Raw genomic sequence first — 461,373 nt, 5'->3', positions numbered from 1 at the left:
CGACGTTGAACAGATAGCTGTCCAGCGGCTCCATATCGCTCGGAATGCACAAATATGGCGTCCCGTTATAGGTAAAGGTAAACTCGTGGTCGGTCTTCTTGCCGTGCTTGGCGAACTCGGCCATGATCGTTTCGACGGGGAGCGTTTGCATCAGGCTCAAGGACGGGTTGGTGAACGCCTTGCCCTCCCGGTTCACCACGATCATTTGCGAGCTTGTATCCTGTACGCTGCTGAAGGTTTTCATAAAAAAGTTGTTCAGCTCCATCGTCACCTCCAGGATCCCGTTATGCTTATCGTTCGGATATTTGATCTCGCGCAGCAGCGTGACAAAATCGCCGACCTGATCGCTGGCCACCGTGCTGTTCTTGATCACGTCCTTATTCGTCGCGCTGATCTCCCACCAGACCAGTCCGTTGCGCCGAAGAACCGTCTGGTACCAGGGCTTGTTCTTGATTCGGGATTCTTTGAAAATAACCGGCCAAAACTCTCTCACGTTCGGGTTTTCCGAATACAGCCGGATGTTGGCAATGTTCGGATTGTTAAACAGATAGTACTGAAAGCTGGAGAACGTCTTCATTTTAAAATCGATCAAATCGGCCGTATCCAGCTCCTCCCGGCTCTGCAGATACTCGTTGATCTCGCTGTTGGAGATGGCCAGCTGGGCCGTCCGTTCCATCACCTGCATGTTGTTGGCCACGTTCGTTTTCTCGATCTCCAGAATATATTGGTTTTTCTTGGTCAAATCTTTGATCGTATTCAGGTATACCCCGTTGAATAAATACCAGGAAACCAGGGTGATCGGGATCAAAATAATACAGATAAACGATAGGATCAGCTTCAATTGAATCGGCATCCGGCCGATGGCGGTCGACAGCCTGGCCATTCGATTCCGGGCAAGTTTGATCATAGCAGCAAGCACCACCCAGCCCATTTATGGTAATAAGCCTGAAAATCCGCGAGCAAAAATCGCGGATTCCAGGCCTGTGTCAGAAGGCGCTTATTTGTTGAGCGCTTCCAGTTTTTTAACGTTCTCTTCGTATGCCTTTTGGCGATACGCGTCAATTTTGTCCTGTTTGTTCTTGTTGCGGTCTTCGATGTAGTTGTTCCACATCTCGTCGAACTCGGCATCCGATTTGGCCAGCAGCAGCTTCGGCAGCAGTTTACCCCAATTCCGTGCGTTTTTGCTGCCGGCAATCCCCTCTTCGGATGTGCTCGGCGGATCCAGGTTGTCGAATTCGGACATACTGATCGATTTGCCTTTCGTCCAGTCCGCCATCTGTTTCTGCGGATCGACGCCCGGCGGTGCCCACTGCAGGTTCATGTTCGTATCCATCAGCATCCAGTAGGTGTAGGACGCGCCGTATTTCTGGTCAAACGCGGTACGGTCCGTATTCAGGAGCTTCACGACTTCCGGCAGGAACTGGTCTTTGCCGTCGATGTTGTCGTAGGTCACGCCCTTTTCGCCGAGGAACAGGTCCTTGTTGCCTTCCTCGCTGATCAGGTAGGTCAGGAACTCGATCGCCCGCTTCTTGTCCTTCACGTCCTTGGAGATCAGGGTCAGCGTCCATCCGGAGATGCCAGGACCGGAGAGGGTCGGAGCGTCCTTCTTGGAGTTGGCCGGACCGTTGATCGCGATGTACGCAGAATTCGGGTCCTTCTGGTACAGCGACATGTTCTGCGCATCAAAGTCGGAGCGCTGGTACAGCATCGCGAAGTAGCGGCCCTGCGCGATTTTTTCTTCCATTTGCGGACGCTTGTCGATGAAGATGTCCTTCGAGAGCAGTCCCATTTCGTTGGCTTTGCGGAACGTCTTCAGCCATGAGATGTATTCGGGATCCAGGCGGCGGTCGTACAGCTTGCCGTCCTTCTGCTGCGGGATTGCCAGGAAGTTCTGGAGATACCCTTCGAGCGAATAGTTGCCGGTCTCGCTGAACTCATGCAGTCCGAGCGGAATGAGCGGCTGGCCGTTCACTTCCGGGAACTTCTCCTTCGCCAGCTTGAGCGCGTTCAGGAACCCTTCCGGCGTGCTCATATCCGGGCTGCCGATGGCTTCATACATGTCCTTGCGAACCTCGAACGTTTGGTTTGACGTGAAGTTCGAGCCGTACTTTTTGTAATCTTCAGGAGAGGACGATGCGTTCGGATAACCGTAGATGTTGCCGTCCGGCTGCGTGTACCATCCCAGTTTAGCAGGGTCGGCTACTTTGAAGAAGTAAGGATCGTATTGATCGGCGAGTTCGTTCAGCGGAAGCACGAGCTTGCCCTCGATCATCTTCTTGACGGCTTCCTCGCTCCATCCAAGCGTGATGAAATCCGGAAGCTTGCCGGAGGCGATCATGGTGTTCAGCTTCTCGTTCTCATTACCCGCCGGAACGATAAAATTGATGCTGACGCCCGTCTTCTTGGTGACATATTCGGCAGTCGCGTCGCCGCCCCATTTTTTATTGAACCACGAAAAGTTCATGTACCAGTCGAACGTGATTGGTGCGTTGTCCGACTTCCAGCCCGGCTCATCCGGATTCGGTTTGGCTTCCCCGCCGCCCGTGGACGACGTGTTCTTCGCATCCGTGCTTCCGCTTGTCGCGGCGGTGCTTCCGCCGTTTGTCTCGCTCTTGCCGCCGGAGCAGCCCGCAAGGGACAGCGCCATCGTGAACACGACGGTCAGAGCGATCATGGAAGTCATGAGTTTGCGCGATTTGCTCATGGATTCTAACCCCTTTTCTTTCGTTAATCTATTAACACTCCCGCCAGGCGGGACTGATAACTATGAATTAACCCGGATTCCCGGTTACTCCTTGATCGATCCGATCATGAAGCCTTTTACAAAATACTTTTGCAGGAACGGGTACACGAAGACGATCGGCGCGGTGGTAACGACCATGGTAGCCAGCTTCAGCGATTGGCTCGTCACCGACACCGCCATGCCGCTTGGCATGGATGCCAGCATCTGGTTGGAGCTTGACTGCGCAACGACGCGGTACAAATACGTCTGGATCGGCTGCAGGTTCGTATCATTAATGAAGATCATCCCGGTAAAGTAATCGTTCCATTGGTACACCCCGTGAAAGAGGGCGATTGTCGCCACCACTGGCATGGATACCGGAATGATGACTTTGTAGAAAATTTTAAAATCGTTCGCCCCGTCGATCTTCGCCGCTTCTTCCAGTCCCGGAGGAATCTCCCGGAAAAACGACAGGAAGATGATCAGGTCGAAGAAGCTGAATGCAGCAGGTATGATATATACCAGAAAATTGTCCAGCAGGTGCAAATCCCGGATCAGCAGGTAATACGGAATAAGGCCCCCGCCGAAGAACATCGTCACCGTGCCGATGAACATATACAGCTTGCGTCCGACAAGCTCCCTTCTGGAAAAGGCATAAGCCACCATCGCGGTAAAAAATACATGCACCGGGGTACCGATCAGCGTCTTGGCCACCGTGACCCCCATGGCGGTCATGATGCCCTCGCTGCGGATTACGGCCTGGAAGCTGTCCAGGCTGAACTGCCGCGGCCACCAGTAAATGCCGCCCCGCATCGCGTCCGCCCCGTCATTAAATGCGTTCACGATGACGTACCAGATCGGATACAGCGTGACGAAGCAGACGATCAGCATCAGCACGGAGTTGAATATTTCAAAGATCGCGCTCGAAGCGCTTTGGCGTTTGAATGAATACACGAAGAGTCACCGCCGTCCCATCAGAATAAGGAAGTATTGTTAAGCCGTTTCGTAATGCTGTTGGCTCCAAGCAGCAGCGCGAGAGCGATCACGTTTTTGATCAGTCCGACCGCAGCCGCGTAGGAGTACCGGCTCTCTGCCAGACCAACGTTGTATACGTAGACGTCTATGACGTTGCTTGACGTTTCGTTCAGCGAGTTGCGCAGCACGAGAATCTGGTCGAAGTTGGAGTTCAGGATGCCGCTGACGGCCAGAATGAACAAAATGGAAATCGTGCCTTTGATCGAAGGAAGCGTAATGTTCCACATTTTTTGCATCCGGCCCGCCCCATCGATCGTAGCCGCCTCGTACAGCTCCGGAGATACGCTCGAAATCGCCGCCAGGTAAATGATCGCCGACCAGCCGATCTCCTTCCAGATGTCGGAAGTGACGACGATGGACCAGAAGTATTTGGGCTCGGCCAGGTATGTAATAGGCTGATCAATCAGATGAAGCGCCATCAGCACCTTGTTGACGATGCCCACATCCGCCAGCCAAGTGGCGAGGATGCCGCCCAGAATGACCCAGGACAAAAAGTGAGGCAGGTAGGAAATCGTCTGAATCCACTTTTTGAACACGATCGAACGGATTTCGTTCAGCAGGAGTGCGAACAGGATGGGCAGCGGAAACCCGATCACCAGCTTCAGGAGGCTCATCCCGAGCGTATTTTTGATCACGTATCCGAGACTGTCGTCCTCCAGGAATTCCTTAAAATGATCCAATCCGACCCACGGAGCCGAAGAGATCGAGTGAATAATGTCGAACTCTTTAAAAGCAATGATGACCCCGTACATCGGGATATAATTGAAAACAATCATCCAGGCGACGCCCAGCAGAGCCATAATCTGCAGATAGCGCTGGCCCACAATTTTCCGCCACAGCTTCCTCTCTTTCGCCTTCTCGGCGGCAGGTTCCCACTCGGCTTCGATACCGGCCCTTGCATTCATGTTCTGGAAAGCACCCCGTTTCTGAAATCTCTTATGTAAGCCCTTTCAGGTACTAATTATAGGCGGCGGTTCCTATGAAAAATAGTCTTCAAATTTTAGTTAAGGTTTCTAAATTTCAGGTGGCATCCGGTGGAGAAGACAGAAAAAAGCCCCGAATCCGACAGAAGGTGCCGGAACCGAGGCTTCTAAACCTTAGTTTCTAATGTAGAGCGTTACAAGTTTTCATTGATTTATTTGACGACGTTGGACAACACGTCATCGATGATTTGCGTATTGGCGATCGTTCCCGAGTACAGCCAGCTGGAATGATCGTCAAACTCATACACATGGCCTTCCTTGACGGCCGGGATGTTGGCCCATACCGGATCCTTCAGCAGCTCATCCTTCGATACGCCGCGGCTGTTGACGATAAACAGATAATCGGCGTCCATTTGCGCGAATTTTTCCAGCGAAACCTGGTTCCAGCTCGCCGTGCCGGTTTTGGACAGTTCTTCTACCAATTTAGGCTTCGCGAGTCCCAAATCATCATACAGCACCGAGCCGCTGGACAAGTGGTCGCTTGACACGTAAATGTCTTTGCCCGTCACCCAAAGTGCCGCTGCCGTGTGCGTGCCGATGGCCTTCTGAAGCTGCTCCTTGGCGTCCGCCGCTTTCTTATCATAAGTTTGAACGGCTTCCTCTGCTTCCTTGCTCTTACCAAGCACTTCGCCAACCGCCTTCAATTCTTCGCGCCAATTGTTGCTCTTCTCTTTACCTACGACGTAGGTCGGTGCGATCTTGGAGTACTGCTCGTATTTGTCATCCGTCGCCATGTCCGCACTGCTCAGAATGATCAGATCCGGCGTAAAGCTCATGACGGCTTCATATGGCAGGTCATAAGAGATTTCCGGAATGCCGTTCAGCTGATCCTGCAGGTAATACTGCACGGAACCTTTGCCAGTCGACCACTGGGCAACCGGTTTGACGCCAAGCGTCAGCAGATGATCTTCCAAATAGGATGCGATGATCCGCTGCGGATTAGCAGGCACTTTCACTTCGTGGCCGAGCGCGTCCGTCAGCACGCGTTCCTGCTTGGTATCCGCAGTGCCATTCCCTCCTGCCGCTGCTCCCGATTCGGTTATATTTGAATTGCCGGCTTTATCGCCGCAGGCGCTGGCCAATACGGTAAAGCTCATCAGCAGCGCGAGCAGCAGTGATCCTTTAAGTTTGAGTTTCATGATCGTATGTCCCCTCCACTGGTTCATTCTATCTAGGCTAGAGTCTCATTATTTTTACGAAAACCTATATGTACATCCATGATCCATCCGGTTTTACGTGAAAGATATCTCTTTAAGTATCATAAGTGATAATGAATCTCATTATCAAGTGTTTTTTTCGTGACAGTGACCCGTCTTTGGGTATACTTGGTATTAAATAACCCACAGGAGCGAGAAATATGAGAAGAAGCGGTGTCATATCATTAGGCGTTGCCCTCGTCTGCTGGATTGCGTTTAGCCTCCTCATGACAACCCCAAACCTCACATTCAGAATTGGACAACGGATTCGGTTGGACCCTTTCGGTCTTCTGCTCATAGCCGCCACCTGTTTTTTCTTTGGGGCATAGCCGGACTTTACCCTGGAGGGAGTCGAAAGCAAATCATTCTCTCATTTGGTATCATACTGCTAAATATGATGCTGATCTTTTGCCTATTGTATATCGTCTTCATCGGAAGGCTTATCTCTGAGGTGTAGAATTCTGTATATCCTTCCGATGAAGCCCTTAAGCTATCCTTTAGTGCTTCTAAGTCAGCCCTTGCTCTCATTTATGGAGTCGAATCAAATTCATTAAACCAATCAGCACAGCTGTGCCTAAGGCAAGCAGGACCCACAGCGCGTCTCTGAACGCTGTAACGTACCCGTGGTGATCCGCCAGAGTATAAAACACACCGCCCAATATCGCTATCCCTAATGCCTGAGAGATTTGGGTCATCGTTGTCAGAATCCCCGAGGCAGCCCCTGAATCTTGCTGGCGGATCCTGAAAAGTATCGTCTGAAGCAGCGGGGGAGCAATGACTCCCTGGCCAGCTCCCACAAGGAGCATAAGCAGATACAGCAGCGTTTTGCTTACATGTTCTCCCGATTCATATAATAGACCGATCAGCGCAAGATCGCTGACGAGCATTAGGATCGCGCCCCAATATACGACTTTTTCGGAAAAAGCCTTGACCAGCTTTTGGGCAAGCATGGATGATGCGGCGAACCCGATTCCGAGCGGCAGAAAAGTTAAGCCTGATGCCAGCGGCGATAGTCCCAGCCCCTGCTGAAGAAACAGGACGAGAACAAAGTATAAGCCGGCGTTGCCGGAATAATAGGCTAATGTCACAAGCAGACCTCTTGTAAAAGCAGGGTATTGAAAAAGAGACAGCTGAATGAAAGGTACTCTTCCTTTCTTTTTCACATGGCGTTCATAGGCCAGACCGAGCGAGATGACAAGTGCCGCCAATGCCAAGGATGCATAGGTCCACCAGGGCCATCCCGACTCTCTTCCGCTGATCAGCGGGTATATCAGGAGCAGCAGCCCCGCTGTGATGGACGAAAGACCGATGATGTCCAATTTGACGACGGGCGAATCCGAGCGTGATTCTTTTAGTACGATCATGGATCCGACGATGGAGATGATTCCGAATGGAATATTAATAAAAAATACGTTCCGCCATCCCAGTCCTGCGATGTTCCATTCCAGCACAAAACCGCCTATAATTTGCCCGGCAACGGATGCCAGACCGATCACCCCGCCGTATATGCCCAGCGCAATCCCCCGCTCTCTTCCGGTGAAATGCACCTGAATGGTCGATAGAACCTGCGGAATCATCATAGCTGCCGACATGCCCTGGAGTACCCGCGCGGCAATCAGCAGCTCAGCACTTGGGGCCATGCCGCAAAGAGCGGACGCAATGGTGAAACCTGTCATTCCCCAGAGAAACATCCGTTTTCTCCCCCAATAATCGCCCAACCGCCCGCCGGTCACCAATAAAACAGCATAAGCGATCGTATAGGAAGTCACCACCCATTCAACTTGCCCGTCGGTTGACGAAAGGCCTTTTTTAATATCGGGTATCGAAACATTCACAACAAATACGTCAAGAATTGCCATAAAGGTCGCAAACAGGATGACGGTCAAGGACCACCAGCGGTATCCCGCTACAGAAGGTGAAGCTGAAGCTTGTCGGCCTGTTAAAGCTTGATTTTCCATATCCTTTTCTCTCCTTTAGTCCATGTATGCAGCTGCTGATCTGATTATATGTGCTAAAATGGAGAGAAGTAAGTACGCACATTTTTGTGGTACAGTATACTTCTTGTAACTTATGAGGAGGGATCGGGTTGAAGAAAAATCCGGAATATGGTGTACTCCGCGCCGAATATCTCCAGGGCTGCTCGGTTGAAGTCGCCTTGAATATCATTGGGGGCAAGTGGAAGGGAATGATCCTGTACACCCTTCTGGACGGCACCAAACGCTTTAACGAACTGCGTCAGATCATTCCAGGTATTACGCAGCGCATGCTCACACTTCAGCTTAGGGAGCTGGAGGACTGCGGAATCGTCCAAAGAGTGGTTTATCCTGAGGTCCCCCCAAGGGTGGAATATTCGCTGACCGAGTTCGGCCAGACGATCAAACCGGTCATTCTGCAGATCAGGGAATGGGGCAGTTCTTATAAAAAAGCGATGGGCGGCCACCTTAAACAATCCAACTCCAACTAAGCACCGATTAAGATACCCCCTTATGCTAAAACACTCCACCATTGCACAAAAAAAGGAGGGATTATTCCCCTCCTTCATCCGTTGATCAATACCGCAAACGCCTCATACGGCCGCAGCCGCATCGCTTCGGATGGAACGGTATCCGGATAGACGGATACCATTTTCTGTCCGCCTGTTATTCCGTCACCCCGGAATGCCGCCTCCTCCTTGTTCATATTCGCTACGATCAGCAGCCGATGCTGATCCATGCTTCGTTTGTAAGCAAATATATCGGCATCTCCCACGTCAACCAATTCAAAGCTTCCGCTCTCAATCAGCTCGTGAATGACGGGGTCTTGGGCAAACCGCCCCAACTCTTGGTAAAAGCCGTCTGCTTCTTCATCACCGCCGGTCACAGGGCAGATCCGACCCTGCATCAACTGAACGGTCAACGCCATGCATTTGGCGGGCTCCATATTCCACTGTTGTTCCATTGACATTCCGCTGTGCCGCCACTGCGGAATTCACCTCCATCATGATGTTTCCTGGACGCCCGCAGCCGCACGGGACTCGACCCGGCGCTTTTTCCATGTAATCGACAGCACCGCGGATCCCAATGCGAGCAGGACGAAAATAACGCCAACCCAGGCGTTGTAATACACCGACGATCCTTCGATCACCATGCCTCCAATCGCCGACCCCAGCGCAATACCGATATGGGATGCCGAGCTGTTCAAGCTCTGCTGGATGTCCGGCGATTCCGGTGCCGCTTTGATCAGGTAGCTCTGCATCGAAGGAGAGATCGACCAGCTGAGCATGCTCCAGACGATCATCACGATCAGGCAGACATACACCGAAACCGTAGATACCGGCATCAACAGCATGGCCACGGCAAACACGCTGACAATGGTTAGAATGCTTTTCTCAGGCCCAAACCGGTCGGTGACCCAGCCCCCTGCCCCGCCGCCAAGAACAGCCGCGATGCCAAAAATAAAATAAAACAGGCTGAGCATGGAAGGACTCAGGTGCAGCGTCTCCTGCAGAAACGGCGTCAGATAAGCATATAAGGTCAGGTGTCCGGTCAGCATCAAAATCGTAATCAGCTGGCCAAAAATAATTTTGCCGTTTTTCAAGGATGCCAGCTGCTTCCGCAGCGGCACGGTCTCGCTGGGAGGCGTTTTGGTAATAAAAATTTGCACCGCGATAAACGATATAACGGCCAGAATGGAAATCATAACAAACGGAGCACGCCATCCAAAAGCGTTGCCCAGCATCATGCCCACAGGTACGCCCAGTACGAGGGAGCCGCTGACTCCCATAAAGATAACGCCGATTGCCCGGGCTCTGTACGCCGGTTCCGCCATCTGGGAGGCCATCGTGATAGACAGCACGGTGATGAGCGCGGCGCTCGCCGCCGACAAAATTCTCGCGATCACCATCATCGTGAAATTCGGGCTGACGACCGAAAGCACATTGCCGGCAATGAAGACCAGCAGGGCGCATTGGTACAGCAGTTTACGTTCGACCCTCGAAGCTGCCGCCAGCAGCACAGGTCCCGATACGGCAAATACCACGGAATATAAAGTGATCAACTGCCCGGCTGTGCTCACCGAAATATGAAGGTCCGATGAAACGAGATCCAGCATCCCCCCGACGATCAGCTCCACCATTCCGGTCACGAAGCAGGCGATCGCTAGAATGTAAATTTTAAAATTCATGCAGCATGTAACTCCCCTCTGTAAAAATCTCTCTGTTCCATGTCTCTTATGGTTACTACTGCAATGGTAACCTAATTCAAAATGAGGATCAACCCCTATTTTTTGCATACAAAAAACGGATGGATCCGGGTCCACCCGTTTTTCACGTGACGCGCTTAATATTTCAACTGAAGCAATTCCGTCATAATCTCCTCGTCGTTCAGCAGAATATCATTGTATTTGCCCGTTATTTTCGCCAGGAGCAAATCGTGATGGAAATAGTCCGTAAACACGCGCACAAACGGCTGTGACTGGGTCTTGATCGCCTGCCACGAATCATTCTCAACGCCGGCGAATACGACCTCGCGGTCGTCTACAATCAGCAGCCTGAACCGCTCCAGCATGACATGCTGCTCGCTAGGCTTCATAGGGACGATCTGGGGCAGGCCATCAGGCGTATCGCCAATCACGACACCTTCCACTTTGACGCCATTTTGCTGCTTGTCCAGCAGGATAGGCAGATACTTGTGGAAATCGTCCTCCCACGCCGAAAACCGGATCGAGCGCTCTGCATTCTCCATCATCTGCTTTAACTGGGATCCGATCGATGAGTCTGCCTTCAAGCTCCAGACATGGTCGTCGATGACTGCTTTCTGAACCTTATGCTGCTCCAGCTCCTGAATGTCCGACTGAAACTCTGACGTTAATTTCTCGATCACGAGCGGAAGTGGCAATGCGGTATACAGCTTCTTTTTTTCCGAAACGGATTCCAGCACCATCCCCTTCTCCACCATCCGGGAGATCACTTCATATATCTTCGCCTTGGGCACGCCGGAATGCTTCACGATCATCGTGGCGTCCATCGGCTGCTCCGCCGACGCCAACGCCTCGTACACCTTGCTCTCATATTGTGAAAATCCGAATTTATGTAACATGACTTTTATCCCCGCTCCCCTTGCTGCTTGGTCGGTGCAATCTTCAGCTTTGTTCCGGAGGCGCAAGCAGGAAGCTTCTTACCGTTTCGTCAAACCGCTCCGGCTCCTCCACATGCGGCGCATGCCCGGAATGAAGGAATTCCACGTACCGCGCTCCCTTAATGGCATCCGCGATTTCTCTGCCCCACTCCGGCGGATTCAGACCGTCGTATTTCCCGCTGATGATCAGCGTCTCCGCCGTAATCCGGCCATAATCGGGACGGAAATCAAACCCTTCAAGTGCCCGGTTGGAAGCGGCGTTCTGCTCCTCCGTCAAGCTTGTTCCACCCTCTTGAACATGCTGCATCCACGCTCCGACCAATGAGAGATTGTGAAACATGTACCGGCTTAAATGCTGCACCTTTGCCGGGGTATCCATACCTTCCAGTTCCTCGGCATGCTCGCTGAATAAACGGGCCATCGACGAGGTCCTGCCGTTGGACTTGGGCGTGACAAGAACCAGCTTCTCCACCCGCTCCGGAGCGGCAATGGCGACTCCTTGTGCGATATAGCTTCCCATCGATCCACCCACCAGGTATACCTTGTCCAGCTTCAGGAAATCCATCACCGCAATGACATCCCGGACATGATCCGAGAGACGGTATTCTGCCGGCTTATCCGACAGGCCATGCCCTCTGGCATCAATGGCAATGACGCGAAAATCAGTGCTGAACGAGTGAATGGCGTGTTCCATCGAGTGAACGTCCAGGCCAAGCCCATGCAATACAATCAGCGGGAAGCCGGTTCCTTCATCGACATAATGGAGCTTGATCCCGTTAACGAAAGCTTCCATACTCTCCCCTCCCCAACCGGAATGAGCTTATTTTACCATTCTCAGCAGGGAAGGCAAAGCAGCTTTCTATGCATGCTCCCCTTCCTCCTCATGCACGGTTTGCGATTCAAACAGATGCGCCTCATGATAATTGACATCCAGCCTTAAATTGTTGGCCAGCGCCCGGCTGATCTCACCCGCTTCGAACAACCGTTGAATTTCGTTCCGCTCCGACTGGATGGCCTTGAGCTCAAGCTCCCGGCGGACCGCATCCATCTCTTCAGCCCGCTCCTCGTGTGCAGGCTCCTGTGTCAGATGCAGCTCCAGCCCGCGGTAATCGGCAATAATCATGGCGATGGTGTCCCGATTGCCCGCTGTCTCCAGCGCCTTAACCCGCTCTATCGCAGCACGGATCGCTTCCAGCTTCAGCGCCTTATAAGCATTCCACTTCGGGTGGTCTGGTGTCATGCGGGCTTTTTTGTGTTTGCTGCCTTGAAACAGCCGGGTGATGGCCGACCATCCGACGATCATCAGCTTCTTCACCTTGAAACGGGTGGACAGCAGCAGCTCGATCTGTGATATTGTGGCCTTGAACCGATCCGCAAGTTTTGGCGATATCCGCTCTTCCTGCAGCCATTGGTCCGCGGTTTCCTTCTCTGCCTCAAGCGCCTCCAGCCGGATTTCCACAGCCTCTTTCCATAATCGGTTCATTTCCGCACGATCTCTGAATCTGCACATCTGCAGCCTGCGGGAATACGCAGCGATCAGCTCGATAGCCTGCTGCCGGTTTTCATCGTTTTTCTCCTCTTTGACCGTTCGGAGACCCGCCTCAATGACACGGATGCGCGCTTGTCTCTCGGCATCCTCGGCGAGAGCGGGATCCACCTGGGGACCGCGGGTCAGGATGGGCAGTATAACGCTGGCACTAATCAGGGTCAGCAGAATGACGCCTGAACAGATAAAGAGGATCAAGTCCCGTTCTGGGAAAGGACTGTTGTCGGCCAGTGTCAACGGAATGGAGAAGGCCGCCGACAGCGTAAGGGCTCCCCGGACACCGGACAACGCTGTCAGCACGGCGGAACGGAATTGGCGGTTCGATGCCCATACCCACACAAAGCGAAGGACCATTAATACCAGCGTAATCAGCACGATATAGGCAATGGATTGGCCGTTATTGTATGCCTTGTCCTGCCATACCGTCCGGATGACGCCGGGAATTTCGAGTCCAAGCAGCAGAAACACGAGACCGTTCAAGGAGAATAGGATGACCGACCACGTGCTGTCGGAAACGATGCGCAGGCGCGCTGATCCCGTCCTCATCCGGTCCCGTTCGATCGCATGGGTTACACCGGCAGCTACGACGGCCAAAATACCGGATACGTGAAATTCTTCAGCAATCCAATAGATCAGAAACGGTGTCAAAATAATAATCAGCACATGTAATGTGACATCTTCCATCCCAAGCCTGCGCAGCAGCATGCGGAGCCAAATCGCCAGGAAGCCGAGCAGCGCTCCGACCACAATCCCGCCGACCGCGATCACGATAAAGCTGCCGATCGCCCGCGGCAGGGAGAAATGGCCGGTGACGGTTGCGGCAATGGCAAAATTAAAAGCAACGAGGCCCGAAGCGTCGTTCATCAACGCCTCACCTTCGAGCAGGCGCATGATGCGGCCCGGGAGCTTCACCCGGCCGGACAGCGAGCCGACAGCCACCGCATCGGTCGGCGACAGAATGGCCGCCAGCGCAAAAGCCGCCGACAGCGGGATGGCCGGAATGAGCCAGTGAATGAACGGCCCTGCAATCAGCACGGTGGCAAACACGAGGCCGAGCGCCAGCAGCAGAATGAACGACCGCAGCTGCCACAGCTCGTCGCGGGGTGTCATTTTTCCATCATTAAAGAGCAGCGGCGCGATGAAGAGCAGCAAGAACAGTTCGGGATTCAGCGGTACATGATGCATGCCGGGAATGTACGTGACCGCGACGCCCAGCGCAATCTGGATCAGAGGCACCGGGACCGCCGGGATAAAATGATTGATGACGTTCGATATGCCGATCAGAATAAGAAGAACGATGACCATCAGTAACAGTTCCATAGTGATTTCCTGCCTTCTTTCTGCCAAATGTCGATATGGCTAACATTCCCGGAAGAGGGATAATTCATGAGTTGAAGTCAGCCGATCCGGCAGGGATAAATCATGAAAGCAAAACCGGCTGTATGACACAGCCGGCTGTCTGTCTAATGCGTATGCAGTTACCGATAAGATGCCTGATTCAAATCAAGCTGTTACGGTGTGGGAAAAGGAATGCTCTGCGCGGTCCGGATCTGCTGCAGATCGACACGCAATTGCTCCTGCACGCTGAAAGGATGGTACAGCCCCTTGGCGATCGCGTATTTGGTAATCTTCTCATGCGTCTCGATCGCCTGTTCCAATTGCCGCTCCAGGATTCCTTTGATTTCCGGAGTGACGCATTCCGTTACGGCCATCGCCAAATTCCGGACGCCGCTCTTGGCGGTGACCAGAAAGTCCATGGCAATCACATCGTCGGTTAATTTGTTCATGCCGGTCATGTATTCCAGTACAGGATTCATTGCAGCGTCTCCTTTCCTTTGTTCAGAACGGCTGCAAGCTCGGCCAGCTGATCGGATGACATCGCGGCATCCTGCTGGAGAATGAGCTTGAGCTCAGGATCTGTGACCAGCGCCTGCATCGTTTTAGACTTTGTCATACAGACCGTCTTGAAGGCGGCAATTTCATGCGCCTCCAACAATTCATGCATAGCATACGTTGGATTTATCAAGAACTTCACTCCCTTGTGTTGTCAAGTACTTTACGGCTTTAAAATAACTTTGATGCAGTTGTCCGTCTTCGTATCGAACATTTCGTATCCGCGTTTGGCTTCGCTGAGCGGGATGACATGCGTAATGATGTCGGCTACGTCGACTTTGCCGGACGTCACCAATTCATACATATAAGGCATATAGTGAATGACCGGAGCTTGTCCGGAGCGGATGTTCACATTGCGCTCCATGATGTCCCCTAGCGGGAATCCGTTGTAGCGGCCGCCATACACGCCTGTAATTTGAATCGTTCCGCCCTTGCGAACGGCCTGGGAGGCGATGATCAAGGCGCTCATGGTGCCTCCTTGCAGCTTTAATCCGCTCGCCAGAAACTCGAGGTCGCTCATCTTCCCGTCCATTCCCACCGCGTCAATGACCACGTCAGCTCCGCCCTTGGTGATTTCCTTCAGGTATGCACCAACATTGTCGTGCTGCTCGAAATTGACGGTCTCAACATGATTGTTCTTTTTGGCATGCTGCAGCCGGTAATCCACATAATCGACGGCGATGACCCGCTTCGCCCCTTTGAGCCAGCAGAACTTTTGCGCCAGCAGTCCAACCGGCCCGCAGCCAAGAACGACTACAGTATCCCCCTGCTTGACGCCGGCATTGTCTACGCTCCAATAGGCGGTTGGCATCACATCGGCGATTAGAGCAAGGCTCTCATCCGGCCGCTCGCTGTTTTCCGGAATTTTGAAGTGCGTGAAATTGGCGAATGGAACCCGCAAATACTCGGCCTGCCCGCCCGGATGACCGCCGGTCGTTCCCGAGTAGCCGAAATACGCACCCATGTCCCCGTTGTCGTTCGAATTGTCGCATTGGCTCTCCAGATGATTTTTACAGTAAAAGCATTCACCGCAGGCAATCGTAAACGGGATAATGACCCGGTCGCCTTTCTTCAGCTTGGTGACTTCGGGCCCTACTTCCTCCACTATCCCCATCGGTTCATGACCGATGACGTAATCCTCCTGCAGATTAGGAATCATGCCGTGGATCAGATGCAGGTCGGAGCCGCAAATAGCGGTGCTGGTCAGCTTGACGATCATGTCATCCGGTTTTTGAATTTTCGGATCGGGGACGTCCTTGACGACGACGTTTTTAACCCCTTGGTACGTAACGGCTTTCATCATGCTCGGCTTTCCTCCATATGCTCATCGGGCGTCCGGTCGAACATCCCTTTGCGCGAAGTATCTGCGGGGAACAGATTCATCCCGGCAATCATGGCTGTGTTTTTGGCCGACAGCTGGTCCAGCTGGTACTGCTCGTGCAGCTCATATGGGTGAAACCATTTCTTACGGATCATCAGCTCGGTGATTTCCTGATGGAGGGCAATCCCCTGCTTCAGCTGCTTTTTCAGCAGTTCCCTCGCTTCTGTGGATACAGTTTCGGTCAGGGCAACCGCGGTATTACGAACCCCTTCCTTCGCCCGGATCAAAAAGTCCATAGCAAAAGTCATATCGGCCATCTCCGGCATGTTGAGCGAATTGATCGGATCTAAATAATCGTTGTTCATCAGAGTATCACCTTCAATTTAGGATGGGGGCAGGCTTGCTTTCCGGGACCGGAGCCTGAAACGGAGCTCGTTCATAAATCGCCTTCAGTTCGTTGATGGCCTGTGTGGACTGTTCAACGTCCTTTTGCATCAGCACCTTCAGTTCTTTGTCAAAAACCATCCCCTGCATCAGCTTCGATTTGGCGACGCAGAGCGTTTTAAAATTCAGCACTTCATGAAGATCGATCGATTCATGGGGTGCAAGCGGAAAATCCTTCATGTCTGACCTGTACCTCCTTTATTTAACGATGTCTGCAAGGATAGGTTATCCTCCTGTGTATAGCTTGATTCAGTTTCCGCGGCACTCCCGGGAACATAAAATTTGCCTGCCGGGCGCTCCTAACAAAAAAGAAGCCTCTGAGAGAGACTTCTACAGTTAATGGAATGTTATCGGCGTGTATTTATCCTATTTCACTTAATTATGAACATATTTCAAGGCGCACTTCAGATGATGATCCACGATACCCTGGGCAAGCTGCCGGTCGGGAAAGCCGCGGTGAAGCAGCTTTAAGCCGCCTCCGATTAAGGAGAGATGGTGGTGCAGGCGGTAGAAGGCCATCCGCTCGGGATCCAGATGGTCCTGACGGAAATACCGGTAATGCTCCCCGAACCGAAACTCGAGAAAGCTGTGCTCATGCTCAATGTCGAAATAGGTAACACCTTCAATATCGATCAGATACGGCTCCAGATTCGCATTCACCAAAATGTGGTCCGGTCCAAGCTCGCCATGAATCAGTCCGTAAGATGTCCTTGGACGAATTCGCGATGAACATTCCTGAAGGACGGACATAAGCCCCTCTTGAGCAGCCGCAATCTCAGGCAAATAAGAGGCGGCATACGTGATCTGCCTGAAGGCATTGTCCATCAGCTCCTGCTGGCAGGACTTCTGCGGAGGCTTGATTTGGCCGGGCCGCCCGTGAACATCTCTCGCGCAATCGTGCATATTGGCTATCATCTCCCCGATCCGCCGAAACAATCGCTGCTGCTCCGCTGTATCCGGGTGTGCAAAATAGTCTTCCGCTTTGCCGCCCCCAATACGTTCGACTAGCGCATAATCAAACGCATACTCCCGGCGCTCCAGATTAAGGTTATACAGCTCGGGTGTAGGAATGCCCAATTGGGTTAATACGCGGTTGTTCTCGCCAAACAAGTCGGCTCCATAGGAGCGCATATCATGATCCGAATGTTCGATTTCTTCCCGAAAGTAATTCATGGATAAATCCCAAACGTACAGCATACAGGAAAAACCGTTCAGGAAATCGAGCTGATAGACGACCTTCTGGGCCCCTCCGTTCAGCCGCGTAATCTGTGAGATTGCGTAATCCGATCCGAATACCTGCTTGGTATAATGCGTTAAATCCGCCTCGGAAAGATGACATGCATTTTCCATATTGTTTTCCCCGTTTCTATGATTGGATTGCCGGCATCACCAACTATATCCCAGGTCCCTGCTGAAAATATAGACTGTTTCTTTCGGTTCTGTTATGATGTTGAATAAGGTCTGGTTAAAAATGGTCGTAAGCAAAAGGAGCTGTCCCGGAAGGTCAATGACCCTTGGGAACAGCTCCTTTTTTATATGTTACACGGACTTATCGGACTACCGTACCGAACGTAATTTTCATGCTCGGCGCATGGGCGAACGCAACCGACGGCGTATTGACTTGGGATAACAGGTCCTCGGCGATATAGAGCCGTTCTGCTTCCTCCTGGGTTAGCCCCCGCTCAATCAGCGCTTGAATAAAGTCTTCCTCCTGACCCGGGCATTCAAACTGTAGGTTGCTGAACAAAGCCCTCATCTCCTCGGAATCCTGGGCTGGGTCGTAATAGTTCACCTTATCGCTGATTCTGCTCTCGATCCGGCGCAGCCCCAGCTGCGAAAAGTAAACCGGAAGCTTCATGCCGATGTTGGCGTCCTTCCCGGTCCGTAAAGCATCCTGTTCATGCAGCTTCTGCAGGGGGCCAAGCGGCATGACTTCCGTAGATAAAACATCATCAAAATAATAGCTCGACATGGAAGCACAGCCGTGGGGTTCGTAACAAATGACCGTTCCTCCGTCCTTCACACTTTCGGCCATCTTGGCCAGCAGCTGCAGGGGATCGGATCTATGCATAAGCACTGCGTGCGATACGGCGACATCAAAGGCGCTGCCCAGGTCAGCATCCATGAGCTCCGCCCGAATGAACTCGGCCTTCCAGGGCAGGTGAGCGTACAGCTCATTGGCCGACTCAATCTGTCTTGCTCCCGGATCGATCCCCGTATAGGTTGAGCCTTCCGGTAGGTGCGGAAGCATCATCAAACCCAGCTGCCCGTAACCGCAGCCGAAATCGACGATCCGAACCGGAGTTTCCCATTTCCAAACCGATTTGACCAAAAACGCGATGTAGTCGTCATTATAATAAAGACTCATTCTCCGGCGCAAATACCCCATCTTCTCATCCCAATCATAAGACTCCACTGTTTCACACTCCCCGATTGTTCTGGTCATCCATACTGATACACAGTCAACAATAGTGGATATCCCCGGAAAAGTATAGCTTTAAAGTGGAGCCTGCGGGATATTTTTATAAAGCTTTGTCCGAATGAGGCATCGTCAGGCGGTCGGTAGCTAAAGCGAGTGCTGTACATACGAAAAGCCCGGCATTCCAGGACTTATCCTGAAGCTGCCGGGCTTTGCACTTGTTTATGCTCTTTGAATCGTTCACGAAAGATTTAATGCGAGCACCGGCACCCCAATGCCCAGTACCCACAAGAGCGGAATCGAATTCACGATGACCGCCGCTCTCTTCCTCTTCTTGTAGAACACCCAGGCCATAATGGCACAGGCAATGGTGACGAGCGGATAAACGCCGATCACGGACACCAAGGCGATGGCCGCTCCACTGATTCCGCTGTCAAACCCCATGAACGAAATTCCCCAAATCAGCAGCCACGGAACAAAACATAACACATAGATGATCTGGCTGATGACAAAATACGTCCGCATGACACTCCCCCTGGTTTTCGTTCGTACCGGATCCTTCCGGTTTCCTCCACCCCGGAATAATCCGCCGGGTTATGAGGTTATTTATACCATAAAATCTGTTTTCTCCATAGGAGAAAAAAAATCATGATCATTTCCAAGGCGACACGGAAATTCGACATTGTTTTCAGGGCCTATCCGATATAATGGCAGTAGATAAGGGCTTGCTGAAATTTCACTATTTTCCCTAGGAGCATAAACATGATCGTAAAACAGACAAGACACGTCTTGATTCCTTCCTTAACTACATTTATCATGTTATCTTCCATTCTGTTGGGCAAAGCCGACAGCATCTTTCTGCTATTTCTCTCCGGAGCGATGCTGACGGGGATCATGATTTTTTTCGCCGAGTCCAGCAGCCGTTCCTTGCTTCTTCAATCCGTAAGCCTCGCCTTCTTCCATTGGAGTTCCCAGCTCAATTGGACGCAAATCATTTACTTTATATTAATTATTATGGAAACCCGAAATACGAGAAACTTGAAGTATACGCTGTCGCTCGCTTTTGCTTATTCCATGTTGTATACCGTCATCCGGCTAAGCTACCTCCCCTGGGACCGTTACAATTTATTGGTCTCGGTCTACGATCTGGTTAGTCTCGTATTAATCGTCCTTGGAATGCGTTATCTCGTCACAACCGAGATTGAAAGAAAGCGCCTTTTGAGGCGAAACCAGTTTCTCGCATCGCATGATCCGCTGACCGGTTTTTTGAACTACGACGGTTATGTCAGTGCCGTCAACGAACTGGTTGAAAAGAAAAAATCGCCGTTTGTGCTGATCCTGCTCGATTTTCAGGACTTTAAAAGCCTAAATAAGGAAAGCATCCGCGGCGGCAACGAAATTTTGACGAGAATATCGCTCATCATCCGGACTTACTTCCCGAGCGCCTTCGCCATTTCCCGTTATGCCGGGGACCGGTTCGCCATGGTGATCCCGGATACCGATGGGTCGCTTGGACAAGCCCAGGATATTCTTGAATCGGGCAAGCTCGGCTACGAGGTAACTTACAGCACGGCCCGGTTTCCCCGGGAAAGCACAACCTCGCATGATATTATCATGCTGGCCGAAGACCGGCTGTTTCAGAAAAAGAGGATGCTGTGGCTGAAGCGGGAGGAAGAAATGTTCCGAAGCGAAAAGCTGAAAATCGTCGGCGAGCTTGCTGCGGGCATGGCTCATGAAATCCGGAATCCGCTCACAACGCTGAAGGGCTTCATCCATCTGTCCAAATCGCAGTCGTACAATATCGGGCCATGGGTCGATATCATCACCAACGAGATCACGCGCATGAACGAGCTGACAGCGGAGTTTCTGCAGTTTTCCAAGCCCCATCTTGGCAACATCCGGCCCGAGCCCATCTCGCATTGCGTGGAAAGAGCGAGAAATTTAACCGAATCGCAAGTGACTTCCAGAGGGCACAGCATCAGCATGGAGAATGTCAGCGATTCCGTTATGGTTGAAATGGAGCGGGATAAAATCGTGCAAGTGCTGATTAATCTGGTGCGCAATGCCATCGAGGCAATGGAACAGCCGGGTCATATCCATATTCAGGTGCAGCAAACGGATTCGGTGGTAACCATTGACGTGTCCGATACGGGAAAAGGGATCCCCGAAGACCTGCTCCCGAAAATCTTCGATCCGTTCTATACGACCAAGGAAGAAGGAACCGGCCTCGGCCTATCCATCTGCCATAAAATCATCCAGGACCACAACGGTACGCTCACCGTCAAAAGCATGGAATCCGAAGGATCCGTCTTCACGATTACGCTGCCGGTATTGACCGAAGGAGCTTAATCGTCGACACCTGCCATCGAAACGATTCTAAAGGTCCGATCATTATGATGATTCGATGATACAATAGCCGCCGGGCACAGCTGCCCGGCGGCTTTATTCATTCGTGCTGGCATGAACCCGCTCCGCTAACCTTTGACCGAGCCGATCATGACGCCTTTTTCAAAGTACTTCTGAATAAACGGATACACGATAAGAATCGGCAGTGTGGATACGATGATCACCGCATATTTGACCTGATCCGCATACTGCTGCGCATACCCTCCGGCAGCTCCGCCGGAGCCTGCTCCGGATGAAAACACCTGGTTGGACAGCAGGATGTCCCGCAGCACGATTTGCAGAGGCTGGAGCGAATTGCTCTGGATATAGATGAGTCCGGTAAAAAAATCGTTCCAATGGGCGACTAAATAATACAGGGCGATGACAGACACAACCGCTGGTTCGTATCGGTCAGCAGATATTTGGCCAGCTCCATTTTTTGTTGCAAAATGTACTGTTTCAGCCTGAGACGGTTGTAAACAGATGGGACAGGTACTTCTTCCAGTCAGCTCGGCTACAGCGACCCGCATCACTTCATGAAATCCTTCAAAAAAATCGTGGGGTTGACCCCGACGGAATTCCGCAACGCATACTCGAAGCGGCTGCTATTTTATGAATGATTCTTCACTGATCGTTTTCCAACATTTAGCACTTTGGGGTACAATAGAATATATGAGGAGGAATGATGATGAAACGGATGCCTTTCACACGACCGACCGAGCATTACGATGAACGCATGCTCCCCATCGACAGACAAATCTGCCAGTTGCTGCAGCAGCGCAAAGAGATTTCGGAAGGAAATCCGGGCTACCCGCCTTTCGCGTACATTGACCAATGGGCGGCCGAAACGGGGCTTTATGAGGATTTTCTAAAAATGATCTTTGGTGCCATCCGATCCGACGAGTATTTCAAACCGATGGTCGAACCCGCCGGTTTTATCAAGCATGTTCCGGTATTAGTATCGCAGGAGCATGAGGGGTACTTTTTCACGCTGACTTCGGTTCGGCAATACGCCAATGCCAGCGTCGTGACGCTACATGTAGACGGTGATGTGACAATTCCGGAAAGCTCGACTGACATATCCAACTTCGCGTTAGATATGGGAGAGCCCTATGATTGCCGGATGGATCGGGGCGTAAGCTGCTCCGGTAACGCAACTTATAATTACGTGGTGTCTCCGCCACTGCCGGACAAGCTTTCAGGCTTTGAATTCGTGTTCAGGGAGGAAATCGGATCCCCCTTCGGCGGCGAGCCGACCGGAAAGGAAGTCCGATTCCGCATAGAGGAATAATCAGTCTGGTAAATGACAGGTTGTCAAATTAAGTGCGACAGCTCGTCCACGAATGCTTCGCCCAATCCGTCGCAGTATGAAAATCAGGCAGAGAGCCTATATAGACTCCTCTGCCTGATTTGATACATGGGCTTATTAGGAATTGCTTAAATGACAACCCATCCCTTCTGATTCAAGGTCAAACTTGAGCCATACCGCCATCTACGAACAATTCGATGCCGTTCACATAACTGCTTTCCTCCGACGCCAGAAACATCACCGCGCTGGCAATCTCCTCCGTCTTGCCCAAGCGGCTTAGCGGAACGACATTCTTCGCCGAATCAAGAACTTGATTTAGCGCTTCGCCAAAAAGATCATTATACGCTGGCGTGTGGACCGTGCCAGGGCTCACTACATTAAGTCGTATCCCTGTGCCTTTCAAATCCATTATCCAGCTCCTAGCCATCTGACGGAGAGCCGCCTTGGTACCTCCGTAGACACTAAACGCTGCTTCGCCGATCGTACCCGCCGTCGAGCCGGTTAAGATGATGTTTCCTGTCATATTTGGAAACAGCGGCAAAGCCTTTTGGATGGTGAACAAAGTACCCTTTACGTTCACGTTGAAGGTTGTGTCGTACTGCTCTTCCGTAATCTGACCCAAGGGCAGAAAGCTGCCAAGTCCAGCGTTTGCGAATAGAATATCCAGATGTCCTTTCTCCTGCTTTACCGTATCGTACAGTTTGTCTAGGTCCTTCAAATTAGAAATATCACCTTGAACGCCGGTAACCCGGTCACCGATCAATTTTACTGCCGCGTCCAGCTCGCTTTGCCTACGGCCGGTAATGAATACGTAGGCCCCTTCCGAAACGAATCGTTGTGCCGTTGTAAGTCCAATACCGCTTGTTCCTCCGGTAACAACGACTACCTTTCCTTCAAATTTCCCCATATCTATATGCCTCCCATCAACGTCATCACGCATTCGTGATATGACTTCCCCATTCGCCCTTCGGCTGCAACCAGCTGACGCTTCTATCCACAATGAAATCGCCCAGTGTTCGTTCGTAATCCTTGCGGTATGGTTTAATAAACTCTTCCGCAAGCCAGCTATCTCTCGTGCCTTGCCATGTTTCATAAATAATCAAGTCATCCGGCTGATCCAGATCGTCCGAAACAATGGCGCTAATGAATGCCTTCTCGGATGACATCTCCTCAATAAGGGAATACAGCTCCCTGCGGAATTCTTCTTTTTTCCCTGGTTTAACTTTGAATCGAATATTCAATTGGACCCGTTGATTGGACATGCTGACTCCTCCTATAAGCTTCATATTTTGCAGTAATTCCATTACGGCATTTATCATAACGCTAGATGAAAAATTCGACAGTAATTTAGATTACGAAGTTCTTACGGGTCGTGAATCAAGCCAGTTCTTTCATCGCTTTTTCGATATGAATCATGACCATTCTGCGGCTGGTCACGATAATACCTTCATTGGATAGTTCCTGTAAGGTAAGCGATACCGCTTCTCTTGTGGCACCGATCATATTGGCCAATTCTTGATGAGTCAGGGGAATATCGATTTTTCGGTATCCATTTTCTTCTATGCCGAACTTTTTAGACAATCGGTTGAGAAAGTAAAGCACTTTACCACGCAGATCTCTAAAAACCAATTTTTCCACCAATTCTTCCTGATCCCGTAGGCGTTTGCTTATTTCCGATAAAAATCGCAAAGACAATTCAGAATACTTGCGTAAAAGCGGTTCGAATTGTTCAGTCGGAATCGAAAAAACAATCGAGTCTTCCATCGTCTCCACATAAGTTCCTCTATTGCCCAATGAGAACGTTTCAACCTCGCCAAACATGCCGCCTTCGCTGAGGATGCAGACAGTATGTTGTTTGCCGGCCGAATTGGTTTTGTATAAGCGTAGTTTACCGGCGATTACGAAAAATAAGCCATTCCTTTCATCATCGGGCGTCTGAAGAATATAGTTTTTTGGAAGCTTATACGTATTTGATCTAGTTACCAATTGTTCGATTTCACGCATAACTTCTGCCGGAAGCGATTCAAATATCTTGATTTGTGGCAAAAATGAAGTTATGTTTTCCATCGCCTCATCATGTAACATTGTGACCCCTCCTTTCATTGCTGCAAGCGACTACCGCTCCACTCACCGCGATAATCGTTCCTCATGTAACACCGATAACGGAGTGTTACACTCATCATAAACCACCATAGTATCCCCTTCTGTAATGCAGATTACAAAAAAACAAACCACCTTCAAATGAAGGCGGTTTGTGGCTGCTCTAATCCATATCTTTTGACGTTATCGAATGGTCACCTTCAGTCTATGACTTCAAAGCGCTCAGTGCCGCATCCGTCACGTGGATAAATCTTTCGCCACGTGCGATCACATGAATACGCATTTCAGGAAAGTGGTCATATACATAGTCCACGAAATATCCCGGATGCTCAGCGTTCCCCGCAAAAATATCATAATGCATCGGGATCGTCATCCCGATCCCGACAGTCTTCGCCAGCTCGGCAGCTTCCCGGTAGTCCATATTGCCGATAATGCCGCGGCTGTTCCGGAATGCGTCGCGGCCATTAATCGGGAGAAGCCCGAGGTCGATCGACTCACCCTGAAGCCGTTCCGTCAATCCTTCATAAATGACCGTATCTCCGGAATGGTACACCGTAACGCCGTTCAGTTTGATCAGATACCCGACGTAACGATGATAGCCCTGCTCATCCGTTTCGAGCTCTTCATGTGCGGCCGCGATGGGGCGTATGATCACTTTATCGCCGTAATCCTGCTCCGTATCGGCGATCACGAAGCGCTCGGGGGCTACGCCCTGATTCAATATGTCCTCACGGCAGAATGCCGGTGCCATATAGACGGTCTGCGGGTTAGCCTTGGACATGGCCGCAATCGCCTCCAGGTCCATATGATCCGAATGCTCATGGGTGATCAGGCAGTAATCCGCATTCGTAATATGCTCCGGTCCGATCGGCGCCGGGTAGGTGCGATCCGGGTTATGGCTGACATACGGATCGATGTAAATGACCGTCTCCCCTCCCTTAATGATAAAACTGGCTTGTCCAAGCGGCCATACCGCGACCATGCCGTACGGCACGAAGGTTTCCTCGATTTCCTGAATCAGGAGCTGGCCTTGCTTCTGTGGCTGTGACTGGCTCATGCCTTCCTCTCCCTTCCGTTACTTTTCCGGTCATACTTATCATTACATGAAGATCCCAAGTAAGCAGCAGAACTCGCTCACCTTATCCAGGTATCTTTTAACCACCCGCTCACACGGGCTAAACGCTTCTGGATCTCTCTCTAAAAAATACCGCTTTCACCGCAAACCGGGGTAAAATCAGCTGTCTTCGCCATCTCGACGGCTGGGAAATCAGCCGGTACAGCCACTCAAGATTTAGACGCTGCCAGGCTGCCGGCGCCCGCTTCACTTTGCCGCCGATGATATCCAGACTGCCGCCGACACCGATGGCAATTTTCGCATGCAGCTTGTCCTTATGGCTATGTATCCACTTTTCTGCCCGGGGTGCGCCCAGAGCCACGATCAGAAAGTCCGGCGCGGCATCAGCAATCTCTTGTACGATTCGCGGCTCATCTTCCGGCGTAAAAAAACCGTGATGTCTGCCGCGTATGACGACGCCCGGATACTGCTGGCGAATGTTGATGACGGCCTGCCTGCTCGTTTCCTCATCCGCGCCCAGAAAGTAAAACGACCATCCCTTCCGGTCGCCCTCCTCAAGCAGCTTAAACAGCAGATCGCAGCCGGTTACCCGCTCCGGCAGGCTGCCGCCCCGCACCCGGGAGACCATGACGATGCCGATGCCATCCGCCGTGACCAAACCCGCCTCATCGACGATTTGGCGCAGCTGCGCATCCTTTTGGCAGGACATCACGATCTCCGGATTGCCGGTAACGACGTGAAACAGCCGCTGCTCCTTTTGGTCAATCACCTCTTGAAGAAGCACTACGCTCTGCTCCATCGTCAATTTCGGGAAAGGAATCCCCATAATGGGCACATGTTGATTCATCTTTCGACCACCTCTTCTGTATCGGCGTAAACGGAATATACAAGCACATCTTTGTTCCATTTGACGATTTGTTTTTCCAGCGTCATTCCGATCCGTTCGGCCACCCGAGCGGATGGTTGATTGCTGGCATCGGGAAGCGAAACGATTTTGCGAAGCTTCATCTGCTCAAATCCGTAGTGCTTGCAAGCCGATGCTGCCTCAGTGGCATAACCGTTCCCCCATACGCGTCTTGCGAACAGGTAGCCGATCTCCATTTCGCGAACCCCTTCCACAATCTGTGGAACGATGCCACACTGTCCCAGAAACTCACCGTTGATCCGGTTCTCCACGATCCATAAGCCGACACCGCATTCCTCATAATTTCGCAGCGTCCATTCAATCCATTCCAGTGTTTCTTGGTGGTCTTTGGTGGAGGGATAGTACTTCATGGCGACGGGGTCGGCAAAAATTTGCTGCAGCAACGGGACATCCTCCCGTCCCATTTGCCTCAGGATCAACCGGTCCGTACTCAGCACGACATCCTTCATCCAGGATCCCCCTTATCTTTTACAACGCGTTATATACAACGGTTATAACAACACATTCCGCTTATTCTATGCTGCGTGCAATAATGCGGGCCGGGGATGAATCCGCCCGGATCAGCAGAGGTAGCACTATCAATCATCATCGGATTCGTCAGCTCCCTGTCTCTTGCGTTTGCTAATTTCTAGGCTTTTAAGGTACCCGATGAAGGGCGGCCAGCGCCTCCTCCCGGTCCTTCTTAAAGAACACATCTTCCCCCTGATTGCATTCGTAGATGAAATCCCGCAGGCTTTTGCTGGAGTAAGCTTCAAAATCACCAACAATGGCAATTTTAAATTGATAGGTCCGATATTTTTGCAGGATTTCCCCTGCCAGCCCGGTTTTCAGCTCAAAAAACGCATCCGGCAAATTCGACTGATTCAGCAGCAGCTTATGGCACGGCCCCGATGGATCCCACCCAATGCCAGCCATCAGATCCAGAGCCGTCTGGACGTCGGCAATAACGGCATGAGGGTCGTCAAGAATGGCTACCTTCGAGCCGTCTTGTTCATGTATCGTATAGTTCATACTTTTTGCCCCCTTTCCGCTATATTACCTTGTCTGAGAAGTCTGTTCCAGTCTTTTCCTACGTCTGGTCCGGCTGAACCGCTGCTTGGCGGGCGACGCGGCACACGAGTCGCATCAGTTTGCGGTGGAGCTGCGGTAACAAAGTGAATACGACATCCATGGTGCGGCGCAGCGGCATCGGGCAAACCACAGGCTCGTTCTTGTGAACGCCCTTTATCGCAATCCGGGCGAACTGCTCGGGGCTCATCATTTTCTGTTTCTGCATCTGCTTCAGAACGAGTTCCTGATCCAAATATAGCGCTTCGCCCGTCCGATGGATCGGAGTATCCACGAATGCCGGGCATAGAGCGCTGACATGAACGCCAAATGCTTCCGCTTCATAGTGGAGGGATGTAGTCAGTCCGACCACAGCATGTTTGGTTGCAGCATACGCGGCGGAGGTTGGCGATGGCCCCAGTCCGGTCGCCGACGCGGTATTCGCAATACAGCCGAAGCCCTGCTGCTTCATAACCCGATAGGCTGCCTGAGTTCCATGGATGACGCCCCACAAGTTGACCTGAATGATCCGGTTCCAATGATCAAGTGTCATGTGGTACAGCTCCCCGTAAATGCTGATGCCCGCATTGTTGAACATATAGTCGAGCCGCCCGAACTCCTCATACACACTCTCGATCAGCCCTTCAACCTGATAGGCGTCCGTCACGTCCAGGTGGACATAACGCCCTCCCCCACCCGCAGCGGTAATTCTTCGGACCGTCTCCTCGCCGCCTGCTCGGTCCACATCGGCTGCCACAACGAAAATACGCTCCCCTGCCAACGCTTCGCAAATGGCCCGGCCAATTCCCGAAGCCCCTCCTGTGACAATAGCCACTTTACTCCATTCTGCCATATCCTTGACTCCTCCTCATCATTTTAACTTTAGAACAATTAGGACGATCGTTCTAATTTGCGTAAGCGTAAAACCTCATCGTTTGAGGATTCCGCTTAGAAACAGATCGACGCTTTTTCGGAAAAGACCATGCAGCTGTTCATGTTCCATCGTGTAAATATGCTGGCACAGCGCCCCCAGCAGCGTCCCGAATATAAATGTCGTTCCTTGAAGATCGTCGATCTCAAATTCTCCGGTATCGATCCCGTATTGGAGAATGTCCGAGTATGCCTGCATCGGCGTAACCGCCAGTCCGTACAGCTGCTGGACCGTCTCCGGACTGGTCGCCGGATTCGCCGCCAACTCCTGCCCTACCTTGAGCAGAGGGGTCTGATAATTGTTCATCACGAACGAAGACATCGCATACAATTTATCTCTGGCTGTCTTATAGTTCGGAGTTACACCGGCCCACTTCTCGCCCCAGGCCCGCATGCCGTCCAGCGCGAGATAAACGAACAGCTTTTCCTTATTCTCAAAATGGTAGTACACATGGCCCTTGCTGAACCCGGAGGCTTTGGATATATCCGAGATCGAGGTTCCGGCGAACCCCTTTTGCGAAAAGAGCTGCGCAGCCTTCTCCGCAATAATCCGCCGCGTTTCTTCACTGTCATAATGTCGTTTCAAAGCGATCTACCTTTCCTTATTTACAGAACGATCGTTCTAAAGTCATCATAAGCGATGAGGCCTGTCGCTGACAAGAAATATTTGGAATGTTCAAAAAGAAGACAAAAAGCACGGTCTAAGCCGTGCTTTTATCCTTAGAAACAAGAACCGCCTCACTCCGCCTCTGGCACGCCGTTCGGGTAGACGACAACTTTCAAGCACTCGCTTTTGTGATTTAAGGCCCGCTCCATCGCTTCCTGGGTATCCTGGAGCGAATAACGGTCCGTGACCAGCGTCATCACATCGGCAATGCCGGACTCAAGGAAGCGGATGCCTTTCGGATATGTATTGGCATACCGGAATATTCCGTAAATATCGACCTCGTTATCCGCGATAAAAGGAACATTTAGCGGAATTTCATCCTGTGCCGGCAGTCCGACAACGGCCAGCTTCCCGCCCCGGCGCAGCGAGCCCAGCGCCGTTTGCAGCGCTTTCGGATTACCGGCGGTTTCCCAAGCGACATCGACGCCCCTCCCGTCCGTCAACCGCTGAATTTCCTCCAGTGCGTCCTGTTCTGCGACGTTAATCACGTGATCCGCTCCGAGCTTCTTGGCGGCATCCAGACGCAGCAGCTCCAAATCCGTTACGATGATTTCGGCAGCACCATACGCTTTGGCCGCGACCACGGCCATCAATCCCACCGGTCCCATCCCCATGATCGCAATGGTGGATCCCGGCGTAAGCTTGCTTCTCGCCGCCGCATGGATGCCGACGGAAAACGGCTCGATCAGCGCCGCTTCCTCATAGCTCAGCGAGTCCGGGATCCGGAACACAAAATCCTGCCGGATTTTGATGTACTGGACAAAAGCCCCGTCTACCGGTGGAGTCGCCAGAAACTGTACGTCGGGACAGAGGTTATACCGCCCCTCCTTGCAGGCTTCACAGCGGCCGCAGGTCACCCCGGGCTCCACGGCTACGCGGTCTCCCACCTTGAATCCGGTTACATCTGTACCTACGGCGGCGACATCGCCCGAGCATTCATGGCCTAGGATGATTGGCTTCTCCACGACGTACTTGCCGATTCGCCCATGCGTATAATAATGGAGGTCGGATCCGCAGATGCCGACGGCCATCACTTTGATCAACACTTCGTCTGGTGCGATGTCCGGCACCGGCACCGTTTCAATCCGGATTTGGCGCGGGCTGTGCATCACAGCGGCTTGCATCGTTTGGGGAATGCTGGAGTTCATCATCTGTGTACTTCCTTCCCTTCCTGAAATCTATTATTTTCTTATCATTGTATTATAGAAACCCGCTAATATCTATGAAAACTACGGCTGATCAACAGAAAGAATCCGCACCCTCTTCGGGAGCGGATTCTTTCTGTGCAGCTGAATGCACCACCATGCAGAAGGAGCATAAGTCCCTTCACTCACGGCTATGTAATTGGATAACCGGACGGAAAACATGGCAGGCAGGGGCATCAACCCCTTAGGATTCAGCAGGACCTTTGGTCCGTTTGAAGAACAATGCCAGAATCAACGCCACGATGGAGAAGCCAAATCCGATGACAAACGCGTTATGCACACCGGCTACCATCGCTTGAGCCATTTGCCCAGGCGCTGTTGGATCCGAAGAGACCTTCAGGAAGCTGGCTTGGCCGTTGGACATGACGCTGATAAAGAAGGCCACGCCAATCGCACCCGCCACCTGCTGGAGCGTATTCAAGATCGCCGTACCGTGCGGATAATACCGGGCTGGAAGCTGGTTCATGCCGTTCGTCTGCGCCGGCATCATGATCATAGAGATGGAAATCATCATGCAGATATGCAGAATGAGCAGCGTGACTTTGCTCGTTTCAACCGATACCTGTGTAAAGAACCACATAATGATCACCAGAGCAGCCGTTCCCGGAATGATCAGCGCCCGTGGACCGAACTTATCAAACAGTTTACCGGTAATCGGCGAGATCAAGCCGTTGAGCAAGCTCCCTGGAAGCATCAGCAGACCGGAAGCGAATACCGTCATGCCGAGTGCGCCCTGAAACAGGAACGGCAGCAGCGACATGGAGGAGAACAGCGTCATCATCATAATGATCAGCATGATCGCCGTCAGGGTAAACGCCGGGAATCTGAAGGATCGGATATCCATTAAAGGATCTTTCAGCCGGAGCTGACGAATCACGAACAGCAGCAGGGCAACCGCGCCGACAATAATGGTCCAATACACTTTGGGATGCGACCAGCCCGCTCCACCTTCACCCAGACTGCTGAAGCCATAGACGATTCCGCCGAATCCGATCGTTGACAGAATGATTGACAGAACGTCCACTTTGGGTTTGGTAGGCTGCGAGACATTTTTCAAATACACAAACGCGATGATGATCGAAATGATGGCAAACGGCAGAACTAAGTAGAACAGCCATCTCCATTCAAACGAATCGAGAATCAATCCCGACAACGTCGGACCGATCGCTGGAGCGAACATAATAACGAGACCGATACTGCCCATGGCGGCTCCGCGTTTTTCCGGCGGATACAGTATCAGGATCGTATTCATCATAACCGGAAGCATCAAACCGCTACCTGCGGCCTGAAGCAAACGGCCGATCAGCAGGAATTCAAAGCCCGGGGCGAAGGCACAGACAAACGTTCCCACCGTGAAAATGATCATGGCTCCAAGGAACATTTGCCTCGTCGTAAACCACTGGACCAGCAGCGCTGATGCGGGAACCAGAACGCCGACGACCAGCATGTAGCCTGTGGCCAGCCATTGCAGCGTAGAGGCCGAGACTTTGAGCTCAACCATCAATTCCGGAAAAGCGATATTGAGCAGCGTCTCATTTAAGATGGAAAAGAACGCCCCCACAATTAATGAGACTAATATAGGCAGCTTCTTGATATGGCTGATATCAGCCGGTGCAGATGCAGCTGCGGCACCTGATGGATTCATATATTCTCCCTCCTGTTTCTTGCAATATGTCTATATTTGGCATCAGCGAGCCTATTTTACCACATAACTCCATGAAAATGTTTCTTATAAATTGCTTTTTTTAAATGATTTATTATTTTAGTCATTTAAGTATTATTCCACCGTTTAGAAGTTACTCATAAGCCAGTACAGAATCGCGGCTGATGATCGTGCCTTGATGCTTCCCTTCGCACAATTCTCTCATTGAACCCGGCTTGTCAAAGTTGAATACATGAATAGGCAGATGGTAGTCCCGGGCCAGAATAAAGGCCGATTGATCCATAATTTTCAGATCGTGCCGGATGACGTCGTCATAATGCAGCGACTTGAATTTTCTGGCGGAGGGATCCGTCTTCGGATCGGCGCTCAGCACACCGTCCACTCCCTGCTTGGCAACGAGGAGCGCGTCGCAGTTCACCTCGATCGCCCGCTGCACCGAGGGGTAGTCGGTCGTGACGTACGGCTGGCCGTTCCCGCCGGCGAAAATGACGATATACCCTTTCTCCAGATGGTGTATGGCGCGCAATCGAATATACGGCTCGGCCACCGAAGCGATGGGGAGCGAGGTCATGACCCGGACCTCCTTGTCCGTCTTCGCTTTGAGAACACCACGCAGCATCAGGCTGTTGACGACGGTGGCCAGCGTGCCGATATTATCGGCCTCCGCCCTTTCGATGCCCCAGGTTTCCGCCATGTTTCCCCGGAATATGTTGCCGCCGCCAATGACCAGGGAAACCTCCACTCCCATACTCACAACGGATAAAATTTCGTCCGCGATATGCTCAAGCCGGCCCGGATCAAAGCCGAACTGGCTCGTTCCTGCCACCGCTCCGCCGCTAAGCTTAATTAACACTCTTTGGTACGCCGCCATGGATCAAACACTCCTTTCGGTTCCGAAAAAATGACTATCGTGATACGCTCACCTAGATAAATAAGCTTCCTCAGTATTGGTTTCGAAACATCCAAATTCCTTCAGCCAACACCGATAATCAGAAGTCCAAAAAGAAAACACTAAAGCCGCTTATGCCTTAGTGTTCAACGCTTCCTTCATATGCCGTTTTCTCAATCATGGAATGTATGCACCGCTTGAACACCAGGGATCCTCCTTTGAAATCCGTTTTTTACCAAGCAGATTATATCCTGAAAGGTTCGTCTGAAGCAACTATGGCCGCAGAGAGGCGGTCTGGCGGAGTGGACAGACCTACCTTGTGACAAATGAATAGTGTCTAAGTTGTACGATAAGATGGGTTTGCAGGTCGGAGATAAGTGTGGACTATTTTGGTTTTCTATTGTGAATTTTTCATATGTTGAAATATGGATATCAGCGGTTGTTGATTCGCTCTTTTTCCAAAGGTTGGCGTCATCGTTGATGTAAGCGTTAACGTTATAAATAATAGAATGAACTTAAAAAATTAACGTTAAAGTGACGCATCGCGCTATTATAGAAGGAAGCTCAATGTAATAAAAGTAAACGTAAAAACTCCCGAAAAACCGGCCCAAGGCGGTTTTTCGGGAGCCTGATGTCAGTATGGCTCTGGATCCCTTTTGCTTATGGCAAACCCATTACAATTGAAGCGATATCTGCTTAACGCCCGCGTGTGGCGTTAGAAGTACTCCCTGCCCGGTCACGGAAGAATCGGCGCCTTCGATTTGAGCGATCTGGCTTATGCCGCGCAGAAGCAGCTTCCACGGCTTGGTTCCTTCCGCCTGGACATCGATGCGCTCCCCGTTCCGGGTTACCGCGACCTTTAATTCTTCCTTGCCGTTCGTCCCGTTCACAACGCTTGTCGTTTCCGTCCCATCCGCAAGTTCAAAGGCGTGAAGGGTCACGCCGTCCGCGTAGTCGTAATCCGGACGCTGGTCATTGTCTCCGACCGGAATGATGCTTCCGGCCCGCGCCAATAGTGGAACCGTAAAGTAGTCGACCTGCCGGCTGATCCACCGGCCTCCCTCAACACTCTCTCCGGTTACGAAATCGGTCCAGCGTCCATCTGGTACATAGTACCGTGCCAGTCCCTGGTCGTTCATGACGGGTGCGACGAGAAGCGAATCCCCGAGCATATACTGGCGGTCCAGCACATGGCAGTTCGGATCTTCGGGGAATTCCAGCACCATGGCCCGCATGACGGGCACCCCTGTTGCCGCAGTCTGCACGGCGGAACGGAACAGGTATGGCATCAGCGTGCATTTCAGCTTGGTAAAATAGCGCAATACGTCAACCGCTTCCTCGTCGAAGAGCCAAGGCACCCGGTACGACTGGTTCCCGTGCAGCCGGCTGTGCGTGGACAACATCCCGAAAGCGGTCCAGCGCTTATATAGGTCCGGTGTGGCCGTATTTTCAAAACCGCTGATATCGTGGCTCCAGAACCCGAAGCCGCTGAGCGACAAGGACAAGCCGCCGCGAAGCGATTCGGCCATCGATACGTATGAGGCGGAGCAGTCGCCGCCCCAATGCACCGGGAACTGCTGGCCGCCGGCCGTGGCGGAACGGGCAAACACCGCCGCTTCATTTTTACCGAGCGTCTCCTCCAGCACTTCAAATACCGTTTGGTTGTACAGGAACGTGTAATAGTTGTGCATTTTCACCGGATCGGAGCCGTCGTAATAAACGACGTTCGTCGGAATCCGCTCGCCGAAGTCGGTTTTGAAGCTGTCAACGCCCATGTCGAGCAGCTCCTTCAGCTTGCCCTGATACCAGCGGACCGCATCCGGATTAGTAAAGTCGACGAGCCCCATGCCGGACTGCCACCGGTCCCACTGCCAGACGCTGCCGTCCGGATTTTTCACCAGATAGCCGTTCTCCTTGCCTTCCTTGAACAGGTACGACTTCTGCCCGATGTACGGGTTGATCCAGACGCAGATATGAAGCCCTTTGTCTTTCAGCCGCCGCAGCATCCCCTGCGGGTCCGGGAACACGTCGGGATCCCATTTGAAATCGCACCACTGGAACTCCTTCATCCAGAAGCAGTCAAAATGGAACACATGCAGCGGAATGTCCCGCTCGAGCATGCCGTCTACAAAACTGTTGACTGTGTCCTCGTCATAGCTGGTCGTAAACGAAGTCGTCAGCCACAGGCCGAAAGACCAGGCAGGCGGCAGCGCCGGTTTCCCGGTCAAGGCCGTATAGTTTTGCAGAACCTCTTTCAAATTGGATCCGCCGATGATGTAATACTTCAGCTTTTCGCCGGGAACGCTGAACTGCACCTTCGAGACGTTTTCGGACCCGACTTCATAAGAAACGCGCTCCGGATGATCCACGAACACGCCGTATCCTTCGCTGGACACGTAGAACGGAATGTTCTTGTAGGCCTGCTCACTGCTGGTCCCCCCGTCTTCGTTCCATAGATCCACGACCTGCCCGTTTTTCACAAAAGGCGTAAAACGTTCCCCAAGCCCGTACACATATTCGCCGACCCCCAGGTCCAGCTGTTCCCTCATATATACATCCGCCGATTCGGAGGATTTAATGTAAGCCGGTCCTTTATAGCCGGTGCCGGTGAGGCGGCGTCCGTCATAAGCATACGCGACGTTCCACCCCTCGTCCGGACGAACGGTAGCGGTCAGCTTGCCGCTGGTGAGGGTAACGGCGCCGCCGCGCTTCTCGACCTGGACTTTCAAATCCGGCTGCTTATAGATTTGGAAGGCTGGGCCCTTGTCGTCCATGCCGTCATGATGGATGTATTCCACGCAGATGACGTTCTCCATCGGGGAAGAATAGCGGACCGTAAGCAGCGTCGTATTCAGCGTATCGCCTTTGTGGACGATTTTTTTGGTGGATACATACACCGTCATTTCGTCTTCGCGGGTCTCGATATCCCTTACCTCAACCGGATACAATACCTGCAGCCCCTGCCGCACATGCCAATAGCCGTCTGTAAATTTCATAGTGGGTCTCTCTCCTATCTATATCTTCTATTAAAATTCGTCAGTCTTTCATGGAACCGGCGGTAATGCCGCCTACGACGTAGCGCTGCAGGCCGATGAAAATGATAATGATCGGAAGTGCAGCCAGCGTGGCGACCGCCATCAGGTTGTTCCACTCCGTGCCGTACTGCCCGATAAAGCGGTACAGTCCAAGCGTCAGCGGACGTACGCTATCCTCGGTGGTCAAGGTCAGGCCAAAGATAAAGTCGCCCCAGCCAAAAAGGAAGCAGAACACCGCGACTGTCATCATGCCGGGCACAACGAGCGGCAGAATGATTCGTGTAAACGCCGTAAACTGGTTGCAGCCGTCAATCTTCGCCGCTTCCTCCAGCCCTTTGGGCAGTGCCATGAACGACGGCCGGAGGACGAGGACCGCAAACGGCAGCGCATGGATCATGTCCGCCAGGATGAGCCCGAAGTAGCTGTTCACGAGATGAACCTTCGAGAACATGATGAACAGCGGCATCGCCATCATAATACCGGGCAGCATCTGGATCGCGAGCAGCAGAATCATGATCAGCGATTTGCCTTTCAGATCCAGTCTCGCCAGTGCATACGCCGCGGGCGTGGCGAACAGCAGCGACATGATCATCGTGCCGATGGCGATAATAAAGCTGTTGCCGATATACCGGAGCATATCCGTGTTGTGAATGAAGTTGTCATAGTAAGCCGTAAAGGTTGCGTTCAGCACGCCAAAATGGGGCGGTGACGAGAACAGGTCCGTAATTGGAGTTATCGACGTTTTGACCATCCAATAGACGGGAAACAAAAACAACAGGGTGATGACGGCACCGATCACAGTCATGCCGGCGCCCTTCCATTGTGCTCGCTGGTTCATCATGCAGCCTCCTCCTTACTGGACATCCGGAGATAGATCACGGCCAGCACGGTAAGAATCGCGAACATGATCATGGATACCGATGCGCCCTGGCTGAACTGGAATTTGGTGAAGGACAGCTGGTAGGCGTAAATCGGCAGGACGTTCGACGAGTTCACCGGTCCGCCCGCCGTCATGATGAAGATCATGTCAAACACCTTGAACGTGTTGATGATCCCCAGCATGAGCAAAATCAGAATCGTCGGTCGCATGAGCGGCAGCGTAATGTGGCGAAACTGCAGCATTTTTCCCGCACCGTCCAGCTTGGCCGCCTCATACAGCTGCTCCGGCAGCCCTTGAAGTCCGGACAGCAGGATGATCATGTTGAACGGAATGCCTACCCAGATGTTGGCGACGATCGTGGAAAGCAGCGCCGTACTGTTTTCGCTGAGCCAGCTGTGCGGCTCGTGAATGAACCCGAGGCTTTGCAGGATGTAGTTAACGACCCCGTAGTCGCCGTTCAGCATCCATTGGAATACCGAAGCCGTGATGACGACCGGAAGCATCCAGGCGAGCAGCATAAGCGAACGCATCAGGCCCCGGCCCGGGAAACTCCGGTTGAAGAACAGGGCCAGCGCAAAGCCGATCGAAAACTGAAACACGAGGCTGAGAACGGTGAACAATACCGAGTTTCCCAGCGCGGTATAAAAGACCGGATCTTTGAATGTCTTGATATAGCTCGCCAGACCCGCAAAAGCATGATGCCCCTTAAAGTTGTATACCGTCACATTTTGAAAGCTGAGAATCAGGTTGTACACGATCGGGAAAATAATGAACACCAGCAGGAACAGGATGACGGGCAGAACGAACAGATACCGGGTCCATGCTGTACTTCTTAAGCGCTTGGACGTTCTCGGCGCTGCCGCAGAATAGGATTGGTCAGACATGTGGTTCCTCCTCCTTCTCAATATTTAGGGTGCAAGCGGCTTGATCTTGCCGGCGGCCGTTTGAACGGCCTGCTCGGGAGAAACCTGCCCGGTCAGCACCTGCTGAAGCATCGTCTGGATCGCTTCGGAAATTCCCGCATAATCCGGGCCGTAGGCACGTGCCTTGGCCACTTCCATCGCATCCGCAAACACCTTCATCTGCGGATCCTTCTGCCAGAACGGGTCCTGCAGCAAATCTTTGCGGCTCGGCAGACGGCCGTTGGTCTGAAGAAGCTTCTTCAGCCGGGCCGGCTCGTTGGCGAAACGAATGACGTCAAAGGCAGCATCCTTATGCTTGGAGGCTGCAGAGATCGCCCAGTTTTCTCCTCCGAGCACGGTCGCTCCCGTTTTGCCCTTCGGCAGCGGCACGACGCCCCAATTGACTTTGCCTTCCTTCTGCAGGAACGGGATCTGCCACGTTCCGTTCACCATCATCGCCACTTTGCCTGCGGCGAACTGCGTCGCGGTGTCGGATTGCTTCTGCGTGATCACTTCCCTGGACATGTAGTTGTTTTTGGCCATGTAGTCATACAGCTTTACCGCATCGAGCGTGCCCTGACTATCAAAATCGGGAACGTCCGAGCCGGCCTGCAGCAGGAAGGGCAAAAACTGAAACGTCCCTTCTTCCGTCTTCACCGCACTGACCGCGAAACCGTATACATTTTTCTTGGTGAGCAGCTTAGCGTCTTCCTTCAGCTCATCCCAGTTGGTGGGCGGCTTGATGCCCGCTTCATCAAACAACTCTTTGTTATAAAACAGAGCAAGGTTGTTGCTTCCGACCGGAACGCCGTAATTTTTGCCGTCGTACACCGTGGAGGACCATGGTCCGTCATAATATTGATCCGCCTGCCCCCACGCTTTGACCTCGGAGGTGATGTCGGCCAAAATGCCGGCAGCGGCGAACGTCTGATGGTCTGCGCTGTCGATCCATACGATATCCGGCCCCTGATTGCCGATCGAACCAAGCAAAAGCTTGTTTTTGATATCGGAAGAAGATACGTATGTGCGTTTGATTTTCACATTTGGATGGGCCTTTTCATATTCGCTGATGATGTTGTTGATCGCGGTTACGCTGCCGTCCGTCGTCATCGTATCCCACCAGGTCAGGGTGACTTTTCCCGATTCGGTACCGGAACCTGCCGAACAGGCGGTCAGCGTCAGGGCAAACAGCGAAAAGGCGAGAAAGAGCGCTTTCATTTTGCCGCGCATAAGCATGTCCTCCTTACGAAATGATCTAGTATTTGGGTTTTAATGATTATAAAAATCATAAAATGATGTACGTACATCATTTTGTTCGTGAGAAGCCCGGTATCCTATACCCTTAGATATAGTACCGTGCGTTCTCCCTCGTAACCAGCTCCAGCTTGGAGATGTTCTCCCGCAAATTCACCTTCTCGCCGCTGGCGGTATGGTTAAACAGCGTCTTGACCGCCAAATAGCCCTGGTTTACCGGGTCCTGGCAGATCGTCGCCGTGACCGTGCCGCGGTCCAGATCCTGATAAATATCCTCCGTCATGTCATGGCCGATCAGAGCCACGGTGCCGCCAAGACCCGCTTCTTCCAGGTGGCGCGCAATGACATGCAGCTTGGCGCTCGTGACATAAATGCCGTCGACCTGCCGGAAGTACTCGCCAAAGCGGTCCGGATGATCGTATTCCTCATGCTTCAGCTTCAGCGGCAGAGCCATTTCGATGTTCCCCTGCTCGGCAATGACTTCCCGGAAGCCGGTAATTTTCTGCTGCATCTGAAACGTAGTCGCCGACGGCAGGCTGCTGGCATCCGATGTAATCAGTCCGGCCCGTCCGCCGCTTCCGATCAGCTTGCACAGCATGTCCGCAGCGAGTCTTCCGGCGATCCGATAGTCGCAGCCAACATAAAACAGACGCTTGCTGAGCGGCGCGTCGTTATTAAATGTGCATACCGCCATTCCTTTATCGATCGCCTGGTCTATGGGATCCTCCATCTGCTGGGAGTCGTTGGGAGACAAGGCCAGCGCGTCGTAGGCACCGCTGTCCACGATCTCCTGCACGATCTGTCTCTGCTTCTCCGTGTCGTAGCTCTCCGATTTGAAAATTTCAATCCGCAGGCCGTAATCCCGCAGCTCCTCGTACGCAAGGCGAATGCCGCGCTCAATCTGTGTCCAGAAATAATCCGGATGCTCTGGAAACACAATCGCAAAGGAAATTTCAGTCCCCCGTGACAGGAATCTCGCCGATTTGTTCGGCGTGTATTCCAGTTCCTCCAGCTTCTCCATAACCTTCCGGTACGTCTCCGGCTTCACATTGCCGCGATTGTTGAGGACCCGGTCCAGCGTGGCGACCGAGATGCCCAATTGCTGGGCGATTCCTTTTAACGTCAGTCTTTTATGATCCTTCATAAATATACCTCTTGTCTTATTCTGCAGAATGAAAGACGTTTGATCTTTCAGGCAGATTTATTGTAACTCCGCGGCTTCCCGCGTGTCAACGCTTTCATGATGGTTTAGGACAAAAAATGATGTTCGATAATCATTTTATCTCTTCTGGTCTTTCTCTTCGCCTTCCTCTTTGCGCCAGCCGGGATCATGGTTATTTAACTTACAAGCTCCAGTTGTTCCATTGCAAAAAGGGATCTCCGCATGAAGCCCGGAAGTCCCCAGTTTGCTTACAAATTCAACTGATACAGTTAGTTAGCCGGGCTCTGCTATGGAGAACGACGTTAAGATCCGGTCGTAATCATCCAGCGGATGCCAAACTTATCTTCCAATTGGCCGAATAAAGAACCCCAAAAAGCCGGTTTGATCGGGTCGCGAACCGTTCCGCCTTCAGACAGTTTCTCAAATGCAGCATACGCTTCCGGCTCCTGTTCAAATTCCAGTACCAGGTTGATCGCTGTTCCTTGCTGCACCGGTTCGAATACCGCGTCAGACATTAGAATATTCACGCCGGCGGCAACCAGGCTCAAGTGCAACACCTTATCTTTGTATTCTTCCGTAGCGTGAGGCAATTCCCCATGGGTCTGTACCGATACAATTTCTCCTCCGAGCGCCTGAACATAAAACTCAGCCTGCGCTCTGGCATCCTCAGAAAATATGTAAGTCATGTGCTTTGCCATCGTCATTCATCCTTTCCTGAAATGGTTCATTTAGAAGCAGGATTGGTACCCTTGACATGTGACATGGCAGCGGACGATGAATATATGCTTGTCCTTTCCATGAAAACAAGCCGCAGCCGAAAAAGTTCGGGATGACGGAGTCCGAAAAGGCGCAACATTGTATGAATCGTTATGTACATGGATGACTTCCTGCCCCGCTGTCTCTACTATAACACCGCGATCAGGAACGGATTTCTTACCGATTGCTGAGTTGATTGTTGATATGAAGAAAATTGTTCATTAACAGCGGCAGCGATATCAGGATGGGCGGATCGTCCGGATGCGGAACCCGCATGTTTACCCGTTGAAACGGAACCGATTTATCGAGACCGACGACAATCGGGACCTTATGCTTGGCGCGAAGTGTCGTCTGCGGCACCAGAAAATCGGCCGCCCTCATTCCCCATGAGACAGAAGTCGCTAATAAATAGTAGGTTCCAGGCTTCACGCCGGTAAACCGGAATCGACGTGCCGCCGAAGAGATAAGCGTACCGTAAGGTGGCAGCCCTTCAGGGATCGGTTTGGCAAACAATCCAATGAGGATGACCCCTTCAAACGGTACCTCGAAGGATATAGACCCTTCCACGGTCCCCACAGGCGACGTCAAAATCGGCAGATCATACCAGCTTTCGAGCGCTTTAAGCGAGTGTAAATGGTTGTCCGCGATCTCCCTGGAATTCCGGAAAAGGGAAGGCGTAACCCCTACCTTCTCGGTAAATCGGGAAGTAAAAGTGCCCAGGCTCTGCTGTCCGATCTCCAGGCTGATGTCGCGAATGCTGAGATTCGTGTGCAGCAGCAGCTCTTTGGCCCGGTGCAGGCGGAGCGATGATACGTAATAGAGCGGCGGAAGCCCCATCCGCGCTTTGAATATCCGGGCAAAATGGTACGGGCTGTACCCTGCGTACTTCGCCAGCATGTTCAGCTCCAGCGGTTCATCCAGCCGGTTCTGAATATAAGTAATGACTCCATCCAGTTCAGGAAACTTGTTGGTCATACCTTACCTCCCTTAAGTCCCGGATGGATGAGGCGCAATGAGTCTGGGCCAACCCCTGCCAAACCAGGAACAACCGTTCCCGTTCATATTACCATATTTTGCCCTCCAAATAAAAGACAAATTTCAGTTTTTGGACAAGGAAGTTTCCTCTTCTAACGCAGGTTGATCCATTTCGGTGGCGAGGCCGATGTCCTTATTGTTCAGAATGTTATCCTCCAATACGGCAAACTTGTCGCCATACTCTTTAATAATGTGATTCTCCCCCCAAGAGCATAAGGAGTCCAGGATCGGTTTCAGGCTCCACCCGTATTCGCTCAGTTCGTACTCCACCTTCGGCGGAACCTGGTGATAGATGATACGGTTTACGATCCCGTCCTCCTCCAGCTCACGGAGCTGTTGGGTGAGCATTTTCTGCGTGATAGACGGCATCAGCCGCCGCAGATCGCTTGTCCGTTTCTTTCCATGCGTCAAGTGGCACAGGATCACGCACTTCCATTTGCCGCCGATCACTTCCAGCGTTGCTTCAACTGAAATGTTGTATTTCTTTTTTTCCATCCAAGACCCTCCTCGAAATCTATGGGCACTTTTTGGTGCCTATCGTACTAAAAAGTACGTACTGTTCAAATTTACTTCACGGGTACATAATAACATTCACCGGCCGGTAATGACTACCCTTTAGCTTGATCGTAGCATCAAATAGATAGAACAACATATAGGAGTGAGATGATACCATGTCTTTGGATAAAAAACGCGCAACCTTTGCCTTATTAGCTTTAGCCATCAGCGCGTTCGCGATTGGTACCACTGAATTTATCAGTGTGGGGCTGCTTCCCCTGATCGCCAATGACCTGCACATTTCGGTAACCCTTGCCGGGTTGACCGTTACGTTATATGCGCTCGGTGTCACCTTTGGAGCGCCGATTCTAACCTCTTTAACGTCAGGTGTGCCGCGCAAAATTCTGCTTATCGGCATCATGATCGTATTCATTGCCGGCAACAGCCTGGCAGCCGCGTCCACCGGGATTGGCCTGCTGCTTACGGCGCGCATCATTTCGGCCTTATCCCACGGCGTGTTTATGTCGATCGGGTCAACGATTGCGGCCGATCTAGTTGCGGAAAACCGCAGAGCCAGCGCCATTTCCATCATGTTCTCCGGTCTGACGGTGGCGACGGTCACCGGGGTGCCGCTGGGAACATTCATTGGTCAGCAGCTCGGCTGGAGAGCCGCGTTTGTGGCGATCGTAATCGTCGGCGTTATCGCGCTGATTGCCAACCTGATCCTTGTACCGGGCAACCTGCGCAAAGGCGTCCGGACGCCGGTCCGTGATCAAGTCAAAATCGTGGCCAACGGCCGTCTGCTGCTTGCTTTTCTGATTACTGCGCTTGGCTATGGAGGAACCTTTGTCGTATTTACCTACCTGTCGCCGCTGCTGCATGATGTTACCGGCTTTAAAGAATCAACCGTCGCCCTGATACTGCTTCTCTACGGTATCGCCATTGCCATTGGTAATGTGATCGGAGGCAAAGCGGCCAACCGCAAGCCTTTATCCGCCTTATTGTATATGTTCCTGATCCAGGCGGTCATTTTGCTTCTTCTCACATTCACGGCTCCGTTTAAGGTCGCCGGGCTGATTACGATTTTCGGCATGGGGCTCCTTGCTTTCATGAACGTGCCTGGACTTCAGGTATACGTCGTCATGCTTGCGGAACGGTTTGCGCCGAAGGCCGTCGACGTCGCTTCGTCTGTGAACATTGCCGCATTTAACGCCGGCATAGCGCTGGGTGCGTATTTGGGCGGAATCGTGACCGATCATCTCGGCTTGATTCATACCGCATGGATCGGCTCGATCATGGTTGCGGCAGCCGTTCTGCTCACCTGGTGGAGCCGTGCCCTCGAACGCAAGGATACGGCGTCATCCGATAGTGACAACAACATGCTCAGTGCGTAATCCTGATCCTTTTTTAGCTATCGTATCTAATGCGGATAAGTTCTATACAGTTCCGGTAATGATAAGCGAATGGGTTTCGAATTGCGGAGGCAACACAAATTTATATCATGACAAACAACATCTAGGAGGCAATTTATAATGAATAAACATGTACAAAGCAAAACCCGATTGAATAACGGCATCGAAATGCCTTGGCTGGGCCTGGGCGTCTTCAAAGTGGAAGAAGGCAGCGAGCTCGTCGAAGCGGTGAAAGCCGCCGTGAAGCATGGTTACCGGAGCATCGACACCGCTGCGGTTTATGCCAACGAAACGAGCGTCGGTCAGGGAATCCGCGAGGCACTGGCCGATAGCGGACTGAAGCGGGAAGACCTTTTTGTTACTTCAAAAGTGTGGAACGCAGACCTCGGTTACGATTCGACCATCGCCGCCTACGAGAAAAGCCTGAAGAAGCTGGGTCTCGACTATCTGGATCTGTACTTGATCCACTGGCCGGTTGCCGGCAAATATAAAGAGGCATGGAGAGCGATGGAGCAGCTGTACAAGGATGGCCGCGTCAAATCCATCGGCGTCAGCAACTTCCAAGTACACCACCTGGAGGATTTAATGAAGGATGCGGAAATCGTACCGGTCATCAACCAGGTGGAATTCCATCCGATGCTGACCCAGAAAGAGCTTCGCGACTTCACGAAGCAGCACAACATTCAGCTCGAGGCGTGGTCTCCGCTGATGCAGGGCGAGCTGCTGAACCATCCGCTGCTGAAAGAAATCGCTGAGAAGTACGGTAAGTCCATCGCCCAGGTGATCCTCCGTTGGGATCTGCAGCATGGCGTCGTGACCATCCCTAAATCGACCAAAGAGCACCGTATCGTTGAAAATGCATCGCTGTTCGACTTTGAACTGTCCCAGGAAGACATGGACCGGATCGACGGGCTGAACGAGAACCGCCGCGTGGGTCCTGATCCGGACAACTTCGATTTCTAATTCTGCTTCATCATTCGCAATACGAAACACCATCCCTCCGGATTCGGAAGGATGGTGTTTTTTTAATTTCATCGTTTTTGAACACAGTTAAAACCGTGCTCTGGAGCTACACGCGGTCTCTAAGAATGTATCCCTGCTCCGGCTGCACCTGTATAAAACCTTCCAAACCATTGACTTCCTCTGCGGCCGGCGTTTCCGAGCCCAGGAACAACACGTTCCGTTCTGCATCCCGTTCCCCTTCTGTCAGGGCGAATGCTCGAACTGAAGCAAACACCTGCTCCATTGTGGTATGAATGGCATTTAGCACGGGGTTCCGCTGCAGCCTGCCAGCTGCGTTCATGATCAGCATCCCGCCTGCCTTCAGCTTTTGCCGGGCCATCGCAAAAAATTCCTCGGTCGTCAGATGATGAGGCGTCCCTTCGCGTGTAAACGCGTCTAAGATCACATAATCGAAGGAGCCGTCGGCCTGCTGCTCCAGCAGGGCCCTTCCGTCTCCGATCTCGACATTGTTCCAGCCGTATTGAAAATAGCTTCGGCTCAGCTCCACGATATCCTCGTTGACCTCGGCCACGAGGCATTGGTCTTCGCGAAAATGGCCGGCAATCGTTCCAATTCCGTGTCCGATCATAAAAATTATGCCGTTTTCGGGCGTCCGCTTGCGAATCAGCCGGACAATTTCGCGCGGATACTCCAGTACGATGCGGTCCGGATCCCGGAGGTCGATGGCACCTTGAACCGCGTTGTCTCCAAATTGCAGCACACGGAAGCGGCCCGTTTGACCAAACAGCTCATGCGCTTCGTAGACGACGATTTCCTGACTTCCGTTCGATTTTCTCGCTAATTCATACAATTCCGTCTTCCCCTTTCCTACCGAAAAAAAGGCCATCGTCTTCTCAGACAATGGCCTTCTTCCGGCAAATCGCGTCTCGCTGATTAATCTTCAAGCTCCACGTTGTGGTACACATTCTGGACGTCCTCCAGGTTTTCAAGGGCATCGATCATTTTCTCGAATGCCGGCTGGGACTCGGCCGGAAGCTCCACATAGTTCTGCGCGATCATGGAAACCTCAGCAACCGAAAATTCGGTTACGCCAGCGTTCTGGAAGGCTTCCTGCACGGCATGAAACTGCTCCGGATCGGCATATACAATGACGGAATCGTCTTCCTGGATGATGTCGCGAACGTCGACATCCGCTTCCATCAGCAGCTCCAGAACTTCTTCTTCCGTCTTATCTTCAACGCCGATGACTGCGGTGGAATCGAACATGTAGGCGACCGATCCGCTGACGCCAAGGTTGCCTCCGTTCTTGCTGAATGCAGCCCGGACCTCAGAAGCGGTGCGGTTCACGTTATTCGTCAAGGCATCCACGATCACCATGGAACCGTTCGGCCCGAAGCCTTCGTACCGCAGCTCGTCATAGGTCTCATCAGAGTTGCCTCTCGCCTTCTCCAGCGCGCGGTCAATGATCGCCTTCGGCACATTGTACGTCTTGGCGCGTTCCAGAACGACCTTCAACGCCCGGTTGGATTCCGGATCCGGCTCGCCCTGCTTGGCGACGACATAAATTTCACGCCCGAAGCGGGCATATATACGACTAGTGTTTGCGTCTTTCGATGCTTTCTTCTCTTTAATGTTATTCCACTTACGACCCATACGATCCGCTCTCTTTCACTAATATCAGATTCTATCGTTCCTTGTAGAAGACGTGTTCTATTATATCGCAAAAACGGTCTATTGAACAAGCTTCTGCCTTACGAATCGCTCTTCTCCCGTGCCGGCAATATTCTTGGCGGCACCCCTTCAAAGGTCAGCTTCACAGGCCTAATCCGGCCTTCGGGGTCAAACTCCATCCGATCGATGCAGACTTCACGGTGATTCGCTGCGGTTTCGGTCAGCGGACGGCGGTGGTAAACGATGTACCACTCGTCTTCACCCGGAATCTGAATGACGCCGTGATGTCCCGCTCCTGTAGCCACCTCGGGATCCTGCTGCAGTATTTTGGCCTCCCGCACAAACGGTCCCAGCGGCGAATCCGAGACGGCGTAACCCACCGAATAATCCGGGCCACCCCAACCGCCTTCGGCCCACATAAAGTAATACTTGCCTTTGCGCTTGATCATGCAGGGACCTTCCACGAAGTTCTCCGGCGTAATCTCCTTGTATACCTCCCCGTCTGAAAAGGGGGCGATGCTGACCATGTCTTCGTTCAGCTTTACGACGTTGCAGTGCTTCCATCCCCCGTAATACAAATAAGCCTGACCGTCGTCATCGATAAACACATGAGGGTCGATCGGCTGGGCGCCATGGTAAAACTGGTCGATCAGCGGCTTCCCCAGGGCATCCCGGAAAGGTCCTTCGGGCCGGTCAGCCACGGCAACACCGATGCCGCCCAGCTCATTATTGCTCTGGATGTCGTTCGCCGCAAAATAATAATAGTAGCGTCCATTTCGCTCGATCGGGGAAGGGGCCCACATCGCCCGTCTTGCCCATGAAATGTCCTTCATCTCCAGAATCCGTTCAACCTTGGTCCAGCGAACCAGGTCATCGGAGTAGAACGCATCGAAAAATGTCTGGTCATCGTAAGCTGCCGAGTATGTAGGATATACCCAGTACCGGCCCTCAAAGATTCGGGGTTCGGGATCGGCATACCATCCGGAAAAAATCGGGTTGCCTGAACGGCGGTCGTTACCTTTAAGATCCACAATTGCTGCTCCTCTCCACAAGTGACTTGTCCTGTACATCATTTTACCAAACTATGGAACCGTTTTCCTAGGAAAAACGTCTAACGACGTACCTTCAAAGAAGACAGACCGCGTTTAAAAGAAGTTTTTTTGCGAAATCAGGAACCAGCGGCTTTCGAAACTTATACTTTCTGATCTCTTCAAAAAAAGGCACAGGCTCGGCAGCCTGCACCTTCTTTTCTATGGTATCTGTTGAATCGCTTACTGCTGCTGCACGGCACTTGGATCCATATACATGACTTCCCACAAATGGTTGTCGAGATCCTGGAAGCTCCAGCCGTACATAAATCCGTGATCCTGTTTGTCATTGGACGGCTTGCCGCCCGCTTCCAGCGCCTTGTTCACGATTTCGTCCACCTGCTCGCGGCTGTCGGCAGACACACACACGATGACCTCGTTCGTCTTGGAGGCGTCGGCGATTTCTTTATTGGTGAACGTTTGATAATACGGCTCAACCAGAAGCATGACATAGATATGATCACTGATGACCATGCAGGTTGCATTGTCATCCGTAAATTGAGGATTAAAGGCAAATCCGATTTTGGAGAAGAATTCGATCGAGTTTTTTAGGTTTTTAACCGGGAGATTCACGAAAATTTTGTCCAATTGCAGCGCCATTTAAAATTACCACCTTTTCTCGGAATATTCACGGTAACCTGAGCATGATCAGGCTCAACATTCGCTCCGCCAAGCGGAGATTCCTGAGTCTAGTCTGCCTTCACAGATCGTTATACCGTTTGTCTTAATTGCATTCTATCATGGAAATGACGCCTGCATTTCTTATAAATTGCTATCATCGCTGATTTGTCGCAAAAAAATGAAAAAATCCGCGATAAACGCGGATTTTGCTTTAATATCAGCCCCGGTCTCCCGGTTCATCGGGCTCCCGGCCCTGCCTGCCCATCAGGCACCGCAGGCAGCGCCGACGCTCTTCTGCGCTGGAACCGGACGTTGACGAGCACAATGCTGGCAAGAACCAGAATAAGGCCGGCTACAAGATTTATCGTCACTTTCTCGTTCAGAAAAATCACGCTCGAAAAGATCGAAACGATCGGAATCAGAAACGTAAACGAACCGATTTTGCTCGCTTCCCCTTCGCTGATCAGTTTGAAATAGACGAACCAACCTGCCGCGATGACGAAAACGGCGATAAACAGCGTATCCCAAATGAACGTCCCGTTCCACTGGATCTTCGACCAGTCTTCCATTCCCGAACCGGCCAGCAGCAGAATGACACCGCCGATCATAATTTGCATCGCCGTCAGCCAGGTCGAGTCGACCTTGGGTCCGATCTTCTTGACATAGGCCGTACCAAGCGCCCAGGAGAGGGCGGTGACCAGCGCCAAAATAATACCGACGGCGGAAACGTCCCCGGTAAACCCGCCCGCGCTCATGGTGGCGACGCCGGCAAAGCCGACGATCAGGCCAAGCATCTTCTGCTTCGTCATGGCCTCTCCCAGCCACAACCACGAGAACAGTCCAAGCAGCACGGGCTGGAGAAACACGATCGCCGAGAACAATCCGGCCGGCGTATACTGCAGCCCGATGGTTTGGACACCATAGTATATAACGATGCTGAGAAGCGCGGAGGTCAAATAGATCGGCCAGGTCTGACGCAGCCGCAATTGCTTCGCTTTAGGCAGAGCCACCAGCACGAGCAGCACGCCGCCGATCAGTGCCCGCAAGCCGGCGAACAAGATTGGCGGCGCATAGTCCAGAGCTATTTTGGATAACGGCCAGTTGATTCCCCATACCAATATTAAAAAGATTAATAGAAACAATGTATTCTTCTGCATTCGCACGGAAGGTCACTCCTTGAATCATGGTCAATAACCATGATACAATACGTTGAACTATAAATAAAATGCATATTCCTCATAGGAGGTATAACATATCCGTTATGAATGAGACGCAGATCAGATTATTCGTGGCCGTCGCGGAAACGGGAAGCTTTACGAAAGCTGGCCAGATGATGAATATGACCCAGCCGGCGGTCAGCCGCGCCATATCCAGCCTGGAGTCCGAGCTCGGCGTTACCCTCCTGAACCGTCATCCGCGAAACGGTGTCGTCCTGACCGATATCGGCAAACGGATCGTGGTCACCGGCAGGGAAATTTTGCTGCAGTATGAGAAAATTTCGCAGGAGGTCGCCGCCGAGAAAGGGCTGGAGACCGGCAGCATCCGTGTCGGAGCCTTTCCGGCCGCCGCTTCCTTTTATTATCCGAAAATCGTCCGGGCCATCAACGACAAGTATCCGAACATCAACATTCAGATGTATGAAGGCACCGTGGAGGAAGTCCGGCATTGGCTCGATGAGCTGGTCGTGGATGTCGGCTTCCTCATTCCGCCGCTGAACGATCTGGACACAAAACTGCTGCGGAACGAAGCACTTCACGTCGTTTTCCGTGACGATCACCCCTTCCGCAATTACAAGGAAATCCGGATTCAGGATCTCTCGGATGAGCCAATGCTGGTCTGCAAGGGCGGCTATGAGCTGCCGGTCATGGAGCTGTTCCGCGCCGGGGGAGCGAATCTGAACGTGAAGCATATTACGACCAACTATCCGACTGCCCTAAACATGATCAACGAAGGACTGGGCATCTGTATCATGTCGGAGCTGTCCCTGCAGAGCGTGCCTGAACATGTCATGAGCCGGGAGTTGACTCCCAGAGCGTACCGCAAGCTGCATCTTGCCGTTCCGTCCTTCAAGCAGGCATCCATTGCCGTCAGATTGTTTGTGGATACGGCATTCCGGCTGTTCCCTCCTGCAGCAGCGCATCCCGACGAGCAAACTTAGGCGGCGGGCTGCCGCACGGCATCCACGCCTTCAAACCGACTTTCGTCTAATCTGCTGGGGTGAGGCGTGATGCACCTTTTTGAACATTTTGGAAAAATGCGAAAAATTGTAGTATCCGAGAGACTTGGCGACATCAGAAATCGGCATGCTGGACTCCCTGATCATCACTTTGGCGGCCTCCATCCGCTCACGAAGGATGTAATCCGTAATGGACTCTCCCGTTTCCCGCTTGAACAGACGGGACAGGTATGCCGGGTTCAAATGCACACAACAGGCCAGCTGCTCCCTTGTGATCGGTTCATGGAGATGCTCGGCAATGTAGCCTTGGACGCGTTGAATGACCGAAGGATGGCTTTCTTTCTCGGACAACGCCGGAATAAGACGCTGAGCGGCGAGGCAGGTCTTCAGATCCCGCTCTACATCCTCAAGCTTTCCCAGCTCCAGCAGCTGTATCCAATTCCGGAGCTTGGCAGCTGGCACCTGGCCGCTCTCCGGTACGAACCCGGCCAGCCGGTACACCTCATTCGATTTGTTCAGATTGCCGTATTCCATCTCAAGCAGCCTTTGATAGGTTTCGCCAATTTCGAATAATGTCGACGGCTCCCCGATGTAACAGGATAAGGTGCAGTGAAAATAACGCCGGCAGGACTCCAGGTAGGCCATGCAGCGGTCATACAATGTATCTTCGCGTATCTCCCCATCCTCCGGACCGTACAAAATAACAACGTTGACCCCCTGCTTGGTTTGGATCACCTCACCGCGGCCTGGATCAAGCAGCATCTCCTCCGCTGCTTTGCGGATGTTGTATTCCATCATTTCTTCATCACGGGTGCTGTACTCCCGCATCCACGACTCCACGCTGACCAGAACAGGCATGAAGGTGGTCCCCGATAAAGAAAGCAGCTCATGCTCCTGCAAAATTTTAAGCACGTTATCCGATGTGCAATGGATGCGCCGGGTAAGGACGTCGTTCCAGAATTTCTCGGTGATCAGCCCTTTTCTCTTCTGCCAGGTTTCATTGTACCGTGCTCTCAGCTCCGTCATCTCCCGTTCCTGCCTGACAGACTCCAGCGCCCTGGCGATCGACGACTTCAGCACGTCGTACTCGATCGGCTTCAGCAGATAGTCAAATCCGTCGAGCTGAATCGCCCGCTGCATAAAATCAAAATGGGCGTGAGCCGTCAAAAATATCGTTTCGGTTTCCGGTGAAATGTCATTAACGCGCTCCAGCAGCTCAATTCCGGTTCCTTTCGGCATTTCAATATCACAGATCATCACGTCGATCGCCGCACGCTCGAACACTTTCAGCGCATCCCTGAGATTATAAGCCTCGTAAATCTCTGAAACCTGCAGCGCCTCCCAATCGACACCGCTTTTGATTCCCATAACGGCATACATTTCATCATCCACGATCAGCACTTTATACATTAGGTTCCCTCCAGTTCTGTTCAAGATTAGGAAGCGAACTCCTCCACCCTCCGGTGGGGAATCGTCAGCGTGACGACGGCGCCGCCCTCAGGAGCATTCCCAAAAGACAGTCCTGCTTCGCTGCCAAAAAAATGCTTCAAGCGGTACAGGACGTTCGTCATGCCCAGATGCTCGCCGCTCCGGCTCTCCATATATGCCCCTGTCTGCAGCAGCCGCAGCGTCTCTTCGTCAAACCCGGCGCCGTTGTCGGCAATAACGACCGTCAGCTCTCCCGTCCCTGCGTGATCGATACGGATATCGATATGAAACGGATGGTCCATAAAATCAAAGCCGTGTTTTATCGCATTTTCGACAAACGGTTGAATGAGCAGCGGCGGAACCGCTGCCTGGGCAAGCTCCTCCGGCAAATGGCAGGCATATGTCACCTGGTCCGGAAAGCGGACCTGCTGAATCCGGATATAGCTCTCCAAATGTTCCATCTCCTCCGCCATTGTCACCGCCACCTGGTTCGTACGGGTCGCAAAGCGGAAATATTGAACGAGATTCAGGCACATCAGCTGAATGACGCCGTAATTTTGAATTTGGGCCAAATTGTATACGATATTGATGGAGTTCAGCAGAAAATGGGGATTGATCTGAAGCTGCAGATGCTTCAGCTCCGCTTTGTGCGCCTTGATCTGCTCCTCGTACACGCTGATTTTCAGCTCTTGAATTTCGGAAGCCATATTGTTAAAGGTTTCATTGATGATCATAAATTCCTTCGATTTGGAAGGCTTCAGCCGGTAAGCCAGATTGCCGTTTTTAATGCTCCGCATACCACGGATCAAGCTGTTCATCGGCTTCAAGATGATATCGTTCAAGTAAATCAAGTAAATGATCAGGACGATGACCGCCAAGACGGAAATCATCAGTATCCCCCGTCTGAAGTGGTACAGATTCTGCAGCATCCGGGCTTCCGGAATAAAGGCGCCCAGGCTGAGTTCCGTACTCTGGATCGGGTGCTGGACCACGATATACCGTCTTCCTTCCGCCTTTACAGCCTGATAGGTATCGGTTGTATCTCCGACCGGCGGGATGTCCAGCTTGGGCGAATCGGGAGACGCCGAACTGGTGATCAATTCGCCCGCTCCGTTCAGAAAGCCGGCGTAGCCGTCCTCCCCGAGATGAACCAGATCGAGCGGGATCATCAAGTTTTTCAGCTGAACGAACGCCCCTAAATAGAAACCATCACCCGCATCCACAAGCCGGATCAGGGCGTATTTGCCCTTGCTGTATGGAATTGCCTTCCACTGCATGAACACAGGGCTGTCCGGACGGGCATTTTTCACCACTTGCTGAATAGCCATTTGAATCGACTGCAGTTCGTCATAAGACTTCGTCTTGATCGGCGTATTGAACAAATCATGGTTTTGCACCGAATAGATGAACTGAAGGTCCACGCTGTTATCGAACCGGTGATAGCGCGTAAGGCTGTTCAGGATCCGTGCCTTGGCCAGAACATATTCGTCTCCATCGTTCAGCAGCTGGGACAGCGCGGCAATGTTGGGATCCTCGACGGCGAAGTTGTACAAAAATTTGATCTCCTTGTTGAGCGCCGCCTCGATCTGGCTTGAATACAGGATGATCGAGTTTTTGTTCGAATCGGCCACTTGTTCCCGGACCGTGTTCATCGCGTAGTAATTGTTATAGAGCAAAAGCAGGAAGAGCGGAAGCGTAATGGCAATGAAGCCGATCACTAATTTGCTGCGCAGCGAACGTTTGATATTCATAGCTCTGTCGGTCCTTTTTGTCAAAATAAAGTGTTTCAGGAAGGGGAACAGGGAATCCCCATCCCCGGTTTAAAGCCATACCGGTTGGAGATTCCCTTGTTACTGCAGATGTTATGGATTCGCCTTCGCCCATTCGGCGAGCTGTTTGTCTACTTCCGCCTTGACTTTGTCAAAGCCGGCCGCCTTGCGTTTTTCCTTCCACTTGGCAATGATTTTCTCCGGATCCGCGGCACCGGAGCGGAGTGTGGCGTCAAACTCTTTTTCCACGTTGGCGATGGAGGCCAGCTCCGATTTGACCGGCTCCTGGTCAAAAGCAAATCCGAGGGCGATCGACCGTTCCGCCCGCTCGTTGAACTTCTCGAATTCCTTCCACTTGTTTGGATCCTCGTTCGCCCACAGATACGAATTGAACTGGTTGCCGAACATCCAGCCTCCCGGATTCGGGTAGGTTTGCGTGTCCGCATTGACGCCTTCCGGATAATCGATGACCTGGTCGGATTTTTTCACGTAATGCTTGCCCTCAATGCCCCAGTCCAGCATGTTGAGCAGTTTCGGATCGTTGTACAGCAGATCGAGGAACATCATGGCCCGCGCCGGATCCTTGGATGTCCGGGAAATGCCGAGCATCGCTCCCTGCGCATCCCCCGTCGTCGTGAACGGCTCCGCCGTCTCGACCTGTACCAGGTCCACGCCCGTCGTGACGCTCATCTCCTTGTCTTTGCCCGGTTTCAGGGATTGGGCCACGGCGAACGCCTTGCCGGCTTTAATCATATTCATTCCCTGGTCGGCGTCAGAGGTCAGAATGTCCTTGTCGAACCAGCCGTTCTGATACCACTGATGCATCCGTTTGAAGAAGTCGATGAACTTGGGATCCTCCAGCGTATCGATCGCTTTAGGTTCCTTGCTTCCCCGCGGAACGGCCAGATTCGCCACGATCCCGTCGTAATTGGCCGCACTCCAAGTATTCGTGAACTTGCTGGAGACGATCGGGGTCACGCCAGGCTCGTTGTCTTTAATCGTTTTGAACATCGCTTCCATATCTTCCAGCGACTTGACGCCATTGATATCGAATTTGTATTTGTCCACCAGCTTCTTGTCGAGCAGGAAACCGAAGCCCTGTCCGAATTCCTTCTTCGTCGGCAGCGCGTACAATTTGCCGCCGATCTTCGAGCCCTTAATGAAGTCATCTCCGAGAATTCCCGGAATGTCCTTGCCGTACTGCGCCATCAGCTCATCCAGTTCCACGAACTGGCCTTTGGCCACATCCTTGGCATACGAGAACCAGCTTGCCGTAAACAGCAGGTCGAACGGCTCGTTGGAAATCTTCATCAGGTTGGTCTTGTCATCCCATGACGCCCATTCAATCGGCCGCAGCTCGATCGTCGCGTTGATTTTTTCCGTCAGGTATTTGCTCATCTCGTCCTGGACCAGCTGCAGGTCCTTGGGTGCGGACGCGGGATACACCAGCGTAATTTTATAAGGCTTCAGACCGGTGCCGCTGTCCGAACCGGAGCCGCCGGCGGCCGTGCCCGAAGCTTCGCCGGAATCACCTGCACCTCCTTTGCCGCAGCCCGTCAGGGCAAGCATTCCGCACAGCATCATGATCAGCACCAAATGGTAGGCTTTTTTCATTGTCGACGCTTCTCCTCTCAACGATTAAATGATGTAGAGTCAGCCCTTGACGGCGCCGCTCGTGATCCCGCTGATGTAATATTTCTGGAAGAACGGGTAAGCGAACAGCAGCGGGGCAATCCCGACGATGGCCAGCGCCATCCGGACCGTTTCCCGGGGCATCTTGGCCAGCAGCTCGCCCACCTGGGCAGAGCTTCCCGATTTCATCAGCAGGTATTGGATATTGGTTAACGTTTTGGTCATCAAATACTGAATGTTGTACAGCTCAGGCTTATCAATAAACAGCATGCAGTTATACCAGTCATTCCAATAAGACAGCGTGTTGAACAGCCCGATGGTCGCCATGATCGGCAGCGACAGGGGCAGCACGATGCTGAAAAATATCCGGATTTCGCTGGCTCCGTCAATGGTCGCCGACTCCACGACCGACTCGGGAATGGTCGATGAGAAGAAGCTTCGCATCAAGAGCACGTTGAACGCGCTCAGCAGCAGATTGGGAATGATCATGGCGAAAATCGTATTTTTCAGGTCAAACATGTTGACGTACGTCATATACCAGGGCACCATCCCCCCGCCGAACAGCATCGTAAAGAAAATATAAAAGGATAACGTACGCCGCAGGGGCAAATCCGGGCGGGACAACGGATAGGCGAACAACGCGGTCATGAGCAAACTAACCACCGTTCCGATCAGTGTCGTCAGGATGGTGACGCCGTAAGCCTTGGCAATCTCCGAGAAATCGTTAAACAAAAACTGGTACGCGGCAAAGCTGATTTCCTTTGGGAACAAGGAATACCCCTTTTGCAGGATCGAATCCTCACTCGAGATCGACACTATAAAAATCAGTATAAAGGGGATCAATGATGCCAGTGTAAAAGCCCAGAAAAACAGGTGGATCAAGGAAGGGCCGATGATTTTTTTCACGCTTGCTGTCCTCATGACGTTCCTCTACCTTTCTTGGAAAAATCAATGTACGCTTGCACACATCCCTTGCGACGAAAAAAGCGGCTCCTTAAAACAAAGCGTCACGCTTGTTGATCCGCCGGACGGCTGCGTTAGCTGCCAGAATCAGGACAAAGCAGACGACCGATTGATAGAAGCCCGCCGCCGAGGACATCCCGATGTCGCCCGACTGCGTCATCGCCCGGTACACGAACGTATCGATCGTATTCGTGGTCGGGATCAGCGCGCCCGTGTTCATCGGCACTTGGTAGAACAAGCCGAAGTCGCTTCTGAGGATTCCACTGACCGCAAGCAGTGTCATCGTAGTAATGACAGGCGTGATCAGCGGGATCGTAATCCGCGTCATCTGCTTCCACTTGCTGGCGCCGTCGATGGTTGCCGCCTCGTAATACTCCTTGTCAATCCCGATAATTGCGGCAAAATAGATGACCGACAGGTACCCTACGTTTTTCCACGCATTAACGATCACGAGAATATACGGCCAATAGCGGGGCTCGCCGTACCAGGAGACGGCTTCAGCGCCGAACCATTTGGCGATAAGCCGATTGACCAGCCCGCTTTCAACATTCAGAAAGCTGTAAACCAGGTACGCCACAACGACCATGGAAATGATGTGCGGCAGCAGAAAGGTGCTTTGGTAGAACCGGGTGATGACCTTGTCCCTGATTTCGTTAATCAGCAGCGCTGCGAGGACGGCCAGCACCAGATTCAGGACGATAAACACGAAGTTGTATAGAAAGGTATTTCTCGTAATGACATAGGCGTCCTGGGAGTTGAACAAAAATTTAAAGTTGTCCAGTCCCGCCCATTCGCTTCCCCAAATGCCGTCGACATAATTGTAATTTTTGAAAGCCAGGATGACGCCGTACATAGGGATATAGTTGTTGATGAATAAATAAATGACTCCCGGCAGTGTCATCAGCAGCAGCCATTTGTATTTCTTCAGTTGTCTCGGGAACGTGGAAACCCGTCGGATCTTTGCCGGGCTCACCGCATTCCGGTCAAGCTGCACCGCCTCTTGCATGATCTCACTCCTTTTTGTCGTTTCGTGACCTGTAACCCCTTACAATTCCGATTCTATATGGTGCAACCAAAGTCCGGCTACCACGATGATGACTTCCTGCTAACGCTCTAATGACTTGTTTGCTTATTTCCCAATCGGTGGTTGACACCCCGTACGGGAATCTTTATGCTAGGGGCGTGATCGATCCTAATATAGCGAAATCATCTTTGGGGAGGTTGACCCATGAGCAATGCAAATGCCGTTTCGCGCGTGTTCATTCTGGGAATGGACGGCGCCGGCAGCTTTATTCAGCACACGGCTACACCGGTCATCGACGCTTTTCTGGCAAAAGGGGCCGTCACCTATGACGCCCAGGCGCAGTCGCCGACAATCAGCGCGGAATGCTGGGGCTCCGTGCTTCACGGCGTCGTGCCGGAGAAGCATGGACTAACGAACGAGGTCGCTGCGAGCGAGCCTTATCCTGTCGAATCGCCTTACCCTTCCGTATTTCGGCTTGCAAGGAAGGCATGGCCCGAGGCCAAGCTCGCCTCCTTCACCAGCTGGAGCCCGATCAATGACGGGATCGTTGAGGATGGCATCGGAATACATAAGGAATCTCTGCCGGATGCCGATCTGGTTCAGGCCATCCAGAACTATCTGGAACAGAATCCGGACGTCAAACTGCTGTTCATGCAGCTGGATGAACCCGATGCAGCCGGACATAAGCACGGCTATGGACCGGACTCGCCGGAATATTTGAATGCGATTACACAAAATGACGTCCTGTTCGGTCAGGTGCTCGGTACCCTTGAGGGGCTGGGACTTCTTGAAGACAGCCTGGTGATTTTATTGACCGACCATGGCGGCGGAGGCGACGACAAATTCAGCCACGGCAGCGATCATCCGATGGACAAAAATGTGTTCTGGGGATGCGTAGGACCGGGAATCGAGCCGGGAACAACCATCGGGGAAATCTCGATCGTGGACACCGCAGCTGTCGCCGCAGCCGCCCTCGGCCTGGACATTCCGGATGCCTGGGATGCCGTTGTCCCTGCCGGCTTGCTCCAGACCCGGTCCATGCCGGAAAACGCATAGCGGGAGGATAGGCAGATGAGGAAAACATTGCGGTTTCGCGAGGACGGCACATTCACCATTGTCCAATTTACGGACACGGAGTTTTGCGAGCCTGATGATGAAGAGCTTCAAATGAAGGATATGATGCGCAGGATTATAGAGGCGGAACAGCCCGATCTGGTCGTCTACACCGGTGACGTGATCGCCAGCAATAAAAGCCCGGATCCGGCCGCAGCGTTCCGGGATGCGGTGTCGGTTCCGGAGCAGATGGGCATCCCCTGGGCAGCCGTCTTTGGAAACCACGACTCCGAGGCTCCGGATATGACGCGGGAACAGCTTCATGCCCTGCAGTTGTCCCACCGATACTGTTATGCGATTCCCGATCCGCCCCACGTCAAGGGCACCGGCAACTATTGTCTGGAAATCCGGGATTCACACCGGGACAACACGGAGGCCGCCCTTTACTTTTTGGATTCGGGCAGCTACTCGCCGCTGGAGCATCTGCGCGTCGGATTTTACGACTGGATCCGCCGCAGCCAGATTGAATGGTATACACAGCAGTCCTACCGTCTTACGGCAGGCAACGGCGGAGTCCCGCTGCCATCGCTTGCCTTCTTCCATATCCCGCTGCCCGAATATAACGATATTTGGGATTTCTCGGTCTGCTATGGGAACAAGCTTGACCGCCACTGCTGCGCGCCCTGGATCAACACCGGTTTTTTTGCGAGCATGGTTGAGATGGGGGACATTCTCGGTACGTTTGTCGGCCATGATCACGGCAACGATTTTTGGGGAACGCTGCACGGTATCCGCCTGTGTTACGGACGGACCACCCGCAACGCTTATCTGGATCAGCCATTCATGCCCGGCGCCCGGGTCATCCGGCTCACGCAAGGGGAGCGAAGTTTTGACACCTGGCTGCATCTGCAGGACGGTTCCGTCCTTCGCGACCAGCCAGTTCATGCACCGACAGGCAGACCCGTCCAGGCGGGAATGCCGGCAGCAGCCGAATAACAGCCTAAAAAAGCCGTTCAAGCGATGCGGATTGCATCCGCTCTTGAACGGCTTTGTTTGGGTTCAACCCGTGATTTCTGCTTTCTTCTCGTAGTAGCTTGCCGGAATGATTTTAAAAACCTGAACATACAAAAGCGAGCTGAGGATCGTTGCCAGGAAGATAAAGCCGAACACGACCACCGGCGGAAACCACGACGACAGCATAATCGTGACCGGAGCGATAAACCGGCCGACCGAAAACTGCAGATTCGCCGCCCCCATGTATTGCCCTCTGGCGTGTTCAGGCGCATATTTGCTGATAAAGCTGTCGGTGACGGGACTCCGCGACAGCTCGCCGATCGTAAACACAAACGTAAACACCAGCAGCAGCCACACCTGCGTCGTCAAACCGATCAGGAACATGCCTCCGCCAAACAGCAAGGCCGACATGATCAGGATGTTCCGTTCGGACCAGCCCTCGAACAGCTTGGTGACGGGGAGAACGCACAGCACGAACAGCAGACCGTTCAGGCCCAGCATCAACCCGAATACCTGCGCGCTGCTCAGGTTGAACGTCCAGCCGCTGAAGGACAGCAGCGCCTGTCCCGGCACGTATTCTTTGACATACATCGCAAGATACATATCCAGCTGCATAAAAGCAATCGTCACCAGGATGCCCGCGGCAATATAGAGCGCAAACACCTTGTCCTTAAAAATGACGCCGTAACTTATCACCTGCTCCTTCAAGATAGCGGTCAGCTTGCTGCGGGTACGATTCATTCTTGCCGATGCCGGAAACGTCTCCCTGCTGAACAATAGAATGGTCAAAAAGTACAAAAGCGTTACCGACGTGCAGGTCCACAACAGCTCGTGCCGGTACTGGAAGAAGAATACCGAACCCAGCGCCGGGCCAAAGACCGCCCCGATATTTCTGCCCGTCACGAAGGTTGCGAATACCATCCGCCGGTCCTTTTCCGGAGTCACGTCGGCTACCATGGCCGAGCTTCCCGGCGAATAGATCGCCCCTCCCAGCCCGAGTCCGATATATGCGGCATAATCGAGCCAATGGGACGGGGATAGCGCAAAGACGGCAAACATGCAGGACTGCATGCAGGCCCCAAGCAGCATGGCAGGCCTCCGGCCGAAGCGGTCCGCCAAATACCCGCCGAACAAGCTCCCGAGCAGGCTGACCAAGGGGGGAACAGCCATCAGCATACTGGCCGCGGTCTTGCCGAATGCGTCGCTGAAAAACAGGGTGATGTAAGGAAAGTACATCCAAAACAGCAAATTGAAAAGTGTGTCGCCGATCAGCCGGATTTGCAGGTTCAAATCCCATTTAAGCCAGTTCACAACAGAGGTTCCTCCTGTTTTTTGATGGGGTCGTTTCGCTTCCTGAAGAATCATTGGCGGTGAAATAGCCGATCATGTGGAAAAAATGGAAGGAGTTTTAATATATCACAGGAATATAGAGCCGGGCAACGTTTTTTTGCAAGCGATAACAATCCCGTTCCGATATGAGCTTGTGACACGGCGAAAATACAAAAAAACTCCTGAAGGCATCTTTCCTTCAGGAGTGTATATCATCGCTATCGACAGCCAGAAATGCTGACGGCAGGCTACAGCTATTCAATCCGCGCACAGGCGATCCGGTTGCCGGAGTTCCCCGACGGGTCGGTCACGTAATCGTCCGCTTTCTCATGGATGATGATCGCGGTTCCGCCCGGCTTCAGGAGCGAATTGGCGGCTCCCTTGTTAAGCGTTACGGACTGGGTTTCCAAATCGGCGGTTACCGTTCCGTCCTGCTTCACCTGAATGTTCAGCAGGTCTCCGGCATGATAGCCCTTCGGATTATGGAAGCCGTGCTGCTTGCCGGCCGGGTTGAAATGGGCTCCAGCTGTTTTAAAGTCAGGCGGATCACACTTGCCGTTTTCGTGGAAATGAATGCCGTGCTCACCTGGCGGCAGATTCGCGGCTTCGATATGGATCTGAACGGCGGCTCCTTTTTGAGTCAGAAGCGCCGTCCCTACTTCTCCGCCTTTGGAATCCACAATTTTCACCTTCAGCTGCGGCTCTTCCGAATTGGCATAAGCAGCCGGTGTTGCAGCGGCGGATCCTAGCAGAAATCCGGCGCTGAGGCAGACGGACATCACCATTTTTTTCATACTTGCAATCGTCCTCCTGTATTCTGGTTTTAGGTCTCCCAAAATCAGGTTTGCCTATTTCCCGAAAAAGATAACACCTGTGCCGGACGGAAATCCGAAAAAATAAAAGCAGCCCGAAGATCCCAGAGCGGGAAATTCGGACTGCTGTATCCATGCGGGTTAAAGCAATAGACTTGGTTAGCGCGGTTACACGAGATCAGGAATATGAATCTCGACTTCCTTCTTCGTCTGCGCGGAGCGGATAATGCCGTCAATAATGGCCTGATTCCGCAAAATTTCCTCGCCCGGAATCGGAGCCGGCGTGCCTTCACGCAGCGCGCGGACAAAATCCTTGATTTTCTCCTCAAACACGTTGATTTCATGCTTGATGAGCGGAATATTGCTCTCGGTATGATGTCCCTGGATGTCATGGAACAGCGAGATGGAGCCGACATGCCCATCCCATACCCCGCTCCAAGGGCCGCTGCCTGCAGGGAGCACCTTCATGCCCGCATCGGTGCCGAGGAACATCGTCGCACCAAGCGTATCCATATGCATCGCCCAGGACGTCTTGAAGTTCAGGACCAGGTCTCCTTCGAAGCGGACCATGGCCACGCCGAAATCCTCAACGTCAAATTGTCCGGCTTCCGCGTGATATTTCGGATTGGTGCCAAAATAGTTCGAGGTATAGGCGGATACGGTCAGCGGCTTCGGATAACCAAGCGTATTGAGCGCCAGGTCCAGCGAATAGCAGCCGATATCGGCCATTGCGCCTGCGCCGGCGATATCTTGACGGATAAACGTTCCGCCCGGCATGCCGCGGCGGCGTCCGCCCCCGGTTTCCACGTAATACACTTTACCCAGTTGTCCGTTCTGGACCATGTTTTTAATGATGGCCATGTTCGGGTCGTAACGCGGCTGGAAACCGACATTCAGCATCTTTCCGGTTTTCTTGGATACCTGCACCATTTCGACCGCTTCGTCCAGCGTGACCGACATCGGCTTCTCCAGCATGACGTTTTTGCCGGCCGACAGGGCGTCCACCGTTGTACGGTAATGCGCCACGTTCGGCGTACAGATGCTTACGCCATCCAGATCCAGCTCGAGCAGCTTGCGGTGGTCGTCAAAGCCGGTCGCATCCGGCAGGTCCCAACGCTCAATGAATTGCTGCGCCTTGTCTGGCAGAATATCCGCCACCCCGACGATTTGAACATCCTCGATTCCTTTGTAAGCCCGGGCATGCGCTCCGGCGATGCCCCCGCTTCCGATAATGCCAATCCGAATTGTTTTTCCCACGAGATCGTAATCCTCCTATACTTTCGCGTTCTTTCTCCGGTATTCCGACGGCGTGTAGCCGTACCTCTTCCGAAAAACGGTATGCAGATAGCTTCCGCTGGAAAATCCGCCCTGAACGGCGATTTTCTCGATGGACCAGCGCGTCTCCACCAGCTGGCGGCACACTTCCTGCAGGCGGAAATCCTCCAAAATTTCGCTGAAGGACCGCCCGCCCCCCTGATCCTTAATGATCCGCTGCAGCTGCCTCGAGCTGATATGCAGCTTGTCGGCCACATCCTCCAGCACCACTTCGCCGGAAGAGTTGGCATGAATGTACTCCAGAGCCAGCTGGTACCGGTAAGCCTTCATGTCCCGGGACGGAAGCTCCGCCTCCCGTGGTTCCGGCTCGTAAGCGCGCACGGCACGGAGCAGAATTTGAATGATGCAGTTTTTGATCGTTGTATACAGTCCTAAATATTTTTGCTGTGAGGCGTTGAAGGCCTCCAGGAAAAACGGCATCGCCCGGTACGTATCCATCACGGGCTTTAGCGGCAGCGTCCGCAGCTTCTCGATGCAGTCATTCGCCTCGGCCGCCTCCCACGGATCGGCGTATGGACGCGGCGACTGCCCGGAATCCTGGACCTGCGACAGGTCCCGAATATCCACATGCAGACACAGCTCATCCATCGATTCCTCGGGATCCGCTTCCTGGTAATGGAGCACCTCCGGCCCCGTCAGGTAGAACATGCCCTCCTGAAGAGCATAGGGTTCATCCACCAGGATCACCGTTCCCTTGCCGCGCGGTATAAAATGAAACTCAAACTCGGCATGCTTGTGAAAGGATACGATTTTTCCCGGAGGAAAAGAAGTCAAATGAAAACGTATCACCCGAATCTCATAATTTCCCCAATAGATGCGTAAATCCAGACGCTCCAAAGCATCCTGGCGTCCCTGCATAGTTTCGTATGGAAAATTATTCATCATTGCAGCAACATCCTTATGTCTGATAAGTTCTGTGATGGTTAGCCTTGCAGTTCGTTCACTTTAACGGCGCGGCGCTCGGCGTTCGACAGATTGGCCGCTTCCATGAGCTTCGTCAATTCGATCGCCATCGCGATGTTTTCGTCGGCAGTTGTGCCTTGTTCGATATGGCTGATCCACTGCTCAAACGCGCTTTCGCGGTTGGCCGGAACCGGAATCTCGACCCAGGCATCCTTGTATTCCTCATTGCGGGTCGTACGAAGCAGCAGCTTGCTGTCCGGCGTTCCGAACAGGATCGTTCCTTCGGTGCCATGCACCTCCACGGTAAACGGCGAAAAGTTGTTCACGAATCCGGCTTCAACGACACCTACTGCGCCTGATTTCGTAGACAAGGTCGCAACCGCGTTGTCTTCCACTTCTTTTCCGGTTATGTATCCAAATTGTGCGCTCACGTCCACAGGCTCTTCTCTCAAGAAAAGTCGCGTCAAATACATTGGATGGCAGCCGAGATCGATCAGGGCGCCGCCGAGCGTCTCTTCCTTCTTATAAAAATGCGCAGGCAGCCAATTGGCCGTCGCCCCATTGTGGGACAGCCGCACACGTACATAAGTTACCTTGCCCAGGAGCTCCTGGTCCAGAAGTTCCCGGATCGCCAGCGTATAGCCGTCGTTCAGTCTAGGAAGGGATACGGTCAGCTTCACGTTATTTTTCTCCACAGCCGCAATAATGTCGTTGACCTCGCTAAGTGTTGCGGCAATAACCTTTTCCGTAAAGATATGCTTGCCGGCTTCTGCGGCTTTGATCATGACTTCGCGGTGCATGTTCGTTGGCGCATCCACGATGACCCCATCGATATCGTCACGGCTGAGCATTTCATCCAATGATGCGTAAAAAGTAACGCCCTGCTTATCGGCGGCTTCTTGCCCGCGCTCCGGATTTTCGTCCCACACAGCCACGATTTCCGCACCCGGATGAGCCTCAGCCTGTTTCGTATAGTCCCATGCATGCACATGCCAATAGCTTATTTTACCGATTCTGATCATATCCAGCGCTCCTCAGTATTTAATATTAAGACATCATGCCCTTAATCTAACACATGAAAAACCGTTAATACAGTATAATATTACGACAATTTTATATAAAATCGCGCCGCAAGAAAAACCTGGTCTTAAGACGGGTTTCCGCCCCAACCGGAGACGGTTTTGTTCCGGCCAAAATTTGCGTATCATGGGAATACAAGTTCTTCCGGACTGTTAAGAAATCGGGCAGACGGCTTAATACTTTCTTAAGCTTTCTGTTCATCCGTTCTTAATCTTTGCTAGTTAAAATGGAAAGCACAAGTACAATCACGATAAGGAGATTCTTATGGATGTGCTGGGATATATCGAGCGGCTGTTCGGACAGTACGGATATTGGGTCCTGCTTCTCGGACTTCCGCTAGATGCCATCGCTTTGCCGATCCCGCCAGGCAATACGACGCTTACCTACACCGGGTATTTGTCCTATAAAGGCGTACTGGACCTGCTTCCGGCTTTAGGTGCCGCCTACCTCGGCTCCATCGTCGGGCTGACGGTTACTTACGTGCTAGGGTACAAGCTGGGTCAGCCGCTGATTGAGCGCTACGGGAAATGGCTTTTTCTCAAACCGGAGCATGTGGAAAAGACCGCCAGAGTATATCACAAATACGGCAACAAGCTGCTGCTGTTCAGTTATTTCATTCCGGGAGTCAGGCAGTTTATCGGCTACTTTACAGGGATCATCCGCGTCCCTTACCGCACCTTCGCCTTGTACGCCTACACGGGATCCGCGCTCTGGGTTACCGTCTTTGTCGGGATCGGCTACATTTTCGGCAATCAATGGCAGCTGGTCTTGACCTGGACGGAGCATTTTTTGAAATACGTCGTGGCCGCCGTGTTCGCCATTCTGGCCGTATACATTTACCTGAAATGGCGCAAGCGTACCAAGGTTCATTCGAGGCAATGAGGCAATAGGGTTAAGCTTCGGACGCTGACGACCATTCGACGCAAAAAACACATTTTTGAGGAGGACCGTTGCATGATCATCACCCGTTATATGGAACAGGCGCACGGCTGGGACCGGCGCGTATTCCACTGGATTAACCGCACACAGAATCCGACCATGCTCCATGCTGCGCTGCGCATGCTGACCCACCTGGGCGGCGCGCTGTTTACGATTACCCTGACGCTGTCCGTGGCGCTGTTTGCTCCCGAGCCGTGGCGGACAACGAGTCTGCAGAGCTTTGCCGCGCTGGCCATCAGCTTTTTGATTACGACCCTGATTAAACGCAAGGTCCAGCGGATTCGCCCCTACCTCGCCCTCGAAGGCGTTCGGGTTGGGAAAAACCCGCTGAAGGACCCCTCGTTCCCATCCGGGCATTCAACGGCCATCTTTTCCATCATTACGCCGTTTCTGTTTATGGGCTCTTGGGTCGCCGTCCTGCTGCTTGTTATGGCACTCATCGTCTGTATTTCCCGGATTTATCTCGGACTGCATTACCCTTCGGACTGTCTGGTCGGCAGCTTCGTCGGCAGCATGACGGCGGTGCTCACTGTCGCCGTGATCAATCTATGAGTTTATATACAGCATAAAAAGTGCAGTCCGCTGGGGACTGCACTTTTTTGCGCCGCCGTTATGACCGCCCGCGGCGTACCGCGCCACTGTCGATTCGGCTGCTTATGCCATCAGGCGTGGAAGAATTGTCCTGAGCGGACTTCCTTCACATAACCGGCGCGGATGGTAAAGTCACCGAAATGCTCGCCGTCCCGGCGTTCCTTGGCATAATGGAAAATAATCTGCTTCAGGGAATCCAATATTTCGGCCTCGCCGATATTTTCCTTGTAAAGCTTGTTGAGCCGTTCTCCGGCAAATCCGCCGCCGAGGTACATGTTGTATTTGCCCGGCGCCTTGCCGATAAAGGCGATTTCCGCCAGGGCCGGTCTTGCGCAGCCGTTCGGGCAGCCTGTCATCCGGATGACGATTTCTTCTTCACGGAGCCCGGCTTCCTCCAGGATCGGCTCGATTTTGCCGAGCAGCGTGGGCAGGTAGCGTTCGGATTCAGCCATCGCCAGACCGCAGGTCGGCAGGGCCACGCATGCCATCGAATTACGGCGCAGCGCCGAATAATGGATGCCGTCGGTCAGACCGTACTGCTGCACCAATTCGGTGATCTTCTTCTTTTTCTGGCTGCTCACACTGGCGATGATCAGATTCTGGTTCGGTGTCAGCCGGAAATCCCCCGTATGAACCTTGGCGATTTCGCGCAAGCCGGTCATCAGCTCATACCCTTCTTCATCCTTAATCCGTCCGTTCTGGATAAAGAGGGTCAAATGCCACTTGCCGTTGCTGCCTTTGACCCAGCCGTACCGGTCGCCGTTGCTTTCGAAATGGAACGGTCTTGCCGGCTCCAGCTCCCACCCGAGACGCGCGGTCAGCTCCTGGATAAACCAGTCGATGCCGCGGTCGTCAATCGTGTACTTGAAGCGCGCGTGTTTCCGCACGGAACGGTCGCCGTAGTCGCGTTGGATCGTCACGGTTTTCTCTGCCAGATCAATCACCTGCTCCGGCGTGCAGAATCCGATCACCTGCCCTACCTGCGGGTACGTGGCCGGATCGCCGTGGGTCATCCCCATGCCGCCGCCGACCGAAACGTTGAATCCGGCCAGACGTCCGTCCTCTACAATGGCGATCAACCCGAGGTCCTGCGAAAATACGTCGACATCGTTGGAAGGCGGGATCGCCATGCCGATCTTGAACTTACGCGGCAGGTATACCGGACCGTAGATCGGCTCCTGTTCCACGTCATGATCGTGGCTGTCCACCACCTTTTCTTCGTCAAGCCAGATCTCATAATAGGCCCGGCTCCGCGGATCCAAATGGGCACTCAGCCTGCGGGCCCAGTCGTACACCTCCGAATGAATCTCCGACTCGTACGGATTCGGATTGCACATGACGTTCCGGTTCACGTCGCCGCAGGCGGCCAGTGTGCTGAGCAGCGATTCGTTCACCTCGCGGATCGTGTTCTTGAGGTTCCACTTCAGCACCCCGTGCAGCTGAAACGACTGGCGTGTCGTCAGGCGGATCGTCCCGTTCCCGTACTTCTGGGAAATCCGGTCCATCATCAGCCACTGCTGCGGGGTAACCACGCCGCCCGACGCGCGCACCCGGAGCATAAACTGGTAAGCCGGCTCAAGCTTCTGCTTCTGCCGTTCGTTGCGCAGGTCCCGGTCATCCTGCATGTAGCTGCCGTGATGCTTCATCAGCCGGTTATCGTCCTCGGGGATCGACCCGGTGATCGGATCCTTCAGCGTTTCAACCAGGTTTCCCCGCAAATAGTTGCTTCTGCGTTTGATATCCTCCACATCGCTGTGGGGCGCGCTGTTTGGTGACATCAAATTGTTATCAGACATGTTTGCTCTCTCCTTCTCGCTTGCCTATCGGATGCGCTTAATAGACATCCCGCTGGTAACGTTTCTCCTGCTGCATGCGAATCATATATTCGGCCGCTTCCTCAGGACTGAGACCGCCTTCCTGTTCAAGGATCGTAATCAGCGTGGAATGGACGTCATGGGCCATTCGTTTCTCGTCGCCGCACACATATACCACAGCGCCTTCCTGCAGCCACTGATACAGTTCCCGGCTCTTCTCCAGCATGCGGTGCTGGACGTAAACCTTCTGATCAGAATCCCGCGAGAATGCCACGTCCATGCGCGTCAGAACGCCGTCCTTGAGCCAGCGCTGCCATTCGATCTGGTACAGGAAGTCGGTCGCGAAGTGCTGGTCGCCGTAGAACAGCCAGCTCTTGCCTTCGGCTCCGGTCTCTTCCCGCTCGCTCAAAAATGCGCGGAACGGAGCGACGCCTGTGCCTGGGCCGATCATGATGATCGGGGTATCCGGATTTTGCGGAAGCTTAAAGTTCGGATTATGCTGGATATAGACCGGCAAAGCCGATCCGGGTTCGCTTCGTTCAGCCAACTGTACGGAGCAGACGCCGTACCGCTCTCTTCCGCGGTTCTCGTAGCGGACGGTCCGGACCGTTACATGCACCTCGTCCGGCGACGCCTTCAGGCTGCTGGCGATCGAATACAGACGGGCCGGAATTTTGCGCAAAATGGCTACGAATTCCCTGGCCGGGATACCCTTCAGGGAATAATCCTGTACCAGATCGAGCAAATCGCGTTCCTCGATGTAGGCTCTCAGCTCATCATGACCCGATGCGAGCAGTTCGTTCAAAGCAACGTTAGAAATGAGCGCGGCTGTCTTTTCCAGCAAAGGCTTGGTGAGCACCGTGATTTCATAATGGCGAAGAAGCGCCTCGCGCAGCGTAGTCTCATCGCCGTTTTTGTTAACCGGTACGGATTCTTCGCCGGACCAGCCCATCGCCTCGATCAATTCATCGACAAGCCGCGGATGGTTTTCCGGGTAGATGCCCAAACTGTCTCCGGGTTCATACTCCAGGTTCGATCCCTCCAGCGAAATTTCCAAGTGCCGGGTTTCGCGGTCGGAACCGCGGCCGTTCAGGTTGATATTCTCCAGAACCTCGGCCTGGAACGGATTCGTTCTGGAATATTCCGATTCCACGGATGCGAGCAGCGTATCGGCCGTGACAGGCACGGCCTGCGGTGCAGCTCCGGCTCTTGCTCCGGCAAGCTCGGCAAACGCACTGGCCACGCTGTTGATCCATTCCGCCGCCGGCTCGTCGAAGTCCACGTCGCAATCGACGCGCGGAACGAGCCGCTTGCCGCCCAGTTCTTCCAGCCGCTTGTCAAAATCTTTGCCTGTCTGACAGAAAAACTCATAGGAGGTGTCTCCCAGCGCCAGTACAGAGAACGGCATGCCTTCAAGCTGCGGCGCCCGCTTGCTGTGCAGAAACTCATAAAAGGATATAGCGTTGTCCGGCGGATCCCCTTCGCCATGCGTGCTGACCAGAATCAGCAGGTTTTCCACCTTTTTCAATCCGTTCGGTTTAAAATCGCTCATCGAAGAAAGCTTGACCTCAAAGCCCTGATCCTGCAGTCTCTTGGTCACCTTCTTGGCCAGCGCCCCGCAATTGCCGGTCTGCGACCCGTACAGGACGGTAACCTCTTTCGGCGCAGCCGGTGCCGTGCTCACCGGAGACGCAGCCGGCGCATTTGCGGCAGCCGCAATGGGAGCGGTTCCCAGCACAGCGCTACCCGTTACGGCGGCCGCTGCGATATATCCGCTCAACCAGATGCGCTGGGCATCGGTTAATGTCGGCAGCAGACGGTTGAGCAGCTCGACCTGCTCTTGGTTAAAAGGGCTGTTCGTTACTTGAAGTTCCAACAAATATCCACCTCGCGTAGCATGCATTAGTGATAATTCCTAGTAGATTACTCATATTTTCTCTCTTGAACCTATCACAGCAGGGGGGAACGGTCAATTAGAATGATCTTATAGGTTTTATCAGCTTTGCTGATAAAGTGGCTTTGTGCCGATTATTCCTATTGAAACCACCGTTCGATGACAAAAAAAAGGCCCGACCGTAAAACAAGCCGGGCCCTCCAAACGAAGGAATAAAATTCAATTTACGTATGACAAAGTTTCTCGCGGATCAGATCCGTTACCAGCCGATCCGGAGACCGTTCTCCCCGCCCAACCTTCATCCGGTTGCACAGCACCGCCACGGCAAGGCCGTTCGACGGATCGGCGTATCCGATCATGCCGCCCAATCCCGCATAACCGAAAGCCCCTCGGCTGCCGCCCATGGCATCGCCGTCTTGGCTAAGCGAGTAGCCCAGCCCCAACCGAACGGGAGCGAGCGCAACTTCGTCGATCCCTTCAAATTGCAGCTGTGCTGCCTCGGTTATGGTGGCCGGCTTGAGCAGGCGTCTGCCGTCCACGCCCTCGCCAATCAGTGAAGCATACATGCGCGCTAACGCCTGAGCATTTGCGACGGCATTGACGGCTGGTACGGCTGCCGAAAGGAAGCAAGCCGAGTTCCACTCCGGATTGGCAACCGGAACCAGGGCCGGAGGCAGCACCCGCTTGAACAGCATGTCATCGGGCATGGAAGCGATAGGTACGGCTTCGCCGCTAATTTCGGCGATCCGGGTTTCTGTTTCCGCCGGGGCCCCTAAGTACAGATCCCTCTCCATTCCTAATGACTTGCAGATCTCGTCCTGAATGATCTGGCCAATCGCCCGGCCATCCGCTCTGGCGGCCGTTTCCCCTAGAATCCATCCAAAGGTCAAGCCGTGATAACCTGCCTTGGTGCCAGGCTCCCAGATAGGTTGTAACTGCTCCATCTCGTGCACCATCGCCTGCCAGTTGGTAACCAGCTCCATATCCGCGTGCGCAGGCATCAAAGGAACTCCTGCCGTATGAGTCAGGACCTGGCGGAGCGTAATCTGTTCCTTCCCGTTCGCCCCGAACTCGGGCCAGTAATGAGAAATCCGCTCATCATACGCCAGCTTGCCCTGCTCGGCGAGAATATGAACCGCCGTGGAAATCACACCTTTGGAGCAGGACTGCATCACAAAGAGCGTATTCGGATGGACGGGGTTTTGTCCTAAGGCATCGGCGCTGCCCGAAAAGGCATTCACCACTAGTTCACCATGCCAGTAGGCTGCGGCTTGGAATCCTGCACCGATATCGTCTTTCGCAAGTTCATCCAGCAGCCGCTGGACCTGTGTTTGAAGATTGATGAGATGCTGACGTTTGTTTATCCATGGATTGGTCAATGCATTCAACTCCCTTATTATTTAAAATGAAAAAATAAGGTGCAAAGCCCATCCAATAAAACGTCCTGAGGGCGAACTGTTAAACTGATCGTCCGCCCATGCAAAGGTTCGCCCTATGAATAGGCTTTGCATGAGCCGCTTGGCATACTGGCAAATTGATTTGCCATCGAGATCGACCGCCTTTCTGCTTGGAATTGTAGCAGAGAACTTCGGCGGCCTCAACGCCAAAAATAAATATAGCCAAACTTTATAAAGACACGGATAGCATAAACAAGAGTCTAATCAAACAGCTATTGCGGGGTGCTTATGCGCCAACGGACGATCGGCGTTGAAGGTCCGAAAAAAAGCCCGCTTCATCAGCGGGCGATTCTTAGCTATTGTGTGCTTTTCGTGATATCTATTCTTTTCGCTGGAGGGATTCTACTATTTATATTTGTCGAAGATCCCTCTCAACGCTTCATTGCTTCAACGCTTCCGGTATTTCCGCGTGCGCTCGTCTTCGATAGTGCCGCCCCAATTCAAGCCAAAGCCAAAATCGTACGTGTTGCCATCAGAGTCCACATGGCATTCCATATCATGAGCCACGTCCTCCAGCTGCTCCTCAACCGTCTTCATATGGGCCGGCATCTGCATCGGCAGCAGACCCGAAGGCTCAGCACTGCCCGTCAAGATCTCCATGATCACCTGCGCCTGAACGCCAAAATCGGCTACAATCGCATCCACTTCGGACTCGAATTCGTTCACCACCGCTGGATTCGAGAGCAGCATCGACACGATAACCGGCTTGCCCTTCATCGCCTTCCGGGTGTCCAGCACCGCGTCCAGGTCGGACGTATTTTGAGGCGTGACGCTTTTCCCCTTATAAGAACGGTTCAGCACGTCTTCCGGACGCGGATCGCCCGCCAGGCTCACTTCCCGTGCATGCTCGGCCGTATAAGTCCGGTACTGCAGGCTGATCGGTACATAGCCGCTTCCCCCTTGCTCCGCATCCTCCTGGCTGTAGCCGAAGCCCGATTTCGGGGAGGTGATGAAGACCAGGCCAAAGTCCGCCTCATCCGGTTGATCCGTCACCGTAAAATATTTGGATACCAGCTCCAGACTGACCGGATACTCCAGCTTCTCCAGGGTTTGGTTGCCAAACCAGTCGGTTCCTGCCGGCGTATAGCGCTTCGGAATATATACCTTTTTCCCGGCCTTCAGCGGCAGCACCGCATTTTTATTTTTCAGCAGCACCACCGACTTCAGCTGGGCCTCATACCCCTCGCGCATAAATTCGGCGTTTCCGACAACTCGGGCGCTCGTATCCGGGTCAAGATACGGATTCTCGAACAATCCGAGCCGGAACATATTGACCAGAAGCCGTACGGCGGACTGCTCGAACCGCTGCCGCATCCAGTCTTCTCCGTGCTCGCGCACCCCGATTTCGTAGGCTTCCAGCACCGGTTCGATTTCGTTGTTGCCGCCGAACTGGTCCACCCCGGCCATCAGCAGCTTGTAATGCCGTTCACCGACGGTCAGTTCCTCCACGCCCCACGGCTTGCCGCTGAGGAAAGAGTTCTTGGCAGGGGACTCGTCGGCCGTAATCATCCAATCGGTGCACACAACGCCATCGTATCCGTACTGATCGCGAAGAAGATCTCCGATCAACCAGGCGTTATAGGAATTGCCTACATTTTCGCCGTTCACGGTATCCTGGTTCGCCGAAATGGTGTAATACGGCATGACTGCAGAGGCTTTGCCCGTCTTCCCGGCCAGCTTGAAGGCGCCTTCCGTAAACGGGATCAGTTGCTCGCTGAAATTATTCCCGGGATAGACCGCATACTTGCCGCAGCCGAAATGGGCGTCTCTGCCGCCTTCACCGGATCCGCCCCCCGGCCAATGCTTCACCATGGCGTTGACGCTGTCATAGCCCCAGCCTTCCTGAATTTCGTGTTCTCCCTCCGAAGTCTGGAAGCCGTCGACGTACGCCCGGGCCATATCGGCCGTCAGCGCCGAATCTTCCCCGAACGTTCCGTTGAAGCGGAACCAGCGCGGGTCGGTGGCGATATCGATCTGCGGGGACAACGCCGTCGACAAACCCAATGCGCGGTATTCCTTCGAGGCGATCTCCCCGAATTTCCGCGTCACCTCCGTATCAAAGGTCGCCGCCAGGCCCAAGGTTTCCGGCCACATGGAGATGGCGCCGCCGGAGCCTGCGTTAAACTCCGAACTGGAGTCGGAGCCGTGCCGCGGATCGGAGCTGTTGTTGGCCGGAATACCGAGGCCATGTCCTTCGGCAAATGCCTGCACCCGATTATTCCACTTGGCAGCGGACTCCGGGCTCTCCACAGTGGTGACCAGGATATGTCTCACGTGATCCTGGGCCAGAAAATGGAGCTGTTCATCGGTCAGCTCCCACGGCTTGACGCCGCTCTCTTCAAAGGATTTGCCTCCGTAGGTTGCGGAGAACCAGCCTCCGCTCGCCGCAGGCACCGCCTGATGGCGGCTGTACAGCATCAGACCGGCAATTTGCTCGGTCGTCATCTTGGACGCCAGATCTTTGGCCCGCTCTACAGGCGACAGCCGCCAATCCTCATAAGGATCCAGTTGGCCGTCCCTGCTCAGGTCCTTGAAATACAGGCCATCCTGTTCCAGGATCTTTACTCCCGAGGCAGCCGAATAGCCCAGCGTCGGTCCATCGGGATTGTTCACATAACGAATTTCTTCTATATTTAGTGCAGCTTTTGTATTCGACATGTTCTCTTTCCTCCACTCCATCATCGGAATTACGAATTCAGTTTCAGCTTCGTGTTCAGATCGTCGATGATTTTCGATAAATCCGCTTCCGACGTTCCCCCGCCCATCATACCGGACAGCGAGCGCAGAGCGTCATACTTCCGCCACTTCACCATGGCCTCGAACAGCTCGGCGATTCCGTCGTCTCCCATGCTCTCGGCAAACATAGCTCCCATCTGTTTCAGGCGCTCCAGGCTGCCCTCCATCGCTTCCTCCGCAAACGCAGCCGTTTCGGGAATGGCCATCAGCTCGTAGAACTTGGTGTTACGCCCCACTTTGCGGAACGGAATCCCGGTCGACTCCAGGCTCAGGGTAACGGCCAGGGGCGTATCCGCCGATGATGGACCTGCAACGATGTCGTAAGCGCCGGATTCGGCGAACCAGTCATGAATATCGGTATTGAAGTAGGCAAAAGCCCGTTGATCCAGCGCAAAATGGACCGTCTTCGCTTCACCCGGCTGCAGATGAACCTTGGCAAACCCCTTCAGCTCCTTGACCGGTCTGACGACATGGCTCTCCAGCGGTTTGACGTACAGCTGCACGATTTCCTTGCCGGCAACCGCACCGGTGTTGCGAATGGTAACAGACACGTTGACGGTGTCGGTATCCTTCATAGACGTTCGGTCAGCCCGGATATCTTCATAAGCAAAGGTTGTGTAACTAAGACCGTAACCGAACGGGAAAAGCGGCTCCTCTTTTTTCGCTTCATAATATCGGTAGCCTACGAACAAGCCTTCCCCGTACGTCACTTCGCTCTTGCCCCCCGGGAAATTCAGGAACGCCGGCGTCTGTTCCAGCCGAACGGGAAACGTCTCCGCCAGCTTGCCGCTTGGGTTCACCTTCCCGTACAGCACGTCGGCCGCTGCGCTTCCCGTCGCCTGCCCGCCCAGATAGCCTTCCAGCACCGCTGGGACTTGCGGAAGCCAAGGCATCGTCACCGGCGATCCGTTGGACAGCACGACAACCGTATTGGGCTGCGCCGCCGCGACCGCCTCGATCAGGCGGATGTGCGGGGAAGGCATATCCAGCCGTGTGCGGTCGACGCCTTCGGATTCGAACGAATCCGGCAGGCCGGCGAAGATGACGGCCACGTCTTTGCTTTGCGCCAGCTTCACGGCTTCTTCGATCAAGCTGTCGTCGGCCTCGCCGCCTTTGAGCAGATAGCCCGGGGCAAACGCACAGTCAGCGGACATTCCTGCAATCGCATCAAATGGAGCATCCAATCGTGTCGGAGTAATGTGCGAGCTGCCGCCGCCCTGGTATCGCGGATGCTTGGCGAATGCGCCGATGACGGCGACCGATTGCTCCGGCTTCAGCGGGAGCAGGCCTCCCTCATTCTTTAAGAGAACCATACAGTCCGCGGCCGCGCGCCGGGCCAGTTGGTGATGGGCTTCCGCATCGTAGGTGAAGCCTTCCTTTTTACCGTCGTATCCTTTGAAAATGACAGTGAGCAGACGGCGAACCGCATCATCCAGCACGGCTTCGTCCAGTTCTCCGGACTGGACGGCCTCCATGATCATCCGGTCATGCTCCGGACCGACATAAGGCATTTCCAGCTCCAGTCCGGCCTTTAGTCCTTTCACCCGTTCGTTAATGGCGCCCCAATCGGTCATGACCAGTCCGCCGTGGCCCCATCTTTGCTTCAGCACCTGGTTCAGAAGGTAATCGTTCTCCGAACAGTAATCGCCGTTCACCTGGTTATAGGCGCACATCACGGTCCAGGCATCACCTTCGATAACCGGACCCTCAAAGCTGCGCAGGTAAATTTCGTTCAATGTCCGCTCGTCGACCACGGCGTTAATCGAGTTGCGCAGCGTCTCCTGATTGTTGGCCGCAAAATGCTTCACCGACGTTCCGACGCCTTGGCTTTGGACGCCTTTCACATGGCTCGCGCCCATTTCCGAGGACAGGTACGGATCTTCCGAGAAATATTCGAAGTTTCTGCCGCATAGCGGTGACCGCTTAATATTGACCGCAGGCCCGAGGATAATCTGCACGTCCTCCTGCTGGCACTCCTCGCCGATCGCGGCGCCGACTTCCCGGATCAGCTCGCGGTCCCAGGAAGAAGCCAGACCCGCTCCGCTCGGGAAGCAGGTGGCAGGCACCGTCTTGCTCGACATGTCCCCCGGATTGGCCTGCTTGCGCAGGCCGTGCGGACCGTCCGTCATCACAATGGACGGAATGCCGAGGCGCTCAATCGGTTTCGTCTGCCACATATTCAGCCCCGAGCATAGGCTGGCTTTTTCTTCTAAAGTCATTTGAGAGATGATGTCTGTCAGATTTCGTTTCATGATACGCTTCTCCCCATTTCCAGATTGGTTGGATTACTTTCACCGGCGTGCTCCCCGACTTCAGGCAGCGGCTTGAGCGCGGCTACCCCTGCCACGACGCAGACCGCAAGCACGATATAGAAGAAGGACCAGCCGCCGATGTTTAGCAGCAGGGGTGCGATGGCCGGCACGATCGACTGCGGCAGCGCGTTGGCTACGTTCATAATGCCAAAGTCTTTGGCCGCGTCTTCCTTGTTCGGAAGAATTCGCGAAACCAGCGCCATATCGACCGCCGTGAAACAGCCGAACCCGAGTCCCATGACGGCGGATGCTACGATAAATGCCGTGTTATGCGCGATAAAGGCATAGATGAGAATGGCTGCGATAATAATGAGAGCCGAAATATACAGGAATGGCTTTTGCTTACGGAACTTATCGGATAAGACGCCGCCAAAAATACTCGTGACCGCCATCGCCACCATGGACACGATGTTAATGGTAGCCACGGCTGCGGTTGCAGCGCTTTCACTATAGCCCATGCGGTTTACCAGCATAACGGTCAGATACAAGCTGCTGCAGTACCCCATCATTAACAAAAACTTGGATACGACCGCCCAGCTGAACGCCGGAAATTTTCGCGGGTTTGGGTAGACTCTGCTCAACTTTTCGCCAAGCGTCATCTTTTCCTGTGCCATGTGTTCGATCTGCACTTTTCCGTCCTGGATGATAAACAAGCTGATGATGGGTCCCACGATCCCGATGGCCGCAAGCAGGCTCCATTTCGTCGTTGAGGAGGCGTCCGTCATGGCCGTCATCAGCACCATGCCCAGCGCCATAGCTACTGGTAACACGGTACCCAGCAGCCCGGAGATCGTTCCCTGCTTCTCTTCCTTCACCTGATCGGGAATCAGCGCTGTGTACGCGGCCATGCCGAAGTTGAAGAACAATTGGGCGATCGCCCAGCCGATGATGATCTGCCAGATCTGCGTGGACATTCCGACCCACAGTAGTGCGGCACAGCCAAACAGCGGGCCGAGCAGAATCCATGTGCGCCGGCGGCCGAAGGAGATGTTGGTCCGGTCGCTGATCGCTCCGCCGAGCGGGTTGCCGATCAGGGCAAAGAAGGCCCCAATCCCGGATACCAAGCCGTAGGAGGAGGTATAGCCGTTCGGATCGATTTCGACCATTTTAAAAGTTAATAGAAGCGTTGCAGGTGTCATTAGAGCCAGCATCATGCACGCATATCCGAACATGATACCGAAAGTGAGCCGTTTGAATGGCGTGATCGTTTGACCGATAATTTTTGCTTTAGCCATATGGGTTGACCTCCTCATTATCTGAAAACGTTTACAAACCAATTATAAAACAAACCGCCCAGCTCAGGAGAGGCGGCGGTTTGCAGTCTTTTATGGCCATTTTTAATTCATTTGTAAGCGTTTCACTTCGCGCCGCGAAAATTCAGGTTAAAAATTGACACAACCCCTGCGTCAAATGACCGGAATTAGCTCGACGAGCTCAACTGCGTGCGGTTCCAGCGTAAATGTACAGGTCATATGGCGGTTCTCCACATTAACTTGGGTGATATGGCGACCGGGCTCCGATCTCTGCCTGATATAATGCAGATCCTCCCCGGTCATGATAGCCGGTGCACCCATTTCCACCCACACGTCAAAGCTGCTCCCGCTCGACCGGTTCAAGGAACGGCGGACGATTTTATACCTGCCGCTGTCTATTCCATCCAGCTGGAATTCCAGCTTGACGGTTCTCTCGTTTTTGAACCCGCTGTACCGACTGGTCGGTGTCACGAAAGAAGTATCCCCCAGAGCATACAGGTCATCGAAGTGGCAGTAATTGTAGCACAGAATCTGATAGGCATTCGCGCTCTTAGTCACAATATAGCCTTCGCCGCGTTCAATAAGCTGACCCCCCAGCTTGGCCAGCAGCTCGTAGGCATACATAGCAGGCTTCGGAATCCCGTACTGGGCGATCAGACCCAGCCCGCCGTGGAACAACGCAGGGGATGCCGACGTTTCTTCGATATTGTCGCTGAGCACCCAGTAGCCGAAGCCCTGAATCCGGTCGAGATTATCGATCAAATTTTTCGCGATGTATGCCGCCTTGTACAGCGTATCGTTGGTCAGCTCCCTGTGAAACGCCGTGGAATTAAATTCCGTCAGGTATATCTCGCGGTCCGACAGGCCCTCCTTTTCAAGAAGCTGCTTCTCCCGGGTCAGCATGTCCCGTAAATAATCCGGGTTCGGCGAAATGCCCCGGAACTCCTCCAGCAGGATGCGGTATGGCTCCAGTTTGCGCAGCTCGCTTTGTTCTTCATCCGGCTCGAAGAATCCCTCCAGATTTTCATGCGGATAGAAATGGCACGGGATAAAATCGGGCAGGCAATCCCGCTCCCGGCAAAAGGCAAAAAACCGCTCGCTGAACAAGTTGGAGCGAAGCGTTATAATTCGCCCTGGCGCCCCGATCCGCAGATTCTGCGAAATGTTCTTCATCGTATGGAAAGTTCGGGAATATAACTCGAAGTACTCTTCATCCGTTCCCGGCCAATACACCTCGAGCTCCGGCTCGTTCCAAAATTCGAACATCCAGCTCTCAACCTCCGCCGGACCGTACCGGTTCATGCAGTGCCGGATAAAGCGGTCAATAAGCTCGCACCAGGTGTCGAGGGACTTTGGCGGGCTTGTATAGCTTCTGCGAAAATAGAGCCCTTTTCCCGGATCCGCCGCGAGCGCGGAGGGCATAAACCCAAGCTCCACAAACGGCTTCAGATGAATGGAAAGCAGAAAATCAAATAATTGGTCGACGAGCCGGAAATTGTAGGCTGGCTGCCCGTCCTCCCTCTCATGGTAAACCATCATGCCGTCATCAAAAATGCCGTGAAAACGCAAAAAGCGAAACGGACACCGCTCCTGAACGTAACGGAGCTGCCGCTGAACGTCGGCATGAAGCCCTTCCTTGGCTTTGCCGATCGTGATCAAGTTTTTCCACGTATGCGATATCGTCTGGGTCCTCACGGCCGCATCCACCTGGCGGGTGAGCGTTTCCAGCGAATGCACCTCCCTGTCGCCCGGCGATGCGCCCCGCTCCAGGTATTGATTGATAATCCCGAGTGCGCTGGATTGATTGAACTCCATATAATTCGAAGTCGATTTTTCCTTCTTCTTTCCCGGCTCCGGCCGGTACTGTTTCCGATACTCGTTCGGCGTCACATGGTATCTGTTCTTAAACGCGGAATAGAACGACTTGGCGTTCGGAAAACCGTGAAACATAGCCAAGTCGGCAATGGGGATTTCCTCTTGGCGCAGCAGATCCTCGACGGCATTTTTTAACCGAATGCTGGTCAGATAAGCCTGAAAATTCAGTCCGATATTTTCGCTCAAAAATTTCGATAAATAAGGCACGGACAGAAACTCCCGGTCTGCGATGGACTGAAGGGTGATGGGCTCGCGGTAATGGTTATCGATATACGTAATAATCCGCAGCATCCGGTCCATGTACCGCTCACTGATACCGCCTTCGGACAGCGGAACCTTGAACTGCTTGACCAGGATGGAAAGAACGCCAAGCATCGCGGCCTGCATCTCCAGTCCATACGTCTCTGTCTGCTTGTATTTGAGCTGGACCATCTCGGCAAGCAGCCGGCGCAGCCGGGAAACGGCATCGCGGGATTCCGGCCCGGATTTACTGGCCTGAAATGCAAAGGAAAAGCCCTCAAAACCTGCAATATGTTCTTTCAAATAAGCGGTTGGAATTTGGTAGGTGGCGATAATGTTCATGTCCAGGCCAATGACCTCATGGACATGATGCTGGTTAATCAGCAGCACATCGCCTTCCTTGAGCGTATGGCTGACCGTGTCGATCGAAACCTCAAGCGTTCCCCGCAGCACAAAAATGATCTCAACGCTGTTATGCCAGTGGCTGGGCACGTAATTCACACTGTGCAGGGATACGTCAAACGGAAGGCTGTCATCGATCTCGAGCAGCTCAAAAACTGAATTCGCCATACTTGGGCGGCCTCCTTAACGCATCATTAGACCTAATTATAGCAGATGAAGATAGTTCATAAGTAACGCTTGATTTCTGACTATGGCAGATGGGTTGTCAAAAGGCCTTGCTGACGGATGCCGATACGATAATTTTCTCATCCTCTGCTGTATAAATTTGTTAATCCCCCCGGTCAACAGCAACTTTTATCTCTATGTAACGTCTGGAATATGTATCCAGATATACAAGAAAGGGTTGAGATTTCGGATGAACCACAAATTTGCGTTGTTTGCCGTGTGTGCGATACTGTGCGGATCGCTCAGCGCCTGTGCCGATTCTTCGGATTCAGATCACGTTGCTACAGGGTCTGCGCCAAGCAGCTCCAGCACATCCGGGCAGCAGCCTACCGCCGATTCGGCCGGTCAATCCGGGACGGACGGTTCCCCGCAAGCGGCCGTCATTCCGAAAGGAGGCGGGAAGTTCTCCGCGGAAAAAGCGCTGTATGAAATCTATTCCCGGACAGACATTGGCGATGAGGAGAAAGTGGCTCAAATGATGCGGCAAATTGCGGGGATCAATTGGACGACGTATAACCAGATCAGCGGCCAAAAGTCGCTTGAGACCGTTGAGTATCTCTATAATCAACTGGATAAGATCGAAACCGGAGATTATCCTAACATCGTAAGAGCAGATAACGGTACGGACGGGGCTTCTGCCGAGAGTTATGCGGCCATTCTGGCCGAGCTGTACACGCGGGAACCATCCAAGTTCATCGAAGCGCTCGCAGGATTGAAAACTCCATCTCAAATCGAGTCCGTAGTATCCCATCTGGCTTATGGACTAAGTTATCAGGATACCGCCCAGATCAAGGCGAAATTGGAGCAGTTGAAACAAACCGGCAGCCTGTCCGAGGGCGAGCGAAAGGTGGCGGATCAATTGCTTGATCGGTTGGATCATCCCTACTAAAAAAGGCCGTATTCCCAAGTAGAAACCGGGAATATGGCCCGTGAAACTGATACGATGTACGATTATATACATGCTGAGCTTGGTTCTACAGCGAGCATCGTTCCCATCAAAACTCCTCATCGATCAAATCCGCATTCACTGCCATGGCGGCTTTGCTCCCCTGTCCTGCAGCAATGATCAGCTGCGAAGGCCCGAAACGGGCGGTATCGCCAGCAGCGTACACACCCTTCACGCTCGTTCTGCCCAGTTCATCCACAGCAATGCCGCCCGCTCCATCGGGCCTGCAGCCCAGCTGCGCCGCGAAGGGAGCCTTCTGTGACCAATGGGGCACGATGAAGCCTCCGGCTCGCGGAATGAAAGCACCGCTGTGAAATACAACTTCCGTTAACTGCCCTCCGTCTCCCCTGAACGAATGAATCGGCTCCTCCACAACAAGCACCCCCTTGACTTGGAGCCTTTCCTTTTCCCCGGGCGTCAGAACAGGCTTGCCGTTTGTCAGGACGATTAAATCCCGGCTCCAATGGTGAACCGTCTTGACGAAGTGATACAGTCCCGGCTGCTCCGACAGCACAAACAATGGCCGGTCCTGCAGCTCATAGCCGTCGCAATAAACGCAATTAAAGATGCTTTTTCCATACAGCGGCTCTAGGCCGGGAATGCGGGGCAGCGTTTCGTGCAGCCCGGTTGCCAGAATCAGCGTTCTGGCCCACACTTCCTCCCGCATCGAAGTGATAACGCGGAAAGCACCGCGGGCCGCATTCACCTCCAGAGCCGTTGCAAAGAACCGGCGAACGGTAGGATACCTCCCGATCTCCTCATATGCCAAGTTTCGGAATTGTTCGGGGCGGACACCGTCCCGCGTCAGATAGCCATGCGATACCCGTGTGACCCGGTTTCGCGGCTGGTCATTATCGATCAGCGCCGCCGTCCTACGGGAGCGCCCCAGCACCAATGCGGCATTCAGTCCGGCGGGTCCTCCGCCGATGATCGCGCAGTCCCATATCATCTTAAGCGAATCGCTCCTTCCCTTAAGGCCTCCTGCCGGATGTTGATCATCCTGCATCAGGTCGCGACATTGCCGCCAGCGTCCTTCGGCTTCCCGCCACGCTCGTCAAACACCCGGATCCAGCGGTACCTGTTCACTTTTACGATCGCAACAAAGCATTTCAGGATTTGATCGCATTTGAGGCACATAAACGTAATGACCGGCGACAGATCAAACACAAACGCACACAGCGCCGAAGCCGGCAGCACAATGAGCCACATGAAAATGAAGTCGTTGTACAGGACGAACTTAGTGTCTCCTCCGCTGCGGACAATGCCGGTCAAGGCTGGCATCTGGTATGCCGTACCGACGACCGTCACCGACAGAATAGTCATGAACTGCAGGGCCAGCGTTTTGGAGCTCTCCGATATTGCATACAAATCGAGGACGACGTCCTTCACGGCAAACAGCAGGACCGCGGTCAGTACGCCGATGATCAAGTACAGCAGCTGCAGCGTTTTGCTGTAGGAAATGACCTTTCCCGTATTCCCTTCCCCGATTGTCTTGCCGATGATGACCGCCGTCGCGCTGGCCGATGCGTAAGTAACGACCGTGACCAGCTGAAAAATCGTGTTCGCCACGCTGTTGGCGGCGATCGCCGCCTCGCCCATATGTCCGAGGATGGCGGTCTGGGCACCCATCGATACGGCCCACAGCAGGTTGGCCATCAGCACAGGTGATCCGATCCGCAGATACTGCTTAAACAGAGATCTGTCGATGCTGTAAAAATCTTTCAGCTTAAAGCGGATCCGCTGATCGAACTTCTTTACGAAGGTGAGGACGATTACGCATTCGATCACCCTTGCGGTCAGTGTGGCGATGGCCGAACCGCTCACCCCAAGGCGCGGGAATCCCAAGTGGCCATAAATCAGCAGGTAATTCAGGCACACATTAATGATCAAAGTGGACAGCGAAACGAGAAAGCCGATCCGCACGACCTCGACGCTGCGGAGCGCCGCCAGCAAAATGTTGGTCACCGCAAAAAATATGTACGAAAAACAGATGATCTTTAAATACTTCGCCCCTTCCGCGATCACGTTCTGCTCGTTCGTAAACAGCGACAGGCAGCCGTGCGGGAAGAAAAAAACGACCGCCCACATGATCACGCTTACAGCCAGGGCGATCCGCATCCCGATGCTGGAGGCCCGTTTGATGGCGTCTATATTTTTGGCGCCCCAATTTCGGGAGGACAGGATGACCAGCCCTTCGGCCGCCCCCATGACCAGCATATGCAAAATAAACTGGATCTGGTTGGCCAGCGCAACCCCGGACAGCGCGGATTCGCTGTATCCTCCAAGCAGCAGATTATCCGACAAATTGACGCCAAGCGTAATAATATTTTGCAGTCCGATCAGCACGGTTAACCGGATAAACATGCTGTAAAACGACCGTTCACGCACCCATATTCCCATGACTTCTCCTTCTTCGATATGTCGTGTAATAAGCTGATTATATTCTCAGCCAAAAGGAGCACACAAGGCAGGAAAACGGTGGAAATGTACGGGAAAACCATGCCCGGAATCCTTCCAGCCCGCCATTCCCCCGGATTGCTCACAATACCGCACGTCTACACCGTTCTGCACTTATGAGTATAGCGGGCTCCCATAGAGCCTGCCTTCCAACGGTTTTTCTTTCCGGATTATGCTTGTTACTTAACTTACCTTCCAAGAGTCTTCCGGCTCAATGCGGTTCCAGTCCACCCTATAGTAAGCTCAGGAACGATGTGTTCTTCGTAAGTGACCCATTTTTTCATAGATCAATGCCATTCTGCTAGAAACGTTACTACGATCTAGGGCAAACACCGCCTCTGTTCCGGCCGGCAGGTGACGGATGTTCTGACGCTTTTGAACTTTTTGATGCGGCAGGCTTGACAGTTTGAAAGAAGAACTGGAACATAGTGGTATAAAAGATCAAATTGTAGGGATCCTATTTGGGGATTCTGTTGAAGGAGGATATCATCATGGAGCTTCAGCTATCTGGACAAACCGCGCTAGTCACCGGTTCCACTTCCGGTATCGGCAAGGCGATCGCTGATTCTTTGGCTGCAGAAGGGGCCAAAGTTCTGATTAACGGCCGCCGTGAAGACAAGGTCCACGAAACGATCGAAGAGATCCGGGGGCGTCATGCCGGAGCCGAACTCGTTCCCGCAGTCGCCGATTTGGGTACGGAACAAGGCTGCCGCACCTTGATGGAACAGCATCCGGATGTCGATATCGTGGTGAACAATCTGGGCATTTTTGAGCCTGCCGAATTTTTCGATATCCCGGATGAGGAATGGTTCCGCTTCTTTGAGGTCAACATTATGAGCGGTGTCCGCTTGAGCCGGCATTATCTGAAACGCATGATGCAGCAGGACCGCGGAAGAATTATTTTCATTGCCAGCGAAGCCGCCGTCATGCCGTCGCAGGAGATGGCGCATTACAGCGCCACCAAGACGATGCAGCTGTCGATCTCCCGCAGCCTAGCCGAGCTGACCAAGGGAACGAACGTGACGGTTAATACCGTGATGCCCGGCTCCACCCTGACGGAGGGGGTTGAGACAATGCTCGATACCCTGTATCCGGGCGAGTCGTTAACGATCCGGGAGGCGGAGCAGCGCTTCATGCGGGAAAACCGGCCGACCTCGATCATTCAGCGGTTGATCCGGCCGGAGGAAATTGCTCACCTTGTCACGTTTATCAGCAGCCCCCTCTCCTCTGCGATCAACGGGGCCGCGCTGCGGATCGACGGCGGGTTAGTCCGGAGCGTATTTTAGTGTGAACCGCCAACCGCAAAAAAGTGCCGTTGTCCCTTCCAGAGGGAGACGGCACTTTTCATTATGATGCGGCTGCCCACGCCCAATCTTGATGGGAGCCGCAGTCATTTTATTCAGGGAGGACGATGCCAAAATACTGCCTGAACGCATCCCGCTTCTCTTCCGGTGTCCGGGGAGTGAGAATGCGCACCTCCTTGCCGGCAAAGATTCGGAATTCGTCGCCAGCGACCGTGTTTCGCCCTTCCGACGTGCGGATAAACACCATCGGCCCCTGTCTGAAAATCGATTCCGGAGCATGCTCGCACCAGAACGAGGCCATCACATAATCCCGCGGCAGCTGGGGCTCTTCGGCAAAAGAATAAATGAGCCGCCAATCCTCCCCTTTCCGCTCCATCAGCTGCCAGCCGAAGAACGAATCCCGGTCCAGGCGATAGCATTCGGTTCCCTGCGGCTGTTCCAGATGCTCCTTAATCAGTACAGGCCTGCCTGGGACATTTCCGCCTACTCCGACATCGCACAAATATCGGGCGCCTTCTGCTTCGACCTGAAGCACATGATGCCTTCGCTTCGGAGGCAGGTTATCCTCATCGCGCCAAAATCTGGCGAAATAGTGGGTCACGGGAAATCCCAGTTCGCCCAGCAGCCAGCCAAACAGCGCATTGAGCTCAAAGCAGTATCCGCCGCGCCGGCGCACGACGATTTTGTCGTATAGGTCCCGAATGTCAAGCGATAGGGGCACACCGTTTAAAATATCCAAATTTTCATAGGGAACGCTGTAAATATGGCAGTGCTGCAGTTCCGCCAGCGTGTCCGCCCCATTGTCCAGCTTGCCTTGGAATCCGATCCGGTCCAGATAAGCCTGAATTTCCGGCGTCTGTGATGGATGGTTAGTCACAACGAGCTACCTCCCTGCTCTTATAGTGCTGCGCATATCCATGCCGCTTCGAGCAAGCATCGGAATATCAGCCATACAGCTAATTTCTATAGCAGAGCTTGGTTCACCTTCTGCTGCTTACGATATTTACTCTGTTTTTCGCTGAAAAAATAACCGGGTCCACCAAAACACGGCATTTCCGACCAGCAAAATCGAAAACTCCCACCCGGTCTTACCCGTTGTGATCAGTTGTATTCAGGCATCGTTTAATACAAAAAAGCGCAGAACAGGAGCATTACGGGGTTGCCCCCACTCCATATTCTGCGCTGTATCGGTTTAGTACTCTATCATGCCCAGCAGGCACTCCTCTTATACCGCCGTGTATCCCCCGTCGACCAGCAAGCTGGCGCCGGTGATGAAGGAAGCATCCTCACTCGCCAGGAACAGCACGGCTTTGGCGACTTCCTCCGGCTTGCCGAGCCGTCCCATCGGATGAAGGGCTGTCAGATGTGCGGTAATCGCTTCGTCCCTGCCCTGAATGAGCGGCGTGTCGATATATCCCGGGCACACCGCATTGATCCGGATGCCCTTGGCGGCATAATCGGCTGCCATTGACTGGGTCAACAGCTTTACCCCGCCCTTGGCGGACGCATAGGCCGTGACACCCGCCTTGCCTACATGGCTGTGAATGGATCCGCAGTTCACGATCGCCCCGCCCGTGCCTTGGGCTAGCATCTGCTGGACCGCATATTTGTTGCTTAAAAATACACCCGTCAGGTTAATGTCGATCGTCCGCTGCCAGCTGTCCGACGATAACCGGTCCGCCGGTCCGTCCTTGGCGATACCCGCGTTGGCGAACAGGATGTCCAGCTTGCCGAACTTGGCGACCGTTTGCTCGACCATTCGCTGTACCTCGGTTTCTTGCGTCACGTCAGTTCTCACAAACAGCGTATCGTAACCCTGAGCGTTCAGCTCCTCTGAAAGGGTCTGGCCCCTGTCCGAAAAATCGGCGATAACGACCTTCGCCCCTTCGGAGGCAAACATCCGTACCGTCGCTTCCCCGATGCCGCTGGCGCCGCCGGTAACGATCGCTACTTTAGAATCAAATTTCATGATTGAACACGCTCCTATGAATTCACTTTAATGTACAGACTCTTAGATAGCCGTTGCCCCGCCGTCGATGACAAATTCGGATCCCGTGGAATACGACGACTCGTCCGATGCCAGGAATACCACCAGATTCGCTACTTCCTCCACCGTACCGAAACGGCCCATCGGCGCAACCTTTTTACCAAGTTCGGCTTCGGACATTTGGCTCACCTCCGACGCATAAGCGCCCATGGCGGTGTTGATGTAGGCCGGATGGATCGAGTTCACCCGAACGCCTGCGGCTGCGTATTCGATCGCGGCGTCCTTGGTCATCGTCCGGACCGCGCCTTTAGAAGCTCCGTAAGCGATATGGCCGGATGCGCCCGTCAGCCCCGCAATGGAGGATGCGTTAATGACGGAGCCACCCTTTTGTTTGGCCATGAAGGGCATCACGTGCTTCATCCCAAGGAAAACGCCGGTCACGTTGATCGCCATCATCCGGTTCCATTCCGACAGTTCGATGTCGGCCAGCGGCTTGATGAAATAAATGCCGGCATTGTTGAACAAAATATCGATGCGGCCAAACTGCTGAACCGCGGCATTCGCAATTTCTTTCCATTCGTCCTCATTGCTGACATCATGACGGAATGCTGCAGCTTCGCCGCCGGCCTGCGTGATTTCACCAGCCGTCTGCTTGGCGCTGTCGAGATTAATATCGGTAACGACGACTTTGGCGCCTTCTTCCGCAAAGCGGAGAGCCGTCGTTTTGCCAATCCCGGCGCCTGCGCCTGTAATCAGTGCAACTTTTCCTTCGAGTCTCATCATGAATCCCTTCCTTTCGTATCTCACATCATTATGTTAACATGTCTTGAGATTCAGCAAAATTTAAACCTATTGAATTTTATTTAAGAAAAACTTAAAGATCAAAGGACGATGCTTCATGAATACGGAAAAGCTTGAGTACTTGGTGGAGGTGGCGCGGGCCGGTTCGATTTCCAAAGCGGCCGAGCAGCTTCACGTGACGATTTCAGCGGTCAGCCAAGCCATCACCAGTCTGGAATCAGAGTGGGGGATCAGCATTTTTACCAGGTCCAAATCCGGAGTCACCCTGACTCCCGAAGGCAAAATCATTATCAAAAAAGCATATGAAACGCTGGAGAAATATGAAGATCTGCTGGCGGCTGCCCGCGGATTTTCGGGTACGGTCAAGGGCCGGCTGCGGGTCGCGACCATCCCAAGCCCTATGTCTCTTCTTGAGCGTGTCGTGATCGAATTTAAAAAGAAGTTTCCGGACGTGAAGCTGGAGATCGTGGAAAAAGGCTCGCAGGACATCATTGACGATGTGAACCAGGACAAAAGCGATCTCGGACTCATCATTTTGTTCAAAAACCGGTTGATCGAACGCACCGGCCTTGCCTTCGAACGGCTGCTCCCCGTGCACATGGTCGCCGGCATCAGCAGCGCGTCGCCGCTCGCCCTGAAGCACGCGGTCGGTCCTGAAGAATTAAGGCAGCAGACCGTCGTCCTCTATAACGACGATTATGTGAAGTGGTATATGGACAACTTTCAGTCACTTTATGGCCCGGTAGACGTGCTCTTCACCACCAATAACCGGGATCTGATCTTCAGGGCGTGCATGAATCATGGTGCCGTGACCATCGGGCTCAACTTTTCGTTCATGAACGAGCCGGCCTTCCGCAAGGACAATATCGCGATTCTTGATTTCGATCTGCCGGATCACGGCCCAGTCTACCTCGGCGTCATCCAGCGCAAGGAAAAGACCCATTCGCAGGTCTCCCGCCGTTTTATGGAGTGGTTAAAACATGACTTGGAAGAATTAGGGGCATCCATGCAGTCTTAAAAGGGGTTCAACTTGAAGCAAAAGAAAAAACATCACGACATCGCGATGTTTTTTTGCGGTTCATATGAGGGATTCATATCGTTCATTCCGATGAATCTCGCCTCTGGATATCCCGCAGATATTCATCCAGGCGGTCCAAACGGTCATCCCACATCGATCGGAAAGACTCAAGCCAGTGGTCCAGCTCTTGAAATGGTTCGGTACGCAGCTTAATGATTCGCCGGTTGGCGGCAGGCTGCACTTCAACGAGGCCGGCCTCGTGAAGAACCCGGACATGCTTGGATGTCTGGGGCTGATTGAGTTCAAGCCGATTCGCGATATCGCCAATGGCCAGGGGGCCACGGTCGCGAATGAGCTCGATAATATGCAGCCGGTTAGGCTCAGCAAGCGCAGTCAAAGTTGTCGTGTTCATCTTCATGCCTCCTGACCAAATACTACCACAAAGGAATATTTAGAGAAAACGAAAATAAAAACAGCCAAAGCAAGGAAATTCCTGCTGTGACTGTTTGGTCCCAAACAATCAATAACAATGGTAAGGGATTGTCTCGCCTTATTTCAAAGGCTTTTAGCGTGACCGATTCTCCGGCTTCATAGGTGCACCTCTGGGGAGGACGCTGCGAACCGGTCCACCCGTTCAAAAGGAAGGTGATCGGTAATCAGCTTTCCGTAATATGCGGTCCTTATGATCCCCTCTTCATCGATCAGAAACTCGGCCGGAATGCGGTGGAAATTGGCCCCCTCTTCAGGCGTAAGCGGAAAACCGGCCGCCGCCGCTTCATCTGCCAGTTCATGAACATTCGGCAACGCTAATGTAGCTTCCGTCTTGGATTCCGACGATTCGACTCCATACAGGCTATAGATGGCGGCATTCGGATCGGCAATGAGCGAAAAAGGCGCCTGCTGCGCGCCTACATACTTGTGCAGGTTCGCTTCCTGCGATTCAAAAAACGCGATGACTTGAAGCCCCTGGCGACGCCAGTCGGGGTACCTCTGGATCATTTGATGAACGCGTAAATTGCACATAGCGCATGCCGCATTACGGAAGAACGACAGCAGCACCTTGCGGCCGCGGAATTGGTCCAGCGAAACCGGATCGCCGTGCTGGTCGATCGATTGGAAGAGCGGGGCTTTATCCCCGGTCATCAGCAGGTTAGTCATACGATATTCCTCCTCATGGATCTTCTATGCATGAGATGCATGAACCCACTTTAGCAGGAAGCTCCGGATTCCTCTGTGACCAGGTCACCAAACTCCTCTTCCAGCAGCTTGCGCTGCAAAATACGGACTGTTCCCCGGCTGGTCTCGATCCACCCTTTCCGCTGAAACCGGGCAAGTGCCCTTGTCACGACTTCGCGAACCGAACCGACCTCTTCGGCCAGCTCCTGATGGGTGATCCGAACCGTCGGCGCTTCCCCGGCCGTCATTCGCAGCAGTGCTCCGGCAAGGCGGTTGTCAAGCGGGAGGGTCTGGCGCTGCTGCGTCCGTTCCACCATGCGGAGCATGCCGTCAAGCAGCCCGCCGAACACCGTGGCGCGAATAGACTCGTACTCCTGTACCCAACGCATAAAGCTGCTTTTCCGCACAAACAGTACTTCCGCTTCGGTCTCGGCAGTCAGCTCACCGGGATACTCGCGCCCGCTCAGACCGCTCAGCACCAAGAGTGAGCAAATTTCTCCCGCCGTCAGCAGGTTGATGACGGATTCGGAGCCATTTTCGCCGATCACCGTAATCCTCGCAGTTCCACTGAGAAGGAACATACCATATGCCGCCGCATCATCCCGATGGAATATTCGCGATTTGGCTTTAAAACGCCGGATGAACGGCCCGGACTCCCGCCACTCCTCAGGCGAAACCGCCGTCAGGCACGGAAATACCTGGACCGGCTTGTCACTCGATTGATGTGATATGCTCATGCGTTATGTTCCTCCCAAAATAGGTCAACCCGATAATGACTATAGTATAGAAGATATTCGGCAGCAGCAAAAGCATGACGCAGCCGCATTCACAGGGTTAGCTGGTTCAAGCGACGGCTGGCGGAAATAAAGATTAAAAAAAACAGCCAAGGCTGAAATGCAATGGCTGGTTGAATAGATAAAACATGTAGGTTGCGCTGTTGATCAATCACATCGGCCTGTTGGCCAATTTTTTTCCTTTAAGCATCGATCTGAAGATCAGCCTGAGCAGCGGCGGTACGGCGAAAAAGATAAACAGGGTCCGGAACAGCTGGTAGCAGGTGACGACCGACAGGTCCCCGTTCACTTCCTTGGCGATCAGCGCCATCTGATCCATGCCGCCTGGCGAAAGGCTGAGAAATGATGTTACTTCCGTAATCGCATGAAACTGGGTCAGCAGCACGCTGAGCCCGAGGGAGCATGCGATCAGCACGACACCGCTCAATATGGCGAGCAAAATGATTTTCACTTTGTGCTTCAAATTTTCCGGTTTGAGCAGTAATCCGATATACCCGCCCATCATCAGCTGCGACAAGCTCAGGACCACTGGCGGGAGCGAATGTCCCTCATATCCTGATAAATTGAGCAGGATGGTGCCGATCATCGGCCCGAGCAGAAAGGCTGTCGGAAATTTGATCCGCTTGCCAACCAAAGCAAATGCGACGCATACCACCGCGAAAAGCCATATATGCGGAAACAAGGCGGACCAATCGGTAGATAGCGCCGCTGATGCGGCTCCTGATGCATGCGATCCCGAGGGATGGAACAGCGGGCTGAAAATCAAAAGAGGCACACAGAAAATAATCATGATCAGCCGTGACACCTGAAGGAAGGTTACGACCGTCAAATCGATTCCCTCCACTTCCTCCGCCAGCGTGATCATTTGGCTCAGCCCCCCGGGAATGCTGCCCATCAGCACCGTAGGAAATGGGATTCCCGACAGAAAAGCGATCATAAAGGCGATCGCCGCAGCAACGACCAGCAGCAGCGCCGTAAACAGGACCATCGTCGGCAGCTGATGCCCGATCTGCTTCAGCGTGGACAAGGAGAAAGACAATCCCATCGTATAACCGATGATGATCATCCCCGTATTGCGCACCTGCCCCGGCCAAAAGAAAGAAACGCCTTTAAACAGCTTGGAGCCGATCATGACAAAAACCATGGAGCCCAGCAGCCATGGTATCGGCATATGGATCCATTGGAAGATGAATCCGCCGATGACGGCAAACACGCAGGTCACCAAAAACCGCAGCCATTTGTTATTCCTCAAACGGCTGTTGTTCAAGCTTGCGGTGTCTGTCATTACAGGCTCTCAGTCAGTTCAGCGATTCGCGCCCCGGCATCCCCTTGGTACAGACCGCCATGATAGCAGATGACGTTTTCGATCGGATAGGCTTTGAATTTGGTGATCGACTGCATCGCTTCGTCCATATTCGGCGTTACCGGCGGATTCGGTCCCTGCAGCTCGCCGTTGTTAACGACCATGGCGTCACCGGTAATCAATGTTTTGCTCGGCTCATGATACAAGCTGATATGCCCTGGAGTATGGCCCGGTGTATAAATGACGGTCAGTCCCCCGCCGAAAGGCAGCTTCTCTCCGTCGGCAAGAAGGCGGGTCACATTGGTCACCTTTCCGGAAAAGGTCGCCTCAAAGGCTTCAGCTAATTGGGACGGCAGCGACTCCAGGAGTCCCTTTTTACGGTCCCCGTTAAATTTGATCATTGGTTTGAGTCCGTCGATGTAGGGCTGGTCTTCCGCATGTGCGTATACCTCCACGCCCTCGCCCTTAAATTGAGGCAGGCTGCCCACGTGGTCGATATCCTGGTGGGTAACAATAATGGAATGAGGGGCGGCAGGGTCAATCCCAGCCTGAGACATGAGCTCTACGATTTTTTCGTAGCAGCCCGGCATCCCCGTGTCTACCAATACATAGGAATCCTTATCACGGATGACTACAGGATGAATCACCATCTCCCGATCGCCCATGGAAAGGGACAGTTCCAGCATTTCGATCTGATCCGAAATTTTCATACTTCACGCCAAAGCATCTCGCTTTGGCTCACCTCCTGTCAACTTCATTATCCGCATAAAACTCGCTAGTTCATTATATGACTCCTGAGTTTTTTGTGTCAATTCCTTTGTTGACCCTTAGCGGACATCATGTCAAAATGTGTAGGGGTGGTAAGGATGGAGCAAATCAAAAAGCAGCAGATCATCAATACGGCAATGCGTATTTTTAAAGAAAAAGGATATTTCGCCGCCTCCATGCAGGACATTGCGGAAGCATGCGGCATGGCCAAGGGCAGCATTTATAAAGTGTTTCCTTCGAAAGAGGACCTGTTTACCGGCGTTTTCACCTTCGTACACCGGACGATGTTCGAGCAAGCCCGGGAGCTGGATCGCTCGCTGCGGCTGGCGGGGGACCCGCCGAAGGAAATTTTGCGGCGCAAGATCGAGTTTCAGCTTCAATACATGCTGGAAAACCACTTTTTTACGAGCGAGTTCAAAGAGCTGCCAATCACCGCTAACGAAAACTTCCAGGTGGAATGGAAAAAAAAGCGCGCCGCGTTTCTGACGTGGCACCGCGACTGCTTCTACGAAGCATACGGCGATTCCATCTCCCCTTATCTTGGGGATATCGTGGCGATCTACCGCGGCATGTCGCGGGAATATTTATCCCATGCCGTCCAAACGGCCATCGCCTGCCCGATGGCGGAACTGGCCCGGTTTTGCGTAGACCGGATGGACGCGGTCATCCGCGACATGATCGATAAGGAGCCGGTCCCGATTCTCAAGGTGTCGAGCGCCTATTTTAACGACATCAATCCGGTAGACCTTCCGACCCGGAGGGCGAACCTGGGTGAGTTTCTGCAGTATTTTGCCCAAAAGGTCCAAGAGCTGCCACAGCCGGAGCGGATTCAGAAAGAGCTGCTGGAAGTGATCGACCTGCTTCGGCGGGAGCTGGAACAGGATAAACCGAACGCGACTTTGGTCCGGGTGTATACGAATTTTCTGGATTCCGTCGACGAGCTGAGACCTTACGTGAGGCAGCTGGGTCTCATGCTGAATCATGCGGCGGAACCGCAAAAAGACAGTCCGGATCAGGCATAAAGGCCTGACGGACTGTCTTTTTTGGTTGTATTGATGACAGGGTCATACTCCTGCAGGTTTGACTCCAATGCCTTCCGCTTCCAGGCGTGCCCGAAGCTCCCTGGCAAAGGTGATGGCATGCTCGCCGTCACCATGAAGGCAGACCGTGTCAGCCTGAATGGTCACCTCCGCTCCGTCCGCGGAAGTTACCGTGCCTTCCTTCACCATGCGGATCACCTGCCGAACCGCCTGATCGGTGTCCGTGATGAGCGCGTGGGGCAGCCTGCGGGGCGTCAGCGTGCCGTCGGACTGATACGTACGGTCGGCGAATACTTCGCTGGCCGTTGTGAGCCCGTACCTTGCCCCCGCAGCCAGCAGCTCGCTGCCTGCCAGGCCGTAGAGAATCAGGGACTCGTCCGTGCGGCAGACAGCTTCGGCGATTGCATCCGCCAGGGGAGCGGAGACCGCAGCCATGTTGTACAGGGCGCCGTGCGGTTTGACATGATGAAGGCGCCCGCCCTCCTGTTTGGCAATCGCCTGCAGCGCGCCGATTTGGTACGTCACCAAATCCATGGCCTCCTCCGGCGAAATATCCATGTTTCTTCTCCCGAAGCCGGCCAGATCCGGCAAACCGGGATGCGCGCCGATGGCGACCCCGCGGCTTAAAGCCAGCTTCACCGTCTTCCGCATGACCGAAGGATCGCCGGCGTGGTACCCGCAGGCGATGTTGGCGGACGTAATTTCCCCCATCAGCTCTTCGTCGGCCCCGATCCGGTATACGCCGAATCCTTCCCCCATATCGCAGTTCAAGTCAATCCAACCCATCAAGCCATCCGTCCTCCTTTAATTTAAGGGCAATCATCCGGGCAAGCCGCCTTAACCGTATGCCCTGATCCATCCATAATTGTTCCGCTTCCGTCTGACTGATCTCCCTAAAGCGGAGGGTTGAACCGGGCGGTGTCTGCGCAACCACCGGCAGGTCCGCACCGGCAACCTGGGCGATCTTCGGATAGCCGCCGAGCGTCTGGCGGTCAGCCATCAGAATGATCGGCTGCCCATCGGACGGTACCTGCACGGTCCCCATCGTCACGCCTTCCGATATGTATTCCTGCGGGCGGTGAAGCTGCAGCCGCGGACCTTCCAGCCGGTACCCCATCCGGTCCGATTGGGGCGTAACCCGGAAATCATGATCAAGCAGCGCGCGCCGGCTCATATCGTCGAAATCGCCGAATTGCGGTCCGCGGACGATCCGGACGTAAGGATGCTCGCTGTAAGCGGGCCTTTCCGAGGCCGGAACCGCCCACCTCACCGCATCAAAAGGCTGCGTTCCCTTTGTGGATGGATGCCGTAATCGGCCTTTGCCGGTCCCGACTGGAATGATGTCCCCTGCCTTCAGCACCCTTCCCTTCATGCCGCCGATCCCGGCACGGATATACGTGCTGCGGCTGCCAAGCACCTCAGGCACATCGATTCCTCCTGCAACAGCCAAATACGTCCGGCAGCCTGCCCTCGGCCCAGTGAATGTGAGTGTACTGCCCTTTCGGACAAAGACGGGTCTCCACATCGGAACCGGTACACCGTCCATCTGCGGCGAAAAATCCCCTCCGGTCAGGGCTACCCACATCTCCCGCTCCATGCGGACTGACATCCCCGACCAGGTCACCTCGATGAGGGCGTCGCCCTCATCGTTGCCCACCAGCCAATTGGCCGTCCGGTGCGCAAATCGGTCCATAGAGCCGGAGACGATGACCCCATACTTGCCGTAGCCTGATCTTCCCAAGTCCTGGATCGTCGCCATCAGACCGGGTTTTATGACCGTTATGCTCATGACTGCGCCCCCTTGATCCGCTCGTATTCCGCCGCGTCAATCTGACGGAACCGGATATATTCCCCTCCCCGCAGCAGCGCGGGCGGATCCTGATCCGGCCTGAACAGGGGAAGCGGCGTACGTCCGATGATCTGCCAGCCGCCCGGGGTTTCCACCGGGTATACTCCTGTCTGTGTACCCGCGATTCCGACCGACCCGGCCGGAATGGCAAGCCGCGGCGACGGTTTACGCGGCGCCGCGATCCGTTCGTCGAGCCCGCCCAAATAAGGGAACCCGGGAGCAAACCCCACCGCATAGACCAAATAGGTCTGAGCTGTATGGATGCGGACCACATCCTGAGTGGTCAGGTTGTTGATGGAGGCGACTTCTTCTAAATCCGGACCAAACCCGCCTCCATAGCATACCGGGATGTCGATCACCAACGGCTCCGCTTCGGGCGTTCCATGGATGTCCGCCATATAAGTTTCCAGAAGGGATTGTACATAATCCATCCGGCCGGTCTCGTGCAGCGGTAAATCAAGCTCGAACGGATCATAAAACACGGTCACGCTCGTAAACGCCGGAACACATTCGACAAACCCCGGAAAGGGATTTGCCTCAATGCGGCGGGTCAGCGCCTGAACCTCACGGTGCAAATCTTCGCTGACCGTGTCGCCAAGGTGCACCACAACCGCCGATTCTCCTAAGGGTACGACCCTGCACGCTTCGTTTCGGTTCAAGGAATCCCCTCCTTCTGTATGTATAAATCCTCGTCATTTATATGATAGCAGAGTCCGTGCGGTATGCATTCGATTTTTTCTACACGTTGGCACTTCTAACTGAAGACTGAAGACCGACCCTTCAATGCAAAAAAGGCGCCTCAGGATCCCTGAGGCGACCTTGTTGTATCTGAATGCAGGACTGCATCTTGCAATAACCGTCTTGACCGGACTACTCAGCTACAACTTCACCAAGCTTATCCAGCATAATCTTGGTCCCGTGCTCGCGCATCGAGGCTGTATCCAGTCCGTCGAGAAACGCACCATGCTCGGTATATATTAATCTTGTTCCTTGTCCCGACGCCTGGAACTGCACCGACACGACCGAGATGGACATGCGGCTGCCGCCTTGATCCAACGTATACGTATAGACGATCCGCTCGTTCTCTGCGATCTCCTGGTAGACGGCATCAAAGGTAAACACCGGCCCATCCGGAGGCCCGCCGGCATTGACTTCGCGCCCCCCTACCTTAAACTCAAAGCTGTCCGCTTTCGGAAACCAGGCTGACTTCAGTTCGGGATCGGACCAGGCGGAAAATACCTTCGCCGGCGCTGCTTGATACTTGCGTTCAATAACAAATGTTTCGTGAATGACAGATCGTTCGTTATTCATGGTCATGGCCTCCCTGGATTGTTCCTAATCATTGGATCCGGCTCGTTTTCCCCAAGCACCTCCCCGAGCCGGTCGAGGCTGCGCTCCATGCTTGTCCGTTTTTCCAAAAAGAACTTTTCCTTGCTCTTCTTCATCACTTCAAGCAGTGCGGTAAACTCGTTGACCGTCAACGTTTGGTCATGCTGCAGAAGAGCCGATACGTTTTCCAGCTCCTGCAGGAGCCGCTGCTGCAACCGGATGGTACTTCTCAGGCGGTCCATCTGGATCCGGACAATGTCGAGCGGGCTGAATTCGTTCCCCTCCACGATTTCCTTGACCTCATCGAGAGATAATCCCAGCTCTTTCAGAGACAATATTTGCTGCAATTTGGCCAAATCATGCCCGTTATAGATCCGGTGACCGGATTCGGTATGCCCGGACGGAGAAAACAAACCGATTTGATCGTAGTACCTTAACGTTCGGATCGTCAGTCCCGTCATGGCTGCCAGCTCCCCGACCTTCCACTGCGTGTTCATAATCATCCCCTTGCTTCGCGAAGACTTGTACCGGTAGCTCTAATATAAAACATTACGCAGCGTAAGGTTCAAGGGATTGCAAAAAAAAAAAAAAATCGAACGGCATCATGTCGTTCGATTTCAATATTCAGCAAACATGGAAAAGGATGAGTGGTATGACTAGGAATGCTAATATGGCTGGAAATATCATTTGCCGAAAGAGCCCGCAAAGTTCCGCAAATCCCCTTAGTATTGCTTATTTCCCGCAGTTTGTTGTTCCTTATCTGTCTTTCTAGTATTGTTCTTGTACCATTCATTCATTTCAATTTCACAGTCGTATAGCTAACGTCCTGCCGCTATTAGGTGCTATTGTCTTTCTAGTATTGTTACTTATGATCATTCGGCGGAGCTGGGTCAAGCTTTTGCTTCTTGATGATACTTTTGCTTTTATCCATGCGATTGCTGGGCCGGTTCTTCCTCTACCCTTTTGCTCATTTCTAAAGCTGGATCTTGCTGGTAAATTACTCGTGTATTGCTCGGTGAATTGCCCGCAAATTGCTGGTGTATTGCTGTTAACATTGCTGGTGAATTGATTGTCGCGCTATATGATACGAGATCTCGCTTTTGTCTGCTATGTCCTGCGGTCGCAGATTGCACAATACTATGCCCACCCTGCCTTGCAAAACTCGAGCTTCTCATACGGCTCCGGCTATATTATTCGCTTTCGTCCGTTTCTGTCTTTATTTCTAACACGTTCTAACCTTTTTCTTTCCTTGCCAGTCCATGACCATCCGCTTGCCGCAGTACAGCCCATGGGTTTATCCCAATGATAACAATTCTTCCGACTACTCGGGCTGCTCAAAATACTCCACCTTGACGGCATGAGCGATCAGCTTGCGGAAATAAGCCTCATCCGGCTGAGCACACTGGACCCCGGTCCCCTCGAGGTACTCGAGTGTCTGCGGGCATGCGTAGCGGTAATTGGAGTTTTTCGCGCCGTCCCCCTCCAGCTGCGCCATGGCCAGCTCCAGGCCCGCCTGGTCCTTGGCCTGCTTCGGATCGAGAAGCCACTGCTCGTATTCCTTCCAATCGGTCAAGTCGATCGTATAACCGTATGCCTGGAAGTATCGCACCATGTCTCGATAAGATACCGTGACCGGGTTGCAGATATGAAACATCCGTCCGACGGTCGCGTCTTGAAGCGCCAAGGCGGTAATGGCTTCCCCCGCGTAATTGATCGGCGTCATATCGACTTCCCAGCGAACATCCGGCGCTTTTTTAAGCAGCAGCATTGCCTTAAGCATGCGGTAAAACGCGTTGTTGTCGATGTTATTCTGGAATAACCCGTTATCCGACCGGCAGGACAGATTGCCTACACGATACACGGAAGCAGCAAGGCCTTCCCGGCCGGCTTGCACGACGAGTTTCTCGGCAGCCAGCTTGCTGTTGGTATAGACGTTCTCGACGTAAGCTTCGTCATAACCGGAGCCGTCCGTGATCGAAGCCCATTGGCCGTTCAGCGCCAAATCTTCCGGAATGCCGAGCGTCGAAATAAAATGGAACCGAACGCCCGGTTTGGACTTAGCCAATGCCAGCAGACGGTTCGTGCTGTCCACGTTGACCCTGGCAAAATAGTCCGCTTCCCCGAAATGCTTGACTTCCGCCCCGCAATGGAGGATGGAGTCCAGTCGATCTGCCAGCATGTCCCGAACTTCCCCGCTCAATCCTAAATGCTCCTGTTCCAGATCGCCCTGCACGGCGATGACCCGATTGTCCATCAAACGTTTGACTTCATTTCCGAAGTATCCGACCATCGTCTGTTCTAGCCGGGCGTAAGGCTCCTTCACGCCGGATGGCCGAACGAGACAATAAATCGAAGCTTTCGATTGGCGAAGCAGCTCGTACAGCAGGTGAGAGCCAAGGTAGCCGGTCGCGCCGGTCAGCAAAATGTTCTCCTGCGTGTATCCCCGCCCTTCGGCAGGATCCTGAGGGTAAAAGCTCAGCGGAAACTCCGCCAAATCCTGCAGCGGAACGTCCTCACCGAATGCCTCCTCGGCTGTGGACGCTTCATGGGCCAGCACTTCGATCCGGCCGGCCAATGCGGCAATCGTCGGGTAGACGAAGAAATCGTTGATCTTCAACTGCGGATAATTCGGCTTGAGCAGCACCAGGATCTCCAATATTTTCAAAGAGTAGCCGCCGATTTCAAAGAAATCGTCGTGGATGCCGATTCTCGTCTGGCCAAGCGCTTTCTCCCATGCAGCGGCCACTTCCTTTTGAATGGCCGTGACTGGGGCTTCATACGGCGAATCGTCCTCTTCCGGCACGATCTCGAAGGCCGCCAGCTTTTTGCGGTCGATTTTCCCTGTCGGTGACAGCGGCATTTGATCCACGAAGCACATATATTTGGGTACCATATAGCCGGGCACCTTTTGGCCTAAAAATTGGGCGAGGTCCTTGGAAGCAACCGGCTGCCCGTCATTTGACGTATAAAAGGCAGCGAGCACTTTGGTTCCGTCCGCTTCGGTTCTTGGAATGACAGCGATATCCTTGACGGACTCATGCTTTGCCAGATTGTCCTCGATCTCTCCGATCTCGATCCGGAAGCCCCTGATTTTTACCTGGGCATCCTTTCTCCCCCGATACTCCACCAGTCCGCTCGGAAGAAGACGGACCATATCGCCCGAACGGTAAAATTTCTTGCCCGACTCCGGCGTAATCGGATCGGTGATGAAGGCTTCCTTCGTTTTCTCAGGCTGGTTCAAATACCCCTTGCCCACGCCAACGGAGCTGATCAGGAGCTCGCCGGTAACTCCGATCGGGCACAGCTCGTCGTGCTCGCTGACAATGTACAATTCATAATTGCTCAGCGGCGTTCCGATACATACTGTCGTCAGATCGTCCGGAACCGGATAATCGACGATATGGGAGGTCGCCACCGCCGTAATCTCGGTAGGACCGTAAAGATTGACGATCGGAACCTTCAGCTTTTTCTGCAGCATGCGTACGGCCTCTCCCGACAACGCCTCACCACCGACGATGATGCTCTTGATGTTCCCGTATTTAGGCGCATCCTCTTCAGGCAAATGGGCGGCAAGCTGGTTGAAGAAAACGGTCGGCAGAATGGCGACGCGCGTCGCTTGCTGCTCCACCACCGCCGCCGTGAAGGCGTCGATGGAGAAACGCTCCTCATCGGTAAGCAGATGCAGCCGGCTGCCGCAGGCCAGCGATCCGAAAATGTCATAGACCGACGCGTCAAAGCTGAACGTGGAGTACTGAAGAATCACGTCCTCCTCGGTCAGATCCATCTCCCTGCACGTGGACTCCGCCAAGTTGACGACGCCTTGATGAGCGATCAGGGCTCCTTTCGGCTTGCCTGTGGAACCGGACGTATAAATGATATAGGCCAGATCATCCGGCTCAATGGCAACCGGGGATGCTTCTTCCGGATAGGAGTCCGCTTGTTCTCCCAATGGGAGAATTTCCGGCTTCCTGTCAAATCCGGCAAGCAGCGTTTCCAGACGGTCCACATATTCAGTATGTGTCAGGATCATCCCGGTTTGCGTGTCAGCAATAATATAGGCGTTCCTTTCATCCGGATGGGAAGGATCCAGCGGAATGTAAGCCCCGCCTGCCTTAATAACGCCAAGCATGCAAACAATCGTTTCGAGGCTCCGTTTCATGAAAATAGGCACAAACTGCCCTTTTTGCAGCCCTTTGGACAACAGCATGTTCGCAATCCGGTTGGACTGCCGGTCAAGCTGCTTGTAGGTTAACTGCTGCCCATCTTGAGTGACGGCGATCCGGTCCGGATACTTCGCTACAGTGGAAGCCATCATCCGGACGATCGTCGGCTGTTCCGGAAGGTCCATCTGCGTATCATTCAAAGCAGTATAAGCGGCCCGATCCTCCTCCAGCAGAAAAGGCAGGCGGCTGATTTCCAGATCCGCGTTCCGCAGCGCACCGCGAACGATTTGAGCGTAATGCCTGCTGAACTTGCGCACGGTCTGTTCCCGGAACAGCTGGCGCGCATAGGCGATGCTCATCGTCCAACGACCGGATTTCGCCTGAACGTTCCAGCCCAGCCAAGCAGGGCGGCTTTCATGAACCTCGCCGTACACCGCTTGATAGCCGAGGGGCTGCCCTATCATTTCTTCAAGCTCCTGCAGACTCAAATCCGCAGCGTCCAGCTCTACCAGCTTGGCTTCGATCCGCGCATAGACCTGCCGGAACGTATCCTGTCCGCTGATCGCTGCGCGAAGCGGCAGCAGTTCTCCTTGCCGGCTCACCACGCCAAGCAGCAAATCCTGATCGGCGCTCATCCTGTACAGGAACACCGCGTAACCAGCCAGCCACCAGGCACGAGGGTTGCCCAGCCGGCTCAGTTCAGCAGCCTCTTCCGGTCCCAAGTCCAGTGCTTCCGTGATCCGCAGCAAATCGGGCTGAATTTCCCGCACCGGCTCATCCGTGTAGAGATTGAGTCCGGGCAGAGGAAGCTCGAGTTCCTGGGACCAGTATGCCTTGCTGCGCTCGCTTATCGATGTTGTGTTCAAAATGTTCAGCTCCTTCATGATTACACCCGCAATTTATCGACTAAAGTTTCCAATTGGTCAGCGACCTGGTTCATCTGATTGGCGGAATCATAAATTCTGTCAAAGGAAGCCTGCTGCTCCTGGGCGCTCGTCTTGATCTCGCTGGATACGGCCGAGTTTTTCTCCGCCAGCTCTGCAAGCTGTTTGATGGAAGCCGTGATTTGCTCGGTTTCGGCAACCATCTGCTGCGTCGCTGCAGAAACCTCCTGAATTTGGCTCGTAACCGAATCGGTCGCGATCATCATGCCTTTAAACAGGGAGCCGGTTTCCTTAACGACCTCAATCCCTTTGGCGACGTTCTGCTCGCCTTCGCTGATGGCCTCGACGGCCAGTGCGGTCTCATCCTGAATGAAGCGGATCAGCTCGATAATTTGCGTGGCGGATCTTCTGGACTCTTCGGACAATTTTTTGACCTCATCGGCCACCACGGCAAATCCCCGGCCTTCCTCGCCGGCCCGCGCCGCTTCGATGCTTGCGTTCAGGGACAGCAGATTGGTCTGGGAAGCAATCTCCGTAATGACCTGGACAATTTGGCCGATTTCCTGGGAACGGACCTGCAGCTTCTCAATAATGTCCACGGAATTTTTAACCGAGTGGTTGATCGAATTCATCTGCTCGATAACCTGCTCAACGTTCTCGTTCCCTTTTTCCGACTGATCCTTCATCTGCATCGAAATGTCTGACAGCTCGGACGTATTGCCGGCAATCGTGTTGACGCCTGACGAAATTTCCTCCAGCGAAACGACGCTCTCCGTGATGGATGTGCTCTGCAGTGCAACCCGCTCGGACATTTGTTCAATATTTTTCGTAATGGCCAACGAGTTTTTGTTATTGTTCTCCACAGCCGAGAACAGGAACTTCGACTGCTCCGCCGACTGCTCCGATACTTTTTTAATCGTCCCTACCAGCTCGTTGATTTGGTTCACCATCGTGTTGAATTTGGCGTTAACCTGCCCAAGCTCATCGTCGCCAGCCTTCAGCTGTACGGTAAAATCGCCTTTACTGAGCTTATCCAGCGCCGTCATTAACGATTTGATCGGGGCAAACGTCCGTCTGTTCGTGTAATACTGCAGCGCCAGTACGATCACCAGCGTAATCAGCAGTGCGAACAGCGTGTTGCGCAGCAGATCATTCTGACCGGTAGAGACCAGGCTGGCATCCACGTCGATGCCCATGTAGGCGAAGATGTTGCCGCCTGCATCCTGGAACGGATACAGGACCGTGATCCATGTACCATAGTTATCTGTATATGCTTTGGTAAACACCAGTTTTTTCGTTTTCAGCATTTCGCGGACGGCATCGGCATGAATTTTAGGCTGCTCGTACAGGTCGCCCAGATGCAAATTATCTTTGGCGAACATTTCCAGCACAGCCGACGGCATCGAAATAATCGAGGTTTGATTGCCTCCTTCGAGCTCCGGCCCGAAAATATACCCTTGGGCAATATTCGGATGCGTACGGGACAGCTCGTCAAAGATACCCGTCAGCTTTTGCTGGACAGCGGCGTTGGGATCCTTAACATCCTTTGCCTGCTCGACATCTTGTACCGATACGCTCTTCACTAGGGCATCCATCGTTTTACCGGAATCCGACTGCAGCTGCTCGGTCAGGACGGTGCCCTGAATATAAAAGCTTGCGCCAATGACGACAGCCCCGGTGATGAAAATATAAAGACTGGTCAGCAGCATACTTCTGCTTACAATACTTAAATTTCTAAACCGCCACTTCTTGAAAAATTGCTGAAACTTGCTCATTCTCGTTTCTCTCCTTTGGTCTATCTCTATTATGTAATCTTGCTGGCAACGATCCATCTGGCCATACTAGAAACGATCTTGGTTTTGTACGAATCACACCTCCCCGTGGTGAAAACAGCATGTTCAGGGCAAAAAAATAGCAACCTATGGGAATGCAAACCACAGCTCACCAATTCATTGCAACTGGCTGACATATCCCGTTCGGAAGTAGTCCCTATAGCTTTGCGTCACTGCTTTTCAGCAGTTTTGCCTATGGATTTTACATGTACATTTTTATAGAAACTAATGAATAATTAGTAACTATAAATTGTTCGTTTTCCAAACCTAGTCTACCATAATTTTCATGGATATTTCCATTCTTTTCAGAAATTAACCTGCATACATCTTCATATCCAAGAGTTGATCCATTTCCGGCGTATAAATTTCGATCGGCCCCTTTGCTTTCGAACAGACCGCGAGCTTATATGGTCCTTCCATAGGGATCAGCATAAACTGATAATTGCGTGCTTGAATGTCGGGACCGCTGTACTCCATTTTTCCGTCGGGACGAACCGTGATCGTAAATGAGCCCAGCGGCTGACTTAATCCTCTGCCGATGCACTTGGTATAGCTTTCTTTGAGCGTCCATATGTCATAAAACCGGTTCAGCCGCTCTTCTTCGGTCAAGTGTTGAAGCGGTTCGAGTTCAGCGGGTGAAAAACATGATTCAGCCATTCCCGGGTTCACAGGGAGCACCTGCTCGACATCCACTCCAAGTTCAGACGGGCCGAGGGCGGCTACCACCCAATCTCCGGAATGGGAAAGATTAAAGTGAATGTCCGGTTCGTCTGCAAAGGCCGGCTTGCCAAATTCGCTGCGTATCCATGGCTTGGAAAAGGCGGCAGCAGGCTTTACTTGGTTCACCGCCCAGCGCACCATGACTTCGCCGAACAGGCTTCTTACTGCATCCCTCCTGTTTCTGATTCGTTGTACTTGTTTGGTTCGTTCGGGAGAGACCCGTTTCATAAAATGATCGAAATGCGCCGCGGAAACGTTCTTGATCCCAAGCATATACAGTCTGATCATCAAGCCCTCCTAAGCACGCAGCTCCATTCGTAATCACCAGGTCCGCTTACAGCAGCTTTTGCTACTAAAATGAAAGGTGCGAAATCTAGTGCATTTTCCCCAATTCATCGATTTGTTTAGGATGAACCTCCTACGAAAAACAAACATTCATTATTACTATTCGGCCAATTTTTCCTATTTTTTAATAGCTTCTAGCATTTGTACACAAATTGATCAACAAATTAGGTACAAATGTCTACACGCGACGCCTCTGGGGACAAGCCTCGCATCCCCTTCAGGCAAAAAAAGCCGGTCCTCGGAAACCAAGAATCCAGCCTTTACCCGTACATCACCGCTGATCCGGGGCAGCTGCGTGGGAATAGCTCTCCTGCGAACAAGCCTTTCAACGAAGAAAACCGCCCGGCAGCAGCCGGACGGTTGTACTTGATTGTAGCGTATTGATTTTGGCAGAGCTGAACTTATCCTTCGGCCGTAACAAGCTGGTCGTCGAAATATACCGTTTTGCCGGTACGGGCCGACTCGTAAATGGCCTCTAGAACTTCCGTTACGACCAGCGCCTGTTCCGGTTTGACCATCGGCTCGGTATCGTTCAGAATGCTCTCGATCCAGAGACGGCATTCTCTGCCGGCTTGGCTCTCGGAATTGCCTGCGAAGTAGGCAACCCCGCCTGTCTTCAGCTCCGGCTTCTTCGTATACAGCACGCCAAGGTCCTCACCGTTGATGCGCAGGCCGTCCTTCATGTCCGCGCCGCCTTCCGTACCGGACAGGGAAGCCTGAGCTTCGCCCACGTCAAGCGTGTTGAGCGCCCAGCTCGCTTCCAGAATGACGGTTGCGCCATTCTCCATCGTAATAAAGCCGAACGCAGAGTCTTCCACCTTAAATTCTTCCGCCTTCCATGGGCCAAAAGCGTTGGCAGGGCTTTCCTTGTCGCCAAGTTTGTAGTACACGTTACCTTTGACGCTCTTTACCTTGTAGTTGTCCAGAAGCCAGAGCGTCAGGTCCAGCGCGTGCGTACCGATATCGATCAGTGGTCCGCCTCCCTGCTCCTCCTCGTTCAGGAACACGCCCCATGTTGGCACGGCGCGTCTGCGGATCGCATGCGCTTTCGCAAAGTAAATGTCGCCCAGGTCGCCTCTTTCACAAATTTGCTTGAGGGTCAGGGAATCCGGACGATAGCGGTTGTCATAGCCGATCGTGAGCTTCTTGCCGGTCCGCTTGGCGGTTTCGACCATCGCTCTTGCCTCTTTGGCTGTCTTCGCCATCGGCTTCTCACACATCACGTGTTTGCCTGCTTCAAGGGCGTCGATCGTAATAAAGGAGTGCGATTTGTTCGGTGTGCACACATGCACGACGTCAATGCTCTCATCCTTCAGCAGTTCTTTGTAGTCGGTGTAAATTTTGATCGTATCTTCTTTGCCGATTTTGCGGGCGGACTCGATGGCACGCTCTTCGATGATATCGCAAAACGCCACCAGCTCTACGTTTTTCTGGTTAACCAGGTTCGGAATGTGCTTGCCGTTGGCGATGCCTCCACAACCAACGATTGCTACCTTCAATACTCTATCGGTATTTTGCGCCATGACTCATTCTCCTTTTCATATATAAAATGGAATTGTACTCGAATTACAAAATTTCCCGTAAATACTTCAGACTCTGGCCGATGCTGTCCAGCTGCGGAATTTCATATTCCTCCTGCTCGACCGTAAACCAGTTCACGCCGTACTGCTTGCCTGCAGCCGTAATGGCACGGAAATCCATGATGCCGGAACCGATTTCCGTATTCCGCTTGTCCTCCAGGCTCTTCATATCCTTAATGTGCAGAATGGCGCAGCGCTCTTTGTATTTGTTGATAAAGTCCACCGAGCGCAGTCCGGCGTGCTCCGCCCAATATGTATCCAGCTCGATGAACAGATGCTCAGGATCCGTATTGTTCACCAGCAGGTCCAGCCCGTATTCGCCATCGAATTTCTCAAATTCAATGCCGTGATTGTGGTAACCGAAGCGGATACCGCTCTGCTTGCAGCGTTCGCCGATGCGGTTGAACAGCTCTGCAGTACGCTTGTAGCTGTCAGCGCTGTTTCTCATTTCCTCCGGAAGACCGGGACAGATGATGTAAGCGCTATTAATTTCCTGCGAATACTCGATCGTCCGATCCAGGTGATCCGTCAGCTCGGATACGCCGATATGGCTGCCGGCCGCCTGCAGGCCATACTCGTCCAGCGCTTTCTTCAGATCCGAGGCGGAAGTATTGAAATAACCGGCGAATTCGACGCCATCGTAGCCGATCTCCGCAACCTTCCGGAGCGTCCCGAGAAAATCGGTTCCTGTCAGTTCCTTGATTGAATATAACTGCAATGCCACCTTTTCCATCCTTTGCACCCCTTCCGTTGATACAAAGTAACGATACCAAAATCCCTCGATAAGTTATACAATGAACCTATTCTAATATATTAAATATTTGTCATTGTATAACGGGAGCGTGCGAAAATGACCGAGCCTTATTTTGAGTCGAACCGCCCATCCATCGGGACGATCCACTATCCGTACGAATGCATGATCCATCAAAGCGCCGGCAGCCGCTGGATCGTTCACGCCCACTGGCACATGTATATCGAGATTCTTTATTTTCTCACGGGAAAAGCCAAGGTGTTCCTGGGAGGAGAATCCCATACCCTGAGCAAGGGCGATCTGATCGTGATCCACTCGCATGAAACCCACTCCATCTATGCGCTGGATGGGGAGCCGGTCTCTTATATCGTCATTAAATTCGATCCTGAAATTTTGTACTCGACATCCAGAACCGTATTCGAATCGAAGTACGTGCTGCCGTTTACGATGGCGGAATCGAACAATCAGCGGATGTTCGCCGAGTCCGAAATCAAGGACACGGTCGTCCCGGGCCTGGTTCGCGAAATTTATGACGAATTCACGACCCGGTCTTACGGCTTCGAGCTCGCGGTCCGGACGCTGATCTGCAGGCTCTTCCTGTGGTTTTTGCGCGAATCGAAAAACCTCGGCCTCCATTGGGATGTTGCCCACTCCCTAAAGGAGATGGACATCCAGATGCTGCAGAAAGTGTTCGAGTACATCGACGACAACTACCGCTTTGACATCAACGCCCAGGCCGCCGCGCGGATCTGCAACCTGAGCTACAGCTATTTTTCGCGCCGCTTCAAAGCGATCATGGGCAAGACGTTTACCAATTATTTGAACTATATTCGGATTACCGAGGCGGAGAAGCTGCTCCTGACCACCGAGATGACCATGACGGAAATCGCCCAGGAGACGGGATTTTCGAGCTCAAGCTACTTTATCCAGCAGTTCAAGCAGTACAAGAACATTTCGCCGAGCCAGTTCCGTAAAAAGGTCAGCAGTGAAAATGTTGAAATCCAAAACTCCCTCATCCGAAAAGATATGATATAATAGTCCGGCGCAGCACCCTGCGCTTAATTGAAGAAAATCCGCGCGTTACCGCGCGGGAGAGGTTCGCGAACTCCCTCTATAAAAAACTAAGACTGCCCTCTTTGGCCATAAAGACCGGGCTTGTTTTTTTACGGATCAGTTCAAGAATCCTCTCTCTTCTGCCGGAGTCAGGTGTTTTCCAGCCCTGCCTACCGGACCAAATCATGAAGGAGAGGTTTTTTTATGCTCAAAAACGAAAAAGCGGTCGTCGTGTTCAGCGGCGGCCAAGACAGTACGACCTGCCTGTTCTGGGCGCTCCGGCAGTTCAAGGAAGTCGAAACGGTTACGTTCGACTACGGTCAGCGCCACCGGCTTGAAATCGAATGCGCGCAGTCGATCGCCGCGGAGCTCGGCGTGAAGAACACCGTGCTGGACATGAGCCTGCTCAATCAGCTCGCCCCGAACGCACTGACGCGAAGCGACATTGAAATCACGCAGGAGGAAGGCGAGCTTCCCAGCACGTTCGTGGATGGCCGGAACCATCTGTTCCTGAGCTTCGCCGCCGTGCTGGGCAAGCAATCCGGCGCCAGACATCTGGTTACCGGCGTATGCGAAACGGACTTCAGCGGTTACCCCGACTGCCGGGATGCTTTCGTTAAGTCCCTGAACGTGACGCTGAACCTCGCCATGGACTACGACTTTGTCATCCATACGCCGCTGATGTGGCTCGACAAAGCGGAAACCTGGAAGCTTGCCGACGATCTGGGCGCCTTCCCGTTTGTACGCGAACGCACGCTGACCTGCTATAACGGCATCATCGGCGACGGGTGCGGCGAATGCCCTGCCTGCCGGCTGCGCAAGGCTGGTCTTGACAAGTACCTTCAATCCAAAGCGGAGGCGCTGCAGCCATGACCAAGACTCCCGGCGAATTCCGCATCGTGGACCGGCTGCAAAAGCTGGGGGAAGACATCCAGCCATCCGACCTGCGCTATCATCATAAGAGGGTGCTTGTCAGCAAAGAGTTTACCTTCGACGCCGCGCATCACCTGCATGCCTATGAGGGCAAATGCAAAAACTTGCACGGCCATACGTATAAAGCCGTTTTTGGGATCAGCGCCTTTCTGGACGAAGTCGGCATTACCGCCGATTTCGGTCTGATCAAGCAAATCTGGAAGGAGCGGATCGAACCTTCCTTGGACCACCGCTATTTGAACGAAACGCTGCCTCCGATGAATACGACTGCCGAGAATATAGTCGTTTGGCTGTTTGAGCGGATGGAAGAGGCGCTTAACTGCGGGGATTACCGAATCGAAGGCGGCCGGACCGAATTCGTCCGTCTGTACGAAACGCCGACGAGTTATGCCGAGGCGAGACGGGAGTGGATGTACGAATGAACATTCCCGTGCTTGAAATTTTCGGCCCGACGGTTCAGGGCGAAGGCATGGTCATCGGCCAGAAGACGATGTTCGTGCGCACGGCGGGCTGCGATTACCGCTGCTCCTGGTGCGACTCCGCATTTACATGGGACGGCAGTGCCAAGGCGGACATCCGCCAAATGAGCGCCGGCGACATCTGGGAGGAGCTTCAGCGGATCGGCGGCGAGCGCTTCTCCCACGTCACCCTGTCCGGCGGTAATCCGGCTCTGCTGCCCCAGCTTGGCTCTCTTGTGAGCCTGCTGGAAAGCCACGGGATCCGGTTAGCCGTCGAAACCCAGGGCTCCCGCTGGCAGGACTGGCTTGACGACATTCACGAAGTCACACTGTCGCCGAAGCCGCCGAGTTCCGGCATGGAGACTGACTGGGAGATGCTGGACAGCATCGTGACCCGGCTTGCGGCCAGACCTGCCGCTTACGCGTACAGCTTGAAAGTCGTCGTCTTTGACGATGCCGATCTGGCCTATGCGACCAAAGTCCATGCCCGGTATCCGCAGGCGCCGATGTATCTTCAGGTCGGCAATCCCGACCTGAAACGGATGGATATCGCGGGCCATGCCGCCGACCTGCTCGCCCGCTATGAGCGGCTCATCGACGCTGTGGTCGCTTCCCCCGAGCTGAACGCGGTCCGCGTGCTGCCCCAGCTTCACGCGCTGGTGTGGGGAAATAAGCGCGGCGTTTGACCAAATCTGCAGCGGCCTCAAGCTCGCAGATTCGGGCGGATGCCAGCTGGAAACATTTTTTTATTGAACAAATTAGAAACGATCCAGGAGGAATTACGATATGTCTGGAAGACAGCCGCACGAAATGAAGGATTTGACGCTTCTCGGCAACCAGGGGACCAAGTATGTGTTCCAATATGACCCTGAACTGCTCGAGAGCTTTGATAACAAGCATGCCTACCGCGATTATTTCGTTAAATTTAATTTTCCCGAGTTTACCAGCCTGTGCCCGATCACGGGACAACCCGATTTCGCCACGCTTCATATCAGCTACATTCCCGACCAGAAAATGGTCGAGAGCAAGTCGCTGAAGCTGTACCTGTTCAGCTTCCGGAATCATGGAGACTTCCATGAAGACTGCATGAACATTATTATGAACGATCTGATCAAGCTGATGGATCCGCGCTATATTGAGGTATGGGGGAAATTCACGCCGCGGGGCGGCATTTCCATCGATCCGTACTGCAATTACGGACGCCCGGGCACCAAGTATGAGCAGTGGGCGGAGCAGCGCATGATCAACCACGATCTGTATCCGGAGAAAATCGACAATCGTTAAGGCGATAAACCGACATACGCAGCAGCCGCGGGATTTCCTGCGGCTGCTTTGCGTACACCTGAGCGTTTTCTTTACGCCTCCTCCTTCGGCCAGGCAGCCTCCAGCTGGATCCCGTTGTTATCAAGAAAGATGAAATTGCGAATGAGGCCCTGATCATAAATGTCCGTCATGACAACCTCGAGCTCTTGCAGCCTTTTCCGCAGCTTCATCCCGTCGGTCTCCGAATGCAGGCTAAAGGCTACATGCTGCAGCGCTCCTGAAAGAAACCGGTTCAAGCTGGACGAATTTCGGTCGGCCGCGAGCTGCTTGATCTCTTCGGAGCTCTGGCTGATGACAGCCTCCTCGTATTCAAAGAAATGAATACCCCAAGACCGGGTATCCCCCGGCTTAATGAAGCAGTGACGTCCTCTTTTCCCGGCAGCAGAGAAAACAGGACCAGCCTCCATGCCAAGCGTGTGGACGTAAAATGCGATCGTTGCGTCAAGATCGGGCGTCACCAATGCCGTATGGTGAAATCCTTGCCAGCGGACATCAGGCGCCGACGATTGAGTTTGAATGTTACCCATCTGATCCATCTCCTTTAACACTTTAATTAGAATTCTAACTATATGAACAAAAAAGAGGACTCGCTTCCTCTCTTCTATTAGCGGTCCATGCGCTGTACCACTCTGATCAGCAGACTCCTAAGGGATTCATACTCCTCCGTGGTGAACTCCTGTCTGACCGCATGATCGATCCGCTGCGTCAAATGCCGGGTCCGGGCGGCAAGCTCCTTGCCGGGCTCCGTCAGGTAGATTTGCTTGGAGCGCGCGTCTTCCGGATGGTCGCGGCGGTAGACCAGCCCCCGCTTTACCAGCCCGTTGATCAGACTTGTTACGCTGGGACGCTCAATCATCAGGATCGGCTCCATTTCGGACGGTGTAATACCGGGATAATGGTCGATAATTCCGAGGGCACTCCACTGCGTGTGTGTGATGCCGTATGGCTTCAACAGCCCTTCGAGCTCCCTTCTCATCGCGATATAAGCCGTCTTGACCAGCCGTCCTAGCGGGCCTGTGTCCCATTCCCAAACGTTCCCATTTCCTTGCTCGCCACTGACCATGACCAAACCTCCATTTAGTTAGAATTCTAACTACAACTCTAAATCACGCGCATGGATTTGTCAATTTCCCAGTGTCACTTGGGCCATTGTTACATACGCTATGTTAACGACGGATTTGGGAAAGGAGCCCGCCATGCTCGTCTTCATTCTGCCTTCCCTCCACCTGCGCCACGCACAATCAACCGCCTGTTCCGTACAGCAGGAGCTCCCTGATTCGAATGTCGTCGTGCTGGAACATGGCAGCCTCGGTTCCCGGATGAACCAGGAGCTTGCCTCGTACCAGGAGCCCTACTTTCTGACGCTGCACGCGGGGGAGCGGCTGCTCCCGGGTATGGATACCTTCCTGCGCACAGAGCTTTGCTATCTTCCCGAAGCGTCGGCCGGCTGCTTCTTCAGCCCCACAACCCCAGATGAGGGCGGACGCGAACGATTCCAGCAGCCCAGAGGCCCGCTGATCTGGCGAACGGACGCTGTCATGGCACCGCCTTCACCAGGTTTCACGGAAACAGCGCTGCTGCCTTTCGAATCCTACATCCTGTTAGACAAACAATACCAGCTCAACGCCGCTTTTACCTGGACTTCTCCCCGCAATTGTCCGGTGGTTCCGGCTGTCTCCTCCCCGTTACCCTGGCAAAAAAAGCGTGAGGAGTGGGAGCTGCTGCGTCCGCTGCTCGCTGCACCGATCCAGGTTGAGCCGGGGACGGGCGCGTCACATAAAGTGCCGCTGGTAACCGTCCTGTTATGTACTTATAATGATGCCGATTATATTCCTTGGGCTGTCCGTTCGGTCATGGCGCAAACGCTGCCCGATTGGGAACTCTTAATCATCGATGACGGGTCGACCGATCATACGGAGCATATCTTGGATTCGCTGTATCCGGACCACCGCATCCGAACCTGCCGGCTGGAGCGCAATTCGGGCAAGGCCCATGCTCTGAATTCGGGATTGTCCATGGCAAAAGGCAGCTGGCTGCTAGAGCTCGATGCCGACGACTGGCTGTCCCCCGACTGCCTGGAACAGTTATACAGCAAAGCTAGCCTGCACAGGCAGGCAGGCGTTATATATGCCAATCACGTTCAATGGGAGGAACGGAAAAACAAGCAGCTGATCTATCAGGGCGTACGTACCGCGATTCATCCTTTCTCTACTGCACGTGTAATCAAAGCCGGCATTCCCATTGCCCCGCGGATGTTCAATACAGCCAAGCTTGGATCGTTGTCCGGCTGGAACACGGATTCACCGTTCGGCGGCCGTCTGTACGAAGATATCGAAATCCTCGCCAGAATGTCGGGGTCCGCCGAATTTTTGTATGTCGATAGGGCGCTGTACCACCGGCGTATCCGGCTGCACAGCATTACGCACCGCCATGCAGATCATTACTCGGAATGGCTGAGCTGGATGAACGCCGGAGACAATGGGACGGCACCGGAAATATGAATGATTACAGAGGCAGGATGCGGACCAGCGCCACGCTGTTCGTGGATATATTTACGCGCTGCGCCGTCGGGATGTAATTGGTACTGACTGTATCCACGGCCAGGATCCCCCCAGAAGAAGATGCCAGGGTGCCCTGGATAAACTGGTTGGTCTGCTGCACTTCGACATGTCTGCCAACAAAAACGGCAAGTGCTTCCTCAAAATTCATATGCTTTCCCTCCTGAAGTCACAAAGGTTATGAAACGGCCAACAAGCTGCGGAACGGTATCAATACGTTGCTTCCATCCGGTTCAAGAACCTGGACATAGTCTTCGCCTATCAGAATCAAGGTGCCGAAAATGGTTCCTACTGGCGTTTCCAGTGTGACTCGCGTATTGATCCGCGGTGTGAGCAAGGCCACGATGCCTGATGGCCCATTACCCGGCGCTGGTTCTGGTCCTGGGGCTGGTCCTGGTCCTGGTGCAGGTCCGGGCCCTGGTGCTGGTCCTGGCGCTGGTCCTGGTGTCGGGCCTGGTGCCGGTCCTGGACCGATGCCCAAGCGGCTGTTCAGCGTGGCGACCTGCTGTTCCAGTTTGCTCACCCGGGCTGAAAGCTCCGCCACAGTACCTGCCACGCTCGCAAATTGCTGCTTCAGTTTTAACAGCCGGTGCTTGATATCGTGGATCACTTTCAGAAGAGTACCCGTTTTTTTCTTATGATGATGCCGCTTCTTTTTGTGATGGACATGTGTTCCGTAATCCTTCGTGTGTTTATTCATGAATACCAATTTCACTTGACCTACCTCCTTTATAGTCATTGGTACAATATGTAGGTAGATAACGATAGGGACCAGGCCAAGTGGAAGTTGATCAAAATGCCCAGCGGTAAGCCTTTACCCGGGCAATTTCCCTAAAAATGATCCCCTAGTATGGTGTTATACCCAAACGTAAATCTGTCCCGGTACATATTTTGTACATAGACAAATGTTTAGGGAGGAGTATAGCGCTTGAATAAACCGAGGAATCGATCCAGAAAGACACCCCGTCCATTGTCTGCTTCCATGGTCCATCGATCAAAAAGCATTCATTCCGCAAAGCCAAACCGTGCCCTCGACCTCAAATTAACTGCACTTGCTTCACCGCGCAATTCTCTGCCGATGGAGCCTTTTCCAGGGCAGCGCCCTGGGGCGTATTCGCCCCCTCGCTTTCCAAACACCGCTCCTCCTGCAATGGAGCCCATGCAGGATCTTCGAACAGCAAAACCCAGCCCGGATTCGGCGGTACCCTATGACATTATCCGGTTTCCCGTTATCGACTGGGACTTCCGTTGGCAGCGTCCGCAGCAGTTGTCCCGGCAGTTCGCCGCACGAGGTCACCGCGTTTTTTATATAACGACGGACGTCGTCTGCATCTCAAAGGAGCATGCCGCCAGGGATGAAATCTGTCGGTATGTCAAATTTAAAAAGGTAGACCGGAACGTATGGCTGGTAACCCTCTGTGCCCATAGACGTCTAAACTTGTATCAGGACCAAATGGACGATCTGGATATCCACTACTTGAAATGGTCACTGGAGCATGTCCTTGCCAAATTTGCGGTCACCTCGTATGTATCCATCGTCGACCTTCCGTTTTGGACTCCGCTTGTCACGGCGATGAACCGGCACAACATCATGTATGACTGCATGGACGATCATGCCGGGTTTTCGACCAACCATGCCGACGTTATTCATCAGGAAGACCTGCTGATCCAAAAAGCAAATGTGGTAATCACTTCCTCACAAGTGCTTCATCAGCGCGTCCGTGAGCTGAATCCCTCATCGATTCTGGTGCGCAACGCTGCCGATGTCAGCCATTTCGCCGGCTGGGCGGGCAGCGCCCCCGCAGAACTCAGCAGCATTACCGGCCCGGTGATCGGTTATTACGGCGCGATCTCGGATTGGTTTGATATCGGTTTGATTGAAACGATAGCCCGGAACAGGCCGGAATGGACCTTTGCCTTAATCGGCCATACGTTCGGCTGCGACACCTCCGGGGTGGAACAGCTTCCGAACGTCCTGCTGCTCGGGGAGAAGCCCTATGAGGAGCTTCCCGGCTATCTTCACCGTTTTGACTGTGCGATCATTCCGTTCGTCCAGAACAACTTGACCCAGGCGACAAATCCCGTCAAGCTCTATGAATATTTGGCGGCGGGCAAGCCGGTCGTTTCCACCCCTTTGCCCGAGCTGACCGAAATCGCCGCGGACATGGTGGAGATCGCGGATTCCCCTGCAGCGTTCGAGGCGGCGGTGGAGCGGGCGCTCAGCATCGAGGCTGCTCAGCCGGAAGCCGCGAGAATCCGGCGTAAATTTGCCATGTGCAATACGTGGGGGCATCGATACGAAATGCTGCATCGGGCCATTGTGCAGCATATTTTTCCGAAGGTCAGCATCGTCATCGTGACCCATAACAACTGGTCGTTCACCCGGCAGTGTCTGAACAGCCTGCTTCGGAAAGACGCCTATCCGAACATGGAGATCATTGTAGTCGATAACGGCTCCACCGATCAGACCCGTGTTCAGCTTGCGGCGTTGGCGCAGAAACCGGTGCAGACGGTCTTTTCACCCATCAATCTGGGGTTTGCCGAGGGGAACTCATTGGGAGCAAGCTGTGCCACCGGCGAATATCTGATTCTCCTGAATAACGATACGATCGTCCCCGACTCGACCTGGGTTCCCAAGCTGATCCGGCCGATGCAGGAACACAGCGATGTCGCCATGACCGGACCGATGTCCAACCACGTAGGGAATGATCAGGCGCTTGACTTTTTTATCGGTGACCCCGTACAGGGAGCGGATCCCGGCTGGCTGCGGGAGTTTTATGAAAATTACCGCGGACACACCCGCGAAACCGGACTGCTCGGATTTTTCTGTGTGGCCATCCGGCGCAGCGCATTTGAAGAGATCGGGCCGCTGGACCGTCATTACGGCATCGGTATGTTTGAAGACGACGATTACTGTGAACGGGTCAAGCAAGCGGGTTACCGGATGGTGATCGTTGAAGACGCCTTTGTGTACCATCACGGCAGCGCAACGATCAAGAAGCTGAAAAGCCAGGAATATCAATCGCTGTGGGAACGAAACAAGCATTATTATGAAGCAAAGTGGACCAAGTCGTGGCAGCTGCCCAAGGGTCCGTTGAACCCTTTTAACTTGTCCGCAACCCCGGAAGAAGTCCGGGAACAGGCCGATGCTTTCCATCCTGGTGAAAAGCGGGTGCTGCTGCTTGGTGAATTGTCCTGGAGTGACGAACCTGCAAGATGGAAGCAGCTGGTAAAGGAGTTCGCCCAAAGGGACGACTGCACCGTGATTGTCTACACGCTGACATATCTTCAGCATCCTGTCGTCGGTATCCGCAAGGCCGGCCCCCGGTTGTACTTGACCAACCGGATCGATTTGTTCAGCCAGGTCAGCTTCGATTTAGCCGTTTATTGCGGGTCGCAGCAGGTGTTCGAAGAGATTCATGCCGATCGTTATGCAGTGGACAGAAAATGCTACCAGGCTAGTCAATTCGAGCCGCTGGCCGCCAAATTACCGGAAGTTCAGCTGTACGATGAGCCTGAAACGTCCCGGATCGTTCAGCAGTCACTTGTATGATAGGCCTTTACGTCGATGGTTGAATCATTCGTTTTGAGGCAAAGAGATGTCACGATAAAGCCCTCACCCGGATCCGGATTATTCCCGGTTCGGCAGTGAGGGCTTCAGTTCTTTTCATGCTTCAAAGGTTTGGAGTGCTCTTACCATTGCCATTCAGCTGCTCCAAATAGCGCCGAATGACGGCCGGATGCTCTCCTTGAAATGGGGCCGTGGCAATTTGGTACTCATTATGGCTGTAATTCCAATCCGGTTCCCCTACATTGTTCAGCAGATTGACATCTCCTCTGCGGTTGTCGTTATATTTGATCCGCTTGCCAATCGCATAGTGGTAATGGTATACGTTAACGTCGGCCCGTACGCGCGGAAGGCTCCAAATGCTGGCTCCGCCGGCCGCTTCCAAAGTGCAGTGATGCTTCTCGTCCCGGTAACGGATGCCTTTGCCGGCCCGCCACATCCGGGTGATGTCATTGGACCAGCGCTCATCCCCTGGACTGTTGACCCGAATCGTGTTCGGATCCCTCCAAAAGTTCACAAACGGAAATTGATAGACATCAACGGCGGTGTTTGCCATCAGCTCAGGCAGCAAATCCCGGAACCTGTCGTCCATCATTTCATCGATATCTAGGTTCATAATCCAATCTCCGGTAGCCTGACCGATCAAAAAGTTCCGTACTTCCGATTCGTTCCAGTCCTCGGTATAGGGAAGACCTGTCTGCGGCATCGTAAACAGCTTGATCGGATACTTTGTCTCCAGCCGGGCAATATGCTCCAGGCTTCCGTCCGTGCTTCCCCCATCCACGATAATGATTTCATCGGCAAAGGCTGCCACGCTCTCCAGATACAAAGGAACAAAGGTCTCTTCGTTCAGGATCGGGACAATGACCGATAATGTCATAGATTCTGCTCCTTCCTTTCCTGTTCATCCCATGCTGCCCTTGTTACGAGGGAACGCCTCACAGTCAGGGCTTACCCGCCTGCTTTTTCCCGAATCAGCTCGTTCATCGACTCCCTGTCTCCGCGAGCAGCTCTGTATCGTTGAAAAAGCCTGTAATTATGCTCATAATGGGGGTTGCCCTGCGGGCCAACGAAAGGATGCCAGAAATGGTACATCAGTCCGTCAAGACGGATATGCTCGCCCACCAGTGTATCCATCGTATAAGCAAAAGCCTCGTCCTCCCCGCCCCAGCCGATGAAACGCTCATCGTAACCGCCAATCTGTTCAAATGCGCCCCGGCCGACAATATTTAAGCCCCCGACGAAAAAGGCGGCATGTTCCTCCCTTGTATCCGGTTCGGTTTCCAGGGGCCAGATGGCTTCTCCCTCTATGACCAACTGGGAGATGCGCTGGCTCAGCCGGTTGATCCGGCTGAACGGAATGACCCACCGCCCCTGTTCAATCCAGCGGACCGAATCGGCCACCAGCTGCGGGTCGTAAACGATATCGCCGTCGGCAATGATGAAGATGCTGCCGCTTGCCCGGGACGCCGCCCGGTTAATCGCCCTGGATCTGCTGAAAGGTTCATCCGCGCCGATCTCCCCGATGCAAATGTCCGCCGTGGGCAAAATGTGCTTGTAAAACCGAAGGACAAAGGACAGCGCCTCATCCCTCGGCCCGCCGTCGGGCTGGTATGGAATCAAAACGGACAAATCGTCATGCATCCACATTTCACCTCCGCCTCTGATAGATTAACAGGCTGCCGGTCTATGCTTTTCGAAAAACACCGAGCTCCCGGTATTTCCCCGTGCCGAACGTATCCGCCAGCTTTTCATAATGCTTAAAACCGGTATTCTCCATCAGCATCTTCTTCTCCGTTTCCATGGCATCTCCGGATTCCCAGAAGAGCAAACTGCAGACGCTCCGGTCCAGCTGGGCAAGAAACCGCCTGCAAGCTTCCGGATCTTTCATGATGTGATAAAAAACGGTCAGCAATAGTCCGATATCGTATTGCTGCACGGCATCAGATTCTTCAAATCGCTCCGTGATGACGGAAAATGCCGTCCGCTCCATCGCGTTCAGCTTGTGAAGGAGGGAATGGTGGTCCGGATCCGGTTCCACCCCGGTGACGTCTGCCCCTTCCCTGACAAAATGCCTGGAATAGTATCCAATGTTGCAGCCGATGTCCAGGACGCTCCGCCCTTTCAGCTTCCCTGGCCCCAAAAACCGGGCAATGTAATCCAGCCTCGTTGGATACGTCTCGTCCCGCTCACTGTGCATACCATAAAACTGTGGATGCAGGATCGGCGTGTAAATCAGCCTTCGCTGCTGGTCCTTCATCGTTTGCTCGACGTCAGCCACTGCCGCGGAGTGAAGCCAGACCATATAATCCTGCAGCGGGATTCGGACCGGAATCCTCCGAAAGCCAAGGCAGTACAAAAAACAAGCCCTGTGATGTCCGTCCAATACGTTGAAATATCCGGCCGGATTCCATTTCGCTTTGACCGGATGATCGAAAAAAAAGTCCGATCCGCTGCGGAGCTCAGACTGCATATTTTCGTATTCCATCCGTCTTTGAATCAACAGCCCTTTGCGGGACATTGGAGGGGTTATTCCCCGAGTTGCATGAATCTGCTCATACCAATCCAGGTAAGCATCCGGCGCAGCCCCCGGCTCCCCGGCAAAGTAACGGTACAATTCCCGGTGCGGAACGAGCCGCATGATGGAGATGTCGGCATACTGAAGATGGTGTTCGTACCAACGGTCAGTAAACGATTTGATCAGATGGTCGGTACGGGCCGATCGAACATCCAATTCGGTGAACAGCAGCTCAACAGGGATTTCAGTAACTACGTAATCTCTGCCGGCACCATGACCTGTCATATGGCGCTTCCCCCCATTCGGTGTTGATTTTGACCAAAGCCTCTGACCCTTAACCGTGCGGCTGTGCGCCCTGGAACAAATAAGTGGCAAAGTCACGCTGAATATAATCCTTGAACATGCGCTTGGAAGCGGTCGGATACCGGTCCAGCTCCTCCTCCGTCCAAACGCTGCGATGGGTTTCGTATTCGTTGCCGTATTCGGCGCCCTGCGGCCAATCAGGCCCAATCGGAACGTTCAAGAGCAGGCTGCGGCATTGCTTCAGACAGGCTTCAAGCAGCCAGATCCCGCGCTCCTTCTCAAAATGCTCAAGGACATCGCCCAGAATGATCAGATCATAGGCTCCAAGCTGCCGTTTCATCATCAGTTCATAGGCATCCCCAATATATATATGGTTGTAAAAGTATGGATGATAGTCGTCCACATTTTTCGGAAAAACTTCGACCCCCTCAATCCTCGTCTGCCATTGCTCACGAAAGACGCGCCCCTGCCAGACATCGAGAAATTCCCTGCAGAGCATGCCCCACCGGCCGAACCCGATCCCGATGTCAAGAACGCTGGACGGGGCCGCCTGCCGGATGAGTTCCACGCAATAACACAGGTTCTGCCAGTTGGATGTGCCCATGTGAGTCGTCACCTCCTAAATTCCGAACAAGACGTCAAGCCAGCGTTTCACGCCCGCTTCGATGGTCCAGTGCGCTTCGATTTCCGCTCTGCACAGACGCCCGATTGCCCTTAAACGCGATTTTTCCTGCAGGCAGCCGTCAATGGCCTGGATAAATGCCCCGGGATCGTCACGGTCCAAAATTAAATGATGCCCGCTGGGATGGGCCGCTTCCTTTACGTATCCGACGTTGGTGGACAGCACCGGTTTGCCGCTGGCAAAAGCCTCAAGTGCCGTCGCTCCGCCCCCTTCATTCGCCGACGTGATCAGAAGCAGGTCAATATCCCGATAGAAGCGCGGCATCTCTTCGTGCGCATATGCTCCTGCCGTTTCAACGAAGCGCACTTCCGGCCGGCCGGCAAAATGACTTTTGATCGGCTCGTACAGAGCCGCATAACGTTTGGATGCCTTTCCCGGATCTCCCGCCCACCCGATGACGAGCGGCCGGCCCTCCTGCTCCAAGGGCTCCCCGTCCGCAGGATCGGGATGGAACAGCGCATGGTCGACAAAGTGTCCGATATGGCGGACGGAAGCAGCCGGTGCCATCGCTGCGAGGCACTCGGTCAGCTTCAAATTCATCGCCCCGATCGAGCCGATGCGGGGAATCACCAGGCGCAAAAAATCGGGATCGGGTTCCGGCTTGTCAGCCCATTCACGGAACGTGTCGTAATTTTTGCTGAAATAATAATAGGAGACCGCAGCGGATGAATCGATCCTGATATGCTTAAAGATGGCAAATGCCGCCAGGCCCAGGCACATGGCGGAGATGCGGGAATATTCCCGGCTCAGCGCCTCGCTGCCCCTGCTCCCGATGCTCTCCTCCAATTGTTTGGCGGACATGATATCCAGGTAGGGATGATGCTGTTGAATGATCTTGGCCGTCTTGCCCAGGATCCACCAGTCGACATCGTAAATAAGCAGATGCTTTTCGACCGTCCTCGCCTCCTGTCAGGCTTCTGGCCGGAATACAGCCCGCCAGCCGCCGCAACTGAATTACGTCCTATACGATCATATTCCAGCGCAGAGCCGCGAGTTACGGGAGGGGGCAAAATATGGGACCGACTCCGCAAAAAAAGGCAGAAACCGCATGGGTTTCTGCCTTTTGCTCATTATTGAAGCAGCTGTTTCATTCTCTGTATGGTCTCGTCATTGTAGGGCAGGTTCACCGTGGCACGAAGATCATAAGAATCCTCCACCTGGAACGTAATATGGCTGAATTCAAGCAGCCCCACGCGCGGATGGTAGATTTTTTTCCGGCCTTCCTTGACGTTCAGTACATCATGCTGGGGCCACCATGCCCTGAATTCCTCGCTTTCCTTGTTCAAATCTTCAATCATCCCGCTCCACCATGGATCCTCAACATTGAGTCCGTATCCCGCACGAAACTGGGCGAGCCGAAGCCGGGCGTTTTTCTCCCAGCCCTCGCCCAGAAGCTCCTTCGTATAGGGAGAAACGAACATTCTCCAAACCGAGTTCCGCTCCCTCACCGTCATCTGCTCATAATCGCCGAACACGAGCCGTGCCGCCCTGTTCCAGCCGACGATATCCCAGCGGGAATTGGCCACAAACGCCGGGTGTTCCCCCTGTTCGTCCAGGAACGTCTGCAGGAGCGGACTGATCGCCATTTCCGGCTGCTGATAGTGAAACGGCAGAAGTCTTGAAGCCAGCAGAAACAGATGCTTCGTTTCATTCTCATCCAGCTGCAGCGCCCTGGCGATGCTTTCGAGCACCTGAGTGGACACAGAGATGTCCCTTCCCTGTTCAAGCCACGTGTACCAATCGACACTCACGCCAGCAAGCAGCGCCACTTCCGCCCGCCGAAGGCCGGGCGTTCTTCGTCTCCCTCCGCCGGGGAGACCGGCCTGTTCCGGAGTCAGACGGGCCCGCCGGGTCTGCAAAAATTCGGCAAGCTGGCTCGTACGCTGATGCGTTGTCTCCATGTAAAGACCCTCCATTTCTATCCGAAGTGGGCAAGATGACCGATACCTAGGAGCGCCACTCCTAGGATAAACCGCTCTCTTCATCCCCGTTTCTTCTGAATATACACTATACAACACATCGATGGGTTTGAAAAAGATCATTGGAGGGGTTTATGGAATGAATCGAACATCCATCACGGCCGGGACCAAACCGGCCAACCAAAGAAACCGGTCTTCCTGGCTGCTTGCTGGGCTGTCCCTCGGCTACTTCATCGTGCTGCTGGACACGACGGTCGTCACGGTCGCACTTCCTGCCATCCGGGATACGCTGGGCGGCGGACTCAGCGGAATGAGCTGGGTAACGGGCGCGTATACGATGGTATTTGCCAGCATGCTGCTGGGCATGGGTTCGCTGGCCGATCGATTGGGGGCAGCCCGTGTTTTCTTGGGCGGGATTGTCTTGTTTATGCTGGCTTCGGTCCTCTGCGCCGTTTCGCCTGCCATCGGCTGGCTGATCGGCTTCCGGGCGCTGCTCGGCGTCGGCGGTGCGGCACTGCTGCCGTCTTCCCTGACGATCATTGCGGAGACCTTTACGGACGCCGCCAGCCGGACCAAGGCGCTCGGCATCTGGGCGGCGGTGTCGGGCTTGGCGCTTGCCGCCGGTCCGATCATCGGCGGCATTCTGGTTGACACCCTGGGGTGGCAGAGCATTTTTCTCCTGAATATCCCCGTAGGCATCCTCAGCTGGCTGTGGACGCGGGCGAACGCGGACTTTTCGGCCCGGAAACCCGCGCCGTCCGGCATGGATCCGGCCGGTCAGCTGGCCGGCCTGCTGGGTGTGGCGGCACTGACGAGCGCTTTTATGGAAAGCGAAGATCTCGGGTGGGGATCACCTGTCATTCTTGTTCTGTTTGCCGCCGCCGCTCTGCTGATCTGCCTGTTCGTCTGGATCGAAAAACGAAGCCATTCGCCGATGCTGCCCCTGTCCTTGTTCAAAAGCCGGGTGCTCGTGACCGGATTAACGGTCGGATTGCTTATTAATTTCGGCCTTTCCGGCGTGCTGTTTGTCATGACGCTGTATTTCCAGCAGCTTCATCGTTATTCAGCTATGGGGACGGGCCTTGCATTTCTTGCGCTGACGCTCCCCATGGCGGTGAATCCCATGCTGATGAGCAGGCTGATCAGCCGGTATGGAGCTGCACGCACCATTGGTACAGGATTTCTCCTGGCATGCACCGGAATGCTGATCCAGGCTCTCCTTCCTGCAGATCCAGGGTATATTCCCACCGGAATTTCGCTGCTGCTGATCGGTTGCGGCATCTCATTCATCCTGCCGCCGCTCGTCTCCGTCGTGATGAGTGCAGCGCCGCAGGGCAAGACGGGAACGGCTTCCGGCGCGCTGAATGCCTTCCGTCAGCTCGGCGCTACGCTGGGAGTGGCGCTGCCCGGCGTCCTCATGGCCGCAGCCCCCGATTTGTCCCATGGCGTCATGAGTTCCTTGCTGCTGACAGGCATTTTGTGCCTGGCTGGAAGCGTGCTCGTTTTCCGCTATATCGGGGGCACATCAACCAGTTCGTCTCGAAACCGCTAATCGTCAAAAAGCATGCCAGGAATTTTATTCCGTTGGCACGTTTTTTTGCTTGCGGGCCGACGAGGATTGACTTCCTCCATTTCGATATTACAAGCTTGAGGAGGAGGAGGAAGATCCTCTGCTGCAGACATTGGGGACTATCCTTCGTGAGGGTCAGGAGCAAGGCGTTTTCGGGGACTTTCACCTTTCCGTCATGTCCAACATGATTCAAGGCGCGATCGGGGAATATATGCTGAACCCGGCGGGTCATTGGTAGGGTCGACCTGGAGACCTGCAGCAGCGAACTTGTCCGTATCATTCATCGGGCCGTCCGGGCGTAAGCAGGCAGGCAGCTTATTCCTCCCATACGTCTTCCAGGGGAAGCCCTTTCTCCTCTCTGGCCGCATCGACGACCGATTGAATAAATGCCGTTTTGGCCCGGGTGTATGCATTCATCGATTCAGCGCTTTGGGCCGCCTGCATTTTAATGGCTCCGTACTCCTCTACGAGTTCCGGATGGCGGCGCAAATAATCGCGGAGCAGAATTTCATTGCGGGTATGGAATTGTTCATCATAAGGCATCAGATGAACATTGTGCGTCCAGATTCCCTCTGTCGATTTGGCAAATAAATGCCTTCCGCGCATTCCGGTCTTAACATAAGAATAGCTGGCCGGATCCAGCAGGTCTATGTAATAAGCAGCCGGACGAAACGGATTCACGCCGACGAACATATCAACTACTGGCTTGGCCTGCTGACCGGGAATGGCCGTGCTGCCGACATGCTCGAACACGACCGCATCCAAGCCCGCTAATCCGGACAGCCGTTCTTTCTCCAGGGCAAACACGTCCGCCCATTCCGGCATATAATCCACAATTTCGATTACGCTATCCATCACACACCTCTTTCGAATGTTTCGCCCCCCAACGGCCGGACCTACGCCGCGGCCGCTTCCGTGCTTTATTATCATACACACCCTAACCGGCAGTTCCAACCCTGTTTTTCCCAGGCAATATAGAATGAACTAAAGAAATGAATGATACTGCCCCCAATTGGCCGTTACATTAGGAAGTTCAATACAAAACTTTAGTTCAATCTACATAACTGCACAAAAAAAAAGCCGCGCATGCGCGCGGCTCGGGCTTATTTGCCCGTTGTTAGGCTCACCGTATTGGAGGCTCCGTCCCACACGACCGAGTAACCGGATATTTCCGACATGTTGCGAAGCGGAAGCATCAGCGAATTCCCCTGGAGCCGGGAGGCGGTGATGTTTACCGTTTTGCCGTTCACGACAGCCTTGCCGGAGAGCGCCTTATGGGTAATCTTGCGATTTCCCGTGTAGACCGTCACCGTTTGAGTACTGGCGTTCCATTCAACCGTCCCGCCCAGCAGTTCGAAGCAGGCGCGAAGCGGAATGTAGATGCGGGAATCGACCATGATCAAATCCTGCTTCAGCTGAGCTTCCCTTCCATTCACTACCAGCTTACCGTCAAACGACTGCACGCCCACTGCATAGCCGTGATTTTGGGCGATCGTTTCAAAACCTTGGCTGGAGGTTGTTATTATAGCCATCGTATGCAGGGGCACCTGCTCGAACAGCCAGTGGATCTCGTCATTGTACATGCGGATGCATCCCGCGCTGACGTACTTTCCGATCGAGTTTTTGTTGCTGTTGCCGTGGATGGCGTACGTCGTCCCCATCGTCCCATTGACATTGAGGCCGATCCAACGGTCACCGAGCGGATTGCGGGGATCGCCTCCCGGGATCTTTTCCTTGTAATAGGGACGGTTTTTAATCTTGTTGACGATTTCAAACGTTCCTTCCGGCGTCAGCTCTGGCGACTTGCCCGTCGCCACCCTGAACTCCTTAACCAACTTTCCGCTGCTAAAATATGCCAGTTTATTCGTCTTTTTATTGACGATAATGAGGTCTTGCGAGGCAATTTTTGCCTCGGCCCCGGCCGGAAACATCCAGCAAAAGGATAGAACTAGAACGAGTGCTGCCGCGGCATAACGGCGATAAAGACTGCGGACTGACAGTGGCGAACTCCCTCCCTTCAGATGATAAACCCATATTCAATATATGGCGCGGGGGCGATGTCCTACGACCGTCTTATTTCAAGCAAGCGGTTCCAAAATGTTTTGTAAGCGTTTATAATGTTCGTAGAACGGACACATTTTAGGGATTTAAAGGAGTGATGATGCTGCTGCAGTACCATATAGCCGCGATGGGAGGCCGAAAACGATGGCAAAATACCGAATCTTATTAACGTGTTTATTGCTTGTTGCTTTCATGGTTAGCGGATGTTCTAGCGGGTCTTCATCTAATAGCAAAGTGAAAACGCTTACTCTTTGGTACTGGAACCGGAGTCTGGACGATAATTTGATCAACGCGGTCCAGAAGCAGTTTCCGGGAATTCGCATCAACGCCCAAAAAATCGGGGGCGACTTCAAATCCAAGCTGAAAACGACGCTCGCTGCTGGCAGCGGCGGTCCGGATATCGTGGCCTTTAACGACTGGGTCACCGAGCTGTTCCCAAGCGCCGACCGCTTCTACAACCTGTATGATCTCGGAGCGAAGGACATCGAAGGGGACTACCTGGACTGGAAATGGCAGCTCGGGGTTACACCGAAGGGCGAAATGATCGCCATGCCGATCGACACGGGCCCAACCGCATTGTTTTACCGTGCGGATCTGTTCGAGCAAGCGGGTCTCCCGACTGATCCGGAAGAGGTTCATCAAATGATGGGCACCTGGGAGGACTATTTCGCCGCAGGCGAGAAGCTGCAGAAGGCGCTCGGCGGCAAAGTGAAGCTGCTCGACAACATCGGCCAAGTCTATACCCAGGTCAACGCGCAGTCGGATAAAATTTATTTTGATAAAAATGAAAATTTCATCGGTGAGGATCCTTCCTCCTCCATGAAGAAGGCATGGGACCTGGCGGTCAAAGCCTCTCAAATGGGGCTGCTCGCCAATGCCAGCACGTTCTCCTCCGAGTGGAACGCCGCGATGAACAACGGCAAGATCGCTTCCTTCGTGAGCGCGGTATGGGCGAAGCAAATCCTGATGGACGCGGCCCCGGATACGAAGGGCAAGTGGCGCGTCGCAAGAGCTCCGGGCGGAGACGGCAACAATGGCGGCTCCTTCCTCGCCATTATGAAAACGAGCAAATACCCGAAAGAATCCTTCGAGGTGATGAGCTGGCTCCTGAATCCCGAAAACCAGGTAACCAGCTTCAAGGAACTCAACCTGTTCCCTTCCGCCACCAAGGCGCTCGATTCGGACGTCATGAAGCAGAAAGAGGACTTTTTCGGCGGCCAGGCTACCGGTGAAATTTTTACGGAGTCTGCGCGCAACGTGAAGCCCGCCTATTTCGGCACGAAATACGCCAACCTGAACGGCATCGTGAGCCGCGAGCTGTCATCGGTCGCCCTTCAAGGCAAAAACCCGGATAAAGCATGGGAAGATGCACTATCCAGAGTGAAAAAGGAGCTGCTGCGTTAAACGGTCATACCATCCCGACAATGGAGGTAGAGTCTTATGGGTCAACCATTACAGAAGCGAACTCAATTCGATCCCGGCAGCTCCATGCAGGTGCCGGAGCGGAAGCGGGGATTGGGGTCTGAAATATGGAAGCACCGGAAAGAATACCTGGCCATCTCCCCTTTCTATATTTTGTTTGCCGTCTTCGGCTTGTTCCCGATCCTGTTCTCGATGTATCTTTCTTTCCAGAAGTGGGACGGCATCGGCGTGATGACCTTTAACGGTCTGAACAATTATCAGTTCATGGTCACCGATCCGGAATTTTGGAAGGCGGTCGGCAACACACTTTTGATCTGGATTTATTCGACCATTCCGATGCTGTTCTTCGCGCTCATCATTGCGTTTTTGCTGAATGCGTCGTTCGTGCGGTTCCGTACCTTCTTCCGGATCGGTTACTTTCTGCCGAACGTCACTTCACTCGTTGCGGTGGCGATTGTGTTCAGTACCGTGTTCTCCAACAACTACGGACTTTTGAATTATCTCCTGTCCCTGTTCGGGATTTCCCCCGTGGAATGGCTGAACAAAACCTGGGGCATCCAGCTGGCCGTTTCCATCATGGTCATCTGGCGCTGGGTCGGTTACAATGCGATCATTTATTTGGCGGGACTCCAGAGCATACCTACGGTCCTCTATGAGGCCGCCAAAATTGACGGAGCCACCGGCATCCAGTCCTTCTTTCGCATCACGATCCCGAATTTACGGCCGATCATTCTTTTTACCGTCATTACTTCAACCATCGGTGGCATGCAGATCTTCACCGAATCGCAGGTGCTCGTCGGCAACGACGGCGGCGTCAGCGGCGGAGGTCTGACGATCGTTCTCTACCTGTACCGCGAGGCATTCGTGAACAATTACTTCGGCTACGGCTCGGCCGTCGGCTGGGGCATGTTCATATTGATTGCCCTCATCTCGATCTTCAACTGGCGGGTAGTTCAGGGCGGCGGTGCCAAAGATGAATAAACGGGGTGATACGCATGGTTAAAAGGAAGTCTTCTATCCTGCTGTATTTCGGATTGATCGTCGGACTCATCGTTTCCATCTTTCCTTTTTACTGGCTGGCCGTTATGGCCACGCGTACGACTGCGGAAATCTACAGCTTCCCGCCCAAGTTCTGGTTCGGGACGCAGTTTATCAGCAATGTGACGCGGGTGTTTCAGAACATCGATTTCTTCGGCGCGTTTCTCAACACGCTGTTTGTGGCCGGCTGCAGTACTTTGCTGGTCCTGTTCTTTGATTCCCTTGCAGGCTTTACGTTTGCGAAATTCAAATTTCCCGGCAAAAAGTGGCTGTTCGTCCTGCTGCTCGCCACGATGATGGCGCCGTCGCAGCTCTCGCTCGTTCCTTCCTTCGTCATCATGGCGAAGTTCGGGTGGGTAGGCTCCTTCAAGGCGCTGATCATTCCTGGAATGGCCAACGCCTTCGGCATTTTCTGGATCCGCCAGTACGCGGAGGAATCCGTTCCATCCGAACTGCTGGATGCCGGCCGCATCGACGGCTGCGGCTTCTTCCGGCTCTATTGGAACGTCGCGATTCCAATCCTTCGCCCGGCGCTGTCATTTCTGGGAGCGTTCACCTTCATCGGTTCCTGGAACGATTACCTCTGGCCGCTGATCATTCTAAACGACGAGCGTAAATTTACGCTGCAGGTGGCGCTTTCCTCCCTGAACGGAATTTATGTGACCGATTATGCGATGGTCATCGCGGGAACGCTGCTCGCGGTCATTCCGCTCATCATTTTGTTCCTGTTCGTCAGCAAGCAGTTTATTTCCGACATCGCTGCCGGGGCGATCAAAAGCTGACAGGCCTGCCAGTACTTATGGAAAAGGAAGTCATATGCCGGTCCTGATAAACTGAGGAACGCTGTCAAAAGAACCCTTGGCAAATGGAAAAAGGAAAACCCGCCCATCCGGGCGGGTTTTCACGCTTTTTATAAGCAGGCATATCACGGGGCCATCATCGCTTGAACACGACGTCAACAGCGATTGGCCGGTGGTCTGAAGCTTCCGTCCTGATTACCCGTTGATTCGAATGCTGAACTTCAGGGGACGTTACGATGTAATCGATTGTTTCGGACGGCTGGTCGGCCGGAAACGTATAGGCATCTTCGATTCCTTGAAAGCTGTTGACGAATAAACCGCTGGCTAACAGAGCTTCAACCTCCGAACTGCCAGGTTCCGCATTAAAATCCCCCATGAGAAGCTTGGGTCCCTTAACCGTGGAAGCCAGGTTAACGATTTCCTGTACCTGCGCCTTCCGGCTTTCGGCATCGAGTCCCAGATGCGTATTATACACATCCACATGAACTCCCCGTAAATTGACCACCGCATGCAGAACGCCCCGCTGCTCATCGCCGAAGCTGCTGAGCAGCACATTGTCAAAGCGGAGGATCGGATACTTGCTCAGGATGGCGGTCCCATATTGGCGGTTGTTCGCCTGGCCATCCGCCGGTTCCAAATCCAGATTGGCACCATACGCGTAGTGATAGCCGAGCAAGCCTGCTAATTCCTTGGCTTGGTCCTGAAAGTCGCTCCGCTCTGCGAAAAACCGGTCCACTTCCTGAAGACCAACGATCTCCGCGCCGGAATCCCGGATCACATCCTCAATTCGTTTCAGGCTAAGCTGTTCATCCAAACCGACGCCATGATGTATGTTGTACGACATCACGGTAGTGCGAATTTCCTTGCCATTCCCGTGACCAGCCGCCATGGCGCTCGTTGAAAACAAGGATACGATCAGCAGACTGACGATCGATGTGATGAAGTGTTTTTTCATGATTAACTCTCCCTTCAAAGGTTAGATAACGACTTCTATTCATGAAGAAGCGATTCCGCATCGCGAAGCAGGTACTCCGCAGCGTCGGCAGATACATGTTTTCCCTTTTGAGCGTTGACTTCATGAATAAAACTGCTTACATGTTGATTCTGCAGCTTTTTCAGCAAGCTATTCGCAATCCCTCTGTTGTCAATCCAGCCGGCTTCTGCGAAACGCTGAACCAACTCCTCAAGAGCCGCGTTGCTTGTTTTCACATCAAAGTCAACGGACTTTGCGCTGGTATTCCCCGCCAAATCGCTGGCTTTCACGGTAAACGTATGCGCTCCCAGAGCCAGCTTATACATTGGCGTGTCGCTTAAATCCGTCAGAACTTTTCCGTCCAGCAAGACTTCCGTTTTCGCATTGTCAACGCCGGTCCATCGATCCGTTATTTCAAATCTCGGCTGGAATGTACCTGAGGTGAATTCAGATGTAGTCACAGGGCCGAGCCTGATTTCGGGGGCTGTCCAATCGACGGTTATTTGGCTGGCAACCTGAAAACTTCCGTCTTCCGTCGTGGCCGTTATGACGGCTTTGCCTTCCCCTATTGCCTTCACCCGCCCTTCCGCGTCTACCTCAACCACCTGATCATCATCGGTGCTCCATTTGACTTTTTTATTGGTCGCGTTGCTGGGACTAACGGCAGCCTGCAGTGCTGCACTGCGGTCGGAAGTCGCATTAAAAACGATCTCCGGTCGGTCGATCGAAATACCGGTGACGGGTACATGTTCAGGGGTATGCTCAACGATAAGCTCATTCAGCGCGATATTGCCCCATACCCGGTTCGCATCATTCACTTTCAGCCGCAGTTTATAAGCATGCACAGTCGGAAAGGTGACGGTTTGGCTTTCTTTGGTGCTGTCGTTAAGCTTCCATTCGACCGATGCACCAGGCAATGCGGTTAGCCAGCCGCTGCCGTCATAATACTCCACGTCAAACTTGGTAATCCCTTGACCTATGCCGAAAAAGGTAACCAACGTGACCTTGTTGACAGGTACCGGATCATGTCCGTAATCGAGCGTGATATATCCCGGAAAAGATACGTTAACGTCGCTTCCCCATGCCGAGTTCAAATTGTTGTCGATAATGTTTGTGATCGTGCCCGCACCCGTTGGGAAGGACGTGGTGACCATGTCTTTGGATAAATCCGGATTGTTATATAGTTCTAGTTCGTTCAGCGTGATCCTGCCGGACAGCGCATTTCCTCCATGCACCTTCAATCGGATCTTGGAAAACCGGGTGAGCGGAAACTCTACGGATTTGATCTCATTGGCGCCGTTATTCAAATCCCATGACAGGTGAATATTCGTCCGGACAGGCACCCATCCTGAACCGTTGTCGTATTCCAGATCGAAATCCGTGATCCCCGATTCCTGCCCGAATCTCGTATTGAGCTTCAATTGATTGGCAGAAATGGTTTGACCGCCAAAGTCAAGCGTGATATATCCCGGAAAAGAAGGCGAACCCTCGGTAGACCAAGCCGTATCGTAAAACTTATCGTTGATGTGTTCAATAGGCTGTGAAGATGATGATCGAAATGTCGTGCTTGCGGCTGCCTGCGGTGCCAAGTCATCGACAGGCGTGCTGACCGGCCGGATCTGAACGACATCGATTGGGTCAGGCATAGAACCGGCTGGAGGCACGCTGCCTTCGTATTCGTGTGCGCCGATATCCGGAGCCTCATTGTATAACGGATTGCCGAAGTAGTCCCTGCCTCCGTTTTCATTGATGCGAATGCCTGCACCGATCAAAGGAGAATCGGCCAGCAGCTTATAACCGTCGACGGTATTCATCCCATCCGCTCCGCTGCCGGGATTCGCAAATTTCGGATCGCCGGTTACCCCATGGGCATCGGCCTGAACCAGCGTGTTCCCCCCGTAATAAGCGTTGTAGTCGAACGTTTGCCCTCTCAAATCCCAGCCTTTATCCCCGAGACTGTAATAGACATTGTTGTAATTTTTAATGTTGCGCGGAGCGCCGGAAGCCTTGGTGAAATAATCGCTCATAACCGGGTTCCCTGATGATTTGCCGACATACACCGTATTATTGTAGTTATACACGTTGTCGATCGATCCGCTGTACCGGAAAATGCTTTTTCGGTCATTCTGGCTGATGTTATACCTTACGACCGTATTGATCGTGTCATACGTATCGTTTACAAACAGCATAAATCCGCCTGCATTATCATGGCTGTAGTTGTACTGGACGAGCGAACCGATGTTTCCTGCGTCCACGTCAAAGCCGTGACCGTCTTCAGCGCCGTTGACGCTGGCAAAAGATTCGTTGAATTGGACAAGATTGTTGTCCGAATACGCCCACCAAATGGAAGCATTCGTTGCCAGATATGTAGCCTGCCCCACCGTATTGCGCTCGACAACCGCTCCATCGGTTACGTTCCAGGCAATTCCTCCCGTTGCAGCTCTGAGGACGGTGTTGTTGGATATTTTCACACGAGTCGAAGGCGTCCAAGGCCCGTAAGGCTTCGGCACCCATGGCCATAAATCGCCCATTCCGTTACGCAGGATGCAGTTGGAACCGATGTAAATGCCATACGCATCCACGTCCGTCAGCATATTACCGTCAATCAGGACGTCGTCAAAAGCGCTGGGCGTCGTTGACCCGACCGAGTCGACAATAATTCCGCCGGATCGAGTCGTATAAGAACCGTCTACATCATGAATGTTTAAATTTTTAATATGAATATGGTGCAGCAGTCCCGCTTCTTCGTTTAAGATGTAGACGCCCCGCCGTTGTCCGCGCGGGTTTTCCCAGTCTCTGTCAAATGGCAGTGGGGAGCTGTTCGTCACTTCTAGGTTGCTGATCTCCCAATACTGCTGATTTTTCAACAAGACCGCTTCCAGTTCTGACGTCACGCCGGCGATTAACGGCTTGCTGCCTTCCCCATACTTATCAATGATGATGGGATTTCCCTGTTCGCCTGAGCCTTTGGGCCACAGCCTGCCATTCCAGCTTTCCCCGGCTTTAAACAAAATTTTGTCACCCGGGGAAAAGGTAGTTGCATTGACTTTGTCCAATGTCTTCCAGGCAGAACCTTCGCTTGTTCCGTTATTCCCGTCGTCCCCTCCTGTACTGTCTACGTAATAAGTCGTTCCGGATGCCATCGCGGCCTGCGGCAAAGCGGTGAAGAAAGAACAAACCATGGAGACAATCAAAGTCATGCAGAACACTTTACCTCCCCATTTCCTCAAAAAGCATCATCCTTTCGTTTTATCATGTATGTAAAGCCCATTAGGCGTTACATCGTTACATTTGAAACGAATCGTATGGTCCCTGGTTCACGACGACCTTTGCTTCGGAGATGCGTTCGCGGACATAGCCCGCGTATTTATAGTCGATGTAGTCTTTGACTACTTGGTCTTTGACAGCGTCAAATGACTGATCCTTCGTTTCCACGCTTTTTCGAGACTCGTAAAACAGCTTCAGCTGCTGTTCATCGGGCTTCCAATCGTGTTCCATCAGATGGTTTTTGACGGATACGATTGCGTTTGTCATGACGTATTCAAAATAAGCATCCTCACTGTAGGAGACGGGTCCGAAAACAACCTGATGATCGCGGATCGCTTTTTGCCTTCTCTTGTTTTCACGCTCGAGGGACTGTTCAAAACTGTCCTCATCGATATCCCGCAGCACTCCCTGCTCCTGCGCAATGATTTGCTGAATTTTGATGTTCACACTTGTTTCCAGCGCTCTTTTTTTGATCATCTCTACCGGAAATTCTCCTCCGTAAGCCGTGGTCCAAAACGCAGGCGACGGCTCTACGCCATATTTCTCATAAAAATAGCTGATGACTCCAGCTTTATTTGCAGTGATGGCTCTGCGGAATTCGTTGATATGAACGGGTACACCGTTAACCGTCGCGATCACCTCAGCGTGATGCTTCGTCTTTGAAAACCCGGACCCTGCAGTGAATATAACGATCACAGAACCTAAGACCAACAATCCGGCAATCACCAGCCATTTAGGACTGCCAAAATGATGAATGATTTTAACCATATGCATCCCTCGCCAGCCTATTTTTTGATCATGCTGTAATCAATATCGCCTTTAATCTTTGACGTGTTATATCATTATAAAGCCCGAAAGAAAGCGCATCCATTTCTCGATCTTTACAAACCTTTCACTTTCTTTACCTCATGAATCCGGTCGTGGATACCTCATCAGGGGATCTCTTAAACTTTGGATTCAACACTAAGGCCGGCTCAACGCAAAAAAACTCTAAGCCTGATCAATGATCAAACTTAGAGTTACAAGGAGCTGGTAGATCCATAAAGCGGCTATCCTAAATCCGCCCGCTCACCAAAATCAATTTCCGGCAGCTCCGTACCGTACAATTCGAAAACGACGATTTCGTTGGCACCCTCCCGCAAAAGCGGTCCCGGCACATACAGCGTTTTTTGCGGCCCGATGTTCCAATACCGACCTAGGTTGAAGCCATTGATAAACACGACGCCCTTCGTCCAGCCGTTCAAGCTCAGAAAGGTGTCTGCCCGTTCGTGAACCTGCAGCTCCCCACGGTAAAAGGCAGGGCCTTGCTGCGGCTGCAGCGCGTGAAATTCGAGACCGGACAAGTCGGTTAACGGCAGCGGGTATGTCGTCCAGTCCGATAAAAACTGCCTTCCGTGCCGCACGCCCTCGGTGATCCCCTTCCTGTCTTTCATATACGGGCCATAATTGATCCGGCCCATATTCTCCACGAGCAGCGTAAGCTGGACGCCGCCCGGCGGAACCGCGAACTCGATTTTCGTATCGGGCTCGCTGCGGTCCAATGTCCCGGCAAGTTCCCCGTTCAGATAGACCAGAGCGCGGTCGCGCAGGTCCTGAACGAACAGCTCCTCCTTAGGCCTCGGGCCGGGGATCAACGTGCTGTACTGAATAAAACCGTAGTTCTGGCCGAGCTTCTCCATCGGTTCGGGATAGGGAGAGCGCACCGCCGCCGAAATCCGGTCCAGATTGCCGGCCAAGGGAGCAAGCTCCGTCATTGCCACTTTACCGTATGCTTTCTTGGCGATGGGGTCCGGCAGCCCGTCCGCTGCAAGCGGCTTATACTTTGCGATGATGTCACGAACGGCAAAATATTTGTCCGTCGGCTCACCGTTTTCGTTTAACAGCGCATCATAATCGTAGCTGGTGACCGTTGGCTCATAGCTGTCTTCCGTATGGCCGTTGGCTCCGCTCCAGAAGCCGAAGTTTGTTCCCCCATGAAACATATAAAAGTTAACGGAGGCTCCCAGGCTGAGCATTTCATCCAGAACAAAAGCGGCGTCTTCCGCGGGACGGGTATGATGCTCCTCACGCCAGTGGTCAAACCAGCCGTCCCAGAATTCCATGCACATGACCGGCGCATCCGGCTGATACTCCCGCAGCTTCTCGAAGGATTCCCGGGCACGGGAGCCGAAATTGACCGTTGCCAGGACGTCTTCCACCATCCCGCCCTGGAGCATGGCGTCTTCCGGACCATCCGAAGTAAACAGAAGCACGTCCATCCCCCGGCTGATCATCGCATTTTTCAAATAGTTCAGGTACGGCTTGTCGTTGCCGTAGCTCCCGTATTCGTTTTCGATTTGCAGCGCGATCACCGGGCCTCCCTGGGTACAGAGCAGAGGCTTCAGCTTAGGAAGGAGCACATCATAATAATCATCGACATGGTCGAGGAACGGCTGATGGTAACAGCGCAGGCGCATATCCGAATCCGCCAGCAGCCAGGAAGGCAGCCCCCCGAATTCCCATTCCGCGCAGATATACGGTGATGGCCGAACGATAACATAAAGTCCGAGGCTGCCAGCCAGTTCGATAAACTTCACCAAATCAGCGATGCCCTCAAACTGGAATTCCCCTTTCTGCGGTTCATGCAAATTCCACGGCACATACGTTTCCACGGTGTTCAAACCGCAGGCTTTCAGTTTGATGAGCCGGTCCTCCCAATACTCCGGTACGACACGGAAGTAGTGAATCGCTCCCGACAAAATTTGAATCGGCTCATCATTCATATAAAAAGCAGATCCCGAATATCGAAACGTAGACATAAGTTCCTCCTGTGGATTAGGTTGAAGGTATCGTATTAAACTGATGGCTCGCGGACGGCGTAACGCTGTTCGAACTCCTTCAAACGGATGATCTCGCCCGCAATTCTGGACTCTTCAGCGGCGAACGCCATCAGATGGCTCTGGACGGAATGGTCTGCAGATGTAAGGCCTTGAGCCTTGGCGTCCGCCCGTACCAGCTTGAGGAAATCGCTCATCAGCTTCATATCGCCGCCGCCATGGCCCACATGGCCGCCCATGTCCCCGAACGTAATCCGTTCGACTTTGCCGCTGCCGAAGTGAATGATTTCGATTTCGTTTTTCTCCATCGCTCCGCGGATTTCCCCGGTCGTGCCCATCAGCTTGATCGTGCGGCTGACGTCTCTTGTAAATGCGCTCATCGTAAACGCAGCCGTGATACCGCCCTCAAACTCGAGATTCACGACCTGATGGTCGACGACGTCATTATCGCAGTGATATACGCATCTGCCGTATGGCCCTTCCTGCAGCGCTTTGTAACGGGCTTCGTAGCTCATGTCGTCACTGATGGCCGAAGTCGGCCAGTTCGTATTATCGGTTAAATATTGATCGGGCGCATAATAGAGGCATTCATCCGCGACCGGACAGCCGTCCAGGCAGCGGAGCGGAGCTCCTTCAGGCGCTTCGGATGCCGTAAAATGGCTGAGCGTGCCGAAGGAAGATACTTTGACGCAGTCCGCACCGGCAAGCCACAGCAGAATATCCAGGTCATGGCAGGACTTGGCCAGAATCATCGGACTGGAGTCCTCCTTGCGGCGCCAATTCCCTCGGACAAAGCTGTGCGCTTGATGCCAGTACCCCACATTCTCATTATGCTGGATCGACATCAGCCGCCCGATCGCACCTTCTGCCAGCAAGCTTTTCAGCGTCTGGAAAAACGGCGTATACCGGAGGACATGACAGATGGAAAACACAAGTCCGGCTTGCGAAGCCATCTCCCCCATCCGGATGCATTCCCCGGGATCGGGTGACATCGGTTTTTCCAGCAGCACGTGATAGCCTGCCTGCAGCGCCTGCATGGTCGGCTCGAAATGCTGTTGATCCTGGGTACAGATCAGCACGGCGTCGGCCATCTTCGGAGCTTGGAACAGATCGTCCCAATGCTCAAAGCACATCGAATCCTCCAGCCCGTGCCTCGCCTGAAAGCTTTCCCTCCGTTCCTTGACCGGCTCCGCCACGGCAACTACCTCAAGCTCATGCGGATGCGACAGCGCATATTCCAGGTAATTGATGCCGCGCAGGCCCGCTCCGATCAAGGCGACTTTTACTTTTTTCACGTCTTCTTTCCCCTTTCGTTATTCCTTGACGCTTCCGACGGTCATCCCTTTGACGAAGTATTTTTGCAGGAACGGATATACGACCATGATCGGCAGCGCCCCCATAAAAATCTGCGCCGTCTGCAGCGTTTTCTCGCTCAAATTTTCCATCGCTTTGATTTGTTCAATGGAGACGGACGTCATTTGGGAATTGATCGACATAATGAGCGTGGACAAATAGGTTTGCAGCGGATATTTCTCCGGTGAATTCAAGTATAAGATGCCGTCGAACCAGGAATTCCAGTGGCCAACGATCGTAAACAGGCCGATGGTCGCGATCGAAGGTAAAGAGACCGGCAAATAGATCCGCCATAAAATTCTCCAGTGTCCCGCACCGTCGATCGTGGCCGCCTCGTCCAGCTCCCGCGGAATGGTGCGGAAGAAATTCAGCATCAGCACCATGTTCCATACGTTCAGCGCGCCCGGCAAAATCAGCGCCCAGATGGAATCGATCAAACCTGTATTTTTCACGATGATATACGTGGGAATAAGACCTCCGCCGAAAAACATCGTAATCGCAAAGAACCAGACATAGACCGTCCGATACTTAAACTGGTCGACCGACTTGGATAGCGGATAAGCCGAAATAAAGCACAGGAACATGTTGACCGCCGTGCCGAGCGCTACCCGCTCAATCGAAACCCCAAACGAACGGAAAAACTCTACCTTTTGCCCCAGGTACCGGTATGCGTCAAAGTTGAAGCCGACCGGCCACAGTTTGACCTCGCCGGCCATTGCCGCCGTATTCGAACTGAGGGACACGGACAGAAGGTGGATAAACGGAATAATGCCAAGAAGCGTAATCGCCGTCAGCAGCGCCGAATTGAAAATGACGAACATTTTTCTGCTCAAAGTTGGTTTGTGCATCTCTCTGCCTCCAGCTTAAAAAATGCGATAATTGTTGTATTTGTAAGCCGCGTAATAGGTTAGCGACACCAAAACCAAAGATATCGCGGATTTAAACAGTCCGACGGCGGCGGCAGGTCCGAATTGCTGACTGAACATACCAAGCCGGTATACGAACGTATCGATGATATCCGCTCCCTCATACACGGTCGGGTTATACATGATCAGGATTTGCTCAAATCCGGCATTCAAAATCCCGCCAAGGCTGAGCACTCCGAGTAATATCAATATCGGTGCCATGCCCGGCAGCGTAATGTGAATCATCTGCTTCCATCTTCCCGCACCGTCAACCTCGGCCGCTTCGTACAGCGTGGCATTGATTCCTGTGATGGCGGCGAGCATAACGATCATGTTATAGCCCATCCCTTTCCAGACGTCGGACCCGATCACGATGCCGCGGAACCACTCGTTATCCAGCATGAACATGATCGGCTTCAGCCCCATTCCCGTCAACAGTCCGTTTACGGGTCCACTCAGGGAAAACAGCTCGATAATGACACCGCCTAGAACGGTCCATGATAGAAAAAAGGGCAGAAATACGGCCGATTGGATAAAGCGGGAAAACCACCGCTTGGTGACTTCATTCAGCAGCAATGCCAGAATGAGCGGAACTAACAGGAACAACACCATTTTAATAACCGCGATCACGATCGTATTCCACAGCACCTGCTTGAAATCAGGCATGGCAAATACATATTTGAAATTGTCAAAACCAACGAACTTCGAATGAAAAAAGCCGGACAGCGGCTCAAACTGCTGGAAAGCCATGACGAGACCGGCCATGGGGCCGTAGGCATAAATCAGCGTCACGATAACGCCGGGCAGCAGCATGAGATGAAGGATATATTCCTTTTTCAGCGTTCTCACAGATGGACCTCCCCGTTCAATCGTAAACAGGAGGAATCGCCAGGACTAAAGCAGGCTCCTCCTCCCGTTTCACTTTATTTCAGGATTGCTAGCGGCAATCGCGAATCGAATTATTTCGCAGCCTGCTGACTGTACCAGTCGTTAACCTCTTTGGTAATTTGATCGCCGCCAAGGGATTTCCAGCTCTGAACGAACTTGTCGAAATCGTCCAGGGATCCGCCCAAAATGATCTTCGTAAACGCTTCCTGCATCAGCTTATCGAGCTGGGCGCCTTTTTCGACCTGCGTTTCCGTCGGCAATCCGAAGAACTCGTTGTTCACGAAAGCTCCGCTTTCCTTGATCTTCCGTGTCATCCCCCAACCGCCGTCTTTCGCCGCGCGGCTGAAGTATTGGCCCCAGTTTACGCCTTTGGAAGCATTAGCCGTGTTGCCTGCAAGGTAATCCTGAGCTGCTTTGAACACATCGGCCACATTTTTGTAGTTCTCGTCATCCAGCGTAATTTCGGTCTGCTTCGCATCGAGTGCCTTGTTGACTTCCGTGTAGATCGTATCGATCTGGGCCGGGTTATAGATCCGCGGATTAAACCAGTTATAGACATATCCGTTTTCCGCTTTGTTTTGTTCCATGTATTTCTTTTTGCCTTTTTCGATGTAGAAGTTGATCATTTTGATGGCAGCTTCCGGATTTTTCATTTTCTTGTTGACGGCATACACTTTTCCGCTCCGGATTTTAGGTACCAGCGATTTGCCCGGACCGTCCAGACCCGGAATTTGAATGGCGATCCACTCTGCCTTCGGGTCCTTGTCCACGTTCAGGTTCAGCGGATAGTTCGGATACCACCATTCCCCGTACACGATGCCGACTTTGCCTGCCGTAATGTCTTCGACAGCCTTGTTTTCGTCCTTCAAAGCGAACTCTTTGTCCAAAATGCCGTCTTTGTACCAGGATTGCAGCTTGCCAAGCGCATTCTTCACTTCCGGTTGAATCAAGCCGGGAATCAGCTTGCCGCTGCTGTCCTTGATCCAGGCGGATTGATTGTCGCCAATCGACGGATACGCCCCGAAGCCGTTAAAGAAGCCTCGCAGATCATAAGCCCAGAAGAACAGATTTTTTTGCAGCGATACGCCGTACGTATCGTTTTGTCCGTTTTGGTCCGGGTCGTTCTCAACAAATGCCTTCGCGACCTTATCCAGGTCATCCATCGTCGCAGGCGGCTGCAGTTTCAGGTTGTCGAGCCAGTCTTTACGAAGCCATAGCAGCTGCGTCGACAGGAACGGGTCCTCGAATGCAGGGATACCGAGCAGCTTACCGTCTTCGGAAAACGTCTTCATCGCAAAGCCGCCGTCGGACTCCATGTATTTCTTCAATTCCGGCGAAGCGTAATCGTTGTAAGCTGCGGTCAAATCAGCAAGCATGCCCTGCTTCTTCAGCTTTTCGAAGTTTTTCTGGTCCAGCTCCATAATGTCCGGCAGGTCGGCCGAAGCCATCGCGAGCGAGAATTTTTGCTCGAATTGGCTGGATGGAACGGTCCACTTGTACTTGACCTCGATGTTTAACATGTCTTTCAGATCTTTGAGGTAAGCATTTTGGTCAGGCGTAATGCCTTTCGGTGTCCGCGGGTCCTCTGGCGGGTTATAACCGAGCACCTCCGTTACGGTTACCGTTTCAGGGTATTTGCCAAGCGGCTCGGGCGGTGCGTCTGTGCTCTTGGTTTCTTCCTTGGATGCCGGTTCTGAGGCGGAGTTTGCCGACGAATCGTTCCCCTGGCTCGAGCATGCCGTGAATAACGAAAGAGAAATCGTGGCGAGCAAAAGCAATTTCCATGGCTTGTGTAATTTCATATTGATGGCCTTCCCCCTTTGTATGCTGTCATCTTGTTATCGCTTCACGTCATCATTATAGATTCCGAAGGAAAGCGCTATCAATTTTGAGTTTTTTACTTTGCTTTCACTTTTTTTACTTATTTGGAGTTCCGGTATTCCTGGGGAGAAACCCCCATCTTTTTCTTGAAAAAGGTCGTGAAATAGGAATGCGAATCGAAGCCGACCCGGGCGGCGATTTCGATTAACTTCAGATTGGTGTGCTGCATCAGATGCAGCGCGCATTCCAGTTTTTTCGACTGGATGTAATCCTGCAAATTTTGTCCGGTCATCTGTTTGTAGTAGCGCGACAAGTAAGACGGATTGAAATGGACATGCTCCGCAATCGCGGTCAGGGACACATCACCGGACAGATGGTGCTGGATGAAGCTCTGAATCTGGTTGATCACCCAGGATTTCATGTCTTCCTGCTTCATTTGCCCGGATTCCGGCGAAAATTCTTGATGGGCCTGCTCAATATCAATCACGATCATCTTGTGGCCGAACGAGACCCGGGACTCCAGTGCACCGAGCAGCGCGCTGTATTGGTCGCGGATCGTCTCCCAGCCCTTGCTCAAATCGCCGGAAACGCCGAATGACACGGATGCGCCCAGCAGGCCTTCGCATTCATTTTGCACCAGTTCCAGGATCCCCTTCATATACGCCATGAATCCTTTCCAAGCCGGTGCCTCCGGATCAGGGTGAAGGAAACGGCCGAGCAGTTCCGCCTGCGGCTGAAGCAGCCACACAACGATATGTTCATCCGATATGGAGGACTCACAGGTGATCGAGTCAGGCAGGTTATTATGAAACGCTCTTTGCACGGATTCCAGCGCTTCCTGCGGTTTCAAATCCTCCGGGTTGTCGATCCTGCCGATGACTACAAATGCCGGTTCTTCCGCGTTCAGCCGGAAATCCAGCTCCTCGTACCGGGGATCGGCCAGAAGCGAAGCTGCAGGTTCCCCCTTCAGCATCCTTCTGATGCGTTCATTTTTCAAGACGGGAGCCGCGATTTGAAAATGCATGCTGGCCTTTTCTTCCCGGATTCTGCGGCTGTTCTCCTCGTCAAGCTTATGGCAGGCTTCCCCAACGGCCCGAAAAATCGGGTCGATACCCTCTGTTTTTAATATGTAATTGTCCGCACTCTTCCGCAGCGCAGCCTGCACGTAATCGAATTCGCTGTAACCGGTCAGAAAAATGATTCTGCAGTGCGGCCAATAATAAGCAATTTCGTCGACCAGCTGCAGTCCGGTTTTTTGGGGCATCCGGATATCGCTGACCAAAATGTCGAGCTTCATCTTCTTGGCGATGCTCAGCGCCTGAGCGGCTGAATAGGCTTTACATACATCGAGTTCGAATTCGGTATTTTCCTGAAAAAGCTGAATCAGCCCGTTTACGATAACCGGCTCGTCATCCACGATCAACAATCGGTACATAATGCTGCCTCCTTTTATGTCTCTGGTATAATGGTCAGGTTGATTTTTAAGCCGCCATGCATGCTTCTTGACGCCGTTAAGCCGCTCTCCGGCCCGTACTTGAGCTTGAGGCGATTATTGACGTTGATCAAACCCGTGTTCTCGATCGATTTTGAATCCCTGGCGAGCTTGGTGTTCAACTGTTCGATCATGGCATCGGTAGCCAAATTCCCGTTATCTTCGACCGTCACGCACAGTTTCCCTTCCCGGTATTCCGTCCGGATGTAGACCTTTCCCTCCATCATGCCGTCTTCAAAGGCGTGCTCAAACACATTTTCCACGATCGGCTGAATGATCAGCCGCGGCACCGTGATGGTAGCGGGGACTTCCGTCTGCTCCTCGTATTCGAAATGTACCCGATTGGAAAAACGGATGCACTGAATATCGCAATAATCAAGCGCGTGACGGTACTCTTTATCGAAGGGCACCTCGTCCGCACCGCTTCTCGTAATGTACTGGTAATAGCTGCCGAGACGCTGGGAGAGCTCAGCAGCGCTGTCCGAATCGCCTACTTTGCACATCATGTAAATATTAAAAAAGCTGTTGTACAGAAAATGCGGATTGATCTGGGACTGAAGCTGCTTCAGCTGGGAGCGCTGCAGCGCTATTTTTTGCTCATAGTTATCCTCGATCGAATTTTTGAGCTTGCGTGCCATATTGTTAAAGCTGTTGAAGACGTAATGGAACTCATCCTTCGTTTTGGATTCGATCATAATGTTCAGATTGTCAGTCTCGATCATATGAAACGCCTTGACCAGCTTGGATAAGGGCCTGTGGATCATTAGATTGACGGAAAAAGAGTACAGGATCATCACGATGATCGCGATGATGAACAGGGTGTAGAACCATGTAATAAATTGGCTCAACGGGCGCGTGATCTCATTTTGATTCACATACATGATAAGCGATAAATGCAGCGAACTGACGTCATTGGGTGTAATAAAATAGTTCACGCCGTGCATCTTCCGCATCCCAGGCATACTCGAATTATGCAGGCTTTCATCATCAAAAAGCCCCAAAACCGCAGCGGACTCCCCCTGCTCCTGCGCTGTCGTCAGAACGGTTCCCGCCTCTTTATCCCCGAGCAGCACTTCGGACTGCGGATACAAATTGGCGATTTCCCTCAAAGCCTCCAGCAGCTTGGGTCTGGAAATCTCGATATAAGACCAGACCGCGCCGTTATTTTCCGTTTCGATGAAAAAAATCCGGCTTCCGCTCCTATAGAACGATGGTTTGGGCGTAACGGCCATGAGCGACGAGATCAGCTTCAGTTCCTCATTGGGCGTATTGGTCACACCCGAGTCCGTGGAAATCGTTTTGCCGATGGCTTCGACGTACACGCCCGCATTCACGACATATTCGCTGGAAACGGTCAGTGTCGCAAGCCGGTCCCGGACCTGATCGATCAGCTCCACCTCTTCATAATTTTCCAGCATGCTTCCCCGGAAGCTGAGCTTCTGCAGATCTTTGTCATTTAACAGCTGAAGCTGCAGGTTTCGGATAAAGTACATTTCTTTATCGAGCTGTTTGCTGTAGAAGGACGCACCTGCCAAAGATGAGTTCAAAATCGCATCCTTGGTGATGGACATCCCCTTATAGTTAAGCCAGATATTCATCGAAATGAGTGGAAGCAAAAATAAAATAAAAACGATGACGATTTTCTGATACACGTACCACCGTGATGCTTTTCCCGCAGATTGCAGCTTCATGCTCTACCCCCGTTAGTCCAATGTCGCCGATAAGCATGCCATCAGCATACTCAAAAAACTTACTTTTTTCGATAAAATTCTCGCTTTTTCCTCTGAACAATAATTCAGCAAAAACAGTCCACATCCTTCTTCGGTTCCCCTTCGGGATGATAAATGTCCTCCGTCCGGCCAAACCTGTGGACCTTTACCCCGTTTTGTCCTGTTTTATGATATAATGGATTGCTTGCAACTTAGGTTGATATGCAGGAATGGCTTCATCTCACATTTTAAATACGCTTGGAGGATAGATCGCCATGTCACCCGCTAGTCCAAATATTCATCGTCAGAATCACAGAAAAACGATTTGGCTCGTGGTTCTGTTTATTCTTATCGCCGCCATCGGCTTGTCTTATGTCAAATGGTGGCCGTACTATCAAAAAGCATTTAAAGCCGCAGCCGAGCACAGCATCGGATCGTCCATTCTTGGAGCGGGCGGATCGGCGCCTTCCTGGCACTCGGCGGTTTCCTATGCGGAGACGTACTTCAAGTCGGTTTGGAAAGCGGCCGTTCTCGGCATTCTGCTTGGTTCGCTGGTCCAGGTGCTGCTGCCTGTCCAGTGGCTGTATAAGCTGCTTGGCAAAACGACGTTTAAGAGCACCCTGATCGGCGGGGTCGCCTCCCTGCCCGGCATGATGTGCACCTGCTGTGCCGCCCCGATTGCGAGCGGCCTGCGCAAGCGCAACGTGTCCGTCGGGGCGGCGCTCGCTTTCTGGCTCGGCAACCCGCTGCTGAATCCGGCAACGCTTATCTTCATGGCTTTCGTGCTGTCCTGGAAATTCACATTGCTGCGCATTGTTCTGGGACTGGCCCTGACGTTCGGCGTGAGCTACTTCGCGAACCGCTTTGCCGGTTCCTCCGAAGTGCCGGAACCGCTGGAGGAAGCAACGGTCGTCAAGGAAACGGACCGCGGACCTTTCCTGTTCCGCTGGGCCAAGAGCCTCGGCTTGATGATTCTGAGCGTTGTTCCGGCATACCTGATTGCCGTCCTGCTGCTGGGTGCTTTCCAGTCCACCCTGTTCCCGGTATGGGTAGGCGGCGGGATCGCTGCTATTATCCTGTTCGCCATCGTCGGCACGCTGTTTGTCATTCCGACGGCTGCCGAAATTCCGATCATCCAGTCCTTTCTGTCCCTGGGCGTCGGTTCGGGCCCAGCCGCCGCGCTCCTCGTGACGCTCCCGGCAGTCAGCCTGCCGTCCATGCTGATCGTGGCCAAGTCGTTCCCGCGGAAAGTGCTGCTGTTCGTGTTCGGCGGGGTCATCGTGACCGGACTAATCAGCGGCCTGCTGGGCGCTTGGCTGCTGTAATTGCGGTGATACGCATATAAAATCAAAGCAATCCATCCACAGGAATTTCGTGGATGGATTGCTTTTTTTCTTTGGGCTGGATAAATGAATGGGAGGCAAAGAAAAATGTAGGCGATTTTTAGTTGACTACTCAACTTAATTGCGTTATCATTTTCGTAGATCAAGTTTACAAGTCAACTAAATAAAAATCAAAACGCACACTCGTTGCCCAACAGCAGCGGTGTGAGCAGAAGGGTGAGATACGTATGGTTAGCGGAGCATTTCCTTATGAAAAAAAGCGTCAACGGGTTTATGATTTAGAGATGGCTTATGTAGAGGTCGGCAGTGGTGATCCGATCGTTTTCCTGCATGGTAACCCTTCCTCCTCTTATCTATGGCGCAACATTATTCCTTACGCACAAAACGCCGGGCGCTGCATTGCCCCCGATTTAGTCGGGATGGGAGATTCCGATAAACTGCCGGTTAGCGGTCCGAACGCCTACACCTTCGCTCAGCACCGGGAATACCTCGACGAGCTTCTTAACAAACTTGGGATTTATGAGAAGATCACCTTCGTCGTACACGACTGGGGCTCTGCTTTGGGATTTGATTGGGCGCGGCGGCATCCTGGCGCTGTGAACGGTATCGTGTATATGGAAGCGATTATCAAACCCAGCAGCTGGAGCGAAATGCCGGAACAAGGACGTAAAATATTTCAAGCGCTGCGGTCTGAAGAAGGTGAACAGATGATACTGGAACAAAACTCATTCCTGAATGTCAATCTCCCCGTTAATGTCATCCGTCAGTTAACGAAGGAAGAGCAGGAGGAGTATCACCGCCCCTTTGTCGAACCAGGGGAAGGTCGTCGTCCGATGCTCTCCTGGGCCAGGCAGCTTCCTTTTGACGACGGGTCAACGACGGAGGTGAATGAAATTGTCGCGGCTTATGGCCACTGGCTGGCACACAGCCCCGTCCCCAAATTATTCATCCATGCCGAACCGGGAAGGACTTCGCCATCCCAATTGGATTTTTGCCGCAGTTGGCCCGAGCAGACCGAAGTGACGGTGCCAGGGCTTCATTACCCGATGGAAGATGCCCCTGATATGGTTGGGGAGGCCCTTGCCTCTTGGTTGAAAAGGCTGAAATAGAGCTTGGACCAAATCTGCTTGTGGAGAGGAGAACTTGATCAGATGACCATTTCTCGAAGGGAAGTCCTATCGGATGAATTGCTGTCATGGACAGGTGTAACGGTTAGCCCCCACCGATTCGGCGGAATTGAGTTTCTTTATGGGGGAAAAGAAATAGGTCATATACATGGGGACCATCTGGTTGATCTGCTCTTGCCCAAATCGAAACGGGATGACGTGGTAGCCACCGGTCTTGCCAACCCGCATCATATGTTCCCTCATTCGGGTTGGGTATCTATTCATTTGAAGTCTGAAAAGGACATGACCAACGCAGCTGAACTTTTGCGCTTCAAGTATGAATATTTGGTGAACAAGATAGATGGCATCCGTTCGGAAAAAGAAACAAGCGGCTAAAATCGAGCCGCTTGTTTTTTTGATGTTCTGGGTTGTTTGTGGCAACCATGGTCCGAACGGAAAACGATGACCGCGGGTCACTTATAAATGCGAACCTCCGGTCGCATCGAGCATTTGCCCCGTCACCCAGCGGCCGTCCGGTGAAGCCAGGAAAGCGACGGCATCCGCGACGTCCGCGGCCTCTCCGATTCGTCCAAGAGCGGACATTTCCGCCGCTCCCTGACGGGCTTCCGGCGTGTTCAGCCAAGAGGCGTTCACATCGGTGTCGATAATGCCGGGGAGCACGGCGTTGACGGTAATGCTGCGCGGACCCAGCAGCTTCGCAAGGTGCAGCGTAAAGGTGTTCACCGCCCCCTTGGTCATGTTGTAGGACATGATATGCGGAAATGCGATTCGGGTCACACCTGAAGAAATATTGATAATCCGTCCTCCGTCCCGCAGCCGATCCATCGACTGCTGCACGAGAAAGAACGGCGCTTTCACATTCACGGCAAACACCTCGTCAAAGTCTGCCTCCGTTGTTTCTTCCATCGTTTTCGATGTTCCGATACCGGCATTGTTCACCAGAATGTCATAATGGCGGCTGCCTGTCCGCCGGGTCAGTTCGGCATCCAGTGATTCAAGCAGACGATGGACACCTTGGATGTCCTGAAGATCGGCACCGATGGCAAACGCCCGGCCTCCCTGTTCCTCAATCATCTGTACGACCTCGTCCGCTGCATCCCTGCGGCTGCCGTAGTGGACCGCAACAAGCGCACCTTCAGAGGCAAGACGCAGTGCAATGCCCCTTCCTATTCCCCGGCTGCCTCCGGTCACGAGAGCTGTTTTTCCTTCTAATCTTTTCATCCCTGCTCACTCCTTCTTCTCTTCTGTGGTTTGTAAACCCACTGTACACCCTCCCCTTAAGGGGAGAGTCAACACCTGGAGTGAGCCTTTGTCTAAAAATAAAGAATCAAGTGCTAAAGAGTACCGCGCAGCGGGAGGAAGACTTCGGACCTGCGGAATTTTCCGTACATGTCTCGTTCGGCGGCAATATAGACTTCACGGACCGGCTCACCGGGTAACGGTTCATATCCCTGCGAAGCGGCCCATTCCATGACATGCGCTGCTGCAGGACAGTGGGCGGCATAGGGGTTGCAGTCATGAATCAGAGATGCGGCGGTTTCATAGCCGGGCAGCTCTACAATGCGGACGCGACCGCGCTCTGGCGTCGGTTCCTCAAGAGGAAATGCCACTTCGATGTCAATGACTTCCCTTTCGCCGTTCCCGCCCGCGTCATGCCAGAGAAGAATCAACGGTCCGTCCGCTGTTCCGCAGCCGTTAGCCATGACATAGTCCCTGACCTCATTAACCAGCAGGCAGAGGTCCTGCCGCGGGATCGTATCCCTGACCGAGGCGGCCCATTGCGGCTGCAGCTCGCGGAGCGTTACGGCTTCGGATCCATCCACCGCAGCCGCCCCGACTTGTTCCAGCCGCTGCATTCTCCGGTCGATTTCTTCCAGCTGACGCTGTGCTTCCTCGATGGCGGTCTCCAGATCAGCCCGCTTCATAGCGAGCGTATCCGCAGCCGTACCGGGCGTTCCCTCCTCCTGAAGCAGCGGAGCGATCTGCTCCAGTGTCAGCCCAAGCTCTTTAAAAGCTCGAATGCGTTCCACCGTCAGCAAATGATCGGCGGAATAATACCGATAGCCGGAGCTCTCGTCCACAGCGGACGGTTTCAGAATCCCCAGCTCATCGTAATAACGCAGCGTTTTGATCGATATCCCGCTCATTTTGGCAAAAGCGCTGATTTTAAACATGCTCTTCTGTTCCCTTCCCTGGTAATATCCTAGCTTCATTGTATGGAGGTACTGCAGCTGCGTCAATTGGGGACTGGCAAACACCTAACCATGCTGCACTCCCAAAAAATAAGGCTGCAGTCCAGGGCATCCATGATGCCTCCAGATTGCAGCCGTGGTGATCTTAGCTCAATTTTTTACTTAGTGAACCGGAGAGTATTCCTTCCCTTCGCCGCCTGCGGGAGCAACCTCCGCCGTATGATCCAGCTTCTTACTGCCCATAAACAGTGCCGCAAGCAGGGCCAGAATCGCAGGCACGCAGGCCCATGCGAACGTCTGGACGATTGAAGAAGCGAGCATCTCGGAAATGTTATGCAGCACTTCAGGCGGAATGAGCGAGCGTGTCTCCGGAGCCAGCAGCGCATGCGGGTCCTTGATATCGATCCCCGCCGGCATTGCCGCTGCTCCTCCCGCGTTTGCTGCGCCAGCCCCCGCAGAGCCGAACCCTTTCGTCATTTCATGTGTAAACGAATGGCTCTGAATCAATCCGAAGGTCGTGATCCCGATGGTCATGCCGAGCGAGCGCAGGAAGTTCAGCGTCGAGCTCGCCGTTCCCCTTTGGCGGTAGTCCAAACCATGAATGGCTGCGTTTCCGAGCACCGAAAACGACGCGCCGATTCCAAGCCCGATCAGAATCATATAGATCGTCACGATCAGCCGGGTCGAGTTCACCGATAAGGTGGCGACCAACGCCGTGCCGACCAGGAATAACAGCAGCGTCGGAATCAAAATGTTCCGGTACGGCATTTTGTTCATCAGACTGCCGCCCAGCGTCGCCGTGACGACCGAGCCGACCATCATCGGCAGCAGCACCAGCCCCGAATTGGTGGCCGAACCGCCCAGCACACCCTGGATAAAAATCGGGATATACACCGAAGCCGCAATAAATGCCGCGCCGCTGAACAGGCCGACCAGGACGCTGGTAGCGTACAGCCGGTTTTTAAACAATCCGAACGAAATAACCGGCTCTTTCGCTTTGGTCTCGGCATACAGGAAGGCGATCAGCAGCACCGCAAATCCTCCGAACAAGGAGAAGATCTCCCAGGAATCCCAGGCGATTTCCTTGCCGCCCAGCTCCAGGGCGAACATGAGGCAGATCACCGCTCCCAGCAGCGTAAAGGCGCCGAACCAGTCGATCGGCTGCTTGGAATGCTCATGCGACTCCTTGTAGAAAAACGCCACCATGATGAAGGCGATGACGCCCAGCGGCAGGTTGATGTAGAAAATCCACTCCCAGGCGATATGATCCGTTATGTACGCCCCGAGAAGCGGTCCGAAAATGCTGGACATGCCGAACACGGCGCCGAACAAACCGCCGAGACTGCCGCGCTTCTCCAGCGGGACCGCATCGAACATGATCGTAAACGCGATCGGGACCAGCGCTCCGCCGCCAATACCCTGAACCGCCCGGTATAAGGCCAGTTCCGTGATCGTGGTCGCCGTGCCGCACAGCGCAGACCCCAGCATGAACAGAATAATCCCGAAGACAAAAAACTTTTTGCGGCCGTACATATCCGACAGCTTTCCGAAGATCGGCATCCCGGCCATTTCCGCCACCATGTAGGCCGAGGTGACCCATACAAACTTATCCATGCCGCCGAGCTCACCCACGATATTTCCCATGGCCGTGGCAACGATGGTGTTATCCATCGAGGCCATCAGGATGCCCAGCAGCAGGCCGGCGATGACGACCGGAAGACTGCTTTTTTGTGCAGGTTTCACGTTCTCAAACACTCCTTTAAATTTCTGATTTCTCTGTAACCGATTCTGAGTGTAAACAAAAAAGTATGACAACTGTATGTCATACTTCTGAGTATTTCTGAATCATTTTTTTTAATTTGGCGTGGACAGCCTCCCGAAGCTCAGGGGGCTCCTTCACCTCGGCCCCGTCGCCGAAGCTGAGCAGCATCGGGATAAGCCACTGCGTTCGCTCCATATGCTCCAGGGTAATGCTAAGCAGGAACGAGCCGTCGTCGAGATACGTTTTCTCCGCTCCATAGAAATAGTCCATCGCTCTCGCCAGGCAGTCGGCGGAAAAATGAATTACCGCATGCACCGGGTTTCCTTGGTTGTGCAGATGCTTAAACGTCACTTCCTCGGGAGCCGCATGCTTGTGCTTCGTAAAATGCTCGCCCATCGCCTGCAGGTCGGCCATCCGGGACAGCCGGAATTTCCGGTAATCCTGGCGGTCCCGGCAGTAGGCGAACAGGTACCAGACGTCGTACTCGTAAATCAGCCGCACCGGTTCTACGACGCGCTCGGTCTTCTCGTTTCTGGCGTTGATATATTTGAAGCGCACGACACAGCATTCCGTGATCGCCGCCCGCAGCAGCCGCAGAGAGTCATTATACAGCTGCCGGCTCGCTAGATTCATCGACAACACCGGCGAATCCTTTTCGTGCTGGATGGTCTTCAACTTTTGAATCGTTTCGGCCGCCTTTTCGTCCTCGAACACGGTCGACATGCTGGAGAGCAGCGTCACGAGCGACCCGACGTCATACGAACCGAGCAGGCTTTTTTCCATTTTATAATCCTTGATGATACCGAAACCGCCCTTGACCCCTTGGTAAGACACCACTGGAATGCCAGCCGCGCAGATGACATCGATATCCCGGTATATGGTCCGCTGCGAAACGTTGTACTTCTCGGCCAGCGCCGACGCGGTAATAATTTCGTGATTCAGCAGCATGTAAATCATCGATATGATGCGTTCGAGCTTCAATGCGTTTTCCTCCTGCACCTGTTCGCCGCCGTTCTTCAAACGGTTAGCAGTTCTCTACGCCTCATTATAATTTACGGTACTTCTTCAGCGCAAAACTATTTAGCAGGATGAGCGAGATTTTGGCATGGGCCGCCTTCATTACGCCTCCACGGTCTGTGTCTCGACGGTACCTCTTGCTGTTTGCCGGTTTTGCCGAACCTTCAGAGCCGAGCCAAGCAGAACAACCAGACTAACCGCGGCAATGCCGGTTAACACGGCAGTCGAATGATTCCAATCCAGGCCCCGGCCGAAGAAGAACATTTCACGCAGCCCTTCCACCATAAACCGCATCGGCAGCCAAGGGAACACGTAGTCGCGGTAGAACGATCCCATCATCTCGGCTGGAAGGCTCAGCAGAGGAGCCCCGAAGAAGAGCAGCAGGACAAACAGCACCATCGACTTGAGCCCTGCCCAGGACAGTACGGCGGAGATCATCAGGAAAAAGGCAAAGTAGCATAGTGACAAAAATATCGCAGTAGCCGTTCCGTCCGGAATATGGAGTCCCCAGCTCCCGGCAAACCAGGTCAGGCCGAACCCGGCAATAAGTGCCAGAACAGCTCCCGCGACGGTCTGGACTACTCGGGCAGCGAGCAGAGATCGGCGGTAGGCGAAGTTCAGTTTGCTGATGACGAGATAGAATATAACCCCGCCCAAGATGCTGCCCATCCAGATCGGCTGGAATAACGACACCGGCGCGTTGCCGTTCGCCGTATGGGTGCCTGTCTCATGGACATTTTTTACGTCCTTCGCAATAGGCGCCGCCAGCACGGATGCCTGCTGCACCGTAACCTTGCCGCTCTGCTTACCGGCTGCAGCCAGCAGGTCAGCGCGGATCTTCGCATTCATCGTGTCGACGATTTGGTTGAGCACCTGACCGGCCATGGTGGAAGCCGAAGCGCTCATGCCTTGGTTCACGTAAATGCGCAGCTGAGGCTGCACCGGTTTATCCGTGAGCAGCGTCGCTTGATTCTGGCTGAAATCGGCCGGAACCACCAGCGCGGCATAATATTTCTGTTCATCCAAACCGGACATCGCTTCCTTTTCCGTGTTTACATGAACCCATTCAATCGCCGGTCCATCTGCTGAAGCCGTGGATGAAGTCTGCTGTTTAATCATACCGGTCAGCGTTTCTCCCATATTTGTCGCGGTTCCGTTCGGCAGCGTCACGCCTTGATCCTCGCTGACCAATGCGATCGGCAGGCGGACCGGGGTCGGATTTATGGTCGGAATCATCGCCAAACTAAACACAAATATAACGGCGGCTACGATCAGCGGCAGCACCCACACCAGCTTTTGCTTCATCAAAGTCATTTCACTCATCACTCCTATGCCTTTATAGTTTGTTCAAGATAATGAACATCGCGTTGATTATCTCGGGCAAACTCATTATAATAAGAGCGCATACACGGTTCAATAAACAATAATCCGGAATGTGCGCATTACTCGACACATTCTTTTAAAGTGTCTACCTCGGATTCAAGGAGTGATCACATGGACGGAAACACAGACCGGCGGATCGTGCGGACGCGGCTGGTCATCCGCGATGCGCTAACGGAGCTGATTGAGGAGAAGGGCTTTGAAGCCGTATCTGTAAAGGATATTACGACTCGGGCGAATATTAACCGGGGAACGTTTTATTTGCATTACCGTGACAAATTCGACCTGCTCGAGCAGAGCGAAGCCGAAGTGATTGAGGGGATCATCGCGATCATTACGAAGGCGACGTCAGAGGATCTGGAAACGTACCGGGAAACCGGCATCTCGGTCTCCCTGATCGTTACCGTGTTCGAATATATCGAGGAGCATGCGGCTTTTCTCAAAGCCATATTAGGGCCAAAGGGAGACGTATCTTTCCAATCGCAGCTGAAAGCGATGTTCCGGAAAAATCTGCTGGAGAAAAATTTATCGCCGCTGATCCGCAAAGAGAACCTGCAGGTCCCTGCCGAATACTTCCTGTCATATGTGTCTTCTGCCCATCTCGGCATTATCCAGCAGTGGCTGATGAGCGGAAGACAGGAAACGCCGGCAGAGATGGCACGTATTCTGTCTCTGCTTACGTTCCGGGGTCCTTTCTATGCCGCAGGCATAGCCGTATCGGATCCTAAGGCTTGATGCCAACCACGGTAAGCATGTACATCGTTATAGATTCCGCCTCGGAATGAACCCATTGGCGGTACTCCCGCTCCGCCCTTTCATTTTCCCCGCGTGTTATGAATCCATCGCGTTCCATCTGCGGCCCCCGGCTGGAAGCGGTATCCGCCCACAGGCCAGACCGCTGCGCATAATCGGGATCATCCCGCCGCACCTCTTCATGGCAGGGCGTGGCCTTGACCTGTGCAAGTCCTGCCTGCTGCAATAAGTCCGGGAGATCGTCCGCAATCCGGTTGTTCAGGCCGGCATCCTCACGCCAGTTCAGATACGCGGAATAGAACGCGAGCATGCTGGCAGGCGGCTGCGGCGACCAGGCGATTTTTTCGTGGTTATAGTCGGCAATGACGATCTTCCCGCCAGGCTTTATCGCCTTTACCATAGCCTTGAGCGCCGTTAACGGATCGGGGAGCCAGACCATGAGCCGTGAGCAGGTGACGATATCAAACCCAGAACAACCCTCCATAGCTTCCTCAAGCGAATAGATATCGCCTTCCGTAAACGATAGCCCGGCAACCTTTCCATGCGTCTGCCTTGCTTGCTTAATCAAAAGGGGGTTTTGATCCACCCCGACTACGCTGCCTTCCGGACCTACGGCTTCCGCGATGCCGCGGGTAATGGCTCCCGTGCCGCATCCAACATCAAGGACCGACATGCCCTTCGTTAACATTCCTTGCAGGATGGGATGCGATAATGCCAGCGTTCTGGCCTGAAGAACATCCGTCAGTTTGCCGGATAATTCGGTACGCCGGGTCATCGGCTCATTATTCATTTGCTGCCGCCTCCTTTTAACCGGATGATTGGGTTCTGATTAAGCTTACACAAAGGATTTTTATAGTTCTAATATATAAATCGTATAGATATAATAGATTTTAACTATAAAAACCGTCATCCACGGCAGCCGATCAGGAAAGCTGTTGGCTTCCCTTCCCCATTATTCATGCGCCGCAACAGAAAAAAGAGCCTCGTTGTCATCAACGTGGGCTCCTTCCCAACCATACCCTAAACTTTATAAGTGCTGACTGTTTCATTCCAGCCGGGATCCGGACTTCCTTAGAACGCAATGGCTGCCGCTGGCTGAACCTTCGCAAAATCACGGAACATCCCGTTGTATTCCTCGATAATCTCCCGGGCGGTCCTGCCGCCTTGGTCATACGTCGTGTGGGCGTCTTCAACGACCACCACCTCGTAGCCCAGCTGTCCAGCGCGCTTGCTGGTAGCTTCAACGCACAAGTCGGTTTGAATTCCGGACACGATCAGCCTCTGCACGCCAAGCGAATTCAGCTTCTCCTGCAGGTCCGTCTCGTGAAACCCGTCGGGCGTAAATTTCTGTACGACGATCTCCCCTTCGGCAGGTGCGATCCGGGACTGGATCTGCCATGCAAAGCTGTTCGGCTCCAGCTGCTCGCCCGGTTCTTCGTTATGCTGAATGTACACGACAGGTACACCGCTTGAGCGCGCGTCCGTGACAAGACCCCGGATCTTGTCCAACAAAGCTTCGCCGTCGAAAACGGGATATTCCGGTACGAACATGCCTTCCTGCACGTCAATGACCAATAATGCGGTACCGCTGCTCATTTTTGCTTTCCCCTTCCAGAATGGAATTCATTGGCTCTGTGTTCATTCCGCATGCTGTCTTGAAATCATCATACCGGAACATATGTTCCTGGTCAATGCGAAATTATGCTATTCCGTGAACCACTCCGGGTAATGCTCCCGCAAATACCGCAGCTTAATCTCGGTCTGGCCTGCCCCGCCGCCTTCATGTCCGTTGAACGGATAGATGACGATGTCCTTGTCGCTTTGAATCCGGTTATAAGTCGCGAAATACATCTGGGGCGGACAGGTTTCGTCCTTGAGTCCAACGCTGGCCAGTACCCGGCACGCGATACGGTCGGCCATATTCATCGTGTCAAAATAGCTCAGGTTGTCCATTACAAGATCCGTCTGCTCCGGGTGGCGGTTTAAGTACTCGGCTACCGCTGCGAAAGCCCCGTGGTTACCTTCGATCCGGCAGACGAGATTGCTGTTGCTCGGCACGTCAACCATCGCCAGCACAGGACGGTCGTCCAAGGCAGATACCGCCGTCCCGAGCGCACCGCCTTGGCTGCCGCCCTCGATCACGATTTTTGAAGCGTCGATATCCGCTTGAGCGCAGGCAAAATCGATCGCCTTCAGCGCATCCATGTATGCATACCGGTAATAATATTCCCATTTGTTATGTACGCCTTTGCTGGCCACGTTCGCCACATATCCGTGCGAGTATGAAGCGCTGTTGCCGGTCCGCCCGCCTTGGTCACGGCAGTCTACCGACAATACGGCGATCCCCATCATCACCCAGTGCATCAGCTCGGAAGGCTTGCCCCTGCTGCCGGTAAAACCATGGTAATGAATCAGGCAGGGATATTTCTCTTTGTTCTCAAAAGCGGGAACGATCAGCCAGCCGTAAATTCTCGTCTCATCCATTCCGCAATACGAAACGTCGTATACCTTCACGTGCCGCGCCGGATATTCGATCAGCGTACGCTCCGGGTCCAGCGGGACCTCCTTGGCCTGCCTGATGGTCGTCTCCCAAAACTCGTCGAAATCGTCTTTCTTGGTGAGAGGGGGAAGGTAACTGTACAGTTCCTTCGACACCTCGTCTGTGTAGCCCATCGGTTCCATCCTCCTTCATAACAAGCAGTATACCGGATATGCCCCGTTTTTGCACCGGTATTTGCCTCGGTCCTCTGATAAGAATATTGGCAACTCCGGGCGATCCCAAAGGTCAGAATCAGCTTCTGCTCCACATACCCTGGGGACGTTGTTTAGGCACGTCAAATTCCCCGCAACACGAAAAAACCGTGAATTCTACCGTCCTACGCGGATAGAAACACGGTTTGCCCGCACGCTCTCCAGCTTACTTGTCATGCCTCTGGCTCGCCCATCAGCCAGCGCTTTGACTCATTCGCTTCCGTAAACTCCTTAATGTCGTAGGAGGCATAGTAACGCTCCTTAATAAAAGGATCCTGCATGACCCAGTCCTCAACCTCTTCGGCGCTGCGTCCGCTGAAGACCATCACCGCACCGTCCCCGTCTGTAAAAGGTCCGCATAACCGCAGACAGCCTAACCGGCTCATCGCCTCAAGATGCTGAACATGCTGCTCTAATAAATCCTCGCGGAGACTCCCGGTTTGTTTATTCCCTAATAACACCAGAAAGCTTCTCATTAGGTCCCCTCCATCCGAATGTACGTTCTCATCCTATTATAACGGATGGTGACGAGGGATCCATAGTTTGTAGAAAGCGGCAGTTATGCTTGACGATTCATCAAGCCCCGGCCGATCAAATTGGCGGAGACGGGCTTGAGCCCGAGTTCCCTGGACCAGACGGACAGCTGCCCGACATGGTGAATCTCGTGAGCGATCATATGCCGGATCACTTCGCCCCATTTGTCCTCAACGGGGTGGCCGTCCGGATGGACATCGCGGAATACGTTGTATTCCCAAGCATCATTCCAGGAATAAACAAACTCCTCTACTTCCGGCTTGAACGATTCCTGCAATTTCAGCACCTTGTCCAGACTGCGGTATCCGTCAAAGCTCTCCTGAAAATCAGGTTTTCCCTGCAGGCAGCGAACCCAGCTCCATTCCACATCGACGATATGAAACAGGGTGTGCAGAATACCGCCCACTCCGCCTGTGCGGGTGCGAAGCAGCTCCTCCTCCGGCACACTCTCACACCAGCGGAACCAATCTTCACGAACCTGCCAATTATATTGGAATAACGTTTTAATGAGCAATCTCCTCTTTCATATCGGAATCTTTCTTTGTCATACATGCCTAAACGGCTATTTCATTTACTCATATAGCGGGCGGGAGCACAATGGAAAATTAAAATATACCCGTTTTATACCGCTGCCTTTCAAGTAGAACAAAAGCTTATATTTTTGAAGAGGTGTGGAACCACGGGTCACTGCTGCCCGGGCTTGTCATGTACCTCGATGACGATGCTTCCACTTGCTTTCCCGTCGATGTAGGCGTCCAGCTTCCATAATCCTTTGGCCGGCAGATTCAGATAGCCAACAGACTCAACGTACTCCCGCGGCTCCTTCACAGGAGCGTCATTCTGGATTTGCGTCTTCCCTTCAAAAGCCGTCACCTGCTCCCCCGTCTCCCGGCTTGTTCCGATGACTTTCACTTCTTTATCCAGCAGCCGCCCGGTTTCTTCCGGCGTGTCACCCCAAAAGTGGAGGAGCTGCTTGTTGCTCGAATTCGCTTGTACTAAGCCGTCTACGATGGCAAATTTGTTTTTGCTTCCCTTGAGCCCGTACGGCACCGGATTCCCATCAGGTCCGGATTTGGAAATCGTAAACGAGGGGCTCTGCTGCCAATCTTCGTATCCCCCTGCTGTTTCTTTCTTAACTTCGCTGCAGCCGGACAACAGGAAGACTAACAGGAACGTTGCCCATATCAATCGCAAAACGCACTCCTCCTTGTTTTTGAGTCAGGGGCTGGATAAAGGGATTTTCTCGTAACCCTTCTGCCCGCCGCTCCATTTTAACCGGATATTTTTTTCTCCAGCGACCGGACATGGTCTTTCAGTTCCCGAATCTCCCGGTATAAGTCCTTGTAAGCGGAATAAACGAAGGATCCGATCACCATCAGCAGTAAGCCTGAGGTGGGAAAGAGGAATTTCAGGCAGTACCATACAATATAATACGCTTCGGGCGTATCCGATCTCGTCGTTCTGGGGATCCAAAGTGCCAGTCCCGAGAGAAGGAGGATCAGCCCCGCGGTCATGGAACAGATATAGAGGATCCGGTATTTACTAGTTTCCATTCCACTGCTCCTTTCACAGCTCCATCCCTTAACTATATACCATATTTTTCAAATCAAGTCCCGAGATCGGAGACGCTGATTGAATAATTTGTTTCAAATTTTCATTCTTGACCTTTTAGTCCGGAATGAATACAATGTGTTCAGGAGGTGATTCTGACATCACGGAAATGGTCTGAGCCCAGGATTATCCGTACTTCACCCATATCAGCGAAAATAGCGCATCTAAATATGCGTTTCTTTTTCGGTCATTCCAGACTATTTGGTCTATTATTTTTTTGCCATTTCCAGACTATCCAGTCTAATTAAAAGCAATACTTCTACGAACTTCACTCCAACGAGAAAGAAGGATGAATCATGAAAACACGTTATTCATTCAAGAGCTTGGCTATTTTTGTTCTGGCGATCGCCCAGCTGATGCTGGCGCTCGATTACACGATCATTTATGTGACGCTGCCGTCCATCGGCCAGGATCTTCATTTTACCGCGTCTTCCCTGCAGTGGGTGGTCAGCGCTTATTCGCTCATCTTCGGCGGATTTCTGTTGATCGGTGGGCGAATGTCCGACGTACTCGGCAGAAGGAGAATGTTTATGATTGCGATGGCACTGTTTGGGCTGGGATCACTGGCCGGCGGATTTGCACCGAACGGCATGACCCTGATTCTTGCCAGGGGGCTGCAAGGACTTGGAGGCGCGCTTCTCTCCCCCGCTACCCTGTCACTCATTATGTCCAACTTTGAAGAAGGTCCCGAGCGTAACCGGGCTTTGGGAATCTGGTCCACAATGGGAGGCGTGGGCATGTCGCTCGGTCTGCTTTTAGGAGGCTTTTTGACTAGCTATTCTGGTTGGGCCGCAACGTTCTATGTGAACGTACCGGTTGCCGTCATCGTCTTAATCTTGACACCTTTCGTCCTGGCTGAGAGCAGAATATCGTCTTCACAGCAACGGCATTTTGATTTGTCTGGAGCAATATCGGTTACGGCCGGTATGATTCTGGTCGTCTATTATCTAATCCAAGGTCCGGAGGAAGGCTGGACGGCTGCATCAACGCTCATTCCTGGCATTGCCGGTGTAATACTGCTTGTGCTGTTCGCAATCATTGAACGGCGCACCGCCAATCCGCTTATGCCATTCAAGCTGCTCAAAAACCGCAGTTTCAGCGGAGCTGTAATGACGGCAGTTATCTTTTCCGCATCATTCGGTTCGCTGTATTATTTTCTGACCATCTACTTGCAGCAGGTGCTTCATTATACGGCGATCCAATCCGGTCTCAGCTTCCTGCCGCTGACGATCAGCGCATTTCTCGGGGCAAAGCTCGTAAACCGACTCTTGAGCGTCACCGGAATGGCCGGGACGATTGGAATCGGAATGGCGCTGGGTGCCGCCGGATTCCTGCTGTTGATGCCAATATCGGCGAACGGTTCCTTCTGGGGCATCATGCCGGGAATCATTCTGGCGGGCCTCGGACAGGCCATCGTCTTCACCACGATGTTTATCGCCGCAGGAACGGGAATGGAGCCCGCGTATCAAGGCGTGGCTTCGGCTCTTGTCTCCACCGGGCAGCAGATTGGAGGATCCATCGGCCTTGCTGTCATTCTGGCGGTAATAACCGCCGGCCTCGGACCGGGCCACGGTATGGATGCCGGGAGCCCCGCCGACTTGAACCATGCGCTGCACTGGGCATTCGGCATGAACATGGTGCTTGCCCTGGCCGGCATTGTGGTATCCGTTGTATGGTTTAACAAAAGGAGAGCGTCCTCTCCCGCCGCGTCAATTCAGATGAATGAACGTTAATCTTTCCATATCCCATCGGTGGTCGATGAAAAAGGAGCAGGCATCTCGCCTGCTCCTTCTTACCGTTTGCTCCGGCCGGAAGGGATTAACAGCACCGGCCGGGACGCAGACTTTGCCTTCTTCAAGCGCCGCGTCTTGCTTGGGAATCGGCTCCCTGAAGCAACCGCCGCGGGTATGACCGCCGCGGGTGCGACCTGCAGCAGTCCGGCGCCTGCCGCCTGCCGGCCTCCCGGAATCTGAAGCGCGCTGGCTTCAAAACGGCGCTTAATTTCGGCCGGCCTCATCCTTGGGAACAGCGCCCTCAGCAACGCGGCTCCCCCCGTCACATGAGGAGCCGCCATCGAAGTTCCCGACATCTTGCCGTACGTGCCTCCGGGCAATGTTGATAAAATATCGACGCCCGGCGCCGCGACGGAAATGCCGTTCCCCCGGCTCGAAAAATCGGCAACCCGGTTCGCTCGATCCGTCGCGGCAACGGCGATGGTCTCGGGATAGCGGGCCGGGGCATCGATCAGCGGGCTGAACATCGTCCCCTCGTTTCCCGCGGACGCCGAAATGACGGCCCCCTGCTTGGCTGCCCGCTTAATGGCGTCCTGCAGCGCCTTGTTATTGCCTGATCCGGTCAGCCCGAAGCTCATGTTCATCACTTTGATTCCCCGTTTGAGGCACCAGTCGATCCCTTCCACAATGTCGGAAACAAAGCCGTTTCCGTTTTGGTCCAGCACCTTGACGGCGAACAGCTTGACTTTGGGCGCATTGCCGAAAATTTTTTGCCGTCCGGTGGCTGCCGCGATTCCGGCCACATGCGTGCCGTGGCCGTTATCATCCTGAAACGATCCGCCGGTAATCGTATTCACACCGCCCGCGATACACAGATCCGGATGCTTGGCGATGCCCGTGTCGATGATGGCCACCTTGACTCCTCGGCCCATCGTCTGGTTCCACAGCTCGGGCGACTTCACCCTGCTGACATTCCAGGGAATTTTGGCCGTGTCCACCAAAACGCTTTTCTTGGTGGCCTTGTTAGAACCGCCGCGTTTGGCGGCAGCAGCAGGCTTGATCGCGTGAGCCTTCACTTTCGCGTCCCGCTGGACATAGGCGATACGGGGATGCTGCTTTATTTTTTCCATATCCGTGGAGCGGTGAAAATGGCAGCAGATCAGCCGGTGGCTGTCCACGGCCTTCACCGGTTTGATTCCATTTGCGTTGAGTATATCAAGGCACTGCCGGTAATCCTGCTGCGTTTTGAACACGACGATCTGACGACTTGTTGTTTTGCTCGGGCGGCTGACGGCCGTTTTCTTCAATAACTTCTCCAGCTGCTTCACTGTATGCACCTCATTTGGAGGATGTATTCCTGATAGAATATGTGACATCGCCCGTATTGGTGTGCCTTTGCCGTGCTGCCTCAGCGTTAGCCCAGGAATAACCCAAACCGCAGGGAGAGTCATTAAACCAAATGGTACAGATACGCTGATATCTCCGTTCCGGTTCGCGGGGTGCACTCTGTGCCATGTTGGTATATGTCGGCGGGCTAAGCGATGTATTATCCACCTTGTCAGCCCATCTCTCCAGCAATCGTTAAGCATAAAAAAAGCCCCCGTCCTTCCTACGCAGCATTGACGTAAGATAGACTGAGGGGCAGCACCGTTCTCAGATGCTTTGTTCTATCATTTTAATATAAAAATCTATCTCTTTGCTGATCTGTTTATTCGTTACCTCTTTGCGATCTTACTGCTGATCCTTCGTCACCAGTTTCAGCGGCGCCGGGATCGACTTGTCGACCGTTTTGCCCTGCAGCACGTCCTTCGCCGCCTGCACGGCCATCTGGCCGATCAGCTCAGGCTGCTGCGCCACAGTGGCGGTCAGCTTGCCGGCTTTGATCGAGTTCAGCGCGTCCTCGTTGCCGTCGAACCCGATGACCGGGATATTTTTGCCGGAGCTTTGGATCGCTTCGATCGCGCCGAGCGCCATCTCGTCGTTGTGGGCGAAGACGGCTTGCACGTCCGGGTTGCCCTGCAACAGGTTTTCCATGACGTTCAGACCTTTGGTCCGGTCAAAATCGGCCGCCTGCTTGGCAATGACGTTCAGTTCGGTGTCGGCCACTTCGTGGAAGCCTTTGCCGCGTTCACGGGTTGCGGATGCCCCCGGCACGCCTTCCAGCTCGATGACTTTGGCGCCTTTACCGAGCATCTTCACGATGTATTCGGCCGCCATTTTGCCGCCCTTGACGTTATCCGATGCAACCAGCGCTTTGACGTCCCCTTTGTCTGATGAACGGTCAAGCGTAATGACCGGAATCCCCAAATCGTTGGCGTTCTGCACGACCGTGGAAATCGCGGCGGAATCCGTCGGGTTGATCAGGAGCACGTTGACCCCTTTTTGGATCAGGTCGTCCACGTCATTGCTCTGCTTGGCCGAGTCATTCTGGGCGTCGACGACGATCGTTTCCATACCCTGCTTCTTGGCTTCGGCCACCACGCCGTCCTTCAGCGAGACGAAGAACGGATTGTTGAGCGTGGAGACGGACAAGCCGATTTTCATTTCCTTAATATCGCCGCCCGTTTTGGGCTTGGCCCATTCCGGCGGTTCCAGCGAACAGCCTGTGGTCAGAATCAACAAGAGTGCAGCTGCGATTAGCGTTAATTTTTTCATGATGATCTACTCCTTCTTATGCGGATTTCTTCCGGTCGATCAGGACGGCGATCAGAATGACGATCCCTTTGACGACCATTTGGTAAAAGGAAGAAACGCCGAGCAAATTCAGACCGTTGTTCAGTGTACCGATGATAAGCGCGCCGATCAGGGTGCCGACGATGCGTCCGCGTCCGCCGGACAAGCTCGTGCCGCCAAGGACGACCGCCGCGATGGCATCAAGCTCGTAGGATGTGCCCGCCGTCGGCTGCGCCGAATTCAGGCGGGAGGTCAGGATGGCGCCGGCCAGAGCCGACAGCAGTCCTGCCAGGGAATAGATCATGATTTTTACGCGCGGTACCTTGATACCGGATACGATCGATGCTTTTTCGTTGCCGCCGATGGCATAGGTTTTACGGCCAAATGGCGTTTTATTAAGAATGACCCACAGAATGACAAAGGTAATGATCATGGTGATCGCCGGTACCGGGATACCGAGCTCGTATCCGCGCCCGAACAGCTGGAACAGCCGGCTGTCGCCAAGTCCTGTAATCGGGTTACCGTCCGTGTACACCATCGTCAAGCCTCTGAATACCGTCATGGTCGCCAGTGTAGCAATAAACGGCGCCATTTTACCTTTTGTAATGAGCAGGCCGTTCACCATACCCATCACGCCGCCGAGAAGACAGCCGATAATGATCGCCAGGATCGGATCAACCCCCGACACCAGCATATTGGCGACAAACGCACTGGACAATGCAAGAATCGAACCGACGGACAAATCGATGCCGCCTGTCAAGATGACGAAGGTCATACCAAACGCGATAAGCGCGTTGATCGACACCTGGCGAAGCAGGTTCAGAATGTTAAGCGGTTCCAAAAAGCTCGGATTCAGCACCGACACGATGATGATCAGGATGATCAGCCCCAGCAGCGGGCCCAGCTTTTGCGTCTCTTGCGATAGTTGGAAGCCTTTTGGCTTTTTAGCGTCTTGAATGGTTGTCATGTTACTGTCCCCCTGTTGCTAACGTCATTATTTTTTCCTGCGTGGCTTCTTCACTGCTCAGTTCCCCGCTGATTTCGCCTTCATGGACGACCAGGATCCGGTCGCTCATGCCCAGCACCTCGGGCAGCTCGGAGGAAACCATAATAATTGCAACGCCGCGTTCGGTTAATTCGTTCATCAGTTGGTAAATTTCCCGCTTCGCCCCAACGTCGACCCCGCGTGTCGGCTCGTCCAGGATGAGCACTTTCGGACCGATGCCAACCCATTTGGCGATAACGACCTTTTGCTGATTACCGCCGGACAGGTCGCCTGCCGCAGTTTCCGCAGACTGCGTTTTGATCTGCAGCCGTTTGACCAGCAGGTCAACGAAGTCTTTTTCCCGTTTCCCGTTAATAAAGCCTTTGGACGTAAAGCCGGACAAGCTTGGCAGCACCATATTTTCCCGGATCGAAAAATCGAGCAGCAGCCCTTCATCCTTCCGGTCCTCGGTAATAAAACCGATGCCGCGTTTGACCGCATCGTCAGGCTTGCGGATATGGGCTTTTTTGCCCTTAATCCAGATTTCGCCGCTGTCCAAGTGATCGAGCCCGAACAGGGCGCGCATGATCTCGGTCCGCCCCGAACCCATCAGGCCGGAGAAGCCGACGATCTCGCCGGAACGCACTTGAAAGCTGACGTTCTCGAACAATCCCTTGCGGGTGGCGTTCTTCACTTCGAGCACGACATCGCCGGGCGACGGGTTCCGCTGCGGGTAGCGCTCGGTCAGCTCGCGGCCGACCATTTTTTTTACGACTTCGTCAAAGTTGGTATGCGGTATGTCCTTCGTATCCACCGTTTTACCGTCGCGCATGACGGTGATCCGGTCGCAGATTTCAAATATTTCTTCCATCCGGTGCGAAATATAGACGATGGAAACGCCTTCCTTTTTCAAGGCGGCAATGACGTCGAACAGCTTGCGGATCTCCCGCTCGGTCAGCGCGGCCGTCGGCTCGTCCATGACGATGACTTTGGCGTCGGTCATGAGCGCCTTGGCGATCTCGATCATCTGCTGCTGGCCTACCGAGCACTCCCCGGCTTCACGCTGGAAGGGGATGTCTACCGACAGCTTGTCGAATTGGGCCTTTGCCAGCGTTTTCATTTGTTTGGTGCTGAGCAGTCCCCACTTCGTGGTCATCTCCTTGCCGATAAACAGGTTTTCAAGGACGGTCATGTCAGGCCAAATGTTCAATTCCTGGTGGATAAAAGCGATGCCCGCTCTTTCCGCTTCCTTCGGGTTGGGAAAATACGTCTCCTTGCCGTCGATCCGGATGACGCCCTCATCCCGCTGATGCAGACCAATGAGAATGTTCATCAGGGTGGACTTGCCGGCGCCGTTCTCCCCCATCAAGGCGTGAACTTCGCCTTCCCGAAGCTCAAAATCCACACCGCTCAGCACGTGGTTGGTGCCAAAGGATTTATAAATGCCTTGCATTTGTATGTGCATAAGGGTTCCTCCTCTTTATCCAAAATGGACGCCGGATTGCAGAATGCAGTTGGCGAACGGCTTAGCTTCTCCGGTCCGGATGACCGCCTTGGCTGTGCGGGTCAAAGCTTTAAACTGTTCGTGAGGCACGTCCTCAATCGGGCAATCCGCAAATGTATGGTCAATGTAAGCTTGCGCTTCTGGGTTATCCGTTTTCATTTCCGCGGCGACGATGACCTTTTCGATTTCCATGTCCTCCGCGATGGAACTCACGACCTCCTCAAAGCTCGGATTCCCAAGCTTCAGGGCGAGGTCGATTTTGGTGACCCCTTCGGGGATGGGAAGGCCCACATCGGCCACGACGATCGTGTCGGTATGGCCGAGGTCGGCGAGGACTTTGGCAATGTGACTGTTCAGCATCCCATGTTTTTTCATTACAGGCTCTCCTCCACTTCTTGACGTGTCGGCATGCCGCCCTGCGCGCCGAACTTCATGACCGACAGCGAAGCGGCACGGTTGGCGAACCGGATGCTGTCCGCAATCGGCTTGCCTTCGGCCAGCGCCACGGCAAAGGCCGCGTTAAAGGTGTCACCGGCGCCGGTCGTATCGACGGCTTCGACTTTGTAAGAAGGAATCACAACCTCTTCCTGTCCGTCAAAATAACGTACACCGCTGCTGCCTTCGGTAATGAACAGCTTGTTCGGATACCGGCACAGCGCTTCGGATACCCGGCCTTCGCCGAACATGATCGCAGCTTCGTGCTGATTCGGCGTGATGTACGCTGCGTTCTCGATCACTTCGTCCTTGACCGGACGCGCCGGCGCCGGATTCAGCAGCAGCGGGACGCCGTGCTCGGCACAGATCCGGCTTACGTGCTCCACCGTTTCTTCGGGAATTTCCTGCTGGATCAGCACCATATCGGCCGCGGTGATCGCTTGTACAGCCTGGTCGATATAGGCCGGCGTGACCTCATCATTAGCTGCTTTAACAACAACGATACTGTTGTCCCCTTCGGCAAGCACGATGTGAGCCGTTCCGCTTTCCATATCTGTAACCGGTTCCACATAGTCTACAGAAACTTGATTAGCTCGGAAATTGTTCAAAATGGCTTCGCCAAAGTGGTCGTCTCCCACCCGGCCGATCATGCTGACGCTCGCCCCGAGTCGGGCGGCTGCCACCGCCTGGTTGGCTCCTTTGCCTCCAGGCACGGTTTTAAAGCTCTCGCCGAGAACGGTCTCCCCCGCTCCCGGACGTTTGGACGATGTCACTACCAGGTCCATCGAGCTGCTTCCGATTACGCAAATGTTAGCCATCTTAATCCACCTTTCTGGTCGTATCCCGCTCTACAAAAGATACGGGCAGTTGTATATTTCGATTGTCCACGTTTCCCTGCTCGATCAGGCGGATCAGCAGCAGCGCCGCTTCCTTGCCCATATCGTAGGCCGGCTGCCGGATCGTTGACAGCGACGGGGAGAGCAGGCTGCTGAGCGGGATATCGTCAAAACCGATCACCTGCACATCCTCCGGCACGCGCTTGCCGAGGCGCTGAGCCTCATGCAAAACGGCGGTCGCCACGATATCGTTGCTGGCGATGACCCCGTCAGTGTCGAGATGTTTGGCGAACAGCTCTTTGGCCCAGCTTTCCGCTTCCGCAAAGGAAAAGGACGAAGTCTGAATGATGTTGTAGTCGATCCCCGCTTCCTCAAGTACCTCCACGGCGCCTTGGAACCGGTCCTGGGCGGGACGGATATGTACGGGTCCGCGCAGGACCGTGATCCGCTTGCTGCCGCGGGCGATCATTTCCTGTGCGGCCAGCCGTCCGCCCTTGCGTCCGTCCGAGTACACTGACGGGCTGTCGCTGGACGTCCGGTCCAGAAACACGACCGGGATGTTCAGCTTGGCGTATATATCCGAATCCGGACGGTTGGTTGATGAGATGACGCCGACCACGTTATTTTGAATGAAGGTTTGAATGTACTCCTGTTCCTTCTGCTCGTTCTCGTCACTATTGCCGAAAATGATGCGGAATTCGTTAGCCTGCATGCCGTCCTCCACGCCCCGCGCCAGTTGCGGGAAGTAAGGGTTCGTAATGTCAGGAAGCAAAAGTCCGATCAGCCTCGACTTGCGTTTGTATAATGATCTTGCAACCTCGTTTGGCGCATAATTCAACGCTCGAACCGCGTCTTCCACTTTCTTGCGGGTATCGGCGTGTACGTATCCTGTTTCATTAATGCACCGGGATACGGTCGCAACCGAAACCCCTGCATGGCGTGCTACATCTTTAATCGTTACCATCTGAAATTATCACCTCGAAATGTGGAACCGGTTACACACATAAAGTAACACATCACTTTGCGTTTGACAATAGCGCTTTCAAAAATTTTTGATTGGATAATTTTTGCAGATGGCATAAAATGCAGGCGCGGTGCGGAAAAATAAGTACAGTCTACTTGGTGTCCTCAGTGCAGTATAGGACGTAAAAGTAACAGCTATTTTGTGACCGCTACTTCCGCCCGGTCATCAATAGATGCAAAAAACAGCAAAGAGCAATTATTTGCAGTCAAAAAATCTGCTTTGGCGAACAACGGAAAAAGTGCAGTTCATTTCCGATTCACTGGCTTGCGGCCGTTTCACCGGAAATGAACTGCACTTACGCATGCACTTCTGCAACTAGTTAGCTTGTAATGCTCTGTTTTGCCAAACAAGAGTAAATTTCAGATACTTCGAGGCACTATGCCCCTTGCCACTTAAACTTTCTTCATTCGTGCTTCATGCCTGCTTCATGCCTGCTTCATGCCTGCTGTATTCCTGCTTCGTTCCTGCCTTATTCCTGCTTCGTTCCTGCCTTATTCCTGCTTCATTCCGGACCGCTCCACCCATACGATCTCCGCCTGCGGATCGGCTTTGCGAACCACCGCCTTGAAGCGCGGCACATCCAGCAGATGCACACTGTATATCAATCGAGTCTGAGCGGAAACCCGCGCGTAGTCGCTGTCACGATCAATCTCATGATCACGGTCATGGCCGATCCCGGCATCATTCCACGCGAGTCCTTCAAGCCGCAGCCGGCTTTTCATTTCGGCTTCCACCTGCCGGGGATTCGCCGTCGTCACGCCGGCCAATCGGCGAAACCCGAATATGACGATCCCGGCGGTTTCATATGCCGCCAGGCAGGCGAACGAGGAGTACAGCGTCCGCTCCCACCCCAAAGCCGCGCCGGCGGTGACCAGCACCAGGGCGTGGCAGAGCAATAGCAGCCGTTCCACGGAGATGGCTGGGCGGATGCCCGCCTGAATCCCGGCTGATCGGATGCGGTCGTATTTTTCAAGGCCAAGCGCGTCCAGCAGGCCGCCTGATTTGACGGCCAGCCCGCCGCCGAAGCCAAGGCACAGGCCGCCTGCCAGCGCGGCAATGACCGGCTCACCGCTGACGGCTGGCAGCGGCGCCAGCAGGAACGCCGACCCGGCAAATGCAAGCAGCCCCGGGAGCACCTGGAGCAATATTTTTTTTCGGCCCAGAAGTGAATAAAAGAACAGCAGAGGCAAATTAAACAGCACCAGCAGCATCCCGAAATGATTATCGGTGTGAAACGACACCAGGCCGGAAATCCCGGTGACGCCGCCGGCGATCAGCTCGTGCGGATGCAGAAACAGCTCAACGCCGACCGAGGCGGCGATGCCGCCGATCACCGATTTGAGAATGGCATGCTTGCTGTTTCTGCCGGAAGCCCCAAATGCTTTTCTCATGACCATACGGCCTGCTTGATCGGATCATGCATAACCTTCCCTCCCTAAACTGAAATGGAAGTCCATTGGATGGGATCGCATTTACCCAAACATTCGTTAGTCTTATCCAGCCACTTCACCATTGCGAACAATGGAACTAGCCTTGCAGCATTCTATCGGCTTTTTACAGCGCCTCTTCCTTCTGAATCCCCGGTTTTCGGTCCTTAAATTTGATCCAGCGGTTCAAGAAGGTAAAAATCGATTTCGACTGCTTGGTCAGCAGCGGACCCAGGATGGCCAGGATCAGCACGTAGATCGCCGAGAACGGCTGGAGGATTTCCATCAGGCCGCCGTCTTTGCCCAGGTTTGCCATAATGATCGAAAATTCGCCCCGCGAGACGATCGTCAGCCCGATGTTGGCCGATGCTTTGGGAGACAGCGAAGCCGTTCGCCCGGCCAGCATGCCGGCACTAAAGTTCCCGATCAGCGTCACAATGACCGCTGCCAGCGCAAGCCATATGGCACTTCCGCCCAAGGACATCGGATCAATGGACAGGCCGAAGCTGAAGAAAAAGATCGCCCCGAAAAAATCCCGGAACGGCATGATCAAATGCTCGATCCGTTTGGCGTGTTCCGTTTCGGCCAGCACCAGCCCGACCAGCAGCGCCCCGATCGCCTCGGCCACGTGGATCGTTTCGGAAAAGCCGGCGACCAGAAACAGTGCGCCGAAAATGACCAGGGCAAACAGCTCGTTGGAACGGATCCGCAGCCATTTGTTCAGATAAGGCACCGCTTTGCGCCCGAGAATAATGACGGCGAGCATAAACCCGAGTGACACAAGTGCCGACAGCAGCACGCCGCCGATCGAGCTGGAGTCGCTGAGCACAAACCCGGACAGTATCGAGATATACACAGCGAGGAAGACGTCCTCGAACATGATGATGCCTAGAATCATTTCGGTTTCTGCATTGGCCGTCCGTTTCAGGTCCACCAGCACCTTCGCTACGATCGCGCTGGACGAAATCGTCGTAATTCCCGCGATAATCAGCGTCTCGGCGAGCGGAAACCCGCTGAAAAATCCGAGCATCAGCCCAAGCGTAAAATTAATGCCGATATATATTGAACCGCCTACGGCGATCGACCGACCCGACTTGATCAGCCGGCCGACGGAGAATTCGAGCCCGAGGTAGAACAGCAGGAACAAAACGCCGATCCGGCCCATAAAATCGATAAACGGCGCGCTGTCGATAAACCGGAAATCGAAATGCCACAGCTCCATCGCATGCGGACCTACCGCCATGCCGATCAGGATATAGAAAGGGATCACCGAAAACCGCAGCTTTGCCGAGATCAGTCCCCCCAGTGCAATGAGGACTAGCGCTAAACCAATTTCAAAGACCAAATGCTCCATCCTTTCACCCGCTTCCGTTCATCAGAATTTGTTTGAACCGCTTTTGCTGCTCCCGCTCTCCGATGGCGACAACCGTCGCCTCCGCGTTCAGCACGGCTTCCGGGCCGGGATTCACTTGTTTGCCGTTACGTTTATCCAGCAGCGCGATCACCGAGACTCCGGCGTTTTGCCGGATGTTCAGCTCACCGATCGTTTTTCCCGTGCATCCATAATGCGGCTCGATCCGGTACCACTCGATCGTCAGCTCGTCAAACGCCATTTCCACCCGTTCGAGCTGCTTCGGTTTGTACGTCATACCGCCGACAAGAGCGGCCAGCTGCCGCGCCTCCGGATCTTCCAGGGTCACCATCGAGATGCTTTGGTCCAAATCCTCGTACGAAAAATGGTACAGCTCACGCCGGCCGTCATCATGAATGACCACGACCATCCGGTCGCCGCTGGCGGTATCCATTACATATTTCATCCCGATTCCGGGCAATACAGACTCACGAATATCCATGAGAATAGCCTCCTGTAATTACATGTTTATATTTGAGAAACATTTCACATATTATTGGGTTGCTGCAAGTGGCAGAATGCCGCGTTTTTTCGAAAAGGCTCAAGGCAACCGCAACAAAACAAACTCAGACTAAATGCTGCGCCGTATCAAAGGTATACCATTTGCCATCAAAGCCATTGCAATCCGCAGCCAATCCAGCACTGCATCAAAGCCCAAAAAGCCTGGCTGATCCACTATAAAAAACAACGAAATATGCCTAACCGATTTACTTTCAAACTAAATCCAGCCATGGCAGAAAAAACAAACGATCAACGATAAATCGTGACAAAAATATCAATAACGAAATTCTTCACACGTCAGCCAACACAACGGCATTGCCACACGCAGCAAACAGCAGCTGTCACAGAGCCAAGCCATCCTGCGGTCTTTCATCCATTTTTGGGTACACGAAACGAACCGTCCCGCTATCGGCTTTTTTACAGTCCAGGTTCGAGAATGCCCCGGCGCATGCCAATAAGGAACCGTCTATTCAGGAAGGAGATTAAGCCACATAACTCGAGGTAAATTTTATCGGAAGCAGCAGTAAATATTTTTTACGGAGAAAAACACACGGAACAAAGGGTAGCCGCGGTTTCGGAATACGCAGCACAAGCAGCAGCGGCAGCACAAAACAGAGAGGAAGCGCTGACGCCAGCATGATCAGTCTCTGCATGAGGGTTGGCGTTTTCCGTACGAGCGGTTTGCTTGGAGGATCGATCCGGCTGTACACCGTCTCGGTTTCCGTCGAACTTGCAGGGGAGGTAAACACTTCTTCTTCCAGGGAAACGGGAAAGGTTGCCATCTGAATGACACCCAGAACGACAATGAACATCATCCGAAGTCTATTCATCCATGCTGCCATCCTATCCCCCCTCTTGTGAAAAATTCATATATGATTATTCTAACACAAATTAGAGGATGTCTTCAAACTGATGGACAAGCTGAGACAAGCTGTGAACACTCTGATAAAAATTTTTGATCGATTTTGAAGGGCTGACGCAAGCGGCTGCCTCGATACCAGAACTCCAGAGGTGATGACCGAGACAGCAATAGCAGTAGGACCAAAAAACCGGCGGAACCAAGGGGTTCCACCGGTTTTCTTCACAATCTCACCAGAAAACTTGCTGATAAGCTTATTCCGCCCAATTCACCGCGATCTCAATCCCTTCCGGTACGCCGGGGTATCGGATCAAGACCGTTTTTGAACCGGGATCATAGGCACAGGCTGCCGGCTGTCCCCCTGCCGTCACGGCCGACGGTTCTGCCGGAACGCGAATACGCGTGCTGACCGTCATTTCGGAAGGGGACTCGGAGACGAATGTCAGCTTGCCTTCGAGGTACTGCTCCTCGCGAATCCGGGATGCGCTGACAAGAATGACCGGCTGGTCCTGCAACTGTGCCGCCGGATGGTCCAGATCATACAGAAGGCGGTCATCACCGGGCTGAAGTTCCACGCGGCTCAGCACCTGCAGCTCCGGATCAAAGAGATCGACGAACGCCCCTTCGAGCTGTGCCGCCGGCTCCGCGGCATCGCGCTCGTCGAGCGCATGCGCGATCACATACGGACCGCGCCGGATGTGAAGGAGGCCGCTCTCAAGGTACGCGTCCTGCTCCCCGCGGAACTGAAGCGCCTGACGCACGCTGCTCCGCACCTGCTCGGCGCCTTCCTCCGAGCGGGACAATTCCGCAGGATGCTGCCGGTAGTACAGCACGGCCCCATCGCCGACGCGGTGCTCTCCTTCGCCCGGGTTACGCCCCAGCCCCATCGACTCGAACAGATGCTCTTCCGGCCGGTCATAGGCGCGGCCGGTGTCGCGGTTCCACCATTCCTGCACGTTGTGGAAAGGATCGCTCCCGTCGCCGTAATAGATCAATACGCCTCCCTCGCGGACCCATTGCCCGAGAACCTGGTGGATACCGGGATGCTCCGGCTTCATCAGCTCGTAGCTCAGCAGCAGCACGCGGTAATCCGCCAAATATCCCGGAAAGGTCAGGATATTGTCCAGCTGGACCGGCCGCAGCGGAATGCCTGCTTTGACAAGTGGCAGCGCCATCCCGTAAAAGGCGGACCAATCCAGCAGCTCCTGCTGCGCTTCACTCAGCTCTTCCGTACCGGAGGTGCCGTCGTACTTAAACTCCTGTTTGCGTCCGTCTTCGTCCGGATCGACGTCACCCCGCTGATACATCGCGGAGTTCGCCAGCAGAACGCCAACGCCGGTCGTCGCCTCGCCTTCCTGCACATCCCCGTCATACCGGTGGATGTCCCGCAGCACGTTCATGACGGTAAGCAGGGACGTTTTATAGCCTGCCGGTATAACTTCCTTGCCGCTGCCGCCCTCTTTCGGATACCCCAGTTCGAACACCCGCCAAGGCCAAGGGCATACCTCGTATTGGGACACGCCCGGATGCAGCAGCGAGGCCACGACCGTCGAGCGGTAATTGTACGCGTAATCCTTCCACGTATAGCGCGGATTGTCCTCGATCGGGTCGTGAAGGAACCACATTTCGCGGCCGGTGCCGCGGGTCAGCTCCTGCATGACGCCATACTCCAGGAACGCCGTTTCAAAGGTGCGCTCCTTCCGGACACCCTTATAGACGTTTGCGGTCCGGGCGGTTCCCGTCCAGATCTGGGCGATGAAGCCGTCGCAGGCCGGCATGTTCACGAGCAGCGCTTCCGGGCTGATGATCCGCCACTGCGTGTAGTTGATCAGGCTGTGCGTCGGGACATAGAAGCGGACTGTACGGCCATAGTGAACAAGCGCATACTCTTTCATCTGGCTGCAGATCCGGTCCAGCGCCCGGTAATACACATACGCTTTCAGCTTGGAAGCGCGGTATTGGGCGTCGGGCGACGAGTGCGGAGGAATCCAATCCTCACCGTAGTAGTTCCGCCACTCCCGCTTGAAGGCTTCGGAATAACCCGAAGCCGCCCAGAATTCCGGCTCCTCCATATGGATGGCCTCGACGCCGCTGTCGATCGCCCGCTTGATGTGAGTCGCCAAATACTCGGCGAACGAGACGGTCGGCACCATGTACGGGACGTCCTTGCCGTGGCTTACCTGATCCCCCGCCCGGTTGACCTGGGCTTCGTCCCAGTGATTGCGCCCGTCGAAGCGGCCGTACAAATAATCCTGGTACTCCCCCCATGATACGCCGGTCATCAGATGAATCGTGTATCCTGCCTGCTTCCAGCCTTGAATGCGCTCCGGTAAATCATCCGATATGCCGTAGACCATAACGAAATCCGTGCGGAGATCATACTTCGGCCCGTAAGGACGGGATTCCTGAAATCCTGTCCACTCCGGTCCTTTGCTTCCCAATCGGCTGCTCAAGGGTGAACCCTCCTTTAGTTAGGCATCGACAATTTGACGACTTCTTTCCCTTTCAGTTCTTCGTTGACATACTTCATGGCGTCATCGTAACCGGTGTTCTTGATTTGCTCGCGAAGGTCGTTGATCACCTTCAGGGCCGCATCGTCCGACTTGGCGAAGATCGCCTGCTTCCATACGTCGCCGATTTGGTCCATGGACGGCTTCAGCGTTTCCCATTGCGGCGATTTGGTGATCACATCCCCCGGATTGAAGGCGGAAATGACGCTGATACCGTTCGGACGTAAAATTTTACGCGCGTTGTCCATCGCTTTCAGGCGTTCCTGGTCTGCCCAAATGTCTCCGCCGCCGACCGAATTAATACGGTCCATGCCGGTCATATTTTCCAGACCGATGCTGATGCCTTCGTTCTTCTTCGCCTTGCCCGTCGTGTCCGCCGTAAACTTGTCGAACCATTCCTGCTTGGCGGCCGGTTTGCCGTCAACCATATCCCAATGCGTCCCCTGAATACCGTAATGCACCAGCATGAAGCCTTCGTCGGAAGCGAGGAAATCGAGCAGCTTCAGCGCGGCGTCGACGTTTTTGGCTTTTTTCGTGATGACGGTAACGTTATTTCCTTGAATGTTCAGGTCGACCGGACGGTTCGGTTCTGCCCCGGCCCGCTCGAGAGGTCCGACAGGGACGTAATCGCTGCCCGGATGCGCTTTCACATATTCCTTGGAAGCGTCCAGAATGGCTGGGTAGTGCGCCGACAGCACCGCGATGCGCCCCTGCTTGATTTTCTCGTTCGCGATCGGGTCGGTCTGCGTAAAAGCATCCGGATCCAGCAGTCCTTCGGATATCAGCTTGCGGTAATACAGCGTGTAATCCTCGTAAGCCTTCGTGAAGAACACATGCTCCAGCGTGCCGTCGCCTTTATCCTGGTAATCGGCCCCGTAGAACATTGTATTCCCGATACCTACTGCCCATCCGTCATGGAAGCCGCCGAGCGGAATGACCGGTGCGCCGTTTTCGCTCAGATTGGCGTCCTTGATCTTTTTCAGGAAATTGTAGAAATCGTCCTTGGTCTTCACGGACTGCGGATCGACTCCGATCTTATCGGCGATGTCCTTCCGCACGTAAAATCCGTACAGCCAGTCGTTGACGTCCTTGTCGGTGGCCGGCTGGTTCTGGTACAGCATGTACTTCTTGCCGTCAATCCCGCCGATCGCTTTTTCGTACAGCGCCGGCGGCACGTTGTCCTTGGCGATTGCCTTGGCCAGGTTCGGATACTGGTCGATTTTATCCGTCAAATCCACAAGCTGGCCTTCTTTAGCTGCCTTGATGATACCGTCCAGCTCGCCGCCCCAGGCAGGTCCGGTATAAATGTCCGGCAGGTCCTGCGTCGCAAAAATCGTGTTGACTTTCTCGGCCTCGCTGCCTTTCGTGTAGTCGATTTTCACCTTGATGCCGGTTTTCTCCTCGATCGCTTTGAGTACAGGGTTCGTTTCCGAATCGGAGCCTGAGGAACCGTTCCAGTTATTCAGCACCGTGAGCGTAACCGTCTTGGAGTCCGCGCCTTTGTCTCCCCCGTCCGCACTGTCGCCGCTGCCGCTGCTGCTGCAGCCGTACAGCATGCCGGATATCAGGGTAAACGCCATCAGAGAAGCTGCCAATTTAAACCGCTTTTTTCTCATATGAACCCTCCCAATTTGAATGAATGTATATGATATAGTCCCGCATGCAGGACGTCTATCCTTACCCTTTGACGGATCCGATCATCGTTCCCTTGACAAAATAGCGCTGCAGGAACGGATAGATACACAGGATCGGAAACACGGTAATGACGAGCAGTGCCATCCGGAGCGATTCCGGCGTAGCCCCCGCCGCGCTGACATTGACGGTTTGTCCACCCTGCTGCGCAGCCCGCTGCATCGAGGACGACAGCGCCTCCGCTTCGGTCAGCATTTGCTGAAGCAGGGTCTGCACCGGGATGAGGCTTTTGTTGGACACGTAATAGGTGCCGGTGAACCAGTCGTTCCAGTGCATCACGCCGACGAACAGCGAAATGGTCGCCAGTACCGGACCGGACAGCGGCAGTATGATGCGCATGAAGATTTGGAAATCGCCCAAGCCGTCAATCCGGGCGGCTTCTTCGAGCTCTTCCGGGATGCCTTGTATAAACGTCCGGATGATGACGATATGCATAAAGTTGAACAGGAACGGAATGACATACACCCAGAAGTTGTTGATCAGGTGAAGCTTCTGCAGCGTAATGAAATAAGGGATAAAGCCTGCGCTGAAAATCGTGGGCAGAAAAATGTAAAAGGTGAAAAACGTGCGCCCGGGCAGCGTTTTTTTGGCCAACGCATAGGCCATCAGCGTACTGAGCAGCACGCTAAGCACCGTGCCGAGCAGCGTCCGTAAAATCGTGATTTTGTAAGCCTGCCAAATCTGCGGATTATCGAACACCTGGGCGTAATTGTCCAGCGTGAATTTCCGCGGAAAGAAATACAGAGCCCCCATCATGGAATCTTTACCGTCATTAAGCGAGTACACAAGCACGTAAATGAACGGATAAATCATGGAAAAGGCGAACAGCGTAAGCAGGAAATAATTCAATACGGTAAACCAGGAAAACGATCGTTTCTCCACGTAGGTCTCCTCCTTAGAACAGTGATACGTCGCTGACCTTCCGCGCAATCCTGTTGACAGTGACGATCAGGACCAGCGCAATCAGGCTCTGGAACAAGCCGACAGCTGCCGCATAGCTTAGCCGGCCCTGCTGGATGCCCTGAGTGATGACATGGACGTCGAGCACGCTGCCAATGGCTGCGGTGGAAGGACCGTTCAGAAGCAGAAGCTGTTCGAAGCCCGCGCTCATCAGGCTTCCCGTTGCCAGAATGAACAGAATGACCGCAACGTTTCGGATGCCCGGCAGGGTAACGTGCCAAATCAGGCGGAAACGGCCGGCGCCGTCGATTTTCGCTGCCTCATACAGCTGCTGGTCAATGCCCGCAATGGCCGCCATGTAGATGATCGAGTTCCAGCCGATGTTCTTCCAAACATCCGAGCCGATAATGACTTCATAGAACCACGAAGTGTTGTACAGAAATTGGATCGGCTCTACGCCCATCGACGACAGCAGGTCGTTGACCGGCCCGCCATAGGTAGCGAAGAGGCGCTGCATCAAAGTGACGACAACGATCCAGGAAATGAAATAAGGCAAATAGGATAAAGTTTGAACGGTCTTCTTGAATTTCAGATTTCGGATTTCATTGAGGAGGATCGCAAGGATGATGGGCATCGGAAATCCGATGATCAGTTTCATCAGGCTGATGATGATGGTGTTGCGGATAATGTCTGTCGACTGGTAATAATCGAAAAACTGCTTGAAGTATTTCAATCCCGCCCATGGGCTGCCTGTAAAACCGCCCACGAACGTATAGTCGCGGAAGGCGACCTGAATCCCGTAAAGCGGAACGTAGGAGAACAGAAAAAACCAGATGATCCCCGGAAGCATGAACAAGTAAAACAACTTATGCTTCCAGATCCGCTTCCACAGTGTTGACGAACTCATAAGCTCCACCTCTGTTTTCGGATAGTTTGAACGTTCCAGGTTTCGGCAAAGCGCTTATTTCTCAGTCTTCCTCCCCTCAACTAAATGTAAGCGATTACACAATGTATTCAGCTGTTCTTTTCTCTACTTGACCTCCCTCGAAACGATGTCGATTCATGGAAGCTCTTGGATTAACCATAATATAATATAAATATTTAACATATTCAATATGTTAATAAAAATAAAAAAGACCTTTTCGTAGTGAAAAGGTCTTTTTTCTATACGGCATCGCTTATTCTGATGGAAAATTAACGCGGTTTTACGGGGCCGGTCGTCTGTCCGACGACCAGCTCTGGAATGAGCAGCGTCTTCGTGTAGCCGCCGCTCCGGTCCGCCCCCTTCCCAATAATGTCTACCAGCGTTTCCGCCGCGCGTAAGCCCATTTCATATTCAAACTGCTTGATATGCGTAAAAACGCTGAGTTCTTCCACGACGGAGGTCGGGTCGTCGAAGCTGACGATCGAGAGGTCGCCTGGGATGGACAGCCCGTTTCTCTTCGCCATCTGCTGGATCTGCACGCCAAGCTTGCCGTTCAGCGTGATATAGGCGGTCGCCAGACCGCTGCGGATATACCGGTACAGCGGGTGCTTCTCCGGCTCATCTGAAGCATGAATCCGAAAGCCGGTAATGATATGGGCCGGGTTAATCAGCGCGCCCTTGTCCTTCAAGGCGTCCATATAGCCTTCGATGCGCTCCTGGACGGTGACGGTCTGCAGCGGAGAATCGGAGCAAATGGCGATTTCACGGTGGCCCAGCTCCCACAAATGCTCTACGGCAAGCCGCGTCCCCAGCCGCCCGTCAGCCGCGATGTAATTGGTTTCAACACCGGGCAGAAACCGGTCGATCAAGACGAAAGGAAAGCCGGAGAACTTCAGGTTCAAAATTTCGTCGTTGTAATGCTCCTCGTCCACCGGGAACACCAAAATTCCTTCCGCACCGATCTGTTTCAAGGTTTTGATCGCTTCCTTTTCGTGCTCCAAATCCCCCTCGGACAGCAGAATCATGGTCCGGTATCCTTTGCTGCTGAGGCCTCTGCGGACACCGTCGATCAGCCGGACGGCAAAATAATCGTAAATCGAAGGCATCACGAGCCCGATGAGCCCCGTTTTCGGCTTCACCTCTTCCGGAGCCCGGCCAAAGACCGGACGCGGTACCTCAGCCTCTTCCGCGGCCGCCGGCTCGCTGACAAAGCTGCCTTTTCCGGGAACCCGGCTGATGACGTTTTCGTTCGCGAGGCCGGTCAGCGCTTTCACAACCGTAATTTTGCTTACATCAAAGCGTTCCATGAGTTCCTTCTCCGTCGGGATGCGATCACCGGACTTCAGGCCTTCCGACTCGATCAGTTCCCGGATGTACTGCTGTATTTTTTGATACAGCGGGGTCCGTGCGGTAACATTCAACAGGATCACCATACTTTAATTTGAGATTTTGTTATATATATTATCGGCTGGAACATGGGTTCGCAACATTCATCCTGACTAAAAAAATGGTCTATTCGTCTGATTCCTTAATTTGATATATTATATATGTTATATTGAATAACGGATTTTGTATAGCGGGGTGTTGTAAAAATGTCGCAATAACGCAAAAAAAGACGGCCGCAATGCGGCAGCCTTTTTTTGAGTCCATGCCTTTTCGAAATCGGAGTGAGCTTACACATTCAGCTCCAGCTTGGCATGATATTGACGGTACTGCGGGTCCTCGCCCGCGACCATCATGCCCATGCCCCAATCGATATGAGTCTCCCGGCTAGGCGGATCGGCAGGATCGCGGTATTGGAACAGGACGTTTCTGCGCGGCCGGCTGCTCTTGTTGCGGTCGGACCCGTGAATCGTCAGGTAGTTGAAGAACAGCACATCGCCTGCGCTTGCCGGGCATGGTGTGCCCATGCTCACCGGGTAATCGCGGTGATCGAGGTAGTACCTGCCTACATGGGGAAGCGGTCCCTGCTTATGGGATCCGGGAACGACGCACAGGCAGCCGTTTTCCATATCCGCATCGTCGAGATGAACGCTGGCGGCAAGCATCGTATGGCGATCATGAGGGAAATACGGATAGTCCTGGTGCATCGGAAAAGCGGCGCCCTGCTCCGCCGGCTTGACCAGCATTTTGGTATGATGGAGCTGGACGTTGGGACCGATCAGCTGCGTCAGAACGCCCGTCATACGCGGATGCGCCACGGCTCGGGTGAAGCATGCGTCGTGAAACTGCAGATCGTGAAAGCCTTTGAGCACCAGCTTCTTCAATTCGTCCTGGGGAATGTAATCCCCCTGCCAAGTATGGTTGGCGTCCTGCTTGGCTGCAGCCGCCTTGGCAATCGTACGCTCCACCGCATACTGCATCTCCTTGACTTCCTCTGTGGTGAACACGCCGCGGACGAGCAAATAACCGTTTTCGTTATAAAATTCGACGTCTTCTCTGCTAATCATCTTCCCGTTCCCTCCCGTAACATTTGAATGACAAATCATGAATACGCCTTCATTATAGGGATAACTGATACCTGACGTCTTTGCCGGATTGGAACCTGTTTTTGTCGGATTCGGACACGAATGGATGAGGAGGACTTGAAATGGATCATCTCGTCTGGGGAGCCGCCCTGTCTAAACTGCATTCAACCGTCGGAGAACTGACCGAAGAAGATTTATGCATTCGCATACATTATTGGGGAGCCCTTGCGGAGCACCGGAGCAACTTAGAGCATAAGCATTCTTTTTTTGAAATGTGTTATGTCGCGGGCGGTGAAGGAACGTATGTGGATGAAGGGCGGATCCATCCGTTAGCAAAAGGAACGCTGTTCATTTCCAATCCCTACCGCATACACCGTATTGAAAGCACAGGGATGCAGCTCATATGGCTCGCCTTCGATGTGAATGCCGGGCGCACCTCAGCGCCCTGGAACGGTCAATTTGCGCGGCTGGCGCAGTCGGACTGCTATATTCTTCACGGCGCTGAAAACAGCCCGGCCGTCCTGCTCTGGAAAGCGATTATGCAAGCGGCCGCCGAACTGGATACCGCCCGGTTTCCGCTGGACCGGCTGGTACTTGCGCTTGTGGCTGCGCTGCCGCAAACCTTTACGCCGGACCGCCAGCAGCACAAGCCGACGCTGCCTCCGCCCCGCTCCGCTTCTCTGAGGCAGGCGCTCCAATTCATCCGTGATAACCTGGAGTCGCCGCTAAAGCTGGAAGATGTGGCGCGGTATTTTCATCTATCGGGAAGACATCTGGCCCGTTTGTTCCAGAAGGAGCTCAAAATGACCTTCACGGCATACGTCCGCCAGGAAAGGATCCGGCTTGCGGCGTACCTTCTGCGCGAGACGGACCACTCCGTCAAGGAAATCGCCGACCTAACGGGTTTTGGCTCCGTTCACTATTTTACCAGGATGTTCTCGGCTGCCGCCGGCATTCCCCCGGCCGCCTACCGGATCGCGCCACAGCAAAAAGGCATGCCCTTCGAAGAGGAGCATGCCTGATTTCAAAATGTGTTCTTAGGCGTAACATTTGTACCATTTCAATGCGGGCTTCAAGCTCTCCCGGTAATGGGCGGAGCCTCATTGGGACCAAAGGATACATTGATCCGGTGATCCAGCACGACGGCGTCTTCCGTTTCAAACCGAATGTCCGTCGTAATATGAAACGGCGTCTCAATGAAGCGGATGCTCAGCTCCAGCGTATCCGGGGACTTCCATGTAAAGCTTGACACCGTTGCGGTCTCACGGGGCATGATCAGATCAGACGTGCCTTCCAGCCATATCCCGCGACCCAAAGGTAATGCAAAGTGCTTCCCGCCGGTCTCATACAGGTCAACCACCGCCTGATCAGCCTCGAAACGGACCGAAATCCGGCTCCAGTTCATGTCGTTGTCGTCCAGCACATAGTTTTTGCCGTTGACGGCGGATTCCAATTCCGGTTGAATGCTGTACGCGAGCGGAGCAAGCTGCAGGCTGCGGATCCGTTCCTGCAATCGGTCCTGCGTTTCTTCGTCCAGCGGGAGCTTCTCTCCGGCCATCGCTGGCAGCAGTCGCTCCCAGACGGCGTTCATCACTTCCTGCATCTGGTTCGTTCCGCTGGTGACGGCAAGCACCGCCTCCTGCTCCGGCATGACGATGCAGAACTGGCCGAAGGCTCCGTCTCCGCGGTAGGCGCCGTGCCGGCATCTCCAGAATTGGTAGCCGTATCCCTGCGCCCAGTCGCTTTCCCCGCCGTCTCCGTTGGAGATCTGTTTCGAGGTCGCCTCCTCTACCCACGCTTCCGGAATCAGCTGGCTGCCGTTCCATGCTCCTTGCTGCAAAAACAGCTGGCCGAACTTGGCGATGTCTTCCGTCGTGATGCTCAGTCCGAATCCTCCAGTGTTAATTCCCCGCGGACAGGACTCCCAGGTGGGGTTGTGAATGCCCAGCGGCTCAAACAGCCGCTTCTGCAAAAATTGAAGCAGCGTCTGCCCGGTCACGGATTGCAGAATGGCCGACAGCATATAGGTTGCACCCGTGTTGTACACAAAATGGGTGCCGGGCGTATGCTCCACCGGAGCCGCGAGAAAGGCCTTGGCCCAATTCCCGTCCGTGCAGCGGTCAATGGCCCCCATCGTATCCTGGTCATTCCCCGTGCCCATCATCAGCAGATGCCGGATGTTCATGGCAGCCAAATTCGGGCTGACTTCCTCCGGCAGGTCGTCCGGGAAGTACGTAACGACTTTTTCTTCCAAAGACAGCAGACCCTCGTGCACCGCGAGACCGATGGCTGTGGAAGTAAAGCTCTTGCTCAGCGAAAACAGCATGTGCGGCAGCTCCGGGGCATAAGGCCCCCACCAGCCCTCCGCAGCCACCTGTCCGCGGCGAAGCAGCATAAAGCTGTGCAGCTCAATGCCCTTGGCCTGTACCTCGTCCAGAAAATCAAGGATGGCCGCCCCGGGAATGCCCAGCGCTTCCGGTCTGCTTCTTGGTAATTGCAGGCTTGTATTTTCCATGGTTTCACACCCCTTTCGTTACAAACGTACCGCAGCCACATAGCAATTTCAAGCATTTTGTTTCCGCTTACAATCGGATTCCTTTATCGCCTTGCGTTGACCCTGTCCTGCTGTGCTATTATAATCCCTGATACCAAATCAAGATGGGAGGCTGACATGTCATGAAGTACCGCAAATTGGGCGGCACAGGCTTGGAAGTATCTAATCTTTGCCTGGGCACGATGGCTTTTGGAAGATGGATCGATGAGGAAGCGTCGGTGCAGATCCTGGATCACGCGATCGACCAGGGAATCAACTTTATCGACACCGCCAACTATTACGGCAAAGGGCAGGATGCCGACGTTCCGCACGGAACAGGCGAAAGCGAGGACATTATCGGCCGTGCCCTGAAGGGCAGACGGGATCAGGTCGTTCTGGCGACGAAAGTGGGCATCCGGTCGGGGTTCGGGAAAAATGACAGCGGCCTGTCGCGGACCCATATTTTGCGCGAAGTCGATAAGTCGCTGCAGCGCCTTCAGACGGATTATATCGACCTGTACCAGGTACATATTTTCGACCCGCACACGCCGCTGGAAGAAACGCTTCGGGCTCTGGACGACCTTGTTCGCCAGGGAAAAGTAAGGTATATCGGCTGCTCCAACTATGCCGCCTGGCAGATTGCCAAAGCGCATGCGATCAGCGAGCGGATGAACCTCGAAAAGTTCATTTCCGTGCAGCCGCAGTACAACCTGCTCTCCCGGGAAATCGAACAGGAGCTTCTGCCGTTCTGCGCCTCGGAGGACGTCGGCGTCATGGTATACAGTCCGATGGCCCGCGGGATGCTCTCCGGAAAGTACAAAGCGCCAGGGGATGCCCCGCCGGAGAGCCGCGCCGCCAGCGGGGAGAAGCCGCTGCAGCAGTATTTTACCGAGCGGAATTACGAGCTTGTCAAAAAATACGCGGTGCTTGCCGGTCAATACGAAGTCAGCCTTTCCCAATACGCGCTGTCGTGGGTGCTTAATCAGCCCGCGGTCACAGCCGCCATCATCGGTGCCAGCAAAGTGCATCACGTGACGGATGCCGCGCAGATCAGCGACTGGTCCTGGACGCCGGAAATGCTGCGGGAAGCAAGTGATGTCCGCAGTTTTACGGATGAATCACAGCCTCATTAATAAACAGTCCCGGCCGATATCTTGGCCGGGACTGTTTTTTATCATCTTCACTCGCGCGCCAGTCAACGGATGGCGATTATAACTAGGCACGTTCGGGCTCCCATTCGGCATTCAGCAAAAATGTTGCCCGTATTTCGGTTTGATGGTCCAGATCCGGCGCTGCCGGAAGATCCCTATCCCCGCTATACTTCCGGCGTTGGCGTCGGCGCCGCGTATTTCCCGTTGGAATACGTCTGGTCGATGATGCCGCGGATCTCTTTCACGCTTTTGCCCTCTTTAACCAGCGAAGCTGCCGTAAGCGCCGTCTCGACGCACACGCCGCAGCGGGTGCCGTGATCGTCCCATACCACGCTTCCGTCCGGGTTGACTTCTTTAATAAAGCAGTTCAAATTGCTTTTGTGGCCTGCACTTTCCCCGCATCCGCAGTAACATGGAATTTGGCTTAGCACTTCCTTTACCCCGGCTGCCGCCATATAGGCCGTTCTGACGGTATCGTTCGCCGGCTGCAGAAACGAAGGAAGCTGCTCCTTCCCGCCGGTCGTCTCCTGCAGATCGCCGTTTGCGGCCATCTGCTGGTGTGCGCCGTGATCGTGCTGCATCATCTGCTCCGCCGAATCCGGGCCGCCCTTATCCGAGCAGCCGGATACCAGCAGCCCGCCCAGGACGATTCCGAGCACAGACAGCCTTGCCTTACTGCCCATCATCATGTATCTCTCCTTTGATTGTTGTCCATTTTACATAGTATACCATGACGCTTGCCGGATATATAAATTCGGATGACTTCGCAGCCGGTTACGGTTCCTGATCATGTCTGACCCGAGTGCCGGCGGGGCATGGACATTTTCTTAACAGTAATTATTCCGTTTAAGATGCCGTTTTGATATAATACAGGTATCTAGCCTTTATTTCGGATTTTCACAGAAAGGTGATTGCCATGGAACAGTCCATCCATCCGTCCCAGGAATGCGACGCAACCTGCACGGGCTCAGACAATGAATTGGGCAAAATCAAAGAAGCGCTGATCGATGATCAAGCTGCCTCGCAGGTCGCCGATTGGTTTAAAGCCTTTAGTGATCCCACGCGGGTCAAGCTGATCGACGCGCTGCTGCAAAGAGAATTGTGCGTGCATGACCTGACCACCCTGCTCGGCATGGGCCAATCCGCGGTGTCCCACCAGCTGAGGTATTTGCGCAATTTGCGGATCGTCAAACGCCGCAAGGAAGGCAAAACGGCCTATTACTCGCTTGACGATACGCACATCGAACAGATTTTCCTGCAGACACTGCAGCATACCCAGCATGGATAAATATTTCTAACCCAAGACCCTCTGCCTTTGGCGGAAGGGTCTTTTCTTTTTTTGCTTTCGCGGCCAACCTAACCATCCGACGTCCCTCTTCTTTTTTATCCAGAGAAGAAACCAAGGGTTGCCGGCTCCAATAAAGGTCAATGCTGATAACAAGTAATCCTTTGATCAGGAGGCAGCTCCATATGAACAGAACGAACAGAAGCCTGCTATCCGCTTTTCTCTTTCTCTCGGTATCCTTATATGCCGGATGGAGCTTTGTATGGCCTGCAGGAGTGGCTGATGCAGAACGTGCCGATATGTTCTTCAGCCATGATTCTATTCAACAACCTAAGGTTGTTAACGGCAGCGACGGCCAAACCGGGCGGGACCCTTCCCTGGATCCGTCCCTTTTATCGGCAATGCTGCTGGCAAAGGATCCCGTACAAGCCGCGGTGCAGTTTTCCAGAACCCTATGGCTGGACGGAAGCATGAATAACAGCCCGGATGTCGTCATTCTGGCCGATCCCCAGGATAAACCAGGCGCACTTGCGGCAAGCCGTCTTCTGCTTTTTTCAAAGAATGGAACGATGCTGTTTACAGGCAAATATGTAACACCGGAGGCCACCCTAATCGAGCTTGTCCGGCTTCGTCCTTCCGGTCTTGCTTCGCAAAGCGGAGTGCAGGTGATTGCAGCGGGCGACATACATCAGCGGGTTATCGATCAGCTCCGCAGGCTGGGCCTTCGCACCGAGCGAATTCAGGCTGCGGCGCCCGAAGCTCTGGCGGGAGCAGTGGATGCTTATACGGCACAGCTGTCCGGCAAACATAACCGAGCCGTGATCATGCTCCCCTTGGATCAAAAGCCGTTCTCCTCCTCTATGCTCCACCTTTTGAAGGAAAAAGAGGGCTCCCTCCTTTTCGTCAAGCGGTTTTTCATTCCAAGGGAAACCTTTCAGGCGTTAGAACAGCGAGACGGCGGTTCAAATATCTACATTCCAGGTTCGCTGGAAGCGGTCTCCAAACAGGTGGAGCGTAGGCTGCAGCGTTATGGAGAGGTGACAAGAATATCGGGGGACTAGCAGGAGCTTCCCAAACGGCAGCGGGCGGCACCGCATACAGCGGACCGCCCGTTATTTCGTACACTACAGTTTTGGGATCGTTTCATTATTTCAGCTTCAGCACCCGCATTGCATTTAAGACGGCCAGCAGGGTAACGCCGACATCGGAGAAGACGGCTTCCCACATCGTTGCGATGCCAAAGGCTCCAAGCAGAAGGAAGATCCCTTTGACTGCCAGCGCAAAAACGATGTTCTGCCATACGATTTGGCGCGTACGCCCTGCAATGCCAAGCGCGGTGACGATCTTGGACGGCTCATCGGTCATAATGACGATATCCGCCGCCTCGATGGCAGCATCCGATCCCAGGCCGCCCATCGCGATCCCCACGTCGGCTCTCGCCAGCACCGGCGTATCGTTCATGCCGTCCCCGACAAAAGCGATTTTTTCCTTGGGCTGCTTCAGCCGGTTCAGCCGTTCCATATGCTCTACCTTATCCTGTGGAAGAAGCTCGGCATGCACCTCGCTCACGCCAAGCAGCTTCCCGACCTTCTCCGCCACCGGGCGCGCATCGCCTGTCAGCATAACCGTCTGTTTGCCCCGCTGTTGAAGCGCGCCGACCGCCTGAGCCGCATCTTCCTTCACCTCGTCCGAGATGAGCAGATAACCGGCGTATTCTCCGTTCACGGCCACATACACGACGGTCCCCTGCGCATCCGGCTGCTGAGCCGCAATGCCTTCCTCCTTGAGCAGCTTTGCGTTGCCGGCCAATACTTCCACACCGTCCAATTTCACGTGAACGCCGTGTCCCGCAGCTTCATTGTAGTCCTGTATGCGTGACGCATCTAATTCTTTCCCGTAGGCTTCCCTGATCGATTCGGCAATGGGATGGCTCGAATGAAGTTCGGCGAAGGCTGCATATTCCAGCAGCTGTTCAGGGCTGATTCCGACGTGGGCCGGACGGGTTTCGGTCACCCGGAACGTCCCCTTGGTCAGCGTGCCGGTCTTGTCGAACACAACGTATTTCACATCATTCAAGGCTTCCAGGTAATTGCTCCCCTTGATCAGGATGCCCGCTTTGGAAGCGGCGCCGATGCCTCCGAAAAATCCGAGCGGAATCGATACGACCAGCGCGCAGGGACACGAAATGACGAGAAAGATCAGCGCCCGGTAGATCCAGTCGGAGAATGTCGCGCCGCTCACCACGAGCGGGGGTACGAGCGCAAGAAGCAGGGCGACGATGACGACGACCGGTGTATACAAACGGGCGAACTTCGTGATGAAGTTCTCGGTAGGGGCCTTGTTGCTGCTGGCGTTTTGGACGAGGTCCAAAATTTTGGCCGCGGTGGACTCCCCGTAAATCTTGGTCACCTCGATCGTAAGGACGCCATTTTTGTTGATGAAGCCGCTCAGCACCTCATCGCCCGCTTCCAGCTCACGCGGTACGGACTCGCCGGTAAGCGCCGAAGTGTCCGCCATCGACCGGCCCTCGGTCACTTTGCCGTCGAGCGGGATCTTCTCTCCCGGTTTGACGATAATCAAATCGCCGACCTGGACTTCCTCGGGCGTCACCTGCTTCGTTCCGTCCCCTGTCTTCAGGTTCGCATAATCCGGCCGGAGATCCATCATGGCGCTGATGGATTTACGCGAGCGGTTAACCGCGATGCCCTGGAACATTTCACCGATCTGGTAGAAGAGCATGACGGCAACCCCTTCGGGATACTGTCCTACGCAGAACGCCCCAATCGTCGCAACCGACATCAGGAAGTACTCGTCAAACACCTGGCCCCTAAGGATGTTGCGGAGCGCCTGCAGGACGATGTCTCCTCCGGTAATGAGATAGGCCACCAGAAACATGGCAAGCTCGGCCCACCCCGTGACCGGCAGCAGCATCGCGGCCGCCGTGATCACCGCCCCTGCAGCCAGGCGGATCGACATGACCCGGATGCCGGAACTGCCGTGATCATGCGAATGACCGTGATCATGGCCGTGGGCATGATCATGTGAATGACCGCCCGCTCCGTGGTCATGACCTTCGTGGGAATGACCGTGATCATGCGCGTGCCCATCATGATGATGGCCGCGGGACCTTTGCGGATGATTTCCTGCCGCTTTCGGGACCAGCTCACGCACGCTGACATGCGGCTCTAATTTTTTGACTTTCTTCGTAATCTCCGATATCAATTGGCCTTGATCTTCTGAGGATTCAAAAGTCAGCGTTTGCTTGACGAAATTGACGGAGCAGGAAGAAACCCCGTCCATCTTCCGGACCCCATCCTCGATCTTCATGGCACAGTTTGCACAATCCAAGCCCTCGAGCAGCAGCTCGCGCTTCACCTTAGAGACGGCTTCAGTCATCAAAATGCCTCCGATCCAATCACGAATATAATATGAGCATATATTCATATATAAACTTGTTAAGCACATTATATTCAGGGATGGAGAAGAATGTCAATCAGCTTTTCCGGGCTTTTCCACCAATGATGGAAAAAACGAAAAAAAAGGCAGAGGCTGTTCCCCTGCCTTTTCTTGCAGCTCAACCGGTCTCATCCGAGACGCACGACATCATCAGCTCCCGGTATTTCCCCGGCGTCACGCCCTCGATCTTTTTAAAAGCCCGGATAAAGACAACGTCGCTCGTATATCCGACCAATTGCGCGATTTGGGCATTTGTGAATTCCTTGTCTGCCATATGGCGTTTGGCAAGCTCAATCCGTTTCTTGGCGATATGGTCGCTGAGATTGATCCCGCTCTGTTTTTTGTAAAAGGTCGAGACGTACTGCGGCGTCATGTCGAAGTGATCCGCCACCATGCCAAGCCCCATGTTTGAATCGGTGAAATGCTCATCCACAAACTGATCCATGTCCTGCAGAAGCTGGGCGCTGTGGCCGCTCTTGTCCGCAACCATGCTCTCCGCCAAAATTTCATACAGCCGCTTCATCCGTTTGTGCATTCCTTCGGCCGTTTCATAGGAGAAGATGTCCTTCACCAGATCGATATCGGGTCCGAGAATGTCATTCTGGTCCACGCCTGTGGCGTTCATAATTTTTAAATATGTACTGGTGATGTTAAAGAACAGGCATTTCCCGTATTCCGGCGTAATGCTGCCCGATTCGAAATTCATCGCGTAAATCGTGTCCAGCAGCTGCAGGGCATGGTCGGCGTCACCGCTCCTTACGAAATTAATCAGCTGTACCTCAATATCGACCGGGTAGTAATAATGGGAGTGCACATCTGTAATGTCCTGAAAATAAATGATCGTCCCGCCGCCCTTAACAATCCGGAATTCTAGGGCAGACGCCGCTTCCGCATAGCTCTCGCTGATGCTCTTCGCACCGCTGTGAGGCAGGCCCACCGCTACGGTAACATCGATCTTGAAGCGTTCCTCGATCATGCCTTTGAGCCCTGTGGCCAGCTCACGGGTCACCCTCTCGCCGCCCTCGGCCTGTTCCGCGGCAAAGTTGCACACGATCGCTACCCGGTCCCGGTCCAGCTCAACGGCAAACGCCTTGTGCGGATATTCGATCAGATCCGTGCCGATATTGGATACGATAAAACGGGCAAGCGCCCACTGCTCCTCGCTCGGCTCCGCGTTGAACCTTGCGATGCTGTCCAATTGGACGACCATGACCGAGAAATCGTCACTGACGAACGTAATATCCATAAACCGCAGCGACTGGCCGCCTTCCCGGGACGCGTCGACATCCATCTGCCCCCGGAGCAGGCGCAGCAGGAAGTTGGAGCGGATGACGGGCGTCTGCTGGGCGAGCAGGCTGCGTAAATTTTTTTCGGTATGCAGGGAGCCTTCGATAGACTGCAGGATCAGCTCGTATTCGTTGACCTGCGGCCTTCCGCTCCATTCATTGCCCCTGAGAATGGCATTGACCGTTTTACGCAGCGGACTGTAATTTCGGTAAGCGAAGATGAAGGCTGCGGTCAATCCCACGGCCAGACAAAGGGCGAACAGGATCAGCGCCCACTGCTTGATCAGAATGATCTGCTGCATGAAGACGCTTTTGGGCGTAACGAGCACGTATTTCCATCCTTCCTTTTCGGATGAGGTATACGATACCATTTTCTGATCGCCATTAATCGTTTGATTGAACAACCCGCCGGTCCCCGTGATCCGGGACAACAATTCGCCCGGCAGCGGCTGGCGGTCCGTCGCCATGATCGTGCGTCCGTCCGAATTCACGATGTAGATCGAGCTGTCGCTCGCGGATTCAATTTGGGCAAACATTTCCTTAATCTGACTCTCGTCGATCAGAATGACGAAGGTTCCCGTAATATCGCGCCGGTCCCGCCCCGGAAGCGACTGGGCGAAGGTGATGACGTTCAGCGGCGTTTTCTCGATGCTCTGCATCGGATCATACTCGGCGGTCCGCAGCAGCGTGGCCGATGGAAGATAATCCATCGTATGGAAGCTTGTGAGCATGCTTTCCCGCCAGCGGTCGTAACTCATGCCCTGATAGCTGTAATACATATCGTAAAATTTGTGCGAATCGGTGAGAAGCCCGGGCCTCAGCACCAGATCGCTGTTGCGGAAATAGACATAGTAATCCAGGATAAAGTTCGTCAGGCTCCCCTGTCTTGACATGGTGTTCCGCATAAATTCGATGAACTGGTACCGGTCGGGACCGCCTGCATCCTGGTCCAGTTTGAGCAGATACTCCAGCTTCGGATCGAAAATGATCTGCTGGGCCAGCTTTTGCACTTCGCTTAATTTGCTGTCCAGGGACAGCTTGAGCTGCTCCAGCATCGCTTGATTGGAACGGTTGGCACCGCTTTCCAAACTTGCTTCGACTTTGGTGTACAAGAAGGCTCCCATCGAGACCGGGATGAGCAGCAAAACCAGATTGGAAATCAGCATCGTCATCCACACGCTTCGCAGATGACCGATTCCAAGCGGACGAAGCAGCCGTTTCACCAAGCATTCCCCCTACCTTGTTCATGTATCGACCGACATGCGCATCAATGAAACTTGTATGTTCATTATAATGCAAGGGACAGGGCTCCGGGCAGTTTTTTATTCCTTGATGGCGCCGATCAGCACCCCTTTGACGAAATACTTCTGCAGGAATGGATACAGGCAGATAATCGGCAGGGTCGAGACGATGATGGTGGCGTATTTGATCGTTTCGCCGATCGCATACTTGTCGTCCGCAGCCACGCCAGTGGACATGGAATCGGTGGAATTGGCGATGAGGATTTCGCGCAAAACGAGCTGCAGCGGGTACATCGTCCGGTCACGCAAATACACCAGCGCCGAAAAATACGAGTTCCAATGCCCAACCGCATACCAAAGAATCATGACTGCGATGACCGGCATCGACAGCGGAATGACGATTCGGAACAAAATGGTCATCTCGCCGGCTCCGTCGATTTTGGCCGATTCTTCGAGCGACACGGGTACGCCCTGGAACGCCGTCCGCATAATGATCAGGTTAAACGTGGAGATCGCTCCCGGGATCAGCAGCGCCCATGGCGTATTCATCATGCCGAGCTTGCCGACAAGGATGTACGTCGGGATCAGTCCGCCGCTGAACACCATCGTCAGAACGATCGCAAACATCATCAGGTTTTTAAAATACAGGTTCCGGCGCGACAGCACATAAGCCCCCAGAGCCGTCATAAACAGGTTAATGGCCGTTCCTGCGCCTACGTAAAACAGCGTATTCCGGTACCCGCTTGTGATCATCGGGTTCTTGAAGACGGCTTTGTAAGCCTCGAAATTAAATCCGAGCGGGCGCAGGAGGATGCCCCGGTGCTGGATAAAGCTCGCCGCATCGCTCAATGAAGCGAATAATACATACAGGAACGGGTACAGTGTAACGAAGCAGAGCAGCAGCATTAGCAGCGAATTGATCACGCCGAATACCTTTTCGCCGTTCGTTTGTGCAATCATCGGACGATCCCTCCTACCACAGTTTGTTTTCGGACACGCGCTTGCTGATGGCATTTGCCGACACGATCAGAATCAGGCTGATGACGGAATTGAACAGGCCGACCGCCGCGGTAAAGCTGTAGCTCGCCTCCAAAATCCCTTTTCGGTATACATAAGTGGAAATGACATCGGCCGTTTCGTAAGTCAGCGGATTGTACAGCAGAAGCACCTTCTCGCTGCCTACCGACAGCATGTGCCCCATATTCAGAATGAGCATGATGACAATCGTGGGCATGATGCCCGGTATGGTGATATGGAACGTTTGTCTCCAGCGGCTTGCGCCGTCGATTTTGGCCGCCTCATACAGCGTTGGGTCGATATTGGCGATTGATGCCAAATAGATGATGGAGCCCCAGCCGATGCCCTGCCAGATGCCGGACGATACGAAAATAAAACGGAACCAGCCGGCCTCCTTCAGAAAATCGATCGGATCGACGCCGATGAACCCCAGCAGCTGATTGATCAATCCGTCACGGCTTAGGAAGTCAAACATCATCCCCGCGACGACGACAATCGAAATGAAATGCGGTAAATAGGAGATCGTCTGCACGAATCGCTTGAACGCCATTTTGCGGATCTCGTTCAGCAGCAGCGCCAGCAGGATCGCCGCCGGAAAACCAAACAGCAGATCATAGACATTGATGAGGACCGTATTGCGGATGAGCCTCCAGAAATAAATGCCGTTAAAAAAGCTGTCAAAATGCTTGAAGCCGACCCATGGGCTTCCCCAGATCCCTTGTGCCGGCGAGTAGTCCTTAAAGGCGATCAGGAGACCGTACATCGGTCCGTAATGAAAGATCAAGTAATACGCAATGACGGGGAGCGCCATGACATAAATGATCCAGTTGCGGCGGAGATCCTTCCGGATGGTTTGCCCCGTGGTTAGATCGGTCCGGCTGCGCAGCGGGCGCTTCTTCATCAGTTTCTTATCGGTTACCTGCCACATGTAACCCCCTGCCTTTCCTGCGGATTGTGGTGTTGGAACAAGGGGCGAGCCGGGAAGCGGACATCCCCTGCCCGGCATCTTCGCCGCCTTATGCTTTTTGATTAACGCTTATTGAACCGGTCAAGGGCGGACTGCTGGATTTTGATCGCGTCGTTAATGCCCATCGCCTCGATTTTCTTCACGTACTTATCGAAGTTGTCGATCGGCTCCGCGCCCATGATGAATTTGAGGAACATCTCGTCCTTATACGTGTTGATGTCCGTCATGATCGAAGCGAATTGGGAGCTCTCGTCCTTGGTCGGCGTCACGAGCGGCATTTTGCGTTCCCCGGTCGGCTGGGACCATACGGTCAAGGCATCCTTCTGGTTCGGGAGGGCCAAATACTGCATCTGGAATTCATCGCTCAGCACGAACGGAGCGCTCCACGTCGAACGGTTGTGCTTTGCAAAGGATTGCTGGAGACTGACGCCGCTAGGCGGGTTCAGCACCTCTGGCAGGAAGACCGGCTTACCGTCCTTCATTGTATACGCTTCTCCCTCTTTGCCGTAGTTGAACAGGAGATCGCCCTGTTCTCCGTAGGCATAGTCCAGCCACTTGACCGTTTCGGTCGGGTTCGTATTGCTGGTCGAGATGGCGGCGCCGATGCCGTTCGTGGCGAAATCCTTTTGCCCCCAAATCGGCTTATCGCCTTTGTTCAGTACCGGATACGGAGCGGCCACCAGGTTGAATTTCGGATCCTTATCCTTCATCAGGTTGGCGTATTTGCCGATGCCGCCGCCGTTATACGTTGGAGCGGCGCCCAGCTGGTTGCCGGTCATTTTGGCATCGAACAGCTTGTCGTTCGGAGCGGCGAAATCCTTGTCAAGCAGCCCTTCCTTATACCATTGGTTCATTGTGGCTAGAAATTCCTTATACTCCGGCTGGATCGGTCCGTATTTGACGCTGTTGTCGATCTGGTAGAAGCCGTAGTTGATGCCCCATGCGCCAAGGAAAGGCGCATCCGTGCCGATATCGTCCTTCGTAAAATACAGCGGAATTTCATCGGCTTTCCCGTTGCCGTTCGGATCCTTCTCCTTAAACGCTTTGAGCACTTCATGCCATTCGTCGATCGTCGTCGGCATCTGAAGGCCAAGCTTATCGAGCCAATCCTTGCGGATCGACGGGCCGTAGAAGACACGGACCTTATCGCCGCCGCGGAAGAACGGGAACATATAAAGGCTTCCGTCGTCGGTGGTCACCTGCTTTTTCCAGTCGGGATGCTCATCCAGCAGTTTTTTCAAATTCGGTGCATATTGGTCGATCAAATCGTTCAGCTTAATAATTTTGTTGTCCTGGATCGCCTTCTCCGGTCCCCCCGGATACCCAATCCATGAAGTTTCGATTACGTCCGGCAATTTCTCGGAGACCATCATGAGGTTGAACTGCTCCTGAGCCTGGGTGGAGTCGGTCGGCGGATGCTGGAAGTCCACTTTCACGCCAGTAATCCGTTCCAGTTCCTTATACATGCCCATTTCCGCGTACGTTTTCATTTGGGCGGCTGCAGCGGGGTGCATGCTGACCCAATAGGTCAGGTGGGTTAATTTTTCCGGTTCGGCTGTTTTTCCGCTAGTGGACGCCTCCCCTTTCGCCTGATCGTTCCCCGAGGTGCCGCCGCAGGCCGCAAGCGACAGAACCAGGGCGGCTGCAAGCACCGCAGTGCCCCATTTTTTAGCTGCTTTTTTTCTCATGTAAGCGCCTCCTTTTTGAAATCAATCCAGTTGACCGGACTCTGATTTAATGTGAAGCTGCCGGTACCCAAAGTATAGGGAACCTGCCTGTTCCTGCGATACTGCCGCTTTGAAAGGAGCGCAGTATTTTCGTAAGATGACGGACTGATCTTTTTAATGCTGCCTTAACTTTTCTTCATCCGGGCGGCTAATCCTGGACCCGCACAAGCCTTATTGCACGCAGCTTTACCGCGTCAGCATGCCAGATTTCCGTGAATTTGGGAGACGGGTCCTTCAGTTTGGAAGAACGGAGCGTCAGCCTATGGATTCCGGGCTCCAGCCACGTCACTTGTCCCAATCGGGACCGTATCGGGATGTAGGGATGCTGGCATGATGGAGAATCCGGATCCTCCCCGTCTTCCGCCGGATCGGTAACCAGGCAGCTGCCATCCGTCTCCAAGACGACCGGTTCCGGATACAGCCCGGGCCAATCCTGATCGTGCCGCTTGAAGCTGATCAGCATCAGTTCATAGGTGCCCGGCTGAACGAGCTTGAAGGTCCACTCCGCCTGCCGCAGCGCCGGAATCCCCGCTGCCTCGTCTTCCTCCCTGACAAGGGTTACGCTCGCTTGGGGGACATCCAGCTGCAGCCGGCCGCCGTCAAGCTGCGTTAACGTCCGGTCGAAATCTGGCTCTCCGGCCATTTCCAGGGCAATAACCGTCACATGCTCGTCAGCCGGTTCGGTTGGAAGCTCCACCTTGAGCACATGCAGATCGAGCCCCTCGTCAACCGATTGCCTGAACGCCAGTTCTTTTTTCTGCGGATCATCGGCCAGGCAGTATATACGCGATACCTCGCCGCGGATGCCGTGCATCACCAAGCCGCCCGCAGGCCATTTGTCGTTATGAACGTGCACATACACTCGTCCCGGGCGGGTTGTCACCGCTCCAAATTCCAGCTCGGCCGGAAACGGGCTGCCTTCGGTGCCGTAAATGGCTTCGCTGTTCCGCCGCGTCCATTCTCCGACCTCCCGCAGTCGCTCCGCGGACAGCTCCGGAATCGTTCCTTCCGGCGTTGGACCGACATTCAAGAGCAGGTTGCCTCCCTTGCCAATGACGTTTACCAGCTTCTTGATCACCGCCTCCGCCGTCTTCCAAACCTGGTCCCGGTCCGTGTAGCCCCATGACTGGTTCAGGGTCATCGGCGTTTCCCACGGCCGCTGATCTTCACCGCTCATCCCGATCTCGTTATCGCCCTTGGAGACATAATCGCCCATGCCGATGAAGTGCGACACCCTGGAATTAATGAGGCAGTCCGACTGCATACCTTTCACAAAGGCCACGATATCACGGCTGTCCGCTTCGGATAACCCGCCCGCCGTATCAAACCAGAGCAGGCCGACCGGCCCGTAGGAAGTGAGCAGCTCCTTCAGCTGCGGCTTCGCCTTGCCTTCCCAGTATTCGGGAAAGTGCTTCTCCGCCAGATTGTAATCCCACGTGTTGTTATGTTCTTTGTGCAGCGAATGGGGATGGTGCCAGTCAATCACATGCGAATAGTAAAAGCAGAGTACGATTCCCGCCTCGCGGCAAGCCTCGGCAAGTTCCTTCATCGGATCGCGCCCAAATGGCGTCGCGTCCACGATGTTGAAGGGATCGGCTTTGGAGTGGAACATCGCAAACCCGTCATGATGCTTGGCCGTGATAACGATATATTTCATCCCTGCGTCTTTGGCCAGCTGTACCCAGGTTGCCGCGTCAAACTGCTGCGGATTAAAATCCCCGGCCAGCTTCTCGTACTCGCGGACGGGGATCTTGTCGGCATACATGACCCATTCGCCCTTGGCCAGCGCTGCATACAGTCCCCAGTGGATGAACATGCCAAACCTCGCATCCGTCCACCATGCCGTGGCCGGATCGCTTCGCTTGTGCACTTCTTGCTCTCCCATACGTGTTGCCCCCTTCTACCAATACGGCTTCCAGTCCCGGGTTACGCGAACCAGTGCCTCGTACATGTAATAGTCGCCCCAGATGCAGCACTCGTCGACGCCGTTTCCGCCCGGCTTGCTGTAAACCGCATGCAGCAGAATGCCGTTCGACTCCGGCACGTGCCAGGTCATATAATGATCGATCAGGGATTTCAACATCCGCAGCGCGGCATTTTCGTACAGCCGTTTCAGCGGGTCGGTCAGCGGCAGATGCGCCGCGGTCTCGATCAGGCCGCAGACCGCAATCGCCGCAGCGGAGCTGTCCCGCTCTTCATCCCCTTCTGTAAATACGAGATCCCAGTAGCATACCTCGTCCTGCGGAAGCCGGTTCAGGAAGTAATTCGCGAGCCTGGACGTCAACTGCAGGTACCTGTCATCGCCGGTGTAGCGGTAGGAGAGCGGGAAGCCGTAAATCCCCCACGCCTGTCCGCGCGACCAGCATGAATCGTCCGCCTGCCCCTGCGCGGTGGAGCCGTACTTCGGCTGTCCCGATGCGATATCCATATAAAAGGTGTGATAACTGGACGCATCCTCCCGAATGAGGTGCTCCGCCGATTTCCGGGCGTGCGACTCGGCCGCAGCCTTATATTTGGGGTTACCGGTGACGTCCGATGCCCAGTACAGCAGCGGCAGATTCATGAGGCAGTCAATGATGATCCTCCCCTGCTGCCTGGGATCCTGGAGATTTCCCCAAGCCTGGATGATCCCCGCCTTGTCCCAGTAACGCTCCATCAGAAGATCCGCTGCCTGAACGGCGAGCGTCTTGGCCTCTTCGCTGCCGGTCAGCTTGTAGGCTGCCACGCAGGACAGCGTATAGAGAAATCCTAAATCATGCGTGTCCGTATAGCGACGTTCCTCCACTCTCCTGCGGTAGCTATCCAGCTGGCCCTCCGCGGCGGCGCGGTACTTGGCATCGCCGGTCGTTTCGTAAGCGAGCCACAGCATCCCGGTCCAGAATGCCGGCGTCCACTCCGTGTTTCCGGTCTGCCGGTATACCAGATTCGTGCTGGCCTCCGACGGAAACGTGTCCTGAAATGTCTGGAGATTCCGGTCCACCTGGCGCCGAATAAATTCCATAGCCTCCAGGCACCTTTCCCGCGTAAGCCCGGAGTCCTCCTTATACCTCCCTGAATTCTTGATGTCCTCGTCCTTCACCTGCTTCATCGCTGCCACCCTCCATGATTGTTGATATTGGCGTTCGTCATGAACTGAATTGTAACCAGGCCATGCACGCTTCACAATCGCCGTTATTCGTGGTAGCACTGCCGTTTTTTCTGGTTGCAGCAGGATATGAAAATTCGTCGGTCTCCGAAAAAAACGTCAGGAAGGTCTTCAAGCCGGGATCGAAACCGATGTCTACAAGGTCTATAAACCTGCAGCGGCATCGAGCCGAGCACGAAAAAAACGACCCGGCTGCGGCGGCTCGTGAAAGCTCCGCAAATACACGGATCGTTTGAAGTTCAGGGTCAGGGGATCTCGATATGAAAAGTTTCCCGCAGTCCGCGGGACCCTTCGTCGGTAATGTGCAGCGCCCGCGTTCCTTCCATGCGCCGCAGCCATCGCAGCTCGAGCAGCCGCTCAAGCATCGCACTGCCCAACGAGCCGGCCAAATGCGGCGTGCGCTCGCTCCAATCGAGGCATTTGCTGCAGAAGCTGCGCCGCTTTTTCCGGACCGCTTCCACATCGATGCCCATATGTTCGAAGAAGGCGCTCCCTTCCCCGGTAACAGCAAAGGCGTCCGCTTCCTCGCGGATGACGCCGGCTTCGATCATCGCGTCCCTCAGGCGGATGCCAAGGTCTCCTGCGACATGATCGTAACACGTTCTCGCCCGCCGCAGGTGGCGGTTTTCCTCGGATTGCCTGAGCGACTTGATTTCAACCGGCGGCGCAAGCAATAGCAGCGTCTCCACCACGGCAGCCACATCATGGCTCTTCAAGCCGTAATACCGGTGCCTTCCCTGCTTGTGCATGGCGATCATCCCCGCTTCTTCCAGCTTGGCCAAATGGTAACTCGCCGTCTGCGGGGTGATTCCCGCCATATAGGCCAGCTCGCTCGCCGGATGAAACCGTCCGTCCATCATGGCGGTCAGCATCGCCGCACGCGATGGATCGCTGATCATGGCCGCGGGATGAGCCGCAACCGGTCCTGCCTTCATCCTGCCCCCTCCTTTGCATTCCACATTTCGATGAACATTGTAATATGAACCGGTTACAATGTTCAAGTACATATCAACAAGGAGGCGTTTTTCCATATGACTGCAACAGATCCGCAAACCCGTGCCATCACCCCGAAAATTTTATATTACGGCATGCCTGTCATCCTGATCACCACGCGTAACGAAGACCACACAACCAATATCAGCCCGATCTCTTCTTCCTTTGCGCTGGGGGACAACATCGTCCTGGGCATTTCAACGAGCAGTAAAGCTTATGATAATTTGAACCTTCACCCGGAATGCGTCATCAATCTTCCTTCCGCCCCGCTGTGGGAGAACGTGGAGCGAATCGCCCCTTATACCGGGAGAACCGTTGTCCCTGAGTTCAAGGAAGCCATGGGGTTTACGCACGAAAAGGATAAGTTCGCCGCAGGCGGCTTCACCCCCGCCGATTCCGAAGCCGTGCAGCCATCGCGCATATCCGAATGCCCGATCCAGATTGAAGCACAGGTTCTGCGGATGACGGTGCCGGAATACGATCCGTTCTTCGCGATCGTGGAAACCCGTGCCGTCCGGGTCCATGCCCATGGTGACATCCTTATTGGAGATCATCATATCGACCCGCGGCGCTGGAATCCGCTCATTTACAATTTCCGTCACTACTTCGGTCTGGGAGATCAGCTGGGAGCAACCTTCCGGTCGGAAACGTAAGCCCTATTTGCCACCAAGTTTATTCAACCGGGTTTCTCTAAACAAAAAAAGGCCCTCAAAGACGCACTGTCTTTGAGGGCCTGCCGGCCGAAATTCTAACGTATGCTTGCGTTTATTGCTTATTTCCTGTCAGCGGCAGCAATCGGAGCAGCATACCGCCGTCCCCGTCTGGCCCTGGCGGTTCTTCCGTCCCGGCTCATCCTTGATGATATACAGCTGACGGAAGCCGACCCGTTTCAAGAATCGGGCCGCCTGTTTGCTCTGCCGACTGCTGCCGCCCAGAATCACAACCGGCTCGGAGGTGGAGAGCTCCTTTTTCCAAAGATACGGCAGCCGGCCGAGCGAAATATTGACCGTGCCGTTCTCATGCTCCCGCAAATAATCCACCGGATCTCTCACGTCCAGCATTTTGATGTCTTCCTGATCCCTGGCGATGACCTTCAAATCGTCGGGATGGATGGGCGTAAGTCCATGGACAGGCAGGATATTCCGAAGCAGCCATACTCCAATGACGATAACGGCTGCCAGCAACAACCAAATCATCCGCTTTCCTCCCTGGTTATATTGTAGCGAGGGATCATGTCCTTAGCCGCTTCACAGCAGCATAGTGCTGCCATACAGCAAAAAGGCGATAATCGGACAAGCATCCATTAACATTTTCTATAAGTCATTAACAAATTTGATTATAACCCCGGGAAGGAAATTGTCAATGCGGATGTGACCTGAACCCAGACTATTTATGGTCCGTATATTTCAAATTCCCAAATGGAATAACCGTACTGCGTTGCTCTTTCCACGCCATACATCCTGACGTATCGGGAGTTCGTCTCCTCGAAAGTGATAGTTTCAAGACCTCCCTTTCCTTCGGTCGTAGTGTAAACGTCTCTCCAATTTGCTTCGGAGGACGGATCGTCGGTCACTTGAATTTTATAGCTCTTCCCATAGGCCGCTTCCCAATACAGTCTCACTTCATTGATCGGTTTACGCTCCCCCAAATCCACGTAGATCCAACCCGGATCGACCCCGCGCTTGGTTCCAAATCTTGTGGACATGTCACCGTCGGTTGCATAGGGGGCGGTGTCTACCGTTCCATCGTTCGATGATCCGACAGCCGGCCGTCCCAGGGCTAGATTCGTTCGGGGAAGCGGTTCCTCATGCTGTACCGGCAAAATCGTCACATCGCTATAATAATCTTTGCTCAGAAAGTTCATCTCTTGAAGTGTGGCAGCGGGCGTGCTGCTTCCCGGCATATACACGTTCTCGAACAGCAAGCCGGTAATCATGGCTCCATCCTGCCCGTTGATTTTGGCGAAGCTTTCTCCCGCGTCGCGTACCGTAATATCCTTCACTGTGACGCCGCTAACCGGCCCAACGCCAAGGTTTCCTCCGTTAACAGTAAACATCGTCATCCATGCGCTGTTGTCCTCATTTTTGCCGCTGATATCCTCGACGTCCATCCGTTCGAACTTGACGTTCTGGACTGTTCCGGTACCGTATTTATGGTGAATGGCAAAGCCCACGGCCGCCTTGTAGACGACACCGTCCCGGAAAGTAATGTTCCGCTGGTCCTGAAGAACGCCCTGGCCGATCTTGAATCCGTAGCATTTCGTCCAAGCAACGGCATCCTCGATTAAGACATTCTCAACAGGCTCGGGTTGGCCCGGCCATGGCACCTTGCCCGAGGCAATATCCGTATCTTCCGCCCAAGCTTTTGTGGAGTAAGGGTCATCCAACGAGATGCCGATGGAATGGCGCACCACGACGTTTTGCGACTCCGTCACGTCAATGCCGTCGTTTTCTCCCATATTCAGGCTGTTCAACATTTTTAAATTGGTAAACCTCAGATCGTTGGAACGAACCGGTACCACCGCCCAGGCGGACGACTCCCGAATGAGTATCCCGTCCATCGAAAAATGGGACGTTGCGATCGGAACGACCAGGTTGTTGATCATTCCGGTGCCGTTTGTGCTCTTATCGTCATGGAGAGCCTGCCCGTTACCGTCGATCGTACCGCGGCCGTAAATCCGGATGTTGGTGGAATGGAAGGCTGTTGAAATCCACCAGGTTGCTGGCCGGCCCATCGAATCCTTAAACCAGTGCTCGGCATAATCTGCGGTCTTGCCCGTACCGACGAACGTAGCGCCAGGTTCCATGTACAGTGCCGTATTGCTCTTAAGCGTAAGATTGCCGATATAGTACGTTCCGGCGGGCACGTAAACAATACCCTGAACCCCGCCTCCCTTATCGGTCCCATAGGCGCCTGCATCGTCAATCGCCTGCTGAATGGCGGCCGTTCTCTCCGCAACGCCTGTATTTTGTCCGTTTGTATCAACATCGTAAGGGGCTTCCGTAATATTGAAGATCCCTTGGCCTTCCTTAGCCGGCACATCGGTTTCCGCCGGATCGGCTGCGATCACCAGCCGGGTAGCCCGGCTGTTCATCATAACAATCAGGTACTCATCGGAGGGTGCTGTGAAGGTCAGCGTTGTTCCGACAATTTTATCCGCCGTAATGCCGAGTTTCTTCGGACTGATCGAGTATTCATATACTTTGTCCGTGTTCAGAATGGTAAGCTCGTACGTAACCGGACCTTTGGACAAGGAGAAATGGGCATAATCATAATCACCGAATCCCTTGACCACGGGAATCTCCACCCCGTTGGCTTTGAGCGTATAGTTGGCCGATGCGGCATAACGCTCAGATGGAGCATATTTATAGATCGTGGCTGGCACTGACTCGGCAGCGACCCTCTCCACGAATGCTTCCGCCTGAACATTCGTCCCACTCATCCATAGCGAAACAACCAGCGTGATCACCGACAAAGCGTAAGACCATTTTTTCATCTTAGCCACCGAAATCGCCTCCTTCAGTTGTCCGTAAACCCTTTCCGTGTGATGGAATTTGCACGGCTTAAGTGCTTTTGTATGCCTGTTTATAAAGCCCCCGGCATTTCAAGCACAATCTGCGGAACTTCTGAAAGCCCAAACCTGACAAAAGCATATCGCTGCACATATATCGGGGTATCGGGAGAGAGATCCTTGTCCGTCCATCCGGGTTTGTTCTTAAAGCTGTCCGGGCCCACCTTATATACCTCGCCTTTGACATGGTGATGAGGACCAAGCACATTCCGGCAGCTCCCCGTAAGTTCCAATTCGATTCGATTCGCCCCCGGCTGTAAGTACGGCGTAATATCGCCCTCATACGGCTCCCACACGAAAGCACGGATCTCCCTTCCGTTAATTCTCAGGCGGCTGACAATGGCATCCGGCGGTTCACGGAACTGCCAAAGTGCCCGATTCCAACCGTTTTGCGGCACGACGACGGTCTGCTCCAGTGTGACCGAACCTGCAAAAAATGGAAATCCCTGCCCGGCTAGGTCATTGGCATGAATCTCAGCGGGCTGCTCGGCCAGGAAAAAAGGTCCCTCGTTAAAAACGGCACGGCGTTCCCCGAACGACCACGGCGATGCAGACTGAACCGAAAAGTCTCCCAGCACATAGATGCTTTCCAGCTCCGTTTCCAGCGTGAGCTTGTTGCCTTCGGATTCGAATTGTTCAGCGCGTTCCAATGCCCGGCTTACCTCGGCAGAATGGAGAAAAGTTGTCGTCAAACCGATTCGGTTGACGCCCTTTTGGATCAGCCCCCGGATATCCACTTTTTTAAAGGAAGTGTCTATCCACCAGCCTGCGGCTACGGATTCAAGCGGTTGACCGTTGATCATTATCTGAAACCGCTCGGGATTTTCCATGATAACAAACATGGGTTGGTTTGCCGCTGGGCTCACCTGGCTTAAAAATTTGTATTCCAGCTCAACCTTGACGGGACGGCCAAGCTGAAGTAAATGATCTTGAACGCGAAACATCGGAACAGGTTCAGACCACTTGCCGTTTTCGACCCGGAAACGGCATGTGTCAAGCGTCAGGCAGTTCATGCTCGCTGCGGTGATCCTCCACGGCTCATTAAGCCGGATAACCGCTTTATTCCCCGGTTCATCCGTCATTTTCAGGGGCACCCGAATATGCTGCTTCTTCGCCGGATTCAGCTTGATCAGCAGCGATCCTGCAGCGTGCAGCGGTAAGGTCACCTGCAGGCCGCCATCGATCGCCTCCCAGTTAACAACAGGTCGAACCTCCCCGTTTTCCAAGTCGATCAAAGATAGTTCACCGGAACGATAAATGCGGACTTTCACTTCCCCATAACTTATCTCATCCGAATTGACCAAATAGAACAATGTGGAACCGTCGATCTCCAGTTCCTGAACGTTAATTCCTTCGGATACCAAAGGTACATTCGATGAATCCGTCAGACTGATGCTCTGAGGTACTATGCAGAACAAATGCTGCACCAACGCTTCCCGGTTCCAGTCAGGCTTCCTCGCCTTGGCGATCCACCCGCAGGCTTCCGGTCCTGGTTCCCCGCCGATGAGCCGCGGAAAAGGCTCGAAGGCCAGCACGGCACCGCCTTTCTGAACAAATTGCTGAAGAAGCTCTGACACCCTCGGTCCTACGGTGACGGATGGCGGGACGATAACGACGCTGTATGCGGCATCGCCAACCCAAAAACGCCCTTCCTGAACGAAGCCGTGACGCTCAATAATAAACTCGCTTCCGTAGTCGTGCCCGATCAGCGATTGGCACAGCCAGCGCGACAACTGCGCAAAAGCCTCGTGGTACGGCTCGATAGCGGAAGTATCCGTGCCCGACTGGAGAACCCAAGCCGACCGGGCCGGATGCAGCAGAAGTACCTCCGCCTGCCGACTGCCCTCCCCCAGCAGCATGGACAGCCTGGCGAAATAATCATTGAACAGCCGGTAATCTGGCCACCAGGGCTGCTGATAGAAAATTGAAGGAGGGTAATCCCGTTTGCGCAAGCCTTGCAGAGAATAGCTCTGCAAATGCGGACACATGAGATTGATGCCATGCACGAACTGCCACTCCCCGATCCGCCGAAGCTCCTGCAGGCTGACGTTCCAGCCTGAGCAACCGAAGCTCTCCATGATCGCTTGACCTTTGCCTAGCTGCCTAGCGACCGAGCTCACCTGCTTCGGTACGATCGGATCGTCGCCCACGAACCGTCCCAGCCAGTCACAGCCCGGAATTTGCAGGTATTCGTAGAAGACCAGCGGGTCGCCGACCGCGGTCACCTGATCCATCAGCGTCTGCTCATCCACAACATGACCCGTTGCGGACCATCCCCTTCTCCCGCACCATTCGCTGATTTGCTTGGCATAAGCCTCTGTAAATAATTCCGTGACGCAGCGCCAATAGTCGTATCGGACCTTACGGCAGCCTTCCGTTTCTATAAATAAGGCAGGCAGGTGGGCAAAAAGGGGGTAGCCGCACTTTTGCTCAAAAACAGCGGCCAGCTCGAACGACCACGGCAGCTGCCGGCGAGCGAACTGCGGTTCATCGGTAAATACGCCTCGAATTACCGACCCGTACGCTTCTCCGAACCGTTCCCAATAGGCATCATAAATTTCTCTTATAAAAGCGCCGACCGCCTGCTTGCTCAGCGTATCTATATAACAGGGATTGACTTCGTAATACACACGAATGTCAGCTTTGTCGAGCTCTTCCGTGCCCAGAAGGCGGAATCCTTGATTCGTCCGCATATATAACGCAATCGTGCCTTCGGTCCTGCCATCTAACGGAGCGTATTCAACAGCCAATCTCTTTTGCTGGTACTCCAATCCCAGTGCGGGAATTCTACCGTCTCCAAATCCGCTTGGCCAGCCGTTCTCATCATACAACCAAGGCTCCAAGCCGAGCTCCTGGCACTTCTCGATGCAAAGCCGAACGGCCTCCATCCATTCGTCCCCCATGTAGGGCGTCTGAAGGCCGCCCCGGGCATGCATGAAAAAACCCCCGATGCCGGCGTGATGCATCTCCTCGATCTGCCGAATGAGTTCGTCCGGGTCCAACCGTTCATTCCAGGACCATAGCGGCACCGGACGGTATCGGGATGGCGGATCCTCCAGCTGCTCCCATACTGTCATAATCCATCCCCCCATTAGCTTTCCAGGCATAATTTCAACAGATCATCGATGTGGGCCGAAGCCAGGCACTCCACCGTATCTGCCGCGCCGTAATATATTTTCACTTCGCCGTCATCCTCCTGCACCATGCCTCCCGGAAAAATCACGTTGTTGCGGAAACCGCCCTCGGTCTCATATTGCAGCTCAGGGACAAGCAGCGGTTCACGGTACATACCGACGATTTTCCTTGGATTCTCTAAATCGAGCAGCATGAGTCCTGCCGTGTAGCGCTTCTTCCACGCGTCCTCCCATCCGTTTTTGCCTCGCCTAGAATCGATGTCTACCGCATGGAACGTCGTAAGCCACCCTTTCGCCGTTTTGATCGGCGGGGCAGCCGGCCCAATTTTGTCGTTGGCAAACGGGACCTGCTCAACCGCCAGCAGCAGATCGGAATTCCCCCAGTATTTGAGGTCGGGCGATTCGGAAATCCACATGTCGAACCGGTCGACCCCGCCCCGGCTGTACACGGTGAACGGCCGCTCCAGTCGGACATAGTTGCCCCCGATTGTCTCCGGGAACAGCACCATGTTTCGCAAATCCGGCGTGGACAGGCTCAGGATTTCAAAACTGATGAAATCGTCCGTGACGGCGACCCCGCCCCGGATGCCGTGATGGGTATCGACAGCAAAGCACATGTAACAGCGACCGTCGATCACCGTCAGCCGCGGATCGTAGGCTCTGACAATTTCCTCGTCATAAAGCTTAAAACACGGCTTCGGCTGCACGTCCCAGTGAATGCCGTCGCTGCTGAACGCGACGCCGAGATCCGTCGTATGATGCGGCTCAAGCGTCTGCTCCTCTGGCGATCCGTAATCATTACGGAATATCATGACGTACCTTCCATTGAACTTGGTGACACCTGCATTAAAGACCAGCGCCGTTGGGTAGGGCACGCGCGATGCATCCAGAATAGGATTCAGCGGGTGCCGCCCGATGACGGAACTGGATGAGAGCTCTCCTATAATCGGCATACGTAAACTCATATTGAATACAACCTCCCAGATTCAATTGCCGCGGTTACCCCTTTAGGGAGCCCGCAGTCATCTTCATAAACGACTTGTTGGCAAACAGATACACGACGAGGATCGGCAGGATCGACAAACAGGCCCCCGCCATCATATAGTGCGTTTGCGATGCCGCAGAGACACCGTATTTCAGGTTCGCCAGTCCCACGGTCAGCGTTTGAAGCTCCGGCTTGCTCAGCGTAAACACAAACGGAAGGAGGTACTCATTCCAAGCTCCACGGAAAGCGAACAGCGCACAAACCCCCAGTCCTGGGGTAAGCAGGGGCAGGACGATCGTCCAGAACGTCCGACCCCGCGAACAGCCGTCGATCCGAGCCGCCTCGTCCAACTCCTTGGGGATGCCGCTCATAAAGCTCTGCAGGATAAAAAAGGCGGACGCGTGCGCGCTGATCAGGATCAAGACAACACCCCATAGCGTATTGTGCAGGTGAAGCTTGATCATAAGCTCAAACTGTGGACGCAGCACCACCGCGCCGATGGCGACGAACATCGTAAACGCCTGCATGCCCACATACGCTTTTTTACCTGGGAAGTCCATCCGGTTAACGACGTAGGCAGCCATTGAGGAAACGAACAAAATGCCGATGGTCGAAGTGACGGCAACGAAGAGACTGTTCACCGTGTAAGTTGAAAAGTTGGCCTGCTTCCAGGCCTCTGAATAGTTGCTAAACTGCCAAATCGTCGGCATGATCGTAGCGCCTGCGGTCAGCTCGGCGTTGGTTTTGAACGAACCCAATATCGTGATGAGCACCGGGAACAGCGTCAGAAACGCGACCAGAAGCAAAAACACCCACATCACGGCTCTCGATGCGATTTTCATGAACGCGTCCCTCCTATTCGTATTGGCTCATCCGCTTGGAGCCGTAGAAATAAAGAATCGTTATCAGACCGACGATGACGGCCGTGACGAAAGCGACCGCACTGCCATACCCCATCTCCTGAATCTGCGTCGCAGCACCCGATCCGGCTGTAGGGAAGAACAGCTTGTAAACGTAGAGAAACATGACGTTGGTTTTTCCCACGGGGCCCCCGTCGGTCATGACCATAATGCTCTCGTAGCCTTTGAGCGCATTGATGATGGCCAGCATAATAATCATCTGCATGACCGGTCCAAGCATCGGAATGGTAATATAGCGAAACTGCTGGAGCTTATTCGCTCCATCCAGGGCGGAGCTCTCATATACATCCTCGGGAATGTTCTGCAGACCGGCCAGAAACAGGAGCATATAGTTGCCGACGGCGCCCCAAACCGCCACCAGGATGACGGTCAGCATCGAGTAATCAACGCCCAGCCAGTCCACAGCGCTGCCAATCAGTTTATATTTCATCAGAAATTGGTTCAGGATGCCGTTGTACGAATTGAAGATCGTGAAGAATACGACCGCCATGACGGCTGTGCTGATAATCGTCGGCATAAATATAATGGCGCGAAGCACGTTCCTGCCCCGGATTTTCTGATTTAACAGGACGGCCAGAATGAGGGCAAGCGGAATCGAAAGCACCAGCTTGCCGCCGGCATACACAAACGTATTCACGACGGAATTCCAGAACTCATGATCCTTAAACACGCGCGTAAAATTATCGAGGCCGATGAATTTCTCGGCTCCGTAACCTTTGTAGTCGTAGAACATATATCGCATGGCCCAGGCGATCGGATAGATGCCAAGAACAGCCGTTAGAATAAAGCTCGGCAGGATATAGCTGTAAGAAAAGGCGAGGTTCTTCGCTTTATTCATCTTCTCTCACTCCTTGTGATCTCTTTCGCCCGGATAGGAAAGGGATGGGGCTTCCCCCATCCCGCCGGACGATTGTTTATTTGGTGTATTGTCCGGCCAACTTTGCAGGGTCGAAATCAGGCATTGGTTCGGCCTTGACTTCACCGCTGGCTTTGGCGGCATCGAGTGCCGAATTATACCGTTGATTCAGATCCGCGATGATCGCGTCCAGGTCCCCTCCGCTGACGATGTACTTAAAGAAGGCGTCGTCTGACTTGGTACCTTGAACCGCTACAGTGGGAGCGACCGGCCATACGCCGTCGTATTGGTTCGGCAGGAAACCTTCAATGCCCTTAACGCTCGGCGTAGCTGCAACCTCGCTTACGGACGGCACCATGGCGATGCCAAAGCCCTTCTCCTGATACTGCTTGAGCGTTGAATCGTTGTACATGTACTGCATGAATTTCCAAGCCACTTCCTTTTCCTGGGTCTTGGAACTGATGGCAAGCCACTGGCCGCCAAGGAAGCCGGAAGCACCTTTGAAGTCGCCGTCGATAGATGGAGCAGGTGCAGCTGCCCAGTCGATCTTCGCCGGAAACTGCGATTGGTAGACGCCGGCTTCCGCCGAGAACGAGAGATACATGCCGATTTTCCCTTCCGCAAACTGTGCCCGCAGCGGATCGATGTCCAGGGACTCGACGCCGGGCAGCATGCTGCCGTCATCCTTGATTTGCTTGAACGCCTCGATGATCGGCTTAAAGGGACCGAAGTCATAGCGCGCCGTCTTGAAGTCGTAACCAAAACCGCCATATCCACTGACTTCGGCGATAACCCGCGCGGAGCGTCCCAGCGCACTCGCCGGGCTCTTGAAGTTCTGTGCGAAACCATAAGCTCCGCTGCCCTTGCCAACTTCAGTGATCTTCTTGGCGTCCGCGACGAGCTCATCCAGCGTGGTCGGTGGACTGGTGATACCTGCCTTTTCAAAGAGCTCCTTGTTATAGATCAGACGCATCGTCGTCCCGTAGTTCGGCAGGCTGTAGCGTTTGCCGTCAAAGCTGTTCAGGTTATCCATGAGCGGAAACTTTTCTTTAAGCTCATCCGTCATGAACTCGTCAATCGGTGATAAAAAGCCTTTCTTGTAGAACGTCTGAATCGTGTTTTCCTTGACGCGGATCACGTCAGGCGCTTCCGAAGTCTGAAATGACATGTCCAGCGCCTGGTCGAAGTCATCGCCCTTGATGACCAGTTCCACTTCAATGTGATCCGGATTCGTTTTGTTAAATTCGTCAACCAGTTCCTTGATGTACTCGGAGTCGTGGCGGTCACCGGTCCAATAAGTAATTTTCGTCTTCGAACCGGGGGATCCGGATTCCGGATTGGCCGAATCCTTGCTTCCGCATGCCGTTATTCCTCCGATGATGGCCACGCACAACGCTGCGGCCCACAATTTTTTCTTCATCGTTTGACCTCCCTAATCTTCTGTCCAGACTGTTCTTCCCCATTATAAATTCATGTAAGTTCCTGCATAATGCGGGAAACCACACATTCAGGGCAGGTTTTTCCACACCTCATCAGCAGAGCAGCCCTGCTTTCGTCCATGACAAGAAAGCAGGGCTGCTCTTCAGTTAAATAGGTAAAATGAATGGTGCTCTAGGCCATATCCACTGGCGGCTCCATCTTCCCCGTGCTGTACAATTTAAACTCGGACGGGGTCATATTCGTATGCTTCTTGAAAATTTCGCTGAAATACCGCCGGTGCTCGTAACCCAGCGACTGCGCGATTTCCTGCACCTGATATCCGGCGATCAGCATTTCCTTGGCTTTTTCCATCCGCTGGTGAATCAGGAACTGCTGATAGGAGATGCCGATCACTTTTTTAAACAGGTTGGAAAAATATCCGGGGCTGATATTAAACTGTTTCGAGCAGTGTTCCAGTGAGAGATTCAGGTGGAGGTTGGCGCAGATATAATCCTTGGCCCGATAAACCAGCTTCGTTGGCTCGTCCGAGCGTTCCCGTTCGATCCAAGAGCACGCCTCCAGACAGATATCCTTCACCGAATCTTTCATGGTCTGGAAAGAGGACTGATCCGCGTCCGAGATCGAATGCCACATATCTTCCAGCCGGCTTACCCGCTCCTGCGTGAACAGTTCCAGCATCGTCCGGCACATTTTCGATACGAGCTCAAAGCATAAATTTTTCACATAACGGGGTTCCGGCAGCGGATCACACTGTAGCAATCCATTGAAAATCTGCTCCAGGATCAAGCGGCATTTATCCGCGTTGCCCGACTGCAGTGCGAAAAGAAACTCCTGTTCCGTCGCAGCGGAATAGTTCGGCAGAAGCTGCCTCTGCTCAGGTTGGGACAAGCGATTGTAGCTGGTGATGCCGTTTCCTTCGGTATAAAAGTGGTAGGCCAGGGCACTGACTGCTTGATTGTAGGCCAACGGCAGCTCTTCAATAGTTGCCACGCCCTGCCCAAGCCCGATGGATACCGTGGAGCGGGTGAATTGGAAAATATTATGACGGCAGGCTTCCGAAACCTGTTCGGCAAGCAAATGGTCCGAACCGTTTATGAGACAGACAAAGCGGTTTACCGCCTCGCTGAATACCACGCCATTTGTGAAAGAAAGTATCGTCTCCTCGAGAATATTCCGGAGGCTGAACCTAATCAGCTCTACCTCGCGTACCGGCTGGGAACGGTACTTATCCATGAAATGGTCCAGTTCCACGATGAACAACTGAAAATGTGCCGGCTCCAAACGGATGCCCAGCCGGTCCCATTGACGCGAGGCTGCCTCCGTGCTTACAGGATGTTTAATCAGGAGCGACAAGTACTCCTGCTGCAGAACAGGAAGGCTTTTCCGTATATCCTGCTCCAGCTCCAGCCTTTTTGACTGCTCCAGCCGCTCAGTGTCCGAAGCCTCCTTGGCTCTCAGCACGACGCTGACGATCTCATCAATGGAAAACGGCTTTTTGACGAAGTCGAATGCTCCGAGGTGAATCGCCTGGCGGGTATAAGAAAAATCTGTATAGGCGCTTAAAATAACGATTTTCGTGGCAGGGGCGATTTTCAAAATCGCCCGGGTCATGGCCAGCCCATCCATTTTCGGCATCCGGATATCGGTCAGAACGATGTCGGGCTTCGTCTCCTTTACCATTCTTATGCCTTCTTCTCCGTCAAGTGCCGTTCCCGCCACTACGATTTGATAATCCGTCCACCTCGGCTTTTGTGAAATCATGTCAACGACGCTCTTGATATCGTCAATAATACACAGCTTGGTCATGGTTTGCTTCCTCATTCAATCCACCTTCCCCTGATGTCATCGGTATCCACAAGTCGGTTCTAGAGCCCGTGCCGGGTATACTGGATAAGACCATCCTTGCTTCTTCACCGTAAAAAAGGCGCAGCCGGTGTTTAATGTTTTTCAGCGCATAACCCTTCTTCGATGAAGGGGCCAGCAGCAGCGCCTGCTCCACCTTATCTACGTCCATCCCTTTGCCGTTATCTTCGATCGTCAGGTGAAGCCGGTCCCCATCCCTGCCTGCAGTGATCCGAATTTCTCCACCGGAGGTGAAGTCCTCGAAGCCGTGCTGGATGCTGTTCTCAACGATAGGCTGAAGCAGAATTTTGGGGAGAGGGCACCGCAGAAGCTCTTCATCGGTGACGCTGGCTTCGTAACGAAACAGGCCTTCATAACATTTCTGTTGAATGGCGCAGTACTGCTGAACATGGGACAATTCCTCCTCAAGTGAATTCCAGTCCTTGCCCCCGCTTAAGCCGATCTGAAACATTTGGGATAAAGCCATGATCATGTCATTGACGTCGTCATTCTCGCCCAGGACCGACTTGCAATAAATCGTATTTAGCGTGTTATATAGAAAATGCGGCTCCATCTGGGCCGTCAGCGCCCGCATCTCTGCTTTGAGCTTCCCTGCCTCGCTCTCTCTTACGTCATCGATCAGCCGGTTGATCTCGTCGAGCATCCGGTTGAATTGATAGCCGACTTGGGCGACCTCGTCATTAGAGCGGCTGGAGAACCGGACGTTCAGGCGATTGTCCTCCACTTCCCTCATCAGCCTTTGCAGCTTGAACAGCGGGAGCAGAAGCAGCGAGGTCAGCTTGCCCGACAGGAGCCAAGACAGCAGGAGGAAGACCACCATAATCAGTATGGTTGTTCGCTTGACGCCGTTCATTTGAGCCAGCAGCTTGTCCTTTTGCTGAATCCCGAACAGACGCCAGTCAGGAACCATGGAGGACTTCGTGTAATTGACCAGGTAAACGGTCCGGCCGAATTTGTGGAAAAAGAATCCTTGACTGCTCTCGGAAATGCTGCGCAGAAACGGCTCATCCTGATTCAGCGGATGCTGAAGGGACCAGGCCGTTTGAATGACCTCCTCCCCACCGGAGTCCACGATAAAGTAATCGTCATCGTCATTTGCGGTATGCTTGTTCACCGTGTTGATGAGGCCGTTCTCATTGACGTTAACCACAACAAAAACATTCGTGCTTGTAATATTGCCCTGCGTACCTTTTGTCATAAAGGAGACGACCCTGCTGTTCCCCGTAAAGAATTTGTCAGTATGGCCTTTCACCCACAGGCCGCCGTCATTGTCTTTGATATCGTAATAAAAATTGGATTCGTAGAAGGACTGGGTCTGGGAGCGCCGCTGCGATACGGGGTAAAAATCGCCGATCGGCGTGGCGATCAGGATGCTTTCGATCAGCGGCTCGTTAAACGTGACTTGAGACAGCACATACTGCAGCTCCGACAGATGCACGTAATAATTCGCGATCGTATTGCTCTGGACATCCAGCATCATCTGTTTAAAAGCATCGCTGAGCATTAGCGACCGCACCGAAGTCGAGATGCTGTAGAGCTTATCGTCCAGTATCTGGGCCGTTTTATTTACCGTCTCCTGACTGGACGCAAAAGCGTTCCTCTGCAGCTCTCTTCCTGCAATCCCGTAGGCTGCGATACCGACTGTTCCGACTGCAAGCGTTATCATCACAATAAAGGCCAAACGGACCCTCTGTTTGAAGGAGACCCTATACATCCTCTGTTTGATCCGGTCCGTCCACTGGATAGTCATAGCTTGATCTCCCCTGCTTTCCATGAGTTCCAACCCTTAAATCTATGGATTCACATATATTAATCTCAATTGGCCTTGACGACAAGCGCCTGCTATTTTCCCTTTCTATAATATAAAGGCGCATGTCCCGTAACCGATTTGAACACCCGGCCAAAATGCGTAACGCTCCCGAAACCCACCTTCCTGGCAATAAGATTTACCTTCAAAGTCGTCTGCTCGAGCAGATGTTTGGCTTCCTTGATTCGGACGCTGTTCACATACTCTACAAAGGTAAAACCTGTAGCAACCTTAAAAAACCTGCTCAAATAATAGGGGCTGGTGTAAAACCTTTCTGCTAACCCATGAAGCGTCAGGTCCTGCATATAATGCTGGTTGATATAATGGACGACTTCCGAGATCCGTTCATGCATGGGGCTAGGCGCTTCCGGACTCTCCGGAAGAGCTTGGCCCGCATGCCTGCAGCAAAGGATGAGCAGCTGCAGCACCAAGGCCTGTGCGTACATGTCGAAGCCCGGTCGCTGGTCCTGCACCTCCTGGATAATGCCCCGTGAAATCGCCTCAACGGAGGACCGGCTATAGGGCGAGCATTTGACAATGACGCATTCCTGATCGAACAGCGGCTGCAATATGTCCTTATAGGCGCCGTTCAGTGCCATAAAGCATTCATGAATGTTGACGACGAGGCGTTCATGCCTGGGCATCGCCGCATTGGTCGTCCGATGCAGAATGTTGGGAGGAACGATGACGACATCCCCTTCGCTGACCACCATTGTCCGGTCCTTAATGAAAAATTCGCGGCTGCCTGACATCAAATAATAAACTTCGTATGTACTGTGAAAATGGCTGGACGGCATATGATGGCTTAACGCCTTCCGGTAGGACACCGAGAAGGTCCCCTCTGCGTTTTCATAGTTAACCTCACTCAATTTATATCCAACCTCCCCACCGGTTTGCCTATATTATACGCTCCTTCCGAATTGGCGCAAGATATAAGAAGAATTTGCGTATTCGAGCAAAAACCGTACATTTTCCTGTGCTAATCTAGGCATAAGCACAAAGAGGAGGAATGAGACCGTGAACACGTCAGAACTTCAATCCAAGCAGCAGCTGCAGGAGAAAAGAACGCCCATTCAATGGGCCGAACAAGCCTGCGAAGCATTAATGGCCAAATTCGAACCCGAACAGCTTCCGCCGGACCGTTTCCATTATCACCAGGGGGTCTTTCTGTCGGGCATGGAGAAATGCTGGAGGCAAACCGGTAAAGATCAATATTTTGACTACATTAAACGTTGGGTGGACAGTCAGATTCTCGCCGACGGCAGCATCAAAAAGTACAACCCCGATGAGCTCGATGACATCCAGCCTGGTGTGCTTCTTTTCAACCTGTTTGAACAAACGGGAGACGAACGTTACAAACAAGCGCTGCACACGCTTGCACCATTGCTGAAGTCATGGAGAACCAACCCGTCGGGCGGATTCTGGCACAAGGGGCACTGCCCGAATCAAATGTGGCTGGACGGCCTATACATGGCCGGACCGATCGCCGTTCAGTTCGGCAGGACGTTCGGCGACAGCGAATACTTTGACATGATGGCTTATCAGGCAATTCTGATGTCGAAGCATACCAAGGACCCGGGCACCGGACTCATGTACCACGGATGGGATGAAACCAAAGAAGCGTCCTGGGCCGATCCGGAAACGGGGCTCGCTCCGGAGTTCTGGGGGCGCGCCATTGGCTGGTATCCCGTCGCCCTGCTGGAAATGTTCGAATACCTGCCAGAGGATCATCAAGACAAAGCTGCGCTAACCGTCATCCTGCAGGATCTGCTCGCGGCTTTGCCGAAATACCAGGATCCCGCGTCAGGCTTATGGTACCAGGTTGTCGACAAGGGCGACCGCCCGGACAACTGGCTGGAAAGTTCCTGTACCGCCCTGTACGTACACGCCATTGCCAAAGCGGTGCGGTTCGGTTATTTGGACGAAAGTTATCTAGCGTACGCCTGGAAAGGATACCAGGGCGTCATCGACACGCTGAAATTTGACGAGAACGGACGTGTGATCATCGGCCAAATATGCATCGGCACAGGCATTGGGGACTACGCCCACTACATTGCCCGTCCTACGAGTGAGAACGACCTCCACGGCGCCGGCGCTTTTATTCTGATGTGCACGGAAATGAACTTGGCGAAGAAAGCAGGCTGAGGGCTGAACCGGAGCAAGCCGATCCCGCGCCCAAATCGTTTGAGTCCGTTTCCTAGGTACGGTCCTCGGCTCAGCTATGATTTTCCGGACTTCGAGTTTATGAAAAAAAACCGTCTCCACACCGGATGTACCGGAACGGAGACGGTTTTCTTCATTTTACACCATCACACGCTTGAGCTTGTGAACGTAACGCGAGCGTACGATCAGGAAGTATACCATCTGGACGATAACAAAAGCGATCGAAGCGAGCAGAACGGACGAATTCACTTCCCCGACCCCGAAGTCCTTACGGACGGCATTCAGCACGACGAGCGTCTGTATAACCGACACCATGATCGGAACGAAGTACAGCGCGGCGATCTGCAGCGTTGCGGCGCGGCTCATTTCCTGGATTTTCAGGCCGATTTTGGACATCGACTGGTACATCCGCTGATCCTGTGTCAGCTCATGGTGCAGCTTGAAATACAGGAAGCTAGCGGAGGAAATGGACAGAACCGCCGTAATGAAAATTCCGGCAAAGCTCATCATCGCGAAGGACTGCCTCAACGAGTAGTAATCCCCGCCCCGGGCGCTGATGATGTTTTCGGATTGGCCGCTCAATTCCCTGTCGATCCCCTCCTGCTTCAGCTTCATGCCAATGCTGATTTCCGGATCTCCTTCCGCAGGAACGGTACCTGTCGACCATTCGGGAATCATATACACGACGCTGCCCTGGATCCGGTTAGATTTCGGCTCAGAGGACAGAAGCTTCTTGTGCACCTGATATTCATCATCCGAAATAACCAGCATATCCGATACGGTAGGCGACACGTTCACGTCAGGCTTAATCGTATCGGTGATGTCCAGCTCGGCTTTCGTATCCCGAAGCGTAATCTTCCTGAGGTCGTACCAATCCGGACGCTCCCTTGATACCTCCGTGGCAGGGATGACATGCACCGCCTGATGGTAATCCAGCTTGCCAACCTTCGGTGCACCGGCGGCTTCCGCAAGTTGATTGTAAATGGACCGCGGCATAACCGAGACTGAAGAGGTTCTATCCTCCACCACGCTAAAATATTGCTCCGTACGAATCGTCTGATAGGTAATGCCTTGACGGCTCAGCGATTGGTCGATCAGCGCCAAATCACCCTTCAAGCTTGTGTCGTCATACACCGAAAGCCGGATGGCATACGGATTCGCCCTGTAATTATCTTTATTCGTCTCGTTGATGGACATCACGAACGCGACGCTCATGCAGGAAATAGCTGTGACGACCGTCACCATGAACAGCACTCTCGCATTGTCTTTCATTTTATAGGCCATTTCCGAAATCCAGATCAGGTTCGTCCCCTTCCACACCCACCTACGGCTGCGCTTCAAGAGACGCATGACGAGCACGGTAATTTGCGTGAAAAAGAAATACGTCCCCGCAATCCCGGTCACGGCGGCGAGAACGAGATTCACCCGGAGTGACATATAGCCTGCGGCCAGAAGGGCGATCCCGAATAAGGAAATCAGGATGGACGCCTTCGGTTCGGTTTTCGGCCGATTCGACCCCTGCAGCAGATGCAGGACGTGATTGCGGCGGATCAGGATCAGCGTAAACGCCGAAATCGCGATGAACAGCAGGGCGAACGCGGCCACCGTCAGCAGCACCGGTTTGACCGGAAGGTACAGCCCCAGCTTCTCCATGCCCACTACCTTTGCGCTCAGCAGCAGAAACAGCTTGGATAGAATGAGGCCGCTGCCGATCCCGGTCACGATGGACGATGCGCCGATGATCATATTTTCGATGAAGACCAGGCGGCTGATCTGGCCCTGCTCCGCCCCCAGAATCGTCAGGATGCCGAATTCCTTGTTTCTTGCCTTCAGAAAAGCCCCGATCGAGTAGAGCACAAACAGAAATGAAAAAATGTAAATGATGTACTCCATAATCAGCATGACCAGCATCGTCGTGTGTCCAAGCTCGGTCTTGTTGATGTCCGGATGGAAAATAAACAAAGCATACGTAAAAAACACCATCACCATAAAGCTGCTGCTGAGGTAGTAAGCGAAATAAGCCCTGGCGTTGCGCTTGACGTTGTTAAACGCGAATTGAGGAAAGCTCATGTGCGTTACCTCCCAGGAAAGACAGCATCTCGATGATCTTTTGGAAAAAGGCCTGCCGGCTCTCTCCCCGGTGAATTTCTCCCGACAGCTCGCCGTCCTTGATGAAAACCACCCGGTGGCAGTAGCTTGCGGCCTGGGGGTCATGCGTTACCAGCATCATCGTCACGCGGTCGGCGACGTTCAGCTTCTCCATCGTCTCCATCACGTTGCGGGAGGATGCGGAATCCAGCGCCCCGGTTGGCTCATCGGCGAGCAGCAGAGACGGCGAAGGGATGATCGCCCGCGCGATGGCCGCACGCTGCCGCTGTCCGCCGGAAATCTCATAGGTGCGTTTGTTTAAAATATCGGTAATGCCCAGCTTGTCTGCAATCCGCGTTAGCCGCGCTTCAATATCCGGCAGCTTCACCCGGTCCAGCGTCAGCGGAAGCACGATATTTTCGGCTACGGTAAGGGTATCCAGCAGGTTGAAGTCCTGAAAAACAAAGCCGAGCTGGCGCCGGCGGAATCCCGCCAGTTCCTTCTTTTTCAGCTTGTGGGGATTCTGCCCGTTGATCAGCACCTCCCCGGAGCTTGGCGCATCGATCGTGGAGACCATGTTCAGCAGCGTCGTTTTGCCGCTTCCCGAGGACCCCATAATGCCGACAAATTCGCCTTGCTTGATCGTCAGCTGAATATTCGTTAAGGCGCGGGTGGTTACTTTGCCCGGATAGACTTTGCTCAAGCCGGTTACTTTCAATATATCCGTCACAGGAATGCTCCTTTCTTGTCTGTCTTCTGTGATACCTCTACTGTAAAGCATAACCCGCAGCCGAAACTATGGATTCGTCTTACGCCAATCTTAAACCTTCGTAAGGATATGTTCGGGGTCCCTCACCGCAAAAAAAGGACGCCATGACATTTCATCAAAGCGCCCTCTCTCCCTCTGCGATTGTTAGACAGATGGCCGCAACGGCCGCGCATCAAAAACGAACCTTACCGTCGTCCCCTGTTCGGGAGCTGAATTGATTTCTACGCGGTGACCGAGCCGGCTGCACACCTCGCGGACCAGGTACAGACCCATTCCCGTCGATTCGTGGTAGTTCCGGCCCGTACTTCCCGTGTAATAAGGCTCAAATACCCGCCCTAAATCCTCGGGCCGGATGCCCACGCCTTGATCCGTGATTTCCAGCACCGTTTCGGCTTCACGGCGGCTGGCTGCAAACACTACTCGCTCACCGCGGCCGGACGAATACGTGACAGCATTCGTGATCACTTGACCCAGCATGAAATGAAGCCACTTGGCGTCCGAGTAGACGGCCAGCTCCTCATCGATCCGGATGTCCGGTACAAGACGATTGCGGATGAACCAGCGTCGGTTGTCGGCCACAGCCTCCTGGACGGCAGATCGGAGCGGAATGGCATCGACCCGAAAGTCATGCTCAAACCGGTCCAGTCGGGATGTATACAGTGCCATCTCCAATCCCTTGCGCAGCTTGTCCAGCTCCTCCTGAATGCTGCCCTCCACCTCGTCGTCCAAATCCATATCCTCCAGCGTCAGCTGGATGACCGAGAGCGGCGTCTTCATTTGGTGCACCCACCGGTTGATAAAAGCGGTGTGAAGCGCAAGCCGCTGCCTCGTATCATAGAGCTCATTCTGATACAGCTGAAATTGATTCTCCAGCAGCTCATGCAGCGCATCGGCCAGCGGGGTCTCCCCGATTTCGTTCTGGGACTGGTCCAGCGTCCCGGCCGGCTCCGACAACCGCTGGTATAAGCGGCGGTGGCTCAAATACCTGTAGGTTAAATAAACGAATAATAGAACCGTTATCAGGACGGCGCTGTACAGGGAGATGGAGACGGAATGCGTATCCGATCCCAGCCAAAACAGCGTTCCGACCAGGATGATCTGCACAAGGTATACGATCAGAAGCGGGATGTGCTCTTTCAAAAACAGCCTCACGGCGTCTCCTCTCCCATGGTACGGAGCACATACCCGGCTCCGCGTACCGTTTCGATCCGCTCCTCCATGTCCAGCTCCTTCAGCTTCTTGCGCAGCCGGGTCATATAGACGTTCAGCGTGTTGTCATCGACAAAGTGATGATCTTCCCACAGCAGATCCAGCAGGCGGTTGCGGCTGACGACTCGGCCGGCCCGGTTCATCAGCGCTTCAATCAGCATCGATTCCTTCTGTGTCAGCTCTACACTGGCGCCGGCTGATGACAGAATAAACCGTTCCGGATACAGCGTCAGTCCGCCCGGCTCCTCTACTTTGCGCTCCTCCTGCCTGCCGGAATAAGAGCCGTAGGCACGGCGAAGGCTGCTGCGGATTTTGGCCATCACCACTTCATAAGCAAAAGGCTTCGTTATATAATCGTCCGCCCCGTTCTCCAGCGCCATCACCTGATCCATTTCACTGTCGCGCGCCGAAATGAACAGCACCGGGCATGTGGACACATGCCGGATCTGCCGGCACCAATAAAAGCCGTCAAACTTCGGAAGATTGACGTCCAGCAGAACGAGATGCGGCTGGAAAGATTCAAACCGTTCCACCACCCGGTCGAAATCCTCCAGCACCGCCGCCTCATACCCGTATTTCTCCACATGCGCCTTCAGCATGGAGGAGATTTTGGCGTCATCTTCGATAATGAATATACGAAACAAAACAATACCTCATTTCCTTTCCGCCGACGGCGGAAGATTCAGGGCGGGCTCGGATGCCGGCGCAGGCAGTTCCCCTGCCTGCGCGTCTTCACCGATGCGCAGCTGCTGCATAGCAAACTCGCGGTACATGGCATGCGATTCGAACAGCTCCTGGTGCGTCCCGCTTCCTGTAATGCGGCCCTTCTCGATGAACAGAATCTGATCCGCATCGACGACGGTCGACAGCCGGTGGGCGATAACCAGCGTCGTCCGGCCCTTCATCAAGTTGTCGAGCGCCTTTTGGACGAACACCTCCGACTTGCTGTCGAGACTCGAAGTCGCCTCGTCCATCATCAAAATTTGCGGGTTCCGCAGCAGCGCCCGGGCGATCGAAATACGCTGGCGCTGGCCGCCGGACAGCTTCACTCCGCGTTCGCCGACTTCCGTGTCATATCCTTCCGGCAGCTCATGAATAAAAATATCGGCATACGCCATATGCGCCGCCCGTTCCACTTCCTCGTCCGTCACTTTCCGGTCCAGCCCGTAACAAATATTGTCGCGGATCGTGCCGGAAATGATCGGGCTCTCCTGCGGTACATATCCGATCCGGCTGCGCCAAGAATGCAGCGAGAAGGATTCGATATCTTCCCCGCCGATACGGATGGTGCCTCCGGTCGGCTTGTAGAAGCGCTCGATCAGGGAGAACAGCGTCGTTTTCCCGCCCCCGCTCGGTCCGACCACGGCCGTCACCTTGCCGGGTTCCAGCGTGAAGTTAAGTCCGTGCAGCACGCCCTCCCCATCACCGCTGTAGGCAAAGCTCAAGTTTTCCGCTTCGATCGCTTGAGCCGCATCGGTCAGCGTGCGGCCCTGCAGCACGTCCTCCTGCTCGTCCTCCAAAATGGAGACGATGCGTTCGGTTGCCCCCACGGATTTTTGCAACTGCGTAAAAAAAGCCGTAATCTGGTTCACCGGCATGACAATCTGGAACAGGTACAGAATAAATGCCACGAGCTCCCCGGCGGTCAGCGCCCCGCTGGATACGCGCATACCGCCGTATCCGATAATGACAACCAGCAGACCCATCATGACCAGCGAAATGACTGGGCCGATGAACGCCTGCACTTTGCCCTCGCGGATGCCGAGCGACAGCAGGCTCTCAATGGAACTCCGCCCGACCCGCTCTTCGCGGTCTTCGGCGTTCGAGGCTTTGACCAGCCGGATCTCGGACAGCACCTGGTTCAGCACTGCTGTGAACGAGGCGGTTTCATCCTGCATTTTCCGTGAAATGTTCAGCATTGTCCGGCCGAGCGGCACCAGCACCGCCGAAGCCACCGGGATGGCGGCGAGCATGATCAGCGTCATCTGCCAGTCCATCAGCAGCAGGATGATGATCGAACCGATCATAGAGATGATGCCGTTAAAAAAACCGGTCACATGCTCGGATACGAGCGATTTCAGCACCGCGGTATCATTGGTCATCCGGCTCACGGTATCCCCGGTCCGGTTATTGTCATAGTAGGGGATGGTGAGCGTCAGCAGCTTCTTCCACAGCCTGTCGCGGAGCTTGGCCACCACCTCCTGCCCCAGCCGGTTCAGCAGGTAGATCGAGACGCCGCCGGCAATCGCCTGCAGGACGAACGTCACGACCAGCAGTACGATCTGCTCCGGACGGATCGACTCCACAGAGAAGCTGTCCACCAGATTTTTCGTAAAATACGGGACGATCAGGCTGACCAGCGTGGAAATGACGCTCAGCACCGAAGCCACGGCGAGCAGCCATTTCGACGGCCTCGTCTGCATGACGAGGCGGATGAACGCCTTCCAGTCTCCTTTGGGGGCGGCTGCTTCTTTCGAAGCCCCGCCGATTGCAGATTGATGATCCGTCATCGTAACACCGCTTCCTTTACATGATAGGGTCCAGATCCATTTTCTATAGTTATACCGTCCGGATCGTTCTTGTCAAATTCAGGCGCGTCCACCCGTGTATACGTTACTCTCCCCTTGCGGGTTTCGCTCCTCCCACCCGCGCTTCATCGGCAAGCCAGCTTCGGGCGCAATCGATCATTTTCCGCGTCGCCGGAGAGACGTTCCTCGTAGCGTTCAGGGCGATCCCCAGCGACCGGCAGCTTCCGTCCTCGAGCTCCAGCGCTACCACCTCGTTCCGCCTGCCACGCAGGATCATTTCCGGTAAAATGCTGATGCCCAGTCCGTTCTCCACCATGGCCACGATCGCATAATCGTCGGCTGCCCGGAACTTGACCGGCGGTTTGACCCTGCCTTTGCGCAGTACCCGCCGAACATCGTAATCGCTGCCTTCCTTCGGCATAATGAAGGGCTCGTTGGCAATGTCGACGTACCGTATGCAGGGCTCTTTTTCCAGGTGATGGCCCGGGGGAAGGATGCACAGCATCCGGTCCAGCTTTAACGGGATGACCTCAAACGAATCGAGGGTGGGCATCGACACAAACCCGAAGTCAATTTCGCCGTTGAGCAGCCATTCCTCGATCTCATGGTAGTCCCCTTCATACAAGTTCACTTCGATCCGGGGATGGCTGGCCAGGAAATCGCGGATAATCCCCGGGAGCCACTGCACCGAAATGCTGGTAAAGGTTCCGATCCGGATCGTGCCGGTTTCCAGCCCGTTAATGGCCGCCACTTCCTGCTTCAGCCGCTCCTGCACCTGCAGCATCTCTCGTACGAATGCAAGCACGCGTTCCCCGTTATCGGTCAGACGGACGCCGGAACGGTTTCGCGTAAGGATCGAGAAGCCAAACTCCGTTTCCAGACTGTGAACGGCATGGCTGACGCCGGACTGGGTCAAACCCAGCGCCTCGGAAGCTCTTGTCAGGCTGCCAAGCTCTACCACTTTATGAAACACTTCATACTTAAACAGGCTCACCTTCGCCACCCTTTATTCATTAATTTCATTCATACTTCGCATACAAAACATTCAATTTTCTTATTTAAAAATACCACGTATACTGGATCAGGCGAAAGCTGTTGTTCAAGTTTGATCGTGTAAAGGCAGGGTCCCCCATTCCATGAAACCTTTTAAAGCAAATGTCGTGATTATGATCGTCACCCTTTTTTGGGGCTCTTCCTATCTGTTTATGAAAATGGGGCTGGATTCGGTTCAGCCCTTCAATCTGATCGCCCTCCGGTTCGGGCTGGCGTTCATCGCCGCTGGCGGCCTCTTCGCAGGCCGGCTTCGCCGCAATACAGACGCCTCTGTATTGAAACATGCCGCGCTTTTAGGCTTCATCCTGTTCGGCGTGTTTGCCTCCATTATGCTTGGGCTTCAAGGAACGTCCACATCCAATGCGGGCTTTTTGATGAGCCTGACGGTCATCTTCGTGCCGGTTCTCTCGGCCGTATTCGGCAAAAGCATGCCAAGCAAGCGGCTCGTCCTGGGCGTCCTGCTGGCGATGACCGGAATCGGTCTGCTCACGCTGCGGCCCCAGTCCGGCATCGGCTTCGGAGACCTGTGGTGCATCCTCGGGGCCTTGCTGTTCGCCGTCCACATGATGCTGACGGGCCGTGCAGCCAAAACATCGCCGGATCCGCTCTGCATCGGCATTTGGCAGCTCGGCTTTGCCGGCGCGTTCGGGCTCGCCTTCACGGTGCTGTGGGAGACCCCGCGCCTGCCCGGCAGCATCTCCGGCTGGGTGGCGGTGCTGGCGCTCAGCCTCGTGTGCAGCGCGCTTGGCTTTATCCTGCAGACCATGGCCCAGCAGTATACGACCGCAACCCAAGCAGGCCTCATCTTTGCCTTGGAGCCGGTCGTGGCCGCCGTCATCGGCCTGCTGTTCATGAACGAAACGCTGTCCGCCCAAGGATATGCAGGCGCCGGTCTCGTTCTGCTCGGCGTAGCCCTGTCCGAGCTTAACGTCAGCAGACTGCTGGGCCGGAAGAAGCAGCCGCCGCGCGAGGCTGCCGGATGATATGTTCGTACATACTTTAGCAAAGGTGATTTTTCTTGTATTATAAAAAAGGCGCCCCTCTCATCAGAGGCGGCGCCTTTTATTCATTTACATTTGAACCCGGTCCCAAACCACACTGGCAGCTTATACCTCAGTTTTACGTACGCATCAGCGCAAGTGTAGGCGTTCCGCTCGAAACGTCAACGAAGAGCACGTAGTTGTTACCGTCCGTGCCCTTGAGCACAAGGCCGGGCTGACTGGCCATGACTCCCGCATAGAGATGGACCTGCTGCAGGGTGGGACTACCCATCGGCACGGTCGGTTGGGCTTGCGCGACCACTCGGAATGCCGCGCTTACCGTACTGCCGGCACCGATATTAACGGATACCGTCTGGCTGCCGTTGACCTGCTGAGACCCGGCAATGGTTTGGTTGCCGTTGATCTGGGAGGACCCGGTTATCGTCTGGTTCCCCACCACGTTGAAATTTTGCATGATCGTCTCATTGCCGTTGACTTGAAGGTCCTGGCCTATGGTAGCGTTCCCTGTCACCTGGATGCTATCAAATGTTGGCATATCTCTCATTCCTTTCCTTGAAGATAGAATAGTATATGCCAAGCTTGTCATCCAGCCCCGTGCTATTGTCTTAACAATTCTTCGACCCGTGATAGCGGATCATCCATCATCTCTTACTAGCATCCCGTGATTGACTCTATTTCAAACCGTATTTGCCCAACAAACTGCGGGCATCCTTGTTGATCCGGTCCACATCCGGCCCTTTTGCCGGTTCGTCGGTAATTCCATAAGCAGCCTTCAGATTAAGAACGGCGTATACCCGGTCATTGAGCACCTCTTCGGAGATCGTCCCGTTTTTTACCGCGTCCGTCAGTGCCTGGATGGCCTCCTTCTCCTTGGCGTAATCATGCCCGATCAGAATGATGTTTCCGCCCGCAAGGATAGCCCCGACCGATGCCTTGCCGATGCTGTAATTTTTATCGATCGCCCCCATCGTCATGTCGTCCGAAATGACGACGCCTTTGAACCCAAGCTCATTGCGGAGCAGGTCCGTAATGACAGCTTTGGAGAAGGATGCCGGGTGGTCCGGATCCAGCTTTGGCATCAGCAGATGCGCGATCATGACGACATCCGCCTGGTCTTTCACCGCCGCCTGGAACGGCACGAGTTCGAGCTTCCGCAATCTCGCCAGGTCATGGTTCACGACAGGCAGACCGATGTGGGAGTCCACGGATGTATCGCCATGCCCCGGGAAATGCTTCACGACTGGCACCACATGCTCCTCACGGATTCCCTCCATCGTAGCTTTGCCGAGCCGGGCAACCCGTTCGGCGTCATTTCCGAAGGAACGGTCCCCGATCACGGGATTGTCCGGATTGCTGTTGACGTCCAGTACCGGCGCAAAATCCATGTTCAGCCCAAATCCGGCCAGCTCCCGGCCGAGGATCTGCCCGATGCCATGGGATAACTCCGTGCTGTTCTTCCTTCCGATGGCGAGGTTTGTCGGCATGTCGACGAATTCATCCGGCATCCGGGACACCCGTCCCCCTTCCTCGTCCACGCTCATCCACAGCGGCACGGGATTGTCCCGGTTGTCTTTTTTGAGGCCGTTGAACAGGCTCAGCGCCTGCTTTGTGCTGTCGATATTATTTTTGTAGAAAATAAATCCGCCGACATAATACTTCTGCACGAGCTCGCGGGTCTCTGCACTTGTGGCGGTCCCGTCCATACCCACGAGTACGAGCTGGCCGATCTTCTCTTCGGTCGTCAGCTGGTTCAGCTGCTTAAGGACCGGATCGTCCGCTGTTGTATTTGTGCCACCCGGATGCGATCCGTCTGGACCCGTATCCTGGCCGCTGCCTCCGTCTCCATTTGACGTGCCCTCTGGAGGATTGGCCGTATCTCCGCCTTGATTCGCAGAAGAATTCGGCTCACCGTTCCCTCCGGCGGTACCCTCTTGCCCCGTTGCGTCATGTTGTCCATTTGCACCCGTTTGTCCAGATGCGTTATTTCCTCCGTGATTTAAGGAACAGCCGGTTGCGAGCATGATTGACATCACGCATGCCAAGCTGATTCGAAGCAGTCTATGCAAAGCCTTCACACCCTTCTTATTCTCGGTATGCTCTTCCTGTTTGTTCATCTTTGACCTCGGGCACAGAAATATACATGCTTAGGATTCACCTTATATGCCTGCTGTAATAATGCCCCACCAAATTTTTACGGCGGTGGCTGCGATCAGGACGGCAAGGGCGATTCTTAATGATTTGACGTTGAGGCGGCGGCTGACCATCGTCCCCACCGGTGCGCCAAGGATGCTCCCGAGCACGGTAAACAAGGTGGGCCACAGCGGGATATGCCCGCCGGCTATTTTCCCGGATACGCCGCCGATGGCCGAGATAAACACAATTGCCAGCGAGGAAGCCACCGTCACCCGCACCGGAATCCGCAGCAGGGTCAGCATGATCGGAATCAGAATAAAGGAACCTCCGGCACCGACAATCCCGGAGACAACGCCCACCATCAAGGCGGACACCGCGGAGATCCAAGGGTTATACTGCACCGATGCCAGCTGCACTTCCTCCTGGGTGCCACGGCCGGGGATCATCATCAAGACGGCTGCAATCACGGCCAGCACCCCGTAAATAATATTGATGCTTGCGCTGGGCAGATAAGCCGAGCCCAGGCTGCCTGCCAAGCTTCCGATCAGAATACTCGCCCCCATATTCATGATCAGCCCTTTGTGCATCAGCGGCTTTTCTTTTTTGCTCTGTCTGAGAAAAGCCAGCATGCCTGCCAGGGAAGAGAAAAATACCTGGATCATGCTGATCGAGGAAACCTGCCGCGGGCTGAACGTCTCCACGCCAAAGAGTCCCGGCACATAGAGCAGCAGCGGGTAATTGATAATGGCTCCGCCGATGCCCAGCAGACCTGAAAAAAAGGAACCTGCCAGTCCGATGAAAAACATAACGATATGTCCTGCTAAATCCATCTACTACACACCTCTGGATGACTGAATAGTTCGCAGCAAAAAACTCAAAATTAACACTATACGAATGGAACATTAGCGTTTATAATAAACCCAAGTAAATCAATGGGAATAGGATGGTGAATAAGCTTGTTTGCGAAATTAAAGAGCTTGTTTGTAGACCGCTGCCCTTCATGCTCTGAGCCTTTGCTTTCGAGCAAAGATCACCTCCGCGTCATCAAGAGCTGTCCGAATGACCATTATACGGAAGAGATATACACCCATCTCCATGTGAGAATCGTTTATCATAAATGAGGATTGCCTACATTTCGGGCTCTAATAATGACGGCTGGATATCTCCCCTTGTGGGGCGACCCGGCCGTTTTTTTATTTTGCGGCGGCTTGTCCGCAGCGCGTTTATCATAACACACTTGACCTTGCCGAAGAAACCGATTGGAGAGACAACCCCCCGCCCCGCTGGTATAATAGAACAATATTCCATTCAAGATATTATCATTGAATTAAGGCGGTGTTTTTATTGAGCGTACTAGTGAATAAAGCTTGGGTGCTTGCCCGGATGTACGAGCCCGACGTGACGATCGTCGACTGCCGGTTCATGTTGGGACAGCCCGATGCCGGAAGGATTTCCTATGAGGAGAACCATATCCCGGGAGCGGTTTTCCTTGATCTGGAGAAGGATTTGTCTTCCTCCGTCAGTGAGCATGGCGGGCGGCATCCCCTGCCTGATACCGGCCAGCTTGCCGCAAAGCTGGGGAAAGTCGGCATCAACCGGGAAACCCGTGTCATCGCTTATGACGATCAAGGCGGACTGTACGCTTCACGTCTGTGGTGGCTGATGAGCTACATGGGTCATGAGACGGTGTTCGTCATGAACGAAGGCTTCAGTGCATGGAAGGATGCAGGTTACCCCGTCAGCAAGGACCAGCCGGTTCGGGTCCCTACCACCTTCACGGCTGATGTGCATCCTGAAATGCTCGTCAACCTGGAAGACGTCCGCCAGGCGATGAAGGATCCATCGATCGTCATCCTGGATTCGCGTGAATCCTCCCGTTACCTGGGTCTGAACGAGACGATCGACCATACCGCCGGCCATATTCCCGGCGCCAAGAACAAGTTCTGGAAGGGCGTCCTACAGGACAACGGGGAATGGAAATCCCTCGATGAGCTCAAAGAGTACTATAAGGACGTGCCGAAGGACCATGAAATTATCGTCTACTGCGGTTCAGGCGTGTCGGCCTGCCCGAATGTCCTTGCCTTGACCGAGCTTGGATACCCGGATGTCCGGCTGTACGCCGGCAGCTGGAGTGATTGGATTTCGTACAGCGAAAATCCGATTGCTACAGGGGAAGAGTAATCTCCGGGAGACCGCATCTAGCGCTGAATTATGGGCTGTGACAAGTTGCTGGCGAGCGACCTGTTGCAGCCCTCTTTGTAGTTCTCCGGCAGCAGGCGTGATCCATAGGCCGGGATAAAATATTTAAAAAGACTTTTTGCTACCCCGTATCTTATTATGGATTTTTATCGTTATTAGATTGAAAATCAGGTTAAAGGAGAGTGCTCATCTATGGAAAAAATCATCGCTTATGTATCCGCTATTTTTATTCCGGTGACCGACATTACACGTTCAGAGGAATGGTACGTTCGAATGTTCGATCTGGAGACGATTGAAAAGACAGATGATCGGGTCGGGCTCGCCTTCCCTAACGGCCAAACCTTGGTTTTATTATGGAAAGTGGAGAACCCGCAGCCTGTCCAATTTGATACCGGTAAAGATATGATGCCTTACTTCAATTTCACATCGTACGATATTAACCATTCGTATAGCCAGCTTAAGGCGAAAGGAGCGGAATTAAGCGAAATCCACGAAGAGGATGGGTACAGGTTTTTCAAAGCATTCGATCTGGACGGAAATCCCGTGGATATTGTGGAAGAAACGGGGCAAACGCCGTATTTTACTCACAAGAATAACATAAGGAAGCAGAAATAGTGACGCAGGGAGGTCACTTAACAGACGCAGGATACGAGACATTTGCGAAGATGACGCTTCCCCTGCAAAACGATCTGAAACGATATTGTCTGGCCAAGGCCGGTTCGGCGTGGGAAGCGGACGATTTGCTCCAAGAGTCGCTTATTAAAGCTTATCGTTGGCATACTCGGTTCCCGAATAGAGAAATAACGAAGCCATTTTTGTTTCGAATTGCTGCCAACGCTTGGGTGGATATATGCCGCAGCCGCAAATGGGAGCCGCAGGTCGGACCACTCGAAGAGCACTTAATCGGTTCCTATGATGAATGGAGTAAGTGGGATGTCCGTGAGGCGCTCGAACTGCTGTCCGATCGGCTCGAACCCAAACAGGTCGTTCTGATTTTGCTGATCGACGTATTTCACTTTACCGCGAAAGAAACGGGAAGGCTGTTCGGACAATCCGAGGGTTCGGTGAAGGCGGCTCTAAGGCGGGCGAGGACGAGGCTGAAAAAGACCGTTGAAAGCCATCCCGAATATTGGGATGATTCCGTGCTCGTAGCCCCGCGTGGCGGACTCAGTATCGAGGTGTTCGAAGCGCTGGTCGAAGGTTTTCGCCGTGCAGACCCCTATGCGATATTCCGCTCGTACCAGACTTTGATTGAAGATGGCGCGGTGGTGGACCGGATCGAGCTGCGCGGCAATACGCTCTATTTTACGATCATCGATCCCGACGGCAACGAATTGACGATCACTGAGAAATTGAAATGGCAAGATGATAAGTATCATTCGAAATCCTAGAGGTGATTGCGTTGATCGAAATGCTGCAGCAACAATACGATTGGATCCGATCCGTTAGACAAAACATGTTTGCGTTCTTGGAAGAGCTGCCTCCCCAAATCTTGCATCAACCCGTTCCCGAATTTGGGCGAGGAACGATCATTCGAACCCATCTTCACGTCGTTGACTGCTATCGGTGGTGGTTGGGATCTTTCGCGTTTATGAAGAGAAACGAGCATAGGGATATTTCCATAGAAGAAATTGAATGCGCCGATGTGAAGTACGTCCGTGAACGATTTACGGAAGCGGATGAACTCGTGCAGCGGTTCATAAGTGAATATCGCGATCGCTGGAATGAACCGATCAAGCAGGACGAGAGCTGGCGGGGTTATCCGAAGGCTCCTACTCCTTTGCTGCTGTTAACTCATACGGAGACTCACGAATTTCATCACAAAGGCCAAATCGTATCCATGGCAAGACAACTGGGCTGCCCGCCTCCAGCCGATGACCGCTTAGGCGGACTTTTCACCTGAATCGGAAAGCCTTTTACGAAGCTGCGACCGTTTTTCGGTATTTGCCGGGGAACGGTCGTTTAGTTTCTTCGTTTTGTTTTGTTCGCGATCCAGATCATCAACCATTTCAGGCGGTTGAAACTGTTTTGTATACACCTTTCCTTGCTGAAATTTGGTAAAATGACAGGAAGAGGTGAAATGCAATGAAAAGCAGAAGATTTATGCAGCCCCTGACTTCCCCGATTCACTTCCATACCGCGATGATTGAGCAAACGCCTGTTGCCGTTTTTTTGGGTCAGGAGATGATCGGCAGCGGGAAGATCGTTCAAATCACCGATTACATCGTGAAAATCGGTAACGAATTTTATGTACGCGATGCCTGCACGTTTAAATATGCAGTCTAATCCATGCGAAGAACATTAAGGGCTAACAACTAATAAAACGTTCTCACGTAACGTTGTCCAAGCATTGCCAATAAATCGTGAGCAATCATAGAATAGCTTGTTGAAAGGATGTATTGATTTGATCAAACTTAAAAATCTTTCCGTATCTCTTGTCCTGAGCGCTGCACTGTCAGCTGCGGCGATCTGGCCTATCTCTCCTTCGGTACAAGCAGCGCCGGCCAAAGAATGGCTGCAAATTTCGGAAACAACCACCTATTACGGTGAAGTCAGCGGTGGCAAGCCTAACGGCAGGGGAACGATGAAATGGGGCGACAGCAAACAATATTCCGGGGAGTTCGTGAACGGCCAGCGCGAAGGCAAAGGGAAGTACATCAACGAGTACGCCGCCGGCGGCGAAAGCCACAAAGTCGTATATAACGGGGAGTGGAAGCTGGACCGGATGAACGGCACCGGCACGCTGACCCACAAAGTCATCCAGGAAGATGGTGCGGTCCGCTCGAATGAAATCCAAACGGGTGCTTTCGGCGGCGGCGTGCAGACGAGCGGATATGATGTCATTCATGCCCTGGCCGATCCCGACTTCTACTTCGCGTACAAATCGCCGCAGGAACAGCTCGTCATCATGGGAAGCGCTGACCATCTCAAAGCGTCGTTGAAAAGCGGCAGCCTGTTCAGCGCGGAATACCGCAGCGGCACGATCCACAAGACCTACTCGATCTTCCCTGCGGATACGGCGGCAGAACAGCGTATAAACGAGGCTAGCCTCAAATATTTGCAAAGTATTCAGCCAAAGCTGAACCCTCATCTGGAGCAATTCGAGCGGTTGGCCGGGCAGGTTCCCCTGAAATAAGGATGATCAAATAAACGTCATTACGGTTCAATTTGCATGACCAGGCATGGATCGATAAGGAGAGGTATATGAAATATATTAAAGATTGTCCCGAACCCGGTATGGGCACCTGGTATTTCGAGATTGACCAGCAGGGTGTTGCTTACCGCCAGCTCGTCATCGAGGATGACGGCAAGTGCATCGCTTCGAACCGGAAAGACGGAGACTATCATTTTATGTTGGCCGAGCAGCCGATCGATACATCTGAAGCTGGCTTGATCTTGATCACCCAGGAAGAATTCGAGGAGGTTTGGTCCGCTTCCCTTAAGTCCACGGGCGAGCTGTGGCAGCGCCAGAAGTCGCTGCACCCCGTTGGACAAAGGGTCGAGGGCGCCATCGAAGCCTTTTTCCCGCAGGGAACGCTCATTACGCTTGCGAACACAGAAGCAGTAGGATTAGCTGACACCGGGGAGCTGGAGTTGTCCGGAAAGCCGGAATGGATGTACCCGCTGCACGTCGTTCAAGCCGTTGTGAAGGGATATGACGAAGTTAACCAGTGGATTGAGCTTGGTCAGGCTTCCGTTCTGGAACGGCAGACCGAACCAAATCCAAAATAACCGCTAATTTTAAGAGGAGAGCCCGCAGCTCTCCTTTTTATAAGGTATAAACACTGTAAAAACAGCTATAAATAAGGACCGAAGAAGTACTCCAGTTTCTCCCGCGAATACCCGTCTTCCCCGCGCCAGCAGGCAACGGCATTGAAATCGGTGCCCCGTCCCCGTTCTTTGCGGTAAAAATCTTTGGTTTCCAGAATGCCCGCGTAACCCCAGATCTCCATGACCTGATCCCGTTCATGCGAATTGGAGGGGAACACGTCCTTCCACCTTTTCTCGAGCTGCCGGGCGGCATCCTTGTCACCACACGCCTCAATCCCGTGGATCATCCCCTTCAGCATATCCACGTCTTCTTCCCGCACCGGGAACGGATCCTCCTCACGGCTCAGGCATAACAGATCCAGCCAGCAGTAAACAAGCCAATTGTGGCGGACGCCTCCCCATTTGATCCGTTCGAAATTAAGCACGTTCAGGTCCTCGCCGGCATATTCCTCTTGGGACATCAGCATGCCGTCATCGCAGAAAAAACACTCACTGTACCGGGGGATATCGGCGGCACGCATACGGAATGTATGAGAGGGTAAATGGCGGGTCAGCGTCCAGCTTGATAAAGCGCTGCGCAGATGAACTTTCCGGGTGGAAAGGCTGTGCAAAAACGCAGCAGCCACCCGCTCTTTCGTCACGTTATGCTCATGCAGATGAATGATCCGCCGGATCAGCTCATCATGCGACACGGTGAGCGGATCGGACATCAGCCCCTTGCTTTTGGCGTACTCAAAATCTTCAGCCGATAACATAAAACTTCCACGTCTCCAGCCTCCCGATTGCCAGTACGTATTCGTTAATATTTTTTTGGCTTTCGCATCCATGCGGGCGGATCCCCCTCCTGTTCAGTAACAAATTCAGCCCGAGCTCCTCGCAGCCTGCCAGGCCTCCGTTACAGGCACTGGTGCCTTGCTGCTCGATGGCGCAAAATAATATACATGTCCGGTTTGCCCGAAGCACCGGCGAAATCTCTTCAAGCCTGGGTCCCACCCCACGAATCAAATCAGCTTCGCGCCTACTTTCTCTTTCAGCCTTTCGGCAAGCCAGCGCCATTTCCGGCCTTCTTCCGATGCTGACGCATCGGCTTCATCCATGCCAAGCCAGTAATCGGCATCCAGCAGCTCATACATATCCAGCATTGTGATCTCGGCGCACTCCGGATTTTCCAGGGCAGCGATCATCGGATCGGGCCCATCGTCCCAGTTGTAGCCATCCACCACGGCATGAAGCAGAACCGGCGAGGACAACCCGCGGATCCGGCAGGTGACCTCATCACGCGACTCCTCATACAAAATACCGTCGATGATCCTCTGCTCCTCATCGTTCAACGTGAGGCGGACCGCCCCGTCGGTATCAGCGAGCAAATCGGCCATGGCCTTGTCCATTCTTGCCGCCTGCCAGGCCGTCCCCAGGATGCCGTGCGGGGAATTCAGCTGAGCGCCATTCGCAATCAGCAGCTTGACCGTCTCCGGCTGCTTGAACTTCACCGCTTTTTTGAGCGCCGTATCGCCCAGCTTGTCTTCCGCTTCCAGATCGACGTTTTTCTCGAGCAGCAGCTTCATGCCGTCTACAGGCATCCGGTTGGTGATAAAAAGCATCAACGGCGTTCTTCCGCGGGCGTCCCGCTCGTTCGGGTCCAGCTGATCCACCGCCGCCCGGACCATTTCCAGCTCCTTGCTCTTGCTGGCCTCCGTCCATTCCAAATGATCGTCCCTCCTTTCTCAGGTATAAACTGGACTCACGGATACCATGCCAGCAACCGCTCCAGCTTTTCTTTCATCGGAGAAGTCTCTTTTCTCGCGGACTGCGCCAGCTTGGCGCGTGTTCCGAAAATCCGGTACAGCACCGTTTCCCGCTCATAATCCTCTTTGGACTCCAGCTCACTCAGCAGAGCGTCCGCCAGATCCGGTGTATCGATAACGAAGGATTTCACCGGCTTGGCTGAATCGCTTCCTCCAAGCAGAATCTCCACAAGCACCGGCATCCGATCGGGGGTCAGCCCGTGGGCTTCGATAAAAGCTTCGGCGTACCCGTCTTGAGCGGATTGGTGCTCCGTATCAACCGTTTCCATATACCTGCGCAGCAGCGGAAAAAATTCCGTGCTCATGATGCCTAATCCCAGAACGGCATAGGTTCCCGGCATGACCGACTTCTCCCCGGGTTCCACATCCTTATACCAAGCAAATTCCTCCATGGCTGCCTCGGCGTACTCAGCAATCAGTGGATGCAGCCCGCGATACTGAAGCGCGCCGGCAAAAAAACGGTGCAGCTGCGATTTAGCCAGCTTATTCAGCGGCAGATAGTGCTTGTCCTTTGATGGGCTCCTCAGGTTTAGTTTGTACTCTTTGGGAAACCCCTCTGAGAGCAGGCCCGTTATATACGTCAACGCTTCCCGGTATGCGGCCTCTTCCTCCGCATGCAGGCGGATGTCGATCGTTTCCGTAACGTCATTGGCCGCTGCCTGGATCGCCGTGCCTTCAAACCGGTGCAGGAAGCGCCCGCTGCCGTTCTTTATGTAGCCAGCCGCCTTCTCCGAGCCCAGTTGGACGGCTAATTCCAGATAGCGCGCCCGGAGCTCGGGCTCCCGGCGGCCGACCTTCAGCGCGGCATAGACGAAAAAGTCGAGCTCGTCCGCATTCACAACCACCCCGTCCGCTGCATCTTTGCGCTTCCAGTCTTGGCCGAAACTCCCGGTGCGCTCAAAATAACGGACCAAAAAATGCTCCTCCGCCCATTCCCGAAAGGCTGAAGTATATTGAGAAACCCACCCGAGCAGCCGGTCCGGGTTCGAACGGTGCTTTTCCTCCAGCCGCCCAATCAGCGGCTCTAATTGTGCCTCTCGCTGATCAAACAGATCGGGATTGAGCAGATGACGGGCAAAGAAGAACTCATCCAACTCCTTGGGACGTACCGGCAGATCCCGCAAAACTTTGGACTGGATAAAGGCATCGAGCTCCCGCCTCTGACCCGCGAGCTTGTCCTCATCGATCAAAACCTCGGTGAAGGTCCTTAATCCCTCTTCCCTCTCCATTTCGAGCACGATCTCGAAGCGGTAATCGAAAAACCTGGGGCCGTAAGTCCCGGCCCTCATCTCTTCCGCAAGCCGTGTCCGCAATGCGGGGAGCCACTCGCCGGTGATGAGGTCGTCGGTGATATCGCATATGTAAGGCCCGGCATTCAGCCGGTACGAGGAGTCGGTCCAATCAAAGGGCCGGTCCAGGTCGATGCTGATTACGCCGTATCCGTCGCCGGCTTTGCGGGTACTCCAGGCCACGCCAAGATAATCCTTGATGCCCGCCTGGAGCCTGCTGACTTCCTTGATCTCACGGATACGCTTGCTTTCTTTCTCATAAATCCCGCTGATCAGAGACCACACCTCATCCAAAAACTGCTGTACGCTCGCGTTCAACCGTTTCCCCTCCCGAATTTCTTAAGCCATGCCATAAGAAAACGTCTATCGACGTACTTTCAAAGAAGACAGACCGCGTCTAAAGGTAATTTTTCTTGCAATATTAGGAAACAATCGCTCTGGAGTTTATACTTTCTAATATTATAAACAAGCCCCGCGCGGGCGGGGTCCTGCTTAACCGATGACTTTGACTACATTGCCATCGCTGTCCTTGATCTGCGTCTTCACGATCTGGATTGCGGCCCCCTTCACAGAAGGCAGCGGTACGACGCTTTCCTTCGGTGCCAGCGAACGGCTCAGCTCAGATGCGGCTTGATCGTCCAGGGCAATTCGCACCTCGCCTCCTTCAGCTTTCAGCTCCGGCTTCTGCCCGGGCTCAAAGACGACGCGGGTGTCCGGTCCGACAAGCGTGAGCGAGCGGCCTTTTAAAATCCGGCCAAGCAGCAGCTTGGCAATAATTCCGGCCTGCTTGGCTCCCATTTTCACGACGGAAGGCTGCTTACTGAACCAACCGCTCTTCCCCGGTTCCCAGGCCAGCTGATCCACGAACAAAAATCCGGTGCTGGATCCTTCCGCTTCCGCGCCCTGCCGGATTTTCTCCGCGACGGGTGGAATGCGCAGCAGGGAGCCTCGGGTTAAATCCGTTATGTAATAGGGAATATGCTCCTCGGCAGCCCCGAGAACGCCGAGCGTATTCCAGGTTTGCATCGCTTCGAGCTCATCTCCCGTAATGCCGGTCATCTCCAGAAACTCAACCTGGCCATTCGGCGTCTGGATCGCTGGCAGCTCCGGATCTTCAGCAAAAGCCAAGGCTGTCAGCTGCGTGTCAGCTCCGAGGCAGATCGGCCCGTTAGCATCCAGGTAATCGCCCGAACGGAACACGTTTCCGCTGCCAAACACATACCTGCCCATATTTTGCAGCAGGTTCAAAGCCCACGCCGGCGGCTCCTCCTCATCGGCATCCCGCTGCAGCCGGAATGTCAGCTCAAAGCCGAATCCGCTGACCTCTTGGTCCTCCGACTCTTTTTCATACAATTCCGAGAAGCCGTACGTGACAAAATGCCAATGCGGGATCGGCGATTCCGCTTTGTAGGCGCTGATTCCGTCGAGTGGATCCTGGCCGCCGAGCGCATACGAAATGAGCGTTCCGTAATGCTTTGGCTCTTGACTGCCGTATAATCTTTCAAGCTCCTGGTCGATGGCGTCCCAACCCGGTGCGCCGATTTCTTCGTTCATCATCCTGTCCCCTTCCCATGTGTGCCGAAGCTTATTTCCTTATGTTATTTATTCGAATACTGCGTCATTGAAACGCTGGATTCCCTTACGATGAGACGCGGCTCAAACTCCACCCGCTCATAATCCGGCGGATTGTGCGACTGGATCCGTTTCAGCAGCAGCTCTGCCGCCAGCCGGCCGACTTCGCTGCCCATGATGGACACCGAGCTGATTTGCGGAGTGGTTACGGTCGCCCACAAGTTGTTGTCGATGCCGACCACCGCCACATCCTGCGGTACCCGGATACCAAGCTCCTTGAAGCGGTTGACGATCCCGATCGCCACCATGTCGTTGACGGCGTAAATCGCGTCCGGCATATGTTTCAGGCTGTAAAAATAATCGGCCGCCTGGCGTCCAGTCTCAAACGAAAAATCTTCCCCGAAATAAACCAGCGAAGCATCGACATGCCTAAGCGACTGTTCGTATGCCAGGTACCGTTCTTCAATTTTGTCCTTGGGCGCGCCTGCGTAAGCAATCCGTGCCCGTCCGATCTGGAGCAGATGCTCCATGACCAGCCTTCCTTCCTGGCGGGCGAGCCCCACGATATCCGCCTTTAGATCCGGGCTGAGCTTCTTGCCGTAATTGATGACGGATACCGGGATGCTGGCCTGGTTGATCAGGCTTTCCAGCTGCTTGGGATAAGCCAGCGGCATCAGTACGAGGCCGTCCACATGAAGCTTCTTGATCTCCCGCAGCGTCTCCAGCTCCAGACGTGCGTTGCCAAGCGTATTAATCTGCACCACCCGGTATCCATGCTGCTTGGCGGCTTGCTCTACCGACCAGGCGATATCCGGAATGATCGCGTTGCGGATGTCCGGCACGGCAAGCGCGATCTGGTGGGTTTGGCGGATTTTGAGGCTTTGGGCCGACGTGTTGGGGACAAAGCCCATTTCATCGATCACCTGCATGATCCTCGCCTTCGTCTTTTCGCTGATTCCCCCGCTGTTGTTGAGCGCCCTGGACACGGTGGCGATGCCGACGCCCGCCTGCTTGGCGACGTCCTCAATGGTCACCTTTTTCTTGTTGGACATGCGAATTAATCCCTCTCACTTCGGAATCGTTTCCTATCCGGAAGACATTTTTTTCTTTTTCAGTATATATTATAGCATACCCCGCCATACCGATGCCTCAGCTTAGCCGCCAGACGCTGCAATCAACGCATGACCTCGGCTTATTTCTATTCATAGACATGTAAATCTTCCATTCGCACCATGGTTAAAAACACCCGCTATAGCCCTAAAAAATGATTTGACACGCAGAATAGAATGTGACATCATATGGATCGGAAACGTTTCCTATTTTTCGATATATCGCTCACCAAATTATTTACTGCCTGATAGGGAGATGACGGATTCATGCAAGCATTGAGATGGCATGGCGTGAAAGACTTGCGCGTGGAAACGATTGAGGAGCCTTCGGCCCTCCAAGGTAAGGTCAAAATCAAGGTGGAATGGTGCGGCATCTGCGGAAGCGACCTGCATGAATACGCCGCCGGGCCGATATTCATTCCGGAGGGTGCGCCTCATCCATTAACCGGTGAGAAAGCCCCGGTCGTAATGGGACATGAATTTTCCGGCCAGGTCGTGGAAGTCGGCGAAGGCGTGACCCGCTTCAAAGCCGGCGACCGGGTCGTCGTGGAGCCTGTGTTCGCCTGCGGACATTGTACCGCCTGCAAACAGGGAAAATATAACCTTTGCGAAAAAATGGGCTTCCTGGGACTCGCCGGCGGCGGGGGCGGTTTCTCCGAATACGTGGCGGCCGATGAGCATATGGTTCATCATATTCCGGACAGTGTCTCCTACGAGCAGGGCGCTTTGGTCGAGCCGTCGGCAGTTGCGCTGTACGCCGTCCGTTCCAGCCGCTTCAAGGTGGGCGACCGCGCGGTCGTATTCGGGGCGGGGCCGATCGGCCTGCTTGTCATCGAAGCGCTGAAAGCGTCGGGTGCTGCGGAAATCTACGCCGTGGAACTATCGCCTGAGCGGCGGAACAAGGCGCAGGAGCTGGGGGCTATCGCGCTCAACCCTGCAGACGTGGACGTCGTCCAAGAAATCCATCGCCTTACCGAAGGCGGAGCGGATGTTGCCTATGAAGTTACAGGTGTCCCGGCTGTCCTGAACCAAGCGATTCAATCGACGAAAATCAGCGGTCAAATTATGATTGTCAGCATTTTCGAACGGGAAGCCCCGATCCATCCGAACCAGATCGTCATGCAGGAACGCAATATCGCCGGCATCATCGGTTACCGGGACGTGTTCCCGGCTGTAATCAGCCTGATGCAGCAGGGCTATTTCGCGGCCGATAAGCTCGTTACGAAGCGCATTGCTTTAAGCGAGATCGTCGAACAGGGCTTTGAGACGCTGCTGAAAGAGAAAAGCCAAGTCAAAATTTTGGTATCGCCACAACCGTCCAAATAACCGACTGTGAATATTATCGCACCTTAGGTGCTTTTCATAACGAATAAGAAAAACGTCTATCGACGTACCTTCAAAGAAGACAGACCGCGTCTAAAGGAAGTTTTTCTTGCGAGATCAGGAAGCGGAGCCTCCGAAACTTATACTTTCTGATCTCTTCAAAAAAGATCCCTTCGCCGAACATACGGCAGGGGATCTTTGTTATGTTAGCCTTATTGCCGGAGCGCAGCCTGCGTCTCTTGGCTCTTCTCCCGCCGCTGATGCAGCATCATCAGAAGAACGGCGCCGGCGAACGCAGCCGCCACAAGCCAGACGGGAATCCGCGGATCGAGCTTGTACGCCCAGCCGCCGATAATGCCTGCCGGAGACGTAAGCAGCAGGATCAGCACAGACAGCATGGAGAACACTTTTGCCCGTTTGTCGTCATCGATCGCGTTCTGCACGGCTGCCTCCAAATAGGGCGAGCTGATCATCAGCCCTACGGCGGCCAAAATCGTGCTGAGCCCGATCCAGACCAGGTTCGACGTCGGCCACAGCACCAGCATGACGTTTGAAGCGACCGACAGAATGAAACCGGCCATCATCGAGCGGTTCGCCGCGTGCTCCGGAATTTTCGGCATCAGGAGCCACAGCGTCAGCAGCATAATGACGGAGGACACCGCCGGGAACAGGGAAATCAGCCCGCTTCCCACATGAAGGTAATCCGCCATGTACAGCGACAGATACGTCGTTTTCATCGTGGCCTGGAAGTTGAACAAAATATATACGCTAAAGATCAGCATGAGCGACTTGCTCGTTATAATGTCGCGAATCGCCCCGCCATAATCGATCAGGCTTTCCTTCAGCCCGAGATCGCGGGTCTCCCGCATCTTTCTCTGGCCGATTTCGGTTTCGCGCGTCGTTAGATGTCGCCCCACGAACTGAAACGTCATCATCAGGAACGCAAGCACGTACATGATGCGCGTGCCGGACACAAGGCCGTAATGATCCACCAGCAGTCCACCGAGCGGAGCGAACAGGCCCCCGATCACGCTAATAATCTGCAGCAGCGTAAAGACGTAAGTCCGGTCGGCGGGCTTCGTATCCTCGACGATCAAGCAGTAAAACGCGGTATGCGGCACGCGCTGAAACCCGTTGACAAGCGCCGCCGTGAGGAAGAACCACACATTGTGCGAAACCGCCCACAGGATGGTGGCCAGACTCCAGCTGAACAGATCAAAATACAAGATGGCCGATTTGCGGCCCATCCGGTCGGTCAAATAACCGCTGATAAACGATGAAAACACCTGAACGATCAGGCCGATCGTAGTGATCCAGCCGATGCTGGTCTCGGCGATGCCAAGCTCGTACATATACAACGTCGCGTAGGTGCTCACCATACTGTACGGAATGAGAAAAAAAGGCTCAAAGGCGAGACAACCCCTGCTGTTTCCTTTTAAGCGCGGGAATAAAGGTCGTGACATACCATCCTCCGGGTCCTGATGAAATGTAAAAGAGTGTGATCGATGCGATTAAGGCAGCTTGCGCCGAGGTTTCTTCGTCTGCCGGGGCTGCCAGGCGACCAAGGCACCCGCCTCTCCACAGATTTGATTCACCTGTTCAAGTTTCGCGGGGGCGACTTCCCACATCCATCGTTCTTCGCCCACCCGGTAAAGTATACCATGATCATGGCAGCTCTGTATCCAGTTTTCCAGATTCGTACCCGCGATTCCGATGCTGAGATGCTCGCCGTTCAGTACATTGGCAGGGTACACCATTCTCAGCTTGCTGCCGGTATAGCGGGCTTGTCCGCCGTATAAGCCGGGGGTCTCTTTATTGAAGGCAAATGCTTTTTCATAAGGGAACGCGGTTTTTCCGTTGTCCCCGGCGGCGTAGCTCATCGCATCCGTCATTTTTCTCGTCTCGTATAAGATTGCATAAGGAAAGGAGAATTGTTCTGTCATATGGCGCAGCCATTCTTTAAGAACGGAATATGTGTCTTCCGAAGGGCTGTCACAAAAGACGGCGATATGCGGGAAACTGCCGTATCCGCTCGTCTGATAAGTAAAAGCAGCATCCCATGGCAAAGTTCCGCACTGCTGGCTGTACATCCAGAAGGCTGCAGCCTCTCCAGTGCCGATTTTCTCCCGTAATTGCTCCGGGGAGGTTTCCACCAGATCGTGATCGCCTTCATGATCTCCGTGCTCTAAAAGCTCATAGTAACTCGTCCCTGTTACAGCCGTGTCGATCTTCTCAAAAAAGGCCTTCCCGGCGGCAAAAGCCTGCATCACCCCAATCCGTTCCGTATGATACAGCGCAACACCTGCACATCCAGGCATACCGTTCCCTCCAAGATAAATGTTCGCATTTTTTACTCATTGTAAATCTTCTATTATGTATTCAAATATGTATTCAAAGCTAAAGCTTAAAAAAATATAATTTCAAGACCCGTCAATTTCCTCCGATGTGGGTACTGCTGCTTGAGAATTACATGACCAACTCCACCTTCCATATCTATTTCATCTTTCTATGAACAACAAATATAGCTCCTAAACTGCAATCCGCTAAAGTAATCTAGATCTTGCTTAGACTCTGTACATAAAGCTCCTCAGATTACATCGTCTGCCCCCTGTTTCAGCAGCTTCACAGTTGGAGTCCGTTCGTCTCGACCGGTCTGCTGAGCCAGTGCTCATCCGTTTGGACATGATTGTTCCGCACGAATTTGGCCAGGCTTTGCCTGAACTGCTCGTAAGGGAAAGACGATGCCAGCCTCACCACATACCCTTCCTGTTCCCCGCCGCAGCAGGACTTTTTCGTGTAGCACCGTTTGGCTGCTTCTTCGTCCCAAATGCCCCTGTACAGCAGCGGCACCGTAGGTATTCCAAGCCGATCCGCCCAAACTACCGTCTCATCCCAGGATAGGCACAGGTTCTGCTCATTCCACACCGAGAACAGCATAAAGTATCCAGGCAGCGCATCGTAAGCGAGCGAATGCTTGGCGTACACATTTTCCCCGCACAGACGATACCCTTCCGGAATCAAGTACCTGATGCCGCCGTGAAGCGTCTTGACGTAATGCCGGGAAGGATGATCCTTGCTGTCCAGCGATCTCGCGTGAATGAAATCCGGGTACATCGTGGTGTTCTCGCCGTCCATTTTCTCGGTGATCACCACTTCTTTTCCTACGAAATGGTCCGTGCTGCGCAAAATTTTGTCATCATCGGTGTATCCTCGTGACCAGGGAAGATGCATCGTTTTCGGATATTTGATTTTCATGAAACCACCTCTTTATTTGCCGTTCGTGTCCGCTTCCGCGAAAAAATACAACCGGGCCAGCAGATCCCCGCCAAGCAAATGATAAATGTTTGACGCTCCTGCGTCTCCCCCGTGAAGAATTTCCATATGAAAGCTGACCATATGCACAACCTTCAACACAAATGCCTCATCATATCCGAGCTCCTTCAGTACATGACAGGCAATGGCCGCAGAGACATGCTCGTGGCCGAAATAGGAGTAATAGCCGCGGGTTTCCTTCCATACCTTACAGAACGGTTTGCCCGCATCGTGAAACAGCGCCGCATACTGCATCGCCAGCAGGTCATCCCCTTCGTACTGCGCATTGATATAGGCAAGCACGGCGTAGGTGTGCTCGGACAGGGTTTTGGAGTGATAGGGATTCTCCTGGTCGTACCCAAGCATGACGGAAAAATGCGGGCAGGCGCTTAAATAGGCAAAAAGCTCATCGTGACCCGGACGTTCTGCGAGCAGTTTTTCCAATTGGATTCTGTTCAGCTTCACATCCTCTGAGCTGTGCACGATATGCAGCGCTTGGAACCCTTCGGCCATGACCGGAAACTCGAAGTTTTTGGAAAATTTCGTCAGCACTGCGTCGTCGATCCGGCGTTTGCGCGTCCCTGCCCGCTGCCTGGCCGTCGCATACGGCGTATCGCACACATGGCCTTCGACGGGCACATCCTTGAATTTCTTCAGAAACTTTACACGGCGGTCGCGGCTCACGTTGGTTGCGTCAAATACGACACTGCGGCCCTCCCCAAGCAGACGGTCTATTTCGGCAAAAGCCTCGTCAAACACCAGATACGTGTTCTTTTGCCTGGACTCGCTGCCGAACAGCCGCTCCCGGATGGAGTCGGTCGAAACCGCCACGGCCCGCTCACGCTTGCACAAATTTTTGGCATAGAAGCTTTTGCCGCTGCCTGGAATGCCGACCAGCATATGAATGGTACTCATCGTTATCACCTCCTTTCCATAAATGGTTCATTTCCTTCACCATCCTCTTGATTGTCACCATACATTCATCGCTGGACACCCATTGATCCCGTATGAAGCGTTCTTGTTGACTTTTACCCGATGATGGACCGTGGATCATGAATGCAACAAAAAAAGCCCTTCCCCGAAAACCAGCCGGGTTCCTGATGAAGGAGGCGCTCCCTTCAATTATATGGGATCCTGCCTTCAAAGCACACGGGACCTTAGTCGCATCCGAAAAACAGGTCTTTCTGCCTGTCACTGGGTATTCGATCTCGCGCAGATGCCTGCTGAGATTTGATCGCTCAGGGCCAACAAGAGGCCGAAACGTATATCTTGCATAAAAAAACATGACACTTCCATTTATTTGATATATAGTAGGAACATAAGTTCTTATTCCAAGGTTCATCCATTATTATATTCGAGGGGGACAACCATCCATGGGAAATCATATGGCGGGTTTGCAAGTACAGATCAGGCCCTGGTCGGAAGACCATTTGCATTTGGAGCTGCTCTATCGTTTGAATGTTCCAGAGATGCTGGAACATTTGGGCGGACCGGAAAGTGACGAGCAGGTTGAGAAGCGCCATAAGCGATATGTTGAGGTTCAGTCCCTCGGGAACGGCTGCATGTATAGCATATGGCTGGCAGATCATCCGGTGCCAATAGGCAATGCGGGATTTTGGGAGAGTGGTTGGCAGGGATCTACCATTTATGAAATCGGCTGGGGCGTTCTGCCTTCCTTTCAACAGCGGGGCATTGCATCGGCCGCGACAGCAGCCGTGATCGAGCAGGCGAAACAGCAGAAGAAGCACCGATTTATGCACGCTTTTCCGTCCGTGGATAACCCGGGTTCCAATGCGATTTGCCGGAAGCTCGGCTTCGTTTTCATGGGTGAATGTGATTTTGAATACCCGAAAGGCAGCTTTATGCACTGCAATGACTGGCGCTTGGATCTGGAATCGGGCGTCTGATACGGACCGCATGAAAGAGGCCATCGCCCTTCCTTTGAAGGATGGAGGCCGCCTTCTCGCTAATGTCCGTGGTTTTAGTTCTGCGCTGCTTCGATGCCTGTCAGCAGTTGGGCCAGTTCATTCTGGAGCGGCTGGGATATACGTGTCATCGGCAGCCGAAGGTGATCGGAAGCAATCACACCCTGATTAGCCAGCACCCATTTTATCGGAGCGGGATTCGGTTCCTGGAACAGTTTGCGGATAAGCGGGACGACACGGTCAAAAGATCGTTTGCCTTCCATGACCCTCCCCTTTTGCACCAGGTCATGGACCTCAATAAAGATATCTGTGTACAAGTTGGCCGAAGCCAGAATCCCCCCGCTCGCCCCTTGGCTGAGCTTGGCATGGTAGTACAGGTCGTCACCGCATAACACCGCCCCCGCATCTTGACGCGTCAACTCGGTAACCAGATCCAGGCCGTCGGAGCTGTCTTTCATACCGATCACACCTTCCATCTCCATAATGGTTTTGGCCGTATGCATCGTTAAGCGGACCCCGGTACGGGCGGGAATCTCATAAGCAATAACCGGTACCCCGACTTCGGTCACCCGGCGAAAATGCTCAATGATCCCTTCCTGCGACGGTTTACTGTAATAGGGAACCACAACGAGGACGGCATCCGCCCCCAAGGCGGCGGCCTGCTCCGTCCGCTGCACGGTCGTCAACGTGTCGTTGGTTCCCGTTCCGATGATCACCGGGATGCTTCGCTGCTTTTCTTTCAAAATCTGCTGCGTGGCCCGGGTGAGCTGTACGACTTCGTCCCAGCGTACCGTCGGGGCCTCTCCAGTCGTCCCGTTTATGATCAAGCCGTTGATATGATGCTCAGCCAGCTTTTCCACGTAACGGGTGTATGATGCCAAATCAAGCTCTCCGCTTGGCAAAAATGGCGTGACCACAGGAACCAAAACGCCATGCAGTTCATCTCTTCCGATCATTTTTGATGACCTCCTCTATAGGTTGTGCCTCTAATTTAGCATAGGAATTATTATCAGTGTTATCTATAATAGTTGATGAGCATCATCGATAATATTGATATCATGGAGATGAATAGCATGGACCTGACGTACTTTCATACCTTTCGCGAGGTCGCGCACCGCAAAAGCTTTACCCGGGCGGCCGAAGAGCTGGGATATGCGCAGTCGAGTGTAACGACGCAAATACAGAAGCTGGAGAAAGCATACGATACGCAGCTGTTCGAACGTTTCGGCAAGGGGGTTCGGCTGACCTCCTCCGGGGAAGAGCTGCTTAAACTTACGGTACAAATGCTTGATTTGTTCGATGAATCGAAGGAGAAGCTTCGGACCGAGGGAGGCGGCACGATCTCCGTGGGAACGATGGATTCCCTCGCGGCTTACTTTCTCCCCCCGCTGATCCAGCAGCTGCGCAAGCAGTACGAAGGATTGTCCATCCGATTATGGACGGACCGGGAGGACCTTCTCGTCCAGAGGGTCAAAGAGGGAGATTTGGACATCGGCCTAATTCTCGATAACGAACCGGAGGATCCGGCGCTTCACTGGCAGACGGTCCGGGAGGAACCGCTCGTTCTCATCGCAGGGCCGGGACATCCCCTGGCAAATCGTGAGATGATCCGTCTTCAGGATCTGTACGATGCCGAGTGGATTCTGCCGGAAGAAACCTGTAATTACCGGGTCATGCTGGAGAAGCTTCTGAAGCAGCACGGAATCCCATGCCGGCTTGGCTTGGAGCTGGGAAACCCCGAAGCGATCAAGCGCTGCGTCATGGCGGGATCAGGAATCTCCCTCTTGCCCCGCATGGCAGCAGACGATGAAATCCGCAGAGGGCTGCTCGCCCCACTTCCCTTCAACCATCCTGATCTGCGGCTCAGCCTGCAGCTGATGACCCATCCGAAGAAGTGGATCTCCCGGGCACTCGGTGATTTTATCGAGTTGGTCAGGAAGTCGCCGTGAGCCCATTTTAGCTGTTCACTGTTCACTATTCCCCAGAATCAGCTGTAAACCCGTTCACATGCGAGTAGATCTCTGTGTTCCCGGCACCCAATAATCCATGACCACCTGAGCGCCGTAAATTCCTTTAGCACTCGGAGATACAACAAAAAAACGCACTCAGGCAGCGTCCAATCGCTTCCTCCGTGCGTTTTTCAACATATCCAATCGATTTATGCCCGAATCGTCTTTAAAGCCGCGGACCAGGCAACCACTTGATCCAGCATGCCGTTGACATTTTTATGATGCAGCTCGGCCGGCTTGAAAGTTCTAAAGCTTTCGAAATCGGTAAAGAGCGACAGCGTAGGGTGAATGCGGACGTCCGCCACGTTCAGCTCCCCAAGAATGCCGCGCAGGTGCTCGGCCGCCCGGGCGCCTCCAGTGGACCCGTAGCTCACGATGCCTGCCGCTTTATTCCCCCACTCATCTCGAACCAGGTCGATCGCATTTTTCAGTACACCGGAAATGCTATGATTATACTCCGCGGTGACGAACACGAATCCGTCCATGCGGCCGATGGCCGCGGCCCAGTTTTGGATGGCGTCCTCTCCGCCAGGATGTCCGAGGAACGGCAGCGGATAATCCGCCAAATCGATCAGGTGGTACTCCGCATCTCCACGCCCATCGGCCAGCTCCTTGAGCCATGCTCCGACCTGCGGGCTGACCCGCCCTTCCCTAGTGCTGCCAAGGATGATTCCAATATTCAAGTGTGATTGTTCCATTTCTAGATCTCTCCCCATATTCATAAATTTCCGCAGGTCCTGTAACCTGCCTGTAAACCCGGATCGGTACCTTTATCTTATAGCGGCTTGAAGACGAAAGATAATATCAATTCCGGCATGGCTATATATATTTCGGTCTATGGGTGGTTGATGCCAAAAAAAACAAACGCCTGAGCAGAGCACTGGCGGCTCTGCCTAAGCGTTTATCGGGCAGTGTAATCGGATCTATTTGCGGATCTCATAAAATTGGCATTCTTTGCGCGAATGGTACGTAACATCACTCACACCGGACTGGGTAATTACCGTGGAGTCGGTGAACCGGATGATCCGCGTATCTGAATCGATCAAATGGTCATCTTTAAACACGCGTATGGGAAGCTTCCTGCGCTCGGCCTCCTGCAGATCTGCTTCCGTCAGAAGCTCTCGAATCGTTGCCATGAATGACGGGTTCTCCTTTGGATATGAATTAGATACGATCACGGGTGCTCGCTCTTCCTTATATTGTAGCCGTTCATGGCATAAATGGAAATGGTTGAAGCGGGTAGGAACGATGAAAGCAGGAACCTGCAGGCTCAGACAACGTAACCGGACCAGCTCTTCACGCTTACGCACAGGTTTTTTCCGGAACCGCTGCGGAATCAGCTGGAGCCGGGGTCTTTTTCAAATATGGAACCAGCGACAGCAGGCCAAGCACGGCAAGAACCGCACCAACCCACAACGGTGATGCCAGGCCGTAGCCATGATCGATCGTGAGCCCGCCAATGGTGGAACCGACGACAATGCCGAAATTGACGACCGAGACGTGGAACGTATTGACGAGCGAGCCACCGTTCGAAGCTCTGGCCACACGGGTCACCATGGGAGGATTCATGGAGACCCCGACCAGGCCGATCACGATGACGGCGATAACCGCAACGACCTGGTGTTCGGCAAATAGGCCGAACATGATCAGCGCGCCCGTAAGCACGACTAGGCCGATGGTCATAATCGGCATCATGTACCGGTCGGCCAGTCTGCCGGTGATAGTGTTGCCGATGACCGTTGCCACCCCGTAAACCCCGAGCAGGAGCGGCACCATGGATGCGCTGAAACCCGCTACATCGGTAAGTATCGGTGAAAAGTAACTGAATGCCGCAAACGTCGCCCCAATGATCAGCATGCTGGTCGCGAAGGCTGCCCACAAATGCCGGTTCTTGAATTCCGCGAGTTCCCCGCGGAGGCTGATCGTTTGAGATTCCTCTTTAGGCGATTTCGGAATCAGCAGGAGCCCCATCGTTCCCGAGACCAGCACAAGGACAACGACAGCCCAGAAGCTCGCCCGCCAGCCGAGATACTGGTCGAACAGCATGGCGGCGGGCAGCCCGACGGCGGTTGCGACCATCAATCCGCCAAGGACGATCGAGGCGGCACGGCCGCTTGCTTCCGGACGAACCAAGGTGAGTGCAATCGCGATGGACACGCCGAAGCAGGCCGACGAGGCAACCCCGGTAATAATCCGGGCAGCCATCATAAGTTCATAGTTCGGCGCGAGCGCTCCCAGCGTCTGCCCAATCAGAAACACGGTGGACAATGCCAGAAAGGCTTTTTTGCGCGGCACTTTTAACAATCCGACTGTCAACAGAGGCCCGCCGATAATCATCCCCGCAGCATAAGCGGATATCAGATATCCGATGGCGGCGACAGATACGCCAAACTCCTCTGATAGCGACGGCATGATCCCCGCCACCATAAATTCAGAAGTCGTCATGGAAAAAATCATCAGTCCCAGTACATAAATCGCAAGCGGCAATGTAAACAGCTCCTTTATTTATTATTTTGTAACACTCAGTACAAAATTAGACGCAGGGATCTCTCTAGGCATGTCACCTAGGAATCCCCCTCTATATTTTCTTTATATTTTTCTCTGCATCTCCTCTACAACTCTTAGGAATCTACTCGAAAGCTCCTCGGAATCTCATCTTTATCCTCACTGTATTTCCTCTGTGTGTTCTCTGTATCTCCAACTTGCTCCCGTCTTTACTTGTGCCTCACCTCCATTTTTCAATGGTTATAACTTTGCGGCTCATTTTACGTCCCACTTTTGTAACAACTAGTACAAAATTATTCAAAAAGCACAGCCGCGTCCATCGCGTGAACATCGTACAGCGCAAAGCGGCAGCTCGAATACGAACACAACAGCAAACAATGATTTAGATAGACTAGATGATAGATTAAATATATCTCTGACTCCCAGGGATTCTGCTAAAATATGGCCGCAAGCGTGCCGTCAATAATCTGCCGGGCCAACGCACGGTTCATGGTCCCCGGATAAATCACACGCAGGCCATAACAACAGCTGAGGAACAGAGCCGTCAGCTCCGATGTATCCCGTTCACGAGAAATTTCGCCGACGGACTGCCCTTCGCGAATCGTTTCCTCGAGAGCCTGCTCCAGCAGCGCCACATGCTGTTTGAAGATCCGCTCAACAGTCGGGTCAGACTTTCCCCGCTCTACCGACGCGTTAATAAGCAAACATCCACGGTCCTTGGCTGTCGAGCCCTCCCGGATTTCCCATTCCAGCAGCTCCCGCAGCCGCTCCTTCACCGGAGCGTCTTTGCGCAGAATGTCCAATTGGGTCTCGATCCCCACCTGATGGTATCGGATCAGCGCCTGTTCGTACAGCTCATGCTTGCTCCCGAAGGCATTGTACAAGCTTCCTCTGCCGAGACCGGTTTCCTTGCATAAATCGTCTGTTGAGCAGGACCCGTATCCCTGTGACCAAAACACCTCCACAGCGGCATCGATGACGGCTGTGTCTTTGAACTCACGGGGTCTACCGCTTTTACTCATGTTTAGGCATCCCTTTCGTAGGTTTGATTGGATTGATTCTTAGCTTACTTAATTTTGTACTCATCTGTCAAATATTATTTTTCTAATAAAATCCATTTCGTCACAAAAACGACACCAAACATGCGTTGCAAGCAAAGCCGTTTTCCTATAGCATAAATTTCCGAACGAAGTTCGGCCACCACGGTGCTGCCGCGGTTCGAACATTATCTCCAAATGGAGCGGAGTATTTTGCCATGTCAAAAAGCAAGACCTATTATGCCCTGATGCTGCTGGTCATCACTGCCTTTATTTTATACGTCGCCTATGTACAGATCATTCAGGATCCACAAGCTTCGGCTTTCCTCGGTTTCAAAACCGACCTGAACCATCCCCTGAACCCTAAGCTGTGGCTGATCGTCATGAGGATTCATGCCATATCGGCCTGCTTGGCCATGATCTGCGGAGCCGTCAACTTCGCAGCACGGATCCGGGTCAGACACGTAAAATTCCACCGGTTCAACGGATATTTATATGTCATCTGTGTCATGCTGGTTGGCCTCACCTCAGGTTATATGGCACCGGTCGCCACGGGAGGAAGGTCGGTCAGCATTGCGTTTAACCTGTTAACGATGCTGTGGCCGGCATTCACGGTGATCGCTGTAATTCAGATCCGGAAAAAGCAAATGGCCAGCCACCGGAAATGGATGGTTCGCAGCTATGCTTTCTGTTTTACAAACCTGGTTGTCCACGTCCTCACGTGGACGATCCGCACGCTTGCCGGAAGTCCTTACCCGGTCAGCTACCGGATCAGCGTGTTTATTACGATTCCTTTGCTGCTTCTCATCGCAGAGCTTGTAATTCGCACTGCGTGGCCTGGGTCAGCCGGTTCCCGGCGTTCTGCCGGCAGCAATAAACCGTAAGCGAAAAAAACCGCCAGATGGCGGTTTTTCTCTTCATATTCATGCAAATTTCCGTGCAAACAACAGTAATTTCAGCTTGAAGCTATTCGTTTTCGATCGAATTCAGCGCTGCAAACGCGAGCGGTCCAAAGCCTTCAGAAGCTTCCCTCTGCGGCTGTGTGACATGAAAAACAAATCCGCTGCCGTCAAGCTTCTTCACGATATATTCATGGGTTCCCGAGGAATCGAATGCCGTCAAAAAAATAAGCGCGTCCTTCATCGGACCGGTAAGGTCTGCCGCCCCAAGCTTCTTGATTTCGCCATGCGGCTTGAGCTCTTCCTTACCCTGCGACTCCAGCTGGTCCAAATTGAAACCTGCAGGCAGCTTCTCAATACGGACCGAGTACTCGTGGTCAACATTCATATACAGCAGATGCTTGCCCGCATCAAATGAAAACTGTTCGGGAATATACAGCGAGTACCCTTCAGCCTGAACAAGCTTGGCGGGCCGCACTTCGTCGTTGCCTTCCAAGGTGACTTCCAGCTTGCCCTCGGCAGGGCGCTTACTGACACTGCCGCTGCTTGCGGATGATTTAGAGTCTCCTGAATCAGATTGGCCGCCGGCCGAAGCACTGGAAGATGAATCGTTGCCGGATGTGCCGTCTTCGCCGCTTTCGCCTTCTCCTTGCACGCTGTCCGATTTTTTAATTTCGGTCAGTACGAGCTGCTTTAACGTATCCTCGCCTTCAATAGCCTTTTCTTCGTATTTGAATTGCACTTGGTCCTGCTCCTGTAAATCGGCTATCACTTGATCCAGCCCGTCACCCAGCTGAAAAGCAGTAGGCTTGCCGTCAACCACAATTTCCACCATATGCGGATCAGCCTGGCCGGTATACGTTCCGGTTCCTTCCCTCACGGACGGTACCTGTTCAGCATTCCCGGGCTGGGTTGACGGATTGTTCTGCTCATCCACGTGGTCTGGCGTACCCGGCGCCGTTTCCTGTTTGTCACTGCATGCGGTTACCGCAACAGCTATAGCCAGCGCCAGCAGAATCGAACTGATTTTAATCGTATTCTTCATGCTGCACCTCCATTACCATCTTAGACGGACGGAGGCAGCTTCAGGTTTCAATAAATTCGATAGTCTTGATAAAAATATCAAATGGGATGGGTCATACGAGACAATCCAAACCGCTTCATAAGCGCATCATTCGTTTTCTTTCGTTTACTTACTTCTTCCTCCAGTCCTGGAAAACCGGATCATGGACCAGATAATCAGCACGATAAGTACGGCAATGCATACGCCGATACTAAGCCGGTTCTGCGCATCGAATAAAAACATGGCCGCGATTACCGCCAAGCAGGCCACGACGGCAGAAGTAACATACGGGTAAACCTTAAAGGATGGCTCCACCGGATACGACTTCCGCAGCTTGATTTGTGCCAGGGAGATGCAGATCCAGACCAGCAAGACGCAAAATCCTGGAACAGCCATTAACACGCGGAACAACTGATCCTGCGCAAACATGCCCAGCATGGATCCCAATATCAAGATCACGGCACACAATAACAGCGTATTTACCGGGATACCCCTCCGGTTCGTGCGGGCAAGAGCCGGCGATGCTTCGCCGGCTGCAGCCATGGAGTGGAGCATGCGTGAAGCTCCGTAAATTCCCGAGTTGGCTGCGGACAGCACTGCTGTAACCAGAATAAAATTCATGAGATCCGCCGCCCCGGACAAGCCGGTCGCGGTCAGTACCTGGACAAACGGACTCGACTCGGGGCCGAGCTGGTTCCAGGGAATCAGCCCGCATATCACGAGGATCGGCAGCGTGAAAAATAATATGATCCGCAAAATAAAATTGCGTACCACTTTGGGCAGCACCTTTTCGCTGTTTTCCGTTTCCGTCAATGTCAAACCGATCAGTTCCGAGCCCCCGTAGGAAAACATGACCACAAGCAAAGCGGAAAAGATGGACGTCCATCCGTTGGGCAGAAATCCTCCGGCCGCCGAGTAGTTATGCAGATACGGCGTGTTGCTGCTTGGAATGATCCCGAAGATCAAGCATGTCCCTAAAACGATAAAAACGATAATCATGGCGATTTTGATCCCCGCCAGCCAAAATTCGAACTCGCCGAAGCTTCCCACGCTCATCAGATTAATCAGAATAATGAAGGCCGCGCTGGCTAGACTAAGCAACCATAACGGTACCCCGGGAAACCAATACTGCAAAAAGCTGCCGGCCGCTATAATCTCAATGACGCACACGGAAAGCCACAGGAAGCAGTACATCCACCCCATAATAAAGGACACTCTCTCGCCAAAGGCCTCACGAACGAAGTCCTTCATGTTTTTACCCGGGTAAACCGTAGCCATTTCCGCCATGGCTCCCATGACGACGAGCAGCAGCAGCCCGGCGAAGACGTAAGAGATAATGACGCCCGGTCCGGCGAGACCGATCGTTTCGGCACTGCCTTTGAAGATGCCGGTGCCGATGACTCCACCCATGGCCATCAAGCTGATATGCCTTGGTTTTAATTTTTTCTGCAATGAAACCCCATCTGGTTGTGACATCAAATATCCTCCTGCTAAATCTTGTTGTATTAGAACAAAAACCATAAGTTCAAGTATAACATTTTGCTTAAGCATCCTGATAGAAATTTAGCCGAATTTTCTGTATTTGCTTCACGATTCTTTATGATTTTTAAACAAAATTTAACCAGAAACCGATCATACTTATGCTATGATGTACATTCAGCCGATGGCAAGGCCGAAAGAAAACATAAAGAAATTAAGGCGGTGCAGTTTAGTCGTGTTTCATTCGTATGTATTTCCAATCTCTTATGCATTTCTGTCTTTTCCCTTTGCGGCACTATTTTTTACCATTCCCTTCATGGTCGTCCAGTACCGCAGACACGGTTATATCCATAAAATCAGGGCGTTTGTGCTGTACCTGTTCCTGTTGTACCTGCTCAACGCACTGTTTCTGGTCATCCTTCCGCTGCCATCTTCACGGCACAATCCCGCCATGGCCGGAGGGGCGCTTCAGCTGGTGCCGCTGAATTTCATTCACGACATCCTGAAAGAAACGTCCGTCGTGTCTTCGCAGCCCTCGACGTACCTGCGGCTGCTTACGGAACGCGCCTTCCTTCAAGTGGTGTTCAACGTGTTTCTTACCGTTCCGTTCGGTATGATCCTCCGTTATTATTTCCGGACGGGATGGAAACTTTCCATTCTGCTGTCGTTTTTGCTGTCGCTGCTGTTTGAGACGACCCAGCTCACCGGAATATTCGGGATCTACGATCACCCGTACCGGGTATTCGACGTCGATGACCTGATCACTAACACGCTCGGCGGTTTGCTTGGATTCTTGGCAGCCGAATGGTTATCCGGCCTTCTTCCCCGCATTGAGCATTTGGATGCCAACATCGACCGGGCCGCCAAAAGGGTGACCTATACGCGGCGGGGAATCGCCTTTATGGCGGATGGGATCGTCTGGGCGATGCTGCTTGGCATTCTGCATATTCTGCATATATCGGCTTCCTTCTGGGTTGCGACAGGACTGTATTTCATGCTGGTACCTTGGCTGACGGGCGGACTGACTCCCGGCAAATGGCTTGTCCGCATCCGTCTGGCCGATGGAGGGGAGCGAATCTCCCTTAAATCGCTTGTGGTTCGATATGGAATCCTCTACTGGCTGTTTTTTGGAGTCAACCGGGTTCTGGCCGGCTCCCTTGACACCGTTCCGCCGATCCTTCGCATGATCCTGGGACTCATCGTGTTTGCCTTGAATACCGTCTTCTTTATCCATGTCGTCATCTGCGTATTCAAGAAGGAGCCGCAGCTGTTCTATGAAAAATGGAGCAAAACCCGGCATGTTATCCTTTGGCAGCCGGCCGCAGCAACCGAACCGGAGAAAAAGGAGTAGTTCCCCTTGGCAAAACATACTTCACTAGGACATATCACGCTTGTCCTTCAAGACTTGGGGAGCTTGGTTTCCGCTGTCCGGATGACGGAATCGATCTGCTTCTCCCATTGGTAAATTTGATTGAGGGAAGCGCTGATTTTACCAAGCTCCTTATACATCACGGTCAGCTCAGCCGTGGCTGTGATCGCGTTCCCGAGCTTGACTGCCGCTTTATACCGTTTGTCCGACGCGCTCCGGGTGCTGTTCGCTGCCATAATCTTCTTATTCTCGGCAGTCACCTGCTTCTTTAACGTTTGGACTTGCGCCAACGTATCCTTCACCGCCTTGGCTTTGGCCGAGGCTTCCTTCTTGGCGGCAGCGAGCGCATCCTTACGGCTCTTGATTTCCGCACGGGCAGCACTGGCCGAGGTCTTGATCTGGTTGCGCTTCAGATCGTACTGAAGCGCGGCCTTCTGGTCCTTGCGTTTTCTCGCATCCGCCGCCTTCTTCCCAAGGTCTGTATATTCATTGAGCAGCGGCTGATATTTCTTCTGAGCCTGGTCGGCTTCGGATTTCAGCTTATCGATCTTGGCCTTGTCGATCCCCTGCACCTTCGCATTGACAGTCTTTAACCGGTCATCATTCTGTTTCCGGAGCACTTGAATCTGCTGTTTCTTCAGCTTGTTGGCCTCATCCAGCGCCTTATAGCTGTCATGAAGCACGCCTATACTCTGTAAAGCGGCGTCCCAGGCACTGTCCGATGCGGCGTCCGCCTTGGCCGGACCCAGCAAGAACAACGCGACCGAACAGCATAAAACCGTCAACAAGCTGTTTTTCCATAAAACTTTTACATACGACATCTCCATCTCTCCCCCAAATCATCAAAATTCATAATAAATGGACAAAAAAAGCACCCCGCAAGTAAGGCATGACGCCTTTCCTGCAGGGTGCTTCTCCCGCTTCCATTCACTATGTTGAACCCACTATATCGCTATTTCTCACAGTTGTCAATAAATTCCTGGAACATTTGTTCCTCTTTTTCTTGGCCGAATCCGGTTGTCGTGATTACTGACCGACCATTCCGCCGTCTACCGTGTACAGGGAACCTGTAACGAATGAAGCTTCATCGGAGAGGAGGAAGTTCATTACCGCCGCTACTTCCTGCGGCTCGCCGTAACGGCCCATCGGTGTGGCTGCTTCATTGGCGGCTTTGTACGCTTCCGCATTGCCGGAGTTCGCCTCAATCTGCCGCATCATCCGGGTGTTGATCGTTCCCGGCAGAACCGCATTAACCCGGATGCCCAGCGAAGCCAGCTCGTTGGCAGCAACGCGCGTCAAGCCGATCACGGCATGCTTGGACATAATGTATGGGGCCACTCCTGGCGCGCCCATCAGGCCTGCAAGCGAAGACGTATTCAATATTGCGCCGGAATTCTGCTTTTTCATAACTGGAATAACGTAATGCAGCCCCAGGAACACCCCACGGACGTTGACGTTATATACCAGATCAAGCGCTTCCACGGATTGCTCTTCGATCAGCCCGGTAGGGCCCTCAATCCCTGCATTGTTCGCAAAGTAATCGATGGTGCCGAATTTTTCAACCGCACGGTTCACATAGTTCTGCACATCCTGCTCTTTGGATACGTCGGCAGCGATCGCCAGTGAATTGGTATCGTTCAGGCCAAGCTCCTCGACGACGCTCTTGACCGCATCTTCCTTCAAATCGACCAGGACGAGGTTCAGCTTGCGCTCGGCCAAACGCCGTGCCAGCTCTTTCCCGATTCCGCCGGCGGCGCCGGTAATGACTGCAGTTTTCGTTTGTGTTTGACTCATGACTGAATCGCTTCCTTTTCAACAAAGTTTATAAAATGATTTATAGGCTTTATAGCTCATGTCTGTTACATGTATAGGTTACACCTTTATTAATTGTTTACACAATAATCATATTTCGAAATAATGTCATCTATCCAACAGATTGCCGCCGTATGTCACCGAACCATGACAATTTTGAACATTTACTTTCTCTTTGTTGATGATTTTCTGCGTTTTGGCGGCATCCCAACTTACGTTATAATAGGAGAAACGACAAGCTGGAGGCAGATGCATTTGACAGATGAACACGTTCTTGACCGCAGAGCCAGAAGAACCCGGCAGGCGCTCAAAACCGCTCTCGTTTCCTTAATTCTCGATAAAGGCTTCGATTCGGTGACTATTATGGATATCGCGGCCCGTGCAGACTATAACCGGGGCACCTTTTACAAGCATTTCGTCAGCAAGGAAGACCTGCTCAAGGAAATCCACGACGAGTTTCTGCAGGGCATCGCCGAACTGCTCGTCAAGCCGTATGAGGGCCTGGAGCGAATTGAAGCCTCGATGACCTACCCCTCGGGGCTGCGCTTGTTTGAACATATCGAACAGCATAAAGATGTGTTCCTGGCCTTATCGCGAGTCGAACGCGGAAAGCTGGCGATGGACATGTACGACAGGCTCAGGGAGTCGATGCGGAAGGACATGCATATCGAAATGGAACCGACCGAGCCGCCGATCGACTACGAAATCATGCTGAGCTACCGGATGTCGGCCACGGTGGGGGTCATTATGCACTGGGCAGAGGTTGATTTTAAATACACGGCGTCTTATATGGCCCAGCAGCTGATGGTGCTGGTTGAGACAAAAATGGATTACATCGTGTTTAAAAGAAACGGCGGCACATAAGCATCATTCTCAAAACTCCCCATTGTGCCCATAAGCACAATAAGGTATCATTCTACATAGATGGACTGTGTGCGACTGGCGGAAACATGGGATGAACCATGAGGGAGCACATGGATATAAACAGCCGTACGCCTGGGCAGAGGTAAGGGGAATTTCCCCTTGCCTCTTTATGTTTTTCTGGACCTTACCATGATTTAAAGGAGATGCAGACAATGACAGAACAAACGCTGATTTTGGACGGAGCGCGCGTGGCGCAGGACATTAAGGACGGCTTGGTTAGCAGGGTGAAACGGCTGTCCGAGCAAGGGATTACCCCCTGCCTGGCGACCATTTTGGTAGGCGACGACCCGGCATCGGCCACATACGTGCGCATGAAAGGCAATGCCTGCAGACGGCTCGGGATGGAATCGTTAAAAATCACACTGGATGCGGGGACGACGACCGAGGAGCTTATCCGGGAAATTCAGAAGCTTAACGCCGACCCGAACGTTCACGGAATTCTGCTGCAGCATCCGGTTCCCCATCAGATTGATGAAAGAGCCGCATTCGACGCGATCGCCATTGAAAAAGACGTCGACGGTGTCACCACACTGGGATTTGCGCAGAATGCTTTCGGCTTTGCCGCATATCCTTCCTGTACCCCGGCGGCCATCATCGCCATCCTGGATTACTACCGGATTCCTGTAGAAGGCAAGCACGCTGTTGTTGTCGGCCGCAGCCCGATTCTCGGCAAGCCCGTCTCGCTGATGCTGCTGAACCGCAATGCCACGGTCACGATCTGCCATTCGAGAACGAAAGGCCTTGGTGATATCGTGTCCCAGGCAGAGATCGTTGTTGCCGCAGTAGGCAAACCGAAATTCATTCAGGGAGACTGGATTCAGGACGGGGCCGTCATTCTGGACGCAGGCTACAATGAAGGCAATGTCGGGGACGTTGATTATGAGGCATGTCTGGAAAAAGCGAGCGCCATTACACCCGTCCCTGCGGGCGTCGGACCGGTAACCATCGCCATGCTGCTGAAGCACACGGTGGATGCGGCGGAAAAACAGCTGGGATAAACCAGCCATCGGTATGGCCCGGTTTTCCAAGGGACACTTAAAGAGCCGCGTATCGGCAGCACAAATACGCCGGTAACGGCTTCAAAAAATGGCAAGAGGGCATTCCGCCGAACATCATTCGGTGAAATGCCCTTTTTTCTACCCAAGATGTAATGTTCTTGAGTCGGTTGATATCCGGTTCACATAAATCCGTCGGTCACAAATAGCGGCCTATTCGTACCGAAGCGCCTCGATCGGATCCAGCTTCGCCGCCTGTCTTGCCGGGAATACGCCGAATACGATGCCGATGCAGGCCGAGAACCCGACGGCAAGCAGCACGGAGTTCATAGACACCGCGGTGGTCACGTCCATCAGCTTGCCGACGAACTTGGAGCCGCCGAAGCCAAGGATGACGCCGATCACACCGCCCAGGATAGCCAAGGTGACCGATTCAAACAGAAACTGCGATAGAATCGTCCCTTCCTTGGCCCCGATCGCCTTCCGGATACCGATCTCCCGCGTCCGTTCGGTAACGGACACCAGCATGATGTTCATGATGCCGATTCCGCCGACGAGCAGGGATATCGCCGCCACGCCGCCTAGAAAGAGGGTCAGCGTTTTGGTGACACTTTCGGCGGAGGACATGACATCCTCCTGGCTTTGAACCCTGAAATCATCGTCGGCCCCGCCAAGTTTATGGCTTTGGCGCATCGTATACTGGATCAGCGCCATGGTGCTGTTGATCACGTCGGTAGATTTGGCTTCGACTAAAATTTGCCGGACACTGCTCCGGGAGCTCCCGGTCTGAAACCGGGACTGAATCGTCGTGATCGGCGCGATGACGGTGTCGTCCTGGTCAACCGTACCCGAAGAACCCTTAGCTTTGAGCACACCGATGACCCGAAACGGGATGTTGTTGATTTTGATCATGCTGCCGACCGCATCGAAGCCCGCTTCACCAAACAGCGTTTCCGCCGTCGTTGCGCCAAGGACCACGACCTTTGCCCGGTCATTGACTTCATCCTCGGTAAAGAAACGTCCGATGTCCGTCTCCCACGATTTGATGTCGGCATAACCCGGCGTCGAGCCGATGATCGTGGCGGAGGCCGTGTTCGATCCGTTCAGCAGCTGCGCGCTCACCTGCGAGACCGGCGCGACGTACTTCACGGTATCGATTTTGGAGATCGGGTCAGCGTCCGAAATGTTCAGTGTGCCCGTGCTTCCGCCTTGGCTGCCTCCTGCCGCTGTGCCTGTTGACGACCCCGAGCCTGCGGTAACCGTGATCAGATTGGAACCCAGGCTTTGGATTTGGCTCGTCACCTGCTTGCTCGTTCCCTGACCGATGGAAATCATGGCAATGACGGTCGCCACGCCGATGATGATTCCAAGCATCGTCAGGAAGGAGCGCAGCATGTTGGACCGTAAGCTTCGGATTGAAATGCGCAGCAGTTCCCCCACATTCATACCCGCTCACGCTCCGTATTCAGCCGGTCCGTCTCGATCAGGCCATCGCGAAACCAAATGACCCGTTTCGTATGGGCGGCGATGTCCGGTTCGTGGGTGACGATGACGATTGTATGCCCCTTTTCGTTCAGTCTCCGGAATATGCCCATGATTTCCTCGGATGATGCCGTATCCAGGTTGCCCGTCGGCTCGTCCGCCAAAATAATGGCGGGGTCGTTGCTCAAGGCGCGGGCAATAGCCACCCGCTGCTGCTGTCCCCCGGAGAGCTCATTCGGCTTGTGATGCATCCGGGTTTTCAGGCCGACCAGCTCAAGGCAGTACTCGGCCTTCTCCCGCCGCTCCTTTTTGTTTTTGCCCGCATACAGCATCGGAAGCTCGACGTTTTCAATGGCGGAGGTTCGCTTGAGCAGGTTAAAGTTTTGAAAGACAAAACCGATCTTGCGGTTGCGCACCTCCGACAGCTGCTTGGCCGATGCCGAGCCGATGTCGATGCCGTCCAGCATGTACTTGCCGGAAGTCGGTTTATCCAAACAGCCGATCACGTTCATCATGGTCGATTTTCCTGAACCAGACGGTCCCATAATGGAGACAAACTCGCGCTCATCGATTTGAAGGGTAACGCCCTTCAGCGCCTGGACCTCGTTCTCGCCCGATGCATAAATTTTCTTCACTTGATCAAAGGTGATCACTGTCCTCCACCTCCCATGCCGCCGCTGCGTGCTCCGCCTCCGCCAGTTCCTCCGGTTCCACCCGTACCGCCGCCGCGGTTGAACTGCCGCATCTCGCCGCCTCCGTTCATGCCTCCGAAGCCGCCCATACCGCCCATGCCGCCAAAGCCGCCCATAGTTCCCTGGCTCGTTCCGGTGCTTGTCTTTGTCGTCGTCATCGTAATGGTTACTTTGTCGCCCTCGGACAATCCGGTCAGCACTTCGGAATTAGCCCCGTCATCAAGGCCGGTTGTAATTTCCACCTGCTCCTCTTTGCCGCCTTTGTCGACCATGACGATTTTCCGTCCGCCAAACGACTTGATCGCCGCATCAGGAACTTTCAATACATCCTTCTTACCGTCGGTAATAATGGCAATCGTCGCGCTGATACCCGGAATCAGCTTGTCTGCGTTATCTTGACCCGCTGTGATTTCAATGCCGACCGGGAACGTTACGACGCCGCTGGTCTGCGCTTCCCCGAGCACCGCCTTGGACACGACTTTGCCTTTCAGCGTTACGCCCGTGAGCGCGTCAAATGTTATATTTACGTCCTGGCCGACCTTCACATCGGTGATATCGGTATCGTCGATGGAGGCCGAAATCCGGAAGCTTCCGCCGGTTGAGTACATGGAGATGGCCGAAGCAGCGTCGCCGGCAACCGTCTCCCCAACCTTGGCGTTCACGGCGGAAATGATGCCGTCATACGGCGCATAAATTTTGGCCCCGGCTGCGTTGGCCTTGGCGTCGTTTAAGGCAGCAAGTGCCATGGCCACGTCGGCTTTGGCACTGGCCACGTCGCTTTCAGCCGGCCCTTCCTGCAGCTTGGCCAGCTGCGAAACCGCCTGATCATAGGCGCGGGACGCGCTATCCACCTGTGATTCGGCATTGGTAACCGCTTCGTTCAGCTGATCCAGATTGCTCTGCTGCGATACCGCTTGTTTATAAGCATTCTGGGCATTATCCGCCGCGACTTGAGCGAATAAAATCTGGGACGGGTCCGTCCCCTTCTTCGCTTCGTCCAGCTTGGCCTGCGTGCTGATGACGGCAGCCTTGGCCTTGTCCACCTGTGCCTGCAGGTACGATGCATTGGCCGCCTTTTTTGCGTTCGTAAGCGCCGTCTTGGCATTCTCCAGGTCGGACTGCGCCTTGGACACCTGGGCTTTTTGTTCGCTTAAGGTAGCCGAGTCCGTTCCAGCCTGGATGCTGTCCAGCTTCGCCACGGCACTGTCATACTTCGCCTGGGCTGACAGCAGCTCGTTTTGCAGCGCCGTTGCATCCATCGCTGCAAGCAGCTGCCCCTTTTTCACTGCTTCCCCGACGCTTACGTTGACCTTGGTCACTTTGGAGTTTCCGCTGAAGCTCAGGTTCACCGATTCGGGTGCTTCCACATTGCCGGAGGACGTTACGGTTTTGGACAAGTCGCCCCTCTCGACGGCATATGTAATGGTCGCCGTTTCCGTTTTCGTCGCGCTGGCGTTTTTTTGATAAAAATAGGTCCCCCCCGCGCCGATCACAATGACGCATCCGCAAATGATCAGCACGTTTTTTACCGCTTTGTTCATGTCCATTCTCCCTTCCTTCATATGACAAACACGATATCAGCCGAATCTTAAAAAAACCTAAACTCCGGCAGGCATGCAAAAAAGTTTTTCGAAAAAGACGGGAAGCCCCAATAAGCTTGCATCATGGAAATGGATAGAGATACACTGGTAGACAGACATTCTTTTCTCGGCAGGAATGCCATTTCACATACGATGGAGGAACTTGAATCATGGATCATTTTGAACAAATGCTGGAGAAATACGCCGAACTGGTCATCAAGGTCGGGGTGAACATCCAGCCCGGCCAGGTGCTGCTTGTGCAATCCCCGCTGGAAACCGTAGATTTCACACGGCAGATCGTGTCCAAAGCTTATGAGGCTGGCGCCAAATATGTTCAGGTCGATTGGGACGACGAGAAGGTGACCCGCATCCGGTATGAACAAGCGCCTGACGATTCGTTCGCTTATTATCCGAAGTGGCAGGCCGACATGATGGAGCAGCTCGCCGAAGGCGGCGGCGCGGTACTGCACATCAAGGTGCCCGACCCTGAGCTGTTCCGCGGCATCGATTCCGCCAAAGTATCGACGGCCGTGAAAGCGGCGGCGGTGGCCCGCGAGAAATATCAGGCCTACGTACGCAGCAACAAGGTCAGCTGGTCGCTGATCAAGGCGCCGACCCGCGCCTGGGCGAACAAGGTTTACGCCGATTTGCCGGAGGAAGAACGCGTCCCGGCTATGTGGGAAGCCGTATTCCGCATGAACCGCGTCGACAGCGGGGATCCCGTCGCGGCTTGGCGGGATCATATCGCCGAGCTGAAAAAACGGCAGCAGTACATGAACGACAAGCGGTATAAGAGCCTGCACTACCGTGCTCCAGGAACCGACCTGCGGGTCGAGATGCCGGAAGGGCATCTGTGGCTCGGCGGCGGGGATTTGAAGGAGGACGGCGTGTATTTTGTGGCGAACATGCCGACGGAGGAAATCTACACGATGCCCCTGCGGACCGGAGTCAACGGAACGGTATCCAGCACGCTTCCGCTCAACCTGAACGGCCGGCTGGTGGACGGCATCAAGTTAACCTTCAAAGACGGAAAAGTGACGGAATACGATGCCGTATCGGGCCGCGAGCACCTGACATCGCTGCTGGAAACGGATGAAGGCGCGTCCTACCTCGGCGAGATGGCGCTGGTGCCTCATGACTCCCCGATTTCGCTCATGAACCGTGTCTTCTACAATACGGGCGTGGACGAAAATGCTTCCTGCCATTTCGCGCTTGGAAGCTGCTATCCGGTCAATATCGAGGGCGGAACCAAGCTGAGCAAAGAGGAGCTGCTCGCCAAAGGCGGCAACGTCAGCCTGACGCATGTCGATTTCATGATCGGTTCGGACCAATTGGACATTGACGGTGAACTGCCGGACGGCACCGTCGAGCCGGTGTTCCGCGCAGGCAAGTGGGTTTAAAATACAAAAGCGGTCAGTCCCTATAGAGGACTGGCCGCTTTCTTTTTTAGATATAAACGCAGTTTTTCTGCTCCATGCGAGTGGAAGACCCGTTCCTTTATTCCGTCGCCGCAACCTTTCGCCGTGCGGACAGCTGATTCAAGCCGAGCAGCGCCAGCATCGCAACCAGTACCCCGACGGCCCCGATCCATGTAACCGCCGACAGCGAGACGCCCGAGACGACTACGCCGCCGATGCCGGCGCCGGCCGCCATGGACAGCTGCATCATCGATTGGTTGAGCCCCAGCATGACACCGGAGGATTCCGGCTTGATCGTCACCAGATTGTACTGCTGTGCCGGTCCTGTCGACCATGCGGCGAATGACCACAAGATCAGGATGGCGAACACGGCGAACGCCGAGTGGCCGGCCAGACTGAGCAGAATAAGAGCGATCACATGAAGAGTCATCCCGCTCAATAGGGTGAAGGTCACTCCTTTCTTATCCGCACTGAAGCCTCCCACTTTTGAGCCGACCAGGCTGGCGATACCAAAAGCTAACAAGGCCGTGCTCAGCAGGCTCTCCTGCAATCCGGATATTTGAAGCAAATAAGGGGACAAATACGTGTAAGCCACCGAGTAGCCGCCCAGCCAAAAGAAACTGATAGACAGGCCCAGCGCAACTCTTGGATTTTTCAGAAGGGAAAACTGCTGCCGAAGTGGCACATGCGCGTCTCCCTGAATCCGCGGGATGGTCACTGAAATGATGAGCATTGCGACAATGCCGAGCAGAGCAATCCCGATAAATACCGCTTTCCAGCCAAAAGCAGCCGCGACCATTCTTCCGAGCGGCACACCGATGATGAGCGAAGCTGTAAAGCCCATGATGACGGTGGCCAAAGAGCCAGCCTGTTTACCTTCAGGCGCAATTTTGGCGGCGATGCTAAGCGCCGTGACGACGACCATCCCTGCACCAAGAGCCATCAGTATACGTGACGCCAGCAGCAGTTCATATCCGGGCAGCACGAACGACAAGATGTTGGCGACAACGAAAATGCCAAGGGCCGTGATCATCAGCCTGCGACGGTCCCACCTTGCCGTCAGGGCCATGAGAACAGGCGTAGCGATCGCGTATGTCAGCGAGAACACGGTAATCAGCTGACCCGCGGCAACGACTGTAATGCCCATCGAATCCGCAATTTTATCCAAAATACCGGAAACGATGTATTCCGAGGTACCTACCAAAAAGCTGATAATGGCCAAAATGTAAATCTTCCAGGTGCTGGTCATAAATGCAATCAAACTCCTTTGAATAATATTTTCGTATTTCTACAATCATAGAAATAAAGGACAAAAAAAATTAGTTCAACAGAAATGGCGCATATTTCTGCGCAACCTCACGGTTCAGGCAGTAGAAAATGAAGGTGCCTTCCTTACGCGAATCCAGCAGACCGCTCTCTGCCAGCTGCTTCAGATGATGGGACAGCGTGGAGTCCGCTACAGTTTCCAGCTTGGTCCCAAGCGTGGAACAGCAGGCTTCACCTTCCCGGGAAAGGATCATCGCCACTTTCAAACGAGTCGGTTCGCCCAGTGCCTTGTATATTTTTACGGCTTGCTTGGACTCCACATCTTCGTTCATATTCCCCTCCTCCTTCCTGATTTCGTATTTCTAAATTTATAGAAATAAATTAGCATACGGTTTACCGGATTGTCAACACCCTATCTTTGTGGGTGGTATTAAAAAGTGGGATCATGCCCCTCACTCACCGCTGCAATGTCTGATCATGTTGATTGCCGCAGTGAGCCAAGGGATGACGGATTACAAGGACAAGATCCACCGTTTACAGCTTCGTTTCGTCCATCAGCAGCTTCACCGGACAATGATCGCTCCCCAGGATCAGATGATCGATCTGAGCGTCAATCAGGGACGGGGCAAGCCGTTCCGATACGAGAAAATAGTCGATCCGCCAGCCCACGTTCCGCTCACGGATTTTGGGCATGTAGGACCACCAGGTATACGCGCCTTCCTGCTCCGGGTAAAAATGTCTGAACGTATCGATCAGCCCCGTATTCAGCAGTTCAGTCATTTTGCCGCGTTCCTGAGGAGTAAAACCCGAGTTTTCACGGTTCGACTTCGGATTCTTCAGGTCGATTTCCTGATGGGCGACGTTTAGATCCCCGCAAATGATGACAGGCTTTCGCGCATCCAGCTGCTGAATGTAGCTTCTGAACCGGTCCTCCCATTCCAGCCGGAGATCCAGTCTCGACAGATCGCGGCGCGCGTTGGGCGTATACACGTTGACCAAGTAAAAGCCTTCGTACTCGAGCGTAAGGATTCTCCCTTCCGGCTCCCCGTCCTCTTCCAGCCCGGAGTACACGGACAACGGCTTCTGCTTGGTAAAGACGGCGGTACCGGAATAGCCTTTCTTCTCGGCGTAGTTCCAGTATTGATAATACTCGTCCATGCCGTCCAGGCAGATCTGCCCTTCCTGGAGCTTCGTCTCCTGCACGCAGAAGATGTCCGCGTCCACTTGCTTTACATATTCTATAAAACCTTTATTGACACAGGCCCTAAGCCCGTTCACGTTCCAAGATACCAATTTAATCATCATTTCCCCCGCTGTTGTTGAAGTCTGTAACTCTAGTCTACCATACTACGTCCGCCCCTTCCGTGACAAATCGGTGATTTAGAAAATGATAGATTCATGATACAATGTCCTAACGCAATTCAACTTATTTCCAAAATGACGTGAGGGGATCTATTGTACCCATGAGAACTTCCGCTCCTGTTAAAGCGTTTAATTTTCTGTTTTTCGCCCTGCTGGCCATTTTCATTCCGTTTCTCCCCGTATATTTTGATGAGCAGGGACTATCGCCTTCCCAGATCGGCTTCATCGTCGGTACAGGAGGATTTATCACGATTGTGGCCCAGCCGCTGTGGGGGATGATCAGCGACCGGACCAAAACGATCCGGAAAGTGCTGCTGCTCCTTCTTGTTTGCGCTATCATGACCGGCTTTGTCCTGTACCATACCGGAACGTACAGCCTGATCATCCTGTTTGCCATGCTCACCTACTTTTTTCTAATGCCGGTCGATCCGCTGACGGAGAGCTTGAACTTCCGCGTCGCCGAATCGGCGGGGATCAGCTACGGCTCGCTCCGCACCTATGGGGCGCTTGGCTATGCAGTGATGTCATTGTTCGCAGGCTATATCATGACATCGTTCGGCGCGCACAGCCTGGCGTATTTGTTTGCGGCCATTGGCCTGGTCAGCTTTGTCATTACGCTGTTCATGCCGGACGCTCCGGTGTCGGGCAAACCGGTCACCCTTTCCAGCCTGAAGCATTTTCTCAGCAGCAGAGAAACTTTGCTCTTTCTCATCCTGGTCTTTATCAGCTCGATCCCCGCGCGGATGAACGATACTTATTTAGGAGTTTACATCAAGGAGCTGGGCGGGAAGGCCAGCCTGGTGGGACAAGCCTGGTTTCTGGCAGCCGGAAGCGAGATCGTCGTGTTCGCCTTGAGCTTCTGGTGGCTTCGCAAAGGCAGCGAGCTGATGCTGATCGCCTTTTCAGGATTCTTTTACTTTATACGCTTTTTCGCATCGGCCTGGATTGAGGACCCGCATCTCCTCGCCTATTTGCAGTTACTGCAGCTGCTCACCTTTCCGGTGTTTTATTCCGCCGCCATTCAGTACCTGTACCGCATCGTTCCGGTCGAATGGCGGGCAACCGGGCAGACGGTGCTGGCGCTGCTGTTCTTCGGGGTTTCCGGCATTATCGCTTCCTTTGCAGGCGGCGCGCTGTATGAGGCATTCGGCGGGAGGACACTGTTTCTGACGATTTCCGGCATGTCGCTGGCGGGAACGCTGTTCGGGATTGTACTGTACCGGATTTACGGGCGCAGAAACCGTGCAGCAACTGCAGAGACGGCCGGAGAGAACGCCCCAGAATAATCATGAAGACTACAAAAAACCGCCATTAGTGGCGGTTTTTTCTTGGTTCCCGATATTAATTGGTGCTGGAAGAAGCCTTGCCCGGCTTCACAGCCTGCACTTCATACATTTTGACAGTTGTGCTGATCATATAGGCTGGCGGCTCCTGGCCCTTCTTGTCGCGATGACCTTGAAGATGCGCGTCGCTTTTCTCCCAATTTTTCCAATCTTCCTGGGACTCCCAGCGGATCATGACGACGACTTCGTCCTGCTCTCTTCCTCTGGTATTGACCATGACCGTTCTGTCGATCAATCCGTTCATCTCGTCCATCGGGCCGTCCTTGGTGAATCTGGCCGCAACCTGTTCGCTGTACCCTTTTTGCACAGCCATGGTTCTCAATTGAATAAACATAGGTGGTTCCTCCCGTCAATCGATATGATTGCTGTATTCCTGCGGAATCATCGCCTCATGTCGGCTCCGTGATTTCCGGACTGTACCCATCTTACTTGATAATGATTCTCATTGTCAAATGGGTAGACATCCCGAAATTCTCTCCGCTTCTACCATTCACCGCTTAAACCCTTGTATTTCGGTTTTTAGATATAATATCATTAAAGGAGTTTCCTCATGGCTGCCCGTATGGGATACATAAACCTGAATCCAAACAAACGATACTTTACTTTAACAAAGAGAGGATAATCATTCACATGATCATCAAACCAAGAACCCGGGGCTTTATCTGCACGACGGCACATCCTGTAGGTTGCGCTGCTCAGGTCCAGGCCCAAATCGATTACGTCAAATCCAAGCCGGCCGTCCAAGGGCCGAAAAACGTGCTCGTGATCGGCGCGTCGACCGGCTATGGCTTGGCGGCACGCATCACAGCTGCATTCGGAGCCGGAGCGAATACCGTAGGCGTATACCGCCCAAGCAGCGGTTCCGAGAAACGGACAGCCTCCGCCGGATGGTACAATTCCGCCGCGTTTGAACAAGCAGCTGAAGCGGCCGGGCTAAAATCTTTCAGCGTGACAGGGGACGCCTTCTCGACTGAAACGAAGGAGAAAACGGTGGAATTGATCCGTTCCGAACTCGGTCAGGTCGACCTGGTGGTGTACAGTGTGGCATCCGCCCGGAGAACCGATCCGGTCACCGGCGAAGTGTACAATTCCACCCTTAAACCGCTGGGCAAGCCCTATACGAATAAAACCGTCAACTTCCACACCGGCGAAATCAGCGAAGTGACCATTGAACCCGCTACGGAAGAAGAAGTCCGCGGTACGGTTGCTGTCATGGGCGGGGACGACTGGCAGCTGTGGATCGATGCGCTGGAGCAGGGCGGCGTGCTGGCCGACGGAGCCGCCACCATTTCCTTCTCCTACATCGGATCGGACATCACCCAGGCCGTGTACCGGGAAGGCTCCATCGGCAAAGCCAAGGATCACCTGGAAGCCACTGCGCTGAAGCTGAACGACCAGCTGGCGGCCAAAAACGGACGCGCTTATGTCGTTGTCAGCAAAGGGCTGGTGACCCAATCCAGTTCGGCGATCCCGGTCGTACCGCTGTATATCTCCGCCTTGTACAAGGTCATGAAAGAAAAAGGCATCCACGAAGGATGCATCGAGCAGACCTACCGCCTGTTTACCGACCGTCTGTATACCGGCGGCGAAACGCCTGTGGATGAAGTAGGCAGAATCCGCATCGACGACTGGGAGCTCCGCGAAGATGTGCAGGCTGAAGTCGCCGACATCTGGAACAGCATCACATCGGACAACATCTATGATCTGACCGATCTTCATGGGTACCGCCGCGAATTCTTCCAGCTGTTCGGCTTTGAGACGGATGGCGTCGATTATGAAGCCGACGTAAATCCTGACGTGAAGGTTCCGCATTCCGTTTAACCGATTTATATGCTTATATTATAGAGAAGCCCGGGTATGCTTGTTCGCCTACCCGGGCTTTTTGGCTTGTTCACCAATTCTTCGATGTGACGAATCATAAACACTCATCCTCCGGGTATGTTAATGAAGACGATCCTTTGTCATCGGTTGGTCGGCATTGTCAATGACTTCTCTGAACATGTTCCTCTCCTCCGGAGACTCGGGCCTGCCAGCGCTACAACCACCGACTGCCAGACTATGAACATGATACGCCTCCTCTTTTTTATGCCAAGCTGTGCGAAGTGTAAAAGCTCCTTCTATGTAAGCCTTGCCACCAATACAAGGGTCAAACGTATGTATGTAAAAGTAAGTCATTCACCGTCCCCCAGGTCCGTATCGTCCGTTTTCAGTGGACAAATGAATGATCTTTACACCCCTCGTTGACAATAAACTAGCAAATTTCAAGACAACCAGCGTATAATGGTAGCGAGTCCGACAAATCACAGCGTTTACATGCGGCTCTTTGACTTATCCAGTACAGATACCCGGAGGATTGATTTTCATGAGATTGGAAAAAGATTTTCTAGGCACCAAAGAAGTTCCCAACCATGCATACTACGGCATTCAAACCCTACGCGCAAAGGAGAACTTTCCGATTACCGGACAGCGTCTGCATCCTGAACTGATCCGGTCGATGGCCATGGTCAAAAAGGCTGCAGCATTGGCTAATATGGAAATTAAACGGCTGCTTCCAGCCAAAGGTGAGGCCATTGTACAAGCCGCAGATGAGATCATTGGCGGTGAGTGGCTCGACCAATTTATCGTGGATCCGATCCAAGGCGGCGCCGGTACATCGATAAATATGAATACGAACGAAGTAATTGCGAACCGAGCATTGGAATTGATGGGCAAGGAAAAAGGCAGCTACGCCGACATCAGCCCGAACAACCATGTCAACATGGCCCAATCGACCAACGATTCGTTTCCGACCGCCGTCCATCTGGCGACACTGACCATGATTGACAAGCTCGTGGCCACCATGACCGATCTGCATCAGGCCTTCGTCGATAAAGCCAACGAGTTTGACGCGGTGATCAAGATGGGCCGAACCCATCTGCAGGACGCCGTTCCGATCCGTCTCGGGCAGGAATTCCAGGCATACGCCCGCGTGCTGGGCCGTGACATTGAGCGGGTCAAAGCCACCAAGAACAACCTGCTGCATATCAACATGGGCGCCACAGCGGTCGGCACAGGCCTCAATGCCGATTTGACCTACATCAAGCGCGTGGCTGAAATTCTGGCAGAGCTCAGCGGTTTTCCGGTGCAGGCAGCGGATCATCTTGTCGATGCCACACAGAATACCGACGCCTACACCGAGGTGTCCGCCGCCTTAAAAATTTGCATGATGAACATGTCCAAAGTCGCCAACGATATCCGGCTGATGGCTTCCGGCCCACGGGCAGGACTTGGGGAACTTTCTCTCCCTTCACGCCAGCCGGGTTCCTCCATTATGCCGGGGAAGGTCAATCCGGTCATGTGCGAGGTTATCAACCAAATCGCGTTCCAGGTGATCGGTAACGACCATACGATCTGCCTGGCATCCGAAGCCGGCCAGCTGGAGCTGAACGTCATGGAGCCGGTTCTCGTCTACAACCTGCTGCAATCGCTGGAAATTATGAATCAGGGCTTCCGGGTGTTCCGCGAGCACTGCGTCGAGGGCATTCAGGCTAATGTGGAGCGGTGCAGGGAATATGTCGAGAACAGCGTCGGCATCATTACAGCACTGAATCCGCACCTCGGCTACGAAGTCGTCTCCCGCATTGCGCGCGAAGCGATCACGACCGGCAAGTCGGTTCGGGAGCTGTGCCTGCTGTACAACGTGCTGACGGAAGAAGAGCTGAACATCATCCTCGATCCTTACCAAATGACCAATCCGGGCATTGCAGGCGAAGCGCTGCTGCGGAAGGAATAAAATAATCGGAACAGGCCGTGCCGGTATTGGCACGGTCTTTTTTTATATAAAAGCAGTGTTCACCCTTCTACTCCAACACGGACTTTTGAAAATATGGAAGTCCATAAAATGAACTAAAGAATCTCATAGGCCTTTGCTGGGCCGATATAGCAAGAAGTTCCATGCAAATCTTTTGTTTGATCTATGTAAATACATAAAATCCACCGTTCTTTACCATACTATCCATAATCTTTACCAAAGCCTAACCGGAATAGAGTGATAAGCGCGATGGGTTCTGTCAATCGAATGAGTTTCTCCCAAATCTGTATGATCCTCATGTTAATGAATGGACTGACCAGTCATGTCATCGTGAATCCCATGATTCTGGACTCGTCCGGCAGAGATGCCTGGGTTTCCGTCATCATGGCGGCGGTCTTTTACGTGCCCTGGTCGCTGCTGCTCGTCTTGTTCATGAAGAGATCCGGAAACCGGAAGCTGCAGCCGTGGCTTGCCGATCGGACCAAACCATGGATCTCCTGGGTCCTCATGGCCCCGATATGCTTGTATTTGTATTTAATAGGTGGCCTTACGCTTCTTCATACCTCCACCTGGACGATCACCAATTACCTGCCGGCCACGCCGAAGCTGGTGCTCGTTACCGTACTGGCGCTTGTTTGCCTGTACATGGCAAAAACCGGGCTGCGCTCCATGGCCATTGGAGCTGGTGTCCTGCTGCCTCTTGTCGTCTTCCTGGGGATTTTCGTCTCGGTTGCCAATACGGCGCACAAAAATTACAAATTGCTGTTCCCCTTGATGGAGCACGGCTGGGCGCCACCTGTTCATGGCATGCTGTATGCCGGAGGTGCGTTCATCGAACTCATCGTCATCGTCACGATGCAGCACCGGATCCGGTCGAATGTGAAACCCTGGCATATGGTCGTGTTTGCGCTGTTGATGGTTTGGATTACGCTGGGACCCGTTATAGGAGCCATCACCGAATTCGGGCCGTATGAAGCGGCCAAGCAGGCCACGTCCCCTTATGAGCAGTGGCGGCTTGTCAAAATCGGCGATTATGTGGAACATGTGGACTTTTTGTCGGTGTATCAATGGCTTGCCGGGTCAACCGTACGGGTCAGCCTATCCTTGTTTTTGCTTGCGGATATTATGCCTTTCTCCAGTCAAACGATGCGGAACCGATTTATTCTCGCCCTTACGTTCAGTTACATCGTGCTGTGCATGTTTCCGTACAGCCAGCAGGACTTTTATAACATGATGTACCGGAATTATTTTCCGGCATCGCTGATCTTGGGAATCGCGTATTCCCTGCTGTGCGTTGGCATGTCCTTCATTCCGGAGAAAAGGAGGGAACGTACGACATGACGGATACTGAAAATAAACATAACATGCCCCAAGGGAGCAATGAACCAGCAGAGGACCAGAAATCAGAAGGTCATCCGCATGGTGATAAACGTGACCAGGATCACGAAAAAAGCGGGGATCAAGGTAAACGGCGCGACCATTCATCGGAAGATCCGTCTTCAGAAGAATCGGGCCAGGAAAATGGCGCACCGCTGGACGACACCGAAGATGACAACGAGGACAACAGCGGGTCCGAGCATGACAAGGATAAAAGAAACGATGAAGATGCAGAGCACGGCAAAGGAAAAAGTAGAAAAGAAAATACCGATAACGAAACTTCAGAAGACGGCCAGACGGATGATAACAAGTCCCAAAAAGACCAAAAGGATGACAACCCCTCGGAGGATCCGACGCTTTGGAATTTCAGTAAGCTAAACGATTTGTTTGCGAAAAGTGCAGATATTAAAGTCCAAATGCATCGGCTCAGCAAATCCAATCCTTATTCGGAAATCGTATTGGTCTTTGCTGATGGTCTGTGCGAGTCGTCGCAGATCGGCAAAGTCATTCTGCCGGAGCTCTACGACATGTATGAGAAAGACGGCCTTCCATCCAAAAAAGGCGAACTGCTTGCAGGCAAACTTCCGCTGAGCGCGCTAAAGCACAACGCGCCCAGCAGCGAGGTGGAAGAAGCGGTCTTTCAGGGGAGTGTCGTCCTGTTCCTCCCGCATACCAACGAGCTGTATACGATGGACATCAGCAGCATGCCCAAGCGGACCCCGGAAGAGTCGACCACTGAAATTTCTGTCAAAGGTCCGAAAGACGGTTTCACCGAAGATATCAGCACAAACGTCGCGCTGATCCGCAAGCGGCTCCGCAGCACAACACTCTGCAATGAGACGTTTATTATGGGCAGACGAACACGGACGCGCGTATCGCTTCTTTACATTGATGACATCATCTCACCGAAGCTTCTGGAGGAAGTCAAAAAGCGAATGTCCAAAATCGACATGGACGGACTGTATACGGCGAGCCAGCTGGAGGAACTGCTGTCCGACTCGAAGTACTCCCTGCTGCCGTTAATCGATTTTACGGGCCGGCCGGATTACGCGGTCAGCTCGTTGATCAACGGGAGATTTGTCATCATCGTAGACGGCAATCCGATGGCGCTTACGGGTCCTGGCTCGCTGTCCCTGCTCATGAAGTCGCCGGAAGACATCCACTTTAACTACATTTATGTCTCCTTCGTGCGGCTGATTCGCGTGCTCAGTCTCGTCTTGTCCGTGGCTCTTCCGGGATTCTGGGTGGCCATGACCGCATTTCACCAGGACCAGCTCCCATACCGGATGTTGGCGACCATTTCAGTGACCCGTCTGGGCCTGCCCTTTTCCGCTCAGATGGAGCTGTTTCTGCTGCTCCTGCTGTTTGAGATCTTCCGCGAGGCCGGCATCCGGCTGCCCACCACGATCGGCCAGACCTTGACCGTCATTGGCGGTCTCATCATCGGCGACGCCGCCATCCGTGCCGGGCTGGTCTCTCCGTCATCGGTTGTCGTAGGTGCCATTACGACCGTCACCGGCGCGACCCTGGTCAACCAAAGCTTAACGTCGGTCATCAGTGTTATCCGGTTCACCTTGTTCCTGATCGCCTCGTTTCTGGGCATGTACGGTCTCATTCTCGGCTTGATTTTGCTGCTGATCTACGTATCCCGTCTCCGGACGTTCGGAGAGTCCTATCTTGCGCCGGTTTCGCCTTTCCGGTTCAAGGATTTTATCAACTCGGTCATCCGTCTGCCGTGGGATAAAGTCAAAAGCCGCACCTCCTTCCTGAATCCGCAGGATCCGGATCATCAAGGGGAATCTCCGACATGAAAAGAACGGTGCTATCCATCGTGTGCTGTGCGCTGCTGCTTCTCCTGCCGGGATGCTGGAACTCCAAGGATATTCAGAATATGGCCTATGTGACGGCGATCGGACTTGATTATGTGGATGGAAAATATAAAAGCTACATTCAGGTGCTGAACTTCTCGAATGTTGCTCAATCCCAAAATGCCCAGGTCGGTAAAGTCGTGCCGATCTGGATCGGTACGGGAGAAGGGAAGACCGTGACCGAATCGCTGACGTCCATCTACTCGACGGCCCAGCGCCGTGTATTTTGGGGCCATATGAAAGCGGTCGTTTGTTCCGAGCGGCTGCTCAAGCATGGCATGGACCAAGTGTTTGACATGCTGAACCGGTTCCGGGAGATCCGCTATAACGTGCTGCTGTACGGGACGAGAGATCCGATTCAAGACATTTTGACGGAGAAGTCCATTCTGAATTTTTCTCCGCTGGAAAGCGTATTGGAATCACCGCAGCAGATTTATACACAGCGTTCGTTCATCCTGCCCATTTACGAGTTCAAAATTTTGGCCCAGCTGAGAGAACCAAGCGGAACAGCAATTCTTCCTTCGTTGACGATCGACTATAAGGACTGGTATGAGGATAAAAAGGATCACCCGATGCACCGGGTATCCGGCGCATATTTCTTTGACAACCGGGAGCTCCGCGGATGGCTTTCGGAGGATGACCTGAGGGGAACCCGCTGGATTCAGCGGCAGCTTGAACGGTCACCCGTCAACATCCCTATCGGTCAGACTCCCGTAGCCACCCTGATTCTGATGAAGCCGCATTTTGTCGTCGAACCCAAATTGGAGAACGATAAAATACACTTCAATATCCGGATCGGTCTAAAATCCTACGTAGATCTGCTCATCAAGGATACACCCGAGTCGACGCTGGAGAAAATGGCCGCTGAACTGGTCAAGAAGGAAGTCATCGAGAGCTATAAAAAAGGCGTTGCCCTGAAATCCGACGTGCTGATGCTGGAGGACAAGCTTTACCGGAAATACCCTGGCAAATGGAGGGAGCTCAGCAAGCAGTCCGATTTTATTTTGACTGAGGATATGCTGAAAAACGTGGACGTCACCATTACGATGGTGAACTCCGGAAAGTACAAGCAAAGGGTTCACTGATCCACCGGTGCATGGTATGATGAAGCAAAGAATGCGTTCCTGTCATGCACAGCCAAGGATCAAGGAAGGTGATTGTATATGTGGATTTACATCGTCGTGATCGGCATCGCCCTGCTGGCTGCTGTCGGGACGTTCTGGGTCGGTTTTTCCGCAGAAAACAAGAAGCGTAACCCGGAATACGAGCATCGCACGAAGAAGAATCTGTCCAAGCTGACTTCCATGTACGTGGTGACCGTGGTCCTGGCCATCATCATCTGCGTTGCGGTGTATTTGAAATAGCTTGCGCTCCACATACAAAAAGAGAAGCACCACAAGGATGCTTCTCTTTTTGTATTTCTGAAGGCCGTCTAGGGAGTTCGATTACTGTGCCGTCAAAATCTCCGGACCGTTCGCGGTAATCGCGAGGGTGTGCTCGTACTGGGCCGAAAGTCCGCCGTCCAGCGTTCTGGCGGTCCAGCCGTCGCTGTCCATCTTGCTCCGGTATGTTCCGGTATTCAGCATCGGCTCGATCGTAATCACCATGCCTTCCTTCAGCCGTGGACCCACATTCGCCGGTCCGTAGTGGGGAACCTGCGGCGCTTCGTGCATTTCCTCCCCGATGCCGTGGCCGATGAAATCGCGTACGACCGAGAAGCCTTCACCTTCGGCATAAACCTGGATCGCATGCGAGATGTCGCCGATCCGGTTGCCGATGACCGCCTTCTCGATTCCTTTGTACAGGGATTCATGCGTCACGTCCAGCAGGCGCTGCGCCTGCTCGGAAATGTTTCCGACCGGATAGGACCATGCAGAGTCGGCCAGCCAGCCTTTCAGGTTGACCACCATATCCACGGTAATGATATCCCCGTCCTTCAGCACCGTTTTGCCCGGAAAGCCGTGGCAGATCACGTCGTTTACCGAAGTGCAGGTCGCATAAGGAAAACCGTTGTATCCTTTCTGCTCGGGTGTAGCCCCATGCTTGCGGATGAATTGTTCTGCGAAACGGTCAATCTCTATAGTGGTGATGCCGGGAGCGATCATCTTGCGGATCTCACGGTGGCAGGCAGCCAAAATTTCGCCCGCTTCTTTCATGTACTTGATCTGGTCTTTCGTCTTCAGAATTATCATCTTTTTATCTACCCTCATTCCTGTCTGTATCTTCTTATTATACCCAATATCGTCAATGTCCGAAATCTACCCGTATCATCTTATGCGTGATAAGGCGAAAAGGAGCTCCGGTCCTTCGATTGGAAGAACCGAAACTCCTGTGAATAGATGGTTATCGCGAGTGCAATTAAGCCGTTTGCGGCTCTGCAGAAACTTCCTTCGCCTTGCGGCCCTTGATCAGGAAGTAGACAAGGGTCAAAGCAAGGAAAATTACGGCGTCGATACCCAGGATGCCTGCCTGCTTCCACACCAGATCGAAATCTCCGCTGGCGATAATCGCCTTGTATCCGAGTACGCTGTGGGACATCGGAAGCCAAGGATTCAGCGGCTTCAGCCAATCCGGAATCAGCTCCAGCGGGAACGTTCCGGCGCTGGTTGCCAGCTGCAGAATCAGCAGGATGATGATCAGGAAGCGTCCCGGCATATCCAGCCAGGTGACGAATGCCTGCACGATAAACATAAACGTCAAGCTCGTAATAAAGGAGAAGAGGAAGAAGAGCGGTACGCTTCGAACCTCCAGCCCCAGTCCGTACAGAATGATCGCTGCCGCGACCACGGACTGGAACAAGCTCATGCCCGCGAAGGAAAGCGAGCGGCTGACAAACCGGCTGAAGCCGGAAGCGCCAGGAACCGTCGTTCCTTTGAGCGAAATGACCAGCGTCGAAATGAGCGCTCCGACGAACAATCCGAGCGACATGAAGTATGGCGTCAGGCCTGTGCCGTAGTTCGGCACCTTGCGGTCATCGATTTCCTTCGTATCCACCGGGGAAGCGAACATTTCCACAAGCGCATCGGTCTTCTTGAGCTCGGAGGTTTTATCCGCCGCGTCTGTCAGCTTCGTCTGCAGCTCCTTCGAACCGTCCTCCAGCTTGCTGATGCCGCTCTTCAGGTCACCTGCGCCGTTGTTCAGCTGCTGCGAACCGTCGGCAAGTGTTCCGAGCCCGCTGGCCAGCTTGTTCACGCCGCCCTGCAGCTGGCTGGATCCTGCCAGGAGCTGCTGGGCGCCGCCCACCAGGCTCTGGCTGCCGCCGGCCGCTTCGGACAGCTTCTGGCCGAACGTTTGCAGGCCGGCCGTAAGCTGCTGCTGGCCGGCATTCAGCTTGGATGCGCCGGCCACGAGCTGCTGCTGGCCTTGTACGAGCTGTCCGCTGCCTGCGGTGAGCTGCTGCGTGCCCGAATGCAGCTGGGCAGCGCCGCTGGCCAGCTTCTTCTGGCCGTCATGCAGCGAATTCGCCCCGCTGACCAGCTGCTGCTGACCCTGCGCGAGCTGGGCGCTGCCGTCGGCTACCGCCTGGCTGGCTGCGATCAGCTTCTGCAGCTCAGGGTTTGCCGCGAGCTCAGGGCTCGCTTTGGCCAGCTGCTGCAAGCCGTCGGCCACGCCTTTGGCGCCGTCGGCGACCTTCTGAGCGCTGCCTGCGGAAGATTCAAGGCCGCTCGCCAGATCGGAGCTTCCCTTCTCCGACGCCTTCAGGCCGGATTCCAGTCCGGCTGCGCCCTCATCGGCGCTCTTCAGACCGGCATTCAGGTCTTGGGCTCCCTTGAGCGAGGACTGCAGCCCTTGATACAGCTGCTCGCCGCCCTTCTGGGTCGACACGGCCCCAGCGGTAAGCTGACCCTGCGCGCTGCTCAGCTGGCTGAGCCCGCCGGCAAGCTGCTTGGCGCCGCCTTCCAGGTCGCCAACACCTTTGGTCAGGTCACTTGCCCCTTTGGCCAGCGGCCCCATGCCGTCCTTCGCTTCAAGTGTGCCTGCGGCCAGCTTGCCGAGGTTCTCCTTCAGCTTGACGGCTCCTTCATCCAGATCGTTGGTACCGTTGTGCAGCTTGCCTGCGCCTTCACCGGCTTCAGCCAAACCGTCCGAAACATCCGTAAAATTGTCCAGCAGGCTGTCGGTATACGATTCCGTTACCTTCGCGGATACTTTAGACTTGATATCTTTAACGGCCGTATTGCCGATCTGGGAGGCCACAAAGTTGTAGTCTCCGTTCGGCTCGTATTCGATGCTGGCCGGCTGCGGATTTTCATCCATCAGCGTCGTCGCTTTGCTGGAAAAATCCTCGGGGATCGTAATTTTCATATAATAGCGGTTATCCTTGATTCCCTGCTCAGCTTCTTTTTCACTGACGAATTCCCAGTCAAAGTCCTTTCCTTTCTTCAGTTCGTCCACCAAATCATCTCCGATGTGGAGCTGCTTGCCTTTGAATTCGGCGCCTTTATCCTTGTTGACCACCGCTACCGGCAGTTGGTCCAGATGACCGTAGGGGTCCCAAAAGGCCGCCAAATATACGCCGCTGTACAAAATCGGAATAAACATGACGGCAATGACCGGAATGAGCACTTTCGGATTTTTTACGGCCGCCGCCAAATCTTTAAAAAACACGGCTATTGATTTCATGTTCCCGGGCTTCCCCCTTTACGTTATTTAGTATGACTCAGACACTCCCGAGTATCATTGACTGATTTCTTCAATTGGTCAGTTTTGCGCATACGGAAAACCTCCGGACAAAAGAACCCCACAACGTGGGGCCATTGCTCCGAGACGTACACGGGTACTTCGCCGTGGCGCCTGATAAAGGCCGCAGCGGTCCCTGCTCTTATAAAGGGATATAATGCATGCCCGGTTATTTCACAGACAGCCCTTCTTCCAGAAACAGCCGGAAGTGCTGTCTGATTTCCGCCTTCGTTAACGTTTCTTGATGCTGTTTGTTCCATTCGGACGTCAAGGCGACATACATTTTCAGCATGAGAAAAGCGACGACGGACGGATCGCATTCACGGATTTCGTGCTGCTCCACCGCGAACCGGACTTCCTTCTCCATGTAGCCGAGGATGACACCCTCCACCCGGCTCATCGCCTCCTGGGACTGTGGCGTCCCGAAGTCTCTGACCTCCTGTGAGAGCTTGATCAGCAGCTCATGTTCCCCCCGGAATTCCAGAAGGGAATCCAGAACCCGGAACAGGTTGTCGAAAAAAGGCTTCCGGTGATCCACTTCCCGCTCAATGATCGTTTTCATTTCGGAGATGACGCCGTGCAGAATTTCGTCAAACAGCTGTTCCTTCGTATCAAAAAACGTATAAATCGTTCCTTTTCCCACATTAGCGATCTTCGCTACCTGCTCCATCGTCGTCGCCTTGTACCCGAACAAGGAAAAGGACTGGGCAGCCGCGCCCAGCACCTGTTTCTTCCGGTCGACCGATCCTATGATGTTCTCCTCCCATCTAAACGCGTATCAGCAAAAACTGACCAATTTTCAATTTCAGTCATAAGGTCAGTTTTTACTTTACCACATTTATTGGAATATGCAAAGATACTTATTGAAATTTTTCACGATTGTATGAAAATTTCATATTTTGCCCGTTCCGTTTCCATAGAAAGCTGCTGGTCCTGCACATTCGCGTGCTTCAATCCATCAACGTAAATTTGGTATGTGCTTTGCGGAAGCGGGATATCTCCCTGCTCGTTCACCACAGCTCCGCTGCCGTGCAGGATCAGCGAATCCCCTTCGGTATATTCGTCAATCGTCGGTGTGCTCGGTTTGTATTCCACATCCTCCAGTGTGATTCGTGTCTGGTCGATGTCCTCAAGCTCCTGTTTGCGGATCATAACGGTCTGTTGTTTATGCGCATTCAGCCAGTCGGTTACGGATTTGAGAGAATCGTTCATTAAAAAACCCTTCTTTCTGCGTAGTAGTCATTGCCTTCATCTCCGGATGCAGTTGATGCCGATGAAGCGGCCGCGACCCGTCTATAAAGAGTCTAACCATTCCGCCGAAAGGCAAAACATCCCTGGAAATCACGATCTCCCCGCCAAACAGGATCAAAGAGCAGGGACTTATTGTGATAGGGACATTTCCGAGAATAGAAAAAGAGATGCCTCCCACCATAAACAGCGGGAAACATCTCTAAAATGTCCGTTTCTTCTACTCCTCCTGGTCCGGCCCGGCATCCTCCTCAGGTGCCGTCGTTCCGAGCCAGCTGCGGATCATCGACAACAGCTGCGCGCTGTTCACCGGCTTGGTAATGTAGTCGGATGCTCCGGCTTCCAGGCATTCCTCCCGGTCGCCTTTCATCGCCTTGGCGGTCAGAGCAATGATCGGGAGATCTTTGAACTGCGGCTTGCTGCGGATCGCCCGCGTCGTTTCGTAGCCGTCCATAACCGGCATCATAATGTCCATCAGCACGATCTCGATATCCGGCGTCTGCTCCAGAATTTGAATGGCCTCGTGTCCGTTTTCAGCAGGAACGACCATCATCTGATGACGCTCCAGGATCGTAGTCAAGGCAAAAATGTTGCGGATATCGTCGTCCACTACCAGAACCTTTTTATACTGAATCATCTCGTCGGATTGGTACAGCTTGCGCACAAGCTCTCCTGCCTGTTCTGGCAGGTCATCCGGCTTGCGGTGCAGGAACAGGCTCGTCTCGTCGATCATCTGGGCCGGCGTCTTGACCTCTTTGATGACCGCGGATTTGGTCAACTCTTCCAGTTCTTCCTCCTGGTCATGGTTCCATTTGACGCTCCGGTTCAAGACCAATGGCATGTGCTTGTTTTTTGGATTTTTCTGCATTTCCCGGACGAACTGCAGAACGTTCATATCCTCCAAATCGTTATCCGCGAGTACGCAGTCAAAATGCTCATTCTTCAAGGTCTCGAGCGCTTCCCGGGCGGTCTGCGCCATGACGATCCGCACGTCCTCGCTGCCCAGAAGAGCCGCCCATTCCTGGCAGCGCTCATCTTCCGTTGCGGCCAGCAGCAGGCTGCGGCTATGTTCAGCGGCAAACCGGCTCAGCTGATCCAGCGCCTTCTCGAGGTCTTCGTTGGTGACCGGCTTGCAGACATACTCATAAACTCCCTTGCGGAGCAGTTCAACTTCATCCTCTTCGACGGTGATGACGCAGACCGGAATATGCCGGGTTGCCAAGTCGTTCTTCAAGTGCTCAATGACCATCCAGCCGTCCATATCGCCGAGGCGCAGATCGAGCGTAATCGCCTCAGGCTGGTATTTTCTCGCCAGCTCGAGTGCGCCGGATCCTTTTGTCGTGATGACCGCCTTGATGTTCTTCCGGTGCAGCAGCTCCAGCAGGATTTCGTTAAACTTCACATCGTCTTCAATGATGAGAAAGACGCGATCTCCCGGCTCGATCCGCTCCCGGTCGTCGTTCACGTCATCCGCCTTGCGGCTGAAGGTCAGCTTCTGCTCCGGCGGCGTGACGTCGATGATTTCCGGCACGTATTTCGGCGTTTCCTCCTGCGGCCCCATTTCCGTGTCGACCGGCAGGTAGAGGTTGAAAATGCTGCCTTTGCCGACGACGCTGTATAGCGTCAGTTCCCCGCCAAGCAATTGGGCGATCTCGCGGGAAATGGCCAATCCGAGCCCCGTTCCCCCGTACACCCGGTTCGTGCTGCCGTCCGCCTGCTGGAACGCTTCGAAAATGATCTGCTGCTTGTCCTCCGGAATACCGATTCCGGTGTCGCTGACCGAGAAGCACAGCACGTTCGGCGCTTGGTTCAGCGATTCGTTATCCCTGCTCCAGCCTTCGCTGGCCCGCCGCAGGGCCAAAGTAACCTGGCCCTTCTCTGTGAACTTAAAGGCGTTCGACAGGAGGTTTTTGAGCACCTGCTGCAGCCGCTTCTGATCGGTAACCACCGTATCCGGCACGTTCGGATCCATCTTGATGCTGAACTCAAGGAGGCTGTTATCCACCATCGGGCGGAACGACCGGTCGAGGCTGTCCGTCAGCGCTTTGAGGGACACTTCGCTGAAGTCCGGCGTTACGGTGCCCGATTCAATTTTGGACAGATCCAAAATTTCATTGATCAGGTTCAGCAGTTCCAGCCCTGAATCCTGGATCGTTTTGGCGAATTTGACCTGATGTTCGCTCAAGTTCTGATCCGGGTTATCCGCAAGCTGTTCGGCAAGAAGGAGGAGGGAATTGAGCGGCGTTCTTAATTCATGCGACATATTGGCCAAAAACTCCGATTTGTAGCGTGAGGTCAGCGCAAGCTGCTCCGCCTTCTCCTCGAGGAACTGCTTCGCAACCTCGACCTCCTGGTTTTTGCTCTCGACCTCGGCCTTTTGTAGGACGAGCAGCTTCGCCTTGTCCTCCAGCTCCTCATTCGTATGCTGAAGCTCCATCTGCTGCTTCTGCAGCTCCTCCGTCAGCGATTGCGACTGCATGAGCAGCTCCTCCGTCCGGCGGTTGGCCTGCATCGTGTTCACAACGATGCCGATCGATTCGGTCAGCTGATCCAGGAAAGCCAGATCGATCTCGGTAAACGCCCGGAAGGACGCCAGCTCCAGCACGCCAAGCACATGCTCCTCGAATATAATCGGCAGCAGCACGATATTGAGCGGCACGGCTTCGCCGAGTCCCGAAGATATCATGACATAATCATGCGGCACGTTCGTCAGCAGGATACGCTGCTTCTCCACGAGGCACTGGCCGACCAGCCCTTCGCCGGCACGGAAGCGGTTCGACAGATGCTTCCGGTTCTGGTAGGCGTAGCTGGCAAACAGCGTCAGCACCGGTTCGTCGTTCTCCGGCTCGTTGATATAGAAGACGCCGTGCTGAATCGACACGAGCGGCGCCAGCTCCGACAGGATCATGCGGCTGATGGCATACAGGTCGCGCTGTCCCTGCAGCAATCTCGAAAACTTGGCGAGATTGGTCTTCAGCCAGTCCTGCTCGGTATTGATGCGGGTCGTCTCTTTCAAGTTCCGGATCATCTCGTTCACATTGTCCTTCAGCGCGGCAACTTCGCCGGCCGCTGCGACATCGATCGTCCGGGACAGATCCCCTTTGGCAACCGCCGTGGCCACATTGGTGATTGCACGGACCTGCGTGGTCAATGTGCTCGCCATATAGTTGACATTGTCGGTCAAATCCCGCCAGGTGCCTGCGGCTCCCGGAACGCTGGCCTGACCGCCCAGCTTTCCTTCTGCGCCGACCTCACGGGCGACGGTAATAACCTGATCGGCGAACGTATCCAGCGTCTCGGTCATATTGTTGATCGTATCGGCCAATTCGGCAATTTCGCCCTTCGCATCCACGTTCAGCTTCTGCTTCAGGTTCCCGTTCGCCACGGCGGTCACGACCTTGGCGATGCCGCGGACCTGATCCGTCAGATTGTTCGCCATAATGTTAACGTTGTCGGTCAAATCCTTCCAGATGCCGCCGACCCCGCTCACCTGTGCCTGTCCGCCCAGCTTGCCGTCCGTTCCGACTTCGCGGGCGACGCGCGTGACCTCGGAGGCAAACGAGTTCAGCTGATCCACCATCGTATTGACTGTATTTTTCAGCTCCAGCAGCTCGCCGCTGACGTCGACCGTAATTTTCTTGGACAGATCTCCGTTGGCGACCGCTGTCGTCACACCGGCAATGTTCCGCATCTGGATCGTCAGGTTGCGCGTCATGTTGTTCACCGTATCGGTCAGGTCCTTCCAGGTACCCGACACATCCTTGACGTTCGCCTGGGCGCCGAGCTTGCCTTCTGTTCCGACCTCGCTGGCCACCCGCGTGACTTCCGACGCAAAATTGCTGAGCTGGTCCACCATCGTGTTCATTGTGTTTTTCAGCTCGAGCAATTCGCCCTTGACGTCGACCGTAATCTTCTTGGACAAATCGCCCTTCGCTACCGCCGTCGTCACTTCGGCGATGTTCCGCACCTGATTCGTCAGGTTGCGGGCCATATTGTTGACGCCTTCGGTCAAATCCTTCCACGTGCCGCCGACGCCCCGGACCTCAGCCTGTCCGCCGAGTTTCCCTTCCGTGCCGACCTCGCGGGCCACGCGGGTAACCTCGGACGCAAACGTGCTGAGCTGATCCACCATCGTGTTGATCGTGTTTTTCAGCTCAAGGATTTCGCCCTGCACGTCCGCGGTGATCTTCTTCGACAGGTCCCCGTTCGCCACCGCCGTCGTCACGACGGCGATATTGCGCACCTGGTTCGTCAGGTTCGAGGCCATGTAGTTGACGTTCTCGGTCAAATCGCGCCACGTGCCGGCTACGCCTTTCACCTGCGCCTGACCGCCAAGCATGCCGAGCGTTCCGACCTCGCGGGCCACGCGGGTCACTTCGGACGCAAACGTGCTGAGCTGATCCACCATCGTGTTGATCGTATTTTTCAGCTCGAGAATTTCACCCTTGGCGTTAACCGTAATGTGTTTGGACAGGTCGCCCTTCGCCACCGCTGTCGTCACTTCGGCGATGTTACGGACCTGATTGGTCAGATTGCTGGCCATGGAGTTGACGCTTTCGGTCAAGTCACGCCATGTTCCCGCTACGCCGCTGACCTCCGCCTGTCCGCCCAATATGCCTTCGGTGCCGACTTCGCGGGCGATCTTCGTCACTTCGGAAGCGAACATGGACAGCTGGTCCACCATCGTGTTGATCGTATTTTTAAGTTCCAGGATTTCACCCTGAACGTTGGCGGTAATTTTTTTCGATAAATCCCCGTTGGCAACAGCCGTCGTAACGACCGCGATATTGCGGACCTGATCCGTCAAATTCGTGGCCATGTCGTTGACGCTCTCCGTCAAATCTCTCCACGTGCCGGACACGCCCTTGACGTTCGCCTGCCCGCCGAGCTTTCCTTCCGTGCCGACCTCGCGGGCCATTCGGGTGACCTCGGACGCAAAGGTCGACAGCTGATCCACCATCGTATTAATCGTATTTTTCAATTCCAAAATTTCACCGCTGGCATTGACCGTGATCTGCTTGGTGAGATCGCCCTTGGCCACTGCCGTCGTCACTTCGGCGATGCTGCGGACCTGGCTCGTCAGATTAGCCGCCATGCCGTTCACGCTGTCGGTCAGATCTTTCCATGTCCCTGAGACGCCTTCAACATCGGCTTGACCGCCCAAAATGCCTTCGGTCCCTACCTCTTTGGCTACGCGGGTCACTTCGGAAGCAAACTTGCTCAGCTGGTTGACCATCTTGTTGATGTTGTTGGCGGATTTCTTGAACTCGCCGGTCAGCGGCCGCCCTTCAAACTCCAGATCCACCTTTTGCCTCAAATCGCCCTGGGCAACCGCGTTGATCACGCGCACCATCTCGCTGGTCGGCTGGATCAGGTCACTGACAAGACCGTTTAACGATTCTACGGCCGCCTCCCAAGACCCGCCGGTATTTTTATGGGAAAACCTGCGCGACAGCTTGCCCTCTTTACCGACAACCCTGGCAACGGTATCGATTTCGGACACAAGGCTCTCCTGCATTTCCATGATCTCATTAAAGGTGTCTGCGATTTTTCCGGCGATGCCCGTCTGATCGTATGGCATGCGGTATGTAAAATCTCCCTTTTTAAAAGCCATCAGCGCATCGAGCAGTTCCTTGGACTGAACCTGGCTCTCTTGCGAATCCGGTTTCAAATGCTGATCCGACATGGTCAAATCCCTCTCTCGACATAATTTTACACCGTTCATTGCTGGTAAACATGATTTCTCTATTATTCTACTATGCCGATTAAAATCTGTCATTTTTCTGCCAGTTAAAAGTTAAAAATTACACTTTAGCGAAAGCACATTAGCGAACACACAAAAAGCCGCCCAAATCGCTGGACGGCCGTGAAGGTATCAAGTTACTTTTGCTTAGGACACTTGTTCTCCGCAACTAACTCGAGAGAGAAATCTACATCCACCCCAATAAAATTGAAATCGGAAGACTAGGATTGTGGAACGCTATACTCTTCGAGAGCACGGACCAGCTTTGTTCTGACCGATTCTCTTAGCTCTTCCGGTTGGAGCACGACCGCTTCAGCACCAAAAGAAAAAAAATAATCAGCAAAGAATGGTACTTCGGACGGGAAGATACCCATTTCCAGTATGCCTGTGTCGTCCTCGGAACGATGTACTTCTCCCCAAGGGAAAATCCAGCTCTTTTCTCGGAATAACTCAATCCCTTTTGCCGTTAGTTTCACTTGAACATCTACGCTTTCCCGTGTGCTGTAGAAATGAGGCCCCCAGTTCGTTAAATCCACCTCTGAAACATCCACTGCAGGCGTTGACGCTTCGGCATCCGCCAAGACGGCTGACCCTATCCGATCTACCCGGAATAATCGGAAAGCTTGTCGCAAATAGCAGTAAGCTGGGCAAAACCAATATCCCTCATGGGCATATATGCCGATGGGTTGAATCGTTCTTTCATGGGTACCATTCTTTCGAATTCCATAATTGATTGTTACGGGCAACCTTCTAATGGACGCTTGGAGCAATAACTCAAGGCAGCCAGCTTGTTCCGGGCGTGTATGCGTAAAGAAGTCAATTCGGTTTCGCATCTCGTCGATCTGACTTTTCACATCTTCCGGTAAGTACCTGTAAAATTTTCGAAGTGCGGATTTTGCAGATGCCTCGAAAGGCAGCGAGCTGAAGTGTCGAAGGGCATGGGAAGCAAAAAATATGGAGAATGCCTCATTTTCCGTAAATGAGATCGGTGGGAGGCTTCGCTCAGTCAGAACATGGTATCCGCCTCCCGCTCCAACTTGAGAGTATAAAGGCACTCCCATTCCACTCAGCTCCTGCAAATCGCGCAGCATGGTTCGGGTAGACACACCAAATTCTTCGGCAAGCTCTTTGACGGTGAATTTCCGCTTTCGATTTACCGCCATCATCAATTCAATCAGGCGCCTTGACTTCCCCATCATATTTACCCCCAAAAGATTATAGTGACAAGTTCTGTCACATTCATATTATACACTATGAATACGCCGGATCGTTGGGAGAGATTGACGGTAGAAAGCGATATAATAAAGCGAAGGAGAATATTCATATGTCTAGAGAACAACGTAACAAATTGGATGAAATGCTGCGGCGTCCTAACCCCGCCAAGCCGCAAACCGTCGAGGAGATGCGCGCGAACTTCGCTGCCATGATGGCAACGATGTTAGTACCTGCGGGCGTGCGGACCACACCGACAACCATTGGTAATCGACCCGGTGTAATCGTTGACCCTGCACAGGATACCCGCCCAGGAATCATTCTTTATTTCCATGGCGGCTCGTATATTATGGGCTCCCCCTACACGGCTATGTCCCTTACCGCAAACCTGGTCGACAAGACCGGTATCCGGTCCGTCTCACTCGATTATCGCCTCGCCCCGGAGCATCCGTTCCCTGCGGCTCTTGAGGATGCTCTCGCAGCCTATCGTGAGCTTCTGGACAATGGAGCCCAGGCGTCGTCTATTGCGTTTGCCGGCGACTCTGCCGGCGGCGGTATTGCTGTCTCGACTTGCCTGATGGCACGGGACGCAGGCCTGCCGATGCCAGCAGCGGTCGTGACGTTCTCGCCGGGGCTCGATAAGACGCATTCCGGAGCAAGTATGGATAACAAAATGGGGCTCGATCCGTTCTTCACCCGTGAGGGCTTTGCATTGACGGACGAGATGTACCTCGCAGGACAGGATCCGAATCATGAACTCGTAAGCCCCGCCAGGTTCGCCGATCTTACCGGATTCCCACCGATCCTGCTGCAGGTCGGAACCAATGAGCTGCTTCTTGACGATTCCACGCAGTTAGCCGATCGTGCACGCGCAGCAGGCGTTGATGTCATCCTTGACGTTACCGCCGACGTCCCGCATGTGTTCCAGGCGTTCACGGGTATGCTTGATGAAGCCGATCAAGCGCTGGACCGTGCTGCATTGTTCATCACACAGCATCTCAAATGTTGAATACAATAGTTTAAAGATTCGCTAATTAAAATGCTCCCCTATATGATAAGGAGAGCATTTTTTTCGTTATTGCATTTCTTTGGTTGGCCCCATCACAGGCGGTACTGGTAAGCCTGCTTAATTAATGCCTGGCATCGATTGGATCCGGCTGTTTTGGAATGCCGCTATTTTCCATCCCCCATCTTGTCTGATCACCACATTCGTATTTATTGAGCCTCTATCGTTAGGGTCCTGCGCTGGATTAGGCAATTTGACCTCGCCGATCCCGTGAACAATCGCTACGTCCGGCGTTAAAAAACGCGGCCGCACTTCATCCGTAAGCGTGGAATCCAATGTTGTGCCTTTGAGCGGGCCCTGGAACAGCATGTGGTGAACCTTCGCAATCTCCTTTTTCCCTTTCAAGTGCTGGCCCATAAATGTCACGTAATCTGCGTCATCCGTAAAGCAATCGCCGTAAGCCGCTCCATCCCCCTTGTTCCATGCCTCGCTCAACGACATAAACAGTTCCTTCATCAATTGAATATCTTTCGCTTGGTTTTCCATTCATCATCTTTCCCTTCGATTGGTTTATTCCGGCATATTTCCCGATCTCACTCCCGCTTCAAAGGAGGGCATGACATGGTCATACATCAGATGCAGGGTCATCCCGACAGCCGCGTGGTCTAAAATATGGCAGTGATCCATCCACATGCCCGGGTTGTCGGCTATAAAGGCCACTTCATACATTTCGTCCGGATTAACGTTCAATGTATCGGTCACCCACGGCGTTTGAACTCTTTTGCCGTTTTTCTTCAAAACCGTCATCTGATGTCCGTGGAGGTGCATCGGATGCTCCGAGAGGCTTTTGTTGATAAACGTCGTTTTGATTTTCTCTCCTTCTTTGACAACCAAAGTAGGCGTATGGGGATACACTTCTCCGTTAATGGTCCAAAGATAATTCATCTTCCCGTTATAGAATCCAAGCCGGTTTCCCAATACCATCCTAAATTCCCGATCGAACCTGGTCACGGATGTCAGTTCTGAATCTGCCGGTTTCCCGTATTGAGACGGGTCAAACAAGCTCGATTCCGCTTTAAAGCTTATTGGGTCCGGCGGTAAATTCCCATAAAAAACGACACTCGGTCCCTCCATATCCGTGGAATCGCCTAATTTGAGCAGTACGGGATGATTCGGCATCGTAAATGTGACATCGTATCTCCCGCCCGCCGCAAGCCTGAATGCGGTTTGATCCGATAACCGATCCGGCTGCCGGATGGGAGTGCCATCAATGCTCGTGATCTTATATTCACTCCCCTGGAGGAAGTACTTTTGGGATTGATTGTTGGCGTTAATGAGCCTTAATAATACGATCTTTCCGGGCTTCACCTGCATTTTTTGCACACGGTCCTGGTCCTTGAAAGCCGTCTTCTCTCCCTGATCGGTGTTCCAATTATGATTAATGAGCGTCACCTCTTCATCGTAGCTGGCCGTCTCCTCTGATGGTTCGACGATAAAGGATCCGAACAGGCCGTTGCGTACTTGCTCTGCAGCCTGCTGGTGAGAATGGAACCAATACGTTCCTGCTTGCTCGGCTCGAAACTTATAGGTGAACGATTCCCCCGGGTTGACGACATTTTGGGTCATGCCCGGTACGCCGTCCATGGCGTTCGGCACGTTGTATCCATGCCAATGAATCGTCACACCTTTGTCGATATCCCGGTTCATCAGCTTCACTTCCACCATCTCTCCTTGCCTTGCGCGCAGCTCGGGGGCGACCTCGCCGTTATACGTCCAAGCTTCGATCTTGGCACCGGACGCAAACGTAACTTCCTGTTTCTGCGCAACGAGCTCATAATGGATATCCGCAGGAGCGGAGATATCCCCCGTCAGTTTCGCTACTTCCACCATATTGACATGGTTAGCATGATTCTGATGACCCGTCATCATCGTCGGCGTGCCGCCTCCTTCGTCCAGCCAGTGGTGATTCATCATATCCGATGCTTCCGGAAGCTTCGAGGCGTGAAAGTCCGACCAAGCCTGAAAGGCCACCACCCCGATCGCTACAATGGCCGTCGTTAATCCCGCTAAGGCGAATTTCAACAGCCTTTTCCATAAAGGAGCCACGGTAAATGTACCTTTCATGATCGCCTGATATCTTCTGATGACGATATAGGATGGCACAACCAGAACGAAGAGATATAGCGTGATCATCAGCACCGTCTCCAGCAGGCCGGGAAGGGTCGGCTGCGAGAAAATCGTATGAAAGGCAGCAATGCCGGATGCAAAGGCGGCCGCATAGATCGGGATCAGCAACCTCGGATCGGTTGTTGTGATCATCGAATCTGAAGACGATACGTCCGCAGTGGAAACCCGCAGTCTCCTTAATAGGGGAAGTGTATACAGGACCAAGGGAACGTAGCCAATCAACATGATGGGCAAAATCGTCTTGAGGATGCCTTCAACGAACCACCAGCCGTTTCTAACCCATTGGCTGATTATCAGAATGAACCATAACAAGGCTAATGCAAGGCCAATATAACTGATCCAAAGCAATAACGTTCTCCAGACCTTCCGTTGAAAAATACCTTTTACGTAAGGAAGCCCCGCGGCCGCCGTGCCGACGATCAACCATAGCGCCGTCACCGCGTAGGTTAACAACATACTTGTAATCGTTTCGAACATTACATTTTTTCCTTTCACCGGTAAATAACCTGACGTCTGACCACACAACATTGGGTTGGGAGGCAGCCTTCTTATGGATCTGCACTCTGCCCATGTTATTTACCGCCTGTAACGCGGATTTCTTCTCCATTGACAAAGCTGTTCGCCGTTGATCCCAAATAAATGATCAAATTCGCAACGTCATCCGGGGTGCCCAGCCTTCGCGTCGGAAACGATTCGGCATAATCTTCAAGCAGCGGCTGCGGGAATGCGTGCGGGACCCATTCCGACAGCGTGAGCTCAGGAATGACAACATTGGAGTAAATTCCATCCGAAGCCAGCTCCGCCGCCAAGGTACGGCTGAATCCGTGCAAAGCCGCTTTGGCCGTCAGATTTGCGGTTTCGTTCGGTTTCCCGGCGTATACCAGACTCGAAGAGACATGAATCAATCGTCCCCATCCCTCCTGCTTCATAAGCGGAACGGCCGCTTTCGTTGTCATATACGTTCCCTTGACGGTCTGATCGATAACGGAAAACCACGCTTCATTCGCGCTCGCCTCTACCGCGGCTTCCTCTCCCCAAAAGACGGCGTTATTCACGAGCACATCCAGCCGCCCCCTCTCCTTCTTCACTTGGTTGAAGGCCCGGTAAATGCTCTGCTCGTCATTTAAGGACATTTGGACGGCCTGACCAGAACCTCCTGACGCCTGAATATCGCTGATGGTTCGGTCCGCCTCGCTTCGGTTGCTTAAATAGGTGATGTAGACATGAGCTCCTTCCGCAGCGAACTTCTTTGCAGCCGCTCTGCCAATTCCGCGCGAACCTCCCGTTATCACAGCCACTTTCCCCTGTAAACCATAATCCATCCTCAACATCCTCCATCATTCAAACGACTTTTTTCCAACCCAATCCCGATCTGCTTGTATTTTAACGAAACGGTCCCGCGATTCCATTCGGCTCATCACGATAGGCTCTCTCCCCTTTCGAGACAAATCCTGGCTCGCTTCCTTTAGATCGTGGAGGGCTGCCAACATTAATCTCAATCGATTAATTATCTTATTTTGTTATTTATCTTAAACAATTAAGATAAATTTATATTATCCTCGAGGTTCCCTTGTGTCAAGAGGTAATTCATCCGAATTTTCCTTATCCGAACAGATAACAAGCGTCCCGTCAGATGATCTTTAACAGGATCCAGCAAAACTTCTTGCTCCTATGAGAAATAAAAATAGACCGCTTGCAGCGGTCCAGGTCGGCCAAAATTCTTTAACGATTACGCATCAGCCCGAATGGCGAGATCGAACCAAAGTCAACCCGGCAAGGACGATACTGACCAGCCCTACTACAATGGCAATGATGGCTCCGGCCCGCCCGCTGCCGGTTCCGAAATCTCCGGTAAAAATGGTCAAATGCAGCAGGGCGTAGACTATGACAATCAGCCCCACCCCCCCGGACACGATGGCCCCGCGCCTCCCACTGCCCTTACCGAATCGACCTGCGGAGCGAGCCAAAGAAAGCCCGCCGATGATCGCGCCGATCAAGCCTAACATCGCATCTAACGAAGCCCAGATTCGCCCAGGGGTAGCTTCTCCGTATCCGACATTACCATTGGCCGCTGCAGCGGAAGCAACTGATGGAACAAGTAGAAAAACACAAAATATAGCGAACATCACCATCTTTATTTTCATTGGCCAAAGCTCCTTTTTGTTTTTGATTCGTTCTTCGCCACTGCCTTGTACACGACACGCGTTCTAACTGCGAGCGGTGAAAAATCGGCTGCTTCCACCATACGATCCAGGGCTTCAGGTTCACTGCGGTTTACGGGTAGATTACTCATCTTTGAATCCTCGCCTTCGTTAATTTAAGATTTTTGTTCTAATGCGTCTATCGCTCTCATTGCACAGTCAGTGTAAACAATAAATGTCGAGAACTTATGCAGATCCGCCTCCTTTTGTATGGATTTATTCATGATCGTGTGAAAACACAGTATAATTTGGGGTAAGTGATGGAACTCACCCACTCGAAGCAGACTAAACTGGAAAGATGGGATTCGAATGGAACCGAAGTTGTTGCTTGTGGAGGACGAACCGGGCATGCTTGAGGAGATGCAGACGTATTTGCATCGTGAGGGGTTTCGAGTATTGACCGCCCGTACCGGGAAAGAAGCGCTCATGATCGCCCGGTCTGAACGGCCAGATCTCGTTGTGCTTGATTGGATGCTTCCGGAGAAAAGCGGCATCGACGTGTGCCTTGAAATCAGACAAACCTCGAATTGCGGCATTATTATGGTCACAGCCCGTTCGGATGAAACGGATAAAATCGTCGGTCTGGAAATCGGTGCGGACGATTATTTGACGAAACCATTCAGCTTGCGCGAGCTGTCTTCGCGTATCCGGGCATTGCTTCGCCGCTTGCGTGGACCTGAAGACAAGCCAATACTGCTTGAAAGAGACAACCTGACCATTTCCGAGACCAAATGTCAGGTGTTCAAGGATGGCCAGGAGATTCAACTGACACCGACCGAATTCAAAATTTTGCTCACATTGGCTGCGCGTCCCGGAATGGTTTTCAGCCGCCTGCAATTGTTAAAAGCCGCCCTCGCGGATGAATATATGGGATACGAGCGAACGATGGATTCCCACATCCGGAATCTTCGCCGCAAGCTGGGAGACGATTCGGCCAATCCCCGTTATATTCAAACGGTCTACGGTTTCGGTTACCGATTCGGTGAACAACCATGACGCTCACGGTTCGCCAAAAAATATTTGTCTGCATGGGACTGCTCGTTTTTATTATCGGAGGTGTTCATGCCGTTACCAAGCAGGCTTATATGGAGTCTTTGTTCGATCAATATCGCAAGGAAGAAATCAGTACAGCTTATTTGAACGCACCGCCCGGGGAACAAATTGAGCACTTGAAGACTTACGTTTCAGGAAAAATGCGGAAGTTCGAGCTTGGGAATTGGTTCTTTTTCATCGCAACCGGGCTGTTCGCCAGTTTATGGATTTCAGGGGTGCTCACGATCCCGCTTCGAAAGCTTGTTGCCGCGATCGAACGCGTTGCGCAGGGAGATCTGCACGTGAACGTTCCTGTAAAATCAAAGGACGAATACGGCAAAGTCATCCGGACATTCAATGACATGACGCTTCGTCTCCGGGAAGCCGAGGACGCCCGCAGGCGGTTGGTAGCGGATGTCGCTCATGAGCTGCGGACCCCGCTGTCGATCATGCAGCTCAAGCTAGAAAATGCTCAGCAGGCCGGTCAATCTGTCCCCCCGGAAATGCTGCTTAGACTCCATGACGAAGTGATCCGCTTAGGCCTGCTTGTGGAAGATCTTCATGTCTTGTCGCTGGCTGAGGCGGGTCGATTGACGCTGGATTGCAAACCGCTCGATCTCTCAGCAAGACTTGAACAAATCGTGGACGATATGAACGTGGAGGCTGAGGAGAACGGGCTGGAATTGCGCTTCTCTTCAAACACAAGGCCGGTAACGGTGATGGCAGACGCGAGACGAATGACGCAGGTGTTCATCAATTTGTTGACGAATGCAGTTCGTTACACATCGGAAGGCGGAAAGGTTTCGGTTGTCATTGAAGATCAAGTTTGGGATCAGAATGCACTTTATGTATGTGTCTCGGTGACAGACTCCGGTATCGGTATTCCAGCCGATGAATTGGCTCACCTGTTCGATCGTTTTTATCGTGTGGAAAAGGCCCGTTCGCGGCACACAGGCGGAACGGGCCTCGGATTATCGATTGCTCATCATTTAGTCCGGGCCCACGGCGGGTTCATCCGCGTTGTGAGTGAACCCGGTCAAGGTACGACATTTAGTGTTTTTTTGCCTGTGCATACTTGAAAAAATATATCGCTCTTGTCCTATATCAAAATAGTGTCCACATTCGTGTTGTAATAAAAAGTTTGCCTTCAATCAGCAAGGGCTGCCCGTGGAAACGGACAGCCCTTGCATTTTTTTAACCGATTTACACCGTTTTCTGCTGTTTTGCCGAAGCTGCCTTTTGTTCCTTGCCGACGGTGACTCTGGCATTTCCCATGCTGGCCACGACGACCGCGGCGATGGCGATCGGAATCAGCGCAAACAGAAATACGCGGGAAATGGAATGGGACATGGCGTCCACGATGTTGTTGAGCACTTCAGCCGGAATTTTGGCGCGGTTGGCCGATTGGAAAATTTCCTGCGGACTGCCGACATTGGCCATGGCCGAATTGGCCCCGCCGCCCATGCCCTTGAAATTTTCAGCAAGCCGGTTCGTGAACAAATTGTTCTGAATGGTGCCGAAAATCGTGATCCCCATCGTCATGCCGAGCGACCGCAAAAACTGGTTGGTCGAGTTTGCGGTACCGCGGAAGCGAGGCTCCAGGTTATGCTGGGATGCCGTCGGCAGCAGCGAGAACGAGAAGCCCATGCCAAAGCCGACGATGATCATGAAGATCGTCAGATAAATCCGGGCGGTATCGGGGGTCAGCGTGCTGAGCAGATACATGCCGCCCAAATAGAAAATGACCGACATGATCATAAGGTTCCGGTAGCTTGTCTTGGTGGAGAAAATCCCGCCAATGGCGCTCCCGGCCACCGATCCCAGCATCATCGGCGTCAGGATCAACCCGGCGTTCGTAGCCGAACCGCCATACACTGCCTGCACGAAGATCGGGATATATACCGTCATAATGATAAAGGTTCCGCCGTACAAAAACGCGAGCAGCTGCGATGTCGCAAACAGCCGGCGTTTAAACAGGAAGAACGGCAATATCGGCTCCTTCGCTTTCAGCTCCACGAAGAAGAAGATGATGAAGAATACCGCAAAGCTGGCAAACAGAGCAATAATCGGTGCGGAATCCCACGCGTACTCCTTGCCGCCCAGCTCCAGTGCGAACATCAGGCTGATGACGGAAATAACGAGCGTCGATGCGCCCCACCAGTCGATTTTTTGCTTGTTATGGGATGGGGACTCTTTGTAACTGCGCAAAATGAAAATCAGGGACACGATGCCGATCGGCACGTTGATGTAGAAAACCCACTCCCAGCCGGCGTATTCGGTGATATACGCACCGAGCAGCGGTCCCACCACGCTGGCCGATCCGAATACGGCTCCGAGCAGCCCGGTCATTTTGCCCCGGTTCTCCGGCGGAAAAATATCGAAAATAATCGTAAACGCGATCGGCAGGAGCGCGCCTCCCCCGATTCCCTGAATCGCCCGGTACAAGCTCAGCTGTTCAATCGTCTGGGCCAGCCCGCACAGCGCAGACCCCAGTAAAAACACAGTTAAGCCGAAAATGAAAAAACGCTTCCTCCCGTACATGTCCGACAGCTTGCCGAAGATCGGCATGCCGGCCATCGTCGTCACCATATAGGCCGAGGTGACCCAGACGAATTTGTCCAGCCCCCCAAGATCGGATACGATCGTACCCATGGCGGTGGCGACAATGGTATTGTCAATGGCAGACATAAAAATGGCCAGCAGCAGCCCTGCTACGACCATTTTAATGTTGCTTTTCGTCGCTTCCATTGGTTATCTCCTTTACAATGTATTGTCCCTTCCGATAAAATGAAACCAAGTCATTATCTCGGAATTCAAGTATCTCGATCATCAAGATATTCAGATTCTAAGAGGAGGTCTTGCTTTTGTCAAGTCAAAATGCTGAGGGCAACGCATCACCTGAAGAACGGTTGGCTTCGCAAATGAGAAAACTGGGAACCAGGACCGTCCTGTACCAACAGCATGTCGCCAGTTCCCTCGGTTTATCCAACACCGATTTGAAATCCGTAGATATATTGTGGGAAACCGGTCCGATTACGGCCGGAGAGCTCTCCAAAATGACCGGTCTCTCCACCGGCACCGTCACCGCCCTGATCGACCGTCTGGAGAAAGCGGGTTACGTGCGGAGAGAGCAGGACCCGTCCGACAGACGCCGGGTCATCATCGTCCCCGACTATTTTGCCAGGGACGAAGTTCGCGAGACCTTCAAGCCGCTGCACGATTCCGTGGTCCGGCTCGGCTCGTCCTATACGGCGGAGCAGATCGAGCTGCTCATTGACTTTGCAGCCAAGGTCAGCGGCATCATGGAGGAGCAGATTCGTACGCTTGGCGGCGGCGGACGCTCCAAATCGGCTGCAGAATAGCATGGCACGCAAAAAAGCACCCCGCGCATAATACGTGAGGTGCTTCTCTTGGATTAAGTATAAAAATTCCGTACTGCTTATTTGAATACTTTAACGCGGTCTTCAAGCGGCTTGAATTCTTTCTCGCCCGGTTGAACTGTCGGTTTGCCGAAAGGCATTTGGGCGATCAGTTTCCAGCTCGCAGGAATGTTCCACTCTGCGGCAACCTTCTGGTCGATCAGCGGGTTGTAGTGCTGCAGGCTGGCGCCAAGGCCTTCGGCTTCAAGCGCGGTCCAGATGACCAATTGGTGCATCGCCGAAGTATGGTGGGACCATACTGGGAAGTTGTCTGCATAAGAAGGGAAGCTTGCTTGCAGTCCTTCAATGACTTCATAATCTTCGAAGAACAGGATTGTGCCGTATCCGGCGCGGAAAGCAGCCATTTTCTCAGCAGTCGGTGCAAAGCTGTCAGCCGGAACAACGGCTTTCAGCACGTTCTCCGTTACATTCCACAGCTTGTCATGCTGCTCGCCAAGCAGAACGACAACGCGTGTGCTTTGCGAATTGAAAGAAGACGGCGTGTATTTCACCGCGTCGTTGACGATCTCCTGAATTTTCTCGTCGGAGATCACCTGCTCCTTGCTGATTCCATATATGGAACGTCTGTTCTTGAGTGCATCAATAAACTGTTTAGACATTTTTATATCTTCCTCCTTTTTGTTACTTACTTACTTTTTTAGTATACATACACCCTCGTCCAATTACAATACCTTAATTTAAAGATTTTTAACTGGATTGTCACCTTGGTCATGAACGTGACACAAATAACCCGCCAATCGCGGGTGAAGGCGGGTTACGGTCACATAATGTTCACATATTCGGATTTGAAACAGACTACTCGACGACGACGACCTCAGGTTCAGGAACGAAGCCGAACGCCTTGTCGACACCTTCCATGATCACATTCATCAAATATTTAATGTGCTCGGCGGTCGCATGGTCCGTGTTGATGATCATGTTCCCATGGAAAGGGGAAATCATGGCGCCGCCGTATGCCTTCCCTTTCAATTCAAGCCGGTCGACCAAAGCACCGACAGGAACGCCGTAATCGTAATTGTTTTTAAAGACGGATCCGCAGGAAGGATACTCGAAATGGCGCTTGCCGTTCCGGTATTCCTCAATCTGGGTCATCGGGGCGGGCAGATGGATTCCCCGGCTTTGGAGCGCCTTCGCCTCTTCAGCCATATACGAATAGAACGAAGACAGGGACGACATCCCCTCTTTGTCCTTCCAGCGGCTCAGCAGGCGGTTTGCCTGCTGCGGATCCAATTGCTCCGGTACGGCCAGCATATCCGCACCCAAAATGAGCCACGGATTCATCTGGAATATGGACTGCTTATAGCCATATTTGCACTGGCTGACATCAATCGATTGAACGGACAGGGATGGATCCTCCAAGTCTACATAATACACCGTTTTGATAATGTCGCTGATCTGCCGGTGGTTGTACTTGGCGTTCATGTAAATGCCGGCCCCCAGGCCACCCGGCAGCAAGTAGGTAAACTCGTAACCCGGGATGTTATACATCAGGCCTGCGATTGACAGCATGGACATCGGTGTCCCCGAGGAAATAAACCATTTGTCCGGGGTAATGTCCCAATAGACCAGCCTTTTCAAAGAAATGTACAGCGTATCCTTGCGCGGATTGTCGGGAAACAAAAGATTAGAGCCCATCCCGCAGAAAAAATAGTCCAGCCCGTGGGTTCTGCATCCCTGCAGCAGCGTGATCAGCTCTTCGGCCGTTTCGGGCATCGCGAAGAAATTCGCTTCTCCGCCGATCTGATAGGACGAGTGGTTCGCAAGCGGTTCATTCCGCAAGCACAGATTTTCAAATGTCATCCGGTTATTAATCATCATGGCAAATTCTCACTTTCAACTTTCTTGTCTTTGCACGGTCCCTGGATCGGGAATCCGCGCCTCATAAGAAGCCTAACTAAATATACAGACCTATCTATTCTAATATATCGTCGGTCTTCGCGCCATGTGTCATTTTAAATATAGGAAGTATTGCGGGGAACCTCCCGGTTAATAATGGATCTAGATCCACGCCTTACTTGGAGGTAACTGTATGAAAGTACTTAAAGCCCGCTTGTCGCAAGGCTTCATGATGATCCTGCTGTCCATCGGGATGATGAACCATGTGTTTATCATTCCGTTCCTGCTGCAGAGCTCAGGCAGAGACGCGTGGATCTCGGTCACCTTGTCCATTCTGCCGCTGATGGCCGTGACTGCTATGACGTATTACGTAGCCAAACGATTGGGAAACCGCTCCATCCACGAATGGCTGAGTCAAGAATACGGCCTAGCAGCGGCCGTTCTTCTGCGCATCATCATGAGCGTTTTTTTATACATGATTTGCTTCTATACGTTGTTTGATACGACCACTTGGGCCAAAATCACCTTTTTGACCGAAACGCCGGTATCTGTAACAACCATAGTTATGCTGCTTTTATGCCTATATGCCGCCATCATGGGATTTAAACCCATTGCCATCTCCGCAGGGATTCTCCTGCCGTTCGTCGTCCTACTCGGATTTTTTATCATGACGGTCAATTTTCAAACCAAGGATTACAGCCAGCTGCTGCCGATTCTGTCGAAAGGCTGGGGACCTGTATTTTCCGGACTGGCCAATTCATGTGCAGGTTCCTTTGAAATAATCATGTACCTGTTTCTCCAGCCAAAATTGGCGAAGGCCGCGAAAGCCTGGCAGTTATACGTTCTTGCCTTGGCCCTGACCGGGCTGACCATGGGGCCGCTGATCGGCGCCATCACGATCTTTGATCCGTATGAGGCGTCCAGGCAAATGTATCCGGCGTATGAGGAATGGCGCGTGGCCACCATTGGAAGATATGTCGCTCAGACCGACTTTTTCTCCATCTATCAATGGCTGTCGGGAGCCTTCATCCGGATTTCACTAGCCCTGTATTTTATCGTTGATGTTTGGAACATTAAAGAAAAGCTGCCGCGAATTGGCGCATACGTTACCGTCGCTGGCTTGATTCTCCTTATAAGCCTGACCGGACTGAACGATACGAATTTCCTGAAAATTTTAAAACGTTTCTATTTCCCGTTTTCTGCCGCCTTCCTGGGGGCTTTAATCCTCATCTTGTTTGCTTTGGCTCTCATTTCATCCGGAAAGAAAGGAAAAGAACACCATGACAACTAGTACAGAGCAGCCTCAAGTCAGCCTGGCAGATATCGATATCCCGTTCCTCCAAAAGTATTATGAGCCATGCGGCGATGTGGTCCTTCATCCCTTTTATGTAGGGGAAGGAGACCTGAAGCAGTCCATCCTTCTGATTTATTGTGAAGGCATGACGGACGAGGTCCAAATCAACCAGTTCGTGCTCCCTAGGCTTGAACAGATGTACATGGAAACAGGATTCTTCAGCAAAGACAGCATCCGGGACTATCAATCGCTGCCGCTGAAGGAAATGAAGACCCAGAATGTACTGTACGAACTCGATACCCAGGTGTTTCAGGGAATGATGATCCTGTACTTCCAGCATATGAATGCCTTCTACCAATTGAATGTCAGCAGCACCCCTTCCCGGTCTCCGGAGGAGTCATCCACGGAATCTTCCATTAAGGGGCCCCAGGATGGATTTACCGAAAATTTAAGCGTGAACCTCGCACTTGTCCGCAAGCGGCTTCGGACCCAGTCGTTATGCGTGGAAAAATTCGTCCTTTCCGAGCGGGGTCACACACAAATCGCATTGATGTACATCCGGGATATCATTAACCCGGATATCGTTGATGAAATCAGGATGAAGATTCAAAATTTCAACGGGGACGCGATTATCGGCACCACACAAATCGAAGACCTCGTTCAGGGGCGGCTTAAAAGCGTGTTTCCGCTCACCGATTATGTTGGCAGGCCGGATTATGTCGCATCCAGCCTTTTGGCAGGCCGGTTCGTCATTATGTTCGACGGTTCTCCCATGGGAATTATCGCACCCATCACGCTCTTCAGCCTGATCAAATCGCCGGAAGACTCCAATATGCCCTTTCACATCGTCTCGGTGCAAAGGTTTTTGCGGATATCGGGCCTCTTTATTGCTATGTTCCTGCCTGGATTCTACGTGGCGCTGACCACCTTCAACCTCGAGCAGATTCCGACTCCGCTGCTGGCAACTATTATGAATTCCAGAATCGGGCTTCCGTTCTCGATTCCGCTGGAATGCTTTTTGATGCTGTTCCTGTTCCAGGTGTTCCATGAAGCGGGCACCCGCCTGCCCAAATCGGTCGGCCAGACCGTAACGGTGGTCGGGGGTCTCATTGTCGGCGATGCGGCCATTAGAGCAGGAGTTACGTCTCCGACGATGGTTGTGGCGGTGGCCGTGACGATCATCGCCACCTTTACACTGGTCAATCAAATTCTTTCGGGGACGACGGCTATCATTAGGCTGTATGTTCTCCTGCTTTCTTCTTGCTTGGGCATGTTCGGATTTTTTATCGCGATGTTTTCCGTCCTGCTACACTTGGCCACGCTGGAAAACTTCGGGGTTCCTTATCTGGCTCCCGCTTCCCCCTATATCGCAAGGGATTTCTGGGAAGGTCTGTTCCGTAAGCCGGTCAAGCTGTTCAAGTACCGTCCGCGGGTGCTGCGGACGCAGGACGATACGCGCAAGGGAGATTAACGAATGAAAGCCATCATCGTTGTTCTGTTCTGTTCCCTGCTGCTGACCGGCTGCTGGGACTTGAAGGCAGTACAAGATATGAATATCGTGACGGCGCTCGGCATCGATTACAAAAAGGACCATTATGTCGTATACGTCAAGCTGACCGATTTCTCCGCTGTCGGGACAAAGGAAGGCAGCGGGGATTCCAAACCTGCATCGACCTGGGTGGGGGTCGGCGAAGGCCCCACTGTGTTATTGGCTATCAACGATATTTACAGATCCGCCCAGCACCATACGCTGTGGACGCATGTTAAAGCGATCGTCATGACGAAATCCGCGCTGGGAAAGCTGGAGGATATTTTCGACAGCCTTCTGCGTTCCAGAGAGCTGCGGTATACATCCTGGGTGTACGGAACCGATAAACCGATCGAGTCGATATTCATGGCAGATACGACGCTGAACCAGTCTCCTCTAATGCTGGAAATGTTTGAGCCTAAGGAGACCTATAAGCAGCGATCCGCGATCATGCCGATTCAGCTGCAAAAATTAGTCAACAGCATCCGGGAGCCTGCAACCAGCGTGCTGCTTCCCGTTCTGTCCGTAACGGACCGGAAATGGATGGCCAACCAAAAGGATAAAACCCCCTCCATGATGGAGCTCACAGGCGTGTATGTCATCAACAAAGGAGCGAATGAGGGATGGGTCGCCGAGGAGGACATGATGGGCGCCAGATTGATCCGGTACAGCCATATGTTAAGATATCCGTTCAGCATTCCCGAAAGATACGGCCTGAACAACACGTTGAATTTGACTGGGCCGCATACGAAAATCTCGTTGGACCCAGATACGTCTGAACGCTTAAACATAAATATCAACCTTACGGTCAATGCCACTGTATTAGAAACGCGTACCGAGGCTGGGATGTCAGAATATCAGATGGAGCAGCAGGCCCAGTCGATCCTGAAAAAGGACATCATGAAGGAGTTTAACGATGCGAAAGATAAAAATATCGACTTGTTCGGGATCGAGGAGTGGTTATACCGCCATCATCATGATAGCTGGAAACGATACGTCTCCCGGGGGCCGATCCTTCCCAAAATAAATATTAAGGATGTGAACGTAAAAGTCATCATTAAGCATTCCAACACCTATATCACCGGATGAAATACATGGTACACCGATCCCCCTGCGCATCAAGAGGCGTAGGGGGATCGGTGTTTTTATCGGATTACGTTCTGCCTCTCGGCTTCCCCCCACTTTACACACGGCTCCGATCAGGATAAGGTTATATATTGAAGCTGCATATACGGCCTGTAAATTATACGATAAGAAGGTACGCACATGAATTTACCAACAACCAATCACTCTCGGGTGCTGATCATGACCGCCGTCGAGGCTGAGCGGGAGGCGGTTCTTCGCGGACTCGGCAGCCCGGATTTTATCGACGTCGAGCTGGCCGGCGTCGGACCGGCCTCCGCCGCCGCCCGTACGGCTCGCGTTCTGGCCGGTAACGAATACGGCCTGGTCATCAGCGCCGGCATCGGCGGCGGATTTACGGATCGGGCCGGCATCGGCTCGATCGTCATTGCCGATCAGCTGATCGCGGCTGATCTTGGCGCGGAGACGCCGGACGGCTTTCTCAGCGTGGACGAGCTTGGGTTCGGCTCTTCCCGCCTCGAGCCGGATCTTCCGCTCGTCCGCTGCCTCCAGGAAGCCATGGCTACCGCCGGACTGGCGGTTCGAAGCGGTGCCGTCCTGACGGTCACGACCGGGACCGGCTCGGCGCAAACCGCCGCCGCGTTAAGGCAGCGGTACGAGGACGCTGCCGCGGAAGCGATGGAAGGCTTCGGTGTGGCTGAAGCCGCCCGGCTGTTCGGGCTCCCCTGCCTGGAAATCCGTACGATATCGAATGCCATCGGTCCCCGGGACCGTTCCGCCTGGCGGATGAAAGAAGCTTTCGAAGCACTTGAAGCAGCAAGCTCAATCTTAGTGGAGGTATTGAAACGATGAAAATTGCATTTTCCCCTTGTCCCAACGACACTTTTGTCTTCCATGCTGCGGCGCACGGCCTCATTCCCGCCGCACCGGAGCTGGAAGTCACCTATGCGGATATTGATATTACGAATAACCTGGCATCGAACCCGGGCAGCGACCTGGACGTGCTTAAAATTTCTTATGCCGCCCTGCCATGGGTTCTGGACGAATACGCCCTCATTCCATGCGGCGGCGCTTTGGGCCGCGGCTGCGGACCGCTTGTACTGACCAAAGGCGGCCAAGCCGACCCTTCGGAACTTAGCGGACGCCGGGTTGCCGTTCCGAGCGAAAAATCGACGGCCTACCTGCTCTTCCGCCTGTGGGCCGCCCAGAACGTACCCGGTGGGATTGGCGAAATCGTGGTCATGCCGTTCGACCAAATCATGCCTGCCGTCCGCGACGGCTTGATTGACGCCGGGCTGGTCATTCACGAAGCCAGATTCACGTATCCGTCCTACGGCTTGTCCTTGATGACGGATCTTGGCAGCTGGTGGGAAAGCGATACCGGCCTGCCGATTCCGCTCGGCGCGATCATTGCCAAGCGGTCCCTCGACCTGGACGCGATCGAAGACTGGATCCGTCAGTCCGTCGAATACGCCTGGGCCCATCCCGAAGCTTCCCGGGAATACGTGCTGAGCCATGCCCAGGAGCTGGATCCTGACGTTGCCCAGCAGCATATTGATCTGTATGTCAACGACTTTACGCGCAACCTCGGGGACGACGGATACGCCGCGATCACTTCGCTGCTGACCCGGGCGGCCGGCGAAGGCCTGGTTCCTCCAATTGATCCGGAGGCGCTGCGCAAATAAGCGGATTTGGATCGAGTCTATATAGAAACGATCCAAATGTTAATTAAACCCCCGCCTTTGGTGAAGGCGGGGGTTGTTTGCTCTAACAGCCCAGTTTTTGTTATTCATTTGCCGTTTTGTCCCGACTCCGTTTTTAACGAAGGACTAAAGTTTGCGGATGATTACGATGAAACAGATCACACTTGGGTACGCAGCTCGCTGACCGACATGCGCCGTTGGCCGGCAGATTTCAATGGAGCGTTCTCTATCCGCGGCATTGCCTCTCCTGCTTCCGCCATGCGGCTCAGGAGTCGCCCCCGCAGTTCATCACTGATCTCACGATAGGAAGCCAGCCCAGCTAAATTTGTTAATTCATACGGGTCTGCCTGCAAATCATACAAAAAGTCTTCCGTGTAGCAATCTGCGGCGCCTCGATCCCCTTGCGGTTCCACCGCCCGAACGCTGTATTTCCAGCGTTGGGTGCGGATAGCACGGCCCGTATGCGATTCGCTGATTTGCACAAACACTTCCTGCGGCCACTCCTTTTTTTCTCCCTTAAGCAGGGGAAGGATGGAACGTCCCTGCATATGTTCCGGAACCGGAATGCCTGCGGCATCAAGCAGCGTGGGGGGCAGATCGATTAAACTTACCAGCTCGCGAATCTGTCCCCCGGAATCAAAGCAATGCCCCGCCAGTGCGGTAGGTACCCGGATGGAGCTCTCGTGGCATGATCGCTTGTATTCGCCATTTCGCGTCTTAAAGTGGCAGCCGTGATCCGAAGTGAACAGAACGATCGTATTTTCGAGAAGATCCAGGCTCTTCAGCGCATCCATCAACCGGCCGAGCGCCTCGTCGAGGCGCTTGACCATGCCGTAATAACCGCCCAGATGCTGGGCCGATGTGCCCCCGAGCGCCGCTAAATCAGGCGGCGTCCAGCGACCGGTGTATCTTTCCTCATATCCGTCCGGAGCCGGGTAATTGTCCGCATGGTTTTGATGGTGAGGCTCCAGAAACGATAGAAACAGGAAGAACGGTTGCTCCTGATGTCTGTCGATGTAACGGATGGCTGCATCCGTCTGGGCATCAACCCTGTAACCAGGAAGCTTTACTTGCCGGTCATCCGTATCATACAGGACCGTGTCGTATGCATCCGAAGCGTACTCCAGAATGTTGGCTCCGAGCCAGTATTCATATCCTCCCCGTTCTTTCTGCGGAACCGGTTCCTGCGAGGCCAAATGCCATTTCCCAATATATCCGGTTTGGTAACCTGCCTCCCGGAAATAATGGGCTAACGTTTTTTTCTGCTCCGGCAAAGGAATTCCGTTTGTGAAGCAGCCGGTGGAGGTTGCATATTCACCGGTCTGCAGGCAGGACCTCGCAGGTCCGCAGACCGGCTGGCACGTAAACGAATGATAGATATGAGTCCCTCTGGAAGCCATCCGGTCAAAATTCGGTGTCAGCCTTAGCGGGTTTCCATGGGCTCCCGTCGTATCAAAGCGCTGCTGATCCGTAAAAAATACGATCACGTTCGGCTGTACAGCCGTCATTCATGAATCCCTCCATTCCTTATGACGCAGATTTTCAGTTTTCGGACATTTTTTATTCCGATTGCAATTGCTTGTACAGCTCATTGGCCTGCTTTTCGATTTCACGCCCGCCTTGATCGTAGTATTTTTGAATAAACTCATCGTATTTTTCGACGGGCCAGATGCCTGTAATGATTTTAATTAAATATTCCTGGTACAGCTTTTGTTCCAGATCCGGGTAATCGATCTCGGCCTGAACGGTATTCCACATGGCATTTTTAATCAGTTTCTGGTTTACAATCTCAATAGCGTGTCTGACCGGCTCCGCAGCCCAGCGGCGGTCGATGATAAATACCATCCGAATCGGATTGGAATACCCCCTTTTGTACAGCTCGGAATAAGGCGTAATCTGCTTGATGGAGTTGGTCGCCTGATCGTAGGTAAAGTCCTTCCCTTCCATGCCGTACAATAGCAGGTTAAATCCGCCGCCCGCCTCGTCGTTCGCAATCCAATCGAGGAACTGAAACAGCTTCGCAGGGTCTTGGGCTTTGGCGGATAGAGCGCGCAATGGCGCAGAGCTTAAGCCGTTTACCTCAGGGTAACCTTGATTGCCAGACGGCCCTTTCGGGGCTGACAGCATTTCGATTTTCGCATTCGGGTTGGCTTTGAATATCGATTCTGCGACCGAGCTGCCGCTTTTATCCACGTAATATCCATCACCAAACCATAATCCGATTTCCGAGTTGGTGATCTTCTCGTCCATCTGCTTGCTCTCCATGATCGGAAAATCCTTATCGATAAGTCCTTCTTTGTACCACTGCTGCAGAACAGCTAACGCCTCCTTCATTTCGGGCAGGACCAGTCCCTTCTTGATCTGGCCGTCAACTTCAGTCCAGTATGCCGGAAGAATGCCGAATGCACCGAATATGGCGCCGAAATCAGTCGTTTTGGAAGCACCTAATCCGGCGGTATCCTTCTTGCCGTCTTTGTCGGGATCCTGCGTAACGAACGCCTTCAGCACATCATGAAGCTCATCCAGCGTGGTCGGCTGCTGCAGGCCGAGAGCGTCGAGCCAATCCTGGCGGACATCAAGGCCACCTACCGTTGGAAAATTAAAAGGTTCGGGCCGGGTACCGTTCGGAATGGCGTAAATCTTCCCGTCAAATGTGACCTGCTTCCAATATTGCTCCGGAATTGCCTTCATCAGATGAGGGGCCTTTTTTAAATACTCGTCGATCGGCTGAACCAAGCCTTGTTCGACAAACCGCGAAAGCGTTTTGGAATCAATATCGAAGTAATCGGGTAGCTCGCCTGATGTGGCCAGCAGATTCAGCTTGGTATTGTAGTCATCGCCGCTGGCCAAGGAAAGCTTATAATCAAAACCTGTGATGCCGGCTTTTTCAAGACCCTTAAGAATCTCCTGTCTGCCTTCTCCTCCATCGGCCGGGTACTCGGGAGTGGAAGAATTCCGCAAAAATTGATAGGTCACGTTCTTCCCTTCGCCGGCTTTCTCGTTAGGGGAATCCGGCGGCGCGGCCTTTTCCCCTTTGCTGCAAGCAGTTATGACGGAAGTCATCGTGATCACGCACATCAAAATGGACAGCCAATTTTTTTTGCTCATAGCATCATAGCCCCCTTTAATTGATCGTATCCGCCGGTTATTAAGCTTTTACAGAACCGAGAAGAGCACCTTTGATGAAATAACGCTGTAAAAACGGATATACGGCTAAGATTGGAACCAATGAGACGAAAATGGTAGCGGCAATGACCGATTCGCTGGAGGTTTCTGTCAATTGGCCTAGCTGCTGCGCTTCATTTTGCCCCATGATGATTTGCCGAAGCAGTACGGGCAGTGTAGTTAGTTCCTTATCGCTCATGTAAATAAACGATTGGAAAAAGTTGTTCCACAGCCCTACAGCCATCCAAAGGGCGAGCGTCGCCAACACAGGCTTGCATAGCGGCAGAATGATCGTAAAAAAGATGCGGTACGGATTCGCCCCATCGATCATCGCCGATTCCTCCAATTCCTCGGGCAATGAACGCATAAAACTGATCATGATGATCACGTTAAAGGCCGATATCAAATTGAGCGCTATGACGACCCAAATCGTATTGACCAGGTGCAATTCGCGCATGACCAAATAGGTCGGAATCAAGCCGCCGCTGAATATCATCGTGAACAGAACGAACGACATAAACGCATTTTTCCAAGGGAGCGTCCGCTTTGTGAGTGGATATGCAGTAGTAGACGTGAACAGGAGGCTCAGGAAAACACCGACAACGGTAATAAAGATCGAGTTGCCATATGCGTTCCAGATATAATCGGTATGGAGAATCGTTTTATAAGCGCTGAACGTAAACTCGCGCGGCCACAAAAAAAGCCCTCCGCGAATCGCCTCCTCCTTGGAACTCAGCGACAGAGCGATCTCTCTCCAGAGCGGATACAGCATGATGGCGGCCAACAGGGTAAGGAAGAGCATATTGGCCGCATCGAATAGGCGGGACAACAAGGATTTGTTCTTCATGGTCGATTCACCTCACCAAATCCCGTGGCCGGTCAGCCGTTTGGAAATCTGGTTTGTAATCAGCAGCATGACCAGTCCAATCACGGATTGGAACATTCCGGCTGCCGTAGCAAACGAGAACCGCCCCATCGAGATGCCGACACGGTATACATACGTTTCCAGTACGTCTGCCACGCTGTAAACCAGCGGATTATACAGAACGAAAATTTGGTCGAAGCCGACATTCAGGATATGGCCGGTGCGCAAAATAAGTAAAACCACGATCGTACCCGCGATCGACGGAAGCGTGATGTGCCATATCAGCTGAAAACGGCTTGCCCCGTCCATTCGTCCGGCATCGTACAAATCAGGGCTGATTCCCGTGATTGCGGCTAAATAGATAATCGTCCCCCATCCAACTTCTTTCCACACGTCCGATGCTACGAGTAAACTGCGGAAGCTTCCAGGATCCATGAGCGGGGATGTGGAAATGCCTAAAAATTCAAGCAATCCGCTGTCCGTGGAAAACAAAGAAAATAAAATCCCCCCCAAAATCACCCAGGATACAAAGTGCGGAAAATACACGATCGTTTGTATAATCCGCTTAAAGCCGGAGTGGAACACTTCGTTCAACAACAGAGCCAACATAATGGGTGCAGGAAAATTGAAAACCAATTTGTACAAGCTGATGATCAGCGTGTTCCTTAACGCCACCCAGAAGTCAGGGGAGTCAAACAGAATACGAAACCACTTCAAACCTGCCCAATCGCTGCCAAAGATACCTTCCGACAATTTGAAATCTTTGAATGCGATCGTGATGCCGAACATGGGCCAGTAGTTGAATAAAAGCAAGTAGATGATACCTGGTGCCAATAAGATCAAATAATGCTTATGCTTCCGGACACGCTTGATCCAATTTGGCAAAGCAGACGGTTTGCGCGCGGCCTTTGCGGCCGGATTGACGGATAAGCCCAATTAAAGTTCCTCCTTTCAACAGATACTTGGTTGCGCTTACATCATAACCGTCGCAGGGACTGGAGGAACATCATCATTATTTGATATTGATGGCCGAAAACCCGCCTCTATTAAGTTTTGTTCAAAAAATGCACATCACGCTCAAGAATGATCCATTGATCTTTTACGGTATTCCCCTGGCGTGGTGCCTTCGAACTTCTTGAATGAGCGGATATAGGTATGAACATCGTTGTAACCGATTTGTTCAATAATTTGCTGCAATGTTTTCCGGTGATCTTTGAGCAGCGTTTTGCTGATTTTCAAACGGTATTCCGTCAAATACTCCTGCGGCCGTTTGCCGACCTCGGCTTTGAACAGGCGGCTCAAATAGGATGCACTGATCCCAAGCGAGGAAGCGACGTCGGAAATGGAAATGTTTTCGGCATAATGATTTTCAATAAATGATATCGCCTGATGGACGATCGCACCATAATCATCATCCCTCCTGCGCAAGGTTTCCAAGTACAAGATGACGTGATCGGTTTGACTCACCAGTAATTGGCGGAGCTCGTCCCTGTTCTGGCAATGCTGCAGCTGAAGCAGGTCAATTTCGTTCATTAATGGTCCGATATCAAATCCTTCCTGAACGAGGGAGCTGATGACATGACTCATTAACACAAGGATCGTTTGCAGCAGTTTGGGATAGGGATAGACGCTGTTTTCTAAATATCGGTCGAACATTTCAGTGATATAACTTTCAGCCGCATCGCGATCCGTGGACAATATCGCATTCATAATCAGCTTTTGATATACAGCCGGATACTGGTAGTGAACATTCTCGTCCATCGGTTTGGAAAAATAGATATCCGTTTCCATAAAGGCTTTATAAGCGATCATCCGTTTCACCTGCTCGAAGCCCTCATGAAGCTGGTCCAGGGGATAAACGGAACTGATACAGAAGGAAACGGTCGCGTCAATGCGGTCCCGGGCGAGTTGTTGTATGCTGCGGCAAACATCCTCAAGCCTTGCCATCTGAAACTCGTCCATTTCCTCATATTCCACATTGACGATAAACCCGATTTTTTGACGGTCCAATATCGTACCGGCAGACGGAATGCCCAATCCAAACGTATCTTCGGCCAGGCTGTACAAATACAAAAGCTGGTTCGCGATTTTTCCTTGGTGATCCAGCGATTCGTCGATCATAACAAGCACGACAAAGTTAGGATACACAAATTGGATTCCCGCTTCGCGAAACCTTATGGTGATATCAGAGGATTCCACGCGATGATCATGGAGCAATTCATGCACCAATTGATAGCGTACGATCGGTTCATTTTTACGGATGACCGCCAACAGATCATGGATTGCGTAGTTCACAAACGTGTAGGGATCCCGGCTCTCACCCGTAAATACAAAACCTTTGAGCCTATCGGCCAAACGTTTCCAGGGCGTGTATAGCATGGATGCAAAGTAATAGGATACCCCAACCCCTGCTGCCGTGACGACGAGAAGGATCAATGCCGCCTGTTTAAAGGCTGCGGCTACCTGCTTGTCATATGCCGCGAAAGGAGACAGCTGAATGATAACAAAGCCGCTGGCCGGCAGTTTATATGCCGATACCAAATAATCCTCATCACCTATCGTTCTCCGATCAGACTTCACTGTTCCGGCCTGCAGTGAATCCGCTATTTTTTCCGCATCCAGTCCCTGGATGGGCCCGGATATCATGCGCCCTTCCGGATCGAGCAGAATCATCGGCCCTGCCTGCTCTTTTTGGAGATTCATCCACGTATTATAAAAGACGTCTTTCTGGACGTTAAGCACCAGGACTCCCAGCGGAGTCGACTGGACCGGTGGAACCGAACGCGCAAATGTCAAAATGCCTCGGCCGTCCTCATTTGGTAAGGAACGCAGTCCTATCCATGAAGACGATTTGCTTGTACTGACAGTATTCAAACCCTGAAGGAAAGCTTTGTCGTAAAAATCAGCCTCATCATAGATGCCTTCATTTGTCGTCAATACCTTCCTGTTTTGCAAAATGTCGAGGTACAGCGAGTGGAACAGCGGATTAATCACGGTCCAACTCCGCAATTGCTCTTTCGTTTGAGCATAATCATAAGCGGTTTGATCGAAAGGATGCTTCAGCAGATCCAGCACGCTGGGCGAGAGGGAAATTTGTAATACCATTTGATTCATTTGATCCAGAAGAATATCCAAGTTTCGCGAGGAGCGATCCAAATAAGTATGGGAAGCGTTCTCCAACTGTCCGCGCGCGTCATGTTGTATGCGGTATACCTGAAATGAGAGCAGCAGGAGCGTCGGGATGAGGATCGTAATAAGAAACAGGAGCAGGTGTTTATGAAAAACGAATTTCACTTCTTTACGTTTACGGAACATGCGAATCAATCCCCCATGACCTGAACATACATAGGTTAATAGCCAATCAAAATGGCATGATATATACAAGAAACCGTCCCTCTTGTGTCATCATAACCCTGCTTAACCAAAGGACGGCTTCTTGATTTGATTATTTAGTTTATAACATACAGAGAAACCGCCCAGATCAGCCCACGACTTTTCTGGACGGCTCCTGTCCGCAAACTCCCCGTTTATCTGAAGTCCTTCGGAATTCTGCGCGCCACCCCGGTCAGGATCGCAGCCTGGACCACTGCTTTGCGGATTTCGATCACAACCTGCTCGTTAAAAATACTCGGGATGATGTACAGCTCGTTCAGCTCCCCGCCCGAGACGACCGAAGCGATCGCCCGCGCCGCCGCCAGTTTCATCGGTTCGTTGATGCAGCGGGCCCGGCAGTCAAGCGCTCCGCGGAACAGGCCCGGAAAGACGAGCACGTTGTTGATCTGGTTCGGATAATCGCTGCGCCCGGTCGCGTAGACCCGGGAATGCGGAATCGCCTCTTCCGGCGACACCTCCGGCTCTGGATTCGCCATCGCAAAGACGATCGGATCCGGCCCCATGCTGCGGATATCCTCCCCGTTCAGCAGATTGCCGCGCGATACGCCGATGAATACGTCGGCCCCTTTGATCACCTCTTTAAGCGACCCTTCGTTCGCCTCGACCTGCGGCTGGTCTGCCAGCCACTGCCACATCGGATGGCTGTATGTACCTCCCCGGACGATTGCGCCTTCCCGGTCAACCGGAACCAGCTTCGTTACGCCGGCGCTGAGGAGCATTTTGCAAATGGACACGCCCGCCGCACCGATGCCGTTCACGACGACCCGGATATTCTCCATCCGTTTGTTGACCACCTTCAAGGCGTTCAAGAGACCGGCGATGACGACCACGGCCGTACCATGCTGGTCATCATGGAATATCGGCATATCCAGCTCCTGGGCCAGCCGCGTCTCGATTTCGAAGCAGCGCGGAGAGCTGATGTCCTCCAGGTTGATACCGCCGAAAATCGGGCTGATCGCCTTGATCGTCCGGATAATTTCCTCCGTGTCCGTCGTATCCAGGCAGATCGGAAACGCATCGACACCGGCAAGCTGCTTGAACAGCATCGCCTTGCCTTCCATCACGGGAGCCGCCGCATGCGGACCGATATCCCCAAGTCCGAGAACAGCTGTACCGTCGGTGATGACCGCTACCGTATTGCGTTTAATCGTGAGCGAATAAGCCTTATCCTGGTCTTCGTGGATCGCAGTGCACACCTTGGCCACACCCGGCGTATACACACGCGACAAGTCGTCCCGGTTTTTGATCGGCAGCGTCGGCTGAACCTTGATTTTGCCGCCCAAGTGAACGAGAAAGGTCCGGTCGGACACGTTGATCAGCTTGATGCCGTCATGCCGCTTCAGCGATTCAACGACGCGGTCCTCCTGCGTGTCGGCCACCTCAACCGTAATATCCCGCACAGAAGAATCCTTCCCGGGGCGGATGACGTCGATGGAGGTGATGTCCCCTCCCGATTTACTGATCGCGGCTGCGACATCTCCAAAAGTTACCTTCCCGTGATCCAGCTCAACCCTAAGAATAATACTCGTATTCGCCATGATGCATCCTCCTGATTCAAGGTTTAAAAATAGTCACCCGTGCTGTTAAAGCCATTTGTCATTTGTCCGAAGTCTGACGACCCGGCTTTGTAACCGATTGCAATTCTATCATAAGCTGATCCCATATTCAGGCCAAAAGCTCGTCCGGTTTTGACTTTTCGGATCGAAACCGCCCGCAACATATCTTAACAATAACCGCGAAACTGCACAAGCATCAGACGTATCCATAAGGAACGGGAGTAACTCAGCGCTCCCACCGCAGCTTCGGCCCGCGTATAGTTTATATACGCTTGAGCCGTTACACGCTGCGTTTCATATGTACCTGGCTGACCGATATGCCAAAACCGGCTTCCTTCAGCACGCCCGTCAGCATCGTTTCGGACCCGGGAATGTTGACGGTACGCAGGGTCAGTCCAAGGCTGGACGGCCCAAACACTTCGCTTAGGAGGCCCTTCATCAGCGCCAAAGCGTCTTCGCTTTGCCCGCCCAGAACCTTGCATTGAAAGAGCGACGTGGAGGTATGCGTCCCCTGATCATCGAAGCCCCTTTTATACAGTGCGTAACCGGCAGGCTGACCTTCCGGATCGAACGCGATCAGCGATTCGCCGTTCACGATGCTCTCCCATTGCGTCTGCCAAGGCTGGTTACTGACCGGCACTTGCAGCCTTTGGATATCCTGCGGAATGCCCCTGCGGAATTCGTACTCTCCGGAACCGCCGCCGGTCAGCGCTTCATCTTTCAGGCTTTTGCATTCATAGAAGAAGAGATCGTCAATGACCTCATATCCCATCCGCTCGTACAGCGATATGGCCGGCTTGTTATCGCTCAGCGCTTCGAGCAGGGCGACATCCGCACCCTCCGCTTCGTACAGCTCAAGGCTGGCTTTGATCAGCAGCTTGCCGATGCCTTTGCCCCGGTACGCCGGGATGATCCCCGTTCCCCCGTTCCATGCTGTCTTCACACCGCCGGTATTCCGCAGACCGTTCATGACAAAACCGACGGGAATACCGTCCACACAGCCGACGATCGACTGGGCGAGCGACAATCCTTGATCTGCACTTCTCTTGAGGAGCATGTCCATGCTCATCGTGATGGGGACCGAATACCCCTTAAACCCTTCGTTCCAAAGATCCGTAAGCTCGGCAGGCGAAAATTCACTCATCCTTCTCATGATTACATTCATTTTCATTCATTCCCCACTTTCTGCAGATCTAACTACATAGAATGAACTAAAGAATGAATGTTATAGGCCATATAAGCAACAGGAAGTTCAATACACAGCTTTAGTTCAATCTATATACATAATGAATAAAATGTGAAATGAACGCAATCATTTTGTAACTTTCCCTTCGGTGCCCTATGATAAAGTATGACATGGTAAACTTATGTTTCACCGATCAACAATGTCTGGAGGCAGCTAAAGAATGCGCACATACATCTCAGGAAGTTCATACATAGCCGTTAACAACAGCGCCGCTCACCTGCCTGAAAAGCCGGGTAAGCCGCTATGATTCACCTCTCGCCGAATGAAAAAAGATATATGCCGGGACTGGACGGACTCCGGACCCTGGCTGTTTTCGCTGTCATTTTATACCATCTGAACGTCGGCTGGGCGCCGGGGGGACTGCTTGGCGTAAGCATATTTTTCGTCCTGTCCGGATATTTGATCACCGATCTTCTTACCGCCGAGTGGCGAAGGAGCGGAACACTGGACCTGAAGCAGTTTTGGATCAGACGGTGCCGGAGGCTGCTTCCCGCCATGATCGTCATGCTCGCCGCCGTGACCGCCTGGGTGACATTGGCGCGGCCGTCGACAATGCCGGTTTTAAAGGGCGACGCGATCTCGTCACTCTTTTATGTCAACAATTGGTATCTGATCTACCACCAGGTATCGTACTTTGAAAAATTCGGGCCCGTCTCGCCGCTCGGGCATCTGTGGTCGTTATCGGTTGAGGAGCAGTTTTACGTGCTGTGGCCGCTGCTTATGCTGATCGGTCTGAAGCTCGCCCCGCGGCGGGGAAAAATGTTTCTGTTCATGCTCTCGGCCGCGGCGGTATCCGCCCTGGCGATGCTGGTCATCTACGATCCGGGGACGGATCCCAGCAGGGTTTATTACGGGACGGATACGCGGGCGTTTTCGCTCCTGATCGGTGCCGCGCTCAGCATTATTTGGCCCAGCCGCAAGCTGTCTCCCCGGATCGACCGGTTCTCCAGGCGCTTGCTGGACGGCATCGGCATAATCAGCTTAGCAGCGATTCTGGTCATGATCTGGACCACTAACGAATACGACGCATTCCTGTACCCCGGCGGCTTGGTCCTTCTGTCGCTGGCCGCGGCAGCAGCCGTGGCCGTGCTCGCCCACCCGGCAAGCCGGGTCGGCCGTCTGATTGGCTGCAAGCCGCTGCGATGGCTCGGCGTTCGCTCCTACGGCATATACATATGGCATTATCCAGTAATCATTTTAACCACAACAAACGGAGCCGGAGACGTGAGCGTCCCGAAAGCCGTATTTCAGGTGGCTGCCAGCATTGCGCTGGCTGCGCTGTCGTATACATTGATCGAAGAACCGATCCGCAAAGGGTTATTGGGAAAAGGGTGGAAGAAGCTGCGCTCCGGCAAACTGGGCGTAGATCAGATTCCGCTGAAGGGCTGGATTACCGGGGCTACCTTACTGCTGCTGGTCATTATCTCCTGCACGGGCATCGCCCGGACACCTGCGGTGGCTTCCACCGTCCAGGCGCTCGGCCCGGCCGCTTCCGGAGCTGACGGCTCCAGCCCGGTGTCACAGGAGGTTTCCGCTGCCGGGGACGGCACTGGAAATGCGGATGCCCCTGCTTCCGGCCAGCAAACCGCAAAAGGCGGCGATCATCACGACGCCGGCCCGGCGGAAACCTCTGCCGGCAGTCCCGCCGACGTGCAAACGCCTCCTGCAGCCCAGGGCCAGCAGCCTGCGGATGATGCAGCTTCGGGCACTACAGGCCAGGCCGAAGATCCGCCTTCCGCCGGCGGCAAAGCAACATCGTCCGCGAATCCCGTAGGCGTGGCCGGCACGACTCCCGCCAAATCCGGCGAGCCGGGAGGGAGTTCGGGCAAGGCGTCCGGGCAAGGGGCCGGCGCAGCGGGAACGAACGCCCCTCCTCCGGTCAAGCGGAATCTGGCGGTGAGCGCCATCGGCGATTCCATCCTGCTGGACGCCGCCCCATATTTGCAGCAGTACCTTCCCGGCATCGTCGTCGATGCCGAGATCGGCCGGCAAATGTCCGAAGCGCCGGACATCGTGGAGCGGCTCCGGTCGGAAGGCAAGCTCGGCGACTACGTGGTGATCGAGCTCGGAACCAACGGCGCCTTCAGCTCCAAGCAGCTTTCCCGGCTTCTCGACTCGCTGAAGGACGTCCGGCAGGTCGTGCTCGTGAACACCCGGGTGCCGAGAAACTGGGAAAGCACAGTAAATACGGCGCTCCGAAAGGCAGCCGATGCCCATGACAATGCGACGCTGCTCGATTGGTACGAAGCGAGCAGCGGACAGTCCTTCTTTACACCCGATGGGGTCCATCTCAAGGCGGATGGAGCCAAACTGCTGGCATCGCTGATCACGAATGCCGTCGGAACCAAGAAATGACCAGTCTCACGAAACGTTTGTGTTTAAAGCTTTTGAGATATACACGTATTGGAACTCATACATGACTGTTACCTTTTAGTGGTTCGTCAGGCACTGCCGCACAGCCGGGCACGGAAATGATCCGTGTCCGGTTTTTTTGATTCATTTTCAATGGAGCCTTCTCCCTCACGTCTCCCCGCCTAACTGTACATATTGAATAAACAGTTCGCAATTTGATATGATAATGAAGGATTACCATCAATGAATGTAGAGAAGGAGAGATCACCATGGCTACGATTCGTTTAGGCAAAAGCGATCTGCATATTAATCCGATTGGGCTCGGAGCCAACGCTGTCGGCGGGCATAATCTGTATCCGAATCTGAATGAAGAGACAGGCAGGGACGTGGTCCGGACTGCCCTCGACCTCGGGGTGAATTTCCTGGATACCGCGTTCATCTACGGTCCCGGCCGCTCCGAAGAGCTGATCGGCGAGGTGCTGAAGGAGAAAGGCAGAGCGAAAGCCGTCCTCGCGACCAAAGGCGCGCACAAGTTTGTGGATGGCAAAGTTGTGATGGACAATTCGCCCGCCTTTTTGCAGCAGTCGGTCGAAGACAGTCTGAGACGCCTGCAGACGGATTACATTGACCTGTTCTACATCCATTTCCCCGATGAGCAGACGCCGAAGGCTGAAGCCGTCGGAGCGCTGCAGAGGCTGAAGGAACAGGGCAAAATCCGGGCCATCGGCGTATCGAATTTCAGCATCGACCAGCTGAAAGAGGCAAACGTGAACGGCTATGTGGATGTGCTCCAATCGGAATACAACCTTTTTGCCCGGGACGCGGAAAAGGAGCTGCTTCCATACTGCGAAGCCAATGGCATCTCGTTTGTTCCTTATTTCCCACTGGCTTCCGGCCTGCTAGGCGGCAAATATACGAAGGACACCACGTTCCGCGATTTGCGCGCGAACAATCCGCGCTTTCAAGGCGAAGCTTTCGCCCGGAACCTGGACAAGGTGGATCGACTGCGGCCGATCGCTTCGCAAAAGAACGTCGAAGTGGCTCATGTGGTGCTGGCCTGGTACCTGAAGCAGCCGGCCATTGACGCCCTGATTCCGGGAGCGAAAAAACCGGAGCAGGTAAAGGAAAACCTGAAGACGCTGGACGTTCAATTAACGGATGCTGAAGTCGAAGAGATCAGCAGTATCTTTAAATAATCCGCGGGGACCATCGGCGGATGAGCCGGTACTGCGGGAAAGACGCGGCTTATCTGGCTTCGGATGTATATGTTTTTTGATCTCTTCAACAAAAGGAGCTGCTTTCAGGGCGATCCGCCCTAAAAGCAGCTCCTTTGCTGTCATCCACCAATTACACAACGAGCCCGTACTCCCTCCGACGTTCAGCCAATGACCCCTCGATGATCCGGTCCAGCAGGGCGGAGAAGGACAGCCCAGCGGCCAGCGCGCTCTTGGGCAGCAGACTGGTCCGGGTCATACCAGGCAGCGTGTTGACCTCCATCACGTAAGGAATGCCCTGGTGGAGCATGACATCCACCCTCGCGTACACGCTGCATTTGAGCACGCGGCAGCTGAGTTCGGCGGCCCGGCGGACCTGTTCGGCGGTATCCGGATCCAGGCTCGCGACGACTTCTTCGCACTCCCCTTCTTCGTATTTGGACGTGTAATCGAAAAACTCTCCGTTCGGCTTGATCGCCAGAACCGGAAGGTACTCACCGTTCAGCAGGCTGCACGTGATTTCCTCACCCTCGATGTACTGCTCGAGGATCACTTCATCGTCCCAGTGGAAAGCGCGCTCCACCGCTTCCCGCAAGCTCTGCTCATCCCGCGCCAGCGTCACGCCGACGCTGGAACCGCCGCTGTTCGGCTTGACGACAAGCGGATAGAGCGGTTCCGATGCGAGCACGTTCTCCAGCTCATCCGGACTCGTCAGCAACATCCAGTCGGGTGTCTCTACACCCTCGTAACGGAGCAGCTTCTTTGCCGTATTTTTGTCCATGCACAGACTGCTCGCCAAAACGCCGCTGCCGGTGTATGGAACACCGAGCGTCTCGAGCGTACCCTGAATCGTTCCGTCTTCCCCGTATTTGCCATGCAGGGCGATCACGGCCATGTCGATACCGGCCAGCTGCTGCGGCAAATCCCGTTTCCTCGTAATTTCGATCGGCCGGACTTCGTATTTGGCGGGATCCAAATGCGAGATGATCTCCCGTCCCGTCATCAGCGACACCTCCCGTTCCGAGGAATCTCCGCCCATAATTACGCCTACTCTTAACATCCGTTCTCCTCCATTCGTCTTTGGACCGCCTTTCCGATCACCTGAATGCCGTGGACAAGTTCTTCATCGCTCACCCGTGAAAAACCGATCCGCAGCGTTCCCTCACCCTGACCGTCCGTATAGAACACATCTCCTGCGGTAAACACCACGCCTTGTTCGTAACAATCCCGCAGAACATCCCTTGAGCGGATGCCGTCCTGCAGCTCAAGGAACAGATGGAGCCCGCCGGTTCCGGTTAACCTTTTGTGCGGTATATACTTGCGGCAGCACTCTACCGCCAGCTCGTGCTTATGCTTGTATTCAGATTTCGCCCGCTTCAAATACTTCTCAAAATTGCCGTTATGAAAATATTGATACAGCACCGCCTGATCCAGCGTAGAGGTGTGAATGTTTCTAGCCCGCTTGACGCTGACCAGCGCATCGATCAGCTCCCTGTCCGCCGCGATCCAGCCGATGCGGATGCCCGGGAACAATATTTTGGAAAAGCTCCCGAGGTAAATGACGCTGTTTCCATCCCCGCCGAAGGCCGCCAGCGGGGCCATGTGCGAACCCGAATAGCGCAGCTCCTCATTAAAGCCGTCCTCGATCAATGGAATATGGTGCTTTGCCAGCAGGCGCAGCACTTCGACCCGCTTTTCGGCCGACATCACGATCCCGGTCGGGTTGTGATACGACGGGGTGAGGAACGCCAGACCGAAGGAGTTCTCGGTCAGCGCCCGCTCCATCTCGCCGATATCGATCCCGTCCTGCTCCATGCCGATCCCGGTAATGTCATATCCTTGAAGCCGGGAAATTTTGATGGCTGTGTGATGAGTCGGGTTTTCACACAAAATATGCTTTTCATTCACGTTCAGCGAGGACAGAATGATATCATAAGCTTCCGTGAACCCGTTCGTGATCAGAATATCTTTACCGTCCATGTCGACGCCTTTCGTTTCCATATAACCCGTCAAATACTCGATCAACGGTTTGTATCCTTTGGCGTAGCCGTAGTTGAGCAAAATTTCCCCTTCGATCGCCATCCGGTCCAGAAAAGCGCGCTTCACGTTGGCCAGGTCGAAGAGCTTCTCGTCGGGGGCGATGCTCGCGAAGTTAATCATCCCCTTCTCCCCGCGCAGGTCGCGCTTCATCAGATCCAGATCCGTGGCCGCTTGTGCCACCGGGCTCAAATGCTGCTGCCAATCCACATGCCAGGAAGGTACCGAAGCGATGCCCACTTTGGAGACGAAGGTTCCTTTGGAGCGGACGGTATAAATGTACCCTTCCTCCTCGAGCTCGGTGTACACCGCCACCAGTGTGTTGCGGCTGATATTCAGCATCGTGCTGAGCTCCCGCGTCGACGGCAGCTTCTGGTCCACCCTTCCCTTGCCCTTGGTGATCCACTGCTTCAAGTATTCTTTGACCTGCACCGTCAGCGGCCGGCCTTCTGTAATTTTAAAATCCGTAAACATAACGTTATTCCCCCCGTACCTATCTTCACACAAACCGCTGCCTGATAAAAGATCCACCGGACGGCGTTTTCCGGCCCGGCGTGGTTTAGTTTGTCCGCAGGCCAAGATACCGGCTCTCGCCGAACCGCTTCGGCTGTCCTCCTTCTCAGGATGCCCGAAAGCCGGAGGCCGACTCACCCGCCTTCATTCATTTGTGATCTGGGCACTTTCCTGAGTTTGTCCAAGCAAACAGAAAGACCGCCGGGCAGCCTGCCCAAGCGGTCTGTTCATACATTCAGCGATTTGGCGCTCGCCTCTCACCAAGGCTTTAACGCCGCTATTCCGTAACGGTTTCGATCTTCGGCTCGGTCGCGAGGGCCACATTCCCGGATACCGCCCGGGAAATCATGCAGGAGCCTTCCGCTTTATGCGCCAGCCTGTCCGCCGTCTCCACATCTTTGGCCGTTGCTTCACGGGCCAGCACGATATGCGGCTTGTGCGTAATGCTGACGTACGTAAAAATGTTGTCCGTCACGTCCACGATGCCTTCGGACTCCAGCGAAAGCTCATGAACCGGAAGGTGCGAACGCTCCATCATGGCCGCCAGTGTGATTAAGTAGCAGGTAGCGGCGGCGCCGAGCAGCATTTCGTCGGGGTTCGTCCCGACGCCCGGGCCTCCCATCTCTTTCGGGATGGAAATTTGCGTACGGAGATTGCCTGCTTCGATCTGTCCATCGCTGTTGCGTCCGCCGTTCCAGTCGGCCTTTAACACAAATGAATGTTTCACAGTCCAGTCGCCTCCTGTAATTCAGAGCGGACAGGCTGCGGTTCGTCAGAAGCGATGCCGTTCGCTTTATAGTTAAAGCGCTGGCGGTAGCCGCATTTTCTGCACAGCTCCTCCACGACCTCGCGCCGGGAAAAACCGTCGACGATCCGGTTTGCCCGCTCGCTTTCGATAATTTCGGAAAATGGGGTCTTGTGGATGTTGCCGAGATTAATGACGCCTTCCCCGTCAAGGCAGCAGGGGATCACTGTTCCATCCACCAAGACGCCCGCCTGATTGCGGAGTCCATGGCAGAAGCCCCGGCTGAGGTCTTCCTCCTCCGTCAGGTCCGGCCATTTAAATTCATGGTCCATATTGATGTAGATCCGGTCCGCAATTTTGATGCCTTTGCCGGGAACGATTTTTTCCTCGATCTTGTAATCCAGGTTAAACTCCTTCTCAATATACTCCAGCATTTCCCGATTGCGGCTCCGCTCCAAGTTCGTAGCGTTGTCCGGGTCGAGATTCCACAGCCGCAGCGATACGATCATGCCCGATTGGGACACCGCCTCTTTGACAAAGGAGAGCACTTTGGAGATATAGCCGTTCTTGTCCTGGGAACCGACATGCCCGTCAAAGCTGTGCAGGGAGAAATTCATCTGCCGCAGCGCCGGCTTGTTCAGCAGCTTCCGACCTGCCTTATGCAGCAGCGTGCCGTTGGACGTGATGTTCACTTTAAACCCTTTCTCATGGGCGATATCCAGCAGCTGGTCAATATGCGGATGAAGCAGCGGTTCGCCTTTGACGTGAAAATAAATATATTCCGTGTGGGGTTTGATCTCATCCAGAGTATGCGTAAATTGCTCAATCGTAATATAATTGGTCGCCCGGTGCGTCGGCGGACAAAACGTACAGGCCAGATTGCATTTGCTCGTCAGTTCGACGTAAAACTTTTTGAATTTTTTCATGATGGAAGCTCCAGTCTGATCCTTAAAAGTTACCTTCTCAACCTATTATATTAGAACATCCTTCCGAAGCAAACGTAAAGCGTATTTTTGACAAAGGACAGCCTTAATCGCTTGGATCTGACAATCGGGGTTATTTCCGGGCCCTGCCTGCTCATATGCTGATATATGCCGCGGGCTTTTTCGATCATCAATAAACGGCAAGGAGGGATGAACGGGGTGATTACGATTGGAAGCGGCGGGGAAACGGTGAACCCGTCTGGATGGCCGGATTTGTGGAGGGAAATTTACGACAGGAAGATGAGGAGCACGACCGCATATCATTACGAATCGCCGGCCCACTTGGTCTTTGAGCTTAGGCTCCGTGAAGCGATCGTTAGAGCGGCAGCCGACTTAAACCGGAGCGGGGTGCAGTTTGAAACCTTCAAAAATTCCCACTGCAACGAAGCGTACTGGTACTTGAACCGGCGCGGCGGCTTCGAGCTCAAGCCCCATGTTACGCCCGCCCAAGGAATCCAGGACATCTTCGTGAACGGCTGGGCGTATGGCTTCGAATGTGCGACGGGGATCGTGATCGTGATGTACAAGGGTGTGCTCGATTGTATTCGGGAAGACGACTTCAACCGTCTGTTCGCGAATCTGCTCCTGTACGACTGGCATTACGACAGCGACCTGGGATTGATTGAAAAAACGGGTTCCCGGGATTCCTATCCGGGCGACGTCCGGTATTTTAAAAATCCGGATGTCAACCCCCATCGGATCGAGTGGCAGGGTGAAAATACGATCCAAATGGACGACGACCTGTACTACGGTCACGGAGTCGGTATTGTCACTTCAGGCGAAATCATCAGTACGCTCAACCGGTACCGGATTCCAGGCAGCAGCCGTTCCGCCTATTTGACCGACCAGATCATCCATCCGGATTTTCTGTATTTGTCGGGATTCGCCGCCGGCGGGCCACCGGCCCCCACCAACTGGCAGCAGCAGCCCTACAGGGAGAACGGCATCACCGCTTCCCGGATCGGCAGCCGGGTCTATCTTCGCTATTAAGTCTGCAGCGCAACGGCACTTGGACTATACTGGTGCGGAATTAAGTCTAGACATGTACATGATGATTTAGGGTTTGATAGGTGACCGCCTTCCATTGGAGGCGGTTTTTCATTTTCACAATCATTCGCTTTTTAGTATAGACTAATCATTTTTCAGCGCATATAATAACAAAAGTATCTCCAAATAACGAACATTAAGGCGGTAAATATGAGTAAATATAAGCTATTTTTTCGAGGAACGGCATTTTCCAGTAAATCATCCAAAGAAATTGAAATCCTAAAAGACCATCTCTTTTGTATCCATGAAGACGGGAAAATCGAAAAAATCGTGGCTCCTGAGGATGCCGATTATCAGGTTCTGCTGGACGCTTATCAAGGCAAAGACAACTTTTATTCGTTAGCCGAAGGCCAGTACATTCTGCCCGGATTCATCGATCTGCATGTTCACGCGCCGCAATGGGCCCAATCCGGAACGGCACTGGACATCCCGCTCTATGATTGGCTCAACACCTATACTTTCCCGCTGGAATCCAAGTTCTCGGATCTCGATTTTGCCCAGGAGGTCTACGACGATCTGGTCCGCACCCTGCTCGCCAACGGCACGACGACAGCCCTTTATTTTGCCACCATACATAAAGATTCCAGTTTATTGTTAGCCCGGATTTGCGCCGAAAGGGGCCAACGCGGACTCGTCGGAAAAGTCGTCATGGATGACCCGGAGCAAAATCCGGAAAATTACCGCGACGCGGACACCAAGGCGGCACTTGCAGACACGGAAGAGTTTATACTCGCCGTCAAAGCATTGTCCAAAACAGTAAAACAAGGGGTATTTCCCGTCGTGACGCCAAGGTTCATTCCAAGCTGCACGGATGAGGCGCTGCAAGGCTTGGGAGAGCTGGCCGAAAAATACGACGCGTACGTGCAATCGCACTGCAGCGAAAGCGACTGGGCTCATGGTTATGTTCGGGACCGGTTCCGGAAAAACGATGCCTATGCGTTGCATGATTTTGGGCTGCTGCGCGACAAGTCCGTCATGGCCCACTGCAATTTCCTGAGCGACGATGACGCGGATTTATTTGCCGAAACCGGAACGGCTGTCGCCCACTGCCCGATATCTAACGCCTATTTTGCCAACAGCGTTATCCCCGTCGCCCATCTCCACGAAAAAGGGGTAGAAATCGGCCTGGGGACCGACATTTCGGGAGGCTTTTCTCCAAGCCTGTTCGATAATATCAGACAAGCCGTCATGTCCTCCAGAATGCTGGAGGATGGCGTGAACCCCGCCCTTCCTGCCGAAGACCGCGGTGTGCCGGGATCACGCATTACGGTCAACGAGGCGTTTTACCTCGCTACAGCAGGGGGAGGCGAAAGCTTAAGCTTGCCGGTCGGCCGCATCCAGGAAAACTATGCCTGGGATGTGCAGATCATCGATACGAAGCTGCCATCCGCCAAACTGCCGATCTTTGATCCAAATGAAGATTTGAACGACGTGTTCCAAAAAATGCTGTACCTGACCCGGCCCGAAAACATCCGCGAAGTTTGGGTACAGGGCGAAAAAGTCCATTCGCGTTAAAAGTAGACGCCCAGTGCAATGATTGGCATTCTTTTTATACTTTAAACCATTCGCTATTCCTAGAAAAAATCTAAAAAATTCGAGGTGTACTCCTGAGTGAACACACAAACCGCGGCACAATCAGCTATGCATTCCGAGATTCAAGAACAAGCTCCACAATTAACTGTTTCACCCGACGCTAAAATTCCGGTCTACAAATCGATCATTCTGGGCTTACAGCACGTCGTCGCCATGGACGTCTATGTCGTGCCATTTCTGATCGCGATGCTGATCGGCTTATCGTCCGGCCAGTCCAGCGCTTTGATTCAAGCGACCTTTATTGCGGCCGGTCTGGCTACGATCGTACAAACGTATTTTTGCATGAAGCTGCCTGTCGCCCAAGGCCCTTCCTACGTTCCGCTTGGCGCCATCGTCAGCATTTATGCCGCCAGCGGCGGCGGGCAGTTAGGCTGGAACTCCGTTTTAGGGGCGGGCTTGATCGGCGCGGTTTTGGTCATTGTTTTGGGCTTTACCGGCATTTTCAATAAAATCGTAAAAATGTTTATTCCGCCGATCGTTGGCGGCACGATCATTTTCATCGTCGGTCTTTCTTTACTGCCTGTGGCCATCCGGGATAATATCTACGGTGCGACAGATGCGACCATCAACCAAAACGTGCTGCTGGCCCTCATATCGGGCGCTGTACTCATCATTTTTGTCATCCTGGGTTCCTTGTTCCGCGGTAAAGGCTCCATCTTCCGTATCATTTCGGTCATGGTCGCGTTGGTCGTCGGATGTATTTCGGCGAATTTTATGGGTGTGCTTCATTTCTCTGCGGTGAACGATGCCAAATGGTTCAGTATGCCGCAGCTCCCCTTTGCCGATTTCGGCTTTTCGTTCAACATTTCGGCGATCATTACCATGGTCATTATTTATTTCGTCCTGTTGGCCGAAACGACAGGCACATGGTTTGCCGTCAGCAACGTCATCGATAAACCGTTAACCGATAAAAACTTAAACCGGGGTGTCATCGGGGAAGGCATCAGCTGTCTTATCGCTTCTTTGCTCGGTTCGACGCCGGTTACGGGTTATTCCACCAATGCAGGCATCATTTCCATCACGGGCATCGCGAGCCGCCGCGTCTTCCTGGCCGTAGGTGTATGGTTTGTCATCTTCGGCTGCTCGGGTAAACTGGCCGCGTTGATCTCATCCATCCCCACCGCTGTCATCGGCGGCGTCTTCACCATCGTCTGCGGCATCATCGCCATTAACGGCGTGCAGGTGATGAAAAACGTCAGCATCGCCGAAAAAGAAATGTACATCATCGCAATCCCGATGATCCTGACTTTGGCATTAGTCATGATTCCGCAGGATTTCCTGCACTCGCTGCCTACGTTCGTGCAATATTTACTGGGGTCGCCGATTTTGGCTGCATCGATTGCGGCGATCGTATTAAATAAGGTGCTGCCCGGCAGAAAATAAAGGAATTAGATGCGGGTTGCAATAAATAATGCAAGGAATCCGGGACAGGGCTGACCCGGAAGGACGCAAATAGCGTGCCTTCCAGTCAGCCCTGTTCCTTTACCGGAAGCTGCTGAATAGGCTGCGCCCTGACCTGCGAATGTAAAACCGGCCGGACTCGTCAAAGACAAGCCGAATATAGAAAATGTTGACAGCGGACGATGGTGAAGCTATTATTTATTTATCAATAAATAAGGGAGTAACGAAGATGGTCATCCGGCAGGATCGCAAAGAACAAATTTTAGCCAAAGCAGTCGACGTATTTGCCGAACTCGGGTATTACAAAGCAACAACGGCGCGGGTAGCCAAGGAAGCTGGCGTTACGCAGCCGTATGTGTTTCATTTTTTCAGCAACAAGGAAGAGTTGTTTATCGCCGTCATCGATCAGGCTATCGGGCGGATCGCCGATGCCTTTTCACGGGTAGAAGCGCCCGCCGATCAGCTTATGGAAACGATGGGGCAAGTATTTGATGACGTAATGAGCAGCTACCGGGCAGAGACGCTGCTCGTCATGCAGGCGCATACGATCCCGGAACCGGCGATTCGTGAGCATGTGCGCGGGCTTTTTTCCAATATATTCAGTTCGGTGCTGGAGAAATTTACCGCCGCCGGTTTGCCGGAGCCTGAAGCCGCGGCAAGCCAGTTTATGGGCATGGGGTACCTGATTACGGTGGCTGAAGTGCTGGATTTACCGCAAATGCTTTGCTTTAAGGATTGTTAGAGTGGTACTTATTTGAGCATGGGGACTAAGCGCTAGACGCTTCTAGATGGTTCAAATTCCAGCCGGTCTGGAGCAAAACAGAGAATACAAAAAGGCAGTTACAGACTGCCTTTTTTGTAGCCTATATATTTATTTATCAATAAATAAAAAAACAGGAGGTTTGAGGATTGATGGAAAACTATATTCGTTTGGCTTTGCGGGGCGCCGGACGCCTTTTTGCGGAGGAGAAGCTGCTTGCTTGGCTCGGTGTTGCGGGGTTTGTCCTTGCCGCGGGCATCGCTGCATATATCGGCATGTTCGGCCCGGTTGTACCGCCGGAGGGCAATGTCGCCAGTGCCTTTTCGTTCAATGCGGCGATCGGCGTATTTATGCTGTCGATTGCCATTCTGCTGCCGCTGTCCGGCTTTAAGGCAAAGGCACGGACGGCCATCCGCCGGGTGTTTGTTCCGATCGTCGTCTATGCATACGCCGTGGAGACGATCCAGCATTTTCGGGGCGTGAACCCGCGTTTCTCACAATCCGGTTCAATCATCGATACGATCGCCGGAACTGCGTTTGGCCTTGCGTCCTTCATCCTTATTATCGTGACGACCGTTGTTGCCGTTGCCTTTTTCCGCCGCAAGCTCTTAGCCGCAAGGCCGCTTCTGATCCTAGGCATCCGCTATTCATTTGTGTCGGTGACGCTTAGCTTTGCGGCCGGCTTGTGGATGATCGCCCTGAACGGGCGCTTTACAGGAGCAGGCGGCAATATCATCGTCCTGCACGGCCTTGGTTTTCATGCGCTGCAGGTTCTGCCGCTGCTCGGCTGGTTGTTGGAGCGCTCACGGGCCGAAGCCCGGCGCGCACAGCTGCTTCTGCATACAGGCAGCGCCGCTTGGATCGCATCCGTTGCCGCGGTCGCTATTCAGACCGCCGCGGGCCGCACCATTTTCGAGTGGTCAGCGCTGCCCGTCGTGGCGGCCGCCGGATTGCTTCTTTGCCTGGCATCCATTGCAGCCGCGGCGGGCACCGAGTTGTTAAAGCCGCGCTTCGCCCCTGCCGTTCCGTCCTTCACTGATCTGGAGCGGTAAACAAACAGTTTTAATGGACCGTGCCTTGGTGTTTCACCGCTTCCATGGCATGGTATACCGTATGACTGAGGGAGGCGAGGTCTCCTTCCGCCTGAAAATGAAGGTACAGCACCTCCGGCTCCTGCTGCATCCAATGGTTATGCACAGCCGAGATGTTGATCTGGCCTTTGCGGAGTGCATCAATGACCGGATTGACTTCGTCCTCCAGCAGCGCGAATTCACCGGTCACCACTCCCTTTGCCCCTTGGGGGTCCGTGTGCTCGAAAGTGGCACCCAGGGCAAGATCCATCAGCTCCGGCGAAAGGTGACGGCCCATAAGCGACACCTTCAGGTCGCTGCGTTTGATATGCACGTCGCAGACGTTTCCTTCCTGCTGGGCGTTTGATTTAAAAAGACTCTTCTCGATTTTGCAAACATCGGCTGGCTTTGCTGATGCAGCTCCTGCCGGAGCTCCAAAGATTAGAGCCATGATGCACATCATCCATACCAAACGCATCGGTAATAACCTCCTGACAGCTCACTTTTTTGGTTTATTATGGCTTCATGGAATCACTTTCATGTAGTGAATCGACAAAAATATTCATATATAGACCTTTTGCTCATATCGATGTTATAATATGGTAAAATTTGCTCAATTGAAGGAGGTCTATTTTCCTATGTCTTGGCTGAAGAATCTTCCTCTGTCCCAGCGGGTCCTGGCCGGATGTTACTTGGTGGCCGCATTGTTCGCACTCCCAGCCCTGATTATTTTCATTCTGATCGGGGAAATCCTGATCGGCGCGGCGTTCGTCATCATCTTTGCCGCACTGACTTACCCTTTAGCCCGCTACATCGAGAAAACGCTTACATCTTCGTTTGACAGCATCGCTAACGCCACCGCCAGCATTGCCAAAGGCGATTTTACAAACCGTGTCGATGAATCGGGTTCCATGGGCGACGTCAGCCGATCGTTTAACAGCATGGTGGACAAGCTGAAGAAAATTTTGAACGACGCGTCAAGCATCACCCGCCAGGTGATGGATTCGAGCCGCGGTATCGCAGATAAAAATCAGGAGCTTAAAACCGTCATGGCGACAGTCGCCACTTCGGCCAACGAGCTGGCCGTCGGCGCAAACGAAATTTCCTCGGACGTCGCCGGCATGACAGAATCCATCCAGGCGATCGAGCTCAAAGTCGGCAACTATGCGGCCTCTACCAAGGAAATGAAGCAGCAGTCCGAAATTACCTTCAGCCTCGTAGAGAAAGGACGCCAGTCTGTGGAGAAGCAGGCGGAAGGGATGCGACAGAACGTCGAAGCAACGGAGAATGTGGCCAAGACCATTGACACGCTGTCCAAAAATGCCCAAGGCATTACGAAGATCACCAAGACGATTTCCGAACTTGCCGAACAGACCAACCTCTTGTCCTTAAACGCTTCGATCGAGGCGGCGCGGGCAGGCGAGCATGGGCTTGGCTTTGCCGTTGTTGCCCAGGAAGTCCGCAAGCTTGCGGAGGAATCAACTGCGTCTACACAGGAAGTATTCAGCCTCGTTAAAAGCATTGAGCAGAGCATTCACCAGGCGATTGACAACATCAAGATCAACGAGGATGTGGTGCAGCAGCAAAATGAACGGATCCGCGAGGCCGAGCAGATTTTTGCCCACATCGTCGAAAGCGTACAATACATAACCGAGCAAATCACTTCGTTCTCAAATGAAAGTGACCTGATGCTGGACAGTGCCCGTAAAATATCGGCGGCCATCCAGAATATTTCGGCTATCACCGAGCAGTCCTCCGCCGGTACGGAGCAGGTGTCCGCCGCCATGAACGAGCAGATGAAGTCGATCGAGGCGGTCGTCGATGAGACCGAAGCAATGAGACAGGCCGTGTTCCAGCTGCAGAAGACGATCCAGATTTTCAAATTCTAATCGGTATATATGAATAAAGCAGGCATACAGTGGGGTTCATCCCGCGGTATGCCTGCTTTTATGATTAAGCAACAGATTAGTCCTACGCCTCACAAATGTTTCATACTTGAGCACGAGCTTCGCTTTTGCAGCCTTTCGTCATGCCTGTTCCAGCCATACATCCTTAAAGTCGATCCACCCGAGGGGATTCAGGCTGACACCGCGTACCGAGGGATGCAAAAAGGTGCTCAGCCTCCGGTGGTGCAGAAAAATGACCGTCGCCTCATCGCGGAGATGTTCCTCAATCTCCTTCAAGAACATCCGCCGCTGGTCCGTAGATTCAGCAGCCACGGCCGCATCGATCCGGCCGGTAATCCATTCCTTCCGTTCACGGTCAAAATAAGCCTGCATGACGCAGTCCCGGTGTTGATAAGCTTCAATTTCGCATACCTCGTCTTCGGGAAATACCAGGCCGGAGATGACGAAATCCGATTCCGGCCACTGGTCATAATCCAGGGTCTCGATGTGGATTCCCCAGGCAGCCAGCCGGTTTACGACCCACATGCCGTCTTCCCCATATTTTTGGTGGCATGCAAAGCGGAGGACCTCTCCGTTATAACCCGATTCTTCCAGCGCCCTCCGGACGCGATCGGGACGCGTCGGTTCCACCGCGTGGGAACGGCTCGCGTCAGGACGGAACCCAAAAGCCGGCAGCGCCCGTTCGCCGCCCAGCTCCGCCACCATATCACCGGGATGCAGGATCATCCGCACGGCCCGCCGGAACGCCTCCGACTGCTGCACACCTTCACGTGACACGTTCCAGGTAAGCAGCGTACAGCCCTGGCACAGTTTCTCGATCTCCTGCCAGGTATCCTCCGGCGTACTCCGGTCCATACGCATCGTATCCAGGCTGTGGTGAACCTTGGCGATTCCGTCCATTTCCGTGCTGCATTCTTCCGGCATGATCACGATGTCGACGCCGTCCAGATACGGCCTCCCCTGAAAATAGGCGTCAAACGCCGCCATCTCGATCCGGCCGCTGGTCCAAGTGACCAGACGGAACGGTCCCGTTCCAAGCGGATGGCTCCAATAGCTGTCCTCTTCCATGCCTGCGAAGCCGAAGGGCAGAATCGAAGCCGCCGCCGAGCACATGAACCGGTCAAACATCCAGTTAGGCCGGTTCAGCTTGACCCGCAGAACCCGGGGTCCGATCGTCTCAACACGCTCCACGCCTCGCATCAGCCATCCGTTGGCCGTCCCGTCCTTAAGGCGTTCGAGCGTAAACTGCACATCGCGTGAGGTCAGCTCCTGCCCGTTATGGAAGCGAACCCCCTTGCGCAAATAAAACGTCCATTCCGTGGCGTTGTCGTTTGATGACCAGGTATGAGCGATCATCGGCGCAATCGTGCCGGTCTGTTCATCAAACCTCAGCAGCCGGTCAAAAATTTGCCGGATCAAATGCGAATCGAACGCGTACAGCAAATCGGCGGGATCCAGCGTATGCGGAGATTTCAGCACGGGAAAGATCAGCGTATCATCGGGGCCGCCTTCTTCCCCTTTTTTGTAGCCGAAGTGGTTATCCAGCCATTCGAGAAATTTCGGCTTGGCGTACGTTCCGTTTCCAAATCCCCCGATCAGGTCGAAGGCGCGTTTGTAATCGCCGTTCTCCACGAGATGCTGGGAATACTCGATCAAATAGGCTTCCTTGTCGGCTTTGAACACGATCCTCGACCGGTTCCCCCGGCCCAGCCCGGGCAGCCACTCGATCAAATGCTCGCTTTCAAGTTTTCTTAAAATCAGCTTGGCGTTACGGCTGGTGCAATACAGCGCATCGGCCAGCTCATCCAGCGTCACTTCGATAGGTATTCCCAGCTCCGTGCCGCCGCCAAAGCGCTCATGAAGCAGCAAATACCTTTCATCCAACAGCATACTCAGCCCTCCTTGCCTGACGTCCCAAATAAAAGAGGAAATCCTTTTGCGCAAGTATACACTTTTTATCCCCTTTTGAATAGATCATAATGGCATTAGACAGAGAAAAGACAGATTCATCCAATACCGGAACGTTTATTCGAGGAGGAGAACACATGCTGGAACATCATTATGTGCAAGAAAAGTTGATGGAATACCGCCAAGCTGAGCATCACCGCAAGCATGCCGGCGTATCAGAAACTACGGAATCGGCTGATCGTTATAAGTCCTTCAAATCCCAAAAAAACACGCGTTGGATGCTCGCCATTACTTCTAGCCTGTTAAGACGAAAAAAAGGGAAGCATCCTTTCGCATAAACATCGGTTAAGGGATCTCTTTCACCGTTTCGTTGTGAGATCCAGCCGCCGACAAAACAAAAGACAGGATGAACGCATCCTGTCTTTGCCGGTGCCTTTATAGACGCTTTCCGTTCATTGCCCCGTTTCAGGGTTATGCATGTCCGTCCGAACCGTAAACGTAATGCAGGCCCCGCCCTCCGGCCGGTTGGAAGCCTGAATGCCTCCCCCATGCTTATCGCAAATGACGCGGGCTGTATACAGGCCAAGCCCGGTTTGTCCCTTGTCGCCTTTGTAAAATTTTCGGAACAGATTCGGTATGTCCGCTTCGTTGAAACCAGGCCCCGTATCACAGATTTCGTACCGGATGTCCTTCTCGCGAATGGTGAGGGATACGCTGAGGCTCCCCTTCTCCGGAACATACCGGAGGCTGTTCGTAATGACGTTATCCAGAACCTGCCCGACGCGCTGGACGTCCATATAGACGGGATACGGCTCCGGCCGCTCATCGGTCACCGTATATTCCAGCCGGATCTGCTTGCCCGCGCACAGATAGCGGATCTCCCGTTCTTTGGCGCCTGCAAACTCCGCGACATCCGTTTCCTTCACATACAGCGGAAAATACTCCATATCCTTCTCGGAAGCCACCTGAATATCCTGAATCAGCCGGTTGACCCGTTGAATGTTGCCCTCCACGACGCGCAGACGATCTTCGAGCTTGTCACGCGGAATCACTCCCGCGGTATCCGTCAACATTTCTACATTGCCCTGAATAATCGTCATCGGTGTCCGGAGGTCGTGGGCGATGGCCTCCATCATATCCCGGCGCTCCTGCTCGAGCTTCCATTCCCGGAGCAGGGAGTCTTTTAGAGCAGCCCGCATCTTTTCAAAAGAATCGGTGAGCAGCCCCAGCTCATTGGCCGCCTTGTAAGTGATCGTAAAATCAAGATCCTGCCTGCGGATCCGCTCGGATGCATCGATAAGTTCATGAACGGGACGGCTGATCCGCCTTCCGAACCGGGCTGCAAATATATACGTAAAGAGCGCAATGTAAATAAAAGGCGCCGCAAGAAAACAAATATTCAGGGCAAACTTGAGAATATCCGCTGACCCTGGGCCACCGTTGGAAGTCACCTCAAGCTTGTACTCCAGCGCGATGGCGCCGCGCAGCTCTCCAGAGGAAGACGTCACCGGGACGATCTTCGTAATGACGCCGCCGAACCCGATGCTGGGCTGCCGCGAAAAAGAGGTATTTAAGCGTTGGACCAAATCCCCTTTTTGTTTAAAAACCGGTCCGGTCAGTGTTCCGTATAACGCCTTGCCCCCGGCGTCCATCACTTGATACTTGATCCCTTCTCCGGGAATCTTCTCCTCCAGTTTCGGCCGGCTGGCCGGATCCAGCACCGCTTCTCCCAAAGTGCGCGAGTACGCGGCAATCGCCGGAATCTTCTGTTCGTAGTGATTGGCCGGATTGAACCAGCTGCTGCTCGTGAGCCACCAGAAGCCAACAATATAGGTTACCGCCGTCAGCACCAGACTGAGCAGCATGATCAGGATGAACGTAGAGATCAGCTGCTTTTTAATGGAAAGCCGCTCTATAAAGCCGATTTTTCCCATTTATAGCCGACCCCCCAAACCGTCGTGATGTATGGGGTATCCGGATCCGTACCGGTCAGCTTCGCCCGGATTTTCTTCACATGCTCCGTTACCGTGCTGGCATCGCCCATCGCCTCAAGCCCCCACACTTTGTCATAGATCTGCTCCTTGGAAAAAACCTGGCCGGGATGCAGCGCAAGCAGCTCGATAATGTCGAATTCCTTCGCAGTCAGCGGAATCTCGGTCTGCTTGTAGGCGACGCTCCGCCCTTTCAGATCGATGTGCAGCAGCCCGTACCGCAAGGTGGACCGTTCCGCCTGCTGGCCGGCAGCCCGCCGTCTCCCCCGGAGATGGGCCGCGACGCGGGCTTTCAGTTCCCGGATGCTGAACGGCTTCGTAATATAGTCATCGCCGCCGATGGACAGCCCCTGGATCCGGTCTGCTTCGGCCTGCCTCGCGCTTACGAACAATATCGGGCAGCCAACTTCCTCGCGGATCATTTGGCACAGCTCAAAGCCGTTGACGTGCGGCATCATGACGTCCAGAATAATCAAATCCGGCCGGTCGTGGATCCGTTCCAGCGCCTCACGCCCGTCTGCGGCGGTCATCACCTCGTAACCCTCCATCGTCAGCGCCTGCTCCAGCAGGGCGGCAATTTCGGCTTCGTCATCCACGATCAGTATTTTGTCGCTCATTGCATGTACCTCTTTCTTCTCTCTCTATTTGGTCCAGCCTCTCCGCTGCCATAATCCCATTGTAACGGCAAAACCGAATCCAAGACACACCAGAAGCGGCAAATAAAAAGGATGATGGTATAATCCCGCTGTCAATTTAAAGATCGTACTCATTCCCATCAGAAGGAACCCGAATGAATCAGAGACATACAAAGACCCGGCTGCGACCGCAATCCACCCCAAATAACTGAGCACAACGCCCGGCAGCAGCGTGCAGATCAGGCTGGTCAGACTCAGCTGCGCCAGCAGGATCAGATAAAAAAGGCCGTAAGACTTCAAGCAGTAGAAGAACGCCCCAATCGGGCCGTATTGCTGTTCCGGATTCAAAAACACGACGGTATCCGCGCCGGGCAGAAAAGCATAGCCGAAGGCTTCGCCGACGGCAAACGTTACAGCCGTGAACAGCAGCAGCATTCCCGCCAGGTTCATCCATTTAGCCAGGAACAGCTTGGCGAAGGATACCGGGCGAATCAGCACCATCCGCAGCTGTCCTGATGTGTACTCCCCGTTCATGCTGTCGATGATCAGCATCGGTCCGATAATGAGCACGAGGAAGAACGACACCTCTTTCAACAAAAACAAAGCGAAATTTTCCGACACAAGCGGAACGGTCGATACGTTATCGAACGCCCCCAACTTCTGCATGCTTAAAAAAAGACAATCCAATCCTATAATCAAGGCAAAAATCAGCAGACTGACGAGCGTCTTTTTCCGTCTCCACATCCGTTCCCAGTCGCTTAACATCATCGCAAGCATCATTTATCCCCCTTACATCCACCGGTCCGATTTTGAAAATACAAGCAGCGACCCCACGCCGAAAACCACGGCATATCCTAAGCCCACAAGCAGCGCCGTCAGGGCTGCGTCTTCCGAACTCACCGCCTGGGCCTGACCCAGTATAACCGCGATTCCGCTGTACTGGATTTCGGTCAACGACAAATACTTGAGCATCGCCGGCAGTCCCAGACCGCCAACCCGGTTGGCCAGCTCATAAATCAGCGGAAATCCGAGAGAGCACAGCAGAAATCCGAGCCCCAAACCGACGGCGCCCGTCGTCGTTCGCGAAATGACGGCCGCCGCCATGAAGACGCTCCCGATTGCCAGTACGCTCAGAAACGCAAGTCCGTAATACAACAAGGTGTAGCCGATCATCCCTTTTAAGGGGACGGTATGGTCATGGTAAAACAGCTGAATGTGTTCATGAGGCTCGAAGAACAGCAGGCCGGCGGCCACCGACAACAGCAGGTATACGGTAAAATACAGCGCCATCACCGCCATATGGGCCAGCCATTTGGCGCGCAGCAGCTGCCCTGCCGTGAACGAACGGAGCATGACCATCCGGATCTGCCCGCTGCGGTATTCCTCCGTGACGGAAAGCGTGAGCAGGATCAGAGACATCACATTGAACACAACGATCAGCTGCTCGATCAAGGCCATCACCGGAAAATTCCCCGCCCAGGTATACTCCGCACTCGCGGGTGAAATTCCCCGATTGTGGCCGGCATAATATTTGGCGGTAGCCGCGACGACAGCAGGCATGGCGATCAGGAACAGCCAGGTGATTTTGCGCTTCCACATCCGTTCCCACTCGCTTAGAAACAAGGCGCTGTTCATGAGGTCATCATCTCCACAAAGTGATCTTCAATCCCCTTCGCCCCGGCCACCTCCTGCCACTCGCGGCTTGTGCCTTCCCAGACCAGCTTGCCTTCCTTGATGATGACAAAGCGGCTGCAAATCCGCTGCAGCTCGTCCAGCAGGTGGCTCGAAACCAGAAACGTAATCCCGCGCTCCTGGTTCAGCCGCTGGATCAGCTGGCGCAGCTCGCGGATGCCCATCGGGTCAAGTCCGTTCGCCGGTTCGTCCAGAATGATCAGCCGCGGATCCCCAAGCAAAGCCTGGGCGATGCCGAGCCGTTGCTTCATGCCGAGGGAGTAGGTTTTTACTTTGTCCGAGCCCCGTTCGCTCAGCCCAACAATCGACAGAACCTCCTCCACACGTGCTTTCCGCTCTGTCCCCGACACATTCGGATGCAGCCTTGCCAGGTTCAGCAGGTTGTCCCTGCCTGACATATAAGGAAAAAAGATCGGCGATTCCACAATCGCCCCGACCCGAGACAGCGCCTTGACTCGCTCGCGCCCCACATCGGTTCCGTCAATTCGGATGCTCCCGCCCCCCGGCTTGATCAGTCCTGTCATCATCCGGATCAGCGTCGTTTTCCCGGCACCGTTCGGACCGACAAAACCGCATACATCCCCCGCCTGTATGGAAAAGGACACGTGGTCCACCAAGGTACGCGCCCCCGCTTTTTTCGATACGTTTAATACTTCCAGTACATTAGTCTCGTTCATTTCGTTCATATGATCTCCTCCTGCCATGAAGTATAGGAGGCAATTCTAAAGAATTTATAACGTCGGCAAAAAAAACTTGAAAGCAGGAGTGCTTCCTCACGGCAAGAGTCAGAAGCTGTACAGGTATACGAAAAAAAGGAGGGTGGCAGGATCATTCCTGCACACCGCTCCTTTTTGGACGCGTGATTCGATGATTCGCTTATATCGTGGCATGTGCTTCTGAACCCGCTTGATATCTCCCTAGGGTTTCAGCACGACCTTGATGCAGCTCTCATCCTTGTTATCGAAAATTTCGTAAGCCCGCGGGGCATCGCTGATATGCAGCCGATGCGTAATGATGTCGGTCGGGTCGATTTTCCCGGTTTGGATCTGCCGGAACAGCTCGGGCATGTAATGAATGACGGGGGCCTGTCCCATTTTCACCTGCACGTTGCGCTCAAACAGATGGCCGAACGGGAACATGTTGTATTTCAGGCCATACACCCCGATCACCTGAATCGTTCCGAACTTGCGGACGACATTGGCGGCCGTATTAAAGGCACCAAGCGATCCTCCCTGCAGCATCAGGGCCGTTTCCACCTTCTCCATGGCCGTCCGTTTGGCATCCAGCCCCACGCAGTCGATGACGACGTCCGCGCCGCCCTTTGTCGCCTCCAGCAGCGTTTGGTCGATGTCATGAGTCTTCTCGAAGTTGTACGTCTCCACGTTGTTTGTCCGTTTGGCATGCTCCAGCCGATAGTCCACATGGTCGACCGCGATGACGCGCTTGGCCCCTTTTTGCCAGGCGAATTTCTGCGCCAGCAGACCGACCGGGCCGCAGCCAAGAATAATGACCGTATCGCCGTTCTTCACGCCGGAATTGTCTACGCCCCAATAGGCGGTCGGAAGAATATCGGAGAGGAACAGAATTTTCTCGTCCTCCACCTCGGCATCCTCCGGCACCTTGAAAGGCACGAAATTGCCGAAGGGCACCCGGAGCAGCTCCGCCTGACCGCCCATGTAACCGCCGTACGTCTCCGAGTAGCCGAAATAACCGCCCGTATCCTTGGCGTCATTGGCGTTGTCGCATTGGCTTTCCATCTGGTTTTGGCAGAAAAAGCACTCGCCGCACGCAACATTAAACGGAATGATGACCCTATCGCCTTTTTTGACACGGGTAACGTCCGGTCCGGTCTCTTCGACGATCCCCATTGGCTCATGACCGATGACATAATCGTCGTACATCCCCGGAATCAGCCCGTGGTAAATGTGAAGATCCGAACCGCAGATCGCGGTGCTTGTCACCCGGACGAGTATGTCATCCCGCTTGACAAGCTTCGCGTCGCCGACCTCTTTCACTTCCACCTTCTTTTTGCCCTGATAGGTTACAGCTTTCATGCCAGCATCGTCCCTCCTTGGAGTTGACCGTAGTGTCTCCCCGAACCTGCGTTTTCACGCATGGGCAGCGGGTGAAGTCCCTTATCCTTTACACGCAATCCGGCAAATTCAAACGCGGGATGGGCATGTGATGCTCCTTAGAGCCTCGGAAGGCGTAACTTGGCGATTTACGAAAAAAAGCCGCCCGAATGAACCCTTTTTCGGACGGCCAAGCTCTCTACGTAAGTACCTATGTTACTGGATTTCGATCCAAGGCAGCGGATTACGAAATTCCGCCCAGTTCATTTCCATCTCTCCGCTGGTCAGCAGGCACTCATCGAGGCGGCGGGTAATGCCTTCCCGGTCCATGCCGATCCCGATCAGCACAATCTCGTTCATCCGGTCACCCCAGGTTTCGTCCCATCTGCGCCGGAGATCGGACTCCTGTGCCAGCCATTCGTGCTGCTCCGCCTCCGTAAGCGAAGCGACCCAATAGCCTGCCGGGCCAAATTGGATCGACGGCCCAGCCTGGCTGATGCTCGCCGCCATGTCGCCGCGGACGGCCAGCCAGACCAATCCCTTGGCGCGGACGATCTCCTCCGGCCAGTCCGACAGCAGCGCGGCAAGCCGCTCCGGATGAAACGGAACCCGCCGGCGGTACACGAAGGAGCCGATGCCATATTCCTCCGTTTCGGGCGTATGATGTTCGCGCTGCAGCTCCTGAATCCAGCCGGAAGACTGGCTCGCCGCATCAAAATCGAACAGGCCCGTGTTCATGATTTCACCCGGTGCGACCTCCCCGTTCACGGTCCGGATGATTTTGGCTGAGGGCTGCAGCTTCCGGATCAATCCCTCCAGCTGGTTTAACGCCTCTTCTTCCACCAGGTCGCATTTGTTGAGGAGCAGCACGTCGCAGGTTTCGATCTGATCGATGAGCAGATCGGCCACATCACGGTCATCCTCCTCCCCGGCGCCTTCCTTCCGGTCGAGCAGCGTCTCCCCTGAGGCGAAATCATGCCAGAAGCGGTACGCATCGACCACGGTAACCATGCAGTCCAGCCGGGCGTATTTCGTCAGGTCAATCCCGGAGGCCTCGTCCTGGTAATGAAACGTTTGCGCAACGGGGATCGGCTCGGAGATGCCTGTCGATTCGATCAGAATGTAGTCAAATCTCCGCTCCTCCGCCAGCTTGCGGACTTCCTGCAGCAGGTCGTCCCGCAGCGTGCAGCAGATGCAGCCGTTGGACATTTCGACCAGCTTCTCGTCCGTGCGCGACAAGGAAGTCTCCGATTGAACGAGCCGCGCGTCTACGTTAATTTCGCTCATATCGTTCACGATGACGGCGACCTTAACGCCTTCGCGGTTGTTCAGCACATGGTTTAAAACCGTCGTTTTGCCAGATCCGAGATAACCGCTCAAGACGGTGACCGGAATGACGGATGATTGGTTCATAAGAGCAAGTCCTCCTGTCATGGGATTATTCATTCAGCGCCTTCACCAGCGCCGTTAAGTTTGCCTGCATAATCTGGAGATAGTCGAGGTTATTGGCTTCGTCTTCGGCGGTCAGCCCCTCGATCGGATTCAGCACGGCCGACTTCGCCCCGACCTCTTTGGCGATCGTATCCGCTACACTGGAGGATACCAGCGTCTCGAAGAAAATCGTCTTCACCTGATGAGCCTTGGCGAACTTCACGACCTCCGCCATCGCCTGCGCCGACGGTTCCTGTTCGGGAGAGAGACCGGCAATCGGTACCTGCGTCAGTCCATACGTGTGGGCCAGGTATCCGAAAGCTGCATGCTGCGTAACAAAATCTTTGCGCTTTGTGCCCGACAGCTCTTTCGTGTACTGCTCGTCCAGCTGCTGCAGCTTGGCTATGTAGGCAGCGGCATTTTTTTCAAACTGTGCCTTGTGCTCCGGCGCCTTCGCGGACAGCGCTGCTTCGATTGTGCGGACTTCTCCGATGGCAAGCTTCGGCGACAGCCAAACATGGGGATCGAAAGCGCCGTGATCGTGCTCGTGTTCATGCTCATGGGCATGCTCCTCTTCGTGTCCGGTTTCCGCTTCAGCCGCATGCGCGTCTCCATCTGCAGCGTCATGGTCATGGTCATGATCGTGGTCTTCTTCTTCCGTTCCCGGGATCAGCTCCAAGCCCTTGCTCGCTTCTACCGCCGTCATCCCCTTGCTGTCCGAGCCGGAGACCACCTGATCCACCCAGCTTTCCAACCCGGCTCCGTTATAGACCAATATGTCCGCCTGCTCGATCGCGGCCATATCCTTCGGCGTCGGTTCCCAGTCGTGGGGCTCGGTGCCTGCAGGAACGAGCAGATGCACATCCGCCAAATCGCCGGCAACCTGGCGGGTAAATTCATACATCGGGTAGAAGCTCGTTTCGATTTTGAGTTTGTCCTTGCCGGCCACGGTCGCCGCAGCCGGCTCAGCGCTATCATTCTTCGCTGCCGATCCGCATCCGGCCAGGACCAGGATCATCGAACTTACGATAAGTGCAGATAGAAAGGGTGTTCTTTTATTCATGATACGTTTGTCTCCTCTTCTTGATATGATGTGCTCATTACCTGCCGGGAAACGGACGGAACGGCCCTGACCGCTTCTCCCAAGTGGCGCTGTCTGCGGCGCTGGCCGACCTTCTGAACGGCAATGCCCGCAAGAAGAATCAGCAGCAGCGTCAGCGCAATCGTGCCGCCTGGCGGAGTATCCGTGTAATAGGAAGCCGTCAGGCCGCCGAACACGCCGGTCAGACCGGCACAAACTGCCAGGATGCACGCCTGCAGAAAGCCGCCGGCAAAGCGCAGCGCAAATGCGGAAGGCAGCACGATCAGTGCCGAAACCAGCAGGACGCCGACAATCGGCATCGCCGCAGCCACGATCAGTCCCGACATGACCGCGAATGCGAACGTCAGCAGCTTGACCTGTACGCCGCCCACGGCAGCCGTCTCCTCATCGAATGTCAGCGTATAGAGGTGGCGCCGAAGGATGGCGAAGAAGATCAGTCCACCCGCTGTCACCGCGGCGATGATCATCAGCTGCAGCGGATTCACGGCCACGATGGAGCCGAACAGGTAGCTGCTGAAGCTTTTGCTCAGGTTGCTCTTCATGCTCATCAGCACCATCGCCAGCGCCAGCCCGGACGTCATAATGATCGCGACCGGAACCTCACTGTAAGCGCGGTAGGACCTCCTCAGCTGTTCAATCGCAATCCCGCCGATCACCGCGAACAGAAATCCCGCCAGTACAGGGCTCATATGCAGGACGCTCCCAAGCGCCACGCCCGCCATAGATACATGCGACAGGGTGTCCGCCATCAGCGACTGCCGCCGCAGGACGAGAAACACGCCGAGGATCGGGGCGATTAATGCAATAAGACCTCCTGCCCAAAAGGCGCGCTGCATGAATTCGAAGTGAAGCATTGGCAGTCCTCCTCCTTTCCTTCCAGCCGGATAACCCGGTCTAAATAGGGACGGGCTTCATCCAGTCCATGCGTCACCATGAGCACGGTGCGTCTGGGATCCGCAGATACATAGTCCCTCATCCATTGGTAAAATTGCAGCCTGCTGCCTGCATCCATGCCAGTTACCGGCTCGTCCAGGACGACCAGATCGGGCTGCTGGGCCATGACGCGGGCGATGCATGCCTTCTGCTTCTGGCCGCCGGATAACCCGCCGATTTTTCTGGTGCGGTATTCCCACATTCCCGCCCGCCGGAGGCTCCATTCCACGAGCGCATGCTGCTCGGCGCCGAAGCGGCGGAACAATCCAAGCTTCGGGTAGCAGCCAGAACGGACCAGCTCGATCACCTTGCTCGGAAATCCGCTGTTGAACGAGGCTGCCTGCTGCGGCAAATACCCGATGGCCTTCCGGTTAAAATCCGGGGCGTAGCTGACCTCGCCGCTCCACGGCTTCACCAAGCCGAGCAGCAGTCTCAGCAGCGTCGACTTGGCTGCACCATTCGGCCCGCTGACCGCGATAAACTCGCCGGATTCAATCCGAAGCGAGACGTTATGTATGACGGGGACCCCATCATAACCGTATACAACGTTGTTCATTGCTGCGATATTCATCCCGTTTTCTCCCTCCTCATCGTCAAGGGATGAATCATTCCCTCTCGGATTTATTCGTAAATATTACGATTAATTTCAGACAAAAAATTTTTTTCCTTTCTGCAGCTTATGGAGTTTCAAAGCGACTGCCGTTCCTGTGACTTGCTTATCATCTTACTTATCATCCATTCAGTCCGATCTATTCGGGGAATAGGATGGCAAATATTCAAATCGGTACATTATATGGATTATTAATCGTAATTATTACGCTTTAACGATTAAACCATAAAACACCCAAGCTGGCAAGTAAATCGTAATAATTACTATTAATTTTTTTATATAAAGGGTTTCATCGCAAAAAAAAGCCGTTCCAACCATAGGTTGGAGCAGCTTCGTTGTTGGTCAAATCATGGCGCCGGATGGGCCGGCTCAACGGGAATATCGTTTTTCGGCCGGGTTTTGAACTTTCCGGCATTCAGAAATACGATCAGGCCGGCAATCGCCAGCAGTCCCCCCGCCAGCTGAAACAGCGTGATCGCTTCACCAAGGATCAGGAACGCGAGCAGGCTCGCGCCAACCGGTTCTCCCAGGATGCTCATCGAAATCGTCGATGCGGGCACGTACTGCAGCAGCCAGTTAAACAGCAGATGGCCAAATACCGTCGGGACGACGGCCAGCAGCAGGAATATTCCCCAGTCCCGTCCCGGGTATGCCGTAAAAGACACCCCGGCTGCCGCGTTATATATGGCAAACACGACCGCGGCTGATAGAAACACGACAAAGCTGTACACAAAGGATGGCACGCGGGCGACCATTTTTTGCCCGATCAGCATGTGCACGGACACCGCGAGCGTGCCGAGGACGGACAGCAGATCGCCAAGCAGATTGTCACGGGAAACGCCGATATCGCCGAGTCCGATCAGAACGGCTCCGGCAATGGCGACCACCATGCCCGAAATGGCTGCAGCCGACGTTTTTTCCTTATAAAAGAAGAACGCCCCGATGACGATGAAAACCGGTTCCAGCGCTAATATAATCGTTGAGCTGGAGACGCTTGTCAGCTTGAGCGATCCCATCCAGAGCAGGAAGTGAAGCGCGAGGAAAAAGCCGGACGTCCCGAGGAGCAGCCAATTTTTTATGGATAGTGCCCGTAATTCCTTCCAATGGGGCTTGAGGAAGGGAAGCATCAAAATCGCGGTAAACAACAGACGATACATGCCCTGCACCGACGCAGGCGCGGACGACCATTTTACGAAGATGGAAGAGAACGATATCGCCGTAATGCCGATCAGCAATGGAATGAATGTAGGTAGGGGGGCGGATGTTTTTCTCATGGATGTTCCTTTCAACTGACATAGGGTGCGTTACAACATGTTATTGTAGCACGCCTTCTCCGCCCCGTCATGCCGAAAGTTTAGTACGGACGTCTGGATACGACCCACCATCCGCATAGCATGGCCGCCGATACACAGAATAACAAAATATGGGCATTGTAATAGAGCGAATTATTATACGGATTTAGAGCGCCAAGGAATAGCGGCGAGCCAAGCCTCTCCGTCATCTGACGGTATGTATCCATCCACTGCATGATTTTGCGGAATTGGAAATAAACGGACAGGAGCAGGGCTAACAGGGAAAAAAGCGGTAACCAGAACCGGTAAGCCTTCTTTACGATATGGTCGCTGAGATCGTCAAAATATTTAACGGCCATAATAAAGGTCGCGATCATCAGCATCAGCGCGGCCGTCCAGGCCGGAAACAAAAACAGCAGTCCGGGATTGCCGTTGCCGGATATCGTCCTCCCGTTGTAACGAAAGGTCGTCAGGTCGACGAGATACACGAGGAGTACGCACAACAGCACAAGCACGGCATACCATTTCACCGATTTTACGGACAAGAGTGCGGTTCACTTCCTTTCTACAAACGTTGTATTTTGATAAAAAAAGCCGTATTCCAGGAGTATGGCCCCCGTTGTACGGCTGATCGTTCTAAGCTGCGATTAATGTTCGTACCGTTTCACGTAGGTCCCGTGATCCGGGATGGCCAGGCTGTCGAATTGTTCCGCCAGCCTCTTCAATCCCGCCGCAAGCATCTCGCCGATTACGGGCTCTCCGTGCCCGGTCACGGCTGCTTCCGGGTGCAGAGCCTCCAGCCGTTTGACCGACTGCCAGGCCGCAAACCAATCCGGCGTAAAATACCGCGGCGGTCCGCTAATTTCCACTTTCTGCGTCAGCACTTTGTAGAGCTCATCCTGCCGGACGGTCGTAAAGGCGTCCCCAGCAATCAAAGTCCGGTCCCTTTCCCGGAACAGGGATACATGCCCGGGCGAATGTCCCGGCGTAGGAATCCACCTGTATTCCGGCATGCCCGGTACGCTTCCGTTATCCGGCAGCGGCTTGACCCATGTGCCCACGTTGACCGGCTCATTCGGAAACGCAAAGGACAGCTTCGCGAGCACTCCGCCTTCCACGGTCGGGTCGGGCTTCGGATAGCTTTCCTGTCCCGTCAGGTATGGCATCTCCAGCTTATGGGCATATACCGGGACTTCCCAGTGCTTCACCAAATCGATCAGTGCGCCCACGTGGTCAAAATGGGCATGGGTCAATATAATCGCTTCCGGACGGCGGCCGGACCCGAAGCGCTCTTCCACCGTCCGGATGATGTCATCCGCCGAACCCGGCATCCCTGCATCGATCAATACGAACGATCCAGCCTGCGGGGCACCGGCCAGCAAAATATTGACGATTTGCACCGTGTAGCTGTATACGTCCGGGCGAACCTCCACGCCCTCACCGCTGGCCGCCGAGGTGGCGGGAATATAATGATAGTCTGCTCCGTAAGACAGCTCTTGATCGGTACCTTTCTCCATTGTCAACCTCTTTTCCTTCATGTGGTATGTAAAACGGTTGTTTTCCTATGGATATTTTCTCAATTCACCTGCCGGATTATGTCTGAAAATCATCGTCCAGGCCACACCGATTCCCGTCACAGCCATAATGAGCAGTCCGACCGTCAAGAAAAGACGGGGAATTCCGTACGCCGCGGCGCAAAAAGTGCCGTAGAGGATACCAAGCGGCCCGGCAAATTTGACGAGCAGCAGCCGCATCGATAAGACCTGCCCAAGGACCTGCTCGGGGACCAGCCTGTAGAAAGCATTACTGCTGAAGACATTCCAGAACGGCATCGCGATCCCCGCGGCCAGCTCGATCACCAAGGCAGCAGGCAGGCTGCGCACAAGCGACAGCCCGACGTAAGTCGCCCCGCCGGTCAGGAGAGCGGTGAGCATGGTGCCAAGCATCGGAGAGGTTCCCCTTATTCTGCCGGCTGCCCAGCTGCCCAGCACATACCCGCAGGGAAATGCGGCCGTAAACCAGCCATATTCCGTTGCGCCCCCGCCAAGCACCTCCGAGACGTACGGGATATACATCGCCTGCGTAGCCGCTACGCCAAAGCTTGTAACGGAGACGAACAAAGCGAGCGCAACCAGCAGGCGGTTGCCCGAAAATACCCTCCATCCGGCCCGGATCTGACCGAACCAAGCCGCTCCCGCGCCTGATCGGCCTTGTCCAGCAGAAACAGCGTAGGCAGGTGGCCCCTCCCGAATGCAGCAGATGCACAGGAAAGAGCCGGCAAACAGCAAGGACAGGATCAGAAGGAGGGTTCCCGGTTCAAGGACCTGCAAGCCAAGACCCGCCAGCGGGAAGGCTAAGGTCCGCATCAGCTGCACGCTTCCCGACATCCATGCATTTTTGCGGGTCAGTTCTTCCGGCCTGACCAGCTTCGGAAGCAGGGCACCGGAAGCAAGGTCGTACATGACAAACGAGCTGATCCAAGACGCCGTATACAATATATATGACTGTCTTTCCCCGGCTATCCACATCAGACCCGCGGCAAGATATACCGCAGCCCGGACAGCTTCCGACAGCTTCATGACCGTCGTTCTTTTCCACCGGTCGATCAGGGGACCGGCAAGCAGCTGAACGCCCCATTGGGAAGCGAAGCTGATCAGCCACAGCCCTCCCATCGCCACTGTGGAGCCTGTCACCTCATACAGCAGCCAGGAGAGGATAAACGTACCGCAGGTGCCGGCGAACACGGACAGCAGCTGGTCCGCATACAGCCATGCGAAATTTGGCGGCCATCGCCTCAGCTGTGCGGAATCACCCTCCGCATGTTCCGGGCTCTGCCTATTGATCATGGCTGCCGGTCAGGAATTCGTTCAGCTCCCGTTCATGATGGTGAAGTGACTGCGAATTCCAGGCATAGCTGCCGCCCTTCACCCGGATGAGCCCGGCTGCGCGCAGAACGGCCAGATGATGATGCACCGTCGTTTTCCCCAGCCCCAGGGCGTCGGTCAGCTCCTTCAGCGTCCGGTCCTTCCCGGCGATCAGCTTCAAGGCGCGGAGCCTTTTTTCATCTCCCAGCGCCTTGTAGATCTGCACCAGCCTGGACGGCGGCTCGTAAAGATCCCGGAGCCCCGGCAGGCTGGTCTCGCTGACAGGATAATAGAATACCTTCGTTTGCGGCAGCGAAGCCTCGACGGTAAACGGCCTATAAATGATTTGAGGAATGAGCAGCACCTGCTGAACCCCCGGCTCGGGGGCATACTCCACACCGGTTGCCCTCAGGACAGCCTCCTCAGGTGAAAGCGTCCGAAGCCAGGCCTCCTTCTCCTCCGCATCCCGCTTCAGCACGGCCGCCGTTATCTCCCGCTCGCGTTCCATAAACTCCGCGTCCCACAGCTGCAGCAGAGCAATCAGATGCTCCCTAAGCGTATCGGCATCCGTCGTCATCACATCATGAATCAATTGTGGAAAAAAACGGTGTCCGCGGCAGGCATCCATCATCTCTTCCGCACCAGCAGCGTCTCCTTCCGCCGCCCGTCTGCGGGCTGGCTCCAAAGCTGTCTCCAGGTACGGGAGCACAAGATAGCGGAACTCCTCCCTGCTTAGAGCATGAGCCTCCATTGCAAAGCTATCAATCGTTTCGCCGTTCAAGGAATGCAGCAGCTGGAGCAGCATTTTCCAGGTGTTATGCTCCTGGCAGAACTGAAGCTCGGCTTCGAGCCGGCTGCTGGCTCTTTGGCGCAGATGGGCATAATATTCGCCGGGCTTGTCCAGCGACCCGTGAAGCTTCGGATAGGTCAGCACGGCTGCTCCCAGCGCGCACTCATACCAGATGGAGGACAACACTTTGGCCTCATAGCTCGTTCTTTTAAAGGAAAGATCCAGCAAATTCATCCCCATTCTCCTTCCAAAATTCCATGGTATCGATACCGGTGAATTCCAAAATCTGGACCAATATGTTTTTATTCTAATCGATCAGCTTCATATATTCAATAATTATAGAATATATAATTCTAATTTAATTGAATATGATATGTAAAAATAGAGCCTGATCTATCCCAAGATCAGACTCCGCTTATTTTACTGGTCATGAATTAGTAGGAAGCATACCTTGCCGCATTGGACATCGCCGTCCATACGTCAGGCGTCTCCGCCCCCATATACCAGAAAGCGTAACCGGCTACTCCCCGGTCGGCTGCCATAACATATTTTTTCGTGATGGACCGGCTGTCCTCAATCCATATTTTATGGGTATATCCCTGTTTTTGATATTTGAAAACGTACTGCCCCAGGTTGTCGTCCCAGGTGCGGTTATAGGCCACAGAACGTGTTCGGACGCCCTGCTGTGCCAGGTTCAATTCTTCTGAAGTGGCTCCTCCTTCTTTCAGCGTCCAGTCCCGGGTATAGAATGGAAGGGCCAGGATCGTCTTGGACGATGGTACGGAGCGAAGAAGCTTATCCAGCGCGCTTTCCACCCACGGGTAAGAAGAAACGGACCCGGCGATCGGGTCGCCACCCCAGTGCTCATCGTAACCCATCAGAATGATATAATCCGCCGCCTGTCCCAGCGCCTTGTAATCAAAGGCTTCCGTCCAGTCGGTTCCGAGGTCCGGCGACACGTCGATCGATACGACGCCGCCCACGGTACGCAGGCTTTGGTCCAGCTCCGTCACGAACGCCGTCAGTGCTTCGCGGTCCTGAGGGCTGACATTTTCAAAATCGACGTTGATGCCGTTCAGACCGTACGATTTAACATAAGCGGTCAGCTGTTTGATCACGCTGCTTTTTTTCGCAGGATCGGTCAATATATCGTCCGTCAGCTCGGGATCCGAGTGATTGCCGAGGAGCGCCCACACTTTTTTATGATTCTGCTTCGCCCAGTTCAACAGGCTGGCGTCTACGTGGTTGGACAAGGAGCCGGTCCCCTCCTCCAGAAAAAACCAACGGGGTACGATCGTGTTGACGTTGGATGCCTTCACCTTGGCGATAAACTGGGAGATGGTCAAACCGTTCTGCCATCCGACCTGCAGAGAGGACGCCGGCGTGGAATGGATCGCCTGATCCCATGACGAAATTTGCAGCACGCGGTCAAGCACGGCCGCCGTTTCTTCGCGGGTCATATTAGCTTTGGGGCGGAATTTTCCGTCCGCTCCTTCCATCAGGCCTAGTGAAGCCGCGGCTTTGACATAAGGGCGCGCCCATGCGGAAATGCTCGCGGCATCCTGATACAGCAGCTGCCCTGCGCTGACCGCAGCCGGTTCCTTTTTCAGCGCGCGAACGATCAGGACTGCGGCTTCCTCCCGGGTAATATTCGCCTTCGGCTCAAAGGTGCTGTCGCTTTTCCCCTGAACAATGCCAAGGTTCAGTCCGGCCTGCACCCAGCCGTAATACCAGGATGTGCGCGGAACATCACGAAAAGCCGGGATGTCCCCGTCCACTTCCTTCAATTTAAGCAATCGGTCCGTCATGGCGGTAAACTCGGCACGCGTCACCGTTTTGCGCGGTTCAAACGCTCCCCCTCCCGTTCCTTCAACAACGCCCTCGTGAACGAGGTCGACGATTTCATCCCGGGCGAAGCTCCCCGAAATGTCATGAAAAGGCAGACTCGAGCTGCCGGATGCGGCATATACCGGTCCAGTACTTGCGGCCAGCATGAATGCTGCAAATAAGGTTACTAACTTTTGCGGTTTAATCAAGGGAGGGTGCCTCACTTTTCATAGAATAGATTTTCTTTCATAGAATGCTTACTCTTATCCTATCAAAAAGATGCGGACGATTTGATCGCTAAATATTGGTAGATATGGTATAAAAACCGTCATAGTAAAGTGGAATGAAAACGGGAAGATACGACAGCATTTGCCATGGACAGCCCTGGAAATTAGACTTATATTACTGTAAGCAGGCATCCAGATTGCCGATATGAAGCGGTCGGAAATATAGTTTGGAATGCCATCGACCGATATTATATTTAAGGAGGGATTGTAATGCTGCTGGATCAGCATGAGGCTATTTATTTAAGAGAGCTGGTGGAAGAGGATGCAGAGGCGCTTTTTACGCTGCGCCGAAATAACCGCGACTTTCTTCAGCCCTTCGAACCGATTCGTCCCGAGTCGTTCTGGACGCTGGAAGGACAGGTCAAGGACGTGTGGAACGGCATCACGGGCGCTGAGCTGGATCAGGCTTGTGTACTGGGCATCTTTTTAAAGGAATCGGATCGGCTGATCGGCCGGGTTGCCTTGACGGCATTTGCGCGGGGCGTATTTCAAAACGCCAACATCGGCTACTTTATGGCCCAGGATCAGAACGGAAAAGGTTATATGACCGCGGCCGTCCGCATGAGCGTGGATCATGCGTTTCGAAGCCTCGGGCTGCACCGGGTGCAGGCCGGCGTCATGCCGCGGAACCTGCGTTCGCTGCGCGTGCTGGAAAAAGCAGGCTTCCGCCGGGAAGGCCTTGCGGAGCGGTATTTGCAAATCAACGGCGTGTGGGAGGATCATGTTCTGCTTGCCGTGACGGCGGAAGAATGGCCGGGCCTCGAGCAGGCGGCGGAATAGCGAAGAGCTTAGAAGGAAGGCTTGCGATTTGCCGGACGATCTTGAGTCCTTCGCGTTTCTTTTGTGCGGCATTTGGGCGGAGACCCTTCCCGTGCTACAATGTTACCAGTTACATAGAATGAATAACTACTATACTTTCTGATCTCTTAAAAAACGCAAACACACCAACGGCTGAAAGGTAAACAATATGGAATACTTGTATGAAACAAAAGCGGGCAGCTACGAGGACTACGCCAGCGGCAGGGTACTCTATAATGCCCCCGGCGTGACCTCCTTCCCGGTGCGGCTCGGAAGTGAAATTGTCCAGCGGTGCTTCGGCATCCTGGAGGATCGGGGAATTTCCGGCCCTTATACCCTATACGATCCCTGCTGCGGCGGAGCCTACCTGCTGACCATAACCGGTCTTCTTCACGGAACTCAGGTCCGGCGGATGTATGCCTCGGATGTCGATCCGAATGCCCTGTCCGTCGCGGGCAAAAATTTGGCGCTCCTGACGAAGCAGGGGCTCACCGAACGGGAGCTCCAACTGCGGGAGCTGTACGGAAACTACGGCAAACCTTCGCATAAGGAAGCGCTGGAGAGCTTGGCCCGCCTTGAGTCTGCAGTCTCGGGCCTGACTTTGGACGCAAGCGTCGTTTTTCAGGACAACATTACGGAGCCGCATCACCTGGATCACGTCGATCAGCCGATCCATCTCGTGCTGACCGACCTTCCCTACGGGGATCTCGTCAGCTGGGAAAGCGGCGACGCCGACCCGGTGTCCGCTTTATTTGAGCATATCTATCCGCTGCTCAGCAGCGAAGGTGCGGTCGTCGCGATGATCGCGGACAAAAGCCAAAAGCTTGGGCACGCCCGTTATAAGCGGCTTCAGCATTTCAAGGTCGGCAAGCGGCAGGTGGCGATCTTTGAACCGATCCGGGAAACGAAGGCTTGATGTGCCTGAAATGACCGCTGCCAGTATATAAATGCAGCAAAGGACAGCCCGCCGGCTGTCCTTTTTCTGTTCATTCTTCGCGGGCTGGCTTCAGCCCAAATGTTTGACCATATGATAATACACATGGCCGTTAATCATAATGTTTTTATCGGTCTGATATCCGAGCTTCAGGTACAGCGAATGGGCCTTCGTGTTATCCGTGACAACCGCCATGGCGATTTTAGCGTATCCGTATGCACTTGCCCGTTCCTCGGCTGCCCGAATCAGGGACGTGCCGATCCCCCGTCCGCCATACTCCGGCGAGACCGAAAGCGTGTCGATGTAATATTCGTCGAGGTCCGCTTCCTTATCCAGCTGCAAATCCGGGTTCTGCTTCATGGTACGCAGCCTCGCAAGGATGGGCCGGTCCAGCTCCGCCGCCTGATCGCCTCCATATGCCACCACAAGGCCTACCGGACGTTCATCCAGTTCTTTCACCAGCGTCTGATTGTAGCTAAGACGGCCTTCCTCGGCGGCAAAATAGGCTTCAAGCGCGGCCAGCACGGACTCCTCGCTGTCCTCTCCGGTTAATTGATGCGCAACATCGTGCAGCGCATCGTACAGCAGCCGGGCGGCATGATGCGCGTCTTCTCGTTTTGCGGGTCTGATTGTCATAGCTTCCTCCATCATAGCAATACATAGGGTTAATCTGCCCAGGAAATTCCATTCCTGTGTGCAGGCACAATCCCTTCTATTATAGAGTTTCCCACGACGCGGAACAAATTTCAGCAGCCAGCCGCGCAGCCTCCTGCCACGCTACCTCAGTCCGTCCACCGGCCCTGCGGTCTGTCCACTCGACGACGCCTTCCCCGGCCCGTTTGCCTACGACAATGCGAAGCGGCAGGCCGATCAAGTCGGCATCCTTGAACTTCACGCCCGGCCGCTCCTCCCGGTCATCGACGAGGCATTCCACGCCCTGCCGCGCAAGCTCCTTGGCAATCTGGTCCACGACCGCCGCCTGTTCCGGATCCTGGGCGGAGACGGGAATCAGATGCACAGAATACGGGGCAATGCCGAGCGGCCAGCACATCCCTTGTTCCGCGGGCGATTGCTCGGCCACTGCCGAAAGGAGGCGGGAAACGCCGATGCCGTAGCAGCCCATGATCATCGTCTGCTCCCGGCCGGCTTCGTCCGTATATCCGGCATCGAGGACGCTGCTGTATTTGGTGCCCAGCTTGAAGACGTGACCTACTTCGATGCCTTTGGCAAAATGCAGCGTCTCCCCGCAGTTCGGACAGCGGTCCCCCTCCTGCACGCTGCGGTAATCGCCGATGTGCGCCGGCTGAAAATCCCGGAACGGCACCACGTTCCGCACGTGCGCATGTTCCTCCCCTGCTCCGGCTGCCGCGCCGCCGTGCAGCACGGCATCGCGGTCCAAATATACAGGGATATCAAGGCCGACAGGCCCAGCATAACCGTGAGGCGCTCCCGTCACCTTCAGCACCTCCTGCGGGTCGGCGAGTTCAAGCGTCACGCACCCAATCGCTGCGGCAAGCTTATTCTCGTTGACTTCATGATCTCCCCGTACGACGGCAGCGACTGGCTTATCGTCAGCCATATAAATCATCGTCTTCAAAATATGTGATGAAGGCACCCCAAGGAAGGCGCTCACTTCTTCGATCGTCCTTGTGTTCGGCGTGGCGACTTTTTCGATGGCGGGAGCTTGGCTTTCCGCTTCATCCGCCGCACGTTCTCCGGCAGCCGCAGCGGCCTTCTCCAGATTGGCCGCATACCCGCAGGCCATGCAGCTGACGATCGTATCCTCGCCGATTTCCGCGGGCGCCATGAACTCGTGCGTTTCCCCTTCACCGCCGATGGCTCCCGCCTCCGCTTCCACCATGCTGAACTTCAGGCCGCAGCGGGTGAAGATGCGGCGGTAAGCATCCCGGACCGCCTGATAGGTCCGGTCCAGCTCCTCCCAGCTGCGGTCAAACGAATACGCATCCTTCATCAGGAACTCGCGCCCCCGGAGCAATCCGAAGCGCGGACGCCGCTCATCCCGGAACTTCGTCTGGATTTGGTACAGGCGAAGCGGGAGCTTGCGGTACGTATTCACCTCGCTCGCGGCAAGCGCCGTGATGACCTCCTCATGCGTCGGTCCGAGCACAAACTCGCGCTCATGCCTGTCCTGCAGGCGGATCAGCTCCGCCCCGTAGGCCCCGTACCGTCCGGAGCGCTCCCACAGCTCGGCCGGCTGCATCGCCGGCAGGTGCAGCTCCTGGAACCCGGCCTGGTCCATTTCTTCGCGGACGATTGTCTGAATCCGGCGCAGCACGCGCCAGCCAAGCGGCAGGTAACTGTAAATTCCCGCAGCCAGCTGCCGGATAAAGCCCGCCCGGAGCAGCAGCTGGTGGCTTCGCGCTTCCGCTTCGGCAGGCGCTTCGCGCAGCGTTGGGATCAGCAGGGACGTTTGCTTAATAATATAACGGCTCATCGCCGATCAGCCTCCTCGTATCTTTTAATGCAGCACATATTCGCGACAAACACAAACTCAATCTCAAACAACAAAAAACACATCCGTCCTGAAGGGACGAATGTGTTCGTGGTACCACCCTGTATTCAACCACCGCAAGCACGGCAGTCCTTAATTGGCAACATAACGGGATCACCCGGCCATGAATACTCGAACCTGCAGATTCTTTCATCACGGCAGCTACAAGACGGGAAGCTCATGTCCGTGCGCGGAAACCTTTCAGCCAGGGGGTTTCTTCTCTGGAAAACGCCGGTCCTCATGAACTGTTACTCTTGATCATCGCTTTGAAAATTTGACAAACCATGGTTTGTTTTTTCCATACTTTACAGGATGATCAAGACCGATGTCAAGAGCCGGATATCACTTCATTTTCTGCAAGAGCTGCACCCGGTAGGCTTCGCTTTCGAGCGACTGAATCTCTTTGTACTCGGCGTCGGTCAGCACTTTCGGCTCGCCCACCGCCTTGGCGGCGAGGTATACCTTCGCGCTTTCTTCCACCACTTCGGTCCGGTAGTACGCTTCGCGCAGATTTTTCCCGGTCGTCACGAGTCCATGATTTTCGAGCAAAATCGAGTTGTTATCCCCGACTTTCTCCGCGACCGCATTGGCCAGCAGATCGGTCGTCGGCAGCACGTAGGGCACAAAGGCGATGTCGCCAACAAGCGCGGCCTGGTCCGGGAACAGCATCGGCAGCTCCTTCGAGACCAGCGTCAACGCGATGCAGTGGGCCGGATGGGTATGCACGATCGCCTGGATATCCGGATTGACCCGGTAGGCAAACAGATGCATCAGTACCTCTGATGACGGCCGCACCTCTTGATCCAGCACGTTGCCGGAGTCGATCTCCACCCGGATCCACTGCTCCGGCTCAATGTCTTCGAGTGCAAACCCGCTCGGAGACAGCAGCATAATGTTACCCGCTTTCGCGCTAATGTTCCCGCCCGGTCCCACTACCAGCCCTTTGGCTACGGTTTTCCGGGCATACTTGGTCAACTCTTCCCTGACTTGCTGTTCAAGTTGCACAGTCATTTCTCTCCACTCTCCTTTATAGAGGTTGTTCAAAAAGTCCGCTTTTGATAAGAAAACCAATCGAGGCCAATCAAGGATGAATGACCGCGATTAAAATGTAGGTTTTCTTGCGATATAGAATTTCATCAGCTCTGCTGATAACGAATAAATTCTATATCTAACACGAAGTAAATCGGGAAGCTGATTCGGCATCGAATCTTGAATTCAGCCGGGCCTTCCGGTGCTCACGTACCCACACGTACGCTCTGCTCCTCAGTCCCTAGCTTCATCCAATCTTCTCGGTGCTGAAAACCGACCTTTTTGAACACACACTTATACCGTCTCTTGACGTTTAAAAAGCTTCACGTACTGCTGGTAGCGTTCCTCCCACATCGCCGCATCCTCCGGCAGGTAGGTTTCCGGCGGAAAGGATTCAAGAACGACCTGCCGGATCTCGGCAAGGTCCTTCACTTCGCCGTGCGCCAGCGCCTGCATCATCAGATTGCCGATGGCCGTGGCTTCCACCGGCCCGGCAATCACCGGACGGCCGGTAACGTTGGCCGTCAGCTGGCACAGCAGCCGGTTCTGGATGCCGCCGCCGACGATATGAATATGCTCCATCCGCTCTCCGGCGAGCTTCTCGATTTCGTCCAGCGTCTGGCGGTATTGAAGCGCCAGACTTTCGACAATGCAGCGGACGATGGCCGCGCGGGATTCCGGCACCTTCTGCCCGCTGTCCCGGCAGTATTCGCGGATCCGCTGCGGCATGCCGCCCGGCGGCAGGAAGACGGCGTCGGCAGCGTCGATATAGCTGCCGTTCTCCGGTGCCGACAGCGCCAGCTCGGTCAGCTCGTCGTACGTGAGCGGCGTGCCTTCCAGCGCCCACGTGCGACGGCACTCCTGCAGCAGCCACAGCCCCATGATGTTCTTGAGCAGCCGGATTTTGCCGCCCGCTCCCCCTTCATTGCTGAAGAGGCTGTCCCGGCTGTAATCGCTGAGCGCCGGCTGATCGAGCTCGATGCCCATCAGCGACCAGGTTCCGGAGCTGATGAAGGCATACGGGGCAGCCCCCGCCGGAACGGACGCCACCGCGGCCGCCGTGTCGTGGCCCGCCGCGGCGATCACCGCCATGTCCGGCACCTGCAGCTCCTCGCGGATGTCCTGCCGCAGCTGTCCCAGCATCGTTCCCGGCATCACGATCTCCGAGAACAGCGATTCCGGAATGGACAGCGTGTTCAGAATGCCGCTATGCCATGTACGGCTGCGCGGATCGAGCAGTCCGCTCGTGCTGGCAATCGTATATTCATTGGCCATGACGCCAGACAAATAGTAATGGAACAGATCCGGCATCATCAGCATTTTTAACCCGTCCGCCCCATAGCCGGAGCGGACCTTCTCCTCGGCATACAGCTGATAAATCGTGTTGATCGAGGAGGAGCGGATGCCGGTCATCCGGAACAATTCTTTTTCCGGAATCGCCGAGAACACTTCCGGCATGACCTGCTCTGTCCGCAGGTCCCGATAATGATAAGGGTTGCCGGCCAGTCTCCCCTTGGCATCCACCAAGCCGTAATCAACACCCCAGGTGTCCACCGCCACCGATACCGGGGCACCGCCCGCCATCCGCCGGGAAGCGTGAATGCCCTGCTTCAGCTCATGGAACAGCCGCAGAAAATCCCAGTGGAAATGGTCCCCGAGACGAACCGGTTCGTTACTGAAACGATGCACCTCGTTAACGGTCAGCGTTCGGCCATTGAATGCACCCGTCACGGCGCGTCCGCTGCTTGCCCCGAAATCCACCGCCAGCATGTGTAAGGATTGCGAACCCATTAGCCTCACCTCGCCCGTAGAAAATGCTTACTTGTACAGCGGTCCGAAGTTTTGGCAGGCCCGGAAGTCCGCTCCCTCCGGATCGCTTGTTCCGAACAGCCCCCAGGCTCTCGGACGGAATACCTGCTCTTCCGAAACGTTGTGCATGCTCACCGGAATGCGCAGGATCGAAGCCAGTGTGATCAGGTCCGCGCCGATATGTCCGTAGCTGATCGCACCGTGGTTGGCTCCCCAGTGATCCATCACGGAATACACGTCTTTGAACGCTCCCTCGCCCGTCAGGTTCGGGGCAAACCAGGTGGTCGGCCACGTCGGGTCGGTCCGCTGATCCAGCTTGTCATGCACTTCCTCAGGAAGGTCGACCGTATATCCTTCGGCAATTTGCAGGACAGGACCAAGCCCTTTGACCAGGTTCAGCCTGGACATCGTTACCGGCATGCCGCCGCGCGTCAGGAAGTCGGACGAGAAGCCGCCCCCGCGGAAATATTCCACTGCCGCCGGGCGCCAGGACGTGGCCTTGAGGCAGTTGTCCGCGTCCTCCTGCGTAATTTCCCAGAACGGCTTCAAGGCAGGCTTGCCGTCCTTCATCTGCTCCCCGGTACCATCCAGCGCCGCCGGTCCGGAGTTAATCAAATGCAAGAGGCCGTTCGCCGCGGCTCCGCCGAGCTCATGACCGGTCACCCGTTTCACCGCGTCGGGACTCCAGTATGTACGGACGTCGGCAAAGATTTGGGCGGTATTCGTCAGCAGGTATCCGAAGAGCATCGATACGCCGTTCAGGCTGTCATTTTCGGTAGCCACCAAATAAGGCGCCCGGATGCCGTTCCAGTCGAACGAGGAATTCAGAATCGCTTCATGGAAGTCACCGTTCGGGAAGTGGTCTGTCCACTGCCGCTGTCCCTGGAAGCCGGACACGATCGCGTGATGGCCCATGGCCTCTTCTTCAAAGCCGAGCTCAGCCAGACGCGGATTGCCCACCATCAGGTCGCGTACGATCTGCGTCATTTTGACAACCGTCTCCCAGTCCTTATCCTTCTTCTCGCGCGAAGTCCGGATCGCTTCAGGATTGTTGTCCGGCCCCTCATTGCAGTTCTCCTTCACCCAAGCCATGGCCAGCTTGAACTCTTCCGGATCGTAAATCTCCTCTTCGATCCGCCGCGTAATTTCCGACATGTCCACGTACTCGTTGCGCATGCCCAAATATTCCTGGAAGAAGTCCGGATCGATCATCGAGCCGGCGATGCCCATCGACACCGAGCCGATGGCCAGGTAGGATTTGCCCTTCATCGTTGCAGCAGCCAGACCGGCTCTGGCAAAACGCAGCAGCTTCTCCTGCACGTCGGCAGGAATCGAAGGATCGTTCAGATCCTGCACGTCACGCCCGTAAATGCCGAACGCCGGAAGTCCCTTCTGCGCATGGGCAGACAATACGGCGGCCAAATAGACCGCTCCCGGTCTTTCCGTACCGTTGAATCCCCATACCGCCTTCGGAATCGAAGGATCCATGTCCATCGTTTCCGTACCGTAGCACCAGCATGGCGTCACGGTGATGGATACGCCTACGCCGGCTTTGGCGAATTTGTCGGCGCAAGCCGCCGCTTCCGCCACGCCTCCGATGCAGGTGTCCGCAATGACGCATTCTACCGGAGAGCCGTCAGGGTAGCGAAGCTGTTCGCCCAGAAAAGCAGCGACCGACTTCGCCAGATTCATCGTCATATCCTCCAGGGACTCCCGAACCCCCTTCCGTCTGCCGTCGATCGTCGGCCGGATGCCGATCTTGGGGAAGCCGTGCTTCCATCTTTCATTCTGGTTGGACATCGTTTGTTTCCTCCTCAGCTTTTCTTATGATTTCTCATTGCTTACGATTGGGTTACCGGTAACCCTAAAATAAAAAAATATACAGCCTTCCAATCCGTCGTTCCTATGAAAAACGTCAATCGGCATGCATTTTGGGAATACAGAACAAGCCTGAAGGAAAGCGACATGGATCGATCGGAGCACCGTCACAAAACCGAAACACGTGCTGATCTCTTCAAAAAAAGAAGGCTGCTTTCCTGAAATTTCAACGCTGCTGCTCTATATGACATACCGGTCCCGCTGCCTCGTCCGCTCTTTAGATCGTCCTAAGCTCCAGGTACAAAACGCCTTGCATGATTGCTTGAATTGGATCTGCTGCATTGATGCTGGGTCAAATGCTCAAAAAAATGTATAATGAGTTATCGGTAACTTTAAAATAACAATGAAAGCGATTACTGTCAATCCGTATTTTCTTTTATCTGGGCGGTTCTGATAGAATATACAGCAAAGAGGGGTTTACATTGGTAACAATTTACGATATAGCGCAAATGGCCAACGTCTCGGCCATGACGGTCTCCAAGGTCATCAACAACACCGGGCGGATCAGTGAGGAGACACGCCGCAAAGTCAAAAAAGTGATGGAAGAACTTAATTACATACCGAATTCAAATGCCCGGAGCCTTGTCCTGCAGCAGACCCAAATTCTGTCCCTGCTCATCACGGACATCACCAACCCGTTCTATACGAGCCTGGCCCGCGGTGCCGAAGACGGTGCCAAACAGTACGGCTACCGCCTTCTGTTCGGCAACAGTGACGAGGATTACGCGAAGGAAAAGGATTATGTCGACATGATCCTGTCCACGCGGGTCGATGGCGTGCTGTTTGCTCCTGCAGGGGACCTGTCGCTGAAAAATCTCGAGAAGCTGCGGGCTCACAACATCCCGTTCGTCATTATGGACCGGGCGGTGCCCGGAATCGAGTCGGATATGATCTGCGGAGACAGCAAGGAAGGCGCCCGGAAGCTTGTCGATTACCTGATCGGGCTGGGCCATCGCCGCATCGCGCTTGTCAACGGCTCACTCGACGTCTCTACGGCCCGGCTCCGTTATGAGGGATACGCGGAGGCGTTGGCCCTTCAGGGCATCCCGTTGGATGAGACGCTCATCATCCACCAGAACTACCGCGATTACCATGCGGATGATCATCTGGAGCAGCTGCTCGAGCAGCCTTCCCCTCCGACCGCGATTTTTGCGGCCAACAACGTATTGGCGGTCGGTGTAATCCGGGATCTGCGTGAGCGCGGCATCCGGGTGCCGGAGGACATCTCCGTCGTTTGCTTTGACGACCTCGATCTCTCGTCGGCGCTGGACCCGTTTCTGACGGTGGCGGCACAGCCGGCTTACCAGTTTGGCGCCATGGGCATACAGCTGCTGGTGGAGCGGATTCGGGGCAGCTCGGTTCCGGAGTCCCGCAAGGTAATTTTGCCGTCGGAGCTGGTGATCCGCTCGTCTGCCAAACCTATCTAAGTCACAGCAAGAGGTGAGTTTCATTTTACAAAAAAGCATGACCCGGGGGCATTGGTCCAAACGGCTGCTCACGCCCCCCAAAATTCTGGTATTCGGGTTTCTGATCATGATCGCTGCCGGGACCCTGCTTCTGACGCTGCCGGCAGCCTCGGCTACCGGCATCTCGATCGGGCCCCTGAACGCGCTGTTCACGGCAACTTCAGCCGCCTGCGTGACCGGCCTTACGGTCGTCGACACGGGAACGGCTTTTTCCGTGTTCGGACAAACCGTCATTCTGCTACTGGTCCAAGTCGGCGGCATCGGCTTCATGACGATGGCAACGCTGATCGCGCTCGTGCTGAATAAGCGGATTTCGCTGAGAGAGCGGCTGGTTTTGCAGGAAGCGCTGAACCACGGCACCATCGACGGCGTAGTCCGGCTGGTCAAGAAGGTTATTCTGTATTCCCTGCTGATCGAAGTGGCGGGGGCACTGCTGCTTGCGGTCCATTATGTCTTCTCCCTTTCTCTGCCGCCGGGCAAGGCCGTCTATTTCGGTGTCTATCACAGCATCTCGCTGTTTAACAACGCCGGATTCGATTTGATGGGAAGCGTGCAGGGACCGTTCAGCGGTATGGCCTCCTTCGTGAGCGACCCGTATATGAATATCGTCCTGATGGCACTTATTTTTCTGGGCGGGATCGGCTTTATCGTCCTGTCAGACCTGCTGGAATACCCGAAGGTCCGCAAAATCTCACTGCACAGCAAGGTTGTGCTCAGCGCGACGGCGGTGCTTGTCTTCGTCGGCGGCCTCATCATTTTCCTGATGGAGGTCAACAATCCGCGAACGTTGGGTCCGCTTAATACAGGTGGCAAGATTTGGGCTTCGCTGTTCCAATCGGTGACGACCCGCTCCGGCGGTGTCAATACGGTCGATATCGGCGGCCTTCACCAGTCAACGCAGTTCTTCATGATCCTGTTGATGTTCATCGGCGCAGCTCCCGGCTCGACCGGAGGCGGCATCAAAATTACGACGTTTGTGCTGCTCCTCGGTGCCGTGCATGCTATGATCCGCGGTCGGGAGGATGTCGTCCTGTTCCGCAAACGGATCGCCAAGGATGTGGTGTACAAAGCCATCACGCTGACGCTCCTTTCCATTCTGCTGATCATCCTGTTTGCCATGCTGCTGTCGGTGACGGAAGACCATGATTTTATGTCAATCCTGTTTGAATCGGCTTCGGCCTTCGGCACGACAGGCATCTCCATGGGACTGACCACCGAGCTCAGCCCCTTCGGCAAGGTATGGGTGATCTGCCTGATGTACCTGGGCCGATTGGGTCCGCTTACCCTTGCGTACGCGCTGACCCGGGACAACAAGAAGGAGCCGTACAATCATCCGGAAGGGAAAATCATTATCGGTTAAACCCGTTGCGGGTCTCAACCTTATGCGGGGATTGCAATTTTTGGAGATGAGGCTGTCAATATGAGTATTGAGCAACAAATGTATGATGAAGTTATTGAACTTATCAGAAAAAGGTATCCGACAGGCTGGGGCGGTGCTGCAGCCGTCCGTCTTATAGACGGAACGATCCTCACCAGCGTGGCTCCCGAAGTCATCAACGACTCCACTCATCTGTGTATGGAGACGGGCGCTATATTAGAAGCCCACAAGCTGAACAAGAAAGTAACGCATTCCATCTGCTTGGCACGGGATGACGAGATGTCGCCGTACAAGGTGCTCTCTCCTTGCGGGGTGTGCCAGGAACGTTTATTTTATTGGGGTCCAGACGTGAAATGCGCCGTCACGGTCCCGGGCGGCGAGCTCGTCTTCAAAACGTTGGCGGAAATTCAGCCGTATCACTGGAGCACTGCTTATGACGATCTGAAAGAAAAATGGACGACGTCCTGATGCACTGCCGAATGCCAAAAGAGGCTCCCCTTCATGGGGAGCCTCTTTGTCATACCGCCGACTTCATTACATCAGCTTCTGAATTTCATCCTTCAGCACCTCGGACTGCGGTCCGAACACCACCTGGACGGCGCCTTTGCCAAGCCGCATGACGCCGGAAGCGCCGAGCTGCTTCAGTCCTTGATCGTTGACGACCGACTCGTCTTTGACGACAAGACGCAGACGGGTAATGCATGCATCGATACTCTCGATGTTGTCCGTGCCCCCGATATTTGCGAGCACTCTGGCTGCCTTGCTGTCCGATGCCGCAACGCCCGCATCTGCTGCGCCGCCTTCTATTGCTTCGTCCGCCACCTGAACATCATCCTCCCGACCCGGCGTTTTCAGGTTGAGCTTCACGATCATCACCCGGAACAGGACGTAGTACACGACCGCGAAGACCAGACCTACCGGAATGAGCAGCAGCGGCTTGGTGGACAGCGGATAGTTCAGCGCATAGTCGATAAATCCGGCCGAGAATCCGAAGCCGAGCTTCACGCCCAGCGCATACATCACGTAACCGGCCACCCCCGCCAGCACTGCATGTATACCATATAGTACAGGAGCGACGAACATGAATGCAAATTCAAGCGGTTCCGTGATCCCTGTCAGGAATGAAGCGACTGCGGCACCGATAAAGATTGAGGCCACCGCCTTGCGCTTCTCCTTCTTGGCGGTATGGATAATAGCTAGTGCCGCTGCCGGCAGGCCAAACATCATAATCGGGAAGAAGCCGGTCATGAACATGCCCGCGGATTTGTCTCCCGCAAAGAACCGGTACAGGTCGCCGTGAACGACCTTACCTGCCGCGTCGGTATAATCCCCGATCTGGAACCAGACGATCGAGTTGATAATATGGTGCAGGCCGAACGGAACGAGCAGGCGGTTTGCGATCAAATATACCGCGCTGCCGATTCCTCCGAGGCTGACGATCCAGCGGCCGAACGTATCCAGCACGTCCTGGATTGGCCCCCAGATGAGGCCGAGAACGATGCCGACGAATACCATCGTGACGGACGTAATAATCGGCACAAAGCGTTTGCCGCCGAAAAATCCGAGCCAGTCCGGCAGCTTGATTTTATGAAAACGGTTGTATAAAAAGGCGGAAATCAGACCGACGATGATGCCTCCGAGAACCCCTGTGTTAAGCTCCGCGCCTTTATCCATAACAGTCGTAAACGCAAGCGGTACCTTAACCAGCACCTTTAAGAGAATAATGTGGCCGATGACGGCAGAGAGCGCAGCGACAGCGTCACCCGTCAATCCGATAGCCACCCCGACGGCAAAGATGAGCGGCAGGTTATCGAAGATCGTCGATCCGCCGGCATCCAGAAACGGTGCAATGTAGTGGTTCAGGAACCATCCCACCTGGTTGCCCAGGTGGAAGTCCTTAATATAGTCGATGTTGCCAAAACGCATCAGAATCGCCGCCGCCGGCAGCGTCGCCACCGGAAGCATCAGCGACTTCCCGATTTTTTGCAGAAATGCTAGCATGTTCTGTCATCCCTTTCTCGTTCGAAAGTAGCTTTAGGATTTAAGCGTAACGCTCAGGATTTCGGACTGTCCGGCGGTTACCGCCCCCAGCTTCGTTTCCATCTGCTCCACTTTGTCTTCGCTGTTCGTGATAATGACTGGCGTTACGGTCGGCAGACCTGCCGCGCGAATCGCCTCCATGTCGAATTCGATCAGCGTTTGCCCCGCCTTCACCTTGTCTCCCGTGTTGACATGGCTTGTAAATCCGCTGCCTTTCAGCCCTACTGTGTTAATGCCGATATGAAACAGGAACTGCAGGCCGTTCTCATGCTCTACAATGACCGCATGCTTGGACTTGATCACGTGAGCCACGACACCGTCAAACGGAGCGATCAGCTTGCCGTCGGCAGGCTCAATGGCGAGCCCTTTGCCCATATGTCCGCCTGCAAAAGCTTCATCCGGGACCTGATCAAGCGGTACTGCCGTACCCGTAAGCGGGGACGTAATCTCTAACGTTTGCTGTTTTTTGGATTTCCATTTTGAAAACATGAATATTCCTCCTTGACGAAATCTGCGTGAATCTCCGATCGGTTGTCATCATCCGGGCTATGAAAAAAGGATCTTTTCCATTATGTCCAGGAACGGATGAACTATGTGGAACCTGGTATATGCTTGCGGTTGGAAGCTGCCTGAGAACATAACCTTTGAAACGGAAGCGATTTCAAAACGTTGGGAGCTCCCTTCAATGCCACACACTCCTCCCCAAAAGACCAACAAAAAAAGCCAAGAATAGACTCCACGCAGGAATCGATTCTTGGCTCATGCCCAATGTTAAGGTAACACGCCAATTTCAAGTATTCACTTATGTGCCTATATTAAAACAAGATACAGCGATACGTCAATAGCCAATCTATTCAATTTTGTATCCTGGTCGATAAGCCCTTATTCTGGATTGTTACTCAGGCTGTGGATACGGCTGCGATTGCGCCTGCATCTGTGACTGAGGCTGCAACTGCGGCTGTGATTGCGGTTGTGATTGCGGTTGTGATTGCGGTTGTGACTGTGACTGCGGCGGTGTCTGCGCTTCCGAACCTTGCTTATTCCGACTGCGAAAATTCCCAACGATCAGCAGCGCTGCCGGTATAACGAATCCCGGGAACACCGCCATCATCGGGTAAACAATTCCGGACCATTCCAGCTCCGCCGTATTCCGAAGAACCCAAAGGGACAACGGCAGCAGCAAAAAGAAAAAGGGAATCACCAAGCTCTTGTAATTTATTACGTCAAAGCACTGCACGGTTGTAATCACAGTACCATAGAAGCAAATCAGAAGCTTCATGAACGATGTAATCAGCCAGATAATGCCCACAATGACCTCTGCCCGTTCCAACACCCGCTCAATCCGGATCTCGCGTGCCACGTCATAGACAGCATAAGGAGATCGGGCCGTCATGTCCACGCCAAGCACCATGATCGTGATTACGCTGAGCAGTGCGCCGGAGATCAGAGTCCCCACGCTGGTGACATAAAAATATTTTTTTATTTTTTGCTGGTTTTGTACAAACGGGATCAGCAGGAGGCAGATGGAAATTTCCAGCGAAGGGAAACCTAGCAGCGGATAACCCGCCTTAATCGCCGGCATTACCCCTTCGGGAAACATCGGAAACAGCTCGCCCGGATGCATTTTAGGAATCAAGAGCAGCGCTGTAATGACAAAAACGCCCATCGCCCATGGATACAAAATTTCCCCCGTCCTTCCAATGACTTCAATCCCTAAATAGCAGCCGTAAAGCACCGGGATCAAGATAACCACCATATTAACAACCAGCGGCGTTTGAGGGAGTACGACCGAACCGATAAAATTGCCGATATTCCGTGCCACATAGGCAGTCAAAATCAAAAAATAAAACATATATACGACTGCTATGGCCGAACCGAACCATTTACCAGTCAGTACGCGGCCGTACTCGATAATCGTCTGTTTCGGATACCGAAAACCGAGTTTCATATAGAGCGTAATGAGACCGAGCTGAATGATTCCAACAATGATGACGCTGAACCAGGCGTCTTGTCCAGCAATGGACACAAGCGTATGCGGCTGAACGAGCGCGGCCGTGCCGATAATATACAAATACATCAGCAAAGCAAACTGCAGAGCCGAAATTTTGCCCTTATCCATGGATCACCTTGCCCTCCGACACCCATTGCATGACCGGCTTGGCGATAGGTCCGAAAACATGGCCCATCACGATCACAAAAGACGGCAGCGGGATGTCCATGATCAGCATGATATACAAAAACCCACCGAACAGCATGATCGTCGTTGAAATCCATAGTTCCTTTTTTGACGCCTTCCGCCTGAGCGCAATAAAATTCAGGATCACAGCCACAAAGATGGCTGCAGTAATGATATAATCGGGACCCATAAGAAACACCTCACTTCATATTTTGCAGATAGGATTGATTGCGGACTCCCGTCGAATAGATCTCCATATCGGCACTTACGACCGTCCGGATTTCGGGGAACAGCGTGTCCCATTCTTTCTTATTGGCTTTCCAGTATGACGGGCTGGCCTTATATACCAGGTTCCCATATCCCAGAGCATCACTGTCCAGTTCATGCTGAAGGGTCGAAATGGTGCCGTTCACCATCTTGATAACCTGCTGTTCGGCTTCTTTTTCCAGCCAGCTGATCGTTTCCTTTTTATCCACCTTGACTTTGTGGCTGTTCACATCAAACACATTCGCCTTCTGCTTGATATGGATGACGACTTCAGGCTTGCCCCGGCTGAACCGGGCTTTCACCGAGGCCTTGCTGTGAAGGATCGCGACATGTACCTTTCCATCCTCAACGGGAATCGGTACGACAAGCCGCTGCACTTTATTTTTGATGATGGCAAGCCCCTTGGATTCGCTTTGGTTCAAATAACCCACCAGCTTTCCGTTTTTGAACACAGCCATATTTCCGATTCGCAAATAGCCGTCAGGTGAAATCTTCTCTACATTTTCCTTCGTTCCCGCCTTTTCAGGATCACCGACAAACTCAACGCTGCCGGTGACGGCCATTGCCATGGGATTGTCCAATGTGAGAATAAAATCCTTCATACTGACGGGATAGGCTGCGCTGGCCCGCTTATTGTAGCTTTCTAGCGTTTTGTACAATTGCTTCACCGGCAATTTCTCCATGTTCGTCAAAGTTTCCAATACTTGGGCCGCTGTCCCGTGTTTCGCGACAAGCATAGAAAAATCGATCCGGATTTCCGGGTCCCGGTCAATCAAATCGAATAAATCGTCAACCCCTTTTTTCGCCAAATCCTCACCGATAATCATCATTTGGTTGTGGGCGAAGTAAAACCGGCGCGGCGCGACATTATCCATATTCTGCAATGCATCCAGAAACGTCTTTCCCCTTCCGATATATTTCGTCACCGGAATGCCGCTGGTTCCACCGCCTCCGCCCGGACTGCTCTCCGAAGCCTGGCTGGGCACCACCACCTGTAGAGTCACGAGTATGTTATCCGGATTGTCGGGATCTTCGTCCAGTCCAATTCCCAAAACGATGGAGAGCTGGTCCAGAAACTTGATATCCCAGCAGCCTGACAGGGACAGCAAGAGCACCAGACATATAGTGATATGGCAGATCCGTTGAAACATATCAGCGCTCTCTCCCTTCATGGCCAAATCTCGAATACATTAATCCGGTTACACTTCGCTCGGATCCTGTGTTTGATGCGGCTCATTCTCGTCCCTGTCCGCCTGTTGATTGCCCATCGCGCCTTCCCGGAACCGGACCGGGTTATTCCTGCTGATCAGCTTAGGTCTCTTCTTCATATAATCCTGAGGCATGCGCAGCATTGAATCTTTCATATCCGGATAGATCATCGGCGCATACGGAGCCAAATAAGGAACATTAAGAGACTTAAGACTGCATAGATGCAGAACAAGGATCAGCAGCATACAGGCAATCCCGTAGATACCAAACATCGATGCCGCAATCAGCATGACAAAACGGAGCATCCGTGCGGCAATCCCGATGTTATAGGCCGGGGACACGAAACTCGCAATGGCCGTCAGCGATACGACGATAACGACGACCGGGGAGACGATCCCGGCTTCGACTGCGGCCTGCCCCAGTACCAGGCCCCCCACGATCGAAATGGTGTTCCCGACGGACCGGGGCATCCGCACGCCGGCTTCCCGCAAAATTTCAAAAACCGTTTCCATGATAAAGGCCTCGACAAAGGCGGGAAAAGGAACCCCCTCCCGCTGCACTGCCAGCTTCAGCAGCCAGGAAGTCGGAATCATCTCTTGGTGAAATCCGATGATGGCCACATAAAAGGAAGGAAGCAGCAGGCCGATGAGAAACGAGAAGTATCGCAGAAACCGAATTAAACTCCCCACATCAAACCGGTTGTAATAGTCTTCCGCCGCCTGAAAGAACATATTAAAGGTGGAAGGAAGCAGCAGAACAAACGGGGTTCCGTCAACTAGGATCGCTATCCGGCCTTCCAGCAGGCTTGCGGCGATCACGTCAGGACGTTCGCTGTGATAGATGGTTGGAAAAATCGTCTTATTCGTATTTTCGAGAAGCTCCTCAATATACCCCGACTCCAGGACGCCGTCGATATCAATGACAGAGAGACGCTTCCGGACCTCGTCCACATTTTTTTCGTCCACGATACCGTGAATATACATGATGCCTACGTCGGTTTGCGTCACTCTCCCCAGCTGCATTTCTTCCAGCCACAGATTGGGACTTTTGATTTTCCTTCTGAGCAGCGCCGTGTTCGTTCGAAGCGATTCCGTAAAGCCTTCGCGCGGGCCTCGGATGACCGTCTGCGACTCCGGCTCGGTGACGCTCCGCCGTTCTCCGCCTTTGGTGCTGGCGATAACCGCACTGCCAATCCGATCGATAAAAAGCAGCGTATCTCCGGACAGCAGATGCAGGTACAGCTTGCTCCAATCAGAGATCTGGTAAATCTCACCGGCGGCCAGCGCCTTTTCCTTGAACTGCTGCAAAAATTTCCTGTCTTCTTCTGACGTTATGCCTCTATACCCACCATGAGAATCTTCTTCGAGCTCGTCTTCGGCCTCGTATCGGGCTTCGCCTTCTTTTCGTCCTTCCTCCGCATCCCGCTCCAATTCCCATGCTTCTACAAGCTCTGCTTCCGATGCGAACTGCTTGATTTCGTTCAAGACAGTTTCAATCGCAAACTCCGAAACCGATGTCGGGTCTACCAGACCGTCAACATATACAAAAGCAACTTTCCTGCCGAAGTTCCGGGCAAGGATTTCACGGATGACTATATCACCGCTTCCTCCCATGTCCCTTTTCAAACGATCCAGATTGCTTTTTAAATCAGAGGACAGCCTGTCCGGGTGCAGCTCTGCCGGATCCGTCCCCGCGGATTCCTGATACGGTGCGCCGTTCTTCCCAGCCCGGTTTGAAGGCTGCTGTTGTGTTGAAGCATTACGGGATTTCTTTTTGCCGACCATCCGGGTCTCCACCTTGTCTATTTATGATGCTTATACTTTCCAAGTCAGGGTAATTTCATCCAAGTCGGTCTCCATGCAAGCACAAAAAAACGCAGGGTACACCCTGCGCTGCTTAAATACGGCAACTACTCTTTTTTCAATTTCTGGAATAACCCCTGCCGCCGGCTTACTAATCCTTTCTCCAAGGCATAACGCGTCAGCTGGACCCGGTTCTCCAAATGAAGCTTCTGCAATATGTTTTTCAGGTGGTTTTTAACCGTTTGGTCAGAAATTTTGAGCTCGGCGGCAATTTCCTTGTTAGTAAGCCCCGAAGCCACCCAATTTAAAATTTCGCGCTCCCGCGCGGTCAACGTCTCATGATGCTCCGGACTCTTGGGGGCAAGCGGAAATTCCCTTAAAATTTGCGTGGCAAGTTCCCGGCTGAGCGGCGCTTCGTCGCTCATGATCCCCCGTAAATACTCAAGCCATGTCGACGGGGATAAATTTTTGAGCAGATAGCCCTGCGCTCCCTGCTTTAACGCCTCGAACAAATGCGTCACATCGTCCGATACCGTGATCATAACGATTTTGACGTAAGGATACTGCAGCTTGATCTGCCTTGTCGCCTCCAACCCGCCAATGCCCTGCATTTGGATGTCCATCAGGATCAGGTCGGGCATCAATAACTCGGTCATACTTACGGCTTCCTCGCCGCTATGGGCCATGCCGATCACTTCAAACGCCGGGTCAGCCGAGAGGATATCGGTCACCGCTTCGCGCGCATGAGCGGAGTCATCGGCAACCAGCACTCTGAACGTATTCAATGGTTATGGGCCTCCTTTCTGATCTCCACCCGGCTGCCCCGCTGCATCGGCAGGATCAGCATTTTCCAGCCAAGCTCCTCGGCGCGCTCCTTCATGATCCGAAGGCCGTACCGGTCCTTCAAATGAAATGGATCCGTATGAATTCCCCTCCCGTTGTCATCGACGAAAACCGTCCAGCCCCGGCCGTCCAGCGTGCCTTTGATCGTCACCTTGGTGGCATGGGCATGCTTGTGAATGTTCAGCAGCGCTTCCCGGATGCAGGCCAGAAGCTCTACTTTTTCCTTGGCGCTCAAGGCCGCATCTGGAATGGACCATTCGATCCAGGGCTGGATCAGCGTTTCCTTGGCTGTATGTTCGATCCTTGAACGCATCGAAGCCTGATACTCCCGCTCCTCCGGCGATTCCGGATAGCGAAGATTGGCGATCGCCTGCCTCACGTACCGGTTCACCTCATGAACCGATTTGCGCAGCTCCTGGAAGTCCGCCGATTCCCGGGCTCCCCGGCCGCGCGACTCCGCCCGGTCCATCTTGACCGACAGCAGAAACAGGGACTGCGCGATGCCGTCATGCAGTTCCCTGGCAAGCAGATCCCGTTCTTCCAGGGCTGCTTTTTCCGCCCGCTCCCGGTTCAGCTCCTCCTGCACCTGTTCCAGCCTCCGGAACAGCATGCTGAGCAGGGTCATGCTGATAAAGAACAGAAACACCGGCGTAAGAAAATTACCCACCTTCATCGATATATAAGGCATTAGAAACGCATGCCTCGCATATTCCCATATCCCTACGGCCAGTGTAGGAATAATCAATATCATCCACTTGATTTGTTTATAGGACATGCCTTGATCCGCACCTTCCCCGGGCACTCCCGGCATATTCAGACTTGTCTCTATTGTATCACGGCCTGCCCGGCGTATGTTAGAACGGTTCGTGTCACATACTACGAAGCGAACTTGTCTTTGTTTGGACGTCTGGATGGAAGCATCGACAACGAACAACCGGGAGGACCTTATGCGCACAAGGCTTTATGCAACGCTATCCATGCTGCTTTTGACGATTTCGGTGACGGCTGCTCCGGCAGCGGGGGCTTCTCCCGTAAACCAAGGCAGAGAGTACTATGAACAAAGGGGAGACGTCATCTGGGAGATTCCGAACCGGGAAAAGATTATAGCACTGACCTTCGATGACGGGCCGGATCCTGAGGATACGCCGCAGATTCTCGACCTGCTGAAGCAGTATCACGCAAAGGCAACGTTTTTTGTCGTCGGCAAACAGGTTCAGGAGCACCCGGAGCTGGCCAAGCGGCAGGTGGCCGAAGGCCATGAGCTTGCCAACCACACCTTCGACCATATGTATTTTAACCGCCGAAGCTCACCGGAGGTCATCGTGCGGGAGCTGCGGGAAACCCAGGAAGCCATATACCAGGTTACCGGTAAAAAAACCTACCTGTTTCGCCCTCCCGGAGGATATTATAACGACCGTATGATCCAAATTTGCAAGAAGGAGGGTTATCTCGTCGTCATGTGGTCCTGGCATCAGGACACCTGGGACTGGAACCGGCCGGGCGTCGCCAAGATCGTGAACAAGGTGCTGAACAACGCGCGCAACGGCGACATCGTCCTGATGCACGACCACGTGGAGGGCAAGTCCCAAACGGTCGACGCGTTAAAACAAATCCTGCCTGAACTGCAGAAGCGCGGATATCGCTTTGTTACCGTATCGGAGCTGGTAGAGTACAACATTCCTTGAGGGGCGTTTAAACGCGCCCCTTTTTTGGCGCTTCCTCCCCAGGCCATTCACGTTGGAATTGCGCAAGAAACTGCTCCATAAATGCGTGGCGGGCAGCAGCCTCCCGCTGGGCCGCCGGCGTATTCATCAGATCTTTCAGCTTCAGCAGCTTCTCGTAAAAATGGTTCACCGTCGTCCCCTGCCGGCTGCGGTACTCCTCCTGGGTCATACTGTTCCGCGGCGGCTCGGCGGGGTCATACATGAGTCTTCCCCTTGATCCGCCAAAGGCAAACGTGCGGGCAATACCGATCGCTCCGATGGCGTCCAGACGATCTGCGTCCTGCACGACCCGCCCCTCCAAAGTCGACATGGGCCTGCCGCCTCCGCCGCCATAAGACATGGTCCCGATAATCTCCAGCACATGATCCACGAGCGCTGCATCCGCCCCATGTTCCGTGAGCCAAGAGGAAATAGCTGCCATGCCCTCCTCTTTCGAAGCTACGATTTTCTCGTCGGCCAGGTCATGAAAAAGGGCCGCCAGCTCGCAGACGACCGGGTCGGCACCTTCCTGCTCCGCCAGCCTCTTCGACCACTCCGCCACCCGGTAAATATGCCACCAATCGTGGCCGGACGGCTCAGACTTTAAACGATCCTTCACGTATTCCCTTGCTTCCATAATCATTTGGTCGGTTTCCATATGCTTTCCTCCAAACAGCTTTATTTTTCTGAACAATCGCGGTTGAATCCGAACATATATTCGCCTATAATACAATGCATAGCTCTTTTAATAAATGAGGTGAAATGATGATCAACCGAACCTGTGAACCGTCGGCGAGTTTCAATTCTACCATGAAAGAGGCTGCTTGGACACAGACCAGCCGCTTGCTGGAGGAATCCCTCCGCCGTCACCTGAAAGTAACCCTGCACCTTGCCGGTGCCGGACCCGAACAAGAAATCCGGGGCTTCGTCACCGTGATTAACACCTATCTGGAAGAGATCAAGTTTAGAGCTGAAGACGAATGGCTGTGGATCAAATTCAGCGAGATCATTTCCGCGCATACATAAGCCGGCTTGAAGGAACGTAAGGAACCCTTAGCGAAAAGGTTACAAGGGAAACCGTTTATATCATATTGGAATGCAATGGTTTCCCGTACACATATTACTGAGCAAACGGAGGAGTTAGCTATGACCGATGATTTGAAATATCCTATCGGACTTTGCGTAACGAAAAAAGAACTGAGTGGAGATGAGCGTACAGCATTAATCGGCGAAATCCGCAGCCTGCCTTCGAAACTGCGGCAAGCCGTCAGCGGATGGTCCAAAGAACAGCTGGACACGCCTTATCGGCCAGGCGGCTGGACCGTCCGTCAAGTCGTGCACCATGTCGGAGACAGCCACATGAACAGCCTGATTCGGCTTAAACTTGCTTTAACCGAGGATAATCCGGTGATAAAACCTTATGAGGAGCAATTATGGGCTGAACTTGCGGATTCCGCGCTGCCTGATCCGGAGATATCCCTGAATCTGCTGGAGGCGCTGCATGAACGGTTTGTGCTTGTTCTGGAAAGCTTGAACAGCGACCAGTGGCTCAGAACATACAACCATCCGGCGAACGGAGAAACCAATTTGAACGAGCATCTATGCACGTATGCTTGGCATGGCAACCACCATCTTGCGCACATCACGACCCTCAAAGAACGGATGGGCTGGTAAGGCGGGATTCAGGTTCTTCGGTATGACGCCCTTCCTCAAATGAAATACTAACCAAAATGGTATGATTGAGGCAGGTGTTCTCATGAGTAAAATCTTGTCCATCTACGGCAGAGATGTGAAAAACATTGTCACGAACTGGGCCGCGCTCGTCATCATCGCCGGTCTTGTTATGCTTCCTTCCCTGTACGCCTGGTTCAACATCAAGGCATCCTGGGATCCCTACGGCAATACCGGTGATATTGCGATTGCCGTCGCGAACAACGACAAAGGGACGACGATGAAGGGACAGTCGCTGAATCTCGGCAAGGAGGTCGTCGCCTCGCTGAAGGACAATCATAAGCTGGGCTGGAGGTTCGTCTCCGAGGCGGACGCCATGAGAGGCGTCCGGCACGGGGATTACTATGCGAGCATCATCATCCCGGACAATTTTTCGGCCTCGATTGCCACGGTGCTGTCGGACAACCCGACCCACGCCGAAATTTTGTATTATGTGAACGAAAAGATCAATGCGGTATCCCCGAAGATTACATCTTCCGGAGCCAGCGGCATCATCCAGGAAGTCAGCAAAAATTTCGTCAAAACCGCCAACGGCACGATTTTTAAAATTTTCAACGAGCTTGGTATCGAGCTGCAAAATCAGCTGCCGACCATTGAGAAGGTCCGCTCGCTGGTGTTTGAGCTGGAGAAAAATTTCCCGGAAATCAACCAAGCCGTAAACACGGCGGCGCAGGACATCCATACGACCAACGAGCTGGTATCCAAAGCTCAAGGGGCGCTGCCCATAGTGACCGACCTGGCCAAGAACGGGCAGCAGTTGGCGGCTGGTCTGGACGATTTTATGGGCAAGGCTTCCACGGCTGCCAAGGATATCGCGCCGAACGTAAAGCAGGATCTGCTGCTTCTGCAGCAGACTTCCATGGCTACGGAGCAGCTGACCGCGCTCCTGAAGGATCCCGACGTCGATCCGAAGACTGCGCTTGATGCGCTGGACCGGATATCCTCCAGGTTAACTACCGGTCTGGAAGTGCAGGAAGCGCTGATCAGCTGGTTCGACCGGCTGAACCAGACCGCAGGCGGCCGACTGGATTTCGTCAGCTCCAAGCTGAAGCAGGTCCGGGACAAAATGCAGTCTCAGCTGACGCTTGTCAATCAAATCCGCAGCGGGGTAAAGAAAGGCGAGAAACCGGCCATGGATCTGGTGAATAAGCTGAACACAATCTCCGGCGACGTATCCGATCTATTAGGGGACATCCTCGGGCGGTATGACAGCGAAATTCAGCCGGCGATCGCAAGCGGGCTGCAGAAGGCGGTCAAGTCCGCCGCCGAAGCGAAGAAGGTGATGGATTCTGCGGTTCAGAGCCTGCCCGACGTCAAGAAGGTGCTGTCCGACGCTTCCAAGGGATTGGCGATCGGCACGCAGGGCATTTCCGTCATCCAGAAGGAGCTTCCGGGCGTGGAAGCCAAAGTCAAGGAACTGGCGGACCGGATGCGCAAATTCGAATCGGAGGGCAACCTGCAGGAAGTCATCGACCTGCTGAAAAACAACTTCCAGCAGGAAGGACAGTTCTTCGCCGAGCCTGTCGTACTGAAGGAGAATCAGCTGTTTCCGATACCGAATTACGGATCCGCCATGTCGCCCTTCTTCTCAACGCTGGCCCTCTGGGTCGGAGCGACGCTGCTCGTATCCCTGGTGACGACGGAAGTGCATTCGCCTGCAGCCGGAACGGATTATAACAGCATCCAGATTTATTTCGGGCGGTTTCTGACCTTCCTGACGCTGGCGCTGCTGCAATCGGTCCTCGTCACGGCAGGCGATATCTTCCTCTTGGGAACCTATGTGGTGGACAAAGGCTGGTTCATCTTATTCGGATTGGTCAACAGCGCTGTCTTTATGCTGATCGTCTACACCCTCGTTTCCGTGTTCGGCAATGTCGGCAAGGCGCTTGCCATCGTTCTGCTGGTGCTGCAGCTTGCTGGATCAGGCGGAACCTTTCCTATTCAGACGACACCGCCGTTCTTCCGGGCGATCCATCCGTTCCTTCCGTTCACCTACGGCATCAGCATGATGCGCGAAGCGGTGGGGGGCATGATCTGGAGCGTCGTTCGCAGCGATCTGCTCATCATGTGCGTGTATGTCGTGATCACGCTCGTGATTGGTCTTGCGCTGAAAGGGATCATCAACCAGCTTGCCGCTGGCCTCGTCAAGAAAGCGAAGGAAAGCAAACTGATTCATTGATCACGGTATAAAGGTATAAACCAAACAAGCCTCCCCAGCAGTCAAGCTGCTGACGGGAGGCTTTATGATTCATGCCTATTTCATTATTGATCCAATGTATAAGGTGCAAGGCCGGTAGGCATCGGTGCAGGAGGCGTGCAGGTGCTTTGCATCTCGTAATGCTTTTTCTCATCCGAAGCATCATGGAACGCCCACATCGCTTCCAGCACATGGTACGCCAGCTCACCGGAAGCCCGGTGAGGACGACCGCTCTGCAGCGCGTACGCCATGTCGGCTGCGGCGATACCGCGGGTATTCTCCGCGTAGCCGAACAGCAGGGGCTGTTCCTTCCACTCGGCTTCGCCGGCAATCCGGTACTGCACCTTGCCGCCGAAGTTGTTCGGATCAGGTACACGCAGCGTTCCTTTCGTACCGTAAATTTCGATGTTCGGCAGATTGCTGCCGCCGAATACGTCAAAGCTGGTGATGATCGTTCCAATCGCACCTTCGGCGAACTGGATCAGCCCAGCGACGTGGGTAGGGATTTCCACCGGTATTTTTTGACCGTATTTTTTGGAACTGGTGATCGTTCTTTCTTCCAGCGCCTTGCCGGTCATACCCGTGATGGTCTTGATCGGACCGAGCAGCTGCACGAGTGCGGTCAGGTAGTACGGCCCCATGTCGAACATCGGTCCTCCGCCGGCCTGATAATAAAATTCGGGATCCGGATGCCAGGTCTCGTGACCTCCGCCGAGCATAAATGCCGTGGCAGCGACCGGTCGGCCGATCAGCCCATCCTGGATCACTTTGAGGCAGGTCTGAATTCCGGCGCCGTAGAACGTTTCGGGCGCGCAGCCCACGCGCAGGCCTTTTTCCTTGGCGAGCTGGAGCACCTTCTGCCCATCTTCACGGGTGACGGCCAGCGGCTTTTCGACGTATACATGCTTGCCAGCCTCTAGAGCCTGCAGGCAGACCGACGCGTGCGCAGCAGGGATCGTCAGGTTGATCACGATTTGAATTTCGGGATCCGCGAGCAGCTCTTCGGGGGAATACACTCTGGGTATGCCGAATTCGGCTGCTTTTTCTGCGGCACGCTCCTTATCGATGTCAGCGCAAGCTACCAAATCCAGCACATCAAATTTTTTGCAGTTTTCCATATAAATGCTGCTGATTTTCCCGCAGCCGATAATGCCTACTTTGATCTGCTCCAAGAGTAACCCTCCCCTTAATATTGGCTGTCTGCCATGCCGTTATATGCTGTCTCCGGCTTCCAGTCGGAGCCGGCTTCTTTGCCTTCGGCGGCCCATACGAAGCCGCGTCTCATCATTTCCTTCACCTGCGGCATGTCGACGATATCCGCATGGTGTCCGAGCGAATTGTAGAAGACGCGTCCACCGCCCCAGTACTTCGTCCAGACTACCGGCATGTCAACCGGTTTGTTGGCCGAATGCGGGCCATGAACGACCGGGAAACGGGTTGTGGCGTGAACTTCCACCGCCGGATCCACATGCAGGTAATACTGCTCGCTCGCGACCTCGAAGTCCGCGATCCCCTGCAGCAGGGAGCCTTCCTCTTCGTCTGTCACGTTAACCATGTATCGAACCCCGTCATTCCCCGGATGGGCGACCCACTGTCCGCCAGTCATGAACTGCCAATCGACCTGCGTCCGGAAGGAGTCGCACATGCCGCCGTGGCAGCCGGCAAGGCCCACACCGCTCTGCACGGCTTCCGACACGTTGCTCACCAGCTCATTCCGGATTTCTCCCATCGTCCAGCAAGGGACGATCAGATCAAGACCGAGGAGCTTCTCCTTGTCGGCAAACGCTTCCAGCGTATCCGATACTTCTACTTCAAACTGCTCGGCTTCCAGCACGTTTTTGAAAATCTCTGCCACCTGCTTGGGCTCATGGCCATCCCATCCGCCCCATACGATCAGTGCTTTTTTCATGCGGCTCGCTCCTTGTCTATGCTTGATATGCTCGCTACTCGTTACTCAATACCTTCGCCTGATTGGCTTACATTTCCGAAATTTCCACCCAGCGCCGCTCCTCGACGGAACGCTCCACCGCCTCAAGCACCGCCTGACATTTCACACCGTCGTGGAAGTTCGGGGAAGGCTGTCTGTCCTCGTGAATCGCTTCCATCAGCTCCAGCATTTCATGTGTAAACGTGTGCTCGAAGCCGATGGTGTGTCCGGCAGGCCACCAAGCATGCGAATACGCGTGAGCGGCGTCGGTCGCAAGCACCCGGCGGAAGCCCTGCACATCCTCCTGGTCGTCGGTAAAGTACACTTCCAGCTCGTTCATCCGCTCAAAATCAAACTTGACACTGCCTTTGCTGCCGTTGATCTCGAACGAGTTCGTGCTGCGGTGTCCTGCCGCAAACCGGGTCGCCTCAAAGCTACCGAGCGCGCCTCCTGTGAACCGGGCCATAAACAGGGTTGCATCATCGACGGTCACTTTGCCCATCGGTCCGCCCAGACTGCCTTTGGCGCTGAGTCCGGTCATATTTTCTGCGAGCGGTCTCTCCTTGATAAACGTTTCGCTCATGCCGATGACTTCCTGGATATCGCCGACGAGGTAGTGGGCCAAATCGATCAGATGGGCCCCAAGATCGCCGTGAGAGCCCGAACCCGCGATATCTTTCTGCAGCCGCCATACTAACGGGAAGGCAGGGTCCAGAATCCAGTCCTGCAGAAACCAGGCGCGGAAATGATAGATTTGTCCCAGCCGGCCGCTTTCGATCAGATTTTTGGCCAGCCGGACCGCAGGCGAGAACCGGTAGTTAAAGCCGACCATGTGCTTCACTCCCGCCTCCTCTGCAGCCTTCAGCATTTCACGGGAGTCGGCAAGCGTCAGGGCCAGCGGCTTCTCGCAGAAAATATGCTTCCCTGCCTTGGCGGCAGCCAGCGCGATGTCCTTATGCGCATCACTCGGCGCGTTGATGTCGATCAGGTCGATGTCATCCCGCGCCACCAGGTTTCGCCAATCCGTCTCCGTTTCGGCCCAGCCGTACTGCCCGGCCGCCTGCTGAACCGCATCGGCATCACGGCCGCAAATCGCCGCCATCTGCGGCTGAATCGGCGCCTCCGGGAAAAACATGGGCAGCGCCCGGTACGCATTGCTGTGGGCCTTCCCCATAAATTTGTAGCCTACCATGCCAATTCGCAGCGCTTTCATTTCCATCCGAATTCCTCCATCTCTTTGGTATATTGGACTTTCTGGCTCATTAGAGCCGCAGATTCTGGGACGATGCCCGGATGACCAGCTCCGTCGGAAGCATGATCCGAAAGGGTTCACCCGAAGCCGATGCTCCCTGCTCCAGCCGCTTCAGCACTTCAGCGACCGCAATTTCCCCCATTTCATAAAAAGGAACCTTTACGCTGCTCAGTTCAGGCGTCGTTACCTGTGAAGCATCCGAATTGTCGTAGCCGAACATGGCCGGAAAACGCTCTTCAGACAGCCCAAGATCCCGGAGACCCTGCATCAAGCCGATGGCCATCCGGTCGTTTGCGGCAAAGACGGCATCCACCTGATCGATGACCTTCATTAATTCGGAAGCAGCGGTGATGCCGCTGCTGCGGCTGAAGTTTCCGCGGAAGATCCGTTCCTCCTCCAGCACCAAACCCGCCTCGGCCAGCGCTTTCTCGCAGCCTTGAAGGCGATCCCGGCTGTTGGAGTAGGTCAGCGGCCCATTCATGAACGCGATCCGGCGATATCCCTGTTCGATCAGATGGCGGACCGCCATATAGCTGCCCTGTACATGGTCTGCATCGACCTCACTGAAGGGCTCGCCTTCAAAGTGCTGATTGATCAGGCAGAAAGGCAGTCCTTCCTCTGCGAGACGGCGAAGGGCCAGCAGTTCTTCCGGATCATCCTTCGCCCCCAGGATGATGCATGTATCGATTTTATGCGCATGAAACCAGCGGACATAATCCATGGACTCGCCGGGCGTCTGAAACAGCAGCAGGATATCATGACCCAGCTCCCTCGCTTTGCTGCCGATTCCGCTTAAAATTTCCGAGAAGAAAAAGCTCGAAAACATATGCACCTTCGGCACATATGGAAGAACGACACCAATGTTGCCGCTGCGGCTGGTCGCAAAATTACGGGCCAGTGCACTGGGAACGTAATTCAGCTTCTTGGCAGCTTCCATGACGCGTTGTCTCGTTTCTTCTTTCATGGGGCCGACTCCGTTGAGCACCCGCGACACCGTCGCTTCCGATACCCCGGCTAGTTCGGCCACCTCTTTGCGGGATGCGATGGCAACTCCCCCTTTTCCGAATGATGTACGCGCGTACATTTTCTCACCTAACCATCCTATTGTCAAGGCAAGTTTTTCAAAAAAACGCTCCGATTTCGGCGGTTTAACCAAATAAAAAGCGACCGAACCGGAGACTTCCCGCTGGGTCGCTTTTTATTGAATCGATTACTATATTAAATTTCCGATCTCGTCAGCCAAACTTTAATTCTGGCAATCACTTCATTGATGTTCAGCGGTTTGCTCAAATAGTCGGACGCGCCGGCCGCCAAGCACTTATCCCGATCCTCTTTCATCGCCTTGGCGGTCAACGCAAGGATCGGCAGATCGGTCATCTCCAGCGTCTGGCGGATATTCCGCATCGTCTGGTAACCGTCCATTTCCGGCATCATAATGTCCATCAGAATCATATCGATATCCGGTTCGGCCTGAAGCAAGTCCAGGCACTCGTATCCGTTCTGTGCGGTGAGCACCTGCATATTATATCTCTCCAAGGCATTGGCCAGCGCATATACGTTTCGAATGTCGTCATCAACAACGAGGATTTTCTTCCCATCGAACAAGGCCGAGTCTTCCAGGAACATATCCTCTGCGGCCGGCAGATCGGCGGCAGGCTCTTCCGCATAAATCCGACTTCCCACAGGACGCGCAGCCTGCGCCGAAGCCGTACTTGACGGACCGGAGATGGCTGCTGCTGCCGCTGCCTCGGCTTGCATCACAAGCATCGGCGACTCATCGACATACTCGGTCTGGTAAGGGAGGTAAAGGGTGAACGTGCTTCCTTTGCCGGGTTCGCTCTCCACGACCAGCTCTCCTCCCAGCAGTTTGGCGAATTGAAGCGAGATGGACAGTCCGAGTCCTGTGCCGCCATATTTCCGCGCCGTTGCTCCATCCGCCTGTTTAAAGGCCTCGAAGATCACCTGCTGCTGCTCGTCGGTAATTCCGATTCCGGTATCGCGAACCGCGAAGGCCAATGTCTCATAAGGCATGTAAAACTGCGGGGTCGAAACCGAGTCGAGCTTGTATATGCTTAAAGACACTTCCCCGCGTTCGGTAAATTTGAACGCATTGGACAACAGGTTCCGCAATATTTGATGGAGTCTTAACTCGTCGCTGAAAAAGACCTCGCCTACGTTCGGCGCGATTTCGACTTTGAAGTCCAGCGACTTGGCCTCGGCCGTTTTGGCAAAGTAGCGGTACATGATCTCCGGCAGCTCACCCGCGTTGATCGAGCTGATATCCAGCTGGATCTGTCCCGATTCTACCTTGGATAAATCCAAAATATCGTTGATCAGCCGCAACAGATCCGTACCGGAGGAATGGATGACGTTGGCGTAATTGACCTCTTCCTCCAGCAGCGTTCCGTTCTTGTTCTCCGACAAAATCTGGGACAGAATAAGCATGCTGTTCAGCGGAGTGCGCAACTCGTGCGACATGTTGGCCAAAAACTCGGATTTATAATTGGAACTGAGCTTCGCCTGTTCCGCGTATTTTTCCATCTCGGCCGCCGCTTCCTCCGCCTGAGCTTTCTGATACTCCAGTTTATCATTCAAGCTTTGGAGCTCGTCGGTTTGCATCTGCAGCTCTTCGGACTGAACCTGCAGTTCTTCCGTCTGCACCTGCATCTCCTCAGACTGGGCCTGGAGCTCTTCATTCATCGTCTGGGCTTCCATATACAAGCGCTGGATTTGCGCTCGGTTGATCACGCTGTGCATCGTGACGCCAACCGTATCCAAGAGCTGCCGCAGCATGTCCAATTGATGCTTGCTGAACGTCACCAGCGCGGCAATTTCGATCACAGCCAGCGTCCTGCCCTCGAACACGATCGGAGCAACAGCAAGATAGGTCGGAACGGCGCTCCCCAATCCCGAGGAGATGTGTATGTAGTTGTTCGGTATCCGGTCCAGCGTGATCATGCTCTGATCGGCGGCACACTGGCCGACAAGTCCCTGACCCCAGGCGATGACCGATTTGCCTGCCTTACCCTCGTGTTCTCCTGCATAGGAAGCGAGCCGCACCAGCTCCTCCTCCTTGGCTTCGTACAATACGATATAAGGCACCTGGAAAATGGAAGCGAGCCGATTGACAAACACGCGGCTAAGACTGGCCAGGCCCGCTTCGTTCTGAAGCAGTGTAGCGGTGGCGGCAATCTGCTCCTTCATTTCATTCTGCTGCTGCACTTCCCGAAGCAGGTCGTTCGTTGCACTGCCGAGTTCTGCGATTTCATCGCGCGTGCGGGTATGGATGCGCTTGTTCAAATTGCCGCCTGAGGCGATGTCACGAATTGTGCCCGTAACTTCCTTGATCGTCGTAACGATATTTCTGGAGATCAGCACGGCTGCTGAGATGGATACGGCCGCGAGCACAATCCAAAGAAGATAGATGATCGTGATCAGTCTACGGTTATTGTCCTCAAGCGTCTGCACCCGCTCGCTCGTCAGCCCTTTCTCCGTGTCCAAAAACGCCGTTAATTTTTCCCGCATGGCGTCCATTTCCGGCTTGCCCGGGTCACGTTGGAAAAATGTCCGAACTTCAGCATCCTGACCGCTGCGCTTCATCTCAATGGACGGCTTGCCTGCGATCTCAATCCATCGGTCGATATTGGCCTTGATGTCCTCCAGATTTTTCTGCTGCTCAGGGTTGTCCGCCAGCAAACGATACAGCTGGTTGTACTCGCTCTCCCATTTCGAGCTGGCCGCCGTGTACGGCTCCAGATAGCTCGTGTCTCCCGTGATCATATATCCGCGCTGGCCTGTCTCCATGTCCAGCAAGGACTTTTCAATGTTGTGGGCCAGGTCATGGACCTCGATGTCATGCTGGCTGATAAAATCGGTTTCCCGCTGCAGCGAAGCAACCCGGCTCGAAATCACTCCCAGGAACACCACAACGCACACGAGCACAAAAATATATCCAAGAATAATCTTGGACCGAATGCTGAGCCTCATCTTTCCTAACAAAATCGAAACCTCCATCCAACGGGTGTTCTCTTTCTTCTAATAACTATAGAGTGACCAGTTCATTCAATATAGTATTTTAGAACTTGTTGGAACGAATATCAATAACTAGAGTTATCATCAAGGCAGGATGAACCGTTGACGGGCCGCATCGCTGAAGCCCGCTGCAGGTGGTTTTCAGTGGATCCGCCAAAGCAGTCCTTTGTATATTTGTATGGAAAACATATGGATAACAACTGTGTCCATTATCGTCTAATCGATGATTCTCCTGCTCGGATTCAATAGATTCTCCACGTTGCTTCAGCAAAAAAGAGGCCTCCGCGGCTTTAACCGCGAAGGCCCTCCTCCCTTCATTCTTCAAAGATATTATCCCAGGACAACCCTGTCGTCGGACAGCTTATGTCCGCTGATTTGCTCGAATTCAGCCAGCAGCTCTTCGACGGTCAGCGTCTTTTTTCGCTGTTCGTTGATGTCCAGAATGATTCTGCCTTTGTCCATCATGATCAAACGGTTGCCGAGCCGGATCGCCTGCTCCATATTGTGCGTGACCATCAGGGTCGTCAGGTTCAGCTCCCGAACAATCCGGTCGGTGAGCCGCGTGATCAGCTCCGCCCTTGCAGGGTCCAGCGCCGCGGTATGCTCATCCAGCAGCAAAATTTGCGGCTTGGTGAATGTGGCCATCAACAAGCTGAGCGCCTGACGCTCTCCTCCGGACAGCAAACCGACCTTCGCCCGCAGCCGCCCTTCCAGGCCGATGCCGAGCTTGGACAGCTCTTCCTTGAACATCGCCCGCCGGCCGGACTTGATGCTCAGCCCCAGTCCTCTCTGCTTGCCTCTCGTATAAGCCATTGCCAGGTTTTCCTCGATCGTCATGTGGGGAGCGGTGCCCGCCATCGGATCCTGGAATACGCGGCCGATCCAGCGGCTCCGGCGGAATTCCGGAAGCTGGCTGATCACCGCTCCCTCGATCCGCACATCCCCTGCGTCTGGCTTCATGACGCCGGAAATGATGTTCATGAGCGTGGACTTGCCCGCCCCGTTACTTCCGATCACCGTGACGAAGTCGCCGGGATTCAGCTTCAACGAAATGTCGTGCAGCGCAATTTTTTCATCCGGCGTGCCCGGATTAAACAGCTTCGATACTCTGCTCAGCTCCAGCATCAGAAATCACCTCCAACCGTCCGGCCTGTTCTGCTGCCCAGCTGGCTGGACAGCTCTTCGGTTCGGCGCTTGGCCAGCTGCTTCTGACGAAGAGCGCGCCTTGCGGTTGGAAGCACCAAAGCGATGATCACGATGATGGCTGTGATGAGCTTCAGGTCGGACGTATCGAGCCATTCCACCCGGAGCGCGAGCGCCACGACGATCCGGTACACGATCGCCCCGAGCACGACGGAAATGGTCGTATGGATCACATTCGTCGCTCCGAATATCGCCTCACCGATAATGACGGAAGCCAGCCCGATGACGATCATGCCGATCCCCATGGAAATATCCGCGAATCCTGACTGCTGGGCAACCAGTGCGCCGGAGAGGGCGACCAGTCCATTGGCCAGGCTGACGCCGAGAACCGTCGTCGTATCCGTGTTGGCGCCGAAACTGCGGATCATCCGTGCGTTATCTCCCGTTGCGCGTAATGCAAGCCCCAAATCGGTCCGCAGGAACAGATTCAGCAGAAGCAAAATCAGGATCACCGCGATCGGCATCGTAATGAAAGCGTTCACTGATGAAAAAACGGTGCTTTCCCCAAGCAGGGACGTGTTCGGTTTTCCCATAATCCGCATGTTGATCGAATATAGCGCAATCATCATGATAATACCGGATAACAGTGCATTGATTTTCCCCTTGGTATGGAGAAGTCCCGTACAAATTCCCGCGAGAAGCCCGCCGCCGAACGCCGCCAGGCTTGCCAGCCAAGGATTGTAGCCGTGGGTAATCATCACGGCGGCGATTCCGCCGCCGGTGGTGAAGCTGCCATCCACCGTCAGATCCGGAAAATCAAGAATGCGATAAGTGATATATACGCCGAGCGCCATCAGCGAGTACAGCAGCCCGAGCTCAAGTGCTCCCAGTAGTGAATCCAGCATGGTGTCAGCCTCCCTTATGACGAAGGGAGTGGACGAAGATTCCGGCCACTCCCCATCGCTCGATTACTGAATAATATCGTTTTCTTTGTCCGTTACTTTGTCTTTCATGGCGTCGGTTACTGTGATTCCTTGCGCTTCAGCCGCCTTCAGGTTCAGAATCAGGTCCAGCTTCTCCTGCATCGTCACTTTCATATCGCCCGGCTTCTTGCCGTTCTTCAAAATATCGACCGCCATCTGGCCTACCTGGTAGCCATGGTCATAGTATTTAAAACCGACCGTAGCAAAGGCTCCCTTCTCGACCGTATCCCGGTCGCTGGAGAAGAACGGAATGTGCTTCTCGTTCGCCAGCTGGATAATGGAATCCACGCCGTCAACGACGGTGTTATCCAGCGTAATGAACAGCGCATCCACCCGTCCCACCAAGGACTCGGCAGCCTGCTTCACTTCCGATGTGTTCGTTACTGCCGCGCGCACCAGCTTGATATTGTGCTTTTTGAGCGTTTCCTCGGCATTCTTGGCCATCACGATCGCGTTAGGCTCGCCTTCGTTAATGACGATCCCGACGTTCTTCACGTTCGGGAAGCTCTCAGCGATGAAGTCCATCAGCCGTTGAACCGCTTCCGGATTCGTGTCCGAGCCTCCGGTTACGTTGCCCCCTGGCTGATCCAGATTCGAGACGATCTTGGCATCCAGCGGGTCGGTAACTGCCGCGAACAGCACCGGCGTATCTTTGACCTGCTGTACCAGGGCTTGCGCCGAACCGGTAGAAATGCCAAGAACGAGATCATTTTTACCGGAGGCGATCTTTTGGGCAATGGAAAGGTTGTTAGCCGGATCTCCCTGCGCGTTGTTGAAATCGATCTTCAGGTTATCGCCTTCCGTAATCCCCGCATCCTTCAATGCGGCGATGAAGCCCTCGCGCGTGGCATCCAGGGAAGGATGCTCGACGATTTGCGAAATGGCTACGGTGTAGGTCTTTTTGTCTGTGCTACCTGCATCGGTCCCGGTCCCGCTACCTGACCCGGCTTCACTGGACTTGGTGCCCGAGTTTCCGCAGCCGGCCGCCATGGTTACGAGGAGTGCGGACATCACGACGGATAATAGCAAATTTCTCTTTTTCATGTTCATAACCCCTTCCGATTCTCTTCTTTAGCACTTTCATATACGAAAGCATTAAAGTAAATAAGTGCGAAAAATACCGTATCGGGCGGACACACGGGTGCATGAACTGCCTGCCCGGATATTTTTCATAGAATTAAATAACCACTGGATTATTCATTATCATAAGGGGCACTGCCAATATACGTCAATCAATAAGTTGCAAAAAAGTACAGGTTTTTCCGGACTTTTGCAGCCTTACGCTTCCAGCTCCCGGACAAGATCATGCAGCTTCATCTCCGACATGCTGGGAATCATCATATCATAGCCTTCAAAAGGGAAGGTCTGGGTCATCGAATTAGGCACGATCACCGTATGTACGCCTGCTCCTTTGGCTGCAATAAAGCCGTTAAGCGAATCCTCAAAAGACACCGCCTGATCCGGGGTTACTTCCAGCTTCTGCAATGCCAGCAGGTACAGCTCGGGATCCGGTTTGACCTTGGACACGAGGTCCGCCGTACAAATAACGTCGAAGTAAGATTCCAGTTCGAATTTGTTGAAATATGGCTCAATCCAGTTGTAATAAGAGCTTGATGCCAGCGCGATCTTCAGCCCGAGCCGCTTGGCCTCCATCAAATAGTCCTCAACCCCCGGTCTGACTTCAACATCCTTGAGCAGCTCCCGGTAGATGACATTGACCTGTTCCTTGACGAGGGCCGGGTCCACTTCCCTGCCCAGGCACTCGGACAAATAGGTATACGGATTAAATACATCGAAATTGGTGCCGACGCACTTCGCGTACGTCTCCAGCGGCAGCTCTGTGCCATGCTCCCGGTAAATCTCACAGAAAGCGTGATAGGCCGGCGTTTCGGTATCGACGATGAGACCGTCAAAATCAAAAATCAATGCTTGAATCAAGCCGTTCACCCCTTCTTTATCTTAGTCGATGGGCTGTAAAGCCGCATTAATAGATTCGCCTTGCGGCAGGGCTATTCCTCCCTGATACCACCATGTAGTCAAACAGGCCGCGATTCAGGAACCGCAGCCTGTGCACAAATATAAAGCTGTCATTCGGAGCTTACATTCTGCTGATCTCCACTTGGCCAAGCAGCCGGCGGAAGGTGTCCGGATCGACGCTGCCGGCCATGGCCGATAAGGCGTTCGCCGTCCCCGCGGCAGCGGCCATAGCGATGCCCTCCTCGGCGGGGAGCTGCTTCAGCAGCGACACGGCCATGCCCGCCACAAAAGAATCACCGCAGCCTACCGTATTGACCACCTGAATCGGAGGGGTCACGGCACGATAACGTCCCTGCGAAGTGACCGTCAGCGATCCGGCACCCCCGAGCGATACGCAGACGCGCTCCATCCGGTACTCGCGGAGCAAGTCTTCCATCGCCCGGAGCAGCTCCTGCTCATCCCGGATGCCCGTGCCAAGCAGAGCAGCAACCTCTTCTTCGTTGGGCTTGATCATATCCGGATTTGCCTGCAGTCCGAATCGGAGCGCGTCACCGCTGGCGTCAAGAATCACATATGCCCCTTCCTTCTTGGCCGCGCCGACAAGACGGATGTAATAATCGGCCGGGGCCCCGGCCGGCAGGCTGCCGCTGATGCAGACGACTTTCGATGTGCTTGCCAGTGTGGACATCGTCTGCTCCATCGCGTCAAGTGCCCGGTTATCCACCACCGGACCGGGCTCCAGAAGCTCTGTCGACGACCCGGTCTCTTCATCGATGATGTTGAGGCATAGTCTCGACTCCCCTTCCACGGCGACAAATTGATGCGCAATGCTCATATCATCCAGCTGCTTCTTGATGATTTCCCCGTTCATGCCGCCGACGATGCCCGAAGCGGTAACCTCTGCCCCGAGCTGTGCGGCGACTTTCGCCACATTAATGCCTTTCCCCCCGGGGGCTGCCAGATATTGTCTGACCCGGGATACCTTCCCGTGCGGAAATGCCGGCAAGTAGTATGTTTTGTCAATGGCTGCGTTCATCGTTACGGTCGTTATCATAAGATCCCATCCCATCTATGGCTTGATTTCGCAAGGCAGCTCCGATGCCTGTATCTCCGCCGTGTGGTGCCATCTGCCTTCATGTTGCAATGTTTGGAAAGCTTTGTTCCAGCTTGGGGTTGACGAATGCAGGCTTCCGGACGAACCTGAAACCACGAGCACGATTCCTCTATATAGCACGACCCTGCCGATTTCATTGCGGATAAACCATGGCTGCATTCCTCATAGACCTGCAAAACATGGGAATTCTATGTATGCCGGCACCTCACGCTGCAGGTGAACGGTCAGATTTATACTCAGGAGGCAATAGAGCTATGAAGTGGATGTCCGCCGTATTCGTCAAATCCGTCGCCTTGTCCCTCGCGCTGTCTCTCTCGCTGCTCGTTGCCGAGCCGGACCCTTCCGTTGATCCTCCCTACGCCAAGTGGGGCCTGATCGCCGTGAAGGAAGCCCAGAAAAAATACAACTCGGAAATTACGGATTACCTGCATATCGGACGCATCAATCTGTCGCCGACGGAAGCGGAAGAAACGTTCAAGCTGCTCCTTAGCCGGCAGGGCATGCCGGCAGCTGTGCTCGCTACCGTCCGGTTTAACACGGTGACCGAAAGACTGATATCCATTAAGTTCAGAGATACACAGCCTTAAAACCGATCCTTAACAGGCAGGCTCGTTCAGATCGTCAGCTGCTCCAAATGCTTGACGCAGTTGAATAGCCCGCATTCCCAGCTCTCTTCGATCTTTCGGATGACGGTGATGGATGTGTTATGCAGATGCTCGGACGTGTCCGTGTGCGGAATCAGAACAGGAAGTAGCGTGCCGATCAGCGCCCCATGACTTACCACGAGGACGCGATCTTCAGGATGGCTGGCGCAAATGTCCATGACCGCTTCCATTCCTCTGGCAATCATCGAGTCGTCGGTCTCGATCCCGAGATCCAGCGAAGCCCAATCATAACCCCATCGAAGCACCCGGTCTTCCTCGACCGTCCCTTCGATCTGACCGCAGTGGATTTCCCGCAGCCGCGGATCGACCTGGACGGTGAGCCCCAGCGCGGCCGCAATCGTTTCGGCGGTTTCCCGCGCCCGCGACAAATCGCTGGCATAGACGGCGTCCCACCGCTCTTTCTTCAGCCGTGCAGCCAAGGCTCTTGCCTGGGCCCGCCCGGTTTCGTTCAAAGGGATATCCGTCTGGCCTTGCGCCCTGCGCTCGATGTTCCAATCCGTGATGCCGTGCCTTACAAATCCGATCGTCGTCATTTGCCAACATCCTCCTTGTCGTAAAACTTCATATGGCCCTTCGTCTCCCGATAATAGGCGAGCCGATCCGCAAGTGTGCCGGTATGGAGCTCAAACCGATGCCCGTCCGGGTCCAGGAAATATACCGAGAGCTTGTCCCGCTCATCCCGCTGCCTGCCCTCAAGTACGCGAACGCCGTAACTCTGCAGTCGGGACAGCCAGGCTTCGAAATCCTGATCTTTCACCGTAAAGGCGATATGAGTATACGTCGATGGTGTATCCCCCCGCTCCGCATCCTCCTGATTCAGCGCAATCCAGAGTCCGGCTAGATCAAAGTAAGCCAGCTTCCGGCCCTGCACGAGCAGCTGGGCGCCCAGAACGTCCCTGTAAAAAGCGATGGACCGATCCAGATCCGAAACGGAAAAACAAAAATGATTCACACCCTGTATGTTCATGATTCCTCCTGCATTCAGCCTTTTCGTACCCACACAGCTGGCCGTTAACAAGGCTAATCCCACACCTGATCCAGCTTATCGGCATAAAAGGCAATCGCCTTCCGGTACGCTTGGATCCCGTTGTCCGCGCTGGTTTCCGCAAGCTGCCCGAGGAGCTCCTCCATTGCAGCGGCATGCTCCCCTAAATTGTAAAGAGCCATGGCGTAAAAAACAGAAAACTCCCTGCGTTCGGGAAACTTCTCCATCGCCTGCTTCAACAGCGACTTTGCGTCCTCATATCGTCCCAGCGTACGGTATGTACTGCCGAGCCCCAGCATCGCCCCCGCCAGCTCTTCGTCCTGCAGTCCGAGCGAAATCGCCTTTTCATAATAAGGCACGGCTTCCTTCTCCAAGCCCAGTACGTCGTGGGTCCATGCGGTCTGATACAAGATCTCCGGCTGCTCAGGCTGTTCCGCCAGCAGGGAAAGCCAAATTTCCCTAGACTGCTCGGCATTCCCTGACTGCCGGAGCGTTACGGCGTTCCTGAAGGTGCGGCGCCCGGCAAAATCCTCTCTTCCGGCCCTGAAAACGACCAAGTGGCCGTCCCGCAGGTGGTTCTCCCGAAAACCGAGCCTTCTCAGAACCTTTTGCGATCGAGGATGATCCTGCTCCACATGGGCTTCGATCTCATCCAGCTTCATCACTTCAAAGCCGGCCTTCATCAATTCTTCGAGCGCCTCAGGCATATAACCGCTGCCCCAATATTCCGGAGACAGATCATAGCCCATTTCCGCCCTTTCTCTCTCGCCGTCCTGGACCCAACAATGGAATCCGCAGGTGCCCATAAACGTATCGTTCTCACGGTCAAATATGGCATACCTGCAGCCGGAACTGCGGGTGAGCGCAATAATTTCGTCCGCTTCCTTCAGGCTCACCAAAGGCTCAATATCCATGAACCGGGTGACTTCCGGGTTGGAGAACAGCCGAAAGACGTCTTCCCGGTCCTCCGGCTCAAGCGGCCTCAACCTCAGCCTCTCCGTATGCAGGATAGGGTACTGTACATCACGCATCGCTGGGCCCCCTTCATGTTGAAATTTTTGCAAAAAACGCCGGATTACCATATTGCATATAGCACCAAAAATATATATTGACATAATAACGGTTTTGTGTTATAATAAAATATTCATTTTGACAACTTAGTTCCCTGTCCGTAATATAGACTCTGTCTTGAAATCCATGAGTTGGAATTAGGGAGGAATCGAAGGATGAGTACGAACCAAGCTGCCACAAGCGTGTTAATGCTGGACGTATCCGCCGTCATGATGGGCAGCGTTAACACCGTTCACCCTGCGGTCATTACGGATGGAAACGATACGCTCCTGATTGACACCGGCTACCCCGGTCAGTATCCCCTCTTGCGGGAAGCGATGAAGTCCCATGGCCTATCGATCGATTCGATTACCCATGTCATCATTACGCATCAGGATCTGGATCATATCGGCAGCCTGCCGGCCATACGCCAGCACGCCCCTCGTCCGGTCGAAGTCATGTCCAGTCAAGAAGAAAGGCCCTATATTCAGGGTGAAAAGCGTTTGATCAAGGTAACCCCGGAGGCGATCGAACGGGCCAAAGCGTCTCTGCCTCCGGAAGTACCTGCTGAGTGGCGTAATGCCTTTATTTCTACGCTGGAGAATCCACCCCGGTCACCTGTCGACACAATCATCCATGAAGGGGAAGAGCTCCCCATCTGTGGCGGCATCGTCGTGATTGGCACACCGGGGCACACTCCCGGGCATATCAGTTTATACCATCGGCCGACCCGGACGCTGATCGCGGCCGACGCCCTCCGTGTCGTTGACGGAGAGCTGCATGGGCCGGATGCCGACACGACCGTCGATATACCGCTTGCGACGCAGTCCATCGCCCAACTGGCCGCCTACGACATATCATCCGTTATTTGCTACCACGGCGGAAAAGTTGAAGGACCCGTTGTACATCGGCTACTGGAGCTAAGCGGAACGCAGCGTTCCCTTTAGAAAGAAGGATCAGCGGCCCGTTCGAAGCCGGCGACCTGAGTGCTGTAATAGTCGTAAGCTCTATGCATTTTTGCCATATATTCCGGATCCCCGCTGGAACAGGCAAAACGGATATCTCCTCCGCGCTGCGTTCCGGACGTTCCCGTTTTCTTAAGAATATAGTCCAGCCTCCGCACCGTCCCGGCGCTCCCGTCAATGATCTCAATATGCGGCGGCAGAATCTGCCTCAAGATCCGGGTATAGAAGGGATAATGCGTGCATCCGAGCACCAGGGTTCCGTATTCCTCCAGCCGGTAATCGGCAAATTTATCCAGAAAATACCGTGTCATCCGGTCCGGGTCGAACTCCAGCGCTTCGCAGTATCCGACCAGCTCGGGGAGCGGCAGGGAGTCTACGATGCTGTGGTCATCCACCCTGGAAACGAGCTGGGTGTATTTAGACTGGTGCAGGGTCAGCGGGGTTGCCGCCACCAGCACCCTTTTCCCGGTCAGCCGGTTCATTTCAACTGCGGGCTTAACCGCAGGCTCCATCCCGATGATCGGAATGTCGTATTCCCGGCGAAGCTCCTCCGCCGCGGCGCTCGTTGCCGTATTGCAGGCAATGACAAGCGCTTTGATCTCGTCCTGCAGAATCATGTCCACGGACTGGCGGACATAATCCAGAACCTGATCCTTTGTCTTGGTTCCGTATGGAACGTGAAGCGTGTCTGCAAAAAATAAAAAGTCTTCGTTGGGCAGCTGCTTTACGGCTTCAGACAGCACGGTCAGTCCGCCGAGGCCTGAATCAAAAAGCGCAATTCGCATGTTGTTCACCTGATTTTTCTTAATAATTGCTCCGGGCGCATATCCATGGCTGCCCGGCGATGTTCCATCCGGGGCCGTCAGCCCCGGAGTTATTATATCATGTTGTCCGGGCATCATCGGGAAATCTGTAAACCATGCCGATAAAGAGCACGTTCCGCCCCCCCACCATCGAGGAGAACTCGCAGGTCTCCCTGAATCCTGCCCTGCTGTATACCTTTGCAGCACGCTGATTGAATTTGGCCACCGCTAGGCGGATTCCCTTCCCGGGAAACTTATCGGAAACATAAGCCATGCCTGCTTTTACAAAATCCAGGCCTGCACCCTGCCCCGTCAGCTCGGGATTCATTCCCAATCCGTAATCAACGCAGGTATCATCTTCGTATAGACCGGCCCCATAACCTCCGGCAACACGGGCTGAATTGCCCGTGCAGTAAAAACCGACCAAATTTCCGGCGGAGTCCGACGCTGCTGCATAATCCCCGTTCATCAGCTCCAATATATCTTCTTCATCTGCTGCCATACTATAGAAGTCGTACGGAGCCGGATAGTGCCATGTCGATATCCGGGCGGCAGCTTCCCGGGTCATCGGTTGAATCTGTATTTCCATGCCTAATGGTTACCTTCCTTCAAGTTTTACTGCTCACCAAGTCCACGGCCGATAAAATTGGCCGAAACCCTTGGCACATGAAGCTCTTTGGCCCAAACGGACAATTGGCCCATATGATGAATTTCATGGGCGATGACGTGCTTTGCGACCTCTCCGTAACGCAAGGGTTCGGCATGCCAGGCGGCCTTGACGATTTCCCCGTCCCGCTCAGGACTCCGGCTCAGAATCAGCGGACGAAGCTCTGTCACGTAGCTGTCGGACAAGGCTCTGACTTTACTCAGGGTCGCGAAATCCTCGAATTTTGGTTCTGCAGCCTCCTTGCCTTCGGCAGCCAGCATCCAACTGTACTCGACGTCAGCGATGTGGAACAAGGTTTTCAGGATGGAGCCAACTCCGCCCGTTCGCTCCTTCAGTAATTCTTCATGACTCAACTGTGCGCAGACATCAAACCATTCATCGCGTACCTGCCAATTATATAGAAAAAGGGATTTCATCATTTCCTCCTGGCGCAGTGTTCCTGCGCTCATTGTTCATGTTATGAACCCGACGCTTGCCCCGACCGGGCGGGCTCCCGGGAAAATTGTTCGGCAGTTTCAATTTCCTTGAATTATTTTTTTCTGCGGTACGGTCTTCAAGGGCTCGGCAATCATCCAGACATGGCCGAACGGATCCTTGATCTTCCCAACCAAGTCCCCGTGAGGCTGTGCGGCAACCTCCCTAAGCATGGCCGCTCCAGCCGCAAGGGCGTTGTTCACTGTTTCCAATGCATCCTCAACGGTGATATACAAAATCACCGGCGTTCCACCGAGCGTTTCCGCTGCGGTATTATGCTCCGGAAATTCGTCCGCGACCATGAACCGCGCATCACCGACCCGGATTTCAGCATGCGATGTTTTCCCGTCTTCCGTAACCATCCGGTTCGCTTCCGTCGCGCCAAACACCGATTGGTAAAAAGAAATGGCAGCGGCAGCATCATGAACGGCCAACATCGGAATGATACTCAAAGCCAGCCCCCCTATTAAAGATCATATCCGTTCTATTAATATAATCGCTTTTCGTAGCTTTCCGCCAGCGACCGTGCGACCTGCTCCTCCGTAACCTTTAATCCGCGCACATGATCCGCGATGATGGCGGCAGGATTTGGCAGGTTCTCCCGCTTCGGCCATTGTTCCGGATCCCACAGCTTGGAGCGCTTGAAGGCTTTGGCGCAGTGAATATAGCACTCCTCGACCTCCACGCCGATGCCTATTTGCGGGATTTTCCCCTGGGCGGACAGTTTCTCCATCAGCTCAGGATCCGCAGTAATGCAGGCCTTTCCGTTAATCCGGAGCGTCTCCTCCAGCCCTGGAATGATAAAGATCAGCCCGGCACTCGGATTCTGCAAAATATTTAGCAGCGAATCATACCTCCGGTTACCTGGTCTTTCCGGAATGACCAGCCGCGTATCATCCAATATGTATACAAAGCCCGGTGCATCGCCGCGGGGTGATACGTCGCAGCTGCCCTCCGCGTCATTCGTGGACAGGAACAGCAGCGGAGACTTGGAAATAAATTCGCGGCAGTGGGAATCCAAACGCGTGATAACCTTGTTCCTGACCAGTTCGCTGGGAGGACTGCTCAGTAATCGAAGCTCCTCCTCCGATTGAATGATTGCCTTAAAAGGAATTGCCGTCATCGCTCATCCCCCTGTTTCTCATTCATTTTGTATATAATGTAATCCAGCTTCTCCTCAACTCTCCTCAAGGCGGCATCGGAATTTCTGACATGCCTGCTGCCGTTGGATACGTATTTGAACAGGCCGAAGAAAAACAAAAGGATCAAGCCGATCACGACAAGCGAAAATACAAGGCTGAACACGTTAACCGACACTTCCAACGCACCTCCATGAACCTATTATAATCGTTTTGGACAGGGAAGACAGCCGGACGGGCGCTAATCACCTCGGCTTTTCGGATCAAGCTTGTGATTTTGCCCCTTGCCCATGATATCATATCAAGTAGTACACCATTTACATAAAGGGAGATGAAGGATGTTGAAACAGGAACTCACGGAACGGTTAATCTCTTACGCCAGGGTGGAGACCCAATCGAATGAAGAAAGCAGCACCACGCCTTCGACTCCGGGACAGCTCACCCTTGCGCGCATGCTGGTGGAAGAGCTGAATTCCATCGGCATGAAGGACGTCACGATGGATGAGAACGGCTATGTCATGGCCACGCTTCCTTCCAATACGGACAAGGATGGCGTGCCGACGATCGGCTTCCTCGCCCATGTGGATACCGCAACGGATTTTACCGGCAAAGGCGTTAATCCGCAAATCGTCGACAACTATGACGGAGGCGATATCGTTCTGAACGCGGGACTAGGCGTCGTCCTTTCCCCAAAGCTGTTTCCTGAGCTGCCTCAGTACAAAGGGCACACGCTGATCACGACGGACGGAACGACCCTGCTTGGCGCAGATAACAAAGCCGGCATAGCCGAAATCATGACGGCGATGGCTTACCTGATCGGCCATCCGGAAATCAAGCACGGGACGGTCAGAGTCGCGTTTACCCCCGACGAGGAAATCGGCCGCGGCCCCGAGAAATTCGATGTTGCGGCTTTCAACGCCGATTTTGCCTACACCGTGGACGGCGGACCTCTTGGCGAGCTGGAATACGAGAGCTTTAATGCAGCCAAGGCAAGCATCACGATCCAAGGCACCAACGTTCATCCGGGCACGGCGAAGAACAAGATGGTAAACTCGATCAAAATCGCCATGGAGCTGAATTCCATGCTTCCACCGGAGCAGGCGCCCGAGCATACGGAAGGCTATGAAGGATTCTATCATCTGCTTTCGCAGAACGGAGATACCGAACGCACAAAAATGGAGTACATCATCCGCGATTTTGACCGGACGGAATTTGCCGCAAAGAAAGAGCATCTGACCCAGGTCGTGAAGCAGCTTCAGGCAAAATACGGCGAGGAGCGCGTCATCCTGGAAATGCGCGATCAGTACTACAACATGAGGGAAAAAATCGAGCCGGTAAAAGAGATCGTCGACGTAGCCTACGAAGCGATGGAAAGCCTGGGCATCAAGCCGATTGTCAAGCCGATCCGCGGCGGAACGGACGGTTCCCAGCTCTCCTATATGGGGCTGCCGACGCCGAATATTTTTACGGGTGGTGAAAACTTCCACGGCAAGTTCGAATACATTTCCGTCGACAATATGCTGAAGTCGGTACAGGTCATCATCGAAATTCTGAAGCGCTTTGAAGCAAGAGGCGTATGAGCATCATTCCAGAGGGAAACAATCAGCGCAATATCGAACGTTTCTCCGGATACGGGGATACCTACGACCGCTACCGGCCCGCAGCGCCTCCCCTGGTGACGTCCCTCCTGACTGGGTACCTTCAGCGCAAGCCGGAACTGGTGCTCGATCTGGGCTGCGGCACCGGGCTGTCCACGCTGGTCTGGAAAAAGCACGCGGACCAGGTTATCGGCATCGAGCCGAATGACGACATGCGCAGCGTCGCGGAGTCCAAGCTGGAGCAGATGACGGATGCAGCCCACATCCGCTTTATGGCAGGCTACTCCAACCAGCTTGCCGTCGGCAGCGAAACCGCCGACATTATTACGTGCTCGCAGTCTTTTCACTGGATGGAGCCGGCAAGCACGCTGCTGGAGGCTGCCCGGGTGCTGAAGCCCGGCGGCATCTTCGCCGTCTACGATTGCGACTGGCCGCCGACGCTGTATTGGCAGGTGGAGCAAGCCTACGAAGAAGTGATCAACCGGGCCGACGGCATCATCCGCGAACAGCTCAGCCAAGAGAAGCAGGCTGTCAAAAGGGATAAGGAAAAGCATCTCGCGGCCATTAAGGACAGCGGCCATTTCAGGTTCGCCAAGGAAATTGTGTTCCATCATGCGGAGGATTGCGATGCTGACAGGTATTTCGGCATCGCAATGAGCCAGGGCGGAGTTCAAACGGTCCTCCGGCTAAACCCGAAGGAGTTGGATGAAGACATTAAGCGTTTCAAACAAGTCGTCGATGACTTCTTCCAGGAAAGGACGCTGCAGGTTTTGTTCAGCTACCGGATGAGACTCGGCGTAAGATAAACCTGAAAATGACAAAAAAATCAGGCCAAGCAGCCGGTTTTACTTTCCTCCTCAGTGAAGGAGAAGCAAATCGAATTGCTGACGCCTGATTTTTTTTGCACGCTTCTTCAGCCCTGATCCCCTTAAAAGTAATTCTTCACCGCTAAATATCCCCCACTTGATTCACTTTGGCAATTGACAAGTAGACACTGACCAAGCCAATCAGGCCCAGCACTGCGTATAACATGTTCGTATTCAACGGAATATGAAGCAGTCCTGCGAAATTCGGGAACTGCATGAGAAAAACGGAGCAAATCACGGTCGGAATGACCGCCCTCTTCCAGATCCCGAACAAAAACAGCGGAACAAAGCTGATAACCGAGACAACCGCGGAATGAACGATCGACTTGACCGTAAACGAAATGATGTCCGCGAGGGTTGGCAGTCCGTGAATGACGTCGATGAACAAATCGAACACATAGGTGGTAATTCCGGATAGAACAAAAGATATAAGCGTACACAGGAAAACCGCCAGGAAGATAAACCAAACTTTTGCCATAACCAGTTTTTTGCGGCTAATGGGATATCCGAATGAAAGGGACATCGTTTTATTCTTATATTCCTCGATAAATACGTGATTAATCATGGAGGCGCCGAACAGAACAAACCCCATTTGGATCGCCGACATCAGCTCCATCGCGCTTGAATAACTCTCCTCAAAATCCGTGAACGCTAAATCAGCCATGACCACTTTTAAAAAGAAAACGGGAAGAAACATAAGGATCACCCAATAGATCATCACTTCACCGATAACCTTTTTCTGCTCTAATTTTCTCCACTCGAGCTCAATCAGTTTAGTCAAACTTATCGCCCCCCTGGATTTGGTGGTAAAAATAGTCTTCCAGCGTACTCGTATGCTTCTGAATTTCCTCAATTTCAATATCGTTCGATATCAATGTTTTCGAAATATCACTTGTGGATCGGGCCGTGTCGTATACACGAATCCTTGTATCCTTCACAATTTTGATGTTGGAAATTTGGAGCTTATGTTCAAGCAAATAGACCGTTTTCTGCACATTCGAAGTGACCAGTTCGATATAATCGGTCCGCAACTTCTGAATGTCGGCCAGTGCGACTTCATTCACCAGTTTCCCGTGCTGAATCATCCCGATTCGGTCAGCCATCTGCTCGATTTCACCCAGGATGTGACTAGACAGGAGAAACGTTATGCCATATTCCTTGTTTAACATCCGGATTAATTCCCGCATATCTTTAATCCCGATGGGATCCAGCCCATTGGTGGGTTCATCCAGGACAATCAGCTCAGGCTTCGTAATCATGGCACGGACGATTCCCAGACGCTGTTTCATGCCAAGCGAGAAGTCCTTCACTTTCTTGTCATCAATCCCATGCAAATTGACCATATCCAGCGCTTGGGTGATGGCCTTTCCGTCATAAAAGCCCAGATATTCACAGTGAATCCGCAAGTTCTCCATGGCTGTTAGATGTTCGAAAAATATCGGATATTCAATGATGCTCCCGACTCGCTTTAACCCGTCTTTTGCAGATTCCGTAAACTTCTTGCCAAATAGCATGATTTCTCCCGATGTGGGGATGATGATTCCCGTGAGCATTTTCATGATCGTCGTTTTACCGGCACCGTTCGGTCCAAGCAAGCCGTAAGTTTCTCCTTTTTTTACCGTGAGATTAACATTCGAAGTAATCGTTTTTCCTTTTACCGTTTTGGTAAGCTCATAGGTTCGAATGACGTCGCTCATTTGAGTGATGATCCTCCCGTCTATATTCATCCTTTGAATTACTTCTATCGTAAAGCAAGGAATGGATCATTTTTCTTACTCAATCCTTACAAGTTTCTTAAGTTCGTAAAAAGAGGCGTTCAGACAGAACACCTCTTACGGGAGATCTAATATGGCACCTGTTTAAAAATGCATGTAAACGTCGTTTTCTCAAACGGTGTGCTCGTAAGCCGAATCGATCCTTTCATCGCCTCCGTTAAACGTTTCGAAATGCTAAGGCCTAGTCCGCTACCCTGAAATTGCGGGTTTCGGGCGTCATCTAATGTGTAAAGTCTTTCAAACACGCGGTCCTGGTGGACTTCCGTAATGCCTTTTCCGCGATCCCAGACGTCGACAGCAACCGATTCGCCTTCTTCCCGAAGCGTTAAACCAAACACGCCTCCGTCGCTTCCATACCGGATTGAATTTGATATTAAATTGTTTAATATTCGTTGCAGCGCATGCTCATTACCGAGTATGTAAAGGGGACGCTCCGGAATTTCAAGCTCCACCCGAAGACCTCGGGATGTCAGGAGCTCATAAAATTCAAGCACGCTTTGGCGGCAAATCTCATTGAGGGAAATTTTGCTGAGCGGGATTTCGTAGTCTTCCGACTCGATTTTAACGAGATCAAAAAACTGGTTAAGCAATGCGACCAGACTGTTCACCTTATTGTTTAGCCGCAGAATCACCTGCTTCCTTTCTTCTTCGGTAATCGATTCTTCCTGGTTCAGCTTTTCGGCATATCCCAGAATGACCGTCAGGGGCGTTTTCAAATCGTGGGACATGTTGGATATCATTTTCTTCAGACTATCTTTGGTTCTGGCATAATCCGCAATCACTCTTTGGTTGTAATCCAGCAGACGGTTGATTTGGATCAGCAACTGCTGCACGGCTTGCTGGTCGGTTTGGAAAAGCACCTTCTCGGCGGTTTGATGTTCGATGATCTCCATGATTTTATTCGATATTTCCTGTACATTCCGATTCCATGTTCTGCGGGAAACAAACTGCCAAATATTCATGAGGAGCAAAACAGCAATGGCCGAGCTTAGAAAAATAACCATGGCTACCCTCCCAATTTATATCCGATGCCCCAAACGGTACGAATAAACTGAGGATTGGAAGGATCTTCTTCGATTTTTTCTCGAAGCCTGCGGATATGAACGTTAATCACGTTTTCATTCCCATAATAATCGTCTTGCCAGACGAATTGATAGATTTGCTCCTTGGTGAACACCCTGCTCTGATAAGTTAAGAATAATTTCAGAATATGAAACTCCTTGGAGGTGAGCGTAACACTCTGACCTCGGACCTGCACAGAAAACGTGCTTAAATCAAGAGTGAGGTCCTTATAATGAATCCGATCCTCCGTCGGCTGATGATCCGTCCGGATATATTGTGTTGCCCTGCGTATGGCAGCTTGCACTCTGGCGGTTAGCTCAATCATGGAGAACGGCTTGCTTAGATAATCATCTGCGCCAAAACCAAGTCCTAGAGCCTTGTCAAGGTCGCTGCCTTTTGCGGAAATAATAACGACGGGAACGACGCTTCTTTCCCTGATCTGCTTGAGCACATCCATGCCATTTACTTTAGGAAGCATTAAATCCAGCAAAACCAGATCAAACTCCTCCTTATCAATAAATGATTCCGCTTCTTCCCCATCCAGCGCGACAAACACTTCATAGTTTTCCTGTTTTAAATGACTCTCAATCAGCTGGCTGATTTCCTTATCGTCTTCGATTAGCAGAATGCGCTTTGGCACGCAGATCCCCCCGAGCTCCTCGTATTTTGACCGGTGAAATTTCCAACACCTACACTCTCCACTTCCGGATGAGCTGATTGGTCACTTCCGACAACAGCAGGCCAAGGGCGATCGCCCCCGAAATCATAAAGGCTTCGGCTCCCAGCTGGACGGCCTGGTCATACTGGTTCTCAACTGCGTTGCGCATCGCGTCATAAGCCGTTCCGCCGGGGACCAGCGGAATGATGCCCGATACGCTGAACACGATGATCGGCGTGCGGTACCTTTTGGCGAACAAATGGCTGATCATCGTGACGCAGTAACTGGCGACCACGGTGGCTGTAATCCGCAGCACGTGCATATCCTGAAGCCATATATACAGCAGCCAGCCGACCATCCCGGCAAATCCGCACTGCAGCAGCGCCTTTTTCGGGGTGTTGAAGAGCATGCCAAACGCAGCCGATGCGACGAAGCTCGTGACGAGTTGTTCAATGTACATACGGCATCCTCCTCATTGAAATGACAGCATAAATGCGATGCCCGCCCCGATCGCAAAAGAGGTGATGAACGCCTCGGCCCCCTTCGACAAGCCGGAAACCAGGTGGCCTGCCATCAAATCGCGGATCGCATTTGTAATCAGCAGCCCCGGTACGAGCGGCATGACCGAGCTGATGACGATAATGTCCAGGTCCTGCCCGAAGCCGAATTTGACGAACAGGATCGAGCAGAGGCCGATGGCCAGCGCTCCCGAAAACTCGGCGAAGAACTTGACCGGAATCATCCGCTGCAGCATCAGCGTGCAGTAATATCCGAGACCTCCGGCCACAGCTGCGGGCAGGAAATCGGGCCAGATGCCGCGGAACATGATCAGGAAACAGCCGCTGGCCAGCGCCGCCATCAGCAACCGCAGCCACAGCGGGTAAATATCGCCTGTCCGCTGGATGTTTTCCAGCTCCCGGCGCGCTTCAGCGATGGTCAGCTCCCCTTTGCTGATGCGGCGGGATACGCTGTTCACGCGGTCGATTTTATGCAAATTCGTCGTCCGGTCCGAAATTCGGTTCAGCCTCGTGATCGGCTGCGGATCCTCCATAGAAAAAATGAGTCCCGTAGGGGTCATGTAGCTATGCGTTTTATCCACGCCAAAAGAAGCGGCAATCCGTACCATGGTATCTTCCACCCGGTACGTCTCCGCTCCGCTCTGCAGCATGATTTGCCCGGCCAGCAGGCATACCTTCATGATTTCGTGCTCCCTCTGCACCAAGTCTTCCAAAGCTCTTCCTCCCGTATGCGCATAACCCTATGTTAGTTACAGTATAATCGGTTTGCCGGACAAAAACACGGACAAGCGTCACTTCCTCATAATAGAGCGGAATCCTCCGGAGTAAGAAGTACCTTCGGTTATTGTGGCTTGACTCCGATATACAGCAGATGAGAGGAAGCACCTAGGATATATGGGTCTTCTGCAGCCTCCATGATACGGTTCAGAAACCGCTGATATTCCTCTGGACCGCGGCCCCGCCAGTATGCCCACTGTTCCTCGTTCATAGACTGCACCACGCTGCCGGATGCGATCAACTTCACGCTGTCGAAGCCGTGCTGCTCCATGAAGGGACGGATCTCATCAATCGGAAAATAATAAGCTCCCGTAAACCGGCCATCATCGCTGTGGTTGAATACACCCGTTCTCATAAACTCATCAATGCCGTCCATTGTATCATTCGACTTCCAGGACTGCGGATGCAGCAGCGAATTTATTAAATGCCTCGTCCGGGACATAAAGGCGACAAATACATGTCCGCCGGGTTTGACCACCCGGAAGAGCTCCCGGGCCGCCTGCTTCCGGTCTTCCTCCTGCTGAAGATGGTACAGCGGCCCAAGCATCAAAACGGCGTCAAACCGCCCGTCTTCAAATCTTCCAAGATCTCTTGCATCGGCCACGTGTATCCCCTGGAACCGTTCCTCCAGCTTGCATTCCTTCACTTTGCCGGCCGCGAGGCCGACGAGACGCGGAGACAAATCGGTCAAGGTCACGTCATAGCCTTCCTGCGCCAGCGCAACCGCATATTTGCCCGGCCCCGCCCCGTTGTCGAGGACATGTGTTCCCGGCTTCAAATACCGCTTAATGAAATGGAAGTTGACCATAAATTCGACCGGCTCCCGTTCCAGTCTCCCCCATTCATCAAACTGATTATAGTAATCGATTATGCTGCCCATCTTTCCGCTTCCTTTCCATAGACGGATTCCCGTCCTTCATATTTCAGAGCTTATCCCAAGCCAAACCGGTTTCCAGAACGGCCTGGCCGGCGATATCCAGCGTTTTTTCAGAGACAGGACTTCCACCCATTTTTATATAAAATTGACGGGCCGGATTATCCTTGAGCACCCACACGTACATGGAACCGAAGCCGTTCTCCCGGAAGGCTTGGATCAGCGTGTTCACCAGCAATTTTCCATGTCCCCTTCCCTGATGTTCTTGAAGTAAATATAAGGCGTAGATTTCCGCATCATACCCGGCCTCTTCCTCGCGGTATTTTCCCCCTTGTATAAACCCGGACACCCGTCCGGCTTCATCCTCGGAAACGAATGTCCACAAGTCCTTATCCTCCCGGCTTAGAAGCTGCTTCCACCGCTCCATCCGGCTCTCCACCGTCAGCTGATCCAGATAGGCGTCTGCAATCATGCCTCTGTAGGTCGTTTTCCAGCTTTCCACGTGGACCTTGGCCAGCACCGGGTAATCATCATAAGCAGCCTGTCTGATGCTCATACGGAAAATCTCCTTTCGCATAGTACATATTCCAATGCATCCATTCGCACTAGCGTTGATCAGCCTCGAAAAAACTTGATCACCGTCTGAGTTGCCATTATAATAAAAAAAACAAGAACAAATGTTCTTGTTCGGAATTCTCCGATCATCGCTATGTAACTACTTACCTGTAATAATGGAGGAGATAAAACCATGAATCCCTGCTGCCAAAGCGCGCTGCATCATATAAATGTGGCAATCCGTTCCGTTCTCGAGATCATGGACGGTCTGGATGAATGCGATCTGCCGAAGCGGCCCACCCCCGGCAAATTTTCCGTAGGTGAGCTGCTGGAGCATCTCGCCATGCTGCCGCTCGCCGATTTGATCATTTCGGACGGTGCCTCACAGGAAGAGATGGCTGCATTTTACAGCAGGACATCGTATTCGACGAGCGAGCGCATCCGCCAAGCCTTTCAAGATAACTATGAATCCCTTGTACAAAAATACGGCTCGCTGACGGAAGCCCAGCTTCAGGAAGAGGTTTCCTCCTACTGGGGGGCATCATATACTCGGTTCGGCTGGCTGCTGGAAATTTTGGCGCATTTATACCATCACCGGGGTCAGCTTCATTCCATGCTCGTGCATGATTTGGGACATGACCCGCGCGTTTCTTTATTTGAGTAATACATCACTTTTCATTCGGCTGCCGCGTTGGAACATGGGGCTCCTCCCGTTACGTTCTAGGAGTATCCCTTCAGGATGTGCCCGGTAAGGTTACTTTCTCAAAATGTTCAACGACCGGGAAAGGGTCGTAATAGTGATGAAGCAGCCCTTTCCACCGAGCATAAAATTCGGACTGCCTGAATCCATCCGTATGGTCCTCAAGGGTTTCCCAGTTCACGAGGAGGAGGTATTTGTTTGGAACCTCCATACAGCGCTGAAGCTCGTGTCCGATGTATCCTTTCATGGAAGATATAATACCCGAAGCATCCCGGAAGGCTTGCTCAAATGCTTCGCCCTGCCCCGGCTTCACCTGCAGCATCGCGGCTTCCAAAATCATATCATTTCCTCCTGACTCTTTGCCAACTTTATCACGCGTCCTTAGCCGCGCCTATACTTCGAGGTCAAGCACAAGCTCCCCATTTATGAATTGACCGGTCTCTTTAAAACCCAGCCCTTTGTACAGCCGGTTTGCGGCTGTATTGTCGGGAACATGCGAGATTCTGATAACAGTACAGGCCGGATGCTCTTTTTGCTTGCGAAGGACGGCGGATAATCCCGCTTTGCCGTAGCCTCTGCCTTGATAATTACGGTCGATCATGAACCTGACGATCCAGAAGCAGCCGTCTTCCGGATACGGCTCCTCATCGAACAGCGCAAATCCTACCATAACATCATCTGCATAAATCGCGTAGGGATAGCAGGTTTTCTCCTCGGCCGCCTTTTGCAATGAATTTAGATTTGAAGCCACAAATCTCAACTGGTCATCCCTGGGACGAAGCTCGATGCACTGCTGGCGGATATCGTCGGTAACGGGTTTTAAACATACAGGATCCATACAGCCACCTCCTGTCTTCAGCTTCTTGACGGATTCCGCAATCGTGATCTGTTTTTCCTGATCCCACACATCATGGATTTCAAAGGTTCCCTCCTCGAAGAAGAGCGGAAATCTCTTGCGGAACCATGGCTGCATTGGCAGCTCCATCGCATCTTCGATCGTTACCCAACGGAGCTCGCCTTCCGGCGGAGCGGCGAGGAGTTCTCCCTCGTATCTTCTCTTCCTCATTTATTCCGGAATATAACATCTTGCGTGATTTCCGGGGCCATGTCGTAGGCTGCACCCAATCCCTTTTCCTCAATAGCTTGTCTCGATACCCGCTTTAGCGTAATCGACCCGGTAAACTCCGATCGGAACAAGGGCAGGCTGACCGCCACGCAGCCTTCGTCCACCCATCGGGCCTGCAAATGCTTGAGCCCGGCGATCTCCGTCTCGATCCCTTCACGGTACCATGGATGCTCCTCATCTTCGGACACTCCTGGCTCATTGAGACATACGTACAGCGACAGGCTGTCGCACAGCTTAAGCAGGTTAAAATGGCGCTCCACCCGGCTGGCGTCCAATCCGCTGAGCTGACTTTGAATCCGTTCCTGCCGAAGGAGCTCTTCCTTGTAAAACCGGGCGGCTTCCGGGTCTTCGGCATAACGGATCTGCTGGAACGACGCATAATGCTTGCTGCAGAGCAGACCTGCATACGGATCCATCGCTTCCGTCTCATCCAGGCCGGCTCGGTACGAAGACAGCTTGGGCTCAAGCGGATAGTTGATAAAGGAAAACGGGCTGCTGCTTTCCGAATCCCATAGCGGATTCTGGTCCAAATATCTCCAGCCGCGATCATGCTGGGTAATGGCCAGCACCGCAGCTTCACGATCCGATCCTGTCGGCATCCACTCCGCCAATAAATGCTCTGCAATCTGTCCCGATAACTTGGCATGATCATGCTGGCGAATCAGAACGAAGCCTTCCGGTTGTTCTCTGACAATCATCACATTCACCCTCCATCGGTTGATGTTTTACCTAATATTAACTTTTTCCAACCCATTTTCCCAGCAAAAATTCACGTGTGGATCGACAACCTTCCCCGGCCTTGCACCACCAGCAGAAAAAAACCTCCAACCGGAACATTCCGGCTGGAGGCTCAATATCACATGGGGAAGGGGAAGAGCTGGTGCTGATGTTGGTATTGCCAATTAGAAATCAGAGGTAGCGATTTGAATCGTACCGAACACCGGACCGGCAGCTGAAGCCAGCAGTGCGGCGACAAGCAGACGTTCCACTGAGAGCGTCAAGCTGTTTGCCGCCGGGATCGTATAAGTGACAACAGGGGCGTTGACGCGGGTGATGACAAGGTCAACCGGAAAAGCCGACGTGTTGTTCACCGTGACCGCAGCATTGATTCCGCCGGCAAGATTCTCATAGAACGACTTGCCGACACCAGCGGCTAGCGAGTAGAACTGCTCTGGTAACAAAATAGCCATGTGACATGACCTCCTTTACCATTTGATAGATTATCCTATGCCTGAAATCTATCAATGCAACGTTACTTGCCGCTAGATTGAAACACATTTTAATAGACGCCCCAGCCCTGCAGTGACGATTCTGACCGCTTTCTGCAGCTCTATTCTTTATATCAAATCCAGACGGAGCCGGACCATATCCTGCACTTGGATTCCGTCTTCATAGAATACTTCCTCATAGTGTCGGATAAAAAAGCCCGGGTCCACGCCCACGATCCGGAAACCGCAGCGTTGATAGAGTTTCAATTGAGGAAAGCTGGAGTTGGCTGTGCCGATTTCCACCGCATGCGCTCCCTGCCTCCTGGCTTCTTCGACGGCGTTTTCGATCAGCATTTTGCCGATCCCTTTGCCCTGCAGATCTTCCCGTACCGCAATATTGACGATCTCAACCGTTTTCGGATGCGTATCGATCAGTACATACTCTCCCGCTAATTCGCCGTTGAGGTAAGCTCCATACCCCCTGCCCCTTGCGACGTAATCCTCAACCATCTCTTTGGATGGATCAGCAAGCAACAGCAGGTCATAGGGGATATCCTCGCCGATTCCCCACGGTTGAATGGTTATTTCCATCTTGCAAATCACCTCTTTCGTTCTCATGAGCCAAGCTTCTGATTTGGCATATGCCATATGTAAAGTTTTCCTTTCCACCCTGGGGGCCGCTTGCTACAATAGAGAAGCTAATGCATCAGGACGGAGGATTAATCAAACCATGCGGTTACTGCATCAGGTCTCGTCAGAATGGAATCGCCTCAACCGGAATATCCGGCTCTTTTTTCTTGCCAATTTGCTGTATCAGATCGGGACAGGCATGTTCTCGGTGCTCTACAATCTTTACGTGCAAACGCTGGGTTACCCCGATACGATGAACGGCACCTTGGTGAGCGTTCAGTCGTTTGCGACGGCGCTTATTTTCATACCGATCGGACTGCTGGGGGACCGTACCAGCCATAAGCTGCTCTTAATGACCGGCGCATTGTTTACAGGTCTGAGCTTCATGGGCAGGTCGCTGGCCAGCGGTGAATCCGCCCTGATCGTCCTGTCCGCTGCCGCCGGCCTGTTTGCGGCCTTCTTCCAGGTGATCGCCGTCCCGTTTCTGGCCGGGAATTCGGACAAGAAGCAGCGGCTGAAGCTGTTCAGCTACCACTTCTCCCTCGTGCTGGCCGCCCAGGTCATCGGCAGCAGCGGCGGCGGTTACCTGGCCGATGTGCTCCAGTCCGCCGGCTGGAGCAAAATTCACAGCCTGCAGGCTGTGCTGTTCACAGGGGGAGCGGCGAGCGTGCTTGCCTTTGTGCCCTTGATGCTGGTCCGGCAGAAGCCGGCTGTTCAAAAAGACGTTTCGGCCGCTCCCCCGGGGCCTGCCCTGTCCCATCCGCTTCCATCTTCAGCGCGGGAGGACTGGAGCGCCATCGCCAAATTTACGCTGGCCCAGCTGATTGTCGGCCTTGGCTCGGGACTGGTCGTGCCTTATCTCAATCTGTACTTTACAAACCGCTTTGCCGTATCCCTTACGGCCGTCGGCATCCTGATTTCACTCGGCCAGATCATGACGATCGTGTCGATGCTGATCGGCCCGTCGCTGGCAAGCCGCGTCGGACCGGTCAAGGCCGTGGTGCTGTTTCAGATGATGTCCCTGCCTTTTTTGCTGCTGACCGGTTTCACCAACCTGTTCGCAGTCGCTTGCTTCAGCTTCCTCTTCAGGCAGGCACTGATGAATGCGGCCAATCCCATCCAGTCCTCGATCACGGTTGACCGGGTATCCGATGCCCGCAGAGGGATCGCCAACTCGATGACGCAGACCGCATTCATGCTCGGCTGGGCTACAATGGGACCTGTCCAATCCCATTTGCTTACCGCATATGGGACGTACTGGGGCTATGCGCTGACTTTCAGCATGACCGGCATCCTATACATCAGTGCATCGGCCATCTATTACTTTATGTTTAACGAGCGCAAGCAGAAAACCGCTTCTCCGCAGGCGGCTAACCAGAACGCTCCGGCCTGAATGCCAATCCAACGATGCCTGCAGGAGCCTTCCAGCTACCATCACCGTCCCCTCAAAACCGCAAGAATGGGCCGGTACATAGCGGAAGGAGCTCCTGCAGGTTGTTTATCGTCAGCGTCCCTTCCGGCAGGAGCGGACCCGATTCAGCAGGCGCTGTGAGCAGCAGTACGGGACGCAGACCTGCCGCAGCGGCGCCCTGCGCGTCCTTTTCGGGATGGTCACCCACAAACCAGCAGTTCTCCGGACGGGCCTGCAGCCTGCTCAGCGCCATTTCGTAAATTCGCCGGTCCGGCTTCTTGACCCCCGCCTCTTCCGAAACGATAACCGCATCGAAATAGCCTCTGAGCTGCACCTGGTCAAGCTTGGCATACTGGGTTCTGGCCGAGCCGTTCGTGACGCACCCGATCCGGACTCCCCTGCTTTTCAGCTCCTGCAGCACCAATTCCGCTCCGTCCATCGCTACGGTGCAGGAGGGAAACTCAGCGAACCAATAAGCGAGCAGGTCTTCGGCGGTCGTCGCCTCCTCCCTCATTGGCAGTGTCCGCCTCATTTCCTCATACAGCTCCCTTTTTTCCCGATAGCCATTCCGGTCTGCGGCACGCAGCTGTTCCACCAGCCTCAGGCGATGCTCAGGATTGTGCGCGGCGGCAAACCTGTCGATAAATTTTCGCGAAAACTGCTCAAACGCCTGTTTACGGTTCACCAGCGTATTATCCAAGTCGAACAGCACGGCTTCCATACCCTTATCTCCCCCTAGTTAAAAAATCGGAAATGATCCAACTGGGTTTTGATTTGGTCGAATTTCTTCCGCACCGCACCCCTGTGATCGGGCAGCAGGGGAATATGGGCCATGTCCGCAATCCGCTCCGCTACCTGGCTTACCGACAGGTCAACGGTATCGATATGCTCCCGGAATATGTCTTGGGAAAGACCTTCAATACAGCGTTCGGCCTGCTGAGCACCCCATGAGTTTGATCGTTCCCCCCGGCTTTTCAAGCGCTGCAGGATGACTTCGCGCGGAGCGCATAACGCAAAATGCTTCACGGTCATGCCGTCCGTGCGCAGCCGGCCAACGATTTCTTCAAAATATACCGGATCGACCACGGTCATTGGAGCGATGATGACTCCGTCGTATTCACAAGCGATGTGCTTCAGCATGGCATAGTTGAATTCCCGCCATAACGGATATTCCTGAAAATCGGGCTTCTTGATGCTGGGCGGAATATTTTTGCGGATAAAATACCCTGCATTCTCTGGATCGTACACGAAAGAATGCGGTATCCGGCGGTGAAGCTCGAAGGCGGTCTGCGTTTTTCCTGCACCAAACGCGCCATTTATCCATAGGATCATCCATCATCCCTCAACTTTGACGATATTTTGGAGATTGGCTTCTCGCATCCGTTCCATTATACACCAAAAAAACCGGCGGAGCGCCCCGCCGGTTTTTCCCCAACCCTATGCCACAGCATCCCTGGATCATCCTGAAGAGCTGTGGTTCACTGCACTATGCTTCACTTCCGCTGTTCATCCTGTAAATTCCTGCACCCACTCGTTATTGTAAAAGGCGATCCCGATATGGGTGTAGCTTTTGTTCAGGATGTTGGCTTTGTGTCCCGGGCTATTCATCCAGTCCTGCATCACCTGCTGAGGGGAGGTCTGCCCGTTGGCGATATTCTCTCCAGCCGAGTTGTACGTAATCCCGTATTCCTTCATCATGTCGAAAGGAGATCCGTGAGTCGGGGAATTATGGTCAAAATACTTGTTGTCATACATGTCTTTGGCTTTGGCCATTGCCATGTTGGACAGTTTGGAATCCATGCTGAGTGCACCCAAACCTGCTTTGGAGCGTTCCTGATTCACCAGATCGAGCACTTGTTGAGCATATGCTGAGGCATCGCCACTCGCAGAGGTCTGCTGATTGTTTGTACCCGAAGGAGCCTGGTTCCCGGTTCCTGCGGAAGGAGCCTGGTTTTTGGGGGTACCCGCAGGGGCCTGATTGGCCGGCGTTCCCGTTGGTGTTCCCGCTGGCGTACCGGTTGGCGTTCCCGTTGGCGTTCCGCCTGGGGTGGTTGGAGCTCCGGTCCGCGTCCCGGATGGCGTTCCCGCAGGCTGCTGCGGTGAAGTTCCGGGTACCGCCCCTGGCTGCTGAATCAAATTAAGCAAATCCGAGGTCAGGTCGTTTTGATTGACTTGTTTGACCGTCAAATGGGATTTACCCGCTCTGTAAGTAGACGTTGATGAGGCTGAAGTGACGATTTTTCGGGTCGGAGCCGCTTGATGGATATGGCTTGCGCGGTTCGTCTGCTTGGTAGTCACCTGCTGGCGCGCCGTTGAAGCGCCGTGATCCGCGCAGCCTGTAATCAATATCAGAACGGCGATCATAACGATTTTTTTCATATGACGAGTGCTGCCTCCCTAATACGGTTGAATGTAAGATACCGACTTAATTTTTCCGCATCAAAGAGGATTTATACCGGCAAAGTATGCTTATCCGGCGTATGGGTATAGTAACTAAAATATAATAATTATTCCAACGGAGAAGAACCTGACATGAATTCATCTAACCAGAAACCGACAAACATCGATCCGAATCTGCCGCTAAGCCGTCATCTGGTAGACAATGAGCACACGCTAAAAATGATGTTCGAACGCTGCTCGGATGTCATATTCCGGGACGTTACCCTGCAAGGAGACACCAAGCTGCTGTTTATTTACGTAGACGGCATGATTGACAAGGATATTATCCAGTCGGTCATCCTGAAGCCTTTAATGTACGAAGGCATCCCCCAGGGGATCGGCCCCATTGACAGCATTGCGCAAATGTGTGATCAGCAGCTGTTCGCGGTACTGGAAACGAAGAAGGTCAACACGTTCCACGATGCGGCAGATGATATTTTAAAAGGTAACTTGGCCATTCTGGCGGATGGGGAAGCTTCTGTCCTTCTAACAAATGTCTCACAATTTGAAGCAAGATCGATCGAGGAACCGTCTACGGAAGCATCCCTGCGCGGAACGCGGGAAAGCTTCACCGAAACGCTGCGGACGAACACGACGATGCTGCGCAGAATCATCGTCACGCCGAACCTGAAGATGGAATCCTTTCACATCGGTAAACTGACCCAAACCGAGGTTGTACTTGCCTATATTGAAGGAATTGTGTCTGCTTCGATGCTGGATGAAATTCGCTCAAGGGTTCAGCTGATCGATCTTCAAGGCGTGCTGGAATCAGGCTACATCGAAGAATCCATTGAGGACACCAACTTCTCCCCTTTTCCGCAAATGCTGAGCAGCGAGCGGCCGGATGTCGTATCCTCCGGACTGCTGGAAGGACGGGTGGGGATCCTGGTGAGCGGGTCGCCAATCGCTCTGATCGTGCCGATGACGTTCTGGGACGGCCTGCAAGCCCCTGACGATTATTACGAACGGTTTATGTATGTCACTATGAATCGGTGGATCCGATATTTGTTTGCCCTGTTCGCCATCCTGTTTCCGTCGGTTTATATTGCACTGACCACCTTTCATCCGGAAATGGTCCCTCCCAAGCTGATGCTAAGCATTACGGGACTCAGGGAACAGGCTCCATTTCCAACCGTCATCGAAGTATTTATTATGGAATTTATGTTTGAAGGGCTGCGGGAGGCCGGGATTCGGTTACCCCAGCAAATCGGCCCGCTCGTCAGCATCGTCGGTGCCCTGGTTATTGGACAGGCTGCGGTACAGGCCGGGATCATCTCGGCGCCGATCGTCATCGTCGTATCCGCTGCCGGCATATCGTCGTTTGTAATCCCCCGTTACCGGTTCGGCTACCCGATGAGGATGCTGCGCTTCCCGCTGCTCGTACTATCCGGAATTTTCGGGCTTTTCGGTACGGCGATCGGCATGATCGCCATCTTGTCCCATCTGATTCACCTCAGTCCGTTAGGGACGCCGTATCTTCAGCCCGTTGCCCCAACCAGGAAGAGCAGGGTGAAAAATGTATTTTTACGTTGGCCGAGACAACGTGCAGATAAATCTTGAACTTGATGGATAAGGCGGAAGGTACAATGAAAAAAAATTTGCTTTTTTTCTGCTTACTGTTTCTGTCAGCTTCGTTGACCGGCTGCTGGAACCTGAAAGAGCCCAATCAACGTGCTTTTATTATCGGCGTCGGAATGGACATGACTGAGGACAAGGAGTTGGAGATCAGTTCCGAAATCGCCGTACCCGCGGGTTTGGGCAGCAGCCAGGTGACGGGTGCGGGTAAGAAAAACACATTTACGGTCGTGAGTGCGAAGGGAAAGGATTTTATGGATGCCGGGCAGCATATGCAGGCTGAGCTGTCGCGCTCCTTGTTTTATGCTCACCGTCAAACAATCCTGATCGGTCAGCATATGGCCGAAGAGGGGGTGGATAAGTATCTCGACATGGTCGTCCGCAACCCAAAATCGGAAATCCGTTCCGTCGTACTCGTTGTTAAAGATGGAACCGCGAAGGAAGTGATCAAAGCCGAGCCTACATTTGATCCATTCATCAGTACGACACTGGGCAGTCAGCAAAATGCCCTTGGCATGAAGCCCTACTACTTCCGGATGTTATTATGCGATGCCTACAGCGAAGGAACCCAGCCGATTGTGCCTGCCATCACAGCGGATCCTGCCAGAGGTTACGTATACACTGGTTCGGCCATCCTGAATAAAGATCATGGTCTGAAGCTCGTCGGTTTCCTCGATCCGGAGGAGTCGATGTACGATAACTGGATGATGGGTAAGCAAAAAAACCTCACGTTCACCACTCTCATCGGAAAGGAGAACAAGACGATCAGCTTAGCAGTTCAATCCCTAAAGCACCGCACACACATAAAAATGGTTAAAAACAAGCCGCAGATTTACATATCGCTGCACGGCACCGGCAGCATAGTTGAAAACAATTCGCCACTCGATCCTTCCAAGGACGATGATTTCAAAACAATTCAGACCAGGCTGAGCCAGGAAGCGGAGGAGAAGGTTCGCAAACTGGTGGATAAAGCGCAGCACCAATATAAGATCGATATATTTGGAATCGGGGAACAAGTGCACAGGCAGCATCCAGAGGTATGGAAAACCCTCAAGCCTCATTGGCACGAAACGTTCCCCGAACTGCCGATCACTGTATCGGTTCATCTCCGGTACAGGGATCCGGGGCAAACCAATTCTTCGCTGTAGATCATCAATAATCAGGGGAATCACATCGGAAAGGGGGAGAAGCGATGAAGCTGACCGGATCGCAAATTTTTTGGACCTTAAGCACAGTGGAAGTCGTCATGGCCGTCTGGCTGAGAGTGTCGCCTGCTATCGAAACAGCCAAGCAGGACGCGTGGATGTCCATGATTATTGCGGGAGCGATCGGGCTTGCCACCACGTATCTGGTCATGCATGTCAGCCTGCTCCATCCCGGAGAAACCTTAACGCAGTTCAGCCGTAAGCTGCTTGGCGGCTGGATCGGAAGAATCGTGATCCTTCCCTATTTCGTGGCTTGGCTCCTGTTATCCGGGGATGTGCTCCGATCCTTCACGGATTTTATCCATCTGACGATTCTGGACCGGACTCCCATCTGGATTCTCATGGTCATGATTATGGCTTTGGCCGTTTATCTGACCGGCATCAGCGGGATTACCGGCATCGGCCGGTTTTGCGAACTGGCCGGACCCGTGACGTTCATTGCGCTGGTACTCACCTTTTTGCTGAACATCACGAACACGAAGCTTCTTCATATTCTGCCGGTCGCCGGCGATACAAGCTGGCAAGAGGTGTTCAAAGCATCGCTGTCGCCCGCTTCTTTTTTGGGGGAATCGTTTATGCTGCTGGTCCTTCTCGCGTTTATATCCAGCAACAAAAAAATAATCATCAAAGCACTGTCGAGCATCGCGTTCACCGCCATCATGGTCACGTTGGCCACGGTGATGGTGCTGCTCGTGTTCGGCCCCTACGTTGGAATGGAGCTGAGGTTCTCTTACTTTATGCTGGTACGCAGCATCAACATCCTGAACTTTATTCAAAATGTCGATGTGCTCGTGATTTTCATTTGGATTTTTGGCGTCTTCGCCAAGATCTCCCTTTACTTGTTTATCACGAGCTATGAGATGGCCCAGTGGCTTCAAGTGAAAAATTGGAAAAAACTCATATGGTTTTGTGCACCAGCCATCTTCATCATCGCGCTGCTGATTCCGAATGAAGAGACCATTATCATGATTCAGAAGCTGTGGGAGCGGATAATCATTCCGGTCTGCGCGATCGCCATTCCGCTCTTTCTGTGGATGATAACAGTCATGAAGCGTAAAATCGCGAAACAATGAAATCTGCTCGCTCCATCTAGGACTTGGCTGCCGTCACGATCGGCTGGTAAAACCCGGACTCCTCGGGCATGACCCACTCCACACGCTGGAATCCAGCCTGCTGCAAAAAGCTGTTCAGCTCGCTTCGCTGAACTGCCCGGTACACGGCTGCATAGCTCTCCGTCTTCCAAGACTCTAATTGATCCTGCAGTATAAACTGCCGGGTCGTATATGTCGATCCGTCTTTCGACCAATCCCACACCTGGAACACGATTCTCTTGCCTTGATCCAAAATTCTGGGCTGGGTCGCACGGGGCCGCTCGCGGATCAGGCTGTCATAGTCGCGGATCGTAATAATGACCATGCCGCCTGGCACGCATTTATTGTAAAATTGCCGGCAGGCGTTCAGCAGGTCTTCGTCCGTAAGCAAATGCGGCACCGCATTGTCGGCGGAGAAGACGACGTCAAAGGTACCGGCGACATCCTGATCGAGCGTCCTGAAGTCCGCTGTTCCGAATTGGATCGACACTCCCATAGTCTCCGCTTCCCTTTTCGCTCGCGCCACGGAGTCCGGACTAAGGTCGGTTGCCGTCACATCGAATCCGTGCCGTGCTAACCCTAAGCTTTGGGTTCCGATGCCGCATGAGGCGTCCAGCAGCCGAATCTTGCTGCTTCCTGGACGATTCAACCGGGAGCGGATCCACCGGTCCCAAAATTGTCCCTGACTGGACACCGTATGTTTCCAATCTTCGTAAATCAAATGGTATGATTCAGACATACCGTCATAGAAATGCTGCGTAGACGGCCCCATTCATGATCCCTCCTTATTGTCCCGTGATTCATCCTAATCCAGCGTTGTTAAATCATAATGGATAAACTGTTCGTCCCGAACGTATCCGCTTTGTTCGTAGAGCTGCTGGGCACGTACATTTGTTACCGCCGTGGACAAGGACAGCCCCTTCGCCCTGGCCAGCTTGGCGTACCGCTTGGCCGCTTCAAGCAGCAGACGGGCGATTCCCTGCTTGCGGTATTGCTCCCGTATGTACAAATCGTTCAAAATATAGGACCGTTTCATAGAGATGGAGGAAAACACCGGATACAGCTGGGTAAACCCAGCGATCCGGCCCTGCTTCACGTCCTCGGCGATCAGGATGACCGATTCCCGGTGTTCTATTCGTTCGAACAAGAAGGCGGCCGCCCCTTCAACGTCCGTCTCCTGACCATAAAATATCCGGTATAAGTCAAAAATGGCGGCAAGCTCGTGCAGATCCTCGAGTCCCGCCTCCCGGATCGTAATGCTTCTTTGGAACATCATCTGCTTCCTCCTCATCGTGTATTACTTGTACGTGGTATGGCCATTCCATTCGTAATCTTAAGCAAGCGTCCGGTCCCCCCGCGAATTAGGCTGGGAGTAGACCATAAATTCGACCGGCTCCGCAGACCGGTTCATGACCTGGTGCACCGCTCCCGGCTGTATCCTCATTCCCTGATGGGCAGATAACGTATGCACCGAACCTTCGACTTCAATATCGAGTGTGCCAAACAACACGAAGAAAAACTGCCCCGCTCTGGCGTGATAATGCCTTTGCTCACTTGTCCCCGGCGGCATCCTCTCGTGAATGATGCTTACCGTCTCTTCATCAACCAGCCGCCATCCGTCACAATCGTTCCCCCATACATAATGCTCCGCGTTGTCTTTGCTGATCATACCGTGTTGACTCCGCATTTGTTTGCTCATGATATACCAGCCATCCGTTCGTTCAGGATATTCATGCTCCTCAGCGATTTCATAGCCCAGCTTCCGGTAGAACCGGAGGTTTTCTGGAAGCGACAACCTGACTCCCAGCCGAATCTCGGAATAACGAAGCTGAGCAGCGAGTTTCTCGAAATGCTTCATGATGGCCTTGCCCAATCCCCGGCCGCGGGCTTCAGGAATGACGGATATCCTCCCGACGTACAAAAAGGATTCACGGAAGAAATACTGCGCCGATCCTACAGCCTTGTTACCGGACCAAACCAGGAGGGCTCCGCCCCCATGTTCGCTGATTTTGCTCAGGATCGTTTCGGTATTTTCCGACAGAGCGCCTGAGGGCGGATGGAGCCGGCCCCGATATTCATCAAAAGCCAGCATCATCGTCTGGTGAACGAGCTCTATTTCATCCGTGCTCGCGGTTCTGATTTCATAATTCACCTGGTTTGCTCCTTCCTGAGTGTCCTGTTCCTCGCTTCCATCATATATTTGCCCATGGTAAGGAAGCAATCAGTAAAATGAAGCTTGCCCCGAAATCCGACCGCCGGGAGTTCAACCTGCCCATACGTCCTTCACATAGTTTCCTGCCGATTCGAGCCCGGCAAGCCACCCGGCTGCTTCTTCAGGGCTCGCTCCGTGTTTGTCCCGATAGGAGCCCATCAGCGTCTCTTCTACTTGGGGTGCCATCCGGGAGCCGTCGCCGCAAATGTACAGCTTAGCCCCGGCCTCGAGCAGCTTCAGCAGCAGCTCGCCGTCCTGCTTCATCAGATGCTGGACATAGCATTTATCCGTGCCCTCCACTCTGGAGAAAGCCGTATGAAGCGTCACCACGCCGTCCTTTTCCGCCTGCTCAAACTCCTCACGGTATAAGTAATCATGCTCCGGATGTCTGCAGCCAAAGTACAGATGAGCTTCGCCCAGTACCTTTCCTTCCGTTTGCAGGGCCCGTCTCGCCTGGATAAAGCCTCTGAATGGAGCCACGCCTGTGCCCGGCCCTACCATGATCATCGGTGTGGCGGGATCCTCCGGCAGCACAAAGCCGGATTCAGGAGATCGGACGAACATCAGCACTTCGGCCCCAGGATCCTGTTCTGCCAGGTAGTTGGAGGCGATACCTCGGTACTCTCCCTTACCGCTCCATGCCTCACCCCGAACGACACCGACTGTAATGCTGGCAGTGCCTAGGCTGACTTTGGGCGAGCTGGAGATGGAGTAATATCTCGGCTTAAGCGCCGGCAGCAGCTCCAGAAAACGCGCAAACGGCAGCTCGCAGGCTTCATACTGCTCAAGCAGGTCAAGCATCGTAACCCGCTTCACCCGAATGTTGGTTTGGAACGCGCCTTCCTCAAGCATGGCCTCCAGTTCCTTAGCATGCGGCGGACATACCGTGTACGATGCCAGCTCCCGAATTTGGGCACGGGTGGCCGGCTCCTGCAGCTCGACGCTGCGTGCCAGCAGTTCGTCCAGCCGGATCGGCACTCCTGTCTTCAGGTGAGCGCTGTGTTTTCCGTCTGCCGTCAGAATCAGGTGCGCCGAGCCGTCCAGCTGGAATCGGCGGAGCACCCGCCGCACCAATGGCTCAGGATTGACCGGGAGCACGCCCAGATGATCCCCTTCGCGATAAGCCGTACCCTCCGGCAGCGCAATTTCAATGTGCTGCGTGACCCTTCCGCTGTCTGCTTGCTGAAGATTGCAGCTGCGCACGATCCGCCCAGATACGGCATGGTAGGTCTCCGCAAGCGGCACGGCAGCCACCCCCTGGACAAAGCGCAGCGACAGCGTGCTCCGCTTAGTGTCGCGGACGTCCGAGACCGGGAGTCCCAGCGCTGGCATCAAATCCGGCCATAAGCGCTCCGTCCAGTCGTCCACTTCCCGTTCAAAATCGCCGCTGGCATCACTCTCCCCGCGCGGAAGGAGCCGCTTTCCCCCTTTGGCGGCCAGCTGCTCATCAATCAGGCGCGGGATCCGCTGGTACGTGCTGGCCCAATTGTGATCCCCGCAGCCAAATACGGCGTAGCGGACGTCCCGGATGGCGGAAGGATCGGCGGTTTCCAGCCATTCCATAAACGACTTGGCGTTGGAAGGGGGCTGGCCGTTATAAGACGCCGTTACGATAATTACCGCCCCCTCCTTCGGAAGCGCGCCGGCATAGTCGTCCAGGGGACCGACCTGGCTGTCGAATCCCTGGTACCTCGCGCGGTCAGCCACCTCCCTGGCGATGCCTTCCGCGGTGCCCAGATTAGAGCCGTACAGGACAAGCAGCGGCGTATGATGTTCATTTGCAGCCAGGGATGCCGGCTTGGTGGATTCGCTGACAGCGGCTTCCACGGTCTCGGCGCTCCCGTAACCCACTGGAATCAATGCGCCTTTGCGGCTGCGGACACGGATCCGGAATCCATCCGGTTTTAGCGTAAGCGTCTCTTTAACCTTGAGTTCGTAGTGGCCGGCGTCCGCCAGGTCAAAATACTTCAGCACCAACCCCAGCACCAGCGTGGCTTCCTGCAGGGCGAACTGCTGGCCGATGCACGCCCGCTGGCCGTTGCCGAACGGCTTATACGCATCATGCGGAACCTTGCTAGGATCCTCGAACCGCTCGGGTTTGAATACCTCCACGTCATCGCCCCAGACGCGCACGTCCCGGTGAAGTCCCGGAATGAGCACCGTCACGCTGTTCCCCTGCTGGATCGGATAGGTTCCCCCAATCATCGTGTCTTCTTTAGCGTACAGCGAGAAAGCCGGTGCAGTCGGCCATAACCGCAGGGACTCGCTAAGAACCATCCGGACATATTTCAGATCCCTTACCTGTTGATACGTCGGTACGGGATCTTTCAAAACCCGGTCCACTTCTTCCACAGCCTTGCGCAGCTTATCGGGGTTTTTCATCAAAAAATAGATCGCAAAGGAGAGCAAACCGCTGGTCGTTTCATGCCCCGCGATCAAGAACGTGATCATCTGATAGCGGATATTTTCATGATCCAGCCGCTCCCCCGTATTTGCATCAACACCGTCCAGCATATGTGCAAGCAGGTCATCCTCATCCCCGCCATGCGCCTTACGCTCCCGGATCAGTTCATCGACGAGTGAAAACATCGTCTGAATATCTTCTTGAAACTGCCGCTTCTTCCGGATCATAAACATATCCTGGATGCCCAGCCGGTGAAGCTGGTTCATCCCTTCGTCTAGCGCACGTACCATCGCATCGATAAAAGGGTGATTGTTTTCACGGTAAAAGCTGTTAAAACGGTAACTAAACCCGCACAGCCCGATCGTGTCGAGCGTCAGCCGGGTCATATCGGCAGGAACGTCCACCGTCTCGTCCGGGTTCAGCCTTCCCCATTTTTGAATCAACTGCATGGCGATATCCAGCATTTTCGTATGATAACCCTGCATGGCCCGCTGGCTGAAGCTGGACAGCAGAATGTTATGGGCTTTTTTCCAATTGGGTTCCTGGGTTGCGCTCGTAAAGAGGCCGTCACCGGCAAATGCGCGCACGTTCTGCAGCGGAGCCCAGATCCTTTTGTCAAAACGCTTTTCGTCGCAGGCGTCCTTCACATATTCATGGCCGGACACGTACAGCTCCCTGCGACCCCCGGGATATTGGAACTGAAAGATCGGCCCGAGCTCCGCGGCGACCTTCACCAACGATTGCACCGGTGCGGCGGAATCCAGCAAAGGCAGATTGCCTAAAGGTCCGTAGGTTTTAGGTTGAGGCACCTGAATGGTTCGCGTCATGGTTATTCCCTCCATCATCCTTGTTTTTCTCTTTAATCCAGCCCTATCGGCGGACCGGTAACCGCTCTGAAAAATACCAACTGACCAAAATAGTAATTCGGTCATTTTATAAGAAAAAAGGAGGATTTGACGGCTGCTGGCTGCTTACGCCTGACAACGCTGTCCTATCCTACCTTTTACCCTATCATGATATGATTGTCCCGCACATCAGCCAGAGGTCCGGAATTCACCGGCAAGGCGGCGTGCTTCCTGTTACTTTTCAGCCAGGACATCGTTCAGTCATATACGACTTCCGTCCCGGCAATAAAGTCATGAATCGACCGTTTATCTTCACGCAGCCCCACCATAAAAGCACTGACGATCGCGCAGATGCCTAAGCTTAGACCATACACGAGGCCGGCGACGACGTTCCGCAGCAGCATGGTCCCGATTCCGGGGGGCTGGTGATCGCTCACCTTGCGGATCCGGATATTGCATATCCTTTTGCCCACCGTATAACCGTTCCAGAATACAGGCACGAGCAGTGAATACAAACCGCTGATCGTATCGGAAATCCAATCCTCGTTTCCCCATTTTCCCGTAATCATCCACACCACAATCATGATCGGCAAGCCAACGAGCAGCCCATCCACCAGCGATGCCCCAAGCCTGATCCAAAAACCCGCATTCCGATTCATTCCGCCTCCTCCTTCTCGTACCCCAAGTTTTATTCATAGTACTTCGGCGCTTTGGCGGTACATTCTTTACTTATGCGACGGCATGACCATTGTTTCTTCCATGCGCCCTTCCAGCAATATGCTGCTTATATTTAAAGAACGTCACGGAGAAGAAAAAGTTACTGGATTGCGGCAGCTTGCAGCCGTAGTGAAACACTATAACCCGAATTCATGCTTAATCTGGCGCGCCACTTCTTCTGCGCTCAAATCCGTATTGTTGATTCTCAAATAGTTCTCCCGCTTGATCTCGCCATCATATGAATTTAGCCGGTATTTTTCCATCGATGTCTTCAGCTCATTTTCGGACCACTCCGTGTTCCGTTTCGTTGGCTTATGCTGCAGCCGGTTTGGGCTAAGATTGCGGGAGAGCCGCTCGTCTAGATCAGCCTCCAGCTCAACGAAATACACTTCCGCGCCCCTGGATTCGAATATCCCGCAGACCTCCTCCACATAATCCCAATCCGCCTTCATGTCCAGCGCCCATACAAACGTGAAAATAAGGCCGGCAAGGTCGCTCTTGGCAACCTCTTCAAAGATCTCCCTCCGGAACAGTCCAACCAGCCGTTTCCCGGCTTCCGAACCGTAGCTGAAAAACGGCGAAACCAGCTCAATCGTCATATGGTTATGAAAAAGCTTCAGCTTCGTTATTTTTTCGAGTTCCTGTCCTACGGTCATTTTGCCTACGGCCTGCGGGCCAAAAATAAGGATGAATTTCATACGGTCCCTCTCCTTTACATTTCGCGTGGTTGGATGAATTCAACAGGGACGGCTCATTTTCCTTGACTATCGGAGCATAGATGCAAAAAATACACTTCCCGTTTTGAGCGCAAACATAAAAAGCCCTCCGAATCATGATTTCTGTCCATGATATTCGGAAGGGCTCTCGCAGTATGTCTGTATGTAATGGATTAATCGACGAAAAAGTCAGGATCCGGCCTGATCTTGCTTTTGAGCTGTCTAAGGTTGTACTCCATTTTCAATACGATATCCTCTATCACCTTCGGATCGATGGCAAAACGGTCCGGTTCCGGCCGTGAGCCTGCCTTCAAGTCGCGCAGCGTGATTTGCTGCTCCTGCCATTTATCCATCAGATCGGAAATGATCGCATAAAACCGCTCGTAATCGCTTATGACTTCATCCAGGTAGGCATCCACCTCTTCCGGATCGTAACCCCGAAGCTTGTTGCTGAACACCTTTTCATGGATGGAAAGTGCATCCAGATGAATGCCCAGCTGCTTGAACAGCTTCTTCTGTTTATCCAATCGGCGCTGCATATGTTCATCCATTTGACGAATACCTCCAAATCTCTAGCCCCGCAAAGGGAGGATGTCCTGTATTACTCCCACACCCTATATTTTTTATATCACATCCTTGCCTGGGATGAAAACCGTTCCCCGCTTTTTTGGAGAATGTTCCAAAGAAAAATGGCCATCCTAAAGGATGGCACAAATTGACACAAGCGTGAAATATGTTATTATATGAATAGATGCTCATATGTTAATATTAATTAAAACCATGGATGCAATTTCGCTTTGTATTCAAAAGGAGGAGCCGCTTATGGCACACGGTCATCATCACCATCATTCCCACTCAACCACTCACGAACATTCACACTCACACTCACACTCACACTCGCATTCGCATGCGCACGGACCGGCAGATTATAAACGTGCCTTTCTGATCGGTATCGTGCTCAACACGGCCTTCGTCATTTTGGAGGCAGCTTACGGCCTGATCAGCCATTCCCTTTCGCTCGTAGCCGATGCCGGACACAATTTAAGCGACGTCCTCGCTCTCGTGCTGGCCTGGGTCGCCAGCCTCCTCGTCCGAAAGAAAGCGACGGAGCTGCGCACGTACGGTTACCGCCGTTCCTCCATCCTCGCCGCCCTCTTCAATGCCCTGTTCCTGCTCGCGGCGATCGCGCTCATCGCTTGGGGCGCGATCAGCCGCCTTATCCACCCGCAGCCGGTCGACGGCGTGGACGTCATCTGGGTGGCGGCTGTCGGCATCCTCATCAACGCGTTGACGGCGCTGCTGTTCGTTTCCGGACGCCGGGGCGATCTGAACGTCCGGGGGGCGTTCCTGCATATGGCTGCGGACGCCGGTGTATCGCTCGGCGTAGTCATCGCAGGGATCGTCATTTCCGCAACGGGCTGGCTGTGGGTCGACCCGGTCGTCAGTCTGCTGATTGTGCTTGTTATCGGCATCAGCACCTGGGGGCTGCTGAAGGATTCGCTTAATATGGCTCTCGACAGCGTGCCTCCGGGCACAGACATTGCGGCCATCCGAAATTACTTGACTTCCCTGCCCTGGGTCAAAAGCATGCATGATCTGCACATTTGGGGCATGAGCACCACGGAAACGGCGCTCACGGCGCATCTCGTGGTGACGGAGCCCTGCAACGGCGATGAATTTCTGCAGCAGGCAGCCGCCGAGCTGCGCGAGCAATTCGGTATCGGCCATACCACCTTACAGCTCGAGATCGGTGATCTGCCCTGCGCTCTGGACGGAACGGATACCGTCTAGACTGTTAAGCTGGAGCGGACGGACACGGCATGATTGCTCCCCGCGCCTTTAGGGTAAGGAAAGAGTACAGATACCTTATTCTACTGTCAGAAGGGAGTCTTATCCATGAGTCATTTAACCCATGATCAGCAGCAGGAGCTCAAATCAGCACTGCTGGAACGCAAAAAGGAGCTGAGACACCACTTTCACGCGAATGGTGAGGACAATGCCCTGCTGGGCGACTCGCTCGCCGATTCCACAGGCGAGCTGTCCTCTTACGATAATCACCCCGCCGATGTGGGCACGGAGGTGTTCGAACGCGGCCGGGACCTGGCCGTCAACGACACGCTGCAGGATGAACTGGAACAGGTCGACAGCGCTCTTGGGCGCTTGGACCGCGGGGAGTATGGCCAATGCGTCGAATGCGGCCGGGACATTCCGTTCGAGCGTCTGCAGGCGATCCCGTACACCGCTTATTGCGTGGAGCATACACCGAATCGGGACGTCAGCAGCGACCGGCCGGTCGAGGAAGAGGTGATCACTCCGCCGCCATCCGGCGCAGGCGAGAACCGGCAGCGCTATGACGGCCGTTTTGATGATGCGGACGCATGGGAGTCCGTCGAAGAGTACGGCACGTCTAACACGCCGGCCATGGCAGCCAAGCGTGACGTCACCGATTATGATGAAGGCATGTAAAGCCGGTACACACGAACCGAAGCCCCGGGGATCTCCACCAGAGAACCCGGGGCTTTTATTGTCCTGTGTCTTGTGTCTCGCCTACCGAAATGCTTGCAGATGAACGCTTACTGCAGGAAAACCTTCTGTTTCGTCTCGGCCGACTTCAGGCACGCTTCTACAACCTTCATGTTCCGTACCGCATCTTCCGGAGGATAAGGGAGCGGCGTTCCGTCCAATACCGCTGCGGCAAAGGCGTCGGCCTCCAGCATGAAATGGCTCAGCACACCGAAGCGTTCCTCCCGCCGCTGATCCCCAACATGGACGATAATCTGGGCCGGCTCCTCGCTCTGCTCCCAGCCAAATGCAACCGGCAGCTCAATCCGTCCTTGCGACCCGACGATCTCCAGCGTGCACCGGGGCGCGGCCCACATGCCGCAGTCAAAGGTCAGCCCGACGTCGTTCGGGAACTCCACCAGACCGGTTGCCATGACGTCCACATGATCGTGTTCCGCCGAAAACAGCGCCTGGACCGACACGGCCAGCGGCTCCTCGCCAAGGATCATGCGAGCCGCCGAAATCGGGTAGCCGCCAACATCATAGATGGCCCCGCCGCCCATCGTTTTTTTGTACCGCACGTTCTCCTTATTTTCGATGTGGTTGTACGTGAAGCACCCGTGAATGGCCCGGATCTGGCCGATTTCTCCTTCCTCGATGATTTCCCGGACCCTGCGATGCTTCGGATGATACCGGTACATAAACGCTTCAGAGAAAATCACCCCCGCTTCCCTGCACGCTTCGACCATTTCGGAAGCTTCTTCGGGGCTGAGTGCAGACGGCTTCTCGCACAGCACGTGCTTGCCGGCTTTTGCCGCCTTGATCGTCCACTCTTTATGCAAATGGTTGGGAAGTGGAATATAAACCGCATCAATATCGGGATCCTTCAGCAGTTCTTCATAGGTTCCATACGCCTTCGGTATATTAAACTGTTCCGCCGTATCTTTGGCTTTGGCGTAATCCCGGCTGGCCACCGCCGCAATCTCGGCGCGTCTGGCGTTCTGGACGCCGGGAATAAAAGCGCTTCTCGCGATACTGGCCGTGCTTAAAACCCCAAAACGCAGCTTTTCCTGCATCCCCTACGCCTCCTTCCCTTCCGGGTCTTATTGGTAATTGTCGTTAACCGCCTTGTGCAGAATGCCAAGACAGCGGTCCAGATCGGTTTTGACCTGTTTTTTATACAGCTTGGCCTTCTCGGCTCCATCGTCTGTAAAGTGGTACAATACAATTTCCTGAAAATCCACCCGCGGATCGCTGCCCTTCAGCTGCTTGGTCCGGTAGAAAATGCCCTCCTGCACCAGTTCATGCAGGGCACGGTAAATTTCGCTCTGCGGGGGAGAATAGCCGTAGCTCTTAAACTCCTGTCTCAGCTCCTCCAGCATCTGATAACCATATCCGCGGTGCTGCTCCACCATCGTAATCAGGTAAGCTTTAATAAATGCCCGCTGGGCAATCATAAAGGCCATGCCAGCTTCCTCGCTTTCTTCCCTATTTCCTTCATTAACCAATTTACCTCCATTATAAACGACTATTTTCCAAATCGCATAGCATGAAGGTTTCACTTTGGGAGAATCTGCGGCAAATTAAATACAACGGGCTTACTGAGAATACCGTGGAACGGGATTGAACCGTTTTCCGGGTCCGTTTTGGATCAAAGTAGATCGGTCTGGAACGGTCTAAGTCGGTTTGGTGCCTTCCTTTTTACTTGGACTTGAATGAGTTAAGTACGCTGGGCATGGCAGAATGGCTCCAAAGGTGCAAGATTCAGTGCGCGTTGGGCTTATTCTATTGTGAATTTTTCATATGTTGAAATTATGTAATTATGAGGTTGGCAAATAAGTAAGCCTTGGATCCGCCGGGGCAGAACTCAAGGCTTTTTGAGAATTCAGCTTTTTTAATGATACAAGGTGTTTAAGCGATTGGGTCGCAAGGTGCGATTTATCGTTGGCGATGCCGGGCTGTTGGGATGTTTGTCCACTCGCGTTGGTGGATCGCTGGATCTGCTTACTGGAATCAGGCTGCTTTTGGCGGGCTTGTTTTTTTTCTCAAGGAAGAGACCCCAGCCGTCCACTTGCCGAATGGCAGGTAAGATAAGACTACGATGAGGAGATAAGACAGCAGCACGCAAATGATGAAAGACATCAGCATCCGAACTGCCACGTTCCATCCCGCAAACCACCAGGCATCAAAGGAATACGTATAGCGCAGCATGAGGGCATGAGCCAGATAAGTGCCGTACGAATATTTACCGAGTAGGGACATCGCCCGCTGCGCCCGCGGACCTGCCTGACGAGTCCATTGGAGCGCGTATCTGTAAATGACGAAAACCGAGCTTACCAGAAACACCGCAATCAACGGACGCAGCAGCGAAACCGCATTAAAATTGATGTTCAGCCCGTCCGCCGTTTGGAAGCTGGCCACCAGCTTATACGTAAAATATCCGAACAAGATCCAAAAGACAGCCGTATAAATAACTCCGCCTTTCTCTACCGCCCATCTCCACCGTTCGGGGTACATCCCCGCTGCCGCCCCAAGAATAAAATAAAACATGAAGTAGACGAAGTTACGATCGGCGTAGGCCGTAAAAAACGGCGTCAGAAACGGAATATCCGCTTTTGTCAGCAGAGCGCTGATATCCGGCCGGAAGTACAGCAGCACCAGATAAGCCAAACCGCTGAGCACCAGCAGGGCCGTCCACAATCGATGCGGAGCAGCCTGCATGATCCGGCGGATCAGCATCCGAAAGACAGGGAACAGCAAATAAAACTGCATGATCATGACCACGTACCATAAATGATAACTATTCTTACCGGTGAACAGCATCATTGCCCATTTACCCCATTGTTCGGGAGACCCGAAGTTCCACTGCTGACTGATGCCAAAATAAACAGCCGACCACAGGATGTAGGGAACGAGTACATCGCTGAACCTTTTTCGGATAAAAACGCCGTACCGCAGCGGTCCGTCATAATTGTAGAACAGCACCATCCCGGTGATGAAAATGAAAACGGGCACCGCAAACTTAGCCGCCATCAGCAGCAGCGTCATGATAACCCCGTCCTCCATGGCCACCCCGCCGACGATAGAGTAGTGGGCGATCGCATGCTGCATGGCCACAGCCAAGAAGGCCAGCCCCCGCAGCAGTTCTATTTCCTGTATTCTCGCTTTCTTTGACATACTTTCCTCCTGGTGCTTAAAAAGATCACTTTCCTGACCACAGCTCATTTTCTTTACTTTACCCTTTTCCATCCTAAACGAAAAAAAGAACGCCTGCCAGAAAGAATTGGCAAAGCGTTCTTTGGAACTTACAGCCTGGCTGATAATACGTACCGAGGCCGCATCGTTAATAGCGTTTAGGAAGCAGCGCGTAATCCACGCGTTCCGGAACTTCAATCAGCAGCATCCGAAGCCGGCCTTCCAGGGCCTGAACCGTGATTTCTTCGTCATGATCTGTGCTCAGCAGCATAAAGTCGCGCGGATCAAACGTTTCGTCATGTACGCCCGGAAGCTCACCGCTCCAGCGGCCGCCGCCCCGAAGCGCGAGCGCAGCCAGCGCACGCCCCTTATGAAGGAGCTGGCTGTAGGTGCCGCCGGCTTCCAGCTGAACGTCCCACATTCCGGCATCCACGCTGAGCTTAAGCGGAGCGTCTCCCCCTACGATCTGCTTCACGGTGCCGCCGGCGGTTTCCGTTACCGGAAACTGTTCGTGCTCCCATTGCTCGTAAGACGGTTCCCGCTTGTTCGATACTTTCAGATCCGGCTCAAACCAAATTTGAAAGCTCTCCATATCCGGACCGATCAGACGCTCTTCATGGCTAACTCCGGACCCCGCCCGGATGAGCTGGGCTCCGCCGGAACCAACCGTGCTGCGGGTACCGAGGGAATCCCCGTGTTCAGCCTTCCCTTGGATGACGTACGTCATAATTTCAAATCCAAAATGGGGATGAAGAGGAATATGTCCTTCCTCCGGAGTGTGGGCCCATGCCCAATAAAACAGCGGGCCGATCCGGTTTATGACCGATCCCTCCCCAGAGAAACCGATCGGCTTCTGCTCTGTGATCTTTCCTCCGTCAAATGCTCCGCGTCCCTGCATCGAGGGCAAATAGCGCCGTACATGCATGCTCATCCCATCCTTTCCTACCTTGTGTTAAATTTACATCCATCACGATTCATCTAAATGATTGACTTGCATATCCGTTACTAACGAAACATCCAATTCAATGGAGTACACACCCGACCACCACACTTATATATTTTACGATAGCTGTCCTTACTGGAACAGGCTGTATGCACCCGGACCGGTCAATGCCACGCCGACGACCGCGGCGATCAGGATCAGATTATACTCAAATCCGTTCGAGGTCGCCCAAAATCCGTTTTTGCCATGGACGGTGACGATGGCGCCGATCATCGTTACAGCAATCATGATCGCCGCGAGCGGAGTCCAGATCCCCGCAGCAAACAGCAATCCACCTGCAAATTCAAAGATTCCCGTAATCAGCGCCAGTAAGAAAGCCGGCTTCAAGTTCATCGATGCGAGCCACCCGGCTGTCCCTTTTAAGCCGCCTCCGCCAAACCAGCCGAACAGCTTCTGCGCGCCATGCCCGGCAAACGTAAGTCCAATCACCAAACGAATAATCAACAATCCCCATGCAACCATTTTTAACAGCCTCCATTTTTTAAATTTAATTTTCTTAATATTGAGATAATAGTTTAAAAAAAAGCATCGTCCTTTCCAAACAACCCTCCGCTGTATCTTCTAACAAACTTCCTTCATTCATCCCGCTAATATCGGCATAACCGCTGCATTAGATCAGCCTCATTTCTGTTTGGTAAATATCTTAAATTTAAGATAATTCATAATTCGTTTTTTGTCAACACCTGATTTACAAGTTTCTTTGCGCCTTAGAGTCTATACTAAGTGAACCTATCCGATGCATAGCATCTTAAGATCCAGACAACAATATTCCAAAAAGACAGGGGGTGTAATGATGGACAGCAGCCGTAAGATGGCCGGAAGTGCCACTCCGAACGCCTCCTTGCAAAAACTGATCAGGCATGAGACGCTGGGCATCATCAAGTCCGAGACCTTGGCGCAGCTCGTTTCCGACTCCGCTCTCATCGATCTGCTGAAAATCAGCGCCCAAATGCGCAAATCGGTGCTCGAACAGCTTCACGACGTTTTTTACGGGCAATCCCAAGCGATTTCATCCTCATTCCAAGCAGGTGACGACCATGAATCCCCTTCTGGAGAGCCTGACCGGCCTAAAGGCGCTCAATGACCAATATATTGCAGCCGACCTGATGCAGGATACACAAGTCCGGATTTCTCTACTTGCCCAGTGCCTGTTGGAAAATCCGCCGCTTATTCAGGACAGTATAGCCAACGAGCTGCAAACGGCTATTGAATTTTTGCAGCGGCTTACGGAGTACTGCGTCCGTAAAGCCTGGATTCTGCCGGACGCTTCGGCACAGTGGGAGCAGGACCTGAAGTGGGCTTATAAGGCCGTTAAAATGGTCTGAACGTAAAAAAACGGCCCCCTGAAGGAGCCGTCTTTTTTATGCCATTACGGGCGAAGGTGATCGTTATCGGTCAAGGAAGCGGTATCGTCGGTCACGAGTCCGAGATCCCTATTATAGCGCTCGGCATTCAGCGAACGGTTTCGGTTGAATACATCGTAGATGTCACGGTCGCGGCCTCTGGCATCGACGATAACCAAAATTTTACCCTTATCCACATAAGTTTCGTACTCTTTGGCCTCGTCCTCCGGAATACCAAGGCCGATCAAGCCGCCGACGAGTCCGCCGGCACCGGCACCTACCGCAGCACCGGCCAGCGTCGCGGCAATCGGGCCTGCCGCAAGAATCGGCCCGATTCCCGGGATGGCCAGTGCGCCAATCCCCGCCAGCAGCCCGGCCACGCCGCCAAGCATACCACCCGTGGCTGCACCGGCGGCCACACCTTCCGGCGCCTTCGTACCGGTATCTTCCGTAATCGTCTGCAAATCTTCCCGGTCCCTCGTTACGACGGAAATATCCTCAGGCGGGAAACCGAAATCCTGCAGCTCGGTGATCGCCCGGGACGCTTCCTGCTCACTCTCAAAAACGCCAACAATTTTTTTGCCATGATCCATCATGTTCACCCTCCATTCATTGTTGTTATGCCTTCTATTACCCCTGCTCAGAGGTTTGCAAACAACAATGAACCGATTGTGAGACCATAACATTATTGGGGCCTGGTTCTCCTTGTCGGTATGGCCTCGAGCGGGTCATCCGGCCAGTAATGCTTGGGATAGCGGCCCTTGAGATCCTTTTTGACGTCAAAATACCCCTGCTTCCAAAAGCTGGCCAGGTCCGAAGTCACCTGCACCGGCCGCTGAGCCGGGGACAGCAGGTGCAGGGTTAGCGGCGTCTTCCCTTTGCCGATGCGCGGCGTTTCATGCCATCCGAACATTTCCTGAAGCTTCACGGCAAGCACCGGCTTGGCCGGGTCGCTGTAGTCCACCGGGATTCGCGAACCGCTCGGTACGGCGATGTGCGTCGGCGCCTCCTCATCCAGCTGCTTCCGCTGCTCCCACGTCAGGCTCTGTTCAAGGACGGCGGACATATGCAGCCGCTGCAGATCGCTCTTTTTCTTCATCCCGTGCAGGTATGGCTGAAGCCACTCCCGCAGGGTCCCGGAGAGGGTCTCTCCGGAAAAATCCGGCCAGTCGGCATGCATCAGATGCATGAATTGCAGACGCTGCCGAAGCTGTGTTGACGACTTGTTCCACGGCAGGATATCCAGACCCTCGACGGCAATGCCGTCCAGGAGCGCTTCGGTTACGGCCTCTGACGGCGGCGCGGGGTCCGGCGATTCACGGAGGATGACTGCTCCCAATCTCGTCACCTGCCTTGCTTTGACCCCCTGGATTTGCCGGTCCCAGGCGATCGCTCCTTCCCGGATGATGCCGTCCTGATGAAGAGCGAACAGCTCCTCCTCCGGAAGAGGTGCGGCCAGAAGCACCCGGCCCTCCGCCCCTTTGACGTCATCCACGCTGGCTGCCACAATATACGGCGCACGGCTCAGCAGTTGAACCTGCCCGATCTCTACACCCCTTCCCGAAGTCAGCAGAAACCTGCCGTTACCCCGGTTCTGTCCGATCCGGTCGGGATAGGCCAAGGAGAGCAGCGGACCCGCGTATTCTTCGTTGATCGCCGCCTCGGCATCCAGATCCATTGAAGCGCGGATACCGCGGATTTCCTGCTCAATACGGCGGATTCGCCCTTCGTCCGCAAGGCCGGACAGCGTACCCCGGCCGCCGCGCATCCACGCAGCTACGGCTTCGGCCCGCTTTCGGATATCGACGTCCCGGTCCATACTTTGTCCCTGGAACAGGTCCCGTTCCTGCAAAAGGGCTGCCAATATGGCCGCCAGCAACCCATGTCCCTGCGCGGCACCCAGCAGCACCATCCGCGACAGACGGGGATGCATCCCGGCTGAGGACATCTTTTTCCCCAGTCCGGTGATCCCGCCTCCGCTATCAAGGGCTCCCAGGCGCTTCAACAGCTCTACCGCCTGCCCATACGCCGCTGCGGGCGGCGGATCAAGCCACTGCAGGCTGAGCGGGTCTTTCACCCCCCAGGCTGCAAGCTCAAGCGCCAACGGGGCGAGATCGGTCTGCAGAATCTCCGGCGTACTCCGCTCTGGGAGAAAGTCCTGCTCTTCCCGGCTCCACAGCCGGTAGGCGGTCCCCCGCATCGTCCGCCCGGCGCGGCCTCTCCGCTGATCCGCCGATGCCTTGGACACCTTGACCGTTGTGAGTCCGGACATGCCGGTCCGCGGAGAAAACATCTGCGTCCGCATCAGCCCGGCGTCGACCACGATCGTGACCCCTTGGATCGTCAAACTCGTTTCCGCGATCGAGGTGCTGAGGATGATCTTCCGGCGCCCCTGCCTGTCCGGAGCTACGGCTTCATCCTGCTCCTGCTGCGGGAGCTGGCCGTGCAGCGGACGGATCACACAGCCCGCGGGCAGCCCCCTCTGCTCGAGTTCCCTGCGAACCTGGCCGATCTCCCTTGCGCCGGGAAGGAACACGAGCATGTCCCCGTCATGGACGGACAAGGCCCTCGAAACGACCGCAGCCACGGCCTGATGAAGCGGGGTTCCCGCCGCCGGCGGAGCATAGACCGTCTCGACGGGATACTGCCGGCCCGCGCAGTGAACGACCGGCGCTCCGCCCAGCAGCGCGGCTACCGGCTCCGCTTCCAGCGTGGCCGACATGATCAGCAGGCGCAGGTCCTCCCGCAGGACCGCCTGGGATTCCAGCGCAAGCGCCAGCCCCAGGTCGCCATGAATGTTGCGCTCATGGAACTCGTCAAAGATGATCATGCCGACACCGCCAAGCTCCGGATCGCGCTGCAGCATGCGCGTCAATATTCCTTCCGTCACGACTTCGATCCGTGTGGACGCGCTGGTCTTGCTGTCCATCCGGACCCGGTAGCCGACGGTTTGGCCGACCCTCTCGCCCAGCTGCGAGGCCATATAAGCGGCAGCCGACCGGGCCGCAAGCCTGCGCGGCTCCAGCATGACGATTTTTTGGCCGTCCAGCCAGCTTTCATGGAGGAAGGCGAGCGGGGTTTGGGTCGTTTTGCCTGCTCCCGGCTCGGCAATCAGCAGCGCCGACGTGCGGCGGTTCAGTATTTCTTTCAGCTCCGCCATGACCTGAAGTACCGGCAGCTCCAATTCTGTCATAATTCCACCCGTTTTCTCTTTATGTAAGGTAAGGATCGGGCCCAGACGATCACCCGACTACGCTGTATCCCTCTATTATAAAGCCTGCATGCGCTGGATATCTATTCAGGTTTGCTATAAAATGTATCCATTCGGATTGACCGACCTGACTGATGATTGGGGAAAGGAGACAGCATCATGAACCCAACCAACCCGAAGCTGCGCGGACGGTTTGCCCCGACCCCCTCCGGGGAAATGCATATCGGCAATGCCTGGACAGCCCTGCTGGCCTGGCTGCAAATCCGCTCCGGGCACGGAAGCTTCATCCTCCGCATGGAGGACATCGACAAGCCCCGGTCCAAGCCGCATTTGGCCCGGCAGATCCTGGACGATCTGCGCTGGCTTGGCATCGACTGGGACGAGGGCCCCGACGTAGGCGGTCCCTATGCTCCCTATACGCAAAGCGAACGGCTTCAGCATTACGAGGATGCCTTAGGCAAGCTGCTGAAGCAGGGCGCCTTGTACACCTGCTTCTGCAGTCGGGCCGATCTCCTGTCCGCGGCCAGCGCACCGCACGGACTCGCCGCAGAAGGGCCTGCCTATCCCGGCACCTGCCGGAATCTCAGCCCGGAAGAGAGGGCGGCCAAGGCCAAGATGAAGCAGCCGTCCATCCGGTACCGGGTCGGGGAGGTGCCGGTGGCGTTCATCGACGGCGTCAGCGGACGGCACAGCTTTGATCCGGCAGCCACCGGCGACTTTATCGTTAAGCGGGCGGACGGCATGTTTTCCTACCAGCTGGCTGTCGTCGTGGACGACGCCATGATGCAGGTCACGCACGTTCTGCGGGGCGCCGACCTGCTGGATTCAACGCCGCGGCAGATCCAGCTCTACCAGGCGCTGGGCTGGGAGATTCCTGCCTTTGCCCACGTTCCCCTGTTTATGGGAACGGATGGCAAACGCCTGGCGAAGCGGCACGGGAACACGAGCCTGGCGGCGCTTCGGGAGCAGGGGGTATCCCCGGCCAAGCTCACCGGCTGGCTGGCCTGGATCGGCGGACTCGTGCCCACCCCGGGCCCGGCCGCTCCCCAGGAGCTGATCGGCCGGTTTGATTTGAGCCTCATTCCAGCCGAGCCGATCGTCATTACGGAAGACCTCCTTGCCCGGTTGTACGAAAGTTAAAGGGGTGCCTGTCCTGTTATGCAATGCTCCCCGCGGCCGCAGCGCCCGCTTGCTTTCGCTATCGTACAGATCGCACGATACGGGCGCAACAAAAACGGCAGCTCAAGGGCATTCACCGCTTGAGCTGCCGTTTTATATATCCGGAAAGCTGTTAAACCAACAGCGATTCCGCACCGTCGATAATGATCTGCGCCCCCGTAATATGCTTGGACTCGTCTGAAGCCAGGAAGGCCACCAGATCCGCCACGTCTTCCGGCTGACCCGGCCCGTCGGCGAGCGGCTGGCTTCCTTCCGGAAACTTGACCGGGATGACGATTTCCTTCAGCTCTTCCGTTTTCTCCGTGCTTTGATCGATGTTGGTCGAGATCGCACCGGGGCAAATAACGTTGACGCGGATTTTGAACTTGGCCAGCTCCAGCGCCGCCATTTTGGCGAATGCGACCTGCCCGGCTTTGGACGTGCTGTAAGCCGACATGCCGAAGTTGGAGAAGGTGCGGTTACCGTTAATCGAGCTGGTGATAATGACGCTTCCGCCATTTTTTTTCAGATGCGGAATCGCGTATTTCACCGTCAAAAACGTACCGTTCAGATTGACGCTCAGCGTCTGCTGCCAGTCTTCCAGCTGCATTTCCTCAATCGGGGCCAGCACGCCGTTGATCCCAGCGTTCGCGAACACCACATCCACGGAGCCGAACAGCTCGGCGGTTTCCAGCACCGCCTTCTCCACGCGTGCCGCATCCGAAGTATCCACGTCAAAAGCGCGGGCCGCTCCTTCGCGGATCGCGTTGATTTCCGCTTCCGTCTTGGAAGTCCGTTCATTAATCAGATCAAATAAGGCCACGTTAGCGCCTTCCTGCGCCAGTTTGATCGCCGCCGCTTTCCCGATGCCGGAGCCTGCGCCGGTAACAATCGCCGTCTTCCCTTCGAATCGTTGTCTGTTGTATTGCTGCTGACTCATCGCTATCTCTCCTTTTTCATCCTCATCAAATATAGTTATCTGTCTCAAGATTACCCATAAAGGAGGTCAGCTTAATCATCGCGCAGCAAACAAATTTTATACCCGCAAAGGGTCAACCGGCAGCAAGCCGTTCATTACGACCACTGCAATTCAAGAAAAGCGGCATCATCCTGAAGCCCTTCGGTGTGGGGCGCATCGAGCAAAATCTGGATCAGCTCGTCCGGCAGCACCTGGTGGATCGGGTCCAGATCGGCGAGCCCGTCGGTATACAGCTGCAGGCGCATCGGCATGCCGTAATCCAGACGGGTTTGGTACACATGCGGTTTGCCGCCGACCGGTCCGGTTAGCGTGGACCACCGCTCATTGGTCCGAAAGGTGTCATCAAAGTGCTCGCTGACTTCCAGACCGTCCTTCCAAAAGCGCAGCCGCGAGTCTCCCTGCCACGCCATCCACAGTCTCCCCTGCTTCTTTCTGCTTATAGGCAGTTCAATCCGCCCGCAAATATACATGGATTGGCTGCCCATACGCTGCTTGTCCTCCAGCACCTCCCGCAGTAAGGAGGGGACCCCGCCCGGTGGAGCTAACCGCCGAAGCTGCGCCGAAGCCGATTCGGTGATGGACGTCATGAAATCCGTAAATCCGGCCGAAGACCAGTCCCGCGTATGGTCCAGCCAATCCAGCAGCGTGTTGCCGAGAAAACGGGCGGCAAAATCACCTTGATAGCTCATACTGACGCCGTCACACAGCACAAAGTTGCACACGTCACCGTACGTCTGCACACCGACGAAATCCTGTCCGTTCTCTCCCTGCAGCAGCGTCTCCATCGCCCGTCCGTAAGCGTACCTGCACAGTACCCGTCCCGAATGGGAAGCGAGCGGCTGCTCCTGGGCCTGGGAGCTGATAAACGTAAACATGTCACCGGTTGCTGCCGAGTTTATTTTCACAGGCGGATCCCTCCTAAGCTCTTACCGGCGTGGCCGCCGACATTTGAAAACCGATGGATACCAGCTCCGCACAACTTCCCGGAAGCATCATCAGCGCCCCCGGGGCAAGCAGATAATCGGCTTCGACCAGCATGTCCCGATAGCTCTCCGGAAGCGGAGATGACATGTTTCTCAGCTTCACCGCATGCTCATCGTGAAGGAGGGTATCCGGCAGGATGCCTCTCCAGCGGCGCGGCTGGGCAATCGGCTGATCGAGCATGTGATCGGAAATGAAGATGTTCTCCACAAGCACGTTCCCGTCAGGCACGCTCATGCTCATGATGCGCCTTGCGATCGGCTCGGGATCCTCTCCGGTCGTCACCCCGTCCGTCATGTGGCAGACGAGGGGAGCCGGGCAGTCCTGCATGCGCGGCAGCTCGGCCTGCAATATTTTCTCTGCCTGCTGAAAAGCTTTGGCCGAATCCGAAAACCGCTTCGGGGTCAAGTCCGGCAGGGAGCCGACCGCTGCAATTTCGTCGATCCCTTTGATCCCGTTCAGCAGATCGTACACGTCGTCACTGTAAGCCAGGATGGCAATCCGGTACCGGGGCGTCAGCCGGTTCCCTTTCGTGGAACGGTACACCATTTGGCGGATTGCAAGCGACAGTGCTTCGTACACCACGTCGATGCGCCGTTTGCCGTCCATGAGCATATTCATGGATGCGCTGATGTCGATCAGATAGATGATCAGCGCCGGAGTCCGCTGGGAAGCCTGGATCGTATAGTTCATCAGTAAACAACTCCCCTTTGTTTAATTCCTTGGTCATTTTCTATGTCTAAACGTCAGGCAGCGAGTAAGAGCCATTGGACAGGAATTTGTAGATAGCCGACGCCCGGGTTCCCACCTTCCCGACGGACTTGAAATACGCCGCATCCTGTTCATACAGGCGGGCGAAATCCTTGGCGTAGGAGCGCGCCCGTTCAATGTTGCCGCCCCGCTGGGCGTTAAAGGCCTGATTGTAGTAAGCGATCAGCTGGACGACCTGGCTGGAGCGCTTCTGCTTCAGCTGCTGCGCCTTCGCCTCGGCTGCTTTATGGGCCGCTTCCGCTTCCGCCCTCGCCTTCGCTTCCTTCTGCTGCTGATAAGCAAGATAGGCTTCGTACTGAGCCTGCTTCTGGTACATTTCCTGCAGCTTTTTCCGCTCGGCAGCCTTTTTCTTTGCTTTTTCCTTCTGCTGCTGCAAATAGGCGTCATATTTCGCTTGGACCGCGTACTGATCCTGCAGTTTCCTGCGCTCTTCGGCTTTGCGCGCCTCCTCAAGCTTTTTCTGCTCGGCCTCGGCCTGCAGGCGCTGTGCTTCTGCCTGTTTCCGGGCTTCTTCCTGTTTTCGGGCTTCTTCCTCTTTCCGCGCGGCTTCCTGCTTCTGCAGCTCGGCCTGCCGGTCCGCTTCCGCCTGCTTTTGATCCGTTTGCGCTGTATCCGGGACCGCAGGAGCTTTCTCTCCGCCTGGCTTCGTGCCGGCTCCCGCCTCCATGTGCTTCCCTAGCGAATGGTCGGCAACGATTTGGTTAACGGCAAACGCCGTCCCGGCGAGAAGCAGGATAACAACCACCGCCGAAGTCAGCCATTTACGCGACTGGTAAAAAGGGACCTTGGCTTGTTTACGATCAGGGCCTGGCGGATTCAGCTCGGATTCCAGTCCGCGTATCGCAGCTTCCAGCTCGATCTCCATTGGTGAGCCATCGCTGACAAAATGATGTGCGGACTTGTACACCTCCAGAGCACCGCTTAGATTTCCACTCGATTCGAGCTCTCTGGCCTGGTGAAACAGCCTGTTGACGACATCCTGATCACCGGACGCGGCTTCTTCCCCCTTCGTCAGGGCAGCCGCCCGCTCAGCGGCCGCTGCCACGAATCTTCTGGCAGTGGGCGCCGCCGGCGGCCGCAAAGCTGGGGAGGAAGCGGAAACCAACGGCTCCGGAGACTGCGCCGGTTGAACCGCATCCTGTTTCTCCGTAACGCTTTCATCCGCATTTTCGCTGTTCTCCGTCATCGTCGACAGCAGCACCAGCCACTCGCCGAACGTCGGGCAGCTGCTCAAATCCTGGCTTTCCCAGGCCCGTGCAAACAGCTCCGCCGTCTTCGCTCCCCAGTTCCGTTCCAGGGAATTTTTCAGAATAAAGTACCGCTCGCACGGATTTTGCAGTTCAGGCTGATCAAAATAACTTTCCCCCCAGGCCTTCTCCACGACTTGGGGATCGCACCAACCCAGCATTTCCGCAATGATGACCGCACCGGCGAACCGGTCGGCATAACCGCTCCACAACCCGCTTTGCACCGTCCGGTGCGCGGCATACCCAGGTGAACCCGCCAGCAGCACATCAGGCCTGTCCAGCTTCGGGCTGTACATCTGCTCAATGTCAACCAGCTCGACCACGCTTCGCGGTTCCGGCAATTCCACTTCAGAAAAAAACGGAAGCATGACATTGGGTGCCGACAAATCGCAGTGCGCCAAGCCGCGCTGCTCCATCCCCGATCCGATGGCCGCCAGCCCTTTGGCCAGCGCGAGGCTCTCCCCGCGAAGCAGCCGGCGCTGGTCGGTCATAATATCGAACCAGGTATGCCCGTATATCCAGGGCATGAGCACCGCATACAGCAGGTCCGGATGCTCGGCAATCAGGCTTTCGTTTCTTTCGGGAGTGAGCACGTCTCGTCTGCAGACCTGCAAGCCCGGACTTTCGCTGTACATTTCCATCATTTCGGACTGGTACACCATCGCAGGAATACGATACTTCGGAAAAAACACTTTTAATGCTTTGGCTTCATGAAGCTGCCCGCTGGCAGGAATCAGCTGATAGACGATTCCCTGCCTTCCTGCCTGCGCATAAGCTAACCCGGGAGCGGCAGGATGCTGGCCAACGCGGTACAGCACTCCGTTAATAACCATCTCATCTCCCGCATTCGGTTGAAAAGACATGGACACCCCCCTTTCACTTAAACTTTGTGGACTGCAAGAAAACCGGGAGTAAATACACCCGGTTGATGATTCCTACGATCTCATTCTACTGTAAACGAACCGTAACTTGAATGGCTAAAATTATCTCGTTTCATCGATAGAGCGGAATTTCTGGGCAATGGCCCCAAGCTCATGGCTGATGCTGTTCAGAATCTGGACGAATGACTGCATCTGTCTGCCGGCTTCTTGAAACTCCTGGAAAAACCGCTGCTTCGTCAGGCCTTCCCATTGCCCCTCCATCCCTTGGATCGCTTGGGACAAGCTCGCTACGAGCTGCTGGCTCTGCTCTCCGCTCTGCTTAAATTGATTGGCGACTGCCTCCACCTGTTCCGGTGAAATCAAAATACGTCCTGACATGATGGTCCCTCCCCTTTTATCGGTTTCCTATGCTTTCCTCGGGTATCTTAAACTCTGGCTGCACATCGCAAATGCCATTTGGCTTAGCTTGTCGCGGATACCTCCGAGAGTATTTTTTGAAACTTTTCCTCTTCGCTGTTAAATAAGCCTTTGAATTCAATACTGTCGATATCTTCATGATTAAACAAAAATGTATAATTCGGATCAATATATCCTTCCGGGTATACGACCCCCAAATAATCATACATCTGATTGTTTTCCTGATGAATCTGCTTACGTCCATAAATCATCAGCTTCTTCTGTGCTCCTCTGAGAAGAACCACAGATCCGAGCGGAAGTAAAGCTTGTGAAGGAGTCCCATTATCCATCGCTTGTCCGTCCTCTCATTTAAGTATGTATTCTTCATGGGTAAGCAGCCGGTCATCACGATCCGGTGATAGAATCAGATGCAGATAGAAATCACTGGGTACTTCACGTCTACTGCTGGATCCGGTTTCAGGCAAAACGCATGCCCAGCGATTTCAGCTTGTCCTTCACTTGGTCCGCCAGTTTGCTCGCCCCATGGGTAACCGCCTTGACGGAATCGGACACCAAGTCCATCCCGCCTGAGGCATGCGTTCTCAGTGTTTTACCGGCGACTTCGATGTCGGTTACAGCCGAAATGACAAGAGTCGAGGCCAGACCGACAAATGCCCCCACAGCAGTTCCGGCTGCCGGAACGACCGATCCGACCGCAGCCCCGATGGCCGTACTTCCAGCTATCGCACCCAGACCTATACCGTTATTGATCATGAGATGGCCGGGGGCCCTGTCCTCTTCCCCGCTCTCCTGCTGCAGCTCACGCTTTGTTCCGGTTCCCGGAGGGCTTTCATTTCCCGAATGGCCGCCCGGTCCTTGTCCCAGGGTTCGAATTTTGCCCGCTGCCTTGGGGTCGATGAACCTCCAGGCTGTAGGATTGTTAGCGGCCCGCTCCAGCAAAAACTTGGCACTGCCGGCATGCTCATTTTTGTTTAAACCCAAGCGCGCGTCTTTAGCAGCAGGAAGTACAACTCCAGCCATCAAAGTCGCTAACCCAGCCGCCGCTCCGGCGGCAGCCGTCCCGTGGCTGTTCCAACCCGAGTAACTGCCCCCCGCTTCGGCATGGACGGCCTGAACAGCGGATAACGGATTGGAGACCGTCCCGTCTGTCAGCCCATATCCAGGCAGAATCGGTTCTCTCCCGGAGACGGCCGCCGACTGGAACATGAGTGCGGGGCTTGAGTACATCAAGGTATCGTTCAGAATGGAATGATGCTGCTCGTCTGCGGTTTGAAATTCGGATGCCTTGGATTCGATCCATTTGCCGATATCCTTCAGCATGGCATAGATCTGTTCTCCCTGCCGGTGTGCGGACTGCCATTCGTCCATTACGGATTGCGGGAAAGCCGCTTCTCCCCTAAAGTTCCCAAGTGCCTGATTCAAGGCGAGCGTCATTTCCCGAATTTGTTCACTGCCTCTATCTAACTGACGGCTTAAAGACCGGAGTGACTCCGGTTCAACAGAAATACGCACGGACTCTCACCTTCCATTTAATTCTGCAGGCTGCTTCAGCCACTGAAGCAGCATTTCCTCAAATTGCTCCCTGCTCGCCGGAATGGCCGTCAGCCAGTCCTGATCCCCTTTGATGCTCATACGTACGAGCCAGTTCATCGTGTCATTTACCATAAACGCTGCATTTTGCGACTCCCAGCCGCTGCCGGTCCAAGTCGACAATTGCAGCTCACCTTCACCCGTGCGGTATTTCATGCATTTGGCAAGCGCGATCGAACCTTCCACATCGTTTGTTGCCTTTACCAGCTGGTCACCGAGCTCTTCGAACGGAATTTCCGAGGTATGGCTGAAGAGATGGGCAAACTTCTTTTTAGAGAGAAGCAAAGCCGGCGCTTCCATCGGCGCGAAGTTTTTCAAGTCCATTTCCTCCACCAGCGTGCGGCAGGCCTCCTCGACGGTCCCGAGCTCATCCAGTTTGTACTGGCAGTCCTCTGCGGATTTGCATACTTGTACGACACGCTCGTTGGTCACATGAAGATAGCCTTCGAACGTTTCGTCGTTTTGAACATATTTAAGCCAGCAGGACCGCTGCGCCAAGCCGGCAATCGCCACTCTGGAAAAGATTTTGGGCGGCATAGACAATTCTATGCCGTTCTCTTCCTCAATGAGGTAACCCTTTTCCAGCAACGAGGCTTTCACAATATCCCATTCTTCCGAGATCTCTTCGGCCAGATATCCTTGAAATGGGTCTTCCACGCCGAGAAGCCGGTCCGAACCGAGAATCCCGGCAAGAAAAAAGAATTCTTTATTATCAAGTGTAATGGTGTCCTGTCTGGAAGCATGAATCGTCAACATTATGAGCCACCTCCCCTCAAACGACAACATGCCATCGGTCGCGAATTTCGGCAACCCAGCGATGGCTGTTCCAATAGTCATCAAACGGAATTGCGGCCTTAACCCTGAAATATTTCCGTTTAATATAGTACCCTTGTCCCGGCGGAAGGATTTTCAAGCTCCCCTGGGTATGACTCGCTTCCGAAAACGGAATACGAAAGAACGATAAATCGTTAGGGTCTAAAGTCCCGAACAAAAATCCGCTTTGGCAGGATTTAATATCGTTAAACCAGTCTGCGCCGAACGTCGGTAAATCAGCGGGCACCCCTGAAACGATCACATGCACATTTCGGTCGCGGCCCTGGCGGACGATCGCCGTCAGCTGCTCTTTCACTGTAAAATCCTGGAGCTGTTTCGCCAACAGGTCCGCATCATCGATCACAAGCACGGCAGCCGGCGCTTCCTGGCCTGGACTCCGGGCTTGGACCTGTTCGTACAGCCGCTGAATCAGCGGTCCAAGCTCTTCCTCGCGGCTGGCGCTAGCCTGAATATGCGGAAGTTCCGCCAATTGGCTCAGCCCGCGGTTCCCATAACGGGTATCGATGGTATACATCTGCAGCATTTCCGGCGGATAGCGGTGTGCGAGGGACAGCATCCAGCTCAGCAGGAAGGAGGTTTTTCCCCCTTCCATTGGGCTTGCTACGATAAAGTGCGGACCTTCCTGCAGGTCGACCCCGAAAGGGTCCAGGTCATCGGTTGCCAGCCCGAGCGGCACCTTAAGGCTGCCGCCGTTCAATAGATCCCGGTCGTAACCGGCTGCCGGCGGGAGCAGCTCCCTGAGCGTGACACGGTCAGGCAGCTTCCCGATCTCCGGAGCCTGCTGCTCGGGGTACAGGGAGCGGATCAGCTGGATCCGGTTTCGGAGCGCTTCCGTACGCTGTACCTCATCTATTCCAACGGCCGGCAAAGCCGCCTGAAATTCCAGCGGCGGCTGGTACCCCTTCACCAAACCTCTTCCCGGCGGCAGACTGCCCGGTATCCGTCCCGGTCTGCCGACAGCATAATAATAATCGGCGGAGTCGGCCAGCTCGAAGGTCAAAGCGTTCGTCAGACTGCTCCGCACTTTCTCGAATATATCAGAAATCCGGTTGGCCGTAACGACAAATGTCATGCCTAGAGCCGCTCCTTCACGAAGGAGAAACTCCAGCGTTTCGTTTTCCTCAGGGTAAATGTTGCGGAAGTTCAAATAGCCGTCAATGACGATGACCAGTTGAGGCAGCAAACCAGGACGGAACGGTCTGTAAGCGGCTGCCGTCTTTACGCCTGCTTCAGCGAACAATTCTTTCCTGTGGGCTGCCGTCTTCATCAGAAACCGGAAGAGCCTCTTGATCCGGTCCTCCTCTTCGGCCGTCATGACCGCCCCGATGTGGGGGAGCCCCGCAAAATCGCGCATGACCCGGCCCATGTCCACAACGTAACCGTTCCAATCCGCCGGCGAGTACAATGTTGCCAGCGACATCAGAAGGGACTGGACAACGGTCGATTTGCCGAGGCCCGGCATTCCGTACACAGCCCAATGTCCTTGCTGCATCGGGATGGTCAGAAGCCTCTGGCTTTGGTTCGGCAGATCGTCCATCAGACCGGCTATGCCGGTGATGTCATCAATATTGTCCGCATCCGTCCCTTGCATGACGGCGTCCAGCTCCAAATGCTCCGGAAGCGGCGGAAGCCACGGGCCCTGCAGGCGGATAATTCCCTCTTCTTCCGCAGTCCGGGCGAGCTGATCTATAAATACCTGCAGCTGTCGCTTCGGCTGCTGCATCAGCATTTCGGCCGCGTTCATGCCTCCGGACAACAAGCATTCCCGCTTGCCATTAAGCCCGACTTCGCTTACCGCCCGTTTCTCAAGGGAGGCCTCAGGGTCCAAATAAGGCGCCCCGCTCCATGCAAACTGCATTTCCTCGAACACTTCGTCACTGCCAACCTGAAGGTAGCCCCTGCCCGGTTTGGTGATCCAGGCGGCATTGGGAATTTTCAGCATATCCCGGCTGTCACTTTCATCCTGAACGCGGAGGCAGATGCGGAACCTCGCATTGCTCCATATTTTCTCGTCAACGACTCCCGCCGGCTTCTGGGTGGCCAGAATCAGGTGAACGCCCAGCGTGCGGCCGATTGCCGCTATACTGATCAATTCATCCATAAACTCGGGCTGGTCCCGCTTCAGCTCGGCGAATTCATCTATAATAATGACCAGATGCGGTAGGGGTTGTCCCTGCCGCTGTCTAAGCAGCTTATAATATTCATCGATATGCTGCAGATTGCCCGATTCGTTAAGTATTTTCTGGCGTCTGACCAGCTCGGCCTTCAGCGAGACCTTGGCTCTTTCGATCAGGCTGCTGTTCAAATTCGTGATCGTTCCGACAACATGCGGAAGATGATTAAACGTGTTGGACATGCCGCCGCCCTTATAGTCGATCAGCATGAAAGCCAGGTCATGCGGGTGGTATTCCGAAGCCAGGGAAGCGACGATCGATTGAATCACTTCGCTTTTGCCGGATCCCGTCGTGCCTGCGATCAGGCCGTGAGGGCCGTGACCGTTCCGTTCGATCTTATCGTGAATGTTGAGCATGACTTTTTTGCCTCCGGCCCGGACGCCGATCGGAACGGGAAAGCTCTCCGGATAACGGTTGTGCCTCCACCTGCTGCGTACATCCCACGCCCGGATGTCTTCCAGGCCAAGCATGTCGAACAAGGACAGCAGGGATGGAATCTCCGAAGCCGACGAACGCTTAAGCCGGATCGGGGCCATATAGCGGGCGAGCGCGTCCGCCTTTTCCAGCGTAATCGTATCGGCTTCAAAGCTTTGCAATTCAAAAGAACCGTCTTCCCGTTTCAGCGAATACTGGCCGCTCCCCTGGGACATATCAACGATCAGCTGGCACTGCATCGGCAGCTTCTCCTTGCGGTCCGATATAATGATCGTGCAGGCATCGACGTCGGCAGCGTCCTCCAGCAGCAGCGGCAGGAGCGGTTCTTCTTCGATCAGCCCGCTCCCCGCCAGAACGACAACGTAGGCCGGCAGCTGGGCTGCGATCTTCCGGCCGGAAAAAGCACGGGACGTCTTGCGCCTTACCAGCCGCTGAAACAATTCATCCGCCAGCTGGTGGGCGCTGCTGCGGCGGTCCGCCATATAACGTGATGATCTGTCCTCATCCCAGACATGGGGCAGCCATCTCATCCAATCCCAGTCTCCGGCATCCTTCTCCTCATAAAACGCCGCCAGTTTCACCTCATCCGGCGAATGCCGTACGGCCAGCTGGACGGCGACCACCCGGAGCGCGTTCAAGACGGACTCGCGATCGCCGACGATCCCGACGACTTTAGCCTGAAACAGCGGCAATACGATAGAGGATCCCGGCACAGTCTGAAACTCTTCTTCGAGCGACTGCGCCGCTTCGAGAAGCGGATCCTTGACGTAGCCTTCGGGCTTCGGCGCCTTTACCTTTGTATGAAACGGCAGGCTGCCGGTACCAATCCGCGTATGCAGAAAGTCGTCATCTTCCGGTGAACGTTCCCACAAGGAACTGTTCCGGTTTTTTACGATATGAAAGCAGACATCGGGGTCTCCATGGATATCGTATAGCACGTCCACTTGTTCCTTCTGCCCTGCGGCAAGCTCCTTCCTGAGCTTGTCCAGTTCCGCATAATACATGCTGATGCGTTCGTTCAGCTGTTCTTTATATTTCCTTTTGTTTCCCAGATAAGCGATGAAAGGGATCGTATATGATGTAAGCATCATGACAACAGAAACCATTTGAAACATGACATACGTGTTGTTCGCTATATTCCCTGTAAGGTTCATGTAGATAAACAAACCGATGCTGAAGATGGTCATCACTGCCGGGAGGATGATCGAAACCAAAGAAAATGATGGTTTACTCGGCTCGCCCGGCGGCCTCAGGATGTCCAGCCGCTGTTCCTTGATCGTCGGTTTGATTCTGGGCGAACGTTGATATAACACATTCATAATGCGTCAACCCCTCTTTTGGCATCCAAAATCCTTCAGGTTACCCATGCAATAAGTACTAGTGTTCAGGAATCCAAAAAAAACATTTTTAACTTTCCATTACCCGATTCCATTCATATTGAAACAAATTTCTTCTGCCGAAGCTCGGCGCCTCTTCCGTCGTGGTCGAAAAGGCCCGCTGGATTCGAACCATACAGCCTTCCCTAAGTCCTGCTTCAGCTACATCCTGGGCATCCTTTACCGGGAACCAGAGCCCCTCGGGAAATTTGCCTTCTAATATATATTGCGAGCCTTCAGGCGGAGCCTCCCCATAGATTCGAACGCCCAGCATGTCCTTTAGGTGGGCCGCCGGGCAGTCATCCGGCACTTCGACATCAAACCAGTCTCTTTCCTGGCCGCTGATCATCACGGTTAGAATCAAAGGTGTCCACTCCTTCTTGCCATAGTAGAAATAGCTTATTTATTGTAGTTGAAGTAACATTCAGCAGACCCAAGCGAAAATATGAAAACTTTGTAACCTTATGATAATGTAACATCAGTGCATAATCCTGTCAATTTGTGACATTTTAACTAGTTTAATTCTCGGTGTTCCATAGTTTTATAGTTCTTATGTACTATTTCTAGATGGATTTATCTGTATGTAACTGATTTATATCCATTTTCAAGGAGATACTGGTCCTATTTTATCACTCCGAAAATAATACCTGATACCCAGTTTCACAGGCAGATGCAAGAAAGGCAAGTTCCCTCTTAAAAGATTTATAGCCTTAGGCGTATTTTTAGGGCCGCAGGTTTTGAAAACACACAAAAAATCGGAAGCCTCTAATTATATTCACTTCCGAAAAATTGTGTGCAATTTAACTATTTATAAGTTTTCTTTAAGGTTTTTTTAATATTTGGCAGGTAGAATACAGGTATGGAATAACACGAATGAGGTGATTTCTATGAGAATACTAATTAACTTCCAAAACAAAGTAGTTCCCGTATACTTTACAACCGACTGCAAACAACCTGTTTCGAAAATAATGAAGCTGCTGAGTGGCACCTTGGAAAATAAAATTCAAAACGGAAAAAGAGCACTTCAGAAATGCTTGAATTCGCTGATCAGCATTGAAATTGAAGGTTCCGAAGCCATTCTTCACAGCAAGAGCGAAAATGACACCCTAGCACTGTCCCTCTATTAAGAGGGATGGTGTTTTTTTATATTAAGGCTGGGACTTCACCTGCTGATGGGACTCCACAAAAGCAACCGCCTCGTAGATCATGGCTGCCGCCTCGGCACGGGTTATCGTTGTCTTCGGATGGATGTTTCCCTCGGGATCCAAAGCCGCAACCTTATACACCAGGGCCCGCTCGATCGTCCCCTGATAAGCTCCGGTAATGCTCGCCTCGTCTTTAATTTGAATGTATATTTTCGGCAAAGGATATGCCCCGGTGCGCTCGATGCCCTGAACCAGATAGTGAATAAACTCTTCACGGGTCAGCGTCCGGCCGGGTTCGATGCTAGTCGGGATATCCAGTTCATTATAATGGGCGACGATAAAAGGCTGCGCGTACCAGGCGTCATTGGCGACGCGGGTGAACACGTCTTTTGCCTCCGGCTTCTTAATAAATGCGATGCCATCCAGATTCAGCTTCAGCGACTTGACGATCATCGTCACACCTTGCGACGCGGTCAGACCGGCTTGCGGCTGGAATTCGTCGCCAGTCATCCCCTGTACCAATCCACGGGCATGAAGGCTCTCAATTTTTTCTTTCTCCTGGACTCCGGTTAAATCCTTAAAGGAATCGTCCGCGTAGGTTTGCGACGGTGAAGCGGCCAGGCCGATCAGCGCCGCGATCACAACGGCTCCCTGCAGCAATTTGTTCACGATGCATCCACTCCATGCGTAATATTTTCCAATCTGATCTGTTTGACGGCTTGGTGGAAAGAAAGGTTGCACAGACGGGTAAAAGGGCACAAAATAACCCCACAACGTGGGGCTCCTTCATTAAAGGTATTTCGGCATTTTCGGGGGACCTTGCAAAAGGATAAAGATCGATATCGTAAACCAGTATTCCGTGAAGGCTCCCCTGATCGTCATGAACTAGTGTCTGCCCATATGGAAACCGGTTGCTCTTTCTGCTTTCTGGATGCGGATTTTGAACAGCTGCACTAGATTGGCGCGCGTATGTTCTTCTTGGCAGGAGTCCAATTTTTTTAAAATAAAGCGGTCAATGGACATGCCCATCCTCTCCTTGTCATTGAATTTTCCTTATAAACCCAGGAAGTTTCTTCCTGTTTTGAATATATACCCAGCCGTTTCCGCCTTTAATCAGCGCCTAGCGGCGCAGGTGATGCTCGGCTTCCCTCATCAGCAGCATCATTAGAACATTTATGACAAAAGACGCCACTATCAGCACGAGCCCGAGAATGAGCGCCGCAGCAGGCAGCAGGGCAGCGATGAGCAGGACGACGAACATCGCGGGCACGAGCAGCAAATACCACCGCCAGCGCTGGAGAGCCATGCTTTGAAACTGATACAGACCTCTCCTTCCAGCCAAAGCGCCGATTCCCTGACAAATATGAAACACCATGTACAAATTCAGAAGGAGGATGACCAGGCCCAGCGGAATTCCGATCGCAGCGGAAGCCCGGGGCAAGACCGACAAAACAAGGGCAAGAGCGGACACACCAAGCAGGACAGCCGCCGTGTTCCCGGCTTTGCGAAAATGCTCGGAGCGCCGGTTCAGCTTGGCCAGCCCGACATAGAACAGCAGATAGCCGATCACGTCGGGTAAAATGTCAAAACCGTTGATTTGGAAATCAAACAAAAACAAAAATCCCCAAAACAGATGATAAAAGCCCATCCTTCCCCCACCTCCCTGTTCCTTACTATTATATATTGGAATGACTAGTCCCATTATGACCAGGAAAGAAAGCGCTTTTACATAAAAATATTTTCGTCATCATTCGACATCTGTTTCTGCTCAAAAAAATATTTTTTTGACTTTTTAAACATTTTAATCTACTATATTTATCATAGTTAGTGACTATTTTATACTTAAAGGAGTTTACATCATGTCTACTGTACTTTTTATCAAAGCAAATAACCGTCCCATTGACCAGGCGATCAGCGTGAAGCTGTATCATGCTTTCAAGGATTCCTACACGGCAGCTCATCCGGAGGACGAAATCGTGGAGCTGGACCTGTTCGCCGAGCAGCCGCGCTATTACGACCATACGACGATTACCGGCCTGTATAAAACCGCTAACGGCATCGAAACGACACCGGAGGAACGTGAAGCGGCAGCGATCGCCGACCGCTACCTCGATCAGTTCCTGGCCGCCGACAAAATCGTCTTCGGCTTCCCGCTGTGGAACATGACCGTTCCGGCTGTGCTTCATTCGTACCTGGACTACCTGAACCGTGCAGGCAAAACCTTTAAATATACGCCGGAAGGCCCTGTAGGTCTGGCTGGCGACAAGAAGGTCGCTATCCTCAATGCGAGAGGCGGCATCTATTCCGAAGGCCCTGCCGCTGCCAGCGAAATGGCCGTCAACTTCGTTTCGCGCAGCATGGGCCTGTTCGGGGTCAAAGATGTAACGACCATTATCGTTGAAGGCCATAACCAGCTTCCGGATCAGGCTGCCGCATTGGTTGAAGCCGGTGTAGCCAAAGCTGCCGAAGCCGCCAAGAACTTCTAATCCTGCTTATAAAATGATTTGCACTGAAGCTGGACAACAATCTCCAGCCCAAAAAACCACGATGGTATCCATCGTGGTTTTTTGCTGACTTATTCATCCATCAGCTGCTTCGTCCAATAGGATGAGGATTTGCGCGGGGCCCCACTTTTGGATCCCCGCCCCTTCGGATCAGCCTTGCGCCTGCTTCGTGCTTCTTTTACCGCTTGAAACTTCAGCTCCCGCTGCGTCTTGTGGTAATTGGACAGCCGCCGCTCCTCCAGTACGCCTGCTTCCACCGCTTCCCGGACGGCGCATCCCGCCTCGCCTTCATGCTTGCAGTCCGCAAAGCGGCACCGGCCGCCGATCTCCTCGATGTCGGAAAACGCTTGGGCCAGGCCTCCTTCGTCTTCGAACAGCCGCAGTTCCCGCATGCCAGGCGTATCGGCCATGATGCCCCCTTGGGGCAGCAGGAACAGCTGGCGGTGCGTCGTCGTATGGCGCCCGCGGCTGTCATCTTCGCGGATCCCTTGAGTCTTCTGCACGCCGGCCTCGGACAACCAGTTGACGATGGTCGATTTGCCGCAGCCGGACGAGCCGGTCAGCGCCACGGTGATCCCTTCGCCCAAGTAAGCGGAGACGATGTCCCGTCCCATATCTTCCAGCGCGCTGATGGCGTGAACCGGCACCCCCGGCGCCGCCCCTTCCATCTCAGCGACCTTCAGCTCCGCGTCCGGGCATAGATCGGCCTTGCTGAGCAGTATAACCGGGGTCACGCCGCTGTTCCAGGCCATGATCAAATACCTTTCCATGCGCCTGACGTTAAAATCGTCATTGAGCGAGCTGACCAGAAACAGCGTATCGACGTTGGAGGCGATGACCTGCTCATTCACGGTGGCGACTCCTGCGGCCTGCCTAGAGATACAGGTTTTACGTTCCAAGACGCTGTGAATGATCACCCGCTCCTCCTGCTCCAGCACCTGAACTTCCACCCAGTCGCCCACAGCCGGCAGCTCACTCCGGTCCTGATGCTCATGCTTCAGCTTGCCCGATACTTCTCCCCATACTTCCCCGGCTGAGGTCCAGACCCGGTACATTTGACCGAAGTCGCTGACGATGCGGCCGGGAACGTGCTGTTTGCGATCTCGCTGCAGCCATTTCTGCTGCCAATCCGTATTCCATCCATAATGCTCTAAATTCAAGTAAAAATCCCTCCAATTTGTGAATGAATGACAAAAAGCCCCCGAAGCTTAGGCTCCGGGGGCATGACTTCTGAATCAATCAGAGAGCATTTCCCTTTGATGCGCAAAACGAAACGTCCGGAAAAAGGCATACCAAATCTGTGATGCCGTACCGAAACGTTACCGAACGCAAAAAAGCCGCGGCAACCCATGTAGGTCTCCGCGGCTTATTCGGCAAACATGAAACCATGCCTGCTGATGAAATGCCGTATGATCAGACGTGAGTCCTCAAATCTGATCGATTATCCAGCCGTCAAAGGAGACCATATATAAAATGTTAAAGGGGTCCAGTTCCATACAATGCTCTTCATCATTTTATATCGTCTCCTTTCCTGTCATTTGCTGCCATCATATACGGAATGCTTGTTTCATGTCAAGCCTTAATTTCCGGACGGGATCAAACCTGCTCCCACTTCGTCCATTGGTCCCGGGGGTTCATTTCATAAATGTCGTTATCCCGAGACATGTACCGGTGAATGATAAACTCGCGACGGATCGTTGCGTAATCATCATGAAACTGCTGTATAAACACGTTGATTTCTTTCTCAGTGTAACGGCGCCCCGGCTCAAGCTTCTCCACCAGATGCTGCATGGCGATCAATTTCTTCTTGTACTGGGCTGGTATTTGCGCCAGCCTCCCGTCCGCCGCAAAAAAGTTTCTCAACACCGCCGCCTTCATGGCCTCGTTCACCGGATCGGAGGTTCCCTTCTGCATTTCGTCTGCTTTACTCATATACATGTCATCTCCCCTCATTGCTCATTCGATGTTCGGCCGGACCTCCTTTGATAAATCCCGCGAAAGGTTGGGTAAAATATACCGAGCGCTTTCCGGAAGGAACCGGGCTGCAAATGATCTCCTGCCATCAAGCCGGAGAACCCGCCGAAATACCGAAATCATATTTTTAATAAACATCTAATTTAATATATATCTAATATTATGTCGCTCAAACGAATTTGTCAACGGCACATGTAAAAAACACTATCTTTGCAGCATGTTCACGTAAAAAGATCAGCCATGTGCCGCCTTTTGCGGATCTCTATTGGCTGTCCATGGTGGTTTTTACCGGAAATTTGCGATACGATTAAACGTGAGTGGTTTATAGACAGAGGAGGAGAAATTCATGCAAGACGTCATTATTATCGGAGCCGGTCCATGCGGACTATCGGCCGCCATCGAATGCGGACGCCGCGGACTATCGACACATATTATTGAAAAACACTGCTTGGTCCACTCCATTTACCTGTATCCGACCCACATGCAGTTTTTCAGTACGGCGGAGCTGCTGGAGATCGGTGATGTGCCGTTCCCTTCCCCGAACGAGAAGCCTTTTCGGTACGAGGCCCTGTCCTACTACCGCAAGGTAGCGGATCATTATGACTTGTCCATCTCCCAGTACGAAGAAGCGCTGTCCGTGGAGCGACAGCCGGATCATTCCTTTGTGGTACATACCGTTGACCGCAGCGGACAAAAACATCAATATGAAGCCAGAAACGTCGTGATTTCCACCGGTTATTTCGACCACCCGAATTATATTGGCATACCGGGGGAAGATCTGGATAAAGTTACACATTACTTCCGTGAAGCCCATCCCTATACCGGGATGAACGTGGCGATCATCGGCGGCAGCAACTCGGCGGTTGACGCAGCCATGGAACTGATTCGCGTTGGGGCGAATATCCATATGGTCTACCGGGGCGAGGAGGTTTCCGAGAACATCAAGCCGTGGGTGCGCCCGGTGTTTGAAGCGATGGTGAAAAAGGGGAAAATAGAGGTCCACGTGCAATCCAAGGTCACCGAAATTCGGGAGTCGTCCATCACTATCCAGGATAAAGACGGGCATACGACCGAAATCGATAACGATTTTGTGCTTGCCTTAACCGGATTCCGGCCGGACCGGAAGCTGCTTGCTTCCTGCGGCGTCGAGCTGGACGGGGATATGGAGAAGCCGCTGTTTAACCCGGAAACGATGGAGAGCAATGTGCCCGGACTCTACGTGGCAGGCGTCATCGCGTCCGGCCGCAATGCGAACGAGGTCTTTATCGAAACCGGCCGAAAGCACGGCGGGCTGATTGCCGAGCATATCGCCGCTGTTCGGGCATCTCATCAATAACAATTTTCACAGCAGACAGTCCGCGTCGTCATATACATCAAAAAAAGGCGTACTTTAGGCTGCCAATGAAAGGAGATGTTCCGTACGGATTTTACATCACTGATCCTGCTGATTCTCGCCGCCCTCGGCATAATCAGCAGCAACACGACCATTACCGTGGCGATGACCATCCTGCTGCTGCTGCGGGTGCTGCATTTACAGCAGGCGTTTCCCTGGCTGGAGAAGTACGGGCTGACACTGGGCATCATTATCCTGACCATCGGCGTCATGACTCCGGTGGCCAGCGGAAAAATGAGCCTGCAAATGCTCGGAAGCTCCTTTCTGAACTGGAAGTCCCTGCTGGCGATCGCCATCGGGATGCTGGTCGCTTATCTTGGCGGCCGCGGTGCCTCCCTGATGTCGGCCAATCCGACCATCGTCGCCGGCCTGCTCGTCGGAACGGTACTTGGCGTCGCCTTGTTCAAGGGCGTTCCGGTAGGGCCTTTGATTGCGGCCGGGCTGTTGTCCCTGCTGATCGGCAAAAGTTAAAAAAGAGGCGCCCGCTATGGACGCCTCTTCCGAATGTTAAGAGACCCGGTCTTTTGAAGACATGGGTTTCTTCTTTTTTTGTTTACACCTCCAGGTGCTGCACATTATACAGCCGTGCATAACTTCCGTCCAAAGCCATCAGTTCGGCATGCGTTCCCTGCTCCGTAATCATCCCGTGCTCCATCACGACAATTTGGTCCGCGTGGGTGATCGTGGAGAGCCGATGGGCGACGATCAGCGTCGTCCGGTTTGAAGCCAGCGATTGCAGTGCCTGCTGAATGAGATGCTCGGACTCCAGGTCCAGTGCGGAGGTTGCCTCGTCCAGCACCAGAATTTCCGGATTTTTCAAAAAAACGCGGGCGATGGCCAGGCGCTGCTTCTGCCCCCCGGACAGCTTGACGCCCCGTTCCCCGACTTCCGTCTCATACCCGTCCGGCAGATTCATGATAAAGTCATGGGCGTTGGCCGAAACCGCAGCCGCTTGAATCTCGTCCATGCTCGCCTCGGGGTTGCCGATCAGAATGTTATCCTTTACCGACCCGCTGAACAGGAAGTTATCCTGCAGCACCATACCGATTGAACCCCGCAGGCTTTCAAGGGTCAGCTTCCGGATATCCTGCCCGTTAATGGACACGCTGCCCTGCTGAATGTCATAAAATCTCGGGATCAGCGAAATGAGGCTCGATTTGCCGCCTCCGCTCATACCGACGAAAGCGACGGTCTGTCCGTGCTTGATATCGAGGCTGATATCCTTGAGCACCCAGTCGCTGCCCTCATTGTATTTAAACCACACCTCGTCAAACGAAATATGCTGAACCGGCCCCTGAAGGGTTTTCGCGTCCGGCGCATCGACAATATCGTACGGCTCCTTCAGCAATTCCATCACTCTTTCCAGCGAGGCGGAGGCCTGCGTCAGCACCGAGGAGGAGTTAATCAAACGCTTGAGAGGCGCATACAGCCTGTCCAGATAGCCGAAAAAGGCGACAAACGTGCCCAGGGTCAAATCATGATGGATCACCCGGTAGCCGCCGTACCCGATCACAAGCAGCGGGGCGATATCCGTCAGTGTGTTGATGATCGAGAACGTTAGCGCGTTCCATCTCGTCTGCGCCAGCGCTTTGTTCAGGAAATTCTGGTTGATGCCCGTAAACTGCTTATGATCGAAGCGCTCGAGGGTAAAGCTGCGGATTACGGAAATCCCCTGAATCCGTTCATGCAAATACGCCTGAATGCCGGCAAGCGCCTGAGAACGGTCCTTGGTGAGCTTCTTGAGACGCTTATACAGCACATTGACCGCGATCCCGTAAAGCGGAAGAATGGCGATGGACACCAGGGTCAGCACCGGGTTCAGGTACAGCATCACCCCCAGCACAATCAGCAGCGTGAACATGTCCAGCCAGATGTTCATCATGCCGACCTCAACGATATTTTTCGTCTGCTCCACGTCGTTGATAAAACGAGAGATGGCCTCGCCTACCTTTGTATTTTGGTAGTAGCGGAGCGACAGGCGCTGCAGGTGCGCATACAGGCGGTTCCGCATGTCGAACAAAATCCGGCTCGTGATCAGTTGGGCAAAATACTGCCGTAAATATTCGACCGGCCCCCGCACGATAATAAACAGGACGAGCGCGCCCCCTAAAATGAGAAACAACCGGGTAACCTGCTCCGATACCGTCATTTTCGGGTTAAGCAGCAGGTCATCCACTACATATTTGAGAATCATCGGCAGCGTCAAAGGGATGCCGAATTTGATCATGCCGATGATCAGCGTACAAATAATCCATTTCGTATAAGGTTTAACAAACCGGTAATAAGCTTTCCAGTATTCCAAAAAACATTCCCTCTCCTTTCTGGCTGTCAATCAGGCTAATGGCGTGGGTAGAGGCGAATATGCGCCGGCAATCCGGACGCCTCTTATATCATACCTTGTTCAGGTCAGCCGCATCCGCTGCTTGGCACCAGGAACCCATCCGCCCGGCCGCGGCATGCGGCAAACCGAAGCGCTCCTCCCCCCCCCCGGCGGGAAAGCAGCGGCCATAATCGGTCCGATCCGGGCTGAATTGCCTTTTCCTGACGCTCATGAGTTGACATTTCCCCCCTTCAATGATTAGATATCCTTAAATGTAAGATCGGACTTTGTTCCTGTATCGATCATTATACATTATCCCGGCAAGGTCAGCTTGGGTTAGATACTTAGGATTCAGGAGGTTCTTGATGTCTAGACAATTCGTTACAGAAGCGGTCATGGTGGCGATCTATGGAGAATTGCTCCAGACGAGCGTCCCGGTTGAATATATCGTGCCTTATACCAGCCTGCTGGAGCTGTATGAGCTTCAGGACAGCGACGAGCCGCTGATGAGCTCTGCGGAGGATGACAGGTACGTAAAGGCCAGAATCAAGGAGCTGACCGCCTATTTCGAGGAACCGCTGAACAAGAAAAAAATTCAGAAAGCGCTCCATATGCCTTGGGCCAAGAGTCCTTCGATCCTCCTTGGCGAATCGGCGCGGATTACGGTCATCAACGCGATGGACACCGCTCCCTATGGTGAGCTGTTCGACCCGGTTGAGACGGAGCTGCTGCTGTCCTCGCAGCGGGAGGAAGCCCCGGTGCTTACCGATCAGATCGAGCTGATCCAGCGGATCGTCGAGGCTGCTGTGCCTGTGCATGTTTTTGATATCGAGGATTTTCAGTTTGCGGTGGAAACTGATAACTATACGCAGCACATTTAATAAAGTCTCGATCAGCAGCAAAAACTCCTTTCCAGGCGGAAAGGAGTTTTTGTTTTGTCTGGATTTGCGCCGCCCCAATTTTACGGACAGCCCTCCACAAAGCCCAATCCATAAGCATCCAGCGACCTGATCTATCAGGATGCGCCGGTTAAGGATCGCTTTTGGCATATACGGTTAAATTGGCATACTCGGCAATCAGCGGCGCCATCTGGCGGAAGCCAAGTTTGCCGCCTCCAAGCGGCGGTCCGTAGGACACTCCGTCGTCTTCCCACACGAACAAGGGGAGATCGTTGACGGCAAAGGTAATGCGCCTCCCCTCCTTGACGATCAGCATCCGGTAAGGGCCGGCCGCATCCATCACGCCTGGAATGGGGTCGGCCCCTTGCGCGACTAGATGAAAGCCGTAGCTTTTGCGCAAATTACATGTCTGAAACCTTCGCTCCTCCGTCCATTTCCTCCGGAAGTAAGACACGTGAAAGGCGTTCAGATCGCCATGATGATACTGATCGTATTCTCCCGTTCGCGGCTTGAACGAAGGGTCGAACAAATCCATGCCCTCCCTGCCGCTTGCGCTGAAAAACATGATCGCGAGGCCCGGCTCGCGCACCGGCCAAAAATCCCAGGACATGGCGGCCTCTGCCGGAAAATCCTCCGGGCACCACAGCACAAAATTGGCGCGCTGCCCCTCGGCCTCGTCCAGCACACTCTCGAGCCGCATCCGGCCCAACGGAAACGTGACGGCAGCCTCTCCCTCCATGCGAAACCCGGCAGCATGCTCCGGCTTCGCGAGCGGATTGTTGTAAATCCTGTCCCACCCTTCAGGAATAAGCGGGCTGCGGGTGTCCTGTGTGTTCCCGCTCCAGGTCGATGGATCCGTATGCATCGAATGTGCGTACCTCCTTCCAAGGGAGGCCGGAGTGGCCTCCTCATTGAGCCGTCATACCTGCGCTTTCTGCCCGGCCGATACCGCCTCCTCCGGGAGAGCGTCCGGGATCAGCGCCAGGCTGATGATCGTATTCAGCGACCACTGCGACGCCTCGTTCGTGTTCATCCAGTCAAACTCGCGCAGCTCGTAAACGTAAGTGACGGCAGCGGCGTCTTTCTCAAGGTCCGTACAGGCAAACCGGTGCGCCAAGAGCGTCGACCAGGCAAAATCAGCCGTCCGTTGATCCTTCCGGTACCAAGCCCCATACGCAACGAGCGCCAATGTCAGCACCGGATGCTCAAACCGCTGCGTGCTGATGGCCCCGCCTGTGATCTGGTCCTTTTCATCCTGTGAGAGATTATAAAAAATGCCGAAATCGGCCATCATTTCGTTCCACTCTTCATCCTTCAGCATGGCGGACAGTTCGAACCACACCTGCGGCGCTCCCATGCAGAGGGCCAGATGGCGGCCCCAGTTGTCGTCGCCCATCGGCGTCAGCACGCCGGTTTGCGGATCGTAGCCATAGGTCGGGCCGGAAATCAGGCCGTAATTGGCCTGCTTAATGCATGCAATGCCGGTCAGCAGCTTATCGCGGTAGAATGAATCCTCCCGCCGCTCCCAGCGGGTCATCCAGTTTGAACTGAAGGCGGCCCAGTCCGGACCGACCCGGATATGCGTCTTGTGCTCGTCTTTCGGAAAATAGGCCCGCATCGGGTCGATGTGAACAGTCGTATAATCGGCGTCCTTCGCCTCGTCCATCATGTCTCCGATCCGTTCGTCCCCCGTCAAATAGTAGTAGTACCGGTGCAGGCCGGCCATACCGATCCGGGCTTCCTTGCAGCCGCAGCCCCAATGGACGACGTTGTGCCGTGAGCCGAGACCGGCGTATTCACCGAAATGGTATACGTCGACCTCGCTCGTATGCCGCGTCATCGCTTCCGCCATCCGGAAAATATCTTCGCGTCCCGAGCGCAAAAACATCAGCCACAGCCACATGTTCGGAACCAGCTCCGTATTCTGCCACGCGCACCCGCCCAGGTCGTAGTTCCAGACGTGACGGGCCGGATCGTAGCTGTGCATGAAATCGCCGTAATCCCAGAATCCGTACCAGCGCCGCTGTTCCACCTCCCTTTGGTAGAAAGCGATGATGCCGTCCAGCCTCTCTTCAAGACGTGCTTTGACCGGTGTCCCCCGGTCCGGCAGGCTCCAGATGCCGAATGCACCCTGGCTGTGTAGGTAGTCGGGGTCGCACGCAAGCTGCGGAGGTGATTCGTTATACGCTGCGTAAGCCTCCAGTTCCGCCGGCGAAGGAGTCGATTCGCGGCACCAGATCGTCAGCTCACTCGTGTTCGCGACGCCGTAAGGGGTCGCCCTCATCTCCTCCGCGCCTTCGTACGACGATTCGACATGAGTCTTCGCATCGTAATGGCGCATATCCATGGCGGGAGCTTCCGGCGACCAGAACCAGGCGGTCAGCTGCGCCTCGTCTCCCGTTAGCCCGTGCGCTTCCATGCCGGCGGGGTGCTTTTGCCAAAAATGGCGCATGGCCAGCGCCAGCCCCCCGCCTGGACTGCCGACGTAGGCGACGCCTCGCGCTCTGCGGCCTTCGGCGGCTTTGACCCAACTGCAGCCGGGCTGTGTCCGCTTGGCCATCCGGTAATGATCGGCCGAGAGCTGTGCCAGCTTAAAGCTGTCCCAGCAAGCCGATTCGTCCAGCAGGTTCATAAAATAATCGTCGTCCATTTGTTCACCGGTCAGCGGATGGCCATCCAGCTGTCGCTTGAACAGCTCCATGTATTTGCCTTTCGTCCGGCGCGTATGCAGCGTCTTCGGCGACTCGCTCAAAAAGCCGGTATCGCCGGCGAACCGGACATGGCGGTTATAGAGCTTCTCCCGCATCGGCAGCGCGAAACGGATGCCGAGCCCCTTCACGAAGTCTTCGTTCGGATTGCCGTCGTAAAAAAACGTGTGCACGATCCGGATGGACTCCAGCCCCGCGTAAGCGTATAGCCGAAGCGAAAACGGCAGCCACTCCCCGGTCCCGTTGACAGCGCGGTGCCGGCCCGTCAGCTTGACGACCGCTCTCACCGGACCAGCCTGCTCCACCTTCGCAGAATAAATCCGGGATTGATACCGCTCCTCCCGGATCGTGCGCACGCCGGTCAGCTCGCTCACGCTTTCCTTGATGGCGACCAGTTCGCCGCCGGAGCAGACGAGAATCCCGCCCCGGTGTATGCTGCCTATAATCCGGCTGCCGCTCTTCGGAATATGAAAAGAAAACGCCACCGTGTCCACATGGATGCCTTCATCCGTCTCGCTAACGGACAACGAAGGCGCCGATGCCGCTTGTCCGGCTCCCCCTTTCACGACGGCATAGCTAGAGCGTACTCCCGCGGGAAAAACGGCCGCATGCGCCGTCCATTTGACACTGCCGTCCGGCCAATACGCGGCCGGCCAGCTCTGCAGGGTGGGAGCTTCACCACCCTCTTGAGCCTGCAGTGCCAGCGGCTCGTCTCTCTGCAGCTGTCCTTCCTTCCACGGCATCCCCCAGGTTACCCCGGCCGGAACCGTCGGGCTGTCCTTCAGCCAACGTACGTTTACTCGGGTTTCGTTCATGGACTCATCT

General features: G+C 53.7%; 417 protein-coding genes, 1 pseudogene and 3 riboswitches (1 of these 421 running past the window's edge). Of the genes and pseudogenes, 106 read left to right on the top strand and 312 right to left on the bottom strand.

The annotated features are described in order from the left end of the window. The 6 genes from KI379_RS10170 to KI379_RS10145 all read right to left on the bottom strand — a co-directional run. Positions 1 to 907 carry the beginning of a cache domain-containing sensor histidine kinase gene (locus tag KI379_RS10170; RefSeq protein WP_244879240.1) on the bottom strand. The gene continues 998 nt to the left of window position 1, outside the view, so 907 of the gene's 1,905 nt are visible here — the first part of the coding sequence; it begins with the start codon at positions 905 to 907; the stop codon falls past the left edge of the window. 90 nt (positions 908 to 997) lie between these two features. Next, complete coding sequence (locus KI379_RS10165; protein WP_212983468.1) at positions 998 to 2,704, bottom strand: extracellular solute-binding protein; 1,707 nt, start codon at positions 2,702 to 2,704, stop codon at positions 998 to 1,000. 84 nt (positions 2,705 to 2,788) lie between these two features. Then, complete coding sequence (locus KI379_RS10160; RefSeq protein WP_373309587.1) at positions 2,789 to 3,613, bottom strand: carbohydrate ABC transporter permease; 825 nt, start codon at positions 3,611 to 3,613, stop codon at positions 2,789 to 2,791. 83 nt (positions 3,614 to 3,696) lie between these two features. Next, positions 3,697 to 4,662 carry an ABC transporter permease gene (locus KI379_RS10155; RefSeq protein ID WP_105443321.1) on the bottom strand — a complete coding sequence of 322 codons (966 nt, stop codon included), beginning with the start codon at positions 4,660 to 4,662 and terminating at the stop codon, positions 3,697 to 3,699. Between the two features lie 230 nt (positions 4,663 to 4,892). Further along, on the bottom strand, positions 4,893 to 5,879 hold the full coding sequence (locus KI379_RS10150; protein ID WP_212983466.1) for an iron-hydroxamate ABC transporter substrate-binding protein: 987 nt from the start codon (positions 5,877 to 5,879) through the stop codon (positions 4,893 to 4,895). A gap of 581 nt (positions 5,880 to 6,460) precedes the next feature. Continuing rightward, positions 6,461 to 7,894 carry an MFS transporter gene (locus tag KI379_RS10145; protein WP_212983465.1) on the bottom strand — a complete coding sequence of 478 codons (1,434 nt, stop codon included), beginning with the start codon at positions 7,892 to 7,894 and terminating at the stop codon, positions 6,461 to 6,463. A 128-nt stretch (positions 7,895 to 8,022) separates the two neighbouring features. Here KI379_RS10145 and KI379_RS10140 point away from each other — a divergent pair, with 128 nt between their 5' ends. Beyond that, the gene (locus KI379_RS10140) at positions 8,023 to 8,400 is read left to right on the top strand and encodes a winged helix-turn-helix transcriptional regulator (RefSeq protein WP_234489216.1); all 378 of its coding nucleotides are present in this window, start codon (positions 8,023 to 8,025) and stop codon (positions 8,398 to 8,400) included. 74 nt (positions 8,401 to 8,474) lie between these two features. On the opposite strand, the gene KI379_RS10135 is transcribed toward KI379_RS10140, so the two are convergent. From KI379_RS10135 to KI379_RS10075, 13 genes are all read right to left on the bottom strand, one after another. Continuing rightward, positions 8,475 to 8,879, bottom strand: a complete 405-nt coding sequence (locus KI379_RS10135; RefSeq protein ID WP_212983464.1) for a hypothetical protein — start codon at positions 8,877 to 8,879, stop codon at positions 8,475 to 8,477. Between the two features lie 33 nt (positions 8,880 to 8,912). After that, positions 8,913 to 10,097: an MFS transporter gene (locus tag KI379_RS10130; protein WP_145134296.1), complete on the bottom strand. Its 1,185-nt coding sequence runs from the start codon at positions 10,095 to 10,097 to the stop codon at positions 8,913 to 8,915. 155 nt (positions 10,098 to 10,252) lie between these two features. Then, positions 10,253 to 11,011: a TrmB family transcriptional regulator gene (locus KI379_RS10125; RefSeq protein ID WP_076167041.1), complete on the bottom strand. Its 759-nt coding sequence runs from the start codon at positions 11,009 to 11,011 to the stop codon at positions 10,253 to 10,255. Between the two features lie 43 nt (positions 11,012 to 11,054). Beyond that, the gene (locus KI379_RS10120) at positions 11,055 to 11,843 is read right to left on the bottom strand and encodes an alpha/beta fold hydrolase (protein WP_076167044.1); all 789 of its coding nucleotides are present in this window, start codon (positions 11,841 to 11,843) and stop codon (positions 11,055 to 11,057) included. Positions 11,844 to 11,909: 66 nt separating this feature from the next. After that, on the bottom strand, positions 11,910 to 13,916 hold the full coding sequence (locus KI379_RS10115; protein WP_212983463.1) for a Na+/H+ antiporter: 2,007 nt from the start codon (positions 13,914 to 13,916) through the stop codon (positions 11,910 to 11,912). Positions 13,917 to 14,107: 191 nt separating this feature from the next. Continuing rightward, on the bottom strand, positions 14,108 to 14,413 hold the full coding sequence (locus tag KI379_RS10110) for a spore coat protein (protein ID WP_116230890.1): 306 nt from the start codon (positions 14,411 to 14,413) through the stop codon (positions 14,108 to 14,110). Continuing rightward, positions 14,410 to 14,601: a hypothetical protein gene (locus KI379_RS10105; protein ID WP_076169411.1), complete on the bottom strand. Its 192-nt coding sequence runs from the start codon at positions 14,599 to 14,601 to the stop codon at positions 14,410 to 14,412. The genes KI379_RS10110 and KI379_RS10105 overlap by 4 nt, the downstream gene beginning before the upstream one ends. 51 nt (positions 14,602 to 14,652) lie before the next feature. Continuing rightward, a complete protein-coding gene (locus KI379_RS10100; RefSeq protein WP_212984679.1) occupies positions 14,653 to 15,789 on the bottom strand; it encodes a zinc-dependent alcohol dehydrogenase in 1,137 nt (378 codons plus the stop codon). Then, complete coding sequence (locus KI379_RS10095; protein ID WP_105443329.1) at positions 15,789 to 16,175, bottom strand: spore coat protein; 387 nt, start codon at positions 16,173 to 16,175, stop codon at positions 15,789 to 15,791. Before KI379_RS10095 ends, KI379_RS10100 begins: the two co-directional genes overlap by 1 nt. Positions 16,176 to 16,188: 13 nt before the next feature. Then, the gene (locus KI379_RS10090) at positions 16,189 to 16,434 is read right to left on the bottom strand and encodes a spore gernimation protein GerQ (RefSeq protein ID WP_145134303.1); all 246 of its coding nucleotides are present in this window, start codon (positions 16,432 to 16,434) and stop codon (positions 16,189 to 16,191) included. Positions 16,435 to 16,629: 195 nt separating this feature from the next. Further along, positions 16,630 to 17,604: an aminoglycoside phosphotransferase family protein gene (locus tag KI379_RS10085; protein ID WP_212983462.1), complete on the bottom strand. Its 975-nt coding sequence runs from the start codon at positions 17,602 to 17,604 to the stop codon at positions 16,630 to 16,632. Positions 17,605 to 17,803: 199 nt separating this feature from the next. Further along, a complete protein-coding gene (locus KI379_RS10080; RefSeq protein WP_212983461.1) occupies positions 17,804 to 18,670 on the bottom strand; it encodes a class I SAM-dependent methyltransferase in 867 nt (288 codons plus the stop codon). Between the two features lie 243 nt (positions 18,671 to 18,913). Beyond that, a complete protein-coding gene (locus tag KI379_RS10075) occupies positions 18,914 to 19,198 on the bottom strand; it encodes a hypothetical protein (RefSeq protein ID WP_116230894.1) in 285 nt (94 codons plus the stop codon). Between the two features lie 237 nt (positions 19,199 to 19,435). On the opposite strand from KI379_RS10075, the gene KI379_RS10070 reads away from it, so the two are divergent. Then, positions 19,436 to 21,022: an ATP-binding protein gene (locus KI379_RS10070; protein WP_212983460.1), complete on the top strand. Its 1,587-nt coding sequence runs from the start codon at positions 19,436 to 19,438 to the stop codon at positions 21,020 to 21,022. A 125-nt stretch (positions 21,023 to 21,147) separates the two neighbouring features. On the opposite strand, the pseudogene KI379_RS10065 reads toward KI379_RS10070, so the two are convergent. Then, positions 21,148 to 21,456: pseudogene (locus KI379_RS10065) on the bottom strand (carbohydrate ABC transporter permease); the annotation flags it as partial. A 138-nt stretch (positions 21,457 to 21,594) separates the two neighbouring features. On the opposite strand from KI379_RS10065, the gene KI379_RS10060 reads away from it, so the two are divergent. Next, complete coding sequence (locus KI379_RS10060) at positions 21,595 to 21,678, top strand: hypothetical protein (protein ID WP_244879364.1); 84 nt, start codon at positions 21,595 to 21,597, stop codon at positions 21,676 to 21,678. Positions 21,679 to 21,746: 68 nt separating this feature from the next. After that, positions 21,747 to 22,349: a chorismate mutase gene (locus KI379_RS10055; protein ID WP_212969438.1), complete on the top strand. Its 603-nt coding sequence runs from the start codon at positions 21,747 to 21,749 to the stop codon at positions 22,347 to 22,349. 178 nt (positions 22,350 to 22,527) lie between these two features. On the opposite strand, the gene KI379_RS10050 is transcribed toward KI379_RS10055, so the two are convergent. From KI379_RS10050 to KI379_RS09955, 20 genes are all read right to left on the bottom strand, one after another. Further along, complete coding sequence (locus KI379_RS10050) at positions 22,528 to 23,274, bottom strand: SDR family oxidoreductase (RefSeq protein WP_076167091.1); 747 nt, start codon at positions 23,272 to 23,274, stop codon at positions 22,528 to 22,530. A 25-nt stretch (positions 23,275 to 23,299) separates the two neighbouring features. Then, a complete protein-coding gene (locus tag KI379_RS10045; protein ID WP_212968833.1) occupies positions 23,300 to 23,629 on the bottom strand; it encodes an antibiotic biosynthesis monooxygenase family protein in 330 nt (109 codons plus the stop codon). 115 nt (positions 23,630 to 23,744) lie between these two features. Continuing rightward, a complete protein-coding gene (locus KI379_RS10040) occupies positions 23,745 to 24,452 on the bottom strand; it encodes a Crp/Fnr family transcriptional regulator (protein WP_212968834.1) in 708 nt (235 codons plus the stop codon). Between the two features lie 220 nt (positions 24,453 to 24,672). After that, positions 24,673 to 25,524, bottom strand: a complete 852-nt coding sequence (locus KI379_RS10035) for an MBL fold metallo-hydrolase (protein ID WP_212983459.1) — start codon at positions 25,522 to 25,524, stop codon at positions 24,673 to 24,675. Between the two features lie 118 nt (positions 25,525 to 25,642). After that, positions 25,643 to 26,389, bottom strand: coding sequence for a WecB/TagA/CpsF family glycosyltransferase (locus KI379_RS10030; RefSeq protein WP_212983458.1), 747 nt, complete (start codon positions 26,387 to 26,389; stop codon positions 25,643 to 25,645). Continuing rightward, a complete protein-coding gene (locus KI379_RS10025; RefSeq protein ID WP_212983457.1) occupies positions 26,386 to 26,916 on the bottom strand; it encodes a GNAT family N-acetyltransferase in 531 nt (176 codons plus the stop codon). The genes KI379_RS10030 and KI379_RS10025 overlap by 4 nt, the downstream gene beginning before the upstream one ends. Positions 26,917 to 27,103: 187 nt before the next feature. Further along, on the bottom strand, positions 27,104 to 27,478 hold the full coding sequence (locus KI379_RS10020) for a DUF4180 domain-containing protein (protein WP_212968838.1): 375 nt from the start codon (positions 27,476 to 27,478) through the stop codon (positions 27,104 to 27,106). Between the two features lie 58 nt (positions 27,479 to 27,536). Next, positions 27,537 to 28,367, bottom strand: coding sequence for an SDR family NAD(P)-dependent oxidoreductase (locus KI379_RS10015; RefSeq protein ID WP_212983456.1), 831 nt, complete (start codon positions 28,365 to 28,367; stop codon positions 27,537 to 27,539). Positions 28,368 to 28,442: 75 nt separating this feature from the next. Beyond that, positions 28,443 to 29,030, bottom strand: coding sequence for a TetR/AcrR family transcriptional regulator (locus KI379_RS10010; RefSeq protein WP_212983455.1), 588 nt, complete (start codon positions 29,028 to 29,030; stop codon positions 28,443 to 28,445). A gap of 152 nt (positions 29,031 to 29,182) precedes the next feature. Then, positions 29,183 to 30,259, bottom strand: coding sequence for an NAD(P)-dependent alcohol dehydrogenase (locus tag KI379_RS10005; RefSeq protein WP_212984678.1), 1,077 nt, complete (start codon positions 30,257 to 30,259; stop codon positions 29,183 to 29,185). Between the two features lie 241 nt (positions 30,260 to 30,500). Next, on the bottom strand, positions 30,501 to 31,961 hold the full coding sequence (locus KI379_RS10000; protein ID WP_212983454.1) for an MDR family MFS transporter: 1,461 nt from the start codon (positions 31,959 to 31,961) through the stop codon (positions 30,501 to 30,503). A 151-nt stretch (positions 31,962 to 32,112) separates the two neighbouring features. Next, complete coding sequence (gene pyrH, locus KI379_RS09995) at positions 32,113 to 32,850, bottom strand: UMP kinase (protein WP_076167116.1); 738 nt, start codon at positions 32,848 to 32,850, stop codon at positions 32,113 to 32,115. Between the two features lie 692 nt (positions 32,851 to 33,542). Next, positions 33,543 to 35,864, bottom strand: a complete 2,322-nt coding sequence (yicI, locus tag KI379_RS09990) for an alpha-xylosidase (protein ID WP_212983453.1) — start codon at positions 35,862 to 35,864, stop codon at positions 33,543 to 33,545. Between the two features lie 40 nt (positions 35,865 to 35,904). After that, positions 35,905 to 36,744, bottom strand: coding sequence for a carbohydrate ABC transporter permease (locus tag KI379_RS09985; RefSeq protein WP_244169174.1), 840 nt, complete (start codon positions 36,742 to 36,744; stop codon positions 35,905 to 35,907). Beyond that, positions 36,741 to 37,667, bottom strand: a complete 927-nt coding sequence (locus tag KI379_RS09980) for a carbohydrate ABC transporter permease (RefSeq protein WP_145134338.1) — start codon at positions 37,665 to 37,667, stop codon at positions 36,741 to 36,743. Before KI379_RS09980 ends, KI379_RS09985 begins: the two co-directional genes overlap by 4 nt. A 24-nt stretch (positions 37,668 to 37,691) precedes the next feature. Beyond that, complete coding sequence (locus KI379_RS09975) at positions 37,692 to 38,915, bottom strand: sugar ABC transporter substrate-binding protein (RefSeq protein WP_212983452.1); 1,224 nt, start codon at positions 38,913 to 38,915, stop codon at positions 37,692 to 37,694. Positions 38,916 to 39,027: 112 nt separating this feature from the next. Further along, a complete protein-coding gene (locus KI379_RS09970) occupies positions 39,028 to 40,083 on the bottom strand; it encodes a LacI family DNA-binding transcriptional regulator (protein ID WP_145020834.1) in 1,056 nt (351 codons plus the stop codon). Positions 40,084 to 40,403: 320 nt separating this feature from the next. Beyond that, positions 40,404 to 40,799: a VOC family protein gene (locus KI379_RS09965; protein WP_076167127.1), complete on the bottom strand. Its 396-nt coding sequence runs from the start codon at positions 40,797 to 40,799 to the stop codon at positions 40,404 to 40,406. A gap of 235 nt (positions 40,800 to 41,034) precedes the next feature. Then, complete coding sequence (locus tag KI379_RS09960) at positions 41,035 to 41,832, bottom strand: helix-turn-helix transcriptional regulator (protein WP_212983451.1); 798 nt, start codon at positions 41,830 to 41,832, stop codon at positions 41,035 to 41,037. A 123-nt stretch (positions 41,833 to 41,955) separates the two neighbouring features. Next, positions 41,956 to 42,387: a winged helix-turn-helix transcriptional regulator gene (locus KI379_RS09955; RefSeq protein ID WP_089546902.1), complete on the bottom strand. Its 432-nt coding sequence runs from the start codon at positions 42,385 to 42,387 to the stop codon at positions 41,956 to 41,958. A 176-nt stretch (positions 42,388 to 42,563) separates the two neighbouring features. Here KI379_RS09955 and KI379_RS09950 point away from each other — a divergent pair, with 176 nt between their 5' ends. After that, a complete protein-coding gene (locus tag KI379_RS09950; protein WP_089546901.1) occupies positions 42,564 to 43,781 on the top strand; it encodes an MFS transporter in 1,218 nt (405 codons plus the stop codon). A gap of 138 nt (positions 43,782 to 43,919) precedes the next feature. Beyond that, positions 43,920 to 44,762 carry an aldo/keto reductase gene (locus tag KI379_RS09945; RefSeq protein ID WP_212983450.1) on the top strand — a complete coding sequence of 281 codons (843 nt, stop codon included), beginning with the start codon at positions 43,920 to 43,922 and terminating at the stop codon, positions 44,760 to 44,762. 106 nt (positions 44,763 to 44,868) lie between these two features. On the opposite strand, the gene KI379_RS09940 is transcribed toward KI379_RS09945, so the two are convergent. The 5 genes from KI379_RS09940 to KI379_RS09920 form a co-directional block, all read right to left on the bottom strand. After that, a complete protein-coding gene (locus KI379_RS09940; RefSeq protein ID WP_244879239.1) occupies positions 44,869 to 45,612 on the bottom strand; it encodes a spermidine synthase in 744 nt (247 codons plus the stop codon). 83 nt (positions 45,613 to 45,695) lie between these two features. After that, a complete protein-coding gene (locus KI379_RS09935; RefSeq protein WP_076167139.1) occupies positions 45,696 to 46,415 on the bottom strand; it encodes a YebC/PmpR family DNA-binding transcriptional regulator in 720 nt (239 codons plus the stop codon). Between the two features lie 98 nt (positions 46,416 to 46,513). Continuing rightward, complete coding sequence (locus KI379_RS09930; protein WP_244879238.1) at positions 46,514 to 47,464, bottom strand: glycoside hydrolase family 43 protein; 951 nt, start codon at positions 47,462 to 47,464, stop codon at positions 46,514 to 46,516. Positions 47,465 to 47,704: 240 nt separating this feature from the next. After that, entirely contained in the window at positions 47,705 to 48,121 is a 417-nt protein-coding gene (locus KI379_RS09925; RefSeq protein ID WP_089546898.1) for a VOC family protein, read from the bottom strand. Positions 48,122 to 48,378: 257 nt separating this feature from the next. Beyond that, positions 48,379 to 49,299 (bottom strand): DMT family transporter, encoded by a 921-nt coding sequence (locus KI379_RS09920; protein ID WP_212984675.1) that lies wholly within the window; start codon positions 49,297 to 49,299, stop codon positions 48,379 to 48,381. A 104-nt stretch (positions 49,300 to 49,403) separates the two neighbouring features. On the opposite strand from KI379_RS09920, the gene KI379_RS09915 reads away from it, so the two are divergent. Continuing rightward, the gene (locus tag KI379_RS09915; protein ID WP_212983449.1) at positions 49,404 to 50,300 is read left to right on the top strand and encodes a LysR family transcriptional regulator; all 897 of its coding nucleotides are present in this window, start codon (positions 49,404 to 49,406) and stop codon (positions 50,298 to 50,300) included. A gap of 30 nt (positions 50,301 to 50,330) precedes the next feature. Here the strand turns inward: KI379_RS09915 and KI379_RS09910 are convergent, their stop codons facing one another. From KI379_RS09910 to KI379_RS09890, 5 genes are all read right to left on the bottom strand, one after another. Further along, a complete protein-coding gene (locus tag KI379_RS09910) occupies positions 50,331 to 51,728 on the bottom strand; it encodes a response regulator (protein WP_212983448.1) in 1,398 nt (465 codons plus the stop codon). 26 nt (positions 51,729 to 51,754) lie between these two features. Continuing rightward, on the bottom strand, positions 51,755 to 53,497 hold the full coding sequence (locus KI379_RS09905; RefSeq protein ID WP_212983447.1) for a sensor histidine kinase: 1,743 nt from the start codon (positions 53,495 to 53,497) through the stop codon (positions 51,755 to 51,757). 111 nt (positions 53,498 to 53,608) lie between these two features. Continuing rightward, the gene (locus tag KI379_RS09900) at positions 53,609 to 55,129 is read right to left on the bottom strand and encodes an ABC transporter substrate-binding protein (protein WP_212983446.1); all 1,521 of its coding nucleotides are present in this window, start codon (positions 55,127 to 55,129) and stop codon (positions 53,609 to 53,611) included. Between the two features lie 39 nt (positions 55,130 to 55,168). After that, on the bottom strand, positions 55,169 to 56,068 hold the full coding sequence (locus tag KI379_RS09895; RefSeq protein WP_212983445.1) for a carbohydrate ABC transporter permease: 900 nt from the start codon (positions 56,066 to 56,068) through the stop codon (positions 55,169 to 55,171). A gap of 73 nt (positions 56,069 to 56,141) precedes the next feature. After that, the gene (locus tag KI379_RS09890; RefSeq protein WP_244867372.1) at positions 56,142 to 57,011 is read right to left on the bottom strand and encodes an ABC transporter permease; all 870 of its coding nucleotides are present in this window, start codon (positions 57,009 to 57,011) and stop codon (positions 56,142 to 56,144) included. Between the two features lie 327 nt (positions 57,012 to 57,338). On the opposite strand from KI379_RS09890, the gene KI379_RS09885 reads away from it, so the two are divergent. Both KI379_RS09885 and KI379_RS09880 read left to right on the top strand, forming a co-directional pair. After that, a complete protein-coding gene (locus KI379_RS09885) occupies positions 57,339 to 58,190 on the top strand; it encodes an alkaline phosphatase family protein (RefSeq protein WP_212983444.1) in 852 nt (283 codons plus the stop codon). 15 nt (positions 58,191 to 58,205) lie between these two features. Next, positions 58,206 to 59,183 (top strand): metallophosphoesterase family protein, encoded by a 978-nt coding sequence (locus KI379_RS09880; RefSeq protein ID WP_212983443.1) that lies wholly within the window; start codon positions 58,206 to 58,208, stop codon positions 59,181 to 59,183. Positions 59,184 to 59,246: 63 nt separating this feature from the next. On the opposite strand, the gene KI379_RS09875 is transcribed toward KI379_RS09880, so the two are convergent. From KI379_RS09875 to KI379_RS09855, 5 genes are all read right to left on the bottom strand, one after another. Continuing rightward, entirely contained in the window at positions 59,247 to 60,512 is a 1,266-nt protein-coding gene (locus tag KI379_RS09875) for an MFS transporter (protein WP_212983442.1), read from the bottom strand. Positions 60,513 to 60,784: 272 nt separating this feature from the next. Continuing rightward, a complete protein-coding gene (locus tag KI379_RS09870; protein ID WP_163873347.1) occupies positions 60,785 to 61,324 on the bottom strand; it encodes a superoxide dismutase family protein in 540 nt (179 codons plus the stop codon). Between the two features lie 186 nt (positions 61,325 to 61,510). Further along, on the bottom strand, positions 61,511 to 62,599 hold the full coding sequence (locus tag KI379_RS09865; RefSeq protein ID WP_076167171.1) for a Gfo/Idh/MocA family protein: 1,089 nt from the start codon (positions 62,597 to 62,599) through the stop codon (positions 61,511 to 61,513). 15 nt (positions 62,600 to 62,614) lie between these two features. Then, positions 62,615 to 63,562, bottom strand: a complete 948-nt coding sequence (locus KI379_RS09860) for a helix-turn-helix domain-containing protein (protein ID WP_212983441.1) — start codon at positions 63,560 to 63,562, stop codon at positions 62,615 to 62,617. A gap of 38 nt (positions 63,563 to 63,600) precedes the next feature. Continuing rightward, entirely contained in the window at positions 63,601 to 64,602 is a 1,002-nt protein-coding gene (locus KI379_RS09855; protein ID WP_212983440.1) for a Gfo/Idh/MocA family protein, read from the bottom strand. A 322-nt stretch (positions 64,603 to 64,924) separates the two neighbouring features. Between KI379_RS09855 and KI379_RS09850 the strand changes: the two genes are divergently transcribed. Beyond that, complete coding sequence (locus tag KI379_RS09850; protein WP_076167178.1) at positions 64,925 to 65,542, top strand: DedA family protein; 618 nt, start codon at positions 64,925 to 64,927, stop codon at positions 65,540 to 65,542. Positions 65,543 to 65,614: 72 nt separating this feature from the next. Then, positions 65,615 to 66,151 carry a phosphatase PAP2 family protein gene (locus KI379_RS09845; protein ID WP_244879237.1) on the top strand — a complete coding sequence of 179 codons (537 nt, stop codon included), beginning with the start codon at positions 65,615 to 65,617 and terminating at the stop codon, positions 66,149 to 66,151. A gap of 110 nt (positions 66,152 to 66,261) precedes the next feature. On the opposite strand, the gene cysI is transcribed toward KI379_RS09845, so the two are convergent. The 7 genes from cysI to KI379_RS09810 all read right to left on the bottom strand — a co-directional run bounded on the left by cysI (position 66,262) and on the right by KI379_RS09810 (position 80,341). Continuing rightward, on the bottom strand, positions 66,262 to 67,986 hold the full coding sequence (gene cysI / locus KI379_RS09840; protein WP_212983439.1) for an assimilatory sulfite reductase (NADPH) hemoprotein subunit: 1,725 nt from the start codon (positions 67,984 to 67,986) through the stop codon (positions 66,262 to 66,264). 37 nt (positions 67,987 to 68,023) lie between these two features. Beyond that, on the bottom strand, positions 68,024 to 69,880 hold the full coding sequence (locus KI379_RS09835; protein ID WP_212983438.1) for an assimilatory sulfite reductase (NADPH) flavoprotein subunit: 1,857 nt from the start codon (positions 69,878 to 69,880) through the stop codon (positions 68,024 to 68,026). Positions 69,881 to 70,122: 242 nt separating this feature from the next. Continuing rightward, the gene (locus KI379_RS09830) at positions 70,123 to 71,277 is read right to left on the bottom strand and encodes a serine hydrolase domain-containing protein (protein ID WP_244879236.1); all 1,155 of its coding nucleotides are present in this window, start codon (positions 71,275 to 71,277) and stop codon (positions 70,123 to 70,125) included. A gap of 465 nt (positions 71,278 to 71,742) precedes the next feature. Then, positions 71,743 to 74,013 carry a glycoside hydrolase family 3 protein gene (locus KI379_RS09825; protein ID WP_212983437.1) on the bottom strand — a complete coding sequence of 757 codons (2,271 nt, stop codon included), beginning with the start codon at positions 74,011 to 74,013 and terminating at the stop codon, positions 71,743 to 71,745. A 29-nt stretch (positions 74,014 to 74,042) separates the two neighbouring features. Then, positions 74,043 to 76,343 (bottom strand): beta-glucosidase, encoded by a 2,301-nt coding sequence (locus tag KI379_RS09820; RefSeq protein WP_212983436.1) that lies wholly within the window; start codon positions 76,341 to 76,343, stop codon positions 74,043 to 74,045. Next, a complete protein-coding gene (locus tag KI379_RS09815; protein WP_212983435.1) occupies positions 76,340 to 77,638 on the bottom strand; it encodes an MFS transporter in 1,299 nt (432 codons plus the stop codon). The genes KI379_RS09820 and KI379_RS09815 overlap by 4 nt, the downstream gene beginning before the upstream one ends. Before the next feature lie 171 nt (positions 77,639 to 77,809). Continuing rightward, the gene (locus KI379_RS09810; RefSeq protein ID WP_212968857.1) at positions 77,810 to 80,341 is read right to left on the bottom strand and encodes a GH39 family glycosyl hydrolase; all 2,532 of its coding nucleotides are present in this window, start codon (positions 80,339 to 80,341) and stop codon (positions 77,810 to 77,812) included. Positions 80,342 to 80,588: 247 nt separating this feature from the next. On the opposite strand from KI379_RS09810, the gene KI379_RS09805 reads away from it, so the two are divergent. Then, positions 80,589 to 81,287, top strand: coding sequence for a hypothetical protein (locus tag KI379_RS09805; protein WP_212983434.1), 699 nt, complete (start codon positions 80,589 to 80,591; stop codon positions 81,285 to 81,287). Between the two features lie 106 nt (positions 81,288 to 81,393). Here the strand turns inward: KI379_RS09805 and KI379_RS09800 are convergent, their stop codons facing one another. Further along, positions 81,394 to 82,293, bottom strand: coding sequence for an NAD(P)/FAD-dependent oxidoreductase (locus KI379_RS09800; protein WP_212968859.1), 900 nt, complete (start codon positions 82,291 to 82,293; stop codon positions 81,394 to 81,396). Positions 82,294 to 82,349: 56 nt separating this feature from the next. Next, complete coding sequence (locus KI379_RS09795) at positions 82,350 to 83,744, bottom strand: MATE family efflux transporter (protein ID WP_212968860.1); 1,395 nt, start codon at positions 83,742 to 83,744, stop codon at positions 82,350 to 82,352. A gap of 548 nt (positions 83,745 to 84,292) precedes the next feature. Here KI379_RS09795 and KI379_RS09790 point away from each other — a divergent pair. Then, the gene (locus tag KI379_RS09790) at positions 84,293 to 85,087 is read left to right on the top strand and encodes an SDR family NAD(P)-dependent oxidoreductase (protein WP_145134381.1); all 795 of its coding nucleotides are present in this window, start codon (positions 84,293 to 84,295) and stop codon (positions 85,085 to 85,087) included. A 109-nt stretch (positions 85,088 to 85,196) separates the two neighbouring features. Here the strand turns inward: KI379_RS09790 and KI379_RS09785 are convergent, their stop codons facing one another. The 3 genes from KI379_RS09785 to KI379_RS09775 form a co-directional block, all read right to left on the bottom strand. Further along, a complete protein-coding gene (locus KI379_RS09785) occupies positions 85,197 to 85,982 on the bottom strand; it encodes an arylamine N-acetyltransferase family protein (protein WP_212968861.1) in 786 nt (261 codons plus the stop codon). 348 nt (positions 85,983 to 86,330) lie between these two features. Further along, positions 86,331 to 87,074 carry an SDR family NAD(P)-dependent oxidoreductase gene (locus tag KI379_RS09780; RefSeq protein WP_212983433.1) on the bottom strand — a complete coding sequence of 248 codons (744 nt, stop codon included), beginning with the start codon at positions 87,072 to 87,074 and terminating at the stop codon, positions 86,331 to 86,333. A 42-nt stretch (positions 87,075 to 87,116) separates the two neighbouring features. Further along, complete coding sequence (locus tag KI379_RS09775; RefSeq protein WP_212984672.1) at positions 87,117 to 87,872, bottom strand: SDR family NAD(P)-dependent oxidoreductase; 756 nt, start codon at positions 87,870 to 87,872, stop codon at positions 87,117 to 87,119. A gap of 118 nt (positions 87,873 to 87,990) precedes the next feature. Here KI379_RS09775 and KI379_RS09770 point away from each other — a divergent pair, with 118 nt between their 5' ends. Continuing rightward, entirely contained in the window at positions 87,991 to 88,911 is a 921-nt protein-coding gene (locus tag KI379_RS09770) for a LysR family transcriptional regulator (RefSeq protein WP_212983432.1), read from the top strand. 82 nt (positions 88,912 to 88,993) lie between these two features. Here KI379_RS09770 and KI379_RS09765 read toward each other — a convergent pair whose 3' ends face one another. The 5 genes from KI379_RS09765 to KI379_RS09745 all read right to left on the bottom strand — a co-directional run bounded on the left by KI379_RS09765 (position 88,994) and on the right by KI379_RS09745 (position 92,894). Beyond that, entirely contained in the window at positions 88,994 to 89,323 is a 330-nt protein-coding gene (locus KI379_RS09765; protein WP_373309551.1) for an ArsR/SmtB family transcription factor, read from the bottom strand. A 176-nt stretch (positions 89,324 to 89,499) separates the two neighbouring features. Continuing rightward, positions 89,500 to 90,069, bottom strand: a complete 570-nt coding sequence (locus KI379_RS09760; protein WP_212983430.1) for a peroxiredoxin family protein — start codon at positions 90,067 to 90,069, stop codon at positions 89,500 to 89,502. A 50-nt stretch (positions 90,070 to 90,119) separates the two neighbouring features. After that, positions 90,120 to 90,824: a Crp/Fnr family transcriptional regulator gene (locus KI379_RS09755; protein WP_212983429.1), complete on the bottom strand. Its 705-nt coding sequence runs from the start codon at positions 90,822 to 90,824 to the stop codon at positions 90,120 to 90,122. A gap of 208 nt (positions 90,825 to 91,032) precedes the next feature. Further along, a complete protein-coding gene (locus KI379_RS09750) occupies positions 91,033 to 92,166 on the bottom strand; it encodes an AbrB family transcriptional regulator (RefSeq protein WP_212983428.1) in 1,134 nt (377 codons plus the stop codon). Then, positions 92,166 to 92,894, bottom strand: coding sequence for an MBL fold metallo-hydrolase (locus KI379_RS09745; protein WP_212983427.1), 729 nt, complete (start codon positions 92,892 to 92,894; stop codon positions 92,166 to 92,168). Before KI379_RS09745 ends, KI379_RS09750 begins: the two co-directional genes overlap by 1 nt. 156 nt (positions 92,895 to 93,050) lie before the next feature. On the opposite strand from KI379_RS09745, the gene KI379_RS09740 reads away from it, so the two are divergent. Continuing rightward, positions 93,051 to 93,974 carry a TetR/AcrR family transcriptional regulator gene (locus tag KI379_RS09740; RefSeq protein ID WP_179231938.1) on the top strand — a complete coding sequence of 308 codons (924 nt, stop codon included), beginning with the start codon at positions 93,051 to 93,053 and terminating at the stop codon, positions 93,972 to 93,974. Between the two features lie 42 nt (positions 93,975 to 94,016). Here KI379_RS09740 and KI379_RS09735 read toward each other — a convergent pair whose 3' ends face one another. The 10 genes from KI379_RS09735 to KI379_RS09690 form a co-directional block, all read right to left on the bottom strand. Continuing rightward, positions 94,017 to 94,778 carry a LamB/YcsF family protein gene (locus KI379_RS09735; protein ID WP_212984671.1) on the bottom strand — a complete coding sequence of 254 codons (762 nt, stop codon included), beginning with the start codon at positions 94,776 to 94,778 and terminating at the stop codon, positions 94,017 to 94,019. After that, positions 94,765 to 95,781 carry a biotin-dependent carboxyltransferase family protein gene (locus KI379_RS09730; RefSeq protein ID WP_212983426.1) on the bottom strand — a complete coding sequence of 339 codons (1,017 nt, stop codon included), beginning with the start codon at positions 95,779 to 95,781 and terminating at the stop codon, positions 94,765 to 94,767. Before KI379_RS09730 ends, KI379_RS09735 begins: the two co-directional genes overlap by 14 nt. Then, entirely contained in the window at positions 95,778 to 96,500 is a 723-nt protein-coding gene (pxpB, locus tag KI379_RS09725) for a 5-oxoprolinase subunit PxpB (protein WP_212983425.1), read from the bottom strand. Before pxpB ends, KI379_RS09730 begins: the two co-directional genes overlap by 4 nt. A gap of 211 nt (positions 96,501 to 96,711) precedes the next feature. Next, positions 96,712 to 97,152, bottom strand: coding sequence for an SRPBCC family protein (locus KI379_RS09720; RefSeq protein ID WP_089546863.1), 441 nt, complete (start codon positions 97,150 to 97,152; stop codon positions 96,712 to 96,714). Positions 97,153 to 97,154: 2 nt separating this feature from the next. After that, entirely contained in the window at positions 97,155 to 97,667 is a 513-nt protein-coding gene (locus KI379_RS09715) for a MerR family transcriptional regulator (RefSeq protein WP_212983424.1), read from the bottom strand. An 824-nt stretch (positions 97,668 to 98,491) separates the two neighbouring features. Next, positions 98,492 to 102,199, bottom strand: coding sequence for a non-ribosomal peptide synthetase family protein (locus KI379_RS09710; protein ID WP_212983423.1), 3,708 nt, complete (start codon positions 102,197 to 102,199; stop codon positions 98,492 to 98,494). A gap of 20 nt (positions 102,200 to 102,219) precedes the next feature. After that, the gene (locus KI379_RS09705; protein WP_089546861.1) at positions 102,220 to 103,992 is read right to left on the bottom strand and encodes a methyl-accepting chemotaxis protein; all 1,773 of its coding nucleotides are present in this window, start codon (positions 103,990 to 103,992) and stop codon (positions 102,220 to 102,222) included. A 175-nt stretch (positions 103,993 to 104,167) separates the two neighbouring features. Next, positions 104,168 to 104,253: riboswitch (cyclic di-GMP riboswitch) on the bottom strand. Positions 104,254 to 104,361: 108 nt separating this feature from the next. Further along, complete coding sequence (locus tag KI379_RS09700) at positions 104,362 to 105,057, bottom strand: 4'-phosphopantetheinyl transferase family protein (protein ID WP_089546860.1); 696 nt, start codon at positions 105,055 to 105,057, stop codon at positions 104,362 to 104,364. Positions 105,058 to 105,515: 458 nt separating this feature from the next. Next, positions 105,516 to 106,637, bottom strand: coding sequence for a Gfo/Idh/MocA family protein (locus tag KI379_RS09695; RefSeq protein ID WP_089546859.1), 1,122 nt, complete (start codon positions 106,635 to 106,637; stop codon positions 105,516 to 105,518). Between the two features lie 43 nt (positions 106,638 to 106,680). Next, positions 106,681 to 107,427: a sugar phosphate isomerase/epimerase family protein gene (locus KI379_RS09690; RefSeq protein WP_076167257.1), complete on the bottom strand. Its 747-nt coding sequence runs from the start codon at positions 107,425 to 107,427 to the stop codon at positions 106,681 to 106,683. Positions 107,428 to 107,544: 117 nt separating this feature from the next. Between KI379_RS09690 and KI379_RS09685 the strand changes: the two genes are divergently transcribed. The 5 genes from KI379_RS09685 to queF all read left to right on the top strand — a co-directional run bounded on the left by KI379_RS09685 (position 107,545) and on the right by queF (position 111,173). Further along, positions 107,545 to 108,480: an AraC family transcriptional regulator gene (locus KI379_RS09685; protein WP_076167260.1), complete on the top strand. Its 936-nt coding sequence runs from the start codon at positions 107,545 to 107,547 to the stop codon at positions 108,478 to 108,480. A 52-nt stretch (positions 108,481 to 108,532) separates the two neighbouring features. Then, positions 108,533 to 108,576: riboswitch (PreQ1 riboswitch) on the top strand. Between the two features lie 126 nt (positions 108,577 to 108,702). Then, positions 108,703 to 109,371, top strand: a complete 669-nt coding sequence (queC, locus tag KI379_RS09680; RefSeq protein WP_076167263.1) for a 7-cyano-7-deazaguanine synthase QueC — start codon at positions 108,703 to 108,705, stop codon at positions 109,369 to 109,371. Then, entirely contained in the window at positions 109,368 to 109,853 is a 486-nt protein-coding gene (gene queD / locus KI379_RS09675; protein ID WP_076167265.1) for a 6-carboxytetrahydropterin synthase QueD, read from the top strand. Before queC ends, queD begins: the two co-directional genes overlap by 4 nt. Further along, positions 109,850 to 110,575, top strand: coding sequence for a 7-carboxy-7-deazaguanine synthase QueE (gene queE, locus KI379_RS09670; RefSeq protein ID WP_212983422.1), 726 nt, complete (start codon positions 109,850 to 109,852; stop codon positions 110,573 to 110,575). The genes queD and queE overlap by 4 nt, the downstream gene beginning before the upstream one ends. A 100-nt stretch (positions 110,576 to 110,675) precedes the next feature. After that, positions 110,676 to 111,173, top strand: a complete 498-nt coding sequence (queF, locus tag KI379_RS09665; protein ID WP_076167270.1) for a preQ(1) synthase — start codon at positions 110,676 to 110,678, stop codon at positions 111,171 to 111,173. A gap of 71 nt (positions 111,174 to 111,244) precedes the next feature. On the opposite strand, the gene KI379_RS09660 is transcribed toward queF, so the two are convergent. Both KI379_RS09660 and KI379_RS09655 read right to left on the bottom strand, forming a co-directional pair. After that, complete coding sequence (locus tag KI379_RS09660; RefSeq protein ID WP_212983421.1) at positions 111,245 to 111,739, bottom strand: VOC family protein; 495 nt, start codon at positions 111,737 to 111,739, stop codon at positions 111,245 to 111,247. 77 nt (positions 111,740 to 111,816) lie between these two features. Then, complete coding sequence (locus KI379_RS09655) at positions 111,817 to 112,275, bottom strand: MarR family winged helix-turn-helix transcriptional regulator (protein WP_084203733.1); 459 nt, start codon at positions 112,273 to 112,275, stop codon at positions 111,817 to 111,819. A gap of 133 nt (positions 112,276 to 112,408) precedes the next feature. Here KI379_RS09655 and KI379_RS09650 point away from each other — a divergent pair, with 133 nt between their 5' ends. Further along, entirely contained in the window at positions 112,409 to 113,713 is a 1,305-nt protein-coding gene (locus KI379_RS09650; protein ID WP_212983420.1) for a glycosyltransferase family 2 protein, read from the top strand. Positions 113,714 to 113,717: 4 nt separating this feature from the next. Here the strand turns inward: KI379_RS09650 and KI379_RS09645 are convergent, their stop codons facing one another. Together KI379_RS09645 and KI379_RS09640 are read right to left on the bottom strand one after the other, a co-directional pair. Continuing rightward, entirely contained in the window at positions 113,718 to 113,921 is a 204-nt protein-coding gene (locus KI379_RS09645) for a hypothetical protein (RefSeq protein WP_076167275.1), read from the bottom strand. Positions 113,922 to 113,948: 27 nt separating this feature from the next. After that, the gene (locus KI379_RS09640; protein ID WP_212983419.1) at positions 113,949 to 114,485 is read right to left on the bottom strand and encodes a hypothetical protein; all 537 of its coding nucleotides are present in this window, start codon (positions 114,483 to 114,485) and stop codon (positions 113,949 to 113,951) included. A gap of 444 nt (positions 114,486 to 114,929) precedes the next feature. Between KI379_RS09640 and KI379_RS09635 the strand changes: the two genes are divergently transcribed. Next, positions 114,930 to 117,323, top strand: coding sequence for a glycosyltransferase (locus KI379_RS09635; RefSeq protein WP_244879235.1), 2,394 nt, complete (start codon positions 114,930 to 114,932; stop codon positions 117,321 to 117,323). Positions 117,324 to 117,444: 121 nt separating this feature from the next. Here KI379_RS09635 and KI379_RS09630 read toward each other — a convergent pair whose 3' ends face one another. From KI379_RS09630 to KI379_RS09605, 6 genes are all read right to left on the bottom strand, one after another. Beyond that, entirely contained in the window at positions 117,445 to 118,218 is a 774-nt protein-coding gene (locus tag KI379_RS09630; protein ID WP_076167282.1) for a glycosyltransferase, read from the bottom strand. A gap of 71 nt (positions 118,219 to 118,289) precedes the next feature. Beyond that, on the bottom strand, positions 118,290 to 118,988 hold the full coding sequence (locus KI379_RS09625) for a galactosyltransferase-related protein (protein ID WP_244879234.1): 699 nt from the start codon (positions 118,986 to 118,988) through the stop codon (positions 118,290 to 118,292). Positions 118,989 to 119,025: 37 nt separating this feature from the next. Beyond that, positions 119,026 to 120,141, bottom strand: a complete 1,116-nt coding sequence (locus KI379_RS09620) for a class I SAM-dependent methyltransferase (RefSeq protein WP_212983418.1) — start codon at positions 120,139 to 120,141, stop codon at positions 119,026 to 119,028. Positions 120,142 to 120,190: 49 nt separating this feature from the next. Next, positions 120,191 to 120,763, bottom strand: coding sequence for a class I SAM-dependent methyltransferase (locus KI379_RS09615; protein ID WP_212983417.1), 573 nt, complete (start codon positions 120,761 to 120,763; stop codon positions 120,191 to 120,193). 15 nt (positions 120,764 to 120,778) lie between these two features. Beyond that, positions 120,779 to 121,642 (bottom strand): glycosyltransferase family 4 protein, encoded by an 864-nt coding sequence (locus tag KI379_RS09610; protein ID WP_244879233.1) that lies wholly within the window; start codon positions 121,640 to 121,642, stop codon positions 120,779 to 120,781. 269 nt (positions 121,643 to 121,911) lie between these two features. Next, complete coding sequence (locus KI379_RS09605) at positions 121,912 to 122,742, bottom strand: helix-turn-helix transcriptional regulator (RefSeq protein WP_076167287.1); 831 nt, start codon at positions 122,740 to 122,742, stop codon at positions 121,912 to 121,914. Between the two features lie 157 nt (positions 122,743 to 122,899). Here KI379_RS09605 and KI379_RS09600 point away from each other — a divergent pair, with 157 nt between their 5' ends. After that, positions 122,900 to 124,312 carry an MFS transporter gene (locus KI379_RS09600; RefSeq protein ID WP_212983416.1) on the top strand — a complete coding sequence of 471 codons (1,413 nt, stop codon included), beginning with the start codon at positions 122,900 to 122,902 and terminating at the stop codon, positions 124,310 to 124,312. Positions 124,313 to 124,645: 333 nt separating this feature from the next. Here KI379_RS09600 and KI379_RS09595 read toward each other — a convergent pair whose 3' ends face one another. Both KI379_RS09595 and KI379_RS09590 read right to left on the bottom strand, forming a co-directional pair. Then, positions 124,646 to 125,185 carry a GrpB family protein gene (locus KI379_RS09595; RefSeq protein WP_212983415.1) on the bottom strand — a complete coding sequence of 180 codons (540 nt, stop codon included), beginning with the start codon at positions 125,183 to 125,185 and terminating at the stop codon, positions 124,646 to 124,648. A 248-nt stretch (positions 125,186 to 125,433) separates the two neighbouring features. Continuing rightward, complete coding sequence (locus KI379_RS09590; protein WP_373309586.1) at positions 125,434 to 126,330, bottom strand: L,D-transpeptidase family protein; 897 nt, start codon at positions 126,328 to 126,330, stop codon at positions 125,434 to 125,436. Positions 126,331 to 126,673: 343 nt separating this feature from the next. On the opposite strand from KI379_RS09590, the gene KI379_RS09585 reads away from it, so the two are divergent. Genes KI379_RS09585 through KI379_RS09575 form a run of 3 tightly spaced genes read left to right on the top strand, consistent with a single transcriptional unit; the run spans position 126,674 to position 129,633 of the window. After that, on the top strand, positions 126,674 to 127,795 hold the full coding sequence (locus tag KI379_RS09585) for an ABC transporter substrate-binding protein (RefSeq protein WP_244879232.1): 1,122 nt from the start codon (positions 126,674 to 126,676) through the stop codon (positions 127,793 to 127,795). Between the two features lie 36 nt (positions 127,796 to 127,831). Continuing rightward, on the top strand, positions 127,832 to 128,794 hold the full coding sequence (locus KI379_RS09580; protein ID WP_373309549.1) for a carbohydrate ABC transporter permease: 963 nt from the start codon (positions 127,832 to 127,834) through the stop codon (positions 128,792 to 128,794). A 14-nt stretch (positions 128,795 to 128,808) separates the two neighbouring features. Continuing rightward, complete coding sequence (locus KI379_RS09575; RefSeq protein WP_076167304.1) at positions 128,809 to 129,633, top strand: carbohydrate ABC transporter permease; 825 nt, start codon at positions 128,809 to 128,811, stop codon at positions 129,631 to 129,633. A gap of 154 nt (positions 129,634 to 129,787) precedes the next feature. Here KI379_RS09575 and KI379_RS09570 read toward each other — a convergent pair whose 3' ends face one another. The 11 genes from KI379_RS09570 to KI379_RS09520 all read right to left on the bottom strand — a co-directional run bounded on the left by KI379_RS09570 (position 129,788) and on the right by KI379_RS09520 (position 144,981). Next, positions 129,788 to 130,606, bottom strand: a complete 819-nt coding sequence (locus KI379_RS09570) for an endonuclease/exonuclease/phosphatase family protein (protein ID WP_212983412.1) — start codon at positions 130,604 to 130,606, stop codon at positions 129,788 to 129,790. A gap of 35 nt (positions 130,607 to 130,641) precedes the next feature. Then, a complete protein-coding gene (locus KI379_RS09565; RefSeq protein WP_212983411.1) occupies positions 130,642 to 133,824 on the bottom strand; it encodes an Ig-like domain-containing protein in 3,183 nt (1,060 codons plus the stop codon). Positions 133,825 to 133,909: 85 nt separating this feature from the next. Beyond that, positions 133,910 to 134,659, bottom strand: a complete 750-nt coding sequence (locus KI379_RS09560) for a hypothetical protein (protein WP_212983410.1) — start codon at positions 134,657 to 134,659, stop codon at positions 133,910 to 133,912. 281 nt (positions 134,660 to 134,940) lie between these two features. Continuing rightward, positions 134,941 to 136,689: a glycoside hydrolase family 35 protein gene (locus KI379_RS09555; RefSeq protein WP_212983409.1), complete on the bottom strand. Its 1,749-nt coding sequence runs from the start codon at positions 136,687 to 136,689 to the stop codon at positions 134,941 to 134,943. Between the two features lie 35 nt (positions 136,690 to 136,724). Next, on the bottom strand, positions 136,725 to 138,002 hold the full coding sequence (locus KI379_RS09550; RefSeq protein WP_163873205.1) for a Gfo/Idh/MocA family protein: 1,278 nt from the start codon (positions 138,000 to 138,002) through the stop codon (positions 136,725 to 136,727). 18 nt (positions 138,003 to 138,020) lie between these two features. Beyond that, complete coding sequence (locus KI379_RS09545) at positions 138,021 to 138,908, bottom strand: carbohydrate ABC transporter permease (protein ID WP_076167318.1); 888 nt, start codon at positions 138,906 to 138,908, stop codon at positions 138,021 to 138,023. A gap of 15 nt (positions 138,909 to 138,923) precedes the next feature. Continuing rightward, a complete protein-coding gene (locus tag KI379_RS09540) occupies positions 138,924 to 139,814 on the bottom strand; it encodes an ABC transporter permease (protein ID WP_084203737.1) in 891 nt (296 codons plus the stop codon). 110 nt (positions 139,815 to 139,924) lie between these two features. After that, entirely contained in the window at positions 139,925 to 141,655 is a 1,731-nt protein-coding gene (locus KI379_RS09535) for an extracellular solute-binding protein (protein ID WP_212983408.1), read from the bottom strand. Positions 141,656 to 141,774: 119 nt separating this feature from the next. Beyond that, positions 141,775 to 143,109 (bottom strand): response regulator transcription factor, encoded by a 1,335-nt coding sequence (locus tag KI379_RS09530; RefSeq protein ID WP_212983407.1) that lies wholly within the window; start codon positions 143,107 to 143,109, stop codon positions 141,775 to 141,777. Between the two features lie 14 nt (positions 143,110 to 143,123). Continuing rightward, positions 143,124 to 144,857, bottom strand: a complete 1,734-nt coding sequence (locus tag KI379_RS09525) for a histidine kinase (protein WP_212983406.1) — start codon at positions 144,855 to 144,857, stop codon at positions 143,124 to 143,126. Then, complete coding sequence (locus KI379_RS09520) at positions 144,748 to 144,981, bottom strand: hypothetical protein (protein ID WP_179231835.1); 234 nt, start codon at positions 144,979 to 144,981, stop codon at positions 144,748 to 144,750. Before KI379_RS09520 ends, KI379_RS09525 begins: the two co-directional genes overlap by 110 nt. A gap of 169 nt (positions 144,982 to 145,150) precedes the next feature. Here KI379_RS09520 and KI379_RS09515 point away from each other — a divergent pair, with 169 nt between their 5' ends. From KI379_RS09515 to KI379_RS09505, 3 genes are all read left to right on the top strand, one after another. Beyond that, a complete protein-coding gene (locus tag KI379_RS09515; RefSeq protein ID WP_212983405.1) occupies positions 145,151 to 146,200 on the top strand; it encodes a permease in 1,050 nt (349 codons plus the stop codon). A gap of 245 nt (positions 146,201 to 146,445) precedes the next feature. Continuing rightward, positions 146,446 to 147,327 (top strand): haloalkane dehalogenase, encoded by an 882-nt coding sequence (locus KI379_RS09510; RefSeq protein ID WP_212983404.1) that lies wholly within the window; start codon positions 146,446 to 146,448, stop codon positions 147,325 to 147,327. Between the two features lie 42 nt (positions 147,328 to 147,369). Then, a complete protein-coding gene (locus tag KI379_RS09505) occupies positions 147,370 to 147,720 on the top strand; it encodes a luciferase domain-containing protein (protein WP_373309547.1) in 351 nt (116 codons plus the stop codon). An 81-nt stretch (positions 147,721 to 147,801) separates the two neighbouring features. On the opposite strand, the gene KI379_RS09500 is transcribed toward KI379_RS09505, so the two are convergent. The 5 genes from KI379_RS09500 to KI379_RS09480 form a co-directional block, all read right to left on the bottom strand. Continuing rightward, positions 147,802 to 148,566, bottom strand: a complete 765-nt coding sequence (locus tag KI379_RS09500) for an SDR family oxidoreductase (RefSeq protein ID WP_212983403.1) — start codon at positions 148,564 to 148,566, stop codon at positions 147,802 to 147,804. A gap of 113 nt (positions 148,567 to 148,679) precedes the next feature. Continuing rightward, positions 148,680 to 149,519, bottom strand: a complete 840-nt coding sequence (locus KI379_RS09495; protein ID WP_076169443.1) for a MerR family transcriptional regulator — start codon at positions 149,517 to 149,519, stop codon at positions 148,680 to 148,682. A gap of 180 nt (positions 149,520 to 149,699) precedes the next feature. Continuing rightward, positions 149,700 to 151,217 (bottom strand): MDR family MFS transporter, encoded by a 1,518-nt coding sequence (locus KI379_RS09490; protein ID WP_244879363.1) that lies wholly within the window; start codon positions 151,215 to 151,217, stop codon positions 149,700 to 149,702. A 142-nt stretch (positions 151,218 to 151,359) separates the two neighbouring features. Continuing rightward, on the bottom strand, positions 151,360 to 152,280 hold the full coding sequence (locus KI379_RS09485; protein ID WP_212983401.1) for a helix-turn-helix transcriptional regulator: 921 nt from the start codon (positions 152,278 to 152,280) through the stop codon (positions 151,360 to 151,362). 138 nt (positions 152,281 to 152,418) lie between these two features. Continuing rightward, the gene (locus KI379_RS09480; protein WP_212984666.1) at positions 152,419 to 153,624 is read right to left on the bottom strand and encodes a YhgE/Pip domain-containing protein; all 1,206 of its coding nucleotides are present in this window, start codon (positions 153,622 to 153,624) and stop codon (positions 152,419 to 152,421) included. Positions 153,625 to 153,810: 186 nt separating this feature from the next. Here KI379_RS09480 and KI379_RS09475 point away from each other — a divergent pair, with 186 nt between their 5' ends. Continuing rightward, positions 153,811 to 154,431, top strand: a complete 621-nt coding sequence (locus tag KI379_RS09475) for a TetR/AcrR family transcriptional regulator (protein ID WP_212983400.1) — start codon at positions 153,811 to 153,813, stop codon at positions 154,429 to 154,431. Here KI379_RS09475 and KI379_RS09470 read toward each other — a convergent pair. The 7 genes from KI379_RS09470 to KI379_RS09440 all read right to left on the bottom strand — a co-directional run bounded on the left by KI379_RS09470 (position 154,421) and on the right by KI379_RS09440 (position 159,287). Further along, the gene (locus KI379_RS09470; RefSeq protein WP_212983399.1) at positions 154,421 to 155,239 is read right to left on the bottom strand and encodes a methyltransferase domain-containing protein; all 819 of its coding nucleotides are present in this window, start codon (positions 155,237 to 155,239) and stop codon (positions 154,421 to 154,423) included. The genes KI379_RS09475 and KI379_RS09470 overlap by 11 nt on opposite strands. Positions 155,240 to 155,520: 281 nt before the next feature. Further along, positions 155,521 to 156,045, bottom strand: a complete 525-nt coding sequence (locus KI379_RS09465; protein ID WP_076167343.1) for a cysteine hydrolase family protein — start codon at positions 156,043 to 156,045, stop codon at positions 155,521 to 155,523. 108 nt (positions 156,046 to 156,153) lie between these two features. Next, positions 156,154 to 157,122 carry an acetylxylan esterase gene (locus KI379_RS09460; protein ID WP_212983398.1) on the bottom strand — a complete coding sequence of 323 codons (969 nt, stop codon included), beginning with the start codon at positions 157,120 to 157,122 and terminating at the stop codon, positions 156,154 to 156,156. Between the two features lie 251 nt (positions 157,123 to 157,373). Continuing rightward, the gene (locus KI379_RS09455; protein WP_212983397.1) at positions 157,374 to 157,676 is read right to left on the bottom strand and encodes a YciI family protein; all 303 of its coding nucleotides are present in this window, start codon (positions 157,674 to 157,676) and stop codon (positions 157,374 to 157,376) included. Positions 157,677 to 157,759: 83 nt separating this feature from the next. Then, the gene (locus tag KI379_RS09450; protein ID WP_212984665.1) at positions 157,760 to 158,242 is read right to left on the bottom strand and encodes a DinB family protein; all 483 of its coding nucleotides are present in this window, start codon (positions 158,240 to 158,242) and stop codon (positions 157,760 to 157,762) included. Between the two features lie 176 nt (positions 158,243 to 158,418). After that, positions 158,419 to 158,928 (bottom strand): hypothetical protein, encoded by a 510-nt coding sequence (locus KI379_RS09445; RefSeq protein WP_212983396.1) that lies wholly within the window; start codon positions 158,926 to 158,928, stop codon positions 158,419 to 158,421. A 77-nt stretch (positions 158,929 to 159,005) separates the two neighbouring features. After that, positions 159,006 to 159,287, bottom strand: a complete 282-nt coding sequence (locus KI379_RS09440) for a hypothetical protein (protein WP_212983395.1) — start codon at positions 159,285 to 159,287, stop codon at positions 159,006 to 159,008. Between the two features lie 354 nt (positions 159,288 to 159,641). Between KI379_RS09440 and KI379_RS09435 the strand changes: the two genes are divergently transcribed. Then, entirely contained in the window at positions 159,642 to 161,078 is a 1,437-nt protein-coding gene (locus KI379_RS09435; RefSeq protein WP_244879230.1) for an MFS transporter, read from the top strand. 59 nt (positions 161,079 to 161,137) lie between these two features. On the opposite strand, the gene KI379_RS09430 is transcribed toward KI379_RS09435, so the two are convergent. From KI379_RS09430 to KI379_RS09350, 17 genes are all read right to left on the bottom strand, one after another. Continuing rightward, the gene (locus KI379_RS09430; protein ID WP_212983394.1) at positions 161,138 to 162,406 is read right to left on the bottom strand and encodes a S8 family peptidase; all 1,269 of its coding nucleotides are present in this window, start codon (positions 162,404 to 162,406) and stop codon (positions 161,138 to 161,140) included. 403 nt (positions 162,407 to 162,809) lie between these two features. Continuing rightward, entirely contained in the window at positions 162,810 to 163,733 is a 924-nt protein-coding gene (gene rbsB / locus KI379_RS09425) for a ribose ABC transporter substrate-binding protein RbsB (RefSeq protein WP_089546759.1), read from the bottom strand. A 16-nt stretch (positions 163,734 to 163,749) separates the two neighbouring features. Beyond that, positions 163,750 to 164,718 (bottom strand): ribose ABC transporter permease, encoded by a 969-nt coding sequence (gene rbsC / locus KI379_RS09420; RefSeq protein ID WP_212983393.1) that lies wholly within the window; start codon positions 164,716 to 164,718, stop codon positions 163,750 to 163,752. Between the two features lies 1 nt (position 164,719). Further along, complete coding sequence (locus KI379_RS09415) at positions 164,720 to 166,201, bottom strand: sugar ABC transporter ATP-binding protein (RefSeq protein ID WP_212983392.1); 1,482 nt, start codon at positions 166,199 to 166,201, stop codon at positions 164,720 to 164,722. A gap of 15 nt (positions 166,202 to 166,216) precedes the next feature. After that, positions 166,217 to 166,615: a D-ribose pyranase gene (rbsD, locus tag KI379_RS09410; protein ID WP_116230995.1), complete on the bottom strand. Its 399-nt coding sequence runs from the start codon at positions 166,613 to 166,615 to the stop codon at positions 166,217 to 166,219. Further along, on the bottom strand, positions 166,615 to 167,493 hold the full coding sequence (gene rbsK, locus KI379_RS09405) for a ribokinase (protein WP_212983391.1): 879 nt from the start codon (positions 167,491 to 167,493) through the stop codon (positions 166,615 to 166,617). Before rbsK ends, rbsD begins: the two co-directional genes overlap by 1 nt. A gap of 1 nt (position 167,494) precedes the next feature. Next, complete coding sequence (locus KI379_RS09400) at positions 167,495 to 168,475, bottom strand: LacI family DNA-binding transcriptional regulator (protein ID WP_076167374.1); 981 nt, start codon at positions 168,473 to 168,475, stop codon at positions 167,495 to 167,497. A 551-nt stretch (positions 168,476 to 169,026) separates the two neighbouring features. Then, complete coding sequence (locus tag KI379_RS09395) at positions 169,027 to 169,926, bottom strand: YitT family protein (RefSeq protein WP_212983390.1); 900 nt, start codon at positions 169,924 to 169,926, stop codon at positions 169,027 to 169,029. Positions 169,927 to 170,089: 163 nt separating this feature from the next. Further along, a complete protein-coding gene (locus KI379_RS09390) occupies positions 170,090 to 171,316 on the bottom strand; it encodes a cation:proton antiporter (protein WP_076167377.1) in 1,227 nt (408 codons plus the stop codon). A 4-nt stretch (positions 171,317 to 171,320) separates the two neighbouring features. Continuing rightward, a complete protein-coding gene (locus KI379_RS09385; protein WP_076167379.1) occupies positions 171,321 to 171,815 on the bottom strand; it encodes a cation:proton antiporter regulatory subunit in 495 nt (164 codons plus the stop codon). Between the two features lie 541 nt (positions 171,816 to 172,356). Continuing rightward, positions 172,357 to 172,704, bottom strand: coding sequence for a hypothetical protein (locus KI379_RS09380; protein WP_143811838.1), 348 nt, complete (start codon positions 172,702 to 172,704; stop codon positions 172,357 to 172,359). A gap of 283 nt (positions 172,705 to 172,987) precedes the next feature. Further along, positions 172,988 to 175,186: a hypothetical protein gene (locus KI379_RS09375; protein ID WP_212983389.1), complete on the bottom strand. Its 2,199-nt coding sequence runs from the start codon at positions 175,184 to 175,186 to the stop codon at positions 172,988 to 172,990. A 14-nt stretch (positions 175,187 to 175,200) separates the two neighbouring features. Then, entirely contained in the window at positions 175,201 to 176,859 is a 1,659-nt protein-coding gene (locus KI379_RS09370; RefSeq protein ID WP_212983388.1) for an extracellular solute-binding protein, read from the bottom strand. A gap of 61 nt (positions 176,860 to 176,920) precedes the next feature. Next, entirely contained in the window at positions 176,921 to 177,817 is an 897-nt protein-coding gene (locus KI379_RS09365) for a carbohydrate ABC transporter permease (RefSeq protein WP_076167385.1), read from the bottom strand. Positions 177,818 to 177,830: 13 nt separating this feature from the next. Beyond that, entirely contained in the window at positions 177,831 to 178,742 is a 912-nt protein-coding gene (locus tag KI379_RS09360; RefSeq protein ID WP_089546755.1) for an ABC transporter permease, read from the bottom strand. Between the two features lie 287 nt (positions 178,743 to 179,029). Then, positions 179,030 to 180,193 carry a GntR family transcriptional regulator gene (locus KI379_RS09355; RefSeq protein ID WP_373309545.1) on the bottom strand — a complete coding sequence of 388 codons (1,164 nt, stop codon included), beginning with the start codon at positions 180,191 to 180,193 and terminating at the stop codon, positions 179,030 to 179,032. A gap of 240 nt (positions 180,194 to 180,433) precedes the next feature. Next, positions 180,434 to 181,210 (bottom strand): phytanoyl-CoA dioxygenase family protein, encoded by a 777-nt coding sequence (locus KI379_RS09350; protein ID WP_089546753.1) that lies wholly within the window; start codon positions 181,208 to 181,210, stop codon positions 180,434 to 180,436. Positions 181,211 to 181,350: 140 nt separating this feature from the next. Between KI379_RS09350 and KI379_RS09345 the strand changes: the two genes are divergently transcribed. Further along, positions 181,351 to 182,250, top strand: coding sequence for an AraC family transcriptional regulator (locus KI379_RS09345; protein WP_089546752.1), 900 nt, complete (start codon positions 181,351 to 181,353; stop codon positions 182,248 to 182,250). A 50-nt stretch (positions 182,251 to 182,300) separates the two neighbouring features. Here KI379_RS09345 and KI379_RS09340 read toward each other — a convergent pair whose 3' ends face one another. Then, complete coding sequence (locus KI379_RS09340; RefSeq protein ID WP_212983386.1) at positions 182,301 to 183,743, bottom strand: serine hydrolase domain-containing protein; 1,443 nt, start codon at positions 183,741 to 183,743, stop codon at positions 182,301 to 182,303. A gap of 161 nt (positions 183,744 to 183,904) precedes the next feature. On the opposite strand from KI379_RS09340, the gene KI379_RS09335 reads away from it, so the two are divergent. Then, positions 183,905 to 184,894 carry an aldo/keto reductase gene (locus tag KI379_RS09335; protein ID WP_212983385.1) on the top strand — a complete coding sequence of 330 codons (990 nt, stop codon included), beginning with the start codon at positions 183,905 to 183,907 and terminating at the stop codon, positions 184,892 to 184,894. Between the two features lie 182 nt (positions 184,895 to 185,076). Here the strand turns inward: KI379_RS09335 and KI379_RS09330 are convergent, their stop codons facing one another. Further along, complete coding sequence (locus KI379_RS09330) at positions 185,077 to 185,601, bottom strand: PCYCGC domain-containing protein (protein ID WP_244879229.1); 525 nt, start codon at positions 185,599 to 185,601, stop codon at positions 185,077 to 185,079. 227 nt (positions 185,602 to 185,828) lie between these two features. Here KI379_RS09330 and KI379_RS09325 point away from each other — a divergent pair, with 227 nt between their 5' ends. Together KI379_RS09325 and KI379_RS09320 are read left to right on the top strand one after the other, a co-directional pair. Next, positions 185,829 to 186,200 (top strand): ArsR/SmtB family transcription factor, encoded by a 372-nt coding sequence (locus tag KI379_RS09325; protein ID WP_076167400.1) that lies wholly within the window; start codon positions 185,829 to 185,831, stop codon positions 186,198 to 186,200. Between the two features lie 182 nt (positions 186,201 to 186,382). Next, complete coding sequence (locus KI379_RS09320; protein WP_212983384.1) at positions 186,383 to 187,258, top strand: hypothetical protein; 876 nt, start codon at positions 186,383 to 186,385, stop codon at positions 187,256 to 187,258. 85 nt (positions 187,259 to 187,343) lie between these two features. Here the strand turns inward: KI379_RS09320 and KI379_RS09315 are convergent, their stop codons facing one another. The 8 genes from KI379_RS09315 to KI379_RS09280 all read right to left on the bottom strand — a co-directional run bounded on the left by KI379_RS09315 (position 187,344) and on the right by KI379_RS09280 (position 199,971). Further along, positions 187,344 to 189,593: a heavy metal translocating P-type ATPase gene (locus KI379_RS09315; protein ID WP_212983383.1), complete on the bottom strand. Its 2,250-nt coding sequence runs from the start codon at positions 189,591 to 189,593 to the stop codon at positions 187,344 to 187,346. Positions 189,594 to 189,771: 178 nt separating this feature from the next. Beyond that, positions 189,772 to 192,162 (bottom strand): helix-turn-helix domain-containing protein, encoded by a 2,391-nt coding sequence (locus KI379_RS09310; protein WP_244879228.1) that lies wholly within the window; start codon positions 192,160 to 192,162, stop codon positions 189,772 to 189,774. Positions 192,163 to 192,261: 99 nt separating this feature from the next. Next, entirely contained in the window at positions 192,262 to 193,140 is an 879-nt protein-coding gene (locus KI379_RS09305; protein ID WP_212983382.1) for a carbohydrate ABC transporter permease, read from the bottom strand. Positions 193,141 to 193,153: 13 nt separating this feature from the next. Continuing rightward, on the bottom strand, positions 193,154 to 194,098 hold the full coding sequence (locus KI379_RS09300) for an ABC transporter permease (RefSeq protein WP_089550160.1): 945 nt from the start codon (positions 194,096 to 194,098) through the stop codon (positions 193,154 to 193,156). Positions 194,099 to 194,226: 128 nt separating this feature from the next. Continuing rightward, complete coding sequence (locus KI379_RS09295) at positions 194,227 to 195,852, bottom strand: extracellular solute-binding protein (RefSeq protein ID WP_212983381.1); 1,626 nt, start codon at positions 195,850 to 195,852, stop codon at positions 194,227 to 194,229. A gap of 187 nt (positions 195,853 to 196,039) precedes the next feature. Further along, a complete protein-coding gene (locus KI379_RS09290) occupies positions 196,040 to 197,776 on the bottom strand; it encodes an alpha-L-fucosidase (RefSeq protein ID WP_212983380.1) in 1,737 nt (578 codons plus the stop codon). 15 nt (positions 197,777 to 197,791) lie between these two features. Then, entirely contained in the window at positions 197,792 to 198,979 is a 1,188-nt protein-coding gene (locus KI379_RS09285; protein WP_212983379.1) for a glycoside hydrolase family 88 protein, read from the bottom strand. 302 nt (positions 198,980 to 199,281) lie between these two features. Continuing rightward, positions 199,282 to 199,971, bottom strand: coding sequence for an ArsR/SmtB family transcription factor (locus KI379_RS09280; protein ID WP_212983378.1), 690 nt, complete (start codon positions 199,969 to 199,971; stop codon positions 199,282 to 199,284). A gap of 96 nt (positions 199,972 to 200,067) precedes the next feature. Here KI379_RS09280 and KI379_RS09275 point away from each other — a divergent pair, with 96 nt between their 5' ends. After that, the gene (locus KI379_RS09275) at positions 200,068 to 200,682 is read left to right on the top strand and encodes a flavin reductase family protein (protein WP_089546745.1); all 615 of its coding nucleotides are present in this window, start codon (positions 200,068 to 200,070) and stop codon (positions 200,680 to 200,682) included. A 129-nt stretch (positions 200,683 to 200,811) separates the two neighbouring features. Here KI379_RS09275 and KI379_RS09270 read toward each other — a convergent pair whose 3' ends face one another. The 10 genes from KI379_RS09270 to KI379_RS09225 all read right to left on the bottom strand — a co-directional run bounded on the left by KI379_RS09270 (position 200,812) and on the right by KI379_RS09225 (position 215,474). Further along, a complete protein-coding gene (locus KI379_RS09270) occupies positions 200,812 to 201,225 on the bottom strand; it encodes a rhodanese-like domain-containing protein (RefSeq protein ID WP_076167422.1) in 414 nt (137 codons plus the stop codon). Between the two features lie 194 nt (positions 201,226 to 201,419). Then, a complete protein-coding gene (locus KI379_RS09265) occupies positions 201,420 to 203,525 on the bottom strand; it encodes a galactose-binding domain-containing protein (protein WP_212984662.1) in 2,106 nt (701 codons plus the stop codon). An 89-nt stretch (positions 203,526 to 203,614) separates the two neighbouring features. Then, entirely contained in the window at positions 203,615 to 206,677 is a 3,063-nt protein-coding gene (locus KI379_RS09260) for a glycosyl hydrolase (RefSeq protein WP_212983377.1), read from the bottom strand. Between the two features lie 14 nt (positions 206,678 to 206,691). After that, entirely contained in the window at positions 206,692 to 207,699 is a 1,008-nt protein-coding gene (locus tag KI379_RS09255; RefSeq protein ID WP_089546743.1) for a glycoside hydrolase family 130 protein, read from the bottom strand. Positions 207,700 to 207,733: 34 nt separating this feature from the next. Continuing rightward, positions 207,734 to 208,561: a carbohydrate ABC transporter permease gene (locus tag KI379_RS09250; protein ID WP_212983376.1), complete on the bottom strand. Its 828-nt coding sequence runs from the start codon at positions 208,559 to 208,561 to the stop codon at positions 207,734 to 207,736. A 13-nt stretch (positions 208,562 to 208,574) separates the two neighbouring features. Then, positions 208,575 to 209,477, bottom strand: a complete 903-nt coding sequence (locus tag KI379_RS09245; RefSeq protein WP_089546741.1) for a carbohydrate ABC transporter permease — start codon at positions 209,475 to 209,477, stop codon at positions 208,575 to 208,577. Positions 209,478 to 209,553: 76 nt separating this feature from the next. Then, complete coding sequence (locus KI379_RS09240; RefSeq protein WP_212983375.1) at positions 209,554 to 210,915, bottom strand: ABC transporter substrate-binding protein; 1,362 nt, start codon at positions 210,913 to 210,915, stop codon at positions 209,554 to 209,556. A gap of 191 nt (positions 210,916 to 211,106) precedes the next feature. Further along, positions 211,107 to 212,756 carry a response regulator gene (locus KI379_RS09235; protein WP_212983374.1) on the bottom strand — a complete coding sequence of 550 codons (1,650 nt, stop codon included), beginning with the start codon at positions 212,754 to 212,756 and terminating at the stop codon, positions 211,107 to 211,109. Next, on the bottom strand, positions 212,719 to 214,548 hold the full coding sequence (locus KI379_RS09230; RefSeq protein WP_212983373.1) for a sensor histidine kinase: 1,830 nt from the start codon (positions 214,546 to 214,548) through the stop codon (positions 212,719 to 212,721). Before KI379_RS09230 ends, KI379_RS09235 begins: the two co-directional genes overlap by 38 nt. 92 nt (positions 214,549 to 214,640) lie before the next feature. Continuing rightward, entirely contained in the window at positions 214,641 to 215,474 is an 834-nt protein-coding gene (locus KI379_RS09225; RefSeq protein ID WP_212983372.1) for an AraC family transcriptional regulator, read from the bottom strand. A 148-nt stretch (positions 215,475 to 215,622) separates the two neighbouring features. On the opposite strand from KI379_RS09225, the gene KI379_RS09220 reads away from it, so the two are divergent. Continuing rightward, positions 215,623 to 216,750 (top strand): glycoside hydrolase family 88/105 protein, encoded by a 1,128-nt coding sequence (locus tag KI379_RS09220; protein ID WP_256992779.1) that lies wholly within the window; start codon positions 215,623 to 215,625, stop codon positions 216,748 to 216,750. Between the two features lie 156 nt (positions 216,751 to 216,906). Here KI379_RS09220 and KI379_RS09215 read toward each other — a convergent pair whose 3' ends face one another. The 6 genes from KI379_RS09215 to KI379_RS09190 form a co-directional block, all read right to left on the bottom strand. Continuing rightward, a complete protein-coding gene (locus tag KI379_RS09215) occupies positions 216,907 to 218,838 on the bottom strand; it encodes an FtsX-like permease family protein (RefSeq protein WP_212983371.1) in 1,932 nt (643 codons plus the stop codon). Next, a complete protein-coding gene (locus KI379_RS09210) occupies positions 218,813 to 219,586 on the bottom strand; it encodes an ABC transporter ATP-binding protein (RefSeq protein WP_373309544.1) in 774 nt (257 codons plus the stop codon). The genes KI379_RS09215 and KI379_RS09210 overlap by 26 nt, the downstream gene beginning before the upstream one ends. 183 nt (positions 219,587 to 219,769) lie before the next feature. Then, a complete protein-coding gene (locus tag KI379_RS09205) occupies positions 219,770 to 220,777 on the bottom strand; it encodes a sensor histidine kinase (protein WP_212983369.1) in 1,008 nt (335 codons plus the stop codon). After that, complete coding sequence (locus tag KI379_RS09200; protein WP_076167434.1) at positions 220,774 to 221,478, bottom strand: response regulator transcription factor; 705 nt, start codon at positions 221,476 to 221,478, stop codon at positions 220,774 to 220,776. The genes KI379_RS09205 and KI379_RS09200 overlap by 4 nt, the downstream gene beginning before the upstream one ends. A gap of 9 nt (positions 221,479 to 221,487) precedes the next feature. Then, positions 221,488 to 223,344, bottom strand: a complete 1,857-nt coding sequence (locus tag KI379_RS09195) for an ABC transporter ATP-binding protein (RefSeq protein WP_212983368.1) — start codon at positions 223,342 to 223,344, stop codon at positions 221,488 to 221,490. A gap of 103 nt (positions 223,345 to 223,447) precedes the next feature. Then, a complete protein-coding gene (locus KI379_RS09190) occupies positions 223,448 to 224,356 on the bottom strand; it encodes a LysR family transcriptional regulator (protein ID WP_212983367.1) in 909 nt (302 codons plus the stop codon). A 142-nt stretch (positions 224,357 to 224,498) separates the two neighbouring features. Between KI379_RS09190 and KI379_RS09185 the strand changes: the two genes are divergently transcribed. Continuing rightward, positions 224,499 to 225,398 (top strand): DMT family transporter, encoded by a 900-nt coding sequence (locus KI379_RS09185; RefSeq protein WP_212983366.1) that lies wholly within the window; start codon positions 224,499 to 224,501, stop codon positions 225,396 to 225,398. 136 nt (positions 225,399 to 225,534) lie between these two features. Here the strand turns inward: KI379_RS09185 and KI379_RS09180 are convergent, their stop codons facing one another. From KI379_RS09180 to KI379_RS09170, 3 genes are all read right to left on the bottom strand, one after another. Further along, positions 225,535 to 225,951: a hypothetical protein gene (locus KI379_RS09180; protein WP_145021183.1), complete on the bottom strand. Its 417-nt coding sequence runs from the start codon at positions 225,949 to 225,951 to the stop codon at positions 225,535 to 225,537. Positions 225,952 to 226,087: 136 nt separating this feature from the next. Continuing rightward, positions 226,088 to 227,530, bottom strand: a complete 1,443-nt coding sequence (nagZ, locus tag KI379_RS09175; protein ID WP_244879227.1) for a beta-N-acetylhexosaminidase — start codon at positions 227,528 to 227,530, stop codon at positions 226,088 to 226,090. Positions 227,531 to 227,572: 42 nt separating this feature from the next. After that, on the bottom strand, positions 227,573 to 228,379 hold the full coding sequence (locus KI379_RS09170; protein WP_212983365.1) for a sulfite exporter TauE/SafE family protein: 807 nt from the start codon (positions 228,377 to 228,379) through the stop codon (positions 227,573 to 227,575). 514 nt (positions 228,380 to 228,893) lie between these two features. Between KI379_RS09170 and KI379_RS09165 the strand changes: the two genes are divergently transcribed. The 7 genes from KI379_RS09165 (at position 228,894) to KI379_RS09135 (ending at position 233,480) form a co-directional block, all read left to right on the top strand. Next, positions 228,894 to 229,730 (top strand): sulfurtransferase, encoded by an 837-nt coding sequence (locus KI379_RS09165; protein WP_212983364.1) that lies wholly within the window; start codon positions 228,894 to 228,896, stop codon positions 229,728 to 229,730. Between the two features lie 210 nt (positions 229,731 to 229,940). Then, positions 229,941 to 230,363 carry a VOC family protein gene (locus KI379_RS09160; protein ID WP_212983363.1) on the top strand — a complete coding sequence of 141 codons (423 nt, stop codon included), beginning with the start codon at positions 229,941 to 229,943 and terminating at the stop codon, positions 230,361 to 230,363. Beyond that, positions 230,363 to 231,139 carry an RNA polymerase sigma factor gene (locus tag KI379_RS09155; protein ID WP_212983362.1) on the top strand — a complete coding sequence of 259 codons (777 nt, stop codon included), beginning with the start codon at positions 230,363 to 230,365 and terminating at the stop codon, positions 231,137 to 231,139. The genes KI379_RS09160 and KI379_RS09155 overlap by 1 nt, the downstream gene beginning before the upstream one ends. 11 nt (positions 231,140 to 231,150) lie before the next feature. Next, the gene (locus KI379_RS09150; protein ID WP_212983361.1) at positions 231,151 to 231,651 is read left to right on the top strand and encodes a DinB family protein; all 501 of its coding nucleotides are present in this window, start codon (positions 231,151 to 231,153) and stop codon (positions 231,649 to 231,651) included. Positions 231,652 to 231,833: 182 nt separating this feature from the next. Further along, positions 231,834 to 232,034 carry a hypothetical protein gene (locus KI379_RS09145; protein WP_234489624.1) on the top strand — a complete coding sequence of 67 codons (201 nt, stop codon included), beginning with the start codon at positions 231,834 to 231,836 and terminating at the stop codon, positions 232,032 to 232,034. A gap of 118 nt (positions 232,035 to 232,152) precedes the next feature. Beyond that, the gene (locus KI379_RS09140; protein ID WP_212983360.1) at positions 232,153 to 232,884 is read left to right on the top strand and encodes a hypothetical protein; all 732 of its coding nucleotides are present in this window, start codon (positions 232,153 to 232,155) and stop codon (positions 232,882 to 232,884) included. A 68-nt stretch (positions 232,885 to 232,952) separates the two neighbouring features. Further along, positions 232,953 to 233,480 (top strand): hypothetical protein, encoded by a 528-nt coding sequence (locus KI379_RS09135; protein WP_212983359.1) that lies wholly within the window; start codon positions 232,953 to 232,955, stop codon positions 233,478 to 233,480. 65 nt (positions 233,481 to 233,545) lie between these two features. Here the strand turns inward: KI379_RS09135 and KI379_RS09130 are convergent, their stop codons facing one another. From KI379_RS09130 to KI379_RS09110, 5 genes are all read right to left on the bottom strand, one after another. Next, complete coding sequence (locus KI379_RS09130; protein ID WP_212983358.1) at positions 233,546 to 234,346, bottom strand: hypothetical protein; 801 nt, start codon at positions 234,344 to 234,346, stop codon at positions 233,546 to 233,548. A gap of 174 nt (positions 234,347 to 234,520) precedes the next feature. Then, entirely contained in the window at positions 234,521 to 235,225 is a 705-nt protein-coding gene (locus KI379_RS09125; RefSeq protein ID WP_212983357.1) for a DUF4274 domain-containing protein, read from the bottom strand. Positions 235,226 to 235,260: 35 nt separating this feature from the next. After that, positions 235,261 to 236,931 carry a DUF6138 family protein gene (locus KI379_RS09120; protein ID WP_212983356.1) on the bottom strand — a complete coding sequence of 557 codons (1,671 nt, stop codon included), beginning with the start codon at positions 236,929 to 236,931 and terminating at the stop codon, positions 235,261 to 235,263. A gap of 174 nt (positions 236,932 to 237,105) precedes the next feature. Further along, positions 237,106 to 238,167, bottom strand: a complete 1,062-nt coding sequence (locus KI379_RS09115; protein ID WP_212984660.1) for a suppressor of fused domain protein — start codon at positions 238,165 to 238,167, stop codon at positions 237,106 to 237,108. 44 nt (positions 238,168 to 238,211) lie between these two features. Then, entirely contained in the window at positions 238,212 to 239,237 is a 1,026-nt protein-coding gene (locus tag KI379_RS09110; RefSeq protein ID WP_076167468.1) for a LacI family DNA-binding transcriptional regulator, read from the bottom strand. A gap of 324 nt (positions 239,238 to 239,561) precedes the next feature. Here KI379_RS09110 and KI379_RS09105 point away from each other — a divergent pair, with 324 nt between their 5' ends. Continuing rightward, a complete protein-coding gene (locus KI379_RS09105; RefSeq protein ID WP_212983355.1) occupies positions 239,562 to 240,620 on the top strand; it encodes a 2,3-butanediol dehydrogenase in 1,059 nt (352 codons plus the stop codon). Between the two features lie 209 nt (positions 240,621 to 240,829). On the opposite strand, the gene KI379_RS09100 is transcribed toward KI379_RS09105, so the two are convergent. The 4 genes from KI379_RS09100 to KI379_RS09085 all read right to left on the bottom strand — a co-directional run bounded on the left by KI379_RS09100 (position 240,830) and on the right by KI379_RS09085 (position 244,844). After that, positions 240,830 to 242,080, bottom strand: coding sequence for an MFS transporter (locus KI379_RS09100; RefSeq protein WP_076167472.1), 1,251 nt, complete (start codon positions 242,078 to 242,080; stop codon positions 240,830 to 240,832). 48 nt (positions 242,081 to 242,128) lie between these two features. Further along, complete coding sequence (locus tag KI379_RS09095) at positions 242,129 to 242,935, bottom strand: hypothetical protein (protein ID WP_212983354.1); 807 nt, start codon at positions 242,933 to 242,935, stop codon at positions 242,129 to 242,131. Positions 242,936 to 243,239: 304 nt separating this feature from the next. Then, positions 243,240 to 243,872 (bottom strand): RNA ligase family protein, encoded by a 633-nt coding sequence (locus tag KI379_RS09090; RefSeq protein ID WP_212983353.1) that lies wholly within the window; start codon positions 243,870 to 243,872, stop codon positions 243,240 to 243,242. 12 nt (positions 243,873 to 243,884) lie between these two features. Next, positions 243,885 to 244,844 carry an AAA family ATPase gene (locus KI379_RS09085; RefSeq protein WP_212983352.1) on the bottom strand — a complete coding sequence of 320 codons (960 nt, stop codon included), beginning with the start codon at positions 244,842 to 244,844 and terminating at the stop codon, positions 243,885 to 243,887. Positions 244,845 to 245,302: 458 nt separating this feature from the next. Between KI379_RS09085 and KI379_RS09080 the strand changes: the two genes are divergently transcribed. Beyond that, positions 245,303 to 245,836: a GNAT family N-acetyltransferase gene (locus tag KI379_RS09080; RefSeq protein ID WP_212983351.1), complete on the top strand. Its 534-nt coding sequence runs from the start codon at positions 245,303 to 245,305 to the stop codon at positions 245,834 to 245,836. Positions 245,837 to 245,910: 74 nt separating this feature from the next. Here KI379_RS09080 and dapA read toward each other — a convergent pair whose 3' ends face one another. After that, positions 245,911 to 246,810, bottom strand: a complete 900-nt coding sequence (gene dapA / locus KI379_RS09075; protein WP_212983350.1) for a 4-hydroxy-tetrahydrodipicolinate synthase — start codon at positions 246,808 to 246,810, stop codon at positions 245,911 to 245,913. A 117-nt stretch (positions 246,811 to 246,927) separates the two neighbouring features. Here dapA and KI379_RS09070 point away from each other — a divergent pair, with 117 nt between their 5' ends. Continuing rightward, entirely contained in the window at positions 246,928 to 247,803 is an 876-nt protein-coding gene (locus tag KI379_RS09070) for a LysR family transcriptional regulator (RefSeq protein ID WP_212983349.1), read from the top strand. A gap of 209 nt (positions 247,804 to 248,012) precedes the next feature. On the opposite strand, the gene KI379_RS09065 is transcribed toward KI379_RS09070, so the two are convergent. From KI379_RS09065 to KI379_RS09050, 4 genes are all read right to left on the bottom strand, one after another. Continuing rightward, positions 248,013 to 248,561, bottom strand: coding sequence for an NADPH-dependent FMN reductase (locus KI379_RS09065; protein ID WP_212983348.1), 549 nt, complete (start codon positions 248,559 to 248,561; stop codon positions 248,013 to 248,015). Between the two features lie 225 nt (positions 248,562 to 248,786). After that, positions 248,787 to 248,999 (bottom strand): hypothetical protein, encoded by a 213-nt coding sequence (locus tag KI379_RS09060; RefSeq protein WP_076167490.1) that lies wholly within the window; start codon positions 248,997 to 248,999, stop codon positions 248,787 to 248,789. Between the two features lie 166 nt (positions 249,000 to 249,165). After that, the gene (locus tag KI379_RS09055) at positions 249,166 to 250,350 is read right to left on the bottom strand and encodes an MFS transporter (RefSeq protein WP_212983347.1); all 1,185 of its coding nucleotides are present in this window, start codon (positions 250,348 to 250,350) and stop codon (positions 249,166 to 249,168) included. Positions 250,351 to 250,802: 452 nt separating this feature from the next. Beyond that, positions 250,803 to 251,390 (bottom strand): TetR/AcrR family transcriptional regulator, encoded by a 588-nt coding sequence (locus tag KI379_RS09050; protein ID WP_089546711.1) that lies wholly within the window; start codon positions 251,388 to 251,390, stop codon positions 250,803 to 250,805. A 233-nt stretch (positions 251,391 to 251,623) separates the two neighbouring features. Here KI379_RS09050 and KI379_RS09045 point away from each other — a divergent pair, with 233 nt between their 5' ends. Then, positions 251,624 to 252,289 (top strand): DUF2306 domain-containing protein, encoded by a 666-nt coding sequence (locus KI379_RS09045; RefSeq protein WP_212983346.1) that lies wholly within the window; start codon positions 251,624 to 251,626, stop codon positions 252,287 to 252,289. Between the two features lie 82 nt (positions 252,290 to 252,371). Here the strand turns inward: KI379_RS09045 and KI379_RS09040 are convergent, their stop codons facing one another. Next, positions 252,372 to 253,349, bottom strand: coding sequence for a hypothetical protein (locus tag KI379_RS09040; protein WP_212983345.1), 978 nt, complete (start codon positions 253,347 to 253,349; stop codon positions 252,372 to 252,374). Positions 253,350 to 253,493: 144 nt separating this feature from the next. Next, complete coding sequence (locus tag KI379_RS09035; protein WP_212983344.1) at positions 253,494 to 254,843, bottom strand: amino acid permease; 1,350 nt, start codon at positions 254,841 to 254,843, stop codon at positions 253,494 to 253,496. A 238-nt stretch (positions 254,844 to 255,081) separates the two neighbouring features. Between KI379_RS09035 and KI379_RS09030 the strand changes: the two genes are divergently transcribed. Beyond that, positions 255,082 to 256,197 (top strand): VanZ family protein, encoded by a 1,116-nt coding sequence (locus tag KI379_RS09030; protein ID WP_076167502.1) that lies wholly within the window; start codon positions 255,082 to 255,084, stop codon positions 256,195 to 256,197. 47 nt (positions 256,198 to 256,244) lie between these two features. On the opposite strand, the gene KI379_RS09025 is transcribed toward KI379_RS09030, so the two are convergent. Further along, positions 256,245 to 257,036, bottom strand: a complete 792-nt coding sequence (locus tag KI379_RS09025; protein ID WP_212983343.1) for a hypothetical protein — start codon at positions 257,034 to 257,036, stop codon at positions 256,245 to 256,247. Between the two features lie 205 nt (positions 257,037 to 257,241). After that, a complete protein-coding gene (locus KI379_RS09020; RefSeq protein WP_076167506.1) occupies positions 257,242 to 258,009 on the bottom strand; it encodes an SDR family NAD(P)-dependent oxidoreductase in 768 nt (255 codons plus the stop codon). A gap of 273 nt (positions 258,010 to 258,282) precedes the next feature. Here KI379_RS09020 and KI379_RS09015 point away from each other — a divergent pair, with 273 nt between their 5' ends. Next, positions 258,283 to 258,891 (top strand): TetR/AcrR family transcriptional regulator, encoded by a 609-nt coding sequence (locus KI379_RS09015; protein ID WP_212983342.1) that lies wholly within the window; start codon positions 258,283 to 258,285, stop codon positions 258,889 to 258,891. 61 nt (positions 258,892 to 258,952) lie between these two features. Then, a riboswitch (ZMP/ZTP riboswitch) is annotated at positions 258,953 to 259,036 on the top strand. A 67-nt stretch (positions 259,037 to 259,103) separates the two neighbouring features. Continuing rightward, positions 259,104 to 259,949, top strand: coding sequence for a bifunctional 5,10-methylenetetrahydrofolate dehydrogenase/5,10-methenyltetrahydrofolate cyclohydrolase (locus KI379_RS09010; RefSeq protein WP_212983341.1), 846 nt, complete (start codon positions 259,104 to 259,106; stop codon positions 259,947 to 259,949). A 210-nt stretch (positions 259,950 to 260,159) separates the two neighbouring features. On the opposite strand, the gene KI379_RS09005 is transcribed toward KI379_RS09010, so the two are convergent. Genes KI379_RS09005 through KI379_RS08995 form a run of 3 tightly spaced genes read right to left on the bottom strand, consistent with a single transcriptional unit; the run spans position 260,160 to position 263,661 of the window. Next, positions 260,160 to 261,392, bottom strand: coding sequence for an ABC transporter permease (locus tag KI379_RS09005; RefSeq protein ID WP_076167513.1), 1,233 nt, complete (start codon positions 261,390 to 261,392; stop codon positions 260,160 to 260,162). Further along, positions 261,389 to 262,081 (bottom strand): ABC transporter ATP-binding protein, encoded by a 693-nt coding sequence (locus KI379_RS09000; protein ID WP_076167516.1) that lies wholly within the window; start codon positions 262,079 to 262,081, stop codon positions 261,389 to 261,391. Before KI379_RS09000 ends, KI379_RS09005 begins: the two co-directional genes overlap by 4 nt. After that, positions 262,078 to 263,661: an efflux RND transporter periplasmic adaptor subunit gene (locus KI379_RS08995; protein ID WP_212983340.1), complete on the bottom strand. Its 1,584-nt coding sequence runs from the start codon at positions 263,659 to 263,661 to the stop codon at positions 262,078 to 262,080. The genes KI379_RS09000 and KI379_RS08995 overlap by 4 nt, the downstream gene beginning before the upstream one ends. Before the next feature lie 209 nt (positions 263,662 to 263,870). Here KI379_RS08995 and KI379_RS08990 point away from each other — a divergent pair, with 209 nt between their 5' ends. Then, complete coding sequence (locus KI379_RS08990; RefSeq protein WP_212983339.1) at positions 263,871 to 265,100, top strand: aminopeptidase; 1,230 nt, start codon at positions 263,871 to 263,873, stop codon at positions 265,098 to 265,100. Between the two features lie 97 nt (positions 265,101 to 265,197). Here KI379_RS08990 and KI379_RS08985 read toward each other — a convergent pair whose 3' ends face one another. The 3 genes from KI379_RS08985 to KI379_RS08975 all read right to left on the bottom strand — a co-directional run bounded on the left by KI379_RS08985 (position 265,198) and on the right by KI379_RS08975 (position 267,683). Further along, a complete protein-coding gene (locus KI379_RS08985; RefSeq protein ID WP_089546702.1) occupies positions 265,198 to 266,367 on the bottom strand; it encodes an MFS transporter in 1,170 nt (389 codons plus the stop codon). Between the two features lie 70 nt (positions 266,368 to 266,437). Continuing rightward, the gene (locus tag KI379_RS08980) at positions 266,438 to 266,716 is read right to left on the bottom strand and encodes an ArsR/SmtB family transcription factor (RefSeq protein ID WP_076167525.1); all 279 of its coding nucleotides are present in this window, start codon (positions 266,714 to 266,716) and stop codon (positions 266,438 to 266,440) included. Positions 266,717 to 266,918: 202 nt separating this feature from the next. Further along, a complete protein-coding gene (locus tag KI379_RS08975; RefSeq protein WP_076169474.1) occupies positions 266,919 to 267,683 on the bottom strand; it encodes an exodeoxyribonuclease III in 765 nt (254 codons plus the stop codon). 164 nt (positions 267,684 to 267,847) lie between these two features. On the opposite strand from KI379_RS08975, the gene KI379_RS08970 reads away from it, so the two are divergent. Further along, positions 267,848 to 269,032: an MFS transporter gene (locus KI379_RS08970; RefSeq protein WP_145134593.1), complete on the top strand. Its 1,185-nt coding sequence runs from the start codon at positions 267,848 to 267,850 to the stop codon at positions 269,030 to 269,032. Between the two features lie 55 nt (positions 269,033 to 269,087). Here the strand turns inward: KI379_RS08970 and KI379_RS08965 are convergent, their stop codons facing one another. Then, positions 269,088 to 269,423 carry an antibiotic biosynthesis monooxygenase gene (locus KI379_RS08965; RefSeq protein ID WP_076167530.1) on the bottom strand — a complete coding sequence of 112 codons (336 nt, stop codon included), beginning with the start codon at positions 269,421 to 269,423 and terminating at the stop codon, positions 269,088 to 269,090. Between the two features lie 296 nt (positions 269,424 to 269,719). On the opposite strand from KI379_RS08965, the gene fabV reads away from it, so the two are divergent. The 6 genes from fabV to KI379_RS08935 all read left to right on the top strand — a co-directional run bounded on the left by fabV (position 269,720) and on the right by KI379_RS08935 (position 277,488). Next, entirely contained in the window at positions 269,720 to 270,910 is a 1,191-nt protein-coding gene (gene fabV, locus KI379_RS08960; RefSeq protein ID WP_076167533.1) for an enoyl-ACP reductase FabV, read from the top strand. Between the two features lie 541 nt (positions 270,911 to 271,451). After that, positions 271,452 to 272,861: an aspartate ammonia-lyase gene (gene aspA, locus KI379_RS08955; RefSeq protein ID WP_076167538.1), complete on the top strand. Its 1,410-nt coding sequence runs from the start codon at positions 271,452 to 271,454 to the stop codon at positions 272,859 to 272,861. A 267-nt stretch (positions 272,862 to 273,128) separates the two neighbouring features. Continuing rightward, on the top strand, positions 273,129 to 274,220 hold the full coding sequence (locus KI379_RS08950) for an endospore germination permease (RefSeq protein ID WP_212983338.1): 1,092 nt from the start codon (positions 273,129 to 273,131) through the stop codon (positions 274,218 to 274,220). After that, on the top strand, positions 274,217 to 276,067 hold the full coding sequence (locus KI379_RS08945; RefSeq protein WP_244879225.1) for a spore germination protein: 1,851 nt from the start codon (positions 274,217 to 274,219) through the stop codon (positions 276,065 to 276,067). The genes KI379_RS08950 and KI379_RS08945 overlap by 4 nt, the downstream gene beginning before the upstream one ends. After that, a complete protein-coding gene (locus KI379_RS08940; RefSeq protein ID WP_212983337.1) occupies positions 276,064 to 277,209 on the top strand; it encodes a Ger(x)C family spore germination protein in 1,146 nt (381 codons plus the stop codon). The genes KI379_RS08945 and KI379_RS08940 overlap by 4 nt, the downstream gene beginning before the upstream one ends. Positions 277,210 to 277,287: 78 nt before the next feature. Continuing rightward, on the top strand, positions 277,288 to 277,488 hold the full coding sequence (locus KI379_RS08935) for a hypothetical protein (RefSeq protein ID WP_076167546.1): 201 nt from the start codon (positions 277,288 to 277,290) through the stop codon (positions 277,486 to 277,488). 81 nt (positions 277,489 to 277,569) lie between these two features. Here KI379_RS08935 and map read toward each other — a convergent pair whose 3' ends face one another. From map to KI379_RS08905, 6 genes are all read right to left on the bottom strand, one after another. Continuing rightward, positions 277,570 to 278,316, bottom strand: a complete 747-nt coding sequence (map, locus tag KI379_RS08930) for a type I methionyl aminopeptidase (RefSeq protein ID WP_076169476.1) — start codon at positions 278,314 to 278,316, stop codon at positions 277,570 to 277,572. A 166-nt stretch (positions 278,317 to 278,482) separates the two neighbouring features. Further along, positions 278,483 to 280,747: a YhgE/Pip domain-containing protein gene (locus KI379_RS08925; RefSeq protein ID WP_212983336.1), complete on the bottom strand. Its 2,265-nt coding sequence runs from the start codon at positions 280,745 to 280,747 to the stop codon at positions 278,483 to 278,485. A 226-nt stretch (positions 280,748 to 280,973) separates the two neighbouring features. After that, positions 280,974 to 281,555, bottom strand: a complete 582-nt coding sequence (locus tag KI379_RS08920) for a TetR/AcrR family transcriptional regulator (protein ID WP_105443472.1) — start codon at positions 281,553 to 281,555, stop codon at positions 280,974 to 280,976. A 122-nt stretch (positions 281,556 to 281,677) separates the two neighbouring features. Beyond that, positions 281,678 to 282,016, bottom strand: coding sequence for a hypothetical protein (locus KI379_RS08915; protein ID WP_089546694.1), 339 nt, complete (start codon positions 282,014 to 282,016; stop codon positions 281,678 to 281,680). Positions 282,017 to 282,272: 256 nt separating this feature from the next. After that, entirely contained in the window at positions 282,273 to 287,738 is a 5,466-nt protein-coding gene (locus KI379_RS08910) for a HAMP domain-containing protein (RefSeq protein WP_212983335.1), read from the bottom strand. A 278-nt stretch (positions 287,739 to 288,016) separates the two neighbouring features. Then, a complete protein-coding gene (locus KI379_RS08905; protein ID WP_306433654.1) occupies positions 288,017 to 288,994 on the bottom strand; it encodes a helix-turn-helix transcriptional regulator in 978 nt (325 codons plus the stop codon). Positions 288,995 to 289,119: 125 nt separating this feature from the next. Between KI379_RS08905 and KI379_RS08900 the strand changes: the two genes are divergently transcribed. Continuing rightward, positions 289,120 to 290,016 (top strand): alpha/beta hydrolase, encoded by an 897-nt coding sequence (locus tag KI379_RS08900; protein WP_212983334.1) that lies wholly within the window; start codon positions 289,120 to 289,122, stop codon positions 290,014 to 290,016. Positions 290,017 to 290,133: 117 nt separating this feature from the next. On the opposite strand, the gene KI379_RS08895 is transcribed toward KI379_RS08900, so the two are convergent. The 4 genes from KI379_RS08895 to KI379_RS08880 form a co-directional block, all read right to left on the bottom strand. After that, the gene (locus KI379_RS08895; RefSeq protein WP_212983333.1) at positions 290,134 to 290,559 is read right to left on the bottom strand and encodes an SgcJ/EcaC family oxidoreductase; all 426 of its coding nucleotides are present in this window, start codon (positions 290,557 to 290,559) and stop codon (positions 290,134 to 290,136) included. Between the two features lie 24 nt (positions 290,560 to 290,583). Continuing rightward, a complete protein-coding gene (locus KI379_RS08890) occupies positions 290,584 to 292,677 on the bottom strand; it encodes a multicopper oxidase domain-containing protein (RefSeq protein WP_212983332.1) in 2,094 nt (697 codons plus the stop codon). 95 nt (positions 292,678 to 292,772) lie between these two features. Continuing rightward, positions 292,773 to 293,522, bottom strand: coding sequence for an SDR family NAD(P)-dependent oxidoreductase (locus KI379_RS08885; RefSeq protein ID WP_212983331.1), 750 nt, complete (start codon positions 293,520 to 293,522; stop codon positions 292,773 to 292,775). A gap of 414 nt (positions 293,523 to 293,936) precedes the next feature. Next, positions 293,937 to 294,344 (bottom strand): DUF6223 family protein, encoded by a 408-nt coding sequence (locus KI379_RS08880; protein WP_212983330.1) that lies wholly within the window; start codon positions 294,342 to 294,344, stop codon positions 293,937 to 293,939. A 366-nt stretch (positions 294,345 to 294,710) separates the two neighbouring features. Here KI379_RS08880 and KI379_RS08875 point away from each other — a divergent pair, with 366 nt between their 5' ends. Together KI379_RS08875 and KI379_RS08870 are read left to right on the top strand one after the other, a co-directional pair. Beyond that, the gene (locus tag KI379_RS08875; RefSeq protein ID WP_076167574.1) at positions 294,711 to 295,397 is read left to right on the top strand and encodes a response regulator transcription factor; all 687 of its coding nucleotides are present in this window, start codon (positions 294,711 to 294,713) and stop codon (positions 295,395 to 295,397) included. After that, on the top strand, positions 295,394 to 296,512 hold the full coding sequence (locus KI379_RS08870; RefSeq protein WP_212983329.1) for a sensor histidine kinase: 1,119 nt from the start codon (positions 295,394 to 295,396) through the stop codon (positions 296,510 to 296,512). The genes KI379_RS08875 and KI379_RS08870 overlap by 4 nt, the downstream gene beginning before the upstream one ends. A gap of 124 nt (positions 296,513 to 296,636) precedes the next feature. On the opposite strand, the gene KI379_RS08865 is transcribed toward KI379_RS08870, so the two are convergent. Next, a complete protein-coding gene (locus KI379_RS08865; RefSeq protein ID WP_089546685.1) occupies positions 296,637 to 298,181 on the bottom strand; it encodes an MDR family MFS transporter in 1,545 nt (514 codons plus the stop codon). Positions 298,182 to 298,354: 173 nt separating this feature from the next. Here KI379_RS08865 and KI379_RS08860 point away from each other — a divergent pair, with 173 nt between their 5' ends. Beyond that, positions 298,355 to 298,795, top strand: coding sequence for a MarR family winged helix-turn-helix transcriptional regulator (locus KI379_RS08860; RefSeq protein WP_212984657.1), 441 nt, complete (start codon positions 298,355 to 298,357; stop codon positions 298,793 to 298,795). Positions 298,796 to 298,872: 77 nt separating this feature from the next. Here the strand turns inward: KI379_RS08860 and KI379_RS08855 are convergent, their stop codons facing one another. Together KI379_RS08855 and KI379_RS08850 are read right to left on the bottom strand one after the other, a co-directional pair. Further along, entirely contained in the window at positions 298,873 to 299,472 is a 600-nt protein-coding gene (locus KI379_RS08855; RefSeq protein WP_076167585.1) for a nitroreductase family protein, read from the bottom strand. Positions 299,473 to 299,668: 196 nt separating this feature from the next. Then, on the bottom strand, positions 299,669 to 300,691 hold the full coding sequence (locus KI379_RS08850) for a UDP-N-acetylmuramate dehydrogenase (protein WP_244169189.1): 1,023 nt from the start codon (positions 300,689 to 300,691) through the stop codon (positions 299,669 to 299,671). A 211-nt stretch (positions 300,692 to 300,902) separates the two neighbouring features. Here KI379_RS08850 and KI379_RS08845 point away from each other — a divergent pair, with 211 nt between their 5' ends. The 5 genes from KI379_RS08845 to KI379_RS08825 all read left to right on the top strand — a co-directional run bounded on the left by KI379_RS08845 (position 300,903) and on the right by KI379_RS08825 (position 306,299). Continuing rightward, positions 300,903 to 302,000: a GerAB/ArcD/ProY family transporter gene (locus tag KI379_RS08845; protein WP_212983328.1), complete on the top strand. Its 1,098-nt coding sequence runs from the start codon at positions 300,903 to 300,905 to the stop codon at positions 301,998 to 302,000. Then, positions 301,990 to 303,474 (top strand): spore germination protein, encoded by a 1,485-nt coding sequence (locus tag KI379_RS08840; RefSeq protein WP_212983327.1) that lies wholly within the window; start codon positions 301,990 to 301,992, stop codon positions 303,472 to 303,474. The genes KI379_RS08845 and KI379_RS08840 overlap by 11 nt, the downstream gene beginning before the upstream one ends. Positions 303,475 to 303,477: 3 nt before the next feature. Next, a complete protein-coding gene (locus tag KI379_RS08835) occupies positions 303,478 to 304,620 on the top strand; it encodes a Ger(x)C family spore germination protein (RefSeq protein ID WP_212983326.1) in 1,143 nt (380 codons plus the stop codon). 177 nt (positions 304,621 to 304,797) lie between these two features. Beyond that, entirely contained in the window at positions 304,798 to 305,466 is a 669-nt protein-coding gene (locus KI379_RS08830; protein ID WP_212983325.1) for a futalosine hydrolase, read from the top strand. Beyond that, entirely contained in the window at positions 305,463 to 306,299 is an 837-nt protein-coding gene (locus KI379_RS08825; protein WP_089546679.1) for a 1,4-dihydroxy-6-naphthoate synthase, read from the top strand. Before KI379_RS08830 ends, KI379_RS08825 begins: the two co-directional genes overlap by 4 nt. A 176-nt stretch (positions 306,300 to 306,475) precedes the next feature. On the opposite strand, the gene KI379_RS08820 is transcribed toward KI379_RS08825, so the two are convergent. The 7 genes from KI379_RS08820 to KI379_RS08790 form a co-directional block, all read right to left on the bottom strand. Beyond that, entirely contained in the window at positions 306,476 to 307,825 is a 1,350-nt protein-coding gene (locus tag KI379_RS08820) for a sulfatase-like hydrolase/transferase (RefSeq protein ID WP_212983324.1), read from the bottom strand. Between the two features lie 52 nt (positions 307,826 to 307,877). Continuing rightward, positions 307,878 to 309,425 (bottom strand): extracellular solute-binding protein, encoded by a 1,548-nt coding sequence (locus KI379_RS08815; protein ID WP_212983323.1) that lies wholly within the window; start codon positions 309,423 to 309,425, stop codon positions 307,878 to 307,880. A gap of 40 nt (positions 309,426 to 309,465) precedes the next feature. Next, complete coding sequence (locus tag KI379_RS08810) at positions 309,466 to 310,329, bottom strand: carbohydrate ABC transporter permease (protein ID WP_212983322.1); 864 nt, start codon at positions 310,327 to 310,329, stop codon at positions 309,466 to 309,468. A 12-nt stretch (positions 310,330 to 310,341) separates the two neighbouring features. Continuing rightward, the gene (locus KI379_RS08805) at positions 310,342 to 311,283 is read right to left on the bottom strand and encodes an ABC transporter permease (RefSeq protein WP_244879223.1); all 942 of its coding nucleotides are present in this window, start codon (positions 311,281 to 311,283) and stop codon (positions 310,342 to 310,344) included. A gap of 141 nt (positions 311,284 to 311,424) precedes the next feature. Further along, a complete protein-coding gene (locus tag KI379_RS08800; RefSeq protein ID WP_212983321.1) occupies positions 311,425 to 313,662 on the bottom strand; it encodes a helix-turn-helix domain-containing protein in 2,238 nt (745 codons plus the stop codon). 212 nt (positions 313,663 to 313,874) lie between these two features. Then, the gene (locus tag KI379_RS08795) at positions 313,875 to 315,278 is read right to left on the bottom strand and encodes an NAD-dependent malic enzyme (protein ID WP_076167619.1); all 1,404 of its coding nucleotides are present in this window, start codon (positions 315,276 to 315,278) and stop codon (positions 313,875 to 313,877) included. 298 nt (positions 315,279 to 315,576) lie between these two features. Then, positions 315,577 to 316,467: a GNAT family N-acetyltransferase gene (locus tag KI379_RS08790; RefSeq protein ID WP_212983320.1), complete on the bottom strand. Its 891-nt coding sequence runs from the start codon at positions 316,465 to 316,467 to the stop codon at positions 315,577 to 315,579. Between the two features lie 318 nt (positions 316,468 to 316,785). Between KI379_RS08790 and KI379_RS08785 the strand changes: the two genes are divergently transcribed. Further along, positions 316,786 to 318,897: an acyltransferase family protein gene (locus KI379_RS08785; protein WP_212983319.1), complete on the top strand. Its 2,112-nt coding sequence runs from the start codon at positions 316,786 to 316,788 to the stop codon at positions 318,895 to 318,897. 266 nt (positions 318,898 to 319,163) lie between these two features. Next, positions 319,164 to 320,090, top strand: coding sequence for an aldo/keto reductase (locus KI379_RS08780; RefSeq protein WP_212983318.1), 927 nt, complete (start codon positions 319,164 to 319,166; stop codon positions 320,088 to 320,090). Between the two features lie 151 nt (positions 320,091 to 320,241). Here the strand turns inward: KI379_RS08780 and KI379_RS08775 are convergent, their stop codons facing one another. The 4 genes from KI379_RS08775 to KI379_RS08760 form a co-directional block, all read right to left on the bottom strand. After that, entirely contained in the window at positions 320,242 to 321,168 is a 927-nt protein-coding gene (locus KI379_RS08775; RefSeq protein ID WP_212983317.1) for a D-alanine--D-alanine ligase, read from the bottom strand. Continuing rightward, entirely contained in the window at positions 321,162 to 322,619 is a 1,458-nt protein-coding gene (gene pdxR / locus KI379_RS08770) for a MocR-like pyridoxine biosynthesis transcription factor PdxR (RefSeq protein ID WP_212983316.1), read from the bottom strand. Before pdxR ends, KI379_RS08775 begins: the two co-directional genes overlap by 7 nt. A gap of 316 nt (positions 322,620 to 322,935) precedes the next feature. Continuing rightward, positions 322,936 to 323,385 (bottom strand): OsmC family protein, encoded by a 450-nt coding sequence (locus KI379_RS08765; protein ID WP_212983315.1) that lies wholly within the window; start codon positions 323,383 to 323,385, stop codon positions 322,936 to 322,938. After that, positions 323,382 to 324,329: a radical SAM/SPASM domain-containing protein gene (locus KI379_RS08760; RefSeq protein ID WP_212983314.1), complete on the bottom strand. Its 948-nt coding sequence runs from the start codon at positions 324,327 to 324,329 to the stop codon at positions 323,382 to 323,384. Before KI379_RS08760 ends, KI379_RS08765 begins: the two co-directional genes overlap by 4 nt. Positions 324,330 to 324,545: 216 nt before the next feature. On the opposite strand from KI379_RS08760, the gene KI379_RS08755 reads away from it, so the two are divergent. From KI379_RS08755 to KI379_RS08735, 5 genes are all read left to right on the top strand, one after another. Further along, positions 324,546 to 325,376, top strand: coding sequence for a protein-glutamine gamma-glutamyltransferase (locus KI379_RS08755; RefSeq protein WP_244867295.1), 831 nt, complete (start codon positions 324,546 to 324,548; stop codon positions 325,374 to 325,376). A gap of 207 nt (positions 325,377 to 325,583) precedes the next feature. Next, entirely contained in the window at positions 325,584 to 326,948 is a 1,365-nt protein-coding gene (gene guaD / locus KI379_RS08750; protein ID WP_212983313.1) for a guanine deaminase, read from the top strand. Between the two features lie 126 nt (positions 326,949 to 327,074). Then, entirely contained in the window at positions 327,075 to 328,409 is a 1,335-nt protein-coding gene (locus KI379_RS08745) for a uracil-xanthine permease family protein (protein WP_212984655.1), read from the top strand. A gap of 247 nt (positions 328,410 to 328,656) precedes the next feature. Beyond that, positions 328,657 to 329,169, top strand: a complete 513-nt coding sequence (locus KI379_RS08740; RefSeq protein ID WP_076167639.1) for a TetR/AcrR family transcriptional regulator — start codon at positions 328,657 to 328,659, stop codon at positions 329,167 to 329,169. Positions 329,170 to 329,339: 170 nt separating this feature from the next. Next, positions 329,340 to 330,239, top strand: coding sequence for a hypothetical protein (locus KI379_RS08735; protein ID WP_212983312.1), 900 nt, complete (start codon positions 329,340 to 329,342; stop codon positions 330,237 to 330,239). A gap of 10 nt (positions 330,240 to 330,249) precedes the next feature. Here the strand turns inward: KI379_RS08735 and KI379_RS08730 are convergent, their stop codons facing one another. Next, positions 330,250 to 330,735 carry a DUF1259 domain-containing protein gene (locus KI379_RS08730; RefSeq protein ID WP_212983311.1) on the bottom strand — a complete coding sequence of 162 codons (486 nt, stop codon included), beginning with the start codon at positions 330,733 to 330,735 and terminating at the stop codon, positions 330,250 to 330,252. Positions 330,736 to 330,895: 160 nt separating this feature from the next. Here KI379_RS08730 and KI379_RS08725 point away from each other — a divergent pair, with 160 nt between their 5' ends. Beyond that, complete coding sequence (locus tag KI379_RS08725) at positions 330,896 to 332,146, top strand: methyl-accepting chemotaxis protein (protein ID WP_116231090.1); 1,251 nt, start codon at positions 330,896 to 330,898, stop codon at positions 332,144 to 332,146. A 138-nt stretch (positions 332,147 to 332,284) separates the two neighbouring features. On the opposite strand, the gene KI379_RS08720 is transcribed toward KI379_RS08725, so the two are convergent. Beyond that, a complete protein-coding gene (locus tag KI379_RS08720; protein ID WP_212983310.1) occupies positions 332,285 to 334,054 on the bottom strand; it encodes an SgrR family transcriptional regulator in 1,770 nt (589 codons plus the stop codon). A 155-nt stretch (positions 334,055 to 334,209) separates the two neighbouring features. Between KI379_RS08720 and KI379_RS08715 the strand changes: the two genes are divergently transcribed. Beyond that, complete coding sequence (locus tag KI379_RS08715; RefSeq protein WP_089546663.1) at positions 334,210 to 334,410, top strand: hypothetical protein; 201 nt, start codon at positions 334,210 to 334,212, stop codon at positions 334,408 to 334,410. Positions 334,411 to 334,524: 114 nt separating this feature from the next. On the opposite strand, the gene KI379_RS08710 is transcribed toward KI379_RS08715, so the two are convergent. The 16 genes from KI379_RS08710 to KI379_RS08635 all read right to left on the bottom strand — a co-directional run bounded on the left by KI379_RS08710 (position 334,525) and on the right by KI379_RS08635 (position 351,520). Further along, positions 334,525 to 336,006, bottom strand: a complete 1,482-nt coding sequence (locus tag KI379_RS08710; RefSeq protein WP_212983309.1) for a sensor histidine kinase — start codon at positions 336,004 to 336,006, stop codon at positions 334,525 to 334,527. After that, on the bottom strand, positions 335,985 to 336,680 hold the full coding sequence (locus KI379_RS08705) for a response regulator transcription factor (RefSeq protein WP_212983308.1): 696 nt from the start codon (positions 336,678 to 336,680) through the stop codon (positions 335,985 to 335,987). Before KI379_RS08705 ends, KI379_RS08710 begins: the two co-directional genes overlap by 22 nt. Before the next feature lie 24 nt (positions 336,681 to 336,704). Continuing rightward, complete coding sequence (locus tag KI379_RS08700) at positions 336,705 to 337,478, bottom strand: ABC transporter permease (RefSeq protein WP_212983307.1); 774 nt, start codon at positions 337,476 to 337,478, stop codon at positions 336,705 to 336,707. Between the two features lie 9 nt (positions 337,479 to 337,487). Beyond that, a complete protein-coding gene (locus KI379_RS08695) occupies positions 337,488 to 338,333 on the bottom strand; it encodes an ABC transporter permease (RefSeq protein ID WP_212983306.1) in 846 nt (281 codons plus the stop codon). Continuing rightward, positions 338,330 to 339,067, bottom strand: a complete 738-nt coding sequence (locus KI379_RS08690; protein WP_212984654.1) for an ABC transporter ATP-binding protein — start codon at positions 339,065 to 339,067, stop codon at positions 338,330 to 338,332. Before KI379_RS08690 ends, KI379_RS08695 begins: the two co-directional genes overlap by 4 nt. 240 nt (positions 339,068 to 339,307) lie before the next feature. Further along, positions 339,308 to 340,444 carry a zinc-dependent alcohol dehydrogenase gene (locus KI379_RS08685; RefSeq protein WP_212983305.1) on the bottom strand — a complete coding sequence of 379 codons (1,137 nt, stop codon included), beginning with the start codon at positions 340,442 to 340,444 and terminating at the stop codon, positions 339,308 to 339,310. Between the two features lie 234 nt (positions 340,445 to 340,678). Continuing rightward, positions 340,679 to 341,875: a GTP-binding protein gene (locus KI379_RS08680; protein WP_212983304.1), complete on the bottom strand. Its 1,197-nt coding sequence runs from the start codon at positions 341,873 to 341,875 to the stop codon at positions 340,679 to 340,681. Between the two features lie 25 nt (positions 341,876 to 341,900). Then, entirely contained in the window at positions 341,901 to 342,956 is a 1,056-nt protein-coding gene (locus KI379_RS08675; RefSeq protein WP_212983303.1) for a metal ABC transporter solute-binding protein, Zn/Mn family, read from the bottom strand. Next, entirely contained in the window at positions 342,953 to 343,855 is a 903-nt protein-coding gene (locus KI379_RS08670) for a metal ABC transporter permease (protein ID WP_280518774.1), read from the bottom strand. Before KI379_RS08670 ends, KI379_RS08675 begins: the two co-directional genes overlap by 4 nt. Continuing rightward, positions 343,792 to 344,499 carry a metal ABC transporter ATP-binding protein gene (locus KI379_RS08665; RefSeq protein WP_212983301.1) on the bottom strand — a complete coding sequence of 236 codons (708 nt, stop codon included), beginning with the start codon at positions 344,497 to 344,499 and terminating at the stop codon, positions 343,792 to 343,794. Before KI379_RS08665 ends, KI379_RS08670 begins: the two co-directional genes overlap by 64 nt. A 386-nt stretch (positions 344,500 to 344,885) precedes the next feature. Continuing rightward, positions 344,886 to 345,812 (bottom strand): DMT family transporter, encoded by a 927-nt coding sequence (locus KI379_RS08660; RefSeq protein ID WP_212983300.1) that lies wholly within the window; start codon positions 345,810 to 345,812, stop codon positions 344,886 to 344,888. 80 nt (positions 345,813 to 345,892) lie between these two features. After that, positions 345,893 to 346,375: a hypothetical protein gene (locus tag KI379_RS08655; RefSeq protein WP_212983299.1), complete on the bottom strand. Its 483-nt coding sequence runs from the start codon at positions 346,373 to 346,375 to the stop codon at positions 345,893 to 345,895. A 102-nt stretch (positions 346,376 to 346,477) separates the two neighbouring features. Further along, on the bottom strand, positions 346,478 to 347,347 hold the full coding sequence (locus KI379_RS08650) for an MBL fold metallo-hydrolase (protein WP_244879222.1): 870 nt from the start codon (positions 347,345 to 347,347) through the stop codon (positions 346,478 to 346,480). A gap of 45 nt (positions 347,348 to 347,392) precedes the next feature. Next, positions 347,393 to 348,676 (bottom strand): MFS transporter, encoded by a 1,284-nt coding sequence (locus KI379_RS08645; RefSeq protein WP_212983297.1) that lies wholly within the window; start codon positions 348,674 to 348,676, stop codon positions 347,393 to 347,395. Continuing rightward, positions 348,666 to 349,718, bottom strand: a complete 1,053-nt coding sequence (locus tag KI379_RS08640; RefSeq protein WP_212983296.1) for an ArsR/SmtB family transcription factor — start codon at positions 349,716 to 349,718, stop codon at positions 348,666 to 348,668. Before KI379_RS08640 ends, KI379_RS08645 begins: the two co-directional genes overlap by 11 nt. 200 nt (positions 349,719 to 349,918) lie before the next feature. Continuing rightward, positions 349,919 to 351,520, bottom strand: a complete 1,602-nt coding sequence (locus KI379_RS08635; protein ID WP_244879221.1) for an S-layer homology domain-containing protein — start codon at positions 351,518 to 351,520, stop codon at positions 349,919 to 349,921. 288 nt (positions 351,521 to 351,808) lie between these two features. Here KI379_RS08635 and KI379_RS08630 point away from each other — a divergent pair, with 288 nt between their 5' ends. Further along, on the top strand, positions 351,809 to 352,378 hold the full coding sequence (locus tag KI379_RS08630; protein ID WP_163872903.1) for a GNAT family N-acetyltransferase: 570 nt from the start codon (positions 351,809 to 351,811) through the stop codon (positions 352,376 to 352,378). A gap of 187 nt (positions 352,379 to 352,565) precedes the next feature. Then, positions 352,566 to 353,312, top strand: a complete 747-nt coding sequence (locus KI379_RS08625; RefSeq protein ID WP_212983295.1) for a hypothetical protein — start codon at positions 352,566 to 352,568, stop codon at positions 353,310 to 353,312. Positions 353,313 to 353,402: 90 nt separating this feature from the next. Here KI379_RS08625 and KI379_RS08620 read toward each other — a convergent pair whose 3' ends face one another. The 5 genes from KI379_RS08620 to KI379_RS08600 form a co-directional block, all read right to left on the bottom strand. Further along, on the bottom strand, positions 353,403 to 353,966 hold the full coding sequence (locus KI379_RS08620) for a GNAT family N-acetyltransferase (protein WP_076167687.1): 564 nt from the start codon (positions 353,964 to 353,966) through the stop codon (positions 353,403 to 353,405). A 79-nt stretch (positions 353,967 to 354,045) separates the two neighbouring features. Beyond that, positions 354,046 to 355,770: a proline--tRNA ligase gene (locus tag KI379_RS08615; protein WP_212984652.1), complete on the bottom strand. Its 1,725-nt coding sequence runs from the start codon at positions 355,768 to 355,770 to the stop codon at positions 354,046 to 354,048. A gap of 414 nt (positions 355,771 to 356,184) precedes the next feature. Continuing rightward, positions 356,185 to 356,853 carry a class II aldolase/adducin family protein gene (locus KI379_RS08610; protein ID WP_212983294.1) on the bottom strand — a complete coding sequence of 223 codons (669 nt, stop codon included), beginning with the start codon at positions 356,851 to 356,853 and terminating at the stop codon, positions 356,185 to 356,187. A gap of 312 nt (positions 356,854 to 357,165) precedes the next feature. Beyond that, positions 357,166 to 358,662 (bottom strand): rhamnulokinase, encoded by a 1,497-nt coding sequence (locus KI379_RS08605; protein ID WP_089546647.1) that lies wholly within the window; start codon positions 358,660 to 358,662, stop codon positions 357,166 to 357,168. Between the two features lie 27 nt (positions 358,663 to 358,689). After that, positions 358,690 to 360,480 (bottom strand): L-fucose isomerase, encoded by a 1,791-nt coding sequence (locus KI379_RS08600; protein ID WP_076167696.1) that lies wholly within the window; start codon positions 360,478 to 360,480, stop codon positions 358,690 to 358,692. Between the two features lie 500 nt (positions 360,481 to 360,980). Here KI379_RS08600 and KI379_RS08595 point away from each other — a divergent pair, with 500 nt between their 5' ends. Genes KI379_RS08595 through KI379_RS08585 form a run of 3 tightly spaced genes read left to right on the top strand, consistent with a single transcriptional unit; the run spans position 360,981 to position 363,870 of the window. After that, a complete protein-coding gene (locus tag KI379_RS08595) occupies positions 360,981 to 361,985 on the top strand; it encodes a LacI family DNA-binding transcriptional regulator (RefSeq protein WP_212983293.1) in 1,005 nt (334 codons plus the stop codon). Between the two features lie 37 nt (positions 361,986 to 362,022). Then, positions 362,023 to 363,384 (top strand): TrkH family potassium uptake protein, encoded by a 1,362-nt coding sequence (locus tag KI379_RS08590; RefSeq protein ID WP_212984651.1) that lies wholly within the window; start codon positions 362,023 to 362,025, stop codon positions 363,382 to 363,384. A gap of 60 nt (positions 363,385 to 363,444) precedes the next feature. Further along, complete coding sequence (locus KI379_RS08585) at positions 363,445 to 363,870, top strand: cytidine deaminase (protein ID WP_212983292.1); 426 nt, start codon at positions 363,445 to 363,447, stop codon at positions 363,868 to 363,870. Between the two features lie 66 nt (positions 363,871 to 363,936). On the opposite strand, the gene nagE is transcribed toward KI379_RS08585, so the two are convergent. From nagE to KI379_RS08545, 8 genes are all read right to left on the bottom strand, one after another. Further along, positions 363,937 to 365,403 (bottom strand): N-acetylglucosamine-specific PTS transporter subunit IIBC, encoded by a 1,467-nt coding sequence (nagE, locus tag KI379_RS08580; protein WP_089546643.1) that lies wholly within the window; start codon positions 365,401 to 365,403, stop codon positions 363,937 to 363,939. 33 nt (positions 365,404 to 365,436) lie between these two features. After that, a complete protein-coding gene (locus KI379_RS08575; RefSeq protein WP_212983291.1) occupies positions 365,437 to 365,931 on the bottom strand; it encodes a PTS sugar transporter subunit IIA in 495 nt (164 codons plus the stop codon). A gap of 406 nt (positions 365,932 to 366,337) precedes the next feature. Next, on the bottom strand, positions 366,338 to 367,561 hold the full coding sequence (locus KI379_RS08570; protein WP_212983290.1) for a GerAB/ArcD/ProY family transporter: 1,224 nt from the start codon (positions 367,559 to 367,561) through the stop codon (positions 366,338 to 366,340). Continuing rightward, on the bottom strand, positions 367,554 to 367,808 hold the full coding sequence (locus tag KI379_RS08565; RefSeq protein ID WP_212983289.1) for a hypothetical protein: 255 nt from the start codon (positions 367,806 to 367,808) through the stop codon (positions 367,554 to 367,556). Before KI379_RS08565 ends, KI379_RS08570 begins: the two co-directional genes overlap by 8 nt. Positions 367,809 to 367,818: 10 nt before the next feature. Next, on the bottom strand, positions 367,819 to 369,036 hold the full coding sequence (locus KI379_RS08560; protein WP_212983288.1) for a Ger(x)C family spore germination protein: 1,218 nt from the start codon (positions 369,034 to 369,036) through the stop codon (positions 367,819 to 367,821). 48 nt (positions 369,037 to 369,084) lie between these two features. After that, a complete protein-coding gene (locus tag KI379_RS08555; RefSeq protein WP_244879220.1) occupies positions 369,085 to 370,878 on the bottom strand; it encodes a spore germination protein in 1,794 nt (597 codons plus the stop codon). Between the two features lie 125 nt (positions 370,879 to 371,003). Beyond that, positions 371,004 to 371,681: a response regulator gene (locus KI379_RS08550; protein WP_076167721.1), complete on the bottom strand. Its 678-nt coding sequence runs from the start codon at positions 371,679 to 371,681 to the stop codon at positions 371,004 to 371,006. Next, the gene (locus KI379_RS08545) at positions 371,678 to 372,514 is read right to left on the bottom strand and encodes a sensor histidine kinase (protein WP_076169499.1); all 837 of its coding nucleotides are present in this window, start codon (positions 372,512 to 372,514) and stop codon (positions 371,678 to 371,680) included. Before KI379_RS08545 ends, KI379_RS08550 begins: the two co-directional genes overlap by 4 nt. A gap of 172 nt (positions 372,515 to 372,686) precedes the next feature. Between KI379_RS08545 and KI379_RS08540 the strand changes: the two genes are divergently transcribed. Continuing rightward, entirely contained in the window at positions 372,687 to 373,424 is a 738-nt protein-coding gene (locus KI379_RS08540; protein ID WP_089546638.1) for a polysaccharide deacetylase family protein, read from the top strand. A gap of 7 nt (positions 373,425 to 373,431) precedes the next feature. On the opposite strand, the gene KI379_RS08535 is transcribed toward KI379_RS08540, so the two are convergent. Beyond that, a complete protein-coding gene (locus tag KI379_RS08535) occupies positions 373,432 to 374,100 on the bottom strand; it encodes an HD domain-containing protein (RefSeq protein WP_212983287.1) in 669 nt (222 codons plus the stop codon). A gap of 104 nt (positions 374,101 to 374,204) precedes the next feature. Here KI379_RS08535 and KI379_RS08530 point away from each other — a divergent pair, with 104 nt between their 5' ends. From KI379_RS08530 to KI379_RS08520, 3 genes are all read left to right on the top strand, one after another. Further along, positions 374,205 to 374,468, top strand: coding sequence for a YolD-like family protein (locus tag KI379_RS08530; RefSeq protein WP_089546636.1), 264 nt, complete (start codon positions 374,205 to 374,207; stop codon positions 374,466 to 374,468). Between the two features lie 120 nt (positions 374,469 to 374,588). Beyond that, positions 374,589 to 375,116: a YfiT family bacillithiol transferase gene (locus tag KI379_RS08525; protein ID WP_145134730.1), complete on the top strand. Its 528-nt coding sequence runs from the start codon at positions 374,589 to 374,591 to the stop codon at positions 375,114 to 375,116. An 82-nt stretch (positions 375,117 to 375,198) separates the two neighbouring features. Beyond that, on the top strand, positions 375,199 to 377,352 hold the full coding sequence (locus tag KI379_RS08520) for a YhgE/Pip domain-containing protein (RefSeq protein WP_212983286.1): 2,154 nt from the start codon (positions 375,199 to 375,201) through the stop codon (positions 377,350 to 377,352). A gap of 83 nt (positions 377,353 to 377,435) precedes the next feature. Here KI379_RS08520 and KI379_RS08515 read toward each other — a convergent pair whose 3' ends face one another. From KI379_RS08515 to pfkB, 10 genes are all read right to left on the bottom strand, one after another. Further along, positions 377,436 to 378,542: a Gfo/Idh/MocA family protein gene (locus tag KI379_RS08515; protein WP_076167738.1), complete on the bottom strand. Its 1,107-nt coding sequence runs from the start codon at positions 378,540 to 378,542 to the stop codon at positions 377,436 to 377,438. 14 nt (positions 378,543 to 378,556) lie between these two features. Further along, complete coding sequence (locus KI379_RS08510) at positions 378,557 to 379,279, bottom strand: ThuA domain-containing protein (RefSeq protein WP_076167741.1); 723 nt, start codon at positions 379,277 to 379,279, stop codon at positions 378,557 to 378,559. Positions 379,280 to 379,346: 67 nt separating this feature from the next. Then, positions 379,347 to 380,510 carry a Gfo/Idh/MocA family protein gene (locus tag KI379_RS08505; protein WP_076169501.1) on the bottom strand — a complete coding sequence of 388 codons (1,164 nt, stop codon included), beginning with the start codon at positions 380,508 to 380,510 and terminating at the stop codon, positions 379,347 to 379,349. 49 nt (positions 380,511 to 380,559) lie between these two features. After that, complete coding sequence (locus tag KI379_RS08500) at positions 380,560 to 381,633, bottom strand: LacI family DNA-binding transcriptional regulator (RefSeq protein ID WP_089546633.1); 1,074 nt, start codon at positions 381,631 to 381,633, stop codon at positions 380,560 to 380,562. Between the two features lie 134 nt (positions 381,634 to 381,767). Then, positions 381,768 to 384,548 carry a CHASE3 domain-containing protein gene (locus tag KI379_RS08495; protein WP_212983285.1) on the bottom strand — a complete coding sequence of 927 codons (2,781 nt, stop codon included), beginning with the start codon at positions 384,546 to 384,548 and terminating at the stop codon, positions 381,768 to 381,770. Positions 384,549 to 384,911: 363 nt separating this feature from the next. Beyond that, complete coding sequence (locus KI379_RS08490; RefSeq protein WP_076167745.1) at positions 384,912 to 385,706, bottom strand: ABC transporter ATP-binding protein; 795 nt, start codon at positions 385,704 to 385,706, stop codon at positions 384,912 to 384,914. Beyond that, on the bottom strand, positions 385,706 to 386,629 hold the full coding sequence (locus KI379_RS08485; RefSeq protein WP_076167748.1) for an ABC transporter permease: 924 nt from the start codon (positions 386,627 to 386,629) through the stop codon (positions 385,706 to 385,708). The genes KI379_RS08490 and KI379_RS08485 overlap by 1 nt, the downstream gene beginning before the upstream one ends. A 63-nt stretch (positions 386,630 to 386,692) precedes the next feature. Further along, entirely contained in the window at positions 386,693 to 387,751 is a 1,059-nt protein-coding gene (locus tag KI379_RS08480) for an ABC transporter substrate-binding protein (RefSeq protein WP_076167750.1), read from the bottom strand. 234 nt (positions 387,752 to 387,985) lie between these two features. Continuing rightward, positions 387,986 to 388,645 carry an HAD family hydrolase gene (locus KI379_RS08475; protein WP_212983284.1) on the bottom strand — a complete coding sequence of 220 codons (660 nt, stop codon included), beginning with the start codon at positions 388,643 to 388,645 and terminating at the stop codon, positions 387,986 to 387,988. A 160-nt stretch (positions 388,646 to 388,805) separates the two neighbouring features. Next, a complete protein-coding gene (gene pfkB / locus KI379_RS08470; RefSeq protein ID WP_212983283.1) occupies positions 388,806 to 389,738 on the bottom strand; it encodes a 1-phosphofructokinase in 933 nt (310 codons plus the stop codon). A gap of 314 nt (positions 389,739 to 390,052) precedes the next feature. Here pfkB and KI379_RS08465 point away from each other — a divergent pair, with 314 nt between their 5' ends. Further along, a complete protein-coding gene (locus KI379_RS08465; RefSeq protein WP_076167758.1) occupies positions 390,053 to 390,385 on the top strand; it encodes a DUF3889 domain-containing protein in 333 nt (110 codons plus the stop codon). A 26-nt stretch (positions 390,386 to 390,411) separates the two neighbouring features. Here the strand turns inward: KI379_RS08465 and KI379_RS08460 are convergent, their stop codons facing one another. The 3 genes from KI379_RS08460 to KI379_RS34290 are packed head-to-tail and all read right to left on the bottom strand — an operon-like array spanning position 390,412 to position 392,479. Further along, a complete protein-coding gene (locus tag KI379_RS08460) occupies positions 390,412 to 390,996 on the bottom strand; it encodes a histidine phosphatase family protein (protein ID WP_076167761.1) in 585 nt (194 codons plus the stop codon). Further along, positions 390,993 to 391,430 carry a metallothiol transferase FosB gene (gene fosB, locus KI379_RS08455; RefSeq protein ID WP_089546629.1) on the bottom strand — a complete coding sequence of 146 codons (438 nt, stop codon included), beginning with the start codon at positions 391,428 to 391,430 and terminating at the stop codon, positions 390,993 to 390,995. Before fosB ends, KI379_RS08460 begins: the two co-directional genes overlap by 4 nt. Before the next feature lie 53 nt (positions 391,431 to 391,483). Then, entirely contained in the window at positions 391,484 to 392,479 is a 996-nt protein-coding gene (locus KI379_RS34290; RefSeq protein WP_306433652.1) for a tetratricopeptide repeat protein, read from the bottom strand. 195 nt (positions 392,480 to 392,674) lie between these two features. Here KI379_RS34290 and KI379_RS08445 point away from each other — a divergent pair, with 195 nt between their 5' ends. Beyond that, entirely contained in the window at positions 392,675 to 393,445 is a 771-nt protein-coding gene (locus tag KI379_RS08445; protein WP_244879219.1) for an MBL fold metallo-hydrolase, read from the top strand. Here the strand turns inward: KI379_RS08445 and murI are convergent. From murI to KI379_RS08415, 6 genes are all read right to left on the bottom strand, one after another. Continuing rightward, a complete protein-coding gene (gene murI / locus KI379_RS08440; protein ID WP_076167769.1) occupies positions 393,442 to 394,248 on the bottom strand; it encodes a glutamate racemase in 807 nt (268 codons plus the stop codon). The two genes, KI379_RS08445 and murI, sit on opposite strands and share 4 nt — an antisense overlap. Before the next feature lie 97 nt (positions 394,249 to 394,345). After that, positions 394,346 to 394,855 (bottom strand): GNAT family N-acetyltransferase, encoded by a 510-nt coding sequence (locus KI379_RS08435; RefSeq protein ID WP_212983282.1) that lies wholly within the window; start codon positions 394,853 to 394,855, stop codon positions 394,346 to 394,348. A gap of 26 nt (positions 394,856 to 394,881) precedes the next feature. Further along, positions 394,882 to 395,349: a DinB family protein gene (locus KI379_RS08430; protein ID WP_076167774.1), complete on the bottom strand. Its 468-nt coding sequence runs from the start codon at positions 395,347 to 395,349 to the stop codon at positions 394,882 to 394,884. Between the two features lie 99 nt (positions 395,350 to 395,448). Beyond that, positions 395,449 to 395,859, bottom strand: coding sequence for a VOC family protein (locus KI379_RS08425; RefSeq protein WP_084203757.1), 411 nt, complete (start codon positions 395,857 to 395,859; stop codon positions 395,449 to 395,451). Between the two features lie 35 nt (positions 395,860 to 395,894). Further along, positions 395,895 to 396,530: a pyridoxamine 5'-phosphate oxidase family protein gene (locus KI379_RS08420; protein ID WP_212983281.1), complete on the bottom strand. Its 636-nt coding sequence runs from the start codon at positions 396,528 to 396,530 to the stop codon at positions 395,895 to 395,897. After that, the gene (locus tag KI379_RS08415; RefSeq protein ID WP_076167781.1) at positions 396,527 to 396,724 is read right to left on the bottom strand and encodes a hypothetical protein; all 198 of its coding nucleotides are present in this window, start codon (positions 396,722 to 396,724) and stop codon (positions 396,527 to 396,529) included. Before KI379_RS08415 ends, KI379_RS08420 begins: the two co-directional genes overlap by 4 nt. Before the next feature lie 163 nt (positions 396,725 to 396,887). Here KI379_RS08415 and pepT point away from each other — a divergent pair, with 163 nt between their 5' ends. Continuing rightward, positions 396,888 to 398,126, top strand: a complete 1,239-nt coding sequence (gene pepT, locus KI379_RS08410) for a peptidase T (RefSeq protein WP_076169509.1) — start codon at positions 396,888 to 396,890, stop codon at positions 398,124 to 398,126. A 2-nt stretch (positions 398,127 to 398,128) separates the two neighbouring features. After that, on the top strand, positions 398,129 to 398,950 hold the full coding sequence (locus KI379_RS08405; protein ID WP_212984647.1) for a class I SAM-dependent methyltransferase: 822 nt from the start codon (positions 398,129 to 398,131) through the stop codon (positions 398,948 to 398,950). A gap of 142 nt (positions 398,951 to 399,092) precedes the next feature. Here the strand turns inward: KI379_RS08405 and KI379_RS08400 are convergent, their stop codons facing one another. The 8 genes from KI379_RS08400 to KI379_RS08365 form a co-directional block, all read right to left on the bottom strand. Continuing rightward, positions 399,093 to 399,791, bottom strand: a complete 699-nt coding sequence (locus KI379_RS08400; protein WP_076167783.1) for an ABC transporter permease — start codon at positions 399,789 to 399,791, stop codon at positions 399,093 to 399,095. Further along, positions 399,784 to 400,707 carry an ABC transporter ATP-binding protein gene (locus KI379_RS08395; protein WP_212983280.1) on the bottom strand — a complete coding sequence of 308 codons (924 nt, stop codon included), beginning with the start codon at positions 400,705 to 400,707 and terminating at the stop codon, positions 399,784 to 399,786. Before KI379_RS08395 ends, KI379_RS08400 begins: the two co-directional genes overlap by 8 nt. A 146-nt stretch (positions 400,708 to 400,853) precedes the next feature. Then, positions 400,854 to 401,789 (bottom strand): sensor histidine kinase, encoded by a 936-nt coding sequence (locus KI379_RS08390; RefSeq protein ID WP_212983279.1) that lies wholly within the window; start codon positions 401,787 to 401,789, stop codon positions 400,854 to 400,856. Positions 401,790 to 401,791: 2 nt separating this feature from the next. Beyond that, complete coding sequence (locus KI379_RS08385; RefSeq protein ID WP_280518751.1) at positions 401,792 to 402,487, bottom strand: response regulator transcription factor; 696 nt, start codon at positions 402,485 to 402,487, stop codon at positions 401,792 to 401,794. Between the two features lie 49 nt (positions 402,488 to 402,536). After that, a complete protein-coding gene (locus KI379_RS08380) occupies positions 402,537 to 402,965 on the bottom strand; it encodes a threonine/serine exporter family protein (protein ID WP_076167793.1) in 429 nt (142 codons plus the stop codon). Between the two features lie 12 nt (positions 402,966 to 402,977). Continuing rightward, a complete protein-coding gene (locus tag KI379_RS08375) occupies positions 402,978 to 403,736 on the bottom strand; it encodes a threonine/serine exporter family protein (protein ID WP_089546621.1) in 759 nt (252 codons plus the stop codon). Between the two features lie 128 nt (positions 403,737 to 403,864). Further along, on the bottom strand, positions 403,865 to 404,680 hold the full coding sequence (locus KI379_RS08370; protein WP_212983278.1) for a class I SAM-dependent methyltransferase: 816 nt from the start codon (positions 404,678 to 404,680) through the stop codon (positions 403,865 to 403,867). Between the two features lie 43 nt (positions 404,681 to 404,723). After that, positions 404,724 to 405,230 (bottom strand): GNAT family N-acetyltransferase, encoded by a 507-nt coding sequence (locus tag KI379_RS08365; RefSeq protein ID WP_212983277.1) that lies wholly within the window; start codon positions 405,228 to 405,230, stop codon positions 404,724 to 404,726. Between the two features lie 192 nt (positions 405,231 to 405,422). On the opposite strand from KI379_RS08365, the gene KI379_RS08360 reads away from it, so the two are divergent. Continuing rightward, a complete protein-coding gene (locus KI379_RS08360) occupies positions 405,423 to 405,893 on the top strand; it encodes a DinB family protein (protein ID WP_212983276.1) in 471 nt (156 codons plus the stop codon). Between the two features lie 70 nt (positions 405,894 to 405,963). Here the strand turns inward: KI379_RS08360 and KI379_RS08355 are convergent, their stop codons facing one another. From KI379_RS08355 to KI379_RS08335, 5 genes are all read right to left on the bottom strand, one after another. Further along, positions 405,964 to 406,269 (bottom strand): antibiotic biosynthesis monooxygenase family protein, encoded by a 306-nt coding sequence (locus tag KI379_RS08355; protein ID WP_212983275.1) that lies wholly within the window; start codon positions 406,267 to 406,269, stop codon positions 405,964 to 405,966. 51 nt (positions 406,270 to 406,320) lie between these two features. Next, on the bottom strand, positions 406,321 to 406,995 hold the full coding sequence (locus KI379_RS08350) for a GNAT family N-acetyltransferase (RefSeq protein WP_212983274.1): 675 nt from the start codon (positions 406,993 to 406,995) through the stop codon (positions 406,321 to 406,323). Continuing rightward, positions 406,992 to 407,753 (bottom strand): DUF3891 family protein, encoded by a 762-nt coding sequence (locus KI379_RS08345; RefSeq protein WP_212983273.1) that lies wholly within the window; start codon positions 407,751 to 407,753, stop codon positions 406,992 to 406,994. Before KI379_RS08345 ends, KI379_RS08350 begins: the two co-directional genes overlap by 4 nt. Before the next feature lie 204 nt (positions 407,754 to 407,957). Continuing rightward, on the bottom strand, positions 407,958 to 408,245 hold the full coding sequence (locus KI379_RS08340) for a hypothetical protein (protein WP_076167812.1): 288 nt from the start codon (positions 408,243 to 408,245) through the stop codon (positions 407,958 to 407,960). A 147-nt stretch (positions 408,246 to 408,392) separates the two neighbouring features. Further along, positions 408,393 to 408,854 carry a GNAT family N-acetyltransferase gene (locus KI379_RS08335; protein WP_076167814.1) on the bottom strand — a complete coding sequence of 154 codons (462 nt, stop codon included), beginning with the start codon at positions 408,852 to 408,854 and terminating at the stop codon, positions 408,393 to 408,395. Here KI379_RS08335 and KI379_RS08330 point away from each other — a divergent pair. Next, a complete protein-coding gene (locus KI379_RS08330) occupies positions 408,841 to 410,286 on the top strand; it encodes an MFS transporter (RefSeq protein WP_306433650.1) in 1,446 nt (481 codons plus the stop codon). The genes KI379_RS08335 and KI379_RS08330 overlap by 14 nt on opposite strands. Positions 410,287 to 410,338: 52 nt before the next feature. On the opposite strand, the gene KI379_RS08325 is transcribed toward KI379_RS08330, so the two are convergent. From KI379_RS08325 to KI379_RS08315, 3 genes are all read right to left on the bottom strand, one after another. After that, positions 410,339 to 411,025 carry an HAD family hydrolase gene (locus KI379_RS08325; protein ID WP_212983272.1) on the bottom strand — a complete coding sequence of 229 codons (687 nt, stop codon included), beginning with the start codon at positions 411,023 to 411,025 and terminating at the stop codon, positions 410,339 to 410,341. A 14-nt stretch (positions 411,026 to 411,039) separates the two neighbouring features. After that, complete coding sequence (locus KI379_RS08320; RefSeq protein WP_212969020.1) at positions 411,040 to 411,636, bottom strand: AAA family ATPase; 597 nt, start codon at positions 411,634 to 411,636, stop codon at positions 411,040 to 411,042. A gap of 174 nt (positions 411,637 to 411,810) precedes the next feature. Then, positions 411,811 to 412,683, bottom strand: coding sequence for a CAP domain-containing protein (locus KI379_RS08315; protein ID WP_212983271.1), 873 nt, complete (start codon positions 412,681 to 412,683; stop codon positions 411,811 to 411,813). A 153-nt stretch (positions 412,684 to 412,836) separates the two neighbouring features. On the opposite strand from KI379_RS08315, the gene KI379_RS08310 reads away from it, so the two are divergent. From KI379_RS08310 to KI379_RS08300, 3 genes are read left to right on the top strand one after another with little or no spacing between them, the layout of a single operon-like run. Then, positions 412,837 to 414,303, top strand: a complete 1,467-nt coding sequence (locus KI379_RS08310) for a spore germination protein (RefSeq protein WP_212983270.1) — start codon at positions 412,837 to 412,839, stop codon at positions 414,301 to 414,303. 26 nt (positions 414,304 to 414,329) lie between these two features. Beyond that, on the top strand, positions 414,330 to 415,466 hold the full coding sequence (locus KI379_RS08305; protein ID WP_212983269.1) for a Ger(x)C family spore germination protein: 1,137 nt from the start codon (positions 414,330 to 414,332) through the stop codon (positions 415,464 to 415,466). Between the two features lie 44 nt (positions 415,467 to 415,510). Then, positions 415,511 to 416,596 carry a GerAB/ArcD/ProY family transporter gene (locus KI379_RS08300; RefSeq protein WP_212983268.1) on the top strand — a complete coding sequence of 362 codons (1,086 nt, stop codon included), beginning with the start codon at positions 415,511 to 415,513 and terminating at the stop codon, positions 416,594 to 416,596. Between the two features lie 16 nt (positions 416,597 to 416,612). Here the strand turns inward: KI379_RS08300 and KI379_RS08295 are convergent, their stop codons facing one another. From KI379_RS08295 to KI379_RS08260, 7 genes are all read right to left on the bottom strand, one after another. Beyond that, positions 416,613 to 417,386, bottom strand: coding sequence for a class I SAM-dependent methyltransferase (locus tag KI379_RS08295; protein ID WP_212983267.1), 774 nt, complete (start codon positions 417,384 to 417,386; stop codon positions 416,613 to 416,615). 33 nt (positions 417,387 to 417,419) lie between these two features. Then, entirely contained in the window at positions 417,420 to 417,890 is a 471-nt protein-coding gene (locus KI379_RS08290) for a GNAT family N-acetyltransferase (protein ID WP_373309541.1), read from the bottom strand. A gap of 57 nt (positions 417,891 to 417,947) precedes the next feature. Continuing rightward, on the bottom strand, positions 417,948 to 418,766 hold the full coding sequence (locus tag KI379_RS34285) for a GNAT family N-acetyltransferase (RefSeq protein WP_306433649.1): 819 nt from the start codon (positions 418,764 to 418,766) through the stop codon (positions 417,948 to 417,950). A gap of 111 nt (positions 418,767 to 418,877) precedes the next feature. Further along, a complete protein-coding gene (locus KI379_RS08275; RefSeq protein ID WP_212983266.1) occupies positions 418,878 to 422,057 on the bottom strand; it encodes a bifunctional cytochrome P450/NADPH--P450 reductase in 3,180 nt (1,059 codons plus the stop codon). A 275-nt stretch (positions 422,058 to 422,332) separates the two neighbouring features. After that, positions 422,333 to 422,734 (bottom strand): RDD family protein, encoded by a 402-nt coding sequence (locus KI379_RS08270; protein WP_212983265.1) that lies wholly within the window; start codon positions 422,732 to 422,734, stop codon positions 422,333 to 422,335. Between the two features lie 195 nt (positions 422,735 to 422,929). Next, on the bottom strand, positions 422,930 to 423,490 hold the full coding sequence (locus KI379_RS08265; protein ID WP_212983264.1) for an AAA family ATPase: 561 nt from the start codon (positions 423,488 to 423,490) through the stop codon (positions 422,930 to 422,932). Positions 423,491 to 423,681: 191 nt separating this feature from the next. Continuing rightward, a complete protein-coding gene (locus tag KI379_RS08260) occupies positions 423,682 to 424,059 on the bottom strand; it encodes a DivIVA domain-containing protein (RefSeq protein ID WP_076167836.1) in 378 nt (125 codons plus the stop codon). A 271-nt stretch (positions 424,060 to 424,330) separates the two neighbouring features. On the opposite strand from KI379_RS08260, the gene KI379_RS08255 reads away from it, so the two are divergent. Continuing rightward, entirely contained in the window at positions 424,331 to 425,299 is a 969-nt protein-coding gene (locus KI379_RS08255) for a cation diffusion facilitator family transporter (protein WP_212983263.1), read from the top strand. 105 nt (positions 425,300 to 425,404) lie between these two features. Continuing rightward, positions 425,405 to 425,974: a TraR/DksA C4-type zinc finger protein gene (locus KI379_RS08250; RefSeq protein ID WP_212983262.1), complete on the top strand. Its 570-nt coding sequence runs from the start codon at positions 425,405 to 425,407 to the stop codon at positions 425,972 to 425,974. A gap of 107 nt (positions 425,975 to 426,081) precedes the next feature. Here the strand turns inward: KI379_RS08250 and KI379_RS08245 are convergent, their stop codons facing one another. The 5 genes from KI379_RS08245 to KI379_RS08225 all read right to left on the bottom strand — a co-directional run bounded on the left by KI379_RS08245 (position 426,082) and on the right by KI379_RS08225 (position 430,670). Beyond that, positions 426,082 to 427,086 carry a Gfo/Idh/MocA family protein gene (locus KI379_RS08245; protein ID WP_076167842.1) on the bottom strand — a complete coding sequence of 335 codons (1,005 nt, stop codon included), beginning with the start codon at positions 427,084 to 427,086 and terminating at the stop codon, positions 426,082 to 426,084. A 27-nt stretch (positions 427,087 to 427,113) separates the two neighbouring features. Further along, entirely contained in the window at positions 427,114 to 427,476 is a 363-nt protein-coding gene (locus KI379_RS08240; RefSeq protein ID WP_076169519.1) for a helix-turn-helix transcriptional regulator, read from the bottom strand. A gap of 547 nt (positions 427,477 to 428,023) precedes the next feature. After that, on the bottom strand, positions 428,024 to 429,187 hold the full coding sequence (locus tag KI379_RS08235; protein ID WP_212983261.1) for an acyltransferase: 1,164 nt from the start codon (positions 429,185 to 429,187) through the stop codon (positions 428,024 to 428,026). 166 nt (positions 429,188 to 429,353) lie between these two features. After that, complete coding sequence (locus KI379_RS08230) at positions 429,354 to 430,136, bottom strand: pirin family protein (RefSeq protein WP_373309539.1); 783 nt, start codon at positions 430,134 to 430,136, stop codon at positions 429,354 to 429,356. 144 nt (positions 430,137 to 430,280) lie between these two features. Further along, positions 430,281 to 430,670 (bottom strand): DoxX family protein, encoded by a 390-nt coding sequence (locus KI379_RS08225; protein ID WP_076167846.1) that lies wholly within the window; start codon positions 430,668 to 430,670, stop codon positions 430,281 to 430,283. A 328-nt stretch (positions 430,671 to 430,998) separates the two neighbouring features. On the opposite strand from KI379_RS08225, the gene KI379_RS08220 reads away from it, so the two are divergent. Next, the gene (locus tag KI379_RS08220) at positions 430,999 to 431,292 is read left to right on the top strand and encodes a hypothetical protein (RefSeq protein WP_212983260.1); all 294 of its coding nucleotides are present in this window, start codon (positions 430,999 to 431,001) and stop codon (positions 431,290 to 431,292) included. After that, the gene (locus tag KI379_RS08215; RefSeq protein WP_076167850.1) at positions 431,246 to 431,533 is read left to right on the top strand and encodes a hypothetical protein; all 288 of its coding nucleotides are present in this window, start codon (positions 431,246 to 431,248) and stop codon (positions 431,531 to 431,533) included. The genes KI379_RS08220 and KI379_RS08215 overlap by 47 nt, the downstream gene beginning before the upstream one ends. A gap of 44 nt (positions 431,534 to 431,577) precedes the next feature. On the opposite strand, the gene KI379_RS08210 is transcribed toward KI379_RS08215, so the two are convergent. Further along, positions 431,578 to 432,147 (bottom strand): general stress protein, encoded by a 570-nt coding sequence (locus KI379_RS08210; protein WP_373309538.1) that lies wholly within the window; start codon positions 432,145 to 432,147, stop codon positions 431,578 to 431,580. Positions 432,148 to 432,236: 89 nt separating this feature from the next. After that, complete coding sequence (hrpB, locus tag KI379_RS08205; RefSeq protein ID WP_212983259.1) at positions 432,237 to 434,744, bottom strand: ATP-dependent helicase HrpB; 2,508 nt, start codon at positions 434,742 to 434,744, stop codon at positions 432,237 to 432,239. A gap of 177 nt (positions 434,745 to 434,921) precedes the next feature. Here hrpB and gluQRS point away from each other — a divergent pair, with 177 nt between their 5' ends. Beyond that, entirely contained in the window at positions 434,922 to 435,902 is a 981-nt protein-coding gene (gene gluQRS / locus KI379_RS08200) for a tRNA glutamyl-Q(34) synthetase GluQRS (RefSeq protein WP_212983258.1), read from the top strand. Positions 435,903 to 436,053: 151 nt separating this feature from the next. On the opposite strand, the gene KI379_RS08195 is transcribed toward gluQRS, so the two are convergent. The 10 genes from KI379_RS08195 to KI379_RS08150 form a co-directional block, all read right to left on the bottom strand. After that, positions 436,054 to 436,860, bottom strand: a complete 807-nt coding sequence (locus KI379_RS08195; protein WP_076167858.1) for an SDR family oxidoreductase — start codon at positions 436,858 to 436,860, stop codon at positions 436,054 to 436,056. A gap of 134 nt (positions 436,861 to 436,994) precedes the next feature. Beyond that, positions 436,995 to 437,804, bottom strand: coding sequence for a hypothetical protein (locus KI379_RS08190; RefSeq protein ID WP_240913011.1), 810 nt, complete (start codon positions 437,802 to 437,804; stop codon positions 436,995 to 436,997). 13 nt (positions 437,805 to 437,817) lie between these two features. After that, positions 437,818 to 438,573 (bottom strand): vWA domain-containing protein, encoded by a 756-nt coding sequence (locus KI379_RS08185; RefSeq protein ID WP_076167860.1) that lies wholly within the window; start codon positions 438,571 to 438,573, stop codon positions 437,818 to 437,820. Between the two features lie 46 nt (positions 438,574 to 438,619). Further along, the gene (locus tag KI379_RS08180; protein ID WP_212983257.1) at positions 438,620 to 440,761 is read right to left on the bottom strand and encodes a hypothetical protein; all 2,142 of its coding nucleotides are present in this window, start codon (positions 440,759 to 440,761) and stop codon (positions 438,620 to 438,622) included. A 120-nt stretch (positions 440,762 to 440,881) separates the two neighbouring features. After that, positions 440,882 to 441,157, bottom strand: a complete 276-nt coding sequence (locus tag KI379_RS08175) for a WXG100 family type VII secretion target (RefSeq protein ID WP_076167864.1) — start codon at positions 441,155 to 441,157, stop codon at positions 440,882 to 440,884. An 83-nt stretch (positions 441,158 to 441,240) separates the two neighbouring features. After that, positions 441,241 to 441,525, bottom strand: coding sequence for a DUF4176 domain-containing protein (locus KI379_RS08170; protein WP_212983256.1), 285 nt, complete (start codon positions 441,523 to 441,525; stop codon positions 441,241 to 441,243). 127 nt (positions 441,526 to 441,652) lie between these two features. Further along, positions 441,653 to 442,708 (bottom strand): WXG100 family type VII secretion target, encoded by a 1,056-nt coding sequence (locus KI379_RS08165; RefSeq protein ID WP_212983255.1) that lies wholly within the window; start codon positions 442,706 to 442,708, stop codon positions 441,653 to 441,655. A 6-nt stretch (positions 442,709 to 442,714) separates the two neighbouring features. Beyond that, complete coding sequence (locus KI379_RS08160) at positions 442,715 to 443,542, bottom strand: hypothetical protein (RefSeq protein WP_089546600.1); 828 nt, start codon at positions 443,540 to 443,542, stop codon at positions 442,715 to 442,717. A gap of 16 nt (positions 443,543 to 443,558) precedes the next feature. Next, positions 443,559 to 447,548, bottom strand: coding sequence for a type VII secretion protein EssC (gene essC, locus KI379_RS08155; protein ID WP_212983254.1), 3,990 nt, complete (start codon positions 447,546 to 447,548; stop codon positions 443,559 to 443,561). Between the two features lie 88 nt (positions 447,549 to 447,636). Beyond that, positions 447,637 to 447,969: a hypothetical protein gene (locus KI379_RS08150; protein ID WP_076167874.1), complete on the bottom strand. Its 333-nt coding sequence runs from the start codon at positions 447,967 to 447,969 to the stop codon at positions 447,637 to 447,639. 523 nt (positions 447,970 to 448,492) lie between these two features. Between KI379_RS08150 and KI379_RS08145 the strand changes: the two genes are divergently transcribed. Then, entirely contained in the window at positions 448,493 to 448,732 is a 240-nt protein-coding gene (locus tag KI379_RS08145; protein WP_076167876.1) for a hypothetical protein, read from the top strand. A 21-nt stretch (positions 448,733 to 448,753) separates the two neighbouring features. On the opposite strand, the gene KI379_RS08140 is transcribed toward KI379_RS08145, so the two are convergent. The 3 genes from KI379_RS08140 to KI379_RS08130 form a co-directional block, all read right to left on the bottom strand. Then, positions 448,754 to 449,419, bottom strand: a complete 666-nt coding sequence (locus KI379_RS08140; protein ID WP_244879218.1) for an S-layer homology domain-containing protein — start codon at positions 449,417 to 449,419, stop codon at positions 448,754 to 448,756. A 216-nt stretch (positions 449,420 to 449,635) separates the two neighbouring features. Next, positions 449,636 to 449,773, bottom strand: coding sequence for a hypothetical protein (locus KI379_RS08135; protein ID WP_163872756.1), 138 nt, complete (start codon positions 449,771 to 449,773; stop codon positions 449,636 to 449,638). 97 nt (positions 449,774 to 449,870) lie between these two features. Next, positions 449,871 to 450,398 carry a hypothetical protein gene (locus KI379_RS08130; protein WP_076167878.1) on the bottom strand — a complete coding sequence of 176 codons (528 nt, stop codon included), beginning with the start codon at positions 450,396 to 450,398 and terminating at the stop codon, positions 449,871 to 449,873. Positions 450,399 to 450,609: 211 nt separating this feature from the next. Here KI379_RS08130 and KI379_RS08125 point away from each other — a divergent pair, with 211 nt between their 5' ends. Continuing rightward, entirely contained in the window at positions 450,610 to 451,236 is a 627-nt protein-coding gene (locus tag KI379_RS08125; RefSeq protein WP_076167880.1) for an FMN-dependent NADH-azoreductase, read from the top strand. Positions 451,237 to 451,325: 89 nt separating this feature from the next. Here KI379_RS08125 and rsgA read toward each other — a convergent pair whose 3' ends face one another. After that, a complete protein-coding gene (gene rsgA, locus KI379_RS08120; RefSeq protein ID WP_244879217.1) occupies positions 451,326 to 452,414 on the bottom strand; it encodes a ribosome small subunit-dependent GTPase A in 1,089 nt (362 codons plus the stop codon). A 436-nt stretch (positions 452,415 to 452,850) separates the two neighbouring features. Continuing rightward, the gene (locus KI379_RS08115) at positions 452,851 to 453,186 is read right to left on the bottom strand and encodes a DUF2087 domain-containing protein (RefSeq protein WP_244879216.1); all 336 of its coding nucleotides are present in this window, start codon (positions 453,184 to 453,186) and stop codon (positions 452,851 to 452,853) included. 388 nt (positions 453,187 to 453,574) lie between these two features. Between KI379_RS08115 and KI379_RS08110 the strand changes: the two genes are divergently transcribed. Both KI379_RS08110 and KI379_RS08105 read left to right on the top strand, forming a co-directional pair. Beyond that, positions 453,575 to 454,564 (top strand): YpdA family putative bacillithiol disulfide reductase, encoded by a 990-nt coding sequence (locus tag KI379_RS08110; protein ID WP_076167886.1) that lies wholly within the window; start codon positions 453,575 to 453,577, stop codon positions 454,562 to 454,564. A 75-nt stretch (positions 454,565 to 454,639) separates the two neighbouring features. Further along, positions 454,640 to 455,092, top strand: a complete 453-nt coding sequence (locus tag KI379_RS08105) for a DUF441 domain-containing protein (protein WP_076167888.1) — start codon at positions 454,640 to 454,642, stop codon at positions 455,090 to 455,092. An 82-nt stretch (positions 455,093 to 455,174) separates the two neighbouring features. Here KI379_RS08105 and KI379_RS08100 read toward each other — a convergent pair whose 3' ends face one another. Together KI379_RS08100 and KI379_RS08095 are read right to left on the bottom strand one after the other, a co-directional pair. Further along, positions 455,175 to 456,923, bottom strand: coding sequence for an ABC transporter ATP-binding protein (locus KI379_RS08100; RefSeq protein ID WP_089546596.1), 1,749 nt, complete (start codon positions 456,921 to 456,923; stop codon positions 455,175 to 455,177). 88 nt (positions 456,924 to 457,011) lie between these two features. Further along, positions 457,012 to 457,173 (bottom strand): hypothetical protein, encoded by a 162-nt coding sequence (locus tag KI379_RS08095; RefSeq protein ID WP_212983253.1) that lies wholly within the window; start codon positions 457,171 to 457,173, stop codon positions 457,012 to 457,014. A 133-nt stretch (positions 457,174 to 457,306) separates the two neighbouring features. On the opposite strand from KI379_RS08095, the gene KI379_RS08090 reads away from it, so the two are divergent. Beyond that, positions 457,307 to 457,822, top strand: a complete 516-nt coding sequence (locus KI379_RS08090) for an ADP-heptose synthase (protein WP_076167894.1) — start codon at positions 457,307 to 457,309, stop codon at positions 457,820 to 457,822. Between the two features lie 148 nt (positions 457,823 to 457,970). Here the strand turns inward: KI379_RS08090 and KI379_RS08085 are convergent, their stop codons facing one another. Both KI379_RS08085 and KI379_RS08080 read right to left on the bottom strand, forming a co-directional pair. After that, a complete protein-coding gene (locus KI379_RS08085; protein WP_212983252.1) occupies positions 457,971 to 458,705 on the bottom strand; it encodes a DUF1961 family protein in 735 nt (244 codons plus the stop codon). A 54-nt stretch (positions 458,706 to 458,759) separates the two neighbouring features. Then, positions 458,760 to 461,363, bottom strand: coding sequence for an exo-rhamnogalacturonan lyase family protein (locus tag KI379_RS08080; RefSeq protein WP_212983251.1), 2,604 nt, complete (start codon positions 461,361 to 461,363; stop codon positions 458,760 to 458,762). Between the last annotated feature and the right edge of the window lie 10 nt (positions 461,364 to 461,373).

This window comes from Paenibacillus cineris (assembly GCF_018333335.1).
Taxonomy (GTDB): Bacteria; Bacillota; Bacilli; order Paenibacillales; family Paenibacillaceae; genus Paenibacillus_AQ; species Paenibacillus_AQ favisporus.
Note: the sequence above shows the minus strand (reverse complement) of the source record. Positions and strands in the feature narration are given on the sequence as shown.

Coding starts and splice junctions, on each gene's coding strand:
- rbsK (WP_212983391.1), bottom strand. CDS start 167,493: ATGGCTAACATTTGCGTAATCGGAAGCAGCTCGATGGACCTGGTAGTG.
- KI379_RS09495 (WP_076169443.1), bottom strand. CDS start 149,519: ATGTTTAAAATCAGCGCTTTTGCCAAAATGAGCGGGATATCGATCAAA.
- KI379_RS09935 (WP_076167139.1), bottom strand. CDS start 46,415: ATGGGTCGTAAGTGGAATAACATTAAAGAGAAGAAAGCATCGAAAGAC.
- rbsD (WP_116230995.1), bottom strand. CDS start 166,615: ATGAAAAAACATGGGATGCTGAACAGTCACATTGCCAAAGTCCTCGCC.
- KI379_RS09260 (WP_212983377.1), bottom strand. CDS start 206,677: ATGACAGTATGGGAGCAGCTGGAGGATCCGCCATCCCGATACCGTCCG.
- KI379_RS08545 (WP_076169499.1), bottom strand. CDS start 372,514: ATGTCCTATAAACAAATCAAGTGGATGATATTGATTATTCCTACACTG.
- KI379_RS08345 (WP_212983273.1), bottom strand. CDS start 407,753: ATGATTGTCAGAGAACAACCGGAAGGCTTCGTTCTGATTCGCCAGCAT.
- KI379_RS08895 (WP_212983333.1), bottom strand. CDS start 290,559: ATGGAAAACCAAGCGAAAGATATTCAATTGATGAAGGAACTGTTTATG.
- KI379_RS08360 (WP_212983276.1), top strand. CDS start 405,423: ATGAATCCCTGCTGCCAAAGCGCGCTGCATCATATAAATGTGGCAATC.
- KI379_RS08995 (WP_212983340.1), bottom strand. CDS start 263,661: ATGAACAAAGCGGTAAAAAACGTGCTGATCATTTGCGGATGCGTCATT.
- KI379_RS09510 (WP_212983404.1), top strand. CDS start 146,446: ATGGTTAGCGGAGCATTTCCTTATGAAAAAAAGCGTCAACGGGTTTAT.
- yicI (WP_212983453.1), bottom strand. CDS start 35,864: ATGAAATTTACAGACGGCTATTGGCATGTGCGGCAGGGGCTGCAGGTA.
- KI379_RS09845 (WP_244879237.1), top strand. CDS start 65,615: ATGATCATCACCCGTTATATGGAACAGGCGCACGGCTGGGACCGGCGC.
- KI379_RS08110 (WP_076167886.1), top strand. CDS start 453,575: ATGCAAGACGTCATTATTATCGGAGCCGGTCCATGCGGACTATCGGCC.
- KI379_RS09740 (WP_179231938.1), top strand. CDS start 93,051: ATGGAGCAAATCAAAAAGCAGCAGATCATCAATACGGCAATGCGTATT.
- KI379_RS09790 (WP_145134381.1), top strand. CDS start 84,293: ATGGAGCTTCAGCTATCTGGACAAACCGCGCTAGTCACCGGTTCCACT.
- KI379_RS09855 (WP_212983440.1), bottom strand. CDS start 64,602: ATGATCAGAATCGGTAAAATAAGCTATTGGCATGTGCATGCATGGGAC.
- KI379_RS09255 (WP_089546743.1), bottom strand. CDS start 207,699: ATGAGTTTACGTATGCCGATTATAGGAGAGCTCTCATCCAGTTCCGTC.
- KI379_RS08235 (WP_212983261.1), bottom strand. CDS start 429,187: ATGTCAAAGAAAGCGAGAATACAGGAAATAGAACTGCTGCGGGGGCTG.
- KI379_RS08560 (WP_212983288.1), bottom strand. CDS start 369,036: ATGTTTCAACGGATCTGCCATATCACTATATGTCTGGTGCTCTTGCTG.
- KI379_RS08935 (WP_076167546.1), top strand. CDS start 277,288: ATGTGGATTTACATCGTCGTGATCGGCATCGCCCTGCTGGCTGCTGTC.
- KI379_RS09920 (WP_212984675.1), bottom strand. CDS start 49,299: ATGCAGAAGAATACATTGTTTCTATTAATCTTTTTAATATTGGTATGG.
- hrpB (WP_212983259.1), bottom strand. CDS start 434,744: ATGACAGAATTGGAGCTGCCGGTACTTCAGGTCATGGCGGAGCTGAAA.
- KI379_RS08945 (WP_244879225.1), top strand. CDS start 274,217: ATGACGGATACTGAAAATAAACATAACATGCCCCAAGGGAGCAATGAA.
- KI379_RS08840 (WP_212983327.1), top strand. CDS start 301,990: ATGACAACTAGTACAGAGCAGCCTCAAGTCAGCCTGGCAGATATCGAT.
- KI379_RS08300 (WP_212983268.1), top strand. CDS start 415,511: ATGAAGCTGACCGGATCGCAAATTTTTTGGACCTTAAGCACAGTGGAA.
- KI379_RS10045 (WP_212968833.1), bottom strand. CDS start 23,629: ATGTCCAATCAACGGGTCCAATTGAATATTCGATTCAAAGTTAAACCA.
- KI379_RS08355 (WP_212983275.1), bottom strand. CDS start 406,269: ATGATTTTGGAAGCCGCGATGCTGCAGGTGAAGCCGGGGCAGGGCGAA.
- KI379_RS09625 (WP_244879234.1), bottom strand. CDS start 118,988: ATGTGGATGCATGACGATTTGTCCGTTTTGATTCCATACCAGCCCGAC.
- KI379_RS09810 (WP_212968857.1), bottom strand. CDS start 80,341: ATGGCGAATTCAGTTTTTGAGCTGCTCGAGATCGATGACAGCCTTCCG.
- KI379_RS08860 (WP_212984657.1), top strand. CDS start 298,355: ATGAGAAAACTGGGAACCAGGACCGTCCTGTACCAACAGCATGTCGCC.
- KI379_RS10110 (WP_116230890.1), bottom strand. CDS start 14,413: ATGAATCCTGTACTGGAATACATGACCGGCATGAACAAATTAACCGAC.
- KI379_RS09380 (WP_143811838.1), bottom strand. CDS start 172,704: ATGAATAGACTTCGGATGATGTTCATTGTCGTTCTGGGTGTCATTCAG.
- KI379_RS08875 (WP_076167574.1), top strand. CDS start 294,711: ATGGAACCGAAGTTGTTGCTTGTGGAGGACGAACCGGGCATGCTTGAG.
- KI379_RS08460 (WP_076167761.1), bottom strand. CDS start 390,996: ATGACGACGATCGGATTTGTAAGGCACGGCATCACGGATTGGAACATC.
- KI379_RS08310 (WP_212983270.1), top strand. CDS start 412,837: ATGAATTCATCTAACCAGAAACCGACAAACATCGATCCGAATCTGCCG.
- KI379_RS08810 (WP_212983322.1), bottom strand. CDS start 310,329: ATGAAGAACAAATCCTTGTTGTCCCGCCTATTCGATGCGGCCAATATG.
- pyrH (WP_076167116.1), bottom strand. CDS start 32,850: ATGGCGGCGTACCAAAGAGTGTTAATTAAGCTTAGCGGCGGAGCGGTG.
- KI379_RS10165 (WP_212983468.1), bottom strand. CDS start 2,704: ATGAGCAAATCGCGCAAACTCATGACTTCCATGATCGCTCTGACCGTC.
- KI379_RS10150 (WP_212983466.1), bottom strand. CDS start 5,879: ATGAAACTCAAACTTAAAGGATCACTGCTGCTCGCGCTGCTGATGAGC.
- KI379_RS09975 (WP_212983452.1), bottom strand. CDS start 38,915: ATGCGCGGCAAAATGAAAGCGCTCTTTCTCGCCTTTTCGCTGTTTGCC.
- KI379_RS09565 (WP_212983411.1), bottom strand. CDS start 133,824: ATGACTTTGATTGTCTCCATGGTTTGTTCTTTCTTCACCGCTTTGCCG.
- KI379_RS08710 (WP_212983309.1), bottom strand. CDS start 336,006: ATGGGAAAAATCGGCTTTATAGAGCGGCTTTCCATTAAAAAGCAGCTG.
- KI379_RS09080 (WP_212983351.1), top strand. CDS start 245,303: ATGGGAAATCATATGGCGGGTTTGCAAGTACAGATCAGGCCCTGGTCG.
- KI379_RS08585 (WP_212983292.1), top strand. CDS start 363,445: ATGAGTATTGAGCAACAAATGTATGATGAAGTTATTGAACTTATCAGA.
- KI379_RS08705 (WP_212983308.1), bottom strand. CDS start 336,680: ATGAGCGACAAAATACTGATCGTGGATGACGAAGCCGAAATTGCCGCC.
- KI379_RS09715 (WP_212983424.1), bottom strand. CDS start 97,667: ATGAACACGCAGTGGAAGGTCGGGGAGCTGGCAGCCATGACGGGACTG.
- KI379_RS09735 (WP_212984671.1), bottom strand. CDS start 94,778: ATGGGTTGGATTGACTTGAACTGCGATATGGGGGAAGGATTCGGCGTA.
- KI379_RS09395 (WP_212983390.1), bottom strand. CDS start 169,926: ATGAGAAAAGCATTTGGGGCTTCCGGCAGAAACAGCAAGCATGCCATT.
- KI379_RS08395 (WP_212983280.1), bottom strand. CDS start 400,707: ATGAGCGACGTCATTCGAACCTATGAGCTTACCAAAACGGTAAAAGGA.
- KI379_RS09040 (WP_212983345.1), bottom strand. CDS start 253,349: ATGAAGAATACGATTAAAATCAGTTCGATTCTGCTGGCGCTGGCTATA.
- KI379_RS08105 (WP_076167888.1), top strand. CDS start 454,640: ATGTTCCGTACGGATTTTACATCACTGATCCTGCTGATTCTCGCCGCC.
- KI379_RS09900 (WP_212983446.1), bottom strand. CDS start 55,129: ATGAAAAAAGCCTACCATTTGGTGCTGATCATGATGCTGTGCGGAATG.
- KI379_RS08800 (WP_212983321.1), bottom strand. CDS start 313,662: ATGTTCCGTAAACGTAAAGAAGTGAAATTCGTTTTTCATAAACACCTG.
- KI379_RS09780 (WP_212983433.1), bottom strand. CDS start 87,074: ATGAAATTTGATTCTAAAGTAGCGATCGTTACCGGCGGCGCCAGCGGC.
- KI379_RS09440 (WP_212983395.1), bottom strand. CDS start 159,287: ATGGAAACTAGTAAATACCGGATCCTCTATATCTGTTCCATGACCGCG.
- KI379_RS09915 (WP_212983449.1), top strand. CDS start 49,404: ATGAATGAGACGCAGATCAGATTATTCGTGGCCGTCGCGGAAACGGGA.
- essC (WP_212983254.1), bottom strand. CDS start 447,548: ATGAATGTGTTATATCAACGTTCGCCCAGAATCAAACCGACGATCAAG.
- KI379_RS08420 (WP_212983281.1), bottom strand. CDS start 396,530: ATGACGGCAATTCCTTTTAAGGCAATCATTCAATCGGAGGAGGAGCTT.
- KI379_RS08565 (WP_212983289.1), bottom strand. CDS start 367,808: ATGGGTCCCGATTATATCATTACTGCAGCCATCTTTGTGGCTGTGATC.
- KI379_RS08480 (WP_076167750.1), bottom strand. CDS start 387,751: ATGAAAAAGAGAAATTTGCTATTATCCGTCGTGATGTCCGCACTCCTC.
- KI379_RS08215 (WP_076167850.1), top strand. CDS start 431,246: ATGAATCCCCTTCTGGAGAGCCTGACCGGCCTAAAGGCGCTCAATGAC.
- KI379_RS08660 (WP_212983300.1), bottom strand. CDS start 345,812: ATGAGAAAAACATCCGCCCCCCTACCTACATTCATTCCATTGCTGATC.
- KI379_RS10015 (WP_212983456.1), bottom strand. CDS start 28,367: ATGGCAGAATGGAGTAAAGTGGCTATTGTCACAGGAGGGGCTTCGGGA.
- KI379_RS09265 (WP_212984662.1), bottom strand. CDS start 203,525: ATGAAAAAATGGTCTTACGCTTTGTCGGTGATCACGCTGGTTGTTTCG.
- KI379_RS08760 (WP_212983314.1), bottom strand. CDS start 324,329: ATGAAAAAATTCAAAAAGTTTTACGTCGAACTGACGAGCAAATGCAAT.
- KI379_RS09730 (WP_212983426.1), bottom strand. CDS start 95,781: ATGAGCATAACGGTCATAAAACCCGGTCTGATGGCGACGATCCAGGAC.
- KI379_RS09945 (WP_212983450.1), top strand. CDS start 43,920: ATGAATAAACATGTACAAAGCAAAACCCGATTGAATAACGGCATCGAA.
- KI379_RS08160 (WP_089546600.1), bottom strand. CDS start 443,542: ATGTTGACGATTCATGCTTCCAGACAGGACACCATTACACTTGATAAT.
- rbsC (WP_212983393.1), bottom strand. CDS start 164,718: ATGACAACCATTCAAGACGCTAAAAAGCCAAAAGGCTTCCAACTATCG.
- KI379_RS09745 (WP_212983427.1), bottom strand. CDS start 92,894: ATGAAAATTTCGGATCAGATCGAAATGCTGGAACTGTCCCTTTCCATG.
- rbsB (WP_089546759.1), bottom strand. CDS start 163,733: ATGAAAAAATTAACGCTAATCGCAGCTGCACTCTTGTTGATTCTGACC.
- KI379_RS09890 (WP_244867372.1), bottom strand. CDS start 57,011: ATGACACTGCCGGGAGTCATTTATTTATTCATCAACAACTATATCCCT.
- KI379_RS09600 (WP_212983416.1), top strand. CDS start 122,900: ATGAATCGAACATCCATCACGGCCGGGACCAAACCGGCCAACCAAAGA.
- KI379_RS08490 (WP_076167745.1), bottom strand. CDS start 385,706: ATGCTGGAGCTGAGCAGAGTATCGAAGCTGTTTAATCCGGGCACGCCG.
- KI379_RS09655 (WP_084203733.1), bottom strand. CDS start 112,275: ATGGTCAGTGGCGAGCAAGGAAATGGGAACGTTTGGGAATGGGACACA.
- KI379_RS08505 (WP_076169501.1), bottom strand. CDS start 380,510: ATGAAAGCGCTGCGAATTGGCATGGTAGGCTACAAATTTATGGGGAAG.
- KI379_RS08665 (WP_212983301.1), bottom strand. CDS start 344,499: ATGAATATCGCAGCAATGAACAACGTTGTATACGGTTATGATGGGGTC.
- KI379_RS08485 (WP_076167748.1), bottom strand. CDS start 386,629: ATGCTGGATTCACTACTGGGAGCACTTGAGCTCGGGCTGCTGTACTCG.
- KI379_RS09170 (WP_212983365.1), bottom strand. CDS start 228,379: ATGGATTTAGCAGGACATATCGTTATGTTTTTCATCGGACTGGCAGGT.
- KI379_RS10145 (WP_212983465.1), bottom strand. CDS start 7,894: ATGGAAAATCAAGCTTTAACAGGCCGACAAGCTTCAGCTTCACCTTCT.
- KI379_RS09270 (WP_076167422.1), bottom strand. CDS start 201,225: ATGATTTGGTTGTTGCTGGCAGCCGTTATCGTCATTGGAGTATGGCTG.
- KI379_RS10130 (WP_145134296.1), bottom strand. CDS start 10,097: ATGAATTTTAAAATTTACATTCTAGCGATCGCCTGCTTCGTGACCGGA.
- KI379_RS10115 (WP_212983463.1), bottom strand. CDS start 13,916: ATGGAACTGTTACTGATGGTCATCGTTCTTCTTATTCTGATCGGCATA.
- KI379_RS08835 (WP_212983326.1), top strand. CDS start 303,478: ATGAAAGCCATCATCGTTGTTCTGTTCTGTTCCCTGCTGCTGACCGGC.
- KI379_RS08220 (WP_212983260.1), top strand. CDS start 430,999: ATGATGGACAGCAGCCGTAAGATGGCCGGAAGTGCCACTCCGAACGCC.
- KI379_RS08865 (WP_089546685.1), bottom strand. CDS start 298,181: ATGGAAGCGACGAAAAGCAACATTAAAATGGTCGTAGCAGGGCTGCTG.
- KI379_RS08680 (WP_212983304.1), bottom strand. CDS start 341,875: ATGAACCAATCATCCGTCATTCCGGTCACCGTCTTGAGCGGTTATCTC.
- KI379_RS09250 (WP_212983376.1), bottom strand. CDS start 208,561: ATGAAAATCGCATCGAGAGCCGTGATGTGGGTGTTTTTGCTTCTGGTC.
- KI379_RS09460 (WP_212983398.1), bottom strand. CDS start 157,122: ATGGGCTACACAGACGAGGTGTCGAAGGAACTGTACAGTTACCTTCCC.
- KI379_RS08650 (WP_244879222.1), bottom strand. CDS start 347,347: ATGGAGAAAGGTACCGATCAAGAGCTGTCTTACGGAGCAGACTATCAT.
- KI379_RS09390 (WP_076167377.1), bottom strand. CDS start 171,316: ATGGAGCATTTGGTCTTTGAAATTGGTTTAGCGCTAGTCCTCATTGCA.
- KI379_RS09910 (WP_212983448.1), bottom strand. CDS start 51,728: ATGTATAAAGTGCTGATCGTGGATGATGAAATGTATGCCGTTATGGGA.
- KI379_RS09435 (WP_244879230.1), top strand. CDS start 159,642: ATGAAAACACGTTATTCATTCAAGAGCTTGGCTATTTTTGTTCTGGCG.
- KI379_RS09570 (WP_212983412.1), bottom strand. CDS start 130,606: ATGAAAAAACACTTCATCACATCGATCGTCAGTCTGCTGATCGTATCC.
- KI379_RS08095 (WP_212983253.1), bottom strand. CDS start 457,173: ATGAGCGTCAGGAAAAGGCAATTCAGCCCGGATCGGACCGATTATGGC.
- KI379_RS10050 (WP_076167091.1), bottom strand. CDS start 23,274: ATGGGGAAATTTGAAGGAAAGGTAGTCGTTGTTACCGGAGGAACAAGC.
- KI379_RS10040 (WP_212968834.1), bottom strand. CDS start 24,452: ATGTTACATGATGAGGCGATGGAAAACATAACTTCATTTTTGCCACAA.
- KI379_RS09535 (WP_212983408.1), bottom strand. CDS start 141,655: ATGAAATTACACAAGCCATGGAAATTGCTTTTGCTCGCCACGATTTCT.
- KI379_RS09305 (WP_212983382.1), bottom strand. CDS start 193,140: ATGATTGCACAAACGAACGGCGAAAAGGTATTCGGCGTGATCAATTCG.
- KI379_RS09455 (WP_212983397.1), bottom strand. CDS start 157,676: ATGAGAAGCTTTCTGGTGTTATTAGGGAATAAACAAACCGGGAGTCTC.
- KI379_RS08250 (WP_212983262.1), top strand. CDS start 425,405: ATGAGTCATTTAACCCATGATCAGCAGCAGGAGCTCAAATCAGCACTG.
- KI379_RS10085 (WP_212983462.1), bottom strand. CDS start 17,604: ATGGAAAATGCATGTCATCTTTCCGAGGCGGATTTAACGCATTATACC.
- KI379_RS10055 (WP_212969438.1), top strand. CDS start 21,747: ATGAAACGGATGCCTTTCACACGACCGACCGAGCATTACGATGAACGC.
- KI379_RS09775 (WP_212984672.1), bottom strand. CDS start 87,872: ATGAGACTCGAAGGAAAAGTTGCACTGATTACAGGCGCAGGCGCCGGG.
- KI379_RS09880 (WP_212983443.1), top strand. CDS start 58,206: ATGAGGAAAACATTGCGGTTTCGCGAGGACGGCACATTCACCATTGTC.
- KI379_RS09230 (WP_212983373.1), bottom strand. CDS start 214,548: ATGACTATCCAGTGGACGGACCGGATCAAACAGAGGATGTATAGGGTC.
- KI379_RS34290 (WP_306433652.1), bottom strand. CDS start 392,479: ATGCGTGATGTACAGTACCCTATCCTGCATACGGAGAGGCTGAGGTTG.
- KI379_RS08130 (WP_076167878.1), bottom strand. CDS start 450,398: ATGGGCTTTTATCATCTGTTTTGGGGATTTTTGTTTTTGTTTGATTTC.
- KI379_RS09020 (WP_076167506.1), bottom strand. CDS start 258,009: ATGAGTCAAACACAAACGAAAACTGCAGTCATTACCGGCGCCGCCGGC.
- KI379_RS10090 (WP_145134303.1), bottom strand. CDS start 16,434: ATGAAGGATTTTCCGCTTGCACCCCATGAATCGATCGATCTTCATGAA.
- KI379_RS10035 (WP_212983459.1), bottom strand. CDS start 25,524: ATGAGCCAGTCACAGCCACAGAAGCAAGGCCAGCTCCTGATTCAGGAA.
- KI379_RS09400 (WP_076167374.1), bottom strand. CDS start 168,475: ATGGTAACGATTAAAGATGTAGCACGCCATGCAGGGGTTTCGGTTGCG.
- KI379_RS08500 (WP_089546633.1), bottom strand. CDS start 381,633: ATGTACGCGCGTACATCATTCGGAAAAGGGGGAGTTGCCATCGCATCC.
- KI379_RS09060 (WP_076167490.1), bottom strand. CDS start 248,999: ATGGCAACGATTCGAGAGCTTCTGACGGAAGCAGATCTGCAGGAGGCC.
- KI379_RS08605 (WP_089546647.1), bottom strand. CDS start 358,662: ATGGGTTCGCAATCCTTACACATGCTGGCGGTGGATTTCGGGGCAAGC.
- KI379_RS08350 (WP_212983274.1), bottom strand. CDS start 406,995: ATGAGGAAGAGAAGATACGAGGGAGAACTCCTCGCCGCTCCGCCGGAA.
- KI379_RS09100 (WP_076167472.1), bottom strand. CDS start 242,080: ATGTCACGACCTTTATTCCCGCGCTTAAAAGGAAACAGCAGGGGTTGT.
- KI379_RS10060 (WP_244879364.1), top strand. CDS start 21,595: ATGAAATCCTTCAAAAAAATCGTGGGGTTGACCCCGACGGAATTCCGC.
- KI379_RS08270 (WP_212983265.1), bottom strand. CDS start 422,734: ATGAATCGGAATGCGGGTTTTTGGATCAGGCTTGGGGCATCGCTGGTG.
- KI379_RS08645 (WP_212983297.1), bottom strand. CDS start 348,676: ATGATCAATAGGCAGAGCCCGGAACATGCGGAGGGTGATTCCGCACAG.
- KI379_RS08630 (WP_163872903.1), top strand. CDS start 351,809: ATGCTGCTGGATCAGCATGAGGCTATTTATTTAAGAGAGCTGGTGGAA.
- KI379_RS08970 (WP_145134593.1), top strand. CDS start 267,848: ATGAGAACTTCCGCTCCTGTTAAAGCGTTTAATTTTCTGTTTTTCGCC.
- KI379_RS08260 (WP_076167836.1), bottom strand. CDS start 424,059: ATGGATGAACATATGCAGCGCCGATTGGATAAACAGAAGAAGCTGTTC.
- KI379_RS09980 (WP_145134338.1), bottom strand. CDS start 37,667: ATGTCTGACCAATCCTATTCTGCGGCAGCGCCGAGAACGTCCAAGCGC.
- pfkB (WP_212983283.1), bottom strand. CDS start 389,738: ATGATAACGACCGTAACGATGAACGCAGCCATTGACAAAACATACTAC.
- KI379_RS08330 (WP_306433650.1), top strand. CDS start 408,841: ATGGTTATTTCCATCTTGCAAATCACCTCTTTCGTTCTCATGAGCCAA.
- dapA (WP_212983350.1), bottom strand. CDS start 246,810: ATGATCGGAAGAGATGAACTGCATGGCGTTTTGGTTCCTGTGGTCACG.
- KI379_RS09605 (WP_076167287.1), bottom strand. CDS start 122,742: ATGGAGACAACGCATCAGCGTACGAGCCAGCTTGCCGAATTTTTGCAG.
- KI379_RS09135 (WP_212983359.1), top strand. CDS start 232,953: ATGAAATATATTAAAGATTGTCCCGAACCCGGTATGGGCACCTGGTAT.
- KI379_RS09290 (WP_212983380.1), bottom strand. CDS start 197,776: ATGGGAGAGCAAGAAGTGCACAAGCGAAGCGATCCGGCCACGGCATGG.
- KI379_RS10075 (WP_116230894.1), bottom strand. CDS start 19,198: ATGCGGACGTATTTTGTCATCAGCCAGATCATCTATGTGTTATGTTTT.
- KI379_RS09530 (WP_212983407.1), bottom strand. CDS start 143,109: ATGTACCGATTGTTGATCGTGGATGACGAGCCGGTTATCGTAAACGGG.
- KI379_RS08210 (WP_373309538.1), bottom strand. CDS start 432,147: ATGATGGATCATGGCAAAAAAATTGTTGGCGTTTTTGAGAGTGAGCAG.
- KI379_RS08715 (WP_089546663.1), top strand. CDS start 334,210: ATGCTGGAACATCATTATGTGCAAGAAAAGTTGATGGAATACCGCCAA.
- KI379_RS08780 (WP_212983318.1), top strand. CDS start 319,164: ATGGCTACGATTCGTTTAGGCAAAAGCGATCTGCATATTAATCCGATT.
- KI379_RS10155 (WP_105443321.1), bottom strand. CDS start 4,662: ATGAATGCAAGGGCCGGTATCGAAGCCGAGTGGGAACCTGCCGCCGAG.
- KI379_RS10100 (WP_212984679.1), bottom strand. CDS start 15,789: ATGAAAGCCGTTACGTACCAAGGGGTTAAAAACGTCGTCGTCAAGGAC.
- KI379_RS08245 (WP_076167842.1), bottom strand. CDS start 427,086: ATGCAGGAAAAGCTGCGTTTTGGGGTTTTAAGCACGGCCAGTATCGCG.
- KI379_RS08745 (WP_212984655.1), top strand. CDS start 327,075: ATGCATTCCGAGATTCAAGAACAAGCTCCACAATTAACTGTTTCACCC.
- KI379_RS08540 (WP_089546638.1), top strand. CDS start 372,687: ATGCGCACAAGGCTTTATGCAACGCTATCCATGCTGCTTTTGACGATT.
- KI379_RS09615 (WP_212983417.1), bottom strand. CDS start 120,763: ATGGGCACATCCAACTGGCAGAACCTGTGTTATTGCGTGGAACTCATC.
- KI379_RS08390 (WP_212983279.1), bottom strand. CDS start 401,789: ATGGTTATTTTTCTAAGCTCGGCCATTGCTGTTTTGCTCCTCATGAAT.
- KI379_RS09760 (WP_212983430.1), bottom strand. CDS start 90,069: ATGACTAACCTGCTGATGACCGGGGATAAAGCCCCGCTCTTCCAATCG.
- KI379_RS08610 (WP_212983294.1), bottom strand. CDS start 356,853: ATGACTGTGCAACTTGAACAGCAAGTCAGGGAAGAGTTGACCAAGTAT.
- KI379_RS08625 (WP_212983295.1), top strand. CDS start 352,566: ATGGAATACTTGTATGAAACAAAAGCGGGCAGCTACGAGGACTACGCC.
- KI379_RS09525 (WP_212983406.1), bottom strand. CDS start 144,857: ATGAAGCTGCAATCTGCGGGAAAAGCATCACGGTGGTACGTGTATCAG.
- KI379_RS08915 (WP_089546694.1), bottom strand. CDS start 282,016: ATGAACGATTCTCTCAAATCCGTAACCGACTGGCTGAATGCGCATAAA.
- KI379_RS08820 (WP_212983324.1), bottom strand. CDS start 307,825: ATGACGGCTGTACAGCCGAACGTGATCGTATTTTTTACGGATCAGCAG.
- KI379_RS10000 (WP_212983454.1), bottom strand. CDS start 31,961: ATGAATCCATCAGGTGCCGCAGCTGCATCTGCACCGGCTGATATCAGC.
- KI379_RS09800 (WP_212968859.1), bottom strand. CDS start 82,293: ATGATATGGGACTGCGCGATCATCGGCGGAGGACCCGCCGGACTGAAT.
- KI379_RS08700 (WP_212983307.1), bottom strand. CDS start 337,478: ATGATGCTTGCGATGATGTTAAGCGACTGGGAACGGATGTGGAGACGG.
- KI379_RS08845 (WP_212983328.1), top strand. CDS start 300,903: ATGAAAGTACTTAAAGCCCGCTTGTCGCAAGGCTTCATGATGATCCTG.
- KI379_RS09130 (WP_212983358.1), bottom strand. CDS start 234,346: ATGGATGCGAAAGCCAAAAAAATATTAACGAATACGTACTGGCAATCG.
- KI379_RS09115 (WP_212984660.1), bottom strand. CDS start 238,167: ATGAACGAAGAAATCGGCGCACCGGGTTGGGACGCCATCGACCAGGAG.
- KI379_RS09500 (WP_212983403.1), bottom strand. CDS start 148,566: ATGAAAAGATTAGAAGGAAAAACAGCTCTCGTGACCGGAGGCAGCCGG.
- KI379_RS08940 (WP_212983337.1), top strand. CDS start 276,064: ATGAAAAGAACGGTGCTATCCATCGTGTGCTGTGCGCTGCTGCTTCTC.
- cysI (WP_212983439.1), bottom strand. CDS start 67,986: ATGTCTGATAACAATTTGATGTCACCAAACAGCGCGCCCCACAGCGAT.
- KI379_RS09765 (WP_373309551.1), bottom strand. CDS start 89,323: ATGAACACGACAACTTTGACTGCGCTTGCTGAGCCTAACCGGCTGCAT.
- fosB (WP_089546629.1), bottom strand. CDS start 391,430: ATGAACATACAGGGTGTGAATCATTTTTGTTTTTCCGTTTCGGATCTG.
- KI379_RS10120 (WP_076167044.1), bottom strand. CDS start 11,843: ATGGAAGCTTTCGTTAACGGGATCAAGCTCCATTATGTCGATGAAGGA.
- KI379_RS09275 (WP_089546745.1), top strand. CDS start 200,068: ATGACTGCAACAGATCCGCAAACCCGTGCCATCACCCCGAAAATTTTA.
- KI379_RS09045 (WP_212983346.1), top strand. CDS start 251,624: ATGTCAAAAAGCAAGACCTATTATGCCCTGATGCTGCTGGTCATCACT.
- KI379_RS09325 (WP_076167400.1), top strand. CDS start 185,829: ATGGAACAGTCCATCCATCCGTCCCAGGAATGCGACGCAACCTGCACG.
- KI379_RS10070 (WP_212983460.1), top strand. CDS start 19,436: ATGATCGTAAAACAGACAAGACACGTCTTGATTCCTTCCTTAACTACA.
- KI379_RS08690 (WP_212984654.1), bottom strand. CDS start 339,067: ATGAACGAGACTAATGTACTGGAAGTATTAAACGTATCGAAAAAAGCG.
- KI379_RS09650 (WP_212983420.1), top strand. CDS start 112,409: ATGCTCGTCTTCATTCTGCCTTCCCTCCACCTGCGCCACGCACAATCA.
- KI379_RS08435 (WP_212983282.1), bottom strand. CDS start 394,855: ATGGAAATACAGATTCAACCGATGACCCGGGAAGCTGCCGCCCGGATA.
- KI379_RS08675 (WP_212983303.1), bottom strand. CDS start 342,956: ATGAATAAAAGAACACCCTTTCTATCTGCACTTATCGTAAGTTCGATG.
- KI379_RS09315 (WP_212983383.1), bottom strand. CDS start 189,593: ATGACTGAAGCCGTCTCTAAGGTGAAGCGCGAGCTGCTGCTCGAGGGC.
- map (WP_076169476.1), bottom strand. CDS start 278,316: ATGATAATTCTGAAGACGAAAGACCAGATCAAGTACATGAAAGAAGCG.
- KI379_RS09645 (WP_076167275.1), bottom strand. CDS start 113,921: ATGAATTTTGAGGAAGCACTTGCCGTTTTTGTTGGCAGACATGTCGAA.
- KI379_RS09750 (WP_212983428.1), bottom strand. CDS start 92,166: ATGACAGACACCGCAAGCTTGAACAACAGCCGTTTGAGGAATAACAAA.
- KI379_RS09770 (WP_212983432.1), top strand. CDS start 87,991: ATGAATACGGAAAAGCTTGAGTACTTGGTGGAGGTGGCGCGGGCCGGT.
- KI379_RS09755 (WP_212983429.1), bottom strand. CDS start 90,824: ATGAGCATATCACATCAATCGAGTGACAAGCCGGTCCAGGTATTTCCG.
- KI379_RS08885 (WP_212983331.1), bottom strand. CDS start 293,522: ATGGATTATGGTTTACAGGGGAAAGTGGCTGTGATAACGGGAGGTTCG.
- KI379_RS09330 (WP_244879229.1), bottom strand. CDS start 185,601: ATGATGATGGGCAGTAAGGCAAGGCTGTCTGTGCTCGGAATCGTCCTG.
- KI379_RS09285 (WP_212983379.1), bottom strand. CDS start 198,979: ATGAAGCAGGTGAAGGACGAGGACATCAAGAATTCAGGGAGGTATAAG.
- KI379_RS08985 (WP_089546702.1), bottom strand. CDS start 266,367: ATGACCAGCACCTGGAAGATTTACATTTTGGCCATTATCAGCTTTTTG.
- KI379_RS10005 (WP_212984678.1), bottom strand. CDS start 30,259: ATGAACTCCAGCATTCCCCAAACGATGCAAGCCGCTGTGATGCACAGC.
- KI379_RS08340 (WP_076167812.1), bottom strand. CDS start 408,245: ATGGCTATTTTGTTACCAGAGCAGTTCTACTCGCTAGCCGCTGGTGTC.
- KI379_RS08825 (WP_089546679.1), top strand. CDS start 305,463: ATGAAAATTGCATTTTCCCCTTGTCCCAACGACACTTTTGTCTTCCAT.
- KI379_RS09050 (WP_089546711.1), bottom strand. CDS start 251,390: ATGAGTAAAAGCGGTAGACCCCGTGAGTTCAAAGACACAGCCGTCATC.
- KI379_RS08640 (WP_212983296.1), bottom strand. CDS start 349,718: ATGAATTTGCTGGATCTTTCCTTTAAAAGAACGAGCTATGAGGCCAAA.
- KI379_RS09820 (WP_212983436.1), bottom strand. CDS start 76,343: ATGAAACGAAATCTGACAGACATCATCTCTCAAATGACTTTAGAAGAA.
- KI379_RS08795 (WP_076167619.1), bottom strand. CDS start 315,278: ATGGCGAATACGAGTATTATTCTTAGGGTTGAGCTGGATCACGGGAAG.
- KI379_RS09110 (WP_076167468.1), bottom strand. CDS start 239,237: ATGTCCAACAAGAAAAAGGTGACCATTGAGGACGTCGCCAAGCAGGCG.
- KI379_RS08880 (WP_212983330.1), bottom strand. CDS start 294,344: ATGAAAATAAAGATGGTGATGTTCGCTATATTTTGTGTTTTTCTACTT.
- KI379_RS09635 (WP_244879235.1), top strand. CDS start 114,930: ATGCAGGATCTTCGAACAGCAAAACCCAGCCCGGATTCGGCGGTACCC.
- KI379_RS08890 (WP_212983332.1), bottom strand. CDS start 292,677: ATGTTCGAAACGATTACAAGTATGTTGTTAACCTACGCGGTGACGGCG.
- KI379_RS09195 (WP_212983368.1), bottom strand. CDS start 223,344: ATGACGGATCATCAATCTGCAATCGGCGGGGCTTCGAAAGAAGCAGCC.
- KI379_RS09575 (WP_076167304.1), top strand. CDS start 128,809: ATGGTTAAAAGGAAGTCTTCTATCCTGCTGTATTTCGGATTGATCGTC.
- KI379_RS10105 (WP_076169411.1), bottom strand. CDS start 14,601: ATGCATGAATTGTTGGAGGCGCATGAAATTGCCGCCTTCAAGACGGTC.
- KI379_RS09005 (WP_076167513.1), bottom strand. CDS start 261,392: ATGAATGTGGGGGAACTGCTGCGCATTTCAATCCGAAGCTTACGGTCC.
- KI379_RS09970 (WP_145020834.1), bottom strand. CDS start 40,083: ATGAAGGATCATAAAAGACTGACGTTAAAAGGAATCGCCCAGCAATTG.
- gluQRS (WP_212983258.1), top strand. CDS start 434,922: ATGAACCCAACCAACCCGAAGCTGCGCGGACGGTTTGCCCCGACCCCC.
- KI379_RS08230 (WP_373309539.1), bottom strand. CDS start 430,136: ATGAGCATGCATGTACGGCGCTATTTGCCCTCGATGCAGGGACGCGGA.
- KI379_RS09705 (WP_089546861.1), bottom strand. CDS start 103,992: ATGAGCAAGTTTCAGCAATTTTTCAAGAAGTGGCGGTTTAGAAATTTA.
- KI379_RS09295 (WP_212983381.1), bottom strand. CDS start 195,852: ATGAGAAAAAAAGCAGCTAAAAAATGGGGCACTGCGGTGCTTGCAGCC.
- KI379_RS08320 (WP_212969020.1), bottom strand. CDS start 411,636: ATGATCCTATGGATAAATGGCGCGTTTGGTGCAGGAAAAACGCAGACC.
- KI379_RS10125 (WP_076167041.1), bottom strand. CDS start 11,011: ATGTTACATAAATTCGGATTTTCACAATATGAGAGCAAGGTGTACGAG.
- KI379_RS08225 (WP_076167846.1), bottom strand. CDS start 430,670: ATGGTTGCATGGGGATTGTTGATTATTCGTTTGGTGATTGGACTTACG.
- KI379_RS09280 (WP_212983378.1), bottom strand. CDS start 199,971: ATGAAGGCAGGACCGGTTGCGGCTCATCCCGCGGCCATGATCAGCGAT.
- KI379_RS09010 (WP_212983341.1), top strand. CDS start 259,104: ATGACAGAACAAACGCTGATTTTGGACGGAGCGCGCGTGGCGCAGGAC.
- KI379_RS09795 (WP_212968860.1), bottom strand. CDS start 83,744: ATGGGAATATGGGTGCGTGAACGGTCGTTTTACAGCATGTTTATCCGG.
- KI379_RS08465 (WP_076167758.1), top strand. CDS start 390,053: ATGAAGTGGATGTCCGCCGTATTCGTCAAATCCGTCGCCTTGTCCCTC.
- KI379_RS08370 (WP_212983278.1), bottom strand. CDS start 404,680: ATGGGCAGCATAATCGATTACTATAATCAGTTTGATGAATGGGGGAGA.
- KI379_RS09235 (WP_212983374.1), bottom strand. CDS start 212,756: ATGAGGAAGCAAACCATGACCAAGCTGTGTATTATTGACGATATCAAG.
- KI379_RS08335 (WP_076167814.1), bottom strand. CDS start 408,854: ATGGAAATAACCATTCAACCGTGGGGAATCGGCGAGGATATCCCCTAT.
- KI379_RS08900 (WP_212983334.1), top strand. CDS start 289,120: ATGTCTAGAGAACAACGTAACAAATTGGATGAAATGCTGCGGCGTCCT.
- KI379_RS09560 (WP_212983410.1), bottom strand. CDS start 134,659: ATGGTTAAAATCATTCATCATTTTGGCAGTCCTAAATGGCTGGTGATT.
- KI379_RS08855 (WP_076167585.1), bottom strand. CDS start 299,472: ATGTCTAAACAGTTTATTGATGCACTCAAGAACAGACGTTCCATATAT.
- KI379_RS08380 (WP_076167793.1), bottom strand. CDS start 402,965: ATGTACATTGAACAACTCGTCACGAGCTTCGTCGCATCGGCTGCGTTT.
- KI379_RS08240 (WP_076169519.1), bottom strand. CDS start 427,476: ATGGCCTTTATGATTGCCCAGCGGGCATTTATTAAAGCTTACCTGATT.
- KI379_RS08255 (WP_212983263.1), top strand. CDS start 424,331: ATGGCACACGGTCATCATCACCATCATTCCCACTCAACCACTCACGAA.
- KI379_RS08830 (WP_212983325.1), top strand. CDS start 304,798: ATGAATTTACCAACAACCAATCACTCTCGGGTGCTGATCATGACCGCC.
- KI379_RS08085 (WP_212983252.1), bottom strand. CDS start 458,705: ATGCATACGGATCCATCGACCTGGAGCGGGAACACACAGGACACCCGC.
- KI379_RS09620 (WP_212983418.1), bottom strand. CDS start 120,141: ATGACAGGTCATGGTGCCGGCAGAGATTACGTAGTTACTGAAATCCCT.
- KI379_RS09595 (WP_212983415.1), bottom strand. CDS start 125,185: ATGGATAGCGTAATCGAAATTGTGGATTATATGCCGGAATGGGCGGAC.
- KI379_RS09695 (WP_089546859.1), bottom strand. CDS start 106,637: ATGGCGCAAAATACCGATAGAGTATTGAAGGTAGCAATCGTTGGTTGT.
- KI379_RS09065 (WP_212983348.1), bottom strand. CDS start 248,561: ATGGAACAATCACACTTGAATATTGGAATCATCCTTGGCAGCACTAGG.
- KI379_RS10025 (WP_212983457.1), bottom strand. CDS start 26,916: ATGAAGGATGTCGTGCTGAGTACGGACCGGTTGATCCTGAGGCAAATG.
- KI379_RS08925 (WP_212983336.1), bottom strand. CDS start 280,747: ATGAAATCAATAGCCGTGTTTTTTAAAGATTTGGCGGCGGCCGTAAAA.
- KI379_RS09955 (WP_089546902.1), bottom strand. CDS start 42,387: ATGGAAAAAAAGAAATACAACATTTCAGTTGAAGCAACGCTGGAAGTG.
- KI379_RS08600 (WP_076167696.1), bottom strand. CDS start 360,480: ATGTCCAACCAGAATGAAAGATGGAAGCACGGCTTCCCCAAGATCGGC.
- KI379_RS08080 (WP_212983251.1), bottom strand. CDS start 461,363: ATGAACGAAACCCGAGTAAACGTACGTTGGCTGAAGGACAGCCCGACG.
- pdxR (WP_212983316.1), bottom strand. CDS start 322,619: ATGTTTACGGATTTTAAAATTACAGAAGGCCGGCCGCTGACGGTGCAG.
- KI379_RS08910 (WP_212983335.1), bottom strand. CDS start 287,738: ATGTCGGATCAGCATTTGAAACCGGATTCGCAAGAGAGCCAGGTTCAG.
- KI379_RS09345 (WP_089546752.1), top strand. CDS start 181,351: ATGGATCATCTCGTCTGGGGAGCCGCCCTGTCTAAACTGCATTCAACC.
- KI379_RS08685 (WP_212983305.1), bottom strand. CDS start 340,444: ATGAAAGCTGTAACCTATCAGGGCAAAAAGAAGGTGGAAGTGAAAGAG.
- KI379_RS08525 (WP_145134730.1), top strand. CDS start 374,589: ATGACCGATGATTTGAAATATCCTATCGGACTTTGCGTAACGAAAAAA.
- nagZ (WP_244879227.1), bottom strand. CDS start 227,530: ATGAACAAACAGGAAGAGCATACCGAGAATAAGAAGGGTGTGAAGGCT.
- KI379_RS09870 (WP_163873347.1), bottom strand. CDS start 61,324: ATGAAAAAAATGGTGATGTCCGTCTGCCTCAGCGCCGGATTTCTGCTA.
- KI379_RS09515 (WP_212983405.1), top strand. CDS start 145,151: ATGTCACCCGCTAGTCCAAATATTCATCGTCAGAATCACAGAAAAACG.
- KI379_RS08145 (WP_076167876.1), top strand. CDS start 448,493: ATGAGAATACTAATTAACTTCCAAAACAAAGTAGTTCCCGTATACTTT.
- KI379_RS09505 (WP_373309547.1), top strand. CDS start 147,370: ATGACCATTTCTCGAAGGGAAGTCCTATCGGATGAATTGCTGTCATGG.
- KI379_RS09545 (WP_076167318.1), bottom strand. CDS start 138,908: ATGCACAAACCAACTTTGAGCAGAAAAATGTTCGTCATTTTCAATTCG.
- KI379_RS09465 (WP_076167343.1), bottom strand. CDS start 156,045: ATGAGCAGCGGTACCGCATTATTGGTCATTGACGTGCAGGAAGGCATG.
- KI379_RS08950 (WP_212983338.1), top strand. CDS start 273,129: ATGGGTTCTGTCAATCGAATGAGTTTCTCCCAAATCTGTATGATCCTC.
- KI379_RS08535 (WP_212983287.1), bottom strand. CDS start 374,100: ATGGAAACCGACCAAATGATTATGGAAGCAAGGGAATACGTGAAGGAT.
- KI379_RS09335 (WP_212983385.1), top strand. CDS start 183,905: ATGAAGTACCGCAAATTGGGCGGCACAGGCTTGGAAGTATCTAATCTT.
- KI379_RS09895 (WP_212983445.1), bottom strand. CDS start 56,068: ATGAGGACAGCAAGCGTGAAAAAAATCATCGGCCCTTCCTTGATCCAC.
- KI379_RS08365 (WP_212983277.1), bottom strand. CDS start 405,230: ATGAGCATCAGACAGGCTGCTTATGATGATTACCCGGTGCTGGCCAAG.
- KI379_RS08265 (WP_212983264.1), bottom strand. CDS start 423,490: ATGAAATTCATCCTTATTTTTGGCCCGCAGGCCGTAGGCAAAATGACC.
- KI379_RS08275 (WP_212983266.1), bottom strand. CDS start 422,057: ATGACGCGAACCATTCAGGTGCCTCAACCTAAAACCTACGGACCTTTA.
- KI379_RS08870 (WP_212983329.1), top strand. CDS start 295,394: ATGACGCTCACGGTTCGCCAAAAAATATTTGTCTGCATGGGACTGCTC.
- KI379_RS08990 (WP_212983339.1), top strand. CDS start 263,871: ATGGATCATTTTGAACAAATGCTGGAGAAATACGCCGAACTGGTCATC.
- KI379_RS09610 (WP_244879233.1), bottom strand. CDS start 121,642: ATGTCCGCCAAACAATTGGAGGAGAGCATCGGGAGCAGGGGCAGCGAG.
- KI379_RS09985 (WP_244169174.1), bottom strand. CDS start 36,744: ATGATGAACCAGCGAGCACAATGGAAGGGCGCCGGCATGACTGTGATC.
- KI379_RS08790 (WP_212983320.1), bottom strand. CDS start 316,467: ATGAAAATGAATGTAATCATGAGAAGGATGAGTGAATTTTCGCCTGCC.
- KI379_RS09475 (WP_212983400.1), top strand. CDS start 153,811: ATGGACGGAAACACAGACCGGCGGATCGTGCGGACGCGGCTGGTCATC.
- KI379_RS09700 (WP_089546860.1), bottom strand. CDS start 105,057: ATGATCAGACTGTATATGCTTGGGATCAAGAACGTTTCCGCGGCGCAT.
- KI379_RS09070 (WP_212983349.1), top strand. CDS start 246,928: ATGGACCTGACGTACTTTCATACCTTTCGCGAGGTCGCGCACCGCAAA.
- KI379_RS08965 (WP_076167530.1), bottom strand. CDS start 269,423: ATGTTTATTCAATTGAGAACCATGGCTGTGCAAAAAGGGTACAGCGAA.
- KI379_RS08590 (WP_212984651.1), top strand. CDS start 362,023: ATGACCCGGGGGCATTGGTCCAAACGGCTGCTCACGCCCCCCAAAATT.
- aspA (WP_076167538.1), top strand. CDS start 271,452: ATGAGATTGGAAAAAGATTTTCTAGGCACCAAAGAAGTTCCCAACCAT.
- KI379_RS08315 (WP_212983271.1), bottom strand. CDS start 412,683: ATGAAAAAAATCGTTATGATCGCCGTTCTGATATTGATTACAGGCTGC.
- KI379_RS08785 (WP_212983319.1), top strand. CDS start 316,786: ATGATTCACCTCTCGCCGAATGAAAAAAGATATATGCCGGGACTGGAC.
- KI379_RS10020 (WP_212968838.1), bottom strand. CDS start 27,478: ATGAACTATACGATACATGAACAAGACGGCTCGAAGGTAGCCATTCTT.
- KI379_RS09520 (WP_179231835.1), bottom strand. CDS start 144,981: ATGTGGACTGTTTTTGCTGAATTATTGTTCAGAGGAAAAAGCGAGAAT.
- KI379_RS09160 (WP_212983363.1), top strand. CDS start 229,941: ATGGAAAAAATCATCGCTTATGTATCCGCTATTTTTATTCCGGTGACC.
- KI379_RS09690 (WP_076167257.1), bottom strand. CDS start 107,427: ATGGAAAAGGTGGCATTGCAGTTATATTCAATCAAGGAACTGACAGGA.
- KI379_RS09805 (WP_212983434.1), top strand. CDS start 80,589: ATGAACCACAAATTTGCGTTGTTTGCCGTGTGTGCGATACTGTGCGGA.
- KI379_RS09215 (WP_212983371.1), bottom strand. CDS start 218,838: ATGAGCTTTCCTCAATTCGCGTTTAACAACGTCAAGCGCAACGCCAGG.
- KI379_RS08980 (WP_076167525.1), bottom strand. CDS start 266,716: ATGAACGAAGATGTGGAGTCCAAGCAAGCCGTAAAAATATACAAGGCA.
- KI379_RS08170 (WP_212983256.1), bottom strand. CDS start 441,525: ATGGATAATGGGACTCCTTCACAAGCTTTACTTCCGCTCGGATCTGTG.
- KI379_RS09370 (WP_212983388.1), bottom strand. CDS start 176,859: ATGAGAAAAAAGCGGTTTAAATTGGCAGCTTCTCTGATGGCGTTTACC.
- KI379_RS09965 (WP_076167127.1), bottom strand. CDS start 40,799: ATGGCAAAGCACATGACTTACATATTTTCTGAGGATGCCAGAGCGCAG.
- KI379_RS08175 (WP_076167864.1), bottom strand. CDS start 441,157: ATGTCAGGACGTATTTTGATTTCACCGGAACAGGTGGAGGCAGTCGCC.
- KI379_RS08510 (WP_076167741.1), bottom strand. CDS start 379,279: ATGAAAAAAGCACTGATCGTATGGGGCGGATGGGATGGCCATGAGCCC.
- KI379_RS09850 (WP_076167178.1), top strand. CDS start 64,925: ATGGATGTGCTGGGATATATCGAGCGGCTGTTCGGACAGTACGGATAT.
- KI379_RS09470 (WP_212983399.1), bottom strand. CDS start 155,239: ATGAATAATGAGCCGATGACCCGGCGTACCGAATTATCCGGCAAACTG.
- KI379_RS09925 (WP_089546898.1), bottom strand. CDS start 48,121: ATGGCGCTGCAATTGGACAAAATTTTCGTGAATCTCCCGGTTAAAAAC.
- KI379_RS09580 (WP_373309549.1), top strand. CDS start 127,832: ATGGGTCAACCATTACAGAAGCGAACTCAATTCGATCCCGGCAGCTCC.
- queD (WP_076167265.1), top strand. CDS start 109,368: ATGACCAAGACTCCCGGCGAATTCCGCATCGTGGACCGGCTGCAAAAG.
- queC (WP_076167263.1), top strand. CDS start 108,703: ATGCTCAAAAACGAAAAAGCGGTCGTCGTGTTCAGCGGCGGCCAAGAC.
- KI379_RS09630 (WP_076167282.1), bottom strand. CDS start 118,218: ATGACATTATCGGTCATTGTCCCGATCCTGAACGAAGAGACCTTTGTT.
- KI379_RS10030 (WP_212983458.1), bottom strand. CDS start 26,389: ATGAATCAACATGTGCCCATTATGGGGATTCCTTTCCCGAAATTGACG.
- KI379_RS09905 (WP_212983447.1), bottom strand. CDS start 53,497: ATGAATATCAAACGTTCGCTGCGCAGCAAATTAGTGATCGGCTTCATT.
- KI379_RS09095 (WP_212983354.1), bottom strand. CDS start 242,935: ATGCCTGGATGTGCAGGTGTTGCGCTGTATCATACGGAACGGATTGGG.
- KI379_RS09660 (WP_212983421.1), bottom strand. CDS start 111,739: ATGGGTAACATTCAAACTCAATCGTCGGCGCCTGATGTCCGCTGGCAA.
- KI379_RS09385 (WP_076167379.1), bottom strand. CDS start 171,815: ATGGATATTCGTGAGTCTGTATTGCCCGGAATCGGGATGAAATATGTA.
- KI379_RS08180 (WP_212983257.1), bottom strand. CDS start 440,761: ATGTCTTTTCAACCGAATGCGGGAGATGAGATGGTTATTAACGGAGTG.
- KI379_RS08555 (WP_244879220.1), bottom strand. CDS start 370,878: ATGGTCGGCAAAAAGAAATCCCGTAATGCTTCAACACAACAGCAGCCT.
- KI379_RS08735 (WP_212983312.1), top strand. CDS start 329,340: ATGGAAAACTATATTCGTTTGGCTTTGCGGGGCGCCGGACGCCTTTTT.
- KI379_RS09355 (WP_373309545.1), bottom strand. CDS start 180,193: ATGGTGATCCTGTTGAATGTTACCGCACGGACCCCGCTGTATCAAAAA.
- KI379_RS08570 (WP_212983290.1), bottom strand. CDS start 367,561: ATGGATAAGGGCAAAATTTCGGCTCTGCAGTTTGCTTTGCTGATGTAT.
- murI (WP_076167769.1), bottom strand. CDS start 394,248: ATGCGAATTGCGCTTTTTGATTCAGGCCTCGGCGGACTGACCGTGCTG.
- KI379_RS08815 (WP_212983323.1), bottom strand. CDS start 309,425: ATGAGCAAAAAAAATTGGCTGTCCATTTTGATGTGCGTGATCACGATG.
- queF (WP_076167270.1), top strand. CDS start 110,676: ATGTCTGGAAGACAGCCGCACGAAATGAAGGATTTGACGCTTCTCGGC.
- KI379_RS08575 (WP_212983291.1), bottom strand. CDS start 365,931: ATGTTTTCAAAATGGAAATCCAAAAAACAGCAAACGTTAGAGATTACG.
- KI379_RS08445 (WP_244879219.1), top strand. CDS start 392,675: ATGAGTACGAACCAAGCTGCCACAAGCGTGTTAATGCTGGACGTATCC.
- KI379_RS09360 (WP_089546755.1), bottom strand. CDS start 178,742: ATGAGTTCGTCAACACTGTGGAAGCGGATCTGGAAGCATAAGTTGTTT.
- KI379_RS09350 (WP_089546753.1), bottom strand. CDS start 181,210: ATGATTAGCAGAGAAGACGTCGAATTTTATAACGAAAACGGTTATTTG.
- KI379_RS08725 (WP_116231090.1), top strand. CDS start 330,896: ATGTCTTGGCTGAAGAATCTTCCTCTGTCCCAGCGGGTCCTGGCCGGA.
- KI379_RS08325 (WP_212983272.1), bottom strand. CDS start 411,025: ATGGAAGCCGTGCTGTTCGACTTGGATAATACGCTGGTGAACCGTAAA.
- KI379_RS08620 (WP_076167687.1), bottom strand. CDS start 353,966: ATGACAATCAGACCCGCAAAACGAGAAGACGCGCATCATGCCGCCCGG.
- KI379_RS08905 (WP_306433654.1), bottom strand. CDS start 288,994: ATGATGGGGAAGTCAAGGCGCCTGATTGAATTGATGATGGCGGTAAAT.
- KI379_RS09815 (WP_212983435.1), bottom strand. CDS start 77,638: ATGGCTAAAGCAAAAATTATCGGTCAAACGATCACGCCATTCAAACGG.
- fabV (WP_076167533.1), top strand. CDS start 269,720: ATGATCATCAAACCAAGAACCCGGGGCTTTATCTGCACGACGGCACAT.
- KI379_RS08295 (WP_212983267.1), bottom strand. CDS start 417,386: ATGGGGCCGTCTACGCAGCATTTCTATGACGGTATGTCTGAATCATAC.
- KI379_RS10160 (WP_373309587.1), bottom strand. CDS start 3,613: ATGCTGATCGTCTGCTTCGTCACGCTGTATCCGATCTGGTACGTCATC.
- KI379_RS09105 (WP_212983355.1), top strand. CDS start 239,562: ATGCAAGCATTGAGATGGCATGGCGTGAAAGACTTGCGCGTGGAAACG.
- KI379_RS08290 (WP_373309541.1), bottom strand. CDS start 417,890: ATGATGTTCCAAAGAAGCATTACGATCCGGGAGGCGGGACTCGAGGAT.
- KI379_RS09025 (WP_212983343.1), bottom strand. CDS start 257,036: ATGTCGTATGTAAAAGTTTTATGGAAAAACAGCTTGTTGACGGTTTTA.
- KI379_RS08695 (WP_212983306.1), bottom strand. CDS start 338,333: ATGAACAGCGCCTTGTTTCTAAGCGAGTGGGAACGGATGTGGAAGCGC.
- KI379_RS08115 (WP_244879216.1), bottom strand. CDS start 453,186: ATGAGTAAAGCAGACGAAATGCAGAAGGGAACCTCCGATCCGGTGAAC.
- nagE (WP_089546643.1), bottom strand. CDS start 365,403: ATGCTAGCATTTCTGCAAAAAATCGGGAAGTCGCTGATGCTTCCGGTG.
- KI379_RS08520 (WP_212983286.1), top strand. CDS start 375,199: ATGAGTAAAATCTTGTCCATCTACGGCAGAGATGTGAAAAACATTGTC.
- KI379_RS08720 (WP_212983310.1), bottom strand. CDS start 334,054: ATGCTGTTGGATGAAAGGTATTTGCTGCTTCATGAGCGCTTTGGCGGC.
- KI379_RS09300 (WP_089550160.1), bottom strand. CDS start 194,098: ATGAAGAAGCGCCCGCTGCGCAGCCGGACCGATCTAACCACGGGGCAA.
- KI379_RS08430 (WP_076167774.1), bottom strand. CDS start 395,349: ATGAAATCCCTTTTTCTATATAATTGGCAGGTACGCGATGAATGGTTT.
- KI379_RS09960 (WP_212983451.1), bottom strand. CDS start 41,832: ATGACCAACAAGTTTCCTGAACTGGATGGAGTCATTACTTATATTCAG.
- KI379_RS09885 (WP_212983444.1), top strand. CDS start 57,339: ATGAGCAATGCAAATGCCGTTTCGCGCGTGTTCATTCTGGGAATGGAC.
- KI379_RS09555 (WP_212983409.1), bottom strand. CDS start 136,689: ATGTCTACGTTTCGATATTCGGGATCTGCTTTTTATATGAATGATGAG.
- KI379_RS09145 (WP_234489624.1), top strand. CDS start 231,834: ATGAAAAGCAGAAGATTTATGCAGCCCCTGACTTCCCCGATTCACTTC.
- KI379_RS08850 (WP_244169189.1), bottom strand. CDS start 300,691: ATGATGATTAATAACCGGATGACATTTGAAAATCTGTGCTTGCGGAAT.
- KI379_RS09085 (WP_212983352.1), bottom strand. CDS start 244,844: ATGAGTACCATTCATATGCTGGTCGGCATTCCAGGCAGCGGCAAAAGC.
- KI379_RS09685 (WP_076167260.1), top strand. CDS start 107,545: ATGACCGAGCCTTATTTTGAGTCGAACCGCCCATCCATCGGGACGATC.
- KI379_RS08305 (WP_212983269.1), top strand. CDS start 414,330: ATGAAAAAAAATTTGCTTTTTTTCTGCTTACTGTTTCTGTCAGCTTCG.
- queE (WP_212983422.1), top strand. CDS start 109,850: ATGAACATTCCCGTGCTTGAAATTTTCGGCCCGACGGTTCAGGGCGAA.
- KI379_RS09490 (WP_244879363.1), bottom strand. CDS start 151,217: ATGGCCTCGATGGATAACACCATCGTTGCCACGGCCATGGGAAATATC.
- KI379_RS09825 (WP_212983437.1), bottom strand. CDS start 74,013: ATGTCGAATACAAAAGCTGCACTAAATATAGAAGAAATTCGTTATGTG.
- KI379_RS09860 (WP_212983441.1), bottom strand. CDS start 63,562: ATGATGAATAATTTTCCATACGAAACTATGCAGGGACGCCAGGATGCT.
- KI379_RS10095 (WP_105443329.1), bottom strand. CDS start 16,175: ATGAACAACGATTATTTAGATCCGATCAATTCGCTCAACATGCCGGAG.
- KI379_RS08195 (WP_076167858.1), bottom strand. CDS start 436,860: ATGAGTCAGCAGCAATACAACAGACAACGATTCGAAGGGAAGACGGCG.
- KI379_RS09320 (WP_212983384.1), top strand. CDS start 186,383: ATGAACAGAACGAACAGAAGCCTGCTATCCGCTTTTCTCTTTCTCTCG.
- KI379_RS09035 (WP_212983344.1), bottom strand. CDS start 254,843: ATGTCACAACCAGATGGGGTTTCATTGCAGAAAAAATTAAAACCAAGG.
- KI379_RS09090 (WP_212983353.1), bottom strand. CDS start 243,872: ATGAAAATCAAATATCCGAAAACGATGCATCTTCCCTGGTCACGAGGA.
- KI379_RS08775 (WP_212983317.1), bottom strand. CDS start 321,168: ATGTTAAGAGTAGGCGTAATTATGGGCGGAGATTCCTCGGAACGGGAG.
- KI379_RS08135 (WP_163872756.1), bottom strand. CDS start 449,773: ATGTCCATTGACCGCTTTATTTTAAAAAAATTGGACTCCTGCCAAGAA.
- KI379_RS09180 (WP_145021183.1), bottom strand. CDS start 225,951: ATGCCAACATTTGATAGCATCCAGGTGACAGGGAACGCTACCATAGGC.
- KI379_RS09240 (WP_212983375.1), bottom strand. CDS start 210,915: ATGAAGAAAAAATTGTGGGCCGCAGCGTTGTGCGTGGCCATCATCGGA.
- KI379_RS09185 (WP_212983366.1), top strand. CDS start 224,499: ATGAAACCTTTTAAAGCAAATGTCGTGATTATGATCGTCACCCTTTTT.
- KI379_RS08185 (WP_076167860.1), bottom strand. CDS start 438,573: ATGAACTATACGATCCAGGCTTCCCAGCGGACTCCGGCGCTGATCATC.
- KI379_RS08530 (WP_089546636.1), top strand. CDS start 374,205: ATGATGATCAACCGAACCTGTGAACCGTCGGCGAGTTTCAATTCTACC.
- KI379_RS09950 (WP_089546901.1), top strand. CDS start 42,564: ATGTCTTTGGATAAAAAACGCGCAACCTTTGCCTTATTAGCTTTAGCC.
- KI379_RS09415 (WP_212983392.1), bottom strand. CDS start 166,201: ATGCACATACAAATGCAAGGCATTTATAAATCCTTTGGCACCAACCAC.
- guaD (WP_212983313.1), top strand. CDS start 325,584: ATGAGTAAATATAAGCTATTTTTTCGAGGAACGGCATTTTCCAGTAAA.
- KI379_RS09340 (WP_212983386.1), bottom strand. CDS start 183,743: ATGGAAAATACAAGCCTGCAATTACCAAGAAGCAGACCGGAAGCGCTG.
- KI379_RS08730 (WP_212983311.1), bottom strand. CDS start 330,735: ATGCGTTTGGTATGGATGATGTGCATCATGGCTCTAATCTTTGGAGCT.
- KI379_RS08740 (WP_076167639.1), top strand. CDS start 328,657: ATGGTCATCCGGCAGGATCGCAAAGAACAAATTTTAGCCAAAGCAGTC.
- KI379_RS08090 (WP_076167894.1), top strand. CDS start 457,307: ATGTCTAGACAATTCGTTACAGAAGCGGTCATGGTGGCGATCTATGGA.
- KI379_RS09720 (WP_089546863.1), bottom strand. CDS start 97,152: ATGAATAACGAACGATCTGTCATTCACGAAACATTTGTTATTGAACGC.
- KI379_RS08125 (WP_076167880.1), top strand. CDS start 450,610: ATGTCTACTGTACTTTTTATCAAAGCAAATAACCGTCCCATTGACCAG.
- KI379_RS09245 (WP_089546741.1), bottom strand. CDS start 209,477: ATGAATAAAGCGAAGAACCTCGCCTTTTCTTACAGCTATATCCTGCCG.
- KI379_RS10135 (WP_212983464.1), bottom strand. CDS start 8,879: ATGTCAATGGAACAACAGTGGAATATGGAGCCCGCCAAATGCATGGCG.